We start from the raw sequence: 456,524 nt of genomic DNA, 5'->3' as shown, positions 1-456,524 counted from the left end.
TCACGTTGCGCCATGTCTCCCCCCGGCAGTGGCGCCTGTTTCAGCCAATGGGTCCGTTCGAACCCCTTGTAATCCCCCAGTAAAATCTCACCACCCCACACGGTTCCATCCGGCCCCAGCCCCAAACCGTCAAGGATGATCCCCGCGACCATGCCACCCTCCAAAGGCCAGCCATTCTCACCCAGACACGCCGCCAGATGCGCATGGTGGTGCTGCACTGACTCCACGGGCAAGCCTTTGGAATAACAGTGTTTTGTTGCGGCGAAATCGGGATGCAGATCGCAAGCCACCGCCTCGGGATAGTGGTCGAAGAGATCCGCATAATCCGCATCCGCCTGCACAAACGCATCCCAGGTCAGCGCCTCATCCAGTTCGCCCAGATGATGCCCCAACAGCGCCTGCCCATTCTTGATCAAACAAATCGCGGCTTTCATCTGTCCGCCATAGGCCGCGATTTGTGGAGCGTTTTCAAACCCTTCCGGCAAGGGTAACGTCCCCGGCACCCGCCCACGAGCCCGCCGCAACACCATCGGTCCATGCGGCGTGAGCCGCTCAACCGAGTCATCCAGCCGCCGCGCGATGTCGCGGTCGTGCATCACAAAAGCATCCGCAAAATTCCCAAGCTTCTCAATGGCTTCCGCATTTCCGATCACCTGCGGTTCCCCCGAAAGGTTGCCCGATGTCATCACAAGCGGCCCCTCAAAGTCCTGCAACAGAAGATGATGTAACGGCGTGTAGGGCAGCATCCACCCCAAGCTTGCCTGTCCCGGGGCAACTCCCTCCGGCAGCGCCTCTTCCCCCTTTCGCAACAACACGATCGGCGCCGCCGCATCCTGCAACAGCGCACTTTCCTTTTTTGAAACGGAGGCATAGCGACAGACGACCTCAAGCGTTCCCATCAACGCAAAGGGTTTGCCCGGACGTCGCTTCCTGTCCCGCAAAAGCGCCACCGCGTCCGCGTTGCACGCATCCACTGCGAGGTGAAAACCGCCCAACCCCTTGATCGCGAGAACGTCGCCACGCCTCAGCCGCGCCGCCGCCTCGGCAATGGCGTCCCCTCCGGACGATGGTTCAATCCACACACGCGGCCCGCAATCGGGACAAGCTACCGGCTGGGCATGGAACCGCCGATCTCCCGGATCACCATATTCCTCCCTGCAGGCCGGACACATGTCGAACGGCGCCATCGTCGTCTGATCCCGGTCATACGGCAGGGCCTTCAGAATTGTGAAACGCGGCCCGCAATGGGTGCAATTGGCAAAGGCATAGCCATATCGCCGGTCATCCACATCATTGATTTCACACAAACAATCCTGACACGTCGCTGCGTCCGGCGTCACACGCGTTTCCGCCCCCGCCCCTTGCGATGCGACGATTTCAAACCCATCACCCGCGCTGACGTCACAGGGTTCGCTTTCAACGGCGTCAACACGCGCCAACGGCGGGGCATCGGCCGCAATTGCCGCTTCGAACTGATCCAAATCTTCACCAGTGGCAAAAATCAACACCCCTTCGGGATCGTTGAGCACTGTCCCCTTCAGCCCGAACCGCTGCGCCAGTTGCCAGACAAACGGGCGAAACCCTACACCCTGCACCTGACCGCGCACGCGTATGCGACGTCCGTCCATCAGTGCACCGTACACACCATGCAAGGATCGAAACTCCGCACAATGTGTTGTACGCTGATCGGCGTTTCCTCACCCTCTTTGACGTTGGCGCCAACCAATGCTGCCTCCAGTGGACCGGGTGTTCCTGCGCTATCCCGAGGGCTGAAATTCCATGTTGTGGGCGCAATGATCTGGTAGTTCTCGATCACCCCGTTGCTGATCTGCACCCAATGCCCCAACGCTCCGCGCGCGGCTTCGACGAGCCCCTTGCCCATTCCTTGGTCTGGCAGGTCAACAGGCAGCATGAAAGGACCTGACGGGTCGATTTCCGACAATAGCCTTTCAAGCAGGATTTGCGTGCGCGCAGTTTCAAGGAAACGTCCCACGATACGGGCGCGAACGCCACCCTCCCCGGCAAGCGCTAGGGCCAGTGGGTGACCGTCCATGATCTGACGAGCCAAGGCGCCCGTCTCAAAGCCGTGCCCGCCAATGCGTGGCGCCTTGCACCAGCTATATGCATCTTCGCGCATCAGTTCATCCGGCACGGTAACACCAAAGGAAGGATGGCGGCTCTCACCCAACATCCAGGCCCGGCTGAGATCTTCATAGATTTCGGAACTGTCGAGGTCGCGACGTTCTCCGTTTTGCCAGATACCGCGCTTGAAGAGCGGACCCTCGCTTGTAGGGTAAGCGCCGTACGATAGGTACCGCCCCGCCCCACGGCCCGATTTGTCGAGCCCGAGTTCCGACGCAAGCATGAGGAAAAAGCCAACGTCCCCGGTCCGCCAACCTTCCAGTTCGTCGACCGATGACAAACTTGCGAAGGCTTCCAGCGGCGCACCGAACAGATTGCGCTCGAGATACCGCCGGAACCGCCGCAGGTCCGACGCAATGCGTACCTTGTCGCGAGCCGTCATCGCCCGCGTCATCCCACCGGGTTGGATGGCCAAAGTATGTGGCCATTTCCCCGCCAACAGCCCAACGATGTGCAAAAGCCCTGCGCGTGCCTCAATCGCTGCATGAATTGCACTGCCCTTTGCCGCAAGGAAACGTGCCACGGCATCTGCATGCCACGAATGGCTGGTATACGCTGGGCGCGCGAAATCCGGCATGAAGAACAGGTTGAAATGTGTGACATGATCCGCCAAGTTTTCGACCGCATGCAACATGGCCGCCGCCTTTTCCGCCGCCGGAGGCGGTGCAGCGCCAGCAACGTCCGCCAAGGCCCGAGCAGCAGCGACGGATTGGCTAATGGAGCAAATCCCACAGATGCGCGGCGTTATCGTTAACGCATCTTCGGGCGCTTTCCCCACAAGGATACGCTCAAAGCCCCGGAACAGCGGAGAGTTTGTGTACGCCGCCTGAACCGCTCCATCCGACACGTCGAGCCGGATTTCCAAATCACCTTCCACACGGTTGAAAGGGCCAACGATCAGTCTGGTCTCGGTCATGACTTGGGTTTCTTGATTGTCGGAGGAACCTGGACACGATCAGCGACTGCATTGGTCGCGATACGATGTGGCGTTGCCGCTTTGGAGAGGCTGGCCAAGGCCATGAACCAGGCCTTGGGCATGTCCGACGGCAACCCGATTGGTATGCCTGCAAACTTGGGGGTTTCGGCAAAGGCATGTCCCGGTTCTTCAAACTCAGGAGCTGTACAGTTGATGCAAGGGTATCCAGCCCGCGTGCAGCTGCCATCTCCATTCCACGTCCGAATATTGCAATCACCAACTGCCTGCGTTCCGACACATCCCAGATGTTCCATCAGGCATCCGGCTTGGGAAAGTGCATTGGCGCTGGCCTTGTACTCATAAAACTCGTTCTTTGGGCAGGCATGGTGCACGAGGTGATCAGCATAAAACCGGGGACGCCCGAAGTCATCCAGTTGCCCCGCATCCAAAGCGCCCGCCGCAAGCAGAAGCAATGTTTCGGTGACCCAATCCGGGTGTGTCGGACACCCGGCGACGTTGATGACAGGCATCCCACCAGCGCTTCGGAACGCCGCATCCAACGCGCCTCCGACATGGGCGCCGTCATATTGCAAGCCGATCGCATCAGACGGGTTTTCTCCAGCGGAGGTGACTCCTCCGTATGCTGCACAAGTTCCGACCGCGACCACGAACTGTGTCTTCCGGGCGAGGCTTTGCACCCAGTCCAACATGGATCGCCCCGTACCGGCCAGCATGTGATACCGGCCAGTCTCAAGGGGCCCGCGCACAATAGATCCTTCGACGCAGAGGACATCCAGCACGATTGCGCCCGTTTCAATCTGGGTCAACAGATCGCGCACTTCGGCACCGGTTTCCTGACTGAGCGCCGGGTGCCAAAGGAACGAGATTCCCGCATCTTCCAAGGTTTCGAGCACATTCGGGCTCTCCGCGCAAAGAAGTGACATCGTGCATCCACCGCACCCTGCTGATTGCAGCCACAAGATGTTCACTCGGCTTCCCCTTTCTTGAGCGTCAGCCTGAAACAGGCGCCCACTCCCTGATCTGGCCCCAAAGACAACGCGCCCCCATGCTCTTCAATGATCTTGTGCGATATCGACAGGCCGAGACCGGTTCCCTGCCCGACATCCTTTGTCGTGAAAAAGGGATCAAAAACCGCTTCCTTCATTTCTTCTGGAATGCCGGGACCGTTGTCTCGAATTGTGACAGTTGCCAGGTCGCCCTCATAGGCAAAGGTCATTTTCAACTCTGGCTCTGCCACATGTTCCATCGCATCCGAGGCATTCTGGATCAGGTTCATCATGACCTGTTGAATATGCCCCGGTCGACCAATGGCCCAACAGGGGTCTTTACCTTCCCAAACGAAGTTCACACTGGACCTGCTTCCACGTTCGATCCAGTTCGCAGCAATTCTGGTGGTATCAACAAGATCAAGCCGGATCATGTCGCCCGAACCCTCGGCAGACAGGCGGCGCAGGTCCTCGACGATGGCGCGCACCCTTTCCGAACCGTCCCGTGCGCCTTCGATAGCCAAGCGCAGGTTCTTGAGATCCCTGTCAAGACGAAGATCCTCGCGCAATTGCACAAGCTCCTCACGTGATGCGCCCTGCTGAACGCTCTCAAAATAGGTTTCGAACCGATCGAGATATTTTTCCAGAGAGTGCGTGTTTGCATAAACGAAACTGATTGGATTATTCAGTTCATGGGCCACACCCGCGAGCAACCGGCCCAGGCTCGCCAGCTTCTCATTGCGCACCAGTTGGCTTTGCGCCTGCTTCAGATCCTCGTGGCTCTGCTCGAGGCTCATGTAGGCATTGTGCAGTTCCCCAAGAGGGCGCCCCGTCAGAATAACACCCGCGCCCCTTCGGCGCCGATCTAGGCGCGGTGCGATCCGCACTTCAACAGGTTCAGCCCCGGACTCAATCTGCAACTCGACGTCGATCGTCGCCGGTTGGCGCAACGATGCGACCTGCGAAACAGTCGAAAGCACAAGGTCGCGGTCCGCTTCGAGAAAAAAGTTGCCGATATGGCGGCCAACAAGGTCATCAACCGAAACACCCAGCGCCGTACAGAACGACACGCTTGCATCCACGATCAGGCCGTCCTTGCCAGCAACAATGAGATAGTCGCTGATAGACGTCATGATGGAACCAAGGAAGCTGCGCAAGGTCAGCAACTCAGAGTTTCGCGCCTCCAGTTGCTCCTGGTAATCGACCAGCTCGGCATAGGTTTTGTCTACGGCTTCGAGAACATCAGCCCAAGCTCTGTCACCAAGCTCTTCTTGCTCTGCCGAAAACTTGGTCGAATCCTGCTGCATGACACTCCTCTTGACAAAAGCTTAGGCGCAGAGAACAAAAAACAAAAGCGCCGGAATGCCGTGGGCCGTTTCCGAGCCTGAAGACAAGATCGACGACGCGCCACAGAGTGCATGCCCCCCAACAACCCAGCTCCGCAATCGCCCTGATGAACGCCGCTGTGTTTCAATTCATGACAAAAGTTCGGAACCGGCATTTCGTTCGAGCAGATCCTGCACCACTGCGTTCGGAAACCGCCGCCGAAGCGTGATCGCGTAAAAGGTCTCCTTGATCCGCGGGTGCTCTTTGGCTTCCTTCAACCGGCCGGTGTTCAATTCATCTTTCACGACGATCGGTGCCACAAGTGCAAGCCCGATATCTTCTCGCGCCAACAGACGCATCATCGCCATATCATCCACCTCGGCGGCGATTTGCGGGCGCACGGACATTCGGCTGGCCATAGCGTCGAATGCGGTCCGCACGCTGCTGTCGGTCGTGGGTAGAATGAATGGCTGCTCTTTGAGCAGGTCTCTTATCGGACGATCAGGGTCCAGCCGCTCCGGGGTGCCGACAATGCTGACCTCCTGCTCGCCAACCTGATGGGTTTCATACGGTGTCAGGCTATCGTCTGGTGGCGGGCGATTCATGAGCACAAGGTCAAGGTTGAGCGTTCCCAACCCTTCAAGCAATTCGGTGGGACCTCCCGAGCGGAGGATCACCTCGACATCCATTCGCGACAGCATCGGTCTGAGAAAACCGATCTGGAAGTTGCGCGACAGGGTCGCGAGCGCTCCCACGCGCAACGCCTTTCGGCTTTGAACGGTGCCCGTCAGCGTGGCCACAAGTTCCTGACCGGTCGCGAAAATCGCATCCGCGTGGTCCAACGCAATGCGCCCGGCCTCTGTCAGATGCAGCTGCCGCCCGCGCCGTTCGAACAAGGTGTGCCCCAGACGTTCTTCCAATTGCTTGATCTGAACCGATAGGGCGGACTGAGAAAGGTTCAGATGCTGCGCTGTACGCGTGAGGTTCCCCTCGTGCGCGACAGCCCAGAAATAACGGAGATGATGGTAGTTTAGCGGCATATCGTTCCAATTATTAGAACGACTGATGAAAAACAATGAATTTTTATTGCCTGATACCCTGCCCTATCAAGTGCTCCGAAGTCTCTGACTGAAACCAACGGAGTTCGATCATGGTTTATCTCTTCTTGTCCCTACTCAGCCCGCTCGTCCTGCTAATGGCGGCAATTCACGCGGCACGGTATCCGGGCAGACGTCCCGGACGCGTGCCGGCACTGGCAGAAGCCGCCGCGTTTTTCGCTTTTGCGATTGCCGTTGGGGCTGCCGCGCTGCTCGTGGTGAATGGCCCCGGAACGTCGCCATTAATCGGTCTTTTTGGCATAGGCCTGTCCGTGCGCCTCGACGTGGTAAGCACCGTGATGCTGGTGCTGGTCAGCTTTATCGGCTGGATCGTGCTGCGGTATTCAAAGACCTACATGGATGGAGAGGCCCACCAGGGACGCTTCACTGGCTGGATGGCCGCAACCTTGGCCGCAGTTCTGCTGCTCGTGATGTCCGGCAACCTCATTCAGCTCTTCGTGGCCTGGACGCTGACCAGCCTGTCCCTGAACCAGTTGCTGCTTTTCTACCCCGAACGGAATACGGCGCGGCGTGCCGCCCGCAAGAAAGCCCTTGTCGCGCGGTTGAGTGAAGCCACTCTGGCAGGTGCTGTCATCCTTCTGATCGCCGCAACCGGAACCACCGATATCCATACTATCCTCACAACGGCCGAGGCCAACTGGCTGACGGCACTTGCTGCCATCCTGATCGCGCTCGCCGCCGTTCTTGCCTCGGCACAATTCCCGATCCACGGATGGTTGACCGAGGTGATGGAGGCCCCGACGCCCGTCTCGGCCCTGTTACATGCAGGTGTCATCAATGCAGGAGGCTTCCTCCTGATCAGGTTTGCCGATGTGATGCTTCTGGCGCCAGGTGTCATGGCGCTGCTTGTCATGCTCGGCGGGTTTACAGCGCTCTTCGGCGGTTTGGTGATGCTGACTCAGCCGGCCGTAAAGACGTCGCTGGCATGGTCGACCATCGCGCAGATGGCCTTCATGATCATGCAATGTGGCCTTGCGCTCTTTCCCCTCGCCTTGCTGCACATCGTCGCCCACTCACTCTACAAAGCCCACGCGTTCCTCAGCTCCGGTGAGGCCGTGCGCAACGTCGCAGCCATCCGGCGGCCTGGACCGATTGCTGTGCCAAGTGCCCGCAACGTGTTTCATGCTTTTTCCGTCGCCATCGTGATTTACGGCCTGGTCGGCGCAATCATCGGGTTTGACGGAAAGTCGATCCAGGCCATCGTGCTGGGCGTGATCCTGATCTTCGGCGTCGCCTACCTGCTCGCGCAAGGTTTCGCAGATGCCGCACCGCGCGCCTTGATGCGCCATACCATCGCCTATTCGCTGGTAACTTCCGTGAGTTACTTTGCTCTGCAGGTCATTGCGCAATCGCTCACCGCAGGGACCCTACCCCCTACCCCGGCGCCCGGGCCTCTCGAATGGGCCCTCATCATCCTTGCACTGGCGAGCTTTGGCCTTGTGGCGGTTGCGCAATCAACATTCCCGCTCTGGGCATCGCATCCCGCAGCCGCCGGGCTGCGCGTTCACCTGACCAACGGCCTCTACGCAAATGCAATCTTCGACAAGCTCTTGGACGGTTGGTCCAAGCGGTCAACAGCTTGAAAGGAGCAGACCCCATGTTTGCAAAACTCGAGTCATACCCCGCCCCTCTGCTGGAACTCATCGCCGAGGCCAACAACGCGGCCAAGGCGATCCCACCCCTTTTCCCGCTATCGGCCAGCGTCGCGGTCAACCCGTTCCTGGGACAGACCGGAGAACCTCTCGAAGTCACCGCTGCACGTCTGGCGCGGGTCGGAGGCGTGCGGATCATGCCGTCCCGCGCACACTGGGCCGAAAAGCTTGAGACAGGCGACATTTCCGAAAAGGACCTGATAGACGCGCTGGCCGCCCACAGCGGACATTTCAATCCCCCCAGCCTTCAGGAACTCCGCGACGCATTGGAAAACAGCGCGCCAAAACCCGAGGCCCTTCCCACAGTGGCCGAACTGGCGGCAGACGTTTCCGGCATCGACTGGCCGGGCCTGATTGAGGACCGCATCGGCGCATGGGCCGCCGGTCATTTCGACGAGGGTCAGGCACTCTGGCAACAGGCCCGGTCCGGCGGTCCCTTCAGCTCTTGGCGGGACTTCGCCGCGCGTGACCTCACGCCCGAAATTCAGGGCTTGAACGGCTTCTGCGCCTTTGTCGCAGACACCAACCGGTCGCATTGGCGCGCTGTTGGCCGCGCTTCAGAGAAGCTTGGGATAACTGCCGGTGCCGCAACCACCGCGTTCCACCGGTGGCTGATGTCTCTGGGCGGATGGGCCCAATATGGGCGCTACCTTTTGTGGCAGGCGGAACTGGATGGTTGCCACGACAACACCGTGACCGAGCTTCTTGCGATCCGCATGGTGTTCGACGAAGCCCTGTTCGAGCTCTACGAGGATCAGATCGCAGAGCGTTGGCAAGAAACCGTCGCAGCGCACCGGGCCCCAGTCACCCCGTCGAAAGACCACGTGATTGATGCGGTTCTTCAGGATGCCTCCGAAAGGGCCGAGCAACGCCTCCTTGGCAACAGGCTGAAGCAAAGCAAACCGCCAAAATCCAGGGGCCGGCCGGATGTGCAGGCAGCGTTCTGCATTGACGTACGTTCCGAGGTCTTCCGCCGTGCGCTCGAGGCGCAGGACGAGAAGATCGAGACAATCGGGTTTGCCGGTTTCTTTGGTCTTGCCAGCGCACACAAGGCTACCGGATCGGACGTGATCGAACGGCGCGGCCCGGTTTTGTTGCAACCCGGTGTAACATCGCAAGCGATCGAACCCGAAACAGCTGATCTGAGGCGCCGCTACACCGCCCGGGCCAAACGTGCTTGGGGGCGGTTCAAATTGGCAGCCGTCTCGTCATTCGCCTTTGTCGAGGCCACGGGGCCGCTCTACGCAGGGAAACTCGTGCGAGACTCCCTTGGTATCGGCGGCAAACCCGCAACAGATCCCGCGCCCCGGCTGGACTCGGCCATCGACCTTGAAACGCGCGTTGGAATGGCAAAATCCGTTCTGACGGCCATGTCGCTTACGGACAACTTCGCAAAGATCGTACTGCTGGCCGGTCACGGGGCCGACGTCACCAACAACCCGCATACAAGCGCTTTGCATTGCGGTGCGTGCGGCGGTTACGCGGGCGACGTGAACGCCCGGCTACTGGCGGGCCTGCTGAATGACCCCGACATGCAGCTTGGGCTGCGTGAAGCTGGCATCGACATTCCGTCAGACACGGTCTTCTTGCCTGCTTTGCACCATACGACGACCGACGCGGTGACGCTCTTCGAGCGGGATCTACCGAAAGGGAAACTGCTGGCGGGCCTCACGGATCTGAAACAATGGCTTACCGCGGCCGGAAACCTCGCCAGTGCAGAGCGTGCCCAGCGCCTGCCGCGCGCCTCCAGTACCGCGACCGTCGCACAACGGGCTCGGGACTGGGCAGAGACACGCCCCGAATGGGGCTTGGCCGGGTGCCGTGCCTTCATCGCCGCGCCACGGCACCGCACCAACGGCGCAGATTTGTCCGGGCAGGCGTTTCTTCACAACTACGACTGGCGTCGCGATGACGGTTTTGGCGTTCTTGAACTTATCATGACCGCCCCCGTCGTCGTCGCTAGCTGGATCAGCCTTCAGTATTACGGCTCGACCGTGGCTCCCAATCTGTTTGGTGGCGGAAACAAGTTACTGCACAACGTGGTGGGAGGAATTGGCGTGCTGGAGGGCAACAATGGTGCCCCTAGACCGGGTCTACCATGGCAGTCCGTCCATGACGGCAACCGGTTCCAACATGAACCGCTGCGCTTGTCCGTCATCATAGAAGCACCACGAGAGGCAATGTCTGACATTCTCGAGCGCCACACCGAAGTGCGCAAGCTCTTTGACAACGGCTGGCTCCACCTGATCGCCATGGATGACGAGGGCAGACTGGCGTGGCGCTATCGCGGTGACCTGAAGTGGACCCCACTAAAAGAGCATTCCGACGCCATGCCGACACTTGCGGCGGAGTAACCGAAGCGTTGCCCGCTTGGACACTGCTTGGCGGCGCGTCGATCCGCGTATTTCGGATTTGACGCGCCCAACAGCACGACTAAACCCGATTGACGTTGGCGATGCGCCGGTATCCGGCCTCTCCGTAAAAGAAGCCGTTGCTGAACGGTGTGTCACCACAAATCCGGTGCAGCTCCGCCTCCGCTTCGGAAAGTTCGCGGTCGCCGTCCAAAGTACGACGAAAAACTTGCGCGACGGCTACCATATCAACCGCTTGCGGCATCAGACGCAAATGCGTGACACCGTCGTCGACCAGCCGTGCCGCTTCCGGCAGAAGGTCCACATAGCTTTCCGACTGGGTCTGAATGCCATTCACCCGCAGGATTGGCTGGTCGTCACTCGTGGTCAGCGGCATGCCGTCCGCATCGTCTTCACACACGAACAAGCAATTGTCCTTGGTCCGGCCATGCGCACGGGCGTGGTAGCAGCGCGCCGAAACCGCCAACGAAGCGCGCCCAAAAACCTGCACCTCAACGTCAAGCCCGAGTTCGCGGGCAACGCGCGTCGCGACAGTAATCGCCGGCGCGGGCAACTCTGTTGGCAAGACAACGTGCGTTGCCCCCTGGTCGGCCATCCATTTGATCGTGGCCTCGTTATAAGCATTCATGAATGGGCCAATGCGATGGGGGCGTTTGCCGCGTGCATATAACCCTGCGGCGTTATTGATCTCGATCTCGTGACTGTCCATCGCAGCCATGTCCGCGGTCGCCTTCCGCTCGCGCGTCAGCATCACCTCGGCAAGCGAGGACAAGACCACCCGTTTACCTGCACGTTCCAACCGCTCGATGATCGTAGGCAGCTCAGCCTCCTGGAAGGGCGCGCGCTTGGAACAGATCACCTCCCCCAGATACACTTCGTCAACGGGCGCCTCATCCGCGATGCGGGCATAGAAATCGCGCTGCCGATCGGCGGGCCAGTGATAGGCTATCGGGCCAAGAGTCAGTTTTGTCATTTTCGTCACCGCCATTTCTTAGTCTCAAAGGCGCCCTGTGTCTGTTTCTGTCCTTCGGTCAACGCGACGAGGTCAGAGATATTCGCCTCCCGCCCCGCCCGGATGTCATCCACCGCTGCGCGAAAGGCCTTTACGACATTGCGCACATAGCTTTTTGACCGTTGCCGCCCCTCGATCTTGAAGGCGTGTACCCCCGCGTCGATCAGTTCCGGCAACAACCTGGAAAGGTTGAGACTGATGGGTTCCTCGAAGGCATAGTAGCCCTCCTGCCGGTGCGGCGCGGTATAACGCCCCTTGCAGATCGTGGGGTAACCCGCCTTTTCGTCCGGTCCGAAACAATCAATGGTGAAACCTGCAAGTTGCGAAGACATCGAACCATCATCGTGGCGGACATATTCGACATCCGAAGCCGGAGAGCAGACGCCATCCAGATTGGTCGACTGTCCCGTCAGATAGTTGGTCAAGCTGCACCGCCCCTCGACCATCAGCCCGTGGTTGCCAAAGATAAAGGTCTCGATCTCGCAAGGGATTTCCTTGCGAATTTGCCGAATCTCGGGGATCGTCAATATGCGCGGTAGGACAACCCGCTTCACGCCGAAATTCTCGCAATAATAGCGGATGGCCTCGGGACTTGAGGCTGCGGCCTGCACTGACAGGTGCAACCGGACGCCGGGATGGGTGCGGGCGATGTAGTTGGCGACGCCCATATCGGCGACGATGAACGCATCGACACCAAATCGCGCACCGGTATCGGCGGCCTGCCGCCAAAGGTCGACCCTGCCCGCCGGCGGATAAGTGTTGAGAGCCAACAGGACTTTTGCCCCTTTCGCGTGCGCATACGCGACAGACTCTGCGAGTTCGTCCGGAGTAAAATTCAGGCCCGGAAAGTTGCGGGCATTGGTGGCGTCTTGGAAACCGCAATAGACGGCGTCGGCGCCAGCATCGACGGCGGTACGAAGTGCGGCGGGTGTCCCGGCAGGGCAGATCAGTTCGGCAAGGCTCATGGTTGGCCTGTATCCTTTCAGGTTGCGGGGTAGGAACGGCGCAGCCGCGCCAGGATTGCGCGGCCCGGTGCACCGAACATGTCAGCAGTTTCTTCGGCAATGGATCCGTCGACATCGTCGAGCGCGTTGCGCAGCCGCACGACGGCTTCTGTATCGCCAGTCACTTCAAGATCGCGCGAGAAGAACGCTGCATCCCCATCCTCCTCGGAATCAACCAACTCCAGCAACAGCATAAAACGACCGCGGATCGCTGCCCCGGCAACGGGCGCAACGTCGCGCGGCACGGCGCGGAAGATCAGCGCATCCGGATCAGGACGAAGATGCAGCGCAAAGGGAAGCTCGATCGGGTCAATAATGAAATCGGTTTTCTGGTGGGGCCCAAGCCGGGCGAAGAGCGACGGATGGCGCTCTGCAATGCGACGCACCACCCGCGTCAGGATTGGCTGCGCGATCGCAGCCGACAATCGCGCCACCGGGCGGTGCCCTGGCAAGCGCGGGCGGCGAACGGCGTCGGTGTTGGATGTCATTTCTCAAGCCTCTCTTGCTGCCGACATGTTGGTTCCTCGCCGGATGACTCAACGGAATTGGCAACCGCCGCCAGGCACCAGGTCACTACGGCGCTCTCGCTGTCCGACAGCGCCGTTGCCATGCCATCCGCGAAGCGTTCGAAAGCCGCCCTGTGGGCATCGGACACGCCAATCAAAACAGGAATATTTCGCGACAATGCTTCCGCGATCAGAACGCGGAAACCGCGCCCCTCCGCCTCGCTGATCCCGAACTTGTTCAACACGATCAGATCAATGCCGCCCGAGGCGAGCCGCGCGGTTGCCATTGCCGCCGCCTCTTCAAGTGCCCCAGCGTCCATTCGGCAAGCCGTGGAACCAGCACCCAAATCTTGCGTGATACGAGCGATCGGTCCATCCGGCAGAAGCCACAGATCACTGTTGCAATGTGAGGACTCATCCGCTGGTTTCCGAGGGCGCAGTGCACCGCCAACCCGGATTCCCTCAGCCTGCAACCGTGCAACAACCGAAGAAAGCAACTGATCCGTAGCTCCCCGGCCAACTACCGAAACACATGCCAGTCTCGTCATCTGGTCCGCCCCCGTCCGACAAAAACCGCAATGGGCGCCGGGAACACGAGGTCTACACACAGCGCTCTTTGACCCCGGATCAAAGTAGGGGCGACCCGGGTGCCGGTTTCCTCCTGTGCAAGGGTGACGGCATCATGTCTCATGGCCGGTCCTTTCGGTTTCGATTCGTCTGCCGAGATCGAATTAGCATTTGATTTACCGATTACGCCCGATTAATACGCATTGTAAATACCAAAACAGGATCGCGACCTTGCGCCTCACCTCATTCACCGACTACGGACTGCGTGTCCTGATGCGCTTGGCCGGAGCCCCCGATAGCGTCATGACAACCGGCGAACTCGCTGCCGAGTTCAATGTTTCGCGCAATCACCTCGCCAAGGTTATTTCCGCACTTTCCGCGGCCGGCTACCTCGAAACCCGGCGCGGTGGAAGCGGCGGGGCCAAGTTGACCCGCCCACCCGAAGAGATACGCCTTGGCGATGTGGTGGCCATTCTGGAAGCTGATCAGGTGTTGGTCGAGTGCTTTTCGCCGGGCGGCGCTGCCTGTACTCTGACGCCGCATTGCCGATTGAAGGCACGGCTGGCCCAGGCCGAGGCGTCCTTCATTGCAGACCTCAACCAAAGCACATTGGCCGATTGCGTCTATCGCCCCGCGTTCTTCACCCCACCCGATCTCTGACCGTGGGTCAAACTTGTCAGACATCAGCGCCAACACGACGGTTTCGGTCGCAATGACAAGATAAAGTTTCTTGCACACCGGCCCAGCCATGGACCTGGCCAGACGGGCAGCATCTCAGGATGATGCCCTTCCGGATAGCAAATCCTGGGATCAAGTTCCGTCGCGCGGACTTTGGGGTTCTGGAAGCCCGATCTCGGGTTCGGATTTGGTGATTGCCTCCAAAGAATGTATGGTGGACATCTAAATCACCGCGAGGTGGAACGATGGCACTGTCTCACGGCGCGGGGGTCAGCTTTGTTCGGCTCCGCTCTGACAGCAACAAACTCGGCATGCGACGCGCTGGAATGCGTGAGAACTTCTGGCTCAATGGCCGCCAGGACGAGTTGAGACTGACACTCCAATATGTGCCGGACCAACCCACAACAGACGTTGATGATCGGATCGCTTCCACACCAGTTCTTTCCGATGCGGAAATCGACGCGTTCAAGCTGGCTCACTCTAACCTGCAAACCTCCTCGCACACTCGAGCCCGCAGCACCGTGCTCGCTGCCAATCAAGGCAACGTCGTCCTGTCCGGTTTTGAACATGTCAGTTTCTACGATCAACTCTTTGACGGCCCTTACGCGACAGCAGGTGATACCGGCGATCTGTATCAGCTTCTTGCAGAGAAGATGGCCGCCCGGAACCCGCCCCAGCAGGGCCAGGGGATCCCTGCTGCCTATACCTACCTTGGCCAATTCCTCGCCCATGACATGTCATACATGAAATGGAACCCCGACCTGCTGGGACCCGGCCTTGGCGGATGGAGCAATGCCCGCCACATGCACGCGCTGGATTTCGACACGATTTTCGGAACCGAACCGGAGACCGCGCCTCGCACCAGCCCGTGGCGTGAAAGCGGCGGGAGTTCTCTGGGCCGCCTGCACAAGTGTCCCGCCATCCTTGATGACGCTTATGACCTTCCCCGCGAGGATCCAAACATCGGCACCCATTGCTGTCTCGATCCAAGGGTCGACGCAAACCTCGGTCTGGCACAGCTGCATGTATTGTTTGTACGCTTCCACCAACACCTGTCCGAAACACAGGGTCTGAACGACGCAGCCAGCAAGACGGCAACCCGCCAGCATCTTCAGACAATTGTCCTGATGGACTACCTGCCACGCATCATCCCCAAAAACGTTTACGACGAAGTAATGGCCGATGGCCCACTGCTGGTCACCTCACCGCCGGGAAACTTTCTGGTACCGCTCGAGTTCGCCCTCGCCTGCTTTCGCTTCGGGCATTCGATGGTGCAGGAGATTTACTCCGAATGGGCGATCCGCTACCCGCCGCCCCTCCCGGTGACATCCAGGATCGCACGCCTGTCTGCCCTACTTGGCTACACCTCCAAAGGCGGCCAACTCAAAAACGGCCGGTTGCCCTTCAACTGGAACCAACCTTGGCTGAACATGATCGATGACATCGGCCTCAATCTGCCGGTGACCACCTCCATGGCTCGTCCGATCAGCGCCTCGATCCAGCCGGATCTCTCCCAACTTGACGCCAGCCATTTCGATCAGGGCCTGCCATCCGGCCCCCATTCTCTGGCGCAACGCACCTTGGAAAAAGGCGCCCAACTTGGACTGCCCTCCGGCCAGGATCTTGCCGCGCAAGCCGGGCTTGTCGGACATTTCGATGTGGCGGCATTTCTTCAGACTCATGCCAACGAATTTGACGGCCTTGTCGGGAGCCAGCATCTCTGCCTTTCAACACCCCTCTGGTTTTACGTCCTGGCCGAGGCAGAAACGCTCGGAAACGGCAAGCTTGGACCGCTGGGCGGGCGCGTGGTCATGGAGACCATCGTGAGCGCGCTAGCCGAGGCGGAAGACACCATCTTGACCCGAACGGCGCAGGGCGGTTTCCAGCGCAGTTCATTTCTCAGTCTCAGCGCTGGCGGAGAGCCCACCCGGCTCTCCGACATCGTTGCATTGGCCAATACCGGCGTACTCTGAATTAGGAAAGGAGACTTCTAATGACCAACATCATTGCACACCTCAAAGGAGGCCCAAACGAAATCACGCATCGTGATGGCATGCAAAAAGCCGGCGAAGCCATCAATCTGTGGATGGATGATTCAAACAATGATGCCGAGGATTTCTTTGACGACCTGTTTGCCAGCCTGAAGAACACACATGAATTCAGGATCGAGCGTGACGGTCTGGAACCTGAGATCACGAAGCAAGGAAAGAAGTACAAGTTCAATGACGGTACCGACGACCATTTTCTACGTGTGAAATGCGAAGAAGATGCAGACTGGGAGAGCAATGGCAAAAAAAACGTGCGCATGACAATTCCAATCCCGCAGGAGCGCGATGACCTGACCGGCGGTGACTATACCGACAAGATGGTCCTGCATCTGAGACACTTTTTGTGCGACGAAGACGACGATCAGAAAGCCAAGGAGTATCTCCTCGCTGTAATTTTCCTGAACCGCTGTCAGTGATCCTGATCACGCGGCACGTCTTGCGGCGTGGATCGCCTCGCTCAATCGCCTGCGATCGTCTTCATAACGCAGCGGATAGGCGCCCGCGAACCAATCCGCCGCACTCTCGAACGTGACCGGTGCCGGTCCGCTCCAGGCGGGTGTGATCATCGCCACAAAACGGCGAAACGCGGCGCCGGCCGCGCCGGTATCCCGACGCCGCGCATGTGTGGCCGCGATCCATCCCTGCGTGTCTGCGATACTGTCCCCGCCAAGCTCTGCGGCTTCAAGGGCCTCGTCGAGACGTCCCAGAACGAAATAGGTTGCCGCGTTGTAGGCCCACCCCCATTCCGGCAACAAGGGAGCTATCGACAGGCATCGCGTCAGCGCTGCATCTGCCTTTTCCTGTTCGCCAAACCAGGCAAACCCCATCGCGCAACTCGCCAGCGATGTCGGGCTGTTGGGATTGAGGCTCACCGCCAGGTCCATATGCATCGTGGCCCGCGCAAAAGCCCCGTTCATGGCAGCGGTCCACGCTACGGTGCGTTGCACACGCGCGTCCATCGGATCAAGGTCAACCGCACGGGACGCGAACCTGTCCGCCTCGGCATCCTCCGCCGAACGCCGCGCCCGCCCCGGCCAGATCACGTGCTGCACGTTAGAAATCGAAGCAAGCCGATACAGCGACGGCGTGTGATCAGGGTCTTTTTCAAGAATGCTTTCGAATATGCCCCGCGCCTCTTCGGCCCCTTCCGGTGTCCAGCGCATCAATGCCCGGTCGCCACGCAACCACGCATCATGGCTGGTCACATCATCACTTCGCCCCCCAAGCACAAGCGCCAGACGATCCGCCGAGATGTAGCTCTCAATCGTGGCCGCAATGCGCCGAATGATCTCGCGCTGCGACCGCTCCCACGAGTCGGAGGAGATCGTGAACGCCTCGGCCCAGAGAGCGCGCCCGCTGGCGTGCTCGTTTAGTGTCAGCGCCAGTGTTGGCGCGCCACCTTGCCCTGTCGAACGCCCATCGACACGGTAGTCTATTACCGTTTGCCCCTCATCGCCCGCGAGGCTGTCAATCACCGACCAGTCCCGGAAACGCGCGAGATTTGCGATCAGGTCGCCGCGAAAGGCCGCCAGCTGCTCGGACACGGCCGGCCCGTTGCCTTCGAACCCGCCCACTGCGATCCGCAACAGCCGCCGGGGGCGCGATGAGGCAGGCCGCAGCAAGCTTTGCCCGCCTTTCTTTACCAGCGCACTGACCAGCGCTCGGATCCGCTCTCCCGGTGCCACGCCGTAAGTTTCCGCAAGATATTGCTCCAGCCGTTCGAACTCGGCAAGCGCCCCGCCCTGGTCCCCGCGCGCGATGCGAACCCTGATCCGCGCCTCGGCTGCGATCTCGTTTCCGGGCTCAAGCAACAGCATGGCATCTGCAGCATCTTCATGCACATCCTCACTCGACGTACTGCGCTCCAGCAGGCGCTCCATCTCGTGCATCAGCCGCCGCTTCCAGGTCGCTCTGATCACCCGACGCCACCCGGCGAACACCGGCCCTGCCTCCCTGAACCCCGCAAGAATACGCTGCGGCCACTCCGCATCCGAGAGCAGCAATTCAGGCACACGGTCCTGTCGGAGATCGCGCAACAGAATGTCCAGATCGGTTTCCAAAGCCACCGGATCAAGCGCCACAAGCCCTCCAAACTGACTGACGGCACGGCCCAGAAACCCGTGATCCTCTTCAAGCGCAAGGACCGCATCCGCGACCCGTGCCGCCGCGCCTTGACCTCCAAGAAGCGCGGCCAGTCGTTCGAGGCTGTCGGCATGTCCGGGACAAAGGGCAAGATACCCCAGAAGCAATCGCACATCATGATCCAGCGCAGGCCCGCGCGCGACAAAGGCACCTTTCAGCACCTCGATTTGCGGAACGGCAGGCCGTTCACCAAACTGTCTCTGAAGGAGCGGATCAACCACGCCATAGACCGGGATGCGTTCGCGGATATTCTTCAAAGCCGGCGCCCCAAGCGCCTCGAACTCCAGATCGATCACGTCATGGGCCAGCTCATAAACGATCTGGGAAACAACACATCGCCCCGGCGCCGCGACGGATTGCAATCGGGCCGCAACATTGACCGTGTTTCCGAACGCATCCCCGTTGTGAATCAGGACGGCACCCTTGTGTACCCCAACCCGAAAAACATAGGGATCGGCCACCGCGGTCTGCAGTTTCGTCACGATGCGCTGGAACTCCACCCCGTACTCTATGGCGTTGTGCGCCTCGTCAAACAACAGCATCGCGCCATCACCAAGCGTCTTGACCAGCTTGCCCTGATAGCGCCGCGCCAGAATGCGCAACGTATCAAAACACGCAGACATGAACTCCAGCGTAGCCGCCTCGTCTTCGCCGATACGTTGGCTGTAGGACACCATGTCGATGAACAAGACCACCCGCTCCTGCGTCCCATCTGGAGACGGTTCAGTTGCCTGATCCGGGATATCTTGGTGCGGTTTCATACTATCGCCACAGGTGCATTCGAAATAAGATTACCCCATGAGCCTAGCGGAAATTGCCGAATTTTTCGATGTTTTTGCGCTCTCGCCCGAGGGCTGGCCGGTTCATTGCAATCTGACAACCCCGAACGACGCGGCCTTGGCACGCTGGCCGCGCTGGCCCTCTGCCGCACTACCATCCGCCGGGCGGGCAGCGTCGGGACATGGTGTGACTATGCAACTGGCCCAAATCAGCGGTCTTGGAGAGGCCGTCGAAGTCGCGAGCCTCTGCCGATGGGGCGATGAGGCAACGGTGAAGGCCCGCGAAAAGGATCTGCCGGGCGAGGTCTGGAGCGCGACAACATTGGCCGGCTTCTCTCGGGACCAGAGGTCAAACAGAGAGGCATGGAACGCGCATCTCAAGGGCACCGACTGGATCGCCCCGAACCCCGGCACGACCGAAACCGAATGGGTGCAGATCGTCGACTTGACGGGTGCGCCCGTCTGGGTGCCCGCCCAAGCCGTTTTTCTCGGAGAACACCGGTCCGGCGATCCCGAGGCAATCCTTGTTGCCGACACCAACGGCTGCGCTGCGGGTCCATCTGACAGCGCGGCGCAAGCAGGCGCCCTGCTCGAATTGATCGAGCGGGATGCCACCGGGCGCTGGTGGTACGGGTGTCGCGCGCGCCATCACCTTGCTGACACCATGCTGGACGACGCAGGCAGGCATCTGATCGAAGCTTGCCGCACCGTTGGACTGGCCACACGCCTTTTCGACATCACCAGCGATATCGGTGTCCCGGTCGTTGCCGCCGTTGGACAATCCGCGAAAGCCCCACCGGCCCTGGGCTTCGCCGCAGCGCCCACATTTGCAGCCGCTGCCCTCAAGGCGTTGGCAGAGATGGCTCAAATGGCGCTCGTGTTTCAGGGCGGAGCCGCAGAGGCGCGACCGGGGCTTGAGACATGGGCGCGTGAGGCCGGAGATCACGCGCCGCCCCTGTCGCTTGGCGCGCCCCCAGCTGCAATCCCGCCCAATGCACCAACCTCGATCGGTACGCGTTTGCAAGACGCGGGGATACGTGTCGCCTTCCTGTGCCAGACCCGGCCTGAATTCTCGGTCCCGGTCTGGCGCGCATTGTCTCCAGACCTGTGCCACTGGAAACCCCGTTTCGGACGGCCACGTCTTCTGGCCCCGGACGACCGCGATCTGACCACGGTGAGCACAGCCCCAAACCCCATACTGCTCAGAATCTGAGGCGGCCGTGTCAGACGGAATCAAACGGGTCTCAGCTGGGGCTGCAGGACAGACTTGTTCCCGTACAGAAACTGCACCTCACGATTGAAAGCTGCAAATCCCAGCCACCAAAACCGAACAGATGACTGGCTCTTGTCAAAGCCACTGTTGCGCAACTAATCATCCATGCTCCGATGCGATAACAGAGACCTGGCACACAGCGTCACCGCCGAACGAAAATTTTCGGGCTCGTTACTTAATCCCTGACAGGCAGCCGTCGGACAGTGCGGGGCAATTCAGACAGGAATTCGACACCATTGGGATGTAGAAACGCCACGTCCTCGAGCCGAATGCCAAACTCCTCGTTCAAGTAGATGCCCGGCTCAATGGAGAAGACGTTTCCAACCCGCAGCGGTTCTGGATAGTTGGCGGCGATATAGGGCGGTTCGTGGACGTCTACGCCCAGACCATGGCCGGTGCGGTGCAGGAATTCCGGGCCATAGCCTCCGTCTGCAACGACCGCGCGGGCGGCTTTGTCAACGTCGCTGCACAGGGTACCGGGCAAAGCCTCGGATTGCGCGGCCTGCACCGCTTGTTCAACGATGCTGGCAATTTCGTTGAACCGTGGACTGGGCGTATCCCCATACCAGGCACAGCGGGTCATGTCCGAAGGATAGCCCCGCAAGCGGCACCCGGCATCAATCAGCACGGCCATGTTGGGTTGCAGGGTATCCGTACCCGCATGATGGTGCGGGTAGGCGCTGTTTTCCCCAAATGCGACGATGCAAAAGGCGGGTTGAGCTCCGTTTTCGACGTAGTGATTGATAATGATATCGCGCACTTCGAGCTCGGTCATTCCGGTGCGCAAAGCGTCAAACGCCCGTTCAAAGGCGGCATCGTTCAAAAGGGCACTGTCCTTCAGGAGCTGGCGTTCTTCGGCGCCTTTTTCAGCGCGCAGGAAGCCAACCGTGTCCAACGTGAAACGGTGGGTCGGCGCATCAAGCTGATCAAGCAGAAGGAACGAAAAATCGGTACGCATTGTCTCGTCCAGAACGATGCTGAGGCCGGGACGGTTGGCATCTGACTCGTTCAAAAGCTGCTTCAGCGCACCCAACGGGCCGTCGGCGTCACCCCACTCATAAAACGGTATGTCTGCACATTGCGCGCGCGACGCTTCTGCGTTCAGAAGGGGCATGAGCACGCCGACGTGTTCGGCAGTCACAATCGCCATGACCGGACGTTCATCACCATGCGGATTCAATCCCAGCAGCCACTGCATGTGACTTCCCGGTCCGATGGCGACCAGATCGGTATTGGTTTCATCCATGCGCTTTCGAAGCCGCGCCAACCTGTTTTTCACAATATCAGACATTGAACTTCTCCTGAATGGCGCCTTGATGGGCGGGGTCAGCCGCGATGTCCGGGAAGGCGGCTGTTTTGATCCCCTTGCAGTACGACCAATGTGCCGGTCCACAGCATGCGGGCGGGCGTGTCACCCAGTGTTTTCCACGAGTGCGGTGTCATTCCGTTGTAATGCAGGCTGTCGCCCTCGCGCAGGGTAAAGGTTTCCCCATCGAGGCTTTTTTCAATCGAGCCGCTGAGGACGTAGATGAACTCTTCGCCCTCATGCTGAAACGTCTCGGATTGAAATCCCGGAGGGCAGTTCATGATGAAGGCCGACAATTCGTGACCGGGAAAGTCGGTGCTGAGAGCCTCGTAGGTGACACTAGAGTCCGAGATCGAAAACTTGCGCCGTTGAGCCGCGTAAGACACCGCATCCCCTGGTTTGGGTCGGGCCACAAAGTAATCAAGGCCCAAGTCAAGTGCGCGGGCGATCTGTGCCAAGGTCCCGAGAGAAGGCGTCGCATTGCCCCGTTCGACCTGCGACAAGTAGCCGACGGAAACGCCAGCCTTGTCACAGAGTTCTTTCAGCGTCAGCTTGCGCTGCTGTCGGCACTTGCGGATTAAGTTGCCCAGCTTGGCCGGTTCGAGCTGATCGGATGCCATCATTTCACATTCCTCCGGATCGTGAGGATACGATCCACGCAGGCGGCCGGGGGTATGAAAAAACGACGCATTCCATTAGCTCGACAGCTGCGCCAACCGGGGCATCAGATCAAGCAACTGGGCCGTATACGCCTGCTCGGGGTGGGCAAAGAGCGTCTCGGTATCCTGCACCTCGATCAACTGGCCCTGTTTCATCACGCCGACGCGATCACACATCTGGCGCACCACCGGAAGATCATGGCTGATGAACAACATGGTCAGGCCAAGATGTTCCTGCAAATCCTTGAGAATATTAAGGATCTGCGCCTGAATCGACACATCCAGAGCGCTGGTGGGTTCATCGCAGATCAAAAACCTTGGTTGCGTCGCCAGAGCGCGTGCAATCGAAATGCGCTGGCGCTGGCCACCCGAGAACTCATGCGGATATTTCGTGGCAGCCGCACGGGTCAGGCCGACACGATCCAGCAATTCATGCACCCGCCCGCTGACCTGATCCGGCGGCAAGAGCTTGTGATGCAGCAGCGGCTCGGCGACAATGCTTTCCACCTTCATGCGCGGGTTCAGGCTCGAGAACGGATCCTGAAAGATCATCTGGATCTGTTTGCGGTAATTCGCCATATCCGCCGCCGACATTGCGGTGATGTCATCGCCGTCGAAATGGATCTGGCCACCATCAACCGGCAGCAGCGTGCCAATCATGCGCGCCACTGTGGATTTGCCCGATCCGCTTTCCCCGACAAGGCCAAAAACCTCGCCGTCCTTGATATCGAATGACACGTCATCAACAGCCGTAAAATAGGTACGACGCGACGGCAGAAGCGCGGATTTTTCCAGGAACTTCTTGGTGATGCCTTTGACTTCGACCAGCTTGCCCGACTTGGACAGCTCCGGTTTGTGCCAGTTGCGCGCAAGGTCCTCGATCTTGAAGGTGGTTTCACGACCGCCATAGCTGACCTGCGGAAAGCGATGCAGCTTGACTTGCGGACGCGGCACGGCAGAAATCAGCGACTTGGTGTATTCATGCTCCGGCGCGCTTAGTACCTTGTCGGTCGGACCATTCTCGACAACCTCGCCAGAGTACATCACGGTAACCTGTTCGGTGGTGTCAGCGATGACGCCCATGTCGTGCGTGACAAGGATCACCCCCACCTGCGTTTCCGAAGCCAGCTCCTTGATAAGGTCCAGCACCTGCGCCTGAATCGAGACATCCAGCGCCGTGGTCGGCTCATCCGCCACGATGACGGAAGGCTCCGAGCACAAGGCCAGCGCGATCACAACCCGCTGGCGCATCCCGCCCGAGAACTGGTGCGGATACTGGTCGAACCGAGTCTTTGGGTCCGGGATCGAGACCCGCTCCAGCAACGCAAGCGCGCGCTCCTTTGCCTCAGAGGCAGAAACCTTGAGGTGCAGCTGAATGGTTTCGACCAGCTGTTCGCCAATGGTGAACAACGGGTTGAGCGAGGTCAGCGGATCCTGAAAGATCATACCGATCTCACGCCCACGAATGGCGCGTTTTTCCTCGGGGCCGAGGTTGTCGATCCGACGCCCCTTGAGCCAGATTTCACCGGACGCGATGCGTGCCGGCTCATCCAACAGTCCGATGACGGCATTTCCTGTCATCGACTTGCCCGCGCCACTTTCGCCAACAACACCGCGGATTTCGCCGGGATGGATATCATAGCTGACATTCTGCACAGGTTTGAACAGCCCGCGGCGGGTGGGAATTTCGACCGTCAGGTTGCGGATGGAAAGTACGGGTTCGGTCATTTCAGCCTCGGATTCAATACATCACGCAGCCAGTCGCCCAGCATGTTCACACTCAGCGCCAGGGCAAGCAGGGTGCAGGCCGGGAAAAACAGGATCCACCATTCACCGGAGAACAGGTAGCCCTGCCCGATGCGGATCAGTGTTCCCAGCGAAGGCTGCGTGGGCGGTGCCCCCACTCCGAGGAAACTGAGCGTGGCCTCGGCGATAATCGCCAGCGCCAATGAGATCGTGGCAATCACCAGCACGGGGGACAGGATATTGGGCAGAATGTGTCGCAGCATGATCGCCGAAGGCCGCCGCCCGATCAGCCGGGCCGCCGATACATAATCCTTGTTCTTCTCCACCAGCGTCGCGCCGCGCACGACGCGCGCGAACTGCACCCAATCACTCAGACCAATGGCGAGGATCAGCACCCAGATCGCCATCTGATCGCGGTGTTCGACCGGGGTGATGCCCTTGGCAATACCAAAGATCAGCATCGCGACAAGGATGGATGGGAAAGTCAGCTGCACGTCAGCGGCGCGCATGATGAAACTGTCGGTCCAGCCACCAAAATAGCCGGCCAAAAGGCCAAGGAAGATGCCCAGAACCACCGCAAACAGCACGGCGGCAAAGCCGACGAACAGCGAAATGCGCATCCCGTAAAGGATGGTGGAAAAGACGTCCCGCCCCTGATCGTCGGTGCCCATCAGGAACGTCTCGCCGGTAAAGGCGTTGGGCGTCATAGGCGGCGTGAACCCGTTCATCAGGTTCAGCGTCGTGGGATCGAACGGATTGGTTGTCGCAATCAACGGCGCGAAGACAGCTGACAGGATCAGCAGGATCGACACAGCGGCCGAGACCATTGCGACAGGCGAGTGGCGGAAAGCGTAAAAAAAGTCACTGTCCAGCGCGCGGCGCAGGCGGGACGGAGACGCCGATTGCGTCTCTTTTTGCGCAGAGATGGGTTGATCGGTCACTTGGCACTCACCCTTAAGCGTGGATCGATGAAGGCATAGAGGATATCAACCAAGAGGTTGATGACGACGAACATCACCGAGATCATCATCAGATATGCCGCCATAACCGGGATATCGACGAACTGGATTGCGTTGATGAACAAGAGCCCGAGGCCGGGCCACTGGAATACGGTTTCGGTGATGATCGCAAAGGCGATGATCGCGCCCAATTGCAGGCCGATGACGGTGATCACAGGAACCATGGTGTTCTTGAGCGCATGGCGGAAGTTGATCACCCGGTCACTCAGGCCGCGTGCGCGGGCAAAACGGATATAGTCCTGACGCAGCACTTCAAGCATTTCCGAACGCACCAACCGCATGATGAGTGTCATCTGGTAGAGCCCCAGGGTGATCGCCGGAAGGATCAGCGCCTTGAGACCGGATTCCGTCAGAAAACCAGTGGTCCATCCACCGATCTGGACCACTTCACCGCGGCCAAAGCTCGGCAACCAGCCCAGCTCGACGGAAAACAGATAGATCAGCAGAATACCGATCAGGAAGGTCGGCAGGGAAACCCCGATCAGCGACGCGGACATGATGAAATTGGCGGCGAACCCGTCACGACGAATGGCGGTGAACACACCCAGCGCAATCCCCATCACAACGGCGAAGATCGCAGACAGGGCCGCCAGTTCCAAAGTGGCCGGTGCGCGCTCCATGATGATCTCGGAAACTTCGCGCCCCTGACGATAGCTGACGCCGAAATTGCCTTGGATCGCTTCATTCAGAAATCGGAAATACTGCACCGGAACCGGCTTATCGAGGCCCAACTGCGCGCGCAGACGCTCGACGTCTTCCATCGTGCGCTCCTGACCAAGCATGTTGTCAATCGGGTCGCCGACAAAGGTGAACATGGAAAACGCAATAGCTCCGGTAATGACCAGAACCAGAAATGACTGGAACACGCGCTTTAGGATGAATGGCAACATCGCAGAGGCTTTCTTGTGCCAATACGCGTGAGGGCCACGCGTTGACTTGACGGATCACGGAAAGGTGCCGAGGCGCGGAACGTTTCCGTCTTCGGCAGAAACGGGCCACCCGAAACAATCGGGCGGCCCGGATCACATTACTTCATGGTGAAGTATTTGACGCGGGGCTGATCCTCAGGATCCACCTCGATGCCAACGTTTTCGCTCATACCCCAGTTCAGCACCTGATGGTGGATCGGGATGTAAAGCTGTTCGTCTTGAACAACACGCCAGATAGCCGCGATATCCGCGTTGCGCGCGTCCAGATCGGTGTTGGATGCCAGCGATTTGATCTTGGCGTTCACGTCCGCATTGTTAAAGCCGGTGCCGTTCCAGGTGCCGATATCGCTTTCACGACCATGCACCAGGAAGTTGAAGATGTACTCCGAGTCATAGGTCGGAACACCCCAGCCCAGCATGTAGAAGTCGGTCTTGCCGTCGGTGATCTTGGGGAAGTGCTGTGCCTTCGGAATGGCGTCCAGGTTCACCGTGATGCCAATCTGACCCAGCATGCCAACCGCGGCCTGACAGATCGGCTCGTCGTTGATGTAGCGGTCGTTCGGACAATCCAGGCGGATCGAGAAGCCGTCGCCATACCCGGCTTCGGCCATCAGCGCCTTGGCACCTTCAATATCGGTGGTGCTTTCGCCGTCCATCTCGGCCGTCCAGCCGTTGACGAAGGGCGGCGCAATCATGCCCGCAGGCTGCGACTGGCCACGCATCACAACCTGGCGAATTGCATCGCGGTTGATCGCCATCGACATCGCCTTGCGCACGCGCACGTCCGCGAGAGGGTTCTTGCCGTCGACGTTATCGGCTTCAATGTCATCCGCGCCCTGGTTCATCCCAAAGAAGATCACGCGGTTCTGCGGAGCCTGTTTGACCATCAAACCATCTGCACCGTCCACACGGGCCAGATCCTGCACCGGCATGTCCTGAAGGAAGTTTACCTCGCCCGACAGAAGGGCTGCAACACGGGTCGCGGCGTTCTGGATCGGGGTATAGATGATTTCGCTGACTTCCATCGGGAAATCGTTGCGCCCCCAATACTCTTCGTTACGCACCATGACGGTTTTCACGTCGGGCTCGCGGCTGACCAGCCGATAGGCGCCGGTGCCGTTCACATTGGTGGTCGCATAGGTGATCTCGCCACCTTCAAAGTCCTGCACCTTGACGGTGTTGTTCGCCTCGGTCCAGCCCTTATCCATCATGAACAGGTTGGTCAGGTTCGACGGCAGGATCGGGTTTGGACCGTCCGTTTCGATCTCGACCGTGTGGTCGTCGACTGCGCGCACCGCGACGATCGAACCGATCAGTTCTTTCATGTCCGAGTTCGGCTGCTTCGCACGCTCAAAGCTGAACACCACGTCTTCCGCAGTGAAATCGGCGCCATCGTGAAATTTTACGCCCTTGCGCAGGTTGAAGACCCAGACGTTGGGGTTGTCTGCGCTCGGAGCCCAGTCGGTTGCCAGCGTCGGCACGAATGCGCCGCTGGTGTCGCGGATGATCAGCGGCTCATACATCTGGTGACGCATGGTGTGGCTGGGACCTTCGTTCTGCGAATGGGGGTCCAGTGTCAGGGCATCGCCCGCGCGCGCCCATTTAAGGGTCTCGGCGTTGGCCACGGCAGTTGACGACATGAGCGCCGCAACCGCCAGGATCGTTGCTGTTTTTTTCATGGTTTCCTCGCTGTCAGTAGGTGTTTTCCGCAAGCAGTCGTTATTGTTTGTCCTGATCAAGAATCCGGCAAAGAAGCACTCATTGATTTTCTGGGGAGCTTTTTTCGACGAGAAACGCCCCATCTCCGTGGTTGCCGCATTAGTAACAGGCTTGCAGATACTGCTCCGCCTATGTGAGGCGTTGCACGGTAAGAACCCTAAAAAAAATTATTGAGGTATACAATAAAAATTTTTGTCGCCTTTACATGCATTTCCGAAGGAGGCGCGAGGCCCGCCCACTACGAATTCGTACCGGGCTGAGCAGCGCGCCCCTCTTGTCCAAACAGAGACTGAGGCGCGTAAGGGCGAGAACATCTGCACACTTCGCACACGCCAAAGGCGGATCATGGCCCGTTCTCGTCATCAGAACGAAAGGTGCGAATTCTCGACGCAATTGCGCCGCCAGTGCCCCATTTCCTGCAGGTTGGCGACGCCCGGCTCATCCACGATATCGCCCGCATTGCGAATCAACGGCAGGAAACAGACGTAAAGCACCGCCGCCAAGCGGATGCCTTCTGGCAACGTACGAAAGCAGCAATCAGGGCTGTGCTTCCTTATAGAGCAACGTTCCACAAAAGCCCGGCCCGTCTCAGGCGCCATCGCTCTGACAACACCCGCTCAAATGCTTTCACCGCCATCCACAACCAAGGCATGACCCGTCATGAACGAGGACATGTCCGAAGCAAGAAACAGGATTGAATCGGCTATTTCGTCAACCGAGCCCCAACGCCCCATTGGAATTGTTTCGGCGACGTAGTTTTCCAGCCTGTCCCGACCGCCCATTTGTTTTTCGAAGCCCGCATTGAAGGGCGTGTCTATGAAGCCCGGGCAAAGGGCATTGATGCGGATGTTTTCCTTGGCATAATCGGCGGCCATCTGACGTGTCATGGCGATGACGGCGTGTTTGGTGGTCGCGTAGGCAACCATTTCGCGGTCATATTGCACACCTGAATTGGACGACGTTATGATTATGCTACCCCCACCCTGAGCGCGCATGTGCGCGACCGAAGCTCTTGCCGCAATGAAGTGCGAGCGGACGTTCAGTTGCCAGGATCGATCCATCCCTTCAATCGGCACCTGTTCGAGATTCCCCTCGATCTGGTACCCGGCATGCGAGTGCAACACGTCGATCCGGCCATGGCGTCGGACGATATCGTCTACCGTCGACGCGACCGCAGCATCATTCGTAACGTCCAGTTCGGCCGCATGCGCGATCACACCTTCGGCCCGCAATTCAGTGACAACATCTCTTGATTTGCCAGCGTCCAAATCGGTGACAATGACCACGGCCCCATTTCGGGCGAGCGCCATGGCGCCGGCTCTGCCGATGCCCGAACCGGCTCCGGTAACTAGAGCGACCTTCCCATCAAGCTGCAGTTTGGTCGTAGAACGATTTTTCGAGAGCGCAATGGTCATTTGGGTTTCTTGCCTCCGCGTTGCAAGAGAAGTTGGGCCGTCACCAGCAACACCAATGAAACGGCCAGTACCATCGTGCCGATCGCGTTGATCTCGGGCGTCACACCTCGGCGGATGGATGAGAACACGTAGATTGGCAGAGTTGTTTCCGAACCGGCGACAAAGAATGCGATGATGAAGTCGTCAAAACTGAAAGTGAAACTCAACAGAAAGCCAGCCAGAATGGCAGGGAATATCATAGGCAACGTGACCTGAAAGAAGGTGCCGACCGGGCTTGCATAGAGATCGGCGGAAGCCTCGATCAGGGCGCGGTCCATGCCGGATAAACGCGCACGAACAATGATGATCACGAGGGCCATTAGAAACATGGTATGCGCTGCAATCAGCGAACCGACGCCCATTCGCAGCTTCGGTGGCGTCCACCCCTCAGGCCAGACAGCCGCGAGAAGGGGGTTCAATTGATCAAACAATGTGACCAGCCCTATCAGGGTCGCAATGCCGATGACGATGCCTGGAATCATGACCGCAACATAAATCAGCAGGTCGAAGAACACGCGGACCGGCCCTTTGATCCCCTGGAGTGCAACTGCCGCCATGGTGCCGAAAACACTGGCGAGAAGCGCGGACGTGAATGCAACGATCAGACTGGTTTCCAGCGCATCCATGACAAAAGGATTGGACAGCGCCTTGCCGTACCATTTTGTCGAAAGCCCCTGAAGCTGGCTAGCGTGCCGCCCGGCATTGAAGCTGAACAGTGCAATCACCCCGATGGGAATATACAGGAACAGGTAAACACTAACGGCGTAAATTCTCATCCTGCCCACCTCACATGATCGCGACATCGTCGCGGCTTGCCCCGAGCCGCGCGATCAGTCGCATGTAGATCGTGACCGTGATCAGCATCACCACAACCAGAGTGACCGCAACTGCCGATCCGAAAGCCCAGTTGCGCGACTGCAGGAACAAGTCGACAAGCGCGTTGCCAACGAAGAATACCTTGCCGCCGCCCAGCAAGGCCGGGATCAGGAACTCTCCCATCAGCAAGATAAACACAAGCATGCATCCGGTCGCGATACCCGGAATGGACAGGGGCAGCGTGATTTGTAGAAACGCGTTCCAACGGCTTGCACCTAGGTCAGAGGCTGCCTCCAGAAGCCGTTTGTCGAGGCGATCAAGACTTACGAAGATAGGAAAAACCATGAGAGGCAAGTACCCATACACAATTCCGACAAGCACCGCGAAAGGCGTGTTGATCAGCCGGACACCTTCTATGCCAATCCAGTCCAGAAGCGCAGGTAGCCCCCTTCCACCCAAAAGGAAAATCCAGGCATAACTGCGTATCAGTATCGAGGTCCAAAAAGGAACGATGACCAAAACCAGAAGGATCGTCTTCCATTTCGGATTGACCTTCACAGCCAGGAAATACGCCAGAGGATAGGCGATCAACAACGCCGCAAGCGTTCCGATCGGAGCCAGCGTCATGGTATTTTTGAATGCCGTCCAGCGTGCGGGGAGGTTTGCATATTGCTCAAGCGAAAGAGCAAGCACAACGCCACCTGACGGCGCTCGCTCTCCGAAACTGAATATGAGAACAACACTCAGCGGAATGATCAGCATGACCAGGAACCATGTTCCTGCCGGCGCCAACAACAGCCAGTTTCGCTTGTTCTGCTTCATGTTGTTCTCGATTTATTTCAGGTTCAGGCAGATTTGAAGCGCGCCATCAACTCGGCGCGGTTCGGATCCGTGAGCGTCACCGCAGCACCGAATTCAAGCGGGCTCAGCAATTCCTGCGCGGGGAAGATGATGGGATCGTTCTTCAGCGCATCCGGCAAAAGATCAAACGTCCGCGAATCCGCTGTCGGATATCCATGCGCAAGAACCTCCTTGGCATTTACTTCTGGATTGATCAGGAAGTTGATGAGCGCGTACGCGGCATCCTTGCGTTCCGAGCTTTTGGGGATTGCGTAGTAGTCGCTCCAGATCTCGCCGCCATCGCTGCCAAGGGCATATGCGATCTCGGGCATGTCGGCATTAAGTTGCTTGCCGTCCCCCGACCAGCAGATCGTCAGCCAGGCATCACCATTGCGCATCGGCGGCTGGTAATCTGACGTGATTGCAAAAAGATGCGGTTTGACGTCGATCAGAAGTTTCTCGGCATCCGCCAGCTCTTTTTCATCCACCGAGTTGAAGGAATAGCCATAGTAGTTCAGCGCACTACCGATCGTGGTCAGCTGATAATCGTGAACAACCGTGCGACCCGAGAACTTGTCCATCGTGATGTCAAAGAACTCTTTCCACGAAGAAATACCCTTCCCATTGTTGTGTTTGGTGTTGATCGCCATGCCGGTTGATCCCCAGTTCTTGGGAACACCGTAAAGCTTGCCATTCACCGACCCGGCTTCGGCATAACGCGGATCAAAGGCCGCAGGTTCATAGTTGGGCAAGCGCGACACGTCCAAAGGCTCGATCAGGTCTTCCTTGACATAGTCTTCGAACGTGTAATTCGTCGGAACATAAACGTCCCATCCGGTCGCCCCGGCCTGAAGCTTGGCGAGCATTTCTTCGTTCGACCCAAAAACATTCACCTGCACATGCGCACCGGTTGCCTCGGTAAAGGCGTCGAAATTCGCCGTATCGTGATAGTTCGGCCATGTGGCCAAAACCACGCGATCCCCGATATCACCGGCAAAAGCGGGGCGCGGTCGCAGGCCAGGCATGGTCGAACCCAAAACGGCAGTGGCGGCACCAAGGCCGGTCACACGAAGGAAATGGCGGCGACTGATCGAGCCTTTTCGATAGCGCTCCAGCTCCTCCATGAACTTCTTCTTCGAGATGTGGTCAGGTCTGTTTGTCATGGTTTCTCTCCTGTTGGTGTTTGGTGGCTATTATTCTTGTTCCAATACGAGCGCTGTTCCGGCGTCCCAGGACACCGTAAGGCTTTCGCCCGCGTTGAACGGACCATCGTTCATTTCCGTTTGCCTTGGTGACAGGACCAGGAATTCACCAAGCGTCGCATGCGTTACGAGATACTCGGTATGTTCACCGAGAAAGATCCGATTGTGGACATGCACTGGCAGCCCACCTTCTTCGCGCGACAATCGCATTTGCTCGGGCCGGACGCTTACGCACGCATCTTGCCCGTCAGCGACCTTATGGAGCGATCTGGCTTCTACGACAGTACCGTCGCTCAGCCGGACGGACACCAAATCCCCCTGGTAGCCGACGACTTTGCCTTCAAAGAAATTGGACGTACCGACAAAATCGGCGACATACCGTGATTTCGGAGTGTCATAGAGTTCCTGCGGCGACCCGATCTGGACAATTTTTCCATCCCGCATGATGCAAATGCGGTCGCTCATCGACAGAGCTTCTTCCTGATCATGCGTGACAAGAACAAAGGTAATACCCAGTTCCCGCTGCAAGTCTTGCAGTTCGATTTGCATTTCCTTGCGCAGTTTTCGGTCCAACGCGGCCATCGGCTCGTCAAGAAGCAAAAGCTTTGGTTCGTTGACTATGGCCCTCGCTAGCGCAACGCGCTGCTGCTGCCCGCCGGACATCTCCCAGATACGCCGGTCTTCGAACCCTGCCAGACGCACAGTTGCAAGCGCCTTGCCGACCCTTTCATTGATCTGCTCCTTGGAGATACGCGGACGAACTTGGCGCAGGCCATAGCCGATGTTTTGAGCCACCGTCATATGAGGGAAAAGCGCGTATTGCTGGAACACCATGTTCACTGGACGATGATGGGCGTCCACATCGTTCACGACTTCACCGTCTAGCAGCACTTGACCTTCGGTCGGCGTTTCGAACCCTGCCAGCATGCGCAATGCCGTGGTCTTGCCACAGCCTGACGGCCCCAGAAACGAAAGAAATTCGCCCGGCTCAATTGCAAGATCGAGATCACTGGCGGCCAACACTGAACCGTAGCGCTTGGTCACGCCTCTAAGCTCGGCAATCGCGTTTCCGCTTACCAAATCTGTTTTGGTGGCATATTGCACGCTTTCCATTTATCCCTGTCTTTTTTTGATTTTTGGACTACCATCGCATTGCCGGAAACTGTAAAAAAAATCAAAACTGATGTATATATCACGTTTTAGGTATATTCACCAAAAACCCGAGAGGGACGCATTTTGAGCTTGATCGAGGCAACCGGACAACTTGTCGATTCAATCGAAGCCGACGACTTCGCCAACACCCTTTCGAACACACTTCGCACGATCGCGCCGTTCGATTTCACCGTTGTTTTCGGGTATCTCGGATCAGCCCGTCCGATGGACCTTTTTGACGATTTCCCAAGGGGTAAGCGTCAAATTTTCGTCGAGGACTATCAGGAAGGCCCATACTTGCTGGATCCGTTTTACCTCGCGTGCGTCAACAATGTCGCTCCGGGGCTATACCGGATCAAGGAACTTGCCCCAGACCGGTTTTTTCAGGGAGAGTATTTTCGAAACTACTATGCGCGGACCGGGCTTGCAGAAGAGATCGGTTTCTTCATCGACCTTCCCGGAAACGCGACTGTCGTTGTCTCGCTGATGCGTGCCGAGAAGGCATTTTCAGCCAAGGAGATTCGCCAACTTAAGGAATACTGGCCAGTTGTACGCGCAACCTGTGCAAGGCATTGGAAGACCTTGGCGAACAGTTTTGGCAATAGCGCCAACCCCGAATCCGATGCCTCGCTCCAAAACAGTGTTGAGATTGCCTTCACTAGTTTTGGTGAAGGTGTCCTTACCCCTCGCGAACGGCAGGTCGTCGAACATACGTTGAAAGGGCATTCCGCCGACGCTGTCGGGCGTATTCTTGAAATCTCTCCCGGCACCGTTCGCATCCACCGTCGCAACATTTACTCCAAGCTTCAGATCAACTCTCAGGGTGAGTTGTTTTCCAAGTTCATCGACACATTGCTGGCCGGGGATTCCAGATCCAGAAAACATTGATCCTGACGCCGTCTGCCGAAAGCGATTTGCCGGTGCTGTCAGACGGATTCGAACGCGCCTGAGCTTGGACAGCAAAGCTGCGCTTTACTCCGCACAAAGCTGGCGCCACTCGGCGAGAGCCGCACCATGGATCTAAGTTTGTCTGTAACGAGGATGTGCAGCCGACCGCATCGGCGCATTGATTTCCTGATGAACTTCAACGCCGCCTTCCTGTCTCTGGGCTTCGTCACATATCTTTCCTGGCCGTCTCCTTCGTGATCGGCAGCCAGCCAAAGGTGATGCCGCTCGCGTTGATGTGCACGAATACCCCGCCCAAGGGCCAGCTTCAGTTTGCCCTGCCACCCAATTGGCAACGTCGAACAATCTTCAGCCCTACTTCTGCGTCAACGTATCCGCGCCCTGCCAGTCTTTTTCTGCTCCGCTGACTGCCAACTGCCGTGAACGTTCGGCCATCCACGCTGCTGCCGAGTCACGAGGATACCTGTCGGACAAGTCGCGAAAGGCCAACTGCGCCAGATCAAACTGGGCATTGCGGAAATGCTCTCCAGCCGCTTCAAAGCCACTCCGCGTCTCTTGTTTCATGCGAATGTCCGGCACGATATCACCTGCAAATATCTCGTACACATCCATGGCGTTGGACTTTCCAGCCATGCGCACGCGTGTCATCTTGCGACATTCGGCGCGCACATTTTCTGACAAAGCGGAAACGACCACGTCCGAAGCCGCGATGGATATCCCACACTGTGCCGTCAAGGTTTCGAGTCTTGCGGCGACATTCACCGTGTCCGACACGACATTGCCGTTCAACCGGTACTTGTCTCCAAGGATACCCATGATCAAGTCACCGGAATGCAACCCGATCCCAGTGCCAACTGGTGCCAGGTTGAGCGCCGCGCGGTCAACATTGATGCGGCGCAGCTCTCGCTGAATTTCAATTGCCGCGTTGCACGCATCCTGCGGTTTGTTTGGAAACAGAGCCATCATGCCATCTCCAAGAAATTGCGCGACCACCCCTTTGTGTTCCTGGACAATAGGCCCGATCCGACGGAAGTATTCGTTCAGGAACTCGAAGCTCTCATGCGGCGTCATGTTTTCCGCAATTGTCGTAAACCCACGAATGTCGGTGAACATGATCGTCATGTTGCGCGAAACGTTGTCACCCAAATCAATGTCAAGGATGCTATCCCGTTTCAGAAAATCAAGAAACTCGACCGGTACAAAGCGTTTATAGGCATTGGACACCCGCGTCAGCGACAGGTGAGCATGCATGCGTGCTGAAAGCTCGTCGCGCGAAAACGGTTTGGCAAGGTAATCCGTTGCGCCCGCTTCGAATCCGGCGCGAAGATCCTCAAGTCGGTTCTTGGCGGTTAGCATTACGATTGGGAGGCGCGATGCCGGATGGGTTTCACGCAACCTCGCACAGACTTCGTAACCCGACATACGCGGCATCATCACATCAAGAAGAACGATATCCGGCTCGTACCCGTCGGCAACCAGCTTCAGTGCCGTTTCTCCATCACTTGCGGATTGGGTTTCGAACCCTTCAAGCGACATGTAGTTTTCAAGAACCTGAAGGTTCACAGGATCATCGTCCACCAGCAAGGCCTTGTTGCGACGTTTCTTGCCAATGTTCTGTGACGGCCGCAAAACCACGTCTGCCATGTAAGAGCCCACATCAACGATCGGGCGAGAGACCGTGTCACCTCCGGCGTGTTGCGCAACTGCCTCTTCTTCCGTCGCAGGCAGGTCTAACCGGAACTGTGCGCCCTGACCAAAGGTTCCAACTTCCGTGATTTCGCCACCTTGCAGTTTTGTCAGGCGCTCGACTATGGCGAGCCCCAGCCCGAGTCCCCCTTGTTCACGGCGGGACGAAGCATCGACCTGCTCGAACCCACGGAATATCTGCGTCTTGCTTTCTTCGGGAATGCCCGGCCCATCATCTGCAACAATGATCTCCACGCGATCGCCTTTCGCGACGCATCCCATCCGTACTGTACCACCGGGCGCAAATTTGACGGCGTTGTCCACCAAGTTGAACAAGATCTGCTGCAACCTGTTTTCGTCCGCGAGCACGTTGGGCGCGTTCTGCGGCACTTCATTGACCAGCGTCACGTCCGCGCTCCGCGCGCGGTTGTCCATCAAGGCAAAAACGACGTTGATGGCTGAATGAAGATCAAGTGGAACAGCCTTTAGGTCGATCTGCCCGTCCTTAAGCCGCGAGAAATCCAGAATATCATTGACCAAGTTGCTCAACCGCCGTCCCGAAGTAACGATCAAATCCAGAGTCGCCCGCGCCTGATCAGGAAGGGGCCCGTTGGCACCGCTTAGCATTCCATCCGCGAGACCGATAATCCCATTCAAAGGCGTACGCAGTTCATGGCCCGTATTGGCCAGGAATTCGTCCTTCGCCTGGTTGATCTGTGCCAACTCGCGTGAAGCGCGTTTTTCAACTTCCAGGGCCTCTTCCTGTCGCGCATAAAGCAGCGCGTTGGTGAGCGAAATCGACGCCAGCGTCATGATCGTTGACAGGATTTCCCGACGGGCGGGGGTGAACACACCCTTGGCCAGCGTGTTTTCAAGGTGCAGCACTCCAAGCACCTCGCCCGACCCGATGATCGGCATCGTAAAAAGGGATTTCGGCGCGTTGCGATGTACATACCGGTCGCGCTCATAACCCGGAGCTGTACTTGCGTCTGCCAGGATTACGGAGGTTTTCATCGCCTCGACGCGGGCCACAAGATCTTTGGGGTGTTTCTGATCTGAAAGTTCGCCAAGAGGGAGGTTCGGCTTGATGAGCGTCACCGAAACATCTCCCTGCGACGTATCTGCACTCGCCGCGAGAACCAGACGGCCATCCCTGCGCAGGAAGAGTTCACCAAGATTCGCACCTGCATTTTCTATGGCAATTGCCAAAAGTCTTTTCAGCAACGTGTTTACGTCCGTGATCTCCAAGATCGCCTGACTGGTCTTGACGATGGTCGACAAATCCAGTTCGGACGGTTGGCCGACCAAATCAGCAGCAGTCGCGATCACTTCCAGTTCAGGGTGCTGGTCCAACAACTCATCACATTTCGACTGGGCGCCCCATTTGTCATAGGCATTCAACGCGCGCCGCAACCACATTTCATGGGCTGTCTTGTCATCCAACTCCTTCGCAGCCTGAGCTGCACATTCGCATCCGATTCCAACATAAGACCAGATCCCCGCCTCCTCGGCGCGCTCAACGGCTTCGGTGACATAAAGCAGGCCGGTCTCCGCATTTCCCTTCGCCCGCTCGGCCTCGCCAAGCAACAAAAGGTACTGAAAGCTGTGATTGGTTGGAAAATGATCCTGCAGCCTCTTGAGCGCCTTGAGGTGTTTACGTAACCGCAATCTGCGTTGACGGTGGCTCAAGCCAAGCGATACGGATGGCGGACGCGTTATGCATAACCCAGACAACAGGTGATAATCGACAAACTCGGGGCCCAGCGTCGTGAACCCCTCTTCGGCCAGCAAACTGGTGTAAAGGTTACGAACGACTTTCCAGTCGCCATAGATATGGGTCAGCAGCATTTCGGTGGTCAGAAAACTGCCCACCGCTGCCTCACCCGCCATTTCGCGCCACAGCTCACTATCCTGCTTGGACCACGCCCGGTCCTCGACGCCGCCCGTCAGCCGTTGCAGCGCCCGGCGGTAAACAGACGTGATATCGCTCAGTACTTCGTGTTTGAGACGTTTCTGGTACCGATCGAACTCGTCAAGCTCCGCCAATAGGTTGGATAGTGGCTTGCAGCCAACCCAAGTGTACTTCAACAAGCCGTAGTAAAAGTACCCTACATATTCCAGATCCACCGCCGACCAGCTGTGTCCGATGCCCTCGCCCAACAGGGCATGCAATTCGTCATAATCCTTGAAATGCCATGCGACCACGACACAGTAAGTATAGTATAATCGTCCGCGCACCTGCGCAGAGACGTTCCGGCTTTCCAGTAGCAGGAAAAGGTTCGTGCCAATGCGAAACGCCCGGTCAACCGACTTGAATGCGATATACATCACGATGGCATAGTTCTGGATCGAAAAGATGCCCGCACTCGTCAAACCGTCTCGCAACGTGATCCGGAACATTCGAAGAGAGATAAGAACGAACAGATCCTTGTTGGTCAGAAACGCTGGCGTCGAAACGATCATGAGCATTTCCATCAACTGCTCGGACGCTTCGTTCTCCATTTCCGGCAACGACGAGAAATCAAAGACATCATGCTTGCGCAAAGCCAGATGGGTCAACGCCAATTGCTGCCCGATCTTCGGGTTCAGCGGTGCGGACAGATTAATACCCAAAAGTTTCAACCCGGCGACCCCGAAGTCCAGCGCCTGCTCATAATCTGACCGGAATGTGAACAGCGTTACCAGCAACTGGTAGATCCGGGCTTTCTCACTGGGCGTGGGCAAGTTCTCGAGCAACTCTTCAAAAAGCGGCCGCGCGGCATCGAAACCCGAAACAAGAAAAGTCATCTCCAGCATCTCCCGCCGCAGACGCGCCGTGATTTCGGGCTCGACATCCCAGTCGACTCCGCCAAGATCAGTCGAAATGCTCATTGCCACGGAGAGGTAACGATGCGCGGTGTCATAGGCCGCCAGAGCCTTGGCCCGGTACGCCGCCGCAAGCGAAGCACTGACAATCAGTCGGCCGATGGGCGGGTCTCTCAGGCAGTCAATGCCCCGATTTACCTGATCCAACGCAACGAAAAGCCGCTCATCGGTGTTCATGTCCTCCATGTCGCCCAACAAAAAGGACCCGATGCGATAGTGCAGCAAGGCGCGGTCTTCGTCAGGTGTCAAACGGTAGGCCGCGTCTCGTACCATGTCATGCGAGAAGCGGAACAACTCCTGCTGCGTTCCGTCACGCTCGAGGAAGCCTGCGTCCGCGGCTTCCTGCAACAAAGCCTCAATCTCGTCTTCACCCCGCTCGCTCAGCAGCTGCAACGATTCCGGGGCCACATTGGTACCGAAGCAAGCTGCGTATCGCAGTATTTCCAATGCTGGCACCGACAATAGCTCGATCCGCTCCGTCATAAGCAAAGCGACATCGGATTCGACCACGTGCTGAGTAACGGCGTCCATGCCCCAGACCCATCGCGCCGCCTCCATATCGAAACGGATTGCACCTTCCTGATAGAGCACGGCCAATAGTCGGCGCAGGTGGAACGCGTTGCCCTGGGTTTTGCCATGCAAAACGCGCGCCAGGTGACTTACGACCGAACGATCCTCAAGCCCCATGGATTCGGCGATGATCTCGAGCGTATCATCCCCCTGAAGCGGGCGAATGTTCAGGGTTTCGCAGGGATAGCCAGCATCGACAAACGCGTCGATCAAACGCGCTGCCTTTTCGCCTGCTCCTTTCGCATTGTCGCGGTAGGCTCCAACGATCAGAAGATGAGACAGGCGCGCAGTGCGGATCATATCCTCAAGCAATGTTATGGATGCGGCTTCGGCCCAATGCAAATCGTCTAGAAACAGGATGACCGGGCTATCCGGGTCCGACATCGTTTCAAAGAAAGCCTGAATGGCCAGCCGGAAACGCTGATTGCGCTCCATCGAGTCGGCATTCACCGGAGCGGAGATGTCGCCCGTTACCATCTTCAGCTCTGGCAGGAACTCAGCGATCACACCCAGGTTGTCGCCCAAAGCCTCGACAAGCCGCAAACGGTAGCTCTCCAGTTCCTCAGGGCCTTGCGACACCTTGAGCAGAACAAAGCTACGCAAGGCCTCGATAATCGCCAGATACGGCAGGCTCTGGATTTCCTCGTATTTTCCCGAAATGATCAGCGGCTGTGGTGCCGTCCCCCCGAGATCACGCAGTTTTGCAGCGAGCGCCGATTTACCGGTCCCGCTTCGACCTGCCAAGAGCACGCATTCCACGCCTCCGGCACATACCCGCTCAGCCGCCTCGTTCATGCGCCGCACTTCCCGCTCTCGACCAAACAGGCGATCGGGGATATGAAACACCGAGTGATCATCCTGAGCGCCCAGAACAAATTCGGGGATATCGGTGTCCTGTTCGAAACACTCGACGCATCTTTTTAAGTCACTCAAGAGGCCGAAGGCTGTTTGATACCGCGCTTCTGGTCCCTTCTCCAAAAGTTTGTGCACCAGTCGTGCCAGCTGGCGGGGCACATTCTTGCGCACTTGCGAAAGCGGTCTCGGCGGGACGGCCAAATGCTGGTGCACCAGCTCCATTTCGTCCAAAGCGTTGAAAGGCGGAGCACCCGTCAGCATTTCGTAGAACACAACGCCCAGCGCATACAAATCCGCTCGCAGGTCTGCGACTGTTTCGATCCGCCCACTTTGTTCCGGCGCTGAATAAGCAATATCTTCCAATGCGCGCCCGGCAATATCCGAAGGACGCCCGGACGGTTGCATCAAGGAATCCGGGTGCAACGCCAGTGTCACGGCCCCGGTATGCGGATGCACAAAAAGCGCTTCCGGCTTGATATGACCGTGCGGGATGCGGCGATTGTGCAGGGATTGAACGGCACCGGCCATTTGAACGGCAAGCCCCAGGAATTGCCCTACCCGCAATCCCCCTCGCCCAGTCACCCGCGACAAGGGGTCTCCTGTGGGGCGCATCATCACGACCTGCGCAATATCGTGGTCCATGTCGAAATCGACCACCTGCGCAACCTGTGTTCCCGATAATTGCTGCAGACCCGCCAGTCGCGCTTCTAGGCGCCGTTGCTGCAAGCGCGTTTGCGCCGTGCTTTGCCAGACCAGCAACGGCTCACCAGCTTCATCGCTCTCCGCCATGAACAGGCCGGACCTGACTGTTTTGTCCTGAATTGCGCGGATCACGTCAGTCTTCTCCGGTTGGTTTATCTCAATCTTAGACGGAATTACCTTGAAAGTCAGGCAAGTTAACCAAACTGAAATACGCTTTGGCCTGGATGTCGGCTGCTGCGGAACGCAAGCCAAGCTTCAAGTGGTTCAATCCAAAGTCGATCCGACCGCCTGTTGGTGGCTTTGCAAGAGTCCGACGTGACATCGCCAAAAGCAACGCTGCACCCGTATCCGGCGTGCACAGCCCCGCTGCCTCAAGGCATCGCACAACACGTTCCGGATCGGTCAGCGCCGGATACCCCAACTCGAGTCCAACCGACGGCGCCACTCTTTCGTCCAGATCCAGATCAACACGGCAGGGTGCATCTCCAGCGAGCTGTCGCGCCAAGTCCGAAACCCGGACCAGCGACTGCCCATGTCCGGGCCACCCAATCCCCGCCATCATGGCGCAAACCTGTGAAACCTTGCCCCCCTCCAGCACCAGTCTCAATTGCGTCCCCGAGCGTCCGGCCATGATCCCGGCTTGTTTCGGCGCAACCGTCTCGGGCAACTTCCGCATCAGTGTATCAAGGGCATCCCCCAGTGACACATCAAATACCACCGCCAAGGCACGGGCCAAATCGAACTTTTCGGCGCGCGTCCTCAGATCCGGACCATGCGACACAAAGAAACTTGGGCGAGACGGTTCTTTCGCGCCAAAATCCACCTCGAGCCAGATCAGGCCCGCGTCCACAAGCGCCCCTTCTGCTGAGCGGATTACTTCCGCTGTTTGAGTCCAGAACGGGTCCTCCGGCACAAAAGCTGCAAACCGGTCCAGCCCGCCATTTCCCCGGCTCAATACAAACGAGTAATCGCAAATACCGCCGGCGTCTCCCAGCCGACATTCCAGAACGTGCCCTGACGCAACATCTGGCAATGACGCCGCGAAGGCGGACACGTTCCGTGCACATGCGTCCCCAATCAAATTGGGTCCAATCAAGCTCAAGGCGTCCTCGACATGGGACTGGGGGCAGATCATCCCGAACCGATCAGGCGCGGATCACCAAAGATAAGTACAGACGTTCGCGCCAACGAAATCGCTGAGTTCCTTGTCTTTTTTGGTGACAATCGCCTCAGCCATCGGTCCTGGAATATCAAGGTTGTCCTCGAGATACTTTTGCGCAGCCGCTGTGCTTTGGCTGTAGATGTTCATGAATTCGGCCCTCATCGGCTCGTTCTCGAACAACTTCGCCACTGCCATCGTGGTGTAGTACGCAGGGGTGCCTTGTTCAGCCATGTCGTATTCCTCTCATTGCCGGAGTTAAGGTGATGTCGTCAAATCTGCTTGCTAATTTCCCTGTATCGGAACGGACAGCGTGTTCACATCGCGTTCAAAAGTGAAGAGAAAATCGTATACCCGCTTCTTGCCCGCCTCATCGGAAGGTCCCGCATAGGAATGGCATCCGATACAGCTCGACGTGGTCTGGCTGTAGGATTCCATGGTGGAATTCGCCAGGATTTGCGGGATCAGCAACCCGTCATACGCCCCGCCCTGTCGCCACTGCGTACCGATCAGGTGGTAATTCTCGAACACCGAACCGGAAAAGAAATCCCACATCAGCTTGTTGATGCAGTGGAATTCCTGATTGGCGGGTCCGCACGGAGTTGCCGAATAGCCCTTGGCGCCGACAGGTCCGAAATAATAACCTGGTTCATAGGCCTTCGCGATCCGCGAAGGTTTCCCGACCAAAGCAGATTTCGGGGCAACGTTGATCTGTGCCGCACCCGAATGATTTTTTTTGAAGAAGAGCCAGTCAGGCACCTTTTCGCCAGACGGAGTGATCCCGGCATTGGTATCCCCAATCTGGTCCCATGTCGGTGCAACGTCCACATGTTCGAAAGTTCCCCACGCCCATTCAGGCATGGTTTCCGTTTTGTAGACGATGTGCATTCCAACAAGCGCAACCGGCTTCAATTGGCAATCGTGGATGCGACGCCCTTCCGAGATGACCGGTGTGATATATGCCCATTGCTTGTGAAATCGTTCTGGGTCATCTGCATCGGTCAGGATTTTCCATGACGTTTTCAGGGCAATGGCGCCGCGACGCGCTGGATTGTTGGCGCCTTGGTCCCAACTCCCCATAGGCATGTCTAGTTTGCCATTTGCGGAAATGAACTGCTCCAGACTGCGCGGGTCCCAAAGCTTGTTTTCGACCACGTACTGGTAAGCCTGCCTATTAAAAATGATGTCATAACGCACCGGCTGGCCTGCGGCATCCAGCAGAGCATGCCCTTCGGGATTGAGATACTCGTTCAGCAATCTTGGTGGAACAGCCGCGGAGATCGTGTCCGCGTATGCGACCTTGGCCATTTCGGCGTCCAGATTCAATTCGCTGCAGGCCGCTGGAACAGCACTTTGAAGATCATCCCACCTCAAGGGAGGTTGTCCACCGCGAAAGATCTGCCTGGTGCTTTTCCAAGTTGCCCAAACCGGCGTCCAATCCCCTTGCCGGCCGGCATCCAGATCTGGAACACCAATGATCGCCTGTCCGTTTTCGTCCACCGAAACGGGCCAGTTCAAGGCCGAAAAAGCCCTCGATGAAAGCGGATCGACCTGCGTCGTGGTGGCGTAATTCACGTCGCCCAGAAAACAGGCCCGCCACTTCGGGTCGTCAAGGGAGATGTTAGCATTTTCACAGGCGCAGACGAGTTGATCCTGCCATTGGCAGTTCTCTTCATCGGCCCAAAGCGCATGGGTGAAAAGCACAAAGGTTGCGCTCAAGGCGAAACCCAAAATCCTCAACATCAGTTGATCTCCACAACACGATTTCAGCGGAAACATCGCGACTGATTAATACTGTTGTGCCCCGAGCCTAGCCCAGACCAACGATTCGCCCCAAGCAGAGACTTTCTGGAACAGTGCAGCCAGACCAGTTCGAACCCGTCTCAGCTTGGGCAGGTTTGCTGCCGACCCGTTTCGCCGATTTCCTTCATTGCAGCGCCGCAAGACCGAAGTCTATCCGTAACGATAACTTCGGGTCGCCCAAACCTGCGCATTGATATCTTGAGGAATTTCAATGCTGCTTTCTTATCCCGCGTCTTCGTCACTTATCTTGGAAGGGCTTCTCCCTCATGTATGACAACCCGCCAAGTGTAGTGCCTTTGGTCGGACATCTTCACGAACATCTCGTCCAGTTGCGAGCGCCAGTTGGAATGATCCCGCATGTGTCAGGCCCGCTTCTTGAGGATTTCCGATGCAAACTCGGGCCAGACCTTTGAACGCCACGCCCCGGTAACCGGCCACGTGGCCACAGTTGCCCCGGCCGCCGGATTCGACGATGTGATCCAGACGGTCGAAGCCCTCGCCGCAGCCTTTCCGTTCTGACGCACCGGTGCTGGGCAACAAGGCCCGGCAAAACAAGCCTTGGAAACACCTGACAGCCAAGGAACATCCAGCTGATGAGACTCTTTGTTGGAGGCAATTTTCTCGGCCTTTGTCAGTCCCCGTCGGCAACCCCCTGGGCACGAAGCCGGGCCCGCCGCGCCCGATAGCTGGGCAGCACAACCAGCAACGCGGCGATCACCAGAAGACCCAGCGTCATGGGGCGCTCCCAAATGAACCCAATCCCGTCATAGAGTTGCATCGAACGCGCAAAATTGTCTTCCAGCATTCCCCCAAGGATGAACCCGATAAGCAACGGTGCAAGCGGGAAATCCGCAAAACGCAACGCCGTGGCACAGATCCCGAAAGCGACCAGCAACAAGAGCTCGGTTGCGTTGTTCTGGCCGATATAGGCCCCCATGAGCGTGAAGAACAGGATGAACGGGATCAGATAGTTGCGCGGGATCGACAGCACCTTGGCGATATAGGGGATAAGTGGCAGGTTCAGGATCAGCAGCACCAGGTTGCCGATGAACATCGACATGATGACCGCCCAGAAAATCTGGGGCTCATCCATCATCAGGCGTGGGCCCGGCGTGACGTTCAGCGCGATAAGCGCGCCAAGCAGGATCGCGGTGGTGCCCGAACCGGGAATGCCCAGCGTCAGCAACGGAACGAACGACCCCGTGCAGGCTGCGTTATTGGCGGTTTCAGGCGCAGCAAGCCCCTTGATCGAGCCCTTGCCGAATTCTTCCTGCTCTTCCTTGGTGGCGATATTGCGCTCCACCGCATAGCCAAGGAAGCTGGCAATGGTTGCCCCGGCCCCGGGCAATACCCCGATGAAGAACCCCTGCAGGGATTGGCGCCCGATGACCGGCGCAATCGCCCTGGCTTCGGCACCGGTGATCCGCAGATCCTTGATCTCGCCATCCTGACCGTCTTGCGGTGTCTTTGGTTTCAGGACCAGGAACAACGCTTCGGGCAAGGCAAACATCGCCATTGCAAGCGTGATAAAGCCAAAACCCGATTGCAGGTCCATGATCCCCATGGTGAAACGCGGCAGGTTGAACAGTGCGCCTTCCCCCACAGTGGCCATGATCAGGCCAAGTATGGTCATCATCAACGCCTTGGCGACCTGCCCGGTGCCTGCAAAGGCCGCGATCGCCGACAGGCCCACGACCATGAGCGCAAAGTACTCGGCCGAATGAAATAACAGCGCGACCGAGGACAGAGCCGGTGCGAACACCATCAGGAGCAAGGCGCCGATGCTTCCTCCGGCAAAGCTGGCAATCGCGGCAATCGTCAGCGCCTTGCCGGCCTTGCCCTGCTTGGCCATCGGGTAGCCATCGAAACTGGAGGCAACCGTGCCCGCCACCCCTGGCGCATTGAGCAGGATCGAAGAGGTCGATCCGCCGAAAATGGCGCCATAGTAGACACCGGCCAAAAGAATAAGCGCCGCAGAGGGATCACCCATGGAAATGGCGACGGGGATCATGATCGCGATAATCGACATCGGGCCAAGCCCCGGCAACATGCCGATGAATGTGCCGATCAGACACCCGCCGATCACCATCAGCAGGTTTTGCAGGGAAAGCGCCGTTTGCAGGCCGATCAGAAGTCCTTCAAGCATCCCGTTATCCTCCGAAGAAGCCCGGCAGCGGGCGCAGGTAGATGCCAAGAACCTGTTGCACGAGGTACCAGACAACCAGCGTGGCAAATACCGCGACCGGCACCATCACAAACCATTTGCGCTCCCCCAGAATGACCGAGCCAAGGATCAGGAAGGCGGTCGTTGAAAACAGGAAACCAAGCGGGCGCAGGCACAGCGCATAAGCCACCATCAGCACCAGAAGCAAAAGCGCCTGCCCAAGGTGATAGTCACCAAGGCGGCGGTAATCGATGTCCGGCTCCGCAACATCGCTCTTTTCCAGGCCAAACAGGATGATCAGCGCGGCAATCAGGCCAAGAACCGACAAGACCTTGGGAAAGGTGCTGGGCCAGATCGGGTTGCGTTTCATGAACGGCGCCAACCCGCCATCCATTGTGAACCAGGCCGCATATCCATAGGCCAGGCAAATCCCGACCAGAACCAGCGCGATCCAGCGATCAAGTGCCATTGTCCCCTCCCTTGTCCAAATGGCAGAGCGGTCCCCCGCTCTGCCGATACCTGCTTCAGAGGAAGCCCAGTTTCTTCATCAGATCCCCGATGACCTTTTCCTGGTCTTCCAGGAATGTTCTGAAGTCGTCGCCTGAATTGTGGATGTTGACCCAGCCGTTGCGCGCGCGAACGTCTTCCCATTCCGGGGTGTCGTACATCTTGGCAATGGCATCCTGGTACATGGCCAGCTTGTCCGCCGGCAGGCCCGGCGCGCCGAAGAAGCCGCGCCAGTTCACGAAAGTGGTGTCGATACCCTGTTCCTTCATGGTCATGGCATCAGGCGCCGCTGGCACACGATCCGCTGAAGTGACGCCGATGATCTTGACCTCCCCGGCATTCGCCAGGTCCACGGCCTCGGAAAAGCCGGTCGACAGGGCCGCGATCTCACCAGACAGAAGTGCCGCCATGGCTTTGCCGCCCGCGTCGTATGGGATGTACTTGACAGCCAGCGCGTCCTTGCCCGCGGCTTCCATCACCATCGCGGCGACCAGATGGTCCATACCGCCGGGAACCGAGCCACCGCCGATGGCGGTGCCGCGCGGATCGGCATCAAATGCGGCCAGCAGGTCGGCCATGGAATTGATCGGACTGTCCTTGCCCACCACGATGGCGGCATAGTCGCCAATCGTACCCGCGACCAATGTCAGGTCTCGGAAATTGTGCGGGAAAACACCGGTCAACGACCGGATCACGATGGGGGTGGAATTGACCATCAGCGTCCCGTGGCTGCTTTCGGCGTTTTCGATCAGGTAGCCGATTGCCTTGCCGCCGCCACCACCGGACATGTTTTCATAAGACGCCGTGCCGACGATACCCGCCTTGGTCAACGCCTCGCCAGTGCCGCGCGCGGTTCCGTCCCAACCGCCGCCGGCGCCGCCGGGGATCAAGAAGTGGATGCTGTCGAGCACCTTGTGTCCATCTGCCGAAGCCGGGGCTGCAAACGCCATGGCCGCAACTGCGGCTGCCATCAGAGCGCGGCGGCCAATTGAGAATGTCGTCATGGTTTCCTCCAAAATTTGACAACTGTCCGAAAGGCGGCTCAGTTGACCAAGCAAACCACAACAACCTGACATGGACCTGTCACGCTGAACCAAGGTGCCCACAGCCAATGAAGTTTCTCTTGGTCGAAGATAATGCAGAGCTGGCAAATGCGATCTGCGCACGCATGCGCATGGATGGGCATGTTGTTGATCATGCTGACAGAATTCAGGATGCCTTCGCCTTTTCGGAAACCGGGGACTACGATCTGATCCTGCTGGATATCATGCTGCCCGATGGTGACGGGCGCAGCTTTCTCAAACAGCATCGCGACGGACGCAAGGACACGCCGGTCATCGTTCTGACCGCCCGTTCACAGGTCTCTGACAGAATCAGCATGCTTGATCTCGGGGCTGACGACTATGTCACCAAACCCTTCGATCACGAGGAACTGCAGGCCAGGTGCCGGGCGGTTCTGCGGCGCAAGGCAGGCACCGGGCAAGGGGTGATCGAACTTGGCAATGTGCGCTTTGATCCCGTGGCAGGCAGCTTGACCGTAGATGGCAAGGCCATAACCCTGCGCAACCGCGAACTGCGCCTGCTGGAGCTTCTGATCAATGCGCCGGGACAAATCTTCCCCAAGCACAAACTGTTCGACCGGCTGTTTTCCTATGATGAGGATGTCTCGGAAAACGCGATCGAAGTCTATATCGGTCGACTTCGCAGGCATCTTGAACACGCGTCGTTGCGGATAACCACGCTGCGCGGTCTTGGTTACAGGCTGGATCATGAGTGACACGGTCAACGTCTCGGGGTCGCTCCGCACCCGTTTGACGCTGACCCTGATCGGCGGCGCCGCGGTGCTGACCGTTTTGGTCTTCGTCGTGATCCGGGGCTACGTGGCGCAGATTGCCCAGCAGGGGCAGGACAGCATTCTAGCGGCCTCGGTCAGCTCGATCCTTGACGCGGCAATTCTGCGCGAAGGTGCCGTTGAGGTCGACTTTCCATATGCATCCCTGTCCATGCTCAGCACGGATGCGGATGATCGGGTGTTCTATGCAATCTATCAGGACGACAGACTGCTTTCGGGCTATGACATCCTTCCCGAACCAACCGCGGTCTCCGGCACGGCAACGGTGCACCAAACGGTTGATTTGGACGGCACGGCGATACGCATGGCCACGGCGGCAAGGACGCTGATCGGGGCAGACACGCGAACGGTCGTGTCTGTTTCCATCGCTCAAACGCAGGAAGCCCTGGCCGTAACGCTGAACCGGATTTCCCGAAACGTCGTGATCTTCGGGGCCGGGTTCTTTCTGCTGACCGTGGTTCTGAGTTTCTGGGCCACATCGACAACAATCCGCCCCCTGCGCCGTCTGGCCAACTCGATCACGCGGCGTGGCCCGGATGATCTGAGCCCGGTCGCAGGCCCGGTTCCAAACGAGATGGCCCCGCTGGTCGCCTCGCTCAACCGATTGATGGGGCGGCTTGATACATCTCTCAAACAGTCCGAGGACTTCATCGCCGAGGCCGCCCATCGCGTGCGCACCCCTCTGGCAACGGTCCGCTCCCATGCCGAAGCCACGCTTCAGCGGGTGGATCGGGATGAAAACCGGATGGCGCTGCGCGCGATGATCCGGGCAATCGACGAAAGCTCGCGCGCGGCGGGGCAGTTGCTGGATCACGCGATGATCACCTTCCGGGCCGATCATTTGGAACGAGAGCAGGTCGATCTGGTAGAGATGGTCCGCGAACTGGTGATCCGCATGACCCCTGTGGCCCAAATGAAGGACATCAATTTGCATGTCACGGGCGTTGACAGCGTGGTTGCGACGGGGGATGCCATACTGCTGCAGAATGCACTCCGCAACCTGATCGACAACGCGCTGAAGTACTCCCCACCGGAAAGCGAGATTGCGATCCAGGTGATGGCGCATCCGAAACCACGCATCGAAATTCGCGATCAGGGACCGGGATATCCGCCCGATGAAATCGACGATCTGACGACCCGGTTCTCGCGGGGGGATAACGCCAGGGGGATCATAGGCTCGGGGTTGGGGCTCACCATCGCCCAGGACGTGGCCGAGGCCCATGGCGGCACACTCACCCTGTCAAACCTTCCCGGAGGTGGCGCATGCGCAACTTTCTCGCTTTGATCCTTTGCCTGTTGCCGGTTCTGTCAGTTGCGCAGGACTGGGAGGATCGCCAAGTTTTCAAGGGGGCCGCGCCAACCCAGACACTGCGCATCCTGTCCAGCACGGACACCGTGTTCTTTGCCCCGATCATTTCCGGGTTTCTGGCCGAGAACCCCACGTGGTCCGTCGAATACTTCGTGACCGGCACCGCCGAGATCACGGGACGGTTCAAGACCGCGCCGGACACATTCGACATTGTCATTTCAAGCGCCATGGACCTGCAATTGAAGTTGGTCAATGACGGGTTCGCGCTTGAGGTTGGCGGTGTTGACCTTCCCGATTGGGCCCAATGGCGGCAACGCTTGTTCGCCTTTACCTCGGAACCCGCGACGATCGTCGTCAACCGCAATGCCTTTGCCGACAAACCCATACCCGGAACCCGTCAGGAGCTGATCCAGGTGCTGCGCGCGGCCCCCGAGACCTTTCGCGGCAAGCTGGGCACCTATGACATACGCCAATCTGGCCTCGGCTATCTTTTCGCCACTCAGGACGCGCGCGCTTCGGAGACTTTCTGGCGCCTCATGGAGGTGATGGGAAGCCTTGATGCGAAACTGTATTGCTGTTCGGGTGACATGATCGATCACGTCGCTTCGGGCGACCTGCTGGTGGCCTACAATGTACTGGGAAGCTACGCTGTCTCGCGTCAGAAGAGCGACAATCGTTTCGAGATCATTCGGCCTTCTGATTTCCCCACGACGATGATGCGCACTGGCTTCGTTTCCCGGCACGCTCCGCATCCCGGTGCGGCAAGCGACTTCATGCGATACATGATCAAGGTTCAAACTGCGACGCCCTCCGACGGGAACTTTCCGCTGCCGCCTCTGGAACTGAACCCTGCTGGCGCAAACCCGTCGGTCATCAGTCTGGAACCGGCACTGATGACCTATCTGGATCGCCTCAAGAGAAGTGTTTTCATCAAGGAATGGACGAATGCCGTCGTGCAATAACCGGACTGGACATATGTGATCCAGTCCTCAGGCGTGGCTTTGTCGTGACAAGCTGACATTCGGGGACACAGCCGGAGGCCCGGTTTTCCGAAACCCGGCCAATCCTCGACCGGAAAGCCAGCACCCTCAGGGCGCACCCTTTCCGGCCCCAGCCAAGTAATCCCGGCGCGCGGACCTGAGCGGCCGCTAGGCGCAGCAGGCCGCCATCAGGCGATAGGTGATCTGGGCCGCGGTGAAATCCCATGCCGTCTGGCCATTCGGGGCAAGCTCAACCACATCGATCCCGACACAGCGCCGCCCCCTGAGCGCGGCCTCGACCAAGTGCACCGACTGATAGAAATTCAGCCCCCCGGGCACCGGCGTCCCGGTCGCGGGCATCTGGCTCGGATCCAGCCCGTCGACATCGAAACTGACATAGACCAACTCCGGGAAATCCTCGGGCAGGTCGACCGCATGAATATTGCCTGTCACTAGCTCTTCGGCGTCGACGTAAAAAACCTTGTTGGCGACGCGGCTGTCGATCTCCTGCTGGCACAGCGCGCGCACGCCGAACTGCGCAAGCCGAACGCCCTCTTCGGCCAGAAGGTGCATCACCGAGGCATGCGAATGCCTGTTGCCCTGATAGGCGACCCGCAGGTCCGCATGGGCATCGATCTGAACCAACCCGATCGGCTGCCCCAGCGCGCGCGCCACGCCCGTCACCGCCCCGTAGCTCAGCGAATGCTCTCCACCCAGCGTCACCGGGATCTTGCCCGCCTGCGCCACGGCTTCGGTCTTGGCCGCGATCCGGGCCATCACTTCGGGCAGCGGGCCTTCGCAATCGACCGGCGCATGGGTGTAGATCCCTTCGGTGCAGGGCACCTTGCCCTTGCACTCACGCTCCAGCTCATTGGAGGCTTCGAGTATGGCCGCCGGCCCCTCCCGCGTGCCCGCCCCATAAGACACCGTGCGTTCCAGTGGCACCGGAATGACCTGGAACAAGGCGTCTGCGCCGCGCTCGTGTTCGGTTAGTTCGCTCTCGAGGAAAATGCTCATGACAGTCTTTCTTTGAAGTCTTGGTATCCGAATTGCCTGACGATCCTCAGCGCATCGGTGTCGCTGTTCCAAAGGGCAATCGTCGGCAGAGGTACACCGTTGAACGTATTGGTCTTGACCATCGAATAATGCGCCTGATCGAGAAAGGCGAACCGCTGCCCAATCTCAAGCGGCTTTTCCCAAACATAATCCCCGATCACGTCTCCGGCGAGGCAGGAAGGCCCGCCCAGACGATAGGTCGTCCCCGCGTCTGCCTCCCCCAACATGGCAGGTCTGTAAGGGGCTTCGATCACGTCCGGCATGTGGCAGGTCGCCGAAATATCCGTGATGGCAAGGGACATGCCGTTCACAGGCAGGTCTAGGATTTCACCGACAAGGATACCGGCATCCAGCGCCACCGCCTCGCCCGGTTCGAGATAGACATCAACGCCATGGGACTCCCGGATACCCCGCAGGAAGGTGATCAGCGCCTTGCGGTCATAATCGTCACGGGTAATGTGGTGGCCACCCCCGAAGTTCAGCCATTTCAGGTCCGCAAGATAGGGGGCAAGCTTGGGCGCGACCGCCTCCCAAGTGCGCTGCAAGGGTTCGAACCCCTGTTCACAAAGCGTGTGCATATGCAGCCCGTCGACACCCGCCAGCACCTCGGGGGTCAGCAGGCTAACCGGGGTGCCAAGGCGCGAACACGGTGCGCAGGGGTCGTATTTCGGAATCTCGCCCTCGGAATGCTCGGGGTTGATGCGCAACCCGACCTGCACACCCGCCGCCCGTGCCTTGTCAAGGAAACGATCCTTCTGCGCGGGGCTGTTGAAGATGATGTGATCCGACAGCGACAGGATCTCGTCGATATCGGCGTCCTTGTAGCCAGCGCAAAAGGTGGCGACCTCGCCACCGTATTCCTCACGCCCCAACCGCGCCTCGTAAATGCCCGATGCACAGGTGCCGCCAAGGTACTGACGCACAAGCGGGGCAAGGGCAAACATGGAAAACGCCTTGAGTGCGCTCAACACGTGGGCGCCCGAACGGTCGGAGACATCCCTGAGGATGGCAAGATTACGCTCCACGGCCACCTCGTCGACCACGAAACAGGGCGTGGGTACACGAGAGAGGTCAAAGTTGCGAAAGGCGCCGGCGTCTCCGGCCTGGGTTTGCATCATGTCAGACATTGGGTGTGCTCCAAGTGACGAGGGCAGCGCCCGAACCGGGGCGGAAGCGTAGCGCCCGCCCGTCAAACCGAAGGTTTGCCTTCGGCAAAACGTGGCGGGTCGGGCGCTGCCCGGCGTTGCCGCCGGGCGATGTTTTAGAACTCGACCGGACCGTCGAGTTCGTGCACCTGCCACGGCAGACCATGGGCATTTAGCATGTCCATGAAATCGTCCGGGTCGAGTTGCTCCATGTTCCAGACACCGGGTTCAACCCAGTTGCCCTTGAGCACCTGCGCCGCACCGATCATGGCCGGGACGCCGGTGGTATAGCTGACCGCCTGCGAACCGACCTCGGCATAGCATTCCTCGTGGTCGCAGATGTTGTAGATATAGTAGGTCTTCTCGCCCGAGCCGTCCTTGGCCTGACCCGTGGCGATGTCGCCGATGCAGGCCTTGCCCTTGGTTTCAGCACCCAGATCGCCTGGATCGGGCAGCAGGGTTTTCAGGAACTGGATCGGGATGATTTCCTTGCCGTCATGCATCACCGGATCAATCCGGGTCATGCCGACATTTTCCAGCACCTTGGCGTGCATGATATAGGCATCACCAAAGGTCATCCAGAAGCGGGCACGCTCGATCTCGGGGAAATGGGTCGACAGCGATTCCAGTTCCTCGTGATACATCAGGTACATGTTCTTCGGCCCGATCGCCGGGAAGTCGAACTCGACCTTGGTGGTCATCGCCGGGCTGGTTTTCCATTCGCCCCCTTCCCAGTGACGCACCTCGGCCAGAACCTCGCGAAGGTTGATTTCCGGGTTGAAGTTGGTGGCAAACTCCTGATCGTTCGAACCGCCATTGGCATCCAGCACGTCGATCTGGCGGATCGTATCAAGCTTGTGCTTCTTGAGCCACTTGGCGAACACCGAAGTCACGCCCGGATCAAAGCCCGACCCGAGGATCGCGGTCAGACCCGCCTCCTTGAACTTGTCCTGATAGGCCCATTGCCAGTGGTATTCGAACTTGGCCACATCCTCGGGCTCATAGTTCGCGGTATCAAGGTAATGACAGCCCGCCTCAAGGCAGGCATCCATCAGCACGAGGTCCTGATAGGGCAACGCCAGGTTCACGAGAATCTCGGCCCCGGTTTCCTTGATCAGCGCCACCGTGTCGGCCACGTAATAAGCGTCCAGCGCGGCGGTCTTGATCTCCACGCCCACCCGCTCTTTCACGCTGGCGGCGATGGCGTCACATTTGGCCTTGGTCCGGCTGGCCAGCGTGATCTCCGTAAAGATATCCGCGTTCATGGCCATCTTGTGCACTGCTGCGTGGCTCACGCCACCGGCACCAACAACAAGCGTCTTTCCCATGGGTGTCTCCTCGTAGTTATTCGAAATACGTGTATCCATTCATCGAGTCCCGGTAGGCCCCGATCAAAGTCTTGCGATCCTTCGCCGTCAGTTGCCCGGCCGAAATCGCCTCATCCACCATCCTGCGGAACGAAGCGATACAGGCCGCCGGGTCGAACTCGACATAAGACAGCACCTCGGCAATCGTGTCGCCTTCCTGTTCATGCAACAGGTCGAATCCGCCATCCGCACGCAGGTCGATAGTCACCACGTTGGTGTCGCCAAAAAGGTTGTGCAGATCGCCCAGCGTCTCCTGGTAGGCACCGACAAAGAACACCCCAAGGTAATAGGGTTGATCCTCGGGCAGCGTATGCACCGGCAGGGACGGAGAAATGCCGCCACTCAGGATGAACTGGTCCATCTTGCCGTCACTGTCACAGGTTATGTCGGACAGAACCGCGCGCCGGTCCGGGACCTGATCCAGCATCTGAAGCGGTGCGATCGGGTGCAACTGGTCGATGGCCCAGACATCCGGCAAGGACTGGAACAGCGAGAAATTGCAGTGATACACATCCGCGATTTTCTTCAGCTCCATGTCCAGATCCGCGCCGTGCTCACCTTCGCGCGCGATGTCCTTGATCCGCGCCATGAGGTGCAGATAGATCCGCTCGGCCCGAGCCATCTGGCGCAGCTCCACATGGCCCCGCCGGAACATGGCCCGCAGCTCATCGCGATAGAAAAGCGCGTCATTCCAGCATTCCTGAACCCGCTCCGGCACAAGATAACCCGAAATCGCCGCCAGATCGGCCATCAGGTGATGGTCATCCGGCTCGACTTCCGGCGCGTCCGGCGCGTCATAAAGGGTGCTCTCCAGCACATCGAAGATCAGCATCGACGACGTTGCCGACACCGCCCGCCCGCTTTCCGTCACCAGAACCGGGTGCTCAATCCCCGCCTCGTCCATCTCATAGGCCACAGTCTCGACGACATTCGCGCAGTATTCCTCCATGGAATAGTTGATCGAATTGTCCGAGGCCCGCTTTTCGCCGGTGTAATCCACGCCAAGCCCGCCGCCCAGGTCCAGATGGGTCAGCGGAACCCCCTCGCGGGTCAGTTCCGAGAAATACCGGCAGGCTTCGATCGCGGCGCGGCGCACGTCGTTCACGTCCGGCACCTGACTGCCAAGGTGCGAATGCTGCAACTTCAGACAATGCAACAGCCCCTTGTCCCGCAACCGGTCCACCACCCGAAGCAGCTGGTCGGTGTTCATGCCAAAGGCCGACCGGTCGCCCGAACTGCTGGTCCATTTGCCGCTGATCTGGTTGGTCAGCTTGACCCTGACCCCAAGAAGCGGGTCCATGCCCAGCTCCTGCGCGACCTCGATGACAATCTCCGCCTCCTTGGGGCTTTCCAGCACGATGACCGTGTTGAACCCCAGCCGTCGGGACAGGATCGCCAGCCGGACGAACTCCGCGTCCTTGACGCCATTGCAGATGATCAGCGCTTCCCTGGACAGACGATGCGCCAGCGCAATAACAAGTTCCGGTTTCGATCCGGCCTCAAGCCCGTAATGGTACTGCCGCCCGAACTCGACGATCCGGTCCACCACCTGTGACTGCTGATTCACCTTGATCGGGAAAACCCCACGATACGGCGCGCGATATCCCGTCTTTTCAATCGCCTTGGCAAAGCTTTCGTTGAGATGACGGATTTCCGCCTCGAGAAAGCTTTTGACCCGCAGCACGAGCGGGCTGGCAATGCCGCTATGTTGCAGGTCCTGCAGGATCGACGGCAGGCTGACCGCCGGGGCCTCGGGATTGGCCGGATCGCACAGGGCGACATCCCCGTTCGGCAACACGGTCAAAAGGCCTTTGCTCCAACGGTCAATGCCGTAGATGGATTCAGAAAGCGGTTGTTCTGCAGGCATTCGAACAAACCTCGTGCAAGATGTAGGAAAGGATGGGAGCGTTGGTCAGCGGCGTCAAGGCCGCGCAGGACTACGCGGGTTCGATCTGTCCGGCATTGAGAAGATGAAGCCAATTCATCCGCGCAAACTCCAAATCATGCCCTCGGCTGAGAGCTGACCGACCGATAGTTTCGCGACGTCAGCGAGTCAATCAAAAATGGACCGGTCGGGGCCCCCGCCCTACACCCGATATGACCCCGGTGTCCGGTTTGTCCATTTGCGAAAGGCGCGGTGGAAATTGGCCGGGGCGGAAAACCCGGTATCAAAGGCGATCTGTTCGATGCTCTCCGCGCCGCTCTGCAACGCGCGGATCGCGATATCCCGGCGCAGCGCGTCCTTGATGTCCTGAAACGATGTGCCCTCGTCGTTCAATCGCCGGTTCAGCGTCCGGGGCGTCATTTTCAACGCTTCCGCCGCGTCTGCAAGGCTGCAGCTCTGCCAGTCCGCGCCATAAAGAAAGGCGCGAACGCGAAGGCTGTTGGTATGGGCGCGCGACCCGGTGAACAGCCAATCCAGCGGCGCCCGATCAAGGAACTCGGCCGCCTCGGCGGGGCTGCGCGTGATGGGGCGGGTGAACTGCTCCGGGTCAAAAAGGATGCTCGTGCTCAGGGCGCCAAACCCCACCGGACAGGGAAACATCACCGCGTAATCGGCATAATAATCCGGGCGCTTGAAGGCAAAGCGCACCGCCTTCACAGGTGTTTCCGCGCCCCCGAGCCATGACAGCAACCCATGCGCCAGTTTCAGCAGAAGAACGTGCCCGAAACGCTGTGGCCGCGTCACCTCGGCACAGGGGATCATCGCCAACTCCACCTCGCCCGCAGCGCTGCGCAATTCAAGATGCACATCGTCCAGGATCAGGTTCCAGTATGTCGAGAAACGATACAGCGCCGATGTCAGGCTGCTCGCCTCGCGCTGCACGGTCACGAGATGCTGCAACGCGCGCGGGCGGACGGGGCGGCTCCAAAGCCCCATCATCTCGTCCCCCGTCTCGGGCGCGGCAAGCTGATAAAGACGTGCGATCTCGTTCATCGTCACGCGCTGGTTCGGGGCCATCGGGCCCGTCTGCAACCCCGACCGTTTCAACAGCGCCTCCATCTCTTCCGGTGCACAGCGCAGTTTCAGCGCGTCCAGCCAATCCTGGATGAACCCCGCCGATACGGTGGTCAAAGAGACGGGGTCCTGACGGGTCATGTTATCCTCAATTTGGCGCGATCGGATACAATTTTGGCAAGAAATGAGCTTATCGGCAAGCCACACGGTCGTTAGATGACGTGAACCCATAGTATGACGAAAGAGCCCGGCATGTCCTACCAGCCCCCCGTAAAAGATCTGATGTTTTGTATCGAGCACCTCTCCCACTGGGATCAGGTCTCCACGCTCCCGGCCTATGCCGATCACGATCTGCCCGACATCGGGGCCGCACTCGAAGGCTTTGCCCAGTTCTGCAGCGAACAGGTTGCCCCCCTGTCCCGTGCCGGGGACATCGCGGGCGCCCGGTTCGAAGCGGGCCGCGTGATCCTGCCCGAGGCCAACGCCGAGGCCTATGCCCAGTTCGTCGAAATGGGCTGGCAGGCCCTGACCCATCCGGTTGAATATGGCGGCATCGGCCTGCCGCGCGCAGCCGGTGCCGCGGCGGTCGAGATCCTGAATGCTGCCGACACCAGCTTCGGCCTTTGCCCGCTGCTGACCGACGGGGCCATCGAAGCCCTGCTTCTGACCGGCTCCGACGAACAGAAGGCCACCTACCTCGAACCGCTAATTTCCGGGCGCTGGTCGGGCACCATGAACCTGACCGAACCGCAGGCAGGCAGCGATCTGGGCCTCGTAAAAACCAAGGCGACGCAGCGCGACGACGGCACTTATGGCATCTCGGGCACCAAGATCTTCATCACCTACGGCGCGCATGACCTGACCGAGAATATCATCCATCTCGTGCTGGCGCGCACCCCCGACGCTCCCGCCGGGCCCAAGGGGCTGAGCCTGTTCATCGTTCCGCAAAAAATGGTCGGGCCGGACGGCACACCGGGCGCCGAAAACACCGTCAACTGCGTGAGCATCGAACACAAGCTGGGAGTCTGCGCCAGCCCCACCGCCGTGCTCGATTATGACGACGCCACCGGCTTTCTGATCGGCGAGGAAAACCGCGGGCTGGAATACATGTTCATCATGATGAACGCCGCCCGCTTCTCGGTCGGGGTTCAGGGCATTGCCGTTTCGGACCGCGCCTACCAGCGCGCGCTAGGCTATGCCCGCGAGCGCGTTCAAAGCCGCCCCGTCAACGGCGAGGCCCGCGACGCCGTCGCCATCATCTCCCACCCCGACGTGCGCCGCATGCTGCTGCGCATGCGCAGCATCACCGAAGGCGGGCGCGCCATGGCGGCCGCAACCGCGGGTCTGCTGGACATGGCCCACCACAGCGACGATGCGCAAACCGCCGCGCTGGCCGAGTTCATGGTGCCGCTGGTCAAGGGCTTCTGCACCGAGCGTGCGGTCGAAGTCGCCTCGCTGGGCGTGCAGGTGCACGGCGGCATGGGCTTCATCGAGGAAACCGGAGCCGCACAGCACTATCGCGACGCCCGTATCCTGCCGATCTACGAAGGCACCACGGCCATTCAGGCCAATGATCTTCTGGGGCGCAAGGTGATGCGCGACGGCGGCGACACCGCCCGCCGCTTCGCCGCCCGGATTGCCGAGACCGAAGCCCAGCTGGCCCAAGGCAACGCCAACGCGCAGGCGATCGGCACAAGCCTCGCGCAGGCGCGCGCCGCTTTCGAAACCGCGCTCGACTGGCTGCTCGATACGAGCCGCAAGGACATCGACGCGGCCTTTGCGGGCTCCGTGCCCTTCCTCATGCTGTCCGGCACGCTGGCCGCAGGGTGGAAATTGGCCAAGGGCGCGCTGGCCGCACAGGCGGCACTCGACGCTGGTCAGGACGCACCGTTCATGACCGCGAAAATCGCTACCGCGCTGTTCTATGCCCAGAACATCCTGCCCGACTGCACCGCCGAACAGGCCCGTATCCTGCATGGCACCCGCAGCCTGCTTGACGCGGACTTCCCCGAATAACGCCCCGAAAGGACCAGACCCATGAATGACGTCGTGAACCCCGACACCTACGAGACCCTCGCCATTTCGCCCCGCGAGAACGGCCTCTATGTCGTGACCCTCAACCGCCCGACCAAGCGCAACGCGCTCGACGTGGCCACCATCGAAGAACTCATCCGCTTTTTCAGCGGCGCCCGCATGGCCGGGGTCAAGGCCGTGGTGCTGGCAGGCGAAGGGGATCACTTCTGCGCCGGTCTCGATCTGGTCGAACACTGGAAAGCCGACCGCAGCGCCGATGACTTCATGCATGTCTGCCTGCGCTGGCACGAAGCGTTCAACAAGATGGAATATGGCGGGGTGCCGATCATTGCGGCGCTCAAAGGTGCGGTTGTCGGCGGCGGCCTTGAACTCGCCAGCGCCGCCCATATCCGGGTCATGGACGACACCACCTATTTCGCCCTGCCCGAAGGCCAACGTGGCATTTTCACCGGCGGCGGCGCCACGATCCGGGTATCGGACATGATCGGCAAATACCGCATGATCGACATGGTTCTGACGGGCCGCGTCTATCAGGGACAAGAGGCCGTAGACCTTGGTCTTGCGCAATACATGGTCGAAGGTTCCAGCATGGACAAGGCGATGGAAATCGCCGCCAAGGTGGCCCAGAACCTGCCCCTGACCAACTTTGCGATCTGTTCGGCAGTGAGCCACATGAAGAACATGTCCGGCCTTGATGCGGCCTATGCCGAGGCGTTTGTCGGCGGCATCGTCAACACTCAGCCTGACGCCCGCGCACGTCTCGAAGCTTTCGCCAACAAGACCGCCGCCCGCGTGCGGCCCAACAGCTAAGACAGGCGGAACCGGGATGCGCCAACACTTCGAAGCCCTTCGCAAGGCACCGGCAAACCACGTGCCGCTGTCGCCCTTGTCCTTCCTGCGCCGGGCCGAGGCCCTGCACGGCCCGCGCACCGCGGTGATCTATGGCGACATCCGGCGCAGCTGGAGCGAAACCGTCCGGCGTATCCGCGCAGTGGCGGGCGGACTGGCGGGGCTTGGCGTCGAAAAGGGCGACACCGTGTCGGTGCTCTGCCCGAACATCCCGGAACTCTTCGAACTGCACTTTGCCCTGCCGCTCTGCGGCGGGGTGCTCAACACGCTCAACACCCGGCTGGAACCGGACACCATCGCCTATATCCTGGATCACGCCGATACCAAGCTGGTGATCGTGGACCGCGAGCTTGCTCCGCTCCTGTCAAAGGCATTCGCGCTGCTGGGCCGGACCCTGCCGGTGGTTGAAATCGTCGATCCGAACGCGGCGGGCGAAGCCCCGCTTGGCGGACCGACCTATGACGACCTGACCGCCGCCGATCCCATGCCCATCGCCCTGCCCGATGACGAATGGGATGCCATTGCCCTGAATTACACTTCGGGCACCTCGGGGCGGCCCAAGGGCGTCGTCTACCACCATCGCGGTGCCTACCTGATGGCGCTCGGCACCGGGACCGCGTGGCAGGTGCCGCCCTACCCGGTCTACCTGTCGGTGGTGCCCATGTTCCACTGCAACGGCTGGGGGCACCCATGGCTGATGACCCTGCTCGGGGCCACCATGGTCTTCACCCGCGCCCCGGCGGCCCACCTGATCCTGGATGCCATCCGCACCCACGGCGTGACCCACTTCGGCGCCGCCCCCATCGTGTTGCAGATGCTGGCCGAGGCCGAAAGCGACGCCGCACCGTTCGATCCGGCAATCCGCGTCCTGACCGCCGGGGCGCCACCGCCGCCTTCGGTTCTGGAAAAAACCCGCTCCATGGGCTTTGACGTCATGCAGGTCTATGGCCTGACGGAAACCTATGGCCACATCTCCCAATGCCTCTGGCAGGAGGACTGGAATGCCCTCACCCCGGCGGAACAGGCCGAACTGCAGGCCCAGCAGGGCATTGCCTTCCCCATGGTAGAAGAGGTCACGGTGATCGACCGCACAACCGGCGCGCCCGTCCCGCGTGACGGCACTACGCAGGGGGAAATCGCCATCCGGGGCAACACGGTCATGGCGGGCTACTACAAAGACGCCGAGGCCACGGCGAAGGCTTTCGAAGACGGCTGGTTCTGGTCCGGAGACGGCGCCGTCCAGCATGAAAACGGCTATGTCCAGATCCGCGACCGCCTCAAGGACGTGATCATTTCGGGCGGCGAGAACATCTCGTCGGTCGAAGTCGAAGCGGTGCTCTACCGGCACGACGCCGTGCAAGCCGCCGCCGTGGTTGCCATGCCACACGAGAAATGGGGCGAAGTCCCCTGTGCCTTCATCGAACTGCGCGACGGGGCCGCGGCCACCGGGGACGAGATCATCGCCTTCTGCCGCACCCACCTCGCGGGGTTCAAGGCCCCCAAGGCGGTCCTGTTCGAAACCCTGCCCAAGACCTCGACCGGCAAGATTCAGAAATTCCAGCTCCGCGACCGCGCCCGGGCCATGCACTCATAACCCGTCCCGGCGCCGCCCACCCACGGTCGGGCGCTGGCCCATGCCGCGAAAGGACGCAACGGCAGCAAAGTCCCGCAGATCAGACCGCTGCGAGCGACACAAGCATTGGCTGTTCTGCGGGACGAAGCTGACATTTCTGTCGGCTCCAAGCTTAGCGTCGGGGTGTGTACCAGATAGGCGAGGTATAGGCTCGGTCTTGTTGCACCATCACCGCGTCCTCGGGCAGGTCGAGATCGCCGTAAAACGCTTCGTCGTAGGCAAGCCAGGACGGCGTCGGGATCTCCAGCACGCGAATATAGTAATAGGCGCGCCGTGCGGGGTCAAACTCGGGGTCGACCCAGTGGCCGCCAAGCGCGACCGCACCAATAGTGTTGGTGAATTCCGCACCCGCTACAGTGCTGCCCACAGGCGGTAGCTTACCGTCCGCGCCCGGGGCGCGGTCGCCGGACCACGCCACGTCGAATACCTTGGTCTGCGGCTCGCCATCCGCCCCAACCCAACCTTTTACGACCTGTATTCGGTCGAGGTTCGCACCATCCGGGTCGCGCAGGGCGCGGATCATCAGCGTGGGAGCCGCGCCCTCCGGACCGGCGAACAAGTCGGCGCCCATCGGCACGCCCCGGGCATACCCTGTTTCAGCGAAGTCGGGTCGGTGCACCTCGTCTGCCTCGAAGTCCCAGCCGGCAAAGACCCTCACAGTGATGCGCGGGCCAGTCGTCGCGTAGACCTCCTTGCGTTTGAAGGCGTCCCAGATTGCCTCGCGCGTATTCTCCCGTGCCCAGGCGGCGGCAAGTCCAGAAGCCAGCGTTTCGTAGTGCCGGATCGCGATATCCTCACCCAGGATGACCGGTTGGACGATGAAATCCTCGTAGCGCGCCTCGCCGGTGCCGGGCTCCACGATGCTCGCTTTTCCGAAGTAGTTGTCCTCCCGCGTTGTGGCGAGCGAGGTGTGGCTGTCCGTCGCCCCGATCAGGCCGAACTTGAACGGATTGGCGCCGATCTCGGCCTCGAATTTGAGGCCCCGCGCCAGCGCCTGTCGAGCGTATTCCCGTGGCAGCATGTCGGGCGTCTTCAACTCGGTGCCGAAATTGCCGCGATCCCACGTATAGTAATCGGCAAATTCGTCATTGGGGCTCAGCATCGGATGCGTCTCGCCATCGCCTTTGATCTGCGTGACCTCGTAAAGCGGCTCCCAGCGCATCCGGCGCTCCGCGTAATCAATGTCAAGGGCTTCGCCGTTCATGCGCACATCGTCGAACATCAGCCCGTTTGAGAGGTTGCCGTTGTGCGCAAAGGCCATAACGCGCCCGCCGGTATCGGCCTCGTAGGCTTCCATCCAGTCCCACAAATCCTCCGGGTCCGTGCTGTCGTAGGTGGAGAAGGGGACGAGGTCCTCGACCTTGTCGGCATCGTCGCGGAACATCACGATCCGGTGCAGGTTGTTCGCGTTCGGCCCCGAGGACCATTCGAAGCCGTGGATCGCGGAAAAGACGCCGGGTTCATTGAACCGCTCGGCGCTGTCGACGATCCGGTTCCACATCGTGCGCTGCAAATTGTCGTCCTGGATCATGTCGACCGCCTCGTTGAGCGCGGCCCCCCATTCGACATAGGCCGCGATTGGATCGCCGCCCTTGACCATGTCATGAAGCTTTCGGCCCCAGTCGTTGGCCAGCAGACCTGGGTTCGACTCCGCGATCATCGGCGCAAGGCCAAGGTTTTCGGCATGATCCGCGACCACGAGGAAATCAAGCGGGCGGACAAGTTGCGCATAGTCCCCGACTGAGGCGCGGACCTTCTCCCCCCGGGCGAAACGGAAGGCCTCGTCAGGGCCGAGCGTGTTGCCGATCATGCCCGCGTCGGTCGAGTAAGACGTATGCAGGTGCGTGTCGCCGAAGAAAACCCGGTTGGGGTAGGACTGGTCGAGGAAGGGCGAATAGTGCTGCCGACCGATCGCAACGTCATCCTCGTCGATCGCCACGTCTCCGACGTAGCTTTGCGCAAATGCCGTAGTCGCAAGAAGCGCAGACAGCCCCATACCTTGCAATACACGTTTCATAGCAGCCCTCCGCACCGTTTTGCCGACTCAAGGATACAATACTCAGGCAAAAAACCATTGCTTCAGATCAAGGAATGCTCATTTCTCTCGCCGCTTCAAAACATTAAGGCCGTTCAGGGATATAGCAGAAGGTAGCAAGGAAATGTTCGTCTGCATTGGACTCACAGCCCGCTTTCGCCGCGCTCTGACCGAGTTGCCGCTCACCATTCTCAGACAACATTTGGCCCCGATTGAAGCTGGCCGCACTTTTCCTTTGGATCAGGGGATTAGGGCAAGCCCCCCAGGCCGTCAGAGGGAGAGCGCCGCCCTTCTCATCGGGCAACTCCATCAGCTGCGCCTGCGGGCCATATCACCCATGCCAAATAGCATTGCCGCGCTCCTTCCCGCCTGCGCCACTTGGCAGATCAGCAGGAACAGACGACACGGACAAAAACGTGAATTGGGTCACGTCATGACACGTGGATCAGGGTCGTATAACATTCAATGGAAAGGTAATGGCGCTCTGGGGAGGATTCGAACCCCCGACCCCTTGATTCGTAGTCAAGTACTCTATCCAGCTGAGCTACCAGAGCGCGGTGGAGTGGGATTTAGTCCCAACGCCCGGGGTATGCAAGGGCAAAATTCAAGAAAATTCATTGATCTGCCACATCCCCCTTTGGAAGGCAGATTTCAAAGCACGTACCGTCCTCCCCGGTGCCCTTCAATGTCAGGGTTCCGCCGTGTCCGCGCACCAGTTCGGCCGAGATCGCCAGCCCAAGACCCGACCCGCCCTTGCGAATCCCGCCCTGGAAGGGTTGGAACAGGTGTTCCTGCGCTTTGGGCGGCAGACCCGGCCCGGTATCTCGCACCTCGATGAACCATGCCATGTCGTCTTCATGCGCGCTCACGGCGATCTCGCCCGGCTTGCCGGTGGCCACGATTGCCTGACGCGCATTGCGCACGAGGTTGGAAATCACGCGGTAAAGCTGTTCCGCATCGGCGCGCACCATCAGCCCCGCCGGAACATCTTCGGCAAAGCTCAGGTCATTCTCCCCCACCGCCAGCCGCTCACCCTCGAACACATCCGACACGACATTCAGCAATGGCAGGCGGGTAAGCTTGGGGGGCGGCTCCTCGGCCCTGCCAAAGGCCAGAGTCGATTCGCACAGATGCACCGCGCGGGTGATCGAATTCACCAACTTGGGCGCAAGGCGGCGCACCAGCGGGTCCTCGCTGGTTTCGATCCGGTCGGTGAATAGCTGCGCCGAGGTGAGGATATTGCGCAGATCATGGCTCACCTTCGCCACCGCCCCGCCCAGCTGCGCCAGCCGCTCCTTCTGCTTCAGCGCAGCCGTCAGCTCGATCTGCAGGCTCTGCAACGCCTCTTCCGCCTCGCGCAGCTCGTTCACTCCCGCGGTCGGCTGAATGATGCGCCGCGCATCCTCTGGCGCGGCTGCATAGGATTGCATGTACCCGACAACACCCTTGATCGGACGCACGAGAATCGCCCGCACCGCCAGGAACAACAGGAACGCCGTCACCACCGAAATCACCGCCGACAGCACAAGGATACGCACGCCGTAATCCAGCATCGCCATGCGCAGCCCGCTGGTCGCCATGGTGATCTCGATCAGCAAACCGGCCTCGCGCACCGGCGCGCCGATCACCCGGATCACCCGGTCCTCGCTGTGAAACAGCTGCATCATCGCGTCCCGGATCAATTCGATCGCACCGGCATTGCGCATGTCATAGGTCGCATCAATCGGGCGCGGGATCGGGCTGCTCAGCATCAGTTGCCGCACCTCGTCGCGCCGCAGAACCACGTTATAGACCTCGGCGTTCTTGAGCAGTTCTTCCTCAAGCTCGGCGTCGATCATGTCATCCGCCAAAAGCGCCAGCGACGCGATCTGCGCCCGCTCAAGCCGCGACAACAGGTAATCCTCGCGATACCGCGCCACCGACGGCACAAAGATCAGCACTTCTGCCAGCATCACGAAGATGACGGTCAGAATCAGGAAACGGCCTGAAAGCGTGTTGAGCATGACCTATTGCCTATCCCGGTTCAGGGCAGCCAGCGTTGTACCAACCCGACCACCCGTTTGACTTTAGGATTATCAAACAGTTGCGGAGAGAAATAGGCCCCTGCCGCCCGCTTGTTGATTTCCCCGACGGTCGGATAGGGCGCCACCATGGCCGCCACCGCCGACATCTTGAGTCGATTGGCAATCGCCAGGGCCCAGAGATTGATCAGTTCCCCGGCCTGCGGCCCGGCAATCGACACGCCCACGGGCCGCCCTTTGACCACCATCACCTTGATCAGCCCCTTCGCCTTGCGCTCGGCAATCAGGCGGTCGTTGTGATCGAACTCGAACCGCGCGACCGTCAACCGGTCTCCATGAACTTTACGCGCCTCGGCCTCGGTCGGACCAATCTGCGCAAGCTCCGGGTCGGTATAGGTCGCATAGGGAATATGGTCGGTCCGCGCCTTGGCCGGCAGCCCAAACAGCGCCGACCGGATGATCACCCCGGCCTGATACCCGGCCACATGGGTAAACTGCATGCCCCCCGCAACATCTCCAATCGCATAAACCCGCCGGTTCGTCGTCTTCAGCGCGGCGTCCACCTTGATCCCGGTCCGGGTGGTCTCGATCCCCGCCGCCTCTAGGTTCAGCTTCTCAGTATTCGCCCTGCGCCCCACCGCCATCAAAAGATGCGATCCGGTAAAGCTGCGCCCATCCTTGGTCTCAACCGTGATCCGGCCCTGCTCCGACGACACGCGCGCCGCCATCGCGCCTTCGGCAATCTCCACGCCTTCGCCCCGCAGCGCCTCAAGCACGAATGCCGCCATTTCCGGGTCATCCTTGCCCAGCGCCCGTTCCCCTTCGATCACCGTCACCTTGCAGCTCAGCCGCACATGCGCCTGCGCCATCTCCATGCCGATCGGTCCGCCACCGATGATCAACAGGTGGTCGGGCTTTTCCTGCAACTGGAACAGGGTTTCATTGGTCAGGTACGGCACATCCTCCAGCCCCGGCACAGGCGGCACCAGCGGGCTTGAGCCGGTGGCAATCACCACCCGCCGCGCCGTGATCCTGTGCCCTCCGGCCTCCACCACCTTGGGCGAAACGAACCGGCCATAGTCCCGGATTACCCGCACACCGAACCCTTCGAACCGCTCCTGGCTGTCGACCGGGGCGATCTGTGCAATCACATCGGCCACGTGGGCCTTGGCCGCCGCATAGTCCACCTGCGGCGTCACATCGGCCACACCATAGGCGCGGGCATGCGCCTGCGCATGGGCCGCCTTGCCGCTCGCAATCAGCGCCTTGGACGGCACACAGCCCCAGTTAAGGCAATCCCCGCCCATCTCGTGCCCCTCCAGAAGCACGACACGCGCGCCCATCTGCGCGGCCCCCGCCGCCACGGACAACCCCCCGGACCCGGCCCCAATGACCAGCAGATCGGTCTTGATCTCTTCCATCAGAGCGCCTCCCGGCCACGCACGGCCTTGATCACCATCGGCAGGGCGGCAAGCGCACAAAGCCCAAGGATCGGCCAAAGGATATGCGGCTCGAAGATCACCCCAAGGTCCGGTGTCTCTCCGCGGGCAAAAACCTCACCCAGCCCCGCCCCCACCGAAGTGTAGACAAGCCCGCCGGGGATGATCCCGAAAAAGGTGGACAGGGCAAACCGCCACAGCGACACCCCGACCAGCGCAGGCACAAGGTTCGCCACGAAAAACGGCACAAGCGGCACAAGCCGGATCAGGAACAGCATCGACCACTGGTTCTCGTCGATCCCCTGCTTGATCGCCTTCACACGCCCCTTACTCGCATCCATCCGCGCCGCCAGCCGGTCACCTAGTCCCCAGCGGGCGGCGAGAAAGATCACCACCGCGCCCGTCGTGGCCGCACCGACATTGAACAGAACACCGGGGAACGTGCCGAACAGGAACCCTCCGGTCAGCGTCGCCACCGTTGCACCGGGCAGCGAAAAGCTCACAATGGCAACGTAAACCGCCATAAAGACCAGCACGGCCCCGAGGTAATGTGTATCCCGATACGCAATCAGCGCCTCGCGATGCTGGCTCAACGTCTCAAAACTCAGAACATCGCGCAGGGTAAATGCGCCAATCACGGCCACCATGAGAATCGCCAGCAAGGGCACCACCCTGCCCAAGCCCGATTTTCCCTGCGTCCCGGTTTCCATCACGTCTGCCATCTTCAATCCACGATTTTTCCTTGATCCCAAAATGCGCCAACCAACCGGGAAACAACAGACAACTCACGGCTCCTTGATCGCAAAACCCCGGTTTCGTGAAGAAAATCGCCCCAACCCGGCGAACTGTAACAATCCCGCGTCACCGGGCTTGCTTTTTTGTAGCAAAACCGCCATCTCGCGTTTGACATAAGTCCGGCACCCGCCTATAGACCGGGCTTCGAATAGCACATGGGCCCGCGATTCCTCGCCTGGGCGCCCTGATAATACGGAGACCGGAGCGATGAAACGCACCTATCAACCCTCGAACCTGGTTCGCAAACGCCGCCACGGCTTCCGTGCGCGCATGGCCACCAAAGCAGGCCGCAAGATTCTGAACGCACGCCGCGCACGCGGTCGCAAGTCGCTGAGCGCATAAGCTCACCGATCTGACGTTCTGACGCAGATGACACCGCCGGAGGCCCCCGCGCAAGGCTCACAGAGCCCGGGGACAACGCCTCCGGCGGTTTCTGCGCGTCTGGAGACCCTGAAAAAGCGCCGCGATTTTGTCGCCGCCGCCCGTGCCCGCAAACAGGGCACCAAGGCCATGATGCTTCAGGCCCGCCCGCGCCGCGATAACGAAGACGTTGCGCCCGACCTGATCCGCGTCGGCTTCACCTGCTCGAAAAAGGTCGGCAACGCCGTTGCCCGCAACCGCGCCAAACGCCGCCTGCGCGAAATTGCCCGGCTGGTCCTGCCCGTCCACGGCAAACCGGGCTGGGACTATGTTCTGATTGGCCGCGCAACCGAAACTGCCGCCCGCGATTTTGACGCCCTGCAATCCGACCTGAAATATGCCCTGCGCAAGGTCCACGCCGCGCGCTGAGCGCCCTTCTTTCTTTTTCCGGAAATACCCCGGGGGTGAAGTTTGAAAATCACGGATTTTCAAACGAGGGGGCAGCGCCCCCATCCCGAGTAATGAAATTCTCGCCCGGAATTTCACGCGCCCCATCACCTTCCCTCCATTAACGAAGCGTCCGCAGCCTTAACCCGCAAATCCTGCGCTCAATTACCGACGCAATACCGACATGATACCGACGCGATACCGAAGCGCCTTTTCTCTGTTAACTCAGCCCCTTACCCCCGATTCGCACCCCACTATCCTGCCGCGACGGCAACGCGCACTTGGCAGCCCCTTCCCAAGGCGGTAACTACAAAGCCTGTAAGAGGTTAGCCGAGATGAAGAAGCAAGACATGAACCGCGATTGGATCGCCACCGCCCGCACCCTGTCCCAAGCCCTGCCCTACTTGCAGCGATACACGGATGCGATTGTCGTCATCAAGCTCGGCGGCCACGCGATGGGCAGTGATGAAGCCATGGAAGAATTTGCCCGCGACGTGGTGCTCATGCAGCAGGTCGGCGTCAACCCGGTGATCGTGCATGGCGGCGGCCCGATGATCAACGCGATGCTGGAACGCCTTGATATCAAATCGGAATTCGTCAACGGCAAACGAGTCACCGATGCGGCCACCGTCGAGGTGGTCGAGATGGTGCTCTCCGGTGTCGTCAACAAACGCATCGTTCAGGCCATCAACGGTCAGGGCGGCAAGGCCGTGGGTCTTTCAGGCAAGGACGCCAACCTCATGGTCTGTGATCAGACCAATCCCGATCTCGGATTCGTCGGCACCCCCGCCGAGATGAACCCGAAATTTCTCAAGGATCTTTTTGCCAATGACACGATCCCGGTGATTGCCCCGCTGGGCGCGGGCCGCAACGGGGAAACCTTCAACGTCAACGGCGATACCGCCGCCGGTGCGATTGCCGCCGCGCTCAAGGCCGACCGCCTGCTTCTGCTGACCGATGTCGCCGGGGTCAAGAACGGCGAGGGTGACGTCATGACCGAGCTGAAAGCCCAGCAAATCCGGGACCTTACAGCCGATGGCGTGATCGCGGGCGGGATGATCCCCAAGACCGAAACCGCGCTGGACGCGATCGAAGGCGGCGTGCGTGCCGTGGTCATTCTCGATGGCCGCGCCCCCAATGCCTGCCTGCTTGAGCTTTTCACCGAACACGGCGCAGGCTCCCTGATCCGGGGCGACTGAACACACTAGGGGTTTAAATATTCTTCGGGTTGAATATATCATGTGCCATCCCCGGCACATGAGGCCCTGCATGGAACATGAAACCCTGATCCGACTGTCCATCTTTGGCGGTCTGTTTGCGCTCTTCGCCACCATCGAGGCCCTCGCCCCGCGCCGCAACCGCACCCAACCGCGCGGGCACCGCTGGCTGACCAACTGGACGCTCTCCATCATTGACACGGCGACCCTGCGCCTGCTGGCCTTCGCGCTGCCGCTATTGGCCGTTGGTGCTGCGATGGATGCTGGTCAACAGGGATGGGGCCTCTTCAACCTCATCGCTCTGCCCGGACCGATCGAACTCATCCTCGCCATCCTGATCTTCGATTTTGCCATTTGGATTCAGCACCTTGTCACTCATAAAATCCCGCTCCTCTGGCGTCTGCACCGGGTCCATCATGCCGATCGCGACATCGACGTGACCACCGCAATCCGCTTTCATCCGGTCGAAATTGCGCTGTCCATGCTGCTCAAGATCGGACTTGTCTACTTGCTTGGCCCCTCTGCTCTTGCCATCATCCTGTTCGAGATCATCCTCAACGGGACTGCCATGTTCAACCACGCCAATATCAAGCTGCCCCTCCCGCTGGATCGTGCCCTGCGGCTCGTGCTGGTCACACCGGACATGCACCGCGTCCACCATTCGATTCATCGCCATGAGCATGACAGCAACTACGGCTTTGCCCTGTCGATCTGGGATCGCCTTTTCGGCACCTATGTCGCCCAACCCGCCAAGGGTCATGAGGGTATGACCATCGGCCTGCAATGGCAGGACAAACGCCCCAACAAACTTGGCTGGAGCCTCGCCCTGCCGTTCTTCCGCAAATGACCTATGCCTTGATCGAAAAGGCGGCTCAGGCCAAACATCTTGAAATCCTTGGCGGATTTCACCCCGCTCCTGATGACGAACATCTCTCCGGCTTTGGCACGCTCTTGATGTTCGGCCCGCGCGAGCCAGGCTTTTGGCAGGCCTTCACAACTCAATCCGAGTATCTCGACGGCACGCCCAACCCGGTAGACCGCTGGTCCTCACGCGTCATCACAAGCCTTGCCGTGGCCTTCAATGCCCAGCCCTTTTTCCCCTACGGCGGACCGCCCTATCAGCCCTTCTTCCAATGGGCCCTGCGCACCGGGCGGTGTCACTCCTCTCCAATATCCCTGCTCGTGCACGACACGGCGGGTCTTTTCGCGAGCTTCCGCGGCGCGCTGGCCTTCCAGCAAATGCTTGATCTGCCGGCCCCTCTGCCCAATCCCTGCACAACCTGCACGGCGCAGCCTTGCCGCACATCCTGCCCCGTAGACGCCTTTACCGGCGGCGCTTACCACGTTGACGCCTGCCGCGCATACCTCACCCAAAATCGTCAGGGCAGCTGCATGTCGCAGGGCTGCGCGGCCCGCCGCGCTTGCCCGGTTTCGCAAAGCTATGGCAGGGTAGAGGCACAATCCGCGCTTCATATGCAGGCTTTCTTAACCAATGGCCCTTAAGCTCATCCTCACCCGGCACGCAAAATCAAGCTGGAGCACGCCAACGCTTTCCGATCACGACCGCCCGCTCAACAAACGCGGCCGTGAATCTGCCAAGGCTCTGGGGGACTGGTTGCGCGGTGAAAACATGCAACCGGATCAGGTGCTGACCTCCTCGGCGCAACGCACGCTGGAAACATATGGCCTGATGGGATTTGATCTGGCACCCGAGAGTTTTCCCGAACTCTATCTGGCAGAGGCCGGCACAATGCTCCACGTCCTGAAGCAGGCCAAGGGGTCCAAGGTCATGATGCTCGGCCACAACCCGGGAATCGGAGAATTCGCGCAAAGACTGGCTGCAAAACTGCCTTCTCATCCCCGCTTTCTCGATTACCCGACCGGCGCTACAACCGTCTTCAATTTCAAAATCGACCATTGGCAGGATGTTGCCTTTGGCACCGGAAATGCCGAGAATTTCGTCATTCCACGCGAATTGGTCTGAACATGAAAAAGGCGGGGAAAACCCCGCCTTTTTCTTTTATTTTCAATATGATCAGTGACCGAGGATCTGGCTGAGGAACAGCTTGGTCCGGTCGCTCTTCGGGTTGTTGAAGAACTCTTCCGGCTCGTTTTGTTCCACGATCTGACCCGCGTCCATAAAGATCACGCGGTTCGCCACCTGACGGGCAAAGCCCATCTCGTGTGTCACGCAGAGCATGGTCATGCCCTCTTCGGCAAGCTCGATCATGGTGTCGAGCACCTCCTTGATCATCTCCGGGTCAAGCGCCGAGGTCGGTTCGTCGAACAGCATGATGCGCGGGCGCATGCAAAGCGAGCGGGCAATCGCCACACGCTGCTGCTGACCACCCGACAACTGGCCGGGATACTTGTCGGCCTGTTCGGGGATCTTCACCTTCTCAAGGAAATGCATCGCCGTTTCTTCCGCCTCTTTACGGGGCGTCTTGCGCACCCAGATCGGGGCCAGCGTGCAGTTTTCCAGAATGGTCAGGTGCGGGAACAGGTTGAAGTGCTGGAAGCACATGCCAACCTCTGACCGGATCTTGTCGATGTTTTTCAGGTCCGAGGTCAATTCGGTCCCGTCCACGACAATCGACCCCTGCTGATGCTCTTCCAGACGGTTGATACAGCGGATCAGGGTCGATTTACCAGAGCCGGACGGCCCGGCGATCACGATCCTCTCCCCTTCGTTCACCGTCAGGTTGATGTCGCGCAGAACGTGGAACGATCCGTACCACTTGTTCATATTGGTGATTTCAATCGCGACATTGTCCGAGACGTGCATCTTGGAGCGGTCAATCTCGCGGTCAGTCATAAGTTCAGACATTTCATGAACTCCTAATTAATGACCTGTATGAAGCTTGCGCTCCAGGTACATGGAATAGCGGGACATGGAGAAGCATACGATGAAGAACAGGAACGCGATGAACGCGAACAGTTCCCAGTAGATGCCGTTCCACGCGGTATCGGCCCGGATGGCGTTGGACAGTCCGATCACATCGAAAAGCCCGATGATCGACACAAGGGTGGTATCCTTGAAGATGCCGATAAACGTGCTCACGATGCCAGGGATCGAGATTTTCAACGCCTGAGGCATGATGATCAGACGCTGCGCCTGCCAGTAGTTGAGACCAAGACTGTCGGCCCCCTCGTACTGGCCCTTGGGCAGCGCGGCGAGACCACCCCGGATCACCTCGGCCATATAGGCCGCCGCAAACAGGGTCATCATGATCATCACCCGCAAGATGATGTCAAAGTTGGTGCCCGGCGGCAGGAACAGGTTCAACAGGAGCGATGCCACGAACAACAGCGTGATGAGCGGAACGCCCCGGATGAACTCGATGAACCCGACGCACAGCGTCTTGACGATGAACAGGTCCGACTGACGGCCCAGTGCCAGAACGATGCCGATGGGCAACGAACAGCCAATCGCCACGATCCCGAGCAACACGGCCAGCATGAAGCCCCCGAACTTGCGGCTCTCAACGGCCTCGATCCCGATCGGGATGACGCTGTCAATGGCTCCGGCCACGCCGCCCGCAAGGAACAGCCACCAGATGATCGGCAGGGCAAACGCCGCGATGATGGCGACAAGGCCACCAGCGATAGGCAACAGAATGCGGTATCCCAGATAACCGATCGCAAACCCGGCAGCCACCATGATCGGCCCCCAGATCGAACCGCCCCACAAGAGCCAGGGCATCAGGAACGGATAGGCCGCGGTCAGATACCAGAGTTGACGCGGGCTCTGCTCAGCGAACAGCACCGGCGCCAGGGCAACCAGCGTCAGCACCAGCGCAAGGTTGACGCGCCAGTAGAGATGATCCGGGTAGAACCCGTACAAGAGCTGCAACCAGCGCTCGTTCACCACGCCCCAACAGGCATGCCCATGGGTGCTGCCCCAGGTCTCGGTCATGATCTCGCGGCACTCATTCAACGAGTTCGCGTTCCAAACCGACTGGAAAACCCACGGCAACAGCCCCGAGAGCACATAATAGATGAACCCCAGCGCCACGACGGTCAGGACCGAGTTGAACCAGCCCGAGAACAGGTTTTCACGCAGCCAGCCGACAATCCCGACGGTCGACGCCGGCGGTTCCTTTTCAGGGAGCATTTCGGTGCGGACAAAAGCTTGATCACTCATCTTATCTCTCCACCAATGCGACGCGTGCGTTGTACCAGTTCATCACCATCGAGATGCTCAAGCTAATGAGAAGGTAACAGCCCATCAGCATCAGAACGCATTCAAGCTCGCGGCCTGTCTGGTTCATGGTGATGCCGCCCAGCGTACCCGTGATGTCCATGTAGCCCACCGCGATCGCCAGTGACGAGTTCTTGGTGAGGTTCAGGTAGTTCGAGATCATCGGCGGGATGATCACCCGCAGCGCCTGCGGCAGGATCACAAGACGCATGGTCTTGCCCGGACGCAGGCCCAACGCGTTTGCCGCCTCGGTCTGACCATGGCTGATGGCAAGGATACCACCACGCACAATCTCGGCGATGAAGGCCGCCGTATAGAGCGACAGCGCCAGCCAGAGTGCGATGAGCGAGTTCCGCATATGGGTACCACCCGTGAAGTTGAACCCCTTCAACTCCGGATAGCCCAGATGAAAGCCCAACACCGCCAATAGCGCGATCATCGGCACGAACAGGATGGCAAGGTTGACATGCCACGTCTTGGGCCGGACCCCTGTCGCCTCCTGAATGTGGGCGGCGCGGGACGTAACCTTGCGAACGGCAAAGATGCTGGCAATCAAAACGACCAGAATAGCCATAAGATCCAGGGAAACGTCAAAACGCAGCGACGAGTCTCCGAACAGGTGGATACTGCCAAGGCTGTTTGAAAACAGCGGCTCGGGCACGTAAACCCCGCGATTGGTAATCGCCACGCTGTCGAAAACCTTCATCGTGGCTTCCGGATTGTCCCCTCTGAACGCGCGCGGCGCGGGCAGGCTTTCGATCAGGATGGCCATCGCCAGCACGATCCACAGCAGCACCGGCACGTTACGGAACATTTCCACGTAGACGGTCATGATCCTGGCAACCAGCCAGTTCTTGGAAAGGCGCAGGACACCTACCAAAACGCCGACGATCGTGGCCGTGATACAGCCCAGGACAGCGACGACAAGCGTGTTGATCAATCCGATGAAGGATGCACGAAGGTGCGTGTCGCGGCTATTATAGTCCAGCAGGCGCTGGTTGATGTCATAGCTCGCAGGTTCGCCCAGAAAGCCAAGGTCGATGGGTTTGCCCAGCGTGGCAAGGTTGGTCAGCGTGTTGTTGAGCAGCCAGGCCGCCAGCAACATGAAGCCCAGCATCGCGACAGCCTGGATCGTCAAGGAACGATACCGGGTGTCGTATATGAGCATAGACAGCCGGAACGACGCCTTGGGAGGGTCGGTCAAAGTGGTCATTTGGATACTTCCCCGTTACTCGGCCGATTGAGTATTCTTTGACAACGTTGTGCCGTGGCCGAATTTTGGTTTGTTGTGTCACCTTATGTGACAAGGGCGCGAAGTTTCCTTCGCGCCCTTCATTGATTGGATCTTACCGGAAGGGCGGCGAGTAGATCAGGCCGCCATCGGTCCACTGAGCGTTCAGGCCACGGGCCAGACCGATCGGAGTGTTTTCACCGATGTTCTTCTCGAACAGCTCACCATAGTTGCCACCCGCCATGATGGCGTTCTTGGCCCAGTCAGCCGACAGACCGAGCATTTCGCCCAGGTTGCCTTCGCTGCCCAGAAGACGGTTCACTTCGGGGTTGTTGGTTCCGGCAGACATTTCGCCGATATTTGCCGAGCTCACGCCCAGTTCTTCTGCGGTGATCAGAGCGTTGAGCGACCAGCGCACAACGTCACCCCAGTTGTCGTCGCCGTGACGGACCAGCGGGCCCAGCGGCTCTTTCGAAATGATCTCGGGCAGCAGGACATGCGCCGACGGATCTTCAAAGGTGGCGCGGGTTGCCGCGAGACCCGAAGCGTCGGTGGTGTACACGTCACAGGCACCGGCAAGGTACTGCTGCTGTGCTTCTGCATTGGTTTCGATCGGAACCGGCTCATAGCTGATGTTGTTCGAGCGGAAGAAGTCCGCCAGGTTCAGCTCGGTTGTGGTGCCGGTCTGGATACAAACGGTTGCGCCGTCCAGTTCCTTGGCCGAGGACACACCCAGCTCCTTGGGAACCATGAAGCCCTGACCGTCATAATAGTTCACGCCCACGAAGGTGAACTTCAGGTCCACGTCACGCGAGAAGGTCCAGGTGGTGTTGCGGGCCAGCATGTCGATCTCGCCCGAGGCGAGCGCGGTGAAACGGGTCTTACCGGTGGTCGGCACGAACTCAACAGCTTTGGGATCGCCCAGAACAGCAGCAGCAACCGCGCGGCAAACGCCGACGTCAAAGCCGCCCCACTCGCCGTTCGCGTCCGGTGCAGCAAAGCCGACCAGACCGGTGGTCACACCGCAGTTCAGCTTGCCGCGCGCCTTCACGTCGTCAAGCGTACCAGCGGCCGCAGCACCTGCAGCCAGGCCCGCTACGGTCAGCGCACCAAAAATTACGGATTTTTTCATTTTTACCTCTTCCTGATGTCCCACCCGTTTTCGGGCGGATTGTCGGCCTTGGATAGCCGTATAGGAGGCAACGGGACACAAGCCCCTACACCCCACTGTCACAGTTTGGGCGCATTCATCGCGAAACGTCAAGGGCTCCATCAACGAATTCAATCATTGCTTGCGCCAAACAATCCGCCACGCAAGTATCAGACAATTCAGTCTATTTTTGCGACATATTGAAAAAGCGATGGGCGTGCAGGAATGCCAGTTCTTTGGTTTTGGCCTGCGCAGCGGCTTCTTCGTCGACGCCCCATTGGTCTTCCTGCCAGGTTTCATCGATTCTGGAGAGCCGCCAAAGCTCTTTGATTGGCCGCTCATTCCGAGTCGCTGCAAAGCCGATTACGAGCGAACCCGAAAGGCTGACCAGATCGTGAAAGGCGGCCAGTTCGAAATTGTTGAACCCATGCACCCGGTCGCGCAACCGCCCAAGGCTCGCCGGGTCCTGGGCTTCGTGGACCACCCCTGCGACAACCCTCAGGTCGGCACTCAAAGACTCGGATGCCCAGCGCAACAGCGGGTCCCAGGCCTCTGCCTGCCGGGCGATCAGTTCTTCCGGCGCAGTGGCACGGTAACAAAGCAGATCACTGCCCCCGTACTCAGCCAACATGTCCGCGACCTCGGCGTGCTGGATCGCGACCTTGTCAATCGCGGCATTCGCCGACCGTGTGACCGGCATGGACGTCGGATCGATTTCCCCTTCCTGAGCGTCCCATTCCGCGGCAATACCCTGCGCCATGTCCTCGGACGGGACAATCAGGCTTGCCTTGGCCGGCGTCTTGAGCGCCCGCCCGTCGAGCCGCACCGAATACCCGTCTTCCTCGGCGCCAACCGATGCTTCCTTCCAGAACCGTTTCTTTGCCCAGCCGCTCATTCCGTCATTCCCAAATCTGTTCCAAGGCCCGGTCCAGGTCGTCAAACCGGTCTATCACCACGTCTGCCGCCTCCAAGGCCTTGCGGTCGTGATAACCCCAGCTGACCCCGATGGCCCGCATCCCCGCGGCCCGTGCCATTTCCATGTCAAAACTCGTATCGCCGATCATCACTGACGCGTCCGCAGCAACACCCGTTTCCCGCATCGCCGCATGCAGCATCGCTGGATGCGGTTTCGAGGGATGATGGTCGGCCACCTGCTCGGTCACGAAAACCCCTTGCAGACCATGCCCTTCGATCAGCTTATCAAGACCTCGCCGGGACTTGCCGGTGGCCACCCCCAACAGAACCTCGTCCACGGCCCGCAAACGTGCGAGTGCAGCCGCCGCCCCCGGATACAAGGGCGACGACACTTGCGTGCCCACATCTCGGCGCCGCTGCATATAGCTCGACTTGTAGGCCTCAACCATTTTCTCCCGCATGCGCGCAGGCGCGTCCGGCGCCAGCCGCTCCATCGCCTCCGGCAGGGACAACCCGACGATACCCAGCACGTCTTCGCGCCCCGGTACGGCGATTTCAACGGCCTCGAAAGCCGACATCATTGCCCTCAGAATATCTGCCTGGCTGTCCACAAGCGTCCCGTCCACGTCGAAGACGACAAGGCGCAAATCGCTCATTGCAGCGCCTCGAACGGATCATCCGCAGCAAGGTCCGGTGTCCACTGAAAGGTTTCGAACGTGTGCGCCATGTGCTCGGGCAGCGGCGCCTCCACCGTGATCAGCTTCTTGGTCACCGGATGCTCAAAGCGCATTGTGCGCGCGTGCAGGTGCAACTTGTTGCTTATGATCCCACCCAGATGCGCTCCCCAGCCATCGCCAAGGTTTTCCTGCCCGGATCCGCCATACTTGCCATCCCCGATGATCGGATGCCCGATCGCGGCCATGTGGGCGCGAAGTTGGTGCGTGCGCCCGGTAATGGGCTCCATCGCCACCCATGCCGCGCGGCTCGCCACCCGGTAAAGCGTGGCATATTGCGTGATCGCGCGCTTGGCACCGGGCGTGGATTCTACATCGCGTGGATGTACGCAATGCATCTTTTCGCCCTCGCCGCGCTTGCCATGGCCCGGCGCCTTGACCAGCCCATACTTGATCTCGCCGAGATACGGCGTTGGCACCCCTGCCACCACCGCCCAATAGATCTTGCGCGTCTCCCGATGCCGGATCGCCGCCGTCAGCGCCGCCGCCATCGGCCTCGTGCGCGCCAGCAAAAGAACACCGGACGTATCCTTGTCGAGCCGATGCACCAGCCGCGGCTTTTCCTCATAACCAAAGGTCAGCGCCTCGGCCAATCCGTCCACATGCTTGGTCTGCTTGCTCCCGCCTTGAGTCGGCAATCCGGGCGGCTTGTTGAGTGCAATGATGTGATCATCCCGATAAATCACGCAGTCCCGGATCATGCGCGCATCCTTGTCGGAAATGCGCGACTTGTCCCGGACAGGGGCTGCCCCGGGCTCGGGCAACGGCGGAATGCGCACCTGCTGTCCGGTGCTCAGCCGCGTCGAGGCCTTGGCCCGCGCCCCATCGACGCGTATTTCCCCCTTGCGGCACATCTTCTCGATCCGCCCCTGACCGACATGCGGAAACATCCGCCGGAACCAGCGGTCCAACCGTTGATCCTTGTCCCCCGGACCGACGATGATTGTCTGTACACGGTTCATGCAAATACTCCTCGCGCGACAATGATCCCAAGGACCAGCGCGCCAATCGATCCCAAAACCGAGATCAGCACATAGCTTACCGCGGCCCCAACCTGCCCCCGCTCGAACAGGTTCACCGCCTCAAGCGAAAACGCCGAGAACGTCGTGAAGCCCCCAAGCAACCCGGTCATCACCAGCGGCGACAAATGCGTCAAACCGCGATGCGCAGCAGCGACCACGAACATTCCCATCAGGAACGAGCCAAGGATATTCACCGTGATGATCGCCATCGGAAACCCGTGCCCGACAAGACGCACGACGCCCAGCCCCACTAGGTATCGCAGGCTCGCGCCCACCGCGCCGCCAAGCGCCACATATGCCAGGGATGTCACCATGCCCGGTCCATCGCGCGCGCCACGCCGGATGTCAAGCGCGGCACCCCTGACTTTCTTTTTCCAGAAATACCCCGGGGGAGTCGCAGCCGCGCTGCGACGGGGGCAGTGCCCCCATTAAACATCCCGCTGCAACCGCAGCTTGGTGAAATAGTCGAGCCGCCGCTTCAGCTCCCGCTCAAACCCGCGCTCGACGGGGGAATAGAGCACCGGCCGCTTCACCCCCTCCGGAAAGTAGTTCTGACCCGAAAACCCGTCCTTGGCATCATGGTCATACTGATACCCGGCGCCATAGCCCTGCTCCGACATCAGTGAGGTCGGTGCATTCAGGATATGCTTGGGCGGCATCTCCGATCCGGTTTTCTTCGCCAGCGCCCGTGCCGCCTTGTACGCCGCATAACCTGCATTGGTCTTGGGGGCGAGTGCGAGGTAGATCACCGCCTGCGCCAGTGCCAGTTCGCCTTCGGGCGAGCCCAGCCGCTCATAGGTTTCCCATGCACCAAGACAGATCGACTGCGCCTGCGGGTCCGCCAGCGCGATGTCCTCGACGGCCATCCGGGTCAGCCGCCGGGCGAGAAACCGCGGGTCTTCCCCCCCCTCGAGCATGCGCGCGAACCAATAAAGCGCCGCGTCCGGGTCAGACCCCCGCACCGATTTGTGCAGGGCAGAAATCAGGTTGTAATGCTCATCTCCCGACTTGTCGTACTTGGCCGCCCGCCGCATCAGGCGAGTCGACAGGGCTTCAGTGTCCAGCTTGCCAGACACTTGCCACGCCATCACCTGCTCGATCAGGTTCAACAACGCACGCCCGTCTCCGTCGGCCATCTCCAACAGCGCCTCGCGCGCCGGCCCGTCCAACGGCAGCCCCCGCCCCAGCTCGCCTTCGGCGCGCTGCGCCAACCGTTCGAGATCGGCAAGGCTCAGACGCTCAAGCACCAACACCTGCGCCCGGCTGAGCAAGGCGGCATTCAACTCGAATGACGGATTTTCGGTGGTCGCCCCAACCAACAGGATCGTTCCGTCCTCCATATGAGGCAGAAACCCGTCCTGCTGGGCCTTGTTGAACCGGTGTATCTCGTCGACAAACAGCAACGTACCCTTGCCATTGGCCCGCCGCATCTTGGCCGCTTCGAATACTTTGCGCAGCTCCGGCACGCCGGTGAAAATCGCGCTGATCTGCACGAAATGCAGGTCCGTTTCATCCGCCAGAAGCCGTGCGATCGTGGTTTTGCCCACGCCCGGCGGCCCCCAGAACACCAGTGACGACAAGGACCCCGACGCCAGCATCACGCCCAGGGGCGCTTCCAGCCCCAACACCTGATCCTGCCCGATCACTTCGGACAAGGCGCGTGGGCGCAATCGATCCGCCAGCGGGCGGGGCGCTTCCTTTCCGCTCTCTGCAGGTTGGGGTGTCATGTCAAAGAGATCAGCCATCTGCCTTACAGTCTGAAACGCATCACAACGCGCTGAGTGCCGCGCTGCACATCCAGCGTAAGCCGCTTCTTCGCCGCGCGCAAAGCCTGATCCGCATCGCGGGTGGTTGCAATCTCGGCACCATCAATCGCACGCAACACATCCCCCGGCGCCAGCCCCATCCGTGCCCCGATCTCGCCGGGCTGCTCCACAACAACGCCTTCAATACTCAGCGGCAAGCCAAACTGGCCCAGAACGGCCGGGTTGATATTCGAAAGGACCAGCCCCGGCACAGCCGAGCGCCGCCCCGTCGTCACGGTCTCACGCGCCGGGATCTCCGGCGCCACGTCGAGCTGCACCGTTCGGTGATCTTCGTCGCCGTCACGCACCATCAGGATATCCGCCTCGGCTCCCAAACCGGCCACCGACATGCGGAAGATCATCTCCGAAGGCGTGTTCACCGGCTGGCCGTCCACCTCCAAAATCACGTCTCCGGGGGTAATACCTGCCTTGTGGAACGGACTTTCCGGGTGCAGGTCCGACACGACGATCCCGCCCGGCCGCTCAAGCCCAAGCCCCTGCGCCATGTCCGCATCCACGGGCTGTCCAAACATCCCGGCCCACGGACGCTGAAACGTTGTGAACCCGGCGCGTGCCTGTTCGACAAACTGCGCCACAAGCCGTGCAGGGATCGCAAAGCCGATCCCGTTCGAACCACCCGAGCGGGTCAGAATGGACGTATTGATTCCGATCAGGTCGCCGTTGATATCGATCAGCGCACCGCCAGAGTTCCCCGGGTTGATCGGCGCGTCAGTCTGCAGAAAGTACCCCCGCGCATTGCCCGTGGCCACACCGGAACGCGCCAACCCCGAAACAATCCCGCTGGTCACGGTCTGACCGACCCCGAAGGGGTTGCCAATGGCCAGAACCAGTTCGCCGACCTCAACCGTATCGCTGTCGCGCAGCTCCAGAAACGGCATATCGCGCGCGTCTTCCAGTTGCAGGATCGCAAGATCGGCCTCCTCGTCCGCCAAAAGAACCCTGGCCGTGAACTCGCGCCGGTCCTTGAGATGCACGCGAATATCCGTCGACATGCCGACCACGTGATAGTTCGACACCACAATTCCGTCATCGCTTAGGATCACGCCAGACCCCAGCGAGTTCTGCACCTGCGGGCGGGCATTTCCAAAATCCCGGAACAGGTTTTCAAAGAAGGGATCGCCGCCAAACGGGCTGTTGCGCACGTTGACCACGCGCTTGGCATAGATGTTGACCACCGCCGGTGCGGCCGCTTTCACGAGCGGCGCGAAACCAAGGGCGATCTCTGTCTGGTTCTGGGGCACCCTGGTCTCGGCCCCGGCAATCCCGGCCATCGAAATGGCCAATGCGGTTACGGCAATCCGGAACATGATCTCTCCTCTCAGCCTTTGCCAAGAGATATGCAAAGCGCGTCAAGGATTTACAAGCCACCCCACCACCCTGTTCGGCCTCGCAGGCAAAAGAAAACCCCCACCTGCAACGCAGGCGGGGGCCAGTCAAACGGGAAACTCCCGAGAGAACTTATTCTTCGTCAGCGGCCGCTTCTTCGGCTGCGACGCGGGCCTTGTCTGCGGCGCCTTTGGCGTCCACATCGCGGTCCACGAATTCGATGATTGCCATCGGCGCCATGTCACCATAGCGGAAGCCGGCCTTCATGATGCGGACATAGCCACCCTGGCGGTCGGCATAGCGCGGGCCAAGGATGTCGAACAGCTTGGTGACGTACTGATCTTCTTTCAGGCGGGCACGTGCCTGACGGCGGGCGTGCAGGTCGCCGCGCTTGGCAAGCGTGATCATCTTTTCAATGATCGGACGCAGTTCTTTTGCCTTGGGAAGGGTCGTCTTGATCTGTTCATGTTCGATCAGCGAGCCAGCCATGTTTGCAAAGAGCGCCTTGCGGTGCTCGTGGGTGCGGTTCAGGCGGCGATAGCCTCGTGCGTGACGCATGTATCTTACTCCAATTGTTGCCCTCTACGGGCGGTTTTGCTTTGTCTGGCGGCCGATGCGTGTCAGCCGCTCTCCTTGGGGCGGATTTGCCCATGTTTTCCCCGGCTCTCCCGGGCATTTAGCCAACGGTGCGTGTAATCACGCACCCTACGGCGTGGTGGTAGGGTGCGTGCTCGCACGCACCTAACCGATCCTTAGAACGAATCCTCGAATTTCTTGGCGAGGTCTTCGATATTGTCCGGCGGCCAGTCCTCGACATCCATGCCAAGGTGCAGACCCATGCCCGAAAGCACTTCCTTGATCTCGTTCAGAGACTTGCGGCCGAAGTTCGGCGTGCGCAGCATCTCGGCTTCGGTCTTCTGGATCAGATCGCCGATGTAAACGATGTTGTCGTTCTTCAGGCAGTTTGCCGAACGCACCGACAGCTCCAGCTCGTCCACTTTCTTCAGCAGCAGCGGGTTGAACTCGAGACCATCGTCTTCTTCCTGGCGACCAGCCGCTTCCGGCTCGTCGAAGTTCACGAAGATCGACAGCTGGTCCTGCAGGATACGCGCGGCAAAAGCCACGGCGTCTTCCGGCGTGATCGAGCCATCGGTTTCGATCTTCATGGTCAGCTTGTCATAGTCCAGAACCTGGCCTTCACGGGTCGGCTGAACGTCATAGGAGACCTTCTTGACCGGCGAATAGATCGCGTCGATCGGGATCAGGCCGATCGGGGCGTCTTCCGGCTTGTTCTTGTCGGCCGACACATAGCCCTTACCGGTGTTGACGGTCAGTTCCATGTAAAGATCGGCACCGTCATCCAAGTGACAGATCACGTGGTCCTTGTTGAGAACCTCGATACCTGCGCTATCGCTGATGTCGCCAGCGGTGACTTCACCCGGACCTTTTGCATTGATCGACAGGCGCTTGGGCCCTTCGACTTCCATGCGCAGGCTCACGCCCTTGAGGTTCAGGATCACGTCGGTCACGTCTTCACGCACACCGGCCACAGACGAAAACTCGTGCAGCACGTTGTCGATCTGAACGCTGGTGATCGCCGCGCCCTGCAGGCTCGACATCAGAACGCGACGCAGCGCGTTTCCAAGGGTCAGACCAAAGCCACGTTCCAGCGGCTCGGCCACGACGGTGGCCTGACGTGCGGGATCGTTGCCCGGCTTGACTTCAAGCTGGGTCGGCTTGATCAGTTCTGCCCAATTCTTGTGGATCATGCGTCCCTCCATTCCTGCCTGTCTCCCATGTCCAAAAAGAGCCAGACGCCCGAGGTTTCAAACGACAAACTGGGGCCGTGAAAAACACGCGGCCCCAGAAAGAAAAATATGTGCTTAGACGCGGCGGCGCTTCGGCGGGCGGCAGCCGTTGTGCGCGATCGGGGTCACATCACGGATCGAGGTGATGTTGAAACCGATTGCAGCCAGTGCGCGCAGAGCCGATTCACGGCCCGAACCGGGGCCCTGAACTTCGACTTCAAGGGTTTTGACACCGTGTTCCTGAGCCTTCTTGCCTGCATCTTCTGCAGCCATCTGAGCGGCATAGGGGGTCGATTTCCGCGAACCTTTGAAGCCCATGGTACCGGCCGACGACCACGAGATCGCGTTGCCCTGCACGTCCGAGATCAGGATCTTGGTGTTGTTGAACGACGAGTTTACGTGCGCAACGCCCGAAGCAATGTTCTTGCGCTCTTTACGCTTCATACGAGTCTTATCGCGTGCCATTGTCCTAAACCCTCCTTACTTCTTCTTGCCGGCGATCGGCTTGGCGGGGCCTTTACGGGTGCGCGCGTTGGTGTGCGTGCGCTGACCGCGGACAGGCAGGTTGCGGCGATGACGCAGGCCACGGTAGCAGCCAAGGTCCATCAGACGCTTGATGTTCATCTGCACTTCACGACGCAGGTCACCTTCAACGGTGTAGGTGGCGTCGATGTGCTCACGGATGGCCAGAACTTCCGCGTCGCTCAGTTCGTTCACACGACGGGTTTCGTCGATGTTCACCGAGGCGCAGATTTCTTTGGCCGATGCGGGGCCAATACCAGTGATATAAGTCAGGGCGATCGGGACCCGTTTGTGGGTCGGGATGTTTACGCCGGCAATACGTGCCACGTGTCACTTTCCTTTTTGTTGCGGTTCCGTAACCCCGGAACCTTTTTTCACAACACTTGACCCTGGCGAGAACCGCCGGCAGGTCCAGCATTTACGAGGTGGTCTGCAGACAGACGAATCCTGTCCGCAAAAACGATTCCCCGAAGGGATGGGGGTCGATATGGGGTTTTTCCCAATACGTCAAGAGGGTGCGGGCGACAAACTTCCCATGACGTAACGGGCATCGGGTCCGGGGCTCTTTTACGCCCCCTGCCCCGCCGGTCAACCCGGCCCTTGCACTTGCGGCCGATCCCCGCCAACATTACCAAAGCGGGCCCGAACCCGGTTCATTATCACGGGTCCCGAGAATTACGGTTATTGAAACATTTTTTTGCCAGCTCTGCCTCCGCAGATATGACCCGGAACATACCGACCGCCATGGAAGCTCCCCTTACCAAGAAAACCCTCATCAAGCTTGCCGGACAGGTCCGCAACGGCGACCGTATCGCGGCAGATCAGGTCACATCGTTTCTCGATCACAGCTTTCCGGAAACATCGACATTCGGCAAGTTCATGCTGCGGGTTGCGGCTTGGATATCGCTCTTCTTCGCGTCGGTCCTCGTGATTTTTCCAGAGGTCGGCGAATGGCTGATCGAGGTTCTGCCGGGTTTCTTTCTTTTACCAGAGCGGCTGGCCAAGGCTCTTGATTATGTCTGGGGGTTGATCGGCAAGCCGGTCAAGAAGCAGCACCTGATGTATCATGTGCCCAATATCATCATCTACTCTTTTGGCGTGGTTGGTCTGCGGCAACTCTGGCGCCGCATCAACAAGAACAACTGGAAGGACCATGTCGAAGGCGCACAGGAAAAGCTTCGCAGCCAGATCGAAGCCGGAACCGCCCGGTATTCCTTTGCACCGGGATTTTCGCTGCTGTTTGTCGGAGATGGCGATCAGGTTGGCAAAAGCCTGACCCTCGACGATCCGATGATTGGCTTGACCCTGTCATCCGTGCGCCCCGCCTATACGCCGCTCTGGGGCAAGTTCGCCCCCGCCGAGGGTGATGCGGGATTTGAGCGGGTGCTCGACCAGATCAACACTTCCGAGGCGGGCGAATATGTTCTGTTCCCGGTCAAGGACGATCAATTGTTCCTCCCGGGACCCCAGGATTACGACATGCCCCCGCATCGCGTCGAAATCGCTGTCCGCCGTATCCGTTCTTACGAACAGGAGCTTGGATATGCGCCCAAGCGCATTGTCATTGTCGGGGATCAGGAACAGTCCAGCTGTTTCATGACCGCCAGCCGGGAAGGCGAGCTCAGCGATTTCAATGATGACGTCAGCCTGCGCAGCATCGGGCAGGAATACGACGACGTCATCATCGCCGATCCGACGGACATCGTCCTGCAGCGGATCATCGAGATTGCCGACGGGCGCCAGATCCACTTCCGGGCATCGGCTCAGGGCGTTCAAAAATACAGTGCCAGCTTCTACCACCGGCTTTCGCTATTGGGATACACGCCGACCCGCGATGGCACGCTGACCGTGGGCTATGACATCTCGGACTTCGAAACCGAGCACCAGATCGTCTCTCGCGCGCGCGATCAGTACCTCCCGGTGATCTTGTCGCGCGATGTCTTTGATCTTCTCTCCAAGACATACCTCAAGGACCGCGAGCACATCTTTGTCCCCCGACTCGTTAAAAACACGCTCAAGGCCCTCGTCAAATAACCTCCGGCACGCGGCGCACCGGTTCGCTCCGACGGCCCCGCCCCTTGCACGTCGCAATATGGAAGCAAAGTGCCGGGTCTGCCTGTTTTCTGTGCAAATTCGACGCTAGGGTCAGGACTCATAGCCAGAAAATGACGAGTGCCGCCAGCGCGATGGCTGACAGGAATACCTTTGGGGATCTGTCGTAACGGGTCGCGACCCGCCGCCAATCCTTGAGCCTGCCGAACATGATTTCTATGCGGTTGCGCCGTTTGTAGCGGCGCTTGTCGTACTTCACCGTTTTCTTCCGCTGTTTTCGACCGGGGATGCAGGCGCGTATCCCTTTGTCTTTCAAAGCTTCTCTGAACCAATCGGCGTCGTAACCACGATCTCCGAGCAGCCAATCTACTTTTGGCAGGCTGCCAACGAGAACCCGTGCGCCGGTGTAATCACTGACCTGACCGGCTGTCACAAAGAGGTTCAGAGGACGTCCTTGGCTGTCGCAAATGGCGTGCAGCTTTGTGTTCATGCCGCCCTTGGTGCGCCCAATCAGACGCCCACGCCCCCCTTTTTCACGCCCAGACTGGACGCCGTGCGATGAGCCTTCAGATAGGTGGCGTCGATCATGACCGTTTTCTCTTCACCATGATCAGCAGCCAAACCAATCAGCATCTCGGCGAAGATGCCCTTGTCGCTCCAACGCTTCCAGCGATTGTAGAGTGTCTTGTGCGGGCCGTATTCCTTGGGAGCATCACGCCATCGTAACCCGTTGCGATTGATGAAGATAATGCCGCTCAGCACCCGGCGATCATCCACACGAGGTTTGCCATGGGACTTGGGGAAGAAGGGCTCAAGGCGCGCCATCTGCGCGTCGCTCAACCAGAAAAGATCAGACATGTTTACCGCTCGTTTTTCGAGTCGTGAATCATGCCGCCAACCGGAAATCAATGGGTCCTGACCCTAGGGTAGTTTCATTGGTCCGCTTATGGGCCAATGCACGTAAAACGCGCGCGGGCATCGGGAAAGACCCGACCCCAACGTCGGATCCGGCCCCAAAGCGCCACGCGCTAATAAAAAAGGGGAGAAGTTGTGTTTGAACACATCATGGTCCCAGTCGATCTTGCCCATGTCGGGCGACTGGACAGGGCGCTCAAATGTGCCGCGGATATTGCCAAACTTTACGGGGCGCGTGTGACTTATGTCGCGGTGACGGCGAACACGCCCGGATCGGTGGCCCACACGCCAGAGGAATTCGCAGCGAAACTCGACGCGTTTGCAAAGGAAGAAGGGGCCGCGCGTGGCATTTCCACCGGCGCGCACGCCGTCACCAGCCACGATCCGGCCATTGATCTGGATCCAACCCTGCTCAAGGCGGTCTCGGATACCGGGGCGGACCTGGTGGTCATGGCAAGCCATATTCCCAACCTCACCGATTACGTCTGGCCTTCGAATGGCGGCACAATTGCCGGGCACGCCAAGGTCTCGGTGCTCGTTGTGCGCTGATCGCGCCCCGGCGGAAACAGACATTTCCATTCATCCATACCCTATGAGAGGAGGCCACCCATGGCCGATACCAGCAACGATCAGGGGATACCGAACCCGGAAGGGGCGTCCGAACTGATCGATACCCAATACGAGATTGGTCAGGACAATATCGAAACCCAGGTGGGTCCGTTCGGGCTCGACATTCACAACCCGGTCTTCCTGATTTCCGGGCTTTCCATCGTCGCCTTCGTGTTTTACGCGCTGGCCTTGCCGGAACAGGCGGAATCCATCTTTGGCGCGCTGCGCCCATGGCTGACCAGCAATTTTGACTGGTTCTTCCTTGGCGCGGGCAACATCTTTGTCATTTTCTGCCTGTTCCTGATCATCAGCCCCTTTGGCAAGATCCGCCTTGGCGGGGCAGAAGCAAAGCCGGATTATAGTTATCCGGGGTGGTTCGCGATGCTCTTTGCCGCCGGCATGGGCATCGGCCTGATGTTCTATGGCGTATCCGAACCGATGAGCCATTTCGCCACCTCCCTCGGCGGCATCTCCGAGGAAGGCGGCGTGCGCACCGACTGGGCGCCGCTTGGTGCTGCTGCGGGCGATCAGGCCGCGTCGGTCTCGCTCGGCATGGCCGCAACCATCTACCACTGGGGCTTGCACCCCTGGGGCATGTACGCGGTTGTCGCCCTGGCGCTGGCGCTCTTTACCTATAACAAGGGCTTGCCGCTGACGATCCGTTCAGCCTTCTATCCGATCTTCGGTGAACGGGTCTGGGGCTGGACCGGGCATATCATCGACATTCTGGCGGTGTTCGCCACGCTGTTTGGCCTGGCCACCTCGCTTGGTTACGGCGCGACGCAGGCCAATGCCGGGCTCAATCTCCTGTTCGGCCTGCCGGTTGGCACAACATCCGAAGTGTTGCTGATCACCGGGATCACCGCCATCGCGCTGGTGTCGGTGGTCCGTGGACTGGATGGCGGGGTCAAGGTCCTGTCCGAGATCAACATGGGGCTGGCTTTCCTGCTTCTGATCTTCGTGCTGATCGTCGGGCCCACCGCAGCCCTTCTCGCGCTCTTCTGGGACAGCATCGTATCCTACTTTGCCAACCTCGTGCCGCTGTCGATCCCGTTCGGCCGCGAAGACGCCAACTACAGCCAGGGCTGGACCGCCTTCTACTGGGCGTGGTGGATTTCTTGGTCCCCTTTCGTCGGCATGTTCATCGCCCGCGTCAGCCGGGGTCGCACCGTGCGCGAATTCATCATCTGCGTACTGCTTATTCCAACCTTTGTCTGCGTGCTCTGGATGTCTGTCTTTGGCGGCACCGCGATCACCCAGTTCATCAATGACGGTGTCACGGCCGTCAAGGACGCCCCTCTCGAGCTGAAACTGTTCGAGATGCTGGCCGAACTGCCCCTCGCAGGCATCACCAGCTTCATCGGGATCATCCTTGTCGTGGTCTTCTTCGTGACCTCCTCGGACTCCGGCTCGCTGGTGATCGACACGATCACCGCCGGCGGCAAGGTCGACGCCCCGGTGCCCCAGCGCGTGTTCTGGTGCATCTTCGAAGGCGCCGTCGCCATTGCCCTCCTGATCGGGGGCGGCCTTGCCTCGCTTCAGGCCATGGTGATCTCCACCGGCCTGCCCTTCACGCTGGTCCTGTTGCTGATGTGCTGGTCAATCTGGCGCGGTCTCAAGGCCGAGCGCAAGCACCACTAGACGAGGCGACCGGAAAAGGAAAAGGGCCCCGCGCATCGCGCCGGGGCCCTTTTTCATCCACTACGGGTTTGCGAAATCAGCCACATTCGGCTGCGCGTTCCGCGTCATCCTGAATGTAGGTATCCGCCGTCACATCAATACAGCGGTATGCATACTCTCTGAAGTAATGGCCAAACACCAAGAGCCCGATCAGGCACAGGAGGCCAATGCCGCCAAAAATGAAAAAGAGCCGCTTTCCCAAGCCGCTCTTTGAGTGTTTCCCGATGTCGTCGGTCATCAACCGAGCACGCCCGCGATGCTGGCCTTGACTTCGGCAATCTCGCCCAGACCGTCAACGCCCTTGAGATTGCCCTTGGCATGGTAATACCCGATCAGCGGCGAGGTCTGCTTGTAGTACGCCATCAGGCGCACTTTGAGGCTTTCCTCGTTGTCATCCGCACGCGCCGTACCACCGGCCGCGATGGCTTCCTTGGCGCGGTTCACGATGCGATCGACCAGAACGTCGTCATTGACCTGCATCTCGATCACAACGTCCAGTGTCTCACCCATCTCGTCCAGCAACGCCCCCAGCGCATCAGCCTGTGCCAAGGTGCGCGGGAACCCGTCAAAGATGAAACCACCCTTCTTGTCGCCTTCCAGTTTCTCACGGATCAGGCCGATCACGATCTCGTCCGTGACCAGCTCGCCTTTGTCCATGACCTCGGCAACGCGCTTGCCCATTTCCGAGCCGCTGCTCTTGGCTTCGCGCAGCATGTCTCCAGTGCTCAACTGGATCATGTTACGATCTTCGACCAGAAACGCGGCCTGTGTACCTTTACCGGCACCGGGCGGGCCAAGCAGAATGATGTTCATCGACGAGCAGCTCCCTTCTTGCCACGCTTCTTGCTTTTTCCGCGCAGCTGCGATTTCTCGATCAGCCCTTCGTACTGATGGGCCAGAAGATGGCTCTGAACCTGCTGAATGGTGTCCATCGTCACCGAGACCACAATCAGAACCGACGTCCCGCCAAAATAGAACGGAACCGCAAACTGACCACGCAGAATCTCCGGAAGGAGACAAACTGCCGCAAGATAGGCCGCGCCAAGCACCAGAATGCGGTTAACCACGTATTCAAGGTAGTCCGCAGTGCGCTTGCCGGGGCGGATGCCGGGCACAAAGCCGTTCTGGTTCTTCAGGTTGTCCGCCACCTCGTCGGGTTTGAAGCTGACATTGAAGGTGTAGAAGTAGGCGAAGAACACGATCATCGCCACGAAGAACAACAGGTACAGCGGCTGGCCGGGACCGAAATAGGCCAGAAGCGTCGACATGATGGGGCCGGTCTGCGCCCCCGAGAAGGTCGAGATCGTTGTCGGCAGCAGCAGAAGCGAGCTGGCGAAGATAGCCGGGATCACACCTGCCGGGTTGACCTTGACGGGAAGATGGCTCGAGCCACCGTCATAGACTTTCATGCCCACCTGACGGCGCGGATACTGGATGTGGATCTTGCGCAGCGCGCGCTCCATGAACACCACAAAGGCAATCACGGCCACAACCATGACAATCACACCGATAATTACTGCCGGGCTGATCGCGCCCGAGCGCCCCGAGGCAAGGAACTGACCCAGCGCGGCAGGCAATTCTGCAACGATACCAACGAAGATGATGAGCGAAATACCGTTACCGATGCCGCGTGCGGTGATCTGCTCGCCCAGCCACATCAGGAACATGGTGCCCCCGACCAGCGTCACAAGACATGAGAAGCGGAAGAACATGCCCGGATCGGTGACAAGCTCACCGGCCTCCAGGCTGACCGCAAGGCCATAGGCCTGCAGCGTTGCCAGTGCCACCGTGCCGTAGCGGGTGTACTGGTTCATCTTCTTGCGGCCCTGCTCGCCCTCTTTCTTGAGCTGCTCAAGCGCAGGCACCATAGAGCCAAGAAGCTGAACGATGATCGAGGCCGAGATATAAGGCATGATGCCGAGGGCAAAGATACCCATCCGGCCCAGTGCGCCCCCGGTGAACATCGACAGGATGCCCCCGAGACCCGCAGCCGCGCCTTCCATGAACTCGCGCAGCGCGAGACCGTCAATGCCCGGCACCGGAATCCAGGTACCCAGACGATAGACAATCAGCAGGCCCAGCGTGAAAAGGATGCGATTGCGAAGGTCGGTTGCTTTTCCAAGCGCGGCCCAGCTCGTGTTGGCCGCCATTTGTTCAGCTGCAGATACCATGCGGATCTCTCTTAGAATGAAAACGCCGCCAGAACCGTTTTCCGGTCAGGCGGCGTTAGGAAAACTTGGTAGGGTATGTAAGCGGATGCGAACCCGCTCACAACCTCTTATTCAGCCGCTTGCGCGGTTTTGACCGTCAGCGAGCCGCCTGCTTTTTCCACAGCCGCAACGGCCGACTTGGAAGCACCGGTCACTTCGATGTTCAGCTTGGCGGTCACGTCGCCCTTGGCCAGAACGCGCACACCGTCCAGAACGCGGCGCACGAGGCCCGAGGCCACCAGCGCTTCTTCGGTCACGGTTTCGCCGGCGTTCAGCTTGCCTTCGTCGACGAATTTCTGGATCAGGCCCAGGTTCACAACGGCAAATTTCTTGCGGTTCGGCTTGTTGAAGCCACGCTTGGGCAGACGCTGGTAGAGCGGCATCTGGCCACCCTCGTAGCCATTGATTGCCACACCCGAACGGGATTTCTGACCCTTGATACCTCGGCCACCCATTTTACCCTTGCCAGAGCCGGGGCCACGGCCAACACGCATACGTTTCTTGGTTGCGCCGGGATTGTCACGAAGTTCGTGCAGTTTCATATCGCTTCTCCTTTGCCGGAACTGACCCCTGAAGCGTAAGCGGGTCAAACACGGCTTTTCTTGCTTGTTGATTCTGTGGCGCAGCACGCCACCGGGCGCGTATAGACGAGGCGGCTCACCGATGCAAGCACCCTGAAATTCACCGGGGCCGATGCGCGCCGCCCCTTGATGGGCTATTCTTGGGCCATGTCTTGGAATCACGCCAAAATCACCGAATGGCTTCTCAGCGTCGGCCCCGACATACCTGATCTCGAAGCTTTGACTCTGGCGTTGGCCGACCGGATTGCCGAGGACGGCGTGCCTCTTCTGCGCGTCCGGCTGGCCATGCGGACGGTCCATCCGCTCATGACTGCGGTAAGCACGATTTGGGACCGTGACGCCGCCACCAACGATGTTTTTGCAAGCCCGCACGGCCTCGAACAACGCAGCGCTTACGCCGGAAGCCCCATGGCCCGGATCATTCAAACCCGTGCGCCCGTGCGTCAGGATCTGACGGCGATCACGTCTGGCGATCACCTTGCTTTTCTCGAATTGCGCGCGCGCGGCGCAACGGACTATTTTGGCATGCCGCTTCGGTTTGGCGACCACCTGAGCGGCATCATGATCTTTGTCACCGATGCGGCGGACGGGTTCAGCGCGGACCATATTCGCGGATTCTGCGACGTCGCCCTCGCCACCGCGCCACTTGTCGAGGTGATGCGCCTGACCGTTCTGTCCGAAGCGGTGGCCACATCTTACCTTGGCCCCGGCACAGCGAAACGGGTTCTTGGGGGCGAGATCACGCGGGGGCATGTCGATCATCTCGATGCGGCAATCCTGATCAGTGACCTTCGCGGTTGGACCCGGATGAACACAGACCTGCCGGTCGAGGAAACCGTCGCAATCGCCAACGCCTATTTCGACCTCCTTGATACCGCCGTACGCGCCAATGGCGGCGAAATCCTGAAATTCATGGGGGATGGGGTCCTCGCCATCTTTCCGGTGACCGACAATCCGGTCAATGCCGGACACAAGGCCTTGCAGGCCGCCCTGGATGCCTCGTCACAACAGACGCGGAATCTCCGCTTCGGCATCGGATTGCATCTTGGCGACGTTCTTTATGGCAACATCGGCTCGGAGCGGCGGCTTGATTTCACCGTCATGGGACAAGCCGTCAACCTTGCCGCCCGTATCGAAGCCCTTTGCACCGAAACCGGTCAGACCATCCTCATGTCAGAAGACTTCGCGCGGCGGGTTGGCCTTCTGGACAATCGCCTGGGCCCATACGCCGTGAAAGGCGTGCCCGCGCCGATCCCTGTCTTTTTTGCTACGGAAACGACCGCCGGCAAAAACAAAACGCCCCCGGACATGTCCGAGGGCGTTTGAAAGATAGTCTTGTCCGAGCGACTTAGCGATACGCAACCGCCGTGCAGGTCGCCTTGATATCGCAGCGGTGCAGGCCGATGTCTTCCAGCTCGCGATCCGTGAGGCGCGACAGTTCGTTATAGGTGCGGTTGTACACCGAACGCTGGGCAAAGCCGCTGAACAGCGACACGATTGCAGAGCGGATGGTTTCAAGAATGCCCGAGGAGGCACGCGAAGTGCTTGCATAAGCCATTGTCAATTTCCTTTTGGTCGGTTCGGGGACAAACCTCTGTCAACCCGATGCGTTTGATTGCTGTTTCAGCGATGAGGCTCAGATAAGGCTGATTTTTGGGCGCAACAAGTATCACCCGAGCAAGCCCGCCATGCAGCGAACGCATAACAAGGCAATCAAATACACTGTGAGAAATGAAAAGCGCCCCGCAGTGTCCTGCGGGGCGCTCAATTTCTCAAACCGTCAGAAAAGGACTTAGCCTTTTTCTTCGATGATCTCTACCAGATGCGGGATCTTGTTGATCATGCCGCGGACCGAAGGCGTATCCTCCAGCTCACGGGTGCGGTTCATCTTGTTCAGGCCCAGGCCGATCAGAGTGGCGCGCTGGTCCTGCGGACGGCGGATCGGCGAACCGACCTGCTTGACGACGATGGTTTTGGCCATGTGCTTGTCTCCTTACGCTTCGGCGGCTTCGGCAGCCGGTGCGTCATCCTTGCGCAGGATGTCGGCAACCTTCTTGCCACGGCGTGCGGCCACGTGACGGGGGCTGCTTTCTTTCTGCAGACCGTCGATGGTGGCACGGATCATGTTGTAGGGGTTCTGCGAACCGATCGACTTCGAAACAACGTCCTTGACGCCCAGCATTTCGAAAACGGCACGCATCGGACCACCGGCGATGATCCCGGTACCTTCCGGCGCGGTGCGCATGACCACTTTACCGGCGCCGTGACGGCCTTCGATGTCGTGGTGCAGGGTGCGGCCTTCGCGCAGCGGCACGCGGATCATCTGGCGCTTGGCTTGTTCGGTGGCTTTGCGGATGGCCTCGGGGACCTCTTTCGCTTTACCTTTGCCGAAACCAACACGACCCTTCTGGTCGCCAACAACCACGAGTGCGGCAAAGCCAAAACGCTTACCACCTTTCACGGTTTTCGACACACGGTTGATCGCAACGAGACGATCGGCGAATTCCGGGGTTTCTTCTTCGCGGTTGCGGCCACGACCCCGGCGGTTTTCACGTTCTGCCATGAGGCACTCCATAAATTCTTGGCGCAATGCGCCATGTTTTGTCCAATCCTGGTGGGTCGGATGACCCCCGGATCATCGGGGGGACGCGAACGTCCCCCACAGATCTTAGATCTTCAGACCACCTTCACGCGCGGCGTCGGCCAGAGCCTTCACCTTGCCGTGGAAGAGGAAGCCGCCGCGGTCGAAATATGCTTCTTCGACGCCGGCTTTCTTGGCGCGCTCGGCAATCGCGGCGCCCACCTTTGCGGCGGCCTCCACGTTGTTCTTGCCGATAATGCCAAGATCCTTCTCCAGCGAAGATGCCGATGCCAGGGTCACGCCGTTCACGTCGTCGATCAGCTGAACGCTGATGTTCTTGTTGGAACGGTGTACCGACAAGCGCATCTTGCCCGAGTTTACCTTGCGAAGCTTGTTCCGGACGCGCAGGCGGCGCTTGAGGAACAGTGTCCGTTTGCTGTTTGCCATCTGTCTGGTCCTTACTTCTTCTTACCTTCCTTGCGGAAGATAAATTCACCTTTGTAGCGGATACCTTTGCCTTTGTAGGGCTCGGGCTTACGCCATTCGCGGATGTTCGCTGCAACCTGACCCACCAGTTGAGAGTCGGTGCCCTCAATGATGATTTCGGTCGGCTTCGGAGCGGTCACGGTGATACCCGCGGGCACTTCGAAGTTTACGTCATGCGACAGGCCAAGCGACAGTTTCAGGACATTGCCCTGCATCTGCGCGCGATAACCAACACCCTGGATTTCCAGCTCTTTTTTGAAGCCGGTGGTGCAGCCGGTTACCATGTTGGCAACGATGGTACGCGACATGCCCCATTGCTGACGTGCACGCTTGGACATGCCACGCGGAGTCACGGTCACTACATTGTCTTCCACTGCAATCGTGACATCGTCAGTTGCGGTGAACGACTGGGTGTCCTTCGGACCTTTGATTTCGATGGTCTGGCCGGAGACAGAGGCAGTAACGCCGCTGGGCAGCTCGACCGGTTTTTTACCAATACGAGACATCTGCTTCTCCTTAGAACACCGTGCAGAGCACTTCGCCGCCAACATTGTTGGAGCGTGCGCTTGCATCCGACATCACACCTTTCGAGGTGGAGACAATCGACACGCCGAGGCCCTGACGGACAACGGGGATGTCATTGACGTTCATGTAAACGCGACGGCCGGGGGTCGAAACCCGCTTCAGTTCGCGAATGACAGGAGCGCCTTCGTAGTACTTCAGGCTGATTTCGAACGCCGGGTGGCCGTTCTCTTCAGACTTTTCGTAGCCGCGGATGTAGCCTTCGTCGGCCAGAACATCCAGAACCCAGCCGCGCAGTTTCGATGCGGGGGTCGACACGGTCGACTTGCCACGCAGTTGGCCGTTGCGGATACGGGTCAGCATATCACCGATAGGATCGTTCATATCGTTCTCTCCTTACCAGCTCGATTTCACCATGCCGGGGATCTGGCCATTCGAGCCCAGTTCCCGCAGAGCGATCCGCGATACCTTCAGCTTACGATAGTAAGCGTGGGGGCGGCCGGTCAGCTGGCAGCGGTTGTGCAGACGGGTTGCCGACGAGTTGCGCGGCAGTTTCGCCAGTTTCAGACGCGCTTTGAAACGCTCTTCCATCGGGCGGCTTTCGTCATTCGCGATTTCTTTCAGCTCGGCGCGCTTGGCTGCGTATTTCGCCACCAGACGCTCGCGCTTCTTCTCGCGTTCGATCATTGCTTTTTTAGCCATGTCTCTTTTCCTTCCCGATCACGCGTTGAAGGGCATGTTGAAGTGCTTCAACAGGCTCTTGGCTTCGGCGTCGGTTTCAGCGGTGGTGGCGATCACGATATCCATGCCCCAGTTCTCATCGACCTTGTCGAAATCGATCTCGGGGAACACGATGTGCTCTTTCAGACCGGTGGCAAAGTTGCCGCGGCCATCAAAGCTCGGCTTCACACCACGGAAGTCGCGGATACGCGGCATCGCAACGGTGATCAGACGATCGAGGAATTCGTACATACGGTCGCCACGCAGCGTCACCTTGGCACCCATCGGCATGCCTTCGCGTACGCGGAAGCCTGCGATCGAGTTCTTTGCCACGGTGGTCAGAGCTTTCTGACCAGCGATCAGGGTCAGGTCTGCCTGGGCGGACTTGGCTTTCTTGCTGTCTTTGACAGCCGCGCGACCACAACCGATGTTCAGAACGATTTTTTCCAGACGCGGGATCTGCATGTCGTTCTTGTAGCCGAACTCTTCTTTCAGAGCGGCACGGATGGAGTCTTTGTACGCGGCCTTGAGACGCGGGGTGTAGTCGGTGTTATCAAGCATCAATCACGTCCCCCGTGGTCTTGGCAAAGCGGACCTTCTTGTCGCCTTCCATGCGGAAGCCAACGCGGGTCGGTTTGCCGTTTGCGTCCAGGATTGCCAGGTTCGACAGGTCGATCGGCATGGCCTTGGGCAGGCGGCCGCCCTGTGCGGTCTGGGTCTGGCGGGTGTGGCGGATGGCGATGTTGATGCCGTCCACAACAGCTTTGCCGGCTTTCGGGTCAACGGAAGCAATGGTGCCTTCCTTGCCCTTGTCCTTACCGGCCAGAACGACGACCTTGTCGCCTTTTTTCAGCTTAGCAGCCATCTTACAGCACCTCCGGCGCGAGCGAGATGATCTTCATGAAGTTCTTGGCGCGCAGCTCACGAACAACCGGGCCAAAGATACGGGTACCAACCGGCTCGTTGTTGTTGTTCAGAATAACGGCTGCGTTGCGATCGAAGCGGATCGCGGTGCCATCTTCACGACGGACTTCTTTAGCGGTGCGTACGACAACGGCCTTGCGGACGTCACCTTTCTTAACGCGACCACGCGGAATGGCTTCCTTGACCGAGACGACGATGATGTCGCCCACGGATGCGTATTTACGCTTGGAACCACCCAGAACCTTGATGCACTGAACACGGCGCGCGCCGCTGTTGTCAGCAACATCCAGGTTGGTTTGCATCTGGATCATGTGGTTTCTCCCGACCTTTGGGGCGCCGATGCGTGGCGTTGCCCCCAGGGTTTCGACTAACTGTTAAGTCTAGTCGCCAGGAGCCTCTGTGAAGAGACTCTTAGGCTTCCAGAACTTCCCAGCGTTTGGTTTTCGAACGCGGTGCGCATTCGATAATGCGAACAGAATCCCCTACTTTGTAGGCGTTGTTCTCATCGTGAGCCCGGTATTTCTTGGACTTACGAATGGTCTTCTTCAGAACCGGGTGGGTGAAGCGACGTTCGACCGACACGGTAATGGTCTGGGCGTTGGCGTCCGAGGTCACGGTGCCTTGCAGGATACGTTTGGGCATCTATTCGGCTCCTCTTACTCGGCTGCTTTTGCTTTTTCGTTCAGGATCGTCTTCACGCGGGCCGCGTTGCGACGCGCCTTGCGGATCTGCGCCGGGTTCTCGAGCGCGCCGGTGGCGGCCTGGAAACGCAGGTTGAAGCTTTCCTTTTTCAGATTGGCCAGCTCTTCACGAAGCTGATCCGGCGTTTTTTCACGCAGTTCTTTGGCGTTCATGCGCCTCTTCCTTTCTCATACATCAGAAGGCCCCCTGGGTTATGTGAGGGGTGACCTTGCACCTGATGGACAAATGACAAACACACGAATCCCGTCGAAACGGGAATCCGTGAGATGGCGCTCTATACGGGTCACGGGTGGGGTTGGCAAGGGGCCTTGAAAAAAAGCCCTTAGTGCATGGAAGTAACGCCCAAGCCGCGCATTTGCAGATCGATGTCAAGCTGACTGATCTGGCAACGCACACAATACCATAAGAACCACATTACTGTTCTTGACAAAAAAACAACTTTGTCTTCAATGCAATTTATGCGAGAGTTAACCAACCGTAAACTTTCTCTGCTGTTGTAGTGCTTCTGCTCGATTAGATTGCAATGCTGCCATAGGTATTTCGCCCGGCCCCGCCGCGCATATAGGAGAGGATTTATGAAAATACTAATCGTCGACGATGATCCGGATATCCTGTCCATCCTGTCAGCTTCTCTCGAAGCATTTGGATATCAGGACATTGATTCCGCCACCTCCGGCGCTGACGCTCTCGAGTTGCTGGAAACAGCTTCCCGGCCCTATTCCCTCTTTTTGCTGGACATCCAGATGCCCATCATGACCGGGGTCGAACTCTGTGCGACGATCCGGTCCATGCCCGAATACCATTTTACTCCGATCATCATGGTTACAGCCATGTCGGGCAAATCGCACGTTGATGCCGCCTTTGCCGCCGGAGCCACCGATTACATAACCAAACCGTTCCAATTCGAGGATATCAAGCTCAGGATCAGCCTCGCGGAAAGGGCGTCGTTCCAGGCCGAACAACTGGACAGGAATGCCGTAGCCCATGCCGCCGAGGATACGAACCATGGCGGCCTTCCCAAACTTGCGCTCGAAGACGCACTGCCCATCAATGATGTGGATGGCGTTCTGCGCGTTCATGCTTTTGAAAACTACCTCGCCCAGATGGGACGGCTGGAGTTCAGCCGAACGCGGCTGGAAATCCTGACGGTTACGAATATCGTCGACATCTATGAAAGATGCACGTCGCATGAGTTCTGCGATCAGATCACCGATATTGCTGAATGCATCTCGGATGCGATGCGTCACCATGCCCCCATGATCGCCTATTTTGGTGGCGGTATCTTCGGCATCGCGATCACCGGCCGTCATGCCGGGCTGATCGAGGATCATTCAACCGACATTCGTAATCAGATCGAGGAAGTCGGCCTTGTTTACCGGGATGGTACGCCCGTGCTGGTCATGTTCGAACTGTTCGAGGTTTCCAAACGCGCGTTCGTGTCTCCAAGGCGCCAGGTTGATTTTATCGAACGGATTACGCGCGATCTGAAACTCGCCGCGCATACTGGCACGGGTTGACGGCCGGTTGCTAGGGTCAGGACCCATTGATTTCCGGTTAGCGGCATGATTCACGACTCGAAAAACGAGCGGTAAACATGTCTGATCTTTTCTGGTTGAGCGACGCGCAGATGGCGCGCCTTGAGCCCTTCTTCCCCAAGTCCCATGGCAAACCTCGTGTGGATGATCGCCGGGTGCTGAGCGGCATTATCTTCATCAATCGCAACGGGTTACGATGGCGTGATGCTCCCAAGGAATACGGCCCGCACAAGACACTCTACAATCGCTGGAAGCGTTGGAGCGACAAGGGCATCTTCGCCGAGATGCTGATTGGTTTGGCTGCTGATCATGGTGAAGAGAAAACGGTCATGATCGACGCCACCTATCTGAAGGCTCATCGCACGGCGTCCAGTCTGGGTGTGAAAAAGGGGGGCGTGGGCGTCTGATTGGGCGCACCAAGGGCGGCATGAACACAAAGCTGCACGCCATTTGCGACAGCCAAGGACGTCCTCTGAACCTCTTTGTGACAGCCGGTCAGGTCAGTGATTACACCGGCGCACGGGTTCTCGTTGGCAGCCTGCCAAAAGTAGATTGGCTGCTCGGAGATCGTGGTTACGACGCCGATTGGTTCAGAGAAGCTTTGAAAGACAAAGGGATACGCGCCTGCATCCCCGGTCGAAAACAGCGGAAGAAAACGGTGAAGTACGACAAGCGCCGCTACAAACGGCGCAACCGCATAGAAATCATGTTCGGCAGGCTCAAGGATTGGCGGCGGGTCGCGACCCGTTACGACAGATCCCCAAAGGTATTCCTGTCAGCCATCGCGCTGGCGGCACTCGTCATTTTCTGGCTATGAGTCCTGACCCTAAAAACGCCTGTCAGGCCGAAGAGTCACTCTCCGGCCGGGCGTTCTGAAACATAAGCTTCGCGCGCATGTCGCGCGCAAATGCGGCTTCCAGAACCGCCATCGTCGCGTGGTTCGTCTGGCGCAAGCGCACGACCTTGGCCCGCTCGATCCGCCAGACCCGTGCCGGCGTTTGCAGGATCACTGTCGCCGCGGCAACCTCTTCCCCAATCAGGGACATCTCTCCAATGAAATGCCCGCCGCCGACGACACGCACCAACCGTCCGTCGGTGTGGACGGCCACTTCGCCGTCCGACAGGTAACACAGGAATTCAGGCTGAACCCCCTCGACCGTCAGAACCCGCCCTTCCGGCAAATCCTCCCATCGGCCCAGATCAAGAAACCGGCGTGCCTGCCCCGGAGACATCGCCAAGAGAAACTGCGCGCGGAAACTGTTTTCCTCTTCCGAGAACACGGCTCTCCGATCATTCCGCCAGAGGATCGCCAATTCAGCCAGGTTAACGATCACAAGCAGCGATTGCCAGAATACCCCTACCGGGTTGTTCAGCCAGAAATAGTCAAATGCGATTCCTGCAAGAGCCGAGGCAATCACGAAAATCCGAAGCCACAGCATCCGCCGCATGAGCATGGACAACACCAGAAGCAGGTAGGACAAATGCCCCGCCCAGCCTTCGGTGATGAAACTTGTGTCTACAGAGAGCATCCCTTGAACTTCGCTACATGAACCCGACGGCAATACTGTGCCTGAACCGGTGCGAAACGCAAAGCTACTCCCATCTGTAGTTGAAGCTCACCGAAATCCGCTCGTCCTCGGCCATGTTGATGGGCACCTCGTGGCGCAGCCAGCTTTCCCAAAGCAGGACGTCCCCGACCTCCGGCTTCACATAGATGAACGGCTGCAGATCGCGCCGCGCGTCTTTCTTGCGAACCGGCGCCGCCATCATGCGGCCCGAACGCGGGTCTTCGAGCTTCAGCGCACTGGCACCGCCCGGCATCGACACATAGGTCGTGCCCGAGATCACCGAATGGGGATGCAGGTGCGAACTGTGCGTGCCACCTTCAGGCAGGATATTGATCCACAGGTCTTCAAGCTTCAGCTCCCGCCCATCGAGATCAAACTCAAGGTCCTCGGCAAAAGCCGCAACATGCCGGTCCAGCGCCTCGACAATATCGGCAAAGATCGGGAACCGCCACGCCAGGTCCGTCAGCGACGCATAAGAGGTGTATCCCGGATATCCGTTTTCCTCGCACCAGGCCTGCCCGGCCTCGTCATCTTCGGCGATGGAGTAACAGGACGCCTCAAGCTCTTCCGGATCAACGGGCTTGCCATATTCCGAGAGCTTGGCGCGGTAAAGTCGGGTCACAAAGAGAGATTCGATCTGGGCCATTCTGGTGTCATAGCCCAGCCCAGCCCCCGATGCGAGGGGGCACTTTTTCCCTTGTTTTCCTTATCCGGCGCTGCGCCGGACCTGTGTGTCGTCAGCGGCTAAGGCCGACTGCCCCTTGGCAATCATCTCGTCCAGAGCGTCAAGCCAGGCTTCCGCGAGATCGACATTGCCTTTTCTCAAAATATTGAGCGCCATGTCCCGCTGTGGGCAATCCGGGTAATGATCAAGAATGTAACGTACACTGATGCGGTGGCTTTCTACGCGCATGAGGCCTCCAAAACAAAACTGTGCGCAGTCTATCACAGACCGAATGCATCTGCGCCGATTTTCACGCAAATACCCGCATTCTGCTACCCAGACGCGCCCTATCAGAATCCCGCACCCCTTATACGGGAAAACCCCCGCCATTTTCATGGCAGGGGCTCAGATTTTTGGACGAGAACGGGATCACCCGTTCGCCGGCTTACCAGTCTTCACGAACCACGACACGGGTCTTGATCGGCAGTTTCATCGCCGCCAGACGCAGGGCCTCACGGGCGATTTCGTCGGATACGCCGTCGATTTCGAACATCACGCGGCCGGGTTTGACCTTGCATGCCCAATAATCAACCGAACCCTTACCTTTACCCATACGAACTTCGGTCGGCTTCGAGGTGACCGGAGTGTCGGGGAAGATACGGATCCAAACACGACCCTGACGTTTCATGTGACGCGTCATGGCACGACGTGCAGCTTCGATCTGACGAGCTGTCACGCGCTCGGGCGTGGTGGCTTTCAGGCCGTAAGAACCGAAGTTGAGGTCCGAACCGCCTTTTGCAAGGCCCTTGATCCGGCCTTTGTGCATCTTGCGGAATTTAGTACGCTTTGGTTGAAGCATCTCTTTTCCTCCTTAGCGACGACCGCCAGCACCGCGAGGTGCAGGGCCATCCTGGAGTTCCTGTGCTTTACGGTCGCGTGCCGACGGATCGTGCTCCATGATCTCACCTTTGAAGATCCAGACCTTGATCCCGATGATCCCATAGGGGGTCATCGCTTCGGATGCGGCGTAATCGATGTCGGCGCGCAGAGTGTGCAGCGGCACACGGCCTTCACGGTACCATTCGGTCCGTGCGATTTCGGCACCACCCAGACGGCCAGCAACGTTCACCCGGATACCCAGGGCGCCCATGCGCATGGCGTTCTGTACGGCACGCTTCATCGCGCGGCGGAACGAGACACGGCGTTCCAGCTGCTGAGCGATCGACTCGCCAACCAGCTGTGCGTCCAGCTCGGGCTTGCGAACCTCAACGATGTTGAGGTGCAGTTCCGAGTCGGTCATCGCGGCAATTTTCTTGCGCAGGGTTTCAATGTCTGCGCCTTTCTTGCCGATGATGACGCCGGGACGTGCAGTGTGGATCGTGACGCGGCACTTCTTGTGCGGACGCTCGATGATCACACGTGCAACACCAGCTTGCTTGCACTCTTTCTTGATGAACTCACGGATTTTCAGGTCTTCCAGAAGAAGATCGCCGTAGTCCTTGGTATCTGCGTACCAGCGGCTGTCCCAGGTGCGGTTGACCTGAAGGCGCATGCCGATCGGATTGACTTTCTGACCCATTAGGCTTGCTCCTCAACTTGGCGCACCGTGATGGTGAGTTCCGAGAACGGCTTCATGATCTTGCCGAAACGGCCACGGGCACGCGGACGACCGCGCTTCATGACCAGGTTCTTGCCCACATAGGCTTCGGCAACGATCAACTCGTCGACGTCCAGGTTGTGGTTGTTCTCGGCGTTGGCGATTGCGGACTGAAGACATTTCTTCACATCCTGCGCGATCCGCTTGTTCGAGAAAGTCAGGTCGGTCAGCGCCTTCTCAACTTTCTTGCCACGGATCATCGCGGCCACCAGGTTCAGTTTCTGCGGGCTCGTGCGAAGCATACGGACTTTGGCCATTGCTTCGTTGTCAGCCACGCGGCGGGGGTTCTTTGCCTTGCCCATGACTTACTTCCGCTTCGCTTTCTTGTCGGCAGCATGCCCGTAGTAGGTACGGGTCGGCGAATACTCACCGAATTTCTGACCGATCATGTCCTCGGTAATCAGCACGGGAACGTGCTTCTGGCCGTTGTAAACGCCAAACGTCAAACCCACGAACTGGGGCAGGATCGTCGAGCGGCGCGACCAGATCTTGATAACTTCGTTGCGACCCGACTCGCGCGCTGCTTCGGCTTTTTTCAGCACGTAAGCATCGACAAAGGGGCCTTTCCATACAGAGCGAGACATATATTAACGCCCCTTCTTCTTGGCGTGACGCGAGCGAATGATAAGCTTTTGCGACGCTTTGTTCTTGTTGCGGGTGCGGGCACCCTTGGTCGGCTTACCCCAGGGCGAAACCGGGTGACGACCACCCGAGGTCCGGCCTTCACCACCACCATGGGGGTGATCGATCGGGTTCATAACCACACCACGGACCGACGGACGCTTGCCTTTGTGGCGCATACGACCGGCTTTACCGTAGTTCTGGTTCGAGTTGTCGGGGTTCGACACGGCACCAACGGTTGCCATGCATTCCTGGCGCACCAGGCGTAGTTCGCCCGAGCTCAGGCGGATCTGGGCGTAGCCACCGTCACGACCAACGAACTGTGCGTACGTACCTGCGGCACGTGCGATCTGACCACCCTTGCCGGGTTTCAGTTCGATGTTGTGGATGATGGTACCGATCGGCATGCCCGAGAACGGCATTGCGTTGCCCGGCTTGATGTCGGCCTTGGCCGACGCGATCACCTGGTCACCAACCGCCAGACGTTGCGGAGCGAGGATATAAGCCTGCTCGCCGTCTTCGTATTTGACCAGGGCGATGAATGCGGTCCGGTTCGGGTCGTATTCGATCCGTTCGACGGTGGCCGCCACATCAAATTTGTTCCGTTTGAAGTCAACAATCCGGTAAAGGCGTTTTGCCCCACCACCGCGACGACGCGATGTAATCCGTCCGGTGTTGTTCCGGCCGCCCGACTTGGTCAAACCCTCGGTGAGGGCTTTGACAGGACGTCCTTTCCAAAGCTCCGAACGGTCGATCAGCACCAGCCCGCGCTGGCCCGGCGTCGTCGGCTTATACGACTTGAGTGCCATGCTTTCTGTCTTCCGTTTTACAGTACCAGAGGTGGTCCCCTGGCTATGTTTGAGGCCCCCGCCCGCAAGTTTTCTTGGAAAAAACTCACTACTAAGGTGCCAGTGGTATAGGCCCCCGTAGGTGCCCGACTAAATAACAACCGGCCCCAGAACGAATCTGAGGCCGAGAAGATGAGGGTCTTTAGCAGGGGCGGGGGTGGCTGGCAAGTGGAGCGCGCGGTTTTCTTTTCAACGTAGGGTGCGTGATCTCACGCACCGCCCCGTGACCGGTTCCTCGAGGTGCGTGAAATCACGCACCCTACGGCCTCTGCCCTGCATCAAAGCCGGGTCGGACCCCGTCTTTTCAATCTCCGCAGCTTGCCCACCGCGCCATGAACCCGATCCCCAAAGCCTAAACACGATCCATATCAAAGTCCCCCTACGTCAATCTTGCTAGAATCGCGCATAATCCCGTCCCGGACCCATGCCTCACAAGGAGACCCCAAGATGGCCACAAAATCCAAAGACACCAAAACCGCCGAAAAAGCCGCTTTCGACCCGATGGCCGCCTTCAACCCGGCCGCCGCCAAGGTCTGGCAGGACATCATGGCCGAAAGCGTTCGCTTCATGACAGAGCGCCTGCAAAAGGACATGGAAACGCAAAAGGCGATGTTGTCCTGCAAATCCCCGGCAGAGCTGCTGCAGCTGCAGACCGAGTTCTTTCAGGATGCCATGAAGGACTATACCGACGAAGCCACGCGGATGCTGACGCTCATGTCCTCGACCGGGACGGCGCGCTCCTATGACGACGTGCCTCTCTGAGGCAAGAGACGCAACGCCCCACGAAACAAAAAGCCCCTCGGCGCGAACCGAGGGGCTTCTTTTTTCTTCCGGCACGGGGCTCTCACCCCGGCACGATCAGAGACCGGTGGTCACGTCGATCGTGTTGCCTTCTTCGAGGGTCACATAGGCTTTTTTCACGTCTTTACGCTTGCCCAGCTGGCCGCGGAAACGCTTGACCTTACCCTTGGTGATGGTGGTGTTGACCGCTTTGACCTTCACACCAAACAGAGCCTCAACGGCCTCTTTGATCTGGGGTTTGTTCGAGTCGATTGCCACTTCAAAAACAACCGCGCCGTTTTCGGACGCCATGGTCGATTTCTCGGTGATGATCGGCTTGCGGATCACATCGTAATGTTCTGCCTTCGCGCTCATTTCAGTCGAGCCTCCAGTGCTTCGACACCCGCCTTGGTGATCACCAGCGTGTCACGCTTGAGGATGTCATAGACGTTTGCGCCCATCGTCGGCAGGATATCCAGACCTTCGATGTTCTTGGCTGCCTTGGCGAAACCTTCGTTCACCGACGCACCGTCGATGATCAACGCGCGCTTCCAGCCCAGGTTTGCAACCTGCTTGGCCAGTGCGGCGGTCTTGCCTTCGGCTTCTGCAGCGTCGATCACGACCAGTTCGCCGGCTTTCGCCTTGGCGGACAGTGCGTGACGCAGACCAAGCTTGCGGAATTTCTTCGGCAGGTCGTGGCCGTGCGAACGCGGCGTCGGGCCCTTGTAGATACCACCTTTACGGAAGATCGGCGCGTTACGGTCACCGTGGCGTGCGCCGCCGGTGCCCTTCTGGCGATAGATCTTCTTGGTCGAGTAGCTGGTTTCCGAGCGGGTCTTGACCTTGTGAGTACCGGCTTGCGCGTTGTTGCGCTGCCAGCGCACCACACGGTGCAGGATGTCCGCGCGCGGCTCCAGACCGAACAGGTCTTCGCTCAGCTCGATGTCGCCGGCTTTACCGCCGTCCAGTTTGATCACATCAAGTTTCATGCTTCACCACCTTCCGCGGGAGCTTCTTCCGCCGGTGCTTCGGTTGCAGCTGCCTTCACGGCTGCCGGGAACGGCAGACCTTCGGGCGCTTTTTTCTTCACGGCGTCCTTGACGGTGACCCAGCCACCTTTGGAACCGGGAACGGCGCCTTTGATGAACACCAGACCACGATCGGCGTCGGTTTTGACGACTTCGAGGTTCTGGGTGGTCACGCGGGCAGCACCCATGTGGCCGGCCATTTTCTTGCCTTTGAACACCTTGCCGGGGTCCTGACACTGACCGGTCGAACCGTGCGAACGGTGGCTGATCGAAACACCGTGCGACGCACGCAGACCGCCAAAGTTCCAGCGCTTCATGGCACCGGCAAAACCTTTACCGATCGAGGTGCCCGAAACGTCCACTTTCTGACCTTCCAGGAAGTGCTCCGCCGTGATTTCGGCGCCCACTTCAATCAGGCCATCTTCTTCGACGCGGAACTCGACCAGCTTACGCTTGGGCTCAACCTTTGCAGCTGCAAAGTGGCCGCGCATGGCTTGCGAGGTGCGTTTGGCTTTGGCCGAACCGGCGCCCAGCTGAACGGCGGTGTAACCGTCTTTTTCAACTGTCCGCTGTGCGACGACCTGAAGGCCATCCAGATGAAGAACGGTCACAGGGATCTGCTTGCCGTCTTCCATGAACAAGCGGGTCATGCCCACTTTCTTTGCGATAATTCCAGAGCGCATCCTTGATACCCTCCTTAGACCGAGATCTGGACGTCAACACCAGCCGCGAGGTCGAGCTTCATCAGCGCGTCCACGGTCTGGGGAGTCGGATCAACGATGTCGAGAAGACGCTTGTGCGTACGGATCTCGAACTGATCGCGGGATTTCTTGTCAACGTGGGGACCACGCAGAACGGTGAACTTCTCGATTTTGTTCGGAAGCGGGATCGGGCCACGGACGGTCGCGCCGGTGCGCTTTGCCGTGTTCACGATTTCCTGTGTGCTGGCATCCAGAACACGGTAATCGAAAGCCTTCAGCCGAATGCGAATGTTTTGACTTTGCATTACGTCAGCCTTTTCATAGGCGTTGGAGTTGAGAGGAGGACCTGCGACCACCGCAAACCCTCATCGAACCCAAACGGCGGGAATCACCCCGCCGCCAAGTTCTCCTTGAGAACCCGCGCCGTATAGTTGGGATTGGTGCAGGGGGCAAGGGTTATTTCCGTGACCGTCATGTGTCCGGCCCTCTTGAGTCCCCCTCCCTGCGCGGGCCATCGCGCATGGCATCGGCGACTATCGGCTGAAGCACCGGAACTCCCCTTGGAATCGCCCCCCCGCTTTCCCATTTACACGGCAAAGACACCGCGCGCGCGATGGCGCGTGGGCTGGAGAACAAGGATTTCACCATGTCATACGCAAAACTCATTCTCGCCTTGCCCGTCGTCGGGCTTCTGGCCGCCTGCGAAAACACCGGCGCCAGCTACGAACCCGTCATCGACGGCGCCGTCGGCCCGAACTACTACGCCGATCTCTCGGCCTGTCAGAACCTCGCCGCCTCGCAAGGCGCGCTCGACAGCAATGCCGGGGGCAAGGCCGCCGCCGGCGCCGGGGTCGCCGCCGCTACGACTGCGGTGTTCAACAACAAGGGTAACAACGTGCGCGATGCGGCCGCCGTCGGCGCCCTTGCCGGTCTCACCGCCAGTGCGATTGATCAGAACACCAAAAAAGAAAACATCGTCAAAAGCTGCATGCGCCAGCGCGGCTACCGAGTCGTCGGCTAAGCGCACCCCACGGGGCAGAGGCGACACTGCCCCGTGGGACAATTCCCCCCGACCTCCAACCTTTACTTTTGGTCGAAAACGGACATCATTTCGGCCCTGAGACGCGCCACATCATCGTCCACAGGAACGTCTGGATTACAGTGAAACGGCGGCAAGGCCACCACCCGCACCTTCCCGCTCAGTGGCATGATCCGGCCGCGTGGCAGCAACCTGTCTGAATCCAGAATGACAATCGGGCGGATACTGCGCCCGGATTCACGCGCCACCAGAACGGCCCCCGCCTTGAACTCCCCGAGCGACTGCGTTTTCGTGCGCGTCCCTTCGGGGAACAACACCACCGACCGGCGCGCTGGCATTTCCTGAACCGCGTTGCTCAGCGTCTCCATTGCCACCTTGCCACTCTTTCGGTCGATCTCCACCAACCCGGCGCCCAGAAACCCCGTCCGAAGCAGCTTTGCGTCGAACAGCTCTTTCTTGGCGGCAAAGGTGAACCACTTTTCATCCGGCACCACGTCCATCAGCGTGAACCCATCCAGATGACTGCGATGATTGATGACGATGACACTGCCCGTGTCCCGCGCCAGATCCCGCTTGTTTGCCTCCGACATCTCCACCCGGATGCTGAGCAGCCACAAAAGCCGCGAACAGGCCCGCTTGACCAACCGCCAGTACCAGCCGCGAAACCCCTTTCGCCGGGCGCAAAACAACGGCACGAAGCCGATGAAAAGGAAATAGAACGGCCCGAGCACAACAAGCACACTGCGCTTGATCAGCCTCAGCCAGAAGGGATCGATCGCCGCTCTGGCCATGTTTTGGGAATCCGGGGTCCTGGCCATGTCGTCCTGACGCAACAAGTGCCTGTCAAAGGCAGTGGGGCCATGAGATCCCGTTCTGTTGCATCCCGGGAAAAGCGTCAGGGCAAGCGCCATGGGTGAAAGACACGCTCCGCACCGCAGCGCCTCTATCCGGCAAATCCGACCGAACTGCAATCTCTACTTACCCATGGGGAAAGCAAAAACGGGCCCGCCCTCTCGCGGACCCGCTTTTCAGGCCGCTCGCCCCTGAACGCTCGAATGGTCCGCCACGATACCCCGATCGAACAACCCGGCGATCTCCGTGCCATCCAACCCGGCCACCTCTGCAAGGATTTCCTCGGTATGCTCCCCCAGTACGGGGGCCGCGACCGGCGCGCTGCGCACGGCTTCCGAAAACTCGGCCGGCAATGCGGGCACCGGGAACTGTCCCAGCCCCGGCTGATGCAACATCTTGAACATAGGATTGTCCGTCGACAGGTCCGGATCCTGCGCCACGGCCTCTTTCACGGTGCGAAACACCGACCATGTCAGCCCACGCCGGTCGAAATCCGACGCGAAATCCCCCAGCCGACGTGCGGCAAACCACGGTGTCAAAATCTCGGTGATGGAATGGCGCAGATCCCAGCGAGCCCCCTCGTCCCGCAGGGATCTGCCACTCCGGGCCTCAAGCCCAGAGATCTCTTGTTCAATACCTGTCGCCTCGACCAGCCCGCGCCACTGCCGGTCTGTCAGGCCGATCACCATCACGCGCTGGTCATCGGCACACAGGAAATCCTGTCCGTAAGCGCCATAGAGCGCATTGCCGGACTTGCCCCGCGGCGCGTCGTTGACAACCGCATCCCCGATCATTCCCAGATGTCCAAGCGTTGCCGCCGCCACATCCTTGAGCGACAGTTCCACGTTCTGCCCGACACCCCGGCGCAACCGGTGCCGTTCCGCCGCTAACAACGACGACACCACGAGGTTCCCCGCGATCAGATCCCACGCCGGAAGCGCATTCGCCACCGGGTCGGGATGGCCCTCCGGCCCGGTGATATCGGGAATCCCAAGCGCCGGGTTCACCGTGTAATCCACTTGCGGGCGCCCGTGCCGGTCCCCGCTCAGGCACACCATGATCAGGTCTTCGCGATGCCGCGACAAGGTTTCGTAATCCATCCACCCCCGCACCCTGAGATTGGTCAGGAACAGCCCCGCATCCTCGCCCGGTGCCGTCACGATCCGGGTGATCAATTCTCGCCCCTCGGGTGATTTCATATCCACCGCAATCGACTTTTTCCCCTTGTTCAGCCCGGCCCAGAACAGGCTCTGTCCCGACGGGGCCAGCGGCAACCGCCCCGCATCCAGCCCGCCGCCCAATCGGTCAAACCGGATCACCTCGGCCCCCATCTGGGCGAGCGTCATGCCCGCCAGCGGCACCGCGACAAAGGCTGATCCCTCGACCACGCGCATCCCTTTGAGAATGCTCATTGCGTGTCCTCCCAGATCGCCGTGGCCTGCATGCCCTGGTGTCCGCCTTGCCCGGTGCAAAGCGTCAGAGCGCCCTCTTCCTCGACGGCGGCAATCGCAAGGTCGTTGCCCGCAAACATCGGGTGCACGCCCCGGAAATGGAAATCATCCGGCACCCGCCCCTTATGCGCGCAGGCCGCCTGCATCAGCAGCGTCGCCTGTAGCGGACCATGCACGACCAATCCGGGGTAGTGTTCGACCTCCCGCGCATAATCGAGATCATAGTGAATGCGATGCGCGTTGAAGGTCAGCGCCGAATAGCGGAACAGCAAGGTCGCCGGGGTCGCATGATCTTGGCGCAGCACCGGCGCCTCCGGCATGGCGCGTTTTTTCGGCGGGTCATAGCTTTCGGGAATCTGCAGATAGACAATGTCCTGCCGCTCTTCGATGGCAAGCCCTGCCGGGCCGAAGATCTGGTGATCCACGGTCACGAACACCATCGGGCCCGCCGCGCCTACCTTTTCCGCGATGTCACGCACCAGTGAACTGCGCTGAAGTTTATCCCCAACCCGCAGCGGCGCGCGGAACCGCAGCATGCCACCTGCCCACATGCGCCGCTTGAGGTTCACCGGCGGCAGGAAATCCCCCAGCATGGGATGTCCGTCTTCGCCAAGCTCTTCCATTGGAATAGCGGGCGGAAAAGCAGCCCAATGCCAGAGCGGCGGCAACAGATCGCCATCTCGTGGCGCCGCGGTATTTCGGGAACCAAGGGTGGCGTGCATTTGCGCCGCGCGCTGTGGAGACACCCCGCCCAACGCGGTTTCCGTGCGGCCATGCCACGCGATCAGGTTCAGCTTGTCCATGTCTTCCTCCCTCGCTGCAACACATTCAAAAGGAAGAATGATCAACCAAAAATCAAATAAAAATAATGACTTACATGAATACCATGGCATACCAACCGGGCGCACCACGGCATACCGTTCGCCTGAACAGCTTGGGACAAATGGGTTTTTCGTAGGCAATTATGCACACGCGGCGTGGTCGCTGCGCCAGCAGCGTGCGACCGGATGACACAGATGGCCGTCGGAAAACCGCCACCTCCTGCAAGCAAAAGAGCCGCCCGAAGGCGGCTCTTTGCTGGTCTTTACTGAGTGGCTTTCGGCAGACTTGGCCCTTGAGCCAAGTCGCCTTTCGCCCGTCAGAGTTTTTCTGAGAAAAACTCGACGTTACTCGATGATTTTCGACACGACGCCCGAACCGACGGTGCGGCCGCCTTCGCGGATGGCAAAGCGCAGGCCCTGTTCCATCGCGATCGGCGCGATCAGCTCGACGTTGAACTTCAGGTTGTCGCCCGGCATCACCATCTCGGTGCCCTCGGGCAGCTGAACCGTCCCGGTCACGTCGGTGGTGCGGAAGTAGAACTGCGGACGGTAGTTCGCGAAGAACGGCGTGTGACGGCCACCTTCATCCTTGGTCAGGATATAGGCTTCGGCTTCGAACTTGGTGTGCGGCGTCACCGAACCCGGCTTACACAGAACCTGACCACGCTCAACCGCTTCACGGTCGATACCACGCAGCAGCGCGCCGATGTTGTCGCCCGCTTCACCGCGGTCCAGCAGCTTGCGGAACATTTCAACACCGGTACAGGTCGATTTCTGCGTGTCCTTGATGCCGACGATCTCGATCTCGTCACCCACGTTGATCACACCACGCTCAACACGCCCAGTCACAACCGTACCGCGACCCGAGATCGAGAACACGTCTTCGATCGGCATCAGGAACGGCTCGTCAACCGCGCGCGGCGGCTGCGGGATGTACGCGTCAACAGCGGCCATCAGCTCGGCGATCTTGTTCTCACCGATTTCAGGATCGCGGCCTTCCAGAGCGGCCAGGGCCGAACCCGCGATGACGGGGATGTCATCACCGGGATAGTCGTACTCGGTCAGCAGCTCGCGGATTTCCATTTCAACCAGCTCGAGCAGCTCTTCGTCGTCAACCTGGTCAACCTTGTTCATGAAAACGACCATGGCGGGGATGCCAACCTGGCGGCCCAGCAGGATGTGCTCGCGGGTCTGCGGCATCGGGCCGTCAGCGGCGTTCACAACCAGGATCGCGCCGTCCATCTGCGCCGCACCGGTGATCATGTTCTTCACATAGTCGGCGTGGCCGGGGCAGTCGACGTGGGCATAGTGACGCGCGTCGGTTTCGTATTCAACATGCGCCGTCGAGATGGTGATGCCGCGGGCTTTCTCTTCCGGCGCGCCGTCGATCTCGTCATAGGCTTTGAAGTCACCGAATTGCTTCGTGATCGCTGCCGTCAGAGTGGTTTTACCATGGTCAACGTGACCGATGGTGCCGATGTTGCAGTGCGGTTTGCTGCGTTCAAACTTTTCCTTGCCCATAATAAGGCTCCTTTTTTTCCTTGTCGGATGGTGCGTGCAGGCACGCACCCTACGGGTTTGGGTAGGGTGCGCGGTTTCCCACGCACCTCATCTCTTATGCGTATTTCGCCTGGATCTCGTCCGAGATGTTCTGCGGAACCGGATCGTAGTGATCGAACTGCATGGTGAACTGGGCACGGCCCGACGACATCGAACGAAGCGTGTTGATGTAGCCGAACATGTTGGCCAGCGGCACGAACGCGTCGATCGCGATCGCGTTGCCGCGCGGCTCCTGCCCCGAAACCTGACCGCGACGCGATGTCAGGTCGCCGATGATACCGCCGGTGTATTCTTCCGGGGTGATCACTTCGACCTTCATGATCGGTTCGAGCAGTTTCGCGCCAGCCAGTTTCATGCCTTCACGCATGCACATACGTGCCGCGATTTCAAAGGCCAGAACCGACGAGTCAACATCGTGGAACTTACCGTCAATCAGGGCCACCTTGAAGTCGATCACGGGGAAGCCGGCCAGCGGGCCGCTATCCATGACGGACTGGATGCCTTTTTCAACACCCGGGATGTATTCCTTGGGAACGGCACCACCAACGATGCGGCTTTCGAACGAGTAACCTTCGCCCGGTTCAGTCGGCATGATTTCCATTTTGACTTCAGCGTACTGACCCGAACCACCCGACTGTTTCTTGTGGGTGTAAGTGTGCTCGATCGCCTTCGAGATAGTTTCGCGATAGGCCACCTGCGGGGCACCGATGTTCGCTTCCACCTTGAATTCGCGCTTCAGACGATCCACGAGGATGTCGAGGTGAAGTTCGCCCATGCCCTTCATGATGGTCTGACCCGATTCCAGGTCGGTTTCCACGCGGAAGGACGGGTCTTCTGCGGCCAGACGGCCCAGACCCTGAGACATCTTCTCCTGGTCAGCCTTGGTTTTCGGCTCAACCGCGATCTCGATCACCGGATCGGGGAAGGTCATGGTTTCCAGAACCACCGGATCGTTGACGGCGCAAAGCGTGTCACCGGTCGTGGTGTCTTTCAGACCTGCCAGCGCGATGATGTCGCCCGCGAACGCTTCCGTGATTTCTTCACGGTTGTTCGAGTGCATCATCATCATCCGGCCAACGCGCTCTTTCTTGCCCTTGGTCGAGTTCAAAAGCGTGTCGCCTTTGTTCAGGACACCCGAGTAGATGCGGGTAAAGGTCAGCGAGCCAACGAAGGGGTCGTTCATGATTTTGAACGCGAGACCCGAAAACGCCATCTCATCGTCCGCGCGGCGGGCAATGTTACGCTCTTCGGTTTCGTCACCGGGTTTGAAGCCCATGTAATCAACAACGTCCAGCGGGCTGGGCAGATAGTCGATCACGGCGTTGAGCAGCGGCTGAACACCTTTGTTCTTGAACGCCGAACCACCCAGAACCGGAACAAAGTCCAGCGCCAGCGTGCCCTTGCGCAGCAGTTTGCGCAGGGTCGGTACGTCGGGCTCGTTACCTTCCAGGTATGCTTCCATCGCGTCGTCGTCTTGCTCGACGGCGGCCTCGATCATCTTTTCACGCCATTCGTTGGCCATGTCCTGAAGCTCGGGGCGGATGTCGGTCTTGATCCACGAAGCGCCAAGGTCTTCACCCTGCCACAGCCATTCCTGCATGGTGACAAGATCAACCAGGCCTTCCAGCTCGGTCTCGGCACCGATCGGGATACCAACCGGAACCGCACGGGCGCCGGTACGGTCTTCGATCATGTTGACGCAGTTGAAGAAGTCAGCGCCGATCTTGTCCATCTTGTTGACGAACACCATGCGCGGCACCTTGTAGCGGTCAGCCTGACGCCACACGGTTTCGGTCTGGGGTTCAACACCGGCGTTGGCGTCCAGAACACAGACGGCACCATCAAGAACCGCCAGCGAACGCTCAACTTCAATCGTGAAGTCAACGTGGCCGGGGGTGTCGATGATGTTCAGACGGTGCTTGGGCGTATCGGCGTTCTGACCGTCCTCGGTGCGTTCCCAGAAAGTGGTGGTCGCAGCCGAGGTGATGGTGATGCCGCGTTCCTGTTCCTGCTCCATCCAGTCCATGGTGGCTGCACCATCGTGCACCTCACCGATGTTGTGGGATTTGCCGGTGTAATACAGGATGCGTTCCGAGCAGGTGGTTTTCCCTGCATCGATGTGCGCCATGATACCGAAGTTGCGGTATAGTTCGAGCGGATATTCGCGTGCCATTGGTCTAATGTCCTCTGGGGATTACCAGCGATAATGGCTGAAGGCTTTGTTCGCCTCGGCCATCTTGTGAGTGTCTTCCCGCTTCTTGACGGCGGTACCGCGCGAGTTGACAGCATCCAGAAGTTCACCCGCAAGGCGTTCTTCCATGGTGTTTTCGTTGCGTTTGCGCGACGCGGTGATCAGCCAGCGAATGGCCAGCGCTTCGCGGCGCTCCGGGCGCACTTCAACCGGAACCTGATAGGTGGCACCACCAACACGGCGCGAACGGACTTCGACGCTGGGTTTGATGTTGTCCAGTGCTTCGTGGAACACTTCGACGGGGGCGCGCTTGACCTTGTTCTCAACGCGATCCAGCGCGTTGTAGACGATCTTTTCCGCAACCGACTTCTTACCGTCGATCATCAGGTTGTTCATGAATTTGCTCAGCACCTTATCGCCATACTTGGCGTCGGGCAGAATCTCGCGTTTTTCGGCGGCGTGACGACGTGACATCTCGGCCTCTCCTTCTTACTTGGGACGCTTGGCGCCGTATTTCGAACGACGCTGCTTACGGTCTTTGACGCCCTGGGTATCCAGAACACCGCGCAGGATGTGGTAACGCACACCGGGAAGGTCTTTTACACGACCGCCACGGATCAGAACCACCGAGTGCTCCTGAAGGTTGTGGCTTTCACCGGGGATGTAGGAAATCACTTCGTAACCGTTGGTCAGGCGCACCTTCGCAACTTTACGCATAGCCGAGTTCGGCTTCTTCGGGGTCGTGGTGTAAACGCGGGTGCAAACGCCGCGCTTCTGGGGGCATTGCTCGAGGTGCTGCGACTTCGAGCGCTTGATTTTGGGCTGACGCGGCTTGCGGATCAGCTGCTGGATCGTTGGCATAGGGTCTCTTTCCCGTTTGCTTCACTTGTCATGCGCGGGGTTTCCCCCGCACGGCTTCGTCGTTTGATGCAGCTTGCGTTTCCACAAGCGCAAAAACCGCAATCGTTTCCATTCCGAGGCAAACGACGCGGTGAGTTCTCAGAGGGTGCGGCCTTCAAAATAGGCCGGACCTTGACCACTACAGTTTTGATATCGGCTCACGAGGGGCGACCCCCAATTACCGGATGGTCGGGCGTATAGGGGGAGTCGGAACGCTTGTCAACAGCACCCCCCGGTTGCGTGGACTTGCGGGCAATGCCATTGTCCCACAAGCGCGTCAACCGGGCCAGACAAGGGGACACCGTTCATGCACAGCCGCGACATGCAGGTGATCGGGATCTGCCGGTTTTCCTACCCCGCCATCGGCGGTTTTCAGGTGGACCACGCTACCCCCGAAGAACGCATGACCTTCCTTTATGATCCCGAACGCATGGAAGAACGGTTCCGCCTGTTCGAATCCTTTACCCTGCCCTGCCTCAAGGCGCAGACCGACCCGGATTTCACCTTTCTCGTCATCATTGGCGACAGCATGCCCCGCCGCTGGCGCAACCGACTCACCGATCTGCTCGCCGACATGCCGCAAGCCATCCTTCAGGCCCACGCCCCGGGCCCGCATCGCCCGGTGATGAAATCCGCGATCAACTCCGCCCGCCTGGAACGGGATGCCCCCTGCCTGCAATTCCGCATCGATGACGATGACGCAGTCAATATCCGCTATGTCGAACGCCTGCGCGAAGCGGCACAGGACCTGCGTCCGCTGATGCTCAAGAACCGTCACATCGCCATCGACTTCAACCAGGGCTATATCGCCGCCCCCACCAAACGCGGCATCAAGGCCACCCCTGTCGTTGAACACCTCTGGACAGCCGGGCTCGCCATGGCCATCCGCCCCGGCGTCGACCTCACGATCCTCAACTTCGGCCATTCCAAGATCAGCCGGTTCATGCCCGTCACCAGCTTTACCGGCGAAGACATGTTCCTGCGGGGCCATTCCGACTTCAACGACTCGCGCCAGAAAAAGAACGTGCGACCGGTCAAGCTCGACCTGCTGGACGACGCCGGCGAAGCCCATTTCCGCCGGGTCTTCAACATCGACGCCGATCAGGTCCGCGCGCGCTTTTCTTCCTGAGACAACCGCCGTCCCCGGATCAAAGTGAACACCCCGGCCCCAACTACGATCGCGCCCCCTGCCAACGTGAGCGCATCCGGCCAGTCCCCGAACACCACGAACCCCATGACTAGCGCCCAAAGCAACCCGGTGTACCGGAACGGCGCGGTAAAGGACACGTCCCCCGTCCGCATCACCAACACCGAGAATAGATAGCCGCCCAGAATGAAAAAGGCCGCACCGCCCAACAGCATGAGTTGCTCAACATCGAGCGTCACCCACTCCACACCCAGGCTCGCTACCCCGGAAAACAGCGTCACCCCAAGCGATGCCGCCAGCGTCACGGTCATCGACGGCACCTTGCGGGACATGCCCCGCGTCGCCAGATCGCGCACTGTCACGGCCGCAACCGCCGCCAGCGCATAAAGCGCGTAGATGTCGAACCCGTCCGGTCCTGGCCGCACGATCAGCAACATGCCAAGGAACCCGACGATGATCGCGCCCATGCGCCGCCAGCCAACCGTCTCTCCCAGAAACAATGCTCCACACAAGGTCACGGTCAGCGGCAGAACCTGCAAAATCGCCGTCACATTGGCAATCGGCATATGATAGAGCGCGGTGATAAAGAAATAGGCCGCCGCAATCTCGGCCCCCGTGCGCAACCCGACCAACCCCCAGTCTCGCGCCGGAAACCGGCCCCGGATCGGCCCCAAACTGCGCGCCAGCCCCCAGATCAGCAGGGTCGAAGCCGCCCCGCGCAAGAACAGCATCTGGAACAGCGGCACTTGCGGACCCAGCAGTTTGATACAGGTATCGTTCAGCGTGAACGCGGCCATTGAACACATCATCAACAGCGCGCCCTTCAGATTGTCGGACATCCCCTGCATCACAGCCCCCTGCCAGAACACAACCCGGCGACCCTAATGCGGCGTTCCCATTCCACCAAGTCCAATCTTCATTTTGCCAAAAATACTCATGCCAAAGGCAGAAAAGCCCCCGGCTCGACGCCGGGGGCTTTTCTTTTTTACCATCAGATCAGACGCTTAGTCGAAATCGCGGCTTTCAGGCGTTTCCACCAGGCCATTGTCGAACACGTCGTCCGCACCAAGGTCCTCGACCGGAGCGGCCAGCGCGGCTGCGGCCTCGGCTTCTTCGCGGCGGGCCTCGATCACGACATTGTCGCGATCCTGCGCGATCTTGCGCACGGCCTGCGTGGCCCCACCGGTCCCGGCCGGGATCAGACGACCCACGATGACGTTTTCCTTGAGACCCACCAGCTTGTCTTTCTTGCCCTGAACCGAGGCCTCGGTCAGAACGCGGGTGGTCTCCTGGAACGACGCCGCCGAGATGAACGACCGGGTCTGCAGCGATGCCTTGGTGATCCCGAGCAGGATCGGCTCGCCCTGTGCCGGGCGACGCCCTTCGGCAATCGCCTTTTCATTGGCATGGTCGAATTCGATCTTCTCGACATGTTCGCCTTTGAGCAGCGTGGTTTCACCCGAGTCGAGGATCTCCCACTTCTGCAGCATCTGGCGCACGATGACCTCGATGTGCTTGTCGTTGATCTTCACACCCTGAAGGCGATACACGTCCTGCACTTCGTCAATCATGTAATCGGCCAGCGCTTCGACACCCATGATCGACAGGATGTCATGCGGCGCGGGGTTGCCGTCCATGATGTAGTCGCCCTTCTGCACGAAGTCGCCTTCCTGCACCGGGATATGCTTGCCCTTGGGCACCATGTATTCGACGGTTTCCAGCGACTCGTCGCTCGGCTCGATCGAGATGCGGCGCTTGTTCTTGTAGTCGCGGCCAAAGCGCACGTAACCATCGATTTCGGCGATGATCGCGTGATCCTTCGGACGACGGGCCTCGAACAGTTCGGCCACACGCGGCAGACCACCGGTGATGTCCTTGGTCTTGGCGCCTTCACGCGGAATACGCGCAACCACGTCACCGGCTTTCACGTCCTGACCGTCTTCAACCGACAGGATCGCATCCACCGACATCGGGTAATGCACCGGGTTGCCCGCCTCGTTGCGCACCGGCTCGCCATCGCCATCCACAAGGATGATCTCCGGCTTGAGCTCGTTGCCCTTGGGCGCCGCACGCCAGTCGGCCACGATCTTCTGTGTCATGCCGGTGGCATCGTCGGTTTCCTCGCGCAGGGCGATACCGCTCACCAGGTCGACGAACTTCGCTGTCCCCGATTTCTCGGCCAGGATCGGAAGGGTATAAGGGTCCCATTCGAACAGCTTTTCGCCGCGCGAAATGGCCTGCCCGTCCTTGACGAACAGCTTGGAACCGTAACCCACCTTGTGGCTGGCACGTTCCTCGCCGGCGTCATCCATGATCAACAGCTTCATGTTGCGGCCCATGACAAGGGCCTCGCCATTGGCGTTCTCAAGGATGTTCGCGTTTTCGAAGACAATCTTGCCTTCCTGCGATGCTTCAAGGAACGATTGCTGACCACCCTGCGCAACACCGCCGATGTGGAAGGTCCGCATCGTCAGCTGCGTGCCGGGTTCACCGATCGACTGCGCCGCGATGATACCCACGGCCTCGCCGGTGTTGACCATCGTGCCGCGTGCAAGGTCACGACCATAGCACATGGCGCAAACGCCCTCTTCCGCTTCACAGGTCAGCGGGCTGCGGATACGTGCCGACGCGACACCGGCCTCGTCGATCATGTCCGACATACGTTCGTCGATCAGCTGACCTTCCGAGACGAGCACCTCTTCCGTGCCCGGACGCAGGATGTCTTCTGCAGCCACACGGCCCAGAACACGTTCTGCCAGCGATGCCACGACTTCGCCGTCATTGACGGCGGCTTCCGCGGTGATCGCATTGTCGGTACCACAATCATGCGCACGCACGATGCAGTCCTGTGCAACGTCGACCAGACGACGTGTCAGGTAACCCGAGTTCGCGGTTTTCAAAGCGGTATCCGACAGACCCTTACGGGCACCGTGCGTCGAGTTGAAGTACTCAAGCACCGTCAGACCTTCTTTAAAGTTCGAGATGATCGGGGTCTCGATGATGTCGCCGTTCGGCTTGGCCATAAGGCCGCGCATCCCGCCGAGCTGTTTCATCTGGGTCACCGAGCCACGCGCACCGGAGTGCGCCATCATGTAGACCGAGTTCGGTTCCGCTTCGGCCCCGTTCTCGTCCTTCTTGGCGGCCGAGATGGTGTTCATCATCGCGTCGGTGACCTTGTCGTTACACTTCGACCAGGCGTCCACGACCTTGTTGTACTTTTCGCCCTGGGTGATCAGGCCGTCCATGTACTGTTGCTCAAAGTCTTTCACCTGATCGCGGGTCTCGTCCACGATCGTCCACTTGTCATCCGGGATCACCATGTCGTCCTTGCCGAACGAAATGCCCGCCTTGAACGCTTCGCGGAAGCCCATGGTCATGATCTGGTCACAGAAGATGACTGACTCTTTCTGGCCGCAATAGCGATAGACGGTGTCGATGACGTTCTGAACGTCTTTCTTCCGCAGAAGCTTGTTGACGAGCTCGAACGGCGCCTTGGTGTTCTGCGGCAGCAGAGCCCCCAGACGCACCCGGCCCGGCGTGGTCTCGTAACGCTTCATCACCTCAAGACCGTTTTCGTCGATCTGCGGAATACGCGCGGTGATCTTGGCGTGCAGATGCACGGCGCCGCTATCCAGCGCGTACTGCACTTCGTCGATGGACGAGAACACCATGCCCTCACCCTTCATGCCTTCGCGCTCGATGGACGTATAGTAGAGGCCAAGGATCATATCCTGCGACGGCACGATGATCGGTGCGCCATTGGCGGGCGACAGAACGTTGTTTGTCGACATCATCAGAACACGCGCTTCCAGCTGGGCCTCAAGGCTCAGCGGCACGTGAACAGCCATCTGGTCGCCGTCAAAGTCCGCGTTGAACGCCGAACACACCAGCGGATGCAGCTGGATCGCTTTACCTTCGATCAGAACCGGTTCGAACGCCTGGATACCAAGACGGTGCAGCGTGGGCGCACGGTTCAGCATCACGGGATGTTCGCGGATCACCTCGTCCAAGATATCCCACACTTCGGGACGTTCTTTTTCCACCAGTTTCTTGGCCTGCTTCACGGTGGAAGACAGCCCCTTGGCTTCGAGACGCGAATAGATGAACGGCTTAAACAGCTCGAGCGCCATCTTCTTGGGCAGACCGCACTGGTGCAGCTTCAATTCGGGGCCAGTCACGATGACCGAACGACCCGAGAAGTCGACGCGTTTCCCCAAAAGGTTCTGACGGAAACGGCCCTGCTTACCCTTGAGCATGTCCGACAGCGATTTCAGCGGACGCTTGTTGGCGCCGGTGATCACGCGGCCGCGACGACCGTTGTCAAACAGAGCATCAACCGATTCCTGCAGCATCCGCTTTTCGTTGCGGACGATGATGTCAGGCGCACGCAGTTCGATCAGACGCTTCAGACGGTTGTTCCGGTTGATGACGCGACGGTAAAGGTCGTTCAGGTCCGAGGTCGCAAAACGGCCACCATCCAGCGGCACCAGCGGGCGCAGTTCCGGCGGAATGACCGGGATCACGGTCAGAACCATCCACTCGGGACGGTTGCCCGACTCGAGGAAGGATTCCACAACCTTCAGACGCTTGATGATCTTCTTGGGCTTCAGTTCGCCGGTGGCTTCGGCCAGATCGGCACGCAGCTGCTCGGCTTCGCTCTCAAGATCAATTGCCGCCAGCATTTCGCGGATCGCTTCGGCGCCGATATTGGCGGTGAAGGCGTCCATGCCATAGGCGTCCTGGGCGTCCATGTATTCTTCTTCGGTCATCATCTGGCCGTATTGCAGGTCGGTCAGACCCGGCTCGATGACAACGTAGTTTTCGAAATACAGAACACGTTCCAGATCGCGCAGCGTCATGTCCAGCATCAGGCCGATGCGGCTGGGCAGCGACTTCAGGAACCAGATATGTGCAACGGGTGCGGCCAGTTCGATGTGGCCCATACGCTCGCGGCGCACTTTCTGGAGGGTAACTTCGACACCACATTTCTCGCAGACAACGCCGCGATACTTCATGCGCTTATACTTGCCGCACAGGCATTCGTAGTCCTTGATCGGGCCAAAGATACGCGCACAGAACAGACCGTCACGCTCGGGCTTGAACGTACGGTAGTTGATGGTTTCGGGTTTCTTGATCTCACCATACGACCACGACAGGATGCGCTCGGGGCTTGCCAGCGACACCTTGATCTCGTCGAAAACCTTCGGCGGGGTCAGCGGGTTGAACGGGTTATTCGTCAGTTCCTGGTTCATTTTGATACCTCAAATTTGTGCGGAAGGGAGGATGGGTAAGGGCGCGTCGCCCTTACTCTTCTTCCGCATCCAGGAGTTCCATATTCAGGCCGAGGCCACGGACTTCTTTCACCAGAACGTTGAACGATTCCGGCACGCCCGCTTCAAAGTTGTCCTCGCCCTTGACGATCGATTCATAGACCTTGGTCCGGCCCGCGACGTCATCCGATTTCACGGTCAGCATCTCCTGCAGGGTGTAGGCAGCGCCGTAAGCTTCCAGAGCCCAGACCTCCATTTCCCCGAAGCGCTGACCACCGAACTGCGCCTTACCACCCAGCGGCTGCTGCGTGACGAGGCTGTACGGACCGGTCGAACGTGCGTGGATCTTGTCGTCGACAAGGTGGTGCAGTTTCAGCAGGTATTTGACACCCACCGTCACCGGACGCGCGAACTGTTCACCGGTACGGCCGTCGAACAGGATCGACTGTCCCGAGCTGTCAAAGCCCGCACGCACCAGCGCGTCGTTCACGTCACCTTCCTTGGCGCCGTCAAAGACCGGCGTTGCGATCGGCACACCACGGGTCACGTTGCCCGCCGCTTCGATCAGCGCGCCCTCGTCCATGTCGCGGATGCCTTCTTCATAGACATCTTCGCCATAGGCGTGGTGCAGCGCGTCACGCACCGGAGTCAGGTCGCCCGAGCGACGGTATTCCTGAAGCGCATCGTCCACCTTGATGCCCAGACCGCGCGCGGCCCAGCCCATGTGGGTTTCAAGGATCTGACCGACGTTCATACGCGACGGCACGCCCAGCGGGTTCAGACAGAAGTCGACCGGGGTACCATCGGCAAGGAACGGCATGTCTTCCATCGGTACAACCTTGGAAATAACACCCTTGTTCCCGTGACGACCGGCCATCTTGTCGCCCGGCTGAAGCTTGCGCTTCACGGCGATGAAGACCTTGACCATCTTCATCACGCCCGGCGGCAGGTCGTCGCCGCGACGGACTTTCTCGACCTTGTCTTCGAACCGGTGCTCAAGCGCCCGTTTCTGAACGCCATACTGTTCGTTCAGCGCTTCGACCACCTGTGCGTCGGCCTCATCAGCCAGCGCCAGCTGCCACCACTGACCGCGGCTCAGGCTGGCGAGCAGCTCTTCGGTGATTTCCGAGTTCGCCTTGACGCCTTTCGGTCCCTTAACAGCCACCTTGCCAAGGATCATGTCCTTGAGACGGGCATAGATGTTGCGGTCCAGGATCGCCATTTCATCGTCACGGTCACGTGCCAGACGTTCGATCTCTTCACGCTCAATCTGCAGCGCACGTTCGTCTTTTTCCACACCGTGGCGGTTGAAGACGCGCACTTCCACGACAGTCCCGAAGTCACCCGGCTTCACGCGCAGCGAGGTGTCGCGCACGTCGGATGCTTTCTCACCGAAGATGGCGCGCAGAAGCTTTTCTTCCGGCGTCATCGGGCTTTCGCCCTTCGGCGTGATCTTACCAACAAGGATATCGCCCGGCTCGACGTCCGCACCGATGTAAACGATGCCCGCCTCGTCGAGGTTGCGCAGCGCTTCTTCACCGACGTTCGGAATGTCGCGGGTGATCTCTTCCGGGCCCAGCTTCGTGTCACGGGCGGCGACTTCGAATTCCTCGATATGCACCGAGGTAAACACGTCATCACGCGCGATACGTTCCGAGATCAGGATCGAGTCTTCATAGTTGTAGCCGTTCCACGGCATGAACGCGACGACTACGTTCTTACCAAGCGCCAGTTCCCCCAGATCGGTCGACGGACCGTCCGCGATCACTTCGCCCTTCTGAACCGTGTCACCCACCTTCACCAGCGGGCGCTGGTTGATACAGGTGTTCTGGTTCGAACGCTGGAACTTGCGCAGACGATAGATGTCCACGCCCGCATCCCCCAGTTCGAGATCCGAGGTCGCGCGCACAACGATACGCTGCGCATCCACCTGGTCGATGATCCCGGCGCGTTTCGCCTGGATCGCCGCGCCCGAGTCGATCGCGACCTTTTCCTCGATACCGGTACCGACCAGCGGCGCTTCTGCGCGCAGGAGCGGAACCGCCTGACGTTGCATGTTCGAACCCATCAGGGCGCGGTTGGCGTCGTCGTTTTCAAGGAACGGAATGAGCGAGGCGGCCACCGAGACCAACTGCTTGGGCGACACGTCGATCAGGTCGACCGAACCCACCGGCGCCATGGTATAGTCACCGGCCTGGCGGGTGTTGACCATCTCGTTGATGAACTTGCCGTTCTCGTCCAGCGTCGCGTTGGCCTGAGCCACGGTATGACGCATCTCTTCGGTCGCGGACATGTAGTTCACTTCGTCCGTGACCTGACCGTCGACAACCTTGCGGTACGGGGTTTCGATGAAGCCGTACTTGTTCACGCGGGCAAAGGTGGCCAGCGAGTTGATCAGACCGATGTTCGGGCCTTCCGGCGTTTCAATCGGACACATCCGGCCATAGTGGGTCGGGTGCACGTCGCGCACCTCAAAGCCCGCACGCTCACGGGTAAGACCGCCCGGGCCAAGCGCCGAAAGACGGCGTTTGTGGGTGACTTCCGAAAGCGGGTTGGTCTGGTCCATGAACTGGCTGAGCTGCGAAGAGCCGAAGAATTCGCGCACGGCGGCAGCCGCCGGTTTCGCATTGATCAGGTCCTGCGGCATCACCGTGTCGATTTCGACCGACGACATGCGTTCCTTGATTGCACGCTCCATGCGCAGCAGGCCAACGCGGTACTGGTTTTCCATCAGTTCGCCGACCGAACGCACACGGCGGTTGCCGAGGTGGTCGATGTCGTCGATGTCGCCCTTGCCGTCGCGCAGCTCGACCAGCGCCTTGATGCAGGCGATGATGTCTTCCTTGCGCAGGGTGCGCATGGTGTCTTCCGCGTCCAGCGCCAGGCGCATGTTCATCTTGACGCGGCCAACAGCCGACAGATCATAGCGTTCGCTGTCAAAGAACAGCGTGTCAAACAGCGCCGACGCCGCTTCGACCGTGGGCGGCTCACCCGGGCGCATGACACGGTAGATGTCCATGAGCGCGGTGTCGCGGCCCATGTTTTTGTCCGCGGCCATGGTGTTGCGGATGTAGGGACCGACGTTGATGTTGTCGATGTCCAGAACCGGAATCTCGGTGATGCCGTTATCGACCAGCTCCTTGACGGTGCCGCCGATCAGATCGCCATCCTTGTCATATTCCAGCGTCAACTCGTCGCCGGCTTCGACATAGATCGCACCGGTTTCCTCGTTGATGATGTCCTTGGCGACATATTTGCCAACGATATGCTCGAACGGCACCAGAAGTTCCGTGATCTTGCCTTCGTCGATGATCTTCTTGACCGCGCGCGGGGTCACTTTCTTGCCCGCTTCGGCAATCACTTCACCGGTGGCCGCGTCAACCAGGTCAAAGGTCGGACGGGTGCCACGCACACGCTCGGGGAAGAACTTGGTGACCCAACCTTTGCTCTTGTCCAGCGTGTAGTTCACGGTGTCGTAATAGGCATCCATGATGCCTTCCTGGTCGAGACCCAGCGCATAAAGCAGCGTCGTCACCGGCAATTTGCGGCGACGGTCGATGCGGGCAAAGACGATGTCCTTGGCGTCGAATTCGAAATCCAGCCACGAACCGCGATAGGGAATGATGCGGCAGGCGAACAGCAACTTGCCCGACGAATGGGTCTTGCCCTTGTCGTGGTCAAAGAACACGCCCGGCGAACGGTGCATCTGGGAAACGATCACGCGTTCGGTGCCGTTCACGACAAAGGTGCCGTTCGGCGTCATCAGGGGCATGTCGCCCATGAACACGTCCTGTTCCTTGATGTCCTTGACCGACTTGGCGCCGGTATCTTCGTCCACATCAAACACGATCAGGCGCAGAGTGACCTTCAGCGGAGCCGAATAGGTCATGTCGCGCTGCTGGCATTCCTCGACGTCGTATTTGGGTTTTTCCAGCTCATAGGACACGAACTCCAGCACGCTGGTCTCGTTGAAATCCTTGATCGGGAAAACCGACTGGAACACGCCCTTGATGCCTTCGCCGTCGGTCGGCTGGGGCATGTCGCCGGAGTTGAGGAAAAGATCGTACGAGGATTTCTGAACCTCGATCAGGTTCGGCATATCCAGAACTTCACGGATCTTGCCGTAGTATTTACGAAGACGTTTCTGGCCAAGGTAGGTCTGAGCCATGGTCGATGTCACCTTTCATTTCTCACCGGTCGCGGCAGCCGTCGGGTCCCCGGCACCACGCCCATACGAGACGGTCGAAATATGGACAATTCCCGGCCACCGTCCCAATGGCGGCCTCCCGTTCCAAACCTCGCCTTAGAAAAGGCTTTTGACAAAAAGCCCTCTCTGAGACAGGTTCGGCTGGGCCCGGGAAAACCCCGGACCCAGCCTGAAAATCTGGCGGAACAGCGCCTCGCGGCACCATTCCTTCCCGATTACTTGACTTCGACCTCGGCGCCAGCTGCTTCCAGCTTGCCTTTGATCTCTTCGGCTTCGTCCTTCGAAACGCCTTCTTTGACAGCCTTGCCGCCGGCTTCAACCAGCTCTTTGGCTTCTTTGAGGCCCAGGCCGGTGATGCCGCGGACTTCTTTGATGACGTTGATTTTCGAGGCGCCTGCCGACTTCAGGATGACGTCGAATTCGGTTTTCTCTTCCTCAGCTGCGCCACCGGCGTCGCCTGCGGGGCCAGCAACCATTACGGCGCCGCCAGCAGCCGGCTCGATGCCGTACTCGTCTTTGAGGATGGTTTTCAGTTCTTGTGCTTCCAGCAGGGTCAGACCCACGATGCTTTCTGCGAGTGCTTTCAGATCAGCCATTTTAGACTCTTTCCGTTTTCAGTATGTGTGTTCCAACGTCGGACGCTTGTCCTTACGCGGTCTCGTAAGTTGCTTTACGCAGCCTCTGCCTTTTCCTCGATGGTCGACAGGATGGATGCGATGTTCGAAGCAGGTGCGCCAATAGCGCCAGCGATATTCGAAGCAGGTGCGCCGATCATGCCTGCGATGGTAGCAATAAGCTCCTCGCGAGACGGCATCTTCGACACGGCTTCAACGCCGGCACGGTCCAGAGCGTTCTCGCCCATAGCACCGCCAAGAATTTCGAACTTCTTGTTCGTCTTGGCGAAGTCCTCGGCCACCTTGGCTGCTGCCACGGGGTCCTCGGAATAGGTCAGAACGGTCATGCCCGACAGAAGGTCACCCATGCTTTCGCAGGGCTTGCCCTCAAGGGCGATCTTGGCGAGCCTGTTCTTGGCAACACGCACGGCCCCACCTGCTTCGCGAGCGCGAGCACGCAGGTCTTGCATGTCAGCAACTGTAAGACCGGCGTAATGGGCAACCACTACGACGCCAGAGCTTTCGAAGATCTGGCCGAGTTCCTCGACCACTTTTTCTTTCTGGGCTCTATCCACAGTTCTCTCCAATTTTGGGAAGCTCACGCCCCCCGGCTCATGTTCACCGGTTTCCCGGCATGAAGTCCTTTTACGGGGCATCGCCATTATCGCCCGAGAGCATGAAGCCCGCGGTAAATCTGGGTCTTTCCCGTCTCAGGCAGGGAATTAAGTCACGGCAAAACCCGCAACACCCACCGTCTTGGACGAAACAAAACAAAGCGCACGACGAATCGCACGCTTTGTTTCGAGAGGTTATTTAGGCGATGGGGCGAGGGTTTCCAAGAGGTAAAACAAGCGTACCCGCGTTTTCTTCCTGTCCACCCGGCCCCAGATCCGCGGGACAGTAGCAAAGCGCCTCTGCAGTCCAGCCGCCCCTCACACGCCACGCGGCCCCACGGAAAACCCGGTTCCATTCCACGCGCAAGCCGCTAACTTGAGCACAGTTTGAGACCCGCATACTGCACAGCATTTTCAACAGGGACAGGCCCGATGACAACCGATCACGTCACGATTTCCAATGACAGGCTCACGCTCGGCGTCGCACCGCTTGGGGCAGAGATGCAGTATCTGCGCACAAGTGACGGCGACGATCTCCTTTGGCATGGCGATCCCGCGTTCTGGTCCGGGCGCGCGCCGGTGCTGTTCCCGATCGTAGGGCGCGCGGTCGACGATGTCATCGCTGTCGCAAACCATCGCGCCACCATGCCTCAGCACGGCTTTGCCCGGCGCAGCCATTTCGACCTTGTCGAAGGTACAGCAACAAAATGCCACCACGTCTTGCGCGCCAGCGACGGGACACGGGAAAGCTACCCGTTTGATTTTGCCCTCCACCTGACGCATGAGCTGAGCGGCAACACGCTTGACGTCACCGCCCGCGTCGAAAACCTGTCAAATCGGCCCATGCCTTTCGGCTTCGGCTTTCATCCGGCCTTCCTCTGGCCCCTGCCCGGCGCCGCGGACAAACCACACTATGTGCAACTGGCCGCTGGCGGATCACCCCGGCGCCAGCCCTTGCGCGACGATGGCCTGCTTGATTCCGATCTCGTTCCCGGCCCCTTCGAAAACGGGCAACTGGAGCTTGCCGAACAGCTCTTTTCAGATGGCGCGCTCGTATTCCCAGATGGCTCGGACAGCCTGCGCTATGGCCCCGCCGACGGACCGTGGCTCGACTTCACGTTCCACAACCTGCCTGACCTCGCGCTCTGGAAACCGGCCGGCGCCCCGTTCCTGTGCATCGAACCCTGGCACGGCACGGCGTCACGGGTCGGAGATGGCCCGGAAATCGGCGAACGCCCCAACAGCACGACCCTGCCCCCCGGCGCCAGCCAAACGTTCGGCTATACGCTCCGCGTTACAGTCTGATTGCCTCCGCGCTTGGTCTGTTACGCCAACTTTTCCTTTGCTTACCCAACGGGCAAGCCGATAGTCTCGGCATACGGCACGGCGACGGAGTTCAATGTCCATCCACCTGCGACGCGGCTCAGCGAACGAGAAATATCTATTCTTATCAGGAGACACTTATGAAATCCGTTCTGCTTTCTTCAGTTCTGGCCCTCTTCGGCATCGCGGCCTGGGCCGACGATACAACCCTGATCACGGGCGCCCGCATTTTCGATGGCATCGGTCCCGACCTGATCGAAGGTCAGGATGTTCTGATCGAAGACGGCAAGATCGCGGCCATGGGCGCAGGCCTGAGCGCCCCCGGAGGAGCCATCGTGATCGACGCCGAAGGTCGGGTAATGACCCCGGGCTTCATCGACATGCATTTCCACCTGAGCCTTTGCACCGTTCCCGTGATGGACATGGCAGGTTCCTATGCGCCGGACCTCGACTATATCGGCATCAAGGCGGCCCACGCGGCCGAGGATGCGCTCATGCGCGGCTTTACCAGCCTGCGTGATGTGGGCGGCGCCTCATGGGGCGCAAAGCTGGCCGCAGATCGCGGCGAAATTGCCGGGCCACGCGTCTGGCCTTCCCTGCGCGCCATCTCACAGTTTGGCGGGCATGGCGATGCCAATCCCCGCTTCATGAAACCGCGTGAATTCGGCGGGCCGGAAAACAACCTCGAACGGCTCGGCTACAGCCGCATCGTCAATGGCCGCGACGAGGTTCTGACGGCGGCCCGCGAAAACCTCAAGCAAGGCGCCAGCCAGATCAAAATGCACCTTGCCGGTGGCGTAGGCACTGAGTTCGACCCGATCGACGGGCGCCAGTTCGTCTTCGAGGAAATCCGCGCCGCCGTCGAGGTTGCCGAAGGGTTTGGCACCTATGTCACCGCCCATGTCTACACTGTGGATGGCGTCAAGCAGGCGATCGAGGCCGGTGTTCGCTCAATCGAGCACGGCAACCTGATCGACGAGGAAATCGCGATCATGATGGCCGAAAACGACATCTGGTTGAGCCCGCAGGTTCTCGTCTATCGCACTTTCTCGCCCGACCTTGGTCCGGTGCGTCTGGCCAAAGGCAAGATGGTCGAGGCTGGCCTCGACTCGATGTTCTCTCTGGCCAAGAAACACGGCATCAAGATCGCCTTTGGCACCGACGTCGTGGTCAACCCGCAGGCCTGCGCCGACCAGAACAAGGAATTTGCGGCCCGTCTGGACTGGTTCACCCCGGCGGAAATCCTGACCCAGGCAACGGCCAATTCCGGCGAACTTCTACAACTCTCCGGTGATCGTTCGCCCTATCCCGGCATTGTCGGGCGCCTGGTCGAAGGTGCCCATGCCGATCTCTTGCTGATTGACGGCAACCCGCTCGAAGACATCACCATCCTGCAAAACCACGACGAGGTACTCGACCTGATCATGAAGGGCGGCGTGATCTACAAGAACGCGCTGAATTAACGCGCCCGGTAACGCAGAGATGACGATTTGTTCAACGCGCAGGCGCTGTGATCGTTTTCGCGCGCTCTTATCTCTCTCCTTGGAACAAACACCGCGAATGGGAGAGAGACATGTTCAAAGGAATTGGCAAGGCCGTGGCCCTGATCACCGCAGGTATGCTGGGGTTACCGATCCTGATTCTACAAATGGTCTGAGCCGGACCCGGAAACAAAAAGGGGCGTCCCAACCGGGACGCCCCAAATTCTTTTGCCTGTGACGCAGCTTACTGCGCGGCGGCGTTGTCGACCGAGATCGTCACGCCCGGACCCATGGTCGAGCTCAGAGCGATCTTCTTGACATAGGCACCCTTGGCACCCGACGGCTTGGCTTTCAGGACGGCGTCCATGAAGGCGCGCACGTTTTCAACCAGCTTGGCTTCGTCGAACGAAACTTTGCCAACACCTGCGTGCACAACACCGGCCTTCTCGGCCTTGAACTGCACTTCACCGCCCTTGGCGTTCTGCACGGCCTGTGCCACGTCCATGGTCACGGTGCCGACCTTGGGGTTCGGCATCAGGTTGCGGGGGCCAAGCACCTTACCCAGACGGCCAACGACGGGCATCATGTCCGGGGTTGCGATGCAGCGATCAAATTCGATGGTGCCGCCCTGGATGGTTTCCATCAGGTCTTCTGCGCCAACGATATCCGCACCAGCTGCCTGGGCTTCTTCGGCTTTCGGGCCACGGGCAAACACGGCCACGCGCACGGTCTTGCCGGTGCCGTTCGGCAGGCCGACCACGCCGCGGACCATCTGGTCTGCGTGACGCGGGTCAACACCCAGCTGAACCGAGATTTCAACGGTCTCGTCGAACTTGGCCGAGGCAGCGCCTTTTACCAGCGCGACGGCTTCTTCAACAGTCAGGTTCTCTTTGCCTGCAAACGCTTCGCGCGCTGCGGCAGTCCGCTTACCAACTTTCGCCATCACTTCACCTCGATGCCCATGGAACGCGCCGAACCAAGGATGATCTGCATGGCAGCATCGATGTCGTTTGCGTTCAGGTCTTTCATTTTCGCTTCGGCGATTTCTTTCACCTGCGCAGCAGTCACCGACCCGACGGTCTCACGACCGGGGTTGGTTGCGCCGGATTTCAGCTTGGCCGCTTTTTTCAGGTAGTAAGACGCGGGCGGCGTCTTGATGTCCATGGTGAAGGACTTGTCCTGATAGTAGGTGATCACGGTCGGGCACGGCGCGCCGGGCTCCATGTCCTGCGTCTTGGCGTTGAACGCCTTGCAGAATTCCATGATGTTGATGCCGCGCTGACCCAGTGCGGGGCCGACGGGCGGCGACGGGTTGGCCTGACCTGCAGGAACCTGCAGCTTCATCGTACCAGCAAGCTTCTTAGCCATTTGGTTTTCCTTTCAACAGAGACGGAACGCGTTCCGCCCGGTTTATGTTGCGTGGTCCGGCGGCACATCGCGATGCCCCAACCTCCCACGAGAGAATCTCGCCCAAAGACGATCCGCGCCGTTTACGCCTGTTTGGAAGGGTTGGCAAGAGGGCGCGCAGAGAACGGCCAAGCGGGCCCCAGGGCAGACACGAGCCTTACTGTTGAGCGGAAAGTGCCGTGATCTTTTGGATTGCCCGTGCAGCGTAACTACCGGACAACGACGTGTCGGCCATTGCCTCAAGTGCTGGCAAGGCAGATGCAGCCCCCTCCCCAATTTCACCCAGGGCGATTGCGGCTTCCTTTCTGACAAAGACCGACGGACTGCCCAGCAACAGGATCAACTCGGGAACTGCATCTGCGGCCTGGGCACCAAACAACGCCAATGATTGCGCGGCGGCGCGTTGTTCCTTGGCATCCGCACGTGTCAGGGCCGCCCTGAGACTCGCCACGGTCGTACCCGGCGGCAGCGCGGCCAGTCGAAGACCCTTTTTCAACCTGTCGTTCAGGTGCTGGTACGCGCCAATCCAACGCACGATAAAGAAGTAATCTCGAACAGCGTCCTCGAGGGCGCCCCCATGCTGTACTTGCTGCCATTTGTCGGTCATGGCCCGCGCAGCCCGCCGATCCCCATTCAACGCCAGAACAGAGGCCGCGAACGGCATCAACTCAGTCGCCTGAGGGCTGCGGGCGAGTTCCTTCAAGATGACCGCCTCTGCCCCCGGCAAATCATTCATCGCAAAATGCGCCGCCCCCTCGAACAGCGCATAGTGACTGGGATAGGCCGGATCGAGACGCATGGCGGCCTGAACAAATGCCAGCCCCTCCTCTGGTTCACCACCCGCGATAAGGGCCCATCCCATCGTCAAATGCGCTTCCGGGTCACTGGGCTGCAGCGCAATCGCTTTTGCAGCGGCCTGTCTGGCTTCGCTCGTTCCGCGACTGACACCCGTGGCACTGTCCCAATCCGGCAGGTTGAGAGAGACAACTGCCCTGACAACGTGGATCAGCGGCGAGTCCTGCTGTGCCAGTTCACGGTAGTATCTGTAGAAAAGGCCAATATGCATCTGTTCGTCGGCATCGGTAAATCCCGTCCAATGATGGAAGATGTGCGGCCGCAAATGGGCCAGAGCAAGCATTGCCCGCGCACGCCCATAGCCCGGATCCAACGCGACAGCCCGCTCGAAATGGGGAATTGAAGCGAGATTATCTTCCTCGTTAAAGCGCGAGTACAGTTCCCAGCCGCGCTGGAAGGCTTCGCGCGCCCCGATTGTTTCGGTTTTGGCACCTTCTATGGCCAAACTGCCCTGGCCGTCGAGAGGCACCCCCAGTTCCTGTGCAATCGCCAGAACGATACTGTTTTGCAACTCGAAGATATCATCAATCTCGCCATCGAACCGTTCCGCCCAGATCAGTCTCCCGTTCTGCGTGTCGGTCAGTCGAATATTGACCCGAAAACTTTCATCCATGCGTCTCAGACTGCCATCGACGACGTATCGAACACCCAGTTTTTCGGCAAATCCGGCAACATCAATGTCTCCACCTTGAAATGCAAATGAGGTGTTTCCAGCAATGACGAAAAGACCGGAAATGCGGGACAGGTCCGTGATCAGATCCTCGGAGATGCCGTCGATCAGCACTTTGTTGGAGGCGTCATTGGTAGAGTTCGCAATCGGCAGCACGGCGATCGACGGCAAGTCCGGCAGGGGATAGGCCATTTGGGCCTCGGAGGCGCGGAATTGACTTTTCTCCCACGTCCTTGCACCGAAAAAACCCATTGCCGCCAACAGAACCAGGACGACCGCCGACTTTGCGTAAAGAGGCGCCATCTTCGGTTTCGGCCGAGGCAAGGGCGGCCCGTCATCCGCCTCGATGCGGAAGGCTTCAATGGGCTCGGCGATATTCTTGACCCGTTGCGGACCAATTGGCTCAAAGCGGAATGGCACCTTGTTGCGGGCATATTCCACGATCGACTGCGAGGCGAGTATCCTGCCGGGGTCAGCCAATGCCTCAAGCCGGGCGGCCACGTTCACGCCATCGCCCAGAATGTCGTCGGCATCCGAGACGACGTCTCCGACATTCAGACCGATCCGGAAAGCGATGGCGCGATCGGAGGCGACGTCCGAGTTTCTTTGCGAGAGTTCGGCCTGTATCTCGGTGGCCGCCAGAACGGCATCCACCGCACTACGGAATTCAATCAGGAAACTGTCGCCCGCGGTGTTCGCGATGCGCCCCGAATGCCGCGAGATCGACGGCTCAAAGACTTCGGCACGGATGCGCCGAAGTCTGGCGATCGTGCCTTCCTCATCCAAGCCGATCAGCCTTGAATAGCCTGCAACATCGGCGGCCAGGATAGCTGCTAAGCGACGGTTTGGGCGGCGTTCCATAATATCCAAGCTTAACATTCGGACATTTTTCTGGGAACTGCGATTTCATGACAAGGAACCGGGTACCGCCTCTGACCTGTCCCTTGTCAGGTGCCGCAACAGAAATGCCGGTTCGTGGTCAGGATCGCGCCCTTGACGCCTCCTCTCGCTCGCGCGGCTTCCCCCCGTACACGCAAGCATGACGCCCCGGGATCACCCCGCCCCTGTGACCAACGGCGCTTCCAACCACCAGGTTCTCAGCTTACCCACGCCCGGAATGTCGCTGACGCCGCCGGCCTCGAATCGGAACACGCCCTCGAGCTGGTCGCGGATCGCATCCGTGACCTGCACTCGCCCCGGCTCTCCATGGCTTTCCATGCGGCTGGCAGTGTTCACCGTCTCTCCCCAGACATCGTAGAACGGTTTCTGACGGCCAATTACTCCGGCAACCGCCGGACCCATGTGCAACCCGATCCGAAGCTCCACATTGCCCGGCAACGCCTTCACCGCATCCATCATGTCAAGCGCCATCGCGGCAACCCTGTGCGCGGGCTTCTCACAGGATTCCGGCATGCCCGCCGCCACCATGTAGGAATCTCCAATCGTCTTGATCTTCTCCAACCCGTGCGCCCCGGCCAGTTCGTCAAAAGCCGAAAACATGCGGTTGAGGAAACTGACGATCTCTTCGGGTGCCATCCGGGCCGAGCGCGGCGTAAAATCGACAATGTCGGCAAAGAGGATGGCGACCGAGGGCAAATGATCCGCGATTTCCTGATCCGGGTCGGCTTTCAACCGGGCGGCCACCTGAGCTGGAAGCAGGTTGTTGAGCAATGTCTCCGACCGCGCATTCTCGATCCGTAGCTGATCCCGCTGCACTTCCACCGTTTCATAAAGCTCGCCAAGTTTCTGGCTGGTGATATTCAGGTTGCGCGCCAGTTCGCCCAGCTCGTCCCGGTTCGGCACGGCGACACGTTCCTCGAAATCCCCCCCCGCGATGGCCCTGAACGATTGTTCAATGCGCTGAATGGGCCAAACCAGCGAAGACGAAATCGCATATCCCAGCAACAGCGCAAGACCTACTGAGATCAGGGCCGTCGCGCTGACGAACTCGACCGACGACTTGTAGGCAAGGGCCGTCGACCGCGCAGTTTCGGCCATTTCCGCTTCGATTTCCTGAACCTTCGAATAGACGTTTCCCTGAAGGCGTGACGCGATGGGCGCAAACTCCTGCCACGCGATGATGCCCGCCGTCTCGTAATCCTTTATCCGCCGTGCACTTGTGGCTTTTGCCGCGATCGCCTCAAGCTCCTTCGCACTGCTGCGCAGTGCCGCAACAAACTGCTCGTCGACCATCCCCTGTTTGCCATATTCCCGTAACCCATGCCCCGAGTGCAGCACCAGATTGTTGGAAACACTCAGGATCAGGAACCCCGGCGTGACAAAAATCGGACTCACATTGTCACCCTTCACATCCGCAGGATCCGTCGGAAGTGCGGCAGCAAGCGCGAGCAGGTTACTCAAATAGGAATAGGCTTCGTTGAAATACGCGATGCGCTCCTGATCCCGGATCAGTTTCTCGGTGCGGTCGTTTGCTTGTCGCAATGTCGCCAGACCGACCAACGCAAGGCCCGCCATCAGGAATGTCACGCCCAGAAAGGCGACCAACAATTTCACCCGGATGGACACCGACATGCCGGAAATCGCACGAACAAGCATGTTGGGTTGTGCGCTGTGTCTGTTGGCTTCCTGTCGGGGCGATCTGAACATCCTGCTTCCGAACATCGTGAGATATTCAGTTAATCACGCCCCATTCCTCAACTCAAATACGTTGTGATATGCCCCTTGCAGGCGCCGCCATGAAAAACGCCGCGACAGGTTTCCCCGCGCGGCGCCTCAAATCTCTGATGTCGCAGGATCAGCCCTGCTTGGTCACCTGCGTGAACTCCAGCTCGACCGGCGTCTCGCGGCCAAAGATCGACACCGTCACCTTCAGGCGCTGGTTGTCGTCGTCCACTTCCTCGACCATGCCGTCGAAATCCTCGAACGGGCCGTCGTTGACCTTGACCTTCTCGCCAACTTCGAAGCTGATCATCAGCTTCGGCGCGGCCTCGCCTTCCTCGACACGGCCAAGGATGCCCTGCACTTCGGCATCACGCATCGGCATCGGGCGGCCCTGCGGACCAAGGAACCCGGTGACGCGGTTGATCGAGTTGATGAGGTGATAGCCCTGATCGCTCATTTCCATGTGTACCAGAACATAACCCGGCATGAAGCGGCGTTCCGAGGTCACTTTCTTGCCACGGCGGACTTCGATCACTTCCTCGGTCGGAACCAGCACTTCGTCGATCTGCTCTTCGAGCCCCTGCTCTTCGACCGACTGACGAATCTGCTCGGCGACCTTCTTTTCAAAGTTCGACAGCACGCTAACCGAATACCACCGTTTCGCCATGTGATCGTCTTTCCCGTCCTTGCCGGCCCAGTGCCGGACTGCTTCCTTTCGACCCTTCTTCAAAAAAGGGCTTCCGGGAACAAAAAATCGGCGTGCAACTCGAATCGCCACACGCCATGTCCCGAAGTAGGCCGTGACCTACCGCTCCTGCTCGTTGATTTCAAGAGGCAAAGCCGCCGCCTGAACCGGTCCTGCGCTTAGCCGAACAGCCCCAGAATACCCTGCAGACCGCTGCGGATCAGGATATCGACCAGCGAAAAGAACGTCGCTGTCAGCGCCGCCATGATGAACACCATGACCGTGGTCAGCAGGACCTCGCGGCGGGTCGGCCAGACCACTTTCGAAACTTCGGCCCGGACTTGCTGAATAAAGGTGATCGGATTGGTTTTCGCCATGACGCTTCTTCTTTGCCTTGATCAGAGGCTCACATACTGGGGCAGACCGGCAAATTCAAGGCCGTTTCTGCCTTCCGCGTCCCGGACGCCTACCGCATCCGTGCCAATCGCGCGGCAAACGTTGGATCAACCGGCCCTTCCCAGGCATCCTCATCGCCCAGCGGTTTGTACAGGAACGGGTGCCAGCGTGCGGGCAAAAAGCTCTGCAAGGCCGCGCCGCGTGCCGGGTCGGCCCAGATATATCGCTTCAAAACGTAGATCATGATCCGCCCCAGCCGGTCCTGTCCGATCAATACGCCAATCAGCAAAAGGGCAAACACGATCACGAAAACCAGCGCCGGGATGAACCATGGTCGCCATAGGAAAACACTTGCGAGGATCATAAGGGCAATCCAGCGCGGCGAACTCATGACATGGCGCACAAGTTGTCCGGGCGCCCCTTCGACAATCTCCAGCCGCCGCCAGGCGCGGCGCACCCGTGCCGGGGCGGGCTCTGCCTCTTCCGACGGAACAGATTCCCGAGCATCGCGGGGTGTCTCAATAGCATCATGCCCGTGGGACTGACCGCTGACGCCCGGCTCGAACCGCCCGCTTGCCGTTTCTTCAGGTTTCTTGCCGTCTGTAGCGGTCACCCCGACGTCCGGCGAGTCCGCGATCAGCGCGCGGATGGTATCCAGCGTTTCCCCGGTAAAGGGTTCTCCGGGTTCAATGATTTCTTCTCCGAACTGGCGCGCCCCCGTGCCATCGCGTTCGGCAACTTCTTCGTCGCTCATCTCCGTGTCTCCAAAAGACGAGACACCAGTCCGGCCCGGCGGAACCTTCACACGCCCCCATGCCCGGCAAACGAAACATCAGACCGATGTCGATTCGCAGCATTGCAGTAAGGCATTTTCAAGAAGAATTTGGGTATTACCGGGGCATCTGTGCGGCAGAAATACGGCGCTCCGCCCGTGGATCTGCGGCATCGCCACCGTCGTTGGCCGCCGGCAGCACCGCGCGAACGTAGGCCATCACCTTACGGGCCACGACGATTTCGTGCTTCCACAGCTTCGTGAACCGTCGCCCCAACAGGAACACCCCGTCCCGCGCCCGCTCCGGTCCGCAGGCCACCGATGCCACCAGAAACAGGATCACTGCCCAGACCGCGAGACGCAGCACCACTCCCGGCGAGGACAGCCCGAGAACCATCAGAAGAATGAGCGCCAGCAGCCGGGGGCGCGGCCATTTTGCATCCAGATGCGCTCGCCGACGCGCCACTGCGGCGGCAATCGCGGCCTCATCGGCACCCGCAAGGTCCGGCGCATTCCGGCGCATGGCCTTCTCGACCCTCGACAATTCCTGTGCCTTGCGCCGGTCTGCAACGCCTGTCGAAAGTCGCGCCTCCAGATCCCGCATGAGCCTCTGGCGCACCGGTATTGCGGCCCTCACATCCTGACTCTCCAAAAACGGCGGCATGTCATCAGGCGGCGTTTTCACTTCCCCCAGGGTCCAAAGCTGCTTCATGTCGTCCTCACTTCGCCCGCAAGCCAGCATCGGAAAACAGATGCCGGTTCTGGAAGGTGATAGTTAACCTAGATGGCGAGAAGACGGCGCAGCTCCGGCAACGGCATGACGCACGCGCGGTTTCTTTGCGGACGGAACTTCGACGAAATGAGGAAATGGCAGGGGCAGCAGGGTTCGAACCCGCGACCTACGGTTTTGGAGACCGTCGCTCTACCAACTGAGCTATACCCCTAAGGTGGGGCATGTCCTAGTCCAGCCAAGCGCGGGTGGCAAGAGGGAAATCGCGCGAATTCGTCCCGGACTGGCCACCACGCTCCGCCTGAACTAAGAGAGAGGAAAAAAGGACCGATCCTCGTGAGCCTCAGAAAGAAAATCGCCAACAGCCCACGCGTGCAGAACTTCGTGGCCGCGCGGATCGAGGCCATGGTCCGGCGCGCCCATCGGCGCTCGACATGGCAGCGCATCGGCTTTGAACCGATGGAAGAAAGTCTGCGCGCCGGGGAACCCGTGATCGTCGTGCTCTGGCACCAGCGGTTGATGATGTCTCCCTACCTGTTCCCGACCGATCTTGGGCGGATCTTCACACTCACCTCGAACGCGCGCGCGGGCCGCATGGCCGGGCTGTTCCAGACCCGGTTTGGCATGGAGACCGTTGCCATGTCCTCCAATCGACGCCATGTCACCATGTCGCGCAAGATTCTTGGCAAGATCCGCGAAGGCTATTCCATCGGGATCGCAGCCGACGGTCCCAACGGGCCGGCTCGGGTCTGCTCCTCCGTACCCCTGATCTGGGCGCGCTCTTCCGGAAAGCGGGTATTTGTCGTGTCTTTCTCGGCTGACAAGGTTCGCGAACTGCCCACATGGGATCGTATGTGGCTGCCCCGCGCGGGCTCCAGGGGCATCCTGATATGCCGCGAATGGACGGACGAAGTACCCCGCAAGGCCACCGATGCCGAAACCGAAACCCTCCGCTTGTCGCTTCAAGCCGCGCTTGATGCCGTCACAAGGGACGCGGACACCGCCGTCGGGCGCCCCGACACCTAGGGTTCCTGCGGATTGACCGTGATCCCAAGGATCTCCCGCGCCCGGTCACGGGTCACGACACGTTTCTCCATCGGCACCGCAAAGTAGTTCAGGGTGCGGAACGGGTATTGATGTGAATCCACGAATACCTCGCAGGACATCGGCGGCGCCTCGTGGGCAAGCCGGTCCGGCGTGAACACGCCATAGTCGTGGCTGTCAAACCATTGCCAGAGCATCTCCGCCGAATATCCCAGCGCATTCGGTCCGACCTCGGTGCTTTCGAACAGGATCACCGGGCGACCACGCGCAATCAACCGCGCCCCGCCGCGCAGCGCACCCAGCTCGGCACCCTCCACGTCGATCTTGACCAGGTCAACCTTGGTATCGGGCAACAGGTCATCCAGCCGCCTGAGCTCGACCGTGATCCGCTCCCGCCCTTCGCCGGGGGCCAGCGAGTTGAAACCGCTCTTGCCGGGATCGCGAAAGAAATCCACGCTGCCTTCGCTCTCGCCCACAGCCGCTTCAATCAGGGTGCAATAGGGAAACCGCGCCCGCAGCGCCGCCGCCTTGTCCGGATCGGCCTCGATGGCGATGATCTCCGCACCGGGCGTGGCGCGATGCACGCTGGCAAACACCGACCCGATATGCGCACCGATATCCAGAAACCTGCCCTCTGCGGGGCAAAGCTGCGCGATCAGGCGGTCCGCCAGCACCGCATTGGCCCGCGCCCCCGCCGCCTCCGGATTGCCCAGAGGAACACTTTTCAATGACCGCCACCCGGAAAACCGCAGCAACACATCGCCTGCCCACGTCCCAACAAGCCTCGATTTCATGATGCCTCGCGTTCCGGTTTGCTGCCCATTCATCGCACAGTATCAAACCTGACCCGAAAATCAGGTCTTTTGATGGCCTCCCATCATCTCGCCTGCTTTTTTCGGGCGCCCCGGCACCGACGGTCGGGATCGCTCAACCCCCACAACGCAAAAGGGCGCCCCGTGGGGCGCCCTTTCCGGTTCTTCAGGTTTGACCTGAATTACTCGATGATTTTCGACACGACGCCCGAACCGACGGTGCGGCCGCCTTCGCGGATGGCAAAGCGCAGGCCCTGTTCCATCGCGATCGGCGCGATCAGCTCGACGTTGAACTTCAGGTTGTCGCCCGGCATCACCATCTCGGTGCCCTCGGGCAGCTGAACCGTCCCGGTCACGTCGGTGGTGCGGAAGTAGAACTGCGGACGGTAGTTCGCGAAGAACGGCGTGTGACGGCCACCTTCATCCTTGGTCAGGATATAGGCTTCGGCTTCGAACTTGGTGTGCGGCGTCACCGAACCCGGCTTACACAGAACCTGACCACGCTCAACCGCTTCACGGTCGATACCACGCAGCAGCGCGCCGATGTTGTCGCCCGCTTCACCGCGGTCCAGCAGCTTGCGGAACATTTCAACACCGGTACAGGTCGATTTCTGCGTGTCCTTGATGCCGACGATCTCGATCTCGTCACCCACGTTGATCACACCACGCTCAACACGCCCAGTCACAACCGTACCGCGACCCGAGATCGAGAACACGTCTTCGATCGGCATCAGGAACGGCTCGTCAACCGCGCGCGGCGGCTGCGGGATGTACGCGTCAACAGCGGCCATCAGCTCGGCGATCTTGTTCTCACCGATTTCAGGATCGCGGCCTTCCAGAGCGGCCAGGGCCGAACCCGCGATGACGGGGATGTCATCACCGGGATAGTCGTACTCGGTCAGCAGCTCGCGGATTTCCATTTCAACCAGCTCGAGCAGCTCTTCGTCGTCAACCTGGTCAACCTTGTTCATGAAAACGACCATGGCGGGGATGCCAACCTGGCGGCCCAGCAGGATGTGCTCGCGGGTCTGCGGCATCGGGCCGTCAGCGGCGTTCACAACCAGGATCGCGCCGTCCATCTGCGCCGCACCGGTGATCATGTTCTTCACATAGTCGGCGTGGCCGGGGCAGTCGACGTGGGCATAGTGACGCGCGTCGGTTTCGTATTCAACATGCGCCGTCGAGATGGTGATGCCGCGGGCTTTCTCTTCCGGCGCGCCGTCGATCTCGTCATAGGCTTTGAAGTCACCGAATTGCTTCGTGATCGCTGCCGTCAGAGTGGTTTTACCATGGTCAACGTGACCGATGGTGCCGATGTTGCAGTGCGGTTTGCTGCGTTCAAACTTTTCCTTGCCCATGGTTGGTGCCTTCTAAAAGTTAGGGGGCCTCGCGACCCGTTTTCCTCTACCGCGCGCGACATATTGGGTTGCGCGGCAAAAATCAAGCAGGGTTTCGCGTTATTGCAGCTCCAGCGCCTCGCGCCCCTTGTTGTCCTTGGTTTTCTTCCAGCAACTCGCCAGAACCTCTGCCGGAACATTGTCCACAAGGCAGGCGCGGTTCTCGTATAGCCATTTTTCCATGGCTTTGGCCGCGTTGTAGGTGAGGTTCGCCATCTGCTCTTCCGCGCTCATCGTGTAACCGGTCCCGACCAGGGTCGACCCGCTGAAGCTTTCCAACACGATGATCTCGCGCGGCTCCTTGTTGAACTTGCCGCCCGCTCGGTCATCCCACGCCGTCACGGTGATGATCAGAACCGACTTGGGCGATACGACCAGCGGTACGCCGGGCGCCGCAAGCACATAACCGCCGATATTCACGCCGAAATGCACCAGCCGCGTGCCTTCATACCGCCCGAACCGGGCATCCACCGCGTTCTTCATCGACGCGATCCAATCCTCGGTCGACGCTTCACGTGACAGCGGACCCATCTGAATATCGGGCGCAACCACGATATTGTGCCCCAACTGGAAATCCCCAAGGTCCAGCAACTCTTCATTGACGGGCTGGGTCGGCACCGCACAGGCGGTCAAGGCCAAAAGGGCGCTCAGTATCAGGGCAATACGCTTCATGTGTCTCTTATCCCGGTCAAAAATCCCGCTACGGATAGCCCAACCCGAACGCGACCGCAATCGCGGCCTTTTCCCACGCGCATCGCGCGCCTATCTTTCAACGTGGAGGAGCCCCCATGACCCAGACCGATCTGCCCGTGCATGTCCCCCTTGCGACCCAGCCGCTGGGTGTGTTGGGCTCGCTCAAGGCCGCGCGCACCAACCTCCTGTCGATCCTGCCCGAGATCGCCGTACGTCAGCCGATGGTGTCGGGGCGCACCGGGATCCGCTGGCACATGATCATGGATCCGGGCGCGATTCGTCAGGTGCTGCTGGAAAAAGTCGATGATTATCCCAAATCCAAGGCCACCAAGAACATCCTGCGCCCGGCCATCGGCGACAGCCTGTTCATTGCCGAGGATGCCCATTGGCGCTGGCAACGCCGCGCCGCTGCCCCGGTGTTTTCCCATCGCAACGTGATGAACCTCGCCCCCGTCATGAGCGCCGCCGCAGACCGATCCGCGGCCCGTGTCGCCGCAGCCGGCGACCACGCGGTCGATTTTCTCGATGAAATGGTGCGCACCACCTTTGACGTGATCTCGGACGTGACCTTTTCCGGCGAAGGCACCTTTGACAGCGACGCCGTGCACCGCGCCATCGACGCCTATATCGCCGAAGCGGGCAAGATCTCCCTGCTCGACATGCTAGGCTTTCCTGACTGGATTCCCCGCCCCGGACGGCTCTTGTCGGGCAAGGTGGTCGGCCAGATGAAACAGGTCGCCGACGAGGCCATCGAGGCCCGCCGCGCCCGTGGCTCTGGTGACATCCCCGACCTGCTCGACCTGCTGCTGGCCGGGGAAGACCCCGAAACCAAGCGCAGCATGAACACGTCCGAACTGCGCGACAATCTGCTGACCTTCATCGTCGCGGGCCACGAAACCACCGCGCTCACGCTCGCCTGGTCGCTCTATCTCTGTGCCTTCGATCAGGAGGTGCAAAACCGCGCCCGCGCGGAGATTCAATCCGTGCTCAAAGACAACACCGCCACGGGCGCAGATGTCGCCAACCTGCCCTTCATTCGCCAGATCGTCGACGAGGCCCTGCGCCTTTATCCGCCTGCCGGGATCATTTCGCGCACGGCGCAGAAACACGACATGCTTTGCGCGCGCGACATCCACCCGGGCGACACGGTTATGATCCCGATCTATGCGCTGCACCGCAATCATATGCTCTGGGACAATCCCAACGCCTTCCGCCCCGACCGTTTTGCGGACCGCAAGGCGGTCGAGCGCTATGCCTACCTCCCGTTCGGCGATGGCCCACGCATCTGCATCGGCGCGTCTTTTGCCATTCAGGAGGCGGTCATCATCCTTGCCACCCTGCTGGCCCGGTTCCGGTTCAACCTGGTCCCCGGACGCCAACCCGATCCGGTCATGATCCTTACCTTGCGCCCCAACGATGGTGTGTGGCTGACCGCGGAGCCGGTGTGACACAGCCGGGGGTACTCCCGCCATCTTCGCGCCCTGCGGGCGCTGCCAGATGTTGGGCCCGGCCGCGCGCCGAAGGCGCACGGCGGGTCCCACCCGATCAAACCGTAAACGAAACCTTGCGCGCGCAGGTGTAACACTCGGCCCCAATCGCGCGTCTTTTGATCCATACCGACGTAATACCGATACGATACCGACGTGAAACCGACGCCCAAATCCTTGAAAACAAGGGCGTTAACCATTCGATTCGCCTTCTGCCCCCTTACCGGGCAACAAAAAAGGGCCGGCGCTCATGTCAAAGCACCGGCCCGAGTCTCATGCCAGCGGCTCAGGAGAACTTGAAATCGCGCGGGAAGCCATAGGGCGGCTTCTTGCCCACCCCGGCCCGTTTGCCCAGCCACTCGGTCAGGTCCGGTTCATGCCGGGTCTTGCCCCCGCCCATGCTCCAGCTCAGTCCCTCGGACCAGTTGAACGTCGCAACATCGCTCAAGCCGCCATCCAGTTCCAGCGTCCCCTGACGCCCGCGCGCCATATTGTATTTCTGAAGCCGCACGCCCTTGCCGCGACCCATCTCGGGCAGCTCGCTCACCGGGAAGACAAGGAACCGTCCATTCTTGGACACGATCGCCACGTGATCGCCAACCACCGGCTTGCAGATCACCGCCTTTGCGTCATCCTTGACGTTCAGCACCTGTTTTCCTGTGCGCGTCTGGGCAATAACATCCTGTTCCGCAACAACAAACCCGTCGCCCGCGCTCGAGGCGACCAACAGCTTGCGTTCGGGCGCATGGATGAAGAAATCCACGATCTCGGCTTCGTTGGGCAGATCCACCATCAACCGCAGCGGCTCGCCCATGCCCCGCCCGCCGGGCAGGTTGGCGGCACTCACGGTGTAGAACCGCCCATTGGTGCCAAACACCAGCAAACGGTCCGTGGTCTCGGCATGGAAGATGAACCGCGGCCCGTCGCCATCCTTGAACTTCAGCTCGCGATTGAGGTCGATATGCCCCGACATCGCCCGCACCCAGCCCATCTGCGAACAGACCACGGTGATCGGCTCCCGCTCGATCATCGCTTCCAGCGGCACTTCTTCGACCTCGCCCGCCTCGGCAAAGACCGTGCGCCGCGCGCCGCCTTCATAATTCTTACCGAACTGGAGTTTAGTCTCTCTGAGCTGCTCGGAAATCCGGTCCCACTGCAACCCTTCGCTTTCCAGAAGGTCTTCCAGCGCCGCCCGCTCTTCCATCAGCGCGTCGCGCTCGCGGATCAGCTCAAGCTCTTCCAACCGGCGCAACGACCGCAGACGCATGTTCAGGATCGCTTCCGCCTGAACCTCGCTCAGCTCGCCCTCGCCCTTCGCAGGAAGCGGCGACACATAGTCATGCTCGGACGTTGCGCGCACATGATCGAGCCCCCAATCCTCGGCCATAAGGGCCTGTTTCGGGGCGTCGTCATAGCGGATGATGTCGATCACGCGGTCCAGATTCAGGAAGGCAATGATGAACCCTTCCAGCACCTCAAGACGATGGTCGATCTTCTCCATCCGGTGCTGGCTGCGCCGGATCAACACCTCGCGGCGGAAATCCAGAAACGCCCGCAGCACCTCTTTCATGGAACAGACCTTGGGCGTTACCCCGTCGATCAGCACGTTCATGTTGAGGCTGAACCGCACCTCCAGGTCACTGTTTCTAAACAGCATTCCCATGAGAATCTCAGGATCGACATTCTTGGAGCGCGGCTCAAGGATCACCCGGATATCGTCCGCGCTTTCATCCCGGACATCCGCAAGGATGGGCACTTTCTTGGTCTGGATCAGTTCGGCTAACTTCTCGATCAGCTTGGATTTCTGCACCTGGTAGGGGATTTCCGTGACCACGATCTGCCACTGGCCCCGGCCCAGGTCTTCCTGCTCCCATTTACAGCGCAGCCGGAACGATCCCCGGCCGCTGCGATAGGCCTGCGCGATGTTCTCGCGCGGCTCGACAATCACGCCCCCGGTCGGGAAATCCGGCCCCTGAACATAGTTCAAAAGCGTATCGTCCCGCACGTCCGGCGTCTTGATCATGTGCAGACAGGCGTCGCACAGTTCGGCAATGTTATGGGGTGGAATATTCGTCGCCATCCCCACCGCGATCCCGCTCGCCCCGTTGGCCAGAAGGTTCGGAAAAGTCGCTGGCAAAACAACGGGTTCGATCAGCGTCCCGTCATAGTTGTCGCGGTAATCCACCGCGTTTTCATTCAGCCCCTCAAGCAGCGCCTCGGCCACCGCCGTCATCCGCGCTTCCGTATAACGCGAGGCCGCCGGGTTATCGCCGTCGATATTGCCGAAATTGCCCTGCCCGTCGACCAGCGGGTAACGCACGTTGAAATCCTGCGCCAGACGCGCCATCGCGTCATAAATCGCGGCATCGCCATGCGGGTGATAGTTGCCCATCACGTCGCCGGAAATCTTGGCCGATTTCCTGAACCCCCCGGTCGCGTTGAGCTTCAGCTCGCGCATTGCATAAAGGATGCGCCGATGCACCGGCTTCAACCCGTCCCGCGCATCCGGCAGCGCCCGGTGCATGATCGTGCTCAGCGCATAGGTGAGATAGCGCTCGCCAATCGCGCGGCGGAGCGGTTCTGTTGTGGCCGGAAGCGGCAGGTTTTCGTCGTCGATTATATCGTTCATGCAAATGGTGATACCGATTGCCCGAGACTCCGTAAAGCAGATGCATGGGGATAACAGACGAAAATTTCCCCCTCAGTCTACAGCTGCTATTGTGGTAGAGTTGATTCCTGTCGAAGTCATTTCGTTTTCAATTTCTTGTTTCGTTCGGAGTAGGTTGCGTGTCGCGGTTTGTATTGCTGAGCTTTGTTTTCCTGGGCTGGGGGTTCTATGAACTCAGCGGCGGATCGGATTTCGAACCCATACGCCGCGCCGCGCCGGAAACCGCAAAGACCACCCCTCACCCCACTCCTGTCACTGTGACAGCCACCGCCAAACCTGTGCCCACCCCGGTTCCGACCGTCCGGCGCGACCTGCGTGAACTGGTCACGACAACGCAACCCACGCCCACCGTGACGCCAGCGGCCCTGTCCGCCGAGTCCGTGCTTACCCAACCCGCCGCGCAACCCATACTACCACAAGCCAACCTGCCGCCACCGGCGCCCGAACCGCCCAAGGACATCCGCTCGGTGCGTGGCGCCCGCGTCAACATGCGCAGCGGACCGGGCACGGCCTATTCCGTGCTGGCCACGCTGACCCGCGACCAACAGGTCATCGTCCTGCAGGACCCCGGTAACGGCTGGGCAAAACTCAAGGTGATCGACACCGGGCGCATCGGCTGGACGTCGTCTCGCCTTCTCACCCCCCCGGCCCAAACCGCCACCGCCACCGACTGATCCGGACCTGTCCGTCAGGTTTGACTTGATCCCGCGTCGCCTTGCCCTAGTCTGCGCCCCGTGTCCTGCAGCGACGGGAAAGGGCGGCAATGCGACGGAAAACCATCCTCATCACCGGCTGTTCTTCGGGCATCGGTCTTGACGCAGCCCACCGAATGCGCGCCGAAGGTTGGCGCGTCTTTGCCGCCTGCCGCAAGCAATCGGACTGTGACCGCCTGATCGCCGACGGGTTTGAAAGCCCGCTGATTGATTATTGCGACACGGCAACCATCGAAACCGGTCTGGCCGAGGTTCTGACTGCCACGGGCGGCACCCTGGACGCCCTGTTCAACAACGGCGCGCGCGGCCTGCCAGGCGCGGTCGAGGATATCCCGACCGAAGGCTTGCGCGATCTCTTCGAAAGCAACCTTCTGGGTTGGCACGACCTGACCCGCCGCATCCTGCCCGTAATGCGCACGCAGGGGCACGGGCGGATCATCAATTGTTCCTCGGTGCTGGGATACGTGTCTATGCGTTATCGCGGCGCCTATGTTGCCACGAAATATGCGCTCGAAGGTTGGACCGACAGTCTGCGCATCGAACTGCGCGGCACCAACATCCACGCCATCCTGATCGAACCCGGCCCCATCACCTCGGCCCTGCGCCGCAACAACGCGGCACAGTTCTTTCACTGGATCGACTGGGAAAACTCCGCCTTCGCGGACCACTACCGCGCCACGCTCGTCAAACGCTTTTCCGACACCGAACGCGGCCCCGACCCGTTCGAACTTCCCGCCGCCGCCGTGAGCGACAAACTCCTCACCGCGCTGACCACGCGCCGCCCCCGCGCACGCTACCGCGTGACCACCCCCGCCCACGTCATGAACCTCCTGCGCCGCCTTTTGCCCACATCTTTGCTCGACTGGGTGATCGCCAAAGGATGATCCTGCGTATCAAATTCGGCGGTTCAGTTTTGCGCCTGATCCGTCTACACCAACGACAACTGCAGTTTTCAGGAGCAGAATCATGGCAAATGACCCCTTGTTCTGGGTAGTGGCTGCCGCCTCGCTGGCCGTATTGGTCATTCTCATGATCGGCATTGCCGGCTTTGCCAAGGGCGGTGATTTCAACCGCAAATATGCCAACAAGCTGATGCGCCTGCGCATCGTGGCCCAGTTTCTGGCCGTGGTGCTGATCATCCTGTTCGCATGGCTGCGCAGCAGAGGCTAAGGCAATGGTTGTTCTGAACAAGATTTACACCCGCACCGGCGACAAGGGCACAACCGCGCTTGGCAATGGCGACCGCGTTGCCAAATACGATGCCCGCGTGACCGCCTATGGCACGTCCGACGAACTGAACGCGACACTGGGCATGGCCCGCCTGCATGCCTCGGGCGACATGGACGCGCAACTGGCCGCGATCCAGAACGACCTGTTCGACCTGGGTGCCGATCTCTGCCGCCCCGACATCGCCAAGGATGCCGAGGCCGAATACCCGCCGCTGCGCATGATCGCGTCACAGGTGGATCGGCTCGAATCCGAAATCGACGCCATGAATGGTGCGCTGAACCCGCTACGCAGCTTCATCCTGCCCGGTGGCTCGGCGCTCGCGGCGCATCTCCACCTCTGCCGCACCGTCGCCCGCCGCGCCGAACGCCTTGCCGTGGAACTGGCGCAGTCCGAAGAGGTGAACCCGCATGTCATCACCTATCTCAACCGGCTGAGCGATTGGTTCTTCGTCGCGGCGCGCGTCGCCAACAACAATGGCAAGGACGACGTCCTGTGGGTACCCGGCGCGAATCGCTGACCGGGCAAAGGGAACACTTGACGCAATTTGTCGCGAGGTAAACTTTCTTGCCCTTTGAAACATTGTTGCAAATAACGTGACGTGAAATCTGAAAACGCGACGTCGCAGGGCGCAAACGTGACGATTTTGCTCTGTTTCGACGTCGTCCGAGCCTATATCAACGGCTCGAGCGCATTCCGAAGAGTCGCCCCGCGGCTCAAAAATCTGATAGGAGTCTACCGCCGATGAAGGTACTTGTGCCTGTGAAGCGCGTGATTGACTACAACGTGAAGGTTCGTGTTAAGGCGGACGGGAGCGGAGTTGATCTCGCCAACGTGAAGATGTCGATGAACCCGTTCGACGAGATTGCCGTTGAAGAGGCGATCCGCCTGAAAGAGGCCGGCAAGGCCGAAGAAGTTGTGGCCGTGTCGATCGGCGTCAAGCAGGCCCAGGAAACGCTGCGCACCGCGCTGGCGATGGGCGCGGACCGTGCGATCCTCGTTGTGGCTGCGGATGACGTGCACACCGATGTTGAGCCGCTGGCGGTTGCCAAGATCCTTGCCAAGATCGTCGAGGAAGAGGCCCCCGGTCTGGTGCTCTGCGGCAAGCAGGCGATCGACAATGACATGAACGCCACCGGCCAGATGCTGTCGGCGCTCTTGGGCTGGTCGCAAGCGACCTTTGCCTCGGAAGTGGACATCGACGGCGACAAGGCAGTCGTGACCCGTGAAGTCGACGGCGGTCTGCAGACCATCAAGGTATCGACCCCGACCATCATCACCGTTGATTTGCGCCTGAACGAGCCGCGCTATGCGTCGCTGCCGAACATCATGAAGGCCAAGAAAAAGCCGCTGGATGAGAAAACCGCCGCCGATTACGGCGTCGACGTCTCTCCGCGTCTTGAAATCGTGAAAACCGAGGAACCGGCCGAGCGTGCCGCCGGGATCGTGGTGGGTTCGGTCGACGAACTGGTTGCAAAACTCAAAGAAGCGGGGGCTGTGTAATGGCTGTTCTTCTTCTCGCAGAAGTCAACAATGGCGAACTGGCGCTGGACGCCACCGCCAAGGCTGTCACCGCGTCCAAGGCGCTGGGTGACGTGACCGTTCTGGCCGCGGGCGCCTCTGCCGCAGCGGCGGGCGAAGCCGCTGCCAAGATCGACGGCGTGGCCAAGGTTCTGGTCGCCGAAGACGCCTCGCTGGGTCACCGCCTCGCGGAATCGACCGCGGCGCTGATCGTGTCGCTGGCCGGCGATTACGAGCACATCGTGGCCCCCGCCACCACCGACGCCAAGAACGTGATGCCCCGCGTGGCCGCGTTGTTGGACGTGATGGTGATCTCGGAAGCCACCGACGTGGTCGACGCCAACACCTTCGTGCGCCCGATCTATGCTGGCAACGCGATGCAGACGGTCAAGTCGAACGACGCCAAGAAGGTCATCACCTTCCGGACCTCGACCTTTGACGCGGCCGGTGAAGGCGGATCCGCTTCGGTCGAAACCGTTGGTGCGGCCGCAAATCCGGGTCTGTCGGAATGGGTCGAAGACAAGGTTGCCGAAAGCGACCGCCCCGAGCTGACCTCGGCCGGCGTTGTCGTGTCGGGTGGCCGTGGCGTGGGTTCGGAAGAGGACTTTGCCCTGATCGAGAAACTGGCCGACAAGCTGGGCGCCGCTGTTGGCGCGTCGCGCGCTGCCGTCGACTCGGGCTATGCTCCGAACGACTGGCAGGTGGGTCAGACCGGCAAGGTCGTCGCCCCCGAGCTCTACATCGCCGTGGGCATCTCGGGCGCCATCCAGCACCTCGCGGGCATGAAGGATTCCAAGATCATCGTCGCGATCAACAAGGACGAAGAAGCCCCGATCTTCCAGGTCGCAGACTTCGGCCTCGTCGCAGACCTCTTCGCCGCAGTACCAGAACTCACCGACAAACTGTGAGGCCCTGTGCCGGGCTGACGCCCGGCCAAAACACTCTTTCAAAAGGCCCGCCGGACCGGTGGGCCTTTTTCATTCCATGACCGCACGCAAGGCCCGCGACAGGACCGCCGAAGCCTCGGCATGTGCGGCGGGGCCCAGCATGCGCTGCGCCGCCACCTTTTCCATTGCGGTACATCGCATCCCCTGCATACCCTTCTTACGGGCATCCTCGCTGGCCACGACCTCCACGATATCCTCGACCAGCGGACGCAGGTCCTCGATCATCCGGCGGTCCACGAACAGCGGATCCGCCCCAAGACCAGCCGTGTCGCCCACCGCATCAGGCACGTGATCGGCGAACCACAGCAGCACGATCTTGCCCCCGATCGTGTTCAGGAGCAGCTTCATCCGCGCCACCCAGGCCATGCGCAGTTCGTCGCGCACCATGCCATAGCGATCCGGCGCCCGCGCACAGACCGTGCCCAGCATGTGGCGCGTAAAGTGAAACTCGCTGAAATCCACTTCACGGAACACCATCCGCATCATGTTGGACGCGCCGACAAACCGGTCATTCCGACGCGGATGCACCTTATAGAACCGGTTCGACATGTTTTGCGCGCCCATCACCTGAACCACCGTCACCCTGGCCCGCTGCGCGATTTCCAGCAACGCGGGCTCGGACAGGAACACATCCACCCCCGCGTTGACAAACCCGAGGTTCACGCAGGTTTGCCCCAACGCCTCCTCGACCAATTGCGGGAACGGCGCAGGGATGAACTTGCCATAGGTTTCCGTCCCGCCAAGGAAAGCGACAAAGTCCCCTTCCAACTCTTTTTTGGGGCCGCGAAACAACAACCGGGACGTGCCATATCGGCATGGCTCATAGTCGAGGTCGCCATCCCCCATTTTCTCGTAAGACATAATGCTCACCACCAAAATTTTCACCCGGGACAGAGAATCGCAGATAGACCTTGCGAAAAGGCTAATGTGCCAACTTGTCATAAGTTTTAGGCACCTCCGGCCCTTGCGGCCTGCCAAGCCTGCCGCGTATGGTCGTGACAAAGATCACAAGGGTTCGGCATATGGATATTAATTCGATTGGGGTCGTGGGCGCAGGCCAGATGGGCAACGGGATTGCGCATGTCATGGCGCTTGCAGGCTATGAGGTGCTTCTGAACGATATCAACCAGGATGCGCTGGACGGCGCCGTGGCGCGAATCGACAAGAACCTCGAACGTCAGGTCAGCCGCGAGACGATTTCGGCCGGTGACAAGGCCGCCGCGATGGGCCGCATCAAGACGACGCTGGCACTGCCGGCCGTGGCTGGTACCGACCTTGTCATCGAGGCCGCAACCGAGCGGGAAGAAATCAAACATCAGATTTTCGACGCGCTTGGGCCGCATCTGAAGCCCGACACGATACTGACATCGAATACCTCGTCCATCTCGATCACCCGGCTGGCCTCGCGTACAGACCGTCCCGAACGGTTCATGGGCTTTCATTTCATGAACCCGGTACCGGTCATGCAGCTTGTCGAACTCATCCGGGGCATCGCCACGGATGAAGAGACCTACCAGACCTGCCTTGGCATCGTGGAAAAGCTGGGCAAGACGGCCGCGAGCGCCGAAGATTATCCCGCCTTCATCGTGAACCGCATCCTGATCCCGATGATCAACGAGGCGTGTTACGCACTATACGAAGGTGTGGGCAACGTGGCCTCGATCGACAACGCCATGAAACTGGGGGCGAACCACCCAATGGGGCCGCTGGAGTTGGGCGATTTCATCGGTCTGGATACCTGCCTTTCGATCATGCATGTGCTGCATGACGGGCTGGCCGACACCAAGTATCGCCCCTGCCCGCTTTTGACAAAATATGTCGAGGCTGGGTGGCTGGGCCGCAAGACCAAGCGCGGGTTCTATGACTATCGCGGGGACACCCCGGTTCCGACGCGCTAACCCGGTTTCGTTGCAGGGGGGCTGTCTGCCCCCCGGTTTCAAAACCCCGGTTTTGAAACGCTCCCCCCGAGGGTATTTCCGGAAAAAGAAAGTGTGGATCAGCCCTGAGTTCCAAGGCTGAGCGTGTGTGCACGCAACCACGTCATGAACTTGCGCGGGCTTTCATCAAGCAGCTTCATCTGCTCGTCGCTCAGCGGTTTGCCCACGATGGGGGCCTGCGGTTTGTTGCAGGAGCGCACGATCTCATGCAGCAGCAGGCCCTGACGCAGGATGGGCGAAACCTGGCAGGCGATCTGATAGGCGCGGGAATTACGGCCCGGGAAAAAGATCGGCACGACCCGCGCACCGGATTTCCGGATCATCTTGGCCGTGAACACGTTCCATTCGCGCTCGACCGGCGGGCCCCACCAGCTATCTGACGACATCACCACGCCCGAAGGAAAAAGCGCGACCACACCGTTCTCGGACAGGTGCGCCATGGCCTTGGCGCGCATTTCGACCATCTTGCGTTGTGCTTCGGGGTCGTGCTGGAACGGCACCGGGATCATGAACGAGGTTGCCGCCTCATCGAGGCCGGTCAGAACCGAGCGGGTCAGGATGCGGTAATCCTGGCGCACGCGCCCGATCAGGTCGGCAAAGATCATCCCGTCGACCATGCCATGCGGGTGATTGGCGACGACGATAACCGGGCCTTCTGCGGGGATGTTTTGTAACTGTTCCAAGGGGGTCTGCAATTCGATCCCCATGGTATTGAGCGCACCACGCCAGAATCTCTGACCCCGGTATTCGGCATTGTTGCGCTCGAACTTGTTGACCATGCGCAGGATTTTCAGCTTGCCCGTGCACCATTCGATGGCGCGGATCGCAAACGAGGTCCAAGGGTCATCGAAAGAGTTGGCGTAGGTCAGCGTCCGGCGGTCATAAGTCTGACCTTCCGTGCGTGTCTCCCCTGTCGCCGTGCGTGGCTCTGGCAAAGTGTCTACCAAGTCTTCTTTCCCTGCCCCGGCGCGCGCCGCGCGTCAGAACCCTTCTCCGAACTTGTCAGCGACCAGAGCCTCGATGGCATCCGCCAGCGCGGGCGCGTCCGGCCCGCTGGTCTGAATGTCGATCGACGTGCCTTTGGAGGCTGCCAACATCAGCAAACCCATAATACTGTCGCCGCTTGCGCTCAACCCATCCTTTGACACTTCGGCCGAAGCATCAAAGCCTTCGACCACTTCGACAAGCTTGGCCGAGGCACGGGCGTGCAGACCCTTTTCATTGGTGATTTGCAAGGTTCGGGAAATTGTCTCGGACATTCAGTCAATCCGTATGTACGTTTTGGCTATCAATATACTTGCGCCCAGCTTCCAGCGACGCGCGCACCGCATCCGGCACGGCCAGGTGGCGGCTCTTGGCCAGTTTGATCAGCATGGGCAGGTTCGCACCGTAAAGGATGCGGCGATTGTCGGGCGCACAGGCCTTGAGGCTCAGGTTCGAGGGAGAACCGCCGAACATATCCGTCACCACGATCACACCATCGCCCATATCCACCTCGTCCGCCGCGGCGCAGATTTCGGTCTGTTTGCTGGGGCGGTCGTGTTCCGTTTCAATGGTGATGGCGCGCACGCCCTTCTGTGATCCCACGACATGCTCCATGGCCGCCAGGTATTCCCTGGCCAGCCCGCCATGTGCCACGATCACGATCCCGATCACGCCGTTGTATCTCCATTCACGTTGTCACCCGGGGCAAGTCCGGGCAGTGTCGTAAACCTGTCAAGTTCACGATGCCTTATTGACACTTGCCAACCCCGTTGCGCAAGGGCCTGTGCGACGGTTTCCGTCACGAAAACGGAACGATGTTTCCCCCCAGTGCACCCAAAGGCAATCTCCAGATGGCTCCGTCCCTCGGAGATGTAGGCAGGCAGCAGCAGGTCGACCATCCCCATGAGCCTTTCCAGAAAGGGCGCAAAGCTGGGATCGGTGGACACGTAGGCCCCGACAGGGGCATCCATGCCAGTCAACGCTCGCAGGTCCTCCACCCAATGCGGGTTGCGCAGGAAACGGCAATCGAACACCATGTCCGCGGTCTGGGGCAAAGCGCGCTTATAGCTGAAGGACTGCACCGAAAGCGTCAGGGGCTGGCGATCCTTTGGCGCAAACCACTTTTCCACCGCCGCGCGCAGGTCATGCGGTGACAGGGCAGAGGTGTCGATCAGGAAATCGGCCGCGTCACGCACTGGTGCCAGAAGGGCAAACTCCCGCTGGATACCCTCTCGGGGGCTTTCTTCCTGTGCCATCGGATGCCGGCGCCGCGTTTCACTGAAGCGGCGCAGAAGAATTTCCGGGCTGCAGTCGAGATAAAGCAATTCGGGCACCGGCCCATCAATGCGTTCAAGAAGATCCAGCGCCTCTCTTACCGACGTAGGCGAATAATCGCGGTTGCGCGTATCGATGCCAAGTGCCATTGGCCGTTCCAGCGGCATCCCCGAGAACAGGGGTTCCATCAGCCGAAGCGGCAGGTTGTCGATCGTTTCATAACCGGCATCTTCGAGCGCCTTGATCGCAGTCGAACGCCCAGCCCCGGAAGGGCCGGTAACAAGCACCAGGCGATGCGACGGTTTCGGACGATCCGGCATGGGTTCAGGCGGTCCTTCCATGGCGCAGGAATTGCAGAATGGCTGGCGCAAAATGTGTGCCTTCAGCGTGCCAAAGCAAGGGCACGGATTGCCCCAATAGAACAATTTCGCGTGGGTGGGGCAACCGATCGTTTTCCTTTCGGTCCAGATCCACGACGAGGCGGACATCGGCGGCATCGACCGGTTTCGCGTTCAGGATACCGACGCCCCGCGCCTCGATCATGCCGCGAATATGTTTCGGCGCACGGGCAACCAACCGGCTCGCGTGCAAGACAACCTCGGTCCTGTCATCCGAGACCAGATCCGCGCCATAGGCCATCAGCTGAAGTGCAAGCCCGGACTTTCCACGCCCAGACGCGCCGATGATGAGCGCCGCACGCCCCTGCACCGCCACGCAGCTTGCGTGAAGCATGGTCTGCAGCGGTCCGTCCGTATCCGAAGCGCCCTGCATAACGACCTTTCCTCTCGGTTGTTCAGATCAGACAGGCAAACCCACCACGAACCGCGCGCCCAGCGGGTCCGACGTCACGTCGGCATCGGTCGGGCGGATATTCTCGGCCCAGATCACGCCGCCATGCGCTTCGACAATCTGTTTCGAAATCGCAAGGCCAAGGCCGGAGTTGTTGCCGAAATCGGACTCGGGGCGGTGCGAATAGAACCGGTTGAAAATCTTGTTGAGCGCCTGATCCGGGATGCCGGGGCCGGTATCCTCGACCACGACCAGCACGCGGTTTTCCCGCTTGCGTGCCCAGATTCGGATCGCGTCGCCGTCTTCGCAGAAACTGATCGCGTTGGTGATCAGGTTCACGAAGACCTGCGCCAACCGCGCCTCAAGCCCGTTGATCTCGATCGGGGTTTCGGGCAGGTCGGTGATGAATTCGATGCCCTTGCCCTTGGCATCTTCGCCCAGATACTGCGCCAGATTGTTGATCATCTCGAGCAGGTTGAACTGTTCTTCTTCTTCCTTGACCAACTCGCTGTCCAGCCGCGAGGCGTTGGAAATATCGCTGACCAGCCGGTCCAGCCGACGCACGTCATGTTCGATCACATCAAGCAGTTTTTCGCGATGTTCTTCTTTCTTCACCACGCGCAGGCTGCCCACGGCAGAGCGCAGTGAGGCCAGTGGGTTCTTGATTTCATGCGCCACGTCAGCAGCAAATTGTTCATTACTGTCAATGCGTTCGTAAAGCGCTGACACCATGCCGCGCAAGGCGCCCGACAGGCGTCCGATTTCATCCGGGCGCGCGGTCAGATCCGGGATACGCACCCGGCCCGGATTGACCTTGCGGCTATCCGTGTCCCGCCCGATTTCCGCAGCCGCCGCAAGATCTGAAAGCGGGTTCGAAATCGTTGAGGCCAGAACCATCGATAGACCGACGGACACCACCGTCGCTATCAGGAACATCTGCAGCACCCGTTCACGCTCACCGCGCACCATCTGGTCCAGTTCCCCGGCGGCGCTGGTCAGCACGACGGTGCCAACAGCGGCGCCATTCTGCATTACCGGGACGGCCACCGCAAAAACCGTCGCTCCCATCTGGTCTTCGAGCGTGGCAAGGATCTCCTGCCCAACGATCGCATCCCCGGAAAGAGCGCGCGCCTGTTCTTCGACCGAGGCGCGCTGCGGGCCAACCGCGTCCCCGGCGCCGCCAAACAGCCCCCAGATCCAGTTCAGCGCCGACGTCAGGGGCGTGCCCTGCGGACGTTCCGCCAGCATGTCGGCGGCATCTGCTGAAGCCTGTCCGGCCTTGCTTCCGACGCCGGTCAGCGCCGTGTCATAGACAAAGACCTTGGTGCCCTCACGCAGCGGCAGCTTTTCAAGCGTACCGGCCACATCAATCCCGTCGCCGGTTGCCATGTTCACCGGCGCTCCGGCGGGCATCTGCGCCTCGAAGGCGCCCGCGATCAACCGCGCCTCGGTCATCAGCCCGGCGGCGCGCTGCACGGCGAAGCTGTCGCGCGCGGAATTGAGATAAAGGATACCCGCCACCAAAACGCACAACGCGATCAGGTTGAACGTGATGATCTTGCGGGTCAGCGGGGACTTGGAAAGCGGCAAAAGACGGCGCCGTTCACGCCGTCCCCGCAATTCCTTTTCGACATTGGCCTCGGGCGCGACCCAGTCATCGCCCAATACAACGTCTCCGTCCCGCCCCTGGGCCATGTCGCGCACTTCAGTCCTTCCGGCTGCCGCTTTTACTCTTCGTTGTACCTATAGCCGATGCCATAGAGGGTCTCAATCGCAGAGAATTCCGGGTCCACGCTGCGCATCTTCTTGCGCAACCGCTTGATATGGCTGTCGATCGTGCGGTCATCCACATAGACCTGGTCATCATAGGCCACATCCATCAGTTGATCGCGGCTTTTCACGAAACCGGGGCGTTGCGCCAGCGCCTGCAACAGCAGGAATTCGGTTACGGTCAGAGTCACGTCCTTGCCCCGCCAGCTCACCGAATGGCGCAGCGGATCCATCACCAGATCGCCACGGCTCATGACCTTGGTTTCCTCGGTGTCGCCTACGATATCGCCGTCCACCGCTTCCTGGCGGCGCAGCAACGCGCGGATACGTTCCACCAGAAGACGCTGCGAGAAGGGTTTCTTGACATAGTCATCCGCGCCCATGCGCAGACCGAGAACTTCGTCGATCTCGTCATCCTTCGAAGTCAGGAAAATGACTGGCATCGAGGTTTTCTGGCGCAGACGCTGCAAGAGGTCCATGCCGTCCATGCGGGGCATCTTGATGTCCAGCACGGCCATATCGGGCAATTTCTTGTTGAATGCGTCCAGCGCCTGCTGGCCATCATTATATGTTTCGACTTCAAACCCTTCTGCCTCAAGGGTCATGGAAACCGACGTCAGGATATTCCTGTCGTCATCCACAAGGGCAATCTTCGACATTGATCGGGTCCTTATACTGCTCGTTTTTTTATGGCTGTTTTTTGCGGTATTATGCGCAATTACCGCCCAGGCAATCAATCCAAAAGTGCGATTCGGGTCACAATCCGGACTTATTTGACACAGGTTTCGCTAACCAATGGCTAATTTGCCTCACTTTCTGCCGGGCTTCTAAGCGGATTGTTTCCGATCCGGCCTCCTGATTGCGCTAACCTGCAAGTGGTTGCGCTAACTGCGCTAAACCGTCCTATCCTTTCTCAGGAACGACATGTTAAGAGCGCCCCATCACGTCCGCGTCGCGGGCTGATGGGGGCGTTGCAAAACGGTCCTGCAATCAAGAACTGCCGCCCCTGTCCGGGCCGGCTACAGGAGTTTGAAGATGACATTTGGACGGGTAAACCCGCAATTCCGCCTCGAAGATCAAGGGATCGAAGGGCTGGGCAATGTCTATTACAACCTTATGGAGCCGGCTCTGGTTGAGGCCGCTCTGAAGAACGGCGAAGGCACGCTGGGCCAGGGTGGCACCTTCCTGGTCAGCACCGGCGAATTTACCGGTCGCTCGCCCAAGGACAAATTCACGGTCCGCACCGAAACCACCGAAAACACGATCTGGTGGGAAAACAACGCCCCGATGGAGGCTGACGCCTTTGATCGCCTGCACGCCGACATGGTCGCGCATATGAAGGGCCGCGACTACTTTGTGCAGGACCTTTATGCCGGGGCCGACCCGTCGCACCGCCTGAACGTGCGCGTGATCAACGAGCTGGCATGGCACAACCTCTTCATCCGTCACCTGCTGCGCCGCCCGGCGCGCGACGAACTCGACGGCTTCACCTCGGATTTCACGATCATCAACTGCCCGAGCTTCAAGGCCGACCCGGTCAAGCACGGCTGCCGCACCGAGACCGTGATCGCCGTCAACTTCGACAAGAAGCTGATCCTGATCGGTAACACCGAGTACGCAGGCGAGAACAAGAAATCCGTCTTCGGCGTGCTGAACTACCTGCTGCCAGAAAAAGGCATCATGCCGATGCACTGCTCGGCCAACCACGCCGACGGCAACCCGGTTGACGCCGCCGTCTTCTTCGGCCTCTCCGGCACCGGCAAGACCACCCTTTCGGCTGACCCCAACCGCACCCTGATCGGCGATGACGAACATGGCTGGTCGGATCGCGGCACCTTCAACTTCGAAGGCGGCTGCTATGCCAAGACCATCGGCCTGAACCCCGAGGCAGAGCCGGAAATCTATGCCACGACAAAGATGTTCGGCACCGTGATCGAGAACATGATCTTCGACGAAGAGACCAAAGAGCTCGACTTCGAAGACAGCACCCTGACCGAGAACATGCGCTGCGCCTATCCGCTGGATTCGATCCCGAACGCGTCGGATAACGGCCTTGGCGGGCACCCCAAGAACGTGATCATGCTCACCTGTGACGCGTTCGGCATCCTGCCTCCGATCGCCCGCCTGACCCCGGCCCAGGCCGAGTATCACTTCCTGTCGGGCTTCACCGCCAAAATGGCAGGTACCGAGCGCGGCGTGACCGAACCCGCCCCGGCGTTCTCGACCTGCTACGGCGCGCCCTTCATGCCGCGTCGTCCCGAAGCCTATGGCAGCCTGCTGCGCCAGAAGATTGCCGAACACGGCACCACCTGCTGGCTGGTCAACACCGGCTGGACCGGCGGCGCCTATGGCACCGGCAACCGCATGCCGATCAAGGCCACCCGTGCCCTGCTGACCGCGGCGCTGGACGGCTCGCTGAACGAAGCCACCTTCCGCAAGGACCCGAACTTCGGCTTCGAAGTGCCGGTCACGGTTCCCGGTGTGGACGCCGGTCTGCTGGACCCGCGCTCGACCTGGGAAGACAAAGAAGCTTACGACGCGCAGGCCAAGAAACTGGTCAAGATGTTCGCCGAGAACTTTGAACAGTACCTGCCCTATATCGACGCAGACGTGAAAGCCGCCGCCATCGGCTAAGCGCCACGTTCGAAACGATCAGAAAAGCCCCGGACAGGATCCGGGGCTTTTTCGTATTATCAAACCCGCACACCGCTCGCCTCGGTCAGGCTGCCCGCACCCCCTTGCTCCAGACCGCCCGCAACGCGGGCACCCCTTCGGTCAGCCGGAACCGGATCAGGTCGGCCGTCCTGCCAACCTCGAGCCGTCCGCGATCATCCAGCCCGGTATATTGCGCCGAGGCTGCCGTGACCGTGTGCAATCCCTTGGCCATGTCGCCCCAATGCTGTCCCAGCTGCACCGCTGACAACAGCAGCGACGACGGAACATAATCCGACGAGATAATGTCCAGAAGCCCGGCCTCGGCCAGCTCAATGGCCGCCACGTTCCCGGAATGCGACCCGCCCCGCACAAGGTTCGGCCCGCCCATGATGTTGGCGATCTGGTGCATGTGATTGGCCCGCGCCGCCGCAAGCGTCGTCGGGAACTCCGCCAGCCGAATGCCATGACGCGCCGATGTCGCCACCTGTTCGGCCGTCGTATCATCGTGGCTTGCCAACACTGCGCCAAAGCGCTTGGCCGCGGCCACAGCCGCAGCTTCGTGCCGATCCCCAAGGTTGGCACGAAGGGCCAGAAGGTGATCAACATGGCGGGCAAACTCATCGCCGCCCAACCCGTATTTCCCCCGGATGAACCCCTCGTACTTGTCGAGGTTGGTGAACTGGCGCTGCCCGGGCGTATGGTCCATCAGGCTCACGATCCCGATCCGGTCCTCTGGGCCGAACTCGTCAAGTTCCTCGATCAATGTCTCCGAACAGGTCTCGGCCCGCAAATGCAGATGGTGGCTGATCCGCAACCCGCCACTGTCCCGCATCGACAGGATCTCGTCGGCAATCGCGCGCGCGTATTTGCCGTATTTCTTGTTCGGCCCGTTGACGATCGACCCGACCCGGATCGCATCAAACACCGTGGTGATACCGACGCTCGCAAGTTCTGCATCATGCGCCACGATCGCCGCCTGATGCGGCCAGTCCACCTTTGGACGTGGATGCAAATGCCGCTCAAGATTGTCCGTATGCAGCTCGATCAGTCCGGGCGCTACAAAGTCCCCCTCGCAATCCACCGCACCCGCCGGCACCGACGCACCGCTGTCCATCCCGACAATCGTGCCGCCCCGCACCACGACACTGCCCCGCAGCGTTTCGTGCGGCAAAACCAGCGTGGCATTGGCGAGGATCATCTCTTGTGTCATCTCTGCGTCACATCCTGTTGTCATCAGCATTCCAAAAACCCGAGCCCGAGGCCCCATGCAATTCAGACGATACGGCATCTACTACACCCCGCATCCCGGCGCGCTGGCCGATTTCGGCGCGCGCTGGCTGGGCTGGGACGTGGCCAGCGGTCAACCCGCCCCGCATCCCGATATTCCCGGCCTGCCAGCGCCTCTGCCCGACATCACCGCAACGCCCCGAAAATACGGGCTGCACGGCACGATCAAGCCGCCGTTCCACCTTGCCGAAGGCACCACTGCCGCCGCGCTTGCGGACGCCTTGCACATCCTCTGCACCAGCCTCGCACCCGTGACGCTCGACGGCCTGCACCTTGCCCGGCTGGGCCGCTTCCTCGCCCTCAAGATCGACGGCGACCAGACACCACTGGCCAACCTCGCGGCCAGCGTCGTGCAACAGCTCGACCCGTTCCGCGCGCCCCCAAGCGATGCTGAACTCGCCCGCCGCCGCCGTGCCCGGCTGAATACCCGGCAAGAGGCCCTGCTCGCGCAATGGGGCTATCCCTACGTGCTCGACGAATTCCGTTTTCACATCACCCTGACCGGACCTCTGGCCCCGGATCAAGCGGCCGATGTTAAGACCGCGCTGGCGCCCCATATTACACCCCTTCTGCCCCGCCTCTTCACGGTGCGGGATCTCACCCTTGTGGGCGAAGACATGTCGGGTATGTTCCACGAGATCCACCGCTATGCCCTCACCGGATAAAGCGCGTCCATCGCCTGCGCCACGGTGTCCTCAAGCGCCCCGTCATTGCTGATCTCGATCACGTCCGCGCCTTTGGGCCGCACGAATTCGGCCCGCGCCAGCCGGGCGGCCACTTCCTCATGGCTCTCCCTGCCCCGCGCCGCCAGCCGCGCCGCAAGCGTCTCGGGCGCCGCCACCAGCGACAACACCGCAAAGTGATCAAACCGTGCCCGCGCCGCGTCCAGCACCGTGCGCGACAGGTTCACGAGGATCATGTCCTCCCCGGCCACCTCTTCCTGTGGAATGCCATAGCGCAGCCCATGCGCCTCCCACCAAATCGCAAAGGCCCCCTCTGCGACCCTCTGGTCAAATCCGGCTTCGCTCAGAGCTTCAAAGTCTTCGCCCGCCACCTCCGCCGGGCGCGTGATCACCCGCCGCGCCAGCCGGATGTCGGGATGCGCCGCCGCCAGCGCATGCATCACCGTATCCTTGCCCACGCCGCTCGGCCCAACGACTCCAATCACTCGCGCGCCCATCACGCCGCCCTCGGCGTATAGGCCGATACATCCACGACCCGATCGCACACGCGCTCCCGCGCCGCCTCGTCATGGAAAATCCCGATGATTGCCGCCCCGCGCGCCTTCGCCTCCTCGATCAGCTCCAGCACCGTATCCCGGTTCGCAGCATCAAGGCTTGCCGTCGGCTCATCCAACAGCAGCGCCGGGTAATCATGCGCAAAGCCCCGCGCGATATTCACCCGCTGCTGCTCCCCTCCCGAAAACGACGTCGGGCTCAACGCCCAGAGACGTTCTGGAATGCGCAGCCGGGTCAGCAACGCGCGCGCCCGGGTCCGCGCCACCTCGGCGTCCACACCCAGCACCAGCAGGGGCTCGGCCACCACGTCCAGCGTCGGCACCCGCGGCACCACCCGCAGGAACTGGCTCACATAGCCCAGCGTTTCCCGCCGAAGCGCCAGTATCTCGCGCGGCGGCGCCTGCACCACGTCCAGCCCATCGACAACAATCCGCCCTTCGGCAGCAAGGTAATTGCCATAGATCATCCGCATCAAGGTCGACTTGCCCGCGCCCGACGCCCCGATCAGCCCGACGCAATCCCCGCGCGCCACCGACAGGCTCGCACCCTGCATCACCGGGATCACAACACCCCCCTGATTATGCAGCGAAAAGGTCTTGGCCACCCCTTCAATCTCGATCATCCATGTCTTCCTTTTGCCAAAAATATCCTCGGGGGGAGTCGCTTGCGACGGGGGGCAGACAGCCCCCCTGCCCCGTCCTCAAACCTGCAACACGCTGGAAACAAGAAGCTGCGTATAGGCATGCTGCGGATCGTCCAGTACCTGGTCCGTCAGCCCGGTTTCCACCACCTGCCCGTCCTTCATCACCATCAGCCGGTCCGCCAAAAGCCGCACCACGGCAAGGTCATGGGTCACGATGATCGCGCTCAACCCCATTTCGCGCACAAGCCCCCGCAACAGATCCAGAAGCCGCGCCTGCACCGACACGTCCAGCCCCCCGGTCGGTTCATCCATGAATACCAGCCGCGGCCCGGTCACGAGGTTGCGCGCGATCTGAAGGCGCTGCTGCATCCCACCTGAAAACTGCGTCGGGCGATCATCCACCCGGCTCTCGGCGATCTCCACCCGGTCAAGCCAGTCCACCGCCTCGGCGCGAATATCGCCATAGTGACGCGCCCCAACGGCCATCAGCCGTTCGCCGACATTGCCCCCGGCACTGACGTTCATGCGCAACCCGTCCCGCGCATGCTGATGCACAAAGGCCCAGTCCGTCCGCCCCAGCATGCGCCGCTCCGGCTCCGACATGGTCACGGTATCCTTCACCGCCCCGTCGCGCATCTCGAACAGCACTTCGCCCCGGTCCGGCACGAGATGCCCCGCAAGACAATTGAGCAATGTCGACTTGCCCGACCCGCTCTCCCCGACGATGCCCATCACCTCGCCGGGATAAAGATCGAAATGCACATCTGTACAGCCGATCCGCTTGCCATACATGTGCGTGACTCCGCGCACCGACAAAAGCGGCCCGTTCGTTTCACCTTGGATCATGGGAAACCTCCAACCGCGTGCCCCCCGGCTCGCGGATCATGAAATGTATCTTGGGCCCCTTGCCCGACAATTCCGGCGCAAACTCCACCTCGACGCCGGGCCAGACCCGAACCCGCTCGAACACCGCGCGCAGCGTCGCTTCATCCGCCACTTTCAGCGCGGTATGATGCAGCCCGACATTGGCATGGCGGTCAAACCCGCTGCCTTTTTGCGTTTGCTGCCAAAGCGTGATCTTCGACGTGCCATCCGTGACATAGGCCGACGGATAGTCCGGATTGCCTCCAAACTGTTCCCAGCCCAGCGCACCAGTGAAAAACGCCAGGCTCGCCTGCAGGTCTCCCACGGTCAGTCCCAGATGATCAATTCCAAGCGTATCCGCGCTCATGCCGCACCGTCCTGCTCGATGGCGCCCTGCGCGCCCACATGCCCCGCCGTCCGACGGCTGGCACAGTAATCCGTGTCCGAACAGACAAACATCCGCGTACCCGCGTCATCCATGATGACTTCATCCAGATAGCTGTCATCCGCCCCGCACAGGTCACAGGGCGCATCCGCCTTGCTCGCCTCGAACGGGTGGTCTTCGAAATCAAGGCTCACCACCCGGCACCACGGCGGCAACGCATAGATCCGCTGCTCACGCCCCGCGCCGAACAGCTGGATTGCCGCCATTTCCAGCTTCGGGTTGTCGAACTTGGGAATGGGCGACGGGTCCATCACGTACCGCCCTTCCACCTTCACCGGATAGGCATAAGCCGTGGCAATCGCGCCGTGGCGGCTGATATCCTCGTACAGCTTCACATGCATCAGCCCGTATTCCTCAAGGCTGTGCATCTTGCGCGTCTCCACCTCGCTCGGCTCAAGAAATCGCAAAGGTTCGGGAATCGGCACCTGGTAGACAAGGATCTGATCCTCGCGCAGCGGCTCTTCGGGAATGCGGTGGCGCGTCTGGATCACGCTGGCTTTGCTCGTCTCCTCGGTGGTCGCAACCCCAGCCGTGCGTTCAAAGAACTTGCGGATCGACACCGCGTTCGTCGTGTCATCCGCGCCCTGGTCGATCACCTTGAACGTGTCCTCGGGCGTCAACGTCGCCGCGCTCACCTGCACGCCTCCGGTGCCCCAACCATAAGGCATAGGCATTTCCCGGCTGGCAAACGGCACCTGGTAACCGGGGATCGCCAGCCCCTTGAGGATGGCCCGGCGGATCATCCGCTTGGTCTGCTCATCCAGATAGGCAAAGTTGTAATCGGTCATTTCGGTGGCGGTTTCCGGGCCATTTTCCCTCAAATCCATCATCTTCTTGCCCCTTTTTCCCGGTATGCGAGAGCTTCACATGCAAGAAACCAGAAGGAACCTATCTCATGTTCAGCATCGTAAATGCCCTGCTTGTCGTCTTTTGCCTGGCCGTCATCGCCAAGGTGATGCACGCACGGAACACCGGCGAAGACGCACAATCCTGATCCTTTTACCGGTGTCATTCCGCCGCCTCCTTCGAGGTGGCGGAGGCATCCGCCGCCTCCCGCCGCAGCTTTCGGATCAATTCCAGCTCGGATTGGAAATCCACGTAATGGGGCAGCTTGATGTGCTCGAGGAACCCCGTCGCCTGGATATTGTCGCAATGGTACAGCACGAATTCCTCGTCCTGCGCCGGAGCCCCCATGTCATCCTCGCCCAGCTCCTTCCAGCGCAGCGCCCTGTCGACCAGCGCCATGGAAATCGCCTTGCGCTCTGACTGCCCGAACACAAGCCCATAGCCGCGCGTGAACTGCGGCGGCTCGGTCTTGCTGCCCTGGAACTGGTTCACCGTCTCACACTCGGTCAGCTCGATCTCACCAATCTCGATGGCAAAGCCCAGTTCGGGGATTTCCATCTCCACCGGCACCCGGCCAATACGCAGTTCGCCGACAAAAGCGTGGTTGCGGGCATAGCCGCGCTGCGTGGAATAGGCCATCGACAACACGAACCCCTCGTCCCCCCGCGTCAACGCCTGCAACCGCAAGGGCCGGTCGGCGGGAAGCGCCAACGGCTCCCGCGTCAGGTCCGCTGGCGTATCGTCACTCTCTTTCTCGGTCTGGATCAGACCTTCCTTGTTCAGGAACCCGGTGATATGGGGCGTCGGCGCATCGCGCGGCGCGGCACCCGGCGCGTCGGGAATATCTCCCTCGGCGGCCAGTTTGAAATCCAGCAAACGGTGCGTGTAATCAAAGGTCGGGCCCAGCACTTGACCGCCGGGCGCATCTTTGAAGGTTGCGCTGATCCTGCGATCACAGGCCATGTCACCCGTTTCCACCGGCACGGAATGCCCGAAACGGGGCAAGGTCGTGCGATAGGCCCGGATCAGGAAAATCGCCTCGATCAGGTCGCCCCGCGCCTGCTTGATCGCCAGCGCGGCAAGGTCCGGGTCATAGAGCGACCCTTCCGCCATCACCCGGTTCACCGCCAGCTTCAGCTGCTCGCGAATCTGCGCGACGCTCAACTCGGCGACATCCGTGTCGCCCCGCCGTTCCTCGGCCAACCACGCATGGGCATTGTCGATCGCGCGTTCACCGCCCTTTACCGCAACATACATCAGGCCGCCTCCACCTTGGTCGTGCGCGGCACCGCGCTGACGCGCGCGCCTTGCGTGAAAAAGAAATCCAGCCCCAGCGGAAACAGCGCCGCGTTGCGCTGAAACGCATCCAGCTCCGGCAGGCGCGCCGCGGTCGCGCTTCGTATCCCCGGCCCCCGCAAAATGGCGTTCACCAACGGGGTTTCGCCCTCTTCGACAATCATCGAGGCCGAGCGATCCGGGTATTCCGGCGTCCCGATAGCAAACCGGTCCAGCGGCATCAGGTCGTCCCAGCCGCCCACAGCAAAAACCGCACGCTCCGGACCGACGAGCGGCGCCCCGACATGGAAGGTGATCCAGTCACGCACCGCCGCACAGTCATGGGCCCCGGCAAGAAACACCGGCGTTTCCGGGTCACACAGCGTCAAAAGCAGCACCCCGGCGGCCACCGACAACGGCGCGGGCGGCTTCGCCCCGGCAAGGGTCTCGACCGTTCCGGGCCGCGCCATCACGTTCATCGCCGCGCGAAACGCATGCGCCGCATCCACCGGCGCGTTCGAAAATCCACCCCTGAGAAGGTCCGCGTCCATCAATCCTCTCCCCGTACCATCGTGAAGAAATCCACCTTGGTCGCCGCGGCCTTGGCCGCGCGCGCCCCTTTGGCCGCGTCCATCTCCGCGACCAGCGGTTCCAGCATCCCGGCGCGCACCCGCGCCGCCAATTCGCCCTGCATCAGCGCATCCACCAGCGCCGCGATCCGCGCCTTGCCCTTGTCGCGCCCCTGCACATAGCCATGCCCGACCGCGCCACCCTCAAGCTGCAGCGAACAGCGCGTGATCGTCATTTCCCCAAGGTTGAACGGCGCGCCTGTCGCCCCCTGCCGCCCGCGCACCATGGTCGCCCCCACTTCCGGCGCCCGCAGCCAATGGAACTCCGGTGCCATTTCCAGCGCCGCCCAAAGCCGCGCCACCGATGCGCCCGGCGCCTTGGCCATCAGGGACATCCAGTCCCGCCTCGTGAAATCTGCGCTCATCTAGACACCTTGCGAATTTGTCTATTTTCCTATACAACTAGACAAATCATTACCCATTCCCCGCGAGTCGGACAATCCCTCTCCCGTGAAAGTTTCAAGACATGCCCGCACCCGCACCGCGCACGCCGATCTGGAAATCCATCGCCGCCACCCTGACCGAAGACATCGCCGAAGGCCGCTATCCGCCCGGTGCCAAGCTGCCGACCGAGGCCGAACTCTCGTCGCGTTTCGGGGTCAACCGCCACACGGTCCGCCACGCGCTCAAATCCATGGCCGAACAGGGGCTGGTGCGTGCGCGGCGCGGCGCCGGGGTCTTTGTCACCCACGCCGCCACCGATTACCCCATCGGCAAGCGGGTTCGCTTTCACCGAAACCTCGAACAGGCCGGACGGCTTCCGGGCAAAGAGGTGCTCTATCTCGAAACCCGCGCGCCCGACCCGCGCGAGGCAGCCGCGTTGCGGCTGACACCGGAGGCCCGGGTACATGTTTACGAAGGTTTGTCGCTGGCCGATGCCCATCCCGTCGCGCTTTTCCGAAGCGTCTTTCCCGCCAGCCGTTTCCCGGACATGCTCGACCACCTGAACCGGTTGCGCTCGGTTACGGCGGCCCTACGGGAATATGGCGTTGCCGACTATACGCGTGCCTCCACCCGCCTCGCCGCCCGCCGTGCCAGCGCCACACAGGCGCTGCACCTTCTCTTGAACGAAGGCGATCCGATCCTGCGGACCGTGGGGATCAACGTCGATCCTGACGGGCGTCCGGTGGAATATGGTACCACCTGGTTTGCCGGGGACCGCGTGACCCTGACATTGGCCGACGGCGACTGATCCCGTCGCGCCCGGAAATTCCGGCCGGACCGTCACCGCCACGACACAAAACCCGCGTATGTCTGCCCGAAAACCCGAGAATGAGCGGACCCATGCCCGAACCTCTTCTTTCCGTGCGCCTGACCGGCGGCACCGTCCTTGTCGACGGGGAAATGCAGGAACGATCCCTGACCGTGGACCGCGGCCAGATTGCCGATGGCCCCCTGCCCGAAGTCGATCTCTCTGGCTATCTCCTGCTGCCCGGCATCATCGACCTGCATGGCGACGCCTTTGAACGCCACATCGCCCCGCGCCCCTCAGCCCCCTTCCCGCTGGACATGGGGTTGCGCGCGACGGATCGCGACGCCGCCGCCAATGGCGTGACAACCGCGTGGCTGGCGCAAAGCTGGTCCTGGGAAGGCGGCCACCGCAGCCCCGAATTCGCCCTGGGCCTTCTGTCCGCCATGGAGCGTTTCCGCGGCCACGCCCTGACTGACCTGCGCGTCCAGATCCGCTGTGAAACCCACACGGTCGAAACCGCAGACCGGCTGCTTGACGCGGTCGAACGGCACAAGGTCGACTATGTCGTCTTCAACAACCACCTCGACGAGGCCCTCCACCTCGCCCGGATCAGCCCGGACGAGATCGCCTACTGGGCCCGGAAATCGGGCCGCAGCCCCGAGGAACACATGGCGCTTGTGCATCAGGCATGGGAACAGACCCCGCGCGTGCCGCGCTATCTCTGTACCCTCGCCGAACGGTTCGACGCGCTTGGCGTGCGGTATGGCAGCCATGATGACCCCGACGGCGACACCCGCGAGCGTTTTTCGATCATCGGCGCGCGCATCTGCGAATTTCCCACCGCCCGCCCGGCGGCCGCGCTGGCCCGCGCCGTGGGCGACTCGGTCATCATGGGTGCCCCGAACGTCGTGCGCGGCGGCAGCCAGGCGGGCAATATTTCGGCCCAGACCCTGATCCATGACGGTCTATGCGATGCGCTGGTCTCGGATTACCACTATCCGTCCCTGTCGCGCGCCGCCTTTCGGCTCGTGGAAACTGGCACTCACACCCTTCCGAAGGCATGGGACCTGATCTCGCGCCACCCCGCCCGGATCATGGGGCTGAGCGACCGTGGCGCACTCGATGCGGGCACACGCGCCGATGTCGCCATCGTCAACGCCCGCACTCACGCGGTCGAAGGCACGATCTGCGCCGGGCGCATTTCCCACCTGACCGGAGAGGCCGCGCACCGCTTCTTCGCGGGACGTGCACCCGACCGGCTCGCCGCCGAATAACCGTGCGTTAGCCGCCGTATTTCTCGAGAAACGCTTCCGCGCTCAACGCGCGGAAATCGTCCAGCGAAGCACGCAGGCGATCATGCGGCCAATCCCACCAGGCAAGCGCCATCAGCCGGACCGCCACCGCCTCGGGTTGACGCGCCCGCAACGGTTTCGCCGGGACCCCGGCCACGATCATGTAGGGGGGCACGTCCTGTGTCACCACCGCCCCGGCGGCAACCACCGCACCATGTCCCACCGTCACCTCGGGCTTGATCTGCGCATTGTGCCCGATCCAGGTGTCATGCCCGACATAGGTCCGGCGCGACTTGCGATGGTCAAAAAACGCATCGTCATGCGCGGCATCCGGCCAGTAATCGGCCGAGCGATACATGAAATGATGCAGGCTTGCCCGGTCCAGCGGATGATCCGTTGCGCCGATCCGCACCCGGCTGGCGATATTGGCAAACTTGCCAACCTCCGCATTCGAAATATCGCAATCCCGGTCGCAATAGGAGTAATCGCCAAGGCTGGAAGACTGAATGCGGGCGCCCGAGTTCACCCAGGTATAGGCGCCAAACTCGCTTTCCACGATCTGGCAGCCCTCGGCAATCACCGGCCCCTCGGCCTTCAGCGGGTTGTGCATCAACGTCCCCCTTCATCCCCCTGGATCAGCTTGCGCCGCAACCAGCCCGAGAACCAGTCCATTGCCATCACCATGAGGATAATCAGAACGATGTAATACGCCACCTCTTCCCAATCCTTCTGGGTGATCATCGCCTGCGTCAGCAAGAGCCCGATCCCCCCCCCGGTGATCGCGCCGATGATCGTCGCGCTGCGGGTGTTGGATTCAAGGTAGTAGAGAATCTGCGACAGCAACACCGGCGTTACCTGCGGGATCACCCCAAAGCGATACCGCTGCACCGGGTTGGCCCCGGTCGACTGGATGCCCTCGATCTGCTTCTGATCGACGTTTTCCAACGCTTCCGAGAACATCTTACCGAACGACCCGGTGTCCGTGATCAGGATCGCCAGCGCCCCGGTCAGCGGCCCCGGCCCAAAGGCCCGCGCCAGCACGATCGTCCAGATCAGCGCATCCACGCCGCGGAAGAAGTCAAAGAACCGCCGCATCACCTGCCGCACCGCCATCAGGGGCGAGAAATTCTTGGCCGCGAGAAACGCCAACGGAAGGGCGACAATCGCCGCGCCCATCGTGCCGAGGAACGCCATCAGGATCGTCTCAAAGATCGCCCAGGCCACGTCGGAATGACGCCACATCTTGTTGCTCCAGAAGTCCGTCCAGATATCCGCCGCCTCGCCGCCAAGCGCGCGCGCCATCACCTCGCCGAAACCAAGCCCGTGATAGGGGCTGTCCAGCGTGAAAAAGAACAACTCCCAGCCTGTGAAATAGCGGAACACTTCCGTCCGGTTGCGCGTCACCGTCAGCCGCCCGACCTCGGTCGTGACCGTCATCCGGTTTCGGGACACGTTGATCCAGTCGGGCACATCTCCTTCGGGAAGGGTCGCATCCACCCCCTTGGCGCGGCTCGGCTGGGCGGTGATTTCACCATAACCCGGCACCATGTAGCTGACGAAATTGTCGGCCCCATAGGTCACGACATGCCCTTCACCAAGGTCAATCACCGTCTCGTTCCCCAGCGCCACCCAATCGGGCGCGGAGCCTGCCTCGTAGGTGCCCTTGCGCTCGCCCTCGATCGCCACGCTCACCTCGCCCGACCGGTTGTCACGCGTCACGTGGGTCTTGTAGCTGTAGCTGTCCGCCACCAGCGCCCGCGCATTGTCCACTTCGAACCGCTGCGCCAGCCCCGGAATGTCAAAGGCAAAGAAAATATAGGTCAGATAGGCCAGCACCAGCGCGGGCAATCCGAAACTCACCAGCCGCTTGCGCCGGAAAAGCGCATCCGCCTGCATCTTGACCGGGATCATATCAACATCCAGCGCGCTCATGCCGCCACCTTCCTGCCTGTCTTGCCATGGGTCAGGCGGTCACGGAAATGGCTCGACACCTGATCCACCACGATGATCGTCGCGAACAACAGCAGGAAAATCGCCGCCGCCTCGTCATACTGCCCCTTGCCCCAGCTCATCGCATTCTTGAGTTCATAGCCGATGCCGCCCGCCCCCACGAAACCAAGGATGGCCGAGGCGCGAATGTTGATCTCGAACCGCAGGAGCGCATAGCTCAGGTAGTTCGGGCTGACCTGCGGAATGACGCCCAAAATCATCCGCTGCGACCAGTTCGCGCCAACCGACTGCAATCCCTCCACGGGCTTCAACGACGCATTCTCGTTCACCTCGGAAAACAGCTTGCCCAGCGCCCCCGCCGTGTGAAACGCAATCGCGATCATCGCTGGAACCGGGCCACCACCCATCACAAAAATCAGCACCAGCGCAATCACGATCTCGGGCACCGCCCGCATGATATCCATGATCCGCCGGAACACCGGGATCAGGCGCGGCCAACGCGCCATGCCCCGCGTCGACAACAGCGACAGCACCATTGCCAGCATCGCCCCGATCAGGGTCGATGCGCCCGCGATGTTGATCGTCTCGACCAGCGACGGGAAAAACTTCACGAAATGCGCGGGCAGCGTGTCAACCTTCTCGACCGCCTCGCCCAGCACTTCCTTGGGAAAGTCGAACAACCGGTGCAACCCGTCCCAGAAACCACCGGCATTGCGGTCATCCGCAATCATGAACCCCGACACCATCAGGGCCACGAATATCGCCAGGATAATGCCGTCCATCATCCGCTTGCGCCGCGTCAGCGCCATGTAATCCGCGCGCAACGCGCCGACACCGCCTGTCAGATCCGCCATCCTGGCCCCTTTCCGTCAAAACACAGTCCCCGCGAAACCGCGGAGCCTGCCATCATCCGTGCGAAATAATCAGTTGGACTTGAGCTTGCGCGCTTCCACGATCACCTCATAGGCTTCGTGGGTAATCGGCATGAAGCCTTTCGCATCGCCCTGCAGCACGCCATAGGCGCATTCCTCGTCCATCGACTTGAGCGACGCCATGAGGCCGGTCATCTTCAGCTTCACGTCTTCGGGCAGCGACTTGCGCAGCACCACCGGGCCTTCCGGGATCGGCTTGGATTTCCAGATCTGCACCAGCTCGTTCATGTCCACGAGACCCGCGTCAACCGCCTTGCGCAGCGCGCCCGAGTTGAACCCGTCTTCCCATTCGCCAAGCCCATCAGCCCAGGTCACACCACCGTCGATGTCGCCATTGTAAACGGCCACGATGGTCTGCTCATGACCGCCGGTGAACTTCACTTCCCCGAAATAATCGCCCGAGGTCATGGTCGCGCCGGTCGCCTGCGGGATTTCGATCGACGGGATCAGGAAGCCCGAGGTCGAGTTCGGATCACCAAACCCGAACACCTTGCCCTTCATCGCTTCGAGGCTGTCGATGCCGCTGTCCTTGCGGGCAAAACCGATCGAGTAATAGCCGTAGCCACCATCGTTGTTCACCTTGACGAGGATCGGCTCAACCGCTTCGGGATCGCTCAGGAACGTCTTGGCATAGCCCGACGCGCCCAGCCACGCCATGTCGATGGTGCCGCCCAGCAGGCCCTGAATCACGCCGTTATAGTCGGCCGGGGCAAACAGCTTGGTTTCCACACCCAACAGGTCTTCGGTCTTGGCGCGCAGGCATTCGTTCGAGTTCAGACGGTCCTGGGCGTTTTCACCACCAAGGATACCGATGCGGAATTCCTTGATGTCTTCTGCCATGGCCGGAGCGGTCAGGGCGGTGGTTGCCAGCACGGCAGCGATCAGTTTTTTCATGGTTTCAACTCTCCGTAGGTTGGATTGCACAAAGCCGATGATCAGTTCGACTTGAGTTTTCTTGCTTCGATGATGGATTGGTAATGGTCATGCGTGATGGGCGCGAAACCACGGCCCTCGCCCCCCATGACCGCATAGGCGCAATCGGGATCGTTGGTCGGCAGGCTTGCCACCAGCGCCGTCATTTTCAGCTTCACATCTTCAGGCAGCGTCTTGCGCAGCACGACCGGACCGCGCGGGATCGGCGCCGACCGCCAAATCTCGACCAGGTCATTCATGTCGACAAGCCCCGCATCCACGGCCTTGCGCAGGGCGCCGGTGTTATAGCCGTCTTCCCACTCACCGATCCCGTCGGCCCAGGTCACGCCGCCGTCGATGTCGCCGTTATAGACGGCAATGATGGTCTGCTCGTGACCGCCGGTGAATGTCACGTCGCCGAAATAATCGCCCGAGGTCATGGTCGCCCCGGTCTCTTGCGGAATTTCGATCGACGGAATCAGGAACCCGCTTGTCGAGTTCGGGTCGCCGATGCCGAACACCTTGCCCTGCATGTCTTCCAGGCTGGTGATGCCACTGTCCTTGCGGGCAAACCCGATCGAGTGATAGCCGGTCGATCCGTCCATCTGCACCTTGATCAGCACCGGTTCAACCGCTTCGGGGTCGCTCAGATAGGTCTTGGCATAGCCCGACGCGCCCAGCGACGCGAAATCCATTGTGCCACCCAGCAACCCCTGGATCACGCCGTTGTAGTCCGCCGGGGCAAAAAGCTTGACCGGCACACCGAGAAGCTCTTCTGCCGCCACACGCAGACATTCCTGCGAGGCCAGGCGATCCTGCGCGTTTTCACCGCCCAGAATCCCGATACGGAACTCCGAAATCTCTTCCGCCAATACCGGCGATACCAGCGCGGTCGTGACCAAGGCAGTCGAAATCAGTTTTTTCATTGTATCTCTCTCCGGTACGAAAAAGCCCCGGGCATCCGCCTGGGGCATTCATGAAACTCAGGCCCTGACAGGGGTGCGTGTTTCGATCTCGGTCGAGGTATAGGCCTCGTTGAAACTGTCATCGGCGCCATAGATGTCGCGCGCCACGCCGGTGGTCAGCTGCTCGGGCGTGCCATCGAACACGATCCGCCCGTCGCGCATCCCGATCACCCGGTCGCAATAGCGGCGCGCGGTGTCTAGCGTGTGCAGGTTGGCAATCACCATGCGCCCGTCTTCCTCGTGAATGCGGCGCAGGCTCTGCATCACCACCTGAGCATTCATCGGATCAAGCGAGGCAATCGGTTCATCCGCCAGAATGATCTTGGGGTCCTGCATCAACGCGCGCGCAATCGCCACGCGTTGCTGCTGCCCCCCCGAAAGCGCCTCGGCGCGTTTCGGCCCGTGTTCGGCAATGCCGAGCCGGTCAAGAATGTCGATGGCCCGATGAATATCCGCCGTCGGAAACAGGTTGAACATCGTGGCCAGGGTCGAGCGCTTATTGAGCGTGCCATGCAGCACGTTGCTCACCACATCCATGCGCGGCACAAGGTTGAACTGCTGGAAAATCATCGCGCATTCACTCTGCCACGCGCGCTTGTCGTGCCCCGTCAGGCCGGTGATGTCGCGACCCTCAAAGATCATCTTTCCGCTGGTCGCATCGCTCAGCCGGTTCAGCATCCTGAGAAGCGTGGACTTGCCCGCACCGGACCGCCCGATGATCCCGATCATCGCCGGGCGGTCGATCTGGATATCGGCCTTGTCCACCGCGACATTCGGCCCAAAGGCCTTGGTGAGCTTCTTGATTGTAAGCACGGTCATCCCCTCGTCGTTCGAGGGGCTGCTTAGAGGGCGCGTTCAAAGGAAAATTGACAGGTCGGTGAAGCTTTCGTGACGGCCGCTGTGGATAAGTGGCCCGTTTCGCAGACCGCCTGCGTTGTGTTTCCGGCAGCAGACCCTGCCCGGTAGGGGAAATTTCCGGACCCGTTCAAAACCCGCCCGAAAGGTGCGATTTCTCTCTTGACCCGGCCCGCCGACTCCCCTAAATCGCACTCCACTTACGGCGGTGTAGCTCAGTTGGTTAGAGCAGCGGAATCATAATCCGCGTGTCCGGGGTTCAAGTCCCTGCACCGCCACCAAGAATTCCAGAAGCCCGGATGCCGACGCATCTGGGTTTCGTCTTTTCCGGCCCTAGTCCGCGATGTCCAATTCCGCCTCGATCTCGATCGCGAAATTCATCGGCAATCCCGCCGTCCCGATGGCAGACCGCGCATGGCGCCCCACATCCGGACCGAACACCTCAAGGATCAGATCGCTGAACCCGTTGATGACAAGGTGCTGCTCACAAAACCCCGGTGCGGAATTGACCATCCCGAAGACCCGTGTCCAGCCCGTGATCCGCGACAAATCCCCGATCTCGGCCTTCACATTCGCCAGCACCGAAAGCGCGATCTCGCGCGCCGCGTCATAACCTTCCTGCGTCGTCAGCTCCGCGCCGAGCTGCCCGAACGGCCCGCCAATTTTTCCATCGGCATTCGATTTCGGATGCCCCGAAATCAGCACCCGGTTGCCGCGCGCGTTCACAAGGCTGAACGGCAGATGCAGGCCCTCGGGCAGACGGGTCGCCGCAGGCAAAGTCAAGCCCAGCGCCTGCATGCGTTTCTCGATGTCGGACATGGGCAATCTCCTCGCATTCAAGGCAAGACTGCCCGCGACGGATCAACGGATCAACCCCGCATCGCCAGCAGATGCGCATCACATTGCGCGCGCACCTTCTCGGCCGCCGCTTCGCGCACCGGCCCATAGCCCCGGATCTCCTGCGGTGCCTTCACAAGGGACGCCACCGCCTCTTCCCGCGCCGCGTCATACCCGGCTGCCACCTGTGCAAGCACGCCTTCGAACCAAGCGAGCAATTCCCGGTCGAGCTTGCGGTCCGCGCTGAAGCGGAACGGGTCGAACGCACCGCCACGCAGTCCCCGCATCTTGGCCAACCGCTTGAGCACCGGGCGCATCCACGGGCCCATCCGCATCTTCTTGGGCCGCCCGCGCCCATCCTTGCCCAAGGGCAGGATCGGCGGCGCCATGTGGTAATTCACCTTGAAGTCACCCTCGAATTCGCGCCGCAACACGTCGTCAAACCCGGTCTCCACATGCAGCCGGGCAACTTCGTACTCGTCCTTGTAGGCCATCAGCCGGAACAGCGATTTCGCCGCCTCGATCGCCAGCGCCTCTGGCAACACGCCCCGCACCGCCTCGATCTGGTCACGGAACCGCTCTGCATAAGCCCCATCCTGATAATCGCTCAGGAACGCCACCCGCCGGGCAATCACCTCATCAAGCCCCTGCGGCTTTGGGCTCTCCTCGACGGCAAAGGCCGAACTGTCATGCGCCAGCACCCGCCCCAGATCAAAGGCCCGCGCGTTCTTTTCCACGGCCACGCCATTGAGCAGGATCGCCTGTTTCAACGCGCCCTCACTGACCGGCACCAGCCCCTTCTGCCACGCAAAGCCCAGCATCATGACATTGGCAAAAACCGAATCCCCCATCAGCCGTTCCGCCAGCGCATTGGCATCCAGCGCCGACAGGTTCTCGGCGCCAACCGCATCGCGGATCACCCGCTCACGCAGCCCGATCTTCAAATCCGCGTCCCGGTTCAGCACCAGGTCCCCGGTCGGCATCGCCGCCGTATTGAGCACCACGCGCGACCCTTTGCGGTAATGCACGCTCGCCTTGGGCGCCGAGGACACCACCACGTCACAGCCAATCACCGCATCCGCCGCGCCCGCCTCTGTGCGCACCTGATAAAGCGCCTCCGGGCTGGTCCCCAGCCGGATATAGCTCAGCACCGTGCCGAACTTCTGCGCAAAGCCGGTAAAGTCGAGCACGCTTGCCCCCGACCCTTCCAGATGCGCCGCCATGGTGATCAGCGCGCCCACCGTCACAACGCCGGTGCCGCCCACACCCGTGACCAACAGGTCAAATGGTTCCGCGAGTGATGGCACCCGAGGTGTGGGCAACCCGGCCATCAACCCGGCCAGGTCTATGTCCGCGCCGTCCCGTTTGCGCCGCTTCGCCCCGGTCACGGTCACAAAGCTGGGACAGAACCCGTTCACACAAGAGAAGTCCTTGTTACAGGTGGACAGGTTGATTTTCCGTTTACGGCCAAACTCGGTCTCCACCGGCTCCACGCTCAGACAGTTGCTCTCGACCGAACAATCGCCGCATCCCTCGCAAACCAGCTCATTGATAAAGGCAAAGGTATCGGGGTCTTCCATCGTGCCCCGCTTGCGCCGCCGCCGCTTCTCCGTGGCACAGGTCTGCTCATAGATCAAAAGCGTCACACCCTTGATTTCACGCAACTCCCGCTGTACTTCATCAAGCGCACTGCGATCCCGGAACGTGGTGCCGGGCGGGAAATCCCCGTGGCTGAACTTGCCGATATTGTCGCTCACCAGCGCGATCCGCGTCACCCCTTCGGCGCGCGCGTTCCAAGCAATCCCTTGCACCGAAACCGGGCCATCCACCGGCTGCCCGCCGGTCATTGCCACCGCATCATTGAACAGCACCTTGTAGGTGATATTCGCCCCCACCGCGACGGCCTGCCGGATCGCCAACGATCCCGAATGATACCACGTCCCTTCCCCAAGGTTCTGGAATACGTGACGCCCGCCGTTGAACTTCTGCGCCACGGCCACGGGTACGCCCTCGCCCCCCATCTGGGCATAACCGCCGGTGTTGCGCCCCATCCAGCTTGCCATCACGTGACAGCCGATCCCGCTCATCGCGCGGCTGCCCTCGGGCACCTTGGTCGAGGTGTTATGAGGACACCCGGAACAGAAATACGGCGTCCGCGTCGCCCCCGGCACGTTCAGCACAGGCGGCTTTTCCGCCACCAGCGCCCGCGCCTTTTCTTCCAGACCTTCTACCGGGAAGAACCGCGCCAGCCGCTCAGCCACCACCGGCACCAGCATCAGCGGGCTCAACTCGCCCGTCCACGGCAACAACGGATCGCCCACCGCGCGATGTTTGCCCACCATCCGCTCGGGCTTCGCGCCGGGCCAGTCATAGAAATACTCCTTGAACTGGCTCTCGATGATGCCCCGCTTTTCCTCGACCACCAGCACCTCGCGCTTGCCGGTCACAAAGGCCAGCGCATCGCGTCGCGCCAGCGGCCAGACCATGCCCACCTTGTAGATGTCGATCCCCAACCGCCGACAGGCGGCCTCATCAAGCCCCAGAAGGCGCAGCGCCTCCATCAGGTCCAGATGCCCCTTACCGGTGGTCACAAAGCCATAGGTCGCGTCCTCGATATCATAGATGCGCCGGTCGATCGGGTTCGCCTCGACAAAGGCTTCCACCGCCTCAAGCTTGTGCCCGATCCGGGTTTCGATTTCCGGGCTGGGCAGGTCGCTGGGGCGCACGTGCAAGCCCCCCGGCGGCATGTCGAACTCGGGCGTCACGAACTGCCGGTCGGGTTGCAATTCCACCGACCTCCCGGATTCCACCGTTTCCGAGATCGCCTTGAACCCGACCCACGTCCCCGAGAACCGTGACAGCGCAAAGCCGTATTCCCCAAAGGCGAGGTATTCCTCGACGCTCGCCGGGTTCAGCGTCGGCATGAACCACGACATGAAGGCCACGTCCGACTGATGGGGCATCGACGAACTCACGCAGCCATGGTCATCCCCGGCCACGACCAGAACGCCGCCCTTGGGCGACGACCCATAGGCATTGCCGTGTTTGAGCGCATCCCCCGACCGGTCGACCCCCGGCCCCTTGCCGTACCACATCGAAAACAGGCCATCATATTCACAATCCGGGTCCAGCACCGCCTGCTGCGCCCCCAGAACCGCCGTCGCGCCCAGATCCTCGTTCACCGCCGGCATGAAGGTGATCCGCTCCGCTTCCGCCCGCTTTTTCTCACGCCAGAACTCAAGATCCAGCGCCCCAAGCGGCGAGCCGCGATACCCCGACACGAACCCGCCGGTATTGAGCCCCGCCGCCCGGTCGCGCCGCGCCTGGTCAAACATCACCCGCACGAGCGCCTGCGTCCCGGTCAGGAACACCCGCCCCGTTTCGCGGTCATAACGATCAGACAGGGCATAGCTTTGAAAATCATGGGCAGAATGGGTCATAGCGCGTCTCCTCTGGAACGAAGAGTATGACACAAAACTCCGGAAAAACGGTTCCCATTTCCACGCCATAACCGTAGAATGCGAAAAATCAGCTCGAAAAACACAGCCATTCTGAAATGAAAATTCATGCAACTTGATACCAAGGACCGCCGCCTCCTCGCTCTTCTCGAACGCGACAGCCGCCTGTCCAACGCGGAACTGGCCGAACAGGTCGGCATGTCCACCTCGGCCTGCTGGCGCCGGGTCAAGGCGTTCGAAGAGGCCGGGCTGATCGACGGCTACGGCGCGCGCCTGCGCCCTGAAAAGCTGGGCCTTGGCTTTCACGCCATCGTGCATGTCCAGCTGACCCGACACGACAAACCGGCACTCAAACACTTTATCGAAGTCATCCCAAACCGCCCCGAGGTGCGCGATTGCTTTGCCACCACCGGGGCTGCGGATTATCACCTGCGCATCCGCTGCACCGATATCGACGCCTATAACCGCTTTCTCGAAGACGTGCTTTTCACCCTGCCCGCCGTGCGCTCGGCCCAGACCAACGTCATATTGCGCGACCTGAAATCCCGCTGACCCCGCCCCGGACTTGATCCGGGGCTCCGCGCCGGGTACTGCGTATGAAACCAAGCGAGAAACTTCCCATGACCCGCAAAGTCACCATCCTGAACGGCCCGAACCTCAACCTGCTCGGCAAACGCGAACCCGAAATCTACGGCTCGGACACGCTCGAGGATGTCGCCAAAAACTGCGCGACCCTAGGCAAGGATCTCGGGATCGACACGACGCTGTTACAGTCCAACCACGAAGGCCAGCTGATCGACTGGATTCACGCGGCCCGCGAAGATTCGGACGGCATCATCATCAACCCCGCCGCCTTCACCCATACTTCCGTGGCCATCCTCGATGCGCTCAACACCTTCAAAGGCCCTGTGCTCGAAGTGCACATCTCCAACGTGCATCAGCGTGAAAGCTTCCGGCACCATTCCTATGTCTCGCTGCGCGCCAACGGCGTGATCGCGGGCTTCGGCGTTGAGGGCTACGAACTCGCCCTGCGCCGCATGGCAACCCTGCTGGGATAAGCAATCCCGCGCGAACGCCGCCCCGGGGGGCGGGTCGGCCTGCGGCCTTGAGTCCGCACCCCTACCGCTTCTTCATCGCATCCAGCAACGCCGCGCCCAGCGCGCCATTGCCGCTGTCCCGACCTTGTCCGCGCGGCTGCGGCTTGCCGCCACCCCCACGCGGCCCCCGACCAGAACCACCGCCAGGACCACCGCGCCCCTGCGGTCCGCCGCGCTCGTTGCGCGCCTCGCGCGCCGAGGCGCCGCCGTCCTTCTTCATGCTCAGACCAATCCGCTTGCGGGCCACGTCCACCTCGGTCACGCGCACCTTCACGACATCCCCTGCCTTGACCACCTCATGCGGGTCTTTCACGAACCGATCCGCCAATTGGCTCACATGCACCAGCCCGTCCTGATGCACCCCGATATCCACAAACGCGCCAAAGGCCGCCACGTTCGTGACCGTCCCCTCCAGCATCATCCCCGGCTTGAGGTCGGTGATCTCCTCGACCCCATCGGCAAAGGCCGCCGTCTTGAAGGTCGGACGCGGATCGCGCCCCGGCTTCTCCAACTCGGACAAAATATCCCGCACCGTCGGCAGACCAAAGCGGTCACTGACGAACTCCTCCGCCCGCACCCTCTTCAAAGCGCCTTCATCCCCCATCAGAGACCGCACATCGCGCCCACAGGCCGCAACGATCCGCCGCGCCACGTCATAGGCCTCGGGGTGCACCGCGCTCGCATCCAGCGGTTCTGCACCGTCCCTGATCCGCAAAAACCCGGCGCATTGCTCAAACGCCACCGGCCCCAGCCGCGCCACCTTCAAAAGCTCCTTGCGCGAGGCAAACGCCCCATTGGCATCCCGATGCGCCACGATCGCCTCGGCCAATCCCGGCCCAAGCCCCGACACATGCGCCAAGAGCGGTGCCGACGCCATGTTGAGGTCCACGCCAACCGCGTTCACCGCATCTTCGACCACCGCCTCCAGCGACTTGCCAAGACGGAACTGGTCCACGTCATGCTGATACTGGCCCACGCCAATCGACTTGGGTTCGATCTTCACCAATTCGGCCAGCGGATCCTGCAAGCGCCGCGCAATCGACACCGCCCCGCGCAAGGACACGTCCAGCCCCGGAAACTCCCGCGCCGCCAGCTCGCTCGCCGAATACACGCTGGCCCCGGCCTCGCTCACAACCACCTTGGTCGGCGCCTTCACACTCTTCGGCAACAGCTTCAACACATCCCCGACCAACCGCTCACTCTCGCGGCTCGCCGTGCCATTGCCAATCGCGATCAGCTCCACGCCATGCTTGGCAATCAACCCCAACAGCACCGCCTCGGCCCCGCGCACATCATTCTTGGGCTGGAACGGATAGATCGTCGCCGTGTCCAAAAGTTTGCCCGTGGCATCCACCACCGCCACCTTACAGCCGGTCCGAATGCCCGGATCCAACCCCAGCGTCGCCTTGGCCCCCGCCGGGGCCGCCAAGAGCAAATCCTTCAAATTACGCGCAAAGACGGCAATCGCCTCTTCCTGCGCCCGCGCCCGCAGCTCACCCATCAACTCCACGGTCATCGTGAGCGAAAGCTTCACCCGCCAGCTCCACCCCGCCACCTTGCGCAGCCACTGATCCCCCGGCCCGTCGCCGCGTGTTTCCAACTGCGCCGCCACCATGCTCTCGGCGCGCTCCTTGCCGCCTTCGGGGTCAGGCCCGATATCCATCGAGATCACGCCTTCTTTGCTGGCCCGCATCATCGCCAGCGCGCGGTGGCTCGGCACCTTGGCCCAGGGTTCGGAATGCTCGAAATAATCCGAGAACTTGGCCCCCGCCTGTTCCTGCCCCGGAATGACCCGCGCCGTGACAATCGCCTCTTTCTGCAAAAAGCTGCGCAACTGCCCCAACAGGTCTGCATTCTCGCACAGCCCCTCGGCAATGATATCCCGCGCCCCGTCCAGCGCCGCCTTTTCATCCGCGACCGCCTCGCCCAGATACCCCTTGGCAAGCAGCTCCGGGTCAGCGTTCCGATCCGCCAGGATCGCCTCGGCCAACGGCTCTAACCCGTTTTCGCGGGCAATCATCGCCTTGGTGCGGCGCTTGGGTTTGTAGGGCAGGTAAATATCTTCCAGCGCGGCCTTGGTCTCGGCCCCGGCAATCGCCTTGGCAAGTTCATCACTCATCTTGCCCTGCTCGGTGATCGACGCCGCCACGGTCTCGCGCCGCGCCTCCAATTCGCGCAGGTACACCAGACGATCAGACAGCGTCCGCAACTGCGTGTCATCCAGCCCGCCCGTCACCTCTTTGCGGTAACGCGCCACGAAAGGCACCGTCGCCCCCTCGTCGAGCAGTTTGACGGCGGCCCCCACCTGTTCGGGCCGGGCTCCGATCTCGGTTGCGATGGTCCGTGAAATACGCGCACTGGTGTCCAAGGCTCTGCCTCCTGCCTGACTCGGGGAGGCTCTGTTTAGCCTTGAGACCGGGCGGGGCCAAGGCGTTTCGAAACGCCTTGCAAAGCGATTAAGAAATCGCTTTCCCCCCGTCCGCCCTGTGAACCGGACGATTTCCAGACAAAATACCGACGCGATACCGACGTGATACCGATGCAATACCGAAAGGGTTTTTCGACATTAACCCAACGCCTTACCCCCGATTCGCGCACCTCAGCGCCCGCCAACATCCTCGGGCGCAATCGACACGGTCTTAACCACTGCGTAACACTTCACCCCGGGGACCAATCCCAAGGCATCGGCAGACCGCCGCGTCACCCGCGCCAGCACCGGCCCGGCATTTGTCTTGACCGAGACAATCGCCCCCGGCCCATCGCCCGCGCGCACCGCGTCAATCTCGCCAGCCATCATGTTGAGCGCCGACAACCCCTTGGGTTCGTCGCGGCTCAGGATCACGTCATGCGCCGCGATCCGCACCCGCATCAACGTGCCAACTCCTTGCGAAATCCTTGGCAAAAACAATGGGTTGCCGCCTGCGTCCAGCTCGCTCAACCCATCCTCGTGATGCGCCACAACCCGCGCCTCAAGCACCGCGCCCACGGCCCGCACCCCGGCCGGTGTGAACGCCGGATCACCCAGCACTTCGGCGGCAGGACCAACCCGGCTCACCCGGCCCTGTTCCAACGCCACAACCGTCGTCGCCAGCCGCGCCACTTCGCCCATGGAATGACTCACATAGAGGATCGGCACATCTGCCTCATCCCTAAGCCTCTCGAAATAGGGCATAATCTCGGCCTTACGCGCCTCGTCCAGCGCCGCAAGCGGTTCATCTGCCAGGATCAACCGGGGCCGCGCCAACAATGCCCGCCCAATCGCCACCCGCTGTTTTTCGCCCCCCGAAAGCATCCCCGGACGCCGCCCCAAAAGCGGCTCGATCCCCAGCATATCAACCACCTTGTCCAGCTCGGAAACGGCGCCGCCTTTTGGTGCAAACCTCTGACCATACAGCAGATTTTGCTTCACACTCATATGCGGAAACAGCCGCCCCTCCTGAAACACATAGCCCAGCCGACGCTTGTGGGGCGGCAACCAGATGCCCGCCGCGCTGTCCTGCAAAACCCAGTCATCGACCGCCACGCGCCCCACGCTCCCACGCGACAGCCCGGCCACCGCGTTGATCAGGGTTGTCTTGCCAGAACCCGAGGCGCCAAACAGCACTGTCGCCCCGTTTGGGGCCTCGAATTCAACATCCAGATCGAAACCTTCAACTCTTTGTTTTATATTGACGAAAAGGCTCATACGCCACCCACCCTACGCGCGAGGTAGCGCCCAATGAACTCGCTCAGCAACAGCGCGGCCATGGCCACAAAGACAGACACCATCACGAGGCGCAACGCCGCCGTTTCGCCCCCCGGCACCTGCAGGAAACTGTAGATCGCCGAGGGCAGGGTTCTGGTCTGGCCGGGGATGTTGGACACAAAGGTGATCGTCGCCCCGAACTCGCCCATCGCCTTGGCGAAAGCCAGCACCGTGCCCGCCAGAATTCCCGGTAAAATCAAGGGGATGGTCACGGTCAGGAACACCCACATCCGCGACGCGCCAAGGGTCGAGGCCGCCTGTTCCAACTTCGGGTCCACCGCCTCGATCGACAGCCGGACCGCCCGTACCAAAAGAGGAAAGGCCATCACCGCCGCCGCCAAGGCCGCCCCGGTCCATCGGAACGCAAAAACGATGCCCAACTCCTTGAGAAAGCTTCCAAATCCGCTCTGTGTTCCGAAGGCCATCAACAGCAGATAGCCGGTCGCGACAGGGGGCAGGATTAACGGCAGGTGCACCAGTCCATTGACCAACTGCTTGCCCGGAAAGGACCACCGCGCCAGCGCATAGGCCACGAAAATCCCCGGCCCCAACGCCCCCAGCGTGGCCCAGCACGCCACCTTGAGCGACAACGCCACCGCCGCCCATTCCTCAGGCCCCAACCAGTCGGTCATGACCCGCCCTCCGACCGCATTCGGAACCCTTGCCTTTCAAACGCTGCACGCGCCGTATCGCCTTGCATGTATTGCAGAAAATCTGCTCCGAGACCGCCCCCCCGCCCCGCCACAACCGCAGCCGGATAGATGATTTCAGGCACCAGCTCAGGTCGAAAAGCGCCAACAATTACAACATCTTCACTGGCGCGCGCATCGGTTTCATAGACAATACCCAACGGCGCCTCCCCCAAGGCAACCAGCGCCAAAGCGGCGCGCACGTTGTCGGCCTGTGCAACCTGTGGCGAAACTTCGTCCCAGACGCCAAGCGCGCTCAATGCAGCCTTGCCATACTGCCCGGCAGGCACCGCGTCGACCAGGGCCATCGCCAGCCGCCCATCGCCCAAAAGCAAGCGCACATCCTCGCCAATCACCGGGCGCGCCACAGGCTCCGCCCCTTTCGGCGCGATCAGCACAAGTTGGTTTTCCAAGAGATCAACCCGGCTCTCCGATAGCACCAACCCCTTGTTTTCAAGGTAATCCATCCACATCGCATTGGCCGACAGGTACACGTCTGCAGGCGCGCCAAACGCGATCTGGCGCGCCAGGGCGGATGAGCCTGCCAGCGCCACCACCACCCGATGCCCAGTATCGGCCTCATAGGTCTCGGCGATCTCGTCCAGCGCATTCTTGAGGCTGGCAGCGGCAAAAACCGTCACCTCACCCGCCATGGCAACTGGCGCCAAGCCCCCCAGAAACAGGGTCAGAACAGCCACAAGGCTTATCAATCCACGGCGCCTGACCATTATTCTCCCGGTGTGGAACACATTCGATTTCAAAGGGATACCGAATAACCCCCGTTGTCGCAACACGCGCCTTCCCGCTTGAGCCGGACGCGAGACTTGCTAAGACTACTGCCAGAAGTCGAGGAGGAACGCACATGACCCAACGCCCTGTCTTGATCGCCGGAGGCGGCATCGGCGGCCTGAGCGTCGCCCTGACCTTGCACCAGATCGGCGTGCCCTGCATCGTGTTCGAAGCGGTTGATGAACTGCGCCCGCTTGGCGTGGGCATCAACCTTCAACCCAACGCCGTACGCGAGTTGTACGATATGGGGTTCTCGCGCGAAGACCTTGATAAGGTTGGTGTTTCGGCCAAGGAATGGGCACTCGTCGGGCTCAACGGAAATGACATCTACGCTGAACCGCGTGGCGAAGAGGCTGGCTATAACTGGCCGCAATACGCCGTGCATCGCGGCACCTTTCACATGATGCTCCATGACGCCTTCGTCGCCCGCGCCGGGCAGGACGCGGTCCAGCTTGGTGCGCGTGTCACGGGGTACGAAAATAACGCCGACGGGACAGCGACAGCCGTGATCGAACAGGCCAACGGCACCACACGGTATGAGACCGGTTCGCTGCTCATCGGGGCCGACGGTATCCATTCTGCAATCCGCGCGCAGATGCATCCCGACCAGCCCCCGATCCATTGGGGCGGCGCGCTGATGTGGCGTGGCACCACGCGTTGCAAGCCGATCCGCACCGGCTCCTCCTTTGTCGGACTCGGCACGCATCGTCACCGCATGGTGATCTACCCGATCTCTGCACCCGATCCCGAGACGGGCGAGGCCGAGGTCAACTGGATTGCCGAAGTCACGGTCGACAATACCGAGGACTGGCAGAAAAGCGGCTGGTTCCGGCAGGTCGAGATCGACGAATTCGTGCATCACTTCAAGGACTTCACCTATGACTGGCTCGATGTACCCGCGATGATCCGCGGCGCAGACATCGCCTTTGAAAACCCGATGATCGACCGCGATCCCATCCCCACCTGGCGCGATGGCGCTGTAGCCCTGATCGGGGATGCGGCCCACGCCATGTATCCCACCGGGTCCAACGGGGCGAGTCAGGCTGTGATCGACGCCCGCACCCTTGGCGCCGCGATGCTGGAACATGGCGTGACGGCTGACGCGCTGGCCGCTTATGATGCCAAGCTCTGCGGCCCGGTGTCGGACCTCATCCTGCGCAATCGCGGCGCCGGGCCGTTTGGGCTTCTGAACCTCGTGGAAGACCGCTGTGGCGGCGCGTTCGAAAACATCGACGACGTGATCCCCGCGCAGGAACGGGCCGACTTCATGGCCGGGTACAAGGCAGCCGCAGGCTTTGCCATCGACACGCTGAACGCGGCCCCGCCGATCATTCCGACGGGGGCCAGGGCCTGACCTGTCACGCGGGTTCGAACAACTCCTGCCAGCGGTGACAGGCCACCTCGTGCCCATCCGCCTCAGCATGCTGCAAGGTCGGCTCCTCGACTTTGCAGCGATCCACCGCATGAGGGCAGCGGGTGTGAAACTTGCAGCCCGACGGCTGGTTCGTCGGAGACGGAATCTCGCCCTCGAGCTTCTGCGTCTTGCCCCTGTCATCAGGATCAAGGGACGGGATCGCGGAAAACAGCGCCTTGGTATAGGGATGCTTGGGCGCATTGAACAAGGTGCGTGTCGGCGCGGTCTCCACCAACCGCCCGAGGTACATCACCGCGACATGGTCACAGGTATGCGCTACAACCGACAAATCGTGGCTGATGAACATGAAGGTCAGCCCCAAGTCGCGCTGCAACTCTTTCAAAAGGTTGAGAACATCCGCCTGGATCGACACGTCAAGCGCCGCCACACTTTCATCTGCCACTACGAACTTCGGATCGCTCACCAATGCCCGCGCGATCGAGATACGTTGCCGCTGCCCCCCGGAAAACGCATGCGGAAAGCGGCGCAGGTGTTCGAGATTCAATCGACACTTGGCCGCGATTTCCCGCACCTTTTCATCCGTTTCCGCCCGCGAGGAGGTCAGCCCCATGACCTCCAGCGGTTCGGCGATGATGTCGCGTACGGTCATGCGCGGGCTGAGCGCGGCATAGGGATCCTGAAAAATCAGCTGTGCCCGCTTGCGGTAATCTTTGAGCTCTGTCCCCCCAAGTTCGGCCAGATCATACTGCACCTCTCCATCGTCATAACGGGCATGCCCACCGGTGATCGGCACCGCCTTCAAAAGCGCCCGGCCCAGCGTTGTCTTGCCGGACCCGGACTCGCCCACAAGCCCAAAGAACGATCCCTTCTCGATCTCGACAGTCACCCCGTCGACCGCCTTCAGGATCTGCTTGTTGAACATGCCCTTGCCGATCTGGAACCCCACGGACAGCCCCTCGGCACGGATCAGGATATCGCCACTCATGCGCGCGCTCCCTTGGGATAGATGTGACAGGACACGGAATGGTTCCCATCGAGATCATAGCGTTGGGGCAACGCCTTCATACACGGCTCGCCCACCACCTGAGAACAGCGGGTATGGAATACGCAACCACTTGGCCGCTCCAGCGGTGACGGGATGTCGCCCGGCACCGGTGTCAGTGGCGCGTCGAGATCGTCAAGCTTGGGCAAAGCCGACAAAAGCCCTTGTGTATATGGGTGCGCCGGGGTGCGGATCACTTCGCGCACCGGGCCTTCCTCGATCAGCTCCCCCAGATACATAACCGACACCTTGTCGGCGGTCTGGGCCACAACGCCAAGGTCGTGCGTGATGAAAATGATGCCCATGTGGAACTCGTTCACGAGATCCTTCATCAGGTCGATCACCTGCGCCTGGATGGTCACGTCAAGTGCGGTCGTCGGCTCGTCCGCAATCAGAAGCTTGGGCTGGGTCGACAGCGCCATGGCGATCATCGCCCGCTGGCGCATCCCGCCCGACAATTCGAACGCGTATTGATCGAACCGCTTATGCGCATCCGATATCCCGACCCGGTCCAGCATCTCGACCGAGATTTCCTTGGCCTTGGCCTTGGACATGTCCCCGTGCAACATCAGCTGTTCGACCATCTGTTTGCCGATGGTGATCGCCGGGGCAAAACTGGCCATCGGCTCCTGGAAGATCATCGAGATCGCCCCACCCCGCACAACCTGCAATTCCGACGGTTTGCGCAGCGACAGCACGTCGACCTCCCGGTCATCCAGATGCAGCGTGATCCTGCTTTCGGGGCTGTAAACCGCGTTGCGTGCATTGAGATGCATCAACGCCTTGGCCGTGACCGACTTGCCCGACCCGGACTCACCCACCAGCCCCATCACCTCGCCCTTCTTGAGCGAGAAACTCACATTATCGACAGCCGTAATCAGACCCTCATCGGTCTTGAACTGCAGCGTCAGGTTTTCAACATCGATCAGGCTGCTCATTTATGGGAATCCGAATAGGGGTCAGCGGCATCGCGCAGGCCATCGCCCACAAACACGAAGGCCATCACAAGCACGATGAAAAAGATCACCGGGATGAAATACCACTGATAGTTCAACATCACGTCGGCACTGGTCGCCTTTTGCAGCATCACGCCAAGCGAACTGACCGGGTCTTTGAGACCCAGACCGATAAAGGACAGCGCGGTTTCGCTCAGCACCATGTAGGGGAAGGAAATCACAAGGTCGACGATGATATAGCTGGTGAAACTGGGCAGCAGGTGGCGGCGGATCACGTGGCTGGACGAGGCACCGCAGAGCTGGGCCGCCAGCACGTATTCCTGATTGCGCTCGGTCAGAAGGTGCGTGCGCACCCGTCGCGCCAGCGTGGGCCAGCCGATGAAGCCAAGGATCAGGGATATGTAAAAGAACCTGGCCTCGGCACTGGTCTCGGGAGGCATGAATGCCGCTACGGCCATGAAAAGCGGGATCGCAGGCACAACCCGCACCGCATCCGTGATCATCTGGATGAACCCGTCAATCGCGCCACCGTAATAGCCGGCCACCCCTCCTATGATCAGGGCCAGCACAAAGGCGATGAACACACCGATGGACCCCACCTGTAACGAGGTCCAGACCGCGTGCAGGGTGCGCGAGAATATGTCCTGCCCGTCCTCATCCGTGCCGAACAGGTGGATCTTGCCCCCTTCGACACCGAACAGATGCAGGTTGCCGGGGATGAATCCAAAAAGCTTGTAACGGTCCCCTGTCACGAACCACTGCACGTAAAGCCGCTTGTCTTCGTTGACCGTTGTCACCCAGCGGAAATTGGTCGCCATGGACCGCTCACGTTCCACCGCGTGAATGAAGGGACGGATAGAACATCCGTTCTTGTCGCAGAACTGCATGAGCTGCGGCGCGCCGTTGGTATAGTCCTTGTCCCGCCCGGCAATCGTCGGGTCATAGGGCGACAGGAACGGCGCAAACAGCCCGGCAAGGATCAGGGCGATAAGAACGAAAGCCGCCACCATCGCCGTTCGCTGCTTCTTGAAGCGCGCCCAGATCAGCTGCCGCTGCGAGGCGGTGAAATAGGCTTCCTTGGCTTTCTGATCCTCTGCCGACAACGGCCCTTCAGTCTGTGTTTGGCTGGTCATGGCTTACCTCAGGATGCTCTTGCGGACGCGCGGATCAAGCACCGCCAGCATCACGTCAGTCAGGAAGTTGAGCGTCACGATGGACGCGGTCAGCAAAAAGATGATCGCCCCTGCAAGCTGCTGATCGTTCGACCGCGCCAGCGCGTCGATCAGCAACGCCCCTGCCTCGGTCAGCGTCAGGATCAGTGCGACAATGGGCAGTTCGTTGAAGATCCGGTTGAGGTCGAACCCGAGCGAATTGACGATCGGCCCCAGAGCATGACGCGCCGGATAGTTCCACAAAAGCTTGCGCCCGAACACGCCCCGCGCCGATGCGGCCGTCACATAGAGCTTGCCGATCTCGTCCGACATCAGAGCCCGAACGGTCTGAAGCGCAAAGGCCGTGGCCGACCACCCGAGGATGAAGATTGGAAGCCAGGCATGTTTGAGCAGATCGACAAACTTGGCCCAACTCCACGCCGCATCCCGGTATTCCTTGGAAAACAGCCCGGTTAACGTTTCCCCGAACCAGACGGTTGATATCAGCATGATCATCAGCGCCAGCAGGAAATTCGGCATGGCAAGGCCAAAATAGCTGATGAATTTCAGCATGTTGTTCAGCGTGGCATTGTTCGACGCCGCCGCGATGATGCCCACCGGAATGGCAATCGCATAGGCCAGAACCAGCGAGGCAAGACAGATGCCAAGCGAGAACCAGAACTTCTGGCCCAGAAGGTTGGCAATGTTCACTCGAAGGATACAGCTATCCCCGAATTCACCCTGAAAGGCGTTGGTGATCCAGATCGTCCAGCGGGTCAGGAACGGTTTGTCCAGCCCAAGCCGCTGGCGTTCCACCTCGATATCGGCCACCGAAATGCCCGACCCTTGGGTGTTCTTGAAAGCAAGATAGCGTTCGGCGCAATCACCGGGCACCAGCTCCATGAGTGAAAACACGACCAGCGACACGATGATCAGCGTGAGCAGCGCCATCAATGCCCGTGTCAGAACAAAGCGTCCGAATTGCAACATAAGTTCGGTCCCATATCCCGTGGCCTCTTGTGGGCGCATCGGGTTTCTCTGTTGGTGTCGGGGGCGTCATGTCGCGCCCCCGATCTTTTGTTGGTCCCGTTTTGGCACGGGCCAGATCGCTCAAGAGTGACCGGCCCGCGCTGGAACGGTAGGTCCAGTTTGTTGCGGCTTATTCGTCCAGCCACCACTGCGTGGCGCGGTACGGATAGGTCCGGTAGTACTCATACGAATGCGTCTTGAACTCGACAAAGTTCTGAACACGGTTCGACTGGTAGATCGGCGCAGGCGCGTTCACCGTCCCGATGAACATCAGTTGCTTGGTCATCACGTCGACCATGCGCGCACCCGCGTCGTTGAACGCATCCGAACCCTGCGGCGCAGATTGCAGCGTGTTGATGTCGTCGATCATCGCCATCGCCCAGTCCGCCGGCTTTTCACCTGCGCTGCCACCCGAAGAGATATGTTCGGCCCACAGCATCGCGTTGCGCACGCCGAAGTAGTTCTCATACGGCGGCACCCAAAGCTCGTTGTTGCCGAGCACGATGGCCAACGGCTGACCCTTGCGCCACATGGCAACGTCAAGCTGGTTCGAGGACTGTGCCGAGCGATATTCGTCCGGGGTCACTTCCTTGACGACCGACTGAACGCCAACTTCGGCCCAGTACTGCGCGACCAGTTCCACGGTCTGACCCGCGATGCCCTGCGTCGAGAAGTTCAGGTTGAGAACAAGCTTGTCACCGTTGGGCAATTCGCGGAACCCGTCGCCATCGGTATCTTTCATACCCATCGCGTCCAGACGCTCATTTGCGCCGGCAGGGTCGAAATTCGCCATGTAGCCCTTGAGATTCGCATCCGCGAATTCCGGCAGCGGCGAGAAGCCGACATATTGCTGCGGCGTTCCCAGCCCGAAGAAGCCGACTTCGTTCAGCTCGTCGCGGTTGATCGCCAGAGACATCGCTTCACGGAAGCGGATATCGGCAAAGGCCGCGCGTTTACCTGCGTCCGGATGCGTGACGTTGAAGCCGAAAACACCCATTGTGATCTCGGGGCGCAGGTAGATCGAGTAGTTCCCGCTTTCCTGATTTTCCAGCAGGATCGGCGCCGAAGCAAGCTGCAGCGACTGCGACTTGTAGTCGACCTCGCCGTTCACCAGCTTCAGGATACGCACCTCGTTGTCGTTGATATAAACTTCATCCTGCTCCGAGATATAGGGCAGCTGGTTGCCTGCCGTATCCACTTGGTGGAAATACGGGTTGGCGACCAGATGACGGCCCTCGGGCGTCTCGGTCACGACGAAATGGCTCTCAAGCGTCGGTACGGCGGCCTTGGGAAGACCGGACACACGATCCGGGATCGAGAGCATCGGGCTTGGCGTGTCGGTCCAGTCCGAGTTGCCGTAATAGGCCTTGATTGCATCGTAGCCGTTTTCGAATCCAAGCGCTTGCGCGTTTGCATCCGCGTTCGGGTCGATATCCGGGTGGAACTGGCCAAGGAAATGCTTGGGCTGGAAGCCCTGCGCAAACGAGTTGGCAAAGTGCGCCGTCAGGCCCGGCTTGGGTGCGGGCAGGTTGAAGATCACGGTCACATCATCCGGCGTGTCCACCGTCATCCGTTCTCCACCAACAAGGGCATAGTCCTTGGGCTCGGAGAAGATGTTCGTGTCCATCATCAGGTTGTCATACCAGAACTTCACGTCCGCCGAGGTGAACGGCGCACCGTCCGACCACTTGTGACCCTTGCGCAGTTTAAAGGTCAGCTGCGTGAAATCGTCGTTCCAGGTGAACGACTTGGCGATGTTCGGCACGATGGTCTGCAAATCATCCGAGAACCGGGCGAGGTTCACATGGCGCACCGACAGGAAGTCCGAGGTCCCGGCCTCTGGCGCGTTCGACAGCACATCCAGCGTGCCACCGTATTTCCCGACCGAGGCATAGGGCACCATGACCAGCGGCTCTTCGGGCAGACGCTCGGCCAGCGGCGGCAGATCGCCGTTGCCCTGGATGCGCGCGTTCAGCGCCGCTGCATCCGGGTTGCCGGAAAATTCCATCTTGCAGCCTGCGGCGGCTTCAAATTCCGAGACATCGTATTGTTGTGGGTTGGCGCCGGGCGCGACGCCCTGCATGTCCGCGACCGTGATAGCCGGGCAACTCGCCATGGCGGCGACAGGCATCAATGCGATGGCTGCACCGGATAGAAGTAGACGTTTCATATGACCTCCAGTTGGTTATCAGTTTCGGCAGTTGGATCCGCCTTATTCTAGAACGCAATGTTATGCGCCGGATTATGCTCGACGAGCCAGCAAGGTGGCGTGGCGTGCCTGGTCCTGTCATGCGGGCGTTTCCACCATGTGTCCTATGACATGCATGTAACCGTTTTCTTTCAGCCACGAGGATCGTTCCACTTTGGCGCCACATCGCACAGCCTCAAAACCAAGCCGAACGAAACCCGGGCACCGAACGATCACCCCCACAAATTTCTGGTGTTTACCCCCTTGGTTTTAGCTGGACCCAGCAAACCCGGTTTCCAAAAACTGATCAAGCATTTTGTCGCACCCCTCTGACCTATGTGCTTGTTTTTCCGAAACTTGCCGCCGTGATACGCACATCGAAACCCGCCCGTTGTCCGCAACCGCGCCCCGAACCCCTTGCGAAACAGGCCCCTTACAGCCTCCAGTGCCAGCGTCACTTTGGCGGGCTTCGCCCAAGCTCTTGTTCCAGAGTGGCGGATTTTCAGGTGCCACTCCTGAGGGAGTGCTGATGGACATTGATTCCCCGCTTTGCCTAAACTGCGCGCAGGAGGCGGCGGCGATGTCTGACATAAAAGAACCTCACGCGACCCACCGGGAAGTGGAACTGCTCGACACATTGCGTTCCGAGGGGGGGTCGGCGCGCACCGCGCGGCTGGCCGAAATGCTGAATGTCAGCGAGGAAACCGTGCGCCGCACGGTCAAGGCACTTGCCAAGGCGGGCCGTGTGGAGCGCGTGCATGGCGGCGTCTACCTTTCCAATACCGAGGCCCTCAGCCCTGTCGGCCTGCGCCTCGAAACACGCACCGCGGAAAAGCTCGCCATCGCCCGTGCAGTTGCCCGCCAGATCCCCTCCGGATCCTCGGTCTTTCTCGACGTGGGCAGCACCACCGCCTTTGTGGCCGAGGCGCTTGCGGCGCACAAGGACCTGACGATCATCACCAACGGGCTGCACGCCGCCAATGCGCTTGCGTCACAAGGCGCGCATCGCGTGTTCTTTGCCGGTGGCGAGTTGCTGCCCGATATCGGGGGCACCGTCGGAAAAGGCGCCATCGAATTCGTGACTCAATTCAGCATCGACACAGCCGTTTTTTCCATCGACGGGGTCGACCTGAATACCGGGTTCCTGCTGACTGTTTCTTCAGAAGCCGACCTTGCCCGCGCAGTGGCGGCGCGGGCGCAGCGCACCATCGTCGCCTGTGACAGCGCCAAGTTCGGAAGCCGCGCGCCCATCGTCGCCTTCCCGACCGACAGTGTCGACCTTGTCGTGACTGACCAGCCGCTGGCCCCGGCCTTCACGACCCAGTTTGCCCTGTGGGAGGTCGAGGCCATCATCGCCCCCTGAGCGCGCCCGCTTTAGCCGTGGCGCGCCTGCCGGATCGGGCCGTTGCTGGTGATCTGGTCCAGAGACAGCGTGTGGTCCATGTTGCGCATCCGATGGCGCAGCATCATGCGTGTCAGACGCAACATGTCGGAAGCATAATCCGGGTTATCCGCGACGTTCTCGAATTCGCCATTTTGCGCATGGTCAAACAGGATCGGCGGAAGGTCACAGGCGAATTCGACCAGCGTGAACCGCCCATCGCGCAATATGCCCAGACAGGATTCGCTGGCCCCCGTGCCAAGCGCCTGCTGCCAGACCGTCGGCTTCTTCAGGTCCGCGAAATCGAACTCCGAGAATGAATAGTCGCGCCAATCCGACGGCACCGAACCGCGCAGCAGGGGCAGCAAAGACCGCCCGTCGACCGAGTTCGGAATGGCCTGCCCGATCCAGTCGAGGATGGTCGGAACGATGTCGATGGACTCGGTCGGCGCATCAATCCGCGCCCCGGCCTGCGCCGCATTTTCCGGTAGCCGCACGATCAATGGAATACGATAGGCCGCGTCAAAGACCGACATCTTGCCCCAGGCGTGATGATCCCCCAGCAACTCGCCATGATCTGCCGTCACGATCAACAGCGTCGACTCGTATTGCCCGCTCTCCTTGAGGTATTTCACGACCCGTCCGGTATGGTGGTCCACCTCGGTCGCCAGCCCGAGATAGACCGCCCGCGCCCCCTGCGTGACCGCGTCATTCACCTCGAAACCGGGAAAGCCAAAGAACGGCGTTGCCGGTGTTTCCTTAAGCTGTGCCGGCCCCATGAACGGATGCAGTGCCGCCGCCTCTTCCGGCGTCGCCGCACGGGTTGGCATCGGCAGCGCCTTTGGATCATACATCCGATTATAGGGTTCCGGCGCGATCAGGGGCCAATGTGGGCGGATATAGGTCAGATGCGCAAACCAGTTTTCCGTGTGATATCCCGCGATCGTGTCGATGAACCGGTCCGTCAGGAACGCTGTGTCGCTGTCCTCGGCCCGGTAAAACGCGGGATCACCGATCCGCGCCTCCCGCCCCTCCGGGCTGACGGGTTTGTAGACGTTTTCGTACCCGCCAAACTCATAGCCCTTGTGGATCAGGTGGGCGCGCCACGGGAAAGACATTTCCATGCGCATTTCCAGCATCTCGTGAAATCCGTTCATCGGGTATTCATAAGTCTGCACTGCCGGGTCCTTGGGGTCGTGAATCCGCGGGTCCGCCGCCGTATCGGTATAGCCGAAGACCATCGGCAGATATCCCGCCTTGCGGATTTCCGTGGCAAGGTTGGCCGTGTCATGTCGCAAGGGCGTGCCGTTGCGCACCGACCGGTGGTTCATCGCGTATTGCCCGGTCAAAAGCGAAACCCGCGCCGGGCCGCAGGGGCTTGTGACCGTGTAGTGGCGATCGAAACTCACCGCATCCTGCATCAGCGCCCGCAGGTTGGGCAGGTCCACATGATCCGCCAGGGCTCCGGCCACGCAATCGGCGCGCAGCTGGTCGATGGTAATGAACAGCACGTTTTTCTGGGCACTCATCCGGCGTCTCCCCAAATGTCTTTCCTGAAGTTCTAGGAAAGCCCGCCCTCTCGGTCCACTGGAATCAGCCTGTGCCGCGACGTGCCGAAACTATTCTCTGGACGCCTGCAGAACAGCCTCGATCCGCGCAAGGGTGGCGGTGTTGACGGCAACCCCATCTTCGCGCGCCGCAACCCGTTTGTTGCGCCGCCCGTCTCCCGGAAGATGCGCCCCCTCCTGATCACGGATCGCCCCGACCAGGTCGCGCATGCGATCGGCAAATCCGCCACTTGAAGTGGCCCCGGGATCAATCGCCAGAAACATCTGCCCCGTGCGCGGCGGCCCACCTGCCGTCCCCGAGAAAGGCGAAGCGTGAATGCCCAGCGTCGCCCCCGTCATGGCCGCCGCCATGATCTCGGTCAGCAGGGCAACGCCCACGCCCTTGTAGCCGCCGGACGGTGCCATCGACCCTTTGAGCCCGACCTCGGGGTCGGTCGTGGGATTGCCGCCCGCATCCAGCGCCCATCCAACCGGGATCGGTTTGCCTTCGCGCGCATATTTCATCACTTCGGACTTGGCGATCGTGCTGGCGGATTGATCGATCAGAACCGCTGGTTCGCCATCCGCTCCGGGGGCCGCAATCGAAAACGGGTTCGTCCCCACGACGGGTCGCGCCCCGCCCGAAGGCGCAATCGACGCCGGGGCGTTGGTAAACCCGATCCCCAACAATCCTGCCTGTGCCAGCCGATAGGTGTGATACCCCAGCACGCCGCAATTATAGCTGTTATGGATCGCCAAAGCCGCGATGCCCTGTTCCCGCGCCAGCGGAATCAGCCGGTCAAAGCCCGCGTCAATCGCCGCGTGGGCAAACCCGGTCGCGGCATCCACCGTCACCACGCCGGGCCGGGGCTGCGTGACAACCGGGATCGCCTGCCCATCCACCTTGCCGCATTGCACATGCTCGCAATAGATCGGGATATATGCGAGACCGTGACTGGCAACACCATCGGCCTCGGTCGCTGCGGTCGCAACCGCCAGCGGGCGGGCGTTTTCCTCGGATGTACCCGCGGCCACCAGCGCGCGCAGCGACAGGTCTTCGATTTCAGCAAGCGTCAGGGTTCGTGTCTCGATCATGTCATCCTCGGGTCAATCATTGTCTGTGGTTCCAGCACCTGCCCCCAGAAGGCGGCTCTCCTCGGTGGCAGGGGCATAGGTGCGATGGGCCAGCGCGCTCAGCATGTCCCAGGCATCGGGGTCCGGCGTCGCCCGCGTGGCAAGGGCCGCGACCGTGCCCATGGAACCGCCCATCAGGATTTGAACCGCCCCCGCGACCGGCATCGCGCCCCGTAGCGACAGGTGCGCTCCATCCGTGACCGCCTCGAAACCGTCCCCCCGCAGCGTGACCGTTGTGCCAAACCGACGCGCCGCCATGGCGGCAAAGGGGAGAAGAAACACTGGAACCGGTGCCGCTTCAAATGATCTCGGCGTCGTGACGAGCCGCGCCGCCTCATCCGAGAGCGACACGCCCGTCCCAATCGGGCAGTCTGCGCAGGGCAAACAGCCTTCTTGTTCGGCTGCCCGGCACCCCCGCCGCCGCGCCAGCACACGCGCCAGCACCGCGACCCCGTCGATACCCTGCGCGCAAAGCCAGCGCGTCGCCTTCGAGGCCTCCTCGGCCAACCCCCACGGATACCCGGCGCCACGCGTCGCCTTCTTGGCCATTGCCTCGACTTCGTTCAGCGAAAAGGTCATGCCGTTTCCTCCGGATAGACCCAGAGATCGGCATTTTCATTCCCAAGCTCCTGCGGATAAGGCGCGCCGGAATACATGTTGACCCGGACCCAGCGATCCGAACGCGGATCAAACCGCGTCACGCCAAAAAACGACAGCTTGGCCCGAAGCATGTCAATCGGCATGACATCCGCCGCAATCGTGTTGGATTGCAGCTCTCCATAAGGTGCATTCAGGGACATTTGCGCGCGGCGCAGCGTGTGGCGGTGTTCGGGGTGTCGCGCAAGGAACCGGGCCACCGGGGCCACTTGATCCCACGTCGCCAACACCTCCTCTGCCGCCGCCGCATCCCGTGCCGGAGCCAGCGGTTGTTCATAGGCGTCAATAGGTTCCTCGAACCGTTCGCCAAGGCGCGGCTCAAGCTTTTCCTCGGACACGTACCAGGCCCGGGCACAGTTTTCTGGCGCCGCCCAGTCAATCCCAAACGCCCAGCCGAACCGCGCCCGCATCTGCGCACGCACCGCCCCCACCGTCATGCTTCCGTCAATGAAAAACGCCTCGGGCGCATCATCCGACATACCCTTCCCCAACGCGTCGACCAGCTCCGGATAGGGTTCGAGGATCAACGAGGCCAGCAGCTCCTGCCCTTCTTCGCTCAGCGCATCAGCGGCCCAGTGTATGAGCGTGTCCCATGGGCTGGGCCCGGCCAATCCCTCTGCTTCAAGATGCGCCTCCAGCCCCGCAAGATCCCGTTTCAGTCTCGACAGCTTCTCGATCTGAACGGGATGTTCCGAGCGCCACATTTCAACCGACGCCCTGCTCCTGTTAAGCAGCGTTCGAAACTGCGCAACCGCTTCGGGCGCGGCCTGTTTCACCGAACGCACCCGCGCTATCGCGGTTTCCCGCGCTCTGATCCAGTTGTTGAACAGGATCGGGTGGTTGATGATATAGGGCGCCATGCCAAGCCCGGTGGAATTTCCGATCCCCAACCGCCGCGCCAGCGCCGGATCAAGCCCGACCGCCGTGTCTCCGCCGCGCACCCGCGCCAAGTGCTCCACAAGGTCCCGAACGAACCAGCGGGTCAGGTAGACCGACAGCATTTCGGCCTGGAACGGGGCCTGCATCTCGGGCCGATCCGCGATCATTTCGCGATCCGCCGCGCCCAGCTTGCCCGACCCGTACACCGCCGTCGTGCGCATCAGGTAGCCAACCGCGTCAAGTTGCGCCGGGTCGGGCTGCCGCCCCTCGGACAGCGACTCGACCACATGCGCCCAAAGCCGGACCGACCGGTTTGCACGGCTGACCGAGATTTCGCGCGCGCTCACCCGCCCGGCTTCCTGCAATGGAACGTTCTTGGCCAGCCGGTCGATGTCGGCCTGCTTCGGGATGCCGTCAAACAGGGAGAACGTCGCATCCCACGCCGTCGCAATCACCCGGTCCGAACGCATTTCGGCAGGCAGATCATGGGCAAAAGCCACCAGCGAATAAGCCCGCTCGGGCCCTTGTGCGGTATAGACCGCCACCCCCACACCCCGCGCATCCATGTCAAAACGCGACCGCGTGAACACCCATCCCTCGACCGCCATCCGTCGCGTGAGCTGACGCATGAAGCTCAGCCGGCATTGATGCAGCGACCCAAGCCGCGACAGGGTCATGACCTGTTCCGGGGGGCGCAGCTCAACCATGCGTCTCTCCCATCGGCCCGAAGTTCTCGGCAAAGAAACGGTACCAGTTGCCGCCCATGATCCCCGCCACCTCATCTGCACTCATGCCAACACCGCGCAATCCCAGCTCGATATTGCCGAAATCACGGTTGTCCCGGAACCAATCCGGCATGGGCGGAAACCCGGGGGCCGCCTGCGAGCCTTCGCCATAGTCGATGTCCTTGGTCCAGCGTCCCACGCGCATCCACTCCACAACACTGTCGGGTTGATCCTGACACAGGTCCGACCCGATCCCCAAATGCGCCGTGCCGAACTTGTCCGCCGTCCGCGCAATCATCTCGCAAAAATCCGTTAGGCTGCAGGCCGACTTGCCCCGAAGGTGGTGCGGATAGAGCGAGAACCCGAACATGCCGCCGTTCTGGGTGACGGCCCGGATCACCTCGTCCCGCTTGTTGCGCAGGGCCGGTTGCCATTCATGTGGGTTGGCATGGGTGATCGCGATCGGCCGCTGCGAATGATCGGCGGCCTCGATGGTCGAACGGTCGCCAGAATGGCTCATGTCCACGACAAGCCCGACCCGGTTCATCTCTTTCACCACCTGTTTGCCCATCCGGGTCAAACCGCTGTCTTCGGCCTCGTAGCAACCGGTCGCCAGAAGGGACTGGTTGTTATAGGTGAGCTGCATGAACCGCGCACCCAGCGTGTGCAGAATTTCGACCAGCCCGATATCGTCCTCGATCGGGGACGGGTTCTGGAAACCGAAGAAAACCGCCGTGCGTCCGCTTTCGCGGGCCGCGTCAATATCGGACGCCCATTGCCCCTTCATGATCAGGTCAGGATATTGCTCGAACCACCGGTTCCACTTCTCAAAATTCAGAACGGTTTCCCGGAATGTCTCGTGATAGGCAACGGTCACGTGGATCGCGTCCACCCCGCCCTCGCGCAGCTGACGAAAGATCTTCTCGCTCCAGTTGGCATATTGCAGACCATCAATGCGCATCGCTTGCCCCCCTTCGTACCGGCTCTCCGCTCCTCCCAAGCGGCACAGATCGATGGTGGACTTGACCGCCGCCTTTCGTCAAACTCAAATTATTGAAGCCAATTTCAGAGTTTCTGAAGCATGACATTCAAGATCGAAACCTTGCGATGCTTTTGCGCCGTCGCCCGTGCAGGCAACCTGTCCGACGCCGCCCGCAAGCTGGGCCGCACGCAATCGGCCATCTCCATGACGCTCAAACAGTTCGAACACACCCTCGGCGGCGCGCTATTCGAAACCGAGCGCAAGAACCGTCTGACCAAACTTGGCGAACAGGTGCTCTTGCTGGCCGAAAGCCAGATCGCCCAGTTCGACAAGACGGTTCAGGCTATGGAAACACTGGCCAGCGCACCGCAGGGCGTGCTGCGCATCGCCGCCGTTCCCTCGGTGGCGGCTTTCGCTTTTCCACCCGTCGTACGGCACCTGACCACGCAACATCCCGGCGTGAAGATCGAACTGCGAGACGCCGATACACAACAGGTGTTCGATGCGCTTCTGCAAGGCTGGGCCGATATCGGCATCACCTCGGCAAAGCGCAACCTGAACGGCGTGACGGCAACCGCGTTGTTCCGGGAACCGTTCGGCCTTGTCCTGTCTGAAACCCACGCTCTCGCCAACCGGGCCGGACCCATCACAATCCGCGACGTCTTTGCCGCCCGATTCCTGCGCAACGGGCTGTGTGACCAGATCGACAACCCCGAAGTTCTGGATCGTCTGGCGGACGTGGACGTCAACATGCGCAACACCCAGTCTCTTCTGGCCATGCTGCTGGAAGGCGACTGGGTCACGCTGCTGCCTTGTTCGGCAGCGCGACTCGTGGGAACAGGGCTGACCTTTCGCCGCATCAGCGACCTGCCTGCACACCGCGAAGTGTTTCTCTACCAACGCACGGAACCGTCTTCTGCCCGTATTGTCGGGGATGCAACTGACGTGATCCGTGCCCTGAACTGGCCCGGATATGACTGATCCCATGCAAGCTGGTTCGCCTTTGCCTTGTCATTCGATAAACACTCCAAATGGCGCATGGCGTTGGGCATTGTGTCCCGTAGTCCCCTTTCAGGGACAATCACAGGAAATTTCACATAATGCCTTTTAAATTCAAAAAATGGAATATATAATGAAGCGAGTTTTGATTATTCATCCTGCACCAGATCGGAGGGCGTAAAGATGAAAGCCTTGAAAGTGATGTCCATGCTTGTGCTGCTGTCCGCCGCATGGCCGTTTCACGCCGTCGCAGAAACATCCCGCATCGCCGAGGTGCCGGAATGGAAAGCCGTCTTTGCCCGCATTGAAACCCGCGACCGCGTGCCCGCCCGGAGCCGCCTTGGCGGCACTTTGGATGAAATCAAGGTATCCGAAGGGGATACCGTTCAGAAAGACGACATCATCGGACTGGTCAAGGACGAGAAGCTGCGCCTTCAAATGGAAGCGATCGACTCGCAGGCGCGGTCTTTGGCATCCCAGCTTGAAAACGCGCAAAGCGAGCTTGCCCGCGGCGAAAACCTCCTGAAACAGGGCGTGACCACCGCCCAGAGGGTCGACGGGCTGCGCACCGAGGTCGAAGTGCTGCAGGGCCGAATCGACACGGTTGGCGCCGAGCGCGACGTTCTGCTGCAACGCATTGCCGAAGGCGCCGTGCTCGCCCCGATGACGGGCCGCGTGCTTCAGGTACCGGTCACTGCCGGTTCCGTAATCATGCCCGGCGAGCCAGTTGCCGTTATTGGCGGCGGAGGGTTTTACCTGCGCCTTGCCGTGCCCGAACGCCACGCTGCCACCTTGAAACAGGGGGACGAGATCCTGATCGGCAGCGACGGGTCAGAATTGCGTGGAACGCTGGCCAAGATTTACCCGCTGATCGAAAACGGCCGCATGATCGCGGATGTCGACGTGCCCGAGCTGGACACCGACTTCGTCGATGCCCGCGTGCTGGTACGCCTGCCGGTCGGCTCCAACAGCGCGGTCGTCGTGCCGCTGACGGCAGTGCAGTCCCGCATGGGGCTTGATTTCGTGACGGTCCGGAGGTCCGAGGGCGAACCGATCGAAAGAACCGTCGTGGTCGGCGAAACTCACTTGCTTGACGGGGCCACCGTTGTTGAAATCCTGTCGGGTCTGGGACCGGACGAAACCTTGGTGATCGGCCATGAGTAACGACCCCGTCAAAACGCCGCTGGGGATCGCCGGTGGTCTGACCAAGGCGTTCATCCAATCCGCCCTGACGCCGCTGATGATCCTCGCCGCGCTGGCGGTCGGGCTTGTCGCATTGGTCAGCCTGCCCCGCGAAGAAGAACCCCAGATTTCGGTGCCGCTGGTCGATATCCATATCCAGGCCCCCGGCCTTCAGGCCCAGGATGCCGTCAAGCTGATCACCGAACCGGTCGAGAGCATCGTCAAGAGCCTGAACGGTGTTGAACATGTCTACTCCCAGACCCAGGACGACTATGCAATGATCACCGCCCGCTTCATCGTGGGCACCTCCTCGGATACGGCAATCCTGCGCGTGCACGAAAAAATCCGCGCCAACATGGATCGCATCCCGGTCGGCATCGACGAACCCCTGATCGTCGGGCGCGGTATTGATGACGTGGCCATCGTGTCGCTGACGCTGACCCCGCGCCATGACGCCAAGAACATCACCGCCAACGATCTCACCCGCGTCGCGCGCGAGCTGCAGGTGGAACTGGCCAAGATCGGCGACGTGGGCTTTACCTATATCGTCGGCGAAACCGACGAAGCCATCCGCATCGCCCCCGATCCCGAAAGGCTGGCGCTTTACGGCGTGACCCTGCAACAGCTTGCGGGCAAGGTGCAGGGCGCGAACACCTCCTTCTCGACCGGCATGGTGCGCGATCAGGGCCAACAGATCATGCTCGTCGCCGGAGAGACCCTGAAAACCCCCTCCGAAATCGGCAACCTATTACTGACCTCGCGCGACAACCGGCCCGTCTATGTGCGTGACGTGGCCGACGTGACCTTTGTCGCCAATGGCGCGGAAAAGATCGTCTCCAACGTCACAAGGGATGAAAACGGCAACCTGCACCGGGTGCCTGCCGTCACCCTTGCCCTGGCCAAGCGCGCCGGGGCCAACGCCGTGTTCGTGGCCGAGGAAATTCTGCATTCGGTCCATGCGCTCGAAGGCAAGCTGATCCCTGACAGCATCGAAATCGCAGTGACCCGCGACTATGGCGAAACGGCGGACGAGAAGGCCAACGAGCTGCTGTTCCACCTTGGGCTTGCGACGATTTCAATCGTCGGCCTTGTGCTGATCGCCATTGGCTGGCGTGAAAGCATCGTCGTGGCCATCGTCATTCCGGTGACGATTCTGCTGACCCTCTTTGCCGCCTGGATTCTTGGATACACGCTGAATCGCGTGTCGCTCTTTGCGCTGATCTTTTCCATCGGCATCCTTGTCGATGACGCCATCGTGGTGATCGAGAATATCGCGCGGCACTGGGGCATGCCGGACAAGAGCGACCGCGTGACCAAGGCGGTGCGCGCTGTGGCCGAGGTTGGCAACCCCACCATCGTCGCCACCCTGACCGTGGTGGCCGCCCTTCTGCCGATGCTCTTCGTGTCCGGCCTCATGGGGCCTTATATGAGCCCGATCCCGGTCAACGCCTCCGCGGCGATGATCTTTTCCTTCTTCGTCGCGGTGATCATCACCCCATGGCTGATGGTCAAGGTCAGCGGCAAGGCCCCGGCCCACCATGACGACGCGGGCGCCCATTCCGGCGGCGCGCTCGGGCGCGCCTATGCTGCCGTCGCGAAACCGGTTCTGGCCTCCAAGGGGCGCAGCGGTCTGTTCCTGCTGGTCGCGGCGGGCCTGTCCTTTGGCTCGCTCGCCATGCTCTACACCAAGGATGTGACCGTCAAGCTGCTGCCTTTCGACAACAAATCCGAACTGTCGGTGGTCATCGACATGCCCGAAGGCAGCGCGGTCGAAGCGACAGATGCGGTGGCGCAACAGGTCGCCAACGCTGTTCTCGACCTGCCCGAGGTCCTGTCCGTGCAAACCCATGCAGGCGATGCCGCGCCGTTCAACTTCAACGGGCTGGTGCGCCATTACTACCTGCGCGAACGCCCCCATCTAGGTGACGTCCAGATCAACCTTGATGCCAAGCATCACCGCGACCGGACCAGCCATGACATCGCGCTGGACATACGTGAACGTCTGAACGCGCTCGACCTGCCCGCAGGGACCAGCCTCAAGACGGTCGAACCGCCCCCCGGACCGCCGGTCATTTCCACGCTTCTGGCCGAGGTTTACGGCCCCGACCCGGAAACCCGCCGCGAGACCGCCCGCAAGATCCGCGCCGCGTTCGAAAGCGTGCCGTTCATCGTGGATGTGGATGACAGTTTCGGCGAACAGCCCCGCAAGCTGCGCGCCAGCATTTCCCCGGACCAACTCGAATTCTTCGGGGTGCAGGAACAGGATGTGTTCTCGACGCTGGCCCTGCTCAACCATGGGTCGGTCGTGGGCTACTCCCACCGGGGCGAAGGGCGCTATCCCATCCCGATCCGCGTCGAGCGTGACAAATCCGACCGGGTCATGGACGAACGCTTCCTGTCCACCCCGGTTCCGGCCAACGTGCTGCCCGGTGCGCGGGGCGTGGTCGAACTGGGCGACGTGGTCGAAATTTCGGAAGAGTACGCCTCGTTCCCGATTTTCCGCCACAATGGCCGCGCCGCTGAGATGGTCATGGCCGAGCTGGCCGGCACCTATGAGAGCCCACTGTATGGCATGATGGCCGTGTCCGACGCGCTGGACCGGATGGACTGGCCCGAGGGGCAGAAACCGCAGATCAAGCTATTGGGGCAACCCACCGACGAAAGCCACCCGACCCTGCTCTGGGACGGCGAATGGGAGGTCACGGCGATTACCTTCCGGGACATGGGCGCCGCCTTTGCCGTCGCACTTCTGGGGATCTACATCCTTGTCGTGGCACAGTTCGGGTCGTTCCGTCTTCCGCTGGTGGTGCTGACGCCGGTTCCGCTGACCTTTCTCGGGATCATGCTTGGTCACTGGTGGCTGAACGCGCCCTTCTCGGCTCCGTCGATGATCGGGTTCATCGCACTGGCCGGGATCATCGTGCGCAACTCGATCCTGCTGGTCGATTTCATCCGCCACGCCGACCGCGACGGGAAATCCGAGCTGGACATCCTGATCGACGCGGGCGCCATCCGCTTCAAACCGATCCTCCTTACGGCCGTCGCCGCCATGATCGGGGCGGGTGTGATCCTGTTTGACCCGATCTTCCAGGGGTTGGCGATTTCGCTGCTCTTCGGCCTGCTCAGCTCGACCCTGCTTACGGTGCTGGTGATCCCCGCGATCTACCGGGTCTTCAAGACCTGACGCCAAAGCCCGCCCCTGTCGCCACGCGGCAAGGGGCGGGCAAGCCCATTGAAAACGCCCCTGCTACCGGACCTGCAAGCGCGGGTCGCTGGACTTGATCAACACCGCCCGCCCCTCGATCAACTCGAAACAACGCTCCAAGGTCTCGGTCTCAAGCCGCTCCATGGCTTGTCGGGTATAGAATGTCAGGTGCGGGGACAGGATGACATTCGGCAGGTCGAACAGGTCTTTCAACGGATGATCCGCCCGGTTCAACGGCTCCTGTGAAAACACATCCAGCCCGGCCCCCGCGATCCGGCTTTCAAGAATGGCATGGGCAAGCGCCGTCTCATCAACGATGGCCCCCCGCGCCGTGTTGATCAAAAAGGCGGTCGGCTTCATCGCCGCAATTTCGCTTGCGCCGAACATGCCACGGGACTCCGCCGAAAGCGTCGCGTGGATCGTGACAAAATCCGACTGCGCCGCCAGCACCTCAAGACTGTCGACCTTGGTAGCACCCAGCGAAAGCATCTCTTCTGCGGTCGCGCGCCGATCAAAGGCGATCACGTTGGCCCGGAATCCCTGCCCAGCCATGCGCGCCATGCTGCGCCCGATCTTGCCAAACCCGACGATCCCCACCGTCTGCCCGGCAATATCCGACCCCAGCCACCGCGACTCGGGCCATGTCCACCCCGCCCGGTTCATCTCGTCCCGCAGTGCCGGAAGCCGCTTGGCCAAAGCGATCATCAGCGCAAACGCCCCCTCGGCCACGGTTTCCTCGGCGTATTCGGGGATATTGACGACACTCACGCCGTGTTCATGGGCCGCCACAGTGTCGATGGCATCAATGCCCACGCCGTATTTCACGATCCCACGCAGCTTGGGCGCGGCTTCGATCACCGCGCGCGGCACGGGCGTATAACACATCAGCAGGATCTCGGCATCACGCACAGCGGCGATCAGCTCGTCCTGCGGCACCCCATCGGGCAACAAGACCAGCTCATGCCCGGCCTCGCGCAGCGTCTTGTCCACGAGCGGCGTTTCCAGCTCGCAGTCGGTTCGAACAATCTTCATCGGCTTGGCAGGACCTCCCTCGCCCGGATCAGCTTTCCGCCGGCTCCATATCCTCGATCAACCGCGTTTCGAGCAGTTGTCCGTTGCGGTACAGGATCGGATAGGCCACGGCGGCAATGTGGCTGTTGAATTCGCGGAACGCGCGGATCGTCTCGAGATGCATGTCGCTTGATTGCATGCTGTCCCGGTCACCGTTCTGAAGCCGCTTCAGATGGCGTTTGCGGCTCGTATATTCCATTCGTTTGACTTCGGTTTTCTCGGTCATCAAGAGGCGCGCACTCTCAAGGTCATCTGACAATAGCACATTCTTGGCAAGGCGCAGATTGGCCAGAATGGATTCCTGAATGCGGATCAGTTCCGACCAGCCTTCGCGCGAAAACCGCGCACCTGCCTCGCGTCTTTCCTCGGCAATCGCGGTCAGGCGTTTGGCCACCACGTCTCCCGCCGTTTCAAGCCGGATGGCATATTCCATCAATCCCCGGATGGTCTTCAACTCGGCCTTCGAGCAAGTCTTGCGCGGAATGGACGCAACATAGTCCCGGATGCTGGCAAGGCTGTCATTCACCTCGAGATCGCGGGCACGCACTGCCGCGATGCTTTCCGGGTCGGTGTCTTCATAAATACTGAGGACTGGGCGGAACATGCCCTCGACACGCTCAGTCATACGCAGCAGTTCCTGCTTGATGCAGGCAATTGCGCGCGCCGGTCGGTCCACCGCCTCGGGGTCCAGCGCCGCGCCGGGCACATCCTTGGTCGGGTCATGTTCCTGCGTGGTCTGCGGGTCCGGGAAAAGCTGCCGCACCGGCGCCTCCAGAAGACGGCACACCGGAAGGGCCAACACCAGAAGCACAAGGTTGAACCCGATATGGGCATAGATCAGTGACTGCGCCGGGGACGCGATGATCAACATCGCGGGATCGAACAGGGTGTTCAAAATCACCAACGCCAGACTGGCGAGACTGCCGCGCAATCCAAGGTTGGCATAGGGAATGCGCCGCGCCGACACCGGCTGGCCCCGGCTCAACCAGACCGGAATGAAGGCACTTCCGAAATTGGCGCCCAACACCAGGGAAAGCCCCGCTGCAAAGGGAAGCGCGCCAATCTGCACAAGGGTCACGCACATCAGGATCGCAGCCACGCTGGAATGCATCACAAAGGCCAGCACCGCACCAACGATGAACGCGGTCACGTAATCCTGCGCGAGATAGTTCGAGATCGCGGGCAGAAAGGCGCTGTCGCGGATCGGGTCCATCGCCTCACGCAGAAAGCGCAGCGAAATCAGAATGAATGCCACCCCCATGAGGATACGCCCAAGCTGACGCCAGCGTTTCTGCTCGACCTTGACGAACATCCACCCGCCAAAGGCCAGCAGAACCGGCACCAGCCAATCCAGCCGGAAAGACAGCACCTGGATCACCAGCGCCGAGCCCAGATCACCCCCGAGCACCACCGCCAGCGCGGTCGCGAAACTCATGTAGCCCCCGGCAGAAAACCCGGTCGCCAGCAATGCCACGGCCGCCGAACTCTGCAAGACGATCGCCAGCGCGATCCCCACCGTGGCCGCGCCGACAAGGCTGTTGTTCGAGGTCAGCAACCTCTGGAACGACGCCCCGAAACTGCGCTCGATCCCCGTGCGCACCATGCGCACCGCGAACAGCAACAACATCGTGGCCCCAGCAAGACTGATCAGGAAACGGATGATATCCATGGGGTCAGGCTCCTGCCGTCAATGGTCTTTTCCCGCGCTCGGGAGGGTTCGAACGGCCATTATCCGATGCAATTCGCAAAAAGCACAGTCAAATTGCGGCCTTGATCGACGCGATGACGACACCCAGCGCCTTGTGCAGATCCTCATCCGAGATCGTCATCGGCGGCGACAGGGTCAACACGCAGCCCTGGCTGATCTTGAAACTGACCCCGCCTTCCAGACAGGCGTAATAGATCTGTTCCGCCAACGCATGGCCCGGTTCGCGTGTTGCGCGATCCATGACGATCTCGACGCCGAACATGGTGCCGCGCCCGCGGATGTCGCCCACGATGGGCACACGCGCCAGCTCGTCCCGCAGACGACCCATCGCGATCTCGCCGATCTCGGCGGCGCGTTCCACCAGCCCCTCCTCCTCGATCACCTCGATGGTCGCCAAGGCGGCGCGCGTCGTGACCGGGTTCTTTTCGTGGGTATAGTGACCAATCGCGAAATCACCGCACACATCCAGCGACTTGCGCGCGATACAGGCCGCAATGGGAAGAATGCCCCCGCCAAGCGCCTTGCCCATGGTCACGATGTCGGGAATGATGTCGTCATGTTCAAAGGCGAACATGCGTCCGGTCTTCCCCAACCCCGTCGGAATCTCATCCATGATCAACAGGGCGCCCCGGCGATTGCAGGCCTCGCGCACCGCCTTCCAGAACCCCGGCGGCGGCACGTAAGGCACGGCGCGCATCGGCTCGGCGATCACCGCCGCAACATCACCTTCGCGCTCGAGCACGAAATCGACCATGTTCGCACAGGCCAATCCGCAGCTCTCCGGCCCGGCATGCCCATAGGGGCAGCGATAACAGGCAAAGGGCGCGACATGTTCTGTCCCCGGCAAAAGCGGCCCCGCGATATGGCTGCGGAACGTCGCCTCACCCCCGACCGAGGCCGCGCCAAAACCCGCCCCGTGAAAGGAATCCCAGAACGAAATGGTTTTGAACCGCCCGGTCGCCGCCCGCGCGATCTTGAGCGCAACCTCGTTGGCGTCCGACCCGCCGGTGGTGAACAGAACCTTGCCAAGTTCACCTGGCGCAATGGCGGCGAGTTTCTCGGCCAGCGCAACAGCGGGCTCGTTGGTGAACCGGCGCGGCGCAAAGGGCAGCGTATCCAGCTGATCCTTGATCGCCGCGACGACCTTGGGGTGCCCATAGCCGATGTGATGCACCGAGTTGCCATGAAAATCCATGAACACCCGCCCGTCACGGTCGGTGATCCATATGCCTTCGGCCTTTTCGATCGTGCTCACGCAAGGGCTCGACAGGCTCTGGTGAAGGAACGCATCCGCATCCCGCGCCAGAAGCGGGGCAGATTTCGGGCCAACAGCCTTGTCTGCCCATGCGCGGCGGGCGTCGGAAGTATTGGACTCACCTTCCGTGTGAACGAGATTTACAGCCATTGTGCCCCCTGTGTTGCGCGGGCTCCCAGCGGCCCGCGCTCTTCGGTTTTTCATTTATTGCGGGCTGCTCACGCCCCCGGCCACGGCAACGAATAAGTCTTCTGGTTGGTGAAGAATTTCATCGCTTCCTGCACGCCTTCCTTGACCGCGTTGCCACTGTCCTTGATGCCGCCGAAGGGGGACATCTCGATCCGGTAGCCGGGCTGTTCCCAGATGTTGCAGGTGCCAACGTCGAGCCCGTTGATATAGGCAATCGCGCGGTTGAGATCGTTGGTGCAAACCCCCGAAGACAGACCGAACTGGGTCGAGTTGGAAATCCGCATGACTTCAACGTCATCATCCGGCACCCGCACGATCGGCACGATCGGGCCAAAGGTCTCTTCCATCACCAGCTCGCTGTCATGGCGCACGTGATCCACGACGATGGGCGGCAACAACGCGCCCTGGCGCCCCGGGTGATAGAGAATCTTGGCCCCTTCTTCCTCGGCCATGTAGACGCGCTTTTCAAACAGTTCCGCCGCCTGCTCATGCACCACGCAGCCCAGCTGGGTTTCCGGGTCCATCGGATCGCCGAACTTGAGCGCCTTGGCCTTTTCCAGAACCAGCGGCACGAACCTGTCGGCCACGCTTTCCTGAACGAGGATGCGCTTGACGGCGGTGCACCGCTGACCCGAGTTGCCAGTGGCCCCGGCCACGGCAATGGTGGCGGCCTTGTCGAGATCCGCATCATCCAGATCATTCAGAACGATCAGCGGATCATTCCCGCCCAGTTCCAGCGCCAGCCGCTTGTACCCCGCCTTCGACGCAATCAGCTTGCCCACGGGCACGCCGCCCGTGAAGGTGATGATGTCGATATTGTCGTTGAGCATCATCTCTTCGCCGATGTCCTGCGGCCATCCGGTCACGATCTGGAACATCTCGGGCGGCAAGCCCGCCTCATAGAGAATGTCCGCCAGCGCAATCGCCGTGAGCGGGGTCAGCTCGGTCGGCTTGCAGACAACACAGTTATTGGTAGCCACTGCGGGCGCGATCTTGTGGCTGACCATGTTGAGCGGATGGTTGAACGGCGTGATGGCCGAAATCGCCCGCACCGGCTCGCGCTTGGTAAAGATCTTGCGCTCTTTGCCGTTATGCGTGAGATCGCACGAGAAAATCTCGCCATCATCCACCAGCGCCATCTGCGCGGCAAAGCCAAACACATCCTGCGCCCGCTTGGTCTCGTAGATCGCGTGTTGGTGACAGATGCCAAGTTCCAGCGTCAGCCATTTCGCCAGCCAGTCGCGTTTCTCGCCAATCAGTTCACCCGCGCGGGTGAGAATCTGACTGCGTTCATAGCGGCTGAGTGTCGACTTGTAGTTGGCGGCAATCTCGAACGCGCGCGCGGCGTGTTCGGCCTTGCCCGCCGGAACCGTCCCAACCACCTCGTTGGTGTAGGGATAGTGCACCGGTACGACGTCGTCCGTAAAGACGACCTCGCCACCGATGCGCATGCCCTCGTTGCGGATTTCACTTTCGGTCATGACGCCGTCCATCTCAAAGCGCCGCCGCGGTCGTGGCATAGAAGAACGCATCGAAGTTGCGCAGTTCGGCCGGGTTCGACGGCAGGTCGACCTTGCGGTTAACGATGAACGGGACTTCCTGCTCGGTCAAACCACCGTGGCTGCGCAGCGGCTCTTTCAACGCGGCAAGGTCGTGGCGATGCTCCGAAGTGCCGATGCAGATATTTTCTCCCGACACCATCACGATATCACCGATCCGGTCGCCCGGAAGCTCGAACCGTTCAATCGCCTCTTCCTTGGTCAGGACATGGGTGATGCCCTTCTGCGCGCGCAGCTTCTCCATGACCTTGGCGCGATCCGCCTCTTCCGGAAGGTAGGCCGTGGCAAACGAGCCCAACGCTCCGTGGTGAACCACATAGGGGTCGGTGATCGGCAGGATCACGCGGGCCTCGTCCTTGCCCAGCCACACGTCCAGAAGGTCCTGCGCATAGATCACGTTCGGCGTGCCGTCGGCATGGTGCTTGGGCTTCATGCCATGGTCCGCAGTCACGACGATGGCTGCGCCCAGCGCGTCCAGCTCGCCAAGATAGCGGTCGAACATCTCGTAGAAGTCCAGCGCACCCTGCTGCTCCGGGGCGAACTTGTGCTGGATATAGTCCGTGGTCGAAAGGTACATCACGTCCGGCTTGAACTCTTTGAGAAGCTTCACACCGGCGGCAAAGACAAACTCGCTAAGTTCCGCCGAATAGACCTCGGGCACTTCCATGCCCAGCCACTCCGACGCGTTGTCGATACCGTGGTCCGCCTTGGTCGTTTCCCCGGACCGCTCCGACGAAAACGCAACTGCGCGGTCTTCGTCAAACTTCAGTCCCGCGCCCAGCAAGGCGCGCAGCTTGTCCTTGGCCGTCACCATCGCAACCCGGAACCCCGCATCGTAGAACTGCGAGAAAATCGTCGGCGCGCGCAGGAAGCGCACGTCGTTCATCATCACTTCTTCGCCCGTATCCGGGTCGATCAGGTAGTTGCCGCAGATGCCGTGCACAATCGGCGGACGCCCGGTGGCAATCGACAGGTTGTTGGGGTTGGTGAAGGACGGGATCACCGAATGCGCCAGCCGGTCCGTACCTTCCTCGCGCATGCGCTTGAGGTTGGGCATCAGCCCCTTGGCAATGGCCACATCCAGGTATTCCGGCTCGCAGCCATCCAGGCAGATCGCCACGGCGGGCACCTTGGGGGTCGGGTATACGCGCTCGTTCGCTTCGACGGGGGTGTGAATGGTCATGGTGGTTCCTTTTTTCGTCTCAGGCCGCCAGCTTGGCGCGTTCCTTGATTGCAATTTCCGGGGGCGCGGCGTTGGTCACGCCCATTTCATTCAGTGTCTCACGTGTTGCCTCGACAACCTGCCGCATCACGTGCTCATCCATCTGGCCAATACAGCCGACACGGAAGCTGTCGACAATGGTCAATTTGCCAGGATAGATGATGAAGTTCTTCGCCTTCATCAGGTCGTAGAAACGGTCAAAGCTGAACTTCGGATCATCCGGGCAGAAGAACGTCACGATGATCGGGCTCAGCCAGCGATCCTGCAACAGCGTCTCAAGCCCGATGTCGCGCATGCCCGCCACCAGCGTGTCCCGGTTGGCGGTGTAACGACCACCGCGACCGGCCACGCCACCTTCCGCTTCATGGGCGCGCAGCGCCGTCAGGAAAGCCGCGACCGCGTGGGTCGGGGGGGTAAACCGCCACTGCCCCGTCTTTTCCATATGCGCCCACTGATCATGCACATCCAGGCTCAGCGACTGGCAGTTGCCCTTGGCCGCTTCCAGCTCGGATTTGCGCGCCAGCACGAAGCCGAACCCCGGCACACCCTCGATGCACTTGTTCGCGGACGACACCAGCGCCTCGAACCGCACTTCCGACGGGCGCAGCTCGATCGCGCCAAAGGCCGACATCGAGTCGATCAGCAGCTTGCGTCCGGCGGCATAGACCGCTTCCGAGATTTCCCCAACCGGGTTCAGAATGCCCGACGAGGTTTCGCAATGAATGGCCACGACATGGGTGATCGCCGGATCATCCGCCAGGATCTGAGCGACCTCGTCGCCACGCGGCGGCAGGTAATCCCCCTTGTCCAGAACCACGTGATCCCGCCCCAGATAGGCCAGCGTCTTGGCCGAGCGTTGACCATAAGCGCCGTTCGCCAGAACGAGGATCTTGCTGTCCCGCGCTGTCAACGACCCCAGCATGGCCTCGACCGCAAAGGTTCCGCTGCCCTGCATCGGGACACAGTCGAACTCTTCTTTACCGGGCCCAAGCATGTCCAGCAGGCGGGCGCGCATCTCGGCCGTCATGGCCCGAAAATCGCCGTCCCAGCTGCCCCAGTCGCGCAGCATCGCTTCCTTGGTTTCATAGGCCGTGGTCAACGGACCCGGCGTCAGCAGGTACGGCTCGCCAAGCTTCGGAGGTGCAATCGGAGTTTTTTGGCTGGTCATGGCTTTGATTCCCAAACTGTTCTGAAAACAAATTGCCAAGCCTTGCGTCATATGAGAAATTGAAAATTGTGATTTATGTATAGGTCAACCCTATCCAAATAAGCGAGCCTTCCCCATGCGCCACAGTCAGCTCAGAGCCTTTCACTACGTCGCGCATCTTGGCGGCTTCTCAAAAGCTGCCGAGGTTCTGCACCTGACCCAGCCGGCGGTGTCGGAACAGGTCAAGAATCTCGAAGTCGAGAATGACGTCCTGCTGTTCGAACGCAAGAAACGTCAGGTTGTCCTGACAAGCGCGGGCGAAGAGCTGTTTCACCTGACCAAGCAGTATTTCGACATCGAAACCCAGATCGGCGAATACCTGTCCGAACGCAACGCCGCCGTGTCGGGAGAATTGCGCATCGTCGCGGACTCCGCCCAACACGTTACAGACGTGCTCGCAAAGTTTCGCGCCAAGTACCCCAATGTCCGCATTTCGCTGCGCTCGGGCAACTCCGAGGAAATCCTTGACCAGCTGCGCCAGTACAACGCCGAAATCGGCGTGGTCGGGCAGGTTCCCACGTCCCGCGAACTGACCTCGCTCAGCATCGGCGCGAGCGAGATCATCGCCTTTGCCCGACGCGGCACCCTCAAAGAAGGCGCTGCGGGCATGACCATGCAGCAAATCGCACAATACCCGCTCATTTTCCGCGAAGAGCGGTCCCGCACCCGCCAAATGGTCGTCGACGAGGCGGCAAAGCTCGGCGTGGCGCTGGAACCCGCCATCGTGGCCGAGGGGCGCGAGGCGGTGCGGTCCATTGTTCTGTCCGGCGGCGGTATCGGCTTCGTGTCCGAAGCGGAATACAGCCATGACGACCGGATCGAGCAAATCCCCATCCTGAACGTCGACACCCGCATGCCTGAATCCATCGTTCACCTCGCCCAGCGCGGCGAGGTCCGTGTCATCCGGTCCTTCATGGATCTGGCCAACCGCTACCTCGCAACGGAAACGGGCGGCCCGGAGTAATCCGTGCCGCCCGTCTTCGCGAGTGTCCGGTCTTAACGGAACCGCCAGGCCTGGGTGCGAGTCAGCAACCCGCGTGAGACCAGCAGGTGTATGATCCGCGCCGCGGCATTCGTGTAGAAGATCATCATGCCCATCGCCGCAGCGGGGGCGATATCACCGGCGTCATCCATGTTCAGAACCGCGATCGAAGCCAGCGCCGTCTTGGGCGAATACAGGAACACCACCGCCGAAACCGTCGTCATCGCGTTCACGAACAGGTAGATCGAGATGTCCAGCAGCGCAGGCAGGCACACCGGCACGGTCACACGCCGGAACAGCTTCATCGTGGGCTGTTTCAATGACGCCGACACCGATTCAAACTCGCGATCCATCTGCTTGAGCGCGGTCACGGCCGTAAGGTGTGACACCGTGTAAAAATGCGTGACCGTGCAGACCACGAGAATGGCCATGGTGCCGTAAATCGCGTTCAGCGGGTTGGCGGGGTTGTTGAAGAAAAAGATGTAGGCAAGACCCAGCACCATCCCCGGCACCGCCATCGGCAGCATCGCAACCATCTGGAAAAAGCCGCGTCCCATTTCGAACCCGTTTGCCTTTTCCACAAGGTATGCCCCGAAGAACACGACCCCTGTCCCGACAATCGCCGTCAGAAGCCCCAGCTTGATCGAGTTGAAATAGCTGCCCCAGCCGCCTCCGTCCATCAGGTCGAACTGATAGTTGTTCAGGCTCAGCGACAGGTCATAGGGCCAGAACTTGATCAAGGCCGCATACTGGCAGATGGCCAGCAGCCCGATGATGAAGACGCCGATGACCGAGCAGTAGATCATCGCGACCCGATCCCGCCCCTTCTGTGGTTTGGGCTCGTAAGGCACCGACCGCGCCGACAGCTGCGCCACCTGGCGGCGCTGCACGATACGGTCAATGGCAAACGCAAAGACCGCCGGGATCAGCAGGACAACCGACACCACCGCACCCATTTCAAAGTTCTGCTGCCCGATCACCTGCTTGTAGATGTCGACCGCCAGCACATTGAACTGCCCGCCAATCACCTTGGGCAGGCCAAAATCGGTGATGACAAGGTTGAAGACCACGAAGGTTGCCGAGATGATACCGTACCGCGCGCCGGGGATCGTTACCGTCCAGAACGTTTTCCACGGCGAGGTCTTGAGACTGTCGGCAGCCTCGTAAAGCCGCGCATCCGAGATCGCCAGCGCCGTCGACAGGATCAGGAACGCATGCGGAAAGGTGAAGAACACCGACCCGATCAGGATACCGATCGGGCCATAGATGCTCTGCCCCATCAGCAATTCCTTCAGCATGCCCTGATTGCCGAACAGGTAAACCAGCGCGATACCGGGCAACAGCGACGGCACGAGGATCGGCGCCATGGCGATGATCCGGAACGCCCCCTTGAACCGCAGGCAGGACCGGTTGAGCGCATAGGCAAATCCAAAGGCCAGCGTCACCGTCAGCACGGTCGCAATGGTCGAGATCACCAGCGAATTCTTGATCGAGTTGGAAAGCGCCGGTGTCGAGAAATAGGTGACAAAGTTGCCAAAGCCCGTCCCCGACACGGGACGCATCTGCACACGGCGGAAGGTGTTGGAATCCAGCTCCTGCCACGCGGTCCCGCTGTGACGCGTCGACCCGACAAGATAGACCGCGTCGTCACTGGTCCCGCGCACGCGATACATCTTCGAACTGCGAAAGCTGAAATCCGGGAACAGCTTGGTGGCCGGGAGGCGTCCGTCACTGCCCGCACGCAGATCGGCTTCGCCGAACACGCCCAGCTGATCGTTCAGCGTGCTGGCCAGAACCGGATCGGTCGCAAAGACGCCATCGTCGTCCGAAACCTGGAACTCGAACTGACCGAGGTCGAAATGGTAGGTCGAGAACGACTTGGACAGCATCGCATAAAGCGGAAACACCAGCGTCACCACAAGGTAAAGCGCGATCACGATCATCCATGATCGCATCATCACGTCATCACGGCTCAGGCGTGGTTTCACGTACCGTCCGGGCGGAAGAGTGGCGGCGTCAGTCATCGTCGCCCCCTTGTGCTTCGGGTGCGAACGCAATCAGGTTTTCGCGCGGCAGCTCCACATGGATTTCCTGCCCGGTGGCCAGCGACAGGCGGCGCACCGCGTTGACCGAGAAGTCCGCGATCAGTTCGGCACCATGGAAGTCATCGCTGATCAGGTGGCAGCGCCAGAACGACCCGAGGAACTCCATGTCCCCGATACGTACCAGCTCACAGTTCTTCGCGTCGGCGTCCGGCACGAAATCCGACCCGTGCGGCACCACGTCATCCGGGCGGATCGCCGCAACGACGGTTGTGCCCGGATCAAAGTCATGGTCGCGGCACTCGAACTCATGCTTGCCGATGCGCAGACGGTTTTCGCTCAGGATCTGTGCTTCAAGCTGGTTCATCTCACCGATGAAACCCGCGACGAAAAGTGATGCCGGGTTCTTGTATACCTCGGTCGGAGCGCCCACCTGCTCGATCACGCCATGGTTCATGACCACGATGCGGTCCGCCATGGACAGCGCCTCTTCCTGGTCATGCGTCACCATAACGGTCGTGACGCCCAGCTTGCGCTGAAGCTCCTTGATCTCGTGGCGCAGATGCACACGCACCTTGGCATCCAACGCCGACAGTGGTTCATCCAGCAAGAGCAGCCCCGGCGACGTGGCGATGGCGCGTGCCAGCGCGATCCGCTGCTGCTGCCCGCCCGAAAGCTGCGCCGGATACTTGTTGCCCTGCTCGCTCAGGCCCACCATGTCCAGAAGCTCGGTGACGCGCACCGTGATCTCTTCCTTGCTACGTCCCGCGTTTTCCAGCCCATAGGCGATATTCTTGCGAATGGTCAGGTTGGGGAACAGGGCATACGACTGGAACACGATCCCGAAATCGCGGCGCGATGGCGGCAGGTTGGAAACATCCTGTCCATTCTGGATGACCGTGCCGCGTGTCTGCAGGTCAAGCCCCGCAATGGCGCGCAACAGGGTGGTCTTGCCACAACCCGACGGCCCCAGGAAACAGACGAACTCGCCCTCTTCAACTTTGAGCGACACGTCGCGCAGCGCGACGAAATCTCCGTACAACTTCCAGAGATCGGAAATCTCCAGATAAGGGTCTTTGGCCGGGACTTCGTGGGCAAGCACGGGGGCCGATTTTAGCGCGTTCATAATGAGTGCCTCGGATCGTTTTCGGCGGGAAGGGAATGGGATGGGAGGTTGCGCAGGCCTTCAAGGCCCGCGCAAAAGGGGCCGGCGAGGGGGGAGGAACCCCGCCGGCACAGGGGTCTTACTTGGGGTCCGACTTGCCGTCGTAGCGGCTCTGCCACTCAGCCAGGATCGCCGCGCGGTTGTTGGCGGCCCACTCGAAATCGTTCTCGATCAGGGCGTCCTTCAGACCGTCGGGGAAATGCTCGACCGGCTTGGCAAGGCTCGGGATGCCGATGATGGCATAGCCAACATTGTACATTTCCATGGCCTTCGTGCTCACTGCAAAGTCCAGAAGCGTCTGCGCGGCCTCAAGGTTCGCGGTCCCGGCAATGATACCGCCCGCTTCCATGTCCCAGCCAACACCTTCGCTCGGCACGATCACTTCAAGCGGCGCGCCTGCGGCTTTCGACTTGGCGCCACGGAACGCAAAGGAGATCCCGATCGGAATTTCACCCGACGCGGCCAGTTTGCAGGGCTTTGAACCGGAATGGGTATAGCGCGCGATATTCTCGTGCAGCCCGTCCATGTAGTCCCAGCCGGCTTCTTCGCCAAACATCTGCAACCAGCTCGAAACGTCCAGGAACCCGGTGCCCGACGAGTTCGGGTTGGGCATGATAATATGGCCCTTGTACATCGGGTCATGCAGGTCTTTCCACGACGTCGGCGGTGTCAGGCCATTCTTCTCGGCCTCAACCGTGTTGTAGCAGATCGCGCCGGCCCAGGCGTCCTGCCCGACCCAGTAGGGCGGGTTGTCGGAATCGACGAATTTGGGATCGAGCGCCTCCACACCCTTGGGGGCGTAAGGCTCCAGCATGTCTTCGCTCTTGAGCAGCAGAAGCGACGTTGCCGCCAGCCCCCAGACAACATCGGCTTGCGGGTTGTCCTTTTCCGCGAGAAGCTTCGCGGTCACGATACCCGTGGAGTCACGCACCCAGTTGATCTTGATGTCCGGATGCACTTCGTTGAACGTGTCGGCATACCGCTTGAGATCTTCTGCCTCAAAGGCGGTATAGACCGTCAGCTCGGTTTCGGCGAAGACCCCTGTGGCCGCAATGGCGGCGGCCGCCGCGATGGTCAGGGTTTTTGACGTTGTTTTCATGGATTGCTCCTCTGTTGGTTCGGTTTTGCCCGGCCATCCGACCTCAGGCATCACCTGTGACGGTGAGACTGTTAATTTTCCAACATCAGGGGAAATCGTTTTTTCCTAATGGATTATAAGCTCAGCCTATGCAATTGCCTGCATCAAGGCTGTAAACCCTCAAATCGACTTCACCGCCATATACGGAAAATAGTCAATAATTACTGGCAAATAGAGGAGCAGACCACCCGGTAAATCCCCACAAATCCGGGCATTCCGCCAATCTGGCAAACCTTTGCCCGGTCTGCCATCAATCCCATTGATTTCCACGGTAAGCGCCGCATCGTCTGCTTGTGTGTTGAGCAGGCTTTCATAAAGGCGCCCCCTCCCGAGACATCGAGGGTGCACCCAAACAGGGGCCGGGTCGCCGATGAGCTTCATTCACAAAAGGTAAAGTAAACTTTCTACCTTTTAGATTTTTCAACCTGATCATGCGTGCCACCCTCGCCCCAACGTGGCCTTGAACCGGTCGCATGTCCTTGCCTTCGCAATCTCAGGGAGCCCCCATGACCAACCTGTTCCTACGCTCAACCGCCATCGCGATGGTGTCGCTGCTGCCAATGACATTACCCGTCGCCGCCGAGTACCCCGAAAAGCCTGTTTCCTTCGTTGTTCCCTGGCCGCCGGGAGGGGAAGAAGACGTGCTGACGCGCATGATCGCTGACGAGTTCCAGGCCTTGTACGGATCGCCTGCAGCTGTGGTGAACAAGCCCGGCGGCGGCGGTGGCCCGTTTCCCGGCGCGATCGAGGTCGCGGCGGCCCCGGCTGATGGATACACCGTCGGGTCCTTCGTGATCGGTGTGCCCGTCGTCGGACCGGCCATCGGGATCGAGGAACTGGACCCCGATCCGTTTGTCCCGGTCGGCGTCTTCCTGACCTACCCCTTCCTGCTCGTGGCCGCCAAGGACGCGCCGTATGAAACCATGGAAGAACTGGCGGCCTATGCACAGGATAACGACGTCGCGCTTGGCCATTTCGGCGCGGGTCTTGTGCCAACCCACGTCACCTTTGGTCTGGCCGAGAAATTCGGGTTCGAATTCGGCTCGGACGCAGCCTACGACAATCTCGACTGCAACACGCTTGCATCCGGCGATGTCGACGTGATGAACTCGGTTGCGGGCCTTGTGCAGCCCTGCCTTGATGACCTGAAAGTGCTGGCCACCGTCACGTCCGACCGCATATCCCTGACCCCCGACGCCCCAACCGTGGCTGAGCTTGTCCCGGAACTCGACATTGTCCTGTGGAACGGGTTGTTCGTGCGCAAGGGCACCCCCGAAGACGTCATCCAGAAACTCGAGGCCGCTGCGCTCAAGGCGATCTCAAGCGACGCCGCCAAGGACTACGTCGCCTCGAACGGCGCCCAGATCTACTGGAAACCCCGCGCCGAAGCCGAAGCCCTCATTGCAAAAGATATCAAGACCTTCCAGGCGCTGACGGCCGAGTAACCCGACCTCCCTGATGGCGCGGTGTGGCATCTGCCCGCCGCGTCATTCCTTTTGCGGCCTGCCATGCGCGCGCAACACATCGGCGATGAAAACGTCGACAACGTTATTGTCCCGCCCGCCGCGCCTGGTGATGAGGTGGAACGGAATATCGGTGCTGAACCGTTCGGGCATAACTGCACGCACCATATCCCTGCGTCGCCATGTTTCGGCAAAATGTGTCGGCAGAAATCCAAGGTAACACCCCGACAGGATCAAAAGCATCGCCGCATCCATGTCCTCGGTAAAGGCCGTTGGCTCCGGCAGGGTCGCAGGTTTGCTGATCGCGCGTTCCAACCCGGTTCCCGATGACACCAGCTTGAATTTTCCAAGCTGCCTTTCGATCTCGGACGGATCCTCCATGCCCGCCAGCGGATGCTCGGAGGCACAATAGAGCGCGACCGTCTCGGAAAAGAGCTCAGTGTAATCCAGCCCGGAAATCCGGTTGGGATAAAGCCCGATACTCAGATCATAGCGCCCCTCCAGCGTGCGGCTTTGCTGATCCGCAGACCGGGTTTCCTCAAGCCGGAAAACAACCTCGTTTTCCCGGGTTTGAAACTGCCGGATTGCTTCGGACAACTTCAAGGCCGGGTTGGTGGCCATGTTCGCCTGCATGCCGATCTTCACCTCTCCGACCAGCCGGTTCTGTATTTCCGCCGTGGCCAGGTTGAAGTTGCTGAACGCGCCCAACACGTTCTGCGCCGCGTCATACACCGCCCGCCCCTGCTCGGTCATCCGAAACCCCGATCGCCCGCGATGACAAAGCGTCATGCCCAGTTGCTCTTCGAGTTCCTTCATCTGGATACTGATGGTGGCAGCCGACGCCCCCAAGACGTTCTGCGCTGCCGAGAACCCGCCGCAATCCGCGACGGTGACAAAGATGCGTAGCTTGCGGATCGAGTTTTCATGCAGGCTGAGCATTTTAGATCTCTTTTTTCAAAAGTAAACTTTCATCATTTTGGATTTATTTGATCTATTTCACCAGACAAAATGCTCTCACCGTCCCCACACCGACAGACGAGAGACCCTGATGCCCCAGACCAAACTCGACCAACTTCGCGCCCTTGCCGAGAAAACCGATCTCAACGACCGGGAATTGCAGGCTTTTCTGGATGGCGGCGGCGCCCATGGCGGTGACAAGCGCGAACATGTGGCGCCCTATGCCGGATTTTCCTCCTTCCTGCGCGCCCCGATGCAGGAAGGCTTCGAAGGGCTTGATATCGCGCTTCTGGGGGTGCCGTTCGATCTGGCCGTGACCAACCGTCCGGGAACCCGCTTCGGCCCGGCGCAGGTGCGCGAGATGTCGGTTCTGGCCGCAGGTCCCAAGCACCACGTCAGCGGCACGATCCCCGCCGCGATTGCCCGCTATGCCGATTGTGGCGACGTGCCAATCCCGAACACCTACAATCTCGATCAGGCGACGCAGGATATCGAGGATTTCTATCACGGCGTCGTGGATGCCGGGGTCGTGCCGCTCTCGGTGGGCGGGGATCACTCGATCAGCTATCCGATCCTCAAGGCCGTGGGCCGGGACGCGCCCGTGGGCATGATCCATATCGACGCCCATGCCGATACCGGCGGCCCGTTCAACGGTTCCCGCTTCCATCATGGCGGCCCGTTCCGCAATGCCGCCCTTGCCGGTGTTCTCGCCCCGGAACGCGTTGTCCAGATCGGCATTCGCGGCCGCGCCGAACCGCATTGGGATTTCTCCTATGACAGCGGCATGCGGGTGATCCATATCGAGGAGTTCTACGAGATGGGCCTCGACGCGGTGCTGCGCGAAGCCCGGTCCATTGTCGGGGACGGCCCGACATATGTGAGCTTCGACGTCGACAGCATCGACCCGGCCTTCACCCCCGGTACCGGCACCCCCGAAACCGGCGGCCTTACCCCGCGCGAAGTCCAGTCCCTGATCCGCGGGCTTCACGGGCTCAACTTGATTGGCGGCGACGTTGTCGAGGTGTCTCCCCCCTTCGATCAATCCGGCAATACCGCACTTGTCGCCGCCACGATGCTTTGGGAACTTCTCTGTGTCCTGTCCGTGTCGGTCGCCGGAAGGCGCTAGCGACGCCCCCACTCCGCACCTCGCCGGGAGACAATTTGCGCATCTGCATTCAAGCGGGCGATCCGATCTGAAAAACACATCAAAAAAGACACGACACCAACCACGCATGAGCCATGCGTGGTGCGCGCCTTAACCACGAAAAACAATGTATGGAGGCGGAGGTGTCAGACCAACTCGAACCAGTCTCCACAAGGGCAGTATAGCTGTCCTTTATGCTGCGCGGAGATTGCGCCACTCCGAGAGAGCAGCGGTGCGGTTCTTCTTGAATTTGGTTCGTGAGGAAAGGCTGCGCTCCGAATTGAAATGGTTGAAAACTGAGGCGTGGACAGATGCAAACATTTGTGGACTTCGCATCCACCGAAAGCGCAGCATCGCCCGCTCGCGTCGTCGAAACGGAAGGTGCGAATTCTCAGCCCGATTGTTCAGCCAAGGGCCGTTTTCCTGGCGGCCTGCAGCTCCGACGCCCTTCATCGCCGCACCGTAAGACCGCAGACATTCAGTCACAAAGACATCGGCCAGGCCGTGACGTTTCATTGTTTTTCTGAGGAATTTCAAGGCCGCTTTCTCATACCGCGTCTTTGTCACGAAGCTTTCGGGGACCTCGCCCTCATGATCGACCGCGCGCGAAAGGTAGTGCCGCTCACCGTTGATCTTCGCGAACAGTTCGTCCAGATGCCAACGCCATTGCGGCTAGGGCCGACGCAGATCGGCGCGTTGCTTGCGGACCTCCGAGGTGAAGATCGGGCCGATACGCGGCCACCAGATTCGGGCCCTGTTTTGATATGGTGTTGATTTCCGCTGAGAAGTGACCCGGTAGCCCCCTAAGTTTCCACTGAGAATTGACCCATGTGAACACGTTGCCCTGACGGATTCGGTCGGGGAGATTTGGAGTGATCGACATGGGATTTTTGAGTGTTATCCGACGCTGGGCATTGCGTGACAAAATGCCAATCCGCGAGATTTCAAGGCGCACCGGCCTGTCTCGCAACACCATCAGAAAGTACCTACGCGAGGGCGCGGTTGAGCCGAAGTTCAAGACGCCATCTCGTCCAAGCAAGTTGGATCCGTATGCGGATCGGTTGTCGGCCTGGTTGCTGGCGCAGACGCGGAAGCCACGCAAGGAACGTCGAACCGTGAAGCAAATGCATGCTGACTTGGTCAAGCTTGGCTATGATGGGTCGTACGGTCGCGTGGCGGCCTTTGCCCGAGCTTGGCGTGCCGATCGGCATCGAGCGGAACAAACGACCGGGCGCGGAACCTTTGTGCCCTTGGTGTTTCAACCCGGCGAGGCATTCCAGTTCGACTGGAGCGAAGACTGGGCCAATATCGGTGGCGAGCGGGTCAAGCTGCAGGTCGCCCATATCAAGTTGTCACACAGCCGGGCGTTCCTGGTGCGGGCCTACCCGCTGCAAACACATGAGATGCTATTCGACGCCCACTGGCACGCGTTCCGCGTCTTCGGCGGCGTGCCCGGTCGCGGGATCTACGACAACATGAAGACGGCCGTAGATCGTGTTGGCAAAGGCAAGCAGCGCGATATCAACGCACGTTTCAAGGCCATGGCCAGCCACTATGTGTTTGAGCCTGAGTTCTGCAACCCGGCAGCCGGTTGGGAGAAGGGACAGGTGGAGAAGAACGTTCAGGACGCTCGGAATCGCCTATGGCAGGTCATGCCTGTCTTCGGCGATCTGAATGAGCTGAACCAATGGCTTGAGGATCGTTGCATCGCCTTATGGGCAGAGACACCACACAAGGCTTTGCCTGGTTCTATCGCCGATGTCTGGGAAGCCGAGAAGCCCACGCTCATGGTACTGCCCCCGGCCTTCGATGGGTTTGTGGAGCACAGCAAGCGGGTGTCGCCCACCTGCCTGATCACCTTCGAACGCAATCGCTACAGCGTCCCGGCCAGCTTTGCGAACCGCCGCGTCAGCCTGCATGTCTATCCGGATCGGCTGGTTGTGGTGGCCGAAGGCCATACCGTTTGCGCCCATGACCGCATCATCGAGCGATCTCACCACAAACCAGGCAGGGTGATCTATGATTGGCGTCATTATCTTGCTGTTATCCAACGCAAACCCGGCGCCCTGCGCAATGGTGCGCCGTTCGTCGAGATGCCGGACGCCTTCCGCCGTCTGCAGGATCATATGTTGCGCAAGGAGGGCGGTGACCGCGAGATGGTCGATATCTTATCCCTGGTTCTGCACCATGACGAAGACGCCGTTCTGTGTGCTGTAGAACTCGCGCTGGAAGCAGGCGTGCCCACCAAGACGCATGTCCTGAACCTGCTTCACAGGCCAATCGATAAGAAGCAGACAGACTTGCCAGAGGTCGATCCGCCAGAGGCTCTGGCCCTGGACACAGCGCCAAAGGCCAATGTCGATCGCTATGATGATCTGAGACAGGCCGGGGAGAAGCGCCATGCGTCATGATCCTGCAGGCGCTTCGGTCGTGATCATGCTCCGCAGCCTGAAGTTGCATGACATGGCGCAAGCCGTTGACGATCTCGTTGCCCAGGGCGCACCGGCGTTCGAAGCGGCAACGCCAATGTTGTCCCAACTTCTCAAGGCGGAAATGGCCGAACGGGAAGTCCGGTCCATTGCCTACCAAACTAAGGTGGCGCGCTTCCCGTCCTACAAGGACCTCGCAGGCTTTGACTTCAAGTCCAGCGAGATCAACGAGGCCAGCGTTCGGCAGTTGCACCGTGGCGAGTTCATGGAGAACGCGGAAAACGTCGTCCTGATCGGTGGCCCCGGCACGGGCAAAAGCCACATCGCCACAGCTCTCGGCGTCCAGGCCATCGAGCATCACAGATGCAAGGTGCGCTTCTACTCGACGGTGGAACTCGTCAACTCCCTGGAGCAGGAAAAGGCGCTCGGAAAGGCCGGCAAACTGGCCGAGATGCTGACCAAGATCGACTTGGTCATCCTCGACGAACTCGGCTATCTGCCGTTCAGTTCATCCGGCGGCGCGCTGTTGTTCCACCTCCTCAGCAAACTCTACGAACGCACCAGTGTGGTCATCACCACCAACCTCAGCTTCTCAGAGTGGGCCCAGGTCTTCGGCGACGCAAAAATGACCACAGCGCTTCTCGACAGGCTCACACACCGCTGCCACATCCTGGAAACCGGCAACGACAGCTACCGCTACAAAGCCAGCTCAGAAGCCGCAAAAAAAAGAGAAAGGAGACACCCGCATTGACCACAACATGACCGCTGAGACATAAACGAAGGTGGGTCAGTTCTCGGTGAAAATACCGGGTCACTTCTCAGCGGAAATCAACACAAGAAGGCATACTTTTCCGTCGTAGGACGCTTCGAAGGCGACAATACCGCGATTGACACGACTGAAATTGAAATTTTCGAACCCAACGAGACGCTGGAGGAGTTGGTTGCTTCAATCAGGCGAGACCTCGAAGCCAAGCGACCTCAAGCGGGTCTAGATCGGCTGCATACATATTGTATGAAACGTTTTGGATCGCTCGTTTTTAAGCGTTCCGGAGAGACAGTCGGCAACAATGATGCACTTCACGCTAGAGTGGGAAAGTATGTCAAGATACTAGCCGGGAACGATCAGCTGACCCCCATGTCGGACCGGATCATCAGAAGCTCAATCAGTGTATTTGAGGCATTCAATCCGATAAGAAATGACAAATCCTTAGCGCACGACAATGAAGATTTGGTCAACATGGATGAAGCGCGTTTTATCTTCGACAGCGTCACTGCCATCTTGAGATTCTTCAAAGCCTTAGACGCGGACCTATTTGAGGACCAATAGTCGAGCGTTGGTGCAACTTGGGAACAACGAAACGCGGGTCCACGCCCAACAGATGCACAACTTCCTGAAAAAAGAGAAAAAGCTAGCCTGCTCAACCTTGCTTTCTGCACGGATTTTGCACGGTTTTCGCCGGTCTTCACTTGCGAATTTCGCCAAATTTAGGAAATTTACCCAAATTTGCGACAATACTCAGGAATTTCTCCCTGTGAGAAAAATTCCGCGCAGGCCTTTCGGCCTATGAAAATACAACAAATTCAACAACATACATGAAAGTGGCGGAGACGAAGGGATTCGAACCCTCGAAACGGTTTCCCGTTTACTCCCTTAGCAGGGGAGCGCCTTCGACCACTCGGCCACGTCTCCGCTGACCCGTATATCCTTGCAAGCCGCAGAAGCACAAGGCCCATTTTCAATGGAAAATCAGGAAATTTGGCGACGCGGGACATCCCCGCGCCGTCCGCTTCAATCCTGCCGCACCACCAGCACCGAACAGGGTGCATGGCGGGCCACGCGGGCCGAGTTCGGTCCCTGAAGCCGGTCCATCAGGTCCGGCTTGTGCGCGCCCATCACCACAAGGTCCGCCTTGGAGCGCTTGATCGCGTCAAGGATCATCTCGTAGGCCGTGCCGACCTCGACGATATGCTGCACATGCCCGAAATCCGGCAGGGTCTCGGCCACGAACTTGTGCAATTCGTCATTCGCCGCCGCCACCGCCTTTTCGAGTGTGCCGTCCTTGAAATAGGATCCGACGATCGACATCCCGTAATCCGGCACCACGGTGACAACACTCAGGGTCGCCCCGTAATGCTTGGCAAGGTCGGCGGCCTTGAGCAGCAGCTTTTCTTCCGCGTCACGTTTATGCGTCAGGTCGATGGCGCAGAGCACATGATTGGTCATGCCATTTCTCCCGTTGGTTCATTACGTTGACGCCGCCGCTGCGCGAGGGCCACCAGCCCAAGGAGCAGCAGCGCTGGAATATACATGATTTCCTTTGGCAACTGGTCCGCCGGCGCCTTGACCGAGGCAATCACCACCGGGTCGTCAGCGTAGAAATCGAACCCCTGCATGGTGTCGGCAAAGGGCGTGCCGAACATCGGCTCATCCAGCTTCACAACCCCGTCCTCTTCCAGCAGCATCAGGCCAAAGCTATCCAGCCGTTCGCTGCCCGAGCCGTCACCGCTGACCTGAAGCACCAGCGTGGTCTCTTTCATGTCACCCGTGTCGAAATCCGGCCCCGCAACGATCACCCGCAGCTCCGATCCGTCCTTGGCCGCGTCCAACGCGCTCTCAAGCCCCGCCGGTTCGATCATCTCGAAGGGCGGCTGGATGCGGTTGATCAGGTAATCCGGGCGGAACAGGGCAAAGGCCACCATGACCAGAATCAGGCTTTCATAGATGCGGCTCTTGGTGAGGAAATAGCCCATGGTCCCTGCCGTGAACACAAGGATCGCGATTGTCGCCACCACCGCGACCAATATGCCCTGCACCCATCCAACGTCGATCAGCAACAGATCGGTGTTGAAGATGAACACGAAAGGCAGGGCCACGGTGCGCAAGCTGTAGAAGAACGCCGTGAACCCGGTGCGGATCGCATCCCCACCCGACACGGCGGCGGCGGCAAAGCTTGCCAGGCCCACGGGCGGCGTCACATCTGCCATGATGCCAAAGTAGAAAACGAAGAGGTGCACCGCGATCAGCGGCACGATCAGCCCCGATTGCGCACCCAGTTCGACAACCACACCCGCCATCAGCGAGCTGACCACGATATAGTTCGCCGTCGTCGGCAGCCCCATCCCCAGAACGAGAGACAGCAAGCCCACCATAACCAGCATCAGGATCAGGTTGCCGCCTGACAGGAACTCGACAAGATCGGCCATCACCTGCCCCACCCCGGTCAGCGTCACCGTGCCCACGATCACACCCGCCGTCGCCGTGGCAAGGCCAATCCCGATCATGTTGCGCGCGCCGTCAATCAACCCCTGCCAAAGGTCCGCGACACCATCACGGAACGCATTGCCAAAGGCGCTCTCGCCTCGGAACATCGCCTTTAGCGGGCGCTGCGTGAGCAGGATCACAAAGAGCAGCATCGTCGCCCAGAACGCCGAAAGCCCCGGCGATTTCTGTTCGATCATCAGGAAATAGACCAGCACGATGATCGGCAGCAGGAAATAGAGACCGGTCTTGTAGATCTCGCCCACCACGGGCAGTTCCACATGTTCCGCATTGGGGTCATCCGGCTCAAGATCCGGCGCCTTGGACGCCAGCCACAACAGCAGCACATAGACCAGAACGATCAGTGCCGACAGCACCAGCCCCGATGAGGGCAACACGGACGTGATCCAGCGCACCGGGTATTGCACCCCGTAACACAGCGCCGCGAAACCTGCGAAAAACACCGCCATGCCGCCAATGGTCTTGCCAAGGCTCACCACCCGGTCGCCCAGCGTCGGCATGTTGTTCTTCACCGCTTCAAGGTGAACGATATAGACCAGCGCGACATAGGAAATTGCGGCTGGCAGGAAGGCGTGGGTGATCACCTCGACATAGGAGATGCCGACATATTCCACCATGAGAAAGGCCGCAGCCCCCATCACCGGCGGCATGATCTGACCGTTGACCGAAGACGCCACTTCCACAGCGCCGCCCTTTTCGGCACTGAACCCAACCCGCTTCATCAGCGGAATGGTGAAGGTGCCCGTGGTCACGACATTGGCAATCGACGAGCCTGAGATCAGGCCGGTCGCTGCCGAGCCCACAACCGCGGCCTTGGCCGGACCACCGCGCAGATGCCCCAGCGCGCCAAACGCCATCTTGATGAAATAATTCCCGGCCCCCGCCTTTTCGAGCAGGGCGCCAAACAGCACGAACAGGAACACGAACTTGGTCGACACACCCAGCGCAATGCCGAACACACCTTCGGACGTGATCCACATATGGCTCATCGCTTTCTTCAGCGACGCGCCTTTCCAGCGGATCACTTCTGGCACCCATTCGGACGAGCCAAAGAACACGTAAACAAGGAAAATCGTGGCGATGATCGCCATCGCCGGCCCCAGCGCGCGGCGCGCACCTTCGAACAGCAACAGCAGGCCAACCAGCGCAAACCACTTGTCCATATCATCCGCAAGGCCGCCCGCATTGACGATCTTGTCATAGAAAATGAACCCGTACATCGCGATTGCGGCCCCCAACAGGGCCATGATCCAATCCGCGATGGGAATATAGGTCCGCGGGGATGACCGGAACGCCGGATAAGCCATGAAAGCCAGGAAGATCGCAAAGGCCAGGTGAATCTGGCGGCTGTTGTTGATCAGGTCGCCGGGCAACACATAATTCGAAACCGGCGAGGCCAGCACAACCTGGAACAGAGACCAGACCACAGCCACAATCGCCAGCATCTGGCCCACTGGCCCTGCCGGATTTCGCGCACCCGAGTCGGTCGAAGCCACCAGATCCTGAAGTTCTTCCTCGCTCAACGCGCGGTTGCCGCTGTCATTCTCGGCCATGGCAATCTCTCCCTGAAAATCTGCTTTTTGCAGAAAAGGCGCGCATCTTGGGGCGCGCTCATTATTGGTAAAAGGGGCGGCATCCCGCCCCTTTTGGTATCTTGGTCAAGCGGACGGGCTTATTCCATCCAGCCTTTTTCCTTGTAGTATTTGGCCGCGCCATCATGCAGCGGCGCCGACAGACCAGCCGAGATCATGTCTTCCGGCTTCAGGACGGCAAAGGCCGGGTGCAGCTTCTTGAAGTCGTCAAAGTTTTCGAACACCGACTTCACCACCGCGTAAACCGCATCTTCGCTCACATCCGCCGAGGTGACAAAGGTCGCGCCCACACCAAAGGTCATCGTGTCCGCGTCCGACCCGCGATACATGCCGCCCGGAATCGTGGCAGACCGATAGAACGAGTTGTCCGCGATCAGCTTTTCAACGGCCGCACCATCCACGGTCACGAGAACCGAGTCACAGGCGGTGGTGGCTTCCTGGATCGACCCCGACGGGTGGCCGACGGTATAGACCATCGCGTCGATCTGGTTGTCGCACAGCGCTGCCGACTGTTCCGCCGCTTTCAGCTCGGTTGCCAGCGCGAAATCGCCCGTGGTCCAGCCCTTGGCCTCCAGCAGAACTTCCATCGTGCCGCGCTGACCGGAGCCGGGGTTGCCGATATTCACGCGCTTGCCCTTGAGGTCGTCAAAGGTCTTGATGCCGCTGTCGGCGCGCGCCACCACGGTAAAGGGCTCTGGATGCACCGAGAACACCGCACGCAGCTTTTCGAACTTGCCCGCATCAGCGAATTTCGAGGTGCCGTTATAGGCGTGGTACTGCCAGTCCGACTGCGCCACACCGAACTCCAGCTCGCCTTCGCGGATGGTGTTGATGTTGTAGACCGACCCACCGGTGGATTCGACCGAACAGCGGATGCCGTGTTCCTTGCGGCCCTTGTTCACCAGACGGCAGATTGCGCCACCGGTCGGGTAATACACGCCGGTCACGCCGCCGGTGCCGATGGTGACGAATTGCTGGTCTGCGGCGATGGCGGCACCGCCAACGGTCATGCTGATCGCAGCCGCAACGCCGCAAATCTTTGTTTTCATATTCATATCTGTTTTCTCCCAACTGAAATAGCAGACGCATTACACGCGCCCATTTTTGTAGACCCTAAGCTGGCCAAAGTTATTTCCCATGTCACCCAAAAACTAATGTTTTTTTTGAGCGATCCAGTACGCGTTGTTGTCCTTGCGCAGATCTTCGTAAGACTTGATTCGCGCCCGCGCCGCATCGCCCCCCAGATCCACCAACAGCGCCAGCAGCGTTTCCAGAACCGCCATCAGCCCGGCAAAACAGCCGAAATGATGGGATGAAACCACCGAAGCCACCAGCGTTTCATGCGCCGAGAACTCGGAACTGATCACGTCGCTATCCGAAACCATCACCAGCCGCACCCCACGTGCGAGGGCGAATTTGCAGGCTTCGATGGTCTCGCGAGAATAAGGCGTCACGCTGATCGCGATCATCACGTCCCCGGGCCCGGCATAGTTCAGTTCGTCAATCGCGCTGTTCATGTGGCGCGGAATTAATTGCAATGACGGCAACGCCATACGCCCGACATAGTGGAAATAATACGCCATCGCATAGCTCGCCCGCACCGCCGTCAGATAGACGTTGTCGGCCTCCAGAAGCATATGTGCCACCCGCGCCATGCGCGCCGGGTCCTGCCGCTCCAGCGAACGCTGCACGATCGACATGGCATTCATCGAGGCATCGGCCTGCACCTGCCCAAGGTGCCCGCTCTCATGCAGGCTTTCCACCCAGTCGGGCCGTTCCACCACTGTCGTGGACGACACCAGCGCGTGCCGGAACGGTTCGCGCATCTCGTCATAGCTGGCAAACCCCGTCCGTTCGGCCATCCGAACTAGGGTGTAGGTGCTCACGCCGCATTTGCGCGCCGTCTCCCGGATCGGGTCCAACCCAAAGTCCGACGGGTGGTCGACGATGTACTTGGCCACCGTGCGCAGGCGCGGAGACAGCTCGGGCAACATCTTTTTAAGCGCTGAAATCGTTCTGTTTTTCAGTGTCGGATCCATGCCGAATCGGTGCCTTTGCTTCTCCCTGGATGAATAACATACGTTATTTTTCCTTCCCGTTGACTGTTTTTGATTTTCCGCCATTCTTTTTTGAAAGCGTCTCGCCTTTTTCCTGAGACAGGGGAAAGGCGAGGCGCGGTAAGACGCCTTTATGATGTGAGCGTTCCGCCACAAACCCGTGAGTCAGGTTCATGGCGGAACGCTTTAGAATATTTCCAACGCCCGATCCGGGCCCAGCGAGACCCCGCAGATGCCTGACCCTTTCATCATGGTCGCCCCCAACGGCGCACGGCGCACCAAGGCTGATCACCTGGCCCTGCCCGTGACCCTGCCCGAAATCGTTGATACCGCCCGCACCTGTTTCGCAGCGGGTGCGCATGGATTGCATTTGCATGTGCGTGACGCCTCCGGTGCGCATTCGCTCGACGCAGGCCGCTACCGCGAGACGCTGGATGAACTGGCCCGCGCGGTGCCCGACATGCGCCTGCAAATCACCACCGAGGCCGTGGGCCTCTATTCGGTCGCACAGCAACTCGACTGCCTCGAACAGGTCCGCCCCGGCTGGGCCTCGATCGCCGTACGCGAAACCGCGCGCGATATGGACCTCGCCCCGCGCGTCTATGCCGCCTGCGCCGACATGGGCTGCGACGTGCAGCACATCCTTTATGACACCGACGACATTGCCTTGCTCAAGGACTGGCAGGCGCGCGGCATCATCCACCCGGATCAATCCAGCGTGCTCTTCGTGCTGGGCCGCTATTCCGCCGGTCAGGTCTCAGCCCCCTCCGACCTTGCCCCCTTCCTTGCCGCCCTGCCCGATGCCCCCGACTGGATGCTCTGCGCCTTCGGCCCGCAGGAACACGCCTGCCTGATCCACGCCGCGAAACACGGCGGCAACCTGCGCGTCGGATTTGAAAACAGCCTCGTTGATGCCAACGGCGCCCCCCACGCCAACAACGCCGCCTCTGTCGCGGCCCTCGTTCACTCTCTTGAAAGCGCGTCCTCATGAGCCACGTCTTCCCCCGCCACTGCCACGCCGCCAACCCCACCGCCGCCACCGGCGACGGGTGTTTCGTGATCGACCAGAACGGCAAGCGCTACTTTGACGGCTCCGGCGGCGCCGCGGTATCCTGTCTCGGCCACTCCAACCAACGTGTTGCACAGGCGATCAAGGACCAACTCGACAAGCTCGCCTTTGCCCATACCGGCTTCTTCACCTCCGAACCCGCCGAAGCGCTGGCCGATCTTCTCATCGCCAACGCCCCCGGTGATCTGGACCGCGTCTACTTTGTCTCCGGCGGTTCCGAAGCCGTGGAAAGCGCCATCAAGCTCGCCCGGCAATTCCACATCGAGAACGGCGAACCCCAGCGCCGCCACCTGATCGCGCGCCGCCAGAGTTACCACGGCAACACGCTTGGCGCGCTGGCCGCAGGCGGCAACGCATGGCGGCGCCAGCAATTCGCGCCGCTTCTGGTCGATGTCTCCCATATCGCGCCCTGTTACGAATATGCCGAGCGCAACGCGGATGAATCGCTCGCTGATTACGGTCAGCGCGTCGCGCAGGAGCTGGAAGACGAAATCCTCCGCCTTGGCCCCGACACCGTCATGGCCTTCATGGCCGAACCCGTGGTCGGCGCCACGCTCGGTGCCGTGCCGCCCGTCGAAGGATATTACACCCGCATCCGCGAAATCTGCGACAAATACGGCGTGCTGCTGATTTTGGACGAGGTCATGTGCGGCATGGGGCGCACCGGGCATCTCTTTGCCTGCGACGCCGAGGGCATCGCCCCCGATATCCTCTGCATCGCCAAGGGTTTGGGCGCGGGCTACCAGCCCATCGGCGCCATGCTCTGCTCCAAGCGCATCTATGACACCATTGCCGCAGGCACCGGGTTCTTCCAGCACGGCCACACCTATCTCGGCCACCCCGTCGCTGCCGCCGCCGGTCTCGCCGTGCTGCGTGAAATGCTCGACAACGACCTGCCTGCCCAGGTGCAGTCACGCGGCCAGTATCTCGAAACCCAGCTGCGCCGCCGCTTTGGTCAGCACGCCCATATCGGCGACATTCGCGGGCGCGGGTTGTTCTGGGGCGTGGAATTTGTCGCGGATCGCGAGACCAAGACCCCCTTCGACCCGTCCCTGGGGCTCGCTGGCAAGCTCAAGAAAGCAGCCTTTGCCAACGGCCTGATCTGCTACCCGATGCCCGGCACCCGTGATGGCAAAAACGGCGATCACGTCTTGCTCGCCCCGCCCTTCATCGCCTCCGAAGCGGAGCTGGACGGCGCGCTCGACTGCCTCGAACGCGCCGTCGCGGAAGTCATTCCGGCCTGACGCAAGAGCGCCATCGCCAGCCCGTCCGGGCGGTGTGGCGATGGCGCGGCGGTGCCGTTGGCACCTTGTCTCCGCGCCCGAGCCCTACTCCTCCACAGGTGGAAAGCGATAGACCTTGTCCGCCACGGTCCAGTCCATGTGATTGCGCACATATTGCTGGCTGGCATCGCTGGGCGGGTTGTAATCCCAATGCTGCCCGGCCCCCGCTTCCATCGCCGCGTGCAATGCACGCCGCGATTTCTGCGTCGCAATCACATCCGCTCGCAACTTCGCACTGTCCCAGCGCTGCGCCACCTCCTCGGCAAAGGCTTGCGCCGCGTCGCGATAAGCCGGGTCCGTCGCCACGTTGACCTTCTCCAGCGGGTCCACCGAAAGATCGAACATCAGCGGCGGATCGGGATCACAGTGAATGTACTTGAGCGATCCCCGCCGGATCATGAACACCGGCCATGGCGTCATCTCGGCACAATATTCGCCAATCGCCTCATCCACCGGGTCCGCTTCGCCCCGCGCCAAAGGCATCAGGCTGCGCCCGTCCACTGGCTCGCCCAAAACGCTCTCATCTGCCCCGGCAATCTCCAGAAACGTCGGCAACAGGTCCACCAGCGAACAGGCATTCCCTGCCACCCCCTGCGCCACGCCCGGCCCGGTCATGATCAACGGCACGCGGCCCGAATGCTCAAAGAAGTTCATCTTGTACCACAGCCCGCGCTCGCCCAGCATGTCGCCGTGATCGGCCGTGACCATGACAATCGTGTTGTCCAACTCGCCAATCTCTTCCAGCGTTTTGACGATCTCTCCAATCTTGCTGTCGAAATAGCTGACATTGGCCAGATACCCATGCCGCGCCCGGCGCACCTCTTCATCCGTGAGCGGCGTATAGCTGGCTTCAATCCCGTCCATCACCCGCCGCGACCCCGGATCCTGCTCCTCGGGCGTCAACACGAACTCGGGCAGGTCGATGTCATCATCGTCATAAAGGTCCCAGAACTCGGGCCGCGCCACATAAGGGTCATGCGGATGGATAAAGCTTGCCACCATCATGAAAGGCGACATGTCGCCCCCTGTCCGGCTGCGCCCGATATTCATCAGCCAGCGCCGCGCCGCGAACCCGACCTCCTCGTCATAATCGATCTGATAGGTCGCCTGCGCCACGCCGCTTTCCTTGACGGTCTGCATGTTGTGATACCACTTGTCGATTCGCTCGTCCGGCGCTTCCCAATCCGGCGTCCAGGCGAAATCGGACGGGTAGACATCCGTCGTCACCCGGTCCTGGAACCCGTGTTTCTGGTCCGGCCCCACGAAATGCATCTTGCCCGAAAGGCAGGTTCGGTATCCCAGCGCCTTGAGGTAATGCGCAAAGGTCGGCACCGACGCCCGGAACTCCGATGCGTTGTCATAGGCCGCGATTCGGCTGATGAGCTGCCCGGCCATGAAACTGAACCGGGACGGCGCGCAAAGCGGGCTGTTGCAATAGGCGGCGTCAAATCGCATGCCGCGCGCCGCCAAAGCATCCATGTTGGGGGTCTTGGCCGTCCTGTGGCCATAGGCACCACAAAAATGCGGCGCCAGCTGATCGGCCATGATGACCACGATATTAGGGCGTTTTGTCATATCTCTTCTCCCTGTTGAACCAATGCAAATTCGATCCGCCGCCACGGGGCGGGGGCTGGTAATGCATCGGTTTGTTCGCGGGATGGCCCACGCAACAGGGGTGCGACATCTACGGAATGTCCCATCGCAGATTGTGATGACCGGAGCATGATCCCCGCCGCGCCATCCGGTCAAGCGATTTGCGCTCAAAGCACATGAAAAGCGCCGCAAACCACCCCGTTAAACGACAAAACGCACCGGTCCCGGCGCGTGATTTTCTTTGGCGATGAGGAAATTTGGTGGAGCCTAGGAGGATCGAACTCCTGACCTCTACAATGCCATTGTAGCGCTCTCCCAGCTGAGCTAAGGCCCCAAATTTTCCAAGCTTGTCAGCTTGTGACGCGCTATTTAGGCGCTCGCCGGGGCGGGATCAAGCGAAAAAATCCCGCCCCGCCAAAATTATTCGTCGTCGTCATTGCTCGGAACGTCGGCGATCTCATCGAGCGACATGTCGTCGTCCTCTTCGTCGTCCAGAACATCGTCATCGAGGTCCAGATCGACGGAATCATCATCTTCCAGAACCGAATCCGCATCATCGGACGCCATGGCTTTTGCCTTCATGGTTTCCGCATCCTCGGAATCAGCTGCGATCATCCGGCTCTTGCCGGCTTCGACTTCCACGACATCGCCCGTGTAGGGGCTGATGATTGGGTTTTTGTTCAGGTCATAAAAGCGTTTGCCGGTGGTCGGGCACACGCGCTTGACGCCCCATTCTTCTTTGGGCATGGGTAATCCCCTTCAATTCGGTGTGAGTTGTTTCTCGACGATCCGCGCCACCTGCCATATCAGGAACGGCGTGTCAAAGGGTAACACGCGACAACCGGCCAAGGAGCGCGCATGACGCAACATATCCTCCCCGGATCGCCGCCGCTGACGGTGAATCTGCGCCGCGCGCCGCGCGCCCGCCGGATCAGCCTGCGCGTGTCGCGACTCGACGGCACCGTGACCCTGACCATCCCCCCCGGCGTGTCCGAACGCGAAGCCCTCGCCTTTGCGCTTGAAAAACGCGACTGGCTGCGCGCGCAACAGGCCAAAAGCCCGGATCGCATCGCCGTCGGCCTTGGCACCACGCTGCCCGTGGCCGGCCGCCCCCGCGAGGTTGTTCCCGGCACCGGGCGCTCGGTCGTACTCGGCGCCGACACCCTTGCTGCCCCCGGCACAGCCGACGACGTGGGTGCGCGCCTCCAGGGCTACCTGCGCGAACTGGCCCGCCACCGGCTTGCCGAGGCCGTGGATCACTACGCCGCCCGGCTTGGCCGCCCCTATACCCGTCTCACCCTGCGCGATACCCGCTCGCGCTGGGGCTCCTGTTCGTCACGTGGCGCGCTCATGTTCTCATGGCGCCTCGTCATGGCCCCGCCCGAGATCCTCGACTACGTTGCCGCCCACGAGGTTGCACATCTTGCAGAGATGAACCACGCACCCGCCTTCTGGAACACCGTCACCCGGATTCACGGCCCCTATGACACGGCGCGCCACTGGCTGCGCGACCAGGGGCAGGAACTGCACAAGTACCGTTTCACCCGCGACTGAAACGCGCAATTGACCCGGCGCGGTTTTGTGATCACATTCACCCCATGATCACATCCGGCCGCTCCGCTCAGGACCCTTCCAGCTCCGCCCATGACCGCGTCTACCGCACCTTGCGCGCGCGCATCATGTATGGCCGCCTCTCTCCGGGCGAAGCCCTGACCCTGCGCGGCATCGGCAAGGAATTCGATGTCTCCATGACCCCCGCGCGCGAAGCGGTGCGCCGCCTTGTTGCCGAAGGCGCACTGTTCCTGTCCAACTCCGGCCGGGTCTCCACCCCGGAACTCACCCCCGAGCGGATCGAAGAGCTTGCGGCCCTGCGCGCCCTGATCGAGGTCGAACTCGCCAGCCGCGCCCTGCCGCGCGCCCACATGGCCCTGATCGACCGACTCACGGCGATCAACGGCAACGTCGCCGAAGCGGTCGCCCGGCGCGACGCGGTCAGCTATATTCAGTCCAACCTCGAATTCCACCGCACGCTCTACCTGCGCGCCCAGGCCCCGGCGATGCTCGCCATGGCCGAAACCGTCTGGCTGCAACTCGGCCCCACCATGCGCGCGCTCTATGGCCGGCTGCGCAAGACCGAACCCCCGCATTACCACCGCCTGATCATCGCCGCCCTGCGCGCCGGAGACGAACCCGGCCTGCGCCTCGCGGTGCGCTCGGATGTCACCCAGGGGCTGCGTCTGCTCGCCGGCTGACCCCTCTTTCTTTTTCCCCAAATACCCCGGGGGGAGTCGCAGCCCCGCTGTGACGGGGGGCAGCGCCCCCCTCTACCCCTGTGTTGGCCAGACCCGGTGTTCATCGTCGATCACCACCGCGTGACGATGCCTTCGTCCACCATGTTCCAGAATATGCGGATGATCCTCCGGCAGGTCGGGATGCACATGCTCCACGACGCGCGCCCCCCGCCACAGCCACAACGCCGCCCCCGTACTCACTGCTGCTATCGCCCCCATGAGCACCAGCGCCCCCCAAAGCGAGCCATAAGTGGCGCCATATCCCGCAAGCGGATATGTCACCAGCCAGCACAGGTGGCTCAGCGCGAATTGCGCCGTGAACACTGCCGGACGGTCCTCGGCGTGGGCCGATCGCCGCAACAGCCGCCCCGACGGGGTCAGCACCGCCGAATAGAGCGCCCCGGTCACGGCCCAGACGCCGAGGAAGACCCCCCAGGTCAGCGGTCCCTGCATGGCCATCCACAGCCCATGTGCCAGGGTCAGCACCGCCAGTAGAACCGCCGCGCACGCCATCACCCGGCGATCCCGCAACCGTTCCAGCACCCCCGGCAGGATCAGCGCTGCCGCCATGCTGCCCGCGCCAAACGCCGCCATCGCCACGGCCAGCGCACTTTCGCCCAACCCATATGTCTCGCGCACCATCACCACCGTGTTGACCAGCACAAAGGCCCCGACCGCCGCCGCCCCCATGTTAAAGGCCAGCAACCCGCGCAGACGCGGTGTGTTGAGGTAAATCCAGATCCCACGCGTCACCCGCTCGCGAAACGGACGCGGCACATCGCTGCCACGCTGCGGTATCCGCGCCTGCCACACCAGCAGGGCGGATCCGAGAAACCCAAAAGCCGTCCCCACGAACAAACCGTGATAACTCATCACCAAGAGCAACAAACCGGCCAGCATCGGCGACAGCAGGTTTTCCAGATCATACGCCACGCGCGACAGCGACAGCGCCCGCGTATAGGCCCCCTCGTCTTCCAGAATATCCGGGATCGTCGCCTGAAAGGTCGGCGTGAACGTGGCCGAAGCCGCCTGTAACAGGAATATCAGCCCATAGACCTGCCCCACGGTCTCGACAAAGGGCAGGCACAGCGCCACCCCCATCCGCACCACGTCCATCCCGATCAACACCGCGCGGCGTGGCAGCCGCGCCACCAGCGCGCCGGTGATGGGGGACAAGCCGACATAGGCCACCATCTTGACCGCATAAGCCGTGCCCAGCACCGCCCCCGCCGCCGGTCCCGCAAGATCATAGGCCAGCAGGCCCAGCGCCACGGTCAACAGCCCGGTGCCGATCAACGCCACCACCTGTGCTGCGAACAGGCGCGCAAAATCCCGATGTTTCAGAATCTCCAGCATGGCGCCAGCCTACCCGCCGCGCCGCCGGGCGCAATGGCTCATGCCGTGTCGTCCGGGTCCGCGATCACACCCGTCCACTGTGCCCGCGCGGCGAAAGTCTGCAGCAATTGCCAGCCATAGGTCTCGCGAACCCCGGTCGCCTGCCCGTGACTGGCCGGGGTCACCGGCGCCGACAGCGCCGGTTCAAGGAAAAACCCGACCGATTGGCGCGGCCCCGGACGGCTCAGCACCCGATGCGGCGTCGCGGGCACCGCGCCATCCGTCAGCCGGGTCATCACGTCCCCCACATGCACCGAAATCGCATTTTCGCGGACCGGGATATCCCGGAACACCCCGTCCGGCCCCTCGGCCTGCAACCCCGGCGCGGCCTGCCACAACAGCGACAGGCCCGACGCATCCGTATGCCGCCCGGCGGACACCATCGCACCGCCCGCCGCCGGGTCCGCCGCCGCCGCCCCCGCAGGATAGCTGAGAAACCGCAAGGTCGAATGGTCCCCCTCGAACCGGACGCGGATCGTCGCCTCGTCAAACCCCGCCGAGCGCCCGATGGACAGGATCATCGCCTGCGCCACCCGGTTCAGATGCGCGTAATGCGCCCGCACGGTCGCTCGCCACCCCGGTTCCGGCTCCGGATCGGGCCAGGGCGTCGGCTCGGTCAGGATCTCCATCCCTGGCAAATCCGGCCCCTTTGCGGGCCGCTCCGGCCCCACGTCATAAATGTCGTTCTGCAAAAGCCGTTCCGGGCTGCGCGGCCAGTATCCGCGATAATAAAAGCCGTTCTCCGGCGCCATATGCCGTGTCGTGATCGCGCGACGCGTGTCCTCGGGCAAGTCGAAAACCCTGAGACCCGCCCGCGCCCGCGCATCCACCTTGTCGGCATCCGGATAGCCGGTGACAACCACCGCCCCGGTGCGTCTCAACCCATCCCATAGCGCCGCATCACAGGCGTCCCGCGCCGCCCCTTCGGGGCCAAACAACGCGGAAATATCAACGCTTTCAACAGCTTCTGGCGCAGGCATATCGGTCACGGGCACACCTCTCGGTGTCCGAGTGTAGCGCGCCGCCCCGACCTGTCAATTCAGGGGATCAGGCCGCCAGCCCCTTGGAGCCAAGCCCGAGGAACTTCTCGCGCCGCGCCTTGATCAGCTCTTTCGGCCCCTGGTTGTCCATTTCCTTGAGCATCCCGGCAATCGCCGCACCCACGGCCTTGATCGTCGCCGCGCGGTCCCGATGCGCGCCCCCCTTGGGTTCGCCAATCACCCGGTCCGCGACGCCCAGCTTCTTGAGGTCCTGCGCCGTCAGGCGCAGCGCCTCGGCCGCTTCACGCATCTTTTCGGCATCCTTCCACAGGATCGACGCACAGCCCTCGGGCGAGATCACCGAATAGACCGAATGCTCGAGCATCGCGACTCGGTTCGCCGTGGCAAAGGCCACCGCCCCGCCCGATCCGCCTTCGCCGATCACCACCGACACCACCGGCACACCGATCTGCAGGCATTTTTCCGTCGAGCGCGCAATCGCCTCGGACTGGCCGCGTTCTTCCGCGCCCTTGCCCGGATAGGCGCCGGGCGTATCCACCAGCGTTACCACCGGCAGGCCGAACTTGTCCGCCATTTCCATCAGCCGGATCGCCTTGCGATAGCCCTCGGGCCGCGCCATGCCGAAATTGCGCTCGATGCGCGATTTGGTGTCGTTGCCCTTTTCGTGGCCGATCACCATCACCGGCCTGTCGTTGAACCGTGCCAGACCGCCCATGACCGCGTGGTCATCGGCAAAGTTCCGGTCCCCGGCCAGCGGCGTGTACTCGGTGAACAGCGCCTCGATGTAATCCTTGCAATGGGGCCGCTCGGGATGCCGAGCCACCTGGCATTTGCGCCACGGCGTCAGGTCCTTGTAGAGCTCATCCAGAAGCGCGGCCGCCTTGCGGTCCAGCGCCGCCGCCTCTTCGGACACATCCATCTCTTCGTTCTGCCGCGCCATCGCGCGCAGTTCTTCTGCCTTGCCTTCGATTTCGGCCAGCGGTTTTTCGAAGTCGAGATAGTTGGTCATTGGGCACTCCGGACGACTTTATTTCCCTCGCTATATGACCTTGACCAAGGGTAATTGCAACGGTCCGATGACAAGGGCAGCGATCGCCATGAACTCAGCAAGATTTGTGACATCGGCCTGTGCCAGGGCTTGGGACGTGACAAGGAAACTGTGATGCAAAGCTACGAAGACCGCCTGATGCGCGTTTTGCGCTACATCCACGACAACCCAGCCGCGGACCTGTCGCTGGATCGCCTCGCAGACGTCGCCGCGCTGTCGCGGTTTCACTGGCATCGTGTGTTTCACGCCATGACCGGGGAAACCTGCGCACAGGCCGTGCGCCGCGTGCGCCTGCACCGCGCCGGAGAAATTCCGCGCACTCCTGCGTCAGCCGGTTCAGCCCGCCACAAGCACCGGATAAAGCGACGCCAGCAGCAGCCCGGCCATGCTCCAGTTGAACACCGCCAGCCGCCGCGGCGAGGTCAGCACCCGCTGCATCTGCTGGCCCAAAAGGGTCCAGCAACTCACACTCGGCAGGTTGATCGCCCCGAACACCGCCGCCACAAGGCCAATCGCCCAGAGCGTCCGGTCCGGCGCATAAAGCGTGATCGCGGTCAGCGCCATGCTCCACGCCTTGGGATTGACCCATTGGAACAGCGCCGCCTGCAGGAACGTCAAAGGCCGCCCGCCCTCCTGCCCCGCCTCGGGCGCCCCGGCATGGGCAATCTTCCACGCCAGCCACACCAGATAAGCCACCGAAAGCACTTTCAAAACGATGTAGGACACTGGAAAGGCCTCAAACACCTGCATCAGCCCGACCCCGACCAAAACGATCATAACCGTGAACCCGACCCCGATCCCCAGCATATGCGGGATCGTGCGCCAGAACCCGAAATTTGCGCCCGACGCCATCAGCATCAGGTTGTTCGGCCCCGGTGTGATCGAGGAAACGAAGGCATAAAGGCTCAGCGCCGCAAGAAGGTCAGTCGTCATGACCGAAATCTTGCCCCAATGTCACCCGCCATGGAAATCAATATGTGTGACCTGCCAGCGCACATTTCCTGATGGGCCCCACCCGACCGGCAGGCGCTCCCGCCCTTTTCGGGGCCTGACGGCCCCTGCCAGAGCTTGGGCCCGGCTCAGCAAGCTGAGCCTGCCCTTTCATGACAAGCCGCCTCAGAACCCCGCCAGCCGTTCAGCCAGCCAGAAGGTTGCAACGCAACCGATCCCATACCCCGCGACCCGCTCGCCCAGACGCATCACCGCCGGACCGCCAAGCCCGATGCCGTTCACGACCCGGCCCGCGATGAACATCCCTGCAAGGATGACCGCCACGAAGACAAGCTGCCCGGCCTCCACCCCGATATTGAACGCAAGCAGCGCAACAGCGACATCCGACTCGGGCAACCCGATCTCGCGCAGCGCCCCGGCAAACCCCAGCCCATGCAACAGCCCGAAGGCAAAAGCGACCATCCATGGCGCCCGCTCGGACAACCGGGGATGTGCTTGGTTGCGCTTGAGCATTTCGATGGCAAGGAACACGACGGAAAGCGCAATGATCGCCTCGACCGGTGGGCCCGGGATCGACAGATGCCCCAGCGCCGCCAGCGCGAGGGTGATACTATGCGCCACGGTAAAGGCGGTGATCGCACCGACCAGCCGCCGGGGGGCGCGGATCAGAAGCACGAGGGCCAGCACGAAAAGCAGGTGGTCCCACCCTTCGAGAATATGCTCGAACCCCAAGACCCCGTATGTCCCTAGAACCCCCCACACGGTTTGCACCTCCGGCACGACGAATTCCTGTGCAGACGGGGTCAACCGGAACGTCACGGGCGACTGTTCCAGAGCCTCGAAACGCACCAGAACATCCGTGGCCTGCCGCTCAAGCCCCTCGATACGGATCGTCCGACCGGCCATCCCTTCGGGACAGATCGCCGTCCAGCCAGAAGCCCACGCCTGCCCGTCCGACACCGGCGCCGGCCCTGTTGCAGGCGCACAGCCTTCGGGCAACCGGGCGGTGATCGCCATGGGTGTACCCTGCACATCCGGCTTGCGCCAGAACACCTGCCACGCCCGCGCATCAAGCTGACGCAGGCTCAGATAGCCCGGATCAAGCGCATGCGCGCGCGCACCAGTCGCCGCAACCACGAACAGGCAACAAACCATCAAAGCACGCAAAAGGCTCATTGCGACATCCAGTTCGCAATGTCGTCTGCGCTGGGCTGCTCTACCTCGTAAAGCCCCAGAAGCGACGTCACATAGGCTTCGGTGATCTCGGCACCCAGCGCCCTGCGCCAATCGGCCAGCACGTCGTCCCGGATATCGTCAAGGCGGGGCAGTTCACCCGGCTGATACGTCGAAACCCGCACAAGATGCGGCCCATAACCGGACATCACCGGACCGGCCCACTCCCCGACCGGCAGCGCCTGTACCTGCGCAAAGAACCCGGTTCCGAACACCCCGTCCACCTGTCGGTCGGTGCTGAGCGCAAAATCGGTCGGCAGCAATTGCTGTCGGCGCGCCATCGCAGGGTCCTCCCCCCGCTGCAACACCTCCAAAGTGGCTGCAATCGTCGAGCTGTCCGCGCCGCGCGGCAGGCCATATTGCGCAAACGCGATCTGCGGGCTTCTGGTGTAGCGGCTGGCATTTTCTTCCAGATGCGCCTGCAGCGTCGCATCGTCGGGGATCATGGCCTGCGCCTGCGACGTGGTCAAAAACCCCATCTTCTGAACCAGCCGGTTGCGGATGATTCCGTCCCCCTGATCCAACCCCATCGCACGCGCTTCGCGCACCATCACCTCTTCCTGCACATAGTTCTCGACAAGTGCAAACAATTCATCAGGCGTCGGCGCCCGGTTCAGCTTGGCTTCGAACTGGGCGGCCATCGTCTCGACCATGGGTCGTGCGACCTGAATGCGCTTCGCATCCGGCTCCGGCTCTGGCGGCGCGTCCGCGTTTGCCAACGCAAACCATGCAAAAATGGCGATACCGATGGCGGCAAAATGAACGAAAGGTTCCTTGAGAAATGACATGGCCTGCCTGTGATTTTATGTGAATTAGATGTCCTGAACTTGTCTCGGGCAAAGTCTGCACCAGCGCCCTCAACATTTTCCAGAACCGCACGATTGTCCAGCCTTCACGCGTGACAATCGCCCAATGCCCTATCCCGACAGGCGCGCATTGGTCTGGGACGGTAGCTCGCCATAGACGGCCCTGTATTGCGCGCTGAAACGGCCCAGCTCGGTGAACCCCTGCCCAAGCGCGGCCGCCTTGACCGGTGCAGCGCCCGGCCCGCGCCTTGTCAGGGCTGAACGCGCACGCGCAAGCCGTTGCAGCATGAAAAACCGGTTCGGGGTTTGCCCGGTCATGTCGCGAAACACGCTGATCAACGTGGGGGCGCTCATGGAAAACGCGGCGCAAAGCTGCGCCATGGACACGGTTCCCGGATCTCTTTCATCGACATAATCCCGGATGCGCCTGACCAATGCCGCCTTGTTGCGAAGCTGTGTCTTTTGATCGGCATCCCGGAGAGAAGACACCGCCACCGATGCCGCCAGCAGCCGGACCAGCGCCTGTTCGCCACCATGGCCATCCCCGCCCAAGCTTCTCTGCTCAAGGATGTGATCCATCTCGAATAGAAGCCGCCTGTATTGCGCGGCCGGCAAACGGCACAACAACGTCAGGCTGTGCCCATCCGGCAGGTCGCGCCCGGTCAGGGCCTGCAATTCCTCAAGGAAGGGCACAAGCGGCACGAAGCCGCACAGCCCCTTGCGCCTTTCGGCCAGCAACTCGTTTTCATCCGCAAACAGGTTCATGAAGAACGTGTCTCGTTCAAGGATATGACCGTTGATCCTCCAATGGCTGCCGCCGTTGTAGGGCACCGTGAAATTGGCATTCAGCCTGCGCTGTGCCGTATTAATCAGCGCCTGTGGTTCGAAGCCCAGCCTCAGAAGACGAGAGACGCCGAGTTTCGCGACAATCAACTCGCCCTCGTCCAACCCCTTGCCATATTGCACAATTTTTCCATCCACCAATCCCGACGCATAGGCTTCGCGGATTGACGTGTGCAGGACTTTGGTCGCGGGTTTTAAATTTTGCATATCGAATTTCGTAACAAAGCGAAGCAGGGGGACTATGCTGACTGCATCTGATTTAGCTGGAGTATACCATGCGAAACTTCGTTCTGAAGGCGCTTATGTCAATTTCAACTGCGATTGCCCCAATTGTAGCGGTGGCTCAGGATAACGGAGCAGACGGTTCGCCCAATGCTGTTCTGATTCGCGGGGCCAGTATTTTCACCGGCTGTTCGCCCGACCTTCTCGAAGGTCAGGACGTCTATGTCGCGGGCAACCTGATTTCCAGGATCGGCCCCAACCTCGAGGCCCCCGATTTCGCCACCGTGATCGAAGCCGACGGACACGTACTGATCCCCGGCCTGATCGACATGCACTGGCACGGGGTCTACGCGACGGCGACCATCGGTCAGCTGATGACAACCAACGAAGGGTATTGGAACCTGCTGACCTCGGTCGCCCAGCGCGACGTGCTCTATCGCGGCTTCACCACCGTGCGTGACACCGCCGGTCCGATGTTCGACATCGCACGTGCCACCGATGAAGGCCTGATCGAAGGTCCACGGGTGTTCCCCTCAGGCCCGGCCATCTCGCAAACCGCAGGGCACATGGATTTCCGCATGACCAAGGACGTGCCCGCCACACCGGACAAGCTGCACCCCTTCGAAACCGCCGACATGTTCTATATCGCCGATGGCGTTCCCGAGGTTCTGCGCCGCATTCGCGAGAACCTCATGCAGGGCGCAACCCAGATCAAGCTCATGGCCGGGGGAGGTGTCACCTCGAGCTACGATCCGATCCACACCATGCAGTACACCAATGCGGAACTCGAAGCCGCCGTCGAACAGGCCAGCAACTGGGGCACCTACGTGCTGACCCACGCCATCAATGACGAAGCAGTGAACCATTCCATCGACGCGGGCGTCAAAAGCATCGAACACGGCCACATGGCCACACGCGAAACGCTTCAGCGGTTTGTCGAAAACGATGTGTGGCTCTCCATGCAGCCCTTCCTGGATGACGTGGACGCGCCCAAGCTGAACGACTTCCAGAAAGCGAAGTACAAGTTCGTCACCGACGGTACCGATTTTGTCTACCGCACAGCCAAGGAACTGGGGGTCAAGATCGCCTTCGGCACCGACACACTGTTCAGCGCCGATCTGGCCAAACGTCAGGGCGCGCAGCTTGCCAAGCTGCAGAACTGGTTCACACCTTACGAAGCCCTCAAGATGGCCACCTGCGACAACGCCGAATTGCTCAAGCTTGGCGAAAAGCTCACGCCCTATCCCCTCGGCCCGCTTGGCGTCATCGAGGAAGGCGCCTATGCCGACATGATCCTCGTGGCTGGCAACCCGCTTGAAAATCTCGACCTCGTGGCCGATCCCGAGGCGAATTTCGACGTCATCATGAAGGACGGCGTGGTCTACAAGAACACGCTCAACTGACCCTGCTCGCGGCGCGCGTCAATGTGCGCCGCGACAATACACCCGGCCCATACGCGCCGAGGCTATCTCCTAAACACAGCATACAAAAAGTACTCTAGGAGTCTGACGTGACCTATCCGACGATACGTCTCACCGGCATGAATGTCCTTGCCGCTACATTGGCCACAGGCTTTGCTCTGGCCTCTCCTGTCGAGGCGCAGGACGGTTCCAACCTCAACCAGGTTCAGGGCGCGGTCGAAGAAATCAACAACGGCACCAACCCGACCCTGCTGACCACCCAAATGGGCCTGCAGTACCAATACAACCGGATCAACGCGTCCCTGAACACCGGGCTGCTCGAAGCGTTCTACGTCAAGCCGTTCGGTGACGGCAGCAAGGCGTTTCGCTTCAATCTTCCGGTCTCTGACAGCCCATTCAATGCCGCGCCCAACTTCGGCGGGGCATCGGCCGCCGGAAGCATTACGGGGCTGGGCGGTGACGAAATGCGCCTTGGTGACATCAGCGTCACCTATATCGACGTGTTCCACCTGACCAAAAAGAACGGCGCGGCCTTCACGGCGGAACTGTTCCTCGATACCGCGGAAACACCAACCTCCGGCTACGGTCAATTTGCGCTGGAAACTACGCTGTTCTATGCATGGTTCCTTGAAAACGGGTCCATCTTCGCGCCCGCGTGGGTCCAGACATTCGGTCTTGAGGGCGGCAACAAGGACGGCGTCGACCTTAATACGACAACGATCGACTTCTATTATGTGCCCAAGCTCGCCAACCCCAAGTATTACATGACCTTTGATCCGGCTATCATTCATGACTGGGAAAGCGACGACACGTTTGGCAGCCTCCAGATCACCATGGGCATGATGACGGGCAAGGCTTTTGGCGGCGATGGTCAACTCTTCATCAAACCCGGTGTGGTGTTCGGCGGCGACGCCCCGGCGGACTGGTCGATCCAGGTCGGTTTCAAGGTTCTGAATTTCTGAACCGACCGGGCGCGTGCGCGCTCAGAACGGCGCTTTCGCGCGAAACTTCATGCCTTGCCCGCTTTCGGGATGGTTGATGCGCAATTCCTCGGAATGCAGCATCAGCCGGTCATGGGCCGCCGCGTCCCCCTCGGCATAAAGCGGATCGCCAAGGATCACGTGCCCCAGCGCCAGCATGTGCACCCGAAGCTGGTGCGACCGACCGGTCTTGGGCATCAACCGCACGCGGCTCTCGGTATCCGACTGTTTCAGCACCCGCCAATCGGTCACGGCGGGCTTGCCGTTTTCATGATCCACCATCTGGCGCGGCCGGTTCGGCCAGTCCACGATCAACGGCAGGTCCACCGTCCCGGTCTTTGGCTCCAGTCGGCCCCAGACCCGCGCCACATAGGTTTTCTTGGTCTTGCGCTGCTCGAACTGCATCGACAGGTGCCGCTGGGCATGCGGGGTAAGGGCGAAAACCATCACCCCCGACGTGTCCCGGTCCAGCCGGTGCACCAACAGGGCGGTCGGAAACGCCGCCTGCACGCGGGTCAGCAGGCAATCGGCAAGGTGCGCCCCCCGCCCCGGCACGGACAACAACCCCGAAGGTTTGTCCACCACGACAATGTCACTGTCCTCATGCAGGACCACCAGCGGGTCCATGGGCGGGTCATATTCGGTCGAAAAACTCATGCGCCCGCAATAGAGCGCCGACGCGGCGGCGGCAACCCGACGTCAGCCTTGCCTGACGCTCCGGAATGGGCAGGCTGATACGCAACAAGAGGAGGTCCCCCATGCACCCCACGATCCAGCGCATGACCGAAATCGTCGCCTCGGGCGATGACAGCAAGATCATCGACATCCTGGCCCCAGACGTGGCCTTTCTGCCCCCGACCTACTGGAAAACATGGACCGGCGCCGAACCCGTGGCCGCAATCCTCGGCCATGTCGGGCAGATCTTCGAGGATTTCACCTATCGCCGCATCATGGGCGAAGGTGCCGACTGGGCACTCGAATTCCAGTGCAGGATCGGCGATCTCGACGCGGTTGGCGTCGACCTGATCACGCTGAATGACGACGGCCTGATCCAGACCTTCGAAGTGGTCATGCGCCCGCTCAAATCCATCGCCGTCCTGCGCGAAGAGATGATGTCCCGGATCAGCAAGGACGCGCGCTTCCTGAAATACATGAGCGCCATGCGCTGAACGCCAATGGCCTTGGATCGCCTCCTGCGCCTGCCCCTTTCCCCGCTCCTTCTGGCGCAGGGGCTCTGGGTACGTTTCAGCGCCCTGAAACTGCCCGAACCACCGGGCGCACGCGCCGGGGGCGACGCGGGCCCGCGCCTCCTCATCCTGGGCGATTCCTCGGCCGCCGGGGTCGGCGCCACGCACCAGTCCACCGCCCTCTCGGGGCAGCTCTCGCAGGCGCTCGCCCCCCTGACATGGCATCTTCAGGCGGAAACCGGCGCCACCACCAAAACCTCTCTGGCCCGGCTCGACCGCCTGCCGGATACCCCCTTTGACGCGGCCCTTCTCGTGCATGGCGTCAACGACACAACCCGTTTCACGCACCCGCACCGCTTCCGCAGCCGCCAGACAACCCTGATCAACGCGTTGCGCCAGCGCCACGCCGTGGCACACATCATCCTCTCCGGCGTGCCGCCCATGCATCATTTTCCGCTGCTGCCCCAGCCCCTGCGCTGGGTGCTCGGGTGCCACGCCGAGCGGCTCGACCGGGTGCTCGCCGACATCGCACGCGACGATCCCGCCGTCACCCACCTGCCGCTGGACCTGCCTTACGAGCCCCGCTTCGTGGCCCGCGACGGCTTCCACCCCTCCGAGGCGGCCTATACCGTCTGGGCCGACCTCCTCGCCGCTCAGCTGCGCCGCACCTGACGCAGCATCGGCAGCGTATAGACCACCAACCCCGCCCAGATCAGCGGAAAGGCGATCATCCGCCCACGTCCGATCTCTTCCCCGAACAGGAACACCGCCGTCAAAAGGATCATCGAGGGCGCGATATATTGCAGGATGCCGATGGTCGACAGCCGCACCAGCTTGGCCGCATTGGCATAGATCATCAGCGGCGCCGCCGTCACCGGCCCAAGCCCGATCAGCAACAACGTATCCACCCAGCCCTGCCCGAACGTGCCCTGCCCCGTCCCCCCAAGCCAGACCACATAGGCCAGCGCCGGCAGACACAGGATCAGCACCTCCAGCAGGAACCCCTGGTTCGGGCCGATCGGCAGCGACCGCTTGAACAGCGCGTAAAACCCCCAGCTCACGGTCAGGGCCAGCGATACCCACGGCAGGTCCCCCGCCTCGATCACCAGCACAAGAACCCCGCAGGCCGCCAACCCGATGGCAATCAGCTGATTACGTGCCAGCCTCTCGCGCAACACCAGCGCGCCAAGCGCCACACTGAACAGCGGGTTGATGTAATAGCCCAGCGCCGCATCAATCGCCTGCCCATTGGAAATCGCCCAGACAAAGATCGCCCAGTTCACCGAGATCAGCCCCGAGGTCAGAAACGCCATGCGCAGCATCTTCGGGTCCCGCAACGCCGCCACAAGATCATCCGTGCGCCGGAGCAGGATCAGCACGATCCCCGCCACGGGAAGCGACCATAACACGCGATGCGCCACGAACTCGACCGCGGGCACATGCGCCATCAACTTCATGTAGATCGGCGCCACACCCCAAAGAAGATAGGCCGTGACCGCAAGCGCCACGCCCCTCGGCTCATCCCGCCCCGTGTCCTGCATCACCAACCCCTGTTTCACCCACTGCCCAACCGGCATAGCGCCGCTTCACTTCGGGGAAAATCCGCATTTTGTGAACACATTCATCACACCCAGTGATGCACATTCACTTTCTTTTTCCCGAAATACCCCGGAGCGCGAGGCAGCGCCTCGCACCGCACGCCCCCTTGTGGGCGTGCAAAACCTGCGCGCCTACAAGGCGCCCCTTTTAAAAACCGTCAAAAGTCATACACCCTGCCCAAGGCAAACCGCCCCAAGCGCCAGGCACAGCGGCCCATAGACCCGACGGTCCAGCGTGGCAAAAGGCTCTTCCGGGGTCAGCCGCCGCCATCCCGGCAGATAGGCCGCCACGCCACGCCCCAGGAACACCGCCGCCGCGCCCCAGATCGCCAGCCCGTAAACCCAGCCGGGCACGAGCGCCGCCGCCAGACCCGCACGCACCAAAAGCACATGCGCGACGCCCGCCAGAACCAGCGCCACGAACAGGCTTGCCGGTTTGGGCGGCATCGTCCGCATGCCTTCGAACCCGGCCACCCGGCGCGCCAGCCGCGCCTCGTCTCCGCCGGGAAACCAGATCCCCATTGCCCAAAGCCCATGCAGCCCAGCAATCCCGCCAAGCACGACCACCGCCAAGATCACCACGACCATCCTGCGCCCTCCTGTCCTTTGGGCGCAGATTAGACCGCGTCAGGCAAAAGGCCAGCCCCCTCGGGCTGGCCTTCTCAGTGTTACACCTTCACGCGTTCCGCCTTGGGATCATACATCGGCTTCAGACTGGCCTCCGCCCTGACCCGCGTGCCCATCACGTCGATCTCGTAGCTCGACGCCAGCACATCCGCCGCACTCTCGCCTTCGCAGGGCACATAGCCCATGCCGATGGCCCCACCCAGCGTGTGGCCGTAATTTCCGGAACTGATATAGCTGACAATCTCGCCGTCGCGAATGAGCGGCTCGTTGTGATACAAGAGCGGCTCGGGATCGGTCAGCTTGAACTGCACCATCCGCATCTTCGGCCCGCTTTCCTTGCGCGCCGCCACCGCCGCCTTGCCGATGAAATCCGCCTTTGACATATCCACGGCAAAGCCCAACCCCGCGTCGATCACGTGGTCCTCGCTGGTGATGTCATGACCAAAGTGACGGAACCCCTTCTCGATCCGGCAGCTGTCCATCATGTGCATGCCACACAGCTTGAGGTCCATGTCCTGCCCGGCCGCCCACAAGGTCTCGAATACATGTTCGGCCATGTCCGAAGAGGCATAGATTTCCCATCCCAACTCGCCGACATAGGTCACCCGATGCGCCCGCGCGAGGCCCATGCCGATCTCGATCTCCTGCGCTGTGCCAAACGGGTTCACCGCGTTCGAGAAATCATTGGGCGATACTTTCTGCAACAAGGCGCGCGCATTCGGCCCCATCACCGCCAGCACCGCCTCACCTGCGGTGACATCGGTGATCACGACCCGCAGATCGCCTGCGTGCCGCTGAAGCCGTGTTTGATCCGCGAGCCGCGTGCCCGACGGCGTCACCACCAGATAAGCGGTTTCGCTCAGGCGCGTCACGGTCACGTCCGCCTCGATCCCGCCTTTGGAATTGAGGAACTGCGTATAGACGATCTTGCCCACCGGCACCGACATGTTGGCCCCGCAGACATGGTTCAACAGGGTTTCCGCATCCGGCCCCTCGACCCGCAGTTTGCCAAAGGACGACATGTCATACATGCCCACGTTCTCACGCACCGCACGATGCTCAGCGGCCGAGTTCTCGAACCAGTTCTGGCGCTTCCACGTGTACTGGTATTCACGTTCCTGACCTTCGTTTGCAAACCAGTTGGCCCGCTCCCAACCCGCCGTCTCTCCAAACACCGCCCCGTTCTGCTCCAGCAGACGGTGGAACGGCGTCCGCCGCACCCCCCGCGCCGTGGCTTTCTGGCGATAGGGAAAATGGTCCGCGTAAAGCAGGCCCAGCGTCTCCTTGGAACGCTCAAAGAGGTAATGCTTGTTACCCTGGAAAGGCTGCATCCGGCTGATGTCCACACCGCCAAGATCAAACGGCTTCTCGCCTGCTTCCATCCACTCGGCCAGCGCCTTCCCGGCGCCCCCTGCGGACTGGATCCCGATCGAGTTGAACCCCGCGGCGACATAGTAGTTGCGCAGCTCGGGCGCCTCGCCAAGGTGATAGGCATCGTCCGGCGTAAAGCTTTCCGGTCCGTTGAAGAACGTATGAATCCCCGCCTCGGCCAGCATCGGCATGCGGTTCACCGCCATTTCAAGGATCGGCTCGAAATGGTCGAAATCCTCGGGCAGCTGGTCGAAACAGAAATCTTCCGAGATGCCGTTCATGCCCCACGGCTTGGCGTGCGGCTCAAAACACCCAAGCAGGATCTTGCCCGCATCTTCCTTGTAATAGGCGCATTCATCCGGCACCCGCAGCACCGGCAATTCCGTCAGTTCCGGGATCGCCTCGGTCACGATGTAGAAATGCTCGCAGGCATGCAGCGGCACGTTCACCCCCGCCATCCGGCCCACCTCATGCCCCCACATCCCGGCACAGTTGACGACGAACTCCGCCTCGATATGGCCCGTCTCCTCGCCCGCGGCCCAATCCACCCCGGTGACACGGCCCTCGGCCCGGCTCACCCCCGTGACCTTGATGTTCTCGCGGATCATCGCCCCCATCATGCGCGCGCCCTTGGCCAGCGCCAGCGCCACGTTGGCCGGATCGCCCTGCCCGTCATTGGGCAGGTACACCGCGCCGCACACATCCTCGATGTTGAGATGCGGGTACATCTTCTTGGCGGTCTCGGGCGAGATTTCCTCGACATCGACGTCAAAGGCCCGCGCCATCGCGGCGGCCCGGTAAAGCTCTTCCTTGCGCTCTTCCGTGATCGCCACCGAGATCGACCCGTTGGCCTTGATGCCGGTCGAGATCCCGGTTTCCGCTTCCAGCTTGTGATAAAGATCGGTGGTGTATTTCGCCAGCTTGGTCATCGTGGACGACGCGCGCAACTGCCCGATCAACCCGGCAGCATGCCATGTCGTGCCGCTGGTCAGCTGCTTGCGTTCCAGAAGCACGATGTCCTTCCAGCCCTGTTTTGCAAGGTGATAGGCCACGGAACAGCCAATCACACCACCGCCGATGATGACCACGCGGGCCTTGTTTGGAAGATCAGCCATTTCGCTCTCCTGTCATGCCGATTTGGCCACAGCCTGCCACGACAACGCGACAGCAAATGTGGCAAAAACGTCAGCTGTTATTCGATAATCTCCGCACCCCGCCCGGCCCCGGCCCACGTGCCTTGCGCCGGGCTGCCGGGGTGATCCCGAAAAAGCTTTTGTAAAGCCCGCTGAACCCGGTCGCGAATCCACAGGCCAGCCCGATATCGCGCACGCTCATCGTGGTGTTCATCAACAGGTTATTGGCGCGCGCCATGCGCAGCTCGCGGTAATAGGTGTTCGGCGTCGAGCCAAGGATATCCCGGAACTTGCGCTCCAGCGACCGGCTCGAAATCCCCAACAGCGCCACGATCTCCTTGATCGGCAACGGCTCTTCGATATTGGCCCGCATCAGCTCGATACATTCATCCAGCTCCGCATCCCCGGTCTCGGTGCCCCGCACCCCGCTGAACGGCTGCTGGGTCGAGAAATCCCTGATCCTCTCATGCAGCATGACATCGGCAATCGTCATCTGCTGCGCCTTGCTGACATGCCGCCCCATCAGCCACAGAACAAGGTCGATGGTCGATTCCATGCCCGCACAGGTCACGATCCGCCCGTCCTCCGTCACAAGCGACGATCCCGCCTCGAACACGCCTCCGCGCTCGCGCAACAGGGCGCTGTTTTCCCAATGGGTCGTCAGATGCGCATGGCGGTCCCCGTGCTCGGCAATATAGCGGCTCGCCGCCTCGGCCAGCAAAAACACCTGCGCTCCGCGAAACGTGTAATCCGACACCAACTTGCCCACCGACAGCGCCGGGTTGTCCGGGTTCGAATTGCCGAGCACGAAAAGGTATTCCGCGCTGATCCGCGCGGGCACCTTTTCCGTCTCCACGATCACCCCGGTCCGGCTGCGCATCGCGCCGCCCTTTGCCGACAGGAAATGCCATTCGAACAGGGGCCGCGCCCCGACCCGGTTGGCAATCGACAGCACCTCCAGAAGCCCGGCCAGCTCGATCAGCACGAATTCCTCGGAGACATAAATGTCAAAACGCACCAAAGGCGCTTGCCCCTCTGGTATGGCCTGATCCCCGGTCATTCAGACAATCTCATACCCGGCCCCGCGCAACTGCGTGGCCAGCTCCGCGATATGCGCCGGACCGACCTCGCAACAGCCCCCCGCAAACTGCAAGCCATCCCTGACCCACCCCATGCAGAACCCGGCATAGGCCACTGGATCAAGATCCGTGCGCGCCTTCAATGCATCCACCGTGCCCCCGATCTTCAGCGCATCAATCCCCGTGAACCCATTGGCATAGGCCCCCACCGCAAGGCCCGCCGCCCGGACGGTGTCCAGATTGGCCGACACCACCTCGGGCTTGCAGCAATTGAGCCCGATCCCGGCAATGCCCGATCCCTCCAGCGCGGCAACTGCATCCGCCAACGCCTCGCCCGAGCGCAACTGCCCGCTCCCGTCATCCTTCAGGGTCAAAAACACCCAAGTCGGCTTGCCGGTTTCCACTCCGGCCTCTGCCGCCGCCGTCGCCTCGGAAATCGCCGACAGGGTTTCGCACAGGATCAGGTCGCTGGCCCCGGCCTGCCCTTCCACGATCTCGCGATAAAGCGGCAACAGGTCGGCATGGCTCTTGCTCATGTCCGGCTGATAGGACCCGTGCAGGGGCGACAGGCAGGCGGCAATGCGCACCCCCTCGGCCCCGACCTCGTCGCGCGCCGCCTCGACCAGCTCGATCGCGCGCTTCTGCAGGGGATGAAACAGCTCCGGCGCCCCTTCGCGCGCCAACCGTTCCGGCGTCGCGGCATAGGTGTTGAGCGTGATCAGCCGCGCCCCCGCCCGGATGAAATCCGCATGCACGCCCTGTACCACCTGCGGTTCTTCCATCATCACCTTGGCCGACCACAGCGGATGTGCAGGCATCGACGAACGCCGGATCAACTCCTGTCCGGTGCCGCCATCCTTGAGGATCACTTTTGTCATGTCTCGGTCTCCTGTGGGGGAATCAACACCAGCTTGCCCGGCAGCGTCTTCGAGGAAAAGTCTTCCTGCGCCCGCGCGATGTCCTGCAACGGATAGGTGCGCGACACCAGCGGGTGAATATCCCCGGACCGCATCAGCCCGACCAGACGTTCGAACACGGCGGGCGGCTGGTAGGTACAGCCATGAATGGTAATGTCCGGCAGGTAAATCTCGCGCAGGTCCGCTGTCACCATCGGCCCGGCAATCGCGCCCGACACGGCGTAATGCCCCCCCGGTTTCAGCGCGCGGATCAGGTCGGGCCAGAACGGCCCGCCCACCACGTCAATCACCACGTCAAAACAACCCGGCGCCGGCACCTTGCCCCGCCCAAGAATATCTGTCGCACCGGCTTCGCGCACGATACTGGCCTTGGCCGGAGCGGTCTGTCCCGTCACACGCGCACCGCGCAGCCGCGCGAGCTGCACCGCCGCCAACCCGACCCCGCCTGATGCGCCGGTGATCAGCACGTCATGCCCCTCTTGCACCCCGGCGCGCGTCAAAAGGTTCTCCGCCGTGCCAAAGGCACACGGAATGGCCGCAATTTCAATATCGCTGAGGGGCGATGCGCTCACATCGTACACATCCGCCGCGTCCACACAGCAGTATTGCGCGAACGCGCCGTCCACTTCCGAGCCAAGCGCGATATAAGCGGTCGGGTTTTCCGCCGTCGGGCGCGGAAGGTTGATCGGCCCCGTGACCCGCGCGCCGACTGGCAGGGCGACACCCTCGCCCACCGCAACAACGCGCCCGCACAGATCACCGCCCTGAATGCGTGGAAAATCCAGCGCCCCGGCATGACCACCCGCCTCGCCAACCTCGCCGCTCTCCGTGGCTCCGGTCACATCGCTGGAATACCAGCCGATGCGGGTGTTGATGTCGGTATTGTTCACCCCCGCCGCCAGCACCTGCACCAGAACCTGCCCCGGTCCCGGCACAGGCACCGGGATATCCTCGCGCCACTTCAGCGCCTCCGGCCCGCCGTGGCGGGTCAGGTATACGCCTTTCATTGTACGAGGGATCATGACGATCTTCCCCACAAATGGGCAGAGGGCAGCGCCTGCCTGTGGAGGCGCAAAGCGCCTGCCGGGGGGCAGGCAGGCGCTACCCGACGGTGCCGGGCTGAGCTATTCGTCAACGCGAGCCTCACGCCCTCAACCGCGCATTCTCCGGGTCCCAAAGCGGCTGGTCCTCCTGCACCACGGCGCGGCATTTCTCGCCATAGATTTCCACCGCCAGCTCTGTTCCCGGCACCGCCAGGTCACTGCGCACCATGCCCAGCGCGATCGAGGCATTCACCCGGTATCCCCAACCGCCCGACGTGGTTTCCCCGACGATCTCGTCGCCGTGCCAGATGCAGGACATGTACGGCGCATCCGCCTCGCCCGCATCCACGGTCAGGGTCACGAAACGCTTCTTCACCCCCTGCTGTTTCTCGGCCATGATCGCCGCTTTGCCGGGGAAGTCCTGCGGCTTGTCAAGCTTCACGAACCGCTCCAAACCGCCTTCCAGCAGCGAGTAATCCGTCGAAAGGTCGCCCTTCCACGCCCGGTACCCTTTCTCCAGCCGCAAGCTGTTCAGCGCCCACATGCCAAAGGGCTTCGCGCCCGCATTCAACACGGCATCATAGATCGCGGGCATGTCGGCATTCTCGGCATGGATTTCCCAGCCCAGCTCCCCTGCGAAAGACAGCCGCACCAACGCCGCCCAGCGCCCGACAACCTCGGTCTCCTGCATGCTCAGCCACGGCATTGAAAGATCCGCCGGGGTCAACCCAGCCAGCACCTCCCGCGATGTCGGGCCGGTCACGATCAGCGTCGACATACGGTCCGTCCAGTCCTCGAAGACAAGGCTCCCGTCACGCGGCAGACGCGCCTTGAGAAGCTCACCGTCATGCCACTGCGCCGTGGCCGCGGTGATCAGGATGTAATTGTCCTCGGCTTCCCGCGCGACGCTCATCTCGGTCAGGATACGCCCCCGCGCATCCGCGAAATAGACCAGCCCCGCGCGCCCGATCTTGGGCAGCGCCCCGGTGATCTGACACCGCAACCATTCATCTGCGCCCGCACCCTTGATCTTGAATCGCGAGAACCCCGGCAGGTCCAGAACCCCGCACCCGTCGCGCACCGCCTCGCACTCTTCCTTGATCCGTTGTTCCCACGGCCCCGACCGGCCCCATGTGTGGGTGCTTTCCTCCGAGGTGTCATCGCCTGCTTTCGCGAACCAGTTGGCCCGCTCCCAGCCGTTGTAAACGCCCATCACGCCGCCCAGCGCCTTGACCTTGTCATGCACCGGCGACAGCTTCCTGTCCGGCGCGGCGGGCCAGCGGTGCCACGGGAAGTGCATCGCGTATTCGTTGCCATACACCTCCATGCCCTTTTGCACACAGTATTCATGATCGGTGTAATCGGTATAACGGCGCGGATCGACCGACCACATGTCCCACTCGGTCGCGCCATCCACGATCCACTCGGCCAGAACCTTCCCGGCGCCGCCACCCTGCGCGATCCCGAAGGTGAAGACACAGTTCTCGAACGCGTTCTTCACCCCCGGCATCGGCCCGATCAGCGGCAATCCATCCGGCGCATAGGGGATCGGCCCGTTGATGATGCGGCTCACTCCGGCTTCGCCCGACACCGGCACCCGCTCCATCGCGTCCGCCACGATATCGGCAATCCGGTCAAGGTCATCCGACCACAGCTGGAAGCTGAAATCATCCGGCATCGGGTCGCCCTCATGCTCCCAATGCGCCCGGCAATTCGGCTCATAAGGGCCGATATTGATGCCGTTCTTTTCCTGCCGCAGGTAATAAGACACGTCCACGTCGCGCAAAAGCGGCAGCTTGCGCCCGTTCTCCTGAGACCACGCCTCCAATTCAGGTATCTGCTCGGTCAACAGGTATTGGTGGCTCATCACCATCATCGGCACCGTGCGCCCGCCATATGGCTTGAACCATTCCCCAACCCGCTGCGCGTAATACCCGGCGGCATTGACCACGTAGTCGCACGCAATATCGCCCTTCTCGGTATGCACGATCCACGTATCATCCGCCTGCTGTGTCACCCCGGTCGCAGGCGTGAACCGCAAGATGCGCGCGCCCATGTCCCGCGCGCCCTTGGCCAAGGCCTGCGTGAGCTGCGCCGGGTCGATATCTCCGTCCGATGGATCAAACAGGGCGCCCTCAAGATCATGCGTCTCGAGGAAGGGATACCGTTCCTTCGCCTCTTCAGGCGTCAGCATCTCCATGCCGATCCCCTGGTACCGCCCCATCGCACAGGCCCGTTCGAACTCCTGCATCCGCTCCCGCGTATGCGCCAGCCGGATCGAGCCCGTCTGGTGATAGTTCATCGGGTAATCCACCTCGTCCCCCAACCGCGCATAAAGCTCGGTGGAATAACGCTGCATGTTCATGATTGCCCAGCTGGTCGAAAAGGTCGGCACGTTGCCCGCCGCATGCCATGTGCTACCGGCCGTCAACTCGTTCTTCTCCAGCAGGACACAATCGGTCCAGCCCTTCTTGGCCAGATGATAGAGCGAAGACGTGCCAACCACACCGCCGCCAATAATCACCACGCGGGCCTTATTCGGAAAATCAGACATCTCGCTCTCCTTCAGTCCAACAATAGCCGGGCCGCAAGCCCGCCAAACACGATAGCCGTCACTTTGTTCATGATCCCCGACACCCGGCGCAGCGCCGTGCCGAAAACCCCCGCCGCCGCGCCATATCCGGCGGTCACAAAAAACCCGGTCACGCAGAACAGCACGCCAAGGATCAGGATCTGCTGCCAGATCGGCCCGACCTCCGGGCGCGTGAACTGGGGCAGGAATGCCAGCACGAACAGCGCCACCTTGGGATTGAGCATATTGGTCAGAAATCCACGCGCTGCCGCGCGCCGCAGGCTGGTCGCACCCCTTGCGGCACCAATCTCGGCCGGTGCCCGCCACGCTTTCACGGCAAGAAACATCAGGTACGCCGCCCCGGCATAGCGGATCGCATCATAGGCCCCCGGCATCGCCATCAGCATCGTCGACACGCCCACCGCCGCCAGCACCGTATGGCCCAGCCCGCCAAGCGAAATTCCCGCCGCCGCCGCCACCCCGCTGCGCCATCCGCCCGACACGCCACAGGCGGTGGCAAACACCACATCCGCCCCCGGCGTCAGGTTCAGCACGATCCCCGCCGACACGAAGGTCAGGATCAGCACCGGGTCCATGGCCAACAGCGTATCGATCATGCGTCGCCCTCAAACTGCGGTGCGCTACACGCGATGTCGTAATAGTCGCCCTTGTCTTCGACATGGATATGGCGCGCGACCTGCAGCCCGGTCGGCGCGTCCAGCGTCCCGGCGCCGATCGAGATCGTGTCCGCGCTCTCGTGATCCCAGAACAGGCTTGATCCGCAATAAGCACAGAACCCGCGCCGCGCCGTTTCCGACGATGCAAACCATCGCAGCCCCCGGTCCGCGATCATCGTCAGCCCCTCGCGCATCACGGCGGTCGCCGCCCAGAAATGCCCGCTGGTGCGGCGGCACTGGCCGCAATGACAGGCAATGACCGGGCGCAGTGGCCCGCGTGTCTCGAACCGGACCGCGCCGCATTCGCAGCGCCCGGTGCGGCGAGGCTCAGTGTGGCGCGGCTCAGTCATGTTGCACCACCCCGTCCGCAATGTCGTAGTAATCGCCCTTGCCGGCCACGAAGATATGTTTCTCAAGCCGCACCCCCGTCGGCCCGTCTATCGCGCCCAGGGCAAAACTGATCGTGTCCTCGTCATGCGCCTTCCAGAACAGGAAGGACGCACAGCGCGGGCAAGATCCGCGTTTGGCCACATCGCTGGCCGCGTACCACTGCACGTCGCCGATGATCTCAAGATCCGTGTCCCGCACATGGGCCGAGGACCAGATCCCGCCCGATTGCTTGCGGCATTGTGCGCAATGGCACATCGATGCCCCCTCGGGCGTGCCGCGGACCACGAACCGAACATCGCCACACAAACAGCTTCCCTTGAGCATGATCGTGTCTCCTCAATAGACCGGTGGCGCGATCACCCAGATCGCAACGCAAGGCGCGTCATAAGGGTTGGCCCATTTGTAAAGCTCGTTCCGGAACCGGAAACTGTCGCCCGCGCCAACCGTGAATTTCCGCTCGCCAATCGTCAGGTCGAGACGCCCGGAGATGATATAGCCCACCTCCTGTGTCGGCCGCTTGGCCGGAAGCTGCATCTCGGAATGCGGTTCAAAGGTGGAATGCACCATCTCGAAATCGTCGGTCAGGTCGGGGGACAGCAGTTCCTCGACCAGCCCTTCCTCATAAGAGCCCATCTGCCGCCGCGCACCCGCGCGCACGACATAGCCCTGCTCTTCGGCAGGGCCGCGCGACTGGCCGAACAGCATCGACATGGGCACATCCATAAGCATCGCGATTTGCCGCAGGTCGGAAATCGTCGGTTCCGATTTGTCCCGCTCGACCTGGCTCAACCAGCCAACCGAGCGGCCCAGAGCCTCGGCCAGCTCCGCCAGCGTCACGCCCCGCGCCTTGCGCAGGGCGCGGATATCGGCTCCCAGCGTGCCAAGATCGTCCGGTAACTGGTGCAGCATGCCCGCCCCCGTGAAAAAATCATCTCAATTTTCACGCTGCACCGGGAGCGATGAAATTTTCAAGCAAAATTTCACGCCGCAGCGCGGCGCCTTGCCTCGAGAGGGGGATAAACGCAGCGCGCGCTGCGTTCACCGCACGATTTTGGCGTTGGATACCGACGCAACACCGACGTGATACCGACGTTCTACCGCAGCCGATTTTGTCAATTAACCAAGGGGAGTCAGGATGATTCGCACGGTCAGGCTCAAACCCGCCCGAACACCGCGCTTAAGATTCTGTTCATCTCTTCGGCGTCCTTCCGGGTAAAGGCGTCCGGCTGATCGCTGTCGATGTCAAAGACTCCAATCAGCGCTCCGTCCTTGTCCCACACCGGCAAAACCAGCTCCGATCGGGTCGAGGAGGAGCAGGCGATATGGCCTGAGAACGCCTCCACATCCGGCACCAGCTGCACCTCGCCCGTGCGCGCGGCAGCCCCGCAAACGCCCCGTTCAAACGGGATCACAAGGCAGCCGTGGCCGCCCTGATAGGGGCCTATTTTCAACAGGTTGGGCGCGGTCACGCGATAAAAACCGGTCCAGTCGAACCGGTCGTCCGAATGATGCACCTCGCAGGCCACCGTCGCCATAAGCGCAACCACATCGGCCTCGCCTTCTGTCAGGGCGGCGATGGTTTGAGAAAGCGTGTCGTAGTCAACCTGCATGGCGGTCCTGCGTGTTGGGGTGGGAGGGGGGCTGTCTGCCCCCCGGTTTCAAAACAGGTTTTGAAACGCTCCCCCCGAGGGGTATTTTTGGAAAAAGAAAGATCAGACCCGCTCAATCGCGATGGCCGTGCCTTCGCCGCCACCGATGCAGATCGCCGCGACGCCGCGTTTCAGGCCGCGTTTTTCCAATGCATTCAAAAGGGTAACGATGATCCGCGCGCCCGACGCGCCGATCGGGTGGCCCAGCGCGCAGGCACCGCCATTGACGTTGACCACATCGCGGCTCAACCCCATTTCATGCATGAACGCCATCGGCACCACGGCAAAGGCTTCGTTCACTTCCCAGAGGTCGACATCGTCCTTGGACCAGCCGATTTTCTCCAGCAATTTCTGTGCCGCCGGCACCGGCGCGGTGGTGAACAGGCCCGGCGCCTGGGCGTGGCTGGCATGACCCACGATACGCGCACGCACCTGCAGCCCTTGCGCTTCAGCGGCCTCCTCCGAGGCAATCACCAGCGCCGCGGCCCCGTCCGAGATCGACGAGGAATTGGCCGGTGTGACCGTGCCATCCTTGCGGAAGGCGGGCTTGAGATGCGGGATCTTTTCGGGGCGCGCATTGCCCGGCTGTTCGTCCTCGGACACCTCGACATCGCCCTTGCGGGTCTTGAGCGTCACCGGTGCGATCTCGCCTTCGAAAGCCCCGGATTTCTGGGCTTCGAGCGCGTTGGACAGGGATTTCAGCGCGTATTCATCCTGTGCCTCACGGGTGAACTGGAAGCTTTCGGCGCAATCCTCGGCGAAGGTGCCCATCAAGCGCCCCTTGTCATAGGCATCTTCGAGCCCGTCGAGGAACATGTGATCCTGTACCTGCTGATGCCCGATCCGGGCCCCGCCGCGCATTTTCGGCAGGATGTAAGGGGCGTTGGTCATGCTCTCCATGCCGCCTGCGATCATGACCTCGCGATCGCCCAAAGCGACCGCGTCAAACGCCATCATCGCCGCTTTCATACCCGATCCGCACATCTTGTTGAGCGTGGTGGCGGGCACCTCTTCGCCCAGGCCGCCCTTGAACCCGGCCTGGCGCGCGGGGGCCTGGCCCTGTCCGGCGGGCAGAACGCAGCCCATCAGAACCTCGTCCACCGTCTTGGCGCCTGCGTTTTCCAGCGCCGCGCGAATCGCCGCGCCGCCCAGTTCCGCCGCCTCGATGCCGTCAAATACCCCCTGAAAGCCGCCCATCGGCGTGCGGGCTGCCCCTGCAATCACCACGTTTTTCATGCCAATTCTCCTCGGATTTGTATCGCTGGCCCATTCCTGCCCCGCAACTGTTGCAGGGGTGTTGCAAGCAGATTGCGCGTTGCGCGGCAAAGCGCAAGTCGCACCCTGCTCACGGATTGGTAAGGAATCGCGCCTATGCTTGGCCAAACTCTGCAAGGAAGGAACGGCAGGCATGGATTTGTCCAGCGCGGTTGAGGGCGACATACTCGTGGTCACGGTCAATGAATCCCGTATCGACGCCTCGGTGGCGATCCAGTTCAAGGATCGCATGCGGGAAGAAACCGACGCGGTCACGGGCCGCGTCGTGCTTAATCTCGAACAGGTGGATTTCATCGACTCAAGCGGGCTTGGCGCGATTGTCGCCGCCATGAAGCAGCTTGGCACAAACCACCGGATGGATCTGTCCTGTCTCAACGAAAACGTCGACAAGGTGTTTCGCCTCACTCGCATGGACACGGTGTTCCGTATCCACGGGACGGTGGGCGAGGCGCTTTCCCAGTAACCCGGCATGGTCCCAGAAAAGGAGCGCGCTGCAGCGTGACCAATTCTCCTTCGCCCATCCATATCGAACTGGAAGGCACCCCGCAGGAGGTGCGCGCGGCCCTGGTCCGGCTGCGAAGCAAGCTCTCGCTGCCGCGCTTCGCCCATATTGACGTCGGAACCCTTGAAATTGTCTTGGGAGAGGTGCTCAACAACGTGGTCGAACATGCACTCGCGGGGCGCAAGGATGGGCGGATCGCGTTGACCTGCGACCTTGGTGAAAACTGCTGGAACGTATTGGTGCGCGACAACGGTGCGCCCATGCCGGACAACAACCTGCCCTCGGGCATCGCGCCGGATGTCAGCATTGCCATGGCGGACCTGCCCGAAGGGGGGTTTGGCTGGTCCTTGGTTCGCATGCTTGCGCATGACATTCATTACCACCGTAACAACGGCTGGAACACGTTGTCCTTGCGGGTCGATTGCTGAGCCTTGGCATCCCGTGTGCGCGCGCCTAGTCTCGCGTGGCGAGCAAGGGGAAAACAACGATGAGAGATTTGCAACGTCCGGGGCGTTCGGCGGTGATGGCCATGAATGGCATCTGCGCCACGTCCCATCCGATTGCGGCCGAAGCCGCCGTCGACATTCTCAAGCGCGGCGGCACGGCAATGGATGCCGCCATTGCCGGCGCGGTGCTGCTGGGCTTGTGCGAGCCGCAATCCACCGGGATCGGCGGCGATTGTTTTGCACTGATCTCCCCGGCGGGCAGCGACGATGTACTGGCCTTCAACGGATCGGGCACCGCACCGGCCGCCGCGGACGCGGCCGACCTGCGCAATAAGGGTTTGGCAACCATTCCGCTGCATTCTGTGGATGCCATCACGTTGCCCGGCGCTATCGACATGTTCTGCACCCTGTCCGAACGGTTCGGCAAACTGGGCCTCGACGTCAGCCTTGCCCCGGCGATCCATTATGCCGAAGCCGGGGTGCCGATTGCGCATCGTGTCGCCTTTGACCTCGCCCGCGAGGCCAAGGTGCTTCAGGGCGCGGCCCGTCGGCACTTTCTGCACGACGATGCCGCGCCGGCGCTTGGGTCGATCTTCCGCGCGCCCGGCCAGGCCGAGGTGCTGCGCCGTATCGCCCGCGATGGGCGTGATGCTTTCTACTCGGGCGAGATTGCCGAAGACATGGTGACCTCGCTGAACGCCGTTGGCGGTGTGCACACAATGGCTGATTTTTCCGCCGTTTCCGGCATGGAAACCGCTCCTGTTTCAGGGACTTACAAGGACTCCGAACTGGTCGAGCATCCGCCCAACGGGCAAGGCGCGACCGCGATCCTGTTGCTCAACATCCTCAAGCACTTCGACATTGCCGGCATGGATCCGTTTGGTGCCGAGCGGGTCCACATCGAAGCCGAGGCCGCCAAGCTGGCCTATGACGCGCGCAATCGCTTCATCGCCGACCCGGATCATACCGCGCGGCTCGATCACATGCTGTCATCCGACACCGCCGCGAAACTGGCCGCACTTATTGATCCAAATAAGGCCATGACCGCCCCCGCCACGCTCGGAGAGGCGGTGCACAAGGACACCGTCTATATCACCGTGGTCGACAAGGATCGCATGGCCGTGTCGCTCATCTATTCGATTTTTCACGGTCTCGGGTCCGGCATCGCCTCCGAGAAATTCGGTATCCTGTTCCAGAACCGCGGCGCGGGTTTCACCCTGCAAGAGGGGCATCCGAACGAACTCAAGGGCGGCAAACGCCCGATGCACACGATCATTCCGGGCATGCTGCGCCGTGATGGCCGTGTCGAGATGCCCTTTGGCGTGATGGGGGGGCAATACCAGCCCAACGGCCATGCCCGTTTTCTTTCGAACATGGCCGATTTCGGCATGGAACCGCAAAGCGCCATCGACGCCCCGCGCAGTTTTGCCGATGGCGGCAGGCTCAAGGTCGAACGCGGATATTCGGGCAAGGTGCAGCAAACGCTGGCCGATATGGGGCATGACATCGAGGTCCCGGACGCTCCCATCGGCGGCGCACAGGCCATTCGCATTCACGAGAACGGGGTGCTTGAAGGCGCATCCGATCCCCGCAAGGACGGTTGCGCAATCGGGTACTAAGCAGGCAAAAGGCGCGTCCCGACGTGCCTTTTCCGTCAGTTCAAATGGAAATGAAGCGGGTAGGTGCCGTCTTCGAACGGTCCGAACATCTCGTCGAGATCCGGGTGGCTGACCGGCTCCCCCGAGTAATCCGCGACAAGGTTCTGTTCGGAGACATATGCCACGTAATAGCTCTGATCATTCTCCGCCAGAAGGTGATAGAACGGTTGCTCTTTCGACGGCCGGCTGTCTTCGGGAATGGCTTCATACCACTCTTGGGTATTCGCGAACTCTGGATCGACGTCAAACACCACACCTCGGAACGGATGCTTGCGGTGACGGACGACCTGACCCAGATGATATTTTGCGCGTGTTCTCAACATTGCTTGCAGCCCCTACCCCCCAAAGGTAGACCCTTCAAGGGGGTTTTGTCCAATTTTTGCCACATTTTCACGGGAAACAGTCTGTGAACCTTATCTTGACAGTTCTTGAAATCGTCGCGCCTGTCTTTCTCTTGGCGGGGCTTGGCTTCCTGTGGGTCAAGGCGGGATTCGAGTATAGAATTCAATTTGTTACACGGCTGGCAATGACCGTGGCCGTGCCCTGCCTGATCTTCACGGCGCTGATGAAAACCGAGGCGGATCTGGCTTCGCTCGTCACGCTGACGCTCGCCGGCACTGTCGGCTATGCCGCGATTGGCGCGCTCGGATTGTCCCTTCTGGTTGTGGCAAAGCTGAATCTCCGCACCTATCTGGCCCCCTTCATTTTCGGAAATACGGGCAATCTTGGCATCCCTTTGGCGCTTTTTGCATTCGGTCAGCCGGGGCTGGAAAAAGCCGTCGTGATGCTGGCGCTTTCGGCAATCCTGTCTTTCACCATTGGTATCTGGCTCGTGGCCGGACGCGGTTCGTTCGGCAAGATGATGAAGGAACCGATGATCTGGGCAACAATTCTCGGGGCGTTGTTTCTCTGGCAGGACTGGGAAACGCCGCGCTTTCTCACCAACACGCTTGACCTGATCGGACAGATGGCAATCCCGCTGATGCTGATCACCCTTGGCGTGGCCGTTGCCCGCCTCACGCCGGGGCGCGTGGTGACGGCGGTCTGGCTGTCGCTGGTCAAGCTTGTGCTTTGTGCGGCCGTTGGCTGGGGCGTGGCCCGCCTCTTTGGCCTGACCGGGACAAGCTTTGGCGTGCTCGTCCTGCAACTGGCCACCCCGGTTGCCGTGACCGCCTATCTTCTGGCCGAAAAATACGAGGCCGACAGCGAGGCGGTGGCCGGTTTCGTCGTGGTCTCGACCCTGACCTCGGTCATTGGCCTGCCGCTATTGCTGGGCCTGCTTGTCTGAGGTCAAATCCCCGGGGCAATTGTGATTTCCCCTTCCGGGCAAAATCCTCTAAACTGCAAAGAAAAAACAAGACATAGCGAGAGGCAGATGAGCAGACTTCTTCGCGCCCTGGTCATTCTTGTGCTCGTTGCCTCCTGTGGCGGCGGCGACAAGACGCCACCGCGCAATATGGAAAACGCGTGTTCCATCCTTCAGGAACGCAAGCATTTCAAACGCGCCTTCAAGGCAACGCAACGCAAATGGGGCGTGCCGATCAACGTGCAGATGGCCATCCTCTACCAGGAGAGCAAATTCGTCTCAAATGCGCGTACGCCCAACAAATACGTTCTGGGCGTGCTGCCGATGGGCCGCCAAAGCAGCGCCTATGGCTACGCACAGGCGCTGGATGCCACTTGGGATCATTACCGCCAAAGCACGGGTAACCGCAGTGCCAAGCGCACCAATATCCGTGATGCAACCGATTTCATGGGCTGGTACATGAACCAGACCAAAGAGCGCAACGGCGTCGCCTTGTCGGACGCGCGGGGTCAATATCTGGCCTATCACGAAGGGCACACCGGCTATAATCGCGGCACCTACAAGAACAAGTCCTGGCTTCTCCGCGTAGCGGATCAGGTCGACGACCGTTCACGCCGGTATCGCCACCAGCTCGAGAAATGCACGCGCCTTCGCTAAGGCGCGTTGATCCTCAGTTGTTCCGCTTGAGCAAAAGCTCGATATTGAAGATCGAGTTCTGCAGGGCAAGGTCCCGTTCGGTCTCTCCAAGGATCACGGTTGTCCGGCTGCCATTGCCGTCATTGATGATCCATTGCCGCAGCTCCACCGGATCAGCGGTGAATTTCAGCTGGATATTGCCATATTCCGGGTGCTCGGGGTCTTGCGCGGTGACGATGGTCGCCGTGCCATCATAGTCGTGGCCGACAACCATGTTCGCGCGTTTGAGATCGACATTCTTTGCCAAAATGATCGACAGTGGCGTGCGCTGAAGCGGATAGGTCTCGGGCGGCTGGTTCGACCGCCCGTCAAAGATTGCCACCGTGTTGCCGCTGGTCAGAACAAGCGCCTTTTCCGGCGGGTTGTATTCGAACCGCATCCGCCCCGGACGCTTGATATAAAGGTTGCCCGTCTGCACCGAGCCATCATCTGAAATCTGGGTGAATTCGGATTTCACGGTTTTCATGCCGTTGAGATAGGTCGAAAGCGCGTCCAGCGACAGCTTTTCAGCCATCGCAGGGAATGCCGTGGCCACCAAGAGGGCCGGCGCCAGAAGAAGTCGTTTCATCATCATGAGTCCCATCTAAACACAAACCGCCGGGATTTCAGCCCCGGCGGTTCATCACGAAATCGCGCGCGCAAATTATTGCTCAGGCACAAGAATCTCGCGCTTGCCCACATGGTTGGCCGGGCTGACCAGCCCCTCGTCTTCCATCTGCTCAACAAGCCGCGCGGCCTTGTTATAGCCGATGGCAAGCTTGCGCTGGATGTAAGATGTCGAACACTTGCGATCCTTGATCACGATGGCTACCGCCGCGTCATAAAGCGCGTCTTCGCCATTGGTATTGCCGCCGGTCGATAGGCCCAGAACCGCGTCGATATCATCGGCCTTTTCTTCATCCGGCCCTTCGACAACACCGCTCATGTATTTGGGCGGGCCAAAGCTCTTGAGATGGTTGACGATTTCCTCAACCTCTTCATCGCTCACGAACGGGCCGTGGCAGCGGGTGATCTTGGCGCCACCAGCCATGTAAAGCATGTCGCCCATGCCCAAAAGCTGCTCGGCGCCCATCTCGCCAAGGATCGTGCGGCTGTCCACTTTCGACGTCACCTGGAACGAAATCCGCGTCGGGAAGTTGGCCTTGATCGTGCCGGTGATCACGTCCACCGACGGGCGCTGCGTTGCCATGATGATATGGATGCCGCTGGCCCGCGCCATCTGTGCAAGGCGCTGGATACAGGCTTCGATCTCTTTGCCCGCCACCATCATCAGGTCGGCCATCTCGTCAACGACCACCACGATATAGGGCATCTTCTCGGGCATCAGCTCTTCGGTCTCGAACACGGGTTCGCCCGTCTCGTCGTCAAACCCGGTCTGCACCGTGCGGCTGAACATCTCGCCCTTGGCCAGCGCATCCGCCACGCGACTGTTATAGCCGTCGATGTTACGCACGCCCATCTTGGACATCTTGCGATAACGCTCTTCCATCTCGCCCACGGTCCATTTGAGCGCAACAACCGCCTTTTTTGGGTCGGTCACAACCGGCGAAAGAAGGTGCGGAATACCGTCATAGACGCTCAGTTCGAGCATCTTGGGGTCGATCATGATCAACCGGCACTCTTCCGGAGTCAGCTTGTAAAGCAGCGACAGGATCATGGTGTTGATCGCCACTGATTTACCGGACCCGGTGGTCCCCGCGATCAGGAGGTGGGGCATCTTGGCAAGGTTCGCCACGATTGGGTCGCCACCAATATCCTTGCCCAGCGCCAGCGGCAGCTTCTGATTGCCATCGCCATAATCCCGGCTCGACAGAATTTCGCGGAAGCCCACCATCTCGCGGTTTTCATTGGGAAGTTCGATCCCGATCACGCTCCGGCCCGGCACGGTCGACACACGGGCAGACAGGGCTGACATCGAACGCGCGATGTCATCGGCCAAGCCAATCACGCGGCTCGCCTTGAGCCCCGGAGCAGGCTCCAGTTCATACATGGTCACGACAGGGCCGGGGCGGACGCTGACGATCTCGCCCTTGACGCCATAGTCATCCAGCACGGTTTCCAGCATCCGCGCATTTTCTTCCAGCGCCTCGTCGCTCAGGTGATGGCGCTGAATGTCCATCGGGTTGGACAACAGGCTCAGCGGCGGAAGCTCGTATTCCACCTGGTTTTCCTCAAACGCCAGCGACGGCTGGGCCTCGGCCTTGGCCCGGCTCGACGGTTGCACCGTTTTGCGGGTGCGCGGCTGAACAACCTTCTTGGGCTCTGCCGCGGGGATCGGCTGATAGGCCGCTGCCGCTGGGGCCGGGCTTTGCAGGGGAAGCGCTTCTTCGTCCACATCCATCGCCAACGGCGCATCCTGCACAGGTGCAGAAAGCGGTGGCTCCGCCCTCAGAGGCACGGATGCCGTCAGCGGCGGTTCCGGTCGCAGTTCAACATGCGCATGCTCGGGGTGTGGCTGTTCCTCAAGAACCAACGGATCCGGGCCACGCCCCCGGCCACGCGTCAGGGGTTTGTCCGGATGCAGGTCGGGCGGCGCAACCGGCGCCCCCCGGCGCGCACGGCTGCGCACCACATCGGCAATCTTGGCCTTGATGCGGTCTTCACCCGGCGCATCGTCAATCTCGTCGACAAAGATGTTCTCGACCAGTTCCGGCTCCGGCATTGGCTCGGGCGCTGGCTCGGCCCGTTTGATCAGGGACGGCATCCGCAGCCGCGGTTTTGGCGCAGGCGCGACGTCCATCGGTTCGGCCATGTCTTCCTCGATCACGGCCGCGTCCTGCCAGCCAGCCTCGGCGGCAGCCTGCACCCTGGCCTCGGCTTCACTACGCCGTTCCTGCCGACGAGCCTTTACAGTCTTTGCGGCGGCAAAAGCCCCGTTGGCCCCACGCCCGATCACAGTCATCAACCCGGCATAGGCCAGCACAATCCCGACAATCGCCATCCGCGCGAGGCGCTGGAGTTCTTCACGGGTGAATCCCAAGACAAACAGGCTCATCGCCACGAACGCCAGCCCCATGACCAGCGACAAAAGCTTGACCCCGGTCGACGCGCTCACCGGAAGAATGGTCAACAGTGCGCCCGTAACGGTGTCGCCGAACATGCCCCCTAGCCCGAAACTGTTCGTCCAGGTTTCGCCCGGTGTCAGGGTCGAGGCATAGACCGCGCCCAGAGCAAGCATGATCGGCGCCAGGATCACGCGGTTGATTGCCCGTTCCTCGCCCCAATGCATCGCGAACCGCAAGCCCCATGCGCCCAGCACAAAGGCCAATCCCCAGCTGCTCCAGCCAATGATCATGAACAGTGGCGCGGCAATCGACGCGCCAATCCGCCCCATCCAGTTCTGCACCGGTGCATCCGTGACGGAAATCCAGCTCGGATCGTTGGGCGTGTACGAGGCGATCATCGCAGCCGACATCAAGGCCAGCCCGATCAGCACGATCCCGATCAGCTCCTTGCCGCGTTTCTCGATTGCTGCCTGCATGTTGCTGTCCAACAGCGGGTCCCGCCCTCGTGCCTGAAATGCCATCTCGATCCCTCGTCCTTCTTATCCGTAGAGACAGGCGCGCAGCTTTTTCAGCGCATCTGCCACCTCGGTCTTTGGGGCCACCAGCGCGACCCGAACATACCCTTTACCGGGGTTTTCCCCGTTTACTTCCCGGCTCAGATAGGCACCGGGCAACACCCGGACCCCTGTTTCCGTCCACGCCTTCACCGCTGCTGCCTCGCCATCTTCCACCGGCAGCCACAGGAAAAACCCGGCCCGCGGGCTGACATAGCCCGGCACATCCGTGAAAATCTCATCCGCCAGGTCAAACTTCTCGGCATACAGCCGGCGGTTTTCCTCGACATGCGCCTCATCCGCCCAAACCTTTTCCGCCGCGCGCTGCAACGGCAATGGCAAGGGTGCCCCGGAATAGGCCCGCAGCTGCTTGATCCGTTTGAGGCTCTCCGGCCCGCCCGCAACAAAACCCGACCGCAGCCCCGGCAAGTTCGACCGCTTGGAAAGCGAATGGAAAATCACCACCCGCTCAGGATCGACTTCCATCTCCGCAGCAACCTGCAACGCGCCCACCGGTGCCTCGCCCCGGTAAATCTCTGAATAACATTCATCCGCGAAAATGCGGAAATCATACCGCTCGGCCAGCGTGATCAGTGCTTCCCAATAGGCGCGATCCGCCACCGCGCCCTGCGGGTTGGCGGGCGAACAAAGATAGGCAATTGCCGTGCGCCGCAGCACGTCTTCGGGCAAGGCGCCATAGTCCGGCAGGAACCCGTTTTCCACCCGCGCTGCGACATAAACGGGCTCCGCCCCGACCGAGATCGCCGCCACGGCATAGACCTGGTAGAACGGGTTCGGCGTGAGAATGACAGGCGCCTGCCCGTCCTTCTCTTCAGGACAAAGCGCCATGGCGGCATTGTATAGCCCTTCGCGCGTGCCATTGAGCGCCATCACCTGCGTTGCCGGGTCCACGGCAACGCCATAGCGCCGCGCGATCCAATCCGAAATCGCCTGCTGCAACTCCGGTGTGCCGTCATTGGGAGGATATTGATTGAACCCTTCGGCATGTTCGGAAATCACATCGGTGACCCATGCGGGAAAAGCATGCTTGGGTTCGCCAATCGTCATGTGCACCACCGGACCGCCCGGGTCCAGATGGTCCAAAAGCGCCCGCAAGCGCGGAAACGCATAGGCCGGTAGGTTCGAAAACCGCTCGGGGAACACCATTCTTCAACTGCCTCAGCTTCGGGATCATTTCGCCCCGTTTGCACCCAAGTTACCGAAACCCGCTCCGCTCGTCCAGAAAAATGCCCGCGAATCCGCGTCTTGTGGCCTCTGCGCCACCACGACCACGTCGTACCCTGTTTCTCAATGGTTCCATACACCCCGGGGGAGTCGCCGTGCACGGCAACGGGGGCAGCGCCCCCTACCCCAGCGCGGCCTCTGCCGCAGCCGCGACCCGCAAGAGACGTTCTTCCTGCATGGGTCTCCCCAGCATCATCAATCCACAGCTCGGCAGTCCGGTCGGCAGGCTGACCCCGCAACTGCCCATCAGGTTGCCGATCCTTGTGTTGCGCAACGCCAGCAGGTTCTCTGTCACGTAATAGTCCTCGTCCTGCATCAACCTCTGCGCATCGGGCGGCAGAATCGGTGACGTCGGCAAAAGCACCGCATCAAAACCGGCCACTCGCGCATTCCACCGGCGCCGCAAATCCCTGAGCAGGTTCCAGGCGGCCACGAAATCCGGCCCGGAAAACTGCGCCCCGGCGCGGAACCGCTCAAGGATCTGGTCGAACATCAGATCCGGCGCGGCCTCGATATCCTCGCGCCACTCACCATAGGCTTCTGATGTGAACAGGACCCCACTCAGTTCCAGCGCCCGCGCCACCTCCGGCGCCCGGATCACATGGACCTCCGCCCCACCGTCCCGAAGCCGTGTAACGGCACTTTCGAATCCGGCCAGGGGCGCCTCGCGTACATCCTCCAGAGCCACGGTCTCCAGCACCGCCAGCCGCACACCACGCAGATCCGCCCCGCGCAAGTCTGCCGCGCGCGCCCCTTCCAGAACCGCCAGCAAGAGCGCGGCGTCCTCCACCGTCCGGCACAAGGGCCCTACCGTATCGAAACTCCGGCACAAGGGCACAACGCCTTCGTTGGACACCCGCCCGGCGGTGGTTTTCAACCCGACAAGGTCATTCCACGCCGACGGGATCCGCACCGACCCTCCCGTGTCCGACCCGATCCCGGCCGCCGCCAGACCAAAAGCCACCGACGCCGCCGCGCCCGACGATGATCCCCCCGGCACCGCCTTGGGATCATTGATGCAGGGCGGCGTCGCCGTCACCGGGTTGAGGCCGAGACCGGAAAAGGCCAGCTCGGACATGTGGGTCTTGCCAAGGCACACCAGGCCTTGCGCCGTCGCATTGCGCAACACCTCGGCATCTTGCCCCGGAACGCGATCCTTCAATAGCGCGGACCCAGCCTCGGTTTCGACCCCGGCACTGTCAAACAGGTCCTTCCAGCTGATCGGCACCCCATCCAGCAGCGACAGGCGCATCCCCGCCCGCGCGCGCTCGGCGGCTGCCTCAGCCTCGGCCAGCGCACGCTCATGGGTCACTTTCGAATAGATCCGATCCCGATGATCATGGCTGTCGATCGCACCCAGGAACGCCTGAGTCAGCGCCACCGGATCGATTGCCCCTTCCCCGATTGCGCGCCCCAGGTCCCCTGCACTCATGCCCAGCCAGTGAAACATCGTCTGCCCTCTCCCAATCTTGTTGGAAATAACGGTAGCGACGCAGATGCGCATGGACAATCCCGAAGCAGCACCCATATTGGCCCCATGACTTACAACAGCGACATTCTGATCGCCGGCGGAGGGCTGAACGGCCCCGCCCTGGCGCTGGCCCTGGCCCAATCCGGTTTCAACGTAACCGTGGTCGATGCCCGTCCCGCCCCGGACCGTGCAGGCGACAATTTTGACGGGCGCGGCTATGCCCTGGCGCTCGCTTCACAGCGCCTTCTGAGCGCCATTGGCGTTTGGGACGACGTGGCGAACAATGCCCAGCCCCTGCTCGAAATCAAAGTCTCGGACGGGCGCGCTGGAGAAGGGCCTTCGCCTTTCTTCCTGCATTTTGATCACGCCGAGATCGAAGAAGGCCCAATGGGCTACATGCTCGAAGATCGCTACCTCTACCGTGCCTTCCTGACCGCGATGCGGAACCAGCCGCGCATCACGCTCCTCTCTGAAACAGGCGTAATCAATCAGGATGTGGATGCCTCGGGCGTTACCGTGTCGCTCTCCACCGGCGAAACCCACCGCACCCGCCTGATGGTGGGGTGTGACGGGCGCGGCAGCGGTGTCGCCAAACGCGCTGGCATCCGGCGCACCGGCTGGGGCTATGGCCAAACCGCGCTGGTCTGTGCCATTGCGCATGAAAAACCCCATGGCGGCATCGCGCATCAGTTCTTCATGCCGCCGGGCCCGCTGGCCATCCTGCCGCTTCCCGGCAACATGTCCTCGATCGTCTGGTCGGAAACCGATGAAAACGCCACCCGTATCCAGGCACTCTCGGATGACGACTACATGCAGGTGTTGCGCCCCCGTTTCGGCGATTTCCTTGGCAAAATCGAACTGGTAGGCAATCGCTTCACCTATCCGCTCTCTCTAAGCGTCGCCAACCACTTCGTCGCCGATCATATCGCCCTTGTGGGTGATGCCGCCCACGGCATGCACCCGATTGCCGGGCAGGGACTTAACGCGGGGCTGCGCGATGTGGCCGCCCTCGCCCAGGTTCTGACCGAGGCCCGACAGCGCGGCGAAGACATCGCTTCCACCCTGGTCCTCGAGCGCTACCAGGAATGGCGCCGCTTTGACACTGCCGCCCTAGTGATGGCCACCGATCTCACCAACAAGCTGTTTTCGAACGACAATCCAATCCTGCGCGCTGGGCGTGACATCGGCATGGGTCTGGTCAACGCCGTCCCCGGCTTGCGCCGCACTTTCATCCGCGAAGCCGCCGGCCTGACCGGCGATCTGCCCGACCTGATGCGCTAATGAAACGCGCGCCCTGTTTCACAAGGCGCGCTTCCAGTCTTTCTTTTTCCAGAAATACCCCGGGGGGATCGCAGCCTCGCTGCGATGGGGGCAGCGCCCCCGCCTACCCGTCCAGTACCCGTGCCTCATCAATCAGCATGACCGGAATGCCATTGCGGATCGGAAAGGCCAACCCAGCCGCCTTGGAGATCAACTCCTGCGCCGCAGCATCATACTTCAGCGTCGTGCGCGTCTGCGGGCAGATCAGTGCCTCCAGCATACGACGGTCAAATTCACCTTGTTCACTCATTGCATCAAGTCCTCTCCGGCGCCGCCCCGCAGCGCAAATTCTATCAACGTCACCAACGTCTCGCGACGTGTCGACAACGATGGCGCCTCCAGCAACGCCTGCTTGTCCTCGGCCTCGAAATCCAGAAGCATCGACAACGAGTTGATCAGCAACTCATCACTGGCATCCTTGAGCGTTTCCCAATCCGTGGACAGCTCCAGCGTCTCGAAATACCGCCGCAGCAAAGCCATGAACCCGGTCCGGTCGAACCCGGCATCGCGCTCCGCAGGCCCAAGATCGCGCGCAAACCCGTCCCAGCTCACTTCGCAGCGCCGATAAGGGGTGAACCCCTCCACCTCGCTCAGGACCCGGAACCGCGACACGCCGGTCAGCGTGATGAGATACCTGTGATCCTCGGTCTCTGAAAACTGCGTGATCCGCCCGACACAACCGATCCGGTGCAACCCATTGTCTTCCCGGCCGGGGACCTCGTTGGGCTGCACCATTCCAATGAGCCGCCCCCCCGACTTCAGCGCATCGTCGAACATCGCGAGGTAGCGGGGTTCGAAAATGTGTAGCGGCAACCGTGCCCGGGGCAAGAGCAACGCCCCGGGCAAGGGGAACACGGCCAGTGTATCGGGCAGGTCTGCGGCTTTGATCATGTCACGAACCTAGCCCGGATTGCCCGATCAGGCAAAGATCATCGAGCTCAGCTTGCGCCGCCCGTTCAGCACAACCGGATCGTTGGGCTTCAATGCCTCAAAAATGGTGAACAACTGTGCCTTGGCAGCCCCATCGTTCCATTCGCGATCCCGCCGGAACAGCTCGAGCAATTCTGCGACGGCCTCTTCTACCTGCCCGGCGGCATGCAACGCCTGCGCAAGGTCAAGCCGCGCCGCGTGGTCATCCGGGTTGGCCTCGACCCTGGCGTGCAGCTCGGCCACCGGCCCGGCATTTTCCGCCTGCCGCGCCAGTTCAAGCTGCGCATGCGCGGCTTCGATCTCGGGCGCTCCGGAGTATTCTGCAGGCGTGCCATTCAGCACCGCCTCCGCCTGATCCAGCGCCCCCATAGCGATATTGGCCCGCGCCAGTCCGCCATAGGCGGCCACGACACTCTGGTCCTGTTCGATGATCGCGGCAAAGGTCTCACCCGCTGATTGCGCATCACCTTCGGCCAGCATCTCTTCGGCGGCGGCCAGCGCATCGTCCAACCCGTTGTCGGGCACCTGCCCGCCGGATGCTTCCACCACCTTGGTCACGAAAGCTTCGATCTCGCTGGGCGGCAACGCGCCCTGGAAACCGTCAATCGGCTGGCCCTGCCAAAAGGCATAAACCGTCGGGATCGACTGGACACGCATCTGCCCGGCAATCATCTGGTTCTCGTCTACATTGACCTTGGCCATCTTTACGGCCCCGCCCGCCGCCGTCACGGCGGCTTCCAAAGCTGGCCCCAAGGTCTTGCAGGGCCCGCACCACGGGGCCCAGAAATCCACGATCACCGGCACCGACATCGACGCATCCACAACGTCGGTCATGAACTCCGCTTCGCTGACATCCTTGATCAGATCGCCCGCAGGCGCCGCCGTGCCTTGTCCAAGTTCAAGCATCTCGTCATTCCTCATGTCTGTTGGCCCCTATATGACCCCCTGCAACGGGGTTTCAAAGTGCCTTTGCATGATTTTTCGCTCAGATCACCATCAGGGCGCCTCGAATGGCAGACCAAAGCGCTCCCCGTTGAAGGTATGCGTGCAACAGGCGCAATCTGGACGCATCGACGATGCGTCCAACCCGGGATCGACCTTGGCCAGCCGCCCGGCCTCATCAACATGAAGCCCGCTGTAAAAACTCGACTCCCCGCACCGCACCACCGCGCGCCGCTCAACTTCCGAGCGCGCGACCAGATGCCAGATGGCCGCATCCTCCTCCAGGCGCGCCACCGCCTCGGAATAGACTGCATCCCAGGGCTGGCCCACCTTGGAAAGCAGGAACTTGTAAAGCGGCGTATAGTCCAGCCCGTGCCGCAACCCCTGCCGCATGCCCTGCTGCGTGGCCTCGCTCACGCGCGCTTTTTTGGTGTTGCCATCACGGCCCTCCAGTCGCGGACACCCGTGCCGGACACGAAACGTGCGCGTGTTCACCTTGCGAAAAAGCGGCTTCTTGTGCGGGCCGCCGCGCATCAGAGATCAAAACTGGCAAAGACCGGTGCGTGATCGCTGGGCTTCTCCCAGCCCCGCGCCGCCCGCAGGATACGGCTGGAATGGCCCGCGTTCGAAATATCCGGCGTCGCCCACACATGGTCCAGACGCCGCCCCTTGTCCGCCGCATCCCAATCCCGCGCACGATAACTCCACCAGCTGTACAGCAGCCCTTCTGGAATATCCTGCCGGGTGATGTCCACCCAGCCGCCGGCCTCCTGTGTCTGCGCGAGGTGCTCCACCTCTATCGGCGTATGGCTCACGACCTTCAGCAACTGCTTGTGGCTCCAGACATCATCCTCGCGCGGCGCGATATTGAGATCCCCCACCAAAATCGACTTCTCCGGCCTGTCTCCATGAAACCAGTCCCGCATCTCGGTAAGATAGTCGAGCTTTTGCCCGAATTTCTCATTCACCTCCCGGTCCGGCTTGTCCCCCCCTGCCGGAACATAGAAGTTATGGATCGTCACCCCGTTTTCCAGCCGCCCCGCGACATGGCGGGCATGGCCCAGCCCCGCGAAATCCTTATCCCCGACATCCTCGATCGGCAGCTTGGACAGGATCGCTACACCGTTATATCCCTTCTGTCCGCGCGCGATCATATGGTGATACCCCAATGCGGCGAACCCCTCGGTCGGGATCTTGTCCACCGGGCTCTTGCACTCCTGAAGGCACAGAACGTCCGGCGCCTCTTCCTGCAACAGCTTGAGGACGATCGGCTCACGCAACCGCACCGAATTGATATTCCAAGTTGCCAGTGAAAAGCTCATGCCGCGCTCCCGTTGCCTGTGATCGGCGCACCCTACCCCGCCCGATCACGGCTTGCCAACGCATATGCGCCACGTCCCGCTTTCAATTTGCCAGAAATACTCCGGGGGAGTCGCAGCTTGCTGCGACGGCGGCTGCGCCCCCTGCCCCATGAACAAACCTGCCCAAAACAAAAAAGAGCCCGGATCATATCCGGGCTCAGTCCAACAGGGAGGTGCATGTCATAACCCGGACATGCGCGGGATCCGTAAAGACTTGATATAAGGTATCGTTCATATGCTTCTTTGATACATATCAAGAATTCGCTCATTCTGCCATGCGCTTATCAACAAAAGGTTGAAAACTGCGGCAAAGGAGTCACGCCACCAGCCGATAGCCCCCCGACTCCGTGATCAACAGGCGGGCGTTTGAAGGGTCGGGTTCGATCTTCTGACGCAGCCTGTAAATATGGGTTTCAAGCGTATGTGTCGTCACACCCGCATTGTATCCCCAGACCTCGTGCAACAGCACATCACGCGCCACGACACCATCTGTCGACCGGTACAAGAACTTGAGAATATTGGTTTCTTTCTCGGTCAGCCTGATCTTGCGCTCGTCTTCGGTGATCAGCATCTTCATGCTCGGTTTGAACGTGTACGGCCCAAGCTGGAACACGGCATCTTCGCTCTGCTCGTGCTGACGCAGCTGCGCCCGAATCCGCGCCAGAAGTACCGGAAACTTGAACGGCTTGGTCACATAGTCGTTCGCTCCGGAATCAAGGCCAAGGATCGTATCGGCATCGCTGTCATGCCCGGTAAGCATGAGGATCGGGCTTTTCACCCCCTGCTTGCGCATCAGCCGACAAAGCTCCCTCCCGTCCGTATCCGGCAACCCGACATCGAGAATGACCATGTCATACAGGCCTTCCTTGACCCGGCTCATTGCCTCCGAACCGTTGCCTGCTTCGAACACGTCGAAATCTTCGGTCATGATCAACTGCTCGGACAATGCCTCGCGCAGGTCCTCGTCGTCATCCACCAACAGGATTTTCTTGAGCTGTGCCATGTGACCTCCTCGCCCTCTCTTGCGTACACTCGCGATGTGGACCCGCTTCACGTCCACGACAAGATTTGCTGCATTTCGCTCACGGCCTCGTGTACGAGCACTGGTAAATGTTTCATATTGCTGCCATCACAGCTATATCCATTACGCCTTTCTTCGCCGGACAGATCACCTTCCCATGAGCTTTTCGCCCGATATCATCGAACGCCTCGCCCGCGCCCGTGCAGATCTGCGCATGGGCGTGCCCATCGTGCTGACGGGGGACGGGCAGGCGCTTCTGGTGCTGGCGGCTGAAACCCTGACCGACGCCCGGCTCTGCGATCTGCGCGCCCTGCCCGGAACGCCAGTGTTGGTCCTGACATCGCGCCGAGCCGAAACGCTCAAGGCGCGCGCTTATGATGGCGATGTCGCCCGAATCCTGCTGCCCTCCGATGCGGGTCTCGCCTGGGTGCTGTCCATCGCCAACCCGGATGACGACTTGCGCAGCCCGATGAAAGGCCCCTTGGCCAGCGATCGTGACGGCCCCGCCATCCTGCACCGCGCCGCAACGCAGTTGGTGAAAACCGCGCAACTCCTACCCGCCGCCGTGGTCCTTCCCCTTGCCGATGCTGCCCGTTTCGCCTTGGAGCATGGCCTCACCGTGATTCCCGCCGACCTCGCCGCACCGCATCTGGCAGCTACCAGCCCCCTGCACCCGGTTGTGCATGCCCGCCTTCCCATGGCGGCCGCCGAAGCGGGCCGCCTGCACATCTTCCGGCCCGAAGACGGCGGCGAAGAGCACTACGCCATCGAAATCGGCCGTCCGCCCCGTGACAAACCCGTCCTCGCCCGCCTGCATTCGGCCTGTTTCACCGGCGACGTTCTGGGCTCGCTTAAATGCGACTGTGGCCCTCAACTGCGCGGCGCGCTGGCCCAGATGGGGGCCGAGGGCACGGGCGTTCTGCTCTACCTCAACCAGGAAGGGCGCGGCATTGGGCTGGCCAACAAGATGCGCGCGTATTCGCTGCAGGACCAGGGGTTCGACACCGTTGAAGCCAATCACCGGTTGGGTTTCGAAGACGACGAACGCGATTTCCGAATCGGCGCCAAGATACTGAAGGAAATGGGGTTTTCCTCGGTCCGCCTGCTCACCAACAACCCCCGCAAGATCGAGATGATGGAGAAAACCGGAATCTCCGTGGCCGAGCGCGTGCCGCTCAAGGTGGGCGAAACCGTTCAGAACCGCACCTATCTCGCCACCAAGGCCGCCAAGTCCGGCCACCTGCTGTGACCCCTGTAGACCTTGTTCTGACCCCGCGCGGTCTGCGCTTTATTGGGCAGCTTTTTCCCTGCACTATCGGGCGCGGCGGTCTATCAGCCACCAAGCGCGAGGGGGATGGTGCGACACCTCGCGGTACGCACCGTATCACCGGCCTGCTCTATCGCCCTGACCGGATGACCTGTCCAGCGCCCTGGGCCATCCCGATTCGTTTGGGTGATCTGTGGTCCGACGACCCCGCCGACCCGGACTATAACCAACAGGTCCGCGCGCCCTACACCCCCAGCCATGAAACCCTGCGGCGGGCTGATCCTCTTTATGATCTGATCATGCTGACCGACTGGAACTGGCCCAAGGCTACGCCCGGACGCGGCTCGGCCATTTTCCTGCACCAATGGCGCCGCCCCGGATATCCAACCGAAGGATGCCTCGCCTTTTCGCGTGCTCACATACGCTGGATTGCCGCCAACGCTCCGCCCGGCACCCGGCTGATCATCCCCTGAGTGCAGTATTGGTCCGGCTTTTCTGAGGACGGCGGCAACGCCTTTAGTAAGCGCGATCCCCGAAGATGGCCGACCCGACCCGCACATGCGTGGCGCCCAACGCCACCGCGCGTTCGAAATCGCCGCTCATCCCCATGCTCAGACCGGTCAAACCATTGCGCGCCGCGATCTTGGCCAACAGCGCGAAATGCAGCGAAGGCTCTTCTTCCACAGGCGGAATACACATCAGCCCGACCACCGGCAGGTCGAGGCTACGGCACTCGGCCACAAATCCGTCCGCCTCGGCAGGCATCACACCGGCTTTCTGAGGCTCTTCGCCCGTATTGACCTGGATGAAAAGGTCCGGGCAATGCCCGATCTCCTGCGCCAGTCGGGCAAGCGTCTTGGCAAGCTTTGGTCGATCCAATGAATGAATGGCGTCAAACAACCCCATCGCCTGACGGGCCTTGTTGGTTTGCAACGGCCCCAGCAGATGCACTTCGACCCCGTCAAAGCGCGCGCGGAAATCTGGCCATTTGCCAGCCGCTTCCTGAACCTGGTTTTCGCCAAAAAGCCGATGTCCTTCGGCCAACACCGCTTCCACCCGCTCGTCCGGCTGGCGTTTGCTGACCGCGATCAGCTTCGTGGCGCCGATCTCGCGTCCGGCCGCGTCTTCGGCCTTGTGAATACGTGCGGTGATCTCTGTCAGCGACATCTTTCGTGATCCTTCTTGTCCCGGCGGGTCATCTGCCGGCAAGGAACACCAAATGCGCGCAAAAGAAAAGGGCAGGTCAAAAGACCTGCCCTCTCTTTGGATGGTTTGTCGTTCAGATTAGAACGAGAAACGCAGACCCAGGTCAGCAACGGTCGTCGAGGTTGCGCCGCCGAGCGAAGCAACACCACCTTCGAGGAAGGTGCCGCCGCCCAGACGATGCTGGAAGCCGATGCCGTAGTTTTCGTCACCCGAAGCGCCGAGGCCTTCGTCGTGGTTCACGTAACCGCGGATGAAGGTTGCTGCGCCAACCTGGTAGTCGCCAGCGATGCCGTACTTGGCGTTACCGTCGTTGTCAGCATATGCCAGGGTACCGGTGAAGTTGCCCCAGGTGCCGGTTGCGGTTGCGGCCCACTCGGTGTCACCAGCGTTGTCCGAATCCTGGAAACCAACAGCAAAGGTGTACTGACCGGTGCTGTACGAACCGTGGACTGCGGTGCGGTCGAAGCCGCGACCCGCGTTACCCGAACCGTCCCACGAATGCGACAGGTGAACGCCCCATGCGCCCGACGAGTAGATCACGTCAACACCCTGCGAACCGGTGGAACCCGAGGTGTATGCGTCTGCGCCGAAGTTATAAACAACGTTGCGGTAGCTCAGGCCGGTCAGACCGATCGAGCCGGTGTACATGCCGGGCATGTTTTCGAGTGCGCCCAGAACCTGGCCAACCGACACGGTGAAGCCGTTGGTCGAAACCCAGAAACGCGGGGTGTTGAACGCGGCGTTACCCTGGGGGGCGCCGTAACCGTCACGGTGCTCGTTCGACTGGTAGCGGATCTGTGCGCCGAACGACAGGCCGTTGTCCGACTCTGCGGTGCCGGTCACGATCAGACGGAAGCGGCTTTCCAGCGTAACTTCGGTAGCTGCGTTTTCGTTGTAGTAGACACCAAAGCGGCCCAGGCCGCCGAAGGTCACGTCTGCTGCGGCGACACCGGCGGTGGCGACGAGAGCAGTCGTTGCGAAGAGAACTTTTTTCATAGTTTTTCCCTCGGTTTTCCAATTCATGCGCCCAGCCGGAGAATCCCAAACTGGGTATGCGTAGTCTCTCGCTCTTTTCGGGGGGTCTTTGCAAGTACGGGCATATGCCTCGGGGCAAAGTCGCCGGATATGGTGCAGACATGTCACAGTTCTTCGGCCCGCCCCACGTCCACCAACCCCAAACTGCTGTCTGGCCGCCCAAAACCGGGCGCGCCTACTATAACCCTTGCCCATCCAGCCCCTGTTGGCTAGGACGTTAGGCAAAGCTACGCTTGGGGCAGAAAGATGAAGAAATCCGGCATTTTCGGCATCACGGTCGCGATGGTCGCGCTCCTGACGATTGGCGCTTGTGGCGGCAGGACGGTTGTTATTCAGGGCGACGCCGAGGGGTATCTGGAACGTGACGACGTCGGCAACCCCATTGAAAACCAGCAGATCACTGGGACCAAGACCGGCTCGACCATCTGGGATATTTTCAAGGACGACAACTCTGATGTCACGGTTCGGGTCAACAAATACCTCTGGGCCGCATCGCTTGAAGTTCTCGACTTCCTGCCCATCGAAAGTGTTGATCCGTTCTCCGGTGTGATCTCCACCGGATACGGCGTGCCGCCGGGCGGTGGGCGCGCTTATCGCGCCACTGTATATATCCGTGACCCAGCACTTGATGCACGTTCCCTGAACGTCGCGATGCAGACCCGCGGTGGCGGTTCGGTTAATGCGGGTACGGTGCGTGCCGTTGAAGACGCCATCCTGACCCGTGCCCGCCAACTGCGGATTGCAGACGGCAGGCTCTGATCAATCCGTTCCGAATGCTTCGCGGGCCGTACTCTTCTAAGGGTGCGGCCCTTTTTCGTTGAATCAGGTCCGCACCGGACGGGGGCTCATTTCAAAAAGCCGGTCGATCCAGTCAAGCTGCCGTGGAAGGCAGACTCCCTGCAAATCATAGGTTTCAACCGCAAGTCGCCGCGCGTTTCGTCCCAGCGCCTCGCGCATCTCCGCGCTATCCAGAACAGTGCAAACCTCTTCAACCAACCGCGCGCCATCGAAAAACGGGAACAATCGGCCGGTTTCGCCATGCCGGATCACCTCTTTCAAAGGCGCCGTGTCGCTCGCTACGATCGGCGCCCCCGCCGCCATGGCCTCGATGAGCGACCAGCTCAGGACAAACGGATACGTCAGGTAGACATGCGCCCTGCTGATCTGCAGCAGGCGCAGGAACTGATCATATGGAATGCGTCCCAGAAAATGCACCCGCTCCCAGTCTTTCGTCGGAATTCGCCCACGCACTTCGTCGATGAAAATCTGCTTCCACGTCTGTCCCTTGGGCGGTCGGGCACCATAGCTCACCTCGTCCCCACCCACGATCAACACCCGCGCATCGGGACGCGCCTTGAGCAGCTCCGGCAGGGCCCGCATGAAAACATGATACCCGCGATAGGGTTCAAGGTTGCGATTGACAAAGGTGATCACCTCGTCGCCGCGATCAAGAACCGTTCCGTCCGACAAGGAAAACCTCACGTCCGGGTTGGGGCGCACCACGTCCGTGTCGATCCCGTCGTGGATCACGTCGATGATCTCACGATACTCCTCGGGAAAGCTGGACGCCTGGAACTCGGTCGGACATATGCCCCGATCCGCGATCTGCTGATGCATCATGTTGTTGAGGTTCTTCAGCCGCAGCCGGATCGTGTCGGTCTGCTGATCGAACTTGGAGAATTCCGAATCGAAGCCGACATCGTTGTCGTTGTTGGAATAATACAGCTCGAAATACAGCCCGATCCGCGCGTTGGGCCACAGGTCGCGCAGGAACATCGACTCACCCCAGCCCGGATGCGCCACGATGACATCCGGCTCAAACCCTTCGGCCTTCAGCTTGCGCGCCGCAACAAAACAGGACTCACCCCGCAGCAGCTTGGTTTCGAAATCCACAAGCCACGGATGCAGCCCCTGCGATGGCTTGCGCTGGATCGAATAGGGAAGCACCCGCACCCCTTTCCAAAGAGAGGGCTCCTTTACACGCAAGGTCAGGCACACGACCTCGTGCCCCTTTTCGGCAAGTGTTGGCGCCAGATGTTTGAACTGGCCGGGAAAATTCTGGTGGATAAAAAGGATTTTCATAAAAACGTGCCCAACATAGTCGCGGTTGCGACCTGTATATCGCAGTTTTTCCCACAACAAAGCCCGCCCAATTTACGATTTGCAACAGCATCGGCACTGGACCACAGGGAAAAGCACGCATATCACCGCTTGCGAACCGCGCCGCGAGACCAGCGGCACCACGAGAATCAAAAGGGTGAACCCGACCATGTCGCGCTACAGCACCGCAGAGATCGAAGCCAAATGGCAGGAAGCCTGGGCCAAAGCACAAACCTTCAAGGCCGTCCGGGACGAAAGCAAACCGAAATACTACGTGCTCGAGATGTTCCCCTACCCCTCGGGCAAGCTGCATATCGGCCACGTGCGCAACTACACGATGGGCGACGTGATCGCGCGCTACAAGATCTCGACCGGGCATAACGTTCTGCATCCGATGGGGTTCGACGCTTTCGGCATGCCCGCCGAAAACGCCGCCATGGCCATCGGCGGCCACCCCAAGGAATGGACCTATTCCAACATCGACACCATGGTCGAACAGATGAAGCCGCTGGGCCTCTCGCTCGACTGGTCGCGCATGTTTGCCACCTGTGACCCGGAATATTACGGCCAGCAACAGGCGCTGTTCCTCGATTTCCTTGAATATGACCTCGTCTACCGCAAGAACGCGGTGGTGAACTGGGATCCGGTCGACATGACCGTTCTGGCCAACGAACAGGTCGAAGGCGGACGCGGCTGGCGCTCCGGCGCGCTGGTCGAGCGCCGCGAGCTGACCCAATGGTTCTTCAAGATCTCGGACTATTCCGAAGAACTGCTCGACGCGCTCGACACGCTCGACAACTGGCCCGCCAAGGTGCGCCTGATGCAGGAGAACTGGATCGGCAAATCCCGCGGTCTGGAGTTTTCCTTTGACCGCACCGATGGCGGCGACCCGATCACCGTCTATACCACCCGCCCCGATACGCTCATGGGCGCATCCTTCGTAGGCATCTCGCCGGATCACCCGATTTCCAAGGCGCTGGAAGCGGACAATCCCGAACTGGCCGGTTTCCTCGCCGAGTGCCGCAAGGGCGGCACCACCGAAGAAGCCATCGAAACCGCCGAGAAACTGGGCTATGACACCGGCATCCGGGTGAAACACCCGCTTGACCCGAACTGGGAACTCCCGGTCTGGATCGCCAACTTCATCCTGATGGACTATGGCACCGGCGCGATCTTTGCCTGCCCGGCGCATGACCAGCGCGACCTTGATTTCTGCCGCAAATACGACTTGCCGGTGATCGACACCTTCTTCGACCTCGATGATCCGAAACCCGTCGAGAATGAAGCCTTCGTGCCGCCCAAAGAGCAAAAGGTGAAATGGATCAACCACTTCGCCGGTCTCGATGAGGCCACCGGACAAGAAGCGATCGACGTCACCATCGACTTTGCCGAAAAGGCCGGCTGGGGCAAGGGTGTGACCAAGTTCCGCCTGCGAGACTGGGGTCTTAGCCGCCAGCGTTACTGGGGCTGCCCGATTCCTGTCGTACATTGTGATGCCTGCGGCGTGGTGCCCGAGAAGAAAGAAAACCTGCCGATCGAACTGCCCGATGACGTGTCGTTCGACAAACCCGGCAACCCGCTTGACCGCCACCCGACATGGCGCGATTGCGCCTGCCCGTCCTGCGGCGCGCCCGCCAAGCGTGAAACCGACACGATGGACACCTTTGTGGACAGCTCGTGGTATTTCGCACGCTTCACCGCGCCGCGCGCCGAAACGCCGACCTCGATGGAGGACGCGGAGTACTGGATGAATGTCGACCAGTATATCGGCGGCATTGAACACGCGATCCTGCACCTGCTCTATTCGCGCTTCTTCGCCCGCGCGATGCATATCTGCGGCCACCTGCCCGCGAAGTCCAAAGAGCCGTTTGACGCGCTCTTTACCCAAGGCATGGTGACACACGCGATCTTCAAGAACGCCGAACGCACCGACGAAAACGGCCGCGCGATCTATCACTACCCGGCCGAAGTCGAAGAACGGGACGGCGGCGTTTTTGTCAAGGAAACCGGGGAGAAGATCGAGGTCATCCCCTCGGCCAAGATGTCGAAATCCAAGAACAACGTGGTCGATCCGGTCGAGATCATCAAAAGCTATGGCGCCGACACCGCGCGCTGGTTCGTGCTTTCGGATTCGCCCCCGGAACGCGACGTGGAATGGACCGCCTCCGGTGCGGAAGCGGCCTATAAACACCTCGCCCGCGTGCACCGCATCGCCAGCGACGTCGCAACGGCCGAAGACGGCCCGCAAGGGGCGGATGAGGAGCTGCTCCGCGAGATGCACAAGGCGATCCGCGACGTGACCCTTGGCATCGAAAGCTTCGGCTTCAACGCCTCCATCGCCAAGCTTTATGCCTTCACCAATACGCTCGCCAAAACCAAGGCGGGCGCGGCGGCCAAGCGCGAAGCCGCACTGGTTCTGGCACAGCTCATGTCCCCCATGACTCCGCACCTCTCCGAGGAAATCTGGGCCATGCTTGGCGGAGAGGGCCTGTTGATCGACGCGCCGTGGCCGCAGGCGGACGAGGCGATGCTTGTTGAATCCACCGTCACTTTGCCGATCCAGATCAACGGTAAGCGCCGCGCGGAAATCAGCGTGCCCAAGGACATGCCGAAGGAAGAGGTTGAAAAACTGGTCCTCGCCCACGAAGCTGTCACCAGCCGGCTGGAAGGGGCCCAGCCCAAGAAACTCATCGTTGTCCCCGGTCGGATCGTGAATGTCGTCTTGTAACCGCCGAATCTTCCTGCTCTCTGCCGCTGCCCTTGTCGGGGGCTGCGGCTTCACGCCGGTCTATGGCCCCGGCGGCGGCGCCCGCGGGCTGCACCAGAACGTCTTGGTGGACGAACCCACCGATAACGCGTCCTACCTGCTCGTGCGCGAACTCGAAGACCGGCTGGGCCGTGGGACGGGGGGCGAAGCCTATGGCCTCACCCTGTCGCTCAAGACCCGGCAGGAATCGGTCGGCAAGACGGTGGCGCAGGTCACATCCCGTTACAACGTCGTGGGCGAGGTGACCTATGCGCTGCGCGATATCGGCACGAACGAGGTGATGACCACGGGCAAGGTTGATACGTTCACAAGCTATTCGACCACCGGCTCGACCGTGTCCGAACTCGCTGCCGAGAAAGACGCCTATCAACGTCTCATGGTCATCCTTGCCGATCGGATCGTGACCGATCTGCAGGTCTACGCCACCTCGAACCCACTATGAAGCTGTCTGCCCGCGACAGTGCGAGGTATTTCGCCAAACCCGATCCCGATCGCACGGGTCTCCTGATCTATGGGCCGGACGCGATGCGCACAGCCCTAAAGCGGCAAGAGGTCATCGCTGCCCTGATCGGCCCAGCGGGCGAAGAGGAAATGCGCCTCACCCGCATCCCCGGCGCCGAGTTGCGCAAGGACCCCGCACGCCTCAATGACGCCATCAAGGAAGTCAGCTTTTTCCCCGGCCCCCGGGTCGCCTTTGTCGAAGACGCTACCGATGTGGCGGCCTCCGCGATCCTCTCCGCGCTCGAAGACTGGGCGCCGGGTGACGCCCAGATCATCGTCACCGCAGGGCAGCTCAAGGCCAGCTCCAAGATCCGCAAGGCGTTCGAAACGCATCCCAATGCCTATGCCGTCGGCATCTACAACGATCCGCCCAGCCGTGAAGAGATCGAGGCCGAACTCAAACGCTCTGGCCTGAACAATATCGACCACGACGCGATGACCGACCTGACCAACCTGTCACGCGAACTGGACCCGGGGGATTTCCGGCAAACCCTTGAAAAGCTTTCGCTCTACAAGCTGAACGACGATCTGCCCGTGACCTCGCAGGATGTCATCGACTGCGCCCCGGTCTCGACCGAGGCCGCGCTGGACGACATTCTCAACATCGTTGCCGAAGGCCGCCCCCAGGAAATCGGCCCCGTGTTGCGAAAACTCGAGGCTCAGGGGGTCAACCCCGTGGCACTGATCATCTCTGCCACCCGCCATTTCCGTGCGCTCTATACCGCAGCCTCCGACCCCGGCGGCGCGGCGGCAGGCATTGCCCGTATGCGCCCGCCCATCTTCGGCCCGCGTCGCGACCGCATGTTACGGCAGGCGTCGAACTGGGGCCCGGCCAAGCTCGAACAGGCGCTCACCGGCCTGACCGACACCGACCTGCAACTCCGCTCTGCCGGACAACGCGCCCCCGAAATGGCGCTCGTGGAACGGCTGTTCCTACGGCTTGCCATGTTGGCGCGCAGGTGACCGCACCCGCCGGACCTAGCCAAGCGCGTCCTGCAAAAGCAATCGGCCATATTGGGCGTTCATGTGCACGAAATCGTTGCTCGGGTGCTGTGCATCCACCTCCGGCTTAAACAGCATCGACCCCTTGCAATACGCGGACCGGGTGAAAAACCCGCTGTCCTCCAGCGCGTCGGCGGGCGGGGCTTTCATCCTGAAATTCCCGGCGGATCGCGCGACAACACTTCGGTCGATCATGGTTCTCAGATTTCGAGCGCGCACGCCGACACCCGTATCCCGATCATGGTATTGCGCCAGGAACTTTTGGGCACGCGGGCTGTCGACCGAAATCAACGGGCTGCCCACAAAGGACACCTGCACCGAACCGCTCACTTCGGCAATCAGGCGCGCCAGGCCAATGGCCCAGTCCTGTTCCATGTGGTGCGTTATGATGGCATCGGCCATCTCGCTGCTGATCGTCGGCAGGTCGGGCCCGGCCTGATAATGCGCCGATGAAAAAACCGATATCCCGGCGAGAATGACGATCTCGTCATACCGTGCGATTTCAACCTCTGACATGCCGCCCGACGTCCAGCGGAAATTCTTCTGCACAAAAGCACTGGATGATCCAACAACCCCATTCCTGACAGTGGCCGTGCGCAGTGAATTGCGCTGGCTTCCGAACACGTCGACCTCCACGTCTTCAAGCCCACCTTCCGCGCGCATGTCATTCAACGCCGCCCGAACCGCCGCCACATGCGAATTTCCGAGGAAACAAAGCCGCTTCACCGACCAAAAGCCTCCAGCATCTGCTCGTCACACTGCACATCCTCATTGGCCGGAACCTCGGTTGGGCGTGGTCCCGTCTCCTCCTTCCGCAAACGGGGCGGATGGGCGGCGAAAAAGGCGTTCATGACAACCTCGACCCCTTCCGTCATGACCGACCGCAGATTGGATTCGAAAAACGTCCCCCGTGCGGCAGGGTTGGTGATGATCTCATAGCTGGGAAAGTAATCGACGTTGTTACAGGTCTCGCAAAGCCACCCTGCCACCGCGCGTAGCACGGATTTCGAATAAGTCGCCGCCGCAAGAACATGCTGCCCGCTGGCCGTCGCGGTCAATGGCACAGGCGACACCGTCAACAGATAGCGCAACGGCCTTTTCCGGCCGCGCAAATCGTCCAGCATCTGCATGACGGCTCTGAAGTCAGCCTCAATCGCACCATAGGAAAAATTGACAAATTCATAGTCCTGCGCCCGATCTTCCCCCGCAACAATTCCCGGTGCCAAAGGAACCACCTGCCCGCTTTCCTTGTGCACCCACGCCTCAGTCAGTCCCAATGTGAAAACAAAGACGTCGACCTCAAGGAAAAGCCGCCGCACGCAGCGCAAATGGTATCTTCGCGCCTCGATTACTTCGTCGCGCGACAGAAACCCGTTTGGCTCGATAGTCGGGCGGAACGCATCAAAAAACCGCCCCTCGCGTTCCCAGATCAGGAACGGTCCCGGATCGTCGCTGAACGCTGCCTCGACCAACTGGCGCAATTGCCGCGCGGAATACAGGTTGCCATAGCGCGCCGAATACATCCCGTACCCGAACGCCGCATGTTGCGCCTCGGGCAGTCCCCTCGGCGCCGGTTCCACATCCAATACCCTATACCCGTTTTGGGTCAAATGCCGTGCGATATGCTGCGCAAAACAACTCCCGGCCGTCCCGATCTTCTGATCCGGACCGATCTCCCATTTTTTTCGGTAGATGTCCGGCACGGCCAAATGGCTCGGTGCGACGACACCGGACTTCCAGAACGCCCGCTTGTCGAGGTCTGAATAGTAATTCTTCACGCGCGCCCCAAAGCCCTGCAACTGCCCATATACGCCAGATCCTGCGGTTTCTCCGCCTTGCCGGAAATTATGCCAAAGGCTACAAGCCTTGTCACCCTGTCCCGCGAAAATGATCCTGCGCGCCACCACCGCACGACCCTGCGCAAAGCGACCACGCGCGGCGATGACCCTGCGTCAGGCCGCCATTCGTGACTTGCCTTCTTCCCCTACCGCCTGACACTCTCACTGGCATCAGATAGGAGGAAACCGCCATGTACGAAGTCATCGGCAATATCGCCAGCCGCGCCTTTCGTGTCATGTGGATGCTCGAGGAGCTCGGCCAACCTTATGAGTTTTCCCCTGAAAAGCCCCACTCCGAACGGGTCCGCTCGCTGAACCCCACCGGCAAGATCCCGATCCTGAAAGACGGCGACGCGATCATCTCTGACTCCACCGCCATCCTGACCTATCTCGCCGACAAGCATGGCGCCCTCACCTATCCGGCGGGCACCGTCGAACGCGCCCAACAGGACAGCCTCACCCACCAGATTCTCGACGAGATCGACGCCGTGCTGTGGACCGCCGCCCGCCACAGCTTTGTCCTGCCCGAAGACAAGCGCGTCTCCGACGTCAAACCCTCGCTGATGTGGGAATACAGCCGCAACGTTGCGAACATCATGGCGCGCGCCAAGGGCCCCTACCTGATGGGCGACATGATGACGATCCCCGACATCATCCTGACCCATTGCGGCGGCTGGGCCCTGTCGGCCAAGTTTCCGACCGACAATGGCGAATTCAAGGCCTACCTGAAAAACGCCCGCAACCGCCCCGCCTTCCAGAAGCTTCGTAAATAAGGCCCCCGCGCCCCTTCTCAATGGTCCGAAATACCCTGGGGGAGTCGCCCGCAGGGCGACGGGGGCAACGCCCCCTTGCGTCAAAGCGGCGGCACGCGCCCCTGAAGGCAAAACCGCAAACGTCCCGCCGGGCGCGCGTCCTGGATCACCCCGTCCGGCGCGTCCCGATAGAGCTTGAGCAAGGCAAGCGTGTCCGCCACATCTTCCCCCGGGCGCACCCCGGAAAACAGATAGGCCACCTTGCCCGGCCCTCTCAACGCCAATGCAAGCGGCGCGTCGCACATGTTGAGACAGGACGTCGTGCGCACTTCCACCCCAACCGGGGCTGCCATTCTCAAATCGGCCGCAAACCCCGCCCCGTCGGGTGTTTCACCCGGCGCCGCGCAGGTGTCGCAGATATAGACAACATCACCCAATGAGCAGGCCTCCCGTTTCACAAGAACTGGACTAACGGGCCGGGGAATGCGACACAAGGCTTCGCACAACGCAACGGAGATCGAAACACCGTGATCAAGAAAGCTTCTGCCATTCGTGTTGTTCCCGGCAACCCGCGTGACCGTCAGGCAACGGCCCTCCTGCAGGCCAGCCACGCCCTGATGCGATCCCTGTTCAACCCCGAGGAAAACCACTTCCTCTCGGTCGATGAACTGTGCACGCCCGATATCCGTTTCTTTATCGCCCGAGAGGACGACAAGACACTTGGCTGCGCCGCGCTGGCAAACCGGGGGGAGTATGGAGAGATCAAATCCATGTTCGTGGACCCCATTGCACGCGGCAAGGGCATAGCGCACAAACTCATGCAGCGCCTTGATGCCGAGGCACGCGCGCAGCGGCTCAGCGCGCTCAAGCTGGAAACCGGTGACAAGCTGGAACAGGCGCATTCGCTTTACAAGGCGCACGGCTTTGTCGAATGCGGGCCCTTTGGTGACTACGAAGCCAATTCCACCTCGATCTTCATGACAAAAGCGCTCGACTAGGGATCAGCATTCCGCTTCGAGATAGCCCGTACTGCCGCCACTCGGCACCCAGATATCGACCACTTCGCAATCCTGATAAAGCGGCACATAGCTCGCCAGGGGCGGTGTGCGCGCACCATCGCCGCAATCCATGATCCCAAGGATCAGCGCCGCATCGCCGCGAATTTCTATCACGTCACATCCCGTCACCGCCTCCATGGCAATTTCCGCGCGACGCCCGATCGGACCAAGTCGCGGAGCATATTCCGAATTGACGCGAATGGCTTCGGCAAGACGCCCGCGATGGCGAATATCAAATGTGCTGCCCTGCACCGAGACACGCGTTACCTCCGCCCCTCGAAAATGGGGCGTTGGCGCATTACAGGCCACAGCCACCAGGCAAGTCATCAATAACACCCATCGCATGAGCGATACTCTCTCAAACAGGGGTTAACGCCTCCTTAACTTCCGCACCTACCCTGTGCGTCTTTGTCACACTCACATTCTATTTTTCGCATATATTATACATTCCATGTTTAGAATGTAATGGGAGAGTCGTCATGACCACCACGGCCCAAAGACCTGCCGACAGCTACTCGCCGCTCTACTTTCTCGCCTCGCTTGGCGCGGGCGGCCTGTCTGTCACGTTTTTCATGTACCTGATGTTCTGGGTGCCCCACACAGGCAAACCCGTTCCCACCTTCGAGGATATCGCAGTCGCGTTTCAGACAGGCGACCTGCCAATGCAGGCCGCCATCGTGATTGCCGTGCTGGGCATTGCCGTTTTCTCGGTCCTGAACGTCAAATCCCTGATCTGGAATCTGCGCGCCCTGTCTGCCTTCAAGGAAACCGGTGCCTATCTCAAACTGGTAAACTCCAACGCCGAATCCGCGCTTCTTGCGATGCCGCTGGCCATGGCGATGACGGTAAACGCGCTGTTCATCGTGGGGCTTGTGTTCGTGCCCGGCCTCTGGAGCATCGTGGAATACCTGTTCCCCGCCGCGCTTGTCGCATTTGTCCTGATCGGCATCCTGGCATTCCGCCTGATCGCCAGTTTTCTCGGGCGCGTGCTCTCGCAGGGCGGCATCTTTGACGTCACCGCCAATAATAGCTTTGCCCAGATGCTCCCGGCCTTTGCCCTTTCGATGGTCGCCGTCGGGCTCTCGGCCCCCGCTGCCATGAGCACCGCACAGACCACCGTCGGCATTTCGCTGGTCCTGTCCACCTTCATGGGCACCGCCGCCATCGTTTACGCACTGGTGGCGATCTTCACCGCCTTCAACTCGATGCTGCATCACGGAACCGCCAAAGAGGCTGGCCCGACCCTGATGGTGGTGGTCCCGATCCTGACCGTTCTGGGCATCATGTTCCTGCGCCAGAACCATGGGCTGCACGCGACTTTCGAAGTCCATGGCACAGCCGCCGAAACCATGATCTTCCTTGCACGCCTTCTGTCGATCCAGATTCTGTTCCTGCTGCTCGGGCTGCTCGTTCTGCGCCGCCAGGGCTACTTCGCGGACTTCGTGTTCGGCTCGAAAACTTCGCCCGGTTCCTATGCGCTGGTCTGCCCCGGTGTAGCCCTTTCGGTGATGACCCAGTTCTTTGTGAACAAGGGGCTGGTCGGCGCCGGGATCATCGCCAAGTTCGGGATTGCCTATTGGTCGATTACCGCCATCGCGATTGCCTTTCAGATTGCCATGGTGGTGCTGGTGCTGCGCCTCAACCGGCAGCATTTCGGCAAACCCGCCCCGGGTGCCGCTGTCCCGGCAGAGTGAGCTTTTTCCTCCGCAAGAAGGAGAGGGGCGCCTTCGGGCGCCCTTTTCACGTGCACTTACCGACGTGATACCGACGTGTTACCAAACGCCCGAATTGGTCAGATCAGCGCCCCACGTAGCACCCGTCCCAGCCGCCGCATACCTTCGTCAATCTGTTCCAATGTCGGGCTGGAAAAGTTCAAACGCAGTGTATTTGCCCCCGATCCATCCGCAAAGAACGCGCTGCCTGGCACAAAGGCAACCTTTTCACTGCGCAACGCCTCTGCCAACAATTCGGCCCCGTCCAACCCCTTGGGTAATGTCATCCAGACGAACATTCCCCCCTCGGGACGGGTCCATTTCACCCCTTCGGGCATGTGTTTTTCAAGGGCGGCAAGCATGCCATCCCGGCGCGCTCCATAGCTCTGGCGCAGGGTGGCGACATGGCTCTCGAACATCCGGGCGGCGACTTCGTGCACGACGATCTGGTTGACCGTCGGAGAATGCAGATCACTGGCCTGTTTGGTCAAAACCAACTGTCGGATCACAGGCTTTGCACCCACCACCCAACCTACCCGCAATCCGGGGGTCAAGGTCTTGGAAAAGCTCCCACAATAGATGGTTCGGCACGCTTCAAGATCGCCTTTGCGCGCAACCTCAAGGGCGAGGATCGGCGGCACCGGATCCCCGTCATAGCGCAGCGCCTGATATGCCGCATCCTCGATCAACGCCACGTCCAGCGCCTCGGTCAGGTCCAGCACGCTTTCTCGTCCGCGCAGGTCCATCGTTTTCCCCGTCGGATTTGCAAAATCAGGGGTGAGATAGGAAAATTTCACTTTTCCCCCAGCCGCTTGCGCGGCATCCGCATAATCTTGAGCGGGACGGTTTCCATTGACGCTCAACCGATCAAAGCGCGGCTCATACGCCCGGAACGCGCCCAAGGCACCCATGTAGGTCGGCCCTTCGACAAGAGCGGTATCGCCTGCGTTCAGGAACAGCTTGCCCAAGTAATCCAACGCCTGCTGGGAGCCCGACGTGATCAGGATATTGTCAACGTCACACGGCACCCCCATGCGCTCCATCTGCCCCACCAGCCAACGGCGCAGCGGCAGGTATCCTTCACTCACCGAATACTGCAACGCCACCGCCTGGTTCTCCGGCGAGAGCGCGCGGGCATAGGCCTCAGAAAACGCCTCGGCCGGAAACAGGTTGGGGTCCGGAATGCCGCCAGCAAAGGACAAGATACCGGGTTGTTCCAGAAGCTTGAGCAATTCGCGAATTTCGGACGCCTTCATCTGGCTGGCGCGGCTGGCAAAAACCTGTTCGAGACTCATGACGCTTCCTCCCCGTCTGGTCAGGTCCAAGCTAGAAGCCCGGCTCATTATAAGTCAATAATATTGACCTACATGACATAATTCGTGAAGTTCCCCAAGCCCCCTTGCCCTTTCCGCGCGCCCATGGTCAACTCACTTGACCAATCCTGCGAGGTTTCAGAATGCCCTTCCAGAAGGTCCAGCCCGAAAAACTCTCCACCTCCGTCGTCCGCCAGATCGAACTCCTGATCCTGCGCGGCATCCTGCGCCCCGGAGAACGCCTGCCTGCCGAGCGCGAATTGAGCGAGCGACTGGGCGTTTCGCGCCCGTCGCTGCGCGAGGCAATTTCAACACTTCAGGACAAAGGATTGCTGACCTCAAAGGCCGGTGCGGGCATTTTCGTGGCCGACGTTCTGGGCAGCGCCTTTTCTGCGGCCCTCGTGCAACTTTTTGCCGCGCATGACGAAGCCGTGTTCGACTATATTTCGTTCCGCCGGGACATGGAGGGGCTGGCTGCGGAACGCGCCGCGACTTTGGCATCTGACACGGATCTGCAGGTCATTCAGACCGTCTTTGAAAAGATGGAAGCCGCACATACCAAGCGCAACCCGTCCGAAGAGGCTCAGCTGGACGCCGACTTTCACCTCGCCATTATCGAGGCCAGCCACAACGTCATCATGCTGCACATGATGCGCTCGATGTATCAGCTCCTTCGCGAAGGCGTATTCTACAACCGTTCGATCATGTTCAAGCAACGCACCACGCGTTCGGACCTGCTTGAGCAACACCGCGCCATCAACACGGCCCTTCAGGCGCGCGACGCCGACGCCGCACGCGCCGCCGTGACCGCGCATCTCGACTATGTCGAACAGGCGCTGTCAGACCACCAGAAATTCAAGAAGAACGAGGCCATTGCCCAACAGCGCTACGTGCATGAGATGACCCGCTAGGCGCGTCAGGCAACCTTCAGGACAATCTTCCCGATATGCCCACTGGTTTCCATCCGCGCATGGGCTGCGGCAGCTTCGGCCAGCGCGAACTCACTGTCCATGACCGGCGCAACACGACCCGCGTTCAGAAGCGGCCAGGCGTTTTGCCGAAGCGCATCAGCAATCTTGGCCTTGGCCAGGTCGCTCTGCGGGCGTAGAGTCGACCCAGTGATGGTCAGACGCCGCGTCATGATTTGAGCAAAATTCAGCTCTACCTTCGGACCGCTCAGGAATGCGATCTGAACAAGGCGGCCATCATCAGCCAATGACTTGATATTGCGCGGAATATAGTCGCCCCCCACCATGTCGAGGATCAGGTTTGCACCGCCCTCGACCCGTATCACTTCGACAAAATCCTCGGCGCGGTAGTTGATGGCCCGCTCCGCCCCAAGGTCAAGGCAGGCACGACATTTTTCATCCGAGCCAGCCGTTGTGAAGACCCGCGCCCCCAGAACGCTGGCCAACTGGATCGCCGTCGTGCCGATCCCACTTGATCCACCATGCACAAGGAACACTTCGCCTGCCTGCAATCCGCCGCGCTGAAACACGTTCGACCACACCGTGAAAAACGTTTCGGGCAAACAGGCCGCTTCTTTCAATCCCATACCATCCGGGATCGGCAGGCAATGCGCCGCCGGGGTCAGCGCGTATTCGGCATATCCCCCACCAGGCAAGAGCGCGCAAACTTCGTCGCCCTCCGCCCATTCACTCACCCCTTCTCCAACCGCGACAACGGTCCCCGACGCCTCCAATCCGGGAAGATCGGACGCATTCGGCGGCGGCGCGTACATGCCCGCGCGCTGCAGTGCATCCGGGCGGTTCACCCCCGCATAGGCAATCTTGAGCAACACCTCACCAGCGCCGGGCTGCGGCACGGTGCGTTCGGTCAGCTGCAGCACATCGGGGCCACCGGGTTTGGTGATTTCAACAGCTTTCATAAGGTGCGACATGCGGGGCTCCTTGGGTTGTGAAGAACAGGTTGCCCGATCCTTAACATTGACGTGCATCTGCGCAACAGGGGCTTTCGGGTAACGCCCTCGCTGCCCCTTTGTCCGACATGGCTTTGCGGCGTTGCCCAGATCGCCACTCTGCGCTACTCATGCGCAACGCTAAACAAGAGACGGCCCATGTCCCATATCAGCCAGATCGAGATCGACGACCGCAACCTGCCCCCTCCCACGCCGGAGATCGAACAGGAGCGCAAGGTGGCCATGTTTGACCTGTTGGAAGAGAACACATTTGCCCTTCCCAAGAGGGACGATCGCTTGGTACCGGACGGCCCCTACAAGGTGGACCTTTCGATCCGTGAAAAACGGCTGGTATTCGATGTCGCCACCGAAGACGGCGACAAGGCCGCTGAGTTCCACCTGAGCCTGTCGCCCTTCCGTCAGGTCGTCAAAGACTATTGGGCCATTTGCGAAAGCTACTTTGATGCAGTGAAATCATTGCCGCCCAGCCAGATCGAAACCATCGACATGGCGCGACGCGGCATTCACAACGAAGGGGCCCGCATTCTTCAGGAGCGACTGGAAGGCAAGGCCGACATCGACATCGACACGGCGCGCCGCCTTTTCACCCTGATCTGCGTCCTGCATTTCGGAGGCTGAGGCGCGTGGCCGAAGAACTTCCTCAGTCGGTTCTCTTCTGCTGCGACCATAACGCAGTGCGCTCTCCCATGGCCGAAGGAATCATGAAAAAGTTCTTTGGCACCGACGTCTATGTTCAGTCTGCCGGCATTCGCAACGATCTGGAAATTGATGGATTTGCGATCTCGGTCTGCGAAGAGATCGGTGTGGAACTGTCGCGCCACCGCTCGCGCAGCTTTGAAGAGATGGAGAAATGGGGCGATCAGCTTTCGTCCTTCGATCTCGTCGTAGCCCTCACTCCGGCAAGCCGCGCCGAAGCCCGAGACCTGACCCGGTTCTATCACCTCGACCTCGAATACTGGCCGATCTCGGACCCTTCCGGCATGGGTGAAAACCGCGAAACCCGGCTGGAGGCCTATCGCAAATCCCGCGATGAGATCATCGGACACCTTGTCGAGCGTTGGGGCGATCCGCGCGCGACCTGAAACAGGTCGCTTTCGACCCAACGGGCACACAGACTCGCCGCTAGGATTCGTGTGTGATCGACGAGGGGAACCACATGAGCACAGATACGATTCGCGCCTACTACAACGCCTTCAACGCCGGTGATATCAATGGCATGGTGGATTGCCTGTCTGACGCCTTTGTCCATGACGTGAACGAAGGGCAGCGCCGCGATGGCAAGGCGGCCTTTGCCGATTTCTGCGCGCATATGAATCGTTGTTACAAGGAGACGCTGACCGACATGGTAATCATGGTCAGCGAAGATGGCACGCGCGCTGCGGCCGAGTTCACCGTCAACGGCACCTATCTTGAAACAGACGGGTCTCTGCCAAAGGCACATGGCCAGTCCTACGTCCTGCCAGCAGGTGGATTTTTTACACTTGAGGATGGCAAAATCACGCGCGTGACAACCTATTACAACCTCAACGACTGGATCAGGCAGGTGTCGTGATGGAAGTGCGCAAGCTGGTCGGCGATGCGCTGGCGAACGCGCTGGACGACGTCGCGCGCTTGCGTATCGAGGTATTTCGCGCTTTCCCATATCTTTATGATGGCGACCTTGCCTATGAGCGCGACTATCTCAGGCCCTATGTCGAAAGCGATTCGGCCATCATCGTTGGCGCATTTGATGGCGATCGGCTTGTCGGGGCTGCGACAGGCACCCCGCTGCGCGACCATGCCGACGATTTCGCAGCCGCCTTTGCAGAAACCCACATCTCGCTGAACGACGTGTTCTATTGCGCTGAGTCTGTCCTTCTTCCCGAGTATCGGGGAATGGGACTCGGTCATGACTTTTTTGATCACCGCGAAGCACACGCGCGGTCGCTGGGGTTTTCCAAGGCTGCATTCTGTGCTGTTCTGCGTGAAAATGGCCATCCCCTCCGACCGGAAGGCTACGTGCCGCTCGATGGTTTTTGGCGCAAGCGCGGCTATGCCCCGCTTAAAGGGGCCGTGGCCGGGTTTGAGTGGAAAGACATCGACAAGGGTGCGGAAACAGAAAAGGCACTGCAATTCTGGATCCGGGACCTGTGACAAGGAAGACATCCATGAGACTTGCAACCGCCGGATACCCGCTCGATTTTTTTGATAGCTGGGCAGCCTACGAAGACAAGCTGCATCGATGGGTCTCCGATGCAGCGACAAACGGCGCGGACCTTTTGGTCTTCCCCGAATATGGCGCGATGGAACTGGCCACGCTTGCGGGGGCCGATGCGGCCCGGGATCTTGAACAATCGCTGCATGCCGTGTCCGAACGCATGCCCGAAGCCAATGCCCTGCACGCCCGCCTGGCGCAAGAATTCGGCGTGCATATCCTCGGCGCCTCCGCCCCGGTTTTTGACGGTGGCCCGCGCCCGGTAAACCGCGCTCACATCTTCGCGCCTTCCGGTGCAATCGGGTTCCAGGACAAGCAGATCATGACACGGTTCGAAACCGATCCGTGGAATGTCGTTCCGGGCGGGGAGTTGAAGGTTTTCGACACCACCATCGGCAAGATCGGAGTGCTGATATGTTATGACAGCGAATTCCCCCTGCTCGGCAAGGCGCTGGAAGCGTGCGACGTGATCCTAACGCCAAGCTGCACGGAACAGCTCTCCGGCTATTGGCGCGTGCGTGTCGGGTCCATGGCGCGCGCCCTCGAAAATCAGTGCGTTGTCGCCATGGCGTCACTGGTTGGCACGGCAGAATGGTCCGAAGCCGTCGACATGAACACCGGCATGGGAGGCATCTTTGGCCCACCCGACACCGGCTTCCCTGACACGGGCGTCATTGCCGAAGGCACCCTGAACCAACCCGGCTGGACATATGGGGATGTCGACCTGCAAACCATTGACGCAGTGCGCGAAACCGGCAGGGTGCGCAACCGCTGGGACTGGGCCAATCAACTGGGCCGTGATTCCCAAGTCACAAACCAGATTTTGCGCTGAGATTGCCCTTGAAAACCTGTGCATATAGGCCCATTTAAGGGCAGCCCGCGCAAATGGCGGGTATTATGTAAAGGAGAAACCATGGCCAAGGAAGAACTGCTCGAATTTCCCGGTGTCGTGAAGGAACTCCTGCCCAATGCGACGTTTCGGGTCGAGCTGGAAAACGGCCATGAGATCATCGCACACACGGCAGGCAAGATGCGCAAGAACCGCATCCGTGTTCTGGCTGGCGACAAGGTGCAGGTCGAAATGACCCCGTATGATCTGACCAAGGGTCGGATCAACTATCGCTTTAAATAAGCGCCCCGCGCGGGCGGATCGAGGATTTCGGATGAAACTGATCCTGGGTTCGGGAAGCCCGCGCCGCCGGGAACTCCTGGCACAAATCGGGGTGGTGGCGGATGATATCCGCCCGCCCGACATCAACGAAGATCCCCTGACAAACGAACTCCCGCGGCCCTATTGCCAGCGCATCGCATATGAAAAGGCCATGGCGGTCAAGGCGGATGCGGACGATATCGTGCTGTGTGCGGACACGACCGTCGCACTCGGGCGCCGGATCATGGGCAAACCGCGCGACGCGGGCGAAGCAGCAGAGTTCCTGCTGGCGCTGGCCGGGCGTCGGCACCGGGTGATTACTGCCGTGGCCATCCGCCGGGGCGACCAGATCTGGCAGCGCGACGTCGTCAGCGCCGTCAAGATGAAGCGCCTCTCGGACAATGAGTTGAACGCCTATCTCGTCAGCGACGACTGGCAGGGCAAGGCCGGCGGCTATGCCATTCAGGGCCCAGCGGGCGCGTTCATCCCGTGGATCAGCGGATCGTTTTCCGCCATCATGGGCCTGCCCGTCGCCGAAACCGCCACGCTTTTGCAGGCCGCAGGCTATCCGTTATACAAGGAGCGCACATGAAAGGCCGCCAGATCATTCTCGACCATATCGAAGGCCGCGAAGCCGCCGCGCTAATGGTAGACGGGCAGCTTGACGACATTCTGGTCGACGGCGATGCCCCCCGCCCCGGAACGGTTTACCGCGCGATTGCCGACCGACCGGTCAAGGGTCAGGGCGGCATGTTCCTCAAGACGCCGGACGGCCCGGCCTTCCTGCGCCAGGTCAAGGGTCTCGCGCCGGGACAGGCTCTGCTCGTTCAGGTGACAGGCTATGCCGAGCCGGGCAAAGCCATTCCAGTGACGCAAAAGCTCTTGTTCAAGAGCCGCTTTGCCATCGTCACTCCTGACGCACCCGGCCTGAATATCAGTCGCGCGATCCGCGACGAGGATACACGCGACACCCTGCTCGAAATCGCGCATGACGTCGCCGGGGACGCCGACATGGGTCTGATCCTGCGGTCGGCCTGTGACGGCGCAGATGAGGACGAGATCGCCGAAGACATCGCCGCGATGCTGGATCTGGCGCGCGCGGTTCTGAAAGACACGGAAGGCGGCGCTGAACTGCTGGCAGAGGGCGACGGCCCGCACGTAGCGGCCTGGCGCGACTGGACTGACCGGGCCGAGATCGTCACCGAGGCTGGCAGCTTTGAGACCCACGGCGTGCTTGACGCGCTAGAAGAGGCGCAGGGCCCCAGGGTTCCGCTTGGTGGCGGCGCCAGCCTGTTCGTGGAACCCACCCGCGCCCTTGTCGCAGTGGATGTGAACACAGGCGCCGACACATCACCCGCATCCGGGCTGAAGGCGAACATGGCCACTGCCAAACTGCTGCCGCGCGCACTGCGGGTACGGGGCCTTGGCGGGCAGATCGTCGTTGACCTTGCCCCAATGCCCAAGAAGGACCGCCGCGCCTTTGAAAGCGCTCTACGGGCTGCTTTCCGCCGGGACACGATCGACACAACGCTGGTGGGCTGGACCCCGCTGGGGCATTACGAATTGCAGCGCAAGAACGCCCGCATCGCCTTGTCCGAGGTGCTGTCATGAGCTGCCCGATATGCAAGAAAGACACGGTCGCCAAGTATCGCCCCTTCTGCTCGAAACGCTGCGCAGACGTTGATTTGGGCAAGTGGCTCGGCGGAGATTATGCCGTACCATCTGACGATCCCGAAGATGCGGAAAAGGCCATTGACGAGATATCGCAACACGCCCCGCATCTGCACTGATTTTTTTGTCGAATCCCTCTGGACACGCCTCCTAGCCTGACATAGAACGCCGCAACCCGAACGCAAGTCGTTCACCCGTGCCCGGGTAGCTCAGGGGTAGAGCAGTGGATTGAAAATCCTCGTGTCGGTGGTTCGATTCCGCCCCCGGGCACCACAAAACCTTCCATCCGCGTCCATTGAAGTCTATTATTGCTTTGAAATACAGGGCTTTTTCAGGCTCTTGTGTCTAGCATAGTCCAGCGGCGTCTTACCGCATCTACCCCGAGAGGGGGTACATGTTGGGGTACCCCTTGGGCATTCATGAGAAGGATACCCCCAGATTGCCCAACCTGACAGATGCCAAGATTCGAAACCTGAAGCCTAAGGACAAGAACTACAAAGTTTCGGATTTCGACGGTCTTTACATTCTTGTGTCGAAGTCGGGGTCCAAGCTGTGGCGATTTAAGTACCGGATTCGTGGGAAAGAGAAGCTGCTGGCCTTCGGTCGCTATCCCGAGGTTGGTCTCAAGTATGCACGGGAGTTGCGAGATACAGCCAGAGAGGCTTTGGCAAAGGGCTTGGATCCATCTGAGTTGCGCAAGCAAGAAGCACAACAAAAGCAGGAAGACGAAGAACACACATTCGCAATGTTCGCGGAAGAAGTTCTCAACAAGAAGATCCAAGAAGGCAAAGCCTCGGCAACTCTGTCAAAGACAGTGTGGCTACATGGCTTACTGTGCGAAGACCTTGGCGGGATGTCGATCGGCAAGATTACGCCACGAGATGTCCTAGTTCCGCTGAAGAAACAGGAAAGCAGAGGGAAGTTCGAGACAGCCCTACGCCTGCGATCTGCCGCGAGTGCAGTGTTCCGCTACGCAATCGCCATTGGGCATCTCGACAACGATCCAACCTACGCACTCAAGGACGCCTTGGTTCGACCAAAAGTCAGGCATCGATCAGCAATCACGGATCCTACTCGGGTAGGTGGCTTGCTTCGTGCGATAGATGGCTATGAAGGCGATCCATTGACGAGGATCGCACTGTCTCTCCTGGCGTTGACTGCTCTCCGACAGGGTGAGGTCAGGTTTGCTCAGTGGTCGCACATTAACCTTGAAGAGGCTGTCTGGACCGTACCAGAGCATCTCGCGAAGACCCGCCGCGAACACATTATTCCCTTGTCGAGGCAAGCGATGTCAGTGCTCAAGGAACTTCGCACTCTTACAGGTGAACGGGATGGAATTCTTCACTCGACCAGATCCAAGAGCAGGGTGATGAGCGAAAACACCTTGAACGCCGCCCTGCGAACCATGGGGTATTCAGGCGATACAATGACAGCGCATGGCTTTAGGTCAATCTTCTCAACTTTAGCCAACGAGAGCGGCCTTTGGCACCCCGATGCGATTGAAAGAGCATTGGCTCATGTCGAAGGCAATGAGGTCCGCCGAGCTTATGCTCGGGGCGCTCACTGGCAAGAACGGGTCAAGATGGCGCAGTGGTGGGCTGATCATCTGGATGACCTGAAGCACCAGCGTGAGGATCCTTGAGTGGATCGCCTTCGAGCCGGCCGGCCAACGAAAATCTGTCGAAAAAAAATTCGCAGATTCGCAGGATTCGCAGGGGTGTAGCTGCTCCTTAATCTCGAAGCAGCACTTCCGCCAACCCATCTAGGTGGTGTTTTGCGGCTCTCCAGTCTGCATCATAGTCGTCGATCAGTGCCCAGAACTTTGGGCTGTGATTGTGGTGCTTCAGGTGAGCCAACTCATGCAGCAGCACATAGTCGATGCACTGGCGGGGCGCCTTGATGAGATGCGGGTTCAGGATAATCTCCCCTTTGGCAGAACAACTGCCCCACTGGCGTGTCATCTCCATGAACCGAAAGGGTGGCGAAACGTCGACCCATGGCAAGCCTTTGACCAAACTGGCTAACCGGCGAGCCACATAGTCCCGCCCCTTGACGCGATACCAGGCACGGACATGGGAACGGACAGCCCTTGGTTCTCTTGACTTGGTGATCACTTCGAGCCGGTTTCCCTTCAACCTCACTGTCGCTAGCCCACCATCTGCATCAACGAGCTTCAACTGGTATCTGCGCCCCAAGTATAGGATCTGTTCACCTGACACATACTCCCGTGGACGGACATGAGCATAGCGCTGCTGGGCCTCTGCCACATGGTTGACCACCCATCTGGCTCGTTTCTGTACCGCGCCTCTGATGGCCGCATCGGCAAAGCCATCGGGAGCGTCTACGCTAACGGTTCCATCAGGGTTCACATGTATGGCCACCCGGTCCGATCGCTTTGGATCGACGAATACCTCGTAAGGGATACGTTGGTCGCCATAGACGAGTGTGAACTTACTCATGGGGTGCCTTTTGCCGAGCCGGCGCGAACTATGGAGATTATTTCATCGATCATCGCGTTGGCGGCATCCAAACCATCGAGAAGTTTGAAATACCGTGGCAAAAGCGCCTTCTTGATCTCGGCCTCGATGCTAGCGGGGTTGATTGAGTGCGCCTGAACGGCGTTGTTGACGACCTCATCTATGTGGAAGGCTTCTTCTACCAGACTGTCTTCATCTTGATCAGTTCCCGAAGGCATCCTGTCCAGCAACGCCCCATAGTAAGCCTGCGCATGGGGGCGGCCTTCAAAGCGGTCAGGCACTCCGGGCGTTGATCGGCTGGTGACCTGCTCCTCCAGATCCTTGAACAAAGTGTATTGCTTGTGAGGATGTTCGAACAGAGCCTCAGCTTCGCGGATAGCTTCCATCAGCAGTTCCGAGAACACACGCTGAGCATAGGGATCGTCGATGAGGTCCTGTTCGATGGTCTTTCGAAGCCGAGTCTTGATGATGTCTGACTCTGTTCGGGTTTTCTCTTCGGACCATTCTTCAGGGTGGCTTGTGTCCCCGAGATCATCGACCCGAATGAAGCCATCTGGCTCTTCGATATCCTGACCGACGACTTGCTTATCAACCAGTCTTCTTATCTGGACCTCATATTCGCTGAAGTCCACGACCTCTTGTGCGTCCCGCTTGGCCTGGACTCGGAGTTCAGTGAAAAACTTGAGATCACGCTTGTAGGTCTTAACGGTTTTCTCGTCGAAGGTGCTGTCCTCGAAGAATGCACGGGAGGACAAGGCCAGCTTGAGGCACATGCCGAAGTTCGTCAGGGCATCGTAGAAGTCTTCCCGAATCTTCTGGTTCCGGTCGAAGCTCTCACCAGCTTCTCCGATCTCATGGACCGGCGCCAACACGCGACGAAACTGTTCCCAGTCGGCCTTGTTCTTCACCCTTCGGAAGATCGCCCACAGGGCATCGTGCAAGGATGGCAGGCGCTTGTATTCCGTCGATACGTTCTGAACCAACCCAACCAGATCCTCGATCTCGTAGCCTGCCTGCGTCTGCTCGGCCAGATCCTGGTAGTCCTGGATCGACGTGTCCAACTCCGCCAGGATACCACGGTAGTCGATCAGGTATCCGAACTGCTTCGCCTCGTGTAGCCGGTTTACTCTGGCGATAGCTTGGAGCAGGTTATGCCCCTTTAGATGTTTGTCGATGTAGAGGACCGCGTTCCGGGGTTCGTCGAACCCAGTCAACAGCTTGTCAACGACGATCAGGATGTCTGGTGGGCCCTCCGTGCCGAAGTCTTCGATCACCTTGGCCTCGTACTCAGCGGGTTCATTCCCAACATTCGCTTTCCACCAGGTTTGCACCTCCGGGGCCTTGCTTTCGTCGGCCTCATCATGACCCTCCCGCGTATCTGGTGGTGATATGACCACCGCGCTGGTCACGAGGCCGGTCGCATCCAGTGCTGCTTTGTACCGGATTGCCGAGAGTTTGCTGTCTGTCGCCAGCTGCGCTTTCAGTCCCAGATCAAGCTTTGCGAAGTTCTCGTTGAAGTGGGTGGCGATGTCATAGGCGATCAAGTCGATCCTGTTGGCGGCGCCATAGACTTGTCCACGGGTTGAGAACTTCTTCTTCAGGTCCCCTTGTTGGCGCTCGCTCAGACCTGCGGTGATCTTGTTGAACCAGGCATCAATGGCGGCCTCGTTGATATCCAGGACAGGCTTACGCTCTTCATAAACAAGCGGGGTCACTGCCCCGTCAGCCACGGCATCCTGCATCGTATAGGCGTGAAGGATCGGGCCGAACTTGTTCCGTGTCTTGTCCTCCTTAAGCAGGGGGGTGCCTGTGAATGCGATGAAGGCTGCATTGGGCAGTGCCTGCCGCATACGTTCATGGTTCTCGCCACCCTGGCTCCTGTGTCCCTCATCGACAAGAACCACGATCTTATCCGACGGGTTGCGGCATTCGGGCAGGCGTGTGGCAGAGTTAAACTTTTGAAGGAGAGTAAAGATGATCCGGTCGTTTCCTTTGCCGATCCGCTCGGCCAGATCTCGGCCTGACTGAACTTTGGCCCGCTCTCCTTCTTTCTTCGTCGCTACGTCTGACCCAAAAGCTCCGCCTGTCAGGAAGGTGCCCGCCAGCTGTTTCTCCAGGTCCACCCGATCCGTCACAATGATGACACGAGACCCGGACATCTCGGCATCGAGAAGCAGCGCCTTGGTCAGGAAAACCATCAGGTTCGACTTGCCGGATCCTGTGGTGTGCCAGATCACGCCACCCTCACGACTGCCATCGGGCTTTACCTGATTGATTTGCTCGATGATTGCCTTGGTTCCCTGAACCTGCTGGTATCGCGCCGCCATCTTCCCAAGTTTCCGGTCGAAGAACACGAAGCGTCGGGTGAAATCCAAGAGCCGGTCGGGTCGCAACAACCCTATGATCATCCGATCCTGCTCGGTGATGGCTACAGGGCTGCTGTGCAGTCGATCATATCCCTTCACCGCCCACTGGGGTCTGTCGGCGAAGAGAGCAGTTCTCTGAGGTTCTGAGAGGTTCTCGTTGCGGATACCAGCCATCTCGGCCTCAGTGATTCCCTCCTCCCGCCAGATCGACCAGAACTTCTTGGGTGTCGCTGTGGTGGCATAGCGGCCATCGGAGCCAGAAATCGACAGCAAGAGCTGAGAGTATGCGTAGAGATCCTGAATACCATCGGCCATCTGGTTCCGCAGATGTTGGGATATTCCTTCGTCTACCATGGCCTTGTCCTTGGTCGAGGACACTGGACGTTTGGCTTCGATCACTGCCAAGGGAATGCCATTCACGTAACACACGACATCTGGCCGGTAATGCCCCATGCCTGCCGGACGCTCGACGCTCACCTCCTCGGTCACATGGAAGGTGTTGGCCGACACATCCGCCCAGTCGATCAACGGGACGGTCTTGTTCGTCTTCTCGCCGTTCACGAACTCGGTGACAGTGATACCCTTGGTTAAGTGGGTGTAGATCGCTTCGTTGGCTGGGTTCAGGCCCTCGGAAAGGCCGGTGAGCGAGATCGTCCGGATCACCTGATCGATCCCGCCGGAGGAAAGCGGATAGGTCTTCCCACGATGATCAAATCGATAGGCCGTCAACCGCTCCCGCAGCACTGGTTCCAGCAGCACCCCTCGCTCAGATCCTCGCATTGCCAGCGCCTGCGCCGGGGAGAGATAGTTCCAGCCTAATACCATGAGTACATGCAGGGCAGGCAGCTTAGCAGCGGCCTCTTCGCGGGTGTCTGGGGCGTGGCTAACCATCGCCTGACTTCCGTTCATCAATCAGTCTGGCGAGTTCGATCTTAATCCCGTTGAACACATCCGAATTCTGGTTCGATTCCCAGTGCCGCAGGATTTCGTCGCTATCCTTCACCGGATCAACCTTTCCCAGATATTCGGTCTGTTCCTCGTTGTACGGCGCAAATAATCCAACAGGCGAATCCGCGTCGCCGACAATGACGTATCCCAAAGACTTGCAGTCAATCGGCCTGTGGGACAGCGTATCATCTTGGAATTTCAAGGGTTGGCCCGGCTCGACGGCTATACGGAATACCTTCGGCAGGACAATCTCATAATATGTTCGTCCTTGCCCCGGAGAGTGAAACCAGAGGTGGTTCGGGGCAACAGTCTCTACATCAACCCAAAACCGCAGGGTGTGATCGCGGTCCCCTGTAGATTGACGGTAGACTTGCAAAGGCTGAGCGAACTGCGGGTCATATGGAAGATGGGTAGGCACAAAGTGTGCCACGCCCTGGCTAGACATGGCGATCTCCAAGAGTTGGGCCTCATCTTCAATCTTGGGAACGCTCGTAAAATACCCGTAAGCCACATTCTCCAGTTCTCTTGTCCCCTGGATATTCCAAGCAGAACTCCAGATTTCCCCTGATCCAAGTATCCCGGCATGTCCGTCGCCGGTTGTATGGTGGAAAAGGGCAATCTCGATGCGGTCATCCTGTGATCGCCACTCTCCCTGAGCCTCGGGCAACAACTGGGGATCGATCCGAAACACGCAGTGATAGATGAACGATCCGTCCTCGCACCTTTTGACAAAGCCGTGATTGAAGAAGGCCACCTGGACATCGACTGATCCAATCAACTCAATAGGCAAGATGCAGAGATCAGCTTTCTCATCGGCTGCCCCAAAGAAAATCCTGTTGGGGTCAAAGAACTTCGGGGAATAGAACCGCTGTTCATCTCCGTTCAAACAAAGCAGATCGGGAATTATGATCGACCGATCCAACATGTGAACAAGTCTGCATTTAAGGAAACCGGAAACGAAATCGCCGGTTTCCAGCATCTCGGCGTATCCGAGTTCAGGAGGTGGTGAATCATAGATACTCATTGGTGTGGTCTGTCATTGTGTTTGATTTGTTCAAATTTTCACCCGCCGCTTGCCGGTCAGGAGTTGCTGCATCAGGGCCTTCTTCTCGGTGCGGAGTTTTTCGATCTGGGCTTCGAGATCGTCGATTTCCTGATCCGCCGCCGCCAACACCTCATTGATACGGCGCTGCTCGTCTAAGGTCGGCAATTTGACCTTGATGGTCGAGAAGGCTTTCCATCTCAAGCTTCCTCGCCGGTCCACTGAGGCGTTGGTCGCTGCCGCGAAAATCTGTCGATATCGCTCCGTCTTCAGGACTCGGAACAAGAACATGGGATCAACATCGGCACCAGGCTCGAATGTCGTGTAAATCGGGCTGACCAGTGCCGCATCGTAGAGGTTCTGAATGCCGATTGACCCCTCTTCCACATGGTTTGAAGGGTATCCAATCTGGTTCCGGCGGATAATCTTGTACCCGGTCAGGTCGTTGCTGAAGACCTGCTTCTTGAAGTAGTCGAGCGAATTCACAAAACCGATGGTCTTGGTGCATGAAATGACTGTGTAGTCCGCGTCGGCCTTGTTCCGTTCGGAGACCTCTCTGGCGATATCGCCGATCCGCACCTCTCTCCACTCTTGCCCCCAAAACTCGGGAAACCTGCGGTTGCCGGTGAGGAGGCTTTGCATGAGGGCTCGTTTCTGGGTGCGGGCGGTGGCCAGCAGGGCCTCGGTCGTCTCGATGGCCTTGTCCCAGTTCGAAAGGATTTCCGCGATCTTCCGTTGTTCGGGGAGCGGGGGGAGTTTCACTGGTATGCTGCGGATTGTCGGCAAACTGAGTCCGGCTTTTGCACCGGCGTCGTTGAGCCGCTGAATGGTCTTGCTCATCTCGACCGATGAAAGTGCGTATGCGACGAATTCTGGTTCAATCTTTCGCGTGTCAAGTCTCACTAAAGCCACGTGTTGGTTAATGTAGTGAGGGAGATCTGGTTCATCTCTGATATATCCGATTACCCCCAGGTCAGCAGTGATGGAGATTAGGATATCGCCTTTCTTGAGTCTGGTCCGCAGGCCCTCTTTCATTCCGTCTGGTAGTATGACGTGTTTCGTGTTCGACCAATCCGGTCGGATCGAACTACGTCGTAGGTTGGTAATGCGGACAAAAACATCACCCTGATCCGCATAGTATTCAGCCCATCCCCTTGATCCGCTCGTCACATGGACAGCATCGCGATCAAGGCGAATTAGCTCCCACCCCTCAGGAACCATACCCAAGCTCCCTCAGGTATCCTTCCATCCGAGTTTCCAACTCGGCCAGGTCGGCCTTCAACCGGGTTCGTTCGTCACGAACGGCCATCAGGTCGATCTCTTCTTCCTCTTCGAACGTGTCCACAAACCGTGGAATGTTTAGGTTGAAACCGTTCTCGGCAATCTCTTCCCGGCTGGCCCGGAAGGCATACTTGTCCACCGTCTGACGCGCCTGATAGGTCGCCACGATCTTCTCGAGATGGCTGGGATCGAGCGCATTCTGGTTGGTGCCCGCCACGAATTCCCGGCTGGCATCGATGAACAGAACGCTGTCGTCATCCTTCCGCTTGCGGAACACCAACACCGCCGCCGGGATGCCGGTACCGAAGAACAGCTTTTCCGGCAGGCCGATGACGGCATCCAGAAGGTTTTCCTCGATCAGTTTCTGCCTGATCTTCCCTTCAGATGATCCCCGGAACAGCACCCCATGCGGCACCACCACCGCCATGCGGCCCGAGCGGGGCTTCAGCGTCTCGATCATGTGCAGGATGAACGCATAGTCTCCCTTGGTCTTGGGCGGCACACCTCTTCGGAAGCGGGCGAACTTGTCGGTCTCGGCACTCTCGTGGCCCCACTTGTCGAGGGAGAACGGTGGATTTGCCACGACGATATCGAAGTGCCGGAGCATGTCGTCACTGGTCCGCAGCTTGGGGTTCCGGATGGTGTCGCCCCATTCGACCTGGTGGTTCTCTTCGCCATGCAGGAAGAGGTTCATCTTGGCCAGTGCCCAGGTGGAACCGATGGCCTCCTGCCCATAAAGCGCATACTTCTTGGTTCCGGTGCGTTCCCGGATCAGCCTGCCGCATTTCATCAAGAGCGAGGCAGAACCACAGGTTGGATCACAGATATCATCTCCTTCCCGTGGATCCACCAGCCGGGACATGAGTTCGGAGACCTCGGCGGGGGTGTAGAACTCCCCGGCCTTCTTCCCAGCCGTAGCTGCGAACCTAGAGATCAGGTATTCATAAGCCCCGCCTATGATATCGAGGTTCCCCACGCGGGAAGGGCGGAGATCGAGGGCAGGTTTCGCGAAGTCTTCCAGCAGGTGGCGGAGGATGTCGTTCTTCTGGTCTTCATCGCCGAGTTTGTTGGAGTTGAAGCTGATATCCTGGAACACATCCCTAAGCTTGGTTCCGTTGGCTTCTTCGATGGCATGGAGCGCCTTGTCGATCCGCTCACCGTTTCCAGCCTCATGCCGGCGGGTATATAGGGCATCAAAGCTGGCACCCGTGGGGAGGACAAAGGCCTCTTGCTGCATCAGCGCATCTACCAGGTCCGGCGCATTGGGGTGTTCGGCTTCGTAGCGGGCACGGTGGTCCTTCCATACGTCGCTGACGTATTTCAGGAACAGCATGGTCAGGACGTAATCTTTGTAGATGCTGGGATCGACAACGCCACGGAAGGTGTCACACGCCCCCCAGGCGGCCTTGTTGATCTCTGACTGGGTGATAGGGGTCATGCCATGCCTCGGTTCTGTGTCGGTCAGGTCTGCGGGAGCCTGAGTTTTCTCTAACTGACTATTCACGGAAACCACCCGGATGCGCAATCCGACGCTGCAGAAAAATCGCCCGAGGGTTGTGTCTCAGAGGTATTGTTCGTTTGGTTCCTTGCGTCAGAAGCTTTCTGACAGAGGGAGCAAGCATGTTCTCTCCCTCCCGACATTGACACAGGGATTGCGTGCGAATCCTGCGAATCTGCGAAAAAAATGAAAAGGGCGATGTATCGCCCTCTTCGCTTTTTGGTTCGGGACTGATGTGTATCACTTTTCGATTTGCCAAGCCTGCTTGCGTTTCGCGCCCCTGATAACGGTGCCCTCTTCCAGCGGTTCGACCCAGCCATTCTGCACCAGAATACCCATGGCTTCGCGTGCCAAGTTTGCTTGCCGAATTGCTTTCGGCCCCTTGTGCATGATCTCGCTCATAGCGATGTTGTCATGAGGCCATTTGTCGATCAGCCATGTCTTGAGAGTCTCCGCTTTGCGTGTGCCTTCGGAGATCTCAGCTTCCCCGCCTAGCCTGACGGCTTCGGAGAGATAGTAGTCGGCCAGAGCGATGGCATTCTCCATCTCCTGCTCTTCGACGCTCATTGCATCGAGATCCGGCCACATAGTCAGAACACCAGCCAGCCGAGCGGCCTGTTCGGTGATCTTTGAAGCATATCCGCTGACACTTTCGTACAGGCCACCCGGTTTCTGCTGTGTCTCCACATCATTGTAGAAATCCACAAGAAGCTTGTGCGCAGCTTTTGAAAACTTCAGTTTCCGTGGTACAAGGTTCATGGTTCCCGTTTCGGTTGGCAACGGCATACCCAGTATGTCTTTCACGCGCTCTCCGAACTGCTGCACAGGCAACATGTCTACCTGAGAGTCCTGGTGTAGCCGCGTTCCGATCTTGCTTTCGGGTTCACATAACAAGAACCGCGGAAGAAACCCGATCTCCTCCGAAAGACCTTGAGACATGAAGCTACGCAGGATTTCCGGCTGAACCATCAAGTGGGTGGCAAAGCGCTTTCCGTGGAGAGAAAAGTGTCCGTCGTTGCTGTTGTTGGAACGAGTGCGTTTGATCGGGTCCCCGTGCCACAGCTTGTTCATACCTGCCAGAGTTTTCTGTTGGTTCTCACGGCTCATGGCGTGTCCACCAAGGAATTGAGCGCCTTCATCCGTGAAGATTCCGATGGAGGGCTGCCCAGTTTTCAACAGCTGAGTCAAAGCCTCGAAGGTTGGCTCGGTGACAATCCTGTCGGTCGAAGTCGGCTCTCTCGGTTCAGGCCCCAAGGCGGACAGGTCAGCCTTGATCTGTGACACGTCCGTGTCCGGATTTTTCGAGGCCAGTTGCTTCTGGAGCTTATCCCGCTGGCCTTTCCATGCGCTGTGATCAATATGCCAGGAACCATAGCTCTCCTTGAGCTTTTTCTCTTCTTCGCGCTCGAACTCTTCCACTGGTCCGGCGAAGAGCTTGTATACTGCTGACTTGCGCTCGCCGCTAAATGCGCTGGTCATGAAGAAGAGAGACAGGGGCGACGTGCTGCTGACGTTAAGCGTTTCAACGTCGGCAAAGCCTTGGACACAGAGAGAAGCCACAGCAAGAGCAGACGAGGCGGCAAGTGCCGGCGGAGCTTGGGTCGAGGCGGCAACAGCTTCAACGGCATCTTTCAGCGCCCCTAAAGCCTCAATTGGATATGCCCTGCCAGGAGGCGTAGGCCGTACCAGGGGAATAGGGCCTTCGAAAGGCTGCTGGGATCCAGGCTGCGGAGAATTTGCGGGTGTGCGCTGCATCGTGTTTGCCGTTGTGCTGCTCGTGGCGCTGAGTGAATTTTTCTTGGGGGTTCGCGGGTGCTTCCTCCCGCTTCCGAAGCCGCTCTTGATCGTCGCATCGATCTCGTGGAGCTCAAGCCCAATGCGTTCTGCGGTTTCCGCCAGCGCCTCGTAAGCCTCATCCTCGTCCAACTCGCCAGATTCCAGGAGTTGCCCCAGGGAGAACGCGCACTTGTAAAGAGTGTCGTTCCGGCTTCCTTCCTTGGCTCCCCCCAGCTTGGTCAGTTCTCCTTTCAGGGCTGTGGCTCCGTAAGGAGTCGATGCCCGGCAGTCGCTGATCCCATCGAACTGGTTTGGGGCAGAGACGGTGCAACGAGGGGATTCTCGATGCGTGGTTTTCTGGCTTTTGAGGATGAGGTCGAGCAGCCACCGGGGACATTCAGCAAGTTCGTGATCCCATGGCGAGTTGAGCCAACTGTAGTGTGCGCCACGATCTTTCCGATAGGTCGGCGGAGCAATGATGCAGCCGCCTTGACCACGTACATCGATGCCTTCGCCTAAGACACCAGCACTGCTCGGAACATCGACATGGTTCGGCCACTTGAAGTAAAAATGCAGAGAACCCGATGGTGTCTCAGCCAAAACAGTCTTTGGCAGAAGACCATGTTGGGCGACCAATGCTTGGAAATTGGCGATCCCGTCCACGCCATGACCATCCACAGTGTCAACATCGATGACGAAGAATCCGCTTTCATGACCGGTCACGAGGCCGAGGCCGGCATCAGGCCATTCAGCCCAGTCATACATCACTTCGTTGGCGTCTTTCGTGGCGCCCCATTTGCGGCCACCACTGAACTTCGCAGACTTATGGCTTCCGCGCTTATTGTCTTTCGCAGGGAAAACCGGCCACCCCATGGCGGCGTAATCCAACGCGGCTTGATAGACGGCATCTTCCCAGGGCGCCAAGTACTGGAAGGGATGGGGTGGTTCATCACGCGGTTCGGGCGGAACAATACTGATCATTGTTTCTTCAGGGATAGCCAAGGTCTGGCTTTCGTCAGTTTGGCCCTCTGTGCCCAAGGCTTCGACCTTGCCGAAAATCGAGTCGCCGTTCTCATAATCGGATGCCATTTCGAACGCTTGGCGTTCGGTCGCTATCAACGGGTTATCTTTCATTTCTTATCTCCCTTGCAGGGCGCATGGTTTTCATTGTCGTGAGGCCAGGAGTTTCCGCAGCTTTCAGGACGGGAGTGGATCCACTCCTCGATGTCGCTGGCGAGCCAACCCACGCGACGGGTCGACAGTTTCAGGGGACGGGGAAAGTTGCCTTGCTTGATCCATAAGTAGATCGTTGATCTGGCAACGCCGGTCATTTCGATGACCTGGGGCAGGCGCAGCACCTTGGTGTTAGATGCGCTGTAGGTATCAGCCATTCAGGGCTTCCTTATGAGAGGCCGAGCTTTTGGGGAGCCATGCACGTCGCATGATCAATCGCTGCTGTTCGCAAAGCTCCTTGGAGCAAGGCGCAGCCGCAAATCATGGCACGCGAAAGCGCGGCATTTTTGCTCGGCAGATGGGGATGTCAAATGAAGGCTCGAGTGTACTTGCGCTGATGCGCCTGGGTCGCTCGTATCCACCCTAGACTCGTGCTTCCGCCCGTTGGTCTTGTGGATCTAGTGGAGTGCTGTAGCGCTCCAGCCAAGAACAGGATCGTCCAACAAGACGACGGGGTGCAATACAAAAAATTCGTTTGTGGAGACGGGTGCTATGTTCAGACGACCTTGGTTCTTAGGGTGCACTTAGGTACTTCTATAGCTCAAAGAAGGGACGGCCACTTAGGTTAGGAACCCCATGGTTCTTCGATCATGGATATCAGTTTTGGCCGGATTAGCCTTTGTTTATGGGACCGATCGATTTGCAATAAAGGAGGACAGTTAGTGGACTTTCTTAGGGTTTCCTTAGGTCGCCGACAGAAAGAATCAGGCTTTAGGTCTGGGGCTTTGTGGTTTTCTTGGATATCCGGCTGATGGCATCCTTGCAGACAACCGTCGAACGCTGTTTTCTCATCAAGAGCGACCGTACTTGCCCGAATCACTTGGGTCTCAACAGCCATTTTGCCCATTTGATTGACAAGGTTTGAGGCCTTCGAAGCAAAAGATCTGTGGCGTTCGTTTATCAAACGCTCGTGGGCAACAAGGCAAAAAGCCCGCACCCCATAGGTTCTACAAGGTACGCTCAATCAAATGGTACTAGTTGCTATCAGCCCCCGTATCTTGGCCACCTACAGCGGATCCGGTGTAACCGATTGCCAACTTGCACGGATACGGGATCGCCACCCTCTGGGAATACAGGGACTAAGCCCTGTTTTTGGCGATCATCGATTGAGTTTTCTGACCCGCTCAAGGGTAAGTCGAACCACAAGTCTGTCCGATCATTCACCCGTCTCGCAGAATCCAGGGCCGCAACGAACCCTTCGCCGGCACTCGCCGGCAAAGGCCCAAGCCCTGCATCGTCTCGGGAGCGAAGCCCCTTGACCATGTTCATATGAAGAGCATGCAGCTTGGTGCCCTTCCTGATTTGTTTCTTGAGTATCATCGCGCCCCGTCGGGCGATCTGTACCCCCGCGTTGTAGTCCGCATGGGCCGACATCCCGCAATCCCGACAGACGAACTCTGCTTGGCTGCGCCGGTTCTCGGCCGCCCTGCAACCACATGCCGAGCAGGTTTGAGATGTGCCGCCTGGGACAACCTCCAGCAATGGCGGCAGACCATTGTAACGGAGTTTGTATCTCAGGATCTCCTCGAGCTTGCGAAGCTGCATCGTCTTCCAGGTCTTTTGCCAACGTGATCGGCGACGACCCTTCTTTCGTTTCGTCTGTGCGGCGGAGATCAGTCCGTCCAGCTTTTCGAGTGCCAGTGCAACACGGTAACCTTTCATGATCGCGATGATCTCGTTGACGATCTCATGCAGGATCTGATCAATGGCCGCTTTGTACCCCTTGCGAGGGCGCCCTTTGCGCATTTGGTGGGCACGGTTTCGTTTTTCGTAATCTTTGATCACCTGTGCAAGATCAGAGCCAGGGGTTCCAACTAGTTCTTTGACATGGCCGTCCATGCCGACAATGGCGCCGGCGAAGCTTGTGCAAACGCCGCGATCCAGACCAAGCACTCCCTCTTGTTCAATGGTTGGAGGGGCGCTCTTCTTTAACTGTGCGTTCATCTCGAACTTTGCGTACATGAACCAGCTGGTTTCATCGCGAACGATCTCGGAGCTACGCAACTTGTGTGCGCCATTCAAGAATGTGTGCTCATGCCATTTGGACATTTCGACGGGGATCAGTACGAAGCGTTCCGACGTCATGCCGTTCACAACACATCCCGTGTCAGCTTTGATGCCGGGGATGATGGTGGTCTTTCGCCCCTTTGAGTGTTCTTTCCCCACCAGATCAAGGCGGGCGACTAACGCTCCAGTTGGGGACTGACGCAGAAGGCAGCACTCGCGACATCGAGCCAAAACTAAAGGCCGAAGGTATTCTTTCTGACTTCCACGGAAAACGTCGTATCTGGCAGAGTTTTCCTCTTCGAGCGTCACTGATCTTGCCAGGGCATCAAGGGCGCTTTCGTGAGTGTCTTCTCTAAACTTCCGCTTTGGCCATTCGGGCTTGTGCCCTCCGCATTTCAGCTCCACGTATGACAAAGCCTGGGACCTGAGCTCTCGTGCGACACCATCGCGAACGGGACTGCGCAACCCGTACCGGTGAAGCGTCTTTGGGTCGATGAGCTCTTTCAAACGTGCCTTGCGATCCAGTTTGCTTGGGAGTGCTGAAATCTGTTCGACTTCAGGTCGGATCACTTCAAGCTGTCGCCAGAATGCATCCTCGGCAGCGGACCGAGCCTTCTCGAGCAAAGCGGCTTTGCGCTTTGTCGGGCGCAGTTTGAAAACAGCCGTCATGTAGAGCGGCGAGTCAGCAGATGGGTGCCGAACACGAGTGTTCTGTTTCGCACTGTCTTCCATCGCCATCACCGATCCCTTTCTGTCCGGCTGTGATGTGTCCAAGTTGGCTTCTCTCATCCCTTCAAAAGCATGGCCTTTGTAGCTCGAGCTCTTGGGGGTGTACTCCAAACCATCACAAATCAAAATAATCCACAACCATATGATTCAACACAATAAATTATGTAAGTCGGGTACATGCGTTACATCTTGGCCATCACCTTGAAATTACTAATGCCCTCATTTCTGACCATTGAGTGAACATTGATTTTTTTCCATTGCAGGCCGTGCGCTGCCACCGACTTTTTGACGTTTCTTGGAGCTATTGAAGGTTTGGTAGATGAGCATTCCGACACGAATCAGTCCAAGTGTACGCGGCTTTTGAAAAGCGGAAACTGAGCCCGCTAAATCGTGCTGCTGAGCGATGCCTTGGTATTCCCACAGGACCGCAGAACCGGACATTACGTAGCACCGGAATGAATGAAATGATGCCCCTTCCGTATAGACCTGCAGTGATCGACCGGACGACCCAAAACCACTTCTCCGAACCTCTATCCGGGCGACAGGGTTGCAGTGTGCCGGCTTCACAGTGTGTCAGTGTGAGAACACTCAGCGCAGACGCTAATGCCGGTATTCGCTTTGGGTCATGCCTTGGTTCAGGATGGAAGATGCAGCCCGATGTCCGCCAGTTGCCAATGGAGCCGCGGATCAGTGTGGACAGTGTTCCTCCCGGATCCCTTACAATGCTTCATGGCTTGAGGCAGGTGGATGGAAAGCTGGGCTCTTCCCCTGAATTCACCTCGACCTCCCCGGGGGGGGGTATTTCGTTTTTTCGAGCTGTGTCGCCCTAGTATGCCCTCGGACGTAGATGAGACATTTTCCGCAATGGGTTTGGAGTCCGTCATCAAAAGCATTGGTCGTCTCTTCCACTCACAGTCGCATTGTGGTTTTCGTAACCGTGACAAAGAGAGCTCAGCGCTGTTTTTTACCAGCTTTTGGCGACCGCTTGGCAAAACGGTTAGGTTCGGCTGTTTCGAAGTTCCGCAGTCTTTTCCAGGTCAACCCAACCTCTTCCCCATTCTTTTACGGTCTTGCGAGAACGGCTTGTTTCGAGAGGCCAAAACTTTCGCTGATAGCGGCGCCCTTCAAATACAACTATCTGTTTGCTTTTGGCGTAGGGAAAGGCCTCATCAAGTTTTTTCTCCAGTAGCTCTTGGGCCGTAAGGGGTAGTTTGCCTGAAGCTTTCAACTCTTTTTCGATTATTCGAACAAGTCGTGAGGCGTCTCGTCGTTCGGCGTAATACTTGTTGGGGTTGTTGCTTCTATTGTCGGCAAATCTTGTGTTCCAGTAGTTTTGATTTTTGCGAGCTTCATCTAGATCAGTCAGTGTGTACATTGATTAGGCTTCTGATTTTGCTTGAGTTTCTTGAGTTCTGCGCATGATACGTTAAACTGGCGTCTGCGCAATGCTAAGACTAGTGCAGTTAATATCCGCGCGTTCGCACGCACTGGGGCCACTTCAACTAGCGGAGATGCGCAACCGTATTCGGCACAGCCGGACTACTGACGAGATATCGCGAACGGACAGAAGCAGCGTTGCTGTGGTTTGAGAAGGTGCACCGAATGACTGATCAATTGACAGCTCATGGATTTGATTCCGCTTCCCAAGAGGAGGTGGGCGCGTGACCAACACCATCGACGATCTGAAAGTCTTCATTCAAGCACAACTTAGCGCCAACTGCGACCCTGTGCCATCGAAGACGGCGACGAGTCAACAAGTGCATCTGTCGGTCTGGGCAACACGAGGGCGACGCCGCGTGATCGGTGTAGAACTTGACCACAAGGAACGCGTCAATCTGTGGGTTGTCAGCATGTATGCTCCAGCGTCGCCTCCGGCGACCGTGGACGTGGCTAAAAAGGTCTGGAAGGGGTCTGCTTGGCAGGACAAGCATCCCGATCCTGCGCGAAAGGGGCGCGACGGGGCGAACAGTAATCTCAAGGGGTATGACGAGTTTCGAAGCAAACCTATCACACGTTTGGGTGTTCAGTGCATCGATGACGCCAAGGCGATATTAGGTCATTTGATTTCATGACTGAGATTTCCACTAGACACACCGAATGGGCAACAGTTTCCCGAATGCGCGAGATGCTCCCAAGCGTGCGTCGTGACTTCGAGATTACGCAGACCTTTTCCCTGTTCACAGGCATCGTGTGTTGGACGATGCAGCGGATCAGGTGGAAGGAGGACAACACCGAAATTGCACAATCCATGTCAGATTTTCGGTCGCGATTAAAAGATATCACGTTCGCGGAGTTCGCGCCTGGTCTGCGCCCACGACCGGCACCAGCAAATTCAGCAGATGACATGCCGTTCAATGACCTGTCAGCGTTCAATCGAACCGGACAACATAAGAACGCTCTGTCTGTCTTGGTCGCTCTGCGCAATGCTGTCGCCCACGGCGACGCGCGACGCATTTCGCCTTTGAACAAAGGCGGACGCCTTGTCGGGTATCGTTTGGACTGCCAGAATGAAAACCGTGACTGGGTTGTGCCTGTATCACTCAATGCTAAGGGTATGTCGATCATCGCGGACGAGTTGGCACGGCAATATTGTGAAGCGGCGATCCACCCTGACGACCAACAGAGCATTGTCGCGGCACAGCGATTGAGGGAGACCGGATAGTAGTCGAAACCCACCCACTGCCAGTATTTGCCACGAAAAGGTCTTCGGGGAGCGCATTATCGCCTGCCTGGTTGGTCACCGCGGGGAAAAATAAGTTAAGAAAGGCCTATGTTGGCGCTCGGAATGCGCGGATCAGACTACGTTTCTCGGCCAGTGTTTGGGGCGTCTCGTTGACGGTTTTGATGCGACTGACTGTTGCTAGGAGGATGGCCGAGGTTGACCGCATGAAATCTTTAGGGAAATACGGTGTTCGGGCCTGACATAACGGTGCCCACGTTGAGTTGGGGGTATGATTGGGGGTACATGATTGAATCATCAAAATAAAAGTGTTTTTTGCCAAGTATTTGGGTGATGTATTTGATTCCGCCCCCGGGCACCATTTTCCAGCTTTCGGCTCAAGTTTCCAACAAACGGTTGATTGGGTTTTTGTTTTAAATCAGTCACTTAGGTGAAAGCGCCTCGTTAATACTGCTACTTTTGCCCCGTGTTTGGACGTGTAATTTGCTGCTTTTTTGCTGCTTTTTCTGTAACCCAATTGGTGATACCCAAAACTTAAGCAGCAGAAGAAGCAAGACGTAGTTGAAACTGCTGCTTGCGGCGTGAATGGTAAGCGTTGCATCTGGCCCCCGACTTGAGGTCTATCGACCATGCAGCATCTCGCGTATATTGGCGCTACGCGCCAATAGAGGCACAGTTTTTCACAACATCTACGTCGATTTAAAATTGCGTAAGGCTTGCAGCACGCCATTTAGCGCGTTCTGTCGAGCACCGTGCCGATTTTTGAGCTTAACCCTTACCACAGCAACGTTTGTATTTTTTACCGCTGCCGCACGGACACTTCTCATTGCGCCCAACTTTTCCTCGCGCGGCCTGCCGCAAGACATCCTCAGTTTTGACCATGGGTCTTGCAGAGGCCTTCAATGCTTCAAGCTCATAGTCGAAAACATGTTTTTGCCGAACATAAGCGCCAAAACGGACAAGCCTCGTCGACGGGTCAACGTTGAGACCCAACCATTTGTCAGCTTTCTGAAAATACTTGCGTCGGACCATGTGCTGCCGCAGCGACGGCTCTGCAACAAACTGAGGATCAGAGTTGCAGTGGACTGTTAAACCAGAGGAGCGGTTTTCCATGGGTAGAGTGACGTCACCTCTTCCCTTTGCGGCCATTTGCGCAACGAGCGCCTCAATTTGGAGGATACCGTCTTCTCCCATCTCCAGAAAGGACAGCCCCAATTCAACGCAGAGGGCGTTAGGGTTTCGATCAACTTCGTCGATTACACGAACGACGAACGTATCTTTGAAACGCGTTAGCAAACCTTCTGGCGTTGCCTTTCCCGGAAGACCTTCCCTACGAACAATCATGGCGGCATCAATATCGCTCGCCAGACTGTCATCAAGGTTCAAATAATCATTTTCGTTTTCAAGCCAGAGGTTTGCCTTCAGGAAGTACCCAAGAACCCCCAACTCGTTTGTCGTCATGATCCTATCGTAGTAGAGGGCGCGGCGCTCTAAGTAGGCTAGGACACGAATGGGAGATGGAACGAGTTCAGACAGAACGTCTAAGGTGAACAGATCGACGCAAAGTGGTTTTTCAAATCCTTCCGCAGAATCGGTCTTCAGGAATTGCCGAACTTGAATGCTCAGTGCTGGATAGTGATCCGAGATAACCGTAACCGGAAACACTCGCTCTGGTGTGTGCAACTCCACAACATTTCCGGCTGCATCCTTTGCCACAATGTTCGCAGTTTGCAGGCCATCAAAGCATGCTCGGCATTGACCGTAAGCCTCCTGAATTGCGAGTTGGAAATCTTTTTGAATTTTAACCAAATTGCCGCCCCGAGAGGCAGCCGTAAGCTTTTGAGACTTGCACTGAAAAACGATCCCGATTTCACCGAAAGAGACGTAAACATCAATTTCGCCAACTTTCTTTGTGCCATCGAAAAGGTCTAAGTTTTGATAAACATGTTCGTCACCGAAGACCCTTTTTAGGAATTCAAAGGTCATTTCCTCTGTGAAATGTCCTTTGTTTGCAGATGCCGTCGCTCTGTATGCGGTATCTTGGTACATCCAATGTGTCGGAGACTCATAAATTGCTTCTGTTAGGCTAACGTATTGAAACAAAAAATACCGCCCATCCAAAAGGACGATTGGCCTTGCGGAGGTGATGTTAAAGTCCGTCACCGAATGAAAAGCCCCATTCTCGGAGCTTGCGTCACAGGAAAACGCATCGAAGAAATGCTGGACCGTTTTCTCCGGCAAGCCTGATGCTTCGACTACCTGTGCCTGTTCTAGCTGGAATGCCGGAAGCATCGTCCAAAGCGTTGGGTCAGTTTTTCGAAGGCTTTCGAGGTGATCCATTGCTCTTTGAGATTGGATGTCAACAATTACGTCGGCAATCACTTTGGCATCTTGGAGGGTAAACCCTACGTTGTCGGTAAGCCATTGCTCATCTTGCTGGTAACGAACTTTTGCAAGGTTGCTATACTGAAATGCATATGCGCTTTCGGTCGCATAAAATGCTGCTTCTCTGATTGCTTCTCCTGTGGAAAGGGGGGAACTATCCGCCTGCCAATCGGAAAAAGCGTCTTTGACCATGCATTGATGTATTTCTTCAAGTAGGCGTTCCGCTCGCTCTAGGTATTCTGCGATTACGCTCTGATCTGGAAGCTCGATTGATCCAGTGCCTCCGAGCAGTCCACCGATAAGCGACGCAATCTCGGTTCGTACAAGGCGTTGCGGTGTTTTTTTGTCCGAAATCAACTCGCCGGTCATCTGGTCTTTGAAGGCGATCCAATTGTCGCGGAAGCAGAACATCGCGATTGCGTGGGAAAAGCCGGGACTTCGACACAGTTCCATAAGTTCCTGAAAGCAAACTTCCTCTGATCGCATTGGCGGTAACTCCTCAAAAGTTTTTTCCGCAACATCCGCGTAAAGATTGTATGCGCTTCGCTGGGGTTGTCGCCAAAATACCACAACCTATTGGGGATACCAGTCGAAACAATACACTTCTTCACTCATCTTTCACCGACAACAAATAGATCGTAGGTGCGACGAACAATCCTGTGTCTCAGATATGCTCGGAAGTGGCGCCAAGATGTTGAGACTTCTGACTCAGAGTGCGGCAATCAACTTGAGTTTTGGTCGGAGCATACGCATGACTCATCTGGGCTACCGTTTCACGTGCGGCACAAAGTTGTATCTCTTTTTCACAAACCAGTCGATGGTTCAAAGTCTGCATTAGGGTCAGGACTCATAGCCAGAAAATGACGAGTGCCGCCAGCGCGATGGCTGACAGGAATACCTTTGGGGATCTGTCGTAACGGGTCGCGACCCGCCGCCAATCCTTGAGCCTGCCGAACATGATTTCTATGCGGTTGCGCCGTTTGTAGCGGCGCTTGTCGTACTTCACCGTTTTCTTCCGCTGTTTTCGACCGGGGATGCAGGCGCGTATCCCTTTGTCTTTCAAAGCTTCTCTGAACCAATCGGCGTCGTAACCACGATCTCCGAGCAGCCAATCTACTTTTGGCAGGCTGCCAACGAGAACCCGTGCGCCGGTGTAATCACTGACCTGACCGGCTGTCACAAAGAGGTTCAGAGGACGTCCTTGGCTGTCGCAAATGGCGTGCAGCTTTGTGTTCATGCCGCCCTTGGTGCGCCCAATCAGACGCCCACGCCCCCCTTTTTCACGCCCAGACTGGACGCCGTGCGATGAGCCTTCAGATAGGTGGCGTCGATCATGACCGTTTTCTCTTCACCATGATCAGCAGCCAAACCAATCAGCATCTCGGCGAAGATGCCCTTGTCGCTCCAACGCTTCCAGCGATTGTAGAGTGTCTTGTGCGGGCCGTATTCCTTGGGAGCATCACGCCATCGTAACCCGTTGCGATTGATGAAGATAATGCCGCTCAGCACCCGGCGATCATCCACACGAGGTTTGCCATGGGACTTGGGGAAGAAGGGCTCAAGGCGCGCCATCTGCGCGTCGCTCAACCAGAAAAGATCAGACATGTTTACCGCTCGTTTTTCGAGTCGTGAATCATGCCGCCAACCGGAAATCAATGGGTCCTGACCCTATGTAAGCGAAGCCGTTATTGTTGAAAGTGAGAAGTTAATTTTCAAATATAGCACTTTGTAAGAAGTACCACATCTAAATATAGAGCATTACTAACGATTAAGCCTATCAACAATATGAGGTGCGACAATAGAAGCACCATAATATGAAAGATGGTTGCCATCACTATAAAATGCGTAATCGTCATTACGACTTAAGCAATGGTTTTCATTACACAATGCTTCTGAAGGATAGTAAGTTTCAAATCCAAACTTGATAGAGTAACGTGCTAATATTTCGTTAACGATGCCACTCCGCTTTCTATATTCATCAATTGTAATAACCAATTTATCACTGTTCACGAATGGTAACTTTGAATTCAATGTCTTGGGCACATTAAAATCCAATTCTGGAACCGACATTACAATCAATACATTTTTATTTGACTTAAACAAAGCTTCAAAAGTAAACGCTATAGCTTTTTCTAATTCAGTTAGATTTTCAGAAATCGTTGCACTTTGAAAATCTAAAACTCCATTTTCATTGAAAACATACGCTGCATGGTTGTTATCACCCCATCTATTTCCAATGTGGTAGTTTGCCCATTCGGCATGTAAGACAACATTTCGTATGCTTTCGTCGTTCAAAACTTGCTTGTATGCTGCATTAATTTCATCGATGCACCCATTCTTGCCCATTGCGTCGGTTGCAAAATTGATCAATGGAGCACACCAACTCCCATTGAAAGCGAAAAAGCCACGCTTAGTTAGCGATAACTCAGATTTAAGTGCGTCGGTAATTACTGATGCATGAGAGTCACCGATGACTGCTATATCAATTGTATCGTCACTCGAATTTCTGACAATACAACGCTTACCGTTTAAGATATCAACTGACTCTAATCCATTATGGCAGCCACTAGTATCTCCTTTCTTAGGCATTGTTAAGTGCAACTCATCGTCTGTATATCTGTTCTTATATCCATCGTTTAAGTGCCCACAAAACCCAAACAACGATAAAAGTATGAGCGAAGCTACCGAGGATTTAAATATGGTATTTCTTTCCACTTTAGTTTGTCGAAATGGTTTTTCTATATACTTCCAACTAAGGTAGGCTAGTGCTAAGCTTAAAACCGATAAAGAGAAATAAACTCCACTCGAAAATGTATTTGCTGATGATATTCTTGCAAATGCAAATAAAGGCTGGTGCCAAAGATATGCTGAATAGCTAATTAAGCCAATTCCAACAAAGCCTTTAGTGCTGAGTAGTCTAGCAGCAATTGTTTCTTTATCTGCATACAGTACTAGCATTACAACGCCAAGCACTGGCACAAGCGCATAAACACTTGGAAAAGGTGTAGTCTCATCGTAAAAGAAAATTGAAAAGACAATTGCAGCTAAGCCAATTAGAGCAAGTAAATTATTCTTTTGAACGCCTTGCTTATGCACTATAAACGCAGCAATCGAGCCAGCGAACAATTCCCACGCACGAGTCGGCGCTAGATAAAAGTTCGCCGTAGCTTTGTTACGCCAACCCCACTCACTTAGCATTAAGCTGATTGCAGCCATGACTACAATCATCCAAAACACTCTGTTCTTGCCAAAGCGCCAAGCTAAAATTAAGAAAATAGGAAATAGGACGTAGTACTGTTCTTCAACAGCTAAACTCCATGTATGCAGCAATGGTTTTTCTTCTGCTGCTGCTGCAAAGTATCCACTTTCACGCCAAAACAAGATGTTTGATGCAAACAAACTTACGGCGACAAGACTTTGTGAAAAGTCTTTCATTTGACTTGGTAGCATCCACATCCAAGCAAACGGAATGCATACAAGCATTACAAAGAAAAGTGCTGGAAGTATTCGTCTAGCACGTCTCTCGTAGAAGTTAACGATACTAAAACGCTTGTTCTCTATGTCTTCAATAAGGATTTTTGTAATCAAGTAGCCACTGATTACAAAGAACACATCTACGCCAACAAACCCCCCACTAAACAATTCAAATCCAGCATGGAATAAAATAACAGGGACAACAGCAAGTGCTCGCAAGCCGTCAATTTCAGCGCGATATTTCAAGTTAACAATCCTTTAAGTGAAGTTTAGTGTTGATTTCCGCTGAGAAGTGACCCGGTATTTTCACCGAGAACTGACCCACCTTCGTTTATGTCTCAGCGGTCATGTTGTGGTCAATGCGGGTGTCTCCTTTCTCTTTTTTTTTGCGGCTTCTGAGCTGGCTTTGTAGCGGTAGCTGTCGTTGCCGGTTTCCAGGATGTGGCAGCGGTGTGTGAGCCTGTCGAGAAGCGCTGTGGTCATTTTTGCGTCGCCGAAGACCTGGGCCCACTCTGAGAAGCTGAGGTTGGTGGTGATGACCACACTGGTGCGTTCGTAGAGTTTGCTGAGGAGGTGGAACAACAGCGCGCCGCCGGATGAACTGAACGGCAGATAGCCGAGTTCGTCGAGGATGACCAAGTCGATCTTGGTCAGCATCTCGGCCAGTTTGCCGGCCTTTCCGAGCGCCTTTTCCTGCTCCAGGGAGTTGACGAGTTCCACCGTCGAGTAGAAGCGCACCTTGCATCTGTGATGCTCGATGGCCTGGACGCCGAGAGCTGTGGCGATGTGGCTTTTGCCCGTGCCGGGGCCACCGATCAGGACGACGTTTTCCGCGTTCTCCATGAACTCGCCACGGTGCAACTGCCGAACGCTGGCCTCGTTGATCTCGCTGGACTTGAAGTCAAAGCCTGCGAGGTCCTTGTAGGACGGGAAGCGCGCCACCTTAGTTTGGTAGGCAATGGACCGGACTTCCCGTTCGGCCATTTCCGCCTTGAGAAGTTGGGACAACATTGGCGTTGCCGCTTCGAACGCCGGTGCGCCCTGGGCAACGAGATCGTCAACGGCTTGCGCCATGTCATGCAACTTCAGGCTGCGGAGCATGATCACGACCGAAGCGCCTGCAGGATCATGACGCATGGCGCTTCTCCCCGGCCTGTCTCAGATCATCATAGCGATCGACATTGGCCTTTGGCGCTGTGTCCAGGGCCAGAGCCTCTGGCGGATCGACCTCTGGCAAGTCTGTCTGCTTCTTATCGATTGGCCTGTGAAGCAGGTTCAGGACATGCGTCTTGGTGGGCACGCCTGCTTCCAGCGCGAGTTCTACAGCACACAGAACGGCGTCTTCGTCATGGTGCAGAACCAGGGATAAGATATCGACCATCTCGCGGTCACCGCCCTCCTTGCGCAACATATGATCCTGCAGACGGCGGAAGGCGTCCGGCATCTCGACGAACGGCGCACCATTGCGCAGGGCGCCGGGTTTGCGTTGGATAACAGCAAGATAATGACGCCAATCATAGATCACCCTGCCTGGTTTGTGGTGAGATCGCTCGATGATGCGGTCATGGGCGCAAACGGTATGGCCTTCGGCCACCACAACCAGCCGATCCGGATAGACATGCAGGCTGACGCGGCGGTTCGCAAAGCTGGCCGGGACGCTGTAGCGATTGCGTTCGAAGGTGATCAGGCAGGTGGGCGACACCCGCTTGCTGTGCTCCACAAACCCATCGAAGGCCGGGGGCAGTACCATGAGCGTGGGCTTCTCGGCTTCCCAGACATCGGCGATAGAACCAGGCAAAGCCTTGTGTGGTGTCTCTGCCCATAAGGCGATGCAACGATCCTCAAGCCATTGGTTCAGCTCATTCAGATCGCCGAAGACAGGCATGACCTGCCATAGGCGATTCCGAGCGTCCTGAACGTTCTTCTCCACCTGTCCCTTCTCCCAACCGGCTGCCGGGTTGCAGAACTCAGGCTCAAACACATAGTGGCTGGCCATGGCCTTGAAACGTGCGTTGATATCGCGCTGCTTGCCTTTGCCAACACGATCTACGGCCGTCTTCATGTTGTCGTAGATCCCGCGACCGGGCACGCCGCCGAAGACGCGGAACGCGTGCCAGTGGGCGTCGAATAGCATCTCATGTGTTTGCAGCGGGTAGGCCCGCACCAGGAACGCCCGGCTGTGTGACAACTTGATATGGGCGACCTGCAGCTTGACCCGCTCGCCACCGATATTGGCCCAGTCTTCGCTCCAGTCGAACTGGAATGCCTCGCCGGGTTGAAACACCAAGGGCACAAAGGTTCCGCGCCCGGTCGTTTGTTCCGCTCGATGCCGATCGGCACGCCAAGCTCGGGCAAAGGCCGCCACGCGACCGTACGACCCATCATAGCCAAGCTTGACCAAGTCAGCATGCATTTGCTTCACGGTTCGACGTTCCTTGCGTGGCTTCCGCGTCTGCGCCAGCAACCAGGCCGACAACCGATCCGCATACGGATCCAACTTGCTTGGACGAGATGGCGTCTTGAACTTCGGCTCAACCGCGCCCTCGCGTAGGTACTTTCTGATGGTGTTGCGAGACAGGCCGGTGCGCCTTGAAATCTCGCGGATTGGCATTTTGTCACGCAATGCCCAGCGTCGGATAACACTCAAAAATCCCATGTCGATCACTCCAAATCTCCCCGACCGAATCCGTCAGGGCAACGTGTTCACATGGGTCAATTCTCAGTGGAAACTTAGGGGGCTACCGGGTCACTTCTCAGCGGAAATCAACAGTCTACGTGTTTTTTTGCCAACGATGGCCCTGTCTTCCGGCTGGCTCTGATGACGCGACCGCATGAATCCAGCCGCGGAACGGGTTCACCGTCATATTGAGCAAACCAAAGAAAAGAGGAAAACAAACAAGAAACCGAAAGGTATAGTTCCCAAGTTTCGAGACGTTGAGGCACTCATCACGCAAGACTTGTTCCGCCTTGATGCGATCAGGCGCGAGGCTTGCACCTAGCCGCCGGTTTACCTGCCTTCCGGCACTGATACGTAACCTCAATATCTTGTGTTCTTGCCAGCAGCTGACTTGCGATTCTCGAAGACCCGACGCTTTGCATTCCCAATGGTATTCGGGGGCAGAATACCATTCTCTCCACCAACAGGTCGCGGCGGCAAAGAAAGCGCCAGATGCAGCGCTCTCGCTTCAGAATTGATAGGTAGCGCCGAAAATCAGCCCGGATTGGCTGAACTCGAACGGGTTTCCGTTTACCACGCTCTCCATCGACAAATGCCGATAACCGCCGCGCAGAACCCAATTGTCATTGAGCTGGTAATCCGCCGTCAAGAGCGCCTGCCAGGTTTCATTCCCCTTTTCGAGCCCGCCATAGTCGAAAAAGGCCGTTCCGTTCCATCGCTCCGAAAACGCCACCCGTGCACGGAGGCCGACAACCGGGTCCACCCAGCCCGCTTTTGCGGTCGCGCTGCGCGGCGCCGCCGCTCCCGGCACAAGAGCCAGCGTAGTATTGGTGTCAAACCACCTGAAACCAGCGGCCAGATCAAGTTCAACCGCATCACTCTCATACACCTTATAGGCCACGTATCCATTCAGAATCTGCGTCGTCATCGACGCATTCATTTTCGAGTATGCTGGTCCGGGCCTGGGATTGCTGAAAGACAGATCATTGTACATGTAGTCCGCCAGAAAGCTCCATTTTCCATTGGAGGCGCCAAAGGCGCCCATGAATGCAAAATCCAGGTTAGCCAACGCATCTGCAAAGCTGAGCGTGCCTTCGATCCGCCCGCCCGGCGTGGTAATCGCCGTGTTCGTCTCCGGCATGAAAAGATAGACTGTCGCCTCGTAGTTCCAGTTGCTTTGCTGGGCAAACGCTGGCGCCGCAACGGCGCTGAACGCGGCAAGGGCTGCCGAGAGCGTCGTACAAGTTTTCATTCCTGACCTCCTTCATGTCGGACCTGTGCGGTGCACCTCCAGTTCAAAAGACGATCTGGCCCCGCCTGGCGAGGCGGGACAGCGCAATGCCGGATACAACCCGCATGTGGCAATACTATCGCACGAAATGCGGTTTGTCCCACGCGCCGTTCAATCGTGACGCCTAATGTCCGGCTGCCACTCAAGTCCTGCAAAACGGGCCGCCTGCCCCCCGGCCCAACGCCCCGTAGCCAGGCAGGCCGTCAACAGGTAGCCACCTGTCGGCGCCTCCCAGTCCAGCATTTCACCAGCCGCGAACACGCCGGGGAACCGATGTAGCATCAATTCCTGGTTCACTTCCGAAAACGGAATACCCCCGGCGGTCGAAATTGCTTCGTCCATCGGTCGCGGCCCGGAATGCCGGAGCCGCAACGCCTTGATAAGCGGCGCAGGATCGTCCGGCAGAGGGCGGGCAAACTCCATCAAGAGCGCCTGTTTTACGGGATCGAGCCGCAGCGCCTTGCGCAGGTGGTTGGCCATGCTCGCCTTGCCCCGCGGTTTGCTCAGCCGTTTGCGAATTTCTGCGACTTCCAGATCCGGCAAAAGGTCCAGCGTCAGGACCTGCCCCTCGCGCATCGGCTTGGATACAGCATAGACCCCGCCCCCCTCGATCCCGCGTTGCGAAATCACGAACTCGGCCCGCACCGCCTTGTCCCCTGCCCGGAGAACGACGTTCTTGACCGGGCTCCCGAAAAAGCGCGCCATGTGGGGCGACCAGTCGACGAGATACCCCATATTGGCCGGCTGGAATGGCGCCACCGGCACCCCGACGAACTCGGCCCACGCCCCATCCGATCCAAGCCGCGCCCAGCTGGCCCCGCCACAGGCCAGAACCGCCACCTTCGGGACAATCTCCTCGACGCCTTGCGGCGTGTCGAACCGAAATCCCCCACCCACCCATCGCCACCTGCGCCGCAGGCTGACGCCCTGCGCCTCCAACCGTGCCAGCCAGGCCCGCAACAGGGGGGATGCCTTCATCACCTTGGGGAAAACCCGGCCCGACGACCCGGTGAACATCTCCTGCCCCAGAGTCTTTGCCCAATGCGTCACCTCGTCCGGCCCAAACGCCTCAAGCATGGGGCGCAGGTGCGGCGCGGCCTCGTCATAGGCCGCAAGGAATGTCTCGAAAGGTTCGGCCTTGGTCAGGTTCAGCCCCGACTTGCCGGCCATCAGGAACTTGCGCGCGGGTGAAGGCTTGGCCTCGGCAATTACCACCTCCAGCCCCGCCGCCGACATCACGTCCGCCGCCATCAGCCCGGCAGGACCGGCCCCGATGACCAGCGCCTCCGTCATGAAGACCGGGTCTCGATCGACCCCTTGAGCTCGACCACACGCTGCGGATAGGGAATCTCGATGCCATTGTCCTTGAGCGCATTCCAGATCAGGAAGAGCACGTCCGACATGAACTTGTTCTTGCCGTCATCTATGCCCTCGACCCAGAATTCCACCGCGAAATCGACCCCGCTATCTCCAAATCCACGCAACTCGCAATCCGGCGGGAAGGGTTTGTCCAGAACACCCGGATGCTTGGCCACGGCGGCCTCCACGATATCCGGGATTAGGTTGATATCCGTGTCGTAGCTCACCGAAAAGGGCGCCTCGTAGCGGTTGGCGCTTCCCTGGTCCGAGAAATTCACCACCCGCGTAGTGATGAAGTCCTCGTTCGGCACCACGATCCAGCGCCCATCAAAGGTTTCCAGGATTGTAGCGCGTGCGGTCATCTTGACAATGGTACCCGCCTCGCCGCCGTCCAGCTCGACATAGTCCCCCACCGTGGCCTGCCCCTCGAGCAGAAGGATCACACCGGAAATGAAGTTCGACGCAATCTTCTGGAGGCCAAAGCCCAGCCCGACACCGATAACACCGGTCAATACCGCCAGCGACGTGAGCGATATGCCCATGATGTTCATCACCAACAGGAAAGCGACGCCGAAAATGGCGATTTCCACCGCCTTCGCAGTCAGCTCCCGCATGGCCGGGCGCATCTCTTCCTGCTTCTTGATGAACTGGTTTGACTGCTCGTTCGACCACCTTCCCAGCCAGAATATCGCGCCCCCGACGATCAAGAAGCGAATTGCGAACAGCAACGAAAAGGACAGGTTGCCCAGAGGCACGATGGTCTCGTCCAGCTTCTGCATCGCCGGATCGAGAAGACCCAGCGCATAAAGCGCAGCAACCGGGATCAGCACATAACGGCCGAGCACTTTCATCAGCGGATCATGGATGATTTCGCGTACGAGAATACGCACCGCGATGAACAGGAACACCCGTTTGCCAAAGGCAATCACCGCGCCCGATCCGAACACCGACCGCGTGACGCTTTCCCCCAATCCGGTGAACAGGTACGCCAGCAGGGGCAGCAGCAACGGCACGAAGACAAGAACAAAGCGCCGCAGGCGGGCAAGCGCGTGGGTCTGCTCTTCCGGCGGCGTCAGCAAACGGGTCAACAGCGGCCGCGCCTTTCGCGCCATCAACAACGCCATCAGGAAGGCCGCGACCAGCAAGGCAAACTGTGACCACGCCGCCGGGCTCATTACCCAGCCCTCGGCGAATGACCACATCTGCTGCGCCTGTTCCAGCGCTTCCTGCGCGATTTCCGACCCTTCCATCATACCCTCATACCGAGTTACCCTCCCGACAATCTCATGCCCGCAAGTCATGGCAAACTCAAGGGAAACCCCGTGTCGGATCCGATATGCCCCCTATGTGGCCGCCCGATTCCGCCCGATGCGCCCCAAAGCCTGCACCATCTCATCCCCAGGCTCAAAGGCGGCAAGGGGGGGCCGGTCGTGCGACTGCACCAGATCTGTCACAACGAGATTCACGCCACATTCACCGAGGCAGAATTGGCCCGGGACTATTACACGATCGAAGCCCTGCGCGCGCATCCGCGGCTTGCCCGCTTCACCCAATGGATCGCCAGACGTCCACCCTCGTTTCACTCGCGAACACCCGGCCCGCGACGCAAACGCTGAGCGCGCCAATGGGGCGCTCAGCCACACATCTGTTTGATGCCTTGCGCGATCTCCGGTTTCGCAGCGAGCGTATCCGCCACGATCTCCCGCGCGGCGTCCAAGAGCACCTCGCGCTCGACGATCCGGTCCACCAGCCCAAAGGCAAGTGCCTCATCGGCCAACAACTTCTGCCCTCCCATCAGTACGAGCTTGGTGCGAGCCGGGCCAATCAGCGCGGCCATGCGCCCGGGGTCGGAGGGTTGCGGCAGGAAGCCGAGTTTCATGACCGGATAAAAGAACTTGGCCCCGGGCACGGCCAGGCGGATGTCACAGGCCAGCGCCATACCCATCGCACCCCCGGCAAGGGTTCCGTTCAGGGCCGCAATGCTCAATCCCGGCAGAGCAGCAATGGCGCCCGACAGCCGTTCCCAGACATCGCTCGTGGCCAGACCAGCACGCGCCTCTTCAAGGTCGGCACCGGCGGAGAACACTTTTCCAGTGCCTGTGAGGACAAATGCACGCGCCTCTTGCGCGGACTCCGCGATGTCTGCCAGTTCCGAAAGCATCGCGTGTGTCAGAGAATTGGCCTTGTCGGGACGGTTGATCGTGACCACCCACAGACCGTTCTCCTCTTTGACAAGCTCAATCATACCAGGCCCACTTTCCGACGGATGTCTTCGTCACGCAGCGAAATTTCATCGCCAAGCCATGCGTCCGCCTCGGCACCGCACATCCAGAGCAGGCACCTTGCAGGCCATTCCGGTGGAATGTGATCAGACCACTCCAGCTGGCTTACCGGGTTGATACCGCTGGCCTTGATTTCGCGCTGCATCTGTGTGGCCACGGTGCCGGGCGACAGGCCAATTGCCCGGATCCCCTTGTCGCGTGCCTCCTTGTCGACACAACGGGTCAGCATGTTCACCGCCGCCTTGGAGGCGCAATAATGGCTCCAGGCCTCGACGGGTCCATGCGCCGCGCCCGAGCTGATCGTGAGGATCGAGCCACCTCCCGCGCGCTCCATCACCGGCATGACAGCACGCATGCCGTGGTAAACCCCCTTGAGGTTGATGTCGATCACCTGTCCCCACTCGTCCGGAACAGACTGGTCCAGATGGGCGATCGGCTCGACCACCCCGGCGTTGTTAATCAGAACATCCACCGCACCGAACCGCTCGACCGTAGCCGACACCATCGCTGCGACCTGGCCATAGTCGGCCACGTCACAGGGGATGGCCATGGCCTGCGGTCCGATTTCGTCCGCGATGGCGGCAATCGCTTCGGTGCTGCGAGCCGTGAGAACAACGCTGGCGCCGGCCTGTGCAAAGATCCGCGCCGCGCTTTCACCGATCCCGCGGCTTGCGCCTGTGATGATCACCGTTTTTTCCGACATATCCGCCATAAATCTTTCTCCTCGCGCAAGATTTGCCCCACTGGTAATCGCGAAGTGAAGCCGGGTCCACCCCTTCACCCTTGACCCCGCCGCGCCATCGTCCGAAGCTATGGCCGAAGATTAAGTGAGGGATGTCCCAATGAATTTCCAAAAACGTATTGCAGGGTCGGGCCTGCTGGCCACATTTTTGCTTTCCACCACTGCCATGGCCGATGTCGGCGCGCGCGATGTCTGGGAAAGCTGGCGCGGATATCTGGGGGGATTCGGATATGATATTTCCGCCTCGGAAAAGACCGACGGAAATACGCTCAGCATCAACGACTTGACGCTCGGCATGAGCATCCCTGACGAAGACGGCACCGTGACCGTCGAAATGGGCAGCCTGCAGTTTGTTGAAAACGGCGACGGCACGGTTGCAATCGTGATGCCGAACCAGATGCCGATGCGCATTCTTGCAGATGTCGATGGCGAAACGGTCGACGCGGTCGTCACGTTAAGCCACACCGGTTTCAGCACGATCGTTTCGGGCACGCCCGAAGAAATGACCTATACCTACAACGCCTCGGAACTCGGCGTGGCGCTGACCAGCCTTGTTGCCGATGGTGAACCGATGCCCGAGGGCATGGTCGTCAACGCCATCATGAGCGGTGTCATGGGGCGCTCAAAGATGGCCGTGGGGGAAACGATCACCACGCAACAGAAAATGAGCGTCGATACGCTTTCCTACGTTGTTCAGGCCGAGGACCCCGAAGGCGGTGGCGCCGTGGATATCAAGGGCAGCATGAACGGGCTGGAAATGGACGCGGACGCAGTTGTGCCGACCGGCGACTACGGCGAAGATCCCGCCGCGATGTTCGCCGCCGGGTTCGACATTGCCGGGTCCTACGCGCTCAAAGGCTCCGACCTCGCCTTCATGCTGACCGAGGACGGAGCGCAGACCAACGCCACGATTACCACCGGCGCCTCCAACATGGCCATCAAGATGAACGACATGGTCATGGCCTATTCCGGAACGCTTGCGGACATTCAGCTCAACGCGATGGGGCCGGATATCCCGTTGCCGATCGACGTGGCCATGGGCGAATTCGGGTACGGGTTCGAGGTACCGCTCAAGGCGGACGAACAGCCGCAGGATTTTGCCGCCAATCTCACACTCGCTGACCTTGCAGTCTCTGAAATGATCTGGGGCATGGTCGATCCGGGCCAGGTTCTGCCGCATGACCCGGCGACAATGATCATCGATATCGTCGGCAAGGCCACGGTCTTTACCGACATCATGACGCTGGACGAAAACTCCGACGAGGTGCCGGGCGAGCTGAACGCCATGTCGCTCAAGGATCTGCAACTGCGCATCGCCGGGGCAAGCCTGACCGGCATGGGTGCTTTCACCTTCGACAACTCCGACATGGAATCCTTTGACGGCCTGCCGCGCCCCGAAGGCGCGCTTGATCTCAACATCAAAGGCGTGAATGGCCTGATGGACAAGCTGGTTCAGATGGGCCTTTTGCCCGAGGATCAGGTCATGGGCGCGCGCATGATGCTGTCGATGTTCTCGGTTCCCGGCGCAGGCGAAGACGAACTGACCTCGCGGATCGAGGTCAACGAACAGGGCCATGTACTGGCCAATGGACAGCGCCTGAAGTAAGCCAGGACACAGCACGCAGAGGGGCCGCCGCGCGCGGCCCCTTTCGTTTTGCGGGACTTGCACCGGACCCCCACCCGGTCTACCTCAGGTGAAACAGATCACAGGGGCATCATGAGCCAAAATCTCCAAACCCTCGCAGAGCAGCTTCTTGACGCGGCCCAAAAGGCGGGTGCGGACGCCGCAGACGCGATGACGGTTCAGGGCACCTCGCTCTCCATCGACGTGCGCGAAGGCAAGCTGGAACAGGCCGAGCGCTCCGAGGGGCTCGATCTGGGGCTTCGGGTCTTTGTCGGTCAGCGTCAGGCCAACGTCTCCGTTTCCGACGCGCGCCCCGAAACCATCGCAACCATGGCCGAACGCGCCGTCGCCATGGCGCGTGAAGCGCCCGAAGACCCCTATATCGGACTCGCCGCGGCCGATCAGCTGGCCACCCGCTGGGATGTGGATGCGCTTGAACTTGCCGATCCCGCACCCGAGCCCGACCCGGCCGCACTTCAGGCCGACGCCATCGCCGCCGAAGCTGCTGCGCTGGCCGTATCGGGTGTCACGCAGGTGCAATCCGCGACTGCGGGATTCAGCCACACCCAGATGCACCTTGCCGCCACCAACGGCTTTTCAGGCGGCTATCATCGCACCAGCCGCGCCACCTACTGCACCGCCATCGCCGGTACCGGGGACGGCATGGAGCGCGACTATGACGGGGACGGACGCATCTTCCAGAGCGACCTGCGCCGCCCCGAAGACATCGGCACCACCGCCGGGCAGCGCGCAGTTGAACGGCTAGAGGCCCGCAAACCCGCAACCGGCGCTTACCCTGTGCTGTTTGACGAACGCATTTCCTCATCGCTGATCGGACACCTGCTGGTTGCCGCCAACGGCTCTTCGGTGGCGCGCGGCTCATCGTGGCTACGCGAAAAACTTGGGCAGCAGGTGCTGCCCGAGGGTCTTTCTCTGATCGAAGACCCCCTGCGCCCGCGCACCTCCGGGTCCCGCCCCTTTGACGGCGAGGGCCTTCCGACACGCGCCCGCAAGATCGTGGACAACGGCGTCCTCACCGGCTGGACACTCGACCTCGTGAACGCGCGCAAGCTGGGCATGGCCTCAACCGGCAATGCCGGGCGCGGTGTCTCGGCACCACCCTCGCCCTCCACATGGAACGTCGCCCTGACACAAGGTGACAAATCCCGCGAAGACCTGATCCGCGACATGGGCACCGGCCTTCTGGTCACATCCCTGATCGGCTCGACCATCAACCCCAATACCGGCGATTATTCCCGTGGGGCTGCGGGGTTCTGGGTCGAGAATGGCGAACTCACCTACCCGGTCAACGAATGCACCATCGCGGGCAATCTGCACGACATGCTGCGCGGGATGATCCCCGCCAATGACGCGCGCACCTATCTCTCCCGCGTGGTTCCTTCCCTGCTGGTCGAAGGGCTGACCCTTGCCGGGAACTGACCTCGACCTCCTGATCGACGCCGCGCGCGAGGCAGGACGCATTGCCACGCGCTTTTCCGGCCCCGAGGCCCAGGCTTGGCACAAGCCCGAGGGCGCTGGCCCCGTGACCGAGGCCGACCTTGCCGTCAACGAGATGCTCGAACGCGAATTGCGCGCAGCCCGGCCCGACTATGGCTGGCTGTCCGAGGAATCGCTCGACAGCGGCGACAGGCTCGCGGCGGAAAAGGTGTTCATCATCGACCCGATCGACGGTACCCGCAGCTTTATCGACGGCTCGAACACATGGGCGCATTCGCTGGCCATCGCGCAAAACGGCACCGTCACCGCCGCAGTCGTGTTCCTGCCGCTGCGCGACAAGCTCTATAGCGCGGCGGACGGCCGGGGTGCCCACCTCAACGGCGCACCCATTTCGCCAACCACGCGGGACAGGCTCACCGGGGCCAACATGCTGGTCGCGCGACCGGTGATGGACGCCAAGCACTGGAAAGCCGCACCCCCCAACGTATTCCGAAGCTACCGCCCCTCGCTGGCCTATCGCCTCGCGCTCGTGGCCGAGGGCCGCTATGACGCCATGCTCACGATCCGACCGACATGGGAATGGGACATTGCCGCCGGAGACCTGATCCTGCGCGAGGCCGGGGCCACCACCTCGGATCGCACAGGCGCGCGGCTGCGCTTCAACAACCCCGACCCGCGCGTCAAAGGGGTGATTGCCGCCAATGCCGCCGTGCATGGCGACATCAAAAACGCGCTCACGGGACGCTAAGCCGAGCGATAGCGCTCAACAAAGTTGCGCAGCACTTTTTCGGGTGCGTGCACATCCGCCGCGCGGCACATGTCGATCAGACCCTGCGCATCCTCGGGGCGGAAATAACCGCGATGCTTGTAGATGTTGATCCGCACTTCGAACCCATCACTATCGGCCTCCGGGTGAAACTGCGTGGCATAGACATTCTCACCGTAGCGGATCATCTGATAGGGGCAGGTCGGTGAACTGACCAGGTGCGCGCACCCGTCTGGCAGACGCTGCACCGCCTCCTTGTGACCGACAAAGGCATGGAACGCATCGGGGACACCCGCCAGAACTGGATCGGCTTTGCCGTCTTCCGTCAGCACGCAATCCGCCGTGCCCACCGCTTCCGAATAGTTTTCCTTGTTCACGACGCGGCCAAGATGATGCCCCAGAATGCCAATCCCGTAACAGCACCCAAGGAACGGAAAATCCTTCGCGGTGATCTCTGGCATTAACCCCAGGACGGCCGTTTCGATCTGCGCCTCGACCGGGGTTTTCTGGTCTTCCGGGTCGCTCACGCACCCCGGCCCACCGCCCACGATCACCCCGGCATACTCCTCGAGCTGCAACCCTTCGGGCAACGGTGATTGATCAAGCCGGATCCGGTGCACTTCAGCCTCGTCAAGCCCGCCTTTGCGCAGAATGGCTTGGAACTCGTCATCCGAGGCTTCGGTTTCGGGGCGCAGTTGCAGGATCAGAAAAGGTTTCATCGCTAGCCATCCAAAGTAATGCCGCCTGTGGTTGCCCGATTGCGCCGGATGCGTCAACAGGGCAAGGTTGCGCAAGCGCTCTGCCCTTGAGGCCGCGGCCCATCGGCCCTAGGTTGCCAGCGAACTCAAACTTCAGGAGTCATGCAATGACCCAGCGCCTGCACCTCGTCTTCGGCGGCGAGTTGGTGGACCCCACCAAATCCGCGTTCAAGAATGTCGACGACATCCATATCGTCGGGATCTTCCCGAACTACCAATCCGCGTATGACGCCTGGCGCGCCGAAGCGCAGCGCACGGTGGACAATGCCCACATGCGCTATTTCATCGCCCACCTGCATCGCCTGCGCGACGAAGAGGCCGAGGCGTCCTCGACCGAAGAACTGGGCTGATCCCCCCGATGGCGCGCTCGCTCAGCCTTGCGGCCTATCTGGCCTTTGCGCGCCGTCAACCGGCCAGCCTGTCCCGCATCACCACCCCGCGCCCCGACGGGGAACTGGTTTGGATGCATTGCGCCGATCCCTCGCGGGCGCGTGCCATGGCGCAAATGGGCCTGCGGCTTGCCGCGAACCGGCCCGGCACGCACCTGTTGCTGACCACGTCGCCCGGCCAGCGCCCGCCGCGCGGCCTGCCCCCCGGCATGACCTGGCAGGAAGGCCCCTCGGAAAACCCCGGTGACGTCCGCGTTTTTCTGAACCATTGGCGGCCCGATTTGCTTTTGTGGCACGGTCCCTGGCTGCGCCCGGCCCTGATCGACGCAGCCGCCCAACGCGACATACCGGCCGTCCTGCTCGAAGCTGACAATCCGGGTCTGGAAAACCGCCGCTGGCGTTGGGTTCCCGAACCGACCCGTGCGACCATCATGCGGTTCTCCGCCCTCATGACCCTTGATAAAGCCGCCTCCGAGCGGTTTCGCCGCTCCCTTCCGCTCGATGGCCCCACCGTCATCGACAGCGCCCGCCTTCTCGAAGAAAGCCCGGTCCTGCGCTACAATGAAACCGACCTGGAAGAGCTGCGCTCCGTACTGACCGGGCGTCCGGTCTGGCTCGCGGCACATATCCAGCCCGAGGAAACGCCCGCTGTTCTGAGCGCCTATCGCAAGGTGCTCAAACTTTCACACAGGATGCTTTTGATCCTCGCGGCGGACAGTCTTGAAAAGGCACCGGCCATCCGCCGCCAGATTGCCGACTCCGGGTTGCGGCTCGTGGATTGGGAAAATGGCGAGTTTCCCGACAACAACACCCATGTTCTCTTGGCCGAAACCCCGGACGAACTCGGGCTCTGGTACCGTGTTGCCCCGGTCACGCTGATGGGGTCGTCCATCGCGCCGGGCTTCGGAGGGCGTGATCCCCTCGAACCAGCGGCACTTGGCTCTGCCGTGCTCTACGGGCCGGGGGTGCGCAATCATCTTGACGCCTACAAGCGGCTGGTCGACGCGGGCGGCGCGCGCATTGTGCGGGACGCCTCAAGCCTCGCAGCCGCCCTGATCCACCTGCTGGCCCCCGATCAGGTCGCGGCAATGGCCCATGCCGGCTGGCAGGTGGTTTCAGACGGCGCCGAGGTCTCGGATGCCATCATCGCCCTGTCTCAGGACATGCTTGACGCAAAGGACAGTTTTACATGAAGGCGCCGCGTTTCTGGGATAACCCCGCCGACCGCCCCGGCTGGCAGGCCCTCCTGCTTGCTCCTCTTGGAGCACTCTATGCCCGCACGACGCGCAAACGCGTGGCCCAAGGCGAAAGCGGCCTGAAGGCCCGCGTCCCCGTGATCTGCATCGGAAACCTGAATGCGGGCGGCACGGGCAAGACCCCGACCACTATCGCCCTCGCGCAGCACCTTCAGGCGCGCGGCCTCACTCCGCATGTCGTGTCGCGCGGCTATGGCGGATCGCTTGAAGGGCCCGTGCGCGTCGATGAAATGCGCCACACTGCCAGCGAAACCGGAGACGAACCGCTCCTGCTCGCCGCCTTCACCCCGACATGGGTCGCCAAGAACCGCGCTGCAGGTGTCACCGCCGCGCAGGACGCCGGGGCGGACGTGATCCTACTGGACGACGGGTTCCAGAACCCCTCGGTCCAAAAGGACTTGTCGATCATCGTCGTGGACGCGGCCAAGGGCTTTGGAAACGGGCGCTGCATCCCGGCAGGCCCCCTGCGCGAACCTGTCGATGTGGGATTGAAACGTGCTGACGTTGTGCTGTCCATCGGCCCTGAAGCATCGCAATCCGCCTTCAAATCCGCTTGGGGAGGTCACATCACCCTGCCCCATCTGACCGGCCACCTGGCCCCGCTGCAAACCGGCATGGACTGGACCGGCACACGGTTCCTTGCCTTTGCCGGGATCGGCAACCCGACCAAGTTCTTTGCCACTCTGCGCGGTCTTGGCGCCGATATCGTGCGCGAACAGCCGCTGGATGATCACCAGACTCTGACTCCAGCCCTGCTCACACGCCTCGCCAAGGAAGCGGCACAACATAACGCACAGCTTGTCACCACGGAAAAGGACGCCGTACGCCTGCCCCGCGACATGCGCCCGCACGTTCTGACCCTGCCTGTCCGTTTGGAAATCGACGACTGGTCCGCGCTGGACACCGCCCTCGATAGAGTGCTGCCCGGACAGGACTGACCCGTCCGGGCAAAAAGCGGCTTAAAGCTTCGAATCCAGGATCGCCTTGAGATCCTTGTAGCTCATGTTCGAATGCTTTTCGCCATTGATGATCAATGTCGGCGTACCGGAAATATCATCGGCGCCTGCGTTCTTCTGATACCACGCGATCAACGCCTTGGCCTTGTCTTCATCCTGCAGGCAGGCCTGCAGCTGGTCATCCTCCAGCCCGGCCAGACGCCCGGTCTTGCGCAACGCGTCGGCAATCGCCACCGGATCACCGGCGCGGCTCCATTCCGACTGCGATTTCATCAAGAGATCCGCAATGCCAAAAAAGCGTTCCTGCCCGCCGCACCGCGCAACCATCGACGCCCACAGGCCAAAGCGGTCAAAATAGACATCCCGGAAAACGAACTTCACCTTGCCGGTATCCACGTAATCCGTCTTGAGCTGCTTCAGGACGTTTTCGTGAAAGCTGGCGCAATGCGGGCAGGTAAACGACGCGTATTCGATCAGCGTGATCGGCGCATCTTCCGCCCCCATGACCATCTCGACCACTTCCGAAGAAGAGGCTTCGGCCCCGTCGGACGAGACCAGTTCGACATTGGCCAGCGGCACGGTGGTGTTGGTGGACTGGCTGTACCAGTATCCGCCGCCCGCAACGGCAATCAGCGCCACAAGGACGATGGGTAGTAGACGGTTCATTCAGAAACCTTTCGTGTCGTTTTTTGTTTTGAAAGCACGTTCGACGCCAGTCGTTCAAGCGCCTGTCGCAAATCCGCATCTCCGACCGGCGCGGCCACTTCGGCGGCCTCTTTGCGCACCTCCGGGTCCGGCGCGGCCTCGCGTTTGGGTTTTGGTGCGAACTGCGCCTGCCCCTCGGCAAATCCTGTGGGCGCGGTCTGGGTGATACGCAGCCTTGCAATCGCGTTATAGCCATAGGCCGCATTCACCCGCGCCCGCAGCTTTTCCTTCTGCATCTCGAGCATCGGCGCTTGCGCCCCCGTGGTCAGCACGGTCAGCGTCGCGCCGAACCCCTGACGGCCGTATTTCACATCAACCGGCTTACAGATGCGCGCGACATCCTCTCCCACGATCTCGGCCCAATGGGTCAGTACCTTGGTCACGGCAAAGCCCCGACTTTCGCCAGCCTGCCGGATTCGGTCCCGCAATAGCGATGACGTACGTTTGAAACCTTTGGTCGTGGCGCGGCGCATGTCGAGTCTTGCATCCTTGGATCAGGCGCTATTGTAGTGTGCCTGCCGCGCTGTTCCAGCGAAACCGCTTCCATGGGGGGATAAAACTTGCGTGACCTGCCGGAACCTGCCGACCTGCTCGACTGGTATGATACCCACGCGCGCAAGATGCCGTGGCGCGTTGGCCCGGCAGAGCGCGCTTCGGGCCACCGCCCCGATCCTTACCGCGTCTGGCTGTCCGAGATCATGCTGCAGCAAACCACCGTGGCCGCGGTCAAGGACTATTTCCTGCGCTTCACGACGCTCTGGCCAGACGTGCACGCACTCGCGGCGGCGCGGGATGAGGATGTCATGGGCGCGTGGGCAGGGCTCGGCTATTACGCCCGCGCCCGCAACCTCCTGAAATGCGCCCGTGTGATCAGCGAGGATCTGAAAGGTGCATTCCCCGACACGCTGCCCGAGTTGCTGAAGCTTCCCGGCATTGGCCCCTACACGGCCGCCGCCATATCCGCCATCGCCTTTGACCGCCCCGAAACCGTGGTCGACGGAAATGTCGAACGGGTCATGGCGCGGCTCTTTGATGAACACACCCCCCTGCCTGCGTCCAAACCGCTACTGACCGAACACGCCGCTCGCCTGACACCCACGCAGCGCCCCGGCGACTATGCACAGGCGGTCATGGACCTTGGCGCCACGATCTGCACCCCGCGCAACCCGGCCTGCGGCATCTGCCCGTGGCGCACGCCCTGCAAGGCCCGCGACATGGGCACCGCCGTAGACCTGCCCAGGAAGACCCCGAAAAAGCCCAAGCCGATCCGCTTTGGCACCGTCTATATCGCCCGCCGTGTCGACGGCGCGGTCCTTCTCGAACGCCGCCCCGACAAGGGGCTGCTGGGCGGCATGCTGGGCTGGCCCGGCTCGGACTGGAGCGAGAACGAAACCCCGCCCCACGACACCCCGATCCGCGCCGAATGGAAGACATTGCCTGCCGAGGCGCGTCACACCTTCACCCATTTCCACCTGCGCCTCACGGTCAAGACCGCGCTTGTGCCCATGGACCGCACCGCCAGGGTGGGCGACTTCCTCGAACAGGCCGATTTCCGCCCATCCGACTTGCCCACGGTCATGCGCAAGGCGTTCGATCTCACGCGCAAAGGGTGAAGCCCGTTGCGGCTCCCGGCAAGGCACCGCATACTGCTCACGCGCGCAGCCCTTACGGAGCCAACACATGATCCCGTCCAAGAAAGTTGCCAAGCTTTCCAGCGCCCTGCCCTTCTGGTTGTCGCTGCTGCTGATCCCCCTGATCTGGATCGTCGCGGGGCTTGGCTCGTGGTGGGTTCTGCTTGTCCCGGCGGCCACCTGGTACCTGTTCTCCGCGCTCGACGCCGTCACCGGACTCAACCTTGAAAACGCCGATCTCGAAACCACCGAAGACGATCTCTACTGGTATCGCCTGATCACGATGATCTGGCCCTATATCCAGTTCGTCACCCTCTTCGGCCTGATCTATTTTGCCACCCACACCGACCACCTGTCCGTTGCAGCCAAGATCGGCCTCTTCTTTGGAGTCGGCGTGATTTCCGGCACCGTGGGCATCGTTTATTCCCACGAACTCATGCACCAGAAGAACAAAACCGAGCGCTGGCTCGGTGACTGGCTCATGGCCATGGTGCTTTATTCCCATTTCCGCTCCGAACACCTACTTGTGCATCACCGCTATGTTGGCACCCCGCGCGACCCGGTCACCGCGCGCTATAACGAAGGCTTCCACCGCTTCTTCCCCCGCGTCCTGATCGGCTCGCTGAAATCATCCTTCCGCGCCGAAAAGGAAATGCTGGCCCGCAAGGACTTGCCTTGGACCGACCTCTCCAATCCCTTCTGGCGCTACTGGGCGCTTCAGGCAGGCATGTTGCTGCTGGCGTTCCTGATTGGCGGCTGGGCCGGGTTTTTCTTGTTTGTCTGGCAGGCCTATATCGCAATCTGGCAGCTCGAGATCGTCAACTACGTCGAGCATTACGGCCTGACCCGCAAACATCTGGGCGAAGGCAAATACGAACACGTCAAACCGCACCATTCCTGGAACGCGGCCCACAAGGCGTCAAACTGGCTCCTGATCAACCTGCAGCGCCATTCGGACCATCACTACAAGCCCGACCGCCGTTTTCCGCTCTTGCAGAACTATACCGAGGCCGACGCGCCGCAGTTGCCCTATGGCTATCCGATGATGACCATGTTCGCGATGGTGCCGCCGCTCTGGAAACGTGTGATGAACCCCCGCGTGCGCAAATGGCGCGGCATGTATTATCCCGAGATCACTGACTGGAAACCCTACACCAAGGCCAAAACCCCAATGCCGCGTTAGCCCTGATCCGCAGGCCGCTCAAACGCCCAGACCGTCAACTTGTCCTCGACCCCGCGAATATCCTGATCTTCAAAACGGCGCAGGCCAGCCAGACAGGCATGCCCGCCTTCCTTGACCACTTCACCGCGCATTGAATCGCTGATCACCAACCGCGCATTCAACCCCCGCGTCAGTGCCTCAAGCCGCGAAGCCACATTTACCGTATTGCCCACCACCGCAAATTCGAGCCGGTTCGCCCCGATATCGGCCAGAACCGCAGGCCCGTAATGCGCCCCGAACCCCACCCGAAGCGGCGGCTGCCCGCGCGCGATGCGGTCAGTGTTCCATACATCAAGGTCGTCCATCATCTGGTGCACGCATTCCAACGCGTTGATCGCGTCCTTATCGGTCGGTTCAGGCGTGCCAAAGGTCACCATCAGCCCGTCGCCCAGATACTTGTCCAGCGTCCCGCCGTGATTAAATACCGCGTTTTCCATCAATCCATGGAACTCGCGCAAGGTTTCGATCACCTCTTCGGGGGCGCGTCGCGCGGCGAATTCCGTGAACCCGACGATATCCACGAACAGCACCGAGATCTCGTGATTGCGAATGCGCTTCAGCGGTTCGTCATTGGTCGACAACGCCTCGACTACGTTGGGCGAGAAATACCGGCTCAGGTTCGTGCGCTCCCGTTCAAGGGCGGCATTCGAACGCAACAGCCCGTTGAAGCGCCGCACCGACACCGCCATGATCATCGCCACGATCAGGAACACGGCAATCTCCTGAACCCGCATCTGGATCACATAGCTGTTGGGGTCCAGCCACGCGGCCATCTCGGGTTGATCCGGATAGGCTGCGATCATCGCCTCACTCAATCCGGGCAAGGGCTCTACAAACCACAACGACAGCAACAGCGCCCCAAGCCAAAGACCCGTTGTCCACGTCCCGATGGCCATCACCGTACGCCATGAATAGGCCAGCGTCCCGGCGGCGAGGATCACGAACAGGTAGATGAAATTGCCAAACCGATACTGCATCGCGTGCGGCCATGTATGTTCGCTGAGCGGGTTCGGCCCAACCATGCCCGCCGTCATCAGGGCCAGGTCGAAAAAAATCAGAAGCAGCTCGACGCGCGACAGTCCCACCTTGCCCACGCGCCGCATCAACCAGCCATTCAGCGCCAGAAGCACCAGAATACCCTCGTAATACCAGACATCCGGCATTGGCACGAGAAACAGCAACAGCACACCAATCACCAGCATCGCCGCCCAGCGCACCCGCACGGCCAGCTCGAGTCCCTGTTGCTTGTGCCGTTCCAGAACGGCTTCGGTGTATTGGTATTCCGGGCTGTCCTTGTGCGGCAGCTCATCCGGTTGGCGCCGTGAAAACAGGGACAGGATCGGGCTCTGGGTGTTCATTGCCTTGGGCCTTCCTGAAACGATCTGCCATAAATAGTGGCAACTGGAATAACTTAAAGCCCAAAAAAGCCCCGCCAACATGGGCGGGGCAAGTCAGGGTGCCTGTTCTTAATCGTCAGGCCACAGGCACCGGCGGTATTCTTTTGTCTTGGATAGAGGTATTGGGATCGTCTGTTAAATCAGTTCGGACGCTCGGCCATCTCTGCGCGGATCTGCTGGCGCAGCACGTCGATCGGCACACGTTTGCCATCCTGCTTGTAGCTCCAGTAGGTCCAGCCGTTACAGCTTGGCGCGCCTTCAAGATGTGCACCAACCTGATGGATCGAGCCTTTCACGTCATCCCCGATCAGCGTGCCATCGGCACGGACCTTGGCCTTGTGGCGGCCATTGATCGAATAGAGGTTCTCACCGGGACGCAGCATGCCGCGTTCCACCAGCTGACCAAAGGGGACACGCGGCTCTGCGCGTTTGCTTGCCGAAACCTGCAGCGCTTCACGGTCGAACTTGCGGGTATTCTTGAGCCGCTTCTCGGCCACCTTGCGATAGGCTTCCTCGCGCTCGATCCCGATGAACTCGCGACCCAGCATCTTGGCCACGGCGCCGGTCGTGCCCGTGCCGAAGAACGGGTCAAGCACCACGTCGCCGGGGTTTGTTGATCCCACCAGAACCCGGTGCAGCAGGCTCTCGGGTTTTTGTGTCGGATGCGCCTTGTCGCCGTTTTCATCCTTGAGCCGCTCATGGCCCGTGCAGATCGGCAGAACCCAGTCGCTGCGCATCTGCACACCTTCATTCAGCGCCTTGAGCGCTTCATAGTTGAACGTGTACTTCGCGCCTTCGGATTTCGATGCCCAGATCATCGTTTCATGGGCATTGGTAAAGCGTTTGCCACGGAAATTCGGCATCGGGTTCGACTTGCGCCACACCACATCATTCAGGATCCAGAACCCCTGGTTCTGCAATTCCGCACCCATGCGGAAGACATTGTGATAGCTGCCGATCACCCAGATCGCGCCGTTCGGCTTGAGAAGACGGCGCGCCGCCTTGAGCCAAGCACGGGTGAACTTGTCATAGGCGGCAAAGCTGGAAAACTGGTCCCATTCATCGTCGACCGCATCCACCTTGGAATTGTCGGGACGATGCAGATCGCCCTTCAATTGCAGGTTATAGGGCGGATCCGCAAAGATCAGATCAATCGAGTTTTCCGGCAGACTGTTCATCACTTCGATGCAGTCACCATCCAGAATCGTGTTGAGTGGGAGCGCAGTTGCGCCCTTCGCTTTGGTCATCGTTTTCATTCTCTGCCTCGTTCACGGCGCGGTTTTTTTGATGCGCTCGTTGATGAGACAAGGATGATTCAAACGTGATTCGGCGTCAATTTCTTTTTTGAATCAACAGCTTACATTTTACTCTTGATACAAGATATTGTGGACAGGCTTGAACGAACGTCTATGGTGTGGGGTCACACCAAGATTTTGGAGCGCCGCCTTGTGGCTTTTTGACGGATATCCGGCGTTTGTTTCCCAGCCATAGCCGGGGAACTGTTGCGCCAAATCCCACATGATGCGATCGCGCGTGATTTTTGCCACGATCGACGCGGCCGCAATCGACAAAGACCGGGCATCCCCTTTGACCACTGCCTGCGACCGAAGCGTCAGACCGCGCGGGATCATGTTGCCGTCAATGAGCAGGTAATCGGGCGCGTGCGGCAACCCCGCCACCGCCCGCTCCATCGCCAGATGACTGGCCCGCAAGATATTGATCTCGTCGATCTCTTCGACGCTGGCATGGGCAATACTGACTTCGGCCTTTTTCATGATCTCGACAAAGACCGCCTCGCGCCGTTTCGCGCTCAACTTCTTGGAATCGTTCAACCCCTCGGGAATATTGTCAGGGTCAAGCACCACCGCCGCCGCCGTCACTGGCCCGGCCAGCGGCCCGCGCCCCACTTCATCAACCCCGGCCACCCGCGTGGCCCCCTGCGCCAGCGCGCCCTGCTCCAAAGAATAATCCGGCATCTCCATGGCTCTTCACAACCACGCCCGCAGACCAATCGCAACATGAAAAAGGCCGGGCGGCTCCACACCGCCCGGCCCGCCAGCCGGTCTGCTGCCGGCCTTCTGCTCGATGTCTCAACGACGGCTCACGCGATAGCCGCTGCGGCGCAGGCATCCCGCCTTGTAGATCGTGCCGTACCCCCGGCGCGTTTCGACCTCGCGTTCGCAGCTACGCGGCAGGTGTGCCGTGGGAAAACCCGAGCGTGACAGGCAGCGCACACCGAACCCACGCACGGGCTCGCCGCTTGTGGTCCAGTAATCGCGCTTGCAGGCAAGCGGCAGTTCCCGGTTGAACCGGTGCGGATTGCCCCGGGGCGCAGGGCGCGGCGTGGCATAGGGGTTATAGGGATCGCGGGCTGGTTCGTACCGCCGCGTCGGCGCATCATAGACTTGGCGCCGCTTTTTTTTCTTGTTCTCGTCTTCCAGCGCCTTGCCGATGATCACGATCGCGGCCGTCCCGAAAAGAACCTTGGCAATATCATCAGCATCGGGCCCGGCATGCGCCTTGGCGGCGGTCAGCCCGGTTATGGCGATGGCGGCGGCGAGAACGGTGGTGATGAAGTGACGGGGTTGCATCTTGGGTCTTCCTTCCTGTCTGTGACAACTCAGTGCCCGGTCTTGCGCACCGGACGATGTGCCCCAACAATTCCGCACCATCGAAAAGCCACACAATATCAGCGCCTTGTTATCCCATATCAGGCACTCAAAACGGCTTGGTTATTGAATAACACGGGCCTTTGGCGCAAAGATTGACCCATGATGTACACGCTCAGACATATCGCCCTCATGGCGGCCATGCTGCTGGCGCTGGCGCTCCCCAACCCGGCAGCCGCCGCCGAATGCTATGCCGATTACAAGGCCAAGAAGGACAGCCCCCTGCGCCTGCATTACGGCGTCATGCAACTGCATCAGGGCTGCTCCAAGGCCGACGCCAAGAAAGAGGTCGCCGCCCGGATCAAGGGCGACGGCTGGAAACTTCTGAATGTCCTCTCCGTGTTCGATGGCTCGGAGCTTGCCGGAAAGGAATCCAGTGCCGGACAATTCTACCTCCGTTATTGACGCTCGCCGTCAGTCTGGCCGGGTCGTCACTCTTGGTCTCACCGCCATCGTCGCGATCCTCCTGATCGCAGCGGTCGTGCTCGTGTTCACCCTGCCCGATGCCAACGCCTTCAATGCGCGGGTGGAACAGCTGTTTCTGGAAAACGACACCCTGACCGGGCAGGCGGAAATCAAGCTTCTTGAAATCCTCGCCCAATCCGGCACCGCCTTTGCCGATACGCTGGCCAGCTATCGCATGGTCATCCTCGTGCTTCTGGTCTTTGCCACCGGCATGATGATCGCCGCGCTGGTCTTCCTGATCATGCTGATCACCATGAACCGCCGCATGGCCCAGATCGAGCGCGCCGGGATCCAGGTCAATTCCCTCCTGATCAGCCGGGATGAGAAAACCGTCTATCTCAACAACATGGGCTTCAAGCTCACCGACGCGGCCATGGAAACCCTCTCGGTTCTGGCCGAGGCCCGCATGGATGACGAGATGCTGTCCGGTGTCGAGATTGAAGCGATGATCTCCGGCAAATCCAGCAGCGATTGTGACGAGGCCGCAGGCGCGACCCGTATCAAGCGCCTGCGCGACAGTCTCGGCAACCAGATGGTGAGCGAACTTCTGGTCAAGAATATCGCCCGCAAAGGCTATATGCTGGCCATCGACAAGGACGTGATCCGGGTGCTCTAGCGGCCGCGCATCGGCGCCGCGCGCGGTGGCGACCCGAACTTTCTGGAACGCGGTTTATCTCGCCACCCCAACGCGCCTCCAAAATAAAGCGCCAAGCCTCATCAAATCGCCGCCGCGTGGGGGCGCGGTACCGATGCGCGGCGGCGCGCAAGCGCGCCTTTGTTCCGCGTAGACGCACATCACCTGAGCTTGGAAAAACCCCCCTCGCCCCCATATACTGTGTCTCACCCGGCATCAGAAAGGCCGCCCCATGGAAGGCTCCCGTTTCGGTTCCAATTCCGGCTACGGCATTCGCATCGAACCGCTTGACGGCACGGTGCGCGTCCTGCGTGATGGCCACGTCCTCGCCCAGAGCACCCGCGCCAAGGTGATGTATGAAACCCGCCTGCCGCCACAGGTCTATGTCCCGGTTGAAGACGTGCTGATTCCGCTTTCCGACCCAACCGATCTGCAAACCTTCTGCCCCTTCAAAGGCACCGCCCGCTATCGCGACATTCAACTCGACGGTCAAACCCTCGCGAACGGAACGTGGTCCTATGATGATGCCCTGCCAGAAAGCCGGGACATTCAGGGCCACATTGGCTTCCTGCCCAACACCTATACCGAGCTTGACCTCGGTGGCGCCGAGTTCAGCCCCGATGACTCCGGCAACATCTCCGGCCCTCTGGTTGATTGGCTCATGCGCGGGGCCTCCACGAACACCACGCCGGAAGATTTCACCCGCGCGCTTGCGGAAAAGATGCTCGAAAGCGGCATCGCCGTTTCCCGCATGAGCCTGATGATCTGGTCCCTGCACCCGATGATCGCGGGCAAGAACTATATCTGGCACAAGGGCAAGGACGAGATCACCACCTTCGCCCCGTCCTACGAGCTTTACGACCACCCCTCTTACGTCAACAGCCCCCTGCGCCACGTCGCCGCCGGGCTGGGCGGGGTGCGCCAGAAACTCGATGTGCCCGTGGACCGGATGCAATTCCCGATCATGGAAGACCTCAAGAAAGACGGGCACACCGACTATGTCGCCATGCCGCTGCCCTTTTCCAACGGGCAAATAAACGTCCTCACGCTGACCAGCGATCACCCGGACGGCTTCACCACGGCCAATCTCGGCCTGATCTTCGAGGTTTCGTCTGTCATCAGCCGCTTTTTCGAAGTCTTCACGCAGAAGGAAAACGCACAGAGCCTTCTCGAAACCTACGTTGGCCGCCGCACCGGGGCGCGGGTGCTGGGCGGTGAAATCCGGCGCGGCGACGGAGACGAGATCGACGCCGCGATCATGTTCTGTGACCTGCGCGGCTCGACCCGGCTTGAAGAAGAACTTGGCCGCGACGCCTATATCGACCTCCTGAACCAGTTCTTCGACACCGTCACCGCAGTGGTGAACGATCATGGCGGCGAGGTTCTGAAATTCATCGGTGACGCGGTGCTGGCCGTGTTTCCCAGCGATGCCAACGACGCCTGCGCCAACGCGCTTGTCGCCGCCAAGCAGATCGTGCGCGATCTGCGCGATGTGGCCGAGGCGGCTCACCTTGACTGCGAATGCTCCATCGGCATCGCCTATGGCCGCGTCACCTATGGCAATGTCGGCTCGCAAGAGCGGCTCGACTTCACGGTAATCGGCCAGCCTGCGAATATCGCGGCGCGACTGGGCGACTACGGCAAACGCGTCGGCCACCGCATCGTCGCCACCGCCGAGGTCGCCGCAGAGGACAAGGACGCAAAGCCGCTGGGCGCCCTCTCATTGCGCAATGTCTCGGAACCGGTCGAGAGTTTCGGCGTGTCTGTCGATTCCTGACACAATCCCGGCAATCCGCCGCGCATTGCCCTTGTCTCAACCCTTGACGATGGGGATTTAAAGGGAAAGAAGGGGCCTTTAGTCTACCATCGTCCATTTCCGAGGCGGATGGCGTCCCAAAAGGTGCGTGCATGAGCGAGCCCGACATCTCTGTTGTCGTTCCGGCCAAGAACGAAGAATCCAACTTGCCCACCCTGATCCAAGGCATTCAATCCGCCTTTGACGGGACGGGCCACGCAATCGAGATCATCATCGTCGATGACGGCTCCGAAGACGGCACCCTTGCACGCCTCAAGTCGTTGCAGGCTGACATGCCCAACCTGCGCGTCCTGCACACCCCCACATCCGGTGGCCAAAGCGCCGCCGTGCACACCGGTGTCAAAGCCGCACGCGCCCCGACCTGCTGCACGCTCGATGGCGACGGCCAGAACCCGCCATCCGAACTCCCGAAACTGGTCGCACCGCTGATGGCCGCCGATGCGCCGGCCAAGCTGGGCCTCGTCGCGGGCCAGCGCGTCAAACGTCAGGACACCATGTCCAAGAAACTCGCCTCCAAGGCGGCCAACGGCATCCGCTCCTTCGTACTCAAGGACAAGACCCGCGACACTGGCTGCGGCCTCAAGGCCTTCCGCCGCGACGCCTTTCTGGACCTGCCCTATTTCGATCATATGCACCGATACCTGCCTGCGCTCTTCTCGATGAACGGCTGGGACGTGGCCCATGTCGATGTCGCCCACGAAGCGCGCCATTCGGGCCGCTCGAACTATTCCAACCTGCAGCGCGGGCTGGTCGGGGCGGTCGACCTCTTCGGCGTGGCATGGCTGATCCGGCGGCGCAAAAAGGCGCGGGCAACAGAACTCAACGGAGACAGCTGATGGAAGCGGTTCTTTCCTTTCTCAAGGTCGACAACTGGGTCGAATTCTGGTGGGTCATGTTTGGCCTGTTTGGTCAGCTCATGTTCTCGGGCCGCTTCATCGTGCAGTGGATCGCCTCGGAAAAGGCGCGTCGTTCGACCGTGCCGCTGGCCTTCTGGTATTTCTCCATGGCGGGCGGCGTGATCCTCTTTACCTATGCCGTCTACCGCGCCGACCCGGTCTTTATCCTTGGCCAGTCGCTCGGCCTCTTCATCTATTCTCGCAACCTGTTCCTGATCTACCGCGAGCGCCGTGAAAATGCCGCTGGCTGAGACGCGCGACTGGCTCAAGCCGACCCTCGTCGCCGTTGGCCTGATCACGCTTCTGCGCGTGGTCGCCCTCTGGGGGAGCCCGACCGACCTTTATGTCGATGAATCGCAATACTGGCTCTGGGGTCAGAATTTCGATTTCGGCTATTATTCCAAACCCCCGATGATCGGCTGGGTGCTGCGCCTCTTTGACGAACTGGCCATCCACCGCAGCGCCTTTACCGTGCGCCTGCCCGCGCCACTGTTTCACGGCATCACCGCGCTGATCCTCGGCGCGTGGGCCCAAAGCCTTGCCCCGGCGCACCGCATGGCGGGTCTCTGGGTGGCGATGGCCTATCTCTCTCTGCCCATCGTCGCCGTCGGCAGCTTCCTGATCTCGACCGACACGATCATGGCCCCCTTCCTTGCCGGGGCGCTGTTGTTCTACTGGCGCCTCTGCGCGGGCGGTACCGCGCGCGACGCGATCCTTGGCGGCCTGCTGCTGGGATGCGCCTTCCTGTCGAAATACGCCGCGATCTATTTCCTGCCCGGCGCGCTGATTGCCTATCTGATCATCCCGTCGATGCGCCCCCGCGCTGGCCTGCTGGCGCTCTATGCGCTGGCCTTTCTTGCTGCGGCCTCCCCCAATATCCTGTGGAACTTCGCCAATGACCTGACCACGGTCAGTCATACGATGGACAATGCCGCATGGCTCAAGGCCGAAAGCGCAGGCCCGAAACCCAGCCTGCCCCGCGCGTTTGAATTCATCGCCTCGCAATTCCTCGTCTTCGGCCCGGTCTTCATGGTGCTCTGGATCGCCGCCCTGCGCGCGCCCGCTCCGGGGCGTCAACGCGCGCTGATCTGGTTCTCGATCCCCGTCTGGACCATCGTCCTGATCCAGGCCTTCATGTCGCGCGCCTATGCCAACTGGGCCTTTGCCGCGATCCCCGCGGCCACCATCGCCGCCCTGCTCTTTGCGCTCGATCGCGGTCGCATCCGCACGCTTTGGGCAGGTATTGCGCTCAATGCCGTGGTCTGCGTGGCCATCCCGCTGATGACGCTGTTTCCGACGCTGATCACCGACGCCAAGGGCCAGCCGCTGGCCAAGCGCTATGTCAATGTTGCCGACATCACCCGCGACGCCATCGCCGCGGCCCGCGCCGAAGGCCTGACGGTCATCGTCGGCAAGCATCGCGGCATTTTGGCCGATTTCTTCTTTACCGGCGCGGACAGCGACATGACCTTCTACGCCACGCCCCCCAAAGGCGCGCCGAACCACTATTATCAGCAGAAAAAAGCCCTGCCCGCCGACGTTATCGGCCCTGTGCTGTTTGTCACCGACGACATGGACCTGACCTGCAACGGGGAAACCCTGACCCCGGTGGCCGACCTCTCACAAGAGATCGGAAGCTGGGCGGGCAAACCCTTCCCGGCCTATGTCATCGACGCAGAGTGCCTGCGATGAGCAACAACACCAAAGCCCTGCGCGACGGGATCGTCCTGACCGCAATCCTCGCCATGATCTTCACGGTCTGGCCTGCCCTCGATCTCTGGGTCTCCGGCCTGTTCTATTCCGAAGGCCATGGCTTCTGGCTGGGCAAGGTCGACGTGATCCAGAACCTGCGCAAGGCGATCTGGTCGCTGATCCTGCTCACGCTTTTCTTTTCCCTCGCAGCTCTGATCTTCTCCAAGATCGTGCGCACCACCACGCCCCGGCTCGACAAGGTCTGGGAGGTGATCGTGCTCACCTATCTCCTTGGCCCGGCCCTTTTGGTCAACGCCATCCTCAAGGAACACTGGGGCCGCGCCCGCCCGTCAACCATCACCGAATTCGGCGGCACGCGCGACTTCACCCCGGCCCTGATCCCCTCCGATCAATGCGCCACCAACTGTTCCTTTGTCTCTGGCGAAGGTGCGGGGTCGACCGCACTCCTGATCGCGATCCTGCTGATTGTGCGCAACATGGCGCCGGGCCGTTATACAAGGCACGTAACCATCGCCGCTTTCATCATTGCGGGGATGGGTCTGTCCTTCCGCGTGCTGATGGGGCGGCATTTCCTGTCGGACACCATTCTGGCGGCGCTGTTCGTGACGCTGATCGCGCTCACCATCCTGCAGCTCAAACGCTACCGCAATATCCGCCTGTTCTGAGCCTTCAGAGCTTGTCAGCGAACTGCGCCAGAACCTCTTCGTAGACCGCCCGCTTGAACGGCACGATATTGGCCACCAACTCGTCCGCAGGCAGCCAGCGCCATTCCGAGAACTCCTGGTGCTCCTGCTCGATCTTCACCTGATCGTCCGTGCCGTGAAACCGCAGCAGATACCACTTCTGCTCCTGCCCCTTGAAGCGCCCCTTCCAGATGCGCGGCACGATGTCATGCGGCAGATCATAAGCCACCCACCCTTCGGTTTCGGCCTCGACCGTCACCAGATCGCGGGACACGCCGGTTTCCTCTTCCAATTCGCGCAACGCCGCCTCTTCCGGCGTCTCGCCCTTGTCGATCCCGCCCTGCGGCATCTGCCACGCGGGCACCTCGCTATCCAGTCGCTGCCCAACAAAGGCATGGCCCTCGGCATTGACCAGCATCACACCAACATTGCGGCGATAGGGCAGTTTCTCGATCTCTTCGGGGGTCATGACATCTCACTCTTTCTCAGGCTTGGCCAAGTCCTAACCAAGCCCATCACCACGCGCAACGCGGCAAATCCTCAATGCGCCTCGGCCCAGTTCTGACCCCGCCCCGCATCCACGATCAGCGGCACGTCCAGCTTCACCGCAGGCTCCGCCGCGCCCTGCATCACATCCCGCGCCACCGCGATTGCCTCGTCCACGGCTCCGTCATCCACCTCGAAAATCAGTTCGTCATGCACCTGCAACAACATCTTGGCGGGCAGGTCGGCAATCGCCGCCGGCATCCGCACCATGGCCCGACGGATCACATCCGCCGCCGTGCCCTGGATCGGGGCGTTGATCGCCGCGCGATAGGCAAAGCTGGCGCGCGGCCCCTTGGCGTTGATCTCGGGCGTATGAATCTTGCGCCCGAACAACGTCTGGACATAGCCATGTTCCTTGGCGAAGGCCTTGGTGTCATCCATATAGGTGCGAATACCGGGGAACCGCTCGAAATAGCGGTTGATGAAATCCTGCGCCTCGCCGCGCGGAATGCGCAGGTTGCGCGCAAGCCCAAAGCCCGAGATGCCATAGATCACACCAAAATTGATCGCCTTGGCCCGCCGTCGCAGCTCCGGCGTCATCTCTTCCATCGGCACATCAAACATCTCGGACGCGGTCATGGCGTGAATGTCCTGCCCGTCCTTGAACGCCTGCTTGAGCGCATCAATCCCAGCAATATGCGCCAAAATCCGCAGTTCGACCTGGCTATAGTCGAGGCTGACCAGCGTCTTGCCCGGCTCGCTGACAAACGCCTCGCGAATGCGCCGCCCTTCCTCGCTGCGCACCGGGATGTTCTGCAGGTTCGGATCGGTCGATGCGAGCCGCCCCGTATTGGCTCCAGTCTGCACATAAGACGTGTGCACCCGCCCGGTCTCGGCGTTGATGTGATCCTGCAAGGCGTCCGTATAGGTGCTCTTGAGCTTGCTCAATTGCCGCCAGTCCAGCACGCGGCGCGGCAATTCATGTTCCGTGGCAAGCTCTTCGAGAATATCGGCCCCGGTGGAATACTTGCCGTTCTTGCCCCGCTTGCCGCCTTCAATCCCCATCTTGTCAAACAGGATCTCGCCAAGCTGCGCGGGGCTGCCGACATTGAAGTTTTCGCCGGCCAGCTCGTGAATCTCCGCCTCCAGCCCCGCCATCTTCTGGGCAAAGGCGTTGGACATGCGGCTCAGCGTGTCGCGGTCCACCTTGATCCCGTGCATCTCCATCTCGGCCAGCACCGGCACCAGCGGCCGCTCCAGCGTTTCATAGACCGTCGTCACCTGTTTCTGATGCAGGCGCGGCTTGAACAGCTTCCAAAGGCGCAGGGTGATATCCGCATCCTCGGCGGCATACTTCACCGCCTCGTCAATCGGCACCTTGTCGAACGTGATCGCGGATTTTCCCGTGCCCAAAAGCGTCTTGATCGGGATCGGCGTGTGGCTCAGATACCGTTCAGAGAGCGCATCCATCCCGTGATTATGCTCGCCCGCATGCAGCGCGTAACTCAACAGCATCGTGTCATCAATCGGCGCAACCGCGATGCCGTAGCGGCTCAGAACCTTGCAGTCATACTTGGCGTTCTGGAAAATCTTGAGCACGGCCGCGTCTTCGAGCACCGGCTTGAGCATATCCAGCACCTCATTGAGCGCCATCTGCCCGGCCTGCAACTCCTCGCCGCCAAAAAGGTCGTCGCTCGCGCCCTTCTTGTGCCCGACAGGGATATAACAGGCCTCCCCCGGCTCGACGCTCAGACAGATCCCGGCCAGCTCCGCGACCATCTCGTTTAGCGAGGTGGTCTCGGTGTCCACGGCGACGTAGCCGCGATAATTGATCTTGTCGATCCACGCCTGCAACGCGGCGGCATCGCGCACACATTCATAGGCTTGGGGATCAATCGCCACCGACTCTTCGCCCTCATCCGACGCCTCCGCCGCCTGCGGTTCGGGAATGCTGGGGGCTTCGACCCCCAACTGGTCCGCCATCCGCTTGGAGAGCGTGCGGAACTCCATCTCGGCCAGAAAGCCCAACAAAACATCCGGCTCCGGCTCACGCACTTCCAATTCATCCAGCGTGAAATCCAGCTCCATATCGCAGTCGAGCTGCACCAGCCGCTTGGACAGTTCAATCTGGTCGCGTTTTTCGATAAGCGTCTGGCGGCGCTTGGGTTGCTTGATCTCTTCGGCCCGGTCCAGCAGGCTTTCCAGATCGCCGTATTCGTTGATCAGCAAAGCCGCCGTCTTGATGCCGATGCCCGGCGCGCCGGGCACGTTGTCCACGCTGTCCCCGGCCAACGCCTGCACATCGACCACCCGTTCGGGCCCAACCCCGAATTTTTCGATCACCCCGTCCCGATCAATGCGGCGGTTCTTCATGGCATCAAGCATTTCGACGCCATCCCCCACCAGCTGCATCAGGTCCTTGTCGGAACTGATGATCGTACACCGCCCCCCGGCATCCCGTGCCTGACAGGCCAGCGTGGCGATGATGTCATCCGCCTCGAAGCCCTCGATCTCTTTGCAGGCGATGTTGAACGCCTTGGTTGCCTCGCGGGTCAACGGAAACTGCGGCACAAGGTCTTCGGGCGCAGGCGGGCGGTTGGCTTTGTATTGATCGTACATGTCGTTCCGGAACGACTTGCCGGAATAGTCGAAGATCACCGCCACATGGGTCGGCGCATCCGGCCCGGTATTCGCCTCGACATAGCGGTGCAGCATGTTGCAGAACCCCGCCACCGCGCCCACGGGCAACCCATCGGATTTGCGCGTCAGGGGCGGCAGCGCGTGATAAGCGCGAAAAATGAAGGCCGATCCGTCGATCAGGTGAAGGTGACAACCCTTGCCGAAACTCATGTAACGCGCTCCCCGTTTCCTGTTGGTCCCGTTGTGCCATGCCGCGCGCGGTGGTGCCAGATGGAAAGCGGTGGATGAGGGGGCCAGCCCCCTCTTGAGCCGATGGCTCAATTCACCCCCGGGATATTTCTGGCAAAAGGAAGAGGTGGGTTGGGGATTGTTTTACCTGTTCAGGACTTGACGACTCCGCCACGAGAGCGTTTGTCTTGCGCTTCAAAGAGGGGAAACACATGACACATCTCTGGGTGCGGGCCGAGCAGCGGCCCAATGAAGAACGCGTGGGGCTGACCCCGAAAGGGGCAAAGGCGCTGCTGGACAAAGGCATCCGGGTCACGGTCGAGGAAAGCTCTGTCCGCGCGATCCCGATCGACGGCTACGTCGCGGCGGGTTGCGAGATTGCCGCAGAGAACAGCTGGCCCGACGCGCCGCGTGACGCGATTATCTTTGGTCTCAAGGAGCTGCCCGATGACGGCACGCCCCTGCCGCACCGCCACATCATGTTCGGCCATGCCTTCAAGGGCCAGCATTCCGGCAAAGCCCTGCTCGAACGGTTCAAGGCGGGGGGCGGCACGCTTTATGACCTCGAATATCTCGTTGACGACACCGGGCGCCGCGTCGCCGCCTTTGGCTATTGGGCCGGCTATGCCGGGGCCGCGGTCACGCTCAAGACTTGGGCCGCCCAACAGCGCGGCGAAACCTGCGGCCCTGTAGGGGTTTATCCGGGCAAGGACGCACTCCTGGCCGACCTCGGTGCAGAACTCGACGCCCTCAACACCGCCCGCCCCACCGCCATCGTCATCGGCGCGCTGGGGCGCGTCGGCACCGGCGCGGCGGACCTGCTTGAAGCGACGGGCTGTGCCGTGACCAAATGGGACATGGCGGAAACCGCCAGCGGCGGCCCCTTCCCGGAAATCCTTGATCACAACCTGTTCCTCAACTGCATCTTCGCCCGACCCGGCACGCCGGTCTTTGTGCCGCGCGAGGCACTCACCGCCCCCCGCGCCCTCACCGCGATCGGCGACGTGGCCTGTGATCCGGACAGCGATTACAACCCGGTGCCGGTCTATGACCGCGCCACCACATGGGACGCCCCCGCCCTGCGCGTGGCCACCGACCCGGTGCTCGACGTCATGGCCATCGACAACCTGCCTTCAATGCTGCCTGTCGAGTCCTCACAAGACTACGCCGACCAGCTTCTCGGCACGCTGCTGAGCCTCGGCGATCTCTCGGGCGGGGTCTGGACCCGCGCCGAGGCCGATTTCATCACCCATTCCAAAGACCTCTGAAAAGGAGCGCAAAACATGACCATTCACTGGTGTGGCACCGGCCTTTCGGCCATTCCCGGCCTGCGCCGCCTGATCGCGGCGGGCCATCCCGTTACCGTTTGGAACCGGACCGTCGAGAAGGCCCGCGAAACCGTGGGCGATCTGACCGACGACATTCGTACCTTTGACATCGACACGCTGGGCGCGGCGCTCAACAAGGGCGACGTGGTTGTCTCGATGCTTCCGGGCGACTGGCACGTCCCACTGGCCGAGCTGTGTATCGCCAAGGGCGCCAATTTCGTCAGCTCCTCCTACATCGCCCCCGAGATGAAGGCGCTCAACGACGCGGCGCAGGTCGCCGGTGTCGCCTGTGTCAACGAGGTTGGTCTCGATCCGGGCATCGACCACCTCATGGCGCATGCGCTCGTGGCCGACTACCGCGCGTCCGACGCCTTTGACACGGGCAATACGCTTTCGTTCATCTCCTACTGTGGCGGCATCCCCAAACATCCCAACCCGTTCCGCTACAAGTTCAGCTGGTCGCCGCTTGGCGTGCTCAAGGCGCTGCGTTCGCCTTCGCGCTCGATCCGCGATCACGCGCCACTTGACGTGGCCCGCCCGTGGGACGCGATCAGCAGCTACGAAGCCCCGCTGCCAAGCCCCGAAACCTTCGAGGTCTATCCCAACCGCGACTCGATCCCTTTCATGGAGGATTACAAGTTCGACCCGGATTGGTCCGTGAAGGAATTCGTGCGCGGCACCCTGCGGCTCAACGGCTGGGCCGACGCATGGGGCGACGTCTTCCGCGAGATCGAAACCCTTGCAGGACCCGAAGGCGACGCCCGCCTCAAGGAAATGTCGGACCAATTCTGGGCCGACAACGCCTATGACGAAGGCGAACCGGATCGCGTGGTGCTCTGCGTTGGTCTCAAGGCCGAGAAAGACGGCGAGACCGTCTGGCACAAGACCTACGTGATGGACGCATGGGGCGATGAAAACAGCACCGCCATGGCGCGGCTTGTCTCGGTCCCTGTATCGCTGGCCATCGAGTCCGTGCTCGCGGGCGACATCGCCCCCGGCGTGCACGCCGCCCCGAGCGAACCTGCGCTGTTCAACGCGTGGCTGGCCGAAGTCGGACAGCTGGCCCAGCATCTCGAGGTGGTCGACCACACCGCCTGATCAAAACAGGAAACGGGCGCGCAAATCCTGTTGCGCGCCCGTCTTTCAAACCGCTCTGAGCGCGATCAGTCGACCGGCAGGATTTCCGGGAATTGCCACGTCCCGTCAAGGATCTCTTCGCGCGGCAAATACAGACGCACGGTATAGTTCCAGCCCTCGGTGATCGGGATACAGTTCACCCGTCCATCGTCGCAGCCCCCGAAATGCAGCGTATAGGACCCATCTTCGTTCGGCGCGGCGGTCACATCATTATAACTGTTGCGCTTGAGCGCGTTCGGCTCAAGGAACCCCTTGGCATTGTAGACAGTCACCGACCAGAACGCATCCACCGGCACGTCCTTGACCGTCACCGCATAGGGCCTCACCCCGTCATTGCCGTCGACGCTGCTGATCACGCCAACCGCCGCTTCGGCCGGCTGTCCGGCCCATCCGGCAATGGCACCAACCAGGTGGTCAATCGGGTCCACCTCATCTTTGCGCCCAAAAGACCGCGCCGTGTCAAACCCGACCACCGACGCAAGATCGTTTACCGCCCTGCGGGCATCGGCAAGGCTCTCCAGATCCCAGTCCGGTGCCTCGAACGGACCAGTCCCGCCACCGCTCAGTGTCAGACCATCCTGCGCGGCATGGGCGATGGCCAGGTCTTCGGGATCGGAAGGATCCACGAAGGTACGGAACAGGACATAGGCAAACCGGGTGCCCACATCCTCCTTGGTCAACGCATAGGTGCCCGGCGTGGATTCAACGAAACTATAGTGGTCCTGGCTGATGACCAACATTGACTGGAACCGGCCGTCGGTTTCCGGAAGGGTGATGGACGCCGGTTCGGAAAGATCGACGATCACCATCGAATACAGCGTGTCCTGGTTGGCCCGGATGATCGGCTGCGGCTCTTCGGCAGAGACCGGTGCGCGTTCATGCGCGAACTCGCCGATACCGACCTTGCTGGTCGCCAAACCGGCCCGGATCATCGTGTCGGACTCGGCCCGTACAAGGTTCGCAATGGTGACACTTTCGGCCAGCGCCGGAACCGGCGCGCAAAGCGCGAGCGCGACAATACAGTGAAGTGCTTTCATGGTCTAAATCCCTTTTTCAAGGCCCAGCAAGGCCAAAAACGCGCTCAGCCTTGCTGCCCCTCAAAACGTTGTCCTTGATCCACCACAAAACGGTCCCGAACTGACGCCACGTTATGACCGCGTAGGCCCCCGTTACCCGGCCACGGCCCCGATTGCCGTCACCTTGCGCACCCATTTCTGCACCATCCCGTCCTTTGGATGACTGGCCCCGCTGAACTGGGTGATCTTCAGCGGCTTGATTCCGACGAAGCCAAGCACCTGCCCACGCAACTGCACCATCAACGCATTCCGGTAGAAAAGCCGGAACACCCAGTTCGGCGTGTCCGACAGGATCAGCACCCGCCCCGTGCGCCCTTTCAAAAGGGGCGCAGGCAACCCAATCGCCGTCGTGTTGCGCGTGTCAAAGGTCCGCCCCGGCAGGAACGCCCGGTCGATCAACCCCTTGAGCTTGGCCGGGAACCCGCCCCACCAGACCGGGGTCGCAACCACCACATGTTCGGCCCATTCGATATCCTGCAACACCTGCTCCAACCCCGGTTCCAGCGGCTTCTGGTTCACGTAACCGCCAAACCCGTAATCCGGGTCGAACTGCAAATCATGCAAATGCGTCAGGCGCACATCATGTCCCGCGTCCCGAGCCGCATCTGCATAAGCCTGCGCAAGGCTGCCCGTCAGAGAACTTTCCGCCGGATGCCCGTTCAATACAAAAACCCGTTTACCTTTCATGATTCTCACTCCTCGAATCCATTAAATTGACCACGGTCACTTTCTTAACCTCAATAATTGACCATGGTCAATATAAAATTTGACCACGGTCAGAAACCATGTCACAAGACCCCATGGCCAGAGCAGTTCAGAAACGCACATTGGAAACCCGCGCCCGCCTTGTGGCGGCGGCGGAATCCGTCATTGACGAAGTGGGGTACGAAGGGTTGCGTGTCGAACAGGTGGTTCAACGCGCCGGTGTCGCCAAAGGAACCTTCTTCGCACATTTCCCGGACAAGGACGCGCTGATGGATCTGTTGATGGGCGCACGCATGGACGCGATTCTGGACGAGGTTGGGCACCGCCCACCGCCGCGCTCAACCGCCGAACTCGTTGATTCCCTCATGCCCCTGCTGCGCTTCATGACCTGCGAACGCTATGTGTTCGATGTGATCCTGCGCCATTCGGGGGCCGCCGCGCGCAGCGAAATCGGGCCCATTGCGATGAATTTCGGTCGCCAGATCGACCTATTGGCAGACAAACTGACCAATGGCCCGTTCCGCTCCGATATCGACAGCGGGCTTCTGGCCGAGGGGGTGCAGGCCTTCGCGGTTCAGGCCATGGCGCTGGTATTCTGCGCCCTGCATAACGAAACCGACCTGCGCGCGCGGCTGACGGTTTATCTTGATGCCTGGCTGATGCCGCCCCGCTGACGCATAACCGCGCGGGGCGTTAATTGCCCGAATTACCGTAAACCGCACCGACGCGATACCGATGCAATACCGACGTTTTACCGAAACCGGTTTTTTAGGAAATTCAACGAATTAACCCCGATTCGCGGATCAACCGCCCCGAACGAGATCGTCTTCCTCATCCGCGAGCGACATGCCCAGCTCTTCCATCCCGTTTTCAAGATGGTCCGACAGGTGCGGCGTGCCGAGAAGGTAGTCCGCGGTCGGGGTCGTCGCCTCGGTCTTGGCGGTGCGGATCGCCTCTTCCAGCTCATCCGCCCCAAAAGCTTCCCGCCCGATCCACATGACAGCCACAAGGCTGGCCTGTTCCTCTTCGTTCAGCCGTTCGATAAAGCCACGCAGCTCACCTTCGGCCCGGTCCAGCTCGCGCGACATCAGCACAACCTGCGCCACTTTCCAGGGGGTAATCTCCAACATGTCACGTCTCCTTGCGGTCCGTCGTCTTAAGACCATCTGAGACATCATCATGCAACCCGTCCTTGATCTTGCGCAAATGATATTTCCGCGCACCCCGTTCAGGACGCCCGCGTTTTTACAACCGTCACGGCAAAGATCACCATCGACACGAGCGTCAGCACCGACCCCGCCTTGGCCAGCGTTTCCCCGGTCTGCTGCAAAGCCTGCACGATGCCCGGCACGATCAGCACAAGCCCCAGAACCGCCGCCCCGAAATGCGCCCGTGCCAACCAGTGATCCGCCGCTGCGGGAACGAGGTGATAATAAAAGCCGGCAATCGCAAACCCGACCCAGCCAATCAGGTTCAGATGGGCATGTGCCGGAGACAGATCGTGATTGTGGGTGGCGGACATCTGGATGCCCCAGCCCTTCCCGATCAGGGCGCAAAGCACTGCCAGCCCGAAAAACCAAAAAGAGATTCCACGCATTCCGTTTCCTTTCAACTCACTGTTCCGATTGCGTTATTCTTGCCCCTCAGACGCCAAGCGGCGGCCCGGTGAACGTCATGTTGTAGCGCGTTCCAATCGCGCCAATCGCGGCCATATCCTCGGGGATGCGATACTGCCCCTCGGCCATTTCGCCAAAGAACCCTTCGAAACCGCCCGGAGTCAGAATTGTCAGCATCCGTGCGGGGCGCGGCCCGATCACGCGGAACGCATGTTCCACGCCCCGAGGGACAAAAACCGTTTCCCCGGCCTGCGCCACCTGTTCCGCCCCCGCCAGCCAGAACAGCACCTCGCCGCTCAGCACATGAAACGTTTCGTCCTCTGCTTCGTGCACATGACGCGGCGGCCCGCTCTCGGGCGGGCAGACACTTGCGAACATCCCGATACATCCGCCTGTGTCTTCCGACGACAACTGGATCTGATATTCGGTTCCGTTCCAATCCATCGGGCGTGACACTGTCCGGTCCATGACGAATTCCTTTCTGTTTCGTCAAAGGCTGCCAGACACAAATTCATGATTGAAACGAATTGTTCTTATACTCAGTATGAGTATCATGAATTTATCGACGCTGGACCTCAATCTCCTGCGTGTTCTCGATGCGCTGCTGGCCGAAAACTCCACGACCCGCGCCGGCCAGCGTATCGGTTTGACGCAATCCGCCGTCTCGGCCGCGCTGGGGCGCCTGCGCCATGCGCTGAATGACCCCCTTTTCGTCCGCCAGGGCCAAAGTCTCGTGCCCACCGATTTCGCCCGCTCACTGGAAACTCCCCTGCGCCGGACGCTGGACGAATTGCAGACCTTGCTAAGCGGCCCCGAAGGCTTTGACCCCGCCCGCGCCACGTCGTCGTTCAAGCTGTCCGGCTCGGATTTCTATGCCACGCTCCTGATGCCGAAACTGGCCGAGCTCCTCGGGCGCAAGGCCCCCAACATGACCGTACAACTGGTCGACCTTGTCCCGGACAGCTATGTCGGCATTCTCGAGAACGCGGAGATCGACATCGCCCTGATCCCGAAATCCCCGTTCCCTGCATGGATCGCACACCACCCCATGCACCGATCACGGTTCGTGGTGATCGCCCGCGCCGGACATGATCGCCTGCATCGCGCCGGACTTCGCCCCGGCGACACCATCCCGATCGACCTCTTCTGCGACATGGGACACGTCCTGTTCTCGCCCGAGGGAAAACGGGCCGGAATGGGCGATGCGGCTCTCGCCGCCACCGGGCGCAAGCGGCGTGTCGTCATGACCCTGCCGGTGTTTTCCGGCGTTGTAAACGCCGTATCCGCAAGCGATCTGATCGCATTGTTGCCACACCAATTCGCCGAACACAGCGCGAAGCGCTATGGGCTGGAAATCTACCTTCCCCCGATGCCAACCCCCGAACCCGAGCTGTGCATGGTCTGGCACGAACGCGCGACGCTCAACCCTGCCCATCGCTGGCTTCGCGAGCAAGTCGCCAAGATCCTCGCCGACCTGAGAGACTGAGCCCACCGCGCGCGCGCCTCAGACCTTGGGCTTGCCCAACGGCACCACCTTCTTGTCTTCGGGTGCCAGTTCCTCGAAATCGAAATTGTCCAACCGCCGCGCCCTGCGCCCGGCCTTGTCGGCGCTGATCTTGATATCCGCGATATCCTTGGCCGCCTGCCCGAAATGCCGGTCAAGGTTCTCAACCCGCGTCCCCAGCCGCTCCACATCGCTGTAAAGCAGCCCCAACTCGCGCCGGATCGCGCCCGCCTGTTCGCGCATGCGCGCATCCTTGAGGATCGCCCGCATCGTATTGAGCGTCGCCATGCAGGTCGTGGGGGACACGATCCAAACCCGCGCCGCAAACCCTTCGCGCACCAGCTCGGGGAAATTCGCGTGCAGTTCCGCGTAAACTGCTTCCGAAGGCAGGAACATCAGCGCCCCATCCGCCGTTTCCCCCTCGAGGATATAGCGCTCGGAAATATCCTTGATGTGTTTCTTCACCGCGCCCCGCAGCATCCGCGCCGCTTCGTTAAGCTGACCCTGATTGTCGGCATTCCGGAGCGCCTCGTAGGCTTCCAGCGGAAACTTGCTGTCGATTACGATCGGCCCCGGCGGGTTGGGCAGATGGATCAGGCAATCCGCGCGCCGTCCATTCGACAGGGTTTTCTGCAACGAATAGCTGTCCGCAGGCAGCGCCTTGGACACGATATCGTTGAGCTGGATCTCCCCGAACGCCCCGCGCGTCTGCTTGTTGCTCAGGATGTCCTGCAAGGACAGCACATCTCCCGACAGGCGGGTAATGTTTTCCTGCGCCTTGTCGATGGTCTTGAGCCGCTCCTGCAATTCGCCAAGGCTATGCGCCGTGCGCCGCGCCGACCCTTGCAAATTCTCGGTCATCTGCTGGTTCACCTGTGCCAGCCGTTTTTCCAGATGCTGCAACAGGTTGGCCTGTGCCGCTGCCTGGCTTTCGACAACCTGTGTCAACCCACCCGCCAATTGCTGCTGCCCATCGCCCAACGCCTGCACCCGTTGCCCCAGCGCGCCCATCTGGTGCGCCAAAGGTTCTGCCATCCGCGCCGACCGTCCCGCCGCCCGGATCGACAGGATCAACAAAAGGACCACCAGCGCCGCAACACCACACCCGGCCAACTCGACTGGGCCAAGAACGTACTCGCCAACCGTTATCATGCCTGCCTCACCGCCTGTTCCGCCCGCCCCCTTTCCGGGGGTCGGGCCGCGCGCTTCGGCCCCTCCGCGGGGGCGAAGCGCGCGCCTCAACTCCGACCGAACAACCGCTCTATGTCGCTCAGCTTCAATTCCACGTAAGTGGGCCGCCCGTGGTTGCACTGGCCCGAATGCGGCGTCGCTTCCATCTCGCGCAACAGCGCGTTCATCTCATCCGCGCGCATCCGCCGCCCCGACCGGATCGACCCGTGACAGGCCACCCGGCTCAGGATCGCCTCGATCCGGGCCTGAACCAACATGCTCTCGCCCTGATCGTCCAGCTCGTCCAGAATATCGAGCACCATGGCCCGCGCGTTGACCTCACCCAGAATCGCAGGGGTCTCGCGCACCGCCACCGCGCCACCACCAAACGGCTCCAGCGTCAGCCCCAGCTTGCTCAGCTCGTCCGAGACTGCCAGCAGGCGCGCGCAATCGCCCTCGCTCAACTCGACGATCTCGGGGATCAAAAGCGCCTGTGCCGCCACGCCGTTTTCCGCCATCTGGCGTTTCAGCTTTTCATAGACCAGCCGTTCATGCGCCGCGTGCTGATCCACGATCACCATGCCGGTTTCGGTCTGGGCAATGATGTAATTCTCATGCACCTGCGCGCGCGCCGCGCCCAGCGGCAAAGCCTCGACCGGGCTTTCTTCAGCACCGTCCGGCACCTCTTCGAGCACCGGCTCCACCCGCGCGCTGTAGTTCTCTGAAAACCCTGCAAACCCGGGTTCCGGCGCCTGCGCCGCATACCCGGCAGACCGCACCCCCAACGAGGGCCGATCCATCTGATAGATCCGCGCCGCGCCCACCGGCTCGGGTCGCATCGCGCCAAGCGTGGCCCCCGCCACTGTGGTCGAAGCCCGGTGCCCCGCCTCGGCCAGAGCATGGCGCAGCGCGCTCACGATCAGCCCCCGCGCCAACCCCGGATCGCGGAACCGCACTTCGGATTTCGCCGGGTGCACGTTCACATCCACCAGATGCGGGTCGCAATCAATGAACAGCGCCGCCGCCGGATGCCGGTCGCGGCTCAGGAAATCGAAATAGGCCCCGCGCAATGCCCCGACCAACAGCTTGTCCTTCACCGGACGCCCATTCACGAACAGGTATTGCGCCACGGAACTCCCGCGCGAATAGGTCGGCAAGGCGGCATAGCCCAAAAGCCGCAAGCCTTCGCGCGTTGCATCAATCCGCAACGCGTTCTCGGCAAACTCGCGCCCCAAAATCGACGCCAGCCGCCCATGCAGCGCATCAAACAAGTCGCCATTCTCGGCCTCGGCGCGGAACGTCACGCGCCCCTCGCCGCCCCCGGTCACATCGCGCAAGGTGAAGGCAATGAACGGCTCGGCCATGGCCAGCCGCTTGACCACATCCGTGATCGCCTGCGCCTCGGCCCGATCCGAGCGCATGAATTTCAACCGCGCAGGCGTGGCATAGAAAAGATCGCGCAGTTCAACAATCGTCCCACCTGACAGCGCGGCGGGTTTTACCGCACTCATCTTGCCGCCTGAAACGCTGATCGACGCCGCATCGGCGCGCCCGACCCGGCTGGTGATCGTCAGCCGCCCTACCGCGCCCAAAGACGGCAGCGCCTCGCCGCGAAACCCGAAGGTGTGGATGTCGAGCAAATCCGTGCCATCAATCTTGGACGTGGCATGGCGCGACAGCGCCAGCGGCAGGGCCTCGGCCTCGATCCCGCAGCCATCATCCGTTACCCGGATCAGGGTCTTGCCCCCGTCCGAATAGGCCACCTCGATCCGCCGCGCGCCTGCGTCGATCGCATTCTCCACCAGCTCCTTAACTGCAGAAGCAGGGCGTTCCACCACCTCCCCGGCCGCAATCCGGTTGATCGCGGCATCATCCAACTGGCGGATTACGGGGCGATTTTCGCTTATCTTGGGGTCACTCTGGGCCATACCGCAAAACCTAGCACGGTCCGGTTTGATTCTGCCACCGACTTTGCACCCTCAAAGGATCACACGGATCGCGGCTTGAACCAGCTCAACCCGGTCCCGGTCTGGCCCTTGGGCCGATACTCTGCACTGACGAAACCGCCATAGCCGCGCGCATCCAGTCCCCGGAAAAACGCCGGGTAATCAAAGGCCCCGCCCATCGGCTCGTGCCGGTCCGGGATGCCGCCGATCTGGATATGCCCGACACGATCCGCATGCGCGTTCCAACACGCATCAACGTCCCCGGTGATCCGGTAAGCATGATAGGTGTCGAACTGCATTGCGAGGTTCGGCGCCGCGACCACATCCAGTATCTCAGCCGCTAGGTCAAAATCATCCAGGAAATAGCCGGGCATGTCGACGCTGTTGATCGGTTCGATGGTAAGCCGCTGCTTGGGCGCAAACTCCGTCGCCCATGTCAGGTTTTCGATGAAGGTTTCGCGCGCCTCTGCGCCCTCTGCCGCGCCGGCCATGATATGCAAAAGCCCAGCACCCAGCGCCTCGGCATAGCGCAGCGCCCGCTTGAAATCATACTGAAACCGCGCCTGCCCGCCGGGAATGGCCGCAAAGCCCCGCGCGCCACCCGTGTAATTTGGCGGCGGCGTGTTGATCAGCACCAGCTCAAGCTGATTGCGCCTGAGCGCCGCCTGAATATCGCGCGCTGGACATTCATAAGGGAACAAGACCTCCACCGCCCGGAATCCCGCCGCGCTGGCCGCGTCAAACCGCTCAAGGAAGGGCAGTTCCGTGAACAGCATGCTGAGATTGGCGGCGAATTTTGGCATGGGTGATCCTTTGCCACAGGGTTAGCGAAGCTTACGTAAAGGTCAATATTTTCCGGCGGGACAAGCAATAGCGCGCCAACCCGGCGTCAGCCCAACTCCTCCGCCCGCTGGATCGGGAAGAACACCCCTTCCGACCAGACTCCGAACCAGCTCTCGCCCTCGACGTCCGAGACCGCGCCAGCCTCTACCATCCGGTAAAAACTCTTGCGGTCAATCCGCGCCTCAAGGTTGGCCCGCACCAGCACGTAAGGCGCCGGTTCATCGTGCTCGGGACTGGTTGCCACCCGGATCGGGTTGTCCGGCCCCGCTGTGACCATGTCCCCCACATTGGTCTCAAACCGCAAGACCTGCCCCGCGCCCTCGCCCTCGACATCCACGTCCACCGCCACGAACGGCACGTCCTCGACCGTGATCCCGACCTTTTCCACCGGGGTGACAAGGAAATAATCCTCCCCTTCGCGCAACAAGATCGAGGCAAAAAGCTGCACCAAAGCCTCGCGGTTGATCCGGCCGCCCTCGTGATACCACGACCCGTCCCTTGCGATCCGCATGTCGATATCGCCCATGAATGGCGGATTCCAAAGGTGCACCGGAGCCGGTCCCCTGCCCTTTTTGGCGGCACGGGCGGCCTCTTCTATGCCTTTCGCATCCGGTTTCACAGGAATTTGTCCGCTCATTGTTTTTGCCATTTCATCTGCGCGCGCTAAGCTTCGTAAACATATAGGAGAGCAGGGAGCCTTGTCATGAGCGAAGAGACCGATCTGGTGGCGGAAATCGAACAGCTTGGCGTGAAACTGGCCGCGGCAAAGGACGCGATCACGCGGCGTTTCATCGGACAGGAACAGGTCGTCGACCTGACGCTTTCGGCCTTGCTTTGCGGGGGTCACGCGCTCCTGATCGGCCTGCCGGGGCTGGGCAAAACCCGGCTCGTGGACACGCTTTCCACTGTCATGGGGCTCAATGGCAACCGGGTTCAGTTCACACCCGACCTGATGCCCGCCGACATCTTGGGCTCCGAGATCCTCGAAAAGGTCAAGGGCGGCGGGCGCGATTTCCGATTCGTGCCGGGTCCGATCTTCTGCCAGCTGCTCATGGCCGACGAGATCAACCGCGCCAGCCCGCGGACCCAATCGGCCCTTTTGCAGGCGATGCAGGAAAAACGCGTCACCGTCGCCGGCGAAGACCGCCCGCTTGATGCCCCCTTCCACGTGCTTGCCACCCAGAACCCGATCGAACAGGAAGGCACCTACCCCCTGCCCGAAGCCCAGCTCGACCGCTTCCTCGTGCAGATCGACGTGCCCTACCCGGACCGCGACACCGAACGTGACATCCTTCTGGCCACCACCGGGGTCGAAGAGGACGACGCCCATCAGGTCTTCACCGCGCAGGAACTGATCGACGCCCAGACCCTTCTGCGCCGCATGCCCGTCGGGGACAGCGTCATGGAACTCATCCTCGATCTCGTGCGCGCCTGCCGCCCCGAGGACGAGACCGCCACAGATGCCGTGCGCGAACATGTGGCATGGGGCCCCGGCCCCCGCGCAGCGCAGGCGCTGATGCTAACGGTCCGCGCCCAGGCGCTTTTGCATGGCCGCCTCGCGCCCAGCGCGCAGGACGTGATCGACATGGCCCAACCCGTGCTCAGTCACCGCATGGCGCTCACCTTCGCCGCCCGCGCGCGCGGCGAAAGCCTGCCCGAACTGATCCGCGAGACCGTGCACCGCTTTGATCCGATGGGGGCCGCCGCGTGATCACCTCCGCCCACCTGCGCACGGGGGCCGAAGCCGAAGCCGCCAGCCTGCCGCCCTTGTTGGCGCAGGCCGAGCATCTGGCGGGCACCGTACTGCTTGGCGACCATGGCCGCCGCCGGGCCGGGCTGGGCGATGATTTCTGGCAATACCGCCCCGTGCAACCGGGCGACAGCCTGCGCATGATCGACTGGCGTCGCTCGGCCAAGACCGGCGCGCAATTCGTGCGCCAGCGCGAATGGCAGGTGGCACAATCGGTGATGCTCTGGGTTGATCAGGCCGCCTCGATGGGCTTTGCCAGCGACAAGTCTCTACCGACCAAGGCCGACCGTGCCCGCGTGCTGGCGCTGGCCGTGGCGATCCTGCTGATCCGGGGCGGCGAACGCGTCGGCCTGACCGGCACCCTCCTGCCTCCGCGCCGGGGCGAAGGCCAGATCCTGCGCCTGACGGACATGCTGATGCGCGACGAGGGCGGTGATTACGGCTCGCCCGAGGCGCGCGCCATGCTGCCCCATGCCCGCGCGCTCTTCATGTCCGACTTCATGGGCGATTTCGACAGTTTCGAAGCCGCCCTGACCAAGGCCGCCGATCGCGGCGTGCGCGGCGTCTGCCTGCAGGTTCTGGACCCGGCCGAGGAAAGCTTCCCCTTCAAGGGCCGCGCCATTTTTGAAAGCATGGGCGAAACCCTGCGCCATGAAACCCGCAAGGCCGACGACCTGCGCGACCGCTACATGGACCGCCTTCTTGAACGCAAGGACCGCCTGCGCGCCCTCTGCCGCATGACCGGCTGGCACTACGGCCAGCATCACACTGGCGAGTCGGCGCAAAGCGCGCTCCTCTGGCTGCACCGCGCGATGGAGAAGCGCTCATGATCCTTGGCCTGCCCATCGGTTTCACGGCCCCCTGGGTGCTGACGGCGCTGGCGCTTCTGCCGATCCTGTGGTTGATCCTGCGCGCGATTCCCCCCGCCCCGATCCGCCGGCGCTTTCCCGGCGTCGTGCTCCTCTTGGGGCTGAGCGACGACGACACCGTGACCGACCGAACCCCGTGGTGGCTCCTGCTCCTGCGCATGCTGGCGCTGGCGGCGGTGATCATCGGGCTGGCCGGGCCGCTCCTCAATCCCGAGAAATCGCAGGGCGGCAAAGGCCCCTTGCTGATCGCGATGGACGCAAGCTGGGCCTCCGCCGCCGATTGGGAGGCCCGCCGCACCATGGTATCCGCGCTGCTCGAAGAAGCCGCCCGCGACGGGCGCGCCGTGTCCCTGCAACGGCTCAACGACCCGCAAGACCTGCGATTCCTGCCCGCCGACAGCTGGGCGTCGCGTCTTGCCGGGGTCCTGCCCCAACCATGGGCCGCCACGCCCGACCAGATGACCGCCCTTGCCGGGGCCACGGATGGACAGCGCTTTGACACGATCTGGCTATCCGACGGGGTGGCGCGCGACGGGCGCGACACCCTGCTTGACGCGCTGCAGGCCGCCGGATCGGTGCGTGTCGTGCAAACCGGGCAGGGCGCGCTTGGCCTCAAACCCTCCACCTTCGAAGACGGCAAGGTTATCCTGACGGCCACCCGCTCGGAAACGGCGCTGGCGCGCGACATCACGGTGCAGGCCATCGGACAGGATCCCGGCGGCGCCGAACGGGTGCTGGCCGCCCTTCCCATGACCTTTGAAACCGGAAACGGCGAGGCGACCAACGCCCTCTCCCTGCCCGCCGAACTACGCGCCCGCATCTCCCGGTTCGAGGTACAGGGCCTGCGCTCTGCAGGTGCCGTCACGCTCTCCGACGACAGCCTGCGCCGCCGCGAGGTGGCCCTCATCGCCGGGCGCGAAGACCGCGAAGGTCTGCAGCTGCTCTCGCCGCTGCACTACCTGCGTCAGGCGCTCGTGGAAAACGCCGATGTGCTCGAAGGCGCCCTCACCGACCTGCTCCCGGCCAACCCGGACGTGATCGTACTGGCGGACGTCGCCGTGCTTTCCGAGGGCGAGGAACAGGCGGTGCTCGACTGGCTCGACAAGGGTGGGCTTCTCCTGCGCTTTGCCGGTCCCCGCCTTGCCGCCAGCGAAATCAGCCGCACCGAAGAAGACCCGCTTCTCCCCGTCCGCCTGCGCGCAGGCGGGCGCAGCGTCGGTGGCGCGATGAGCTGGGGCGAACCCAAATCCCTCGCCCCCTTCCCTGAGGACAGCCCGTTCTTCGGCCTTGAGGTTCCGGAAGAAGTCACCGTCACCGCACAGGTCATGGCCCAGCCCGATCCCACGCTGGCTTCCCGTGTGATCGCCTCTCTCAGCGACGGCACCCCCCTCGTGACCCGCAAGCAGATCGGTCAGGGGCAAGTGGTGCTTGTACATGTCACCGCCAACGCCGAATGGTCCGGCCTGCCGCTCTCGGGCCTTTTCGTGCAGATGCTCGAACGGCTCGCCGTCCTGAGCAGCACCGCCGCCGACCTTCAGGACCGCATGGCCGGTACCATCTGGCAGCCACTCAAGGTTCTTGACGGGTTCGGGCGGCTGGAAGACGGACAATCCCTGCCCGGCGTCCCCGGCGAAAACCTGCTCTCGGGCGCGATCAACCGCGATCTGCGCCCCGGCCTCTACCGCGACGGCGATCGCCTGCTGGCGCTCAACGTACTGGACGCGGAGACCACGCTCGCGCCCGCCCGCTGGCCGCTTTCCGTTCCGGTCGAAGGCCTGCGCGGCGCGGTCAGCAAGGACCTGTCGGGCTATCTTCTGGCCGCCGCCCTGATCCTTCTGGCCGCCGACGTGCTGGCTTCGCTGGCTGTGTCGGGGCGCCTCTGGGGCGTACGCGCCGCCGCCGTTCTGGCCTTGGCCGTTCTGATACCCGCGCCACAGGCGCAGGCCCAGTCCAACGATCCCCTCATCCGCGAAATGGTCCTCGCCCATGTACTGACCGGCAACCGCACAGTGGACGATACCGCCCGCGCCGGGCTGCACGGCCTCACCGAAACGCTCTTTTTCCGCACCTCTGTCGAACCCGGTCCGCCCGCCTCGGTCGATCTCGAACGCGACGAGCTGGCCTTTTACCCGATCCTCTACTGGCCCATCACCCCGGACCAGCCCAGCCCCTCGCGCGAAGCCTATGCCAGGCTCAATGACTACCTGCGCTCGGGCGGCATGATCCTGTTTGACACCCGCGACGCCGACGTCGCCCGCTTCGGCGCGGCAAGCCCCAACGGGCGCAAGCTGCAAAGCCTTGCCGCCGGGCTCGATATTCCCCCTCTTGATCCGCTGCCCGCCGACCACGTTCTGACCCGCACCTTCTATCTCCTGCAGGACTTTCCGGGTCGCTATGACAGCCGCGATGTCTGGGTTGAAGCGGCCCCACCCGACGCCGAACTGATCGAAGGCATGCCCTTCCGCAATCTCAATGACGGGGTCACGCCGGTGGTGATCGGTGGCAATGACTGGGCCGCGGCATGGGCCATGGATGAGCGGGGCAACGCGCTCTTTCCCGTGGGCCGCGGCCGCGCCGGAGAGCGCCAGCGCGAACTGGCCTTTCGCTTCGGCGTCAACCTCGTGATGCATGTGCTGACCGGAAACTACAAAAGCGATCAGGTCCACGTGCCTGCATTGCTGGACAGGCTGGGCCAATGACCGGACAGGTGCTTTTTGATCCTCTTGTGCCGCTTTGGGCATTGATCGCACTGGCCCTGCTCTGCGCCGTTGCGATCTCTGTCGCGCTCTGGCGCGGGTTGTCGGGCTGGGCCTATCGCGGTCTTGCCGGACTGGTGATCCTCGCCGCCCTCTCGGGACCTGTCCTGCAAACCGAGAACCGCGCACCCCTGACCGACATCGTTCTGATGCTGGTCGACCAAAGCGCCTCGCAGCGCCTTGCCGACCGGACCGAGCGCACAGAGACCGCCGCCGAGGCTCTGGCCACCCGCCTCGCCGCGCGCGACAACACCGAAATCCGCCGCATCGACGTACCGGACGGCGCGGGTGATGCGGGCACCGAAATGATGGCCGCCCTGACCGAAGCCCTCGCTCAGGAACCCGGCGGGCGGATTGCCGGGGTCATCGCGCTCAGCGACGGGCGCATACATGACATGGACCGCATGCCTGATGTGCCTGCCCCGGTGCACCTTCTGCACACCGGCAAATCCACCGACTGGGACCGTCGCCTCAGCGTGCGCAACGCCCCGGCCTTTGCCATTCTCGGCGAACCCGTCACCCTGACCCTGCGCATCGAAGACAGCGGTGCTTCTCCCGCTGGCGTTGATCGCGCCCCGCTCGACATCTCGATTGGTGGCGGGGAACCCGAGCGCTTCATGGTGCCCACGGGCCGCGACATCGACCTGCCCGTCACCCTTCCCCATGGCGGGCGCAACGTGATCCAGTTCTCCGTACCCGCCGAAGAGAGCGAGTTGACCGACCGCAACAATGCGGCCCTCGTGCAGATCAACGGCGTACGTGACCGCCTGCGCGTGCTTCTTGTCTCGGGTGAACCCCATCCCGGTGGGCGCACATGGCGCAACCTGCTGAAATCCGACGCTTCGGTGGACCTCGTGCATTTCACTATCCTGCGCCCCCCCGAGAAACAGGACGGCGTGCCGGTCTCCGAACTCTCCCTGATCGCCTTTCCCACCCGCGAGCTGTTCCTTGAAAAGATCGAGGATTTCGACCTGATCATCTTCGACCGCTACCAACGTCGCGGCATCCTGCCGTCGATCTACCTTGAAAACGTCGCCCGCTACGTGCGCGAAGGCGGCGCTGTGCTGGTCGCCGCCGGCCCGGATTTCGCCACCGCTGACAGCATCTACCGTTCCCCGCTCGCCGACGTCCTGCCCGCCAGCCCCACCGCCCGCGTTCTGGACGAGGCGTTCATGCCGCAAATCTCAGACATCGGCGCGCGCCACCCGGTCACTGCGGGCCTGCCCGACGCGGGCAGCTGGGGCCGCTGGTTGCGCCAGGTCGATGTGCTGCCCGATGCGGGCACCGTCCTGATGACCGGCCATGAAGAGCGACCGCTCCTTGTGCTGAACCGCGTCGACGAGGGGCGCGTCGCGCTTCTGGCCTCGGATCACGCCTGGCTCTGGGCGCGCGGCTACGAAGGCGGCGGCCCCCAGCTCGAACTGCTGCGCCGCCTCGCGCATTGGATGATGGGCGAGCCCGAGCTCGAGGAAGAAGCACTCTGGGCCGAAGCCACCGGCCAGTCCATGCGCATCATCCGCCGCAGCCTCGAAGACAGCGTCGGCCCGGTCACGGTCACAACCCCATCCGGCGACACCGTCGATGTCCCGTTGAACGAGGTGTCTCCCGGCCATTTCGAGGCCCAATACAATGGCCCCGAGATCGGCCTTTATCGGCTGAACAACGGCGACAAGGAGGCGGTGATCGGCCTCGGCCCCGCCGCCCCGCGCGAGTTCGAGGAAACCATTGCCAGCGCCGCGCCCATGTCGCCGCTGATCGACGCCCGGCGCGGCGGGGTCTTCGCGCTCGAAGACGGGCTGCCCACCATCCGCAACACCCGCGAGGGGCGCCCGGCGACAGGGCGTGGCTGGATCGGCCTGACCCCGCGCGGTGCTTATGAAACCCACGACATCGCCCGCGCGCCGCTCTTGCCCGCGTGGCTTGTGCTGGTGCTGACGGGTTTGCTGATCGTCACCGGCTGGCTGCGCGAGGGGCGGCGCTGATCCGCCCATCCTGCCAGTTGCGCCACTTGAGTATTTGAAGAACAATGAAAGACAATTGCCTCCTGCTTTCATTGTTCCAAAAATACTCAAACGCAACGCGCGCGCCGCGCATCTCGCATGAGGCGAATTGCGTCAGTTCACCAAAAACCGGTTCCCCCCAAGCGCCCCACGCGCTAGAACGCCCCCGATTTCACACGGGAGTTTTCGATGACCACGCCAAAGCCTGTCGTTCTGTGCATTCTCGATGGCTGGGGCCTCTCCGAGCGCACCAAGGACAACGCCCCGCATCTCGCGAACACCCCCGCCTTTGACGCGATGATGGCCGACTGCCCGAACAACACGCTGATCACCCACGGCCCGGATGTGGGCCTGCCCAGCGGTCAGATGGGCAACTCCGAAGTGGGCCACACCAATATCGGCGCCGGGCGCGTGGTCGCCATGGATCTGGGCCAGATCGACCTTGCCATCGAAGACGGCTCCTTCTTTGAAAACGCCGCGTTGCAGGCCTTCATCACCCGTCTGAGGGAAACCGGTGGCACCGCGCATCTCATGGGCATGATCTCGGACGGCGGTGTGCATGGCCACATCACTCATATCCTCGCCGCTGCTCGCGCTGTTGCGGATGCGGGCGTCCCGGTTGTGCTGCACGCGATCACCGACGGGCGCGACGTGGCCCCGAAATCCGCCTTCTCCTATCTCGAAACCCTCGCCGAGGGCCTGCCTGAAAACGCCCGCATCGCCACGATCACCGGGCGCTATTTCGCGATGGACCGCGACAATCGCTGGGAACGCGTGGCCGAAGCCTATAACGCGTGGATCAAGGGCGCAGGCCACAAGGCCAGCACCGCCCACGCTGCCGTGTCCAACGCTTATGAACGCTCTGAAACCGACGAGTTCATCTCCGCCACCGTGATCGGCGGCTATGGCGGTGCCAGGGACGGCGACGGCTTCTTCTGCCTCAATTTCCGCGCCGACCGCGCCCGCGAGATCCTCGCCGCCATCGGCCAGCCCGATTTCGACGCCTTTGACACCGGTGCCCGCCCCGATTGGGCGGGCCTCCTTGGCATGGTCGACTATTCCGACGCGCACAACGCCTACATGACAACCGCCTATCCCAAGCAGGAAATCGTCAACACACTGGGCGAATGGGTCGCCAAACAGGGCCTGCGCCAGTTTCACCTTGCCGAGACCGAGAAATACCCGCACGTGACCTTCTTCCTCAACGGCGGCAAAGAAGCGCCCGAAGCGGGCGAAGACCGTTACATGGCCGCCTCGCCCAAGGTCGCGACTTATGACCTGCAGCCCGAAATGTCCGCTGCCGAAGTGACCGAGCATTTCGTCGGTGCCATCGAAGAAGGCTATGACCTCATCGTCACCAACTACGCCAACCCAGACATGGTCGGCCACACCGGCAGCCTCAAGGCGGCCATGAAAGCCTGCGAAGCCGTGGACGATGGGCTGGCCGCCGTGCGCGCCGCGCTGGATGCGGCGGGCGGGGCGATGATCGTGACCGCGGATCACGGCAATTGCGAAACCATGTTCGACGATGCCACCGGCGGGCCACACACGGCCCACACCACCAACCCGGTGCCGGTGATCCTCGTGAACGGTCCCAAGGGCGCACAACTTCGCTCTGGCGGTCGGCTGGCCGATCTGGCACCCTCGCTTCTGGACCTGATGGGGATCGAGAAACCCCCAGAAATGACCGGAGAGAGCCTGATCATCCGATGAGATTTGCCGCGCTGCTTTTGCCATGGGGACTTGTCGCGGGACTTGTCGCGGGCCTCGCCCGTGCCGAAACCGATCCCGCAGAGGCCGCCCGCGCCGCCGCAGATCAGCTCGAAGCCGCCACGGTCGCCCTTGCCCAGACCGACAGCGCACGGGACCGCGTCAAGGCCCTGACCGAAGTGGTCCACGCCTACGAGGCGGGCTTGACGGCCTTGCGCGCCGGCTTGCGCCGCGCCGCCATCCGCCAGGCCCAGCTTGACCGCCAGCTCAAGGCACAGGAGGGCGAGATTGCCCGCCTGCTCGGCGCGCTGCAATCCATCGGCGCGGGCCCCCCGCCGGTCATGCTTCTGCATCCCCATGGCCCCGAAGGCACCGCGCGCGCGGGCATGATCCTGGCTGATGTCACACCGGGGCTGGAAAGCGAAGCCGCCCGCCTGCGCCGTGACCTCGAAGAGGTGGTGATCCTGCGCGACCTTCAGGAGGGCGCCGCCGAAACCCTTCAGGACGGGCTGGCCGGGGTACAGGCCGCGCGCACCCAACTCAGCAAGGCGATTGCCGACCGCACCGACCTGCCCAAACGCTATGACGAAGACCCGGTCCAGACCGCGCTCCTGATTGCCTCGACCGAAACGCTCGAAGGCTTTGCCAGCGCGCTGGTCGACCTGCAGGTCGAGGGCATGGACGAGATCGACCTGCCAGACGCCACAGCCTTCAAGGGCGTCCTGCCGCTGCCGGTCGATTCCATGGTTCTGCGCCGCGCGGGCGAGGCCGACGCCGCAGGCATCCGCCGCCCCGGCCTTGTTGTCGCCACCCGTCCCAATGCGCTCGTGGTCGCGCCGCTCGCGGCCACGATCCGCTATCGCGGCCCGCTGCTCGATTATGGCAACGTCATGATCCTCGAACCCCAACCGGGCCTGCTCTTTGTTCTGGCGGGCATGGAAAAGGTGTTCGGCGCGCCCGGTCAGGTGCTGCCAGAAGGCTCTCCCGTGGGTCTGATGGGCGGAAATGACCCGGAAATCGGTGCCATTCTCTCACAGTCGAGTGATGGCACTGGTCATGACCGCACAGAAACGCTCTATATAGAAGTCAGAGAAGGCAAATCGCCGGTGGACCCGGAAACGTGGTTCCGCACCAACAAGGATGGATAACCTATGAAGAAATTCGTCGCTGCCGCCGCAGGGGGTGTCATGGCCGGGCTTCTGGTCACGACCCAGGTGGCCGGACCGCTCCTGGCTCAGGAAAACGCACGCCAGAGCAACGTCTATGAACAGCTCGACCTGTTCGGGGATATTTTCGAACGCATCCGCGCCCAATATGTCGAGGAAGTCGACGAGGCCGACCTGATCGAAGCCGCGATCAACGGCATGCTGACCTCGCTTGATCCGCATTCCAGCTATCTTTCGCCCGATGATGCCGAAGACATGCGCGTTCAGACACGCGGCGAATTCGGCGGCCTCGGGATCGAGGTCACGCAGGAAGACGGGTTGGTCAAGGTGGTCTCGCCGATCGACGGCACCCCTGCTGACGAAGCCGGGATCGAGGCCGGGGATTACATCACCCATGTCGATGGCGAAGGCGTGCTTGGCCTGACGCTTGATCAGGCGGTCGAAATGATGCGCGGCCCGGTGGGGTCGGAAATCGTGATCACCGTGCTGCGCGAAGGCGAACCGGAGCCCTTCGACGTCTCCATCATCCGCGACACGATCAAGCTCACCGCCGTACGCTCGCGCACCGTGGGCGACTCGGTGGTGCTGCGCGTGACCACCTTCAACGACCAGACCACCCCCAACCTCGAAGCAGGCCTCAAGAAACAGGTCGAGGAACTGGGCGGCATGGAAAACGTGACAGGCATCGTGCTTGACCTGCGCAACAACCCCGGCGGGCTGCTGACACAGGCGATCAAGGTCTCCGACAGCTTCCTTGAAAAAGGCGAGATCGTCTCGACCCGAGGCCGCAACCCGCAGGACGGCGAACGCTACAACGCCACGCCGGGCGATCTGGCGGAAGGCAAGCCCATCGTTGTGCTGATCAACGGCGGCTCGGCCTCCGCGTCCGAAATCGTCGCCGGTGCGCTTCAGGATCACCGCCGCGCCATCGTCGTGGGCACCAAGTCCTTCGGCAAAGGCTCGGTCCAGACCGTGATGCCGTTGCGTGGGGACGGGGCCATGCGCCTGACCACGGCGCGCTATTACACGCCGTCGGGCCGCTCGATTCAGGCGCTTGGCGTGAGCCCCGACATCGTCGTCGCCCAACCGCGTCGCGCGCCCGCCGCGACCGAGGAGGAAGAGACCAACACCAACCGCCGCTTCCGTGGCGAAGCCGACCTGCGGGGCAGCCTCAACAATGACAGCCTCTCCGAGGACGAGGTGCGCCAGATCGAGGAAGACCGCAAGAAGGCCGAAGAAGCCGCCAAGCTGCGCGAAGAGGATTACCAGCTGGCCTATGCCATCGACATCCTCAAGGGCCTCTCGGCGCTGGGTCCGAAAGAGTAAGCTGCCCGAAAGGTCTGAAAACAAAACAGGGGCGTCCATTGTGGCGCCCCTGATCCATTTTGGCTGCCCCGTTTCTGCTTTTTTACGCAGTGTGATAGACTGGCGTCGAACGGAGCCTGCCATGACCCCCTTCCAATGCACCACATTTGCCGCGCTTCTGACCGCAACCCCGGCACTGGCCCAGAGCGATGTTTTCTATGTCTCTGGCGCAGGCGATGACTATGCCATCGTTTCCAATGCCAATGGCTATGTGCTCACCAGCCGCTACCCCAAGGCCCGCTTTGTCGAATCCGGTGCCGACAGCCGCGTTGTTCGGGGCGTCGAAACTTTCTATTTCGGCAAGGATTGCGACGCATTCCACGACCTCTTCGGCAACGGCACATGGGGCTGGGCCAATGGCGGATTCGGGGCCGAGTTCGACGGCTTCCGCCTTATGTTCCCACGCCAGGAACTGCCAGAAGGGCCCGGTCTCGACTGCCGCTGGTAAACCTCTACCCAGCCTCACCCCAGCCACCACCGCCGGGCGTGCCCATGCTGAACACCGCCCCTGCGGGCAACTCGATCTCGTCAAACCCCTTGAGGTCCACGCGGGTGCCATCCGGCATCTCGGCCCAGTTCACCCCCACCGCGCCGGGCGCCCCGCCCGCCACGCCAAAGGGCGCAACCTCGCGGTGCGAACACAGCGTCGTCACCGTCACTGGCACCAGGAACCGCATTGCGCGCCACGCCCCGTTGCCGCCATGCCAGCGTCCCGCGCCGCCTGACCCGTCGCGAATGCCAAAGGCTTCAAGCCGCACCGGGAACCGCTTTTCCAGAATCTCGGGATCGGTCATGCGCGTATTGGTCATATGCGACTGCACCGCGTCACAGCCATGGAACCCCGGCCCGGCACCCGTGCCCCCGGCGATGGTTTCATAGTTCTGGAAATCATCATTGCCCCAGATGAAATTGTTCATCGTAGCTTGCGAACAGGCCATCACACCCAGGGCGCCATAAAGCGCATTGCAGGTCGCCTGACTGACTTCCGTGTTCCCAGCAATCACCGCCGCCGGGTATTCGGGGTTCAGCATCGAGCCATCCGGCACCACGATCCGAAGCGGCTTCAGACAGCCTTCGTTCAGCGGAATTTCCGCCCCCACCATGGTGCGGAACACATACAAGACCACCGCCCTGCACACCGCCAACGGCGCGTTGTAGTTCCCTTCATGCTGCGCGCTGGTCCCGGTGAAATCAATCACCGCCTCGCGCGCGCCACGATCCACCGACACTTTCACCCTGATCTCGGAACCATGGTCCATCGGATAGACAAACTGCCCGTCCTTCAGCCGGTCGATCACCCGACGCACGCTTTCCTCGGCGTTGTCCTGCACGTGGCCCATATAGGCCAGCACCACGTCGAGCCCGTATTGAGCGACCACCTTGAGCAATTCCCGCCGCCCGGTCTCGTTCGCCGCCACCTGCGCCTTGAGGTCGGCCATGTTCTGATCCGGGTTGCGCGCCGGATACATGCCGCTGGCCAGCACCTTCCGCGCCTCGTCCTCCAACAGGTCTCCGCGCGACACCAGCCGCACATTGTCGATCAAAACACCCTCGTGGTCGATATGCGTGCTGTCGGGCGGCCCCGACCCTGGCGTGCGCCCGCCAATATCGGCGTGATGCCCCCGCGAGCCGAGCCAGAACACCACTTCGCCCCCATGAAACACCGGTGTGACCACCGTCACGTCCGGCAAATGCGTCCCGCCGTTATAGGGCGAGTTCAGCATGAAGGCGTCGCCCTCGTGAATATCCCCGGCATTCTCGCGCATCACCGTGCGGATGCTCTCGGCCATGCTCCCGAGATGCACAGGCACATGCGGCGCATTCGCCACCAGATCGCCCTCTGCGTCAAAGATCGCACAGGAAAAGTCCAACCGCTCCTTGATGTTCACCGACCAGCTCGTATTCGCCAGCGTCGCCCCCATCTGGTCCGCAACGCTCATGAACAGGTTGTTGAACACCTCAAGCAGCACCGGGTCCACATCCGTCCCCGCCGCCTTTTCCCGCGCCTTCTCTGCCACCCGCTCAAGGATCAGGTTGCCAAGCCCGTCCACCCGCGCCGCCCAGCCGGGTTCGACAACGTTGGTGCCTGTCTTTTCCTTGATCACCGCAGGCCCCGTCACCACCGTGCCGGTGTTCAGCAGATCCCGGTCAAACATCGCCACGTCGCGCCACGCGCCGTCCGCATACATCGGGATTTCAGCCACGGGCGCGCCATCGCCATCCGGCACCACCGGAAGCACCGCGCCCGAACTGCCGCCCGTCGCTTCGACGCTCACCATGTCTATGATGATCTCACGGTCGGGCGAGATGAACCCATAGCGCTCCTTGTGGCGCACCTCGAAATCCGCCTGCGCCTGCGCCACCGTGTCAAACGCTACCGGGATCGCCTCATGCGCCCCGTCATAGCGCAAATGCACCCGATGCGCGGCTTGCACATCCCCGGCCCCCTGCGCGGCCACCTCGGCCTTGGCCGCCTCTGCCAGCTCCCCAGCCACAGACCGCGCGCGCTCTGCCTCGGCAAGCGGCACGTCGACCTGCGCTTCCTTCATCGCCGTGATCCGCGCCAACCCCATGCCAAAGGCCGATAACACACCTGCATAGGGATGGATCAGCACCCTCTTCATGCCCAGCGCATCCGCCACCAGACAGGCATGTTGCCCGCCCGCCCCGCCAAAACACTGCAGCGTGTATTGCGTTACATCATGCCCGCGCTGCACGCTGATCTTCTTGATCGCGTTGGCCATGTTGTCGACCGCAATCCGCAGAAAGCCTTCGGCCATCTCCTCGGGGCTGCGCGCCGCCTCGCCGGTCTCGGCGGCCACCTCCGCCGCCATCTCGGCGAATTTCGCGCGCACCACGTCCACATCCAGAGGCTGATCCCCCTCGGGGCCAAACACATGCGGGAAATGATCCGGGTTCAGCTTGCCCAGCATCACATTGCAATCCGTCACCGCCAGCGGCCCACCGCGCCGGTAACAGGCTGGCCCCGGATCGGCCCCGGCGCTTTCCGGCCCGACCTGAAACCGCCCGTCGCGGAACGTACAGATCGACCCGCCCCCGGCAGCAACCGTGTGAATATCCATCATCGGCGCACGCATGCGCACGCCCGCCACCTCGGTCTCAAACGAGCGCTCATATTCGCCCGCGTAATGGCTCACATCCGTCGATGTGCCGCCCATGTCGAACCCGATCAGCTTGTCGCAATCGGCAGCCTCCCCGGTCTCGACCATACCGACAATGCCACCCGCAGGCCCCGACAGGATCGCATCCCGCCCCTGGAACCGGTGCGCCTCGGTCAGGCCGCCATTGGACTGCATGAACATCAGCCGCTCGCAAGCCGTCCCAAGATCCAACGCGCCCGCCACCTGATCGACATAACGGCGCAGGATCGGTGAGAGATAGGCATCCACCACCGTCGTATCCCCGCGCCCGACCAGCTTGGCCAACTGGCTGACCTCGTGGCTGACACTCACTTGCGTGAACCCGATCTCGCGCGCCATCTCTGCCACCCGCGCCTCGTGCGCCGGGTTCAGATAGGCATGCAGCCCCGCAATCGCGACCGCCCGAATACCGCCGTCAAACGCCTCTTGCATCGCCGCGCGCAACGGCGCCTCGTCCAAGGGCCGCACCACGCCGCCCCCGGCATCCAGACGCTCATCCATCTCGATCACGTCTTCATAAAGAAGATCGGGCCGCTTGATCTCCAGATCGAACAGGCGCGGCCGCGTCTGATACCCGATCTGCAACAAATCGCGGAACCCCTTGGTGATCACCAAAAGCACGCGCTCGCCCTTGCGCTCCAAGAGCGCATTGGTCGCCACGGTCGTGCCCATCTTCACGGCGCTGATCGAACCGGCCTCGAACTGCGCCCCGGCGCCGATCAACTCGCGAATCCCCTGCACGGCGGCATCGCGATAGCGTTCCGGGTTCTCGGACAAAAGCTTGTGTGTCTCGATCCCGCCATCGGGTCGCCGCGCGACGATATCGGTAAATGTCCCGCCCCGGTCGATCCAGAATTCCCAACGCCCGCTCATGCCTGCCCCCGTTTCCAGCCTGGCACAGGCTTCACCCCGAAGCGCGACAATGTCAACGCACCCTGCGGCAATTCAAACGTTGACTTATTCACAAACTTGAATACATCCAAGCCAGCACGCGACGCTATTCCACATGGGCATGACGGCCGGTCCGGCGGTACAACCACTCATCCCGCTGGACGGCAGCACGCCCGCAAGTCGACATTCGCCAAGGAGTCCACCCATGGACATCAAGACCATCAACGCGCAAATCTCGGTCTCTCCCCAGATCGCCCCCTCGGACCTCAAGGGCATCGCCGCTGCGGGTTTCCGCTCGGTGATCTGCAACCGCCCCGATGGCGAGGCCGCGGACCAGCCCACCTTTGAAGAGATCGAAAGCGCCGCCAGGGACGCGGGGCTTGAAACCCGCTACCTGCCCATCGTCGCGGGCAAGGTCCAGGACGAAGACGCGGATGATTTCGGCAATGCGCTTCTGGAACTGCCCGGACCGGTCTTTGCCTATTGCCGCACCGGCACGCGCTCGGCGACGCTCTGGTCTCTGTCGCAGGCCAAAACAATGGCGCCCGCCGACATCCTCGCGGCGACCAAGGCCGCAGGCTACGACATGGCCGGTGTGGTCCGTCGCATCGTGAATGGCGGCAAAACGCCGACCGACACCGCCGACGCGGCTTTTGACGTGGTGATCGTGGGCGGGGGGGCCGCAGGCATCGCCGTGGCATCATCGCTTCTGTCGCGCAAACCGGGCCTGGACGTGGCCATCATCGACCCGGCGGACATCCACTATTATCAGCCCGGCTGGACCATGGTCGGCGGCGGCGTGTTCGACGCCGAAACCACGGCCAAGACCATGGGCTCGCTGATCCCCTCGGGTGTGCACTGGCTCAAATCCGCCGTTGCCGCCTTTGAGCCCAAGGACAACGCCGTCATCCTCGATGGCTGCCGCGTGGTGAAATACAACCGGCTTGTCGTCTGTCCGGGGCTAAAGCTCGACTGGCACAAGGTCGACGGGCTTGTCGAAACCCTTGGCAAGAACGGCGTCACCTCGAATTACCGCTATGACCTCGCGCCTTACACGTGGGAGCTGGTCAAGGGGCTGAAAAAGGGCCGCGCGCTCTTTACCCAGCCCCCTATGCCGATCAAATGCGCCGGGGCACCGCAAAAGGCCATGTACCTTTCGGCCAGCAACTGGGAACGCATGGGCGTGCTCAAGGATATCGACGTTCAGTTCATGAACGCCGGTGGCGTGCTCTTTGGCATCAAGGACTATGTCCCGGCCCTGATGGACTATGTCGAACGCTACAGCGCCGATCTCAACTTCTTCCACAACCTTGTTGCCGTGGATGGCCCGGCCAAGACCGCGACCTTCGCGGTGAACAAGCCCGACAGCGATCCCGAAACCGTGACGGTCGAGTTCGACATGATGCACGTCACCCCGCCCCAGACCGCGCCCGACTTTATCCGGGTCTCGCCCCTCGCGGACGAAGCGGGCTGGATCGACGTGGACCAGTCGACGCTGCGCCACAAGGAATACGACAACATCTGGTCACTCGGGGACGTGATGAACGCCCCCAACGCCAAAACCGCCGCCGCCGCCCGTGTTCAGGCGCCGATCGTGGCCGAGAACCTTGTTGATGACATTGACGGCAAATCGCCCACCGCGATCTATAACGGCTACGGCTCCTGCCCGCTCACGGTGGAACGCGGCAAGATCGTTCTGGCCGAGTTCGGCTATGGCGGCACGCTGCTGCCGTCCTTTCCGAAATGGCTGATCGACGGCACCAAACCAACCCGCGCGGCCTGGGTGCTCAAGGAACAGATCCTGCCGCCCGTCTACTGGAAGGCAATGCTGCGCGGCAAGGAATGGATGGCCAAGCCCGAGAAGGTTAGCGCGAGCTAAAGCCGGGCAACGCCCGACCGAGGGTGGGCGCCTCCGACCTCTGACAAGAGCGCTTTATCGCGCCGGGTTCTGCACGCGTGATATCTGTCAAAACGCTGCATAAGCGCCCGCCCGTGGGGCGGTCGGGCGCTGCCCGGCGGCGCGCAAGTGCGCCTTGATTCCGGGCTGGGGTTCTCACCCCTTCTCCCCATACAACCACCGCATATCCGGCCCCTCGACCGTGTACATATGCACCCAGATATAGGCGTGCTGGAACGCCGCCACGATCAAGGCCTGCCACGATCCACAGACCAGCGCGAACCCCCACAGCCCCATGAAGCCAAACGTGTACATGGCGTTCTGTGACCAGCCGAACGCGCCCTCCCGCACGATCGGCATCCGGCGGAAATGCTCATAGAAATGATCCCCGCCCAGCGCCCGCTCAAAGCTGAAATAGCGCTTCACGCTATACATCGTGTATCCCGCCAGCCCCAGCAGCACGACGCCCAGCCCCACGCTCGCCCATAAGGGCCACCCCAACGATCCGCGATCCAAGATCGCCACGATCAACACCGACACGGGCCGCGCGATCAGGAAGGGAAAGAACATCCAGCCCCAAACCTGCAGGTCGCGCTTGGCCAAGAGCCGCGACATCAGCGACAGGTGCAATTGCGTCCGAAAGATCATCGCCACCATGACCTGATGCACCACCGCCAGCCACACCGACACCCAGGCCCAGGTCACGCTGTCCATCCACAGGAACCGGCCCGTGCCGGTCTCGCCCTGCAGAAACCACGCCACCCCGGCCAGCAGGAATACCAACTGGATCAGGTGCTGCCCCTGCCCCTCGAAAAGCGCACGCCAGCCGCTCTTGGCGCGAATGTCCTGCAATGTCGCCATGACCCCCTCCTTCAACCTGATTGAACGCGCGAAGCTGGCGCGGGTCAACGGCGCAAGTCTTGCCAAATCCTCAAGAACGCACCGTTAACAACCGCGATTTTGCCAAAACCGCGGAACCATACCGACGCAATACCGACGTGATACCGACGCAAAACCGAAGTCGATTTTTTCGCCTTTTCAAGGCATTAACCAGAACTTCGCTTGATTCCTGTTGCCAGGGGCAATTCTCTCGCGCGCCACCCCTTCACTTATTCCTAATTTTGAATATATAACATCGCAATGAATCGCCAGCATCGGAATCACCCATGTCCCTGCCCCGCCTGAGCCTTGCCCGTCTCGAACGCCACTTGCCGATCCTGCAATGGGCCAAAACCTATGACCGGGATACGCTGACCTCGGACGCGGTGGCCGCCGTGATCGTGACGATCATGCTGATCCCGCAATCGCTGGCTTATGCCTTGCTTGCGGGCCTTCCGGCAGAGATGGGGCTTTATGCCTCGATCCTGCCGCTGGTGGCCTATGCCATCTTCGGCACCTCGCGGGCACTGGCCGTCGGCCCGGTCGCCGTGGTCTCGCTGATGACGGCCGCCGCCGTCGGCAACCTCGCGCTGCAAGGCACCGCCGAATACGCCGCCGCCGCCATTGCGCTGGCCTTCATCTCGGGGTTGATCCTCACCGTGATGGGCCTCTTCCGCCTTGGATTCCTTGCCAATTTCCTCTCACACCCGGTGATCGCGGGCTTCATCACCGCCTCGGGCATCCTGATCGCCACCAGTCAGCTCAAGCACATCTTTGGCATCGACGCCCATGGCCACAGCCTGACCGCGCTGCTGCAATCACTCTATGCGCACCTGCCCGAAACCAATGTCATCACGCTTGTGATTGGCGTCGTCACCACCGGCTTCCTGTTCTGGGTCCGCAAGGGGCTGAAGCCGCTTCTGCTGGGCACCGGCATGAACTCACGGCTGGCCGATATCCTTGCCAAGGCCGGTCCCGTCGGCGCGGTTGCCGTAACCACGCTGGTGGTCTGGCTGTTCGGGTTGCAAAACCACGGCGTCCGCATCGTGGGCGAAGTCCCCACCGGCCTGCCGCCCCTGTCCCTGCCCAGCTTTTCCGCAGACATCTGGTCCTCGCTCTTTGTCTCCGCCCTGCTGATCTCGATCATCGGCTTTGTGGAATCGGTCTCGGTGGCCCAAACGCTCGCCGCCAAGAAACGCCAGCGCATCGTCCCGGATCAGGAACTTGTCGGCCTTGGCACCTCCAACATTGCCGCCGCGATTTCAGGCGGTTACCCGGTCACGGGCGGCTTTGCCCGCTCGGTCGTGAACTTTGACGCGGGCGCCGAAACCCCCGCCGCCGGGGCCTTTACCGCCATCGGCATTGCGCTCGCCGCACTCCTGCTCACACCGCTCCTGTTCTTCCTGCCCAAGGCCACGCTCGCCGCCACCATCATCGTCGCCGTGCTGTCCCTCGTGGACTTCTCGATCCTCAAGAAAACATGGGGTTATTCCAAGGTCGACTTCTCCGCCGTGGCCGCCACCATCCTCCTGACGCTGGGCTTTGGCGTCGAGGTCGGCGTATCCGCCGGGGTGATCCTGTCGATCGGCCTGTTCCTCTACAAGACGTCGCGCCCCCACGTGGCCGAAGTCGGCCTTGTTCCCGGCACGCAGCATTTCCGCAATATCCTGCGCCACAAGGTGAAAACCCATCACGAACTGGTCACGCTGCGCATCGACGAAAGCCTCTATTTCGCCAATGCGCGTTTCCTTGAGGATTACATCAACGATCGCGTCGCCTGTGACGAACCGATCAAGCACGTCGTGCTGATGTGCTCGGCAGTGAACGAGATCGACATGAGCGCGCTGGAAAGCCTTGAAGAGATCAACCACCGGCTCAAGGACATGGGGATTTCGCTGCACATGTCCGAGGTCAAAGGCCCGGTGATGGATCGCCTCAAGCGCAGTCATTTCCTTGATGACATGACCGGGCAGGTGTTCCTGTCGCAATATGACGCCTGGGCCGCGCTCACGCGGGGCAAGGCATCTGGTCTGGCGGCCCAGTAACGGGCCTTTGGCCCGTCGCCTGCGGCGGTTGAGTATTTCTGGCAAAATGAAGACGGGGCGTCAGTGCGCCGGGGCACCGGCGCGTTTGCGGCACGGGGCAAAGAGCGCTGCGAGGGCGAGGATCACGCCCGAGACCGTGGCGATCATGCCTGCCGCGCTGACCGCGTTGTCATGGCCCAGCCAGAGCGGGCCATAGCCCGCCAACACATAGCCCAGCACGGCGGAGAGGATGGCGAAGACCACGCTCCACGCGATCTGCACCTCGAGCTGATTGGTCATCAACCGCGCAGCGGCAGGCGGACAGATGAACATGGCGATCACGATGATCGAGCCCACCGCGTCAAAGGCGGCCACGGCGGCAATCGCCGCCACAATCACCAGCGCCAGCCCGATCCAGCCAGTGCGCATGCCCAGCGTCTGGGCAAAGCCCTCGTCAAAGGTGGACAGTTTCAGCGGCCGCCAGAACAACCATGTAAAGGCGCTCACCCCCAGCAACGTCACCGCGATACGGATCAGTTCCACGGGCAATCCGGCAAGGGCAATCGGGTCAAGCAGGCTTTCCCAGCCGACCGCGTCCAGCCAGATCAGGCTTTCGAGATTGCCGAAAAGCGCGTGTTCCACGTCAAGATGCACCGTCGACGTGTCGGATTGTTCCAAAAGCAGCACCCCGGCGGCAAACAGCGCCGTAAAGGTCAGCCCCATCGCCGCGCCGGGCTCGATCCGGCCCAGCCGACGGACCGCTTCGATCAGCACCACCGCCACGACCGAGGCCAGCGCCGCGCCGATCATCATCGGCCAGGCCGACACCGCGCCCGTGACCAGAAAGGCCACCACGATCCCCGGCAACACCACATGGCTGATCGCATCGCCAATCAGCGCCTGTTTGCGCAGCACGAGGAAGTTCCCCGGCAAAGCACAGGCCACCGCCGCAAAAATCCCGATCAGCATGGGCGTCAGCGACAGGGGGACAAACTCCGCACCACTCATGCCGTCATCCCCCTGGGTCCACCGATCCGGGTGTCGATTTCGGCAATCTGGTCCACGGTCAGCACGGTTTCAATCTCGCGCAGCCCGTCATAGAGCGCCGCCGCACTTTCAAACGCCTGATCCGCCCGCACCAGTTCCCAGCGCTTTTCATCGCGCAGTGCCTTGGCCGCGCGCGCCTTGCCTGCTTCGGTCGCCACGCCGTCCGGCTGGGCCAGCCCGGCCTTGCGCAGCAGGCGCAGCGTGTATTTTTCATAGATCGGCTGGCCTTGCGCCAGCGCCAGCAGCCCCTGGCGCATATGCACCCGACGCTGGAACCGCCCGTGGCGCAGCACCGCCGCCAGCACACCGCGATTGGGCGCGAGGAACATCGAGGCGGCAAACATGGCAAAACTCACCAGCACGATGATCGGCCCCGTCGGCAGCGCGGGCGCCGTGGCCGAAAGCGCCGCCCCAATCCACGCCGCCGCCCCACCACACAAGCCGGAGATCAGGACCACCCGATCGGTCCGATCGGTCCAGAACCGCGCCGTCACCGGCGGAATGATCAGCATCGCGACGATCAGGATCAGCCCAACGATCTTCAGCCCCACAACCGTCACCGCCATCGCAAGCCCCATGATGGCAAGGTCGATCCGGGCTACGTTCACGCCGCTTGAAGCGGCAAATTCCGGGTCGAACGCCACCAGCCCCATGGGCCGGCGCAACATCAGCACCAATGCCAGCGTCGCCGCGCCGCCCACGGCAATCACCACCGCGTCATTCCACAGCATCCCGGCGGTTGAGCCGAGCAGGAAGCCTTCCAAACCTGCGACACGGCCTGCGCTCATGGTCTGGATGACTGTCAAAAGCACGATGCCAAAGCCAAAGAACACCGACAAGACCGCGCCAATCGCGGCATCTTCGGCCAGCCGCGTGCGCCGGGTCAGCCAGTTCACGCACAAAAGCCCCAGCCCGGCAGAGACAGCCGACCCCAGAAGCAGGACAGGCAGGTTGCGCCCATCCCCGCCCAGCATCACCATGACGATAAAGGCCAGCCCGACCCCCGGCAGGGTGGCATGGCTGATCGCGTCGCTCACAAGCGCGCGTTTGCGCAGGTAAAGGAATGTGCCCGTCACCCCGGCGGCGACACCCAGAAAACAGGCGCCAATCGTCACCAGCGTGGCGTTGTAGCCGAGCTGCAGCGTCAGCGCGTCCCACAACATGGATCAGCTCGCGGCCAGCGCCAGTTGGTCGATCTGCCCGGTCGCCAACCGCCCGCCATAGGCGATGTCGAGGTTCTCGGGTGTGAAGGCTTCGGCAACCGAGCCTTCGGCAATCTTGCGGGTATTGATCATGAACACCCGGTCGAAATACTCGGTCACAGTGGCCAGATCGTGATGCACCGCCACCACCGTCTTGCCTTCTTCCCGCAGGCCCTTGAGCACGGCGATAATGGCTTTTTCCGTGGCCGCATCGACCCCGGCAAAAGGTTCGTCCAGCAGGTAGAGATCCGCGCCCTGTGCCAGGGCACGGGCAAGGAACACGCGCTGTTGCTGGCCGCCCGAAAGCTGGCCGATCTGACGCTCTGCAAAATCGGCCATTCCAACGCGTTCCAGACAGGCCATCGCGGTATCCCTGTGATGCGCGCGTACCCTGCGCAGCAGGCCCAACTCGCGGTAAAGCCCCATCAGGACCACATCGATCACTCGGGTCGGGAAATCCCAGTCCACACTTGCGCGCTGAGGCACATAGGCAATGCGGGCACGCTGCGCCGCCATCGGCTTGCCATAGACCGTCGCATGTCCGGCCAACGGCTTCACGATGCCCAAAGCGGCCTTGAGAAGGGTCGATTTGCCCGCGCCGTTGGGGCCGATAATCGCCGTCATCGAACCTTCTTCGATCGTCATATCGACCGAGAACACCACCGGCTTCTGGCCATAAGACACTGTCATGCCCCGGATCGCCAGCGGGCTCTCTTCCATGTTCGGCATGGTGGGCACAACGCCCTGATTTGCCGCCAGTTCAAGTGTCATGGTCAAAACCCTGCCGACAGTTTGCCGTGCATGCCGCGCTCGGGCGCGGATCCGCCCAACGCATTGGCAATCACGGTCACGTTGTGATCGATCATTCCGATATAGGTGCCTTCATAGGTACCGTCAGGCCCCATCGCGTCAGAAAACAACTCTCCGCCGATCAACACCTTATGGCCCTTTGACGCAGCCCCTTCGGCAAGTGCGCGGATCGACCGGTCCGAGACCGAGCTTTCCACGAACACCGCGCTGATTTTCCGCGCGACCAGCATATCGACAAGCTCCCCGATCCGGTTCAACCCGGCTTCGGACTCGGTCGAAATGCCTTGAATACCCATGACCTCGAACCCGTAGGCCTGCCCGAAATAACCAAACGCATCATGCGCCGTCAGCAGAACCCGCGCCTCTTGCGGGACGGTCGCCAGTGTATCGACCGCATAGGCCCGCAGGGTTTTGAGTTCGTTAACCAGGGTGGCAGTATTCTCGGCAAATATCGCGGCCTGTTCCGGGGCCTTTTCGCTCAGCGCATCGCGGATACGCTCTGCGACCGTGATCCAAAGGCCCGGATCCATCCACACATGGGGGTCAAACTTGTCGGCATAATCGTCATGCCCACGCAACATTTCGCGCGGCAGCGTATCGGTCACGGCCACGACACTGCTGCGTTTTTCGAGCTTGTGGAAAAACTCTTCCATCTGCGCTTCGAGATACAGACCGTGCCACAGCACGAGATCCGCACGGGTCATCGCAACAATATCCGTGCGCGTCTGACGATAGGCATGCGGGTCTACCCCCGGCCCCATCAGCGCCTTGACCTCGACCAGATCACCGCCGATCCGGCGCGCGGTGTCCGCGATCATGCCGGTGGTCGCCACTACGGAAAGGGTGCCACCCGCCCAGACAGGCGCCGCCAGAGCCATCGCTCCGGCCAGTCCGGTACTCATAAATCCACGTCGCGAGAATCGCATGTCGACTCCTCTGGCTGCGTTTGAAATGAATATGAGAACCATTCGCAAGAAAGTCAACGCAATTGCGAATTATTTGCAAAAAGACTTTACCATATGGTCAAAATATCGCCGCTGACCGCACGCGAATGCTTGAAATGTTAGCGCCCGCATGACACGGTAGGGCCTGTTTTTCGCACAGGACGGACCCATGCAGACGCCCACCAAGACCGACGCTGACCACCAGCTGCCCACGGCGATCGAACCCCGCAATCCCGGCATGGCGCTGGATCTCGACTGGGTGCGCACCGCACAGGCCAACACCTCGGCCATCGAACGCCGCGCCAAGACCCTGCCGGGCCGCCGCTCGGTCAAGAAAGACCATCAGGCCGCGTGGCTCTGCCGGGCTATCTCCTGCATCGACCTGACCACGCTCTCTGGCGACGATACCGAGGGCCGCGTCCGCCGCCTGTGTGCCAAGGCCGCCCAACCAGTGCGCGCCGACATCCTTGAGGCGCTTGGCATGACCAGCCTCACCACCGGCGCGGTCTGCGTCTATCACGACATGGTGCCCACCGCCGTTGACGCCCTCTCGGGCACCGGCATCCCCGTCGCAGCTGTCTCCACTGGCTTTCCGGCGGGCCTTTCGCCCTTTCACCTGCGCGTCGCCGAGATCGGGGAAAGCGTCAAGGCCGGGGCCGAAGAGATCGACATCGTCATCACCCGCCGCCATGTCCTGCAGGGCAACTGGCAGGCACTCTATGACGAAATGGCCGCCTTCCGCGCCGCCTGCGGCGACGCTCATGTCAAAGCCATCCTCGCCACTGGCGAGTTGGGCACGCTCCGCAACGTCGCCCGCGCCAGCCTCGTCTGCATGATGGCGGGCGCCGATTTCATCAAGACCTCCACCGGCAAGGAAAGCGTCAACGCCACCCTGCCCGTCAGCCTCGTGATGATCCGCGCCATCCGCGACTACTATGACCGCACCGGCTATCGCGTCGGCTACAAACCTGCTGGCGGCATCTCCAAGGCCAAGGACGCGCTTGTCTATCTCTCTCTGATGAAAGACGAGTTGGGCGACCGCTGGCTGCAACCCGACCTTTTCCGCTTTGGCGCCTCCTCGCTTCTGGGCGACATCGAACGCCAGTTGGAACACCACGTCACCGGCCATTACTCGGCCTCCTACCGCCACGCCATGGGATAGCCGGACATGGAAGGGCGACCATTTGGAGAAATCTCGGCACGTATCAAGTGGCATCGAGAGTTTGTCGGAATGACACAATCGCAATATGCGGAAGCTATTGGTGCCAAGCGTGCGGCTCTAAACAATTGGGAGAGTGGGGCTTTCCGACTTTCTCTAGACGGAGCATTAAGTTTGAATCTGGTTTTCGGAATCTCCCTAGATTTCTTATATTTGGGCGACGCCGAAGTATTGCCAAAAACTCTTCGCTTGGCTTGGTTGAAGAGTGAATCGGAGCAGAAAACATGACCATCAAGGAAATCTTCGAGACCATGGACTACGGCCCCGCCCCCGAATCCGCCGCCGACGCGCTTGCCTGGATCGTCGACCAGGGCGCTGCCTTTGGTCAGTTCATCGACGGCGCATGGACCACCCCGCGCAAGGACTTCCAGTCGTCCAACCCCGCCAATGGCGAAACGCTGGCCGACCTGTCCCAAGCCACCGCAGACGAGGTCAACGCCGCCGTCGCCGCCGCCCGCAAGGCGCAACCCAAATGGGAAAAACTTGGCGGTCATGGGCGCGCGAAATACCTCTATGCCATCGCCCGCCTGCTGCAGAAACACAGCCGCCTCTTTGCTGTTCTGGAAACGCTCGACAACGGCAAACCGATCCGCGAAAGCCGCGATATCGACATCCCCCTCGCTCAGCGTCATTTCTACTATCACGCAGGTATGGCCCAGCTGATGGAGTCCGAGCTCCCCGACCAACAGGCCATCGGCGTCTGCGGTCAAATCATCCCGTGGAACTTCCCCCTGTTGATGCTCGCTTGGAAAATCGCGCCCGCGCTGGCCATGGGCAACACGGTGGTCCTGAAACCCGCCGAGTACACCTCGCTCACCGCCCTCTTGTTTGCCGACATCTGCACACAGGCCGGGCTGCCTGCCGGGGTGGTGAACATCGTCACCGGCGACGGCGCCGTGGGTGAAATGATCACCGCGCATGACGACATCGACAAGATCGCCTTCACCGGCTCCACCTCCGTGGGCCGCGCCATCCGCGCCGCCACCGCAGGCTCCGGCAAATCGCTCACGCTCGAACTGGGCGGCAAATCCCCTTACATCGTCTTTGACGACGCCGACATTGACTCCGCCATCGAGGGACTCGTCGACGCCATCTGGTTCAACCAGGGACAGGTCTGCTGCGCCGGGTCGCGCCTGCTGGTTCAGGAAGGCATCGCCGACCGCTTTCACGCGAAACTCAAATCCCGCATGGACGGGCTGCGCATCGGCAATCCGCTCGACAAGTGCATCGACGTGGGCGCGGTCGTGGACCCCTTCCAGCTCAAGACCATCACCGACATGGTGTCGTCCAACACCGAGGGCGAAACCTACCACGCCCGGATCGACCTGCCGGCCGAAGGCTGTTTCTATCCCCCGACGCTGATCACCGGTCTCGCCCCTTCGGCCCGCCTCATGCAAGAGGAAATATTCGGCCCGGTTCTGGTCTCCACGACCTTCCGCACCCCGTCCGAAGCGGTTCAGCTTGCCAATAACACCCGCTACGGCCTCGCTGCCTCGCTCTGGAGCGAGAACATCAACCTCGCGCTTGATGTGGCCCCGAAACTTGTCGCGGGCGTGGTCTGGATCAACGCCACCAATCTCTTTGACGCCGCCGCCGGCTTTGGCGGCGTGCGCGAAAGCGGCTTTGGCCGCGAAGGCGGCTGGGAGGGGCTCGCGGCCTACACCAAACCCAAAGGCAGCCCCAAACCCCTCAAACCCATCGAGGCGCTCACGGGTGACAAAGGCCCGTCCGATCCCCTCGATCGAACGGCCAAGCTTTATGTCGGCGGCAAACAGGCACGTCCCGACGGCGGCTATTCCCAGACCATCTATGGCAAATCCGGCAACATCCTCGGACAGGCCCCGATCGCCAACCGCAAGGATGTCCGCAACGCCGTCGAGGCCGCGCAGGCCGCCAAAGGCTGGTCCGGCACCACCGGCCACCTGCGCGCGCAGATCCTCTACTACATCGCCGAAAACCTTTCGGCCCGCGCCGACGAATTCGCGCACCGGATCAACACGCTCACCGGCGGACGTTCCGGCGCGAAAGAAGTCGACGCCGCCGTCAGCCGCCTCTTCACCTACGCGGCATGGGCCGACAAATATGATGGGCAGGCGCATGGCGTCCCGATCCGCGGCGTCGCGCTGGCAATGAAAGAACCGGTCGGCGTGATCGGCGCCTTCTGCCCCGATGACGCCCCGCTCCTTGGCCTCGTCTCCCTCATGGCCCCGGCCATCGCCATGGGCAACCGCACCATCCTCGTGGCCTCCGAGCCTTTCCCGCTGGCGGCGACTGATTTCTACCAGGTGCTGGAAACCTCGGATGTCCCGGCAGGCGTGGTCAACATCCTCACCGGCTCCCATAGCGATCTGGCCAAGCCGCTCGCGGGCCACATGGATGTTGATGCGGTCTGGTCCTTCTCCTCGACCGACCTTGCAAAAACCATCGAGCGCGAAAGCGCCCATAACCTCAAACGCACATGGGTCAACAACGCCACTCAGCGCGACTGGTTTGGACCCACAGGCGAAGGCCGCGCCTTCCTACAGGCCGCCACCGAGGTCAAGAATATCTGGATCCCCTACGGCGAATAACGAAAAAACAGGGCGGCCCAACGCGGACCGCCCCCTCTTCATTTTGCCAGAAATACTCCGGGGGAGTCCCGCAGGGACGGGGGCAGCGCCCCCTCACACCCCCTCGGGCTTGCCGACCACCACGAACATGAGGGTTTCGGGGTCCAACAGGTCGCGCGCCACGCGGTTCACATCCTCCAGCGTCACGGCGTTCACTTTGTCATTGCGCGTCACCATGTAGTCGATCGGCATGTCATCGACCTGCATGCCCACCATGATCTTGGCAATCGAACCATTCCCGTCAAACCGCAGCGGATAGGCCCCGGTCAACAATGCCTTGGCCGCGTCCAGCTCTTCCGCCGTCACGCCCTCGGACGATATCTTGGCCCATTCCTCCCGGATCACGGCAATCGTTTCCCCGATCCGGTCATTGGCCGACGCAACGCTTCCGAGGTAAAGATTGGCAAGGTCTCTCGGCACAAGATAGGAGTAGATTCCGTAAGTCAGCCCGCGTTTCTCGCGCACCTCGGTCATGAGACGGCTCTCGAAACCGCCCCCGCCAAGGATCGTGCTCAGAAGGTAGGCGGCAAAAAAATCCGGGTCATCGCGATGCATGCCAGCCTGCCCGAAAATCGCGACCGACTGCGGTGTGTCAAAATCCACCACCTCGACCGTTCCCGTGATCTGCGGGCTGGCCTGCCCCGGCATCGCGGCCCCGGTCTCGGGCAGGTCGCCCAGAAGACGGTCCAGCAGCGGCCCCAGTTCTTCGGCCGTGATATCGCCCACGGCCGACACGTACATGCGATCCTTGGCCAGCGCGCCTCGGTGGGCCGCCACGATGTCCGCCCGGCTCAGCGCCGAAACGCTTTCAAGCGTGCCGTTCTCATCTGACCCATAAGGATGATCCCCGAAGACCAGCGCATTGAATCGCGCGCTCGCAATCTTGTCCGGGTCCTTCAGGCTTGATCGGATTCCACTCAGCACCTGTTTGCGCACCCGCTCCAACGCGGTTTCGGGAAAGCTCGGCGCGACCAGCGACAGGCGCAGCAGTTCAAGTGCCTCGTCCCGGTTTTCGCTCAGCACCCGCGCCGAAATCGCCACCGCATCGTCGCCACTGTCATAGCCGAACTGCGCCGCCAGCGACTCGCCTGCTTTGGCAAACCCCTGCGCATCAAGCTCCCCGGTGCCCTCTTCCAGCAATCCCACCATCAGGTTGGTTGCCCCGCGCTTGCCCGGCGCATCAAGCGACGTACCGCCCTTGAAGCGGATTTCCAGCGCCATGAAGGGGATCGACGGTTCTTCGACAAGCCATGCCTTGATCCCGCCGGGCGAGGTCACTTCCTTGATCGCGATTTCCGCCATCGCCGGGACCGCCGCCATACACGCCACGAAACTCAGAACAAAGCGCATCATTGCGTCACCTCTTCCTCGGTCATCAGCCAGCCGGTCACGGAGTTTTTCTTCTCGAAAACGGCCCGTGCAGCGGCGACAATCTCTTCTCCCGTCACCGATTGCAGGATCTCGGGCCATTCCTGAATATCGGCAATCGTCAGCCCCGAAGTCAGCGCCCGCCCATAGCGATTGGCCAACCGGCCCACGTCGTCGCGTTCATAAATCTGCGCCGCCCGAAGCTGCATCTTGATCCGCTCAAGCTGCTCTGCATCCACCCCGGTCTCAAGGAACTCGACCACCGCCGCGTCCATTGCGTCTTCCGCCTCTTGCAGGGACACGCCGGGCACCGGCACTACGGTCAGGTTAAAGGTGGTCCGATCCAGCGACACGCCGCTGTACCATGCGCCGGAATAAACGCTCAACTTCTGTTCGAACTGCAGTTTCTGGTTCAGAACCGAGGTCGTCCCGCCCCCCAGTATCTCCCCCAGCAACGTCAAAGCCGCCGCCTGTCGCTGATCGCCGGGATTGCGCTCCGGGGCCAGATAAGAGCGCGTCACATAGGGCTGCGCGACGCGCGGATCGGTATAAACCATGCGCCGGGGTGTGGTCTGGGGCGGTTCCTGCGGGCGCGCTCGTTCGGGCAGCTCAGAATTGGCGGGGATCACGCCATAATACTGCTCGGCCAGCGCCTTCACCGCGTCTGGCTCCACATCCCCCGCCACGATCAGAATGGCATTGTTGGGGGCGTAGTAGGTGCCGTAGTACTCCAGCGCGTCCTGCAATCCGAGTTGTTCCATCTCGTGCCGCCAGCCTATGATCGGCACGCCGTAGCGATGGTTGTAATACTGAACCGCCCCCATCTGTTCCCGAAACAGCGCGCCGGGGCTGTTCTCGACCCGCATGTTGCGTTCTTCGATGATCACGTCGCGCTCGGTCAGAATTTCTTCCTCACCCAGACGGATATTGACCATCCGGTCGCTTTCCATCTTCATCATCAGTTCCAGGCGATCCGCCGCAACCCGCTGAAAATAGGCAGTATAGTCATAGCTGGTAAAGGCGTTGTCGCGCCCGCCCTGAGCCGCAACCGTGGCCGAAAATTCGCCCGGCTCAAGTGTATCGGTGCCCTTGAACAGCAGGTGTTCAAGGAAATGCGCCACACCCGAGACACCGGGCTTTTCATCTGCGGACCCGGCGCGATACCAAACCATATGCACCACAACAGGCGCGCGATGATCCTCGACCACGACCACCTGCATCCCGTTATCCAGCGTGAAATCCGTGACCAGATCATTGGCCCAGACAGGCACGGCGCACAACGCCACCCCAAGGGCCAAAGCCAAGCTTCGCAACATGAACACACTCCCGGTTTTTGATGTCTCGGGGGAATAGTTACGCCCGCTGCGCCCCGCTGCAAGGGCACAAACGAAGATGTGAGATGACGATTTGCGTTAGACTCAGGATCCCGGCGGCGCCGCAGGCGTCTTGGCCCCGGCTTTACGCCAGCGCCACCACTCGGGGTAATAGTCGAGGTGCTCGCGCTTGTAGATCTCGTTATAGCGATCTTCTTTCACGATGCGGATGTTGGTGAACCGGCCGCGCTTGCGCCGGAATTCCGCGTCCTCGGCCCCGACGGTCTGACGGATATTGCCATCCCGCCCCTTGCGCGAGGCATAGTTGACCAGCGCCCCGTCCGAACTGCCGATCCCTTGCGTGTTGTTGCGCGCCTTGGCCGATCCGCCCAGCGCCACCGCCGCGTCCCCAAGCGGGTCCTGGTCGGTGATGTTGCCTTGCCCCGGTGTCGGTGCCGGCAGGGCAGCGTAATCCTTGGGCTGGGTGAGGGGTTTGCCGGGAACGATACGGAACTCGTCAGGTCCTTCGCCGTTGGAACTCAGCACGCGAACGCCCTTGTCACTGCCGCACGCGGCAAGACCCAGAACCAAACCGATCATAAGCACATGCCGCAAACGCATGGCATACCTCCTGCAACCTCGGGCCAAGCTTTACCGCATCGTCACGGCAAGGTCACGCCTCTCTTTTGCTCCCGCCGAAAAACACCAGCCCCAAGGCCCCGGCAAAAATCCACACATCCGCAAGGTTGAAGGCAAAGGGATTGTCGATCCCGCAACAGGACATGTTCAGGAAATCGGCGACGGCCCCGTAAAGCAGCCGGTCAACCACGTTGCCGATCGCCCCCCCGATCAGCAACCCGGCACTGATCATGCCCCATTTGCCCGGCGGATCACGCCGCACCCAGAACAGCACAAAGGCCGACACGGCAAGCGCGACACCGATCAGCACCCAGCGCGCGGTATCCGCGCTGTTGGCAAACAGGCCGAAATTGATGCCCTCATTCCACGCCATCGTGAACCGCAACAGCGGCGGCAGCACGTCGATGAACAGCACTTCCCGCAGGTTCAGCATATGCACCACGGCATATTTGCTCGCCTGATCGGTGATAAAGGCCCAGAATCCGGCCCAGAACACCAAACGCATACGCGCCCCCTTTCTGCCTCTCTGCGAAACGGTGTGCCCCTTGTTTTCAGGGGCTTACACCTTGAACTGTGCGGCCCGCCCCGGCGCAGTCCGGGGCACGACCGATCTTGCATCCCGCCCTAGTGGCGGAAGTGGCGCATGCCGGTGAACACCATCGCCAGCCCCGCCTCGTCCGCGGCCTTGATCACTTCATCATCCCGCATCGAGCCACCGGGCTGGATCACGCATTTGCCGCCTGCCGCGGCGGCTTCCAGCAACCCGTCGGCAAAGGGGAAGAATGCATCCGACGCCACGGCACAGCCCTTGGCCGGGCTTTCCGCCAGTCCCAGTTCGTCCGCCATGCGGCCCGCCTTGGCGGCCGCGACATTGGCGCTGTCCAACCGGCTCATCTGACCGGCACCAACGCCCACGGTCGCCCCATCCTTGACGTAGACAATCGCGTTCGACTTGACGTGTTTCGCCACTTTCCACGCGAACAGAAGGTCGGCCATTTCCTGCTCACTGGGCGCTTTCTTGGTCACAACCTTAAGGTCTTCCATCCCGACATAACCCACGTCCTTGTCCTGAACCAGCATCCCGCCGGCGACCTGCTTGTAGGCCGTGATCGGAGCACGCGTGTCCGGCAGACCCTCGGTCAGCAACAGGCGCAGGTTCTTCTTGGCGGCGAATACTTCAATCGCCTCATCGCTCGCGCCCGGTGCAATCACCACCTCGGTGAAAATCTCCACGATCTTCTGCGCGGTCTCCACGTCCAGCGGCTGGTTCAGCGCCACGATGCCGCCAAACGCGCTTGTGCGGTCACAGTCAAACGCCTTTTGATACGCTTCAACCAGCGACCCGCCCACGGCCACACCACAGGGGTTGGCGTGCTTGATGATTGCACAGGCTGGACCGTTCGCAGGATCAAACTCGGCCACAAGCTCAAACGCCGCGTCGGTGTCGTTGATGTTGTTATAGCTCAGCTCCTTGCCCTGAAGCTGACGCGCGGTGGCCACGCCAGGACGGTGCGACCCATCGGTATAGAACGCCGCCTGCTGATGGCTGTTCTCGCCATAGCGCAGGGTTTGTTTCAGCTCTCCGGCAAAGGCGCGGCGGCGCGGGGTTTCCACGCCAATCGCCTCGGCCATCCAGTTGGACACGGCGGCATCATAGGCCCCGGTGCGGGCATAGGCGATCTGGGCCAGCTTCTTGCGGAACTTTGGACAGGTTGCACCGTTATGCTGGTCCATGTCGCCCAAAAGCGTGTCGTAATCGGCCACATCCACCACCACGGTCACATCGCCGTGGTTCTTGGCGGCGGCGCGGATCATCGCCGGGCCGCCGATGTCGATGTTCTCGATGCAGGTGTCATAATCGGCCCCGGCGGCCACGGTGGCTTCAAACGGGTAAAGGTTCACCACCAGAAGGTCGATCGGGCCAATCCCGTGCGCGTCCATCGCTGCCACGTGTTCCGGGTTCGACCGAAGCGCCAGCAGCCCGCCATGCACCTTGGGGTGCAGCGTCTTCACGCGCCCGTCCATCATCTCGGGAAAGCCCGTCACCTCGGACACATCCTTCACGGTCAGTCCGGCATCGCGCAGCGCCTTGGCGCTGCCGCCGGTCGAAAGAAGTTCAACGCCGCGCTCGGACAGCGCGCGTCCAAGGTCGATCAATCCGGTCTTGTCGGATACGGAAATCAATGCGCGGCGGATAGGGGTCATGTCGGTCATAGCGTGTGCGGTCCCAGAGGTCAGGTTGTCAGATCCATCTCATCCCGGTTCAGGTCGCGAATGGCCATAGACGAGTCATGCGCCTTGGACACCGACCACCGGATGCGCGTCGCATACTCCATTGCCACGCCAGATAGAACGACCTGTTTTGTCGCGCGGGGCTTTAATCGCCCTTTTTCCAGAAAAACACTGGGTTCCAGCGTCAGATTCAGCTTCGTATCATGCCGGAACACCCACAATTCGCCGCTTTTGAGCGCAACCGAAACCGCCGCGCCCCCCATGTCCAGCTCGGCATCAGCCTCGGGATGCAGGTGGAATCGGATGTCAAACGGGATGCCCTGAAGCGCGTGCGCGTCCATCGCCTTGTCAAACCGCCGCTTTGCCGGGTCATCCAGCGCGATCAGCAAGTCCTCGCCCGCCATCCCCCGCCCGTCAAAGGTCAGCTCCAGCGTACGCGCATGGGTCAGCCCATGGGTGCGCACATAGCCGTCATGCCCGCCTTCGAACCGCAGCCCGTCCGGGGCCTGGCTCATCTGGATCGGCACCTCCCGAGGCGCATCCACCAATTGCTCGTCACGCCAGCCGCGCGCGCCATCGCCAAGCCGCGCACTCGACAGCCCATCCAGCGACAGGGTGGAGTGCGACGGCGTCGCCCGCCCCGCGCGGCGCCAATCCTCTCCGAAACTGCCGCCCGACCCGCAATTCACGATCAACGGGCGCCGCCCGCTGGTCAGTTCGAACGCCAAAGTCGAGGCATGGGCATTCACCGAACTGTCCCCCTGCGGCGGCGGGCTCGCATCGACAATCACGCTGGTGCGCCCCGCACTCAGCCGCGCATACCCCATCGCCAGCCCATCCGCCTGCCGCGTCTTGACCGTGCTTTCTGCCAGCGCGCTGTCCAGACGGCCCTCCATGCCGCGCCCACCGCCATGAAAGCGCGCCAAACCGCCGTCGGCATGGCGCAACGTGCGCAGCGTCGGTGCAATCCGCTCAATCGCCTGCATATGCCCGCCAGACACCGGCTTGCCCGCCTCACCCAGCGCCGTTGCTGCCCAGGTCAAAAGCGTGAACACTTCCAGCAGCTCCTCGGGGTTGCGTGTCGGGATACCGCCCTGTTCATCCACCTGTCTTCGGCATTCCCGCTCCAGCGCCTTGCAGGCCGGGGTCACATGCCGTTCCATGCCTTCCAGCGCCAGCCCGGCATAGATCAGCCCCGTCAGGGCCTCGAACCGGGGCAATCCCGGCAGGGTCTTGTGCCAACGGCGACTGAGGAAAATCGTCTGCTGTGCGAGCGAGCGATAAAACGCCTCCGATTGCTCAGCATCCCGCGCCCTGAGCAGGAAAAGCGCATGACTGATCCAGCGAATCACACGCCGCCCGGTCAGGTCCGGCGTCCACCCCGGCCCCCGCGCCTGCCCAAAGCGGTCGATCCAGCGCCACAACCACAGCTGCGCCCGCTCACGCGCCGCCGCATCTCCCACGGCGGCAAGGTCATCCATCCACGCAAACCCGTGCAACTCCTGCGCAAACACCTCGTCCGGCACGCCAATGTCCCAGATCGACGTTTCCGGCGCCGTAACCAGATGCCCTGCAAAAAGAAAATTCCCCGCCAAAAGCTGTTTGCCGCGCGCATAAAGCCCGATCGTGCGCGGCTCGGGCATGGATGTGAACCCGGTGGCGGGGCGCGCCATCGTCGAAATCCGCGCATGAACGCGGTGCATCGCCCGCGTATGGCGGGCCGCAAGGCTATTGGGGTCGGACATCTGCTCTGCCTCTACGCTCTTTGGCGTTTGCGTAGGAGTGTAGCCGCCTTCTCCGGGCAAGTCACCGTTTGAATTCCTCCCGCACCCCCCCGGGCACCCGCTCCGAAACTCCGCTTTCGGTTACCCCTGCGCCCGGCACATCGCGAGAAACTGCACCAACAGCGGCGACGGCGCGACATGACCTGACCGTACGATGACCGCCCGGAACAGGCCAATGTCTTCCCGGATCGGGCGCACCACCACCGGATCACCCTCAATGGTACGGTCCTGCATTGGAGGAAACCCGACCAAGGTCACGCCCAGCCCCTTGCCCACGTAAGCCTGCGCCAATTCGCGCGACTGCGTGGAGAACGGCACATCGGGATGAACGCCTGCCGCTTGCAACATTTGCAGGTAGCTTGGCCCCGGACCGGGCGTGGTGATCTCGACATATGGACATTGCGACAGGTCAGCGAGGCTAATCTCATCCTGATGCCCAAGAGGATGCTCCGCCGCCACGAGCACAAGGGGTGGCAAGTCCTTCAATGGCTCGACAACGTGCTTTTGCGAGTGAAAGCCCTGATCAAACACGACAAGCGCGTCCACGGCACCGGTATCCAGCGCGTCCACGAGATCGGGGAAATCGCCCTCCTTCACATGTACGCGCACATCCGGGTACTTTGCGCGAAAAGCCAGCACAGCAGGCAGGACATAACGATGGGCCAGCGCGAAATGTGTCCCGACATACAGCGCCCCGGCCCGCCCTTCGGCCAAATCCCGCGCGCGGCGATCCAGCGCCTCGGCCTGCTCCAGCAAGACCGCGGCCTGCGCCGCAAACTCCTCACCCGCCCGTGTGAGCCGCATCCCCTGCGCCGGAAAGCGGTCAAACAGGGTAAGCCCAAGTATGGCCTCCAGCTTGTCAATTGCCGCGGCCACTGCCGCCGTCGACACGTTCATCTGGCGTGCCGCCTGCGCGATCCCGCCCCGACGCGCGACCTCGGACAAGTAAAGAAGCTGGCGCAAAGAGAAATGAACCATCACAATTTCCGATCTTCTTACCCAACTTAATCATGTTTTCCACGCTTTGACATCCTGCTAGGGTCGCCCAAACCACTTGCAGAGACAGTCCATGCGGATCACACCCCTGACCGGCGGCCTCGGCGCCGAAATCTTTGGCGCGGATATTCGCGATGCCGAAATCTTTGACGCCATCCACGATGCCTTTGCCCGACATTCAGTGATCGTCCTGCGCGACCAAAATGTCGGACCGGACGACCATCTCGCCTTTGCCCGCCGCTTTGGTGCGATCAACGTGAACCGCTTTTTCAAACCGGTCGCGACACACCCGGAAATCGCCATGGTTCTCAAGGAAAAGGACCAGAAAGCCGCCGTTGGCGAGGGCTGGCACACCGACCATTCGTATGACCTGTGCCCTGCCATGGGCTCGATCCTGCATGCAATCGAGATGCCTCCTTTTGGCGGCGATACGCTCTTTGTCTCCATGGGGGCCGCCTATGAGGCGCTCTCCCCCACCATGCGCCACTTTCTGGACGGGCTGACCGCCGTGCATTCATCCCGGCACGTGTTCGGCCCCGAAACCCGTGACAGCGAAGCGGCCACCACCGGGCGCTTGCAGAATGCCGACGCTGCGACACAGGACGCACGCCACCCGGTTGTAATCACCCATCCCTTGAGCGGTCGTCGGGGCCTGTTCGTGAACCCGGTCTTCACCACTCACATCGAAGGACTGTCCGAACCCGAATCCACCGCCCTGCTGACGATGCTCTACGAACACTGCCGCCAGCCCGAATTTCAATGCCGGGTCCGCTGGCGGGAGGGTGACATCACCATGTGGGACAACCGCGCCACTTGGCACAAGGCCATCAACGATTATCACGGTTACCGCCGCCTCATGCACCGCGTTACGGTCGAAGGTGTCCCCCTTGTCGACACCCCCCCGACCTGAATACCCCTTTCTTGGCGACTCTGCCTACCACGTCTGTTCGCGTGCGAAATCAATATAGGCCCGCACCCGCGCGGGCATGTTCCGCTTGCTGAGATAATTCAACGAGAACCGCGGCAACGCTTCGGTCTGCCCTTTGAGAACCTCGACCAAAGCACCGGATTGCAGATGCTCCCGGACCAGATGCCGATAGATATAGGCCAACCCAAGCCCCGACCGGGCCGAGGCCGCGATCGAGCCCACGTCATTCGCGATCACACGCGGTGTCGGCATGACCGAATACGGCCCATCAGGCCCGGCAAACACCCACGGCGCGAGCGTGCCGGACCTGTCAAAGGCAAAGCACACACCCGCATGCGCGGCCACGTCCTCGGGGGTCTCGATCGGAGGCGCCTGATCCAGATAATCCTGCGACGCCACTAGCGCCATCTGCTGTACCGGGCCAACCGCAAAGGCATAGGTGTCCGGGTCAAGCAACGTCTCCGCCCGGATGGCCAGGTCCGCCCCCCCGGTCACAAGGTCCACCTTTTCCTCGTCATAAAGTACCTCGATCACCAATCCGGGGTGCCGCTTCGCAAATGCGGCATTCAGCGCGTCAAGAAACAGGCGGCTGGCCCCAATCGGCGCCGTGATGCTCAACAGCCCGGCCAGGCCCGTTTCGGTTGAATGCACGTCACCCAGCGCGCTTTCAAGTTCGCGTATCGCGGGCAGGCTGCGCCGATAAAGCGTCTCTCCCGCCGTGGTCAGCGCAATCGCCCGCGTGGTGCGCTCCAGAAGACGCACCCCCAGACGGTCCTCGAACCGCTGCACCGCCTCGCTCACCGTCCCCGCCCCAAGGCCCAGCCTGTCCGCCGCCGCGCGAAAGCCACCCTCCTGCGCCACTGCGACAAAGATCGCCACATCACTCAATTCGTTCCGCCGCATTGTTCGAAATTCCTTACAGATTGATCGAATACCGCCTGTTTTTCCAACAACTAGAGCGCCCTATTTTGGTTGGCAACAGAAACCCTGCGCGGCTCCACCCACGCAACCCACCGAAAGGAAAGACCAATGAGTGAACTGAAAATCTGGGACCTGCACATGCACTTCAACGCCCCCCTGGACGAGAACAGCGCCAAGGGCATGATGCAACTTGCTGAAAGCATCGCCGAGGAACCCGGTGTCGTCTGGAAGATCTGGACCCACGAAGCCGGGACCGCGCATTTTGGATCGACTTACCTGTTCCGCGACCTCGCCGCGCTAGAAACCTACAAGGCCATGCATCTCGAGCGCCTCGTCGCCTTCGGCATTATCGAGATCACGGACCATGTTTTTGATATCATGGAAGACCTGAGCACCGTCACGCACGCGCCTCTGTACGCCGCGCAGTAACTGCGAAACCGGCACCGGCCAGCACCCAGCGATCAGACGGTTGGTGCCCCCTCCAAGCCAATCACGGGATCAAACCGATGACACCAAGAACCTTTCTCACACTCCACGGCGCAATCTACGCTGTTTTTGCCGTGGCCCTGTTCGTTGTTCCCGGCCTGCTCTGGCCGAACTACGGGGTGGAATTGAACGACCGCTACGCGGTCTTCCTGTCTCAGCACAACAGCATCTTCCTCGGCGGGATCGCCATCATCAGCATCCTGCTCCGCGATACGACGGACATTGCCATCCAGCGCAAGATCCTCACCGGCCTGATGTGGACCAACACCCTCGGCGTGGCGATCACCCTCTATGCGGCCCTGACCGGCATATTCACCGGTTTCGGATGGTCTGACCCGGCGTTCTTCGCGCTGCTCGCCGTGCTGAGCTTCCTGCAAAAAGGCAAGCTGAACGCCTGAGGCCGTGCGCGGACACCCTGTCCGCGCTCAGCCCGCCTTGCGCAGGCAGGCCACGTAAAACCCGTCCATACCGCCCCGATCCGCCCAGTAATCGGGGCGAAGGCGCAATCCACCTTCTTCCGTGATCCACGCCGGGTCGATCCCCGGAAGCTCCAGCGCCGCACGGTCAACCGTGACATCCTTGTGGCGCGCCACCGCCTCTTCCACCTGCACTTCGCCCTCGTCCGGCAAAAGCGAACAGGTGCAAAACACCAGCCGCCCGCCCGGTTTGACCAGAGACAGCGCGTGGTCGATCATCCAGGATTGCATACCGATCAACTCGCCGAATTCGCTGCCATCCTTGGCATGGGGCAAATCCGGGTGCCGCCGGATCGTACCCGTTGCCGAACAAGGCGCATCCAGCAGCACCGCGTCATAGCTGCCCTTCTGGGACATCACGTCGCCGACGATCAATTCGGCATTCAGCCCCGTGCGTTCGAGGTTTTCGCGCACCCGTTCCATTCGCGCCGGATTATCATCCACCGCCGTCACCTTGGCGCCACTGGCGGCAATCTGCATGGTCTTGCCACCGGGCGCGGCACAAAGATCAAGCACATGCTCGCCCTCTTGTGCATTGAGCACCTTCGCCGGAATCGCAGCAGCCGCGTCCTGTACCCACCATTCCCCGCTTGCGAACCCGGCCAGTTTCGACACCTGCCCGGCCTCCATCAACCGGACAGACCCGGTCTCAAGCAGGGTGCCGCCAACCGCTTCGGCCACCGCCGCCGCGTCGCCCCTGGCGGTCAGGTCCAACGGCGCGCCTGCAAAATGCGCCGCTTCCATCGCGGCCACGGTTTCGGGCCCATAGGCCGCGACCATCGGCCCACGCAACCATTTCGGCAGGCGCGGCACGCGCAGGATATTCCACGCCTCGGCCCCTTGCGCCGCCACCTTGCGCAGCACCGCATTCACCAGCCCCTTCATCGACTGGGTGCGCTTGTTGCGCGCCACGATCTCGACCGCGTCATTGACCACGCCATGCGCCGCACCGCCCTGGCACAGCTCCACGGTCGCCAGCCGCAACACGTTGCGCACGGTCAGCGGCGGGTATTTCTGCAAGTGCTTCTGCAACATCCGGTCCGCCCGCTCGAGCCCCCGCAGGGTTTCCATAGCAAGCCGTTGTGCCCGTGCCCTCTCCTGCGGCTCCAGCCGCTCCAGCGCCCCGGCGCCGATCAGCTCGGACATCAACCGCCCTTCCCCGAGCACCTGATCCAGCAGGTAAACCGCGCTGCGACGAGTCTGCACCCCTGATTTTGCCATTGGCTCGCGACTCCTTGTTCTCTTGTGCGCGTCGGACGGGCGCGTATATCAAGGGACAAGCCCGAAAGGAACCCGCCATGAGCGATCAGACCGCCAAAGACAACCCATCCGATCTTCCCCCCGCCGCCCAACGCGCCCTTGCCGAGGCCGAAGAGCGCCGCAAAAAGGCCAAGGCGCTTGAAATGCCAACCGAACTCGGTGGGCGCGACGGCCCCGAACCGATCCGTTACGGCGACTGGGAAAAAAAGGGCATCGCCATCGATTTCTGAGGCCCGTTTTTTTTGCTGGGCTCCGCACGGCAAGGGCCTCAAAGAAAAGACCCGCGGCAACACATCCGCGGGTCTTTTTTCATTCAGTGCCGGATCCGGTCAGGCGGACTTATTGCGTTTGCGCCGAGAAGCCGCGCCAAGAGCGCCAAGAGCGGTCAAAAGCATCCAACCGGCGGCAGGAAGCGGCACGACGCCAAGCGCCTCGTCATCTTCCAGCAGGAAGGCCGTTTCGCCACCTTTGACACTGGTATTCTGCAAGTATGATCCGGTGGTGCTTGAACGCTGCCAGGCAAACTGCGTACCCTGGACATCGGTGTCATGATAGACCGACAGCCAGTAATCCCCCGCACCAAGAGACAATGCAGAGTCAAAAGTCAGCGTGTATTCGCGAATATCGGCACCAGCCACGCCATTATGATCAACGCCGGTATCCGTGTTCGAAACCATTGTTAAGGACACATCCGAGATCAAAGAACCAAGCGCCCCGGCCGCATCGTTATAAACCTGAACGACAAAGTCGAGAGGGTTCGGCTCGACACCCGATGTCCAGTGTACGCCCCAAAAGGTCAGACGCCAGAGGTTGCTCGCTGAACCCAGGCCGGGTGACGACGGCGGATGCAAGGTGAGCAAGGGCAATCTCTATCTGAGGGGGGTTTCCTTTTTGGAAGCTCGGTGCCAGCTCACGGATCGCCGACCGTATTTTGTCTAGCAAACGCCAGCAAGCGCCTCCCGAAATTGCATTTTCTTCGGGCCATGACGAAACGGTTGGCCGGAACAGGAGACGTCACCTAGACTCAACGCCAAGTGTCCGCGGCGCCCCCTCTTCTCAATGGTTTCAAATACCCATAACGCGACGCCCGCCGCGTTAAACCGCCCTCTTCGGAGGGGCGATACCGACGCAATACCGACGGAATACCGACGTGATACCGAACGCCAGATCCCCTGTTAACCAAGGGATCTGGCAGTGATTCGTTGCAAAACTCAGAGACCCAGCGCGCGCCGCCGTTCCTCGGCAAATCCCTGCACCAGTCGATCTGCCACCAGCGCCAGGATCGCCATCGCCGCCCCGGCCGTGATGCCCAGCCCGACATCCGCCTGCCCAAGGGCAAGATAGATCGACTGACCCAGCCCGGTTGTCCCGATCAGCGCGGCGATCACGAGCATCGCAAAGGCATAAAGGATGGTCTGGTTCAGGCCCAGCAGGATCGTCGGCGCCGCATAAGGCGCGCGCACTTCGAACATGGTCTGCCATTTGCCCGCCCCGCTGGCCTGCGCCGCCTCGATCATCTCCTCGGGCGTCGTGGTTAGCCCATGGCGCGTATAGCGGATCATCGGCACGATCGCGTACATGCAGATCGCCAGATAGGCCGAGAATTCGCCGATCTGGAAGAACATCAGCACCGGGATCAGGAAGACAAAAAGCGGGATCGTCTGCAGCAGGTCACAGACCGGGCGGATCACCCGCCATGCCATCGGACTGACCGCCGCCCAAAGACCCAGAAGACCACCGACAACAGCGCAACTCACCACCGAAGCCCCTGAAAGATAAAGCGAAAGCAGCGCCCTCTCCCACAGTCCCGAGATCAGCACGAGACCCAACAGGATCACCACGAGCCGTGTCAGTTTCCACCCCCCGGACACCCAGCCCAAGGCCCCGGCTCCAATGATCACCACCGGCCATGGCAGTTGCGCGATACCAATCTCCAGCATCAGCGCCAACAGCATCACGATGGCCCCTGCGGCCAACCGTCCACGCCAGGCCAAAAGCGCAGCGATCACCGCTGCAATACCAAAGAATACTGCGCTATGCTGGGCCGTCCATTTGAAACCCCAGGTAAACGGCAGAACCGCGTCGGCAAGACCAATCCGTAACGGTAGAAGGCCATAGAACATCACGTTGTTCTTGAGCGCATCCAGCGTCGCGCCGTGATCGGCCGTAAAGGCCCCCACACCTGCGTCCACGCGATCGGCCACACCGTCAAACATGGCCACGCCATCCGGGTTCCATCCCGCGACAACCGACCAAACAGCCACAGCCGCGCCGGCGCCGAACAGCCCCCAGACAATCTGCTTGTTCTGACGCGCGCGCGGCAAAGCCAGCGCGCCCGACATCCGGTCGATCACGATGGCAAACACCACGATCACCAAACCCGCAAGAAAAGCCTGCCCGAACAAGGCCTTGCGCATGGTCAAAAGCACTTCCCAGCCGATATCGTCGAACCCGCCAATCACGGCGGCGATGATCACCATCGACAGGGCCGCCATCAGGCATTGGTTCACACCGATCATGATCTGCGTCGTCGCTGCCGGAATCTCGACAAGGAACAACTGTTGCCGCCGCGTGCCCCCGGACATCACCGCCGCCTCCCGGATTTCCGGTTCCACCCGTTCCAGCCCCAACAGCACATTGCGCGCCATGGGCGGCGCGGCATAAATCGCCGAGGCGATCAGACCCACCACCGGTCCAAAACCAAACAGCACCAGCAACGGCGTCAGATAGGCAAATGTTGGCACCGTCTGCATGATGTCCAAAAGCGCCTGAACCGCCCCCTTGAGTCGCGGCACCTCGAACGCCAGAACCCCAATCGCCAAACCGCTGATCAGGGCCAGCGGCACCGAAACCACCACCAGCGCCAGCGTGTTCATGCTTTCGGCCCAATAGCCCGACAGAACCACGAACCCGAGGCCAAAGAACCCCAGCGCGGCCAACCGCAGCCCGCCGATCCACCAGCCAAGCGCTGTGACGCTACCCACCACCAAGGGCCATGGCGCCTGCCCCAAAAGCCAACTCACCCAGTTCATCGGGTAGCTCAATGCGAACGAGAACCCTCGGGCTATCGGCTTGAAAATACTTAGGAAGCCGCCAACAACAGCCCCCATCCAGTCTGTCATGGGCACCGTCAGGGCCGTCGGCCAGCCCACCAGCCACTCAAACTGTCCACCCAGCAGACGGCACAGAACCGCCACCACGAGCACCAGTACCGCCGCCTGTGCTCCCCGCGTCAGCGACAGGCTCATGCCTCGTCCACCTGCAACGCGGCAGCAAGGTCCGCAGGCTGCACCGCCCCGACCAGCTTGCCGTCGCGGTCATGCACAGGGACAGGCTCATAAAGCGACATGCACTTGGCCAGCGCCGTGTCCAGCGTCATACCCACACGCAGCCCCGGATCATCCGGCATGTGCTCGGGGATCTCCTTGAGCATCACTGATTCCACGCAGGCGTGCCGTCCCTTGGCAACATCCTTGGAAAACTCGGCGACATAATCGTTTACCGGGCGCAGCACGATTTCCTCGGGAGTACCGATCTGAACAATCTCGCCATCCTTCATGATCGCGATCCGGTCCGCCAGCTTGAGCGCCTCGGTGATGTCATGCGTGATGAACACGATGGATTTCTTCAACGTCGCCTGAATGTTCAGGAATTCGTCCTGCAACTGCCGCCGGATCAGCGGGTCCAGCGCTGAAAACGGTTCATCCAGAAACCAGATGTCGGGGTTCACAGCCAGCGACCGGGCAATCCCGACGCGCTGGCGTTGCCCACCGGAAAGCTCACGCGGATAGGCATCCTCGCGCCCCTGCAGCCCCACGAGCTCGATCACCTCCAAGGCCCGCTTGCGGCGTTCCTTCTTGCCCGCGCCCTGCATCTTGAGCGGAAAGCCAACGTTGTCGGCCACGCTCATATGCGGGAACAGGCCGAAATGCTGAAACACCATGCCCAGCTTGCGCCGGCGCAGGTCGATCAGCCGTTTCTCGCTGGCCTTCAGGATATCCTCGCCATCGACATGCACCGCCCCGGCTGTGGGTTCGACAAGCCGGGAGATGCAGCGGATCAGGGTCGATTTTCCCGACCCTGACAACCCCATGATCACGAACAGCTCCCCGGCGCGCACTTCGAAATTCGCATCGCGCACGGCCGGGATGAGGCCCTTGCCAATCAGATTTTCGGCAATCGCCGGGCCGTCATGCGCGGCTTGCGCCTCGCGCAACGCCGCCGACGCGCGTTCCCCGAATACCTGCCAAAGGCCCTCGACCTTGATCGCCGGGGCAGAACTGTTCGCTTCGCTCATGGCCGTTTACTTGGTTGCCGCGTCGACGACGGGTTTCCACTTGGCCTCGTTCGCGCCCATCCACGCTGCGACCACGTCTTCAACCTTACGCCCGTCAACGTCCACGGCGCCCATCATCGGCTGCTGGTCTTCCACGGCGAGCGTGTAGTTAACCAGAATTTCATGCGCGGCAGGCCATTGTTCTTTCAGACCCGGCCAACCGGCTTTGAAAATCCGCGACGGCGCAAAATCACAATCGTTCACCGCGTTTGGGTTCGGCCCCCAGGCCGGATCTTCGAAACAGGCCGCTTCCCCGGCCGGCAGCTCGACAAATTTCACGTCATAGGCCGACATCGCCCAATGCGGCTGCCAGAAGGTGATCAGCAGCGGCGATTTCTTTTCGGTCGATGCGCGCAGTTCTGCGATCAGCGCACCTTCCGACCCGGCCGGAACGGCCTTGAACGGCAGGTCCAACCCGGTCATGCGGTCCGCACCCGGAGTGCCCCAATCTGCGGGGTAGTCCACCAGACGCCCCTGCGGCAGGGTCTCGGCGGTGGCAAAGTTCATCGCGCAGTCCTTGAGCGCTTCCCACGCTGGCAGGCCGGGGCATAGATCGGCGACATGCGCCGGATAGGCAATGCCTTCCTTGGCATCGAGACCAAGGTCGGAAAGCTCTTCCAGTTTGCCTTCGCCCTTGAGCACGGCATACTGGTCCGACACGTTCGACGACCAGATTTCCAGCGTGGCGTGAATGTCACCATCCGCGATGGCCTGGAACTGGTTCATCATTCCGGCGGTGACATATTCCACCTTGTACCCGGCGGCCTTGAGCATCTCGCCCGCAACATGGGTGGTGACATGCTGACCGGTCCATTCATTGATGGCCAACTTGATAGGTTTATCAACATTGCCCATCTCCGCCGCACCCAGTGCTCCGGCGCAAATGGCGGTCATGGCAAGGGCCGACAGGCCCGACTTGATCGTCGTCTTCATGAGTTTCTCCCCTTGGCGCGACCATTTCTTGAATGGCCATTTAAGTTTTTGATTGCCGGCATAAGAACACACGCGGGGTCTTCTGCCAACAAAAATGTCGCGGCTTCTAGTCTAAGGGGAATCACCGCGACCCCCAAATGCACTTTCCCGCATATCTGAACGACGGGAAAGCGACATCTTTTCAATCACTTCGGCGCAAGATCATAGCCCCAACACATCCAACATATCATATTGGCCGGGCTTCTTGTCCTGCCCCCAAAGCGCCGCCTTGAGCGCTCCGCGCGCAAAAATAGAGCGATCCGTTGCCAGATGGCGCAATACGATCCGCTCGCCCGCTGCCGCGAAAAGCACGTCATGTTCCCCGACAATGTCGCCGCCACGAATGGCCGTGAACCCGATATCCCCCCGCTTGCGCGCGCCGGTGATCCCGTCTCGCCCGCGATCTGCCACGTCCGCCAGTTTCACGCCGCGGCCCTCTGCCGCCGCCTCACCCAGCATAAGCGCCGTTCCCGAGGGGGCATCGACCTTGTGGTGATGATGCGCCTCGATAATTTCGATGTCGAAATCCTCGTCCAGCGCCTCGGCCACCTTGCGGGTGAGCACCGTCAACAGGTTCACGCCCAGACTCATGTTTCCGGCACGCACGATCACCGCATGGCGCGCACAGGGATCAAGCTTGGCAATATCTTCGTCCGTCATGCCTGTGGTGCCAATCACATGCACTGCCCGCGCCTGCGCGGCGAGCTTGGCAAATTCGATCGTGGCTGCCGGGGCCGTAAAGTCGATCACCGCCTGCGCCTTTGCAAAGGCATCGAGCGGCTGATCGGTCACCGTCACACCCAGCGCCGCGCCGCCCATGGCCTCGCCCACGTCGCGCCCGACCCAATCGTGCCCCGCGCGCTCCACCGCGCCCACCAGCCGCGCCCTGTCACTGTCGACCACGGTCTTGATCAGCATCTGCCCCATCCGGCCAGAGGCCCCGGTGATCACGATACCCGGCAGGTCTTCCATTGCGCTGTCTCCATGGTTGCACTTCGTCTTGGGCCCTGCTTACCCAATGCCTGCCTGCTTGGCAAAGCCTATGGAAAGCCCTAAGTGGGGAACATGGCAAAGAACAGATATCAAGATGACTCCGGCCCCTCCCAACGACAACTTCGAGTTGGCGAGCTGATCCGCCGCACCTTGTCCGAGGTGCTGGCCCGCGGAGACATCCACGACCCCGACCTCAACCGCATGTCGATTACTGTGGGCGAGGTCCGCACCTCCCCTGATCTCAGGATCGCCACCGCCTATGTGCTGCCCCTCGGCGGCAAGGGACAGGAAGACGTGATCGCGCTCCTGGCCCGCAACAAGGGCGAGCTGCGCCGCATCGTCGGCAAGAAGACGGGGCTGAAATTCGCCCCCGACCTGCGCTTCCAGCTTGATCAGACCTTCGACCAGATGGACGAAACCCGCCGCATGCTCTCCGAGGACCGGGTCCGCCAGGACACCGAAGACCAGTGAGACTCCGCGCCCTGATCCTTGCGACTCTGACGGCTCTTCTGCCCAACCTGGCAGGCGCGGTGACGTGCAAGGACATGGCACACAAGAGCAACAACTACACCGTCTGCGAGGTCAACCCCGCCAAAGAAGACCTGCGCCTGTTCCTGCGGGATGCAGACGGAGACATCCTTGGACAGTTTCCGGCAATCAATCACACGCTGCCAGACGGTCAGTCCCTGAGCTTCGCCATGAACGCGGGCATGTATCACGCCGACCGCGCGCCCGTCGGCTATTACCGCGAAGGCGACAAGACCGAAGGCCGCCTGCTCACCGGCGCGAGCAAGGGCAATTTCGGCCTCCTGCCCAATGGCGTGTTCTGCATCCGCGGCACCCGCGCCGACGTGATCGAATCCCTGACTTTCGAGAAAACCCGCCCGGACTGTGCCTACGCAACCCAATCGGGCCCAATGCTGGTCATTGACGGCACATTGCACCCGCGCTTCCTGCCCGACAGCACATCCCGCTATATTCGAAATGGGGTCGGCACGTCGCGGGATGGTCAGCGCGCCATTTTTGCGATCTCCAACAACAGCGTCACCTTTCACCAGTTCGGCACGTTCTTTCGCGATGTTCTGAATACCCCGAACGCCCTCTATTTCGACGGCAAGATCAGCCGCCTGCACGCGCCCGAGCTTGATCGGTCCGACGCAGGTTTCTGGCTGGGTCCGATCGTGGGCGTGGTGACGCCCGACTGACCCGATCTTTCTTTTTCCGGAAATACCCCGGGGAGTCTCAGCTTGCTGAGGCGGGGCAGCGCCCCCTACACCGATCCGGGTTTGACAGACCCCGGCCAATCCGCTACCCCGCCGCCCTCGCTCTCAATCACGGAAGACAACATGGGACGCAAACGCAAGGGACGCGACATTTCCGGCTGGCTGGTCGTGGACAAACCGGCGGGCATGACCTCGACCGCCGTGGTCAACAAGGTCCGCTGGGCGCTGGATGCCAAAAAGGCTGGGCACGCTGGCACGCTTGATCCCGAGGCCACCGGCGTCCTGGCGATCGCGCTTGGCGAGGCGACAAAGACCGTGCCCTTCATCACCGATGCGCTCAAGGCCTACAGTTTTACCGTGCGGCTGGGACAAGCCACCAACACCGACGACGCCGAAGGCGAAATCATCGCGACATCCGACCTGCGCCCGACCGATGACGAGATCAAGGACGCGCTTGGCCAGTTTGTCGGCGACATCATGCAGGTGCCGCCCAAATTCTCGGCGGTAAAAATCGACGGCCAGCGCGCCTACAAGCTGGCCCGCGACGGCGAGGATGTCGAACTCTCCGCGCGCCCGCTCTGGGTCGAAGAACTGGTTCTGACCGATCGCGAGGACGACGATCATGTCACGCTGGAAATGACCTGCGGCAAGGGCGGTTACGTGCGTTCCATCGCCCGCGATCTCGGAGCGGCCCTGGGGTGTCATGGACACGTGCGGGAACTGCGCCGCATCTGGTCCGGCCCGTTCGACGCCCAAGACGGTATCACCCTCGAACAGATCGAAGCGCTGGCAAAGACCCCGGACCTCGATGCCTTTCTGCGCCCGCTCGAAGAGGGACTGGCCGACCTCCCCGAAGTCAAGGCCACGGCCCAAGGCGCCACCCGCCTGCGCAACGGCAACCCCGGCATGGTCATCGCCTCCGATGTGGAATACGGCGAAGAATGCTGGGCCTCCTTCGAAGGACAGGCGGTCGCCGTGGGTATTTACAAGGCTGGTGAACTGCACCCCAGCCGCGTCTTTGTCCAGCCCACGGCATGATCACCCGCGACTTCCAAAAGGACGACGCGGCCTCGTCGGCGATCTATTCGGATTGCGAGACCTATCGCTACGCCCTGACCCGCGTTTGGGACGAAAACGCGCCCAAGGTGTTGTTCGTCATGCTCAACCCGTCCAAGGCAACCGAACGCCAGAACGACCCGACAATCGAACGATGCGAACGCCGCGCCCGCGCCCTTGGCTTTGGCGGTTTCCGGGCCGTGAACATCTTCGGCTTGCGCGAAACCGACCCCAAGAAACTGCGCCGGCACGCCGCTCCCACCGGCCCCGACAACGATGGCGTGGTTGCCCAAAGCTGCCTCTGGGCCGACACGATCATTGCCGCCTGGGGCGCGCATGGCGACCATTTGGGACGGGGCGTCGAGATGCGCGACGTCCTCCGCGCCACTGGTCGCCCCATCCACCACCTCGGCCTGACCAAACACGGCCATCCCCGGCATCCGCTTTACATTGCCTATGCCACGCAACCTTCGGTCTGGGCTCTTGCTGAACCGGTCAAGCCCCTCACACGTTAACCATTGACTCCAATAGAGATTTACCCGGCGGCGGCGCTGTGCGCAAATGATGCTGGGTAAGTGTGGAGTTGTGAAGCGATGCTTATGATCGCAGGATTGTTGGGTCTTATGGCCGGGGCCGCCGCTTTTGTGGCCCTGGATGTTGGAGGGGACGATTCAGAGGCGGAGGCCGACGAGCGGCTTTCCCAGGAGGTCGCCGAAACTGCGTCACAGAGCATCGCGGCAGGCTTCCCCGACGAGGCACCGGAGACGCCCGACATCTCGAGCAAAATCCTGACCGGCACCTCTGGACATGACATTCTTTCCGGCGGGGCTGAGGCCGACATTATCGACGGCGGGGCCGGAAACGACCAGATCAACGGATATGACGGCGACGACAGCATCACGGGCGGCGATGGCCTTGACGATCTGCACGGGACCGAGGGCGATGATGTCCTCTCCGGCGGCGACGGCGATGATTTTATCCATGGCGAAGATGGCGACGACACCCAACAGGGCGATGGCGGTGATGACACACTCTTTGGGCATTCCGGCGACGATATCCTCCATGGCAACGAGGGCGCGGATTCGCTTGTCGGCGGTCAAGGACAAGACGCCTTGCGGGGCGGCGGAGGTGCCGACGCGCTGCACGGCGGGCTTGGCGATGACCACATGGATGGCGACGCGGGCGAAGACACGCTCTTTGGCGGCGATGGTCAGGATACAATCCTCGGCATTGGCGACGATGAAACCGACTTTCTGAACGGCGGCGATGGCGACGACATTCTTGTAGGCGGGCGCGGTGACATTCTGACCGGCGGCACAGGTGCGGACATGTTTCTTCTAGGCGCAGATGAAACAGCTGATGAAACCTTGAGGGTTATGGACTTCGACCCGGATCAGGACAATCTCGTCCTGATCTACGACGATGCCACGGGGGATCCGACCATCACCATAGAGCCCGATCCAAACAGCCAGAACAGCATTCGGGTTCTTGTCAACGGCACCGAATTGGCCGTGGTGCATGGTGCCGCCGGCCTGGAAGCCGCCGACATCGCTCTCCTGCTACAAGGCAATGCGGCGGCAGCCGAAATGTTGCGGGTCTGATCACGCCCCTTTCCTTTTCGCACGATATCTCATATACGCGCGCATCTGTTGAGCGAATCTCGACAGGTTTCTCCACGGACCTTGCTGGACGACATCCCGGCTTGTGCCCTTAACCTTCAACCTAAGGAGACCCCGATGTCGATCACTGCTGACGAAAAAGCACGCCTGATGAAAGAATTCGCAACCAAGGAAGGCGACACCGGTTCGCCCGAAGTTCAGGTTGCAATCCTCACCTCGCGCATCAACACCCTGACCGAGCACTTCAAAACCCACAAAAAAGACAACCACGGTCGCCGTGGTCTTCTGAAAATGGTTGCTCAGCGCCGTAAGCTGCTGGACTACCTGAAGGGCAAAGAAGAAGCACGCTATCAGGACCTGATCAAACGTCTGGGCATCCGCCGCTAAGCCGTTCCGATCCGGAAACAAGAAACGCCCGCTCAACCGAGCGGGCGTTTTCTTTTGGGAGAGCGTAGCGCGCTTACTGCAACTGAGCAGTCTCGCTGGCCTTGATTACGGCAGCCACCCGCTTGCCAATTTCGCGGCTCGCCTTGAGCGACGGATGAATCATGTCCGCCCCGTGATACGAACGATCCCCATGCGGCACCAGATCCTTGAGCGACACAAAGTGGACGTTGGGCAGGATCTCTGCCAGTTTCTCGATCCGCGCTTCCAGCTTGTCACCGTCATCGCGACACTCCTCGATAGGAGACCAGACGCCGGGGCTACGCAGATAGCCAACATAGACGATGTTCGCTCCGGTCTTGCGCAGCGAATCCACCAGATGCGGAATTGCGCCCTTGCGCCCGTCTTCCGAGATCATGCGTTCAATCTTGGGATCACACGCCACACAGCCACAACCCAGCCACAGATCGTTGCCACCACCATTCAACACAATCCAATCCCAGTTACCTTCTTTGTACTGGTTGGCAATCTTCATCCCCATCGAGCCCGAAATCGGCAAACCATAGATGATGCGCGCGCCACCAATCGAGCGGTTCCGCACCGGTTCGCCAAGTTCATTGGCCAAAGAATGCGTGATCGAACGCTCTGTGACCCCATGCCAGGCCATCAGGGAATCGCCCATGGCGAGAATACGTGGCCCATCCGCGCGCGAGACATTGTCCACTTGGCTGCGGGTTACGGTTTCAGAACAGCCTGCCAAAAACAAAACGGCAGCGGCGAGAAGGGAAAGGGTGAACTTCATCAATCTGCTCTCAATTCGGGGGCGTCGCCTCGTTACACGTGAAGGTGAGCGCTTTTTGTGGAGTGCCGGTCCAGTTGCCCCCAATGGCCCGACGCATTGGCCACAGTATTGCCGCATTTTTGCCAAAAATCCATTCCTCGGCTGTAAACAATCTGTTGCCGCCTCGCGATCACAACGCGGTTTCATCCTTATCTGCTCACGAAACCGTTCAAAAATCGTTGTTTCCAAATCCCCTGTTTTCAGATATGGCCCCTGCATCTGAGACGGTGTGCCCTGACCCTTGGCACTCGGAAGAAGGATGAAAAGGGGTCGGCGGCAATGGGGCCGCCATTGAAACGGGAGACCCGGGATACGCCTGGGAGCGCTCCCAACTAGGAAAAACTGATGTTTGATGTAACGACGAAAACCATGCAGTGGGGCGAGGAAACGCTCACACTGGAAACGGGCAAGGTTGCCCGTCAGGCCGACGGCTGTGTGATCGCCACTCTGGGCGAGACCTCGGTCATGGCCGCCGTGACTTTTGCAAAGTCACCCAAGCCCGGTCAGGATTTCTTTCCGCTGACCGTTCACTACCAGGAAAAATACTATGCCGCCGGTAAAGTGCCCGGTGGTTTCTTCAAGCGTGAAGCGCGTCCGACCGAAAAAGAGACGCTGACCGCACGCCTGATCGACCGTCCGATCCGCCCGCTGTTTGTCCCCGGCTTCAAGAACGAAGTTCTGGTGATGTGCACCGTGCTGAGCCACGATCTCGTCAACGACCCCGACATCGTCGCCATGATCGCCGCCTCGGCCGCACTGACCATCTCGGGTGCACCGTTCATGGGCCCGATCGCGGGCGCACGCGTTGGTTTCGAAGACGGTGAATACGTTCTGAACCCGACCGTCGACGACATGCAGGGCCTGCGCAACAACCCCGATCAGCGCCTTGATCTGGTTGTGGCGGGCACCAAAGACGCCGTGATGATGGTGGAATCGGAAGCGTACGAGCTGACCGAAGCCGAAATGCTGGGCGCCGTGACCTTTGCGCACGAACAGATCCAGCCGGTCATCGACCTGATCATTTCGCTTGCCGAAGATGCCGCGAAAGAGCCGTTCGACTTCCAGGCACCGGACTACTCGGAGCTTTACGAAGCCGTGAAAGCTGCCGGTGAAGAGCAGATGCGCGCTGCATTCGCCATCTCGGACAAGCAAGAGCGCACCGCCGCTGTTGCCGCCGCGCGCGATGCAATCAAGGAAGCCCTCACCGAAGAGCAACTGGAAGACGCCAACCTTGGCTCGGCCCTGAAAAAGCTCGAAGCCGGCATCCTGCGCGGTGACGTTGTGAAAACCGGCACCCGGATCGACGGCCGTAAAACCGACGAAGTGCGCGACATCGTTTGCGAAACCGGCCTTCTGCCGCGGACCCACGGGTCTGCTCTGTTCACCCGTGGTGAAACCCAAGGCTTGGTCGTGACCACGCTGGGTACTGGCGACGATGAACAGATCATCGACGCGCTGCACGGCAACTTCCGCTCGAACTTCCTGCTGCACTACAACTTCCCGCCCTACTCGGTTGGTGAAGCTGGTCGCGTGGGCCCTCCGGGTCGTCGTGAGATCGGTCACGGCAAATTGGCATGGCGCGCGCTTCAGGCCGTTCTTCCCGCCGCAACAGACTTCCCCTACACCGTACGTGTTGTCTCGGAAATCACCGAATCCAACGGCTCGTCGTCGATGGCATCGGTCTGCGGTGGCTCGCTGTCGATGATGGATGCGGGCGTTCCGCTGAAATCGGCTGTTGCCGGTGTGGCCATGGGCCTGATCCTCGAAGAGGACGGCTCCTACGCGGTCCTGACCGACATCCTGGGTGACGAAGACCACCTGGGCGATATGGACTTCAAAGTGGCAGGGACCGAAAACGGCATCACCTCGCTGCAGATGGACATCAAGGTCGCAGGCATCACGCCCGAGATCATGGAAAAAGCCCTGGCGCAAGCCAAGGACGGCCGGATGCACATCCTGGGCGAGATGAACAAGGCGCTGACCGGTGCTGCGGAATTCTCGATCCACGCACCGCGCATCGAGACCATGAACATCCCGACCGACAAGATCCGCGAAGTGATCGGCTCGGGCGGTAAAGTGATCCGCGAGATCGTCGAAGTGTCGGGCGCCAAGGTCGACATCAACGACGATGGCGTCATCAAGATTGCATCGCCCAACGGTGACTCGATCCAAAAGGCCTATGACATGATCCACGCGATCGTGGCGGAGCCCGAGGAAGGCGCCGTTTATACCGGCAAGGTCGTGAAGATCGTCGATTTCGGCGCCTTCGTGAACTTCTTTGGCAAGCGCGACGGTCTGGTACACGTGTCCCAGATCGAAAACCGCCGCCTGAACCATCCTTCGGACGTTCTGAAGGAAGGCCAGGAAGTAAAGGTCAAGCTTCTGGGCTTTGACGACCGTGGCAAGGTGCGTCTGTCGATGAAAGTTGTCGACCAGGAAACCGGCGAGGAAATCCCTCAGCAGCCGCGTGAGAAAAAGGAAAAGAACGAGGACTGATCCTCCGTTTGCTTTTCAGTTCCAAGCCCCGGTGGAAACACCGGGGCTTTTTTCGTGGAACGCCCCGCGATAGGCTGCGGTCACATTTTGTGATCGCAAATTACAGGATTGATTTTGCCCGAAGCCTCCCCCACGCCCCCGATCTATCAGGTCAGGCACAAGCTCGTGATGCTGGACAGCGATGTCGCTGCGCTTTTCGGAACCAAGACCGGACGCCTCAATCAGGCGACCCTCGCCCGAAATGCGGACAAGTTTCCCGAGAGCTACGCCTTTCAAGTGACCGAACAAGAGACCGAGGTATTGCGGTCACAAAACGTGACCGCAAATATCGACCCAAAGCGGCGCACGCCGCCAACGGTCTATACCGAAGAAGGGGTAATTATGTGCGCCACGGTTCTCAAAACCGTGCGCGCCGTGGCGGTGACAAAACAGGTCGTGCGCAGCTTCGTTGCGCTGCAACGGCAATTGAAGGACACCCAGAACCACCCGATGCCCGATCCCGTGCCGGACCTGCCAGCCTTGCAAAAACAAGCCCTACCCCCGGCCCTCAGCGACAAGGTCGGCGGCTATATCGACCGGCTGGCAAACGTCACGCTCAATCAGGCCCAACGCGATGCGGTCATGACCGAGGTGCGCGCCTTTCGCGAGGAAGGGTTTGAAGCCCTGCATGCATTTGCCAAGCGGCCTTCGATCAAAACCGCCACCGAGGCGGCCGAGTTACGCAAACGTCTTGCCGAGGCGGAGCGGATAGAAGAAGAAATCCGGCGTATGCGCGCCGAAACCCGCGATGCCGAGCGATTGGCCCTCATCCGGGATCTGTTGTTCATGGCAGAATATGAGCGCGCCCGAGAGGTGGGCACGCTCGAAGAGTTTGTGGCAACACTGCGCAGGCTGGACAAGCCGCCTTGCTGAAACAGATCACTCGGGCAGCTTGGTCATCCGCAGATACGGGAAATGCGTGGTGTAGTCACCGAATTTCGCCTTGGCATCCTCATCCGACACGGCAGTCGGAATCACGACATCCGCACCGGGCGTCCAGTTGGCAGGCGTGGCTACACCTTCGCGCGCGGCGGTTTGAAGCCCATCCAACGCGCGCAGAACTTCGGCGAAGTTGCGCCCGACGTTCATCGGATAGGTCATGCTCAGTTTGAGTTGTTTGTCCGGGCCAATGATGAAAACGGACCGCACGGTCTGGCTGTCTGCCGGTGTGGGGTTTTCCGACAGGTAGTAGTCGGCTTGCAGCATATCGAATGCCTTGGACACCTCGAGCCCCTGGTCCGCGATAATCGGGAACCCGGCGTCGGCACCACCAAAGGTTTCAATGTCGCTCTTCCACTGCTTGTGCTCTTCGACGCCATCCACGCTGAGACCAATTACCTTGGTGTCTCGCTTGGCCCACTCATCGGCCAGTTGCGCCACGGCGCCGAATTCGGTGGTGCAAACGGGGGTGAAATCCTTGGGGTGTGAGAACAGGATCGCCCAGCTGTCGCCAATCCAGTCATGGAACGTGATCGTGCCCTGATCTGTTTCTGCTGTGAAATTGGGAACAATGTCATTAATTCGAAGGCCCATCGGTTTCTCCCTTTCTGGTCCAAATATCTTGCCTTCTTCAGCACATAAGCCCTGCGGCGCGAATACAAAGTGGTCGCCACACAAAAAATAGTTCAGAAGTCGCGACTTTGGCCAAGGACCTCCGTCCCCCGGAAAAACGGTCTTCTACAATCCCCCTCTTTACGTTTGCTGAATAATTTGATCAAATTATTTGTGACGTCACGCGACATGTGCTTGTGACAGCAACTTCGCGCTGACAAAGTGCGTACAGATTCTCAGGGAGAGTACCATGATCGAGAAACGCCAATTCTATATCAACGGTCAGTGGGTCGACCCAACGACCCCCAATGACCTTGCCGTCATCGACCCGGCCACCGAAGAAACCTGCGCCGTGATTTCACTGGGCGATCAGGCCGATACCGACGCCGCCGTTGCCGCTGCGCGCGCCGCCTTTGACGGATGGGCAGAAACACCCGTTGAAGAACGCGCGGCGCTGATCAAGAAGCTGGGCGACATTTACAACGCCCGCCGCGATGAGATGGCCGAGGCGATGCGCATGGAAATGGGCGCGCCGATTGACCTCGCGCGCAACAACCAATGGGGCGCCGGGAGCTGGCATCTGGCCGGTTTCCTCGAAGCACTGGAAGAGTTCGAGTTCGAAAAGAAGATGGGCGCAGATCGCATCCGCAAGGAACCCATCGGGGTTTGCGCGCTGATCACCCCTTGGAACTGGCCCATGAATCAGGTGTTCCTCAAGGCGATCCCCGCGATGGCGGTGGGCTGTACCATGGTTCTCAAGCCGTCGGAGATTTCTCCACTGTCTTCCTTGCTGTTTGCCGAGATGGTGGACGAAGCAGGTTTCCCGCCAGGTGTGTTCAACCTCGTCAATGGCGACGGTGTCGGTGTCGGCTCGCAGCTGTCGTCCCATCCGGACGTGGACATGGTGAGCTTCACCGGCTCGACCCGCGCCGGAATCGCGATTTCCAAGGCGGCCGCCGATACGCTCAAGCGCGTCAGCCTCGAACTGGGCGGCAAGGGCGCGAACGTGATCTTTGCCGATGCCGATGAAAAGGCCGTCAAACGTGGCGTGATCCACTGCATGCAGAACACAGGTCAATCCTGTAACGCGCCAACTCGTATGCTTGTGGAACGGTCGCGCTATGACGATGCCGTGGCCGAGGCCAAGGCTGCAGCAGAAGCTACACAGGTTGGCCCGACCACTGAAAGTGGCCGCCATATCGGCCCGGTCGTGTCGGAACTTCAATTCAACAAGATACAGGGCCTGATCGAAATCGGCATCAAGGAAGGTGCGACCCTCCTCGCCGGTGGTCTGGGGCGTCCCGAAGGCATGAACAAGGGCTACTACGTGCGCCCGACAGTCTTTGCCGATGTGACTCCGGACATGACGATCTATCGCGAAGAAATCTTTGGCCCGGTGCTGGCGATCACCCCGTTCGACTCCGAGGAAGAGGCCGTCGCCATGGCCAATGACACGGTCTATGGCCTGACCAACTACATCCAGACACAGGATGACGACAAACGCCTGCGCATGGCCCGCAAGGTGCGTTCGGGCATGGTCGAAACCAACGGTGTGAGCCGCGTTCAGGGATCGCCTTTTGGCGGATACAAACAGTCCGGAAATGGCCGCGAAGGCGGCGAATGGGGACTGGAAGAGTTTTGCGAAACCAAAGCGATTTCCGGCGTTCCCATGGGCTGAGCCACGCGACAACCAAATCTGGAAGCGCCGGGGTCATGGGCCTCGGCGTTTCTTTTTCCGGGCCTGAAATCACCGGTCCGACACCGCACGCGGCGCACCGCGAGCCCCACCGCCACTGGACCTATATTGAAATCCTACTGGACCTACTTCCCAAAGCAAAAATCCAGTGAGAATATGATCAAGTTTCGACGCGAGTCTTTGCCTTTGCGTCGACCCCAATCAAACATCGCCATCCCGAGGAGGTTCCGCCATGGACGGCACTTTGAACGAAAACGATCTTTCCCGAGTCGTCGCCGCCGACAAGGCGCATGTCTGGCATCACCTGGTCCAGCACAAACCCTTTGAAACCAGCGATCCGCGCATCATTATCGAAGGCAAGGGCATGCGCGTCTGGGACCAGAACGGCAAGGAATACATCGACGCCGTATCCGGTGCGGTCTGGACCGTGAATGTCGGCTATGGCCGCGAACGCATTGCCAATGCCGTGCACGCACAGCTGATGAAGATGTGCTATTTTGCGCAGGCTGCAGGCTCGATCCCCGGCGCGATTTTCGCTGAGAAACTGATCGAAAAGATGCCGGGCATGAGCCGCGTCTACTACACGAACTCCGGCTCGGAAGCGAACGAGAAGGCGTTCAAGATGGTGCGCCAGATCGCGCACAAAAAGTACGGCGGCAAGAAACACAAAATCCTGTTCCGCGACCGCGACTATCACGGCGGCACGCTGGCGACCATGTCGGCCGGCGGTCAGGACGAGCGCGTCAAACAGTATGGCCCCCTCGCGCCGGGCTTCGTGCGCGTGCCGCACTGCATGGAATACCGCAAGGAAGAGCTCGGGCTCGGCCATCTTTCGGGCCGCGACTTCGGCATCGCTGCTGCAAACCTGATTGAAGAGGTAATCCTGCGCGAAGGCCCCGAAACCGTCGGCGCGCTCTGCCTTGAGCCGGTCACCGCTGGTGGCGGCGTGATCACTCCGCCCGAAGGCTACTGGGAGCGGGTTCAGGAAATCTGCAAACAGTATGACATCCTGCTGCACATCGACGAAGTCGTCTGTGGCATCGGGCGTACCGGCACGCACTGGTTCGGCTATCAGCATTACGGGATCAAGCCCGATTTCGTGACCATGGCCAAGGGCGTCGCCTCGGGCTATGCCGCCATTGCCTGCATGGTGACAACTGAAGAGGTCTTCGAGATGTTCAAGACCGATCCTTCGGACAAGCTCGACCATTTCCGCGACATCTCGACCTTTGGCGGCTGCACCGGCGGCCCGTCGGCGGCGCTCGAAAACATGGCGATCATCGAAGAAGAGGGGCTGCTGGAGAATTGCACCGTCATGGGCGAGCGCATGCTTGGCAACCTTCAGGCACTCATGGAAAAACATGAAGTGATTGGTGATGTGCGCGGCAAGGGGCTTTTCCTCGGCGTCGAACTGGTCAAGGACCGTGACACCAAAGAACCCGTCGACGAGAAAGATGTGGTCGCGGTCGTTGGCGACTGTGGCGCACAGGGCGTGATCATCGGCGCGGCCAACCGCTCTATCCCGGACCGCAACAATGTGCTGTGCTTCTCGCCCGCCCTGATTGCGACAGCCGAAGACATTGACGCCATCACGGACGCTGTCGACAAAGCCCTGACAAAGGTGTTCGGCTGACCTAACCGATGTTCCGGTTGTGCCCTTCGGGGCACGACCCGCTCGGCCCGGCCTCTTCACGGGGGCGGGCCGAGCGCCTTTCCCGCCTCTCAGGCTCGCAAAACGTCGATGGAAAAGTCCAGTTTGCGCCCCAACTAAGTCCAGTGTAGCCTGCGCGTCATGGCGATTTCGGTCGAAACCTTTTTTCTTTCCCCCGACAATCAGGGCACACTTCAGGCCCAGATTCAGCAGATGATTGCGGAAGGCATTCTTTCGGGACGTTTCCGCAAAGGCGAAAAACTGCCCTCAAGCCGCCGCCTTGCCAGCCACCTCGGCGTCAGCCGCATCACCGTTACGTTGGCCTATACCGAACTCCTCGCAAACGACTACCTGACGTCGCGCGGGCGGTCGGGTTATTTCGTGTCAGACAACGCGCCCGTTCCGCCCAGCTTTACACCGCCCCAGAAGGGCGAAGAAACGGTCGACTGGACCCGCGCCATCGGGCGCCGCTTCACCGGCGGCAACATGATGAACAAGCCCCATGACTGGGCCAGTTATCGATACCCGTTTGTCTATGGCCAGACCGACCCATCGCTCTTTGATCATTCGAACTGGCGCCTCTGCGCTCTGCAGGCGTTGGGTCAAAAGGACTTTTCGGCCCTCACCGCGGATTATTACGATCAGGACGACCCCCGCCTTGTCGAATTCATCGCCCGCAACACCCTGCCCCGGCGCGGTATCATCGCCCGCCCCGAGGAAATCCTGATCACGCTTGGCGCACAGAATGCGCTTTGGATTGCGGCCCAGATCCTCCTGACCCAACGCCGAGTGGCCGCGATCGAAGACCCCTGCTACTACGCCCTTCGGGAAATTCTTGAACAATCCCGCTGCCACGTCACCCCCGTCCCCGTGGATCGCGACGGGCTGCGCCCGGATGCGATTCCCGACGAGTCCGACGTCATTTTCACAACCCCCAGCCACCAATGCCCGACCACCGCCACCATGCCCATGGCCCGCCGCCACGCGCTTTTGCAACGGGCACGCGACATTGACGCGCTGATCGTCGAAGATGACTATGAATTCGAAATGTCCTTTCTCGACGCCCCTTCCCCGGCGCTCAAATCTCTCGATACCGACGGGCGGGTGATCTATGTCGGCAGCTTTTCGAAATCCCTGTTCCCCGGTTTGCGCCTTGGCTATCTCGTCGGGTCGGAAAGCTTTATCCGTGAGGCCCGCGCCCTACGGGCAAGCGTCCTGCGCCACCCCCCCGGACATATCCAGCGCACGGCAGCCTATTTTCTGTCACTCGGCCACTACGACGCCCTGATCCGCCGCATTCGCGAAGCGCTCAAACAACGCCGCGCCGTGATGCAAACCGCAATCGACGCCCATGGTCTCCGAGTATCGGGCAAAGGCGTGTTCGGCGGGTCGTCCTTCTGGATGCAGGCACCCGATGGATCCAACACCGACGACATCGCTACGCAGCTGCGGGCACAAAGCGTCCTGATAGAACCTGGCCATCATTTCTTTCATGGCCCCGACCAGCCAACCAATTTCTATCGCCTTGGCTACTCTTCGATCCCTGCAACGCGCATCCCGGACGGTGTGGCACGGATCGCAGAAGCGTTTCGCTCGTAGGGATTGGCCCTAACCGGATCTGGAAACTGGCCCTATCTGACGCGGGGTCCCACCCGTAATTTCACTGCTAAACGCCCGTGGGCGCAACAGGAGTGATTCACATGAAAATGACCACCGAAGAGGCGTTTGTAAAAACGCTCCAAATGCACGGAATCGAACATGCCTTCGGCATTATCGGATCGGCCTTCATGCCGATTTCCGACATTTTCCCCAAGGCCGGCATCACCTTCTGGGACTGCGCGCACGAAGGCTCAGGCGGCATGATGGCCGATGGCTACACCCGTGCCACCGGCAAGATGTCGATGATGATCGCGCAGAATGGCCCCGGCATCACCAACTTCGTGACCGCCGTGAAAACCGCCTATTGGAACCACACGCCGTTGTTGCTGGTCACACCGCAGGCCGCCAACAAGACCATGGGTCAAGGCGGCTTCCAGGAAATGGAGCAGATGCGCGCCTTTGCCGATTGCGTCTGCTATCAGGAAGAGGTCCGTGACCCCTCGCGCATGGCCGAAGTCCTGAACCGCGTGATCATGCAGGCCAAGCGCAACTCGGCCCCTGCCCAAATCAACGTGCCGCGTGATTATTTCACTCAGGTGGTCGACATCAACATGCCCGCCATCGTTGACTTTGAACGCCCCTCCGGCGGCGAAGACGCGCTGGATCAGGCCGCAGCGCTTCTGTCCAATGCCAAGTTCCCCGTGATACTCAACGGCGCGGGCGTGGTGATCGGCGGCGCGATCCCCGCCTCCATGGCTTTGGCCGAGCGGCTTTCGGCACCGGTCTGTTGTGGGTATCAGCACAACGACGCCTTCCCTGGTTCCCACCCGCTGCACGCCGGACCGCTTGGCTATAACGGTTCGAAGGCCGCGATGGAGCTGATCTCCAAGGCCGACGTGGTGCTGGCCCTTGGTACCCGCCTCAATCCGTTCTCGACCCTGCCCGGCTATGGTATCGACTACTGGCCAACCAACGCGAAACTGATTCAGGTCGACATCAACCCCGACCGCATCGGGCTTACCAAACCCGTAACCGTGGGCATCGTCGGCGATGCAAAACGGGTCGCAACCTCCATCCTGGAAAAACTTTCGGAAGGCGCGGGTGACGACGGCCGCAAGGCGCGCGAGGACCTGATTTCGACCACCAAGTCGGCTTGGGCCCAACAGCTCAGCTCGATGGATCACGAAGACGACGATCCCGGCACCACATGGAATGAACGTGCCCGCGCTTCGAAACCCGACTGGATGAGCCCCCGCATGGCATGGCGCGCCATTCAATCGGCCCTTCCGCGCGAAGCGATCATTTCGTCCGACATTGGCAACAACTGCGCCATCGGCAACGCCTACCCGTCCTTTGAGCAGGGGCGCAAATACCTCGCTCCTGGCCTGTTTGGCCCCTGTGGCTATGGCCTACCCTCCGTCGTCGGTGCCAAGATCGGCTGCCCCGACACACCGGTGGTCGGCTTCTCGGGCGACGGTGCCTTTGGCATTGCCGTGACCGAGCTGACCGCAATCGGGCGCGAAGAGTGGCCTGCAATCACCCAGATCGTTTTCCGAAACTACCAGTGGGGCGCGGAAAAGCGCAATTCGACCCTGTGGTATGACGACAACTTCGTCGGTACAGAACTCGACACGCAGGTCTCCTATGCCGGCATCGCCAAGGCTTGTGGGCTCAAGGGCGTGGTGGCGCGGACCATGGATGAACTCACCGCCGCGCTGGCGCAAGCCATCGAAGATCAGAAAAACGGCATCACGACGCTGATCGAAGCTTTGATCAACCAGGAACTTGGCGAACCGTTCCGCCGCGACGCAATGAAAAAACCTGTCGAGGTGGCCGGAATTGATCCGGCGGACATGCGCCCGCAACAGGTGGGCTGACGTGACATCAAGGCGGGGGGCAAAATTCTTGGAAGAATTTTGGCAAGAATTTTCCAAAATTCTTGCCCCTCGCCGCTACCGCAGCGCCAATGTCACCACCGTGGCGTCTACGATGTCGTCGACGCCTGCGCCCCGGCTTAGATCGCACACCGGATGGCGAAATCCTTGCAGAATTGGCCCCAAAGCCTGTGCTCCGGCCAGTTCCTGCGCCAGCTTGTACGCGATGTTTCCCGCATCCAGTGACGGAAAAACCAACACGTTGGCCCGCCCATCGCCCATACCCTTCTGCTCCGCCACCCGCGGGTTAAGCGCAGCATCTCCCTGCACGGGACCAACGAAACCGGACAACTCGGCGGCGGCCCGCACTCGGTCCACACTTTCCCCAACGCCGGAGCGGTCCGTGGAAAACGACAACAGAGCGACGCGCGCCTCTCCAAGAAGGGCTTCACCGCTCTTCTGCGACGCCAGGGCAATCGCGGCCAACCCCTCCGCATCCGGCGCGACATTCAATCCGCAATCAGCGAAAATCACCTCGCGCCCATCCGGGAACCGCATCAGAAAAAAGGATGACGGCAGGCTGACACCGTCGGCAAGGCCAATCCCGATCGAGGCAGCTTCGATCACCGCTTTCGTCGACGACACTGCCCCGGCCACCATCGCGTCCGCTTCACCCTTCGCCACCATCGCCGCCGCCCGGTACAGCGGCCGGGTCAGCATGCGACGGGCAATCCCCTCCTTCATTCCCCGCGCACGGACCAGCGTTTCGACATATGGTTCCACCGCGTCAGCCAATGGAACCACCTCGCACAAACCTTCGCTTTCCAACCGCGCTGCGGCCTGGGCGATGCGGTCGTCTTTCATCTCGGGCATCACCACCCGCGACAGCCGACTTCGCACGCGTTCCCTTGCCGCTTCCAGTGCTGACATGTCCGCCCCCTCTTTCGATGTCAGGAGACAATGATGACCGACACAGTCAAAATCAACCGCGGACTGAAGGGCATCTATTTCGAACGCTCCGGGGTGAGCCACATAGACGGCGCCAAGGGCGAACTGTCTTACCGTGGTTACTCGATCCATGACCTCGCCACCCATTCGACCTTCGAAGAAGTCTGCTACCTGCTGATCCACGGCGAATTGCCAAACGCGGATCAACTCGCCACCTTCGATGCCGCGCTCAAGGCCGCCCGCACCCTCCCCGAGCAGATTTTTGACATCATCCATGCCACGGTCGACGGCCACCCGATGGACGTGCTGCGCACCGCCGTCTCGGCCCTCGCCGCACTCGAACCCGACAGCCGGAACACAGGCGAAGACGCATTCATCGCCAATGGCATCCGCTTGACAAGCCAGGTGCCCATGATCATCGCCGCGCACGAAAACATCCGCAACGGGCGCGCGCCCGTGCCTGCGGACCCAACCCTCAGCCACGCCGCCAACTGGCTCTGGATGCTCAAGGGCGAGAAGCCCTCGGATGACGCCGCCCGCCTTGCCGATGTGGATTTCATCCTGCATGCAGAACACGGCGCCAATGCGTCGACCTTCGCCGCCCGCGTCACCATCGGCACCGAAGCCAACCTGCACGGTGCCATCGTCACGGCCCTCTCGACGCTTGCAGGCCCGGCCCATGGCGGCGCAGCCGAAGACGTTATGAAAATGGTGCACGAGATCGGCACACCGGACAAGGCCGCCGACTACGTCAAAGCCAAGCGCAAAGCTCGCGAAGCCGTCACCGGATTTGGCCACCGCGTCTATCGCGCCGAAGATCCCCGCGCGCGCCACATGCGCGACGGTGTGCGTAAACTCGGCGAAGAGATGGGCGCGCCGGAATGGTATGAAATCCTGCAAGCCGTGGTTGAGGCGATGAAGCCCTATGCCCGCCATGGCCTGAACGTGAACGTCGATTTCTACTCGGGCGTGATCTACCAACTGCACGGCATTCCGATGGACCTGTATGTCCCGATCTTTGCCATTGGCCGCATGCCCGGCTGGATCGTGCAATGCATCGAACAGCAACGCAGCAATATCCTGATCCGCCCGCTGACGCTCTATAACGGCCCCGAGATGCGCAGCTTTGTCCCGATCTCCGGCCGTTAGGCGGAAAAAACTTCTGGCAATCCCTCCGCATTGCGCCACTCTGTTCCAAACAACCTCGAGGCCCCCATGTCCGCCCCACAGCACCGCATCGACACATCCCCCAAGGTCTCTGACGAAATCCGTCAGACCACCTGCTACATGTGTGCCTGCCGCTGCGGGATCAACGTGCATATGAAGGATGGCAAAGTTGCCTATATCGAAGGCAACCGCGATCACCCGGTCAACAAGGGCGTGCTCTGCGCCAAGGGCTCGGCTGGCATCATGCAGCACAACGCCCCCTCACGCCTGAGAAAGCCTCTGTTGCGCACCGGGCCGCGCGGGTCCGGCGAGTTCCGCGAAATCTCGTGGGAAGAGGCGATGAACACCGCCGTCGGTTGGCTTACCGAAATCCACGAAACCGCGCCGCACAAGCTCGCCTTTTTCACCGGCCGCGATCAAAGCCAAAGCTTCACGTCTTTCTGGGCCCAGAATTTCGGTACTCCGAACTATGCGGCGCATGGTGGCTTCTGCTCGGTCAACATGGCCGCTGCGGGCATCTACACGATGGGCGGCGCCTTTTGGGAGTTTGGTCAGCCCGACTGGGATCGCACCAAGCTCTTCATGCTGTTTGGCGTCGCGGAAGACCACGACTCCAACCCGATCAAGATGGGGCTGGGCAAGCTCAAGGAACGGGGCGCCCGCGTGATCGGCGTCAACCCCATCCGCACAGGGTATAACGCGGTGGCCGACGATTGGGTCGGCATCACCCCCGGCACTGATGGCCTGTTCATCCTCGCGCTGGTCCATGAACTGATGCGCGCGGGCAAGATCGACCTGCACTATCTCGCTCAATACACCAACGCACCGGTTTTGGTGGATGGGGAAACCGGCCTCTTGCTGCGCGACGACGATGGCAAACAGCTGGTCATCGACCGCGCCACCGGCAAACCCACCCCCTTCGACCAGAAAGGCGTGCGCCCCGACCTTTCCGCCACCTACCGTCATGCAGGCGTCACGCACCGCACCGTCATGGCCCACATGGCCGAACGCTACCTCTCAGCGGAGTACAGCCCCGACGCGGTCGCCGGGCGATGCGGCGTCCCCACGGGCCGTATCCGCGCCATTGCCGCAGATCTTGCGCGCGTCGCCTTTGACGAAGCCTTCGAACTGGATCTCGAATGGACCGATTTCCGCGGTGAGAGCCACAAGACCATGACAGGCCGCCCGGTCAGCTTCCACGCCATGCGCGGCATCTCGGCCCATTCCAACGGGTTCCAGACCTGCCGCGCCCTGCACGTGTTGCAAATCCTGTTGGGCAGTGTCGAGGTCCCCGGCGGCTTCCGCTTTAAGCCACCCTATCCCAAGCCGGTCGAGGCCCACCCCACACCCCATGGCCAGGGTCGCCCCGGCCGCCCGCTGGCAGGTCCACATCTTGGCTTCCCACGCGGCCCCGAAGACCTTCAACTCGACGACAAAGGCAAACCCACCCGCATCGACAAGGCGTTTTCGTGGGAAAACCCGATGTCCGTGCATGGCCTGATGCATATGGTCATCTCCAACGCCCATGCACAGGACCCATATCCGATCGACACGCTGTTCATGTACATGGCCAACATGGCGTGGAACTCGACCATGAACACCTCGGGCGTGATCGAGATGCTGACCGACCGCAACGACGATGGCGGCTACCGCATCCCGCGCATCATCTATTCGGATGCGTATAGTTCCGAAATGGTCGCCTATGCCGACCTGATCCTGCCCGATACGACATATCTGGAACGCCACGATTGCATCTCGCTGCTGGACCGTCCGATCTGCGAGGCCGACGCCGCCGCCGACGCGATCCGCTGGCCCGTTGTGGAACCCGACCGAGACGTGCGCGGCTTCCAATCCGTGCTGATCGAACTGGGCGCCCGAATCGGCCTGCCCGGTTTCCTCAACGAAGACGGCAGCCCCAAGTGGAAGGACTACGCCGACTACATCGTCACCCACGAACGCCGCCCCGGCATCGGCCCACTTGCTGGCTGGCGGGGCGACGATGGCGATCAGGCCGGGCGCGGCGCCGTCAACCCGGACCAGCTAAACCGCTACATCGAAAACGGCGGCTTCTTCGTCGAACACATCCCCGACAACGCCCAGTACATGAAACCCTGGAACATGGACTACCAAGACTGGGCGGTGAAAATCGGCCTCTTCGACGCGCCCCAGCCCTTCCTGTTCCAGCTCTATGTCGAACCCATGCGCAAATTCCAGCGCGCCGCCGAAGGTCATGGCGACCGCCAGCCCCCCGATCACCTGCGCAACCGCCTGAAACAGGTCATGGACCCCCTGCCGATCTGGTATGAACCGTTCGAACAAACCCTCGTCGACACCGACCAGTTCCCGATCCACGCCCTGACCCAGCGCCCGATGGCGATGTATCATAGCTGGGGCACACAAAACGCGTGGCTGCGCCAACTGCATGGCAGGAACCCGCTCTACCTGCCGACCAAACTTTGGCAGCAACACGGGTTCAAAGAAGGCGACTGGGCCCGCGTCACCTCTGCCCATGGCGAGATCACCGTCCCCGTCGCCCATCAGGCGGCGCTGAACGAAAATACCATCTGGACATGGAATGCCATCGGGAAGCGCAAGGGCACATGGGCCCTCTCCGAAGACGCCCCGGAGGCGCGCGAGGGCTTTTTGCTCAACCACCTGATCCACGAGCTTCTGCCCGCCAAAGGCGACGGGCTACGCTGGGCCAATTCCGATCCCATCACCGGACAGGCCGCATGGTTCGACCTGCGCGTCCACCTCGAGAAAGTCGCGGCCCCGACCGAGGCCCAACCCGCCTTCGACCCGATCAAACCCCCTGTGCCCTCAGGTCCGCAATCCCTCAAGTGGAAGGTTGGCACATGACGCAACCCGCATCTTCCTTTTGCCAAAAATATCCCGGGGGAGTCGCCCTTGGCGACGGGGGCAGCGCCCCCATCCCCGCCAATACCGACGCAATACCGACGTTATACCGACGCAATACCGAACCGCAAAAATGACCGATCTGCCCACCCAAACCACCCGCAAACTCGGCCTTGTGATCGACCTTGATACTTGCGTCGGCTGTCACGCCTGCGTGATCTCCTGCAAGGGTTGGAACACCGAAAACTACGGCGCGCCCCTCTCGGATCAACGCCCCTATGGCGACGAACCCATGGGCACGTTCCTGAACCGCGTCCACAGCTACGAGGTACAGCCCGACACCGGCCCGGCACAAACCATCCACTTCCCAAAGTCTTGTTTACATTGCGAAAAAGCGCCCTGCGTCACGGTCTGCCCCACCGGAGCCAGCTACAAGCGCCGCGAAGACGGGATCGTGCTCGTCAACGAAGATCACTGTATCGGATGCGGGCTTTGCGCATGGGCCTGCCCCTACGGTGCGCGCGAAATGGACCAGGCCGAAGGTGTCATGAAGAAATGTACCCTCTGCGTGGATCGCATCTACAACGAAAACCTGCCCAAAGAAGACCGCGAACCTGCCTGCGTGCGCACCTGCCCCGCCGGCGCCCGCCACTTTGGAGACTTCGCCGACCCGACCAGCGCAGTGTCGCAACTCGTTGAACAAAGGGGAGGAATCGACCTCATGCCGGAGCTTGGAACGGCCCCGGTCAACAAGTATCTACCCCCGCGCGCAAAGGACCGCTGGGACGATCAAAGCCTGCTGGCTCCGCTCCTCACCCCCGTCGCCGAAGAGCCTTCGGGCTTCCTGAACTGGCTCGACAAAGCCCTTGATAAACTGCCCGGAGGGTCCGTCTGATGCATCCCGCCCCGTCCGTTATCATTTTCACAACCCTTTCCGGGTTAGGCTTTGGTCTGCTCTTCTGGCTGGGTCTTAATTCAACGCCACCGACCGGCATGGTGGCTTTCGCGTTCTTTGCCATCGCCTTTGCACTTTCGGTGGGGGGCCTGCTCGCTTCAACTTTTCATCTCGGCCATCCCGAACGCGCTTGGCGCGCGCTCAGCCAGTGGCGCACAAGCTGGCTCAGCCGCGAAGGCATCTGTGCCGTCGCCGCCCTGCTCGTCATGGCCGTCTATGCCGCTGCCCTCGTCTTTGCGGGTCTGCACCTCGCCCCCTTGGGCTGGATCGGCGCCTTGCTCTCGCTTGGAACCGTCTTCACGACCTCGATGATCTATACCCAACTGGCCACGATCCCCCGGTGGAATTCCCCACTCACCCCCGCCCTGTTTCTAAGCCTCTCTCTCGCAGGCGGTGCGCTTTTGTCAGGACGGGTAACATTTGGCGTGTCACTGTTACTGCTGGCTGGCCTTGTGCAACTGGCGTGGTGGATGCGCGGCGACCGCGCCTTTGCGCAAAGTGGCACAGATCTTGGCACCGCCACAGGCTTGGGCAATCGCGGTACGGTGCGCTCACTTGCCCCGCCCCACACGTCACCAAACTACCTGATGCGCGAATTCATCTTCGTGATTGGCCGCAAGCACGCCCAGAAGCTGCGCGTTATTGGCTTTGCCCTGATGATCGTGCTGCCGGTTCTCCTGCTGTCCCTGTCCTTCAGCCATTGGCTCGCCGCGCTCGCTGTGCTCTGCCATATCGCAGGCGTCGCCATCTGCCGCTGGTTGTTCTTCGCCGAGGCTGAACACACTGTCGGCCTCTACTACGGGATGCGATAAAAAACGGGCCAAAAGGCCCGTTTTCTGTCTTTCCAATCACTTACGTGGCTTGCTGCGCCAAGTATCCAGCCAGCGCGAAAGGCGTCCCCGCTTTTCAGCAAGGCTATCGCCCGCGGCTTCAAGGCTGTCGCCCATGTCCTCCAGAACCGGATCAATTCGCGCCGCCCTGAAGCGACGCCAACGCACCCAAACCGCCCAGACCAGCGCAAAGAACAGTGTCAGGATGATAATGTTGATCCACGGAATGATCCGCACATCCGGGCTTTCGACGGGCTTCACCCCAACCGCGTTCGGGTAGATCGACAGGAACTCGTTGCGCCAGCCATAATGCTTGATCGCCACCCAGCGCGGGTTGTCGCTCGTGGATTTCAAATCCGCCGCTTCTGCCTGAAGATTAGAGGTGTCAAACTTGAAATAGGGCGGCCACCCGGCAGAGGTATCCTCGTTGCGATAGACCATCACCTTGCCATTCGGGCGCTTGGTCTGAATGAAAAACACATCCCGGTTCGCACCGCCTGTCGCATTGCTGGCATCCGGCTGCGCCCAGAAAATCGAGTTCTCTCCGAAATCAATCCGCTTTTCGTAGGTATCCGTGATCCGGGCAATATCGTGCTGCGGCAGCGTATAGTGAAAGAACGCCGCCACCAGCAGCCAGAACAGCCCCCAGAAACCCCATTTGACATAGACCATCCCAGTGGTCCTCCTTAGTGGAAATTCATGAAATAGATCAGCGCCGTTACCAGCGTCATGGGGATGATATAAACTCCCCAGATCAATTTGCGACGCAGAGACCCATCGTAGTCCTGCAATCCCTCTTCGATAAACGCGTCCCGCTCCGGCGTTTGCTCGCGATCACCGGTGCCATGGGTTTCGTCCCATTCGGCCTCCAGCTTGCCCCGCCGAACACTGCGGGAATAAAGCGACAGGCAAATGTAGACCACCGTCAGAACGACAAACCCGACCGCCATCAATCTCAGCAATGCAAACATAGCCTACCTCCTCACCGCGCCCCAGGGACCGACGCGCGCAATAAGATCATCACGTATGGCCGAGACAGGTTCTTCCATCGGCGCATCATGCCCAAAAAGCGCAGCACGTGCACCGGCCTTGTCCACCTGATATTCGCGGTCCAGAAAATCGGCCACATAGGATTTCTTCGTCTCGCTCCACCCGGCATAGGCGGCATAGAACGCCTCTTTGTGGCAGATGAACAACTGCCGCACATCCTTGGGCGCAAGCTCTGCGAGCAGCATGTTGACCAGATCCTTGTCGGGTGTGTCCGCAGCGCGCAAGGAATAGAAATAGGCCGGGTGGTCGCTATTGATCTTGGGCCACGGCCCATCACTCTCAGCCCAGTTCACCAAAGCCCGGAGCCCGTGATACTCGGGCGGTAATTGCTCTGCGTGGTTGCGTGCCAGCGACCGGATATCCCGCCGCGTCGCCCCAGTCAGGTCCACCCCGGCCTCCTGCGCCGCATCAACGACGATAAAGTCCATTTTCTGCCGCAGGATGGCGCTCGCATCAATGCCCCGCGCCTTGACGATGGGTTCAACCAAGTCATTGTAGTCAAAGAACTTCGCGATCTGGTTACGGTCGCGGAAATCAAACATATACTTGATCGGCAACTTGCCCAGCGCGTCCTTGTCCCCGCGCGCGATCACCGCTGGATGTGCGAGGCCCCGAAACACATAAAGCCCGCCAAAATGCGCGGTCCAGAAATTGTCCTGCTGAAACGCCATGTGTTTGAGCCGCACCGGATTGCGCGTCACATCCCCGGTGCGCTTGGCAAGAGAGATCATGTCCGCGATCAGCACATCATCAAACCAAGCATCCTCCTCGCCCTTGAACCGATCCACCATCCCGGCCAGCTCGTCCGCATCACGCAACGTGCCTTGGGTGGTGTCCGCCTCGACCTCGATCTTTCGAATGTCGAAAAGGCGCTTTGGGTCCGAGACGGAAAACACTGAGTTCACCAACTCCCCCGCCACCGCATCCCGCGCGGCGAGAGCAAAAAGCTGTGGTTCGTTCTCGGTGATGAACTGTTTGAGAATGCCCCGGCTGTTCGAGAATTTTGCATTCAAGAGCGGCGCGGTTTTCTGTTCGGTAGTGAGCAGGATGAACTGTCGATTGACCCCGTTATGGTTGAGATAGAGATGATCGCCCAGCTCATCCCCGATCTCTGGGGAATAGCCGGAAATGTCGATGTGGAAATCTGTGAGTTCAGTGGTTTTTCCGGTCAGATGATCGAGCGCCCGGTTGTAGCGCTCGACCAAAACCGGCGAGGCCACCTCGATCAGATTACCAAACATCAGGCCGCGTTGGATAAGGCGTTTCATTGAGTACCTTCCATCCCAATTTGGACAAGTTTTTCTGCGACTATCTCAATTCTGGTCTTGAACTCAGATTGATCCCAGGGGCTAGAAAAGGGATAGTTATACTCTTTATCCAAATAGTTTCGAGACAGGTCATCAATTGCTTGGGAATTTGTCGGATCATGAGCTTCGTCAAACGCCGTCAGTGCGCGTGACAAAACACTCAAAACCTCATCCCAACCATAGAACTCATCAATTTCAACTCTCAGCAAAAACTGCAGGTATTGCAGTTGGGCCCGAAGGCGCGCAGCGCTCCTTTCCAATTCAGCTTTGTTGCTTCGCAGATAATCTTTTTGCCAAACTAGAACATCTTCTTCCGAAGCTTCCGGAAACCCTCTGGTCGGAAACCACCGAAAACTAGCGACACAGATTTCAAATTCGTTGCACAACACGATGGCATCTCGACAAGCCTTGCAAACCTCAATTCTCGTAAGTTCGCTGTCTTGGATTCTCACCTCTTCCCCTCCAAATACCGCTTCTTCGCCTCTTCCTGCCGTCCGAAATCCCGCACCATGGCCTCAATCGCCACTTCGTCAGACTTGTCGGCATAGCGGAACTCTGAATCGGCGTAGCGGTTGATCTCCTGGATCACCATTTCCACCGTGATCGGCACCCTCAGCGCGGAAATCATGTCTTTCTTGCGCTCATAGGGTTGGAACAGGAATAACTCTGGGTCTTCCATCCATTCGTCGGGCAGTTCGAAATCCATCGCCCGCACCTTGACCGCGTCCGTGATGTTCTTGATCGCGCGCCCCGTAAACCGCTCATCCGCCTGCTGGATCGCCTTGAGATAGGTGCCAAGCTTGGCAATCGTGTCCAGTTCGCCGATCTGGTCATGCACCCGGTTAAACACGTTCAAAAGACCCACTTCATGTGGACGGGAATGGCTTTCGAACGACGCGGCCACCGCCTTCTGGATCGCCTGCGCCTCGTACAACTCATGATCCCCAAGCGGGATGTCGTGATTTTTGCCCATCAACAGGGCAAGGATGTCGATGTAATCCTCGCGCGTCTGCGGGCCATCGACAAGAAACCGCGCCCCTGCCCGCTGACGCAGGGCGTCGTCCACGTTCTCAGGATAGTTCGAGAACATGCCAAAGGTGCAGTTGCCCCGCACCACCGTGTTGGCCCCGGCAAAACTCTCCATCAGCACCGCCGTGATCTCCAACTGCCCTGCCGATGACTGCCGGTCGCCACGCTTGCCCGCCAGCTGGTCGATGTCGTCAATCGTACCAAAGCCGATCACCATCGGATCGATGATGTTGTTGATAAACGCCTTGGCATTCTGCCCCGACTTGCCCTGATAGCTGTCGATATTGTCGGTGCTGAGGTTCTGATAGCGGAACGGATAGCCCGCAACCTGACAGTATTCGTTGATCAACCCGGCCATCATCTGGATCAGCGTCGTCTTACCCGTGCCCGGCTTGCCATCCCCCATGAACGTAAAGATAAACCCGCCCAACTCTGCAAATGGGTTCAGCTTTCGCTCAAAGTCATAGGCCATCAGCATCTTGGAAAGCCGCATCGCCTGATACTTGGCGATATGGTTGCCCACCACCTCGTTGGGCTTCTTGAACGTCATGGTCAGGGTCGACCCCTTGGCCGCCCGCGCTGGCGTAAAGCCGTTGATCGTCAGGTCGTCCGCCTCAACCCGCCAGCTGGCATTGGCAAAAGCCGCCAACCGCCCCGCCGTCTGCGCCCTGAGCGCGACCTTTTCCATCAACTGCTCGGCAAAGGCACAGACACAAGGCACCAGCCGCGCTTCTTCGCTGACCAATGCAGCGATATCCTGATCCAACTCCCACAAGGCGCCATGCAGGGCCAGTTGCGCGTTGTCGGTCAAAACTTCCTGCACTTCACCAACCTCGACCGAAACCTCCCCGACATGCGGCGCCAACAAAAAAGCGGTCGCATTGGCAAACACGTGCAAAACGGCCAATGCCTCGGCGGTCAGAAGCTCAGAGAATTCGGCCTTACGATCCGCACCCAAAGACCCTGCAAGATTGTCCCGCTTGAGATCACCCAACCCTGATGCTTCGGAAAACGTCTCACCAATGGCCAGCGCGATTGCCAAAGCCCGGCGTAAATCATGCAGCGCATTGGCCTGAAGGGGCGAAACCAACGGATCGTCCCCATCGACGGATTCCACCCGTTCCACCAAATGAACCCCTTCCGGGCGCGCGGTCGAACGTGTCACCAGTCCCGGCGTGGTGCTCCGAAACCGGCGCCGTGTCCCTATTCCGGCAGAGCGCTCCGGCGTCGGCGCCTCCTTCCCTTTGGCAATGCGGGGCGTGTGGTCAAACCCGTCAAGCAAAGCTACCGCAGCATCGTAGTGCTTGCGAATGTCCTCTTCGCGCAGTTCCATCTGGTCGGCTGTCAGGCTCATCTCTTAAACCCCACTCTTCATTTTGCCAAAAATACTCAAGCCGCAGGCATGGCCCTCCCGCGGATTATTCAATAGCTCAACACCCGCCCCAGCGGGCTCACCACGTATTTGCGCACAGAGGCAAAACCGGGTGGTGACAACTCCTCCAACGCCTGAAATGGGCGCTGCGGCAGGATGATCGCGCGCTCCATGCGGGTCGCCCCGGTGTCCACACCCCGCCCCGAAAACGGATCGAGAGCAAACACCTCGCGCTCCACTGTCGAAAACCAGCCGGCGCGCTCTTCCTTGACACGCTCCGACAAAAGTTCTTCCACAGTCCACGCCAAAGTCCAGTCGTCCCCCTCGGGCGCCCGCGCTTGTTCAAGAACTTCCCGAATCGGTCCGGTCTGGCGCGTGTAGGCCGACGAATACATCGGCCCAACATGATAGCGCCGCAGCCGTTTGGGGTGCAGATCGTCAAAGCTCTCGTCGAACCCCTTGGCGATGGTCACAAGCTTCAAACCACCTAACGATTGCGCCATCAGATGCGCCTGCACTTCAGGCCAGCGCCGCTCGTCTTTGGGTAACGTGGTGCGCCCGCTGTCTTCAACCTCCAAAAGGTAAATGGTCGGCAGGTTCACCTGGCTGTCATAGGCTGCCCAATGCACGAGAAACCGGCGCCGATCATCAAAGTTTTCGACCCATTCCACCTGCGGATGGTTCTGCGCCCAGAACAGCTCTCCCTTAAGCAATTCCTCATAGTAGAGCCTCTGAGACATTGCGAACTGCAGCTTGGTCGGTATCTCGCGCTCGCCAATGATCACCCGCAACATCTGGTCCTTGAGATCTTCGCTTGAGGGCATATTGCGCAGATGGGTCTGCGCCTGTTGCGCGTCGTTGGCCATCACCAACAATTCGTTGAACACCGGAAACCCGCTTTCAACCACATCCATCGAAAGAGAGCCAAAGAACTTGCCGGTTTCCCGCCCAACCAGCAGATACTTCATGCTCAAAGCACGAAACGTATAGCTGATCGCGGTCAGGTATCGCGTGATCACGGCCACATCGAGATCACTCAGCTCCCCCTCGGCAGCCCGCGCAGCGGCCACCTGAGTAAGGTGCTGGGTAATCCGCTCGAACTTCTGGAAATACCTGCGCGACGCATGGGTATCCATCAGCGCCTTGTGATCGGCAGAAGACTCCGTTTGGGTCATGAGGGCAGGTTTCCGTCAGGCGCCATAAAGGTTCTTATCGTGCTTATCGACAATCTTCTGGAACCGGCGTGCAAAACGCTCATCCGCCTTGGCTTTGGCTTCCAGAACATCGCGGGCATAAACCATATGCTCTTCGTGGGCCTCCATCATGTCGGCCATGCGCTGGTTCGTCGCCGTGCCAATGGCGGCCATCGATGCCTGCGCCTCCTTGTCGGTCTCTACGCCGATCTCGTTGATCCTGTGCGCCACATCCTGTTGCTGAGCCGTTTTCAGCGACTTGGTCAGCGCATCATACAGAACCACGCGCTGCTTGGTGTCCGTCTGCAACTTGTTGATCAGCACCATCTGCGTCGCAGCCTGGTTCTGCAGCGAATCGATCCAGGTTTTGCCCTTCTCGATGTAGCGTTCCAGAGTCTGCGACTTGGCCAGCTTGACCTGCTCGTCTTGCACCAGCTCATTGTACTTGTTGTTCAACGCCGCCAGTTCGCTTTCCAACTGGGTGCGCGCCGCAGCGTCCTGTTCAACCGCAATCTTGTTCTCAAGCTCGATGATCTTGGGGTCCATGGCCACGATCTCGGCCTTGACCTGTTCCAACGCCCCGACTGTCGCTTCCCGCTCGTCCAGCGTTTCGGTCAGGTTTGTTTCGACCTTGGTTTTTTGCTCGTTCAGAACACCCAACTGGTTTTCAAGAAGGGATGTAATCACGTCAGACTTGGCGATCAGGTCCTGCAGCTTGTCGTCGATGTTGGCCGTCCGAATCCGGTCCTGACGCATCGATTCCGATTTGGCGCGGCTGAAAATGCCTACAAAACTTTCCCAGCCGGTTTTGTCGCGCATCTCGTCGAAGTCCTTGGAAAACGCCGAAGTCACATCGTCCAGCCCCATGATCAGCTCGGCGATATTGGCGTTCATGACTTCGGTATGTGCATGAACATCGTCAAGCGTGGCGTTTTCAATGTCGATCGCAATGTCATCGCCGGTTTTCATCTTGGCCCGCGCGGTTTCGATCCGGCTGGTTAATTCGGCAATCTTCGCCTGCGCTGCAGCGACTTGTTCTTGAGATTCGCGAACCTGGGCATCAAAATCAGCCATAAAACACTCCATAATTATCAAACGGTTGGGTCACATATGGGAAATGTTACGCCTGTTTACATCCTCCCGCCCTGCGATTTGCGTCAAGTGTTGCAAATGCGCAGGACAAAAGAAAGTACAGGAAAACAGACATCTTGGACGCATGGTTAGACACCACCACCTTGTGTCTGTGTCGCTTGTCCCCAAAACTCAGCGCGATAAGCTGCTGCTCGGACAAAAGAAAGGCACTCCCATGCAAGCTGGACCGCGCAACCTCATCACCGATGTCGAGGGGCTCAGAGTTGGCAATGCCCAGAATGACAAGATCAAGACCGGAAGTACGGTTCTGCTGGCTGATGCCCCATTTACTTGCGGAGTGAGTGTTATGGGCGGTGCACCGGGAACCCGGGAAACCGATCTTTTGGCACCTGACAAAACCGTTCAGCAGGTGGACGCGCTTGTGCTGTCGGGGGGGTCGGCCTTTGGGCTGGATGCTGCTTCCGGAGTGGTAGATTCACTGCGCGCCCAGGGGCGGGGATTTGCTGCAGGATCACAGGTCGTGCCGATTGTCCCGGGAGCGATCCTGTTCGACCTTCTGAACGGGGGCGACAAGGACTGGCCGGAGAACCCCTATCGCGCGCTCGGGGTCTCAGCGCTTGAAAACGCGGGTGAGCAGTTCGACCTTGGGACAGTGGGCGCCGGAACCGGGGCAACTCTTGCCTCTCATAAAGGAGGCCTCGGCTCGGCTTCAATGGTTTTGCCTTCCGGTCACACTGTCGGCGCTTTGGTTGCTGTCAACGCCCTTGGCGATGCATCACCGGATGGCACCCGCTTCTGGGCAGCGCCTTGGGAACTCGGAGCTGAGTTCGGCGGGCATGGTTGCATTTCCCAAGCGCCGGGCGACTTGCCAAACACAAAACTCAGCGCCCACAACACAACCATCGCTATCGTCGCCACCGATGCAGTTCTTACCCAAGCGCAATGTACGCGCATGGCCACCGCCGCCCATGACGGCATGGCACGCGCATTGGTGCCCGCGCATACGCCAATGGACGGAGACCTTATTTTTGCGCTGTCGACGGATGCAAGACCACTCGCCGATCCAATTGCTGATAGTCTCTGGCTCGGGCATGCCGCCGCAACCTGCCTCGCCCGCGCGATTGCACGGGGCGTTTATCATGCCAAGCCTCAGGAAGGAGACACCTTGCCTTGCTTCCGTAAGCTTTAGTTCGGGAACAGCATTCGGCACAAGGCGCTGTTGGGATTCTCCAACACGTCGATCACGTCAAAGTGGTGTTTTTCGCCTGCAACAAAACGATCACACCCCCATGCTTCGGACAACCAACGCGCCTGATCCAGAAACGCGGGGCGTTCCCGCGCGCCCACCCAGACCGTAACCGGGACACCCGTTCGCGGCTTGAGCAAGGACGGGCTTTCCGCCAAGCATTCGGCATCATCGAGCTTGAGCTCGGAATTCATCGAAGTTTGCATCAGCGGGCGCAGATCCGCCACGGGCGAGATAGGCACGATTTGCTGTAATCTGTCTGCGGCAGCGTCGGGCAAAACGCCGGGACAGGCCATGCGCGCGACCAGATGCCCGCCCGCGGAATGTCCGGCTAAAACGATTGGACCGTCCACCTCGCCTGCGGCCACGTCAATCGCCCGCGCGACTTGCCGTGTGATTTCCGAAATCCGTGCCTGAGGCGCCAAACTATACGAGGGCATGGCTACTGCCCAACCACGGTCGACGGCGCCTCTGGCAAGGTGCGTCCAGTAGCTTCGATCAAATCGCAGCCAGTAACCGCCATGCACAAATACGAACAGGCCTACCGGTACCCCAGACGGCAAAACCAGGTCAAACTTGTGCCGCGTGCCAGCGCCATAGGGCAACGCTTCGCGCGCGTCGGTTTCCGCTCGAAAGGCTTTGGCCTTCTTTTCCCACATAGACGGGAACGCGTCCGCGTTCGCGATGTAGGCTGCGTTCGCATAGTCGTCGTCAAGATTCATTGACCGATTATCCTTGGCATGTTGTCTATTTACGTTATCAGTCTTGACTGGACAAATTTGATCAAAAATGATCTGCCAAGACCAAAGCTCACTTCGGGAGGTCAGAATGCTTGATACCGTGACTAATCTCAAATCCCTTCTTAACGATCCCAGCCTGCTGGAAACGCGCGCCTATATCGGTGGCAAGTGGGTTGATGGCGAGGGAGGCGCAACCTTTGACGTCACCAACCCCGCGCGCGGTGACATTGTGGCGCAAGTTGCCGACGTCAGCCGCGCACAGGTCGCAGGCGCGATTGCGCAGGCCGAAGCCGCTCAGAAGGACTGGGCCAAGTGGACTGGCAAAGAGCGGGCGGCTGTCCTGCGCAAATGGTTCGACCTGATGATGGAAAACCAGCAGGACCTTGGCATCATCCTGACCGCTGAAATGGGCAAACCGCTGGCCGAGGCCGTCGGTGAGATTGCCTATGGCGCGTCGTTCATCGAGTTTTTCGCCGAAGAGGCCAAGCGTATCTATGGCGAAACCATTCCCGGCCATCAGCGTGACAAGCGCATTACGGTGATCAAGCAGCCTATTGGGGTGGCAGCGTCAATCACGCCATGGAACTTCCCCAATGCCATGATCACCCGCAAGGCGGGACCCGCCCTGGCGGCAGGGTGTTCTTTTGTGGCACGTCCGGCAGCCGAGACACCGCTCTCGGCAATCGTGCTCGGCGTTCTGGCCGAGCGCGCGGGCATTCCCGCTGGCGTTCTGAATATCGTTCCATCGTCGCGATCAAGCGAGATCGGCAAGGAGTTCTGCGAGAACGACGCCGTGCGCAAGCTGACCTTCACAGGATCCACCGAGGTCGGTCGCATTCTGCTGCGTCAGGCTGCAGACAGCGTGATGAAGTGCTCGATGGAGCTGGGCGGCAACGCACCGTTCATCGTGTTTGACGACGCCGATCTGGACGCGGCTGTCGAAGGCGCGATTCTGTGCAAGTTCCGCAACAACGGTCAGACTTGCGTCTGTGCCAACCGCATCTATGTGCAGGCCGGGGTCTATGACGCCTTTGCCGAAAAGCTCAAGGCGCGCGTCGCCGCGATGAAAGTCGGCGACGGGCTTGATGAAGGCACGATCTTTGGGCCACTCATAAACGCCGAGGCGGTTGTGAAGGTGCAGGAGCATATCGCTGATGCAACGGCGAAAGGCGCGGAAGTCATCCTTGGCGGCAACCCCTCGGAACTGGGCGGAACATTCTTCCAGCCTACGATCGTCACCGGCGCAACAACTGACATGGCCTTTGCCACGGACGAGACCTTTGGGCCGCTGGCGCCGCTCTTCAAGTTCGAGGACGAAGACGAGGTCATCGCAATGGCGAATGACACGATCTTCGGGCTGGCCTCGTATTTCTACGCCAATGATCTCAGCCGCGTTTACAAGGTGGCCGAGGCGCTGGAATACGGCATCGTCGGCGTCAACACCGGTATCATCTCAACCGAGGTGGCCCCTTTTGGCGGCGTGAAGCAATCCGGGCTCGGCCGCGAAGGCAGTCATCATGGCATCGAAGACTATCTGGAAATGAAATACATCTGCATGTCGGTCTAATCCGGCAACATCACGGCCACGCGGGACACCAGCTCCTGCGTGGCCTGCTGCCAAGCCGCATCCACTTCGGGTGTGAACTCTTCGGCCAGAACATCGCGTAACGCCTGCACGACTGCGTCACCCGCAAGCAAGAACTGATCTTTCGTAACACCGAAACGGCCATGCACCAGTACAAGCCGTTTTGCGACTTCGGCCAACTCGTCCTGACGATTGAGAAGGCGCACGGTCATCACCAACATAGTCGCAAACATCTCTTTTTGCTGCTGCATGTCGTTTTGGAACATGCCGCGCGCAGATGGCATCGAAGCGAACAAATGCTCGTAAAAGGCATTGGCGATTTCGGCCTTCTGCAGAAACACCTTCTGAAAACTTTTCTGAACAATGGCGATCTGTTCCGGGGTCATGGTATTCCAAAATCGCAGTCACAATAGATGCATCCTAGGACAAGAACGTTAACATCCCCCTGACGGCCCGGTTTCCTAAGCGCGACGGTGAGAGATAACCAGGTACAAAGTTAATCCGGCAGCTGACAAAATACCCGCCCAAAACAGTGTTTCCTGAAAGCCGATCAGGTCGGCCAGCACCCCCAGAGCCCAAGCCCCGATTGCCGAGCCACCCGCGACAACAACCGCCCAAAGGCTCATGACCCTGCCGCGCATGTCGTCCTCCAGTTCCATCTGGATGGCCGTCTGCATTGAAATTGCAGACAAAGTGGTGACAAAAGCGATGGCAGCAGCGACCGTCAGTGCAAGCATCCAGCCCGGAGCCGCGCCCAGCGCCGAAACCATCAACAACCCGACAACAATAGCGCTGATCGTGATGTTTGGAATACGACCCGGCGCTTGCGGCGGCAATGCCGCTTTGAAAAACCCTCCGACAACTGCACCCAACCCTGTCGCCGTCAACAAAACTCCGAGACCCTCTGGCCCCCTTTGGAACACGCCATCCGCCAGCGGAGGCAGAATCTCCAGCGCTCCACGCGCAATCGTGGCCAGCGCACCACCAATCACAATGGCGCGCCAGATCACTGGTGTGCGCCACACATGGGCAAGACCCTGTCGCAGCGCTTCGAAAAAAGAACCGGGGTCAGTTGCCGTGTCCCGGCGTGGACGAACCTCAAGCCGCAGCAACGCGAAAAGAAAAGGAAGAAACAGAAGCGCCTGAACCAGAAGCGTGGTGGCTACGCCAATTGTTCCGATCATGACCCCGCCGATAGCTGGCCCCAAGGTCCGCGCGACGTTGAAATTGATCGCGACAATGGCAACCACGGACCCGACCAGCTCCCGCCGCACGAGACGCGGGGCCAAGGACATACGCATCGGGTGATTGGCCGCCAGAGCGATGCCTGAGATCAACGTCAGCACGATCATCGTCACCGGGGCCAGCCATCCAACGGCAAAGAAAACATAGAAGGCAAACATCACGGCGAAGTTCACCAACTGGATCAGGAACGTCGCACGCTTGACATCGACGCGGTCCACCCAGACTCCGAAGAGCGGGGACAAGACAATGGCCGGGGCGAATTGCACGAAGGCAATGAGACCTACAAAGCTTGATGATCCGGTCAAATCCCACGCGATCCACCCCACCGTCACGCGCTGCATCCAAATGGCAAGCAGGCCAAAGATGCTGCCCGATACGTAGGTGCGGAAATTCGCGGACTTGAGGGCGGCGAGGTTCACGACAGTCATTGCCTTGTTCAGGAAATACAGTCGGAGATTGGCGGATCACGGGCAAGACAACAACCCCGCAAACAAAAGGCGCGCCGGAGGACCGGCGCGCCGATGCACAGGTTGCCTGTTTGATCAGTTGACGGCCTTGGCATCAACCACGTCTTTTTCGATCTGAGCGGTATCGCCACGTGCGATCTCAATCCGACGCGGCTTGAGCGCTTCGGGAATCTCGCGCTCCAGATCAATGTGCAGCATGCCATCCACATGGCTTGCCCCGGTCACGCGGACATGATCGGCAAGGTGGAAACGGC

The 456,524-nt window shown here is 60.6% G+C and carries 424 protein-coding genes, 6 tRNA genes and 3 pseudogenes (2 of these 433 cut by a window edge); 152 read left to right on the top strand and 281 right to left on the bottom strand.

Annotated features, from left to right (window positions below):
• The 5 genes from hypF to ACS3QZ_RS18115 form a co-directional block, all read right to left on the bottom strand.
• Positions 1-1,628: the 5' portion of a carbamoyltransferase HypF gene (gene hypF, locus ACS3QZ_RS18135; protein ID WP_456039071.1), read on the bottom strand. 610 nt of this gene lie to the left of the window's left edge; the window shows 1,628 of its 2,238 coding nt (coding positions 1-1,628); its start codon is at positions 1,626-1,628; its stop codon lies beyond the left edge, outside the window.
• The gene (locus ACS3QZ_RS18130; RefSeq protein WP_456039070.1) at positions 1,628-3,058 is read right to left on the bottom strand and encodes a nickel-dependent hydrogenase large subunit; all 1,431 of its coding nucleotides are present in this window, start codon (positions 3,056-3,058) and stop codon (positions 1,628-1,630) included. The genes hypF and ACS3QZ_RS18130 overlap by 1 nt, the downstream gene beginning before the upstream one ends.
• On the bottom strand, positions 3,055-4,047 hold the full coding sequence (locus ACS3QZ_RS18125; RefSeq protein ID WP_456039069.1) for an NADH-quinone oxidoreductase subunit B family protein: 993 nt from the start codon (positions 4,045-4,047) through the stop codon (positions 3,055-3,057). The genes ACS3QZ_RS18130 and ACS3QZ_RS18125 overlap by 4 nt, the downstream gene beginning before the upstream one ends.
• On the bottom strand, positions 4,044-5,372 hold the full coding sequence (locus ACS3QZ_RS18120; protein WP_456039068.1) for a PAS domain-containing sensor histidine kinase: 1,329 nt from the start codon (positions 5,370-5,372) through the stop codon (positions 4,044-4,046). Before ACS3QZ_RS18120 ends, ACS3QZ_RS18125 begins: the two co-directional genes overlap by 4 nt.
• Before the next feature lie 168 nt (positions 5,373-5,540).
• A complete protein-coding gene (locus ACS3QZ_RS18115; RefSeq protein ID WP_456039067.1) occupies positions 5,541-6,431 on the bottom strand; it encodes a LysR family transcriptional regulator in 891 nt (296 codons plus the stop codon).
• A gap of 110 nt (positions 6,432-6,541) precedes the next feature.
• On the opposite strand from ACS3QZ_RS18115, the gene ACS3QZ_RS18110 reads away from it, so the two are divergent.
• Entirely contained in the window at positions 6,542-8,092 is a 1,551-nt protein-coding gene (locus ACS3QZ_RS18110) for a proton-conducting transporter transmembrane domain-containing protein (protein ID WP_456039066.1), read from the top strand.
• A gap of 14 nt (positions 8,093-8,106) precedes the next feature.
• The gene (locus ACS3QZ_RS18105; protein ID WP_456039065.1) at positions 8,107-10,515 is read left to right on the top strand and encodes a YbcC family protein; all 2,409 of its coding nucleotides are present in this window, start codon (positions 8,107-8,109) and stop codon (positions 10,513-10,515) included.
• Between the two features lie 79 nt (positions 10,516-10,594).
• Here ACS3QZ_RS18105 and ubiV read toward each other — a convergent pair whose 3' ends face one another.
• From ubiV to ACS3QZ_RS18085, 4 genes are read right to left on the bottom strand one after another with little or no spacing between them, the layout of a single operon-like run.
• Positions 10,595-11,506, bottom strand: a complete 912-nt coding sequence (gene ubiV / locus ACS3QZ_RS18100; protein ID WP_456039064.1) for a ubiquinone anaerobic biosynthesis protein UbiV — start codon at positions 11,504-11,506, stop codon at positions 10,595-10,597.
• 5 nt (positions 11,507-11,511) lie between these two features.
• Positions 11,512-12,510: a ubiquinone anaerobic biosynthesis protein UbiU gene (gene ubiU / locus ACS3QZ_RS18095; RefSeq protein WP_456039063.1), complete on the bottom strand. Its 999-nt coding sequence runs from the start codon at positions 12,508-12,510 to the stop codon at positions 11,512-11,514.
• Positions 12,511-12,527: 17 nt separating this feature from the next.
• A complete protein-coding gene (ubiT, locus tag ACS3QZ_RS18090; RefSeq protein WP_456039062.1) occupies positions 12,528-13,037 on the bottom strand; it encodes a ubiquinone anaerobic biosynthesis accessory factor UbiT in 510 nt (169 codons plus the stop codon).
• Complete coding sequence (locus ACS3QZ_RS18085) at positions 13,034-13,603, bottom strand: DUF2478 domain-containing protein (protein ID WP_456039061.1); 570 nt, start codon at positions 13,601-13,603, stop codon at positions 13,034-13,036. The genes ubiT and ACS3QZ_RS18085 overlap by 4 nt, the downstream gene beginning before the upstream one ends.
• Before the next feature lie 250 nt (positions 13,604-13,853).
• Here ACS3QZ_RS18085 and ACS3QZ_RS18080 point away from each other — a divergent pair, with 250 nt between their 5' ends.
• From ACS3QZ_RS18080 to ACS3QZ_RS18070, 3 genes are all read left to right on the top strand, one after another.
• Positions 13,854-14,282, top strand: coding sequence for an Rrf2 family transcriptional regulator (locus ACS3QZ_RS18080; protein WP_456039060.1), 429 nt, complete (start codon positions 13,854-13,856; stop codon positions 14,280-14,282).
• A gap of 263 nt (positions 14,283-14,545) precedes the next feature.
• Positions 14,546-16,273, top strand: a complete 1,728-nt coding sequence (locus ACS3QZ_RS18075; RefSeq protein WP_456039059.1) for a peroxidase family protein — start codon at positions 14,546-14,548, stop codon at positions 16,271-16,273.
• Positions 16,274-16,293: 20 nt separating this feature from the next.
• Positions 16,294-16,764: a hypothetical protein gene (locus ACS3QZ_RS18070; RefSeq protein WP_456039058.1), complete on the top strand. Its 471-nt coding sequence runs from the start codon at positions 16,294-16,296 to the stop codon at positions 16,762-16,764.
• Positions 16,765-16,770: 6 nt separating this feature from the next.
• On the opposite strand, the gene ACS3QZ_RS18065 is transcribed toward ACS3QZ_RS18070, so the two are convergent.
• On the bottom strand, positions 16,771-19,251 hold the full coding sequence (locus ACS3QZ_RS18065) for an adenylate/guanylate cyclase domain-containing protein (protein ID WP_456039057.1): 2,481 nt from the start codon (positions 19,249-19,251) through the stop codon (positions 16,771-16,773).
• 37 nt (positions 19,252-19,288) lie between these two features.
• Here ACS3QZ_RS18065 and ACS3QZ_RS18060 point away from each other — a divergent pair, with 37 nt between their 5' ends.
• Complete coding sequence (locus ACS3QZ_RS18060) at positions 19,289-20,482, top strand: YcaO-like family protein (RefSeq protein ID WP_456039056.1); 1,194 nt, start codon at positions 19,289-19,291, stop codon at positions 20,480-20,482.
• A gap of 235 nt (positions 20,483-20,717) precedes the next feature.
• On the opposite strand, the gene ACS3QZ_RS18055 is transcribed toward ACS3QZ_RS18060, so the two are convergent.
• The 6 genes from ACS3QZ_RS18055 to ACS3QZ_RS18030 form a co-directional block, all read right to left on the bottom strand.
• Positions 20,718-21,833, bottom strand: coding sequence for a M24 family metallopeptidase (locus ACS3QZ_RS18055; RefSeq protein ID WP_456039055.1), 1,116 nt, complete (start codon positions 21,831-21,833; stop codon positions 20,718-20,720).
• Between the two features lie 35 nt (positions 21,834-21,868).
• The gene (locus ACS3QZ_RS18050) at positions 21,869-22,471 is read right to left on the bottom strand and encodes a helix-turn-helix domain-containing protein (RefSeq protein ID WP_456039054.1); all 603 of its coding nucleotides are present in this window, start codon (positions 22,469-22,471) and stop codon (positions 21,869-21,871) included.
• Positions 22,472-22,543: 72 nt separating this feature from the next.
• Complete coding sequence (locus ACS3QZ_RS18045) at positions 22,544-24,235, bottom strand: ABC transporter ATP-binding protein (RefSeq protein WP_456039053.1); 1,692 nt, start codon at positions 24,233-24,235, stop codon at positions 22,544-22,546.
• A complete protein-coding gene (locus ACS3QZ_RS18040) occupies positions 24,232-25,194 on the bottom strand; it encodes an ABC transporter permease (RefSeq protein ID WP_456039052.1) in 963 nt (320 codons plus the stop codon). The genes ACS3QZ_RS18045 and ACS3QZ_RS18040 overlap by 4 nt, the downstream gene beginning before the upstream one ends.
• Positions 25,191-26,162, bottom strand: a complete 972-nt coding sequence (locus ACS3QZ_RS18035; protein WP_456039051.1) for an ABC transporter permease — start codon at positions 26,160-26,162, stop codon at positions 25,191-25,193. The genes ACS3QZ_RS18040 and ACS3QZ_RS18035 overlap by 4 nt, the downstream gene beginning before the upstream one ends.
• A 137-nt stretch (positions 26,163-26,299) precedes the next feature.
• On the bottom strand, positions 26,300-27,880 hold the full coding sequence (locus tag ACS3QZ_RS18030) for an ABC transporter substrate-binding protein (protein ID WP_456039050.1): 1,581 nt from the start codon (positions 27,878-27,880) through the stop codon (positions 26,300-26,302).
• Between ACS3QZ_RS18030 and ACS3QZ_RS18025 the strand changes: the two genes are divergently transcribed.
• Positions 27,840-28,094, top strand: coding sequence for a hypothetical protein (locus ACS3QZ_RS18025; RefSeq protein WP_456039049.1), 255 nt, complete (start codon positions 27,840-27,842; stop codon positions 28,092-28,094). The two genes, ACS3QZ_RS18030 and ACS3QZ_RS18025, sit on opposite strands and share 41 nt — an antisense overlap.
• A 188-nt stretch (positions 28,095-28,282) precedes the next feature.
• Here ACS3QZ_RS18025 and ACS3QZ_RS18020 read toward each other — a convergent pair whose 3' ends face one another.
• The 6 genes from ACS3QZ_RS18020 to ACS3QZ_RS17995 form a co-directional block, all read right to left on the bottom strand.
• Complete coding sequence (locus tag ACS3QZ_RS18020) at positions 28,283-28,423, bottom strand: hypothetical protein (protein WP_456039048.1); 141 nt, start codon at positions 28,421-28,423, stop codon at positions 28,283-28,285.
• Between the two features lie 114 nt (positions 28,424-28,537).
• Entirely contained in the window at positions 28,538-29,296 is a 759-nt protein-coding gene (locus ACS3QZ_RS18015; RefSeq protein ID WP_093094705.1) for an SDR family NAD(P)-dependent oxidoreductase, read from the bottom strand.
• Positions 29,297-29,331: 35 nt separating this feature from the next.
• On the bottom strand, positions 29,332-30,150 hold the full coding sequence (locus ACS3QZ_RS18010) for an ABC transporter permease (protein WP_456039047.1): 819 nt from the start codon (positions 30,148-30,150) through the stop codon (positions 29,332-29,334).
• Positions 30,151-30,160: 10 nt separating this feature from the next.
• Complete coding sequence (locus tag ACS3QZ_RS18005) at positions 30,161-31,012, bottom strand: ABC transporter permease (RefSeq protein ID WP_093094560.1); 852 nt, start codon at positions 31,010-31,012, stop codon at positions 30,161-30,163.
• Between the two features lie 23 nt (positions 31,013-31,035).
• Entirely contained in the window at positions 31,036-32,193 is a 1,158-nt protein-coding gene (locus ACS3QZ_RS18000) for an ABC transporter substrate-binding protein (RefSeq protein ID WP_456039046.1), read from the bottom strand.
• Positions 32,194-32,223: 30 nt separating this feature from the next.
• Positions 32,224-33,345: an ABC transporter ATP-binding protein gene (locus ACS3QZ_RS17995; RefSeq protein WP_456039045.1), complete on the bottom strand. Its 1,122-nt coding sequence runs from the start codon at positions 33,343-33,345 to the stop codon at positions 32,224-32,226.
• 120 nt (positions 33,346-33,465) lie between these two features.
• On the opposite strand from ACS3QZ_RS17995, the gene ACS3QZ_RS17990 reads away from it, so the two are divergent.
• Positions 33,466-34,272 carry a LuxR C-terminal-related transcriptional regulator gene (locus tag ACS3QZ_RS17990; protein WP_456039364.1) on the top strand — a complete coding sequence of 269 codons (807 nt, stop codon included), beginning with the start codon at positions 33,466-33,468 and terminating at the stop codon, positions 34,270-34,272.
• 128 nt (positions 34,273-34,400) lie between these two features.
• Here the strand turns inward: ACS3QZ_RS17990 and ACS3QZ_RS17985 are convergent.
• The 6 genes and pseudogenes from ACS3QZ_RS17985 to ACS3QZ_RS17960 all read right to left on the bottom strand — a co-directional run.
• Positions 34,401-34,594: pseudogene (locus tag ACS3QZ_RS17985) on the bottom strand (DDE-type integrase/transposase/recombinase); the annotation flags it as partial.
• A gap of 50 nt (positions 34,595-34,644) precedes the next feature.
• Entirely contained in the window at positions 34,645-41,100 is a 6,456-nt protein-coding gene (locus ACS3QZ_RS17980; protein WP_456039044.1) for an AAA family ATPase, read from the bottom strand.
• Positions 41,101-41,131: 31 nt separating this feature from the next.
• Positions 41,132-42,022, bottom strand: coding sequence for a hypothetical protein (locus ACS3QZ_RS17975; RefSeq protein WP_456039043.1), 891 nt, complete (start codon positions 42,020-42,022; stop codon positions 41,132-41,134).
• A 102-nt stretch (positions 42,023-42,124) separates the two neighbouring features.
• Entirely contained in the window at positions 42,125-42,361 is a 237-nt protein-coding gene (locus ACS3QZ_RS17970; RefSeq protein ID WP_093094554.1) for a hypothetical protein, read from the bottom strand.
• A gap of 51 nt (positions 42,362-42,412) precedes the next feature.
• Positions 42,413-43,870, bottom strand: coding sequence for a hypothetical protein (locus ACS3QZ_RS17965; protein WP_456039042.1), 1,458 nt, complete (start codon positions 43,868-43,870; stop codon positions 42,413-42,415).
• A gap of 140 nt (positions 43,871-44,010) precedes the next feature.
• A complete protein-coding gene (locus tag ACS3QZ_RS17960) occupies positions 44,011-44,172 on the bottom strand; it encodes a DDE-type integrase/transposase/recombinase (protein ID WP_456039041.1) in 162 nt (53 codons plus the stop codon).
• A 133-nt stretch (positions 44,173-44,305) separates the two neighbouring features.
• On the opposite strand from ACS3QZ_RS17960, the gene ACS3QZ_RS17955 reads away from it, so the two are divergent.
• Positions 44,306-44,449, top strand: a complete 144-nt coding sequence (locus ACS3QZ_RS17955) for a hypothetical protein (protein WP_456039040.1) — start codon at positions 44,306-44,308, stop codon at positions 44,447-44,449.
• 112 nt (positions 44,450-44,561) lie between these two features.
• Here ACS3QZ_RS17955 and ACS3QZ_RS17950 read toward each other — a convergent pair whose 3' ends face one another.
• The 3 genes from ACS3QZ_RS17950 to ACS3QZ_RS17940 are packed head-to-tail and all read right to left on the bottom strand — an operon-like array spanning position 44,562 to position 47,605.
• On the bottom strand, positions 44,562-46,076 hold the full coding sequence (locus ACS3QZ_RS17950) for a tripartite tricarboxylate transporter permease (protein WP_456039039.1): 1,515 nt from the start codon (positions 46,074-46,076) through the stop codon (positions 44,562-44,564).
• Positions 46,077-46,080: 4 nt separating this feature from the next.
• Complete coding sequence (locus ACS3QZ_RS17945) at positions 46,081-46,563, bottom strand: tripartite tricarboxylate transporter TctB family protein (RefSeq protein WP_456039038.1); 483 nt, start codon at positions 46,561-46,563, stop codon at positions 46,081-46,083.
• 55 nt (positions 46,564-46,618) lie between these two features.
• Complete coding sequence (locus tag ACS3QZ_RS17940; protein WP_456039037.1) at positions 46,619-47,605, bottom strand: tripartite tricarboxylate transporter substrate binding protein; 987 nt, start codon at positions 47,603-47,605, stop codon at positions 46,619-46,621.
• A 107-nt stretch (positions 47,606-47,712) separates the two neighbouring features.
• Here ACS3QZ_RS17940 and ACS3QZ_RS17935 point away from each other — a divergent pair, with 107 nt between their 5' ends.
• Genes ACS3QZ_RS17935 through ACS3QZ_RS17925 form a run of 3 tightly spaced genes read left to right on the top strand, consistent with a single transcriptional unit; the run spans position 47,713 to position 50,724 of the window.
• Positions 47,713-48,378: a response regulator transcription factor gene (locus ACS3QZ_RS17935; RefSeq protein ID WP_093094548.1), complete on the top strand. Its 666-nt coding sequence runs from the start codon at positions 47,713-47,715 to the stop codon at positions 48,376-48,378.
• The gene (locus ACS3QZ_RS17930; protein ID WP_456039036.1) at positions 48,371-49,738 is read left to right on the top strand and encodes a sensor histidine kinase; all 1,368 of its coding nucleotides are present in this window, start codon (positions 48,371-48,373) and stop codon (positions 49,736-49,738) included. The genes ACS3QZ_RS17935 and ACS3QZ_RS17930 overlap by 8 nt, the downstream gene beginning before the upstream one ends.
• Positions 49,717-50,724, top strand: coding sequence for an ABC transporter substrate-binding protein (locus ACS3QZ_RS17925; protein WP_456039035.1), 1,008 nt, complete (start codon positions 49,717-49,719; stop codon positions 50,722-50,724). The genes ACS3QZ_RS17930 and ACS3QZ_RS17925 overlap by 22 nt, the downstream gene beginning before the upstream one ends.
• A gap of 186 nt (positions 50,725-50,910) precedes the next feature.
• Here the strand turns inward: ACS3QZ_RS17925 and speB (ACS3QZ_RS17920) are convergent, their stop codons facing one another.
• From speB (ACS3QZ_RS17920) to ACS3QZ_RS17900, 5 genes are all read right to left on the bottom strand, one after another.
• A complete protein-coding gene (gene speB / locus ACS3QZ_RS17920) occupies positions 50,911-51,759 on the bottom strand; it encodes an agmatinase (RefSeq protein WP_456039034.1) in 849 nt (282 codons plus the stop codon).
• Entirely contained in the window at positions 51,756-52,925 is a 1,170-nt protein-coding gene (locus ACS3QZ_RS17915) for a carboxynorspermidine decarboxylase (RefSeq protein WP_456039033.1), read from the bottom strand. The genes speB (ACS3QZ_RS17920) and ACS3QZ_RS17915 overlap by 4 nt, the downstream gene beginning before the upstream one ends.
• Positions 52,926-53,059: 134 nt before the next feature.
• The gene (locus tag ACS3QZ_RS17910) at positions 53,060-54,271 is read right to left on the bottom strand and encodes a saccharopine dehydrogenase family protein (protein ID WP_456039032.1); all 1,212 of its coding nucleotides are present in this window, start codon (positions 54,269-54,271) and stop codon (positions 53,060-53,062) included.
• A 16-nt stretch (positions 54,272-54,287) separates the two neighbouring features.
• On the bottom strand, positions 54,288-56,177 hold the full coding sequence (gene speA, locus ACS3QZ_RS17905; RefSeq protein WP_456039031.1) for a biosynthetic arginine decarboxylase: 1,890 nt from the start codon (positions 56,175-56,177) through the stop codon (positions 54,288-54,290).
• A 219-nt stretch (positions 56,178-56,396) separates the two neighbouring features.
• Positions 56,397-57,410: an AraC family transcriptional regulator gene (locus tag ACS3QZ_RS17900; RefSeq protein ID WP_456039030.1), complete on the bottom strand. Its 1,014-nt coding sequence runs from the start codon at positions 57,408-57,410 to the stop codon at positions 56,397-56,399.
• A 111-nt stretch (positions 57,411-57,521) separates the two neighbouring features.
• Between ACS3QZ_RS17900 and ACS3QZ_RS17895 the strand changes: the two genes are divergently transcribed.
• Genes ACS3QZ_RS17895 through ACS3QZ_RS17885 form a run of 3 tightly spaced genes read left to right on the top strand, consistent with a single transcriptional unit; the run spans position 57,522 to position 61,746 of the window.
• Positions 57,522-59,285, top strand: coding sequence for an acyl-CoA dehydrogenase family protein (locus ACS3QZ_RS17895; RefSeq protein ID WP_456039029.1), 1,764 nt, complete (start codon positions 57,522-57,524; stop codon positions 59,283-59,285).
• A 21-nt stretch (positions 59,286-59,306) separates the two neighbouring features.
• A complete protein-coding gene (gene dmdD, locus ACS3QZ_RS17890) occupies positions 59,307-60,113 on the top strand; it encodes a methylthioacryloyl-CoA hydratase (protein WP_456039028.1) in 807 nt (268 codons plus the stop codon).
• 16 nt (positions 60,114-60,129) lie between these two features.
• Positions 60,130-61,746 carry an AMP-binding protein gene (locus ACS3QZ_RS17885; RefSeq protein WP_456039027.1) on the top strand — a complete coding sequence of 539 codons (1,617 nt, stop codon included), beginning with the start codon at positions 60,130-60,132 and terminating at the stop codon, positions 61,744-61,746.
• A 151-nt stretch (positions 61,747-61,897) separates the two neighbouring features.
• Here ACS3QZ_RS17885 and ACS3QZ_RS17880 read toward each other — a convergent pair whose 3' ends face one another.
• The 5 genes from ACS3QZ_RS17880 to ACS3QZ_RS17860 all read right to left on the bottom strand — a co-directional run bounded on the left by ACS3QZ_RS17880 (position 61,898) and on the right by ACS3QZ_RS17860 (position 68,002).
• Positions 61,898-63,802 carry a DUF3604 domain-containing protein gene (locus ACS3QZ_RS17880; RefSeq protein WP_456039026.1) on the bottom strand — a complete coding sequence of 635 codons (1,905 nt, stop codon included), beginning with the start codon at positions 63,800-63,802 and terminating at the stop codon, positions 61,898-61,900.
• A gap of 495 nt (positions 63,803-64,297) precedes the next feature.
• Positions 64,298-64,374, bottom strand: a tRNA-Arg gene (locus ACS3QZ_RS17875).
• 60 nt (positions 64,375-64,434) lie between these two features.
• Positions 64,435-65,823: a sensor histidine kinase gene (locus ACS3QZ_RS17870; RefSeq protein ID WP_456039025.1), complete on the bottom strand. Its 1,389-nt coding sequence runs from the start codon at positions 65,821-65,823 to the stop codon at positions 64,435-64,437.
• Between the two features lie 20 nt (positions 65,824-65,843).
• Positions 65,844-67,262: a dihydrolipoyl dehydrogenase family protein gene (locus ACS3QZ_RS17865; protein ID WP_456039024.1), complete on the bottom strand. Its 1,419-nt coding sequence runs from the start codon at positions 67,260-67,262 to the stop codon at positions 65,844-65,846.
• Positions 67,262-68,002 carry a TVP38/TMEM64 family protein gene (locus ACS3QZ_RS17860; RefSeq protein WP_456039023.1) on the bottom strand — a complete coding sequence of 247 codons (741 nt, stop codon included), beginning with the start codon at positions 68,000-68,002 and terminating at the stop codon, positions 67,262-67,264. The genes ACS3QZ_RS17865 and ACS3QZ_RS17860 overlap by 1 nt, the downstream gene beginning before the upstream one ends.
• A 280-nt stretch (positions 68,003-68,282) precedes the next feature.
• Here ACS3QZ_RS17860 and rpmH point away from each other — a divergent pair, with 280 nt between their 5' ends.
• From rpmH to ACS3QZ_RS17830, 6 genes are all read left to right on the top strand, one after another.
• Positions 68,283-68,417: a 50S ribosomal protein L34 gene (gene rpmH / locus ACS3QZ_RS17855; RefSeq protein WP_005980833.1), complete on the top strand. Its 135-nt coding sequence runs from the start codon at positions 68,283-68,285 to the stop codon at positions 68,415-68,417.
• 27 nt (positions 68,418-68,444) lie between these two features.
• Positions 68,445-68,864: a ribonuclease P protein component gene (gene rnpA / locus ACS3QZ_RS17850; RefSeq protein ID WP_456039022.1), complete on the top strand. Its 420-nt coding sequence runs from the start codon at positions 68,445-68,447 to the stop codon at positions 68,862-68,864.
• Positions 68,865-69,217: 353 nt separating this feature from the next.
• Positions 69,218-70,081: an acetylglutamate kinase gene (gene argB / locus ACS3QZ_RS17845; RefSeq protein ID WP_456039021.1), complete on the top strand. Its 864-nt coding sequence runs from the start codon at positions 69,218-69,220 to the stop codon at positions 70,079-70,081.
• Positions 70,082-70,151: 70 nt separating this feature from the next.
• Positions 70,152-70,946, top strand: coding sequence for a sterol desaturase family protein (locus ACS3QZ_RS17840; protein ID WP_456039020.1), 795 nt, complete (start codon positions 70,152-70,154; stop codon positions 70,944-70,946).
• Positions 70,943-71,602, top strand: coding sequence for a ferredoxin (locus ACS3QZ_RS17835; RefSeq protein WP_456039019.1), 660 nt, complete (start codon positions 70,943-70,945; stop codon positions 71,600-71,602). Before ACS3QZ_RS17840 ends, ACS3QZ_RS17835 begins: the two co-directional genes overlap by 4 nt.
• Positions 71,592-72,083 carry a SixA phosphatase family protein gene (locus ACS3QZ_RS17830; RefSeq protein WP_456039018.1) on the top strand — a complete coding sequence of 164 codons (492 nt, stop codon included), beginning with the start codon at positions 71,592-71,594 and terminating at the stop codon, positions 72,081-72,083. The genes ACS3QZ_RS17835 and ACS3QZ_RS17830 overlap by 11 nt, the downstream gene beginning before the upstream one ends.
• 51 nt (positions 72,084-72,134) lie before the next feature.
• Here the strand turns inward: ACS3QZ_RS17830 and ACS3QZ_RS17825 are convergent, their stop codons facing one another.
• The 14 genes from ACS3QZ_RS17825 to rpsM all read right to left on the bottom strand — a co-directional run bounded on the left by ACS3QZ_RS17825 (position 72,135) and on the right by rpsM (position 85,161).
• Positions 72,135-72,926, bottom strand: coding sequence for an amino acid ABC transporter ATP-binding protein (locus ACS3QZ_RS17825; protein ID WP_093094529.1), 792 nt, complete (start codon positions 72,924-72,926; stop codon positions 72,135-72,137).
• A 15-nt stretch (positions 72,927-72,941) separates the two neighbouring features.
• Positions 72,942-74,243: an amino acid ABC transporter permease gene (locus ACS3QZ_RS17820; RefSeq protein ID WP_456039017.1), complete on the bottom strand. Its 1,302-nt coding sequence runs from the start codon at positions 74,241-74,243 to the stop codon at positions 72,942-72,944.
• 1 nt (position 74,244) lies between these two features.
• Positions 74,245-75,513, bottom strand: a complete 1,269-nt coding sequence (locus tag ACS3QZ_RS17815; RefSeq protein WP_456039016.1) for an amino acid ABC transporter permease — start codon at positions 75,511-75,513, stop codon at positions 74,245-74,247.
• Positions 75,514-75,646: 133 nt separating this feature from the next.
• Positions 75,647-76,663 (bottom strand): amino acid ABC transporter substrate-binding protein, encoded by a 1,017-nt coding sequence (locus ACS3QZ_RS17810; protein ID WP_456039015.1) that lies wholly within the window; start codon positions 76,661-76,663, stop codon positions 75,647-75,649.
• Positions 76,664-76,865: 202 nt separating this feature from the next.
• The gene (locus ACS3QZ_RS17805; protein ID WP_456039014.1) at positions 76,866-77,576 is read right to left on the bottom strand and encodes an ATP12 family chaperone protein; all 711 of its coding nucleotides are present in this window, start codon (positions 77,574-77,576) and stop codon (positions 76,866-76,868) included.
• Positions 77,577-77,580: 4 nt separating this feature from the next.
• Positions 77,581-78,252 carry an HAD-IA family hydrolase gene (locus ACS3QZ_RS17800; protein WP_456039013.1) on the bottom strand — a complete coding sequence of 224 codons (672 nt, stop codon included), beginning with the start codon at positions 78,250-78,252 and terminating at the stop codon, positions 77,581-77,583.
• On the bottom strand, positions 78,249-79,292 hold the full coding sequence (locus tag ACS3QZ_RS17795; protein WP_456039011.1) for an RluA family pseudouridine synthase: 1,044 nt from the start codon (positions 79,290-79,292) through the stop codon (positions 78,249-78,251). Before ACS3QZ_RS17795 ends, ACS3QZ_RS17800 begins: the two co-directional genes overlap by 4 nt.
• Entirely contained in the window at positions 79,289-79,666 is a 378-nt protein-coding gene (crcB, locus tag ACS3QZ_RS17790) for a fluoride efflux transporter CrcB (protein ID WP_456039010.1), read from the bottom strand. Before crcB ends, ACS3QZ_RS17795 begins: the two co-directional genes overlap by 4 nt.
• Before the next feature lie 114 nt (positions 79,667-79,780).
• Complete coding sequence (locus ACS3QZ_RS17785; RefSeq protein WP_456039009.1) at positions 79,781-81,097, bottom strand: replication-associated recombination protein A; 1,317 nt, start codon at positions 81,095-81,097, stop codon at positions 79,781-79,783.
• A 5-nt stretch (positions 81,098-81,102) separates the two neighbouring features.
• Positions 81,103-82,485: a trypsin-like peptidase domain-containing protein gene (locus ACS3QZ_RS17780; protein ID WP_456039008.1), complete on the bottom strand. Its 1,383-nt coding sequence runs from the start codon at positions 82,483-82,485 to the stop codon at positions 81,103-81,105.
• A gap of 151 nt (positions 82,486-82,636) precedes the next feature.
• Entirely contained in the window at positions 82,637-83,062 is a 426-nt protein-coding gene (gene rplQ / locus ACS3QZ_RS17775; RefSeq protein WP_093094519.1) for a 50S ribosomal protein L17, read from the bottom strand.
• Between the two features lie 194 nt (positions 83,063-83,256).
• On the bottom strand, positions 83,257-84,273 hold the full coding sequence (locus tag ACS3QZ_RS17770) for a DNA-directed RNA polymerase subunit alpha (RefSeq protein WP_093094703.1): 1,017 nt from the start codon (positions 84,271-84,273) through the stop codon (positions 83,257-83,259).
• 114 nt (positions 84,274-84,387) lie between these two features.
• Positions 84,388-84,777: a 30S ribosomal protein S11 gene (rpsK, locus tag ACS3QZ_RS17765; protein ID WP_133484925.1), complete on the bottom strand. Its 390-nt coding sequence runs from the start codon at positions 84,775-84,777 to the stop codon at positions 84,388-84,390.
• Between the two features lie 15 nt (positions 84,778-84,792).
• Positions 84,793-85,161, bottom strand: a complete 369-nt coding sequence (gene rpsM, locus ACS3QZ_RS17760; protein ID WP_093094517.1) for a 30S ribosomal protein S13 — start codon at positions 85,159-85,161, stop codon at positions 84,793-84,795.
• A gap of 417 nt (positions 85,162-85,578) precedes the next feature.
• Between rpsM and ACS3QZ_RS17755 the strand changes: the two genes are divergently transcribed.
• Positions 85,579-86,868, top strand: coding sequence for a hypothetical protein (locus ACS3QZ_RS17755; RefSeq protein WP_456039007.1), 1,290 nt, complete (start codon positions 85,579-85,581; stop codon positions 86,866-86,868).
• Positions 86,869-86,986: 118 nt separating this feature from the next.
• Here ACS3QZ_RS17755 and ACS3QZ_RS17750 read toward each other — a convergent pair.
• A protein-coding gene (locus ACS3QZ_RS17750; RefSeq protein ID WP_456036452.1) for an IS5 family transposase occupies positions 86,987-87,744 on the bottom strand; the annotation gives its coding sequence in 2 pieces (ribosomal slippage) (positions 86,987-87,423 and positions 87,423-87,744; 759 coding nt in all).
• Between the two features lie 192 nt (positions 87,745-87,936).
• Here ACS3QZ_RS17750 and ACS3QZ_RS17745 point away from each other — a divergent pair.
• Together ACS3QZ_RS17745 and ACS3QZ_RS17740 are read left to right on the top strand one after the other, a co-directional pair.
• Positions 87,937-88,350, top strand: a complete 414-nt coding sequence (locus ACS3QZ_RS17745) for a universal stress protein (protein ID WP_456039006.1) — start codon at positions 87,937-87,939, stop codon at positions 88,348-88,350.
• Between the two features lie 60 nt (positions 88,351-88,410).
• Positions 88,411-90,051 (top strand): BCCT family transporter, encoded by a 1,641-nt coding sequence (locus ACS3QZ_RS17740; protein ID WP_456039005.1) that lies wholly within the window; start codon positions 88,411-88,413, stop codon positions 90,049-90,051.
• A 76-nt stretch (positions 90,052-90,127) separates the two neighbouring features.
• Here the strand turns inward: ACS3QZ_RS17740 and ACS3QZ_RS17735 are convergent, their stop codons facing one another.
• The 4 genes from ACS3QZ_RS17735 to rplO all read right to left on the bottom strand — a co-directional run bounded on the left by ACS3QZ_RS17735 (position 90,128) and on the right by rplO (position 92,842).
• The gene (locus ACS3QZ_RS17735; protein WP_456039004.1) at positions 90,128-90,328 is read right to left on the bottom strand and encodes a hypothetical protein; all 201 of its coding nucleotides are present in this window, start codon (positions 90,326-90,328) and stop codon (positions 90,128-90,130) included.
• Positions 90,328-90,903, bottom strand: coding sequence for an adenylate kinase (locus ACS3QZ_RS17730; RefSeq protein ID WP_456039003.1), 576 nt, complete (start codon positions 90,901-90,903; stop codon positions 90,328-90,330). The genes ACS3QZ_RS17735 and ACS3QZ_RS17730 overlap by 1 nt, the downstream gene beginning before the upstream one ends.
• A complete protein-coding gene (secY, locus tag ACS3QZ_RS17725) occupies positions 90,900-92,261 on the bottom strand; it encodes a preprotein translocase subunit SecY (RefSeq protein ID WP_093094511.1) in 1,362 nt (453 codons plus the stop codon). The genes ACS3QZ_RS17730 and secY overlap by 4 nt, the downstream gene beginning before the upstream one ends.
• 107 nt (positions 92,262-92,368) lie before the next feature.
• Positions 92,369-92,842, bottom strand: coding sequence for a 50S ribosomal protein L15 (rplO, locus tag ACS3QZ_RS17720; protein WP_456039002.1), 474 nt, complete (start codon positions 92,840-92,842; stop codon positions 92,369-92,371).
• Between the two features lie 186 nt (positions 92,843-93,028).
• Between rplO and ACS3QZ_RS17715 the strand changes: the two genes are divergently transcribed.
• On the top strand, positions 93,029-94,207 hold the full coding sequence (locus tag ACS3QZ_RS17715; RefSeq protein WP_456039001.1) for an adenylate/guanylate cyclase domain-containing protein: 1,179 nt from the start codon (positions 93,029-93,031) through the stop codon (positions 94,205-94,207).
• Between the two features lie 22 nt (positions 94,208-94,229).
• Here ACS3QZ_RS17715 and ACS3QZ_RS17710 read toward each other — a convergent pair whose 3' ends face one another.
• From ACS3QZ_RS17710 to rpmC, 12 genes are all read right to left on the bottom strand, one after another.
• Positions 94,230-94,439 (bottom strand): DUF1127 domain-containing protein, encoded by a 210-nt coding sequence (locus tag ACS3QZ_RS17710; RefSeq protein ID WP_456039000.1) that lies wholly within the window; start codon positions 94,437-94,439, stop codon positions 94,230-94,232.
• Positions 94,440-94,673: 234 nt separating this feature from the next.
• Entirely contained in the window at positions 94,674-94,862 is a 189-nt protein-coding gene (rpmD, locus tag ACS3QZ_RS17705; RefSeq protein WP_093094507.1) for a 50S ribosomal protein L30, read from the bottom strand.
• Between the two features lie 12 nt (positions 94,863-94,874).
• Positions 94,875-95,444: a 30S ribosomal protein S5 gene (rpsE, locus tag ACS3QZ_RS17700; RefSeq protein WP_093094506.1), complete on the bottom strand. Its 570-nt coding sequence runs from the start codon at positions 95,442-95,444 to the stop codon at positions 94,875-94,877.
• A 105-nt stretch (positions 95,445-95,549) separates the two neighbouring features.
• Positions 95,550-95,909 (bottom strand): 50S ribosomal protein L18, encoded by a 360-nt coding sequence (gene rplR, locus ACS3QZ_RS17695; protein WP_456038999.1) that lies wholly within the window; start codon positions 95,907-95,909, stop codon positions 95,550-95,552.
• An 11-nt stretch (positions 95,910-95,920) separates the two neighbouring features.
• Positions 95,921-96,454: a 50S ribosomal protein L6 gene (gene rplF, locus ACS3QZ_RS17690; RefSeq protein ID WP_093094504.1), complete on the bottom strand. Its 534-nt coding sequence runs from the start codon at positions 96,452-96,454 to the stop codon at positions 95,921-95,923.
• A 10-nt stretch (positions 96,455-96,464) separates the two neighbouring features.
• The gene (rpsH, locus tag ACS3QZ_RS17685; RefSeq protein ID WP_093094503.1) at positions 96,465-96,854 is read right to left on the bottom strand and encodes a 30S ribosomal protein S8; all 390 of its coding nucleotides are present in this window, start codon (positions 96,852-96,854) and stop codon (positions 96,465-96,467) included.
• A 12-nt stretch (positions 96,855-96,866) separates the two neighbouring features.
• Positions 96,867-97,172: a 30S ribosomal protein S14 gene (gene rpsN, locus ACS3QZ_RS17680; protein ID WP_005621844.1), complete on the bottom strand. Its 306-nt coding sequence runs from the start codon at positions 97,170-97,172 to the stop codon at positions 96,867-96,869.
• An 18-nt stretch (positions 97,173-97,190) separates the two neighbouring features.
• Positions 97,191-97,751, bottom strand: a complete 561-nt coding sequence (rplE, locus tag ACS3QZ_RS17675) for a 50S ribosomal protein L5 (RefSeq protein WP_456038998.1) — start codon at positions 97,749-97,751, stop codon at positions 97,191-97,193.
• Positions 97,744-98,055: a 50S ribosomal protein L24 gene (gene rplX / locus ACS3QZ_RS17670; RefSeq protein ID WP_093094501.1), complete on the bottom strand. Its 312-nt coding sequence runs from the start codon at positions 98,053-98,055 to the stop codon at positions 97,744-97,746. The genes rplE and rplX overlap by 8 nt, the downstream gene beginning before the upstream one ends.
• Before the next feature lies 1 nt (position 98,056).
• Positions 98,057-98,425, bottom strand: coding sequence for a 50S ribosomal protein L14 (gene rplN / locus ACS3QZ_RS17665; RefSeq protein ID WP_005621870.1), 369 nt, complete (start codon positions 98,423-98,425; stop codon positions 98,057-98,059).
• A 100-nt stretch (positions 98,426-98,525) separates the two neighbouring features.
• Positions 98,526-98,756: a 30S ribosomal protein S17 gene (rpsQ, locus tag ACS3QZ_RS17660; RefSeq protein WP_093094500.1), complete on the bottom strand. Its 231-nt coding sequence runs from the start codon at positions 98,754-98,756 to the stop codon at positions 98,526-98,528.
• 14 nt (positions 98,757-98,770) lie between these two features.
• Positions 98,771-98,968, bottom strand: coding sequence for a 50S ribosomal protein L29 (gene rpmC / locus ACS3QZ_RS17655; protein WP_093094499.1), 198 nt, complete (start codon positions 98,966-98,968; stop codon positions 98,771-98,773).
• A gap of 423 nt (positions 98,969-99,391) precedes the next feature.
• Here rpmC and ACS3QZ_RS17650 point away from each other — a divergent pair, with 423 nt between their 5' ends.
• Together ACS3QZ_RS17650 and ACS3QZ_RS17645 are read left to right on the top strand one after the other, a co-directional pair.
• A complete protein-coding gene (locus tag ACS3QZ_RS17650; RefSeq protein WP_456038997.1) occupies positions 99,392-100,333 on the top strand; it encodes a response regulator in 942 nt (313 codons plus the stop codon).
• A 77-nt stretch (positions 100,334-100,410) separates the two neighbouring features.
• Positions 100,411-101,168, top strand: a protein-coding gene (locus tag ACS3QZ_RS17645; protein ID WP_456037200.1) for an IS5 family transposase whose coding sequence is annotated in 2 segments (ribosomal slippage) — positions 100,411-100,729 and positions 100,729-101,168 — 759 coding nt in all. Because the reading frame shifts where the segments join, the coding sequence is not laid out codon by codon here.
• A 22-nt stretch (positions 101,169-101,190) separates the two neighbouring features.
• Here the strand turns inward: ACS3QZ_RS17645 and ACS3QZ_RS17640 are convergent.
• From ACS3QZ_RS17640 to rplB, 8 genes are all read right to left on the bottom strand, one after another.
• Positions 101,191-101,880 carry a Crp/Fnr family transcriptional regulator gene (locus ACS3QZ_RS17640; RefSeq protein ID WP_456038996.1) on the bottom strand — a complete coding sequence of 230 codons (690 nt, stop codon included), beginning with the start codon at positions 101,878-101,880 and terminating at the stop codon, positions 101,191-101,193.
• 64 nt (positions 101,881-101,944) lie between these two features.
• Entirely contained in the window at positions 101,945-102,565 is a 621-nt protein-coding gene (locus ACS3QZ_RS17635) for a 2OG-Fe(II) oxygenase family protein (protein WP_456038995.1), read from the bottom strand.
• A gap of 60 nt (positions 102,566-102,625) precedes the next feature.
• Positions 102,626-102,832, bottom strand: a complete 207-nt coding sequence (locus ACS3QZ_RS17630; protein ID WP_456038994.1) for a hypothetical protein — start codon at positions 102,830-102,832, stop codon at positions 102,626-102,628.
• 196 nt (positions 102,833-103,028) lie between these two features.
• Entirely contained in the window at positions 103,029-103,442 is a 414-nt protein-coding gene (gene rplP, locus ACS3QZ_RS17625) for a 50S ribosomal protein L16 (protein WP_456038993.1), read from the bottom strand.
• A gap of 12 nt (positions 103,443-103,454) precedes the next feature.
• Positions 103,455-104,162 (bottom strand): 30S ribosomal protein S3, encoded by a 708-nt coding sequence (rpsC, locus tag ACS3QZ_RS17620; protein ID WP_093094492.1) that lies wholly within the window; start codon positions 104,160-104,162, stop codon positions 103,455-103,457.
• Complete coding sequence (gene rplV / locus ACS3QZ_RS17615) at positions 104,162-104,542, bottom strand: 50S ribosomal protein L22 (RefSeq protein WP_093094491.1); 381 nt, start codon at positions 104,540-104,542, stop codon at positions 104,162-104,164. The genes rpsC and rplV overlap by 1 nt, the downstream gene beginning before the upstream one ends.
• 3 nt (positions 104,543-104,545) lie before the next feature.
• The gene (rpsS, locus tag ACS3QZ_RS17610) at positions 104,546-104,824 is read right to left on the bottom strand and encodes a 30S ribosomal protein S19 (RefSeq protein ID WP_093094490.1); all 279 of its coding nucleotides are present in this window, start codon (positions 104,822-104,824) and stop codon (positions 104,546-104,548) included.
• Between the two features lie 3 nt (positions 104,825-104,827).
• Positions 104,828-105,670 carry a 50S ribosomal protein L2 gene (gene rplB / locus ACS3QZ_RS17605; RefSeq protein ID WP_093094489.1) on the bottom strand — a complete coding sequence of 281 codons (843 nt, stop codon included), beginning with the start codon at positions 105,668-105,670 and terminating at the stop codon, positions 104,828-104,830.
• Positions 105,671-106,156: 486 nt separating this feature from the next.
• On the opposite strand from rplB, the gene ACS3QZ_RS17600 reads away from it, so the two are divergent.
• Positions 106,157-106,471 carry a phasin family protein gene (locus ACS3QZ_RS17600; RefSeq protein WP_093094487.1) on the top strand — a complete coding sequence of 105 codons (315 nt, stop codon included), beginning with the start codon at positions 106,157-106,159 and terminating at the stop codon, positions 106,469-106,471.
• A gap of 96 nt (positions 106,472-106,567) precedes the next feature.
• On the opposite strand, the gene ACS3QZ_RS17595 is transcribed toward ACS3QZ_RS17600, so the two are convergent.
• From ACS3QZ_RS17595 to rpsJ, 4 genes are read right to left on the bottom strand one after another with little or no spacing between them, the layout of a single operon-like run.
• Positions 106,568-106,864, bottom strand: a complete 297-nt coding sequence (locus ACS3QZ_RS17595; protein ID WP_093094486.1) for a 50S ribosomal protein L23 — start codon at positions 106,862-106,864, stop codon at positions 106,568-106,570.
• Positions 106,861-107,478 carry a 50S ribosomal protein L4 gene (rplD, locus tag ACS3QZ_RS17590; protein ID WP_456038992.1) on the bottom strand — a complete coding sequence of 206 codons (618 nt, stop codon included), beginning with the start codon at positions 107,476-107,478 and terminating at the stop codon, positions 106,861-106,863. Before rplD ends, ACS3QZ_RS17595 begins: the two co-directional genes overlap by 4 nt.
• Positions 107,475-108,200 carry a 50S ribosomal protein L3 gene (rplC, locus tag ACS3QZ_RS17585; RefSeq protein ID WP_093094484.1) on the bottom strand — a complete coding sequence of 242 codons (726 nt, stop codon included), beginning with the start codon at positions 108,198-108,200 and terminating at the stop codon, positions 107,475-107,477. Before rplC ends, rplD begins: the two co-directional genes overlap by 4 nt.
• A 14-nt stretch (positions 108,201-108,214) precedes the next feature.
• Entirely contained in the window at positions 108,215-108,523 is a 309-nt protein-coding gene (rpsJ, locus tag ACS3QZ_RS17580; RefSeq protein ID WP_093094483.1) for a 30S ribosomal protein S10, read from the bottom strand.
• 341 nt (positions 108,524-108,864) lie between these two features.
• Here rpsJ and ACS3QZ_RS17575 point away from each other — a divergent pair, with 341 nt between their 5' ends.
• Positions 108,865-109,239 (top strand): glycine zipper family protein, encoded by a 375-nt coding sequence (locus ACS3QZ_RS17575; RefSeq protein ID WP_456038991.1) that lies wholly within the window; start codon positions 108,865-108,867, stop codon positions 109,237-109,239.
• Positions 109,240-109,301: 62 nt separating this feature from the next.
• Here ACS3QZ_RS17575 and ACS3QZ_RS17570 read toward each other — a convergent pair whose 3' ends face one another.
• The 7 genes from ACS3QZ_RS17570 to rpsL all read right to left on the bottom strand — a co-directional run bounded on the left by ACS3QZ_RS17570 (position 109,302) and on the right by rpsL (position 116,993).
• Positions 109,302-110,048, bottom strand: a complete 747-nt coding sequence (locus ACS3QZ_RS17570; RefSeq protein WP_456038990.1) for a lysophospholipid acyltransferase family protein — start codon at positions 110,046-110,048, stop codon at positions 109,302-109,304.
• 237 nt (positions 110,049-110,285) lie between these two features.
• The gene (locus ACS3QZ_RS17565; protein WP_456038989.1) at positions 110,286-111,521 is read right to left on the bottom strand and encodes a CoA transferase; all 1,236 of its coding nucleotides are present in this window, start codon (positions 111,519-111,521) and stop codon (positions 110,286-110,288) included.
• On the bottom strand, positions 111,518-112,363 hold the full coding sequence (locus tag ACS3QZ_RS17560) for an HTD2 family dehydratase (protein WP_456038988.1): 846 nt from the start codon (positions 112,361-112,363) through the stop codon (positions 111,518-111,520). The genes ACS3QZ_RS17565 and ACS3QZ_RS17560 overlap by 4 nt, the downstream gene beginning before the upstream one ends.
• A gap of 363 nt (positions 112,364-112,726) precedes the next feature.
• A complete protein-coding gene (tuf, locus tag ACS3QZ_RS17555; protein WP_456038972.1) occupies positions 112,727-113,902 on the bottom strand; it encodes an elongation factor Tu in 1,176 nt (391 codons plus the stop codon).
• 94 nt (positions 113,903-113,996) lie between these two features.
• A complete protein-coding gene (gene fusA / locus ACS3QZ_RS17550; protein ID WP_456038987.1) occupies positions 113,997-116,114 on the bottom strand; it encodes an elongation factor G in 2,118 nt (705 codons plus the stop codon).
• A gap of 21 nt (positions 116,115-116,135) precedes the next feature.
• Positions 116,136-116,606, bottom strand: coding sequence for a 30S ribosomal protein S7 (gene rpsG / locus ACS3QZ_RS17545; protein WP_093097011.1), 471 nt, complete (start codon positions 116,604-116,606; stop codon positions 116,136-116,138).
• Positions 116,607-116,621: 15 nt separating this feature from the next.
• Positions 116,622-116,993, bottom strand: coding sequence for a 30S ribosomal protein S12 (rpsL, locus tag ACS3QZ_RS17540; RefSeq protein WP_054000841.1), 372 nt, complete (start codon positions 116,991-116,993; stop codon positions 116,622-116,624).
• A gap of 346 nt (positions 116,994-117,339) precedes the next feature.
• Between rpsL and ACS3QZ_RS17535 the strand changes: the two genes are divergently transcribed.
• Positions 117,340-118,161 (top strand): putative rhamnosyl transferase, encoded by an 822-nt coding sequence (locus tag ACS3QZ_RS17535; protein WP_456038986.1) that lies wholly within the window; start codon positions 117,340-117,342, stop codon positions 118,159-118,161.
• Here the strand turns inward: ACS3QZ_RS17535 and ACS3QZ_RS17530 are convergent.
• The 5 genes from ACS3QZ_RS17530 to rplJ all read right to left on the bottom strand — a co-directional run bounded on the left by ACS3QZ_RS17530 (position 118,134) and on the right by rplJ (position 128,845).
• Positions 118,134-119,018, bottom strand: coding sequence for a DMT family transporter (locus tag ACS3QZ_RS17530; protein WP_456038985.1), 885 nt, complete (start codon positions 119,016-119,018; stop codon positions 118,134-118,136). The genes ACS3QZ_RS17535 and ACS3QZ_RS17530 overlap by 28 nt on opposite strands.
• Before the next feature lie 165 nt (positions 119,019-119,183).
• Positions 119,184-123,431 (bottom strand): DNA-directed RNA polymerase subunit beta', encoded by a 4,248-nt coding sequence (gene rpoC / locus ACS3QZ_RS17525; protein ID WP_456038984.1) that lies wholly within the window; start codon positions 123,429-123,431, stop codon positions 119,184-119,186.
• Positions 123,432-123,483: 52 nt separating this feature from the next.
• Positions 123,484-127,617 (bottom strand): DNA-directed RNA polymerase subunit beta, encoded by a 4,134-nt coding sequence (gene rpoB / locus ACS3QZ_RS17520; protein ID WP_456038983.1) that lies wholly within the window; start codon positions 127,615-127,617, stop codon positions 123,484-123,486.
• A 254-nt stretch (positions 127,618-127,871) separates the two neighbouring features.
• Positions 127,872-128,252, bottom strand: coding sequence for a 50S ribosomal protein L7/L12 (gene rplL / locus ACS3QZ_RS17515; RefSeq protein ID WP_349981306.1), 381 nt, complete (start codon positions 128,250-128,252; stop codon positions 127,872-127,874).
• Positions 128,253-128,326: 74 nt separating this feature from the next.
• The gene (gene rplJ / locus ACS3QZ_RS17510) at positions 128,327-128,845 is read right to left on the bottom strand and encodes a 50S ribosomal protein L10 (RefSeq protein ID WP_093097001.1); all 519 of its coding nucleotides are present in this window, start codon (positions 128,843-128,845) and stop codon (positions 128,327-128,329) included.
• A 471-nt stretch (positions 128,846-129,316) separates the two neighbouring features.
• Between rplJ and ACS3QZ_RS17505 the strand changes: the two genes are divergently transcribed.
• Together ACS3QZ_RS17505 and ACS3QZ_RS17500 are read left to right on the top strand one after the other, a co-directional pair.
• Complete coding sequence (locus tag ACS3QZ_RS17505; RefSeq protein WP_456038982.1) at positions 129,317-130,189, top strand: aldose 1-epimerase family protein; 873 nt, start codon at positions 129,317-129,319, stop codon at positions 130,187-130,189.
• A gap of 158 nt (positions 130,190-130,347) precedes the next feature.
• Positions 130,348-131,670, top strand: a complete 1,323-nt coding sequence (locus ACS3QZ_RS17500; RefSeq protein ID WP_456038981.1) for a metal-dependent hydrolase family protein — start codon at positions 130,348-130,350, stop codon at positions 131,668-131,670.
• 262 nt (positions 131,671-131,932) lie between these two features.
• On the opposite strand, the gene rplA is transcribed toward ACS3QZ_RS17500, so the two are convergent.
• The 9 genes from rplA to ACS3QZ_RS17455 form a co-directional block, all read right to left on the bottom strand.
• Entirely contained in the window at positions 131,933-132,631 is a 699-nt protein-coding gene (gene rplA, locus ACS3QZ_RS17495; RefSeq protein WP_456038980.1) for a 50S ribosomal protein L1, read from the bottom strand.
• On the bottom strand, positions 132,631-133,056 hold the full coding sequence (gene rplK / locus ACS3QZ_RS17490) for a 50S ribosomal protein L11 (protein ID WP_093096986.1): 426 nt from the start codon (positions 133,054-133,056) through the stop codon (positions 132,631-132,633). Before rplK ends, rplA begins: the two co-directional genes overlap by 1 nt.
• A 196-nt stretch (positions 133,057-133,252) precedes the next feature.
• Positions 133,253-135,481, bottom strand: a complete 2,229-nt coding sequence (locus tag ACS3QZ_RS17485) for a HEAT repeat domain-containing protein (protein WP_456038979.1) — start codon at positions 135,479-135,481, stop codon at positions 133,253-133,255.
• 192 nt (positions 135,482-135,673) lie between these two features.
• Positions 135,674-137,227 carry an adenylate/guanylate cyclase domain-containing protein gene (locus ACS3QZ_RS17480; protein ID WP_456038978.1) on the bottom strand — a complete coding sequence of 518 codons (1,554 nt, stop codon included), beginning with the start codon at positions 137,225-137,227 and terminating at the stop codon, positions 135,674-135,676.
• 148 nt (positions 137,228-137,375) lie between these two features.
• A complete protein-coding gene (gene nusG / locus ACS3QZ_RS17475) occupies positions 137,376-137,909 on the bottom strand; it encodes a transcription termination/antitermination protein NusG (RefSeq protein WP_456038977.1) in 534 nt (177 codons plus the stop codon).
• 197 nt (positions 137,910-138,106) lie between these two features.
• On the bottom strand, positions 138,107-138,304 hold the full coding sequence (gene secE, locus ACS3QZ_RS17470; protein WP_093096971.1) for a preprotein translocase subunit SecE: 198 nt from the start codon (positions 138,302-138,304) through the stop codon (positions 138,107-138,109).
• A gap of 89 nt (positions 138,305-138,393) precedes the next feature.
• Positions 138,394-139,077, bottom strand: a complete 684-nt coding sequence (locus ACS3QZ_RS17465) for a hypothetical protein (RefSeq protein ID WP_456038976.1) — start codon at positions 139,075-139,077, stop codon at positions 138,394-138,396.
• 136 nt (positions 139,078-139,213) lie between these two features.
• Positions 139,214-139,807 (bottom strand): hypothetical protein, encoded by a 594-nt coding sequence (locus ACS3QZ_RS17460; RefSeq protein ID WP_456038975.1) that lies wholly within the window; start codon positions 139,805-139,807, stop codon positions 139,214-139,216.
• A gap of 156 nt (positions 139,808-139,963) precedes the next feature.
• A tRNA-Trp gene (locus ACS3QZ_RS17455) sits at positions 139,964-140,039 on the bottom strand.
• A 122-nt stretch (positions 140,040-140,161) separates the two neighbouring features.
• Between ACS3QZ_RS17455 and ACS3QZ_RS17450 the strand changes: the two genes are divergently transcribed.
• Entirely contained in the window at positions 140,162-140,851 is a 690-nt protein-coding gene (locus tag ACS3QZ_RS17450) for a lysophospholipid acyltransferase family protein (RefSeq protein ID WP_456038974.1), read from the top strand.
• On the opposite strand, the gene ACS3QZ_RS17445 is transcribed toward ACS3QZ_RS17450, so the two are convergent.
• The 3 genes from ACS3QZ_RS17445 to ACS3QZ_RS17435 form a co-directional block, all read right to left on the bottom strand.
• Positions 140,848-141,663, bottom strand: coding sequence for an FkbM family methyltransferase (locus ACS3QZ_RS17445; protein WP_456038973.1), 816 nt, complete (start codon positions 141,661-141,663; stop codon positions 140,848-140,850). The two genes, ACS3QZ_RS17450 and ACS3QZ_RS17445, sit on opposite strands and share 4 nt — an antisense overlap.
• Before the next feature lie 200 nt (positions 141,664-141,863).
• Positions 141,864-143,039: an elongation factor Tu gene (gene tuf, locus ACS3QZ_RS17440; RefSeq protein ID WP_456038972.1), complete on the bottom strand. Its 1,176-nt coding sequence runs from the start codon at positions 143,037-143,039 to the stop codon at positions 141,864-141,866.
• Between the two features lie 99 nt (positions 143,040-143,138).
• Entirely contained in the window at positions 143,139-143,750 is a 612-nt protein-coding gene (locus ACS3QZ_RS17435) for a hypothetical protein (RefSeq protein ID WP_456038971.1), read from the bottom strand.
• 116 nt (positions 143,751-143,866) lie between these two features.
• Between ACS3QZ_RS17435 and ACS3QZ_RS17430 the strand changes: the two genes are divergently transcribed.
• Positions 143,867-145,219 carry a cytochrome P450 gene (locus tag ACS3QZ_RS17430; RefSeq protein WP_456038970.1) on the top strand — a complete coding sequence of 451 codons (1,353 nt, stop codon included), beginning with the start codon at positions 143,867-143,869 and terminating at the stop codon, positions 145,217-145,219.
• 325 nt (positions 145,220-145,544) lie between these two features.
• On the opposite strand, the gene ACS3QZ_RS17425 is transcribed toward ACS3QZ_RS17430, so the two are convergent.
• On the bottom strand, positions 145,545-147,887 hold the full coding sequence (locus ACS3QZ_RS17425; RefSeq protein WP_456038969.1) for a DNA topoisomerase IV subunit A: 2,343 nt from the start codon (positions 147,885-147,887) through the stop codon (positions 145,545-145,547).
• Positions 147,888-148,045: 158 nt separating this feature from the next.
• On the opposite strand from ACS3QZ_RS17425, the gene ACS3QZ_RS17420 reads away from it, so the two are divergent.
• From ACS3QZ_RS17420 to ACS3QZ_RS17395, 6 genes are all read left to right on the top strand, one after another.
• On the top strand, positions 148,046-148,600 hold the full coding sequence (locus ACS3QZ_RS17420; protein ID WP_456038968.1) for an SH3 domain-containing protein: 555 nt from the start codon (positions 148,046-148,048) through the stop codon (positions 148,598-148,600).
• A gap of 89 nt (positions 148,601-148,689) precedes the next feature.
• The gene (locus tag ACS3QZ_RS17415; protein ID WP_456038967.1) at positions 148,690-149,523 is read left to right on the top strand and encodes an SDR family NAD(P)-dependent oxidoreductase; all 834 of its coding nucleotides are present in this window, start codon (positions 148,690-148,692) and stop codon (positions 149,521-149,523) included.
• Between the two features lie 82 nt (positions 149,524-149,605).
• A complete protein-coding gene (locus ACS3QZ_RS17410; RefSeq protein WP_456038966.1) occupies positions 149,606-149,809 on the top strand; it encodes a twin transmembrane helix small protein in 204 nt (67 codons plus the stop codon).
• 4 nt (positions 149,810-149,813) lie between these two features.
• Positions 149,814-150,386 carry a cob(I)yrinic acid a,c-diamide adenosyltransferase gene (locus tag ACS3QZ_RS17405; RefSeq protein WP_456038965.1) on the top strand — a complete coding sequence of 191 codons (573 nt, stop codon included), beginning with the start codon at positions 149,814-149,816 and terminating at the stop codon, positions 150,384-150,386.
• A 224-nt stretch (positions 150,387-150,610) separates the two neighbouring features.
• A complete protein-coding gene (locus ACS3QZ_RS17400; protein ID WP_456038604.1) occupies positions 150,611-151,369 on the top strand; it encodes an electron transfer flavoprotein subunit beta/FixA family protein in 759 nt (252 codons plus the stop codon).
• The gene (locus ACS3QZ_RS17395) at positions 151,369-152,295 is read left to right on the top strand and encodes an electron transfer flavoprotein subunit alpha/FixB family protein (protein WP_093096169.1); all 927 of its coding nucleotides are present in this window, start codon (positions 151,369-151,371) and stop codon (positions 152,293-152,295) included. Before ACS3QZ_RS17400 ends, ACS3QZ_RS17395 begins: the two co-directional genes overlap by 1 nt.
• A gap of 69 nt (positions 152,296-152,364) precedes the next feature.
• Here ACS3QZ_RS17395 and ACS3QZ_RS17390 read toward each other — a convergent pair whose 3' ends face one another.
• Positions 152,365-153,195, bottom strand: coding sequence for a DUF6473 family protein (locus ACS3QZ_RS17390; protein WP_456038964.1), 831 nt, complete (start codon positions 153,193-153,195; stop codon positions 152,365-152,367).
• Between the two features lie 161 nt (positions 153,196-153,356).
• On the opposite strand from ACS3QZ_RS17390, the gene ACS3QZ_RS17385 reads away from it, so the two are divergent.
• On the top strand, positions 153,357-154,232 hold the full coding sequence (locus tag ACS3QZ_RS17385) for a 3-hydroxybutyryl-CoA dehydrogenase (protein WP_456038963.1): 876 nt from the start codon (positions 153,357-153,359) through the stop codon (positions 154,230-154,232).
• 98 nt (positions 154,233-154,330) lie between these two features.
• Here the strand turns inward: ACS3QZ_RS17385 and ACS3QZ_RS17380 are convergent, their stop codons facing one another.
• From ACS3QZ_RS17380 to ACS3QZ_RS17350, 7 genes are read right to left on the bottom strand one after another with little or no spacing between them, the layout of a single operon-like run.
• Positions 154,331-155,218 carry a lysophospholipid acyltransferase family protein gene (locus tag ACS3QZ_RS17380; RefSeq protein WP_456038962.1) on the bottom strand — a complete coding sequence of 296 codons (888 nt, stop codon included), beginning with the start codon at positions 155,216-155,218 and terminating at the stop codon, positions 154,331-154,333.
• Positions 155,219-155,251: 33 nt separating this feature from the next.
• On the bottom strand, positions 155,252-155,530 hold the full coding sequence (locus ACS3QZ_RS17375) for an HPr family phosphocarrier protein (protein ID WP_093096625.1): 279 nt from the start codon (positions 155,528-155,530) through the stop codon (positions 155,252-155,254).
• 4 nt (positions 155,531-155,534) lie between these two features.
• Positions 155,535-155,927: a PTS sugar transporter subunit IIA gene (locus ACS3QZ_RS17370; protein ID WP_093096623.1), complete on the bottom strand. Its 393-nt coding sequence runs from the start codon at positions 155,925-155,927 to the stop codon at positions 155,535-155,537.
• The gene (gene rapZ / locus ACS3QZ_RS17365) at positions 155,924-156,850 is read right to left on the bottom strand and encodes an RNase adapter RapZ (RefSeq protein WP_456038961.1); all 927 of its coding nucleotides are present in this window, start codon (positions 156,848-156,850) and stop codon (positions 155,924-155,926) included. Before rapZ ends, ACS3QZ_RS17370 begins: the two co-directional genes overlap by 4 nt.
• A gap of 4 nt (positions 156,851-156,854) precedes the next feature.
• Entirely contained in the window at positions 156,855-157,301 is a 447-nt protein-coding gene (locus tag ACS3QZ_RS17360; protein WP_456038960.1) for an HPr kinase/phosphorylase, read from the bottom strand.
• Positions 157,302-157,328: 27 nt separating this feature from the next.
• A complete protein-coding gene (locus tag ACS3QZ_RS17355; RefSeq protein ID WP_456039363.1) occupies positions 157,329-159,014 on the bottom strand; it encodes a sensor N-terminal transmembrane domain-containing protein in 1,686 nt (561 codons plus the stop codon).
• Positions 159,015-159,046: 32 nt separating this feature from the next.
• The gene (locus tag ACS3QZ_RS17350; RefSeq protein ID WP_093096611.1) at positions 159,047-159,748 is read right to left on the bottom strand and encodes a response regulator transcription factor; all 702 of its coding nucleotides are present in this window, start codon (positions 159,746-159,748) and stop codon (positions 159,047-159,049) included.
• A 376-nt stretch (positions 159,749-160,124) separates the two neighbouring features.
• Here ACS3QZ_RS17350 and ACS3QZ_RS17345 point away from each other — a divergent pair, with 376 nt between their 5' ends.
• A complete protein-coding gene (locus tag ACS3QZ_RS17345) occupies positions 160,125-161,723 on the top strand; it encodes a phosphoenolpyruvate carboxykinase (RefSeq protein ID WP_456038959.1) in 1,599 nt (532 codons plus the stop codon).
• A gap of 85 nt (positions 161,724-161,808) precedes the next feature.
• Here the strand turns inward: ACS3QZ_RS17345 and ACS3QZ_RS17340 are convergent, their stop codons facing one another.
• A complete protein-coding gene (locus ACS3QZ_RS17340) occupies positions 161,809-162,954 on the bottom strand; it encodes an alpha-D-ribose 1-methylphosphonate 5-triphosphate diphosphatase (RefSeq protein WP_456039362.1) in 1,146 nt (381 codons plus the stop codon).
• 55 nt (positions 162,955-163,009) lie between these two features.
• Between ACS3QZ_RS17340 and ACS3QZ_RS17335 the strand changes: the two genes are divergently transcribed.
• On the top strand, positions 163,010-163,696 hold the full coding sequence (locus tag ACS3QZ_RS17335; protein ID WP_456038958.1) for a DUF1045 domain-containing protein: 687 nt from the start codon (positions 163,010-163,012) through the stop codon (positions 163,694-163,696).
• Here ACS3QZ_RS17335 and phnN read toward each other — a convergent pair.
• The 8 genes from phnN to phnG form a co-directional block, all read right to left on the bottom strand.
• Positions 163,678-164,211 (bottom strand): phosphonate metabolism protein/1,5-bisphosphokinase (PRPP-forming) PhnN, encoded by a 534-nt coding sequence (gene phnN, locus ACS3QZ_RS17330; protein WP_456038957.1) that lies wholly within the window; start codon positions 164,209-164,211, stop codon positions 163,678-163,680. The two genes, ACS3QZ_RS17335 and phnN, sit on opposite strands and share 19 nt — an antisense overlap.
• Positions 164,211-164,891, bottom strand: a complete 681-nt coding sequence (gene phnL, locus ACS3QZ_RS17325) for a phosphonate C-P lyase system protein PhnL (RefSeq protein WP_456038956.1) — start codon at positions 164,889-164,891, stop codon at positions 164,211-164,213. Before phnL ends, phnN begins: the two co-directional genes overlap by 1 nt.
• A 78-nt stretch (positions 164,892-164,969) precedes the next feature.
• The gene (gene phnK / locus ACS3QZ_RS17320) at positions 164,970-165,758 is read right to left on the bottom strand and encodes a phosphonate C-P lyase system protein PhnK (protein WP_456038955.1); all 789 of its coding nucleotides are present in this window, start codon (positions 165,756-165,758) and stop codon (positions 164,970-164,972) included.
• Positions 165,745-166,143, bottom strand: coding sequence for a VOC family protein (locus ACS3QZ_RS17315; RefSeq protein ID WP_456038954.1), 399 nt, complete (start codon positions 166,141-166,143; stop codon positions 165,745-165,747). Before ACS3QZ_RS17315 ends, phnK begins: the two co-directional genes overlap by 14 nt.
• Positions 166,140-167,009 (bottom strand): alpha-D-ribose 1-methylphosphonate 5-phosphate C-P-lyase PhnJ, encoded by an 870-nt coding sequence (locus ACS3QZ_RS17310; protein ID WP_456039361.1) that lies wholly within the window; start codon positions 167,007-167,009, stop codon positions 166,140-166,142. The genes ACS3QZ_RS17315 and ACS3QZ_RS17310 overlap by 4 nt, the downstream gene beginning before the upstream one ends.
• A 220-nt stretch (positions 167,010-167,229) precedes the next feature.
• Positions 167,230-168,324 carry a carbon-phosphorus lyase complex subunit gene (locus tag ACS3QZ_RS17305; RefSeq protein ID WP_093096586.1) on the bottom strand — a complete coding sequence of 365 codons (1,095 nt, stop codon included), beginning with the start codon at positions 168,322-168,324 and terminating at the stop codon, positions 167,230-167,232.
• On the bottom strand, positions 168,324-168,893 hold the full coding sequence (gene phnH, locus ACS3QZ_RS17300; RefSeq protein ID WP_456038953.1) for a phosphonate C-P lyase system protein PhnH: 570 nt from the start codon (positions 168,891-168,893) through the stop codon (positions 168,324-168,326). Before phnH ends, ACS3QZ_RS17305 begins: the two co-directional genes overlap by 1 nt.
• Positions 168,893-169,336, bottom strand: a complete 444-nt coding sequence (gene phnG, locus ACS3QZ_RS17295) for a phosphonate C-P lyase system protein PhnG (protein ID WP_456038952.1) — start codon at positions 169,334-169,336, stop codon at positions 168,893-168,895. The genes phnH and phnG overlap by 1 nt, the downstream gene beginning before the upstream one ends.
• A gap of 101 nt (positions 169,337-169,437) precedes the next feature.
• Between phnG and phnF the strand changes: the two genes are divergently transcribed.
• Together phnF and ACS3QZ_RS17285 are read left to right on the top strand one after the other, a co-directional pair.
• Entirely contained in the window at positions 169,438-170,163 is a 726-nt protein-coding gene (gene phnF / locus ACS3QZ_RS17290) for a phosphonate metabolism transcriptional regulator PhnF (protein WP_456038951.1), read from the top strand.
• A gap of 92 nt (positions 170,164-170,255) precedes the next feature.
• A complete protein-coding gene (locus ACS3QZ_RS17285; protein WP_456038950.1) occupies positions 170,256-171,437 on the top strand; it encodes an alpha-D-ribose 1-methylphosphonate 5-triphosphate diphosphatase in 1,182 nt (393 codons plus the stop codon).
• A gap of 7 nt (positions 171,438-171,444) precedes the next feature.
• Here ACS3QZ_RS17285 and ACS3QZ_RS17280 read toward each other — a convergent pair whose 3' ends face one another.
• The 6 genes from ACS3QZ_RS17280 to phnC all read right to left on the bottom strand — a co-directional run bounded on the left by ACS3QZ_RS17280 (position 171,445) and on the right by phnC (position 177,027).
• Positions 171,445-172,065: an LbetaH domain-containing protein gene (locus tag ACS3QZ_RS17280; protein ID WP_456038949.1), complete on the bottom strand. Its 621-nt coding sequence runs from the start codon at positions 172,063-172,065 to the stop codon at positions 171,445-171,447.
• Positions 172,065-173,387: a phosphonate ABC transporter, permease protein PhnE gene (gene phnE / locus ACS3QZ_RS17275; protein WP_456038948.1), complete on the bottom strand. Its 1,323-nt coding sequence runs from the start codon at positions 173,385-173,387 to the stop codon at positions 172,065-172,067. The genes ACS3QZ_RS17280 and phnE (ACS3QZ_RS17275) overlap by 1 nt, the downstream gene beginning before the upstream one ends.
• The gene (gene phnE / locus ACS3QZ_RS17270; protein ID WP_456038947.1) at positions 173,384-174,259 is read right to left on the bottom strand and encodes a phosphonate ABC transporter, permease protein PhnE; all 876 of its coding nucleotides are present in this window, start codon (positions 174,257-174,259) and stop codon (positions 173,384-173,386) included. The genes phnE (ACS3QZ_RS17275) and phnE (ACS3QZ_RS17270) overlap by 4 nt, the downstream gene beginning before the upstream one ends.
• A 69-nt stretch (positions 174,260-174,328) precedes the next feature.
• Positions 174,329-175,231 carry a phosphonate ABC transporter substrate-binding protein gene (phnD, locus tag ACS3QZ_RS17265; protein ID WP_456038946.1) on the bottom strand — a complete coding sequence of 301 codons (903 nt, stop codon included), beginning with the start codon at positions 175,229-175,231 and terminating at the stop codon, positions 174,329-174,331.
• A gap of 41 nt (positions 175,232-175,272) precedes the next feature.
• Positions 175,273-176,175: a phosphonate ABC transporter substrate-binding protein gene (gene phnD, locus ACS3QZ_RS17260; RefSeq protein WP_456038945.1), complete on the bottom strand. Its 903-nt coding sequence runs from the start codon at positions 176,173-176,175 to the stop codon at positions 175,273-175,275.
• Positions 176,176-176,232: 57 nt separating this feature from the next.
• The gene (gene phnC, locus ACS3QZ_RS17255; protein WP_456039360.1) at positions 176,233-177,027 is read right to left on the bottom strand and encodes a phosphonate ABC transporter ATP-binding protein; all 795 of its coding nucleotides are present in this window, start codon (positions 177,025-177,027) and stop codon (positions 176,233-176,235) included.
• A 246-nt stretch (positions 177,028-177,273) separates the two neighbouring features.
• On the opposite strand from phnC, the gene ACS3QZ_RS17250 reads away from it, so the two are divergent.
• Positions 177,274-177,350: transfer RNA gene (locus ACS3QZ_RS17250), tRNA-Met, on the top strand.
• A 52-nt stretch (positions 177,351-177,402) separates the two neighbouring features.
• On the opposite strand, the gene ACS3QZ_RS17245 is transcribed toward ACS3QZ_RS17250, so the two are convergent.
• Both ACS3QZ_RS17245 and ACS3QZ_RS17240 read right to left on the bottom strand, forming a co-directional pair.
• Complete coding sequence (locus tag ACS3QZ_RS17245; protein WP_456038944.1) at positions 177,403-177,888, bottom strand: RidA family protein; 486 nt, start codon at positions 177,886-177,888, stop codon at positions 177,403-177,405.
• Positions 177,889-177,938: 50 nt separating this feature from the next.
• Positions 177,939-181,346, bottom strand: a complete 3,408-nt coding sequence (locus tag ACS3QZ_RS17240; RefSeq protein ID WP_456038943.1) for an indolepyruvate ferredoxin oxidoreductase family protein — start codon at positions 181,344-181,346, stop codon at positions 177,939-177,941.
• A 126-nt stretch (positions 181,347-181,472) separates the two neighbouring features.
• On the opposite strand from ACS3QZ_RS17240, the gene ACS3QZ_RS17235 reads away from it, so the two are divergent.
• Together ACS3QZ_RS17235 and aroQ are read left to right on the top strand one after the other, a co-directional pair.
• On the top strand, positions 181,473-181,916 hold the full coding sequence (locus ACS3QZ_RS17235) for an Lrp/AsnC family transcriptional regulator (RefSeq protein WP_456038942.1): 444 nt from the start codon (positions 181,473-181,475) through the stop codon (positions 181,914-181,916).
• A gap of 68 nt (positions 181,917-181,984) precedes the next feature.
• Positions 181,985-182,422, top strand: a complete 438-nt coding sequence (aroQ, locus tag ACS3QZ_RS17230; protein ID WP_456038941.1) for a type II 3-dehydroquinate dehydratase — start codon at positions 181,985-181,987, stop codon at positions 182,420-182,422.
• 61 nt (positions 182,423-182,483) lie between these two features.
• Here the strand turns inward: aroQ and ACS3QZ_RS17225 are convergent, their stop codons facing one another.
• From ACS3QZ_RS17225 to modA, 4 genes are all read right to left on the bottom strand, one after another.
• Positions 182,484-184,829, bottom strand: a complete 2,346-nt coding sequence (locus tag ACS3QZ_RS17225; RefSeq protein WP_456038940.1) for a Tex family protein — start codon at positions 184,827-184,829, stop codon at positions 182,484-182,486.
• 231 nt (positions 184,830-185,060) lie between these two features.
• Entirely contained in the window at positions 185,061-186,146 is a 1,086-nt protein-coding gene (gene modC / locus ACS3QZ_RS17220) for a molybdenum ABC transporter ATP-binding protein (protein WP_456038939.1), read from the bottom strand.
• Positions 186,143-186,838, bottom strand: coding sequence for a molybdate ABC transporter permease subunit (modB, locus tag ACS3QZ_RS17215; RefSeq protein WP_456038938.1), 696 nt, complete (start codon positions 186,836-186,838; stop codon positions 186,143-186,145). Before modB ends, modC begins: the two co-directional genes overlap by 4 nt.
• On the bottom strand, positions 186,835-187,623 hold the full coding sequence (modA, locus tag ACS3QZ_RS17210; RefSeq protein ID WP_456038937.1) for a molybdate ABC transporter substrate-binding protein: 789 nt from the start codon (positions 187,621-187,623) through the stop codon (positions 186,835-186,837). Before modA ends, modB begins: the two co-directional genes overlap by 4 nt.
• 134 nt (positions 187,624-187,757) lie before the next feature.
• Here modA and ACS3QZ_RS17205 point away from each other — a divergent pair, with 134 nt between their 5' ends.
• A complete protein-coding gene (locus tag ACS3QZ_RS17205) occupies positions 187,758-189,038 on the top strand; it encodes a flavin-dependent oxidoreductase (protein WP_456038936.1) in 1,281 nt (426 codons plus the stop codon).
• 4 nt (positions 189,039-189,042) lie between these two features.
• On the opposite strand, the gene ACS3QZ_RS17200 is transcribed toward ACS3QZ_RS17205, so the two are convergent.
• From ACS3QZ_RS17200 to ACS3QZ_RS17180, 5 genes are all read right to left on the bottom strand, one after another.
• Positions 189,043-190,044, bottom strand: coding sequence for an ABC transporter ATP-binding protein (locus ACS3QZ_RS17200; RefSeq protein WP_456038935.1), 1,002 nt, complete (start codon positions 190,042-190,044; stop codon positions 189,043-189,045).
• Positions 190,041-191,039 (bottom strand): ABC transporter ATP-binding protein, encoded by a 999-nt coding sequence (locus tag ACS3QZ_RS17195; protein ID WP_456038934.1) that lies wholly within the window; start codon positions 191,037-191,039, stop codon positions 190,041-190,043. Before ACS3QZ_RS17195 ends, ACS3QZ_RS17200 begins: the two co-directional genes overlap by 4 nt.
• Positions 191,036-192,190 (bottom strand): ABC transporter permease, encoded by a 1,155-nt coding sequence (locus tag ACS3QZ_RS17190; protein WP_456038933.1) that lies wholly within the window; start codon positions 192,188-192,190, stop codon positions 191,036-191,038. Before ACS3QZ_RS17190 ends, ACS3QZ_RS17195 begins: the two co-directional genes overlap by 4 nt.
• 3 nt (positions 192,191-192,193) lie before the next feature.
• On the bottom strand, positions 192,194-193,198 hold the full coding sequence (locus tag ACS3QZ_RS17185) for an ABC transporter permease (RefSeq protein ID WP_456039359.1): 1,005 nt from the start codon (positions 193,196-193,198) through the stop codon (positions 192,194-192,196).
• 169 nt (positions 193,199-193,367) lie between these two features.
• Complete coding sequence (locus tag ACS3QZ_RS17180) at positions 193,368-195,407, bottom strand: ABC transporter substrate-binding protein (protein ID WP_456038932.1); 2,040 nt, start codon at positions 195,405-195,407, stop codon at positions 193,368-193,370.
• Positions 195,408-196,005: 598 nt separating this feature from the next.
• Between ACS3QZ_RS17180 and ACS3QZ_RS17175 the strand changes: the two genes are divergently transcribed.
• Positions 196,006-196,788 (top strand): DeoR/GlpR family DNA-binding transcription regulator, encoded by a 783-nt coding sequence (locus ACS3QZ_RS17175; protein WP_456038931.1) that lies wholly within the window; start codon positions 196,006-196,008, stop codon positions 196,786-196,788.
• 11 nt (positions 196,789-196,799) lie between these two features.
• Here ACS3QZ_RS17175 and ACS3QZ_RS17170 read toward each other — a convergent pair whose 3' ends face one another.
• The 5 genes from ACS3QZ_RS17170 to ACS3QZ_RS17150 form a co-directional block, all read right to left on the bottom strand.
• Positions 196,800-198,335, bottom strand: coding sequence for an alkaline phosphatase family protein (locus tag ACS3QZ_RS17170; protein WP_456038930.1), 1,536 nt, complete (start codon positions 198,333-198,335; stop codon positions 196,800-196,802).
• 90 nt (positions 198,336-198,425) lie between these two features.
• Entirely contained in the window at positions 198,426-199,448 is a 1,023-nt protein-coding gene (locus tag ACS3QZ_RS17165) for an Ldh family oxidoreductase (protein ID WP_456038929.1), read from the bottom strand.
• Positions 199,449-199,460: 12 nt separating this feature from the next.
• Positions 199,461-200,066 (bottom strand): DUF3726 domain-containing protein, encoded by a 606-nt coding sequence (locus ACS3QZ_RS17160; protein WP_456038928.1) that lies wholly within the window; start codon positions 200,064-200,066, stop codon positions 199,461-199,463.
• Positions 200,063-201,730 carry a hypothetical protein gene (locus tag ACS3QZ_RS17155; RefSeq protein ID WP_456038927.1) on the bottom strand — a complete coding sequence of 556 codons (1,668 nt, stop codon included), beginning with the start codon at positions 201,728-201,730 and terminating at the stop codon, positions 200,063-200,065. Before ACS3QZ_RS17155 ends, ACS3QZ_RS17160 begins: the two co-directional genes overlap by 4 nt.
• Positions 201,723-202,709, bottom strand: coding sequence for a membrane dipeptidase (locus ACS3QZ_RS17150; protein ID WP_456038926.1), 987 nt, complete (start codon positions 202,707-202,709; stop codon positions 201,723-201,725). The genes ACS3QZ_RS17155 and ACS3QZ_RS17150 overlap by 8 nt, the downstream gene beginning before the upstream one ends.
• A gap of 120 nt (positions 202,710-202,829) precedes the next feature.
• Here ACS3QZ_RS17150 and ACS3QZ_RS17145 point away from each other — a divergent pair, with 120 nt between their 5' ends.
• From ACS3QZ_RS17145 to ACS3QZ_RS17135, 3 genes are all read left to right on the top strand, one after another.
• A complete protein-coding gene (locus tag ACS3QZ_RS17145; RefSeq protein WP_456038925.1) occupies positions 202,830-203,711 on the top strand; it encodes a LysR family transcriptional regulator in 882 nt (293 codons plus the stop codon).
• Between the two features lie 201 nt (positions 203,712-203,912).
• Positions 203,913-204,893 (top strand): efflux RND transporter periplasmic adaptor subunit, encoded by a 981-nt coding sequence (locus ACS3QZ_RS17140; protein WP_456038924.1) that lies wholly within the window; start codon positions 203,913-203,915, stop codon positions 204,891-204,893.
• Positions 204,886-208,095 (top strand): efflux RND transporter permease subunit, encoded by a 3,210-nt coding sequence (locus ACS3QZ_RS17135; protein WP_456038923.1) that lies wholly within the window; start codon positions 204,886-204,888, stop codon positions 208,093-208,095. The genes ACS3QZ_RS17140 and ACS3QZ_RS17135 overlap by 8 nt, the downstream gene beginning before the upstream one ends.
• A 63-nt stretch (positions 208,096-208,158) precedes the next feature.
• Here ACS3QZ_RS17135 and ACS3QZ_RS17130 read toward each other — a convergent pair whose 3' ends face one another.
• The 6 genes from ACS3QZ_RS17130 to ACS3QZ_RS17105 all read right to left on the bottom strand — a co-directional run bounded on the left by ACS3QZ_RS17130 (position 208,159) and on the right by ACS3QZ_RS17105 (position 216,288).
• Positions 208,159-209,148, bottom strand: coding sequence for a 2-hydroxyacid dehydrogenase (locus ACS3QZ_RS17130; RefSeq protein ID WP_456038922.1), 990 nt, complete (start codon positions 209,146-209,148; stop codon positions 208,159-208,161).
• Between the two features lie 28 nt (positions 209,149-209,176).
• A complete protein-coding gene (locus ACS3QZ_RS17125) occupies positions 209,177-210,856 on the bottom strand; it encodes a Na/Pi cotransporter family protein (protein ID WP_456038921.1) in 1,680 nt (559 codons plus the stop codon).
• 88 nt (positions 210,857-210,944) lie between these two features.
• Entirely contained in the window at positions 210,945-212,300 is a 1,356-nt protein-coding gene (pbfA, locus tag ACS3QZ_RS17120; RefSeq protein WP_456038920.1) for a (R)-1-hydroxy-2-aminoethylphosphonate ammonia-lyase, read from the bottom strand.
• Between the two features lie 68 nt (positions 212,301-212,368).
• Positions 212,369-213,820, bottom strand: coding sequence for a phosphonoacetaldehyde dehydrogenase (phnY, locus tag ACS3QZ_RS17115; RefSeq protein WP_456038919.1), 1,452 nt, complete (start codon positions 213,818-213,820; stop codon positions 212,369-212,371).
• 13 nt (positions 213,821-213,833) lie between these two features.
• On the bottom strand, positions 213,834-215,081 hold the full coding sequence (phnA, locus tag ACS3QZ_RS17110; protein WP_456038918.1) for a phosphonoacetate hydrolase: 1,248 nt from the start codon (positions 215,079-215,081) through the stop codon (positions 213,834-213,836).
• A gap of 19 nt (positions 215,082-215,100) precedes the next feature.
• The gene (locus tag ACS3QZ_RS17105) at positions 215,101-216,288 is read right to left on the bottom strand and encodes a 2-aminoethylphosphonate--pyruvate transaminase (protein WP_456038917.1); all 1,188 of its coding nucleotides are present in this window, start codon (positions 216,286-216,288) and stop codon (positions 215,101-215,103) included.
• A 115-nt stretch (positions 216,289-216,403) separates the two neighbouring features.
• Here ACS3QZ_RS17105 and ACS3QZ_RS17100 point away from each other — a divergent pair, with 115 nt between their 5' ends.
• On the top strand, positions 216,404-217,291 hold the full coding sequence (locus ACS3QZ_RS17100; RefSeq protein WP_456038916.1) for a LysR substrate-binding domain-containing protein: 888 nt from the start codon (positions 216,404-216,406) through the stop codon (positions 217,289-217,291).
• A gap of 32 nt (positions 217,292-217,323) precedes the next feature.
• Here the strand turns inward: ACS3QZ_RS17100 and ACS3QZ_RS17095 are convergent, their stop codons facing one another.
• The 3 genes from ACS3QZ_RS17095 to ACS3QZ_RS17085 all read right to left on the bottom strand — a co-directional run bounded on the left by ACS3QZ_RS17095 (position 217,324) and on the right by ACS3QZ_RS17085 (position 221,615).
• Positions 217,324-219,333 carry a putative 2-aminoethylphosphonate ABC transporter permease subunit gene (locus ACS3QZ_RS17095; protein WP_456038915.1) on the bottom strand — a complete coding sequence of 670 codons (2,010 nt, stop codon included), beginning with the start codon at positions 219,331-219,333 and terminating at the stop codon, positions 217,324-217,326.
• Positions 219,326-220,477, bottom strand: a complete 1,152-nt coding sequence (locus tag ACS3QZ_RS17090) for a putative 2-aminoethylphosphonate ABC transporter ATP-binding protein (RefSeq protein ID WP_456038914.1) — start codon at positions 220,475-220,477, stop codon at positions 219,326-219,328. The genes ACS3QZ_RS17095 and ACS3QZ_RS17090 overlap by 8 nt, the downstream gene beginning before the upstream one ends.
• A gap of 118 nt (positions 220,478-220,595) precedes the next feature.
• A complete protein-coding gene (locus ACS3QZ_RS17085; protein WP_456038913.1) occupies positions 220,596-221,615 on the bottom strand; it encodes a putative 2-aminoethylphosphonate ABC transporter substrate-binding protein in 1,020 nt (339 codons plus the stop codon).
• A 545-nt stretch (positions 221,616-222,160) separates the two neighbouring features.
• On the opposite strand from ACS3QZ_RS17085, the gene ACS3QZ_RS17080 reads away from it, so the two are divergent.
• Positions 222,161-223,099 (top strand): tripartite tricarboxylate transporter substrate binding protein, encoded by a 939-nt coding sequence (locus ACS3QZ_RS17080; RefSeq protein ID WP_456038912.1) that lies wholly within the window; start codon positions 222,161-222,163, stop codon positions 223,097-223,099.
• Positions 223,100-223,141: 42 nt separating this feature from the next.
• Here the strand turns inward: ACS3QZ_RS17080 and ACS3QZ_RS17075 are convergent, their stop codons facing one another.
• Positions 223,142-224,056, bottom strand: coding sequence for a LysR family transcriptional regulator (locus ACS3QZ_RS17075; protein ID WP_456038911.1), 915 nt, complete (start codon positions 224,054-224,056; stop codon positions 223,142-223,144).
• 109 nt (positions 224,057-224,165) lie between these two features.
• Between ACS3QZ_RS17075 and speB (ACS3QZ_RS17070) the strand changes: the two genes are divergently transcribed.
• Complete coding sequence (gene speB / locus ACS3QZ_RS17070) at positions 224,166-225,200, top strand: agmatinase (RefSeq protein WP_456038910.1); 1,035 nt, start codon at positions 224,166-224,168, stop codon at positions 225,198-225,200.
• Between the two features lie 210 nt (positions 225,201-225,410).
• On the opposite strand, the pseudogene ACS3QZ_RS17065 reads toward speB (ACS3QZ_RS17070), so the two are convergent.
• A pseudogene (locus ACS3QZ_RS17065) lies at positions 225,411-225,968 on the bottom strand (IS6 family transposase); the annotation flags it as partial.
• Between the two features lie 131 nt (positions 225,969-226,099).
• Between ACS3QZ_RS17065 and istA (ACS3QZ_RS17060) the strand changes: the two are divergent.
• The 3 genes from istA (ACS3QZ_RS17060) to ACS3QZ_RS17050 all read left to right on the top strand — a co-directional run bounded on the left by istA (ACS3QZ_RS17060) (position 226,100) and on the right by ACS3QZ_RS17050 (position 228,974).
• Positions 226,100-227,629 (top strand): IS21 family transposase, encoded by a 1,530-nt coding sequence (istA, locus tag ACS3QZ_RS17060; RefSeq protein ID WP_456035996.1) that lies wholly within the window; start codon positions 226,100-226,102, stop codon positions 227,627-227,629.
• On the top strand, positions 227,619-228,398 hold the full coding sequence (gene istB, locus ACS3QZ_RS17055) for an IS21-like element helper ATPase IstB (protein WP_456035995.1): 780 nt from the start codon (positions 227,619-227,621) through the stop codon (positions 228,396-228,398). Before istA (ACS3QZ_RS17060) ends, istB (ACS3QZ_RS17055) begins: the two co-directional genes overlap by 11 nt.
• A gap of 186 nt (positions 228,399-228,584) precedes the next feature.
• Positions 228,585-228,974, top strand: coding sequence for an abortive infection family protein (locus ACS3QZ_RS17050; RefSeq protein WP_496975683.1), 390 nt, complete (start codon positions 228,585-228,587; stop codon positions 228,972-228,974).
• Between the two features lie 273 nt (positions 228,975-229,247).
• On the opposite strand, the gene ACS3QZ_RS17045 is transcribed toward ACS3QZ_RS17050, so the two are convergent.
• The 6 genes from ACS3QZ_RS17045 to ACS3QZ_RS17020 all read right to left on the bottom strand — a co-directional run bounded on the left by ACS3QZ_RS17045 (position 229,248) and on the right by ACS3QZ_RS17020 (position 234,751).
• Positions 229,248-229,337: transfer RNA gene (locus tag ACS3QZ_RS17045), tRNA-Ser, on the bottom strand.
• A gap of 99 nt (positions 229,338-229,436) precedes the next feature.
• Entirely contained in the window at positions 229,437-229,871 is a 435-nt protein-coding gene (locus ACS3QZ_RS17040) for a universal stress protein (RefSeq protein WP_456038908.1), read from the bottom strand.
• On the bottom strand, positions 229,868-232,480 hold the full coding sequence (locus ACS3QZ_RS17035; RefSeq protein ID WP_456038907.1) for a TRAP transporter permease: 2,613 nt from the start codon (positions 232,478-232,480) through the stop codon (positions 229,868-229,870). The genes ACS3QZ_RS17040 and ACS3QZ_RS17035 overlap by 4 nt, the downstream gene beginning before the upstream one ends.
• Positions 232,481-232,599: 119 nt before the next feature.
• Complete coding sequence (locus ACS3QZ_RS17030) at positions 232,600-233,574, bottom strand: TAXI family TRAP transporter solute-binding subunit (protein WP_456038906.1); 975 nt, start codon at positions 233,572-233,574, stop codon at positions 232,600-232,602.
• A 96-nt stretch (positions 233,575-233,670) separates the two neighbouring features.
• Positions 233,671-234,558: a MurR/RpiR family transcriptional regulator gene (locus ACS3QZ_RS17025; RefSeq protein ID WP_093096451.1), complete on the bottom strand. Its 888-nt coding sequence runs from the start codon at positions 234,556-234,558 to the stop codon at positions 233,671-233,673.
• Between the two features lie 43 nt (positions 234,559-234,601).
• Positions 234,602-234,751: a hypothetical protein gene (locus ACS3QZ_RS17020; RefSeq protein WP_456038905.1), complete on the bottom strand. Its 150-nt coding sequence runs from the start codon at positions 234,749-234,751 to the stop codon at positions 234,602-234,604.
• Between the two features lie 57 nt (positions 234,752-234,808).
• Between ACS3QZ_RS17020 and ACS3QZ_RS17015 the strand changes: the two genes are divergently transcribed.
• Positions 234,809-235,567 carry a beta-keto acid cleavage family enzyme gene (locus ACS3QZ_RS17015; protein WP_456038904.1) on the top strand — a complete coding sequence of 253 codons (759 nt, stop codon included), beginning with the start codon at positions 234,809-234,811 and terminating at the stop codon, positions 235,565-235,567.
• The gene (locus ACS3QZ_RS17010; RefSeq protein ID WP_456038903.1) at positions 235,564-236,889 is read left to right on the top strand and encodes an aspartate aminotransferase family protein; all 1,326 of its coding nucleotides are present in this window, start codon (positions 235,564-235,566) and stop codon (positions 236,887-236,889) included. Before ACS3QZ_RS17015 ends, ACS3QZ_RS17010 begins: the two co-directional genes overlap by 4 nt.
• A gap of 84 nt (positions 236,890-236,973) precedes the next feature.
• On the opposite strand, the gene betC is transcribed toward ACS3QZ_RS17010, so the two are convergent.
• The 3 genes from betC to ACS3QZ_RS16995 all read right to left on the bottom strand — a co-directional run bounded on the left by betC (position 236,974) and on the right by ACS3QZ_RS16995 (position 239,268).
• The gene (betC, locus tag ACS3QZ_RS17005; protein ID WP_456038902.1) at positions 236,974-238,503 is read right to left on the bottom strand and encodes a choline-sulfatase; all 1,530 of its coding nucleotides are present in this window, start codon (positions 238,501-238,503) and stop codon (positions 236,974-236,976) included.
• A 276-nt stretch (positions 238,504-238,779) separates the two neighbouring features.
• Positions 238,780-238,855 (bottom strand) — tRNA-Ala (locus ACS3QZ_RS17000).
• A gap of 86 nt (positions 238,856-238,941) precedes the next feature.
• A complete protein-coding gene (locus ACS3QZ_RS16995) occupies positions 238,942-239,268 on the bottom strand; it encodes a TIGR02300 family protein (RefSeq protein ID WP_093093838.1) in 327 nt (108 codons plus the stop codon).
• 111 nt (positions 239,269-239,379) lie between these two features.
• Here ACS3QZ_RS16995 and ACS3QZ_RS16990 point away from each other — a divergent pair, with 111 nt between their 5' ends.
• A complete protein-coding gene (locus ACS3QZ_RS16990; protein ID WP_456038901.1) occupies positions 239,380-240,075 on the top strand; it encodes a M48 family metallopeptidase in 696 nt (231 codons plus the stop codon).
• Between the two features lie 44 nt (positions 240,076-240,119).
• A complete protein-coding gene (locus ACS3QZ_RS16985) occupies positions 240,120-240,773 on the top strand; it encodes a GntR family transcriptional regulator (protein ID WP_093093834.1) in 654 nt (217 codons plus the stop codon).
• A 72-nt stretch (positions 240,774-240,845) separates the two neighbouring features.
• On the opposite strand, the gene ACS3QZ_RS16980 is transcribed toward ACS3QZ_RS16985, so the two are convergent.
• The 3 genes from ACS3QZ_RS16980 to ACS3QZ_RS16970 all read right to left on the bottom strand — a co-directional run bounded on the left by ACS3QZ_RS16980 (position 240,846) and on the right by ACS3QZ_RS16970 (position 244,217).
• Complete coding sequence (locus ACS3QZ_RS16980; protein WP_456038900.1) at positions 240,846-242,168, bottom strand: MFS transporter; 1,323 nt, start codon at positions 242,166-242,168, stop codon at positions 240,846-240,848.
• A 38-nt stretch (positions 242,169-242,206) separates the two neighbouring features.
• Positions 242,207-243,187, bottom strand: coding sequence for a 2OG-Fe(II) oxygenase family protein (locus ACS3QZ_RS16975; protein ID WP_456039358.1), 981 nt, complete (start codon positions 243,185-243,187; stop codon positions 242,207-242,209).
• A 67-nt stretch (positions 243,188-243,254) separates the two neighbouring features.
• Entirely contained in the window at positions 243,255-244,217 is a 963-nt protein-coding gene (locus ACS3QZ_RS16970) for an acetyl-CoA carboxylase carboxyltransferase subunit alpha (RefSeq protein WP_093093828.1), read from the bottom strand.
• A 195-nt stretch (positions 244,218-244,412) separates the two neighbouring features.
• Between ACS3QZ_RS16970 and ACS3QZ_RS16965 the strand changes: the two are divergent.
• A pseudogene (locus tag ACS3QZ_RS16965) lies at positions 244,413-244,559 on the top strand (AraC family transcriptional regulator); the annotation flags it as partial.
• 33 nt (positions 244,560-244,592) lie between these two features.
• On the opposite strand, the gene ACS3QZ_RS16960 reads toward ACS3QZ_RS16965, so the two are convergent.
• The 4 genes from ACS3QZ_RS16960 to ACS3QZ_RS16945 all read right to left on the bottom strand — a co-directional run bounded on the left by ACS3QZ_RS16960 (position 244,593) and on the right by ACS3QZ_RS16945 (position 248,296).
• Positions 244,593-245,189 carry a LysE family translocator gene (locus ACS3QZ_RS16960; protein ID WP_456038899.1) on the bottom strand — a complete coding sequence of 199 codons (597 nt, stop codon included), beginning with the start codon at positions 245,187-245,189 and terminating at the stop codon, positions 244,593-244,595.
• Positions 245,190-245,372: 183 nt separating this feature from the next.
• Positions 245,373-246,383, bottom strand: coding sequence for a HupE/UreJ family protein (locus tag ACS3QZ_RS16955; protein ID WP_456038898.1), 1,011 nt, complete (start codon positions 246,381-246,383; stop codon positions 245,373-245,375).
• Positions 246,380-247,228, bottom strand: a complete 849-nt coding sequence (locus ACS3QZ_RS16950; RefSeq protein ID WP_456038897.1) for a peptidylprolyl isomerase — start codon at positions 247,226-247,228, stop codon at positions 246,380-246,382. Before ACS3QZ_RS16950 ends, ACS3QZ_RS16955 begins: the two co-directional genes overlap by 4 nt.
• Before the next feature lie 129 nt (positions 247,229-247,357).
• Positions 247,358-248,296 carry an AraC family transcriptional regulator gene (locus tag ACS3QZ_RS16945; protein ID WP_456038896.1) on the bottom strand — a complete coding sequence of 313 codons (939 nt, stop codon included), beginning with the start codon at positions 248,294-248,296 and terminating at the stop codon, positions 247,358-247,360.
• 68 nt (positions 248,297-248,364) lie between these two features.
• Between ACS3QZ_RS16945 and ACS3QZ_RS16940 the strand changes: the two genes are divergently transcribed.
• Positions 248,365-249,714, top strand: a complete 1,350-nt coding sequence (locus ACS3QZ_RS16940; protein ID WP_456038895.1) for a metal-dependent hydrolase family protein — start codon at positions 248,365-248,367, stop codon at positions 249,712-249,714.
• A 107-nt stretch (positions 249,715-249,821) separates the two neighbouring features.
• Positions 249,822-250,694 (top strand): hypothetical protein, encoded by an 873-nt coding sequence (locus ACS3QZ_RS16935; protein ID WP_456038894.1) that lies wholly within the window; start codon positions 249,822-249,824, stop codon positions 250,692-250,694.
• 21 nt (positions 250,695-250,715) lie between these two features.
• Here ACS3QZ_RS16935 and ACS3QZ_RS16930 read toward each other — a convergent pair whose 3' ends face one another.
• Positions 250,716-251,369, bottom strand: a complete 654-nt coding sequence (locus tag ACS3QZ_RS16930; RefSeq protein ID WP_456038893.1) for an RluA family pseudouridine synthase — start codon at positions 251,367-251,369, stop codon at positions 250,716-250,718.
• Positions 251,370-251,470: 101 nt separating this feature from the next.
• Between ACS3QZ_RS16930 and ACS3QZ_RS16925 the strand changes: the two genes are divergently transcribed.
• Together ACS3QZ_RS16925 and ACS3QZ_RS16920 are read left to right on the top strand one after the other, a co-directional pair.
• The gene (locus ACS3QZ_RS16925; protein ID WP_456038892.1) at positions 251,471-251,881 is read left to right on the top strand and encodes a nuclear transport factor 2 family protein; all 411 of its coding nucleotides are present in this window, start codon (positions 251,471-251,473) and stop codon (positions 251,879-251,881) included.
• 6 nt (positions 251,882-251,887) lie between these two features.
• Positions 251,888-252,571, top strand: coding sequence for an SGNH/GDSL hydrolase family protein (locus ACS3QZ_RS16920; protein WP_456038891.1), 684 nt, complete (start codon positions 251,888-251,890; stop codon positions 252,569-252,571).
• Here the strand turns inward: ACS3QZ_RS16920 and rarD are convergent.
• The 13 genes from rarD to ACS3QZ_RS16855 all read right to left on the bottom strand — a co-directional run bounded on the left by rarD (position 252,553) and on the right by ACS3QZ_RS16855 (position 266,191).
• On the bottom strand, positions 252,553-253,476 hold the full coding sequence (gene rarD, locus ACS3QZ_RS16915; protein WP_456038890.1) for an EamA family transporter RarD: 924 nt from the start codon (positions 253,474-253,476) through the stop codon (positions 252,553-252,555). The genes ACS3QZ_RS16920 and rarD overlap by 19 nt on opposite strands.
• A 186-nt stretch (positions 253,477-253,662) precedes the next feature.
• A complete protein-coding gene (locus tag ACS3QZ_RS16910) occupies positions 253,663-254,085 on the bottom strand; it encodes a DUF3995 domain-containing protein (RefSeq protein ID WP_456038889.1) in 423 nt (140 codons plus the stop codon).
• Between the two features lie 80 nt (positions 254,086-254,165).
• Positions 254,166-256,610, bottom strand: a complete 2,445-nt coding sequence (locus ACS3QZ_RS16905) for a GcvT family protein (RefSeq protein WP_456038888.1) — start codon at positions 256,608-256,610, stop codon at positions 254,166-254,168.
• Between the two features lie 70 nt (positions 256,611-256,680).
• Positions 256,681-257,688 (bottom strand): GlxA family transcriptional regulator, encoded by a 1,008-nt coding sequence (locus tag ACS3QZ_RS16900; RefSeq protein ID WP_456038887.1) that lies wholly within the window; start codon positions 257,686-257,688, stop codon positions 256,681-256,683.
• On the bottom strand, positions 257,689-258,585 hold the full coding sequence (locus ACS3QZ_RS16895; protein ID WP_456038886.1) for a homocysteine S-methyltransferase family protein: 897 nt from the start codon (positions 258,583-258,585) through the stop codon (positions 257,689-257,691).
• Complete coding sequence (locus tag ACS3QZ_RS16890) at positions 258,582-259,643, bottom strand: alcohol dehydrogenase family protein (RefSeq protein ID WP_456039357.1); 1,062 nt, start codon at positions 259,641-259,643, stop codon at positions 258,582-258,584. Before ACS3QZ_RS16890 ends, ACS3QZ_RS16895 begins: the two co-directional genes overlap by 4 nt.
• 124 nt (positions 259,644-259,767) lie before the next feature.
• On the bottom strand, positions 259,768-262,221 hold the full coding sequence (locus ACS3QZ_RS16885) for a GcvT family protein (protein ID WP_456038885.1): 2,454 nt from the start codon (positions 262,219-262,221) through the stop codon (positions 259,768-259,770).
• Between the two features lie 11 nt (positions 262,222-262,232).
• On the bottom strand, positions 262,233-262,856 hold the full coding sequence (locus ACS3QZ_RS16880; RefSeq protein WP_456038884.1) for a LysE family translocator: 624 nt from the start codon (positions 262,854-262,856) through the stop codon (positions 262,233-262,235).
• Entirely contained in the window at positions 262,853-263,266 is a 414-nt protein-coding gene (locus ACS3QZ_RS16875; RefSeq protein ID WP_456038883.1) for a GFA family protein, read from the bottom strand. The genes ACS3QZ_RS16880 and ACS3QZ_RS16875 overlap by 4 nt, the downstream gene beginning before the upstream one ends.
• A complete protein-coding gene (locus ACS3QZ_RS16870; protein ID WP_456038882.1) occupies positions 263,259-263,630 on the bottom strand; it encodes a GFA family protein in 372 nt (123 codons plus the stop codon). The genes ACS3QZ_RS16875 and ACS3QZ_RS16870 overlap by 8 nt, the downstream gene beginning before the upstream one ends.
• 12 nt (positions 263,631-263,642) lie before the next feature.
• The gene (locus ACS3QZ_RS16865) at positions 263,643-264,215 is read right to left on the bottom strand and encodes a helix-turn-helix domain-containing protein (RefSeq protein WP_093093900.1); all 573 of its coding nucleotides are present in this window, start codon (positions 264,213-264,215) and stop codon (positions 263,643-263,645) included.
• A 245-nt stretch (positions 264,216-264,460) separates the two neighbouring features.
• Entirely contained in the window at positions 264,461-264,916 is a 456-nt protein-coding gene (gene msrC, locus ACS3QZ_RS16860; protein ID WP_456038881.1) for a free L-methionine (R)-S-oxide reductase MsrC, read from the bottom strand.
• A 102-nt stretch (positions 264,917-265,018) separates the two neighbouring features.
• On the bottom strand, positions 265,019-266,191 hold the full coding sequence (locus tag ACS3QZ_RS16855) for a thiolase family protein (RefSeq protein WP_093093788.1): 1,173 nt from the start codon (positions 266,189-266,191) through the stop codon (positions 265,019-265,021).
• Positions 266,192-266,363: 172 nt separating this feature from the next.
• Here ACS3QZ_RS16855 and ACS3QZ_RS16850 point away from each other — a divergent pair, with 172 nt between their 5' ends.
• From ACS3QZ_RS16850 to ACS3QZ_RS16840, 3 genes are read left to right on the top strand one after another with little or no spacing between them, the layout of a single operon-like run.
• Complete coding sequence (locus ACS3QZ_RS16850; protein ID WP_456038880.1) at positions 266,364-266,693, top strand: STAS domain-containing protein; 330 nt, start codon at positions 266,364-266,366, stop codon at positions 266,691-266,693.
• A gap of 35 nt (positions 266,694-266,728) precedes the next feature.
• Positions 266,729-267,160 (top strand): ATP-binding protein, encoded by a 432-nt coding sequence (locus tag ACS3QZ_RS16845; protein ID WP_456038879.1) that lies wholly within the window; start codon positions 266,729-266,731, stop codon positions 267,158-267,160.
• A 59-nt stretch (positions 267,161-267,219) separates the two neighbouring features.
• The gene (locus tag ACS3QZ_RS16840; RefSeq protein ID WP_456038878.1) at positions 267,220-268,797 is read left to right on the top strand and encodes a gamma-glutamyltransferase family protein; all 1,578 of its coding nucleotides are present in this window, start codon (positions 267,220-267,222) and stop codon (positions 268,795-268,797) included.
• Between the two features lie 35 nt (positions 268,798-268,832).
• Here the strand turns inward: ACS3QZ_RS16840 and hspQ are convergent, their stop codons facing one another.
• Positions 268,833-269,159 (bottom strand): heat shock protein HspQ, encoded by a 327-nt coding sequence (hspQ, locus tag ACS3QZ_RS16835; RefSeq protein WP_093093780.1) that lies wholly within the window; start codon positions 269,157-269,159, stop codon positions 268,833-268,835.
• A gap of 83 nt (positions 269,160-269,242) precedes the next feature.
• On the opposite strand from hspQ, the gene ACS3QZ_RS16830 reads away from it, so the two are divergent.
• Positions 269,243-270,124 carry an AEC family transporter gene (locus ACS3QZ_RS16830; protein WP_456038877.1) on the top strand — a complete coding sequence of 294 codons (882 nt, stop codon included), beginning with the start codon at positions 269,243-269,245 and terminating at the stop codon, positions 270,122-270,124.
• Between the two features lie 87 nt (positions 270,125-270,211).
• Positions 270,212-270,799 carry a transglycosylase SLT domain-containing protein gene (locus ACS3QZ_RS16825; protein WP_093093776.1) on the top strand — a complete coding sequence of 196 codons (588 nt, stop codon included), beginning with the start codon at positions 270,212-270,214 and terminating at the stop codon, positions 270,797-270,799.
• 13 nt (positions 270,800-270,812) lie between these two features.
• On the opposite strand, the gene ACS3QZ_RS16820 is transcribed toward ACS3QZ_RS16825, so the two are convergent.
• The 4 genes from ACS3QZ_RS16820 to ACS3QZ_RS16805 all read right to left on the bottom strand — a co-directional run bounded on the left by ACS3QZ_RS16820 (position 270,813) and on the right by ACS3QZ_RS16805 (position 277,092).
• A complete protein-coding gene (locus ACS3QZ_RS16820) occupies positions 270,813-271,412 on the bottom strand; it encodes a LolA family protein (protein ID WP_456038876.1) in 600 nt (199 codons plus the stop codon).
• Positions 271,413-271,481: 69 nt separating this feature from the next.
• On the bottom strand, positions 271,482-274,364 hold the full coding sequence (locus ACS3QZ_RS16815; RefSeq protein WP_456038875.1) for a DNA translocase FtsK: 2,883 nt from the start codon (positions 274,362-274,364) through the stop codon (positions 271,482-271,484).
• 18 nt (positions 274,365-274,382) lie between these two features.
• Positions 274,383-275,564 (bottom strand): aminotransferase class I/II-fold pyridoxal phosphate-dependent enzyme, encoded by a 1,182-nt coding sequence (locus tag ACS3QZ_RS16810; RefSeq protein ID WP_456038874.1) that lies wholly within the window; start codon positions 275,562-275,564, stop codon positions 274,383-274,385.
• A gap of 199 nt (positions 275,565-275,763) precedes the next feature.
• Positions 275,764-277,092, bottom strand: coding sequence for an amidase (locus ACS3QZ_RS16805; RefSeq protein WP_456038873.1), 1,329 nt, complete (start codon positions 277,090-277,092; stop codon positions 275,764-275,766).
• 87 nt (positions 277,093-277,179) lie between these two features.
• Between ACS3QZ_RS16805 and ACS3QZ_RS16800 the strand changes: the two genes are divergently transcribed.
• On the top strand, positions 277,180-278,394 hold the full coding sequence (locus tag ACS3QZ_RS16800; protein WP_456038872.1) for an FAD-dependent monooxygenase: 1,215 nt from the start codon (positions 277,180-277,182) through the stop codon (positions 278,392-278,394).
• A 103-nt stretch (positions 278,395-278,497) separates the two neighbouring features.
• Here the strand turns inward: ACS3QZ_RS16800 and ACS3QZ_RS16795 are convergent, their stop codons facing one another.
• The 6 genes from ACS3QZ_RS16795 to ACS3QZ_RS16770 form a co-directional block, all read right to left on the bottom strand.
• On the bottom strand, positions 278,498-278,683 hold the full coding sequence (locus tag ACS3QZ_RS16795) for a Trm112 family protein (protein ID WP_093093766.1): 186 nt from the start codon (positions 278,681-278,683) through the stop codon (positions 278,498-278,500).
• Positions 278,680-279,324, bottom strand: a complete 645-nt coding sequence (locus ACS3QZ_RS16790) for an LON peptidase substrate-binding domain-containing protein (protein ID WP_093093763.1) — start codon at positions 279,322-279,324, stop codon at positions 278,680-278,682. Before ACS3QZ_RS16790 ends, ACS3QZ_RS16795 begins: the two co-directional genes overlap by 4 nt.
• 27 nt (positions 279,325-279,351) lie before the next feature.
• The gene (locus ACS3QZ_RS16785) at positions 279,352-280,269 is read right to left on the bottom strand and encodes a tetratricopeptide repeat protein (RefSeq protein WP_456038871.1); all 918 of its coding nucleotides are present in this window, start codon (positions 280,267-280,269) and stop codon (positions 279,352-279,354) included.
• Between the two features lie 90 nt (positions 280,270-280,359).
• Positions 280,360-280,839, bottom strand: a complete 480-nt coding sequence (locus ACS3QZ_RS16780) for a hypothetical protein (protein ID WP_093093759.1) — start codon at positions 280,837-280,839, stop codon at positions 280,360-280,362.
• Entirely contained in the window at positions 280,839-281,627 is a 789-nt protein-coding gene (locus tag ACS3QZ_RS16775; RefSeq protein ID WP_456038870.1) for an exodeoxyribonuclease III, read from the bottom strand. The genes ACS3QZ_RS16780 and ACS3QZ_RS16775 overlap by 1 nt, the downstream gene beginning before the upstream one ends.
• A 355-nt stretch (positions 281,628-281,982) precedes the next feature.
• Complete coding sequence (locus tag ACS3QZ_RS16770) at positions 281,983-282,669, bottom strand: response regulator transcription factor (protein WP_456038869.1); 687 nt, start codon at positions 282,667-282,669, stop codon at positions 281,983-281,985.
• Positions 282,670-282,844: 175 nt separating this feature from the next.
• On the opposite strand from ACS3QZ_RS16770, the gene ribA reads away from it, so the two are divergent.
• Both ribA and ACS3QZ_RS16760 read left to right on the top strand, forming a co-directional pair.
• Complete coding sequence (ribA, locus tag ACS3QZ_RS16765; RefSeq protein ID WP_456038868.1) at positions 282,845-283,936, top strand: GTP cyclohydrolase II; 1,092 nt, start codon at positions 282,845-282,847, stop codon at positions 283,934-283,936.
• A complete protein-coding gene (locus ACS3QZ_RS16760) occupies positions 283,933-284,427 on the top strand; it encodes a L,D-transpeptidase family protein (RefSeq protein WP_456038867.1) in 495 nt (164 codons plus the stop codon). The genes ribA and ACS3QZ_RS16760 overlap by 4 nt, the downstream gene beginning before the upstream one ends.
• 43 nt (positions 284,428-284,470) lie before the next feature.
• On the opposite strand, the gene ACS3QZ_RS16755 is transcribed toward ACS3QZ_RS16760, so the two are convergent.
• A complete protein-coding gene (locus ACS3QZ_RS16755) occupies positions 284,471-285,121 on the bottom strand; it encodes a YggS family pyridoxal phosphate-dependent enzyme (RefSeq protein ID WP_456038866.1) in 651 nt (216 codons plus the stop codon).
• Positions 285,122-285,238: 117 nt separating this feature from the next.
• Positions 285,239-286,156 (bottom strand): porin, encoded by a 918-nt coding sequence (locus tag ACS3QZ_RS16750; protein ID WP_456038865.1) that lies wholly within the window; start codon positions 286,154-286,156, stop codon positions 285,239-285,241.
• 285 nt (positions 286,157-286,441) lie between these two features.
• Between ACS3QZ_RS16750 and ACS3QZ_RS16745 the strand changes: the two genes are divergently transcribed.
• Positions 286,442-286,954: a DUF3576 domain-containing protein gene (locus ACS3QZ_RS16745; RefSeq protein WP_456038864.1), complete on the top strand. Its 513-nt coding sequence runs from the start codon at positions 286,442-286,444 to the stop codon at positions 286,952-286,954.
• A 63-nt stretch (positions 286,955-287,017) separates the two neighbouring features.
• Here the strand turns inward: ACS3QZ_RS16745 and ACS3QZ_RS16740 are convergent, their stop codons facing one another.
• A complete protein-coding gene (locus tag ACS3QZ_RS16740) occupies positions 287,018-288,277 on the bottom strand; it encodes a glycosyltransferase family 4 protein (RefSeq protein ID WP_456038863.1) in 1,260 nt (419 codons plus the stop codon).
• A 187-nt stretch (positions 288,278-288,464) separates the two neighbouring features.
• Here ACS3QZ_RS16740 and leuS point away from each other — a divergent pair, with 187 nt between their 5' ends.
• Genes leuS through holA form a run of 3 tightly spaced genes read left to right on the top strand, consistent with a single transcriptional unit; the run spans position 288,465 to position 292,526 of the window.
• Positions 288,465-291,023 (top strand): leucine--tRNA ligase, encoded by a 2,559-nt coding sequence (gene leuS, locus ACS3QZ_RS16735; protein ID WP_456038862.1) that lies wholly within the window; start codon positions 288,465-288,467, stop codon positions 291,021-291,023.
• Positions 291,010-291,504 carry an LPS assembly lipoprotein LptE gene (gene lptE, locus ACS3QZ_RS16730; RefSeq protein ID WP_093093741.1) on the top strand — a complete coding sequence of 165 codons (495 nt, stop codon included), beginning with the start codon at positions 291,010-291,012 and terminating at the stop codon, positions 291,502-291,504. Before leuS ends, lptE begins: the two co-directional genes overlap by 14 nt.
• A complete protein-coding gene (gene holA / locus ACS3QZ_RS16725) occupies positions 291,501-292,526 on the top strand; it encodes a DNA polymerase III subunit delta (RefSeq protein WP_456038861.1) in 1,026 nt (341 codons plus the stop codon). The genes lptE and holA overlap by 4 nt, the downstream gene beginning before the upstream one ends.
• A gap of 15 nt (positions 292,527-292,541) precedes the next feature.
• On the opposite strand, the gene ACS3QZ_RS16720 is transcribed toward holA, so the two are convergent.
• Together ACS3QZ_RS16720 and ACS3QZ_RS16715 are read right to left on the bottom strand one after the other, a co-directional pair.
• Positions 292,542-293,291 (bottom strand): hypothetical protein, encoded by a 750-nt coding sequence (locus ACS3QZ_RS16720; protein ID WP_456038860.1) that lies wholly within the window; start codon positions 293,289-293,291, stop codon positions 292,542-292,544.
• Positions 293,288-294,343 carry a GSCFA domain-containing protein gene (locus ACS3QZ_RS16715; RefSeq protein ID WP_456038859.1) on the bottom strand — a complete coding sequence of 352 codons (1,056 nt, stop codon included), beginning with the start codon at positions 294,341-294,343 and terminating at the stop codon, positions 293,288-293,290. The genes ACS3QZ_RS16720 and ACS3QZ_RS16715 overlap by 4 nt, the downstream gene beginning before the upstream one ends.
• Before the next feature lie 251 nt (positions 294,344-294,594).
• On the opposite strand from ACS3QZ_RS16715, the gene ACS3QZ_RS16710 reads away from it, so the two are divergent.
• Positions 294,595-295,176, top strand: coding sequence for a glutathione S-transferase family protein (locus ACS3QZ_RS16710; RefSeq protein WP_456038858.1), 582 nt, complete (start codon positions 294,595-294,597; stop codon positions 295,174-295,176).
• Positions 295,177-295,256: 80 nt separating this feature from the next.
• Here the strand turns inward: ACS3QZ_RS16710 and ACS3QZ_RS16705 are convergent, their stop codons facing one another.
• Positions 295,257-295,592, bottom strand: a complete 336-nt coding sequence (locus ACS3QZ_RS16705; protein ID WP_456038857.1) for a DUF1636 family protein — start codon at positions 295,590-295,592, stop codon at positions 295,257-295,259.
• A gap of 90 nt (positions 295,593-295,682) precedes the next feature.
• On the opposite strand from ACS3QZ_RS16705, the gene ACS3QZ_RS16700 reads away from it, so the two are divergent.
• Complete coding sequence (locus ACS3QZ_RS16700) at positions 295,683-296,153, top strand: GNAT family N-acetyltransferase (protein ID WP_242654755.1); 471 nt, start codon at positions 295,683-295,685, stop codon at positions 296,151-296,153.
• Between the two features lie 3 nt (positions 296,154-296,156).
• Here the strand turns inward: ACS3QZ_RS16700 and ACS3QZ_RS16695 are convergent, their stop codons facing one another.
• Entirely contained in the window at positions 296,157-296,540 is a 384-nt protein-coding gene (locus ACS3QZ_RS16695; protein ID WP_456038856.1) for a hypothetical protein, read from the bottom strand.
• 152 nt (positions 296,541-296,692) lie between these two features.
• On the opposite strand from ACS3QZ_RS16695, the gene ACS3QZ_RS16690 reads away from it, so the two are divergent.
• Positions 296,693-297,907: a TsoY family (seleno)protein gene (locus ACS3QZ_RS16690; RefSeq protein ID WP_456038855.1), complete on the top strand. Its 1,215-nt coding sequence runs from the start codon at positions 296,693-296,695 to the stop codon at positions 297,905-297,907.
• A gap of 98 nt (positions 297,908-298,005) precedes the next feature.
• On the opposite strand, the gene ACS3QZ_RS16685 is transcribed toward ACS3QZ_RS16690, so the two are convergent.
• On the bottom strand, positions 298,006-299,220 hold the full coding sequence (locus tag ACS3QZ_RS16685; RefSeq protein ID WP_456038854.1) for an aminotransferase-like domain-containing protein: 1,215 nt from the start codon (positions 299,218-299,220) through the stop codon (positions 298,006-298,008).
• Positions 299,221-299,381: 161 nt separating this feature from the next.
• Here ACS3QZ_RS16685 and ACS3QZ_RS16680 point away from each other — a divergent pair, with 161 nt between their 5' ends.
• On the top strand, positions 299,382-300,149 hold the full coding sequence (locus ACS3QZ_RS16680; RefSeq protein WP_093093727.1) for a FadR/GntR family transcriptional regulator: 768 nt from the start codon (positions 299,382-299,384) through the stop codon (positions 300,147-300,149).
• A gap of 5 nt (positions 300,150-300,154) precedes the next feature.
• Here ACS3QZ_RS16680 and ACS3QZ_RS16675 read toward each other — a convergent pair whose 3' ends face one another.
• The gene (locus ACS3QZ_RS16675) at positions 300,155-301,138 is read right to left on the bottom strand and encodes an NAD(P)H-quinone oxidoreductase (protein WP_456038853.1); all 984 of its coding nucleotides are present in this window, start codon (positions 301,136-301,138) and stop codon (positions 300,155-300,157) included.
• Between the two features lie 177 nt (positions 301,139-301,315).
• Here ACS3QZ_RS16675 and ACS3QZ_RS16670 point away from each other — a divergent pair, with 177 nt between their 5' ends.
• The 11 genes from ACS3QZ_RS16670 to ACS3QZ_RS16620 all read left to right on the top strand — a co-directional run bounded on the left by ACS3QZ_RS16670 (position 301,316) and on the right by ACS3QZ_RS16620 (position 307,834).
• Positions 301,316-301,795, top strand: a complete 480-nt coding sequence (locus tag ACS3QZ_RS16670) for a UPF0262 family protein (protein ID WP_456038851.1) — start codon at positions 301,316-301,318, stop codon at positions 301,793-301,795.
• 5 nt (positions 301,796-301,800) lie between these two features.
• Positions 301,801-302,259 (top strand): arsenate-mycothiol transferase ArsC, encoded by a 459-nt coding sequence (locus tag ACS3QZ_RS16665; protein WP_456038850.1) that lies wholly within the window; start codon positions 301,801-301,803, stop codon positions 302,257-302,259.
• A gap of 74 nt (positions 302,260-302,333) precedes the next feature.
• The gene (locus ACS3QZ_RS16660; protein WP_093093719.1) at positions 302,334-302,729 is read left to right on the top strand and encodes a ketosteroid isomerase-related protein; all 396 of its coding nucleotides are present in this window, start codon (positions 302,334-302,336) and stop codon (positions 302,727-302,729) included.
• Entirely contained in the window at positions 302,729-303,310 is a 582-nt protein-coding gene (locus tag ACS3QZ_RS16655; protein WP_093093717.1) for a GNAT family N-acetyltransferase, read from the top strand. Before ACS3QZ_RS16660 ends, ACS3QZ_RS16655 begins: the two co-directional genes overlap by 1 nt.
• Positions 303,311-303,324: 14 nt before the next feature.
• Entirely contained in the window at positions 303,325-304,203 is an 879-nt protein-coding gene (locus ACS3QZ_RS16650) for a carbon-nitrogen hydrolase family protein (protein ID WP_456038849.1), read from the top strand.
• An 81-nt stretch (positions 304,204-304,284) separates the two neighbouring features.
• Positions 304,285-304,503 (top strand): translation initiation factor IF-1, encoded by a 219-nt coding sequence (infA, locus tag ACS3QZ_RS16645; RefSeq protein ID WP_007205486.1) that lies wholly within the window; start codon positions 304,285-304,287, stop codon positions 304,501-304,503.
• A gap of 31 nt (positions 304,504-304,534) precedes the next feature.
• On the top strand, positions 304,535-305,113 hold the full coding sequence (locus tag ACS3QZ_RS16640; protein WP_093093713.1) for a Maf family protein: 579 nt from the start codon (positions 304,535-304,537) through the stop codon (positions 305,111-305,113).
• Entirely contained in the window at positions 305,110-306,132 is a 1,023-nt protein-coding gene (locus tag ACS3QZ_RS16635; protein WP_456038848.1) for a ribonuclease E/G, read from the top strand. The genes ACS3QZ_RS16640 and ACS3QZ_RS16635 overlap by 4 nt, the downstream gene beginning before the upstream one ends.
• The gene (locus ACS3QZ_RS16630; protein ID WP_456038847.1) at positions 306,129-306,311 is read left to right on the top strand and encodes a DNA gyrase inhibitor YacG; all 183 of its coding nucleotides are present in this window, start codon (positions 306,129-306,131) and stop codon (positions 306,309-306,311) included. The genes ACS3QZ_RS16635 and ACS3QZ_RS16630 overlap by 4 nt, the downstream gene beginning before the upstream one ends.
• Positions 306,312-306,390: 79 nt before the next feature.
• Positions 306,391-306,465 (top strand) — tRNA-Phe (locus ACS3QZ_RS16625).
• 166 nt (positions 306,466-306,631) lie between these two features.
• Positions 306,632-307,834, top strand: coding sequence for a tyrosine-type recombinase/integrase (locus ACS3QZ_RS16620; protein WP_456038846.1), 1,203 nt, complete (start codon positions 306,632-306,634; stop codon positions 307,832-307,834).
• Between the two features lie 88 nt (positions 307,835-307,922).
• Here ACS3QZ_RS16620 and ACS3QZ_RS16615 read toward each other — a convergent pair whose 3' ends face one another.
• The 10 genes from ACS3QZ_RS16615 to ACS3QZ_RS16570 all read right to left on the bottom strand — a co-directional run bounded on the left by ACS3QZ_RS16615 (position 307,923) and on the right by ACS3QZ_RS16570 (position 322,924).
• Positions 307,923-308,651: a M48 family metallopeptidase gene (locus ACS3QZ_RS16615; RefSeq protein ID WP_456038845.1), complete on the bottom strand. Its 729-nt coding sequence runs from the start codon at positions 308,649-308,651 to the stop codon at positions 307,923-307,925.
• The gene (locus ACS3QZ_RS16610; protein ID WP_456038844.1) at positions 308,648-311,944 is read right to left on the bottom strand and encodes a type I restriction endonuclease subunit R; all 3,297 of its coding nucleotides are present in this window, start codon (positions 311,942-311,944) and stop codon (positions 308,648-308,650) included. The genes ACS3QZ_RS16615 and ACS3QZ_RS16610 overlap by 4 nt, the downstream gene beginning before the upstream one ends.
• A complete protein-coding gene (locus ACS3QZ_RS16605) occupies positions 311,919-313,007 on the bottom strand; it encodes a hypothetical protein (protein ID WP_456038843.1) in 1,089 nt (362 codons plus the stop codon). The genes ACS3QZ_RS16610 and ACS3QZ_RS16605 overlap by 26 nt, the downstream gene beginning before the upstream one ends.
• Before the next feature lie 30 nt (positions 313,008-313,037).
• Positions 313,038-314,246 (bottom strand): restriction endonuclease subunit S, encoded by a 1,209-nt coding sequence (locus ACS3QZ_RS16600; RefSeq protein ID WP_456038842.1) that lies wholly within the window; start codon positions 314,244-314,246, stop codon positions 313,038-313,040.
• Positions 314,236-315,744 (bottom strand): type I restriction-modification system subunit M, encoded by a 1,509-nt coding sequence (locus tag ACS3QZ_RS16595; RefSeq protein ID WP_456038841.1) that lies wholly within the window; start codon positions 315,742-315,744, stop codon positions 314,236-314,238. Before ACS3QZ_RS16595 ends, ACS3QZ_RS16600 begins: the two co-directional genes overlap by 11 nt.
• 300 nt (positions 315,745-316,044) lie before the next feature.
• Entirely contained in the window at positions 316,045-318,714 is a 2,670-nt protein-coding gene (locus ACS3QZ_RS16590; protein ID WP_456038840.1) for a DUF3987 domain-containing protein, read from the bottom strand.
• Entirely contained in the window at positions 318,711-318,971 is a 261-nt protein-coding gene (locus ACS3QZ_RS16585; protein ID WP_456038839.1) for a helix-turn-helix transcriptional regulator, read from the bottom strand. The genes ACS3QZ_RS16590 and ACS3QZ_RS16585 overlap by 4 nt, the downstream gene beginning before the upstream one ends.
• Before the next feature lie 826 nt (positions 318,972-319,797).
• Positions 319,798-321,687 carry a zinc ribbon domain-containing protein gene (locus tag ACS3QZ_RS16580; RefSeq protein WP_456038838.1) on the bottom strand — a complete coding sequence of 630 codons (1,890 nt, stop codon included), beginning with the start codon at positions 321,685-321,687 and terminating at the stop codon, positions 319,798-319,800.
• A gap of 81 nt (positions 321,688-321,768) precedes the next feature.
• Positions 321,769-321,990: a hypothetical protein gene (locus ACS3QZ_RS16575; protein WP_456038837.1), complete on the bottom strand. Its 222-nt coding sequence runs from the start codon at positions 321,988-321,990 to the stop codon at positions 321,769-321,771.
• A gap of 556 nt (positions 321,991-322,546) precedes the next feature.
• Positions 322,547-322,924: a hypothetical protein gene (locus tag ACS3QZ_RS16570; protein ID WP_456038836.1), complete on the bottom strand. Its 378-nt coding sequence runs from the start codon at positions 322,922-322,924 to the stop codon at positions 322,547-322,549.
• Between the two features lie 286 nt (positions 322,925-323,210).
• On the opposite strand from ACS3QZ_RS16570, the gene ACS3QZ_RS16565 reads away from it, so the two are divergent.
• Both ACS3QZ_RS16565 and ACS3QZ_RS16560 read left to right on the top strand, forming a co-directional pair.
• On the top strand, positions 323,211-323,621 hold the full coding sequence (locus tag ACS3QZ_RS16565) for a hypothetical protein (protein WP_456038835.1): 411 nt from the start codon (positions 323,211-323,213) through the stop codon (positions 323,619-323,621).
• The gene (locus tag ACS3QZ_RS16560; protein ID WP_456038834.1) at positions 323,618-324,211 is read left to right on the top strand and encodes a hypothetical protein; all 594 of its coding nucleotides are present in this window, start codon (positions 323,618-323,620) and stop codon (positions 324,209-324,211) included. The genes ACS3QZ_RS16565 and ACS3QZ_RS16560 overlap by 4 nt, the downstream gene beginning before the upstream one ends.
• 786 nt (positions 324,212-324,997) lie before the next feature.
• Here the strand turns inward: ACS3QZ_RS16560 and ACS3QZ_RS16555 are convergent.
• The 8 genes from ACS3QZ_RS16555 to ACS3QZ_RS16520 all read right to left on the bottom strand — a co-directional run bounded on the left by ACS3QZ_RS16555 (position 324,998) and on the right by ACS3QZ_RS16520 (position 336,665).
• On the bottom strand, positions 324,998-327,100 hold the full coding sequence (locus ACS3QZ_RS16555; protein WP_456038833.1) for an SEC-C metal-binding domain-containing protein: 2,103 nt from the start codon (positions 327,098-327,100) through the stop codon (positions 324,998-325,000).
• A 361-nt stretch (positions 327,101-327,461) separates the two neighbouring features.
• Positions 327,462-328,219, bottom strand: a protein-coding gene (locus tag ACS3QZ_RS16550; protein ID WP_456036452.1) for an IS5 family transposase whose coding sequence is annotated in 2 segments (ribosomal slippage) — positions 327,462-327,898 and positions 327,898-328,219 — 759 coding nt in all. Because the reading frame shifts where the segments join, the coding sequence is not laid out codon by codon here.
• Between the two features lie 156 nt (positions 328,220-328,375).
• Positions 328,376-330,334, bottom strand: a complete 1,959-nt coding sequence (locus ACS3QZ_RS16545; protein WP_456038832.1) for an acyltransferase family protein — start codon at positions 330,332-330,334, stop codon at positions 328,376-328,378.
• 99 nt (positions 330,335-330,433) lie between these two features.
• Positions 330,434-331,225, bottom strand: coding sequence for an IS21-like element helper ATPase IstB (gene istB, locus ACS3QZ_RS16540; protein ID WP_456037809.1), 792 nt, complete (start codon positions 331,223-331,225; stop codon positions 330,434-330,436).
• The gene (istA, locus tag ACS3QZ_RS16535; RefSeq protein ID WP_456035996.1) at positions 331,215-332,744 is read right to left on the bottom strand and encodes an IS21 family transposase; all 1,530 of its coding nucleotides are present in this window, start codon (positions 332,742-332,744) and stop codon (positions 331,215-331,217) included. The genes istB (ACS3QZ_RS16540) and istA (ACS3QZ_RS16535) overlap by 11 nt, the downstream gene beginning before the upstream one ends.
• A gap of 529 nt (positions 332,745-333,273) precedes the next feature.
• The gene (locus tag ACS3QZ_RS16530) at positions 333,274-334,017 is read right to left on the bottom strand and encodes a porin family protein (protein WP_456038831.1); all 744 of its coding nucleotides are present in this window, start codon (positions 334,015-334,017) and stop codon (positions 333,274-333,276) included.
• A gap of 150 nt (positions 334,018-334,167) precedes the next feature.
• Complete coding sequence (locus ACS3QZ_RS16525; protein WP_456038830.1) at positions 334,168-335,349, bottom strand: TIGR03862 family flavoprotein; 1,182 nt, start codon at positions 335,347-335,349, stop codon at positions 334,168-334,170.
• Entirely contained in the window at positions 335,346-336,665 is a 1,320-nt protein-coding gene (locus ACS3QZ_RS16520) for a mechanosensitive ion channel family protein (RefSeq protein ID WP_456038829.1), read from the bottom strand. The genes ACS3QZ_RS16525 and ACS3QZ_RS16520 overlap by 4 nt, the downstream gene beginning before the upstream one ends.
• 72 nt (positions 336,666-336,737) lie before the next feature.
• Between ACS3QZ_RS16520 and ACS3QZ_RS16515 the strand changes: the two genes are divergently transcribed.
• Entirely contained in the window at positions 336,738-337,031 is a 294-nt protein-coding gene (locus tag ACS3QZ_RS16515; RefSeq protein ID WP_456038828.1) for an HNH endonuclease family protein, read from the top strand.
• Positions 337,032-337,048: 17 nt separating this feature from the next.
• Here ACS3QZ_RS16515 and ACS3QZ_RS16510 read toward each other — a convergent pair whose 3' ends face one another.
• Positions 337,049-337,660 (bottom strand): enoyl-CoA hydratase/isomerase family protein, encoded by a 612-nt coding sequence (locus ACS3QZ_RS16510; RefSeq protein WP_456038827.1) that lies wholly within the window; start codon positions 337,658-337,660, stop codon positions 337,049-337,051.
• Positions 337,657-338,409 (bottom strand): SDR family oxidoreductase, encoded by a 753-nt coding sequence (locus ACS3QZ_RS16505; protein ID WP_456038826.1) that lies wholly within the window; start codon positions 338,407-338,409, stop codon positions 337,657-337,659. The genes ACS3QZ_RS16510 and ACS3QZ_RS16505 overlap by 4 nt, the downstream gene beginning before the upstream one ends.
• A 130-nt stretch (positions 338,410-338,539) precedes the next feature.
• On the opposite strand from ACS3QZ_RS16505, the gene ACS3QZ_RS16500 reads away from it, so the two are divergent.
• From ACS3QZ_RS16500 to ACS3QZ_RS16490, 3 genes are all read left to right on the top strand, one after another.
• On the top strand, positions 338,540-340,045 hold the full coding sequence (locus ACS3QZ_RS16500) for a DUF2125 domain-containing protein (protein ID WP_456038825.1): 1,506 nt from the start codon (positions 338,540-338,542) through the stop codon (positions 340,043-340,045).
• Between the two features lie 111 nt (positions 340,046-340,156).
• The gene (locus ACS3QZ_RS16495; protein WP_456038824.1) at positions 340,157-341,503 is read left to right on the top strand and encodes a TldD/PmbA family protein; all 1,347 of its coding nucleotides are present in this window, start codon (positions 340,157-340,159) and stop codon (positions 341,501-341,503) included.
• Entirely contained in the window at positions 341,490-342,269 is a 780-nt protein-coding gene (locus ACS3QZ_RS16490) for a 3'(2'),5'-bisphosphate nucleotidase CysQ (RefSeq protein ID WP_456038823.1), read from the top strand. The genes ACS3QZ_RS16495 and ACS3QZ_RS16490 overlap by 14 nt, the downstream gene beginning before the upstream one ends.
• Here ACS3QZ_RS16490 and ACS3QZ_RS16485 read toward each other — a convergent pair.
• On the bottom strand, positions 342,266-343,006 hold the full coding sequence (locus ACS3QZ_RS16485) for a glutamine amidotransferase (protein WP_456038821.1): 741 nt from the start codon (positions 343,004-343,006) through the stop codon (positions 342,266-342,268). The genes ACS3QZ_RS16490 and ACS3QZ_RS16485 overlap by 4 nt on opposite strands.
• A gap of 146 nt (positions 343,007-343,152) precedes the next feature.
• On the opposite strand from ACS3QZ_RS16485, the gene ACS3QZ_RS16480 reads away from it, so the two are divergent.
• Genes ACS3QZ_RS16480 through lpxK form a run of 3 tightly spaced genes read left to right on the top strand, consistent with a single transcriptional unit; the run spans position 343,153 to position 345,628 of the window.
• Positions 343,153-343,395 (top strand): DUF4170 domain-containing protein, encoded by a 243-nt coding sequence (locus ACS3QZ_RS16480; protein ID WP_093093639.1) that lies wholly within the window; start codon positions 343,153-343,155, stop codon positions 343,393-343,395.
• Positions 343,396-343,403: 8 nt separating this feature from the next.
• Positions 343,404-344,627 (top strand): 3-deoxy-D-manno-octulosonic acid transferase, encoded by a 1,224-nt coding sequence (locus ACS3QZ_RS16475; RefSeq protein ID WP_456038820.1) that lies wholly within the window; start codon positions 343,404-343,406, stop codon positions 344,625-344,627.
• Positions 344,624-345,628: a tetraacyldisaccharide 4'-kinase gene (gene lpxK, locus ACS3QZ_RS16470; protein ID WP_456038819.1), complete on the top strand. Its 1,005-nt coding sequence runs from the start codon at positions 344,624-344,626 to the stop codon at positions 345,626-345,628. The genes ACS3QZ_RS16475 and lpxK overlap by 4 nt, the downstream gene beginning before the upstream one ends.
• A gap of 21 nt (positions 345,629-345,649) precedes the next feature.
• Here the strand turns inward: lpxK and ACS3QZ_RS16465 are convergent, their stop codons facing one another.
• Both ACS3QZ_RS16465 and ACS3QZ_RS16460 read right to left on the bottom strand, forming a co-directional pair.
• On the bottom strand, positions 345,650-346,312 hold the full coding sequence (locus ACS3QZ_RS16465; RefSeq protein WP_456038818.1) for a DsbA family protein: 663 nt from the start codon (positions 346,310-346,312) through the stop codon (positions 345,650-345,652).
• Positions 346,309-346,824 (bottom strand): DUF721 domain-containing protein, encoded by a 516-nt coding sequence (locus tag ACS3QZ_RS16460; protein ID WP_456038817.1) that lies wholly within the window; start codon positions 346,822-346,824, stop codon positions 346,309-346,311. The genes ACS3QZ_RS16465 and ACS3QZ_RS16460 overlap by 4 nt, the downstream gene beginning before the upstream one ends.
• Before the next feature lie 87 nt (positions 346,825-346,911).
• Between ACS3QZ_RS16460 and mutY the strand changes: the two genes are divergently transcribed.
• Positions 346,912-347,964, top strand: coding sequence for an A/G-specific adenine glycosylase (gene mutY / locus ACS3QZ_RS16455; RefSeq protein ID WP_456038816.1), 1,053 nt, complete (start codon positions 346,912-346,914; stop codon positions 347,962-347,964).
• Positions 347,965-348,031: 67 nt separating this feature from the next.
• The gene (locus ACS3QZ_RS16450) at positions 348,032-349,165 is read left to right on the top strand and encodes an alkane 1-monooxygenase (RefSeq protein ID WP_456038815.1); all 1,134 of its coding nucleotides are present in this window, start codon (positions 348,032-348,034) and stop codon (positions 349,163-349,165) included.
• Here the strand turns inward: ACS3QZ_RS16450 and ACS3QZ_RS16445 are convergent.
• From ACS3QZ_RS16445 to ACS3QZ_RS16430, 4 genes are all read right to left on the bottom strand, one after another.
• The gene (locus ACS3QZ_RS16445) at positions 349,162-350,562 is read right to left on the bottom strand and encodes an adenylate/guanylate cyclase domain-containing protein (protein WP_456038814.1); all 1,401 of its coding nucleotides are present in this window, start codon (positions 350,560-350,562) and stop codon (positions 349,162-349,164) included. The genes ACS3QZ_RS16450 and ACS3QZ_RS16445 overlap by 4 nt on opposite strands.
• 179 nt (positions 350,563-350,741) lie before the next feature.
• Positions 350,742-351,857 (bottom strand): site-specific DNA-methyltransferase, encoded by a 1,116-nt coding sequence (locus tag ACS3QZ_RS16440; RefSeq protein WP_456038813.1) that lies wholly within the window; start codon positions 351,855-351,857, stop codon positions 350,742-350,744.
• Between the two features lie 108 nt (positions 351,858-351,965).
• Positions 351,966-352,583 (bottom strand): ribonuclease HII, encoded by a 618-nt coding sequence (gene rnhB, locus ACS3QZ_RS16435; RefSeq protein ID WP_456038812.1) that lies wholly within the window; start codon positions 352,581-352,583, stop codon positions 351,966-351,968.
• A 108-nt stretch (positions 352,584-352,691) separates the two neighbouring features.
• Positions 352,692-353,192: a hypothetical protein gene (locus ACS3QZ_RS16430; RefSeq protein WP_093093620.1), complete on the bottom strand. Its 501-nt coding sequence runs from the start codon at positions 353,190-353,192 to the stop codon at positions 352,692-352,694.
• Positions 353,193-353,372: 180 nt separating this feature from the next.
• Between ACS3QZ_RS16430 and ACS3QZ_RS16425 the strand changes: the two genes are divergently transcribed.
• The 7 genes from ACS3QZ_RS16425 (at position 353,373) to ACS3QZ_RS16395 (ending at position 359,459) form a co-directional block, all read left to right on the top strand.
• The gene (locus ACS3QZ_RS16425) at positions 353,373-353,675 is read left to right on the top strand and encodes a hypothetical protein (RefSeq protein ID WP_242654752.1); all 303 of its coding nucleotides are present in this window, start codon (positions 353,373-353,375) and stop codon (positions 353,673-353,675) included.
• Complete coding sequence (locus tag ACS3QZ_RS16420) at positions 353,647-354,351, top strand: winged helix-turn-helix domain-containing protein (protein ID WP_456038811.1); 705 nt, start codon at positions 353,647-353,649, stop codon at positions 354,349-354,351. Before ACS3QZ_RS16425 ends, ACS3QZ_RS16420 begins: the two co-directional genes overlap by 29 nt.
• A 250-nt stretch (positions 354,352-354,601) precedes the next feature.
• Entirely contained in the window at positions 354,602-356,146 is a 1,545-nt protein-coding gene (locus ACS3QZ_RS16415; protein WP_456038810.1) for a DUF427 domain-containing protein, read from the top strand.
• Positions 356,147-356,277: 131 nt separating this feature from the next.
• A complete protein-coding gene (locus ACS3QZ_RS16410; RefSeq protein WP_456038809.1) occupies positions 356,278-357,021 on the top strand; it encodes a glycosyltransferase family 2 protein in 744 nt (247 codons plus the stop codon).
• Entirely contained in the window at positions 357,021-357,332 is a 312-nt protein-coding gene (locus tag ACS3QZ_RS16405) for a lipid-A-disaccharide synthase N-terminal domain-containing protein (protein ID WP_093093612.1), read from the top strand. Before ACS3QZ_RS16410 ends, ACS3QZ_RS16405 begins: the two co-directional genes overlap by 1 nt.
• A complete protein-coding gene (locus ACS3QZ_RS16400; RefSeq protein ID WP_456038808.1) occupies positions 357,319-358,773 on the top strand; it encodes an ArnT family glycosyltransferase in 1,455 nt (484 codons plus the stop codon). Before ACS3QZ_RS16405 ends, ACS3QZ_RS16400 begins: the two co-directional genes overlap by 14 nt.
• On the top strand, positions 358,770-359,459 hold the full coding sequence (locus tag ACS3QZ_RS16395; RefSeq protein WP_456038807.1) for a phosphatase PAP2 family protein: 690 nt from the start codon (positions 358,770-358,772) through the stop codon (positions 359,457-359,459). Before ACS3QZ_RS16400 ends, ACS3QZ_RS16395 begins: the two co-directional genes overlap by 4 nt.
• A gap of 4 nt (positions 359,460-359,463) precedes the next feature.
• On the opposite strand, the gene ACS3QZ_RS16390 is transcribed toward ACS3QZ_RS16395, so the two are convergent.
• Both ACS3QZ_RS16390 and polA read right to left on the bottom strand, forming a co-directional pair.
• The gene (locus tag ACS3QZ_RS16390; protein ID WP_456038806.1) at positions 359,464-359,946 is read right to left on the bottom strand and encodes an RNA pyrophosphohydrolase; all 483 of its coding nucleotides are present in this window, start codon (positions 359,944-359,946) and stop codon (positions 359,464-359,466) included.
• 71 nt (positions 359,947-360,017) lie between these two features.
• Positions 360,018-362,813 (bottom strand): DNA polymerase I, encoded by a 2,796-nt coding sequence (polA, locus tag ACS3QZ_RS16385; RefSeq protein ID WP_456038805.1) that lies wholly within the window; start codon positions 362,811-362,813, stop codon positions 360,018-360,020.
• Between the two features lie 230 nt (positions 362,814-363,043).
• Between polA and ACS3QZ_RS16380 the strand changes: the two genes are divergently transcribed.
• Positions 363,044-364,099 carry a saccharopine dehydrogenase gene (locus tag ACS3QZ_RS16380; protein ID WP_456038804.1) on the top strand — a complete coding sequence of 352 codons (1,056 nt, stop codon included), beginning with the start codon at positions 363,044-363,046 and terminating at the stop codon, positions 364,097-364,099.
• A 15-nt stretch (positions 364,100-364,114) separates the two neighbouring features.
• Entirely contained in the window at positions 364,115-365,257 is a 1,143-nt protein-coding gene (locus ACS3QZ_RS16375) for a saccharopine dehydrogenase family protein (RefSeq protein ID WP_456038803.1), read from the top strand.
• Between the two features lie 65 nt (positions 365,258-365,322).
• Here ACS3QZ_RS16375 and ACS3QZ_RS16370 read toward each other — a convergent pair whose 3' ends face one another.
• A complete protein-coding gene (locus tag ACS3QZ_RS16370; RefSeq protein WP_456038802.1) occupies positions 365,323-366,333 on the bottom strand; it encodes a DUF1214 domain-containing protein in 1,011 nt (336 codons plus the stop codon).
• Positions 366,334-366,465: 132 nt separating this feature from the next.
• Complete coding sequence (locus ACS3QZ_RS16365) at positions 366,466-367,059, bottom strand: NAD(P)H-dependent oxidoreductase (RefSeq protein ID WP_093093592.1); 594 nt, start codon at positions 367,057-367,059, stop codon at positions 366,466-366,468.
• Positions 367,060-367,172: 113 nt separating this feature from the next.
• On the opposite strand from ACS3QZ_RS16365, the gene ACS3QZ_RS16360 reads away from it, so the two are divergent.
• The gene (locus ACS3QZ_RS16360; protein WP_456038801.1) at positions 367,173-367,751 is read left to right on the top strand and encodes a TetR/AcrR family transcriptional regulator; all 579 of its coding nucleotides are present in this window, start codon (positions 367,173-367,175) and stop codon (positions 367,749-367,751) included.
• A gap of 129 nt (positions 367,752-367,880) precedes the next feature.
• Here ACS3QZ_RS16360 and ACS3QZ_RS16355 read toward each other — a convergent pair whose 3' ends face one another.
• The 3 genes from ACS3QZ_RS16355 to ACS3QZ_RS16345 form a co-directional block, all read right to left on the bottom strand.
• On the bottom strand, positions 367,881-368,207 hold the full coding sequence (locus tag ACS3QZ_RS16355; protein ID WP_456038800.1) for a DUF3775 domain-containing protein: 327 nt from the start codon (positions 368,205-368,207) through the stop codon (positions 367,881-367,883).
• 98 nt (positions 368,208-368,305) lie between these two features.
• The gene (locus tag ACS3QZ_RS16350; protein ID WP_456038799.1) at positions 368,306-368,674 is read right to left on the bottom strand and encodes a hypothetical protein; all 369 of its coding nucleotides are present in this window, start codon (positions 368,672-368,674) and stop codon (positions 368,306-368,308) included.
• Positions 368,675-368,720: 46 nt separating this feature from the next.
• A complete protein-coding gene (locus ACS3QZ_RS16345) occupies positions 368,721-369,161 on the bottom strand; it encodes a cupin domain-containing protein (protein WP_456038798.1) in 441 nt (146 codons plus the stop codon).
• Between the two features lie 85 nt (positions 369,162-369,246).
• Here ACS3QZ_RS16345 and ACS3QZ_RS16340 point away from each other — a divergent pair, with 85 nt between their 5' ends.
• Positions 369,247-370,179: a LysR family transcriptional regulator gene (locus ACS3QZ_RS16340; protein WP_456038797.1), complete on the top strand. Its 933-nt coding sequence runs from the start codon at positions 369,247-369,249 to the stop codon at positions 370,177-370,179.
• Positions 370,180-370,197: 18 nt separating this feature from the next.
• On the opposite strand, the gene ACS3QZ_RS16335 is transcribed toward ACS3QZ_RS16340, so the two are convergent.
• The 4 genes from ACS3QZ_RS16335 to ACS3QZ_RS16320 form a co-directional block, all read right to left on the bottom strand.
• A complete protein-coding gene (locus ACS3QZ_RS16335) occupies positions 370,198-371,349 on the bottom strand; it encodes a DNA recombination protein RmuC (protein ID WP_456038796.1) in 1,152 nt (383 codons plus the stop codon).
• An 86-nt stretch (positions 371,350-371,435) separates the two neighbouring features.
• Entirely contained in the window at positions 371,436-373,295 is a 1,860-nt protein-coding gene (mutL, locus tag ACS3QZ_RS16330) for a DNA mismatch repair endonuclease MutL (protein WP_456038795.1), read from the bottom strand.
• A 59-nt stretch (positions 373,296-373,354) separates the two neighbouring features.
• Positions 373,355-374,116 carry a hydroxypyruvate isomerase family protein gene (locus ACS3QZ_RS16325; protein ID WP_456038794.1) on the bottom strand — a complete coding sequence of 254 codons (762 nt, stop codon included), beginning with the start codon at positions 374,114-374,116 and terminating at the stop codon, positions 373,355-373,357.
• Positions 374,117-374,202: 86 nt separating this feature from the next.
• On the bottom strand, positions 374,203-374,793 hold the full coding sequence (locus ACS3QZ_RS16320) for a DUF1285 domain-containing protein (protein ID WP_456038793.1): 591 nt from the start codon (positions 374,791-374,793) through the stop codon (positions 374,203-374,205).
• A gap of 66 nt (positions 374,794-374,859) precedes the next feature.
• Here ACS3QZ_RS16320 and ACS3QZ_RS16315 point away from each other — a divergent pair, with 66 nt between their 5' ends.
• From ACS3QZ_RS16315 to ACS3QZ_RS16280, 8 genes are all read left to right on the top strand, one after another.
• Positions 374,860-375,867: an AAA family ATPase gene (locus tag ACS3QZ_RS16315; RefSeq protein ID WP_456038792.1), complete on the top strand. Its 1,008-nt coding sequence runs from the start codon at positions 374,860-374,862 to the stop codon at positions 375,865-375,867.
• A complete protein-coding gene (locus tag ACS3QZ_RS16310) occupies positions 375,864-376,736 on the top strand; it encodes a DUF58 domain-containing protein (RefSeq protein WP_456038791.1) in 873 nt (290 codons plus the stop codon). Before ACS3QZ_RS16315 ends, ACS3QZ_RS16310 begins: the two co-directional genes overlap by 4 nt.
• Entirely contained in the window at positions 376,733-379,474 is a 2,742-nt protein-coding gene (locus tag ACS3QZ_RS16305) for a DUF4159 domain-containing protein (protein WP_456038790.1), read from the top strand. Before ACS3QZ_RS16310 ends, ACS3QZ_RS16305 begins: the two co-directional genes overlap by 4 nt.
• On the top strand, positions 379,471-381,513 hold the full coding sequence (locus ACS3QZ_RS16300) for a hypothetical protein (RefSeq protein ID WP_456038789.1): 2,043 nt from the start codon (positions 379,471-379,473) through the stop codon (positions 381,511-381,513). Before ACS3QZ_RS16305 ends, ACS3QZ_RS16300 begins: the two co-directional genes overlap by 4 nt.
• Positions 381,514-381,720: 207 nt before the next feature.
• The gene (gene gpmI / locus ACS3QZ_RS16295) at positions 381,721-383,244 is read left to right on the top strand and encodes a 2,3-bisphosphoglycerate-independent phosphoglycerate mutase (protein WP_456038788.1); all 1,524 of its coding nucleotides are present in this window, start codon (positions 381,721-381,723) and stop codon (positions 383,242-383,244) included.
• The gene (locus ACS3QZ_RS16290) at positions 383,241-384,389 is read left to right on the top strand and encodes a murein hydrolase activator EnvC family protein (RefSeq protein ID WP_456038787.1); all 1,149 of its coding nucleotides are present in this window, start codon (positions 383,241-383,243) and stop codon (positions 384,387-384,389) included. Before gpmI ends, ACS3QZ_RS16290 begins: the two co-directional genes overlap by 4 nt.
• 3 nt (positions 384,390-384,392) lie before the next feature.
• Positions 384,393-385,733: a S41 family peptidase gene (locus tag ACS3QZ_RS16285; RefSeq protein ID WP_093093563.1), complete on the top strand. Its 1,341-nt coding sequence runs from the start codon at positions 384,393-384,395 to the stop codon at positions 385,731-385,733.
• A 121-nt stretch (positions 385,734-385,854) separates the two neighbouring features.
• Entirely contained in the window at positions 385,855-386,220 is a 366-nt protein-coding gene (locus ACS3QZ_RS16280) for a hypothetical protein (protein WP_456038786.1), read from the top strand.
• A 4-nt stretch (positions 386,221-386,224) separates the two neighbouring features.
• On the opposite strand, the gene ACS3QZ_RS16275 is transcribed toward ACS3QZ_RS16280, so the two are convergent.
• Positions 386,225-389,806, bottom strand: coding sequence for a hydantoinase B/oxoprolinase family protein (locus ACS3QZ_RS16275; protein WP_456038785.1), 3,582 nt, complete (start codon positions 389,804-389,806; stop codon positions 386,225-386,227).
• A gap of 223 nt (positions 389,807-390,029) precedes the next feature.
• On the opposite strand from ACS3QZ_RS16275, the gene ACS3QZ_RS16270 reads away from it, so the two are divergent.
• Entirely contained in the window at positions 390,030-391,703 is a 1,674-nt protein-coding gene (locus ACS3QZ_RS16270; protein ID WP_456038784.1) for a bifunctional protein tyrosine phosphatase family protein/NAD(P)/FAD-dependent oxidoreductase, read from the top strand.
• A 174-nt stretch (positions 391,704-391,877) separates the two neighbouring features.
• Here ACS3QZ_RS16270 and ACS3QZ_RS16265 read toward each other — a convergent pair whose 3' ends face one another.
• Positions 391,878-392,582 (bottom strand): methyltransferase, encoded by a 705-nt coding sequence (locus ACS3QZ_RS16265; RefSeq protein WP_456038783.1) that lies wholly within the window; start codon positions 392,580-392,582, stop codon positions 391,878-391,880.
• 305 nt (positions 392,583-392,887) lie between these two features.
• Between ACS3QZ_RS16265 and ACS3QZ_RS16260 the strand changes: the two genes are divergently transcribed.
• Complete coding sequence (locus ACS3QZ_RS16260) at positions 392,888-394,645, top strand: SulP family inorganic anion transporter (protein WP_456038782.1); 1,758 nt, start codon at positions 392,888-392,890, stop codon at positions 394,643-394,645.
• A gap of 60 nt (positions 394,646-394,705) precedes the next feature.
• Here the strand turns inward: ACS3QZ_RS16260 and ACS3QZ_RS16255 are convergent, their stop codons facing one another.
• The 4 genes from ACS3QZ_RS16255 to ACS3QZ_RS16240 are packed head-to-tail and all read right to left on the bottom strand — an operon-like array spanning position 394,706 to position 398,609.
• Positions 394,706-395,632 carry a metal ABC transporter permease gene (locus tag ACS3QZ_RS16255; RefSeq protein WP_456038781.1) on the bottom strand — a complete coding sequence of 309 codons (927 nt, stop codon included), beginning with the start codon at positions 395,630-395,632 and terminating at the stop codon, positions 394,706-394,708.
• Positions 395,629-396,834, bottom strand: a complete 1,206-nt coding sequence (locus ACS3QZ_RS16250) for a metal ABC transporter permease (protein WP_456038780.1) — start codon at positions 396,832-396,834, stop codon at positions 395,629-395,631. The genes ACS3QZ_RS16255 and ACS3QZ_RS16250 overlap by 4 nt, the downstream gene beginning before the upstream one ends.
• 3 nt (positions 396,835-396,837) lie before the next feature.
• The gene (locus tag ACS3QZ_RS16245) at positions 396,838-397,644 is read right to left on the bottom strand and encodes a metal ABC transporter ATP-binding protein (RefSeq protein WP_456038779.1); all 807 of its coding nucleotides are present in this window, start codon (positions 397,642-397,644) and stop codon (positions 396,838-396,840) included.
• Between the two features lie 2 nt (positions 397,645-397,646).
• Positions 397,647-398,609, bottom strand: a complete 963-nt coding sequence (locus tag ACS3QZ_RS16240; RefSeq protein WP_456038778.1) for a metal ABC transporter solute-binding protein, Zn/Mn family — start codon at positions 398,607-398,609, stop codon at positions 397,647-397,649.
• Positions 398,610-398,796: 187 nt separating this feature from the next.
• Between ACS3QZ_RS16240 and deoC the strand changes: the two genes are divergently transcribed.
• The 3 genes from deoC to ACS3QZ_RS16225 are packed head-to-tail and all read left to right on the top strand — an operon-like array spanning position 398,797 to position 402,416.
• Complete coding sequence (gene deoC / locus ACS3QZ_RS16235) at positions 398,797-399,789, top strand: deoxyribose-phosphate aldolase (RefSeq protein ID WP_456038777.1); 993 nt, start codon at positions 398,797-398,799, stop codon at positions 399,787-399,789.
• Positions 399,790-399,795: 6 nt separating this feature from the next.
• Positions 399,796-400,074, top strand: a complete 279-nt coding sequence (locus ACS3QZ_RS16230; RefSeq protein ID WP_456038776.1) for a helix-turn-helix transcriptional regulator — start codon at positions 399,796-399,798, stop codon at positions 400,072-400,074.
• Positions 400,071-402,416, top strand: coding sequence for an aldehyde dehydrogenase family protein (locus ACS3QZ_RS16225; protein WP_456038775.1), 2,346 nt, complete (start codon positions 400,071-400,073; stop codon positions 402,414-402,416). Before ACS3QZ_RS16230 ends, ACS3QZ_RS16225 begins: the two co-directional genes overlap by 4 nt.
• A 93-nt stretch (positions 402,417-402,509) precedes the next feature.
• Here ACS3QZ_RS16225 and ACS3QZ_RS16220 read toward each other — a convergent pair whose 3' ends face one another.
• The 7 genes from ACS3QZ_RS16220 to ACS3QZ_RS16190 all read right to left on the bottom strand — a co-directional run bounded on the left by ACS3QZ_RS16220 (position 402,510) and on the right by ACS3QZ_RS16190 (position 410,769).
• Positions 402,510-403,808, bottom strand: coding sequence for a M16 family metallopeptidase (locus ACS3QZ_RS16220; RefSeq protein WP_456038774.1), 1,299 nt, complete (start codon positions 403,806-403,808; stop codon positions 402,510-402,512).
• Positions 403,805-405,139 (bottom strand): M16 family metallopeptidase, encoded by a 1,335-nt coding sequence (locus ACS3QZ_RS16215; RefSeq protein WP_456038773.1) that lies wholly within the window; start codon positions 405,137-405,139, stop codon positions 403,805-403,807. The genes ACS3QZ_RS16220 and ACS3QZ_RS16215 overlap by 4 nt, the downstream gene beginning before the upstream one ends.
• A gap of 102 nt (positions 405,140-405,241) precedes the next feature.
• Positions 405,242-405,757, bottom strand: a complete 516-nt coding sequence (locus ACS3QZ_RS16210; protein WP_456038772.1) for a DUF3035 domain-containing protein — start codon at positions 405,755-405,757, stop codon at positions 405,242-405,244.
• A 52-nt stretch (positions 405,758-405,809) separates the two neighbouring features.
• The gene (gene lspA, locus ACS3QZ_RS16205; protein ID WP_456038771.1) at positions 405,810-406,280 is read right to left on the bottom strand and encodes a signal peptidase II; all 471 of its coding nucleotides are present in this window, start codon (positions 406,278-406,280) and stop codon (positions 405,810-405,812) included.
• Positions 406,281-406,399: 119 nt separating this feature from the next.
• The gene (gene purH / locus ACS3QZ_RS16200) at positions 406,400-407,989 is read right to left on the bottom strand and encodes a bifunctional phosphoribosylaminoimidazolecarboxamide formyltransferase/IMP cyclohydrolase (RefSeq protein ID WP_456038770.1); all 1,590 of its coding nucleotides are present in this window, start codon (positions 407,987-407,989) and stop codon (positions 406,400-406,402) included.
• Positions 407,990-408,009: 20 nt separating this feature from the next.
• Entirely contained in the window at positions 408,010-409,752 is a 1,743-nt protein-coding gene (locus ACS3QZ_RS16195; protein WP_456038769.1) for a heparinase II/III family protein, read from the bottom strand.
• A gap of 120 nt (positions 409,753-409,872) precedes the next feature.
• Complete coding sequence (locus tag ACS3QZ_RS16190; RefSeq protein ID WP_456038768.1) at positions 409,873-410,769, bottom strand: LysR family transcriptional regulator; 897 nt, start codon at positions 410,767-410,769, stop codon at positions 409,873-409,875.
• A gap of 91 nt (positions 410,770-410,860) precedes the next feature.
• Between ACS3QZ_RS16190 and ACS3QZ_RS16185 the strand changes: the two genes are divergently transcribed.
• Entirely contained in the window at positions 410,861-411,697 is an 837-nt protein-coding gene (locus tag ACS3QZ_RS16185) for a TauD/TfdA dioxygenase family protein (protein ID WP_456038767.1), read from the top strand.
• A gap of 24 nt (positions 411,698-411,721) precedes the next feature.
• On the opposite strand, the gene ACS3QZ_RS16180 is transcribed toward ACS3QZ_RS16185, so the two are convergent.
• On the bottom strand, positions 411,722-412,618 hold the full coding sequence (locus ACS3QZ_RS16180; RefSeq protein WP_456038766.1) for a LysR family transcriptional regulator: 897 nt from the start codon (positions 412,616-412,618) through the stop codon (positions 411,722-411,724).
• 126 nt (positions 412,619-412,744) lie between these two features.
• Between ACS3QZ_RS16180 and ACS3QZ_RS16175 the strand changes: the two genes are divergently transcribed.
• Positions 412,745-413,065: a monooxygenase gene (locus tag ACS3QZ_RS16175; protein WP_456038765.1), complete on the top strand. Its 321-nt coding sequence runs from the start codon at positions 412,745-412,747 to the stop codon at positions 413,063-413,065.
• A 77-nt stretch (positions 413,066-413,142) separates the two neighbouring features.
• On the top strand, positions 413,143-413,520 hold the full coding sequence (locus tag ACS3QZ_RS16170) for a hypothetical protein (protein ID WP_456038764.1): 378 nt from the start codon (positions 413,143-413,145) through the stop codon (positions 413,518-413,520).
• Positions 413,521-413,547: 27 nt separating this feature from the next.
• Here ACS3QZ_RS16170 and ACS3QZ_RS16165 read toward each other — a convergent pair whose 3' ends face one another.
• The gene (locus ACS3QZ_RS16165) at positions 413,548-414,819 is read right to left on the bottom strand and encodes an RsmB/NOP family class I SAM-dependent RNA methyltransferase (RefSeq protein WP_093093523.1); all 1,272 of its coding nucleotides are present in this window, start codon (positions 414,817-414,819) and stop codon (positions 413,548-413,550) included.
• 77 nt (positions 414,820-414,896) lie between these two features.
• Here ACS3QZ_RS16165 and ACS3QZ_RS16160 point away from each other — a divergent pair, with 77 nt between their 5' ends.
• Positions 414,897-415,088 (top strand): DUF1674 domain-containing protein, encoded by a 192-nt coding sequence (locus ACS3QZ_RS16160; RefSeq protein ID WP_456038763.1) that lies wholly within the window; start codon positions 414,897-414,899, stop codon positions 415,086-415,088.
• A 99-nt stretch (positions 415,089-415,187) separates the two neighbouring features.
• On the opposite strand, the gene ACS3QZ_RS16155 is transcribed toward ACS3QZ_RS16160, so the two are convergent.
• The 5 genes from ACS3QZ_RS16155 to dapB form a co-directional block, all read right to left on the bottom strand.
• Positions 415,188-415,718, bottom strand: a complete 531-nt coding sequence (locus tag ACS3QZ_RS16155) for a VPLPA-CTERM sorting domain-containing protein (protein ID WP_456038762.1) — start codon at positions 415,716-415,718, stop codon at positions 415,188-415,190.
• 351 nt (positions 415,719-416,069) lie between these two features.
• On the bottom strand, positions 416,070-418,106 hold the full coding sequence (locus ACS3QZ_RS16150; protein WP_456038761.1) for an ABC transporter permease: 2,037 nt from the start codon (positions 418,104-418,106) through the stop codon (positions 416,070-416,072).
• The gene (locus ACS3QZ_RS16145) at positions 418,103-419,155 is read right to left on the bottom strand and encodes a quaternary amine ABC transporter ATP-binding protein (protein ID WP_093093516.1); all 1,053 of its coding nucleotides are present in this window, start codon (positions 419,153-419,155) and stop codon (positions 418,103-418,105) included. Before ACS3QZ_RS16145 ends, ACS3QZ_RS16150 begins: the two co-directional genes overlap by 4 nt.
• Before the next feature lie 6 nt (positions 419,156-419,161).
• Complete coding sequence (locus ACS3QZ_RS16140; RefSeq protein ID WP_423227754.1) at positions 419,162-420,127, bottom strand: ABC transporter substrate-binding protein; 966 nt, start codon at positions 420,125-420,127, stop codon at positions 419,162-419,164.
• Between the two features lie 201 nt (positions 420,128-420,328).
• The gene (dapB, locus tag ACS3QZ_RS16135) at positions 420,329-421,138 is read right to left on the bottom strand and encodes a 4-hydroxy-tetrahydrodipicolinate reductase (protein WP_456038760.1); all 810 of its coding nucleotides are present in this window, start codon (positions 421,136-421,138) and stop codon (positions 420,329-420,331) included.
• A gap of 93 nt (positions 421,139-421,231) precedes the next feature.
• Here dapB and rbfA point away from each other — a divergent pair, with 93 nt between their 5' ends.
• From rbfA to rpsO, 6 genes are all read left to right on the top strand, one after another.
• Entirely contained in the window at positions 421,232-421,630 is a 399-nt protein-coding gene (rbfA, locus tag ACS3QZ_RS16130) for a 30S ribosome-binding factor RbfA (RefSeq protein ID WP_093093512.1), read from the top strand.
• A gap of 74 nt (positions 421,631-421,704) precedes the next feature.
• The gene (locus ACS3QZ_RS16125) at positions 421,705-422,364 is read left to right on the top strand and encodes a phosphodiester glycosidase family protein (RefSeq protein ID WP_456039356.1); all 660 of its coding nucleotides are present in this window, start codon (positions 421,705-421,707) and stop codon (positions 422,362-422,364) included.
• A 141-nt stretch (positions 422,365-422,505) separates the two neighbouring features.
• Entirely contained in the window at positions 422,506-423,420 is a 915-nt protein-coding gene (gene truB / locus ACS3QZ_RS16120) for a tRNA pseudouridine(55) synthase TruB (protein ID WP_456038759.1), read from the top strand.
• Complete coding sequence (locus ACS3QZ_RS16115; protein WP_456038758.1) at positions 423,417-423,953, top strand: DUF1643 domain-containing protein; 537 nt, start codon at positions 423,417-423,419, stop codon at positions 423,951-423,953. The genes truB and ACS3QZ_RS16115 overlap by 4 nt, the downstream gene beginning before the upstream one ends.
• A gap of 78 nt (positions 423,954-424,031) precedes the next feature.
• Positions 424,032-425,039, top strand: coding sequence for a calcium-binding protein (locus ACS3QZ_RS16110; RefSeq protein ID WP_456038757.1), 1,008 nt, complete (start codon positions 424,032-424,034; stop codon positions 425,037-425,039).
• Between the two features lie 135 nt (positions 425,040-425,174).
• Positions 425,175-425,444, top strand: a complete 270-nt coding sequence (gene rpsO, locus ACS3QZ_RS16105) for a 30S ribosomal protein S15 (protein WP_093093504.1) — start codon at positions 425,175-425,177, stop codon at positions 425,442-425,444.
• A 73-nt stretch (positions 425,445-425,517) separates the two neighbouring features.
• Here the strand turns inward: rpsO and ACS3QZ_RS16100 are convergent, their stop codons facing one another.
• Positions 425,518-426,243 carry an SGNH/GDSL hydrolase family protein gene (locus tag ACS3QZ_RS16100; RefSeq protein WP_456038756.1) on the bottom strand — a complete coding sequence of 242 codons (726 nt, stop codon included), beginning with the start codon at positions 426,241-426,243 and terminating at the stop codon, positions 425,518-425,520.
• Between the two features lie 384 nt (positions 426,244-426,627).
• On the opposite strand from ACS3QZ_RS16100, the gene pnp reads away from it, so the two are divergent.
• Together pnp and ACS3QZ_RS16090 are read left to right on the top strand one after the other, a co-directional pair.
• Positions 426,628-428,778 carry a polyribonucleotide nucleotidyltransferase gene (gene pnp / locus ACS3QZ_RS16095; protein ID WP_456038755.1) on the top strand — a complete coding sequence of 717 codons (2,151 nt, stop codon included), beginning with the start codon at positions 426,628-426,630 and terminating at the stop codon, positions 428,776-428,778.
• 114 nt (positions 428,779-428,892) lie between these two features.
• Positions 428,893-429,690, top strand: coding sequence for an ORF6N domain-containing protein (locus tag ACS3QZ_RS16090; protein ID WP_456038754.1), 798 nt, complete (start codon positions 428,893-428,895; stop codon positions 429,688-429,690).
• Between the two features lie 6 nt (positions 429,691-429,696).
• Here ACS3QZ_RS16090 and ACS3QZ_RS16085 read toward each other — a convergent pair whose 3' ends face one another.
• Positions 429,697-430,350: a peroxiredoxin gene (locus ACS3QZ_RS16085; protein WP_456038753.1), complete on the bottom strand. Its 654-nt coding sequence runs from the start codon at positions 430,348-430,350 to the stop codon at positions 429,697-429,699.
• 268 nt (positions 430,351-430,618) lie between these two features.
• Between ACS3QZ_RS16085 and ACS3QZ_RS16080 the strand changes: the two genes are divergently transcribed.
• From ACS3QZ_RS16080 to xsc, 4 genes are all read left to right on the top strand, one after another.
• On the top strand, positions 430,619-432,046 hold the full coding sequence (locus ACS3QZ_RS16080) for an aldehyde dehydrogenase family protein (protein WP_456038752.1): 1,428 nt from the start codon (positions 430,619-430,621) through the stop codon (positions 432,044-432,046).
• Positions 432,047-432,296: 250 nt separating this feature from the next.
• Positions 432,297-433,697: an aminotransferase family protein gene (locus tag ACS3QZ_RS16075; protein ID WP_456038751.1), complete on the top strand. Its 1,401-nt coding sequence runs from the start codon at positions 432,297-432,299 to the stop codon at positions 433,695-433,697.
• Between the two features lie 159 nt (positions 433,698-433,856).
• Positions 433,857-435,314, top strand: a complete 1,458-nt coding sequence (gene pdxR / locus ACS3QZ_RS16070) for a MocR-like pyridoxine biosynthesis transcription factor PdxR (RefSeq protein ID WP_456038750.1) — start codon at positions 433,857-433,859, stop codon at positions 435,312-435,314.
• A gap of 101 nt (positions 435,315-435,415) precedes the next feature.
• Positions 435,416-437,191 carry a sulfoacetaldehyde acetyltransferase gene (gene xsc / locus ACS3QZ_RS16065; RefSeq protein ID WP_456038749.1) on the top strand — a complete coding sequence of 592 codons (1,776 nt, stop codon included), beginning with the start codon at positions 435,416-435,418 and terminating at the stop codon, positions 437,189-437,191.
• A 75-nt stretch (positions 437,192-437,266) separates the two neighbouring features.
• Here xsc and ACS3QZ_RS16060 read toward each other — a convergent pair whose 3' ends face one another.
• Positions 437,267-438,118 (bottom strand): phosphate acyltransferase, encoded by an 852-nt coding sequence (locus ACS3QZ_RS16060; protein ID WP_456038748.1) that lies wholly within the window; start codon positions 438,116-438,118, stop codon positions 437,267-437,269.
• A gap of 33 nt (positions 438,119-438,151) precedes the next feature.
• Between ACS3QZ_RS16060 and ACS3QZ_RS16055 the strand changes: the two genes are divergently transcribed.
• The 4 genes from ACS3QZ_RS16055 (at position 438,152) to ACS3QZ_RS16040 (ending at position 443,926) form a co-directional block, all read left to right on the top strand.
• Positions 438,152-439,285, top strand: a complete 1,134-nt coding sequence (locus tag ACS3QZ_RS16055) for a citrate/2-methylcitrate synthase (protein WP_456038747.1) — start codon at positions 438,152-438,154, stop codon at positions 439,283-439,285.
• Between the two features lie 66 nt (positions 439,286-439,351).
• The gene (locus tag ACS3QZ_RS16050) at positions 439,352-442,162 is read left to right on the top strand and encodes a molybdopterin oxidoreductase family protein (RefSeq protein WP_456038746.1); all 2,811 of its coding nucleotides are present in this window, start codon (positions 439,352-439,354) and stop codon (positions 442,160-442,162) included.
• A gap of 130 nt (positions 442,163-442,292) precedes the next feature.
• Positions 442,293-443,054, top strand: coding sequence for a 4Fe-4S dicluster domain-containing protein (locus ACS3QZ_RS16045; RefSeq protein ID WP_456038745.1), 762 nt, complete (start codon positions 442,293-442,295; stop codon positions 443,052-443,054).
• Entirely contained in the window at positions 443,054-443,926 is an 873-nt protein-coding gene (locus ACS3QZ_RS16040; RefSeq protein ID WP_456038744.1) for a dimethyl sulfoxide reductase anchor subunit family protein, read from the top strand. The genes ACS3QZ_RS16045 and ACS3QZ_RS16040 overlap by 1 nt, the downstream gene beginning before the upstream one ends.
• A gap of 36 nt (positions 443,927-443,962) precedes the next feature.
• Here the strand turns inward: ACS3QZ_RS16040 and ACS3QZ_RS16035 are convergent, their stop codons facing one another.
• The 7 genes from ACS3QZ_RS16035 to ACS3QZ_RS16005 form a co-directional block, all read right to left on the bottom strand.
• Positions 443,963-444,616 carry a DUF1523 family protein gene (locus ACS3QZ_RS16035; protein WP_456038743.1) on the bottom strand — a complete coding sequence of 218 codons (654 nt, stop codon included), beginning with the start codon at positions 444,614-444,616 and terminating at the stop codon, positions 443,963-443,965.
• A gap of 14 nt (positions 444,617-444,630) precedes the next feature.
• Positions 444,631-444,915 carry a hypothetical protein gene (locus ACS3QZ_RS16030; RefSeq protein ID WP_456038742.1) on the bottom strand — a complete coding sequence of 95 codons (285 nt, stop codon included), beginning with the start codon at positions 444,913-444,915 and terminating at the stop codon, positions 444,631-444,633.
• A 3-nt stretch (positions 444,916-444,918) separates the two neighbouring features.
• Entirely contained in the window at positions 444,919-446,262 is a 1,344-nt protein-coding gene (locus tag ACS3QZ_RS16025) for a DUF6638 family protein (protein WP_456038741.1), read from the bottom strand.
• Positions 446,259-446,753: a hypothetical protein gene (locus ACS3QZ_RS16020; protein WP_456038740.1), complete on the bottom strand. Its 495-nt coding sequence runs from the start codon at positions 446,751-446,753 to the stop codon at positions 446,259-446,261. Before ACS3QZ_RS16020 ends, ACS3QZ_RS16025 begins: the two co-directional genes overlap by 4 nt.
• Positions 446,750-448,684, bottom strand: a complete 1,935-nt coding sequence (locus ACS3QZ_RS16015) for an AAA family ATPase (RefSeq protein WP_456038739.1) — start codon at positions 448,682-448,684, stop codon at positions 446,750-446,752. The genes ACS3QZ_RS16020 and ACS3QZ_RS16015 overlap by 4 nt, the downstream gene beginning before the upstream one ends.
• A gap of 68 nt (positions 448,685-448,752) precedes the next feature.
• Entirely contained in the window at positions 448,753-449,877 is a 1,125-nt protein-coding gene (locus tag ACS3QZ_RS16010) for a hypothetical protein (RefSeq protein ID WP_456038738.1), read from the bottom strand.
• Positions 449,878-449,892: 15 nt separating this feature from the next.
• Complete coding sequence (locus ACS3QZ_RS16005; RefSeq protein WP_456038737.1) at positions 449,893-450,969, bottom strand: coiled-coil domain-containing protein; 1,077 nt, start codon at positions 450,967-450,969, stop codon at positions 449,893-449,895.
• 232 nt (positions 450,970-451,201) lie between these two features.
• On the opposite strand from ACS3QZ_RS16005, the gene ACS3QZ_RS16000 reads away from it, so the two are divergent.
• Positions 451,202-452,176 (top strand): P1 family peptidase, encoded by a 975-nt coding sequence (locus tag ACS3QZ_RS16000; RefSeq protein ID WP_456038736.1) that lies wholly within the window; start codon positions 451,202-451,204, stop codon positions 452,174-452,176.
• Here the strand turns inward: ACS3QZ_RS16000 and ACS3QZ_RS15995 are convergent.
• Positions 452,173-452,955: a hormone-sensitive lipase gene (locus tag ACS3QZ_RS15995; protein ID WP_456038735.1), complete on the bottom strand. Its 783-nt coding sequence runs from the start codon at positions 452,953-452,955 to the stop codon at positions 452,173-452,175. The genes ACS3QZ_RS16000 and ACS3QZ_RS15995 overlap by 4 nt on opposite strands.
• Positions 452,956-453,061: 106 nt before the next feature.
• Here ACS3QZ_RS15995 and ACS3QZ_RS15990 point away from each other — a divergent pair, with 106 nt between their 5' ends.
• A complete protein-coding gene (locus ACS3QZ_RS15990; protein ID WP_456038734.1) occupies positions 453,062-454,540 on the top strand; it encodes an NAD-dependent succinate-semialdehyde dehydrogenase in 1,479 nt (492 codons plus the stop codon).
• Here ACS3QZ_RS15990 and ACS3QZ_RS15985 read toward each other — a convergent pair.
• The 3 genes from ACS3QZ_RS15985 to ACS3QZ_RS15975 form a co-directional block, all read right to left on the bottom strand.
• A complete protein-coding gene (locus ACS3QZ_RS15985) occupies positions 454,537-454,944 on the bottom strand; it encodes a globin domain-containing protein (protein WP_456038733.1) in 408 nt (135 codons plus the stop codon). The genes ACS3QZ_RS15990 and ACS3QZ_RS15985 overlap by 4 nt on opposite strands.
• A 75-nt stretch (positions 454,945-455,019) precedes the next feature.
• Positions 455,020-456,231, bottom strand: coding sequence for an MFS transporter (locus tag ACS3QZ_RS15980; protein ID WP_456038732.1), 1,212 nt, complete (start codon positions 456,229-456,231; stop codon positions 455,020-455,022).
• 114 nt (positions 456,232-456,345) lie between these two features.
• Positions 456,346-456,524, bottom strand: partial view of an Hsp20 family protein gene (locus ACS3QZ_RS15975; protein WP_456038731.1) — the end only. Its footprint extends 295 nt past the window's final position; the window shows 179 of its 474 coding nt (coding positions 296-474); its start codon lies off the right edge, out of view — the gene reads right to left on this strand; it ends in the stop codon at positions 456,346-456,348.

It is taken from the genome of Shimia sp. W99, assembly GCF_053851455.3.
Note: the sequence above shows the minus strand (reverse complement) of the source record. Positions and strands in the feature narration are given on the sequence as shown.

Excerpts from the sequence above, each read along its gene's own strand:
- ACS3QZ_RS16415 (WP_456038810.1), top strand. The coding sequence starts at position 354,602 with ATGGAAGGCTCCCGTTTCGGTTCCAATTCCGGCTACGGCATTCGCATC.
- ACS3QZ_RS17040 (WP_456038908.1), bottom strand. The coding sequence starts at position 229,871 with ATGACCAATCATGTGCTCTGCGCCATCGACCTGACGCATAAACGTGAC.
- rplL (WP_349981306.1), bottom strand. The coding sequence starts at position 128,252 with ATGGCTGATCTGAAAGCACTCGCAGAAAGCATCGTGGGTCTGACCCTG.
- ACS3QZ_RS16025 (WP_456038741.1), bottom strand. The coding sequence starts at position 446,262 with ATGAAACGCCTTATCCAACGCGGCCTGATGTTTGGTAATCTGATCGAG.
- ACS3QZ_RS17375 (WP_093096625.1), bottom strand. The coding sequence starts at position 155,530 with ATGTCCGAGACAATTTCCCGAACCTTGCAAATCACCAATGAAAAGGGT.
- aroQ (WP_456038941.1), top strand. The coding sequence starts at position 181,985 with ATGACCCGCAAAGTCACCATCCTGAACGGCCCGAACCTCAACCTGCTC.
- ACS3QZ_RS18035 (WP_456039051.1), bottom strand. The coding sequence starts at position 26,162 with ATGTTGCCATTCATCCTAAAGCGCGTGTTCCAGTCATTTCTGGTTCTG.
- phnE (WP_456038947.1), bottom strand. The coding sequence starts at position 174,259 with ATGGCGGATCTGACAGGCGGTGTCGGCGCGTTGCGCGCGGATTACATG.
- ACS3QZ_RS16050 (WP_456038746.1), top strand. The coding sequence starts at position 439,352 with ATGTCCGCCCCACAGCACCGCATCGACACATCCCCCAAGGTCTCTGAC.
- ACS3QZ_RS16660 (WP_093093719.1), top strand. The coding sequence starts at position 302,334 with ATGAGCACAGATACGATTCGCGCCTACTACAACGCCTTCAACGCCGGT.
- ACS3QZ_RS17910 (WP_456039032.1), bottom strand. The coding sequence starts at position 54,271 with ATGGGAAAGACGCTTGTTGTTGGTGCCGGTGGCGTGAGCCACGCAGCA.
- ACS3QZ_RS16290 (WP_456038787.1), top strand. The coding sequence starts at position 383,241 with ATGAGATTTGCCGCGCTGCTTTTGCCATGGGGACTTGTCGCGGGACTT.
- phnY (WP_456038919.1), bottom strand. The coding sequence starts at position 213,820 with ATGACCGAAAGTGAAATCCGCAACGAGGGCATGCGCATCGGTGGCGAG.
- ACS3QZ_RS16465 (WP_456038818.1), bottom strand. The coding sequence starts at position 346,312 with ATGAACCGTCTACTACCCATCGTCCTTGTGGCGCTGATTGCCGTTGCG.
- dapB (WP_456038760.1), bottom strand. The coding sequence starts at position 421,138 with ATGGAAGACCTGCCGGGTATCGTGATCACCGGGGCCTCTGGCCGGATG.
- ACS3QZ_RS18055 (WP_456039055.1), bottom strand. The coding sequence starts at position 21,833 with ATGTCTGATATTGTGAAAAACAGGTTGGCGCGGCTTCGAAAGCGCATG.
- ACS3QZ_RS16255 (WP_456038781.1), bottom strand. The coding sequence starts at position 395,632 with ATGAGTGGTGCGGAGTTTGTCCCCCTGTCGCTGACGCCCATGCTGATC.
- ACS3QZ_RS16695 (WP_456038856.1), bottom strand. The coding sequence starts at position 296,540 with ATGACTTGCCTGGTGGCTGTGGCCTGTAATGCGCCAACGCCCCATTTT.
- ACS3QZ_RS17285 (WP_456038950.1), top strand. The coding sequence starts at position 170,256 with ATGCCCGAACCTCTTCTTTCCGTGCGCCTGACCGGCGGCACCGTCCTT.
- phnA (WP_456038918.1), bottom strand. The coding sequence starts at position 215,081 with ATGACCATTCACACCCCCGTCGAAGCGAACGAGCGCGTATACCCGACC.
- ACS3QZ_RS16375 (WP_456038803.1), top strand. The coding sequence starts at position 364,115 with ATGACCATTCACTGGTGTGGCACCGGCCTTTCGGCCATTCCCGGCCTG.
- ACS3QZ_RS17205 (WP_456038936.1), top strand. The coding sequence starts at position 187,758 with ATGACCCAACGCCCTGTCTTGATCGCCGGAGGCGGCATCGGCGGCCTG.
- ACS3QZ_RS16590 (WP_456038840.1), bottom strand. The coding sequence starts at position 318,714 with ATGAAAGATAACCCGTTGATAGCGACCGAACGCCAAGCGTTCGAAATG.
- ACS3QZ_RS17860 (WP_456039023.1), bottom strand. The coding sequence starts at position 68,002 with ATGGCAGACGTGATGGAAACCGGGACGCAGGGAAAATCGGGCTTGGGC.
- ACS3QZ_RS16685 (WP_456038854.1), bottom strand. The coding sequence starts at position 299,220 with ATGAGTCTCGAACAGGTTTTTGCCAGCCGCGCCAGCCAGATGAAGGCG.
- lspA (WP_456038771.1), bottom strand. The coding sequence starts at position 406,280 with ATGCGTTTGGTGTTCTGGGCCGGATTCTGGGCCTTTATCACCGATCAG.
- argB (WP_456039021.1), top strand. The coding sequence starts at position 69,218 with ATGAAGAAGCAAGACATGAACCGCGATTGGATCGCCACCGCCCGCACC.
- ACS3QZ_RS17640 (WP_456038996.1), bottom strand. The coding sequence starts at position 101,880 with ATGCTCTCTGTAGACACAAGTTTCATCACCGAAGGCTGGGCGGGGCAT.
- ACS3QZ_RS16045 (WP_456038745.1), top strand. The coding sequence starts at position 442,293 with ATGACCGATCTGCCCACCCAAACCACCCGCAAACTCGGCCTTGTGATC.
- rpsJ (WP_093094483.1), bottom strand. The coding sequence starts at position 108,523 with ATGCAAAGTCAAAACATTCGCATTCGGCTGAAGGCTTTCGATTACCGT.
- ACS3QZ_RS17785 (WP_456039009.1), bottom strand. The coding sequence starts at position 81,097 with ATGGCTGATCTCTTTGACATGACACCCCAACCTGCAGAGAGCGGAAAG.
- ACS3QZ_RS16870 (WP_456038882.1), bottom strand. The coding sequence starts at position 263,630 with ATGCTCAAGGGAAGCTGTTTGTGTGGCGATGTTCGGTTCGTGGTCCGC.
- ACS3QZ_RS16795 (WP_093093766.1), bottom strand. The coding sequence starts at position 278,683 with ATGAGTGAACAAGGTGAATTTGACCGTCGTATGCTGGAGGCACTGATC.
- ACS3QZ_RS17485 (WP_456038979.1), bottom strand. The coding sequence starts at position 135,481 with ATGGAACGCCGCCCAAACCGTCGCTTAGCAGCTATCCTGGCCGCCGAT.
- ACS3QZ_RS17835 (WP_456039019.1), top strand. The coding sequence starts at position 70,943 with ATGACCTATGCCTTGATCGAAAAGGCGGCTCAGGCCAAACATCTTGAA.
- ACS3QZ_RS16880 (WP_456038884.1), bottom strand. The coding sequence starts at position 262,856 with ATGATCGATACGCTGTTGGCCATGGACCCGGTGCTGATCCTGACCTTC.
- rpsH (WP_093094503.1), bottom strand. The coding sequence starts at position 96,854 with ATGAACGATCCTATCGGTGATATGCTGACCCGTATCCGCAACGGCCAA.
- ACS3QZ_RS17280 (WP_456038949.1), bottom strand. The coding sequence starts at position 172,065 with ATGCACAACCCGCTGAAGGCCGAGGGGCCGGTGATTGCCGAGGGCTGC.
- ACS3QZ_RS17030 (WP_456038906.1), bottom strand. The coding sequence starts at position 233,574 with ATGAATATGAAAACAAAGATTTGCGGCGTTGCGGCTGCGATCAGCATG.
- ACS3QZ_RS16690 (WP_456038855.1), top strand. The coding sequence starts at position 296,693 with ATGACCACCACGGCCCAAAGACCTGCCGACAGCTACTCGCCGCTCTAC.
- ACS3QZ_RS16100 (WP_456038756.1), bottom strand. The coding sequence starts at position 426,243 with ATGAAGTTCACCCTTTCCCTTCTCGCCGCTGCCGTTTTGTTTTTGGCA.
- ACS3QZ_RS16170 (WP_456038764.1), top strand. The coding sequence starts at position 413,143 with ATGACACCAAGAACCTTTCTCACACTCCACGGCGCAATCTACGCTGTT.
- ACS3QZ_RS18085 (WP_456039061.1), bottom strand. The coding sequence starts at position 13,603 with ATGACGAGACTGGCATGTGTTTCGGTAGTTGGCCGGGGAGCTACGGAT.
- rplC (WP_093094484.1), bottom strand. The coding sequence starts at position 108,200 with ATGCGCTCTGGAATTATCGCAAAGAAAGTGGGCATGACCCGCTTGTTC.
- ACS3QZ_RS16210 (WP_456038772.1), bottom strand. The coding sequence starts at position 405,757 with ATGCGTTTGCGGCATGTGCTTATGATCGGTTTGGTTCTGGGTCTTGCC.
- msrC (WP_456038881.1), bottom strand. The coding sequence starts at position 264,916 with ATGCAGGTTGACTACGACACGCTTTCTCAAACCATCGCCGCCCTGACA.
- ACS3QZ_RS17830 (WP_456039018.1), top strand. The coding sequence starts at position 71,592 with ATGGCCCTTAAGCTCATCCTCACCCGGCACGCAAAATCAAGCTGGAGC.
- ACS3QZ_RS17740 (WP_456039005.1), top strand. The coding sequence starts at position 88,411 with ATGGCCGATACCAGCAACGATCAGGGGATACCGAACCCGGAAGGGGCG.
- ACS3QZ_RS17100 (WP_456038916.1), top strand. The coding sequence starts at position 216,404 with ATGCGCCACAGTCAGCTCAGAGCCTTTCACTACGTCGCGCATCTTGGC.
- ACS3QZ_RS16755 (WP_456038866.1), bottom strand. The coding sequence starts at position 285,121 with ATGTCGCTGACAGAGATCACCGCACGTATTCACAAGGCCGAAGACGCG.
- nusG (WP_456038977.1), bottom strand. The coding sequence starts at position 137,909 with ATGGCGAAACGGTGGTATTCGGTTAGCGTGCTGTCGAACTTTGAAAAG.
- ACS3QZ_RS17970 (WP_093094554.1), bottom strand. The coding sequence starts at position 42,361 with ATGGCTGAACAAGGCACCCCTGCGTACTACACCACGATGGCAGTGGCG.
- rnpA (WP_456039022.1), top strand. The coding sequence starts at position 68,445 with ATGACACCGCCGGAGGCCCCCGCGCAAGGCTCACAGAGCCCGGGGACA.
- ACS3QZ_RS17945 (WP_456039038.1), bottom strand. The coding sequence starts at position 46,563 with ATGGCACTTGATCGCTGGATCGCGCTGGTTCTGGTCGGGATTTGCCTG.
- ACS3QZ_RS17010 (WP_456038903.1), top strand. The coding sequence starts at position 235,564 with ATGAGCCACGTCTTCCCCCGCCACTGCCACGCCGCCAACCCCACCGCC.
- ACS3QZ_RS16745 (WP_456038864.1), top strand. The coding sequence starts at position 286,442 with ATGAAGAAATCCGGCATTTTCGGCATCACGGTCGCGATGGTCGCGCTC.
- ACS3QZ_RS17600 (WP_093094487.1), top strand. The coding sequence starts at position 106,157 with ATGGCCACAAAATCCAAAGACACCAAAACCGCCGAAAAAGCCGCTTTC.
- ACS3QZ_RS17335 (WP_456038958.1), top strand. The coding sequence starts at position 163,010 with ATGCAATTCAGACGATACGGCATCTACTACACCCCGCATCCCGGCGCG.
- ACS3QZ_RS16825 (WP_093093776.1), top strand. The coding sequence starts at position 270,212 with ATGAGCAGACTTCTTCGCGCCCTGGTCATTCTTGTGCTCGTTGCCTCC.
- ACS3QZ_RS16300 (WP_456038789.1), top strand. The coding sequence starts at position 379,471 with ATGACCGGACAGGTGCTTTTTGATCCTCTTGTGCCGCTTTGGGCATTG.
- rpsK (WP_133484925.1), bottom strand. The coding sequence starts at position 84,777 with ATGGCACGCGATAAGACTCGTATGAAGCGTAAAGAGCGCAAGAACATT.
- rpsS (WP_093094490.1), bottom strand. The coding sequence starts at position 104,824 with ATGTCTCGCTCTGTATGGAAAGGCCCCTTTGTCGATGCTTACGTGCTG.
- ACS3QZ_RS16315 (WP_456038792.1), top strand. The coding sequence starts at position 374,860 with ATGAGCGAAGAGACCGATCTGGTGGCGGAAATCGAACAGCTTGGCGTG.
- phnH (WP_456038953.1), bottom strand. The coding sequence starts at position 168,893 with ATGGACGCGGACCTTCTCAGGGGTGGATTTTCGAACGCGCCGGTGGAT.
- ACS3QZ_RS17425 (WP_456038969.1), bottom strand. The coding sequence starts at position 147,887 with ATGAACGATATAATCGACGACGAAAACCTGCCGCTTCCGGCCACAACA.
- rpsN (WP_005621844.1), bottom strand. The coding sequence starts at position 97,172 with ATGGCTAAAAAAGCAATGATCGAACGCGAGAAGAAGCGCGAGCGTCTG.
- ACS3QZ_RS17995 (WP_456039045.1), bottom strand. The coding sequence starts at position 33,345 with ATGGAAAGCGTGCAATATGCCACCAAAACAGATTTGGTAAGCGGAAAC.
- ACS3QZ_RS16285 (WP_093093563.1), top strand. The coding sequence starts at position 384,393 with ATGAAGAAATTCGTCGCTGCCGCCGCAGGGGGTGTCATGGCCGGGCTT.
- ACS3QZ_RS17715 (WP_456039001.1), top strand. The coding sequence starts at position 93,029 with ATGTCTTGGAATCACGCCAAAATCACCGAATGGCTTCTCAGCGTCGGC.
- ACS3QZ_RS16160 (WP_456038763.1), top strand. The coding sequence starts at position 414,897 with ATGAGCGATCAGACCGCCAAAGACAACCCATCCGATCTTCCCCCCGCC.
- ACS3QZ_RS16670 (WP_456038851.1), top strand. The coding sequence starts at position 301,316 with ATGTCCCATATCAGCCAGATCGAGATCGACGACCGCAACCTGCCCCCT.
- ACS3QZ_RS16350 (WP_456038799.1), bottom strand. The coding sequence starts at position 368,674 with ATGCGTGGAATCTCTTTTTGGTTTTTCGGGCTGGCAGTGCTTTGCGCC.
- ACS3QZ_RS16530 (WP_456038831.1), bottom strand. The coding sequence starts at position 334,017 with ATGAAAACTTGTACGACGCTCTCGGCAGCCCTTGCCGCGTTCAGCGCC.
- secE (WP_093096971.1), bottom strand. The coding sequence starts at position 138,304 with ATGGCGAAAACCAATCCGATCACCTTTATTCAGCAAGTCCGGGCCGAA.
- istA (WP_456035996.1), top strand. The coding sequence starts at position 226,100 with ATGGGATTTTTGAGTGTTATCCGACGCTGGGCATTGCGTGACAAAATG.
- ACS3QZ_RS16885 (WP_456038885.1), bottom strand. The coding sequence starts at position 262,221 with ATGTCTGATTTTCCGAATAAGGCCCGCGTGGTGATTATTGGCGGCGGT.
- rplV (WP_093094491.1), bottom strand. The coding sequence starts at position 104,542 with ATGGGCAAGGCAAAGAACCCCCGCCGCGTGGCTGACAACGAAGCAATG.
- ACS3QZ_RS16405 (WP_093093612.1), top strand. The coding sequence starts at position 357,021 with ATGGAAGCGGTTCTTTCCTTTCTCAAGGTCGACAACTGGGTCGAATTC.
- phnL (WP_456038956.1), bottom strand. The coding sequence starts at position 164,891 with ATGATCGAGATTGAAGGGGTGGCCAAGACCTTTTCGCTGCATAATCAG.
- ACS3QZ_RS17430 (WP_456038970.1), top strand. The coding sequence starts at position 143,867 with ATGACCCAGACCGATCTGCCCGTGCATGTCCCCCTTGCGACCCAGCCG.
- rpsQ (WP_093094500.1), bottom strand. The coding sequence starts at position 98,756 with ATGCCCAAACGTATCCTGCAAGGCACCGTGACCTCGGACGCCAACGCC.
- ACS3QZ_RS16925 (WP_456038892.1), top strand. The coding sequence starts at position 251,471 with ATGCACCCCACGATCCAGCGCATGACCGAAATCGTCGCCTCGGGCGAT.
- rplA (WP_456038980.1), bottom strand. The coding sequence starts at position 132,631 with ATGGCGAAAGTTGGTAAGCGGACTGCCGCAGCGCGCGAAGCGTTTGCA.
- speB (WP_456039034.1), bottom strand. The coding sequence starts at position 51,759 with ATGAGCATTTTCCTCGAGAGCGAACTAACCGAACACGAGCGCGGCGCA.
- ACS3QZ_RS16680 (WP_093093727.1), top strand. The coding sequence starts at position 299,382 with ATGCCCTTCCAGAAGGTCCAGCCCGAAAAACTCTCCACCTCCGTCGTC.
- ACS3QZ_RS16140 (WP_423227754.1), bottom strand. The coding sequence starts at position 420,127 with ATGAAGACGACGATCAAGTCGGGCCTGTCGGCCCTTGCCATGACCGCC.
- ACS3QZ_RS18045 (WP_456039053.1), bottom strand. The coding sequence starts at position 24,235 with ATGACCGAACCCGTACTTTCCATCCGCAACCTGACGGTCGAAATTCCC.
- ACS3QZ_RS16775 (WP_456038870.1), bottom strand. The coding sequence starts at position 281,627 with ATGAGCTTTTCACTGGCAACTTGGAATATCAATTCGGTGCGGTTGCGT.
- ACS3QZ_RS17130 (WP_456038922.1), bottom strand. The coding sequence starts at position 209,148 with ATGAAGATTGTTCGAACCGACTGCGAGCTGGAAACGCCGCTCGTGGAC.
- ACS3QZ_RS17755 (WP_456039007.1), top strand. The coding sequence starts at position 85,579 with ATGGAAGCTCCCCTTACCAAGAAAACCCTCATCAAGCTTGCCGGACAG.
- ACS3QZ_RS16900 (WP_456038887.1), bottom strand. The coding sequence starts at position 257,688 with ATGACCGGGGATCAGGCCATACCAGAGGGGCAAGCGCCTTTGGTGCGT.
- ubiV (WP_456039064.1), bottom strand. The coding sequence starts at position 11,506 with ATGACAAAACTGACTCTTGGCCCGATAGCCTATCACTGGCCCGCCGAT.
- phnD (WP_456038946.1), bottom strand. The coding sequence starts at position 175,231 with ATGAAAAAACTGATCGCTGCCGTGCTGGCAACCACCGCCCTGACCGCT.
- ACS3QZ_RS18070 (WP_456039058.1), top strand. The coding sequence starts at position 16,294 with ATGACCAACATCATTGCACACCTCAAAGGAGGCCCAAACGAAATCACG.
- ACS3QZ_RS16995 (WP_093093838.1), bottom strand. The coding sequence starts at position 239,268 with ATGCCCAAAGAAGAATGGGGCGTCAAGCGCGTGTGCCCGACCACCGGC.
- ACS3QZ_RS17240 (WP_456038943.1), bottom strand. The coding sequence starts at position 181,346 with ATGACCCATTCTGCCCATGATTTTCAAAGCTATGCCCTGTCTGATCGT.
- ACS3QZ_RS16085 (WP_456038753.1), bottom strand. The coding sequence starts at position 430,350 with ATGGGCCTTCGAATTAATGACATTGTTCCCAATTTCACAGCAGAAACA.
- ACS3QZ_RS17170 (WP_456038930.1), bottom strand. The coding sequence starts at position 198,335 with ATGAGTGCCCAGAAAAACGTGCTGTTCATTACCATCGACCAGCTGCGC.
- rplF (WP_093094504.1), bottom strand. The coding sequence starts at position 96,454 with ATGTCTCGTATTGGTAAAAAACCGGTCGAGCTGCCCAGCGGCGTTACT.
- ACS3QZ_RS17595 (WP_093094486.1), bottom strand. The coding sequence starts at position 106,864 with ATGAGCGCGAAGGCAGAACATTACGATGTGATCCGCAAGCCGATCATC.
- ACS3QZ_RS16460 (WP_456038817.1), bottom strand. The coding sequence starts at position 346,824 with ATGCGCCGCGCCACGACCAAAGGTTTCAAACGTACGTCATCGCTATTG.
- ACS3QZ_RS17360 (WP_456038960.1), bottom strand. The coding sequence starts at position 157,301 with ATGCAGGGCGCTTCGGATACGGACGGACCGCTGCAGACCATGCTTCAC.
- ACS3QZ_RS17015 (WP_456038904.1), top strand. The coding sequence starts at position 234,809 with ATGCCTGACCCTTTCATCATGGTCGCCCCCAACGGCGCACGGCGCACC.
- ACS3QZ_RS16475 (WP_456038820.1), top strand. The coding sequence starts at position 343,404 with ATGGCGCGCTCGCTCAGCCTTGCGGCCTATCTGGCCTTTGCGCGCCGT.
- ACS3QZ_RS17530 (WP_456038985.1), bottom strand. The coding sequence starts at position 119,018 with ATGTCCGACAATCTGAAGGGCGCGCTGTTGATGATGTGTTCAATGGCC.
- ACS3QZ_RS16555 (WP_456038833.1), bottom strand. The coding sequence starts at position 327,100 with ATGCGATCAGAGGAAGTTTGCTTTCAGGAACTTATGGAACTGTGTCGA.
- rplK (WP_093096986.1), bottom strand. The coding sequence starts at position 133,056 with ATGGCTAAGAAGCTTGCTGGTACGATGAAGCTGCAGGTTCCTGCAGGT.
- ACS3QZ_RS16340 (WP_456038797.1), top strand. The coding sequence starts at position 369,247 with ATGAATTTATCGACGCTGGACCTCAATCTCCTGCGTGTTCTCGATGCG.
- ACS3QZ_RS18000 (WP_456039046.1), bottom strand. The coding sequence starts at position 32,193 with ATGACAAACAGACCTGACCACATCTCGAAGAAGAAGTTCATGGAGGAG.
- ACS3QZ_RS17710 (WP_456039000.1), bottom strand. The coding sequence starts at position 94,439 with ATGGCTTATGCAAGCACTTCGCGTGCCTCCTCGGGCATTCTTGAAACC.
- ACS3QZ_RS16320 (WP_456038793.1), bottom strand. The coding sequence starts at position 374,793 with ATGAGCGGACAAATTCCTGTGAAACCGGATGCGAAAGGCATAGAAGAG.
- ACS3QZ_RS16510 (WP_456038827.1), bottom strand. The coding sequence starts at position 337,660 with ATGATTGAGCTTGTCAAAGAGGAGAACGGTCTGTGGGTGGTCACGATC.
- istB (WP_456037809.1), bottom strand. The coding sequence starts at position 331,225 with ATGCGTCATGATCCTGCAGGCGCTTCGGTCGTGATCATGCTCCGCAGC.
- ACS3QZ_RS17415 (WP_456038967.1), top strand. The coding sequence starts at position 148,690 with ATGCGACGGAAAACCATCCTCATCACCGGCTGTTCTTCGGGCATCGGT.
- ACS3QZ_RS17460 (WP_456038975.1), bottom strand. The coding sequence starts at position 139,807 with ATGAAGCAGCTTTGGACCCTGGGGGAAGTGAAAACGCCGCCTGATGAC.
- ACS3QZ_RS17505 (WP_456038982.1), top strand. The coding sequence starts at position 129,317 with ATGACAACCGATCACGTCACGATTTCCAATGACAGGCTCACGCTCGGC.
- ribA (WP_456038868.1), top strand. The coding sequence starts at position 282,845 with ATGAGCTTTTCGCCCGATATCATCGAACGCCTCGCCCGCGCCCGTGCA.
- ACS3QZ_RS16075 (WP_456038751.1), top strand. The coding sequence starts at position 432,297 with ATGGACGGCACTTTGAACGAAAACGATCTTTCCCGAGTCGTCGCCGCC.
- ACS3QZ_RS18110 (WP_456039066.1), top strand. The coding sequence starts at position 6,542 with ATGGTTTATCTCTTCTTGTCCCTACTCAGCCCGCTCGTCCTGCTAATG.
- rpmD (WP_093094507.1), bottom strand. The coding sequence starts at position 94,862 with ATGGCCAAAACCATCGTCGTCAAGCAGGTCGGTTCGCCGATCCGCCGT.
- ACS3QZ_RS17810 (WP_456039015.1), bottom strand. The coding sequence starts at position 76,663 with ATGAAAAAATCCGTAATTTTTGGTGCGCTGACCGTAGCGGGCCTGGCT.
- rpoC (WP_456038984.1), bottom strand. The coding sequence starts at position 123,431 with ATGAACCAGGAACTGACGAATAACCCGTTCAACCCGCTGACCCCGCCG.
- ACS3QZ_RS17825 (WP_093094529.1), bottom strand. The coding sequence starts at position 72,926 with ATGTCTGAACTTATGACTGACCGCGAGATTGACCGCTCCAAGATGCAC.
- ACS3QZ_RS17570 (WP_456038990.1), bottom strand. The coding sequence starts at position 110,048 with ATGGCCAGAGCGGCGATCGATCCCTTCTGGCTGAGGCTGATCAAGCGC.
- ACS3QZ_RS16805 (WP_456038873.1), bottom strand. The coding sequence starts at position 277,092 with ATGTTTCACTGGCTGGGCATGAGTGCAGGGGACCTGGGGCGCGCAATC.
- ACS3QZ_RS16505 (WP_456038826.1), bottom strand. The coding sequence starts at position 338,409 with ATGGCGGATATGTCGGAAAAAACGGTGATCATCACAGGCGCAAGCCGC.
- crcB (WP_456039010.1), bottom strand. The coding sequence starts at position 79,666 with ATGGTGACATCCCTGGCATATGTGGCGCTTGGCGGCGCGGTGGGCGCG.
- ACS3QZ_RS17390 (WP_456038964.1), bottom strand. The coding sequence starts at position 153,195 with ATGTCTTACGAGAAAATGGGGGATGGCGACCTCGACTATGAGCCATGC.
- modC (WP_456038939.1), bottom strand. The coding sequence starts at position 186,146 with ATGAGCCTTTTCGTCAATATAAAACAAAGAGTTGAAGGTTTCGATCTG.
- fusA (WP_456038987.1), bottom strand. The coding sequence starts at position 116,114 with ATGGCACGCGAATATCCGCTCGAACTATACCGCAACTTCGGTATCATG.
- ACS3QZ_RS16305 (WP_456038790.1), top strand. The coding sequence starts at position 376,733 with ATGATCCTTGGCCTGCCCATCGGTTTCACGGCCCCCTGGGTGCTGACG.
- ACS3QZ_RS16595 (WP_456038841.1), bottom strand. The coding sequence starts at position 315,744 with ATGACCCCTATCACCCAGTCAGAGATCAACAAGGCCGCCTGGGGGGCG.
- ACS3QZ_RS17900 (WP_456039030.1), bottom strand. The coding sequence starts at position 57,410 with ATGACCCGTCAGGACCCCGTCTCTTTGACCACCGTATCGGCGGGGTTC.
- ACS3QZ_RS16010 (WP_456038738.1), bottom strand. The coding sequence starts at position 449,877 with ATGACCCAAACGGAGTCTTCTGCCGATCACAAGGCGCTGATGGATACC.
- ACS3QZ_RS16000 (WP_456038736.1), top strand. The coding sequence starts at position 451,202 with ATGCAAGCTGGACCGCGCAACCTCATCACCGATGTCGAGGGGCTCAGA.
- ACS3QZ_RS17445 (WP_456038973.1), bottom strand. The coding sequence starts at position 141,663 with ATGAAATCGAGGCTTGTTGGGACGTGGGCAGGCGATGTGTTGCTGCGG.
- ACS3QZ_RS17190 (WP_456038933.1), bottom strand. The coding sequence starts at position 192,190 with ATGACCAGCCAAACACAGACTGAAGGGCCGTTGTCGGCAGAGGATCAG.
- ACS3QZ_RS17135 (WP_456038923.1), top strand. The coding sequence starts at position 204,886 with ATGAGTAACGACCCCGTCAAAACGCCGCTGGGGATCGCCGGTGGTCTG.
- rpmH (WP_005980833.1), top strand. The coding sequence starts at position 68,283 with ATGAAACGCACCTATCAACCCTCGAACCTGGTTCGCAAACGCCGCCAC.
- phnK (WP_456038955.1), bottom strand. The coding sequence starts at position 165,758 with ATGATCCAAGGTGAAACGAACGGGCCGCTTTTGTCGGTGCGCGGAGTC.
- ACS3QZ_RS17140 (WP_456038924.1), top strand. The coding sequence starts at position 203,913 with ATGAAAGCCTTGAAAGTGATGTCCATGCTTGTGCTGCTGTCCGCCGCA.
- speA (WP_456039031.1), bottom strand. The coding sequence starts at position 56,177 with ATGCCTGCAGAACAACCGCTTTCTGAATCCATCTACGGCATTGACCGT.
- ACS3QZ_RS17145 (WP_456038925.1), top strand. The coding sequence starts at position 202,830 with ATGACATTCAAGATCGAAACCTTGCGATGCTTTTGCGCCGTCGCCCGT.
- ACS3QZ_RS16570 (WP_456038836.1), bottom strand. The coding sequence starts at position 322,924 with ATGTACACACTGACTGATCTAGATGAAGCTCGCAAAAATCAAAACTAC.
- ACS3QZ_RS16055 (WP_456038747.1), top strand. The coding sequence starts at position 438,152 with ATGACCGACACAGTCAAAATCAACCGCGGACTGAAGGGCATCTATTTC.
- ACS3QZ_RS17815 (WP_456039016.1), bottom strand. The coding sequence starts at position 75,513 with ATGACCACTTTGACCGACCCTCCCAAGGCGTCGTTCCGGCTGTCTATG.
- ACS3QZ_RS17795 (WP_456039011.1), bottom strand. The coding sequence starts at position 79,292 with ATGAACCGTGTACAGACAATCATCGTCGGTCCGGGGGACAAGGATCAA.
- ACS3QZ_RS16990 (WP_456038901.1), top strand. The coding sequence starts at position 239,380 with ATGACGCAACATATCCTCCCCGGATCGCCGCCGCTGACGGTGAATCTG.
- rpsO (WP_093093504.1), top strand. The coding sequence starts at position 425,175 with ATGTCGATCACTGCTGACGAAAAAGCACGCCTGATGAAAGAATTCGCA.
- ACS3QZ_RS18050 (WP_456039054.1), bottom strand. The coding sequence starts at position 22,471 with ATGATGGCATCCGATCAGCTCGAACCGGCCAAGCTGGGCAACTTAATC.
- ACS3QZ_RS17105 (WP_456038917.1), bottom strand. The coding sequence starts at position 216,288 with ATGACCAGCCAAAAAACTCCGATTGCACCTCCGAAGCTTGGCGAGCCG.
- rpsE (WP_093094506.1), bottom strand. The coding sequence starts at position 95,444 with ATGGCAGAACGTGAAAACCGCCGGGGTCGTGGCCGCAACCGCGAAGAA.
- ACS3QZ_RS16280 (WP_456038786.1), top strand. The coding sequence starts at position 385,855 with ATGACCCCCTTCCAATGCACCACATTTGCCGCGCTTCTGACCGCAACC.
- leuS (WP_456038862.1), top strand. The coding sequence starts at position 288,465 with ATGTCGCGCTACAGCACCGCAGAGATCGAAGCCAAATGGCAGGAAGCC.
- rnhB (WP_456038812.1), bottom strand. The coding sequence starts at position 352,583 with ATGGAGATGCCGGATTATTCTTTGGAGCAGGGCGCGCTGGCGCAGGGG.
- speB (WP_456038910.1), top strand. The coding sequence starts at position 224,166 with ATGCCCCAGACCAAACTCGACCAACTTCGCGCCCTTGCCGAGAAAACC.
- ubiT (WP_456039062.1), bottom strand. The coding sequence starts at position 13,037 with ATGACATCCAACACCGACGCCGTTCGCCGCCCGCGCTTGCCAGGGCAC.
- ACS3QZ_RS17185 (WP_456039359.1), bottom strand. The coding sequence starts at position 193,198 with ATGTTGCAATTCGGACGCTTTGTTCTGACACGGGCATTGATGGCGCTG.
- ACS3QZ_RS17865 (WP_456039024.1), bottom strand. The coding sequence starts at position 67,262 with ATGGAAGAGATCAAGACCGATCTGCTGGTCATTGGGGCCGGGTCCGGG.
- ACS3QZ_RS17075 (WP_456038911.1), bottom strand. The coding sequence starts at position 224,056 with ATGCTCAGCCTGCATGAAAACTCGATCCGCAAGCTACGCATCTTTGTC.
- ACS3QZ_RS16220 (WP_456038774.1), bottom strand. The coding sequence starts at position 403,808 with ATGATGCGCTTTGTTCTGAGTTTCGTGGCGTGTATGGCGGCGGTCCCG.
- ACS3QZ_RS16225 (WP_456038775.1), top strand. The coding sequence starts at position 400,071 with ATGACCATCAAGGAAATCTTCGAGACCATGGACTACGGCCCCGCCCCC.
- ACS3QZ_RS15980 (WP_456038732.1), bottom strand. The coding sequence starts at position 456,231 with ATGACTGTCGTGAACCTCGCCGCCCTCAAGTCCGCGAATTTCCGCACC.
- ACS3QZ_RS17435 (WP_456038971.1), bottom strand. The coding sequence starts at position 143,750 with ATGAAGCGTATTGCCCTGATACTGAGCGCCCTTTTGGCCTTGACCGCC.
- pnp (WP_456038755.1), top strand. The coding sequence starts at position 426,628 with ATGTTTGATGTAACGACGAAAACCATGCAGTGGGGCGAGGAAACGCTC.
- ACS3QZ_RS16380 (WP_456038804.1), top strand. The coding sequence starts at position 363,044 with ATGACACATCTCTGGGTGCGGGCCGAGCAGCGGCCCAATGAAGAACGC.
- ACS3QZ_RS16430 (WP_093093620.1), bottom strand. The coding sequence starts at position 353,192 with ATGCAACCCCGTCACTTCATCACCACCGTTCTCGCCGCCGCCATCGCC.
- secY (WP_093094511.1), bottom strand. The coding sequence starts at position 92,261 with ATGGTATCTGCAGCTGAACAAATGGCGGCCAACACGAGCTGGGCCGCG.
- ACS3QZ_RS16150 (WP_456038761.1), bottom strand. The coding sequence starts at position 418,106 with ATGAGCCTGTCGCTGACGCGGGGAGCACAGGCGGCGGTACTGGTGCTC.
- ACS3QZ_RS16525 (WP_456038830.1), bottom strand. The coding sequence starts at position 335,349 with ATGACGGAGGCGCTGGTCATCGGGGCCGGTCCTGCCGGGCTGATGGCG.
- ACS3QZ_RS17730 (WP_456039003.1), bottom strand. The coding sequence starts at position 90,903 with ATGAACATCATTCTGCTTGGCCCGCCCGGTGCCGGTAAAGGTACACAG.
- ACS3QZ_RS16030 (WP_456038742.1), bottom strand. The coding sequence starts at position 444,915 with ATGTTTGCATTGCTGAGATTGATGGCGGTCGGGTTTGTCGTTCTGACG.
- ACS3QZ_RS16370 (WP_456038802.1), bottom strand. The coding sequence starts at position 366,333 with ATGAAAGCACTTCACTGTATTGTCGCGCTCGCGCTTTGCGCGCCGGTT.
- ACS3QZ_RS16785 (WP_456038871.1), bottom strand. The coding sequence starts at position 280,269 with ATGCTTGAACTTGGACAAGGCACGGCGGCGCCTGCGGGCGATCTGATC.
- ACS3QZ_RS17630 (WP_456038994.1), bottom strand. The coding sequence starts at position 102,832 with ATGCGCGTAGAAAGCCACCGCATCAGTGTACGTTACATTCTTGATCAT.
- ACS3QZ_RS16790 (WP_093093763.1), bottom strand. The coding sequence starts at position 279,324 with ATGATCAAAGCCGCAGACCTGCCCGATACACTGGCCGTGTTCCCCTTG.
- ACS3QZ_RS17950 (WP_456039039.1), bottom strand. The coding sequence starts at position 46,076 with ATGCTTGAAGGACTTCTGATCGGCCTGCAAACGGCGCTTTCCCTGCAA.
- ACS3QZ_RS16245 (WP_456038779.1), bottom strand. The coding sequence starts at position 397,644 with ATGACACTTGAACTGGCGGCAAATCAGGGCGTTGTGCCCACCATGCCG.
- ACS3QZ_RS18005 (WP_093094560.1), bottom strand. The coding sequence starts at position 31,012 with ATGAAGCAGAACAAGCGAAACTGGCTGTTGTTGGCGCCGGCAGGAACA.
- ACS3QZ_RS17940 (WP_456039037.1), bottom strand. The coding sequence starts at position 47,605 with ATGACGACATTCTCAATTGGCCGCCGCGCTCTGATGGCAGCCGCAGTT.
- ACS3QZ_RS16950 (WP_456038897.1), bottom strand. The coding sequence starts at position 247,228 with ATGTCATTTCTCAAGGAACCTTTCGTTCATTTTGCCGCCATCGGTATC.
- ACS3QZ_RS17560 (WP_456038988.1), bottom strand. The coding sequence starts at position 112,363 with ATGGACAAGCTGAACCTGATCGCGTGGCATGGCCGCACGGAAACCGCG.
- ACS3QZ_RS16810 (WP_456038874.1), bottom strand. The coding sequence starts at position 275,564 with ATGGTGTTCCCCGAGCGGTTTTCGAACCTACCGGCCTATGCGTTTCCG.
- ACS3QZ_RS16780 (WP_093093759.1), bottom strand. The coding sequence starts at position 280,839 with ATGCGCGGCGGCCCGCACAAGAAGCCGCTTTTTCGCAAGGTGAACACG.
- ACS3QZ_RS16820 (WP_456038876.1), bottom strand. The coding sequence starts at position 271,412 with ATGATGATGAAACGACTTCTTCTGGCGCCGGCCCTCTTGGTGGCCACG.
- modA (WP_456038937.1), bottom strand. The coding sequence starts at position 187,623 with ATGGTCAGGCGCCGTGGATTGATAAGCCTTGTGGCTGTTCTGACCCTG.
- ACS3QZ_RS17080 (WP_456038912.1), top strand. The coding sequence starts at position 222,161 with ATGACCAACCTGTTCCTACGCTCAACCGCCATCGCGATGGTGTCGCTG.
- hspQ (WP_093093780.1), bottom strand. The coding sequence starts at position 269,159 with ATGTTGAGAACACGCGCAAAATATCATCTGGGTCAGGTCGTCCGTCAC.
- ACS3QZ_RS16750 (WP_456038865.1), bottom strand. The coding sequence starts at position 286,156 with ATGAAAAAAGTTCTCTTCGCAACGACTGCTCTCGTCGCCACCGCCGGT.
- ACS3QZ_RS16445 (WP_456038814.1), bottom strand. The coding sequence starts at position 350,562 with ATGAACACCCAGAGCCCGATCCTGTCCCTGTTTTCACGGCGCCAACCG.
- ACS3QZ_RS16125 (WP_456039356.1), top strand. The coding sequence starts at position 421,705 with ATGGCACACAAGAGCAACAACTACACCGTCTGCGAGGTCAACCCCGCC.
- ACS3QZ_RS17410 (WP_456038966.1), top strand. The coding sequence starts at position 149,606 with ATGGCAAATGACCCCTTGTTCTGGGTAGTGGCTGCCGCCTCGCTGGCC.
- ACS3QZ_RS16275 (WP_456038785.1), bottom strand. The coding sequence starts at position 389,806 with ATGAGCGGGCGTTGGGAATTCTGGATCGACCGGGGCGGGACATTTACC.
- ACS3QZ_RS16440 (WP_456038813.1), bottom strand. The coding sequence starts at position 351,857 with ATGAAAACGATGACCAAAGCGAAGGGCGCAACTGCGCTCCCACTCAAC.
- ACS3QZ_RS16395 (WP_456038807.1), top strand. The coding sequence starts at position 358,770 with ATGAGCAACAACACCAAAGCCCTGCGCGACGGGATCGTCCTGACCGCA.
- ACS3QZ_RS16675 (WP_456038853.1), bottom strand. The coding sequence starts at position 301,138 with ATGTCGCACCTTATGAAAGCTGTTGAAATCACCAAACCCGGTGGCCCC.
- ACS3QZ_RS17480 (WP_456038978.1), bottom strand. The coding sequence starts at position 137,227 with ATGTTCAGATCGCCCCGACAGGAAGCCAACAGACACAGCGCACAACCC.
- rpmC (WP_093094499.1), bottom strand. The coding sequence starts at position 98,968 with ATGAACGCCAAAGAACTGCGTGAAAAAACGCCGGATCAGCTTCGTGAA.
- ACS3QZ_RS16165 (WP_093093523.1), bottom strand. The coding sequence starts at position 414,819 with ATGGCAAAATCAGGGGTGCAGACTCGTCGCAGCGCGGTTTACCTGCTG.
- ACS3QZ_RS17195 (WP_456038934.1), bottom strand. The coding sequence starts at position 191,039 with ATGAGCAGCCTGATCGATGTTGAAAACCTGACGCTGCAGTTCAAGACC.
- xsc (WP_456038749.1), top strand. The coding sequence starts at position 435,416 with ATGAAAATGACCACCGAAGAGGCGTTTGTAAAAACGCTCCAAATGCAC.
- ACS3QZ_RS16770 (WP_456038869.1), bottom strand. The coding sequence starts at position 282,669 with ATGGCACAGCTCAAGAAAATCCTGTTGGTGGATGACGACGAGGACCTG.
- ACS3QZ_RS16615 (WP_456038845.1), bottom strand. The coding sequence starts at position 308,651 with ATGAGTAAGTTCACACTCGTCTATGGCGACCAACGTATCCCTTACGAG.
- ACS3QZ_RS16110 (WP_456038757.1), top strand. The coding sequence starts at position 424,032 with ATGCTTATGATCGCAGGATTGTTGGGTCTTATGGCCGGGGCCGCCGCT.
- ACS3QZ_RS16630 (WP_456038847.1), top strand. The coding sequence starts at position 306,129 with ATGAGCTGCCCGATATGCAAGAAAGACACGGTCGCCAAGTATCGCCCC.
- ACS3QZ_RS17150 (WP_456038926.1), bottom strand. The coding sequence starts at position 202,709 with ATGCGCATTGATGGTCTGCAATATGCCAACTGGAGCGAGAAGATCTTT.
- ACS3QZ_RS17315 (WP_456038954.1), bottom strand. The coding sequence starts at position 166,143 with ATGAGCGCGGATACGCTTGGAATTGATCATCTGGGACTGACCGTGGGA.
- ACS3QZ_RS16345 (WP_456038798.1), bottom strand. The coding sequence starts at position 369,161 with ATGGACCGGACAGTGTCACGCCCGATGGATTGGAACGGAACCGAATAT.
- ACS3QZ_RS17965 (WP_456039042.1), bottom strand. The coding sequence starts at position 43,870 with ATGTTGAGGATTTTGGGTTTCGCCTTGAGCGCAACCTTTGTGCTTTTC.
- ACS3QZ_RS16955 (WP_456038898.1), bottom strand. The coding sequence starts at position 246,383 with ATGAGCCTTTTGCGTGCTTTGATGGTTTGTTGCCTGTTCGTGGTTGCG.
- ACS3QZ_RS16650 (WP_456038849.1), top strand. The coding sequence starts at position 303,325 with ATGAGACTTGCAACCGCCGGATACCCGCTCGATTTTTTTGATAGCTGG.
- ACS3QZ_RS16215 (WP_456038773.1), bottom strand. The coding sequence starts at position 405,139 with ATGTTGCGAAGCTTGGCTTTGGCCCTTGGGGTGGCGTTGTGCGCCGTG.
- rplD (WP_456038992.1), bottom strand. The coding sequence starts at position 107,478 with ATGAAACTTGATGTGATCAAACTGGACGGCGGTAAAGCCGGCGACATC.
- ACS3QZ_RS16060 (WP_456038748.1), bottom strand. The coding sequence starts at position 438,118 with ATGTCAGCACTGGAAGCGGCAAGGGAACGCGTGCGAAGTCGGCTGTCG.
- ACS3QZ_RS18120 (WP_456039068.1), bottom strand. The coding sequence starts at position 5,372 with ATGCAGCAGGATTCGACCAAGTTTTCGGCAGAGCAAGAAGAGCTTGGT.
- ACS3QZ_RS17735 (WP_456039004.1), bottom strand. The coding sequence starts at position 90,328 with ATGACCGACGACATCGGGAAACACTCAAAGAGCGGCTTGGGAAAGCGG.
- ACS3QZ_RS17355 (WP_456039363.1), bottom strand. The coding sequence starts at position 159,014 with ATGGCCCAGGGGCGGGACGGAGACGTTGTATTGGGCGATGACTGGGTC.
- ACS3QZ_RS16195 (WP_456038769.1), bottom strand. The coding sequence starts at position 409,752 with ATGTCCGACCCCAATAGCCTTGCGGCCCGCCATACGCGGGCGATGCAC.
- ubiU (WP_456039063.1), bottom strand. The coding sequence starts at position 12,510 with ATGAGCCTTGCCGAACTGATCTGCCCTGCCGGGACACCCGCCGCACTT.
- lpxK (WP_456038819.1), top strand. The coding sequence starts at position 344,624 with ATGAAGGCGCCGCGTTTCTGGGATAACCCCGCCGACCGCCCCGGCTGG.
- ACS3QZ_RS16930 (WP_456038893.1), bottom strand. The coding sequence starts at position 251,369 with ATGAGTTTTTCGACCGAATATGACCCGCCCATGGACCCGCTGGTGGTC.
- ACS3QZ_RS17345 (WP_456038959.1), top strand. The coding sequence starts at position 160,125 with ATGACATTTGGACGGGTAAACCCGCAATTCCGCCTCGAAGATCAAGGG.
- ACS3QZ_RS17780 (WP_456039008.1), bottom strand. The coding sequence starts at position 82,485 with ATGTTCCGGATTGCCGTAACCGCATTGGCCATTTCGATGGCCGGGATT.
- ACS3QZ_RS17155 (WP_456038927.1), bottom strand. The coding sequence starts at position 201,730 with ATGGTTGAGCTGCGCCCCCCGGAACAGGTCATGACCCTGTCGCGGCTT.
- ACS3QZ_RS17805 (WP_456039014.1), bottom strand. The coding sequence starts at position 77,576 with ATGAGCGGCTGGGCAAAGAAACGGTTCTGGAAGGAAGCATCGGTTGGC.
- mutL (WP_456038795.1), bottom strand. The coding sequence starts at position 373,295 with ATGGCCCAGAGTGACCCCAAGATAAGCGAAAATCGCCCCGTAATCCGC.
- ACS3QZ_RS16240 (WP_456038778.1), bottom strand. The coding sequence starts at position 398,609 with ATGCGATTCTCGCGACGTGGATTTATGAGTACCGGACTGGCCGGAGCG.
- ACS3QZ_RS18030 (WP_456039050.1), bottom strand. The coding sequence starts at position 27,880 with ATGAAAAAAACAGCAACGATCCTGGCGGTTGCGGCGCTCATGTCGTCA.
- ACS3QZ_RS17165 (WP_456038929.1), bottom strand. The coding sequence starts at position 199,448 with ATGATCGAGACACGAACCCTGACGCTTGCTGAAATCGAAGACCTGTCG.
- gpmI (WP_456038788.1), top strand. The coding sequence starts at position 381,721 with ATGACCACGCCAAAGCCTGTCGTTCTGTGCATTCTCGATGGCTGGGGC.
- istB (WP_456035995.1), top strand. The coding sequence starts at position 227,619 with ATGCGTCATGATCCTGCAGGCGCTTCGGTCGTGATCATGCTCCGCAGC.
- ACS3QZ_RS16480 (WP_093093639.1), top strand. The coding sequence starts at position 343,153 with ATGACCCAGCGCCTGCACCTCGTCTTCGGCGGCGAGTTGGTGGACCCC.
- ACS3QZ_RS16605 (WP_456038843.1), bottom strand. The coding sequence starts at position 313,007 with ATGAGTATCTATGATTCACCACCTCCTGAACTCGGATACGCCGAGATG.
- phnD (WP_456038945.1), bottom strand. The coding sequence starts at position 176,175 with ATGAAAAAACTGATTTCGACTGCCTTGGTCACGACCGCGCTGGTATCG.
- rplO (WP_456039002.1), bottom strand. The coding sequence starts at position 92,842 with ATGAAACTGCACGAACTTCGTGACAATCCCGGCGCAACCAAGAAACGT.
- rplR (WP_456038999.1), bottom strand. The coding sequence starts at position 95,909 with ATGGCAAACAGCAAACGGACACTGTTCCTCAAGCGCCGCCTGCGCGTC.
- rplE (WP_456038998.1), bottom strand. The coding sequence starts at position 97,751 with ATGCTTGATAACACCGACTACACCCCGCGTCTCAAGGCCGCGTACAAA.
- ACS3QZ_RS16560 (WP_456038834.1), top strand. The coding sequence starts at position 323,618 with ATGACTGAGATTTCCACTAGACACACCGAATGGGCAACAGTTTCCCGA.
- ACS3QZ_RS16970 (WP_093093828.1), bottom strand. The coding sequence starts at position 244,217 with ATGACCAACTATCTCGACTTCGAAAAACCGCTGGCCGAAATCGAAGGC.
- rarD (WP_456038890.1), bottom strand. The coding sequence starts at position 253,476 with ATGCCGGTTGGGCAGTGGGTGAAACAGGGGTTGGTGATGCAGGACACG.
- ACS3QZ_RS16335 (WP_456038796.1), bottom strand. The coding sequence starts at position 371,349 with ATGATAACGGTTGGCGAGTACGTTCTTGGCCCAGTCGAGTTGGCCGGG.
- ACS3QZ_RS17575 (WP_456038991.1), top strand. The coding sequence starts at position 108,865 with ATGTCATACGCAAAACTCATTCTCGCCTTGCCCGTCGTCGGGCTTCTG.
- ACS3QZ_RS17635 (WP_456038995.1), bottom strand. The coding sequence starts at position 102,565 with ATGGCCCAGATCGAATCTCTCTTTGTGACCCGACTTTACCGCGCCAAG.
- ACS3QZ_RS17085 (WP_456038913.1), bottom strand. The coding sequence starts at position 221,615 with ATGAAAACAACGTCAAAAACCCTGACCATCGCGGCGGCCGCCGCCATT.
- ACS3QZ_RS16850 (WP_456038880.1), top strand. The coding sequence starts at position 266,364 with ATGGATTTGTCCAGCGCGGTTGAGGGCGACATACTCGTGGTCACGGTC.
- ACS3QZ_RS18025 (WP_456039049.1), top strand. The coding sequence starts at position 27,840 with ATGAGCGCCGCAACCGCCAGGATCGTTGCTGTTTTTTTCATGGTTTCC.
- phnF (WP_456038951.1), top strand. The coding sequence starts at position 169,438 with ATGCCCGCACCCGCACCGCGCACGCCGATCTGGAAATCCATCGCCGCC.
- ACS3QZ_RS17305 (WP_093096586.1), bottom strand. The coding sequence starts at position 168,324 with ATGTATGTTGCGGTAAAGGGCGGTGAACGCGCGATCGACAATGCCCAT.
- ACS3QZ_RS16865 (WP_093093900.1), bottom strand. The coding sequence starts at position 264,215 with ATGCTGCACCAGTTACCGGACGATCTTGGCACGCTGGGAGCCGATATC.
- ACS3QZ_RS16250 (WP_456038780.1), bottom strand. The coding sequence starts at position 396,834 with ATGTTGTGGGACGCGCTGACGCTGCAGCTCGGCTACAACGCCACGCTG.
- ACS3QZ_RS16960 (WP_456038899.1), bottom strand. The coding sequence starts at position 245,189 with ATGACGACTGACCTTCTTGCGGCGCTGAGCCTTTATGCCTTCGTTTCC.
- ACS3QZ_RS16035 (WP_456038743.1), bottom strand. The coding sequence starts at position 444,616 with ATGGTCTATGTCAAATGGGGTTTCTGGGGGCTGTTCTGGCTGCTGGTG.
- ACS3QZ_RS16600 (WP_456038842.1), bottom strand. The coding sequence starts at position 314,246 with ATGGTTCCTGAGGGGTGGGAGCTAATTCGCCTTGATCGCGATGCTGTC.
- ACS3QZ_RS17125 (WP_456038921.1), bottom strand. The coding sequence starts at position 210,856 with ATGGATATCATCCGTTTCCTGATCAGTCTTGCTGGGGCCACGATGTTG.
- ACS3QZ_RS17820 (WP_456039017.1), bottom strand. The coding sequence starts at position 74,243 with ATGAGTGATCAAGCTTTTGTCCGCACCGAAATGCTCCCTGAAAAGGAA.
- ACS3QZ_RS16940 (WP_456038895.1), top strand. The coding sequence starts at position 248,365 with ATGCGAAACTTCGTTCTGAAGGCGCTTATGTCAATTTCAACTGCGATT.
- ACS3QZ_RS16495 (WP_456038824.1), top strand. The coding sequence starts at position 340,157 with ATGAGCCAAAATCTCCAAACCCTCGCAGAGCAGCTTCTTGACGCGGCC.
- ACS3QZ_RS17885 (WP_456039027.1), top strand. The coding sequence starts at position 60,130 with ATGCGCCAACACTTCGAAGCCCTTCGCAAGGCACCGGCAAACCACGTG.
- ACS3QZ_RS17650 (WP_456038997.1), top strand. The coding sequence starts at position 99,392 with ATGAAAATACTAATCGTCGACGATGATCCGGATATCCTGTCCATCCTG.
- ACS3QZ_RS16855 (WP_093093788.1), bottom strand. The coding sequence starts at position 266,191 with ATGAAAAACGTGGTGATTGCAGGGGCAGCCCGCACGCCGATGGGCGGC.
- ACS3QZ_RS18105 (WP_456039065.1), top strand. The coding sequence starts at position 8,107 with ATGTTTGCAAAACTCGAGTCATACCCCGCCCCTCTGCTGGAACTCATC.
- rpsC (WP_093094492.1), bottom strand. The coding sequence starts at position 104,162 with ATGGGTCAGAAAGTCAATCCGATCGGCATGCGCCTTCAGGTCAACCGC.
- ACS3QZ_RS16635 (WP_456038848.1), top strand. The coding sequence starts at position 305,110 with ATGAAAGGCCGCCAGATCATTCTCGACCATATCGAAGGCCGCGAAGCC.
- ACS3QZ_RS18060 (WP_456039056.1), top strand. The coding sequence starts at position 19,289 with ATGAGCCTAGCGGAAATTGCCGAATTTTTCGATGTTTTTGCGCTCTCG.
- lptE (WP_093093741.1), top strand. The coding sequence starts at position 291,010 with ATGTCGTCTTGTAACCGCCGAATCTTCCTGCTCTCTGCCGCTGCCCTT.
- betC (WP_456038902.1), bottom strand. The coding sequence starts at position 238,503 with ATGACAAAACGCCCTAATATCGTGGTCATCATGGCCGATCAGCTGGCG.
- ACS3QZ_RS16575 (WP_456038837.1), bottom strand. The coding sequence starts at position 321,990 with ATGTCCGGTTCTGCGGTCCTGTGGGAATACCAAGGCATCGCTCAGCAG.
- rpoB (WP_456038983.1), bottom strand. The coding sequence starts at position 127,617 with ATGGCTCAGACCTACCTTGGCCAGAAACGTCTTCGTAAATACTACGGC.
- rplN (WP_005621870.1), bottom strand. The coding sequence starts at position 98,425 with ATGATCCAGATGCAAACCAACCTGGATGTTGCTGACAACAGCGGCGCG.
- ACS3QZ_RS16365 (WP_093093592.1), bottom strand. The coding sequence starts at position 367,059 with ATGAAAGGTAAACGGGTTTTTGTATTGAACGGGCATCCGGCGGAAAGT.
- ACS3QZ_RS18130 (WP_456039070.1), bottom strand. The coding sequence starts at position 3,058 with ATGACCGAGACCAGACTGATCGTTGGCCCTTTCAACCGTGTGGAAGGT.
- ACS3QZ_RS17020 (WP_456038905.1), bottom strand. The coding sequence starts at position 234,751 with ATGAACCTGACTCACGGGTTTGTGGCGGAACGCTCACATCATAAAGGC.
- phnG (WP_456038952.1), bottom strand. The coding sequence starts at position 169,336 with ATGAGCGCAGATTTCACGAGGCGGGACTGGATGTCCCTGATGGCCAAG.
- phnE (WP_456038948.1), bottom strand. The coding sequence starts at position 173,387 with ATGAGCGCGCTGGATGTTGATATGATCCCGGTCAAGATGCAGGCGGAT.
- ACS3QZ_RS16655 (WP_093093717.1), top strand. The coding sequence starts at position 302,729 with ATGGAAGTGCGCAAGCTGGTCGGCGATGCGCTGGCGAACGCGCTGGAC.
- ACS3QZ_RS16895 (WP_456038886.1), bottom strand. The coding sequence starts at position 258,585 with ATGACAAAAGTGATCCTCAAGGATGGCGGCACCGGACAGGAGTTGATC.
- phnN (WP_456038957.1), bottom strand. The coding sequence starts at position 164,211 with ATGGGCGCGCGAGTGATTGGAGTCGTTGGGCCGAGCGGCGTGGGCAAG.
- ACS3QZ_RS16815 (WP_456038875.1), bottom strand. The coding sequence starts at position 274,364 with ATGGCATTTCAGGCACGAGGGCGGGACCCGCTGTTGGACAGCAACATG.
- ACS3QZ_RS18010 (WP_456039047.1), bottom strand. The coding sequence starts at position 30,150 with ATGAGAATTTACGCCGTTAGTGTTTACCTGTTCCTGTATATTCCCATC.
- ACS3QZ_RS16520 (WP_456038829.1), bottom strand. The coding sequence starts at position 336,665 with ATGGAAGGGTCGGAAATCGCGCAGGAAGCGCTGGAACAGGCGCAGCAG.
- ACS3QZ_RS17310 (WP_456039361.1), bottom strand. The coding sequence starts at position 167,009 with ATGACCGATTACAACTTTGCCTATCTGGATGAGCAGACCAAGCGGATG.
- tuf (WP_456038972.1), bottom strand. The coding sequence starts at position 113,902 with ATGGGCAAGGAAAAGTTTGAACGCAGCAAACCGCACTGCAACATCGGC.
- ACS3QZ_RS16190 (WP_456038768.1), bottom strand. The coding sequence starts at position 410,769 with ATGGTTCATTTCTCTTTGCGCCAGCTTCTTTACTTGTCCGAGGTCGCG.
- ACS3QZ_RS16485 (WP_456038821.1), bottom strand. The coding sequence starts at position 343,006 with ATGAAACCTTTTCTGATCCTGCAACTGCGCCCCGAAACCGAAGCCTCG.
- ACS3QZ_RS16325 (WP_456038794.1), bottom strand. The coding sequence starts at position 374,116 with ATGCCAAAATTCGCCGCCAATCTCAGCATGCTGTTCACGGAACTGCCC.
- ACS3QZ_RS17035 (WP_456038907.1), bottom strand. The coding sequence starts at position 232,480 with ATGGCCGAGAATGACAGCGGCAACCGCGCGTTGAGCGAGGAAGAACTT.
- ACS3QZ_RS17870 (WP_456039025.1), bottom strand. The coding sequence starts at position 65,823 with ATGCTCAACACGCTTTCAGGCCGTTTCCTGATTCTGACCGTCATCTTC.
- ACS3QZ_RS16265 (WP_456038783.1), bottom strand. The coding sequence starts at position 392,582 with ATGGCGACATTGCAGGACATTCGCGCCAAGAGCGGCTGGCGTGCGCTT.
- ACS3QZ_RS17025 (WP_093096451.1), bottom strand. The coding sequence starts at position 234,558 with ATGGATCCGACACTGAAAAACAGAACGATTTCAGCGCTTAAAAAGATG.
- ACS3QZ_RS16840 (WP_456038878.1), top strand. The coding sequence starts at position 267,220 with ATGAGAGATTTGCAACGTCCGGGGCGTTCGGCGGTGATGGCCATGAAT.
- ACS3QZ_RS17160 (WP_456038928.1), bottom strand. The coding sequence starts at position 200,066 with ATGACCTTTTCGCTGAACGAAGTCGAGGCAATGGCCAAGAAGGCGACG.
- rplQ (WP_093094519.1), bottom strand. The coding sequence starts at position 83,062 with ATGCGTCACGCACGAGGCTATCGCCGCCTGAACCGCACCCACGAGCAC.
- ACS3QZ_RS17895 (WP_456039029.1), top strand. The coding sequence starts at position 57,522 with ATGTCCTACCAGCCCCCCGTAAAAGATCTGATGTTTTGTATCGAGCAC.
- ACS3QZ_RS17500 (WP_456038981.1), top strand. The coding sequence starts at position 130,348 with ATGAAATCCGTTCTGCTTTCTTCAGTTCTGGCCCTCTTCGGCATCGCG.
- ACS3QZ_RS17245 (WP_456038944.1), bottom strand. The coding sequence starts at position 177,888 with ATGTCCGACATCGAGAAACGCATGCAGGCGCTGGGCTTGACTTTGCCT.
- rplP (WP_456038993.1), bottom strand. The coding sequence starts at position 103,442 with ATGCTTCAACCAAAGCGTACTAAATTCCGCAAGATGCACAAAGGCCGG.
- ACS3QZ_RS16115 (WP_456038758.1), top strand. The coding sequence starts at position 423,417 with ATGATCACCCGCGACTTCCAAAAGGACGACGCGGCCTCGTCGGCGATC.
- rapZ (WP_456038961.1), bottom strand. The coding sequence starts at position 156,850 with ATGCCGGATCGTCCGAAACCGTCGCATCGCCTGGTGCTTGTTACCGGC.
- ACS3QZ_RS18075 (WP_456039059.1), top strand. The coding sequence starts at position 14,546 with ATGGCACTGTCTCACGGCGCGGGGGTCAGCTTTGTTCGGCTCCGCTCT.
- ACS3QZ_RS17200 (WP_456038935.1), bottom strand. The coding sequence starts at position 190,044 with ATGAGTGGCGATATCCTGATCCGTGCCGAGGGGCTGTCCGTGGGGTTC.
- ACS3QZ_RS17535 (WP_456038986.1), top strand. The coding sequence starts at position 117,340 with ATGCACAGCCGCGACATGCAGGTGATCGGGATCTGCCGGTTTTCCTAC.
- ACS3QZ_RS17180 (WP_456038932.1), bottom strand. The coding sequence starts at position 195,407 with ATGAAACGTCTACTTCTATCCGGTGCAGCCATCGCATTGATGCCTGTC.
- rpsL (WP_054000841.1), bottom strand. The coding sequence starts at position 116,993 with ATGCCAACGATCCAGCAGCTGATCCGCAAGCCGCGTCAGCCCAAAATC.
- rbfA (WP_093093512.1), top strand. The coding sequence starts at position 421,232 with ATGGCAAAGAACAGATATCAAGATGACTCCGGCCCCTCCCAACGACAA.
- rpsG (WP_093097011.1), bottom strand. The coding sequence starts at position 116,606 with ATGTCACGTCGTCACGCCGCCGAAAAACGCGAGATTCTGCCCGACGCC.
- ACS3QZ_RS16425 (WP_242654752.1), top strand. The coding sequence starts at position 353,373 with ATGATGTACACGCTCAGACATATCGCCCTCATGGCGGCCATGCTGCTG.
- ACS3QZ_RS17770 (WP_093094703.1), bottom strand. The coding sequence starts at position 84,273 with ATGATCCACAAGAATTGGGCAGAACTGATCAAGCCGACCCAGCTTGAA.
- ACS3QZ_RS17405 (WP_456038965.1), top strand. The coding sequence starts at position 149,814 with ATGGTTGTTCTGAACAAGATTTACACCCGCACCGGCGACAAGGGCACA.
- deoC (WP_456038777.1), top strand. The coding sequence starts at position 398,797 with ATGCAGACGCCCACCAAGACCGACGCTGACCACCAGCTGCCCACGGCG.
- ACS3QZ_RS17915 (WP_456039033.1), bottom strand. The coding sequence starts at position 52,925 with ATGTCTGACATGATGCAAACCCAGGCCGGAGACGCCGGCGCCTTTCGC.
- ACS3QZ_RS16740 (WP_456038863.1), bottom strand. The coding sequence starts at position 288,277 with ATGAAAATCCTTTTTATCCACCAGAATTTTCCCGGCCAGTTCAAACAT.
- ACS3QZ_RS17400 (WP_456038604.1), top strand. The coding sequence starts at position 150,611 with ATGAAGGTACTTGTGCCTGTGAAGCGCGTGATTGACTACAACGTGAAG.
- ACS3QZ_RS17340 (WP_456039362.1), bottom strand. The coding sequence starts at position 162,954 with ATGACACAAGAGATGATCCTCGCCAATGCCACGCTGGTTTTGCCGCAC.
- infA (WP_007205486.1), top strand. The coding sequence starts at position 304,285 with ATGGCCAAGGAAGAACTGCTCGAATTTCCCGGTGTCGTGAAGGAACTC.
- ACS3QZ_RS16175 (WP_456038765.1), top strand. The coding sequence starts at position 412,745 with ATGAGTGAACTGAAAATCTGGGACCTGCACATGCACTTCAACGCCCCC.
- holA (WP_456038861.1), top strand. The coding sequence starts at position 291,501 with ATGAAGCTGTCTGCCCGCGACAGTGCGAGGTATTTCGCCAAACCCGAT.
- ACS3QZ_RS16390 (WP_456038806.1), bottom strand. The coding sequence starts at position 359,946 with ATGACCCCCGAAGAGATCGAGAAACTGCCCTATCGCCGCAATGTTGGT.
- ACS3QZ_RS16640 (WP_093093713.1), top strand. The coding sequence starts at position 304,535 with ATGAAACTGATCCTGGGTTCGGGAAGCCCGCGCCGCCGGGAACTCCTG.
- ACS3QZ_RS16080 (WP_456038752.1), top strand. The coding sequence starts at position 430,619 with ATGATCGAGAAACGCCAATTCTATATCAACGGTCAGTGGGTCGACCCA.
- rplX (WP_093094501.1), bottom strand. The coding sequence starts at position 98,055 with ATGGCTGCTAAGCTGAAAAAAGGCGACAAGGTCGTCGTTCTGGCCGGT.
- ACS3QZ_RS16985 (WP_093093834.1), top strand. The coding sequence starts at position 240,120 with ATGATCACATCCGGCCGCTCCGCTCAGGACCCTTCCAGCTCCGCCCAT.
- ACS3QZ_RS16875 (WP_456038883.1), bottom strand. The coding sequence starts at position 263,266 with ATGACTGAGCCGCGCCACACTGAGCCTCGCCGCACCGGGCGCTGCGAA.
- ACS3QZ_RS16800 (WP_456038872.1), top strand. The coding sequence starts at position 277,180 with ATGACTTACAACAGCGACATTCTGATCGCCGGCGGAGGGCTGAACGGC.
- ACS3QZ_RS16610 (WP_456038844.1), bottom strand. The coding sequence starts at position 311,944 with ATGAACGGAAGTCAGGCGATGGTTAGCCACGCCCCAGACACCCGCGAA.
- ACS3QZ_RS16710 (WP_456038858.1), top strand. The coding sequence starts at position 294,595 with ATGTACGAAGTCATCGGCAATATCGCCAGCCGCGCCTTTCGTGTCATG.
- ACS3QZ_RS16360 (WP_456038801.1), top strand. The coding sequence starts at position 367,173 with ATGGCCAGAGCAGTTCAGAAACGCACATTGGAAACCCGCGCCCGCCTT.
- ACS3QZ_RS17385 (WP_456038963.1), top strand. The coding sequence starts at position 153,357 with ATGGATATTAATTCGATTGGGGTCGTGGGCGCAGGCCAGATGGGCAAC.
- ACS3QZ_RS17175 (WP_456038931.1), top strand. The coding sequence starts at position 196,006 with ATGTCTGACATAAAAGAACCTCACGCGACCCACCGGGAAGTGGAACTG.
- ACS3QZ_RS15985 (WP_456038733.1), bottom strand. The coding sequence starts at position 454,944 with ATGACCCCGGAACAGATCGCCATTGTTCAGAAAAGTTTTCAGAAGGTG.
- ACS3QZ_RS16585 (WP_456038839.1), bottom strand. The coding sequence starts at position 318,971 with ATGGCTGATACCTACAGCGCATCTAACACCAAGGTGCTGCGCCTGCCC.
- ACS3QZ_RS16040 (WP_456038744.1), top strand. The coding sequence starts at position 443,054 with ATGCATCCCGCCCCGTCCGTTATCATTTTCACAACCCTTTCCGGGTTA.
- pdxR (WP_456038750.1), top strand. The coding sequence starts at position 433,857 with ATGGCGATTTCGGTCGAAACCTTTTTTCTTTCCCCCGACAATCAGGGC.
- ACS3QZ_RS17465 (WP_456038976.1), bottom strand. The coding sequence starts at position 139,077 with ATGAGCGACGAAGAAGTTGCCGAACGCGATGGCACGGGGGCGCGCCAG.
- pbfA (WP_456038920.1), bottom strand. The coding sequence starts at position 212,300 with ATGGCTGTAAATCTCGTTCACACGGAAGGTGAGTCCAATACTTCCGAC.
- tuf (WP_456038972.1), bottom strand. The coding sequence starts at position 143,039 with ATGGGCAAGGAAAAGTTTGAACGCAGCAAACCGCACTGCAACATCGGC.
- ACS3QZ_RS17090 (WP_456038914.1), bottom strand. The coding sequence starts at position 220,477 with ATGAACGCGCTAAAATCGGCCCCCGTGCTTGCCCACGAAGTCCCGGCC.
- ACS3QZ_RS17395 (WP_093096169.1), top strand. The coding sequence starts at position 151,369 with ATGGCTGTTCTTCTTCTCGCAGAAGTCAACAATGGCGAACTGGCGCTG.
- ACS3QZ_RS16400 (WP_456038808.1), top strand. The coding sequence starts at position 357,319 with ATGCCGCTGGCTGAGACGCGCGACTGGCTCAAGCCGACCCTCGTCGCC.
- ACS3QZ_RS17565 (WP_456038989.1), bottom strand. The coding sequence starts at position 111,521 with ATGAGCATTCTCAAAGGGATGCGCGTGGTCGAGGGATCAGCCTTTGTC.
- ACS3QZ_RS17935 (WP_093094548.1), top strand. The coding sequence starts at position 47,713 with ATGAAGTTTCTCTTGGTCGAAGATAATGCAGAGCTGGCAAATGCGATC.
- polA (WP_456038805.1), bottom strand. The coding sequence starts at position 362,813 with ATGAGTTTCGGCAAGGGTTGTCACCTTCACCTGATCGACGGATCGGCC.
- ACS3QZ_RS16180 (WP_456038766.1), bottom strand. The coding sequence starts at position 412,618 with ATGCGGCGGAACGAATTGAGTGATGTGGCGATCTTTGTCGCAGTGGCG.
- ACS3QZ_RS16005 (WP_456038737.1), bottom strand. The coding sequence starts at position 450,969 with ATGGCTGATTTTGATGCCCAGGTTCGCGAATCTCAAGAACAAGTCGCT.
- truB (WP_456038759.1), top strand. The coding sequence starts at position 422,506 with ATGGGACGCAAACGCAAGGGACGCGACATTTCCGGCTGGCTGGTCGTG.
- ACS3QZ_RS16270 (WP_456038784.1), top strand. The coding sequence starts at position 390,030 with ATGGACATCAAGACCATCAACGCGCAAATCTCGGTCTCTCCCCAGATC.
- modB (WP_456038938.1), bottom strand. The coding sequence starts at position 186,838 with ATGACCGACTGGTTGGGGCCTGAGGAATGGGCGGCGGTGGCGTTGTCG.
- istA (WP_456035996.1), bottom strand. The coding sequence starts at position 332,744 with ATGGGATTTTTGAGTGTTATCCGACGCTGGGCATTGCGTGACAAAATG.
- ACS3QZ_RS17925 (WP_456039035.1), top strand. The coding sequence starts at position 49,717 with ATGCGCAACTTTCTCGCTTTGATCCTTTGCCTGTTGCCGGTTCTGTCA.
- ACS3QZ_RS17800 (WP_456039013.1), bottom strand. The coding sequence starts at position 78,252 with ATGAGCGATTTGCGCCTTGTCGTCTTCGACGTGGACGGGACGCTTGTG.
- ACS3QZ_RS17350 (WP_093096611.1), bottom strand. The coding sequence starts at position 159,748 with ATGTCGAAGATTGCCCTTGTGGATGACGACAGGAATATCCTGACGTCG.
- rplB (WP_093094489.1), bottom strand. The coding sequence starts at position 105,670 with ATGGCACTCAAGTCGTATAAGCCGACGACGCCGGGCCAGCGCGGGCTG.
- ACS3QZ_RS16015 (WP_456038739.1), bottom strand. The coding sequence starts at position 448,684 with ATGAGCCTGACAGCCGACCAGATGGAACTGCGCGAAGAGGACATTCGC.
- ACS3QZ_RS17095 (WP_456038915.1), bottom strand. The coding sequence starts at position 219,333 with ATGACTGACGCCGCCACTCTTCCGCCCGGACGGTACGTGAAACCACGC.
- ACS3QZ_RS16500 (WP_456038825.1), top strand. The coding sequence starts at position 338,540 with ATGAATTTCCAAAAACGTATTGCAGGGTCGGGCCTGCTGGCCACATTT.
- ACS3QZ_RS16980 (WP_456038900.1), bottom strand. The coding sequence starts at position 242,168 with ATGCTGGAGATTCTGAAACATCGGGATTTTGCGCGCCTGTTCGCAGCA.
- ACS3QZ_RS17880 (WP_456039026.1), bottom strand. The coding sequence starts at position 63,802 with ATGAAACGTGTATTGCAAGGTATGGGGCTGTCTGCGCTTCTTGCGACT.
- ACS3QZ_RS17235 (WP_456038942.1), top strand. The coding sequence starts at position 181,473 with ATGCAACTTGATACCAAGGACCGCCGCCTCCTCGCTCTTCTCGAACGC.
- ACS3QZ_RS16260 (WP_456038782.1), top strand. The coding sequence starts at position 392,888 with ATGTCCCTGCCCCGCCTGAGCCTTGCCCGTCTCGAACGCCACTTGCCG.
- ACS3QZ_RS15990 (WP_456038734.1), top strand. The coding sequence starts at position 453,062 with ATGCTTGATACCGTGACTAATCTCAAATCCCTTCTTAACGATCCCAGC.
- ACS3QZ_RS16230 (WP_456038776.1), top strand. The coding sequence starts at position 399,796 with ATGGAAGGGCGACCATTTGGAGAAATCTCGGCACGTATCAAGTGGCAT.
- ACS3QZ_RS15995 (WP_456038735.1), bottom strand. The coding sequence starts at position 452,955 with ATGAATCTTGACGACGACTATGCGAACGCAGCCTACATCGCGAACGCG.
- ACS3QZ_RS16450 (WP_456038815.1), top strand. The coding sequence starts at position 348,032 with ATGATCCCGTCCAAGAAAGTTGCCAAGCTTTCCAGCGCCCTGCCCTTC.
- ACS3QZ_RS16145 (WP_093093516.1), bottom strand. The coding sequence starts at position 419,155 with ATGAGCGAAGCGAACAGTTCTGCCCCGGCGATCAAGGTCGAGGGCCTT.
- ACS3QZ_RS16355 (WP_456038800.1), bottom strand. The coding sequence starts at position 368,207 with ATGTTGGAGATTACCCCCTGGAAAGTGGCGCAGGTTGTGCTGATGTCG.
- ACS3QZ_RS16910 (WP_456038889.1), bottom strand. The coding sequence starts at position 254,085 with ATGGTCGTGGTGATCTTGGCGGTGGTCGTGCTTGGCGGGATTGCTGGG.
- ACS3QZ_RS18065 (WP_456039057.1), bottom strand. The coding sequence starts at position 19,251 with ATGAAACCGCACCAAGATATCCCGGATCAGGCAACTGAACCGTCTCCA.
- ACS3QZ_RS16410 (WP_456038809.1), top strand. The coding sequence starts at position 356,278 with ATGAGCGAGCCCGACATCTCTGTTGTCGTTCCGGCCAAGAACGAAGAA.
- ACS3QZ_RS17840 (WP_456039020.1), top strand. The coding sequence starts at position 70,152 with ATGGAACATGAAACCCTGATCCGACTGTCCATCTTTGGCGGTCTGTTT.
- ACS3QZ_RS17930 (WP_456039036.1), top strand. The coding sequence starts at position 48,371 with ATGAGTGACACGGTCAACGTCTCGGGGTCGCTCCGCACCCGTTTGACG.
- ACS3QZ_RS18115 (WP_456039067.1), bottom strand. The coding sequence starts at position 6,431 with ATGCCGCTAAACTACCATCATCTCCGTTATTTCTGGGCTGTCGCGCAC.
- ACS3QZ_RS16185 (WP_456038767.1), top strand. The coding sequence starts at position 410,861 with ATGCGGATCACACCCCTGACCGGCGGCCTCGGCGCCGAAATCTTTGGC.
- ACS3QZ_RS16920 (WP_456038891.1), top strand. The coding sequence starts at position 251,888 with ATGGCCTTGGATCGCCTCCTGCGCCTGCCCCTTTCCCCGCTCCTTCTG.
- dmdD (WP_456039028.1), top strand. The coding sequence starts at position 59,307 with ATGAATGACGTCGTGAACCCCGACACCTACGAGACCCTCGCCATTTCG.
- ACS3QZ_RS16905 (WP_456038888.1), bottom strand. The coding sequence starts at position 256,610 with ATGGCTGATCTTCCAAACAAGGCCCGCGTGGTCATCATCGGCGGTGGT.
- ACS3QZ_RS16975 (WP_456039358.1), bottom strand. The coding sequence starts at position 243,187 with ATGCCTGCGCCAGAAGCTGTTGAAAGCGTTGATATTTCCGCGTTGTTT.
- purH (WP_456038770.1), bottom strand. The coding sequence starts at position 407,989 with ATGACCGACATGACCCCTATCCGCCGCGCATTGATTTCCGTATCCGAC.
- ACS3QZ_RS16945 (WP_456038896.1), bottom strand. The coding sequence starts at position 248,296 with ATGCAAAATTTAAAACCCGCGACCAAAGTCCTGCACACGTCAATCCGC.